The sequence below is a fragment of the Shewanella morhuae genome, assembly GCF_003028295.1.
GTDB lineage: Bacteria > Pseudomonadota > Gammaproteobacteria > Enterobacterales > Shewanellaceae > Shewanella > Shewanella morhuae.
In genome coordinates this window covers 2,710,560-3,171,932 of the sequence record NZ_PYSG01000002.1, presented here as the reverse complement: position 1 = coordinate 3,171,932, position 461,373 = coordinate 2,710,560, and the positions used below count along the sequence as shown (strand labels likewise).

Below are 461,373 nucleotides of genomic sequence, written 5' to 3'. Positions count from 1 at the left end.
TTTATTTGACACAATTTACGGCAATGGAAGCGACGATTAATCAATTTAGTGCTGCGAGCGGGTTATTTAACTAGGAAATTATTATCAATGTTAAACGAGTACGATCCATTTAATGCTTATAAACAAACGGCGTTAGATGCGCAAGTTGCAGCGGCAACGCCGCACGATATGGTGCGCATGTTACTTGAAGGCTTATTGGAAGAGCTAGAACGCGCCGCTGGCCATATGGAACATCAACGCTATGAAGCCAAAGGTATGAGTATTCATAAGTGCCTTAACATAGTGCATGGCTTGGATTCGATGCTCGACCTTGAAAATGGTGGTGAAGTGGCGCTGAGTTTACATCGCCTTTATGACTTTTGTAGCCGACAACTGGTGAGCGCCAGTGTTGAAAATAGTGCTGAAGCTTTGGTACCCGTAACTCAGGTGATGACTAATGTCAGAGAAGGATGGACAAATCTCAATTAAACAGTGGGCGCGTTTTGGTACTGCTTTGCGCCAATACGCAGATACTCAAGATTGGGATAATGTCCGAAAAGTGAATGTCGCGATAGTTAAAGCGCTGCAACAAGCAGGCAAAACTAACGATACTGAGCAGCAATCTGCCCGGGACGCATTAAAGTGTATTCATGCTCAAGTGCTACAAGAGTTGATATTAGCTCGTGATGAATTAGCGACAGAGATGAGCCGTTTTAAGGAACAACAAGCAGGCTTAGCAGCCTATCAATTAACGCAAGTGAGTGGAGCTTTGGATGATCGCTGATCTTCTTTCAACTCGTCCAGTGGGGGCAAATACCCACTCGACAGCTAAAGTAACAAGTGCAGTTGATCAGGATAAATCTGCGTCATTTACCTCTGTCGCACTCGCCGTTGATTCGGCTTCGACTCAAAAACCTTTAGAGGAATCACAGTGTAGCCCAACGGCTGAACACTGTATTTTTGATAGTGCTGGCGACAACGACACCCTTCTAAACCAATCGGTTACAGCTGATATGTTAGGTGGTATATCTTTTGCCACAGCATCGCAAAGCCTGCCGTTGTCGTTATTGAATAGCGCCGTTATGGGTGCTGATAGTATGAACCTTGATGTGGAAAATAGCTTAACTACGATCAGTGGCTTGGCTACCGCAAGCAGCTTAACTGCAACAAGTCACTCCACAGGAACGTTGCCTTTGACGGCTGCCGCTATTACTGCAACTGAAACGGTTAATTTAGTGCCTACGGCACAAAATTTTACGTCTTTTATGTTGCCTACAAGCACTGAGACCCAAAGAGAAGCCTTGGGTGTAGGATTTGCTTTAGGGCAAACATCAGCGATGACTTCATCGACAATGCTAGCGGGAGAAATTCCTCAGACTACTAGCATTAATACCGCGTCATCAAAAACCAGTAGTACATTTTCACCCGACTTTATGTTGGCTTCTTTTAATGACGATGCACCGCTGCTTAAATCAGATCCCTCGTTATTCCAACGTGTCTTCTCCGAATTTAGAGGACATGAAGTGAAGGATATTAATGCCATGGGATTATCCCAAACTGCGGCGCCGCAAGCAGCAAGCGCAACGCAATGGGGGCCGGTATCGTTAACGCCTGCAGCTCCCTTGGCACAGCAAACGCAGGAGATTTTAACGCCCTTAAAAGAACACCTTCGTTTTCAAGTCGATCAGCATATTAAACGGGCTGAATTAAGACTAGATCCGCCCGAGTTAGGGAAGATAGAGCTTAATATTCGCCTAGAGGGCGACCGTTTACAGGTACAAATGCATGCGGTAAACCCAGCCATTCGTGATGCTTTACTCAACGGATTAGAACGCCTTAGAGTTGATTTAGCGATGGATCATGGCGGCCAAATAGACGTTGATGTTGGCCAAGGGGATGCACAACAACAGCAGCAGGAAACTGCGCTATTTCCCTCATCAATTGCAGCAGAAACTACAGCTGAACAAGTAGTCGATACAGCACATAGAGAGAAATCTCAATTAGATTTGTTGGCTTAACGCCGGAGTCGTTTCATGGCAATTGCAAAATCTCAGTTAGTAAAAATTATCGTTGCTGTACTGGTACTGATTAGTTCTACCGCGGGCGCCTTTTGGGTTGGCAATAATAGTGCTGATTGGAAGTTAACAGAAATGTTCACTTCTGAGCCGGAAGTCGAGCCTGTACCTGTGGCCAAATATTATCCACTGGAAAAGTTTGTTATCTCGATCCCTGGGGATAAATATCCGCATTACATGCTGCTCGAAATGTCATTAAAAAGCCATAATCCCAATATGCAAACGGTTTTAGTTGAATCAGATGCATTGCTGCGTAACACCATGATGAAAATGTTTTCACGTAAAACATTTATAGAGTTAAATAGCCTCGACCAACTCGATAGTCTGCAAGCTGAGGCATTGATATTAATGATAAAAGTGCTATCAGATAATCAGTTACCATCGGATATCGACGAAGTACTCTTCACCCGTATGGTCATTCAGTAACTATCATGACGACAGCTGGCCAACTGGCATACCAACAAGCCTCTGACTATCCAGTCGATGAACGCCAATCTGAGCAACAGATTATTCGGCAATATTTACCATTGATTAAACGTGTCGTATCGCAAATGCGCAGTCATTGTGGCGTTATGTTAGCGCTTGAGGATATGGAGCAAATTGGCATGATGGCCTTGCTCGAATCGTCTCGCCGTTATCCTGGTGAGCTGGATAATGGCTTTATTTCTTTTGCAGGGCAGCGTATTCGCGGCGCGATATTGGATGAGCTCAGACGCCAAGATTGGCGTCCAAGGCCTGTAAGGCAACAAGCCCACGAGCTCAATGATGTTGTTAGACGTTTGAGTCGAGAAATGGGCCGTGAACCGAGTGACGCTGAGGTTGCTAGTGCGTTAGGGCTGGGCGCCGAAGAATATCGAGAACGGTTATATTCAACACAATCTGAGTCGATGAAAAGTTTAGACGAGCTGTTGTTAGGTGGCGAGCAGCCCGTAGATAGAAGTAATGATGTTGAACAATTACTCATCAAAAAAACCCTGATGAAAGTTATTTCGAAATTAAATGAAAGAGAACAGCTAATTCTGTCGCTTTACTATCATCATGAACTGAATTTAAAAGAGATTGCGATGGCATTGGGATTAACAGAAACGCGTATTTGCCAATTGCATAAATCAGCTATTTCACAGTTAAAAACAATATTGCAGCGCTAAAGTTTAAAAGTGAGAAGATCGTAATGAGTAAACTAGTTGGGCTGTTAATTATTTTAGCATCTGTATTTGGTGGATATATGTGGGCTGGCGGTGCTTTAGCGGCACTATGGCAGCCTGCTGAAATTTTAATTATTTCTGGTGCAGGGGTTGGAGCATTAATTATTGCTAACCCACAATCCGTTTTGAAAGAAATGTTTGAGCAACTGAAAGAGTTATTTCAGAAAGGCAAGGAAGATCCTGAATTCTATCCCCAACTATTTCCTTTAATGGGAATGTTAATGTCGCAGATCCAATCACAGGGCCTAAAAGTACTTGATGAACATTTAGAGAATCCGACACAGAGCTCTATTTTTCTCATGTATCCAGCAATGCTTGAACAACCACATGTCTTACAATTTTTAATTGATAATTTGCGAGTGCAATCTATAGGTAAAATATCCCCCCATGATTTAGAACACATATTAGAAGAAGAAATTCATCGAATTGAAGAAGACCGATTACGGCCATCTGAAGCGTTCAGTAAAGTGGGCGAAGCTATGCCAGGTTTTGGTATTTTAGCTGCAGTACTCGGTATTATTATCACTATGTCTAATATAGACGGTCCAATTACTATGATTGGCGTTAAAGTTGCCGCAGCATTAGTGGGAACATTTATTGGTATTTTTGCCTGTTATTGTTTTTTTGACCCAATGTCAAAGGCGTTAGAGCATCTGGTTGACCGTAAGTCGGCACAGCTACGCTGTATCGCAGCAATATTGGTGACCTTTTCAAAAGGAAAGCCCCCAATGATGGCGATTGATGCAGGGCGAAAACAAATACAAAGTGAAAATAGACCTTCATTTATCGAATTAGAACGTTGGATGGAAGGACCAAAAAGCTGATGCTCCAAAAAAATGAGCCAGTTATTATTAAGCGGCGTAAACGAGGTAAGCGTAATCATGGCCATGGTGGGGCGTGGAAAGTTGCTTTTGCTGACTTTACCCTCGCGATGATGGCATTGTTTATGGTGCTGTGGATTATGCAGATTGCTGACCAAAAAGAACGCACCATGATAGTGCAATATTTGCGTGGCGATATGAATCCTTCTGGACCCATAAATCCATTTGAGTTAAGTCAATCATCTTCGATGATTGACTTTGAGACTAATGCATCTCTTGCTCCTCCCATTATTCCCTCTCAACCGACATTTCGAGGTGGGGAGTCTGAGGGGCAAGAAGAAGGGACATTAATCCCAGGGCAGTTCGATACTCAAGCTCAATTAACAGCATTAGCCCGAGAGTTAGATAGGGTCGTGCAGAGCTCAAGTATGGCCGATAATATCGCTGTAACGATTGTCCCACAAGGGATCCGTATTTTGATTCATGATAATGTGAACCAGTTTATGTTTACGCGTGGCAGTGCAAAAATGCAGCCTTATTTCGAAGACTTACTGTTATCTTTGGGACCCATTTTAAAGCGTATTACTAATAGTATGGTTATTACTGGGCATACTGATTCAACGCCTTATGCGGGAGATTTATTTACCAATTGGGAGTTATCAAGTGAAAGGGCTTTATTAGCGCGTAGAATGCTTGAACGCGGCGGTGTAAAGCGTAACCAAGTTATTCAGGTAACGGGAATGGCAGATCAAATACCTTATATAACCAATGATACGGCAGCGGCGGCAAATAGGCGCATAGAAGCATTAATTTTAACATCTTCCGCTGAGCAGCTATTAAGAGGTATGATTGGTTCGTCAGAGCATGCTGTGCCAAAGGGCATTACAATCAATGAAGTTAAGCAGCAAGCCACAACTAACTCGTTAAATTAGTTAAACTCATTTGTTAGGGATGACTATGAATCTGCATGAAGAGTTTTTGCATTCAAATGGTGAGGATGAATTTGCTGCAGACTACCAACATATTGAATTTGATAATCGTCGAATTCACCAGCGATTTAGTCTGCGGAATAATAAAAGGTCGCCATTAGCGCTAGCTTGTGACGGCTTAACCGTTAATTTATCCACGACTCGTTGGTTCGTTTTTACTTCATTTGGTACGGCTAATATAAAAGATGTAAGTATTAGTGGTGTAGGTATTTTGAGCAACGAAGCACTCTCAATTGGAATGACATTTTATATCGAGCTTGATGATATTCGTGTGTTATGTGAAGTGACTCGAGAACAACCGGTTAAAGGGCTTTTAAAGTTTTTAGGTGCTCGCTGGATATCAGATAACAATATTGACATCCAACGGCTGGTTGATGCGATTAAATTACGGGCGAAAACATAGGGGCATGCAATGGCTTCATCTGTTAATCGTAACGGTTCAGATAAACTGCAGAAAGTCTTTCTTTATTTAATCCTGCTTAATTTGCTGTTACTTACCGTTGTTTCTATTAATATAAATACATTACGTTTTAGTCATGGCGTTATTGTTTTAATAATGATGTTTATCTACAATTATTTTCTTGTGCATTTATGCTATATACGTGCAGCAAGGTCGCAGGATGCTTATCTTATTTACCCCGTTGTTATTGGAGCGCTCAGTTCTTTTTTCTTAGTAGTGTATTTTTTCTTTTTACATTAAGCGCTTCAAACATCATTATTTATGTATTAGAGCTAATGTTTTAGAGTCATAAATTAGAGGGAGTTGTGTCGATAAGTCTTGTTGAGGTTATTAAATCTACAGGCTAAATCCGCATTATTTTTTAGTGATCATCTAAAGTTAAGAACAGGGATAAGCACAACTATGTGCTTATCCCTTTTTCGTTATCAATCTTATTGTGCTAAAACGAGTGCTTTAGGGAATAAAATATTACTTTCTAAATGGATATGTCTGTGTAAGTCAGCCTCAAATTCTGCAAGTGTCGCATAACAAACGCGCCAGGTGGTGCAAGCATGCGGTGGTGGCGTAAAGTCGTTGGTTAATTGGTGTAGCTGCTCCAAAATGGCCCCCGCTTCTTCATGCTCATGTTGCATAGCATTAATTGGGTTGCTGATATGCCCAAAACAACCATTCACTTGCTCACCTTGACTGAGTGAGCGAATGGCTGGAAATAATATTTTTTCTTCCTTCATTAAATGCGGCATTAAGTCTTCAACTAGCGCACGTACTAAACCTGCAAAAGGAATGATTTCGTCATGCTCTTTACCGTGAGCTCTTACCATTTTTTCTGAGTATTCAATCAATAAAGGCCCTTTGGCGCGTATATATTGATGATGGGTAGATTCGATAAAATCAATCAACTCTGCAAGCGGTAAATGATTCGATTCATCCTCTTTGCCGTTAGCCAGGGATGCTGAGTTTAATGCCGCCACAACCGCTCCAGTATCAGCGCCAGCGCGTTCACAGGCGACAGATAATAGTTTGCCACCGCCGCAACAAAAATCGATACCAAATTGACTAAATACATGGGCACGACGGAAATCTTCGACGACTAGCTCTCCGACTTTTCTATCCAACCAAGATTGAGATGATTCTTCATGGGCGAACAATTCAGATGATGCATTAGCAGATGACATGGAAACGCTCCAATACGGCAATTTATTTACATGCATGTTATTTGCATCTTAATGAGTAAGCAAGCAAAGCGTATTTTTATCTCTAAAAGTGTTAATTAGGTCGCAATTTGATATTTAGCCACCATCAGTTAGGTGTTGTAGCAATCGTAAGGTAATCGCTATTTGTAGATGAGTTGATGGGCCTCTTTTAAGCGGCACGGTAAAGTGGTATTTAACAGCGATATTTTGATGGCGTAGATAACAGCTTAATCTAGTGAGTGTTATTGGTGGTATAGCTGATGGCGTAATTGAGTATGGCATTGCTGATGTAGATGACGGTGTAAATAGTTGTGTAACTATGCGCGTATTCAATCGTAAAAAAGCCTGAATAACTTCAGGCTTTTTCTTTTTCAATACAACAGCTTAATCCTTACGGATTAATTCATGCCGTAGAAAGTGATTTGATGTTTTTCGTAGTTTTCCAATGTTCAGGTTACGTTTGCTAATGTCTTCTATTTCAATTATTTAGTTTATTTAATGTTTAGTTTTGTTTAAGGTTGTTCTAGGTTAGACTCTTAGTTGTGTGTAACTCGGTGTGTAACTCTAGTGACTATGGCAACTAAAAAGAATATGACCAATACAGCGCTTGTGAGCCTTGCTAATAAGCCGCTGGACAAACCAACGACCTTAAGTGATAGCGGAGGCTTAGCCGCTAGGGCTACCCCCGCTAAAGACGGTAAGGGTAATAACGTGCTGTGGATCTTTCGTTATCGCATGGGTGGGCGAGAGACGCCACAAAGAACGATAGTGTTTGGTAAGTATCCTGATTTGAAATTGGCAGGTGCTAGAGAAAAACGCGAACGCTGCAAGGTATGGATTGCCGATGGGAAAGATCCCAAAACGCAACTAGAGCTAGAGTTGAGTAAAGCTGTGAAGCCGTTAACGGTGGCAGAAGTATTGGACAATTGGATTAGTGAGTATGCGAATGGCAAAAGAGTTAATGCAAGTAAGCACAAACAGCAGTTTGAACGCTGGATAGTTCCCCACCTTGGCAGTTTGCCTTTAGCCGAGATTAAGAAACCTCATTGGATTGCCGCATTAAAAAAACGCTCGCAGAAATACCCTGTGGCGGCAGGCTATGTTCTCCGAAACTTACAGCAGGCGCTAAAGTGGTGCGCTAAGTCTGGGCATGAGTTTGACCGTTCAGTGTTCGATATTGATTTAGATGATATTGGTGCAAAACACCAAGCCAAGCGTTCACAACGACTCGTTGAAGATGATTCTTGGCAGCGCCTTATTGACCTACTCAAGTGGATTGAAGCGGGGAAAATGCTGCCTTACTACAAAAACCTACTGATACTATTGATTACTTTTGGCGCACGAACCCAAGAATTAAGATTGGCGACAACCAAAGAATTTAATTTTGAAACGGGCGTGTGGACAGTACCTGCAGAGCACAACAAAACCCAAGCTAAAGACCAAGCTAGGGGCGATAGTGGCGAGATAAAGAGGCCGATACCCGACAGCATTAAGCCGTTGCTGGTGGCCTTGAGTGAGGCGAATAAAGGCGGTTACTTACTCGGAGAACTCAAAGAGCCTACAGCAGTATCAGCTTGGGGTGGCAATATCTGGAAAAAGCTGGGGCATGAGCAAAAGTGGCGCTTGCATGATTTACGCAGAACTGTGGCTACAGGGCTAAATGATTTAGGTGTAGCCCCGCACGTGGTTGAGTCGTTGTTAGGTCATTCAATTCAAGGGGTGGCAGGCATTTACAACCGTAGTCATTACTTACCAGAGAAGCGGCATGCGTTGGATATGTGGTGCAATAAACTAGATGAATTGATGCTAGGCAAAAAGGGGAACGTATTGGTATTAAGGACTTTAGATGGATACTAAAACTAGAATGTTAAAACAAAGCTGTATGAAATGGATAGAACAGCGATTAAATGAAACGGGTGTAGAACTAAATCTCTGCAACCTCAGGAAAGGTATCATTAGTCTTGTCTCTACAGAATTGGCAAAAAAATACGATTTATCATCCTATGAGCTTGAGCGTGATTTAGAAGAACTAATTCCAGAGATTAAACAAACTACTAAGTTCACACGAACAGAAGTAGCGGTGGCTCAGGCTCTAAAAGATTGTCTGAATGAGAAAAAGCCATTTCAGTCAAAAACTGGTCGCCCTAATAACACAAAACTATCCTTTGCATATTTGTACGCATGGGCTTGCACAAATAATCTTTCAGCAACGGCTACACGTTTTGGTACTGATACAAAATCTGTTAGTAGAGCAGTGGCTAATTTGGCTAAATCATTGAATATTAAGCACGTGTGGAAAAAGGTAGAGATTCCTGTTCCACCACTATTTAACACCACAGCGAAAGTGGATACCATAGTCGAGATTGAAGATCAGCGAGATTACTGCTCAGCAATGTTGAACATAATGGAAAATGACTCTGGCCAAAATAAGTGGGCGAAAGAATGTTTTTACGAATACATGAGGGAAAATGACGTCACAGATCCAGAAGAATGGATAGCCTCGAATAAGAAAGGCAAAACTAATCTTTAGTTGTGCCCAAGAATAGGTAAACACAGCAATACAAAATGCAACTGACCGAAACAACAAATAAGGCAGTTACATGAATATTGAAAATTTACTATCCGTTAAACAGGTATGCTCTTCACTTGGACTTTCACGCAGTTGGCTGTATTTAGCTGAGCGAGAAGGCCGTTATCCTAAAGGCGTTCGCTTGACTCCCCGTTGTGTCCGCTTTCGAGCCGATTTACACGCGCAATTCGTTCGTGGTGAATGGGAGGGAAAAGCTAATGCATAATTTTAAGCTGCCACTCCCTTCTGAATTAGACCCTATTAAGGGAAAAGGACGAAATCTATTATTAGTGGTTTGGAACTCCCCAAACATTAAAACACATGAAATTGTTGAGTCGTTTTTACCCTCTAACAACCTTCACACTACTTCGGATAGATTAAAACCGAAGTTATTAGCGGCAGGTTGGCAATTTAAAAAATACCCTGTAAATGGCTGTCATAAGTCGCATGCTTGGCGGCTGGAGCAAATAGAAAAGCCCGACAAGGGCTAACCTAATCGGGCTTCAAAATTGTGCTGCAGCGTATCAGTTTGACGACCATGCGTTGCAGCCTTTCAAGCATACCCCAATAAGACTAAATCTCACATGTTTCCTTTGTGATAGTGGTCACTAACCCTGTATCGCCTGCTACTAATGGCGTGAACAATCTTAAACAACAGTTACGGGTTTATTACCCTATTAAATTGAAGAACTTAATAATTAAGTGTTGTGGCGTATGGCATACCGCGGGAGTGCTCACTTACTTAGTCAGGGGTAAATAATATTATCTATTACGATCTATTCATTATGTATCTAACTCACCAAAGGATATTCGAGTACAGCGGTCAACTTTGGCTTATTAATTCCCGTAAGTCAGGTTGTTACACGCCAATGCTAAAAACGATGATTGAACAAGTGTTGGTCATGCTCACTTATTACAAGCGGGTTACGCTAATTCGATTTGATTTACATCAGCCAACGAATACGGCCACCAGCAAGCGGATTACGCAATTTAACCGAAGGTTCAAGCAGAAATTAATTGCTAGATATGGGGTAAATAAAGTGGGCTTTTGTTGGTGCAGAGAGCAAGAGAAAGCAAAGGCGCAGCATTACCATTTTGTTGTTATGTTAGACGGAAGGACGGTGCAGGCATCATGGGGTATTGGTTTGCTGGTTAATGAGGTTTGGCAACAAATGGGTGGAACATATTGGCTGCCTAAGCGGCATTACAATTTAGTAAGAGGGGAACTGAATGAACTCAGCAAGGCCATTTATCGGGTTAGTTACTTAGCCAAAGGTCGAGGTAAGGGCTATCGGCCACCTCAATCTAAAGATTATGGCGCTAGCAGGCTAAAGCCAAACGTCACAAATTACCCTCATTTTAAATAGGTTTTCGTATGACTAAAGGTTGTTGGGTATCAAGAACACAAGTAAGGCGCTATGTCGAAAACTATCCTAAATTGGCGGCTAAGCTATTTAAGCCGTTGCTAGCCGAGTTGGGTAAACGATTCAGCATTAATGCCAAATTTAAGGCACCAAGCCAATTCACGCTAGAGTTACACCAAGACTACGCTGCGATAATATGGTTTGATTTGGACGGTTCAGAACGCTTCCCAGTGCCGTTGGTATGGGATACTCCCCGTTACCCACGACTGATTTTTATCTGTCCATGTTGCCTGCAAAAAAGGTTGTATTTGTATGGTGTTCCTAATGGTTGGGCATGTAGAGAATGCCTAGGGTTACATTATGCCTGTCAGTCAGAGGCGCCAATAGATAGATTAAGTCGAGCAATACGTAAACGCAGGCGCGTGATATGGGGTAATGATGCCGTACAGAGTTTATTTGAAGTGAGTTTACCCATAAAACCGAAAGGCAGTCATTACAGGACTTTTGAGCGAGATTTTACAAAGTTGGTTAAGGTTGAAGACGCCTACAATGTTTATTTTATGAAAAAGTTGCATTCTTTAGGTGCTGGGCTGGGCATTAATTATTTTGAATAAGTAATTTCAGTTATTTAGCTCAGTTTTATTGCAACCTATTCTGTGAGCCATGTATCAAGCAATACAGAATGCAATACTGTAGTATCTGTTTATCATTTAATGAGCATACTTTAGGGAAAACACAATGAAACAATTTGTAGCTGGATTATTTATCGTCTTGTTTGTCAGTGGCTGTGCTGCATCCTATGCAAGCAAATACAACACAGTCACAAAGACAGATCAGTTTGAAAATCGAACCACAACAACCATGACAGGTGGAGTCATTGACGCTGACTACTTAGGCATTGTGTCTAACTCAGCAGAATTAAACCCATTCGTAATAAAAGATTCAGGAAATAAAATAATCGCTTTGGGTGTGAAATTTTCGATGGAGCAGGTTACAACGACAGCTAGAGGATCATGGTTGAACATAGGTAAGGGAAGTTCTGCCACATTTCTGTTAAACAATGGGAATGATAAAGTAGAGTTGTATGCCGATGATGGTGTAATTGATTACTCGGTATCATCAGCTCAAAGACAAGTTTACGTCAGTGAATTTGATAACGGTGTGTTTGCCATATCACCAGAACAGCTAAAGAAACTTGCAGATGCGCAGTCAGTCGAGATTAGAGTAAAAGGCTTAAATTCAAGCATTGATTTTCCCCGTAGGCCGAACAACAGCATTGTTAAAGCATTCCTGCCAAACTTCAATAAATTTTACTATCAGGAAGTTCAACCATATTTGTAATGTGGTTTTCTCAATATCTAGTAATTTGCTGTATCCGCAATGGTTTGCAGCAAGTTAAAGTTTTGCCCGCTTCTATGTCCTCAATAATCTCATGTAACCTAGGCAGGTATGGCGAGTTTTTCTAATGCACTTTAAGGTGGTGGGTTTTATCAGTGTGTAACTCAGTGTGTAACTTTGGATGCAAAAAGGGCTTCTATTAACTAGAAGCCCTTTTCAATACAACAGCTTAATCCTTACGGATTAATTCATGCCGTATTTCTTTAATTTTTTACGCAGAGTACCACGGTTGATACCTAGCATGTTTGCTGCGCGGGTTTGGTTGCCACGAGTGTGTTGCATGATGATGTCGAGCAGAGGTGCTTCCACTTCGCTTAATACCATTTCATAAACTTCTTGTGCTTCCTGACCGTCCAACTGTGCGAAGAAGTTAGTTACGGCACGTTTGACCGCATCACGTAATAACTGGGGCTTGATAGTGCCGTTTGCGGTTTCAATTTTGCCAACGGTAAGCTGGTGAACTTCTGTGTTAGTTGTCTGATCAAACATTCTATTCTGCTCTTTATTAATTCTGTACTAATTCATCAAAATAACATTCCACGAGGGAATACTGTTCTGCAGTGGTTTCCAGCCGATTAAAGTCAGCCCTAAATTGGCGCTGAGCTTCTTGGTCTAGGTACCATCCCATATGTTTTCTGGCAAAGCGGATACCCTTATATTCACCATACAAATCATACAGTTTGGTGAGGTGTTCCAGCATCACTTGACGCTGTTCGGCAACCTCAATGGGCGCTAGCTTATTACCCGTTTCCAAGTAGTGCTGGATTTCTCTGAAAATCCAAGGTCGTCCTTGAGCACCCCGTCCTATCATCAAGGCATCGGCACCGGTGTATTCCAGCACAAAGCGGGCTTTCTCCGGACTGTCGATATCCCCATTGGCGACGACAGGAATCGAGACATTCTGTTTGATTGCTTTAATCGTGTCGTACTCGGCATTGCCTCTGTACATACATTGCCTCGTGCGGCCGTGAACGGCGAGCGAAGCTATGCCACAATTCTCTGCAATCTGGGCGATTTGAACACCATTCTTGTGTTCTGGCTCCCAACCGGTGCGAATCTTTAACGTGACAGGCACATTCACTGCGGCGACCACGGCTTGTAAAATTTCTTTTACCAGCGGCGGGTTTTGCATCAGCGCTGAGCCAGCCAGCTTTTTATTCACTTTTTTTGCGGGACAACCCATGTTGATATCAATGATGTGAGCGCCTTGTTCAACATTGAACAACGCGGCTTGCGCCATTAAATCAGGGTCGGCTCCGGCTATTTGCACTGAGCGAATACCTTCTTCACCAGAATGCGTCATGCGCTGGCGGCTTTTATCTGTATCCCAAACCTCAGGATTAGATGAAAGCATCTCGGAAACCGCTAAGGCAGCGCCATAACGAAGACAAAGATTACGGAAGGCTTGGTCGGTGACACCTGCCATTGGTGCCACGATCAGCTGATTTTTCAGTTGATAGGGTCCAATCTGCATTTTATGTTTCACCTTGCTCTTCAAAGGGGCGCTATAGTAGCCCTTTTTGTTGGCGATGCAAAGGTCAATAAATGACCTAGAGGCAATTTTATTTCTTGACATTTAATCGTCAAGAAGTCAGAGGCTATATTGTGAGAAGTCAACGGTGGCGCACGTTGCGCCACCCTTTAGCGTTATTTGCGTGTGCCTGTCAAGCGACTCCAATCTTCTTTGTGAGCCGCTTCGTCCATATCGAACCATTGACTATAAAAGTCAGAGACTTCTTGGGCCTGTTCTTTTAGTAGACCAGAAAGGGCCAATTTACCGCCACTTTTAACGCGTTCGGCGATTAAAGGCGCCAATTCGCGCAGTGGGCCTGCCAGTATGTTAGCCACCAGTACATCGGCCTTAAGATCAGCGGGTTGATCTTCTGGTAAGTAGAGTGCCAACTTGTCGGCGACATCATTACGCTCAGCATTAGCACGTGAGGCGTCAATAGCTTGATAATCGATATCAATACCGGTAACTTTTTTCGCGCCTAACTTCAGCGCAGCTACAGCTAAAATGCCAGAGCCGCAGCCAAAATCGATGACTTCTTCATCACGTAAATCTAAGCTATCTAACCACTCTAAACACAGCGCTGTGGTGGGATGTGTGCCCGTGCCAAAGGCAAGGCCGGGATCGAGGATCACATTTACTGCGGTTGGATCAGGGATTTCGCGCCAGCTTGGGCAGATCCATAAACGTGTGCCAAAGAGGATAGGATGAAAGTTATCCATCCATTCGCGCACCCAGTCTTTATCTTCGATTTGTTCTACCTTGTGGCTGAAGTTTTCACCGAGAAATGGCAAGGTTTTCAGCATCGCGATGGTTGGCGTTAGATCGGTTTCGGCATCAAATAACGCCACGACAACGGTATCACGCCATAGCGGGGTTTCACCCAGTTTAGGTTCAAAAATAGGTGTATCTTTACCATCCTCGAAGGTTATCGAGACTGAGCCGGCTTCCATAAGTAAATCACTAATGGTTTCAGCATCATCGCTATTGGTATTTACACGGAGTTGGATCCAAGGCATGGGGCATCCTGTGGCTAAGGGTTCAAAATATCGCGCTATTGTATACGTAAACTTGCTTAAAATGCAGAGCCCAGCAGTAATTTAACCTATGTTAGGCAAGGCTATAGAGCGCTCCAGCATCGGATACGTGAGCGAGAGTAAGACATTTTTACTTACGTTTAACTTGAGTTTAAGTGCTATTGCTTGGTGATATCTTTGCTCAGCCTTGTTACGTTAACTCTCTTATTTAGGAGGTGTTATGTTAAAAATAATAAATTCAATTTATACCCTCGTTATTGTTGCAACCGCGGTATCGTCTGCAGGAGTTATGGCCATGGATAGAATTACGGGTAAAGCCTTTGCAACCCGCTCAGAAGTGTATGCAACACATGGAATGGCGGCGACGAGCCAGCCATTAGCAACACAAGTCGCGATTGATATACTCAAGCAAGGTGGCAGTGCGGTAGATGCCGCGATTGCCGCTAATGCCATGTTAGGCTTGGTTGAGCCCACAGGCTCGGGTGTAGGTGGTGATTTATTTGCCATCGTTTGGAGCGCGAAAGATAAGCGTCTTTATGGTCTTAATGCTTCAGGCCGTAGTCCAAAGTCATTGAGCTTAGAAAAGCTTAAATCCCTTGGGCTAGACTATTTACCGCCACTTGGCCCTTTGCCTGTATCGGTTCCCGGCGCGGTTGATGGTTGGTATGAGTTGCATAATAAGTTTGGCAAATTACCGATGGCGGATAATCTTGCCCCCGCGATTGGTTACGCTCGCAATGGTTTTCCGGTCTCTGAGCTGATTGCTTATTATCTTGATAGCAGTGCTAAAAAACTGGCTAAATTCCCAGGATTTAAAGAAACCTATATGCCAACGGGTAAGGTACCTGCGGTAGGTGAAATCTTTAAAAATCCCGCCCTAGCAAACACCTATGAGAAAATTGCTAAGGGTGGGCGTGATGCATTTTATAAAGGTGATATCGCTAAAAGTATTGATAAATATATGGCGTCCCAAGGGGGCTATTTAAGCTATGAAGATTTAGCCAGTCATACCAGCGAATGGGTTGAGCCTGTTTCGGTCAATTATCGTGGTTATGATGTGTGGGAATTACCGCCCAATGGACAAGGCATTGCCGCACTGCAAATTTTAAAAACCATGGAACCCTTTGATGTCGCTGCTATGGGCTTTAACAGCCCTGAATATGTGCATTTATTTGTAGAGGCTAAAAAACTGGCTTTTGCCGACAGAGCTAAATTTTATGCCGATATGGCCTTTAATAACGTCCCTGTTACCGAGTTGATATCACAACACTACAACTATGAGCGCGCTAAATTAATTGACACGAATAAAGCCGCCAAAAGTGTTGATGCAGGTAATCCTGCCCTACAGCACGGTGATACGGTTTACCTCACAACGGCAGATAAAGACGGCAATATGGTGTCACTTATCCAGAGTAATTACCGTGGTATGGGCTCGGGAATGACGCCGGCCGATCTGGGTTTTGTGTTGCAAGATCGTGGGCAAATGTTTGATTTAACTGAGGGACGTTTCAATACCTATGCGCCAGGTAAGCGACCTTTTCAAACGATTATTCCCGCGTTTGTGACTAAAGCAGGTAAGCCTTGGCTTAGTTTTGGGGTCATGGGCGGTGCAACGCAGCCGCAAATGCATGCACAAATTTTAATGAATCTCATTGATTTTAAAATGAACCTACAAGAAGCGGGCGATGCGCCTCGGATTTTACATAGCGGTTCTACTGAGCCTACTGGCGAGGTGATGACCGATGGCGGTTATGTGAGCCTAGAGTCAGGCTTTCCTGTTGAAACGCGCCGTGAGCTCATTAAAAAAGGGCATATATTGCGTGATGCTTTAGGGGATTTTGGTGGTTATCAAGCGATTGGCTTTAATGCAGAAACTGGCGTTTACCGCGGTGCATCTGAGAGTCGTAAAGATGGTCATGCTGCAGGGTATTAGTTTAAATAAATATCATGGTGTTAGTGAGCTTTGCCTACTGTATTGGGGTAGACTCGCTAGCGAAATTTATGCGTTGCATCATTTTTCAATGAGCTTGAGCACAACAACGCTTCGTTATAGGCATTATCATTAATAAACTCGAGTAAAGTGTGCGTTAGTTAATGTCATTTTTAGGGAAAGTTGCGGATAATATTACCGAAAATGAATTTAGAACAGGGTCACAACCAAATGGATATTCAAAATATGCCGCGTGAACAGTTAGGTGTGTGTGCAGAGGGAAACTTACATAGTATCTACTTGATGTTTAATGCAAATGATAATGTGGAGTCGCAGTTACGTCCCTGCCTTGCCAACGTAGCGCAGTATATTTACGAACTGACAGATCAGTATTCTGACAGTGCATTCAATGGTTTTGTCGGTATCGGCGCTAATTACTGGGATAGCCTCTATACCGATGCCCGCCCTAAAATGTTAAGGCCTTTCCCTGCGATACAAGCTGGGAGTCTTGATGCACCTGCAATCGAATATGATTTGTATGTACATATTCGCTGTGACCGTTACGATATTCTGCATTTAGTCGCCAATGAAATTAGCCAAATGTTTGAAGATTTGGTGGAATTAGTGGACGAAGAGCGCGGCTTTAGATTTATGGATAGTCGCGATCTGACCGGTTTTGTCGATGGTACTGAAAACCCAAAGGGACGCCATCGTCAAGAAGTCACACTGGTTGGTGATGAGGATGCTGGATTTAAGGGCGGCAGTTATGTTCACGTACAAAAATATGCCCATAACTTAAGTAAGTGGAACCGCTTACCGATTAAAAAACAAGAAGATATATTCGCGCGCACTAAACAAGATAATATCGAATATGAATCCAAGGATAAGCCACTCACCAGCCATATAAAACGGGTGAATCTTAAAGATGCTGACGGAAACTCAATGGAAATCCTACGTCAGAGCATGCCCTACGGATCGCTTAAAGAGCAGGGGTTGATGTTTATTGCTTGCTGTCGTACGCCCGAACATTTTGAAAAAATGCTACACAGCATGATATTTGGTGATGGCGAAGGTAATCATGATCATTTAATGCATTTTACTAAGGCATTAACGGGTTCATCTTTCTTCGTACCCGCTTTAGATTTTATGCTGCAGTTCGATGAGTAAATTGTTGTGACTGACCAAGTTGAGTTGTAGTTGAGTTGTAAGAGTTACATTTTGATAAAGCACTTAATGCCAAGGCATTAAGTGCTTTTTTTATTCGGCATAATTGAATAAAGATTTGATGGTTTCTAAGGTGTCGGCGATATCTTGGATGCTTGATGGGCAAATAAAAATCGTATCATCACCTGCAATCGTTCCCAAAATCCCTTCTGGCTTACCGATAGAATCCAATAAGCGGGCAATCAGTTGTGCTGCGCCAGGGCTGGTTCGCACTACAATCATGGCTTGGTTATGGTCAACATCCAGCACTAAGTTTTTTAATGGGCTGCCTGCGGTTGGCACGCCTAATTCGGCGGGTAAGCAATACACCATCTCTTGTTTAGCGTTGCGAGTCCGAACGGCGCCGAACTTGCTGAGCATGCGTGATACTTTTGATTGGTTAATATTACCAAAGCCTTCAGCTTGCAAGGCGATGACGATTTCACTTTGAGAGCCAAAGCGCTCTTCTTTTAAAATCGACTTAAAAACTCTAACAAGGTCATCCTGATTCTTGGTCGTCTGCATAATATTATTATTCTTTATTCAAAAAAACAGGCCCATTTTGAATATTTTTAAACAAATTGTCAACATACAATCAAATTGGCTGAATAAACATTCACTAAGCAGCAGACTCAGCATCATTATCATCGGCTTAAAATGTGCAATCGAGTCATTGTTCTTTTGTGAGCTATCAGTTATTTCGAAATTCTTTTGTTCCACGACTAAGGGATAATTGAAATTGTTGCGACATTCCAGTAATGTGACGCACACGCAAATTAGATCCATGTCACACATATCCGAGAAATAACGGAGTTCATTATGAAAGTTGCTGTACTTGGTGCTGCTGGCGGTATCGGCCAGGCTCTTGCCTTACTGTTAAAAACTCAACTGCCTGCGGGCTCAAAGCTGTCTCTATATGATATCGCACCGGTTACTCCGGGTGTTGCGGTTGACTTGAGCCACATCCCGACCGCTGTTGAAATCAAAGGTTTTGCCGGTGAAGATCCAACGCCTGCGCTGGTAGATGCAGACGTAGTGCTGATTTCTGCTGGTGTTGCGCGTAAACCAGGCATGGATCGTTCTGATCTGTTTAACATCAACGCTGGTATCGTGCGTAACCTGATGGAAAAAGTGGCTGCGACTTGTCCTACTGCTTTAGTCGGTATTATCACCAACCCAGTTAACACCACTGTGGCTATTGCAGCCGAAGTGATGAAAAAAGCCGGTGTTTACGATAAAAACCGTCTATTTGGTATTACCACGCTGGACGTGATCCGCTCTGAAACCTTTATTGCTGAATTAAAAGGCTTAAACGTTGCTGATGTTAAAGTGAATGTGATCGGCGGCCATAGCGGCGTGACCATTTTGCCATTACTTTCTCAAGTTGAAGGCGTGACGTTCACTGATGAAGAAGTGGCAACCATGACAACTCGCATTCAAAACGCGGGTACAGAAGTGGTTGAAGCTAAAGCCGGTGGCGGCAGCGCGACATTGTCTATGGGTCAAGCGGCTTGCCGTTTCGGTCTGTCTTTGGTTCGTGGTCTGCAAGGCGAAGCTAACGTCGTTGAATGTGCTTACGTTGACGGTGGTAGTGAACACGCCCAGTTCTTCGCACAACCTGTATTGTTAGGCAAAAACGGTATTGAAAAAGTACTGCCTTACGGTGAAGTGAGTGCATTTGAAGCTAACGCCCGTGATTCTATGTTAGATACGCTGAAAGGCGATATCAAACTAGGCGTTGATTTCGTTAAATAATTATTCGAATAATCTTTTTAGATTATAACGAGTTAAAAGCGGAGCCCTTGAGCTCCGTTTTTTTATGTCTGCGTTTTACGCTTTCTAAACCTAAATCAGCGGCGCTTAGTGGGCAATTGGCAATTATCGTCGCAGCGGGCTTTACCTGTCAGTAAATAAGAAATGCGATAACGATTTTTAGCAAAGCGCAAGTAAAGCCAATCGGCAACGGGTTTAATAATAGGTAAGCGTAATAATTGTATCCAAGAACGGGTTCCCGTAAGTGCCCACGCTTTGCAGGTGACATCTAAGCCGAGTAATATTTCGCCGGTTGCGGTTTCGCCATGCAGAATAGTATTAGCGTAGTTTTTATCGATATAACTGAAACGCTGGCTAAAGTCTGGCGCATTTAAATTTTCTAGCGCAATTAAGTTATCGGGATCGCGCGCTTTCAGTTGACGCATTTCGGCGCTACATAATGGACAGTTTCCATCATAAAAAATTCGCAGTTCCATCGGGGATACCTCAGATAATTTAATCTTAATGCGTGAGCTTAGCTTTAGCTTTAGCTTATCCTATACGCAGCAGCAATGATTTTAGATCGCAGTTGATGCGAGATTGGATCTAATTTTAGACGTGATCAGCATTATTAATTAGCCTTCCAGTTAGATTAAATCTAAAAAAATACGCTAGGATTTGGGATGTTGATTGGTTTTGCTTGAGTCTTAGGTGTATTTACCATTCAATGAATCATAAACCGAGCCATAATCGCTTTAAAAATAACAGGATTAGTATGACATCTCCCATCATCATCACTGGCGTAGGTAAGCGTATTGGTTACGCCTTAGCCAAACATTTTCTCGCCCAAGGCCTGAGTGTGATTGGTACCTATCGTAGCCACTATGCGAGTATTGATGAGCTAAAAACTTTAGGCGCGACTTTGTATCCCTGTGATTTTTATGATGATATCCAAGTGCAATCCTTAATCGATGAGCTCGCTAAGCTGCCTCAAATTCGCGCTATTATTCACAATGCGTCCGATTGGCTGCCTGATCCTGTGCTTACCAAGAATGCGCCTTTAAAAAGCGCTACTTTTGCGCCGAGCGAAGTGTTGCAGCGGATGATGCAAGTGCATGTGAGCGTGCCCTATCAATTAAACTTGGCCTTAGAAGCGCCGCTACGCAGCGGAGCGGGTGGTAATATTGGTGCGAGTGATATTATCCATATTACCGATTATGTGGCCGAAAAGGGCAGTCAGAAGCATATTGCCTACGCTGCTAGTAAAGCTGCGCTGCACAATATGACATTATCCTTTGCTGCTAAATTTTCCCCCGAGGTGAAAGTCAATTCCATCGCCCCAGCGATGATTTTATTTAATCCTGAGGATGATGCTGCCTATCAACAAAAAACCTTAGCCAAAGCGTTATTACCAAAAGAGGCCGGCAATCAGGAAATTATCGATTTAGTGCAATATCTACTGAATAGTCGCTACGTTACGGGTCGTTGCCATAATGTCGATGGCGGTCGCCAGTTAAAGTAGTGCTTTGATGATTAAATCAAAATCGTTTAGAACGTCAGCACGCGGCTTGGGGTGATGATCATCGGTAAAGGCACATCCCAATACTCACAGGGTAAGCTCGGCACTTGTTGGCAGTCATGGGCGTAACCCATAGGTAAAGGTTTGCCCTGAAGCTGCCAGTTCGCCAGAGTCCTATCGTAATAGCCGCCGCCCATCCCCATGCGATTACCCACAGCATCAAAAGCGACCAAGGGAGTGATGACAATATCTAACTCAGTCACGGGGATGATGGCGCGCACAGCTAATTTAGGTTCTAAGATGCCAAATTGATTGGGCTGCATCGGCGTGTCAGCGGTGTAACGCAAAAAAAGTAGTTGTCCGGCATTGAAGGGGTGCAATCTGGGTAAGTAGGTATTAATGCCTAATTGCCACAGTGCATTGATAAGCGGCGCGGTCGCAAGTTCACCATCATGGGTTAAGTACAATGCTACATGCTGTGCTTTTTGAGCTTGTAGCCTATCAATCATTTTGTGACAGGCATTAAGGCTTGCCAAGGTTTGCTCAGCTGGTGTTAGCGATTTACGTGCACTGCGGATGGTTTTACGTAATTGCTGGCGACTTTCTTTTGCGTTGATATCGATGCGCGCCGCAGCTTGCGGTGCCTTACTTTTAGCAGGAAGATTGTCGCTGAGTGTAGAAGATGTAGACATAAATTAAGATGCTCCCCAGAATGCCGCTACCCGGTGTAGCCCTTGAACCGTAGGTTCAAGGCGGGAAAATGATTACCTCCTAAGGCTTCTCGGTACGAGCCGAGCATGCACAATGTCAGTAAAGCATTCACCCTAAGATCAAAATTATCGGCACAGGGACATTACCAGTTGGCATGCATCCCAGGGAGCAAAACGGTACTGAATCGCTAAAAGTTGTCTTAGTATTTAAGCCAGTTTAGCCATTCTCTGTGTATCAAAAGAGTTAACTTAGCGGCGTTATCGCGCTAAACCCTCGTGCTTCACAGTTAAACTTTAATGCTATTTAGTTGAACGCTCAACTAAGGCATTTTCGAGGGTCGACTGCAGCAAGCTGATTCGGTCGTCCATCTGTTGCATGTAATGCTTGTTCTTTTGCTTTTCTTGGAACAACTCGTGTCCAATATTGAGCGCTGCCATAATTGCGATTTCTTCACGACTAAGGCTATTGGTTCGGCTTTTTAACGCAATAAGTTGTTGTTCAACACCTAGTGCCACCGTACGTAGGGCATCCTCTTGGCCTTTCGGGCAAGCGATAGAGTAGGTGCGCCCAAGTAGGGTAATTTCAACTGCACTGTTACTCATATAACGGGGGATCCTTTCGTTAACCTCTGAAGCGGACTATATAGGGCTAAAATTAAAAGTGCAAGGTAAGCCGCCAATGGATTTGTCGGGATAGTTTTGTTTGCTGCTTGTGTGAGCAGTTGTTGAAATTATTAACTTAAGTCCTGTGGATTTGCGCATTATCGGGATTCAGTATTGGTTCAAGTCTTTATCTCTGCTAGCATTGCAGCTGAAAAAATCTTATTGGGATCTGATATGGCCACCCCTCCTTCGTTACGAATCGATAGCTTAAAAATTGCCTTAGATGCGGCCGAAATTGGTCAGCATCCGGTTGAAGTTCACGGCGCTTTAGTCGGTTTAATTTGCGGTGGTGTAGAGCAAACTGGCGACACTTGGATCAAGCCTTTATTTGATCTGATGAACGACGGCCAGCCGTTGCCAGCGCAGTTACATCAACTGGTGTGTGATTTGTTCCAAGATTCAGTAACGCGTTTAGCCGAGTTTGAATTTGGCTTTATGCCGCTGTTGCCAGAGGAAGAAGAACCGCTTAGCCAGCGTGTTGAGGCTTTATCTTTGTGGGCGCAAAGCTTTTTGACTGGTATGGCGATTATTCAGCCCAAACTTAATCAGGCTTCGACTGAGGTGCGTGAAGTCATTAAAGACTTAGCCGAAATTGCCCAAGTTGAATTTGATGTTGCCGACGATGAAGAGTCCGAGGCGGCATACACTGAACTGCTCGAGTTTGTGCGGATAGCTGCGATTATGTGTTACGCCGAATTTGGCCCCGAACTTCCCCATGGCGAAAGCGACGACATTGCAGCGGTGCACTAATCATCGCAATTATTAAGTTAATCAAATCGCTATTGTTTAAGTTTTTATAATGGTTATTTAATTTGATATAAAAGGCTGGCTCGTCTGGCCTTTTCGTCCATGACACCAGTATTGTTAATTGCATTGTCGCAACTGTTGATATAGCAGGTGCGCCATGCCATAGCTTGAATGAGATCCCCATGACGACCACGAAGCACATGGATACTTCAGTTCAAAACGTCGACATCGCTATTGTTGGCGGCGCCATGGCGGGCGCGACCTTAGCGTTAGCGCTAGCGCGTTTATCATCGGCACAGTCCTTATCTGCACAGTCCTTCGCACATCAATTAGCTAGACCACTTTCCATTGCGTTAATTGAGGCGCATGTCCCTGATAAACAACATCCCGGGTTTGATGCGCGCTCTATCGCTATCGCCCACGGCTCTATTTTCGAATTATCTCGCTTAGGTTTATGGCCTAAGCTCGCCCATTTGGGCACGGCGATTGAAAATATCCATGTGTCGGACCGTGGCCATTTTGGTATGACAGAGCTCAATGCGGCGCAGTTTCATTTAGATGCGTTAGGCCAAGTGGTCGAGCTTGAACGTGTCGGCCAAGTGCTATTTAGCGAGTTAACTAAAAGCGATGTAAAACTGTTTTGCCCCGCCAAACTTGTGCAAATCGACGCCACTATCGATAGCCACACATTGCTACTCGATACCGGTGAGCGCATTCAAGCTAAGCTGGTGGTCGCCGCCGATGGTTTGCAATCTAAAGTTCGCAGCAGTTTTAATTTGCCCATTACCCAAGTGGCTTTTGCACAAACGGCGATTATCGCCAATATTCAAACCGACAAACCCCACCAACATTGGGCCTATGAGCGCTTTACCCAAACAGGCCCTTTAGCGCTGTTACCTATGGGCGACATTCAAGGCCAGCCGCGATTATCAATGGTGTGGGCGCTCGATGCCGAAGGTGCCAAGCAAATGCAAGCCGCGCCTAAAGCTGAGTTTTTAGCGGCGCTGCAGCAAGCTTTTGGTTATCGCGCAGGCAAATTTGTTGATGTGAGTACGCGCCATGCGTATCCGCTTGATTTGTCGTATATGCCAAGGCCTATCCACCATAGATGTGTGTTTATCGGCAATGCGGCGCAGACGGTGCATCCTATTGCAGGACAAGGATTTAACTTAGGTCTTCGCGATGTGGTGAGTTTGCTTGAGGTGCTCAAAACGGCGCTAGAGCAGGGCGATGATATCGGCAGTGTTGCCGTAACCCATGCATATCTAAAAGCTCGTGAGCACGATAGAAACAGCACTATCCGTAATATTGAATTTTTAGTCCGTGGTTTTTCAAACCAGTATTGGCCCTTGGCGCTCGGTCGTAATTTAGGCTTGCGGTCATTATCTTGGTTTGTGCCACTTAAAACGCCTGTAGCCCAAAAAGCGATGGGCTGGAAATAACACTCGAATGCGTTGATATCGCTAACGTCTATCGCCCGTAAGGCAATGACGGCAAAGCAACGCTATTCACTGGTATCGCAACGCGAAAAGGATGTACCCATGTTAAGTTCGCAAACCTATGACATTGCTATTGTGGGCGGTGGCATGGTGGGACTCGCCACCGCGATTGGATTGGCACAGGCTAATCTTAATGTTGTTGTTATTGATGCAGGGCAGACAGAAGCCGTCAGCGGCTCAGCGCGTTTACGCGTGAGTGCTATCAATAAGGCAAGCCAGCGTTTGTTAGAACATTTAGGTGCTTGGGCTTATGTAGAGACAGCCCGTGCTACGCCTTACCAAAAAATGGCCGTGTGGGATAAAGACGGCTTTGGCAAAATTGCCTTTGACGCCAACAGCATCAGCGAAGCAAGCCTTGGCACTATTATCGAAAACGATGCCATCAGCTACGCCCTCGCCAAACGTGTCAGTGAGTTTGACAACATCACCCATATTGAAAACCAACGTATTGAACGCATTGCCTTTGGTGAGCGCGAAGCTTGGCTGACCCTCGCTAATGGCGCCGAGTCTGGAATAGAAAGTGTCAGTGCTGCGTTGGTAGTCGCCGCCGATGGTGCGAACTCTTGGGTGCGTGAGCAGTGTAAAATACCGCTGACCTTTTGGGATTACGGCCACCATGCGTTAGTCGCCACTATTCGTACTGAATTACCGCACCTTGCTACCGCTCGCCAAGTATTTTTACAGGACGGGCCGTTGGCATTTTTACCTCTGTATGAAGACAATCTGTGCTCTATTGTGTGGTCTGTGCCGCCAGAGCGCGCCAACGAATTATTAGCCATGGATAACGTTCAATTTGAGCGCCACTTAACCGCCGCCTTTGATGGCCGTTTAGGCTTATGTCAGCTTGAAAGCGAGCGCCAAGCTTTTCCACTGCGAATGCGTTATGCCCGCCATTTTGCCCGCCATCGCTTAGTGTTAGCCGGTGATGCGGCGCACACCATTCATCCACTGGCTGGCCAAGGGGTTAACCTCGGCTTTTTAGATGCCGCCAGCATTATCGAAGTGGTCAATGAATTACAGCAAGCGGGTAAAGATATCGGCGATTATGCCAATTTGCGCGCCCTTGAGCGTTGGCGCAAAGCCGATGCCATGGAGATGATTGCCGCAATGGAAGGCTTTAAACGACTCTTTGAAGGCAGCAACCCACTTAAAAAAGCGATCCGCGATTTGGGGTTAAATCTGGTTGATAATGTCGCTGGGCTGAAAACAGTGTTCATACAACAGGCCATGGGCAATAAGTCGGCGCTGCCTAAGTTATGTCGTTAGCCGCGGTTGCGCTAATGTGATCAGAATTGCTGCTAATATCAGCGATTTGTTTGCAAGCTGCGCAAATCTGCCGTTCGCATGTAAAAAAATTACAGGTTTAAGATAAGAAAATCTAATGGCAGTGACTTCGGATTAGAAAAATATCCTGTATACAAATTTGTGACGCAAGGTATAATTTCGCCGCATTTTAGACCCTAGTATCTACACCCTACACTAGGCAGAGACCTGAAAAAGGCCGCAAAAAGGGATAACAATGGCTAACAAAACTATTCTGTTTAACAAGCACATAGAATCAAACGCTAAGATGGTTGATTTCCACGGTTGGGACATGCCGCTCAACTATGGCTCACAAATCGAAGAACATCACGCCGTGCGTCAAGACGCGGGCATGTTCGACGTTTCCCACATGACAGTGGTTGATGTGATGGGCAATGATGCTGGTGCATTTTTGCGTAAGTTGCTCGCAAACGATGTGGCTAAGCTTAAAGTTCCAGGTAAAGCCTTATACGCCGGCATGTTAGATGAAAATGCGGGCATTATAGATGACCTCATCACCTATTATCTTACCGATACGCATTACCGCGTAGTCGTTAACTCAGGCACCCGTGAAAAAGATCTCGCTTGGATTGCTAAGCAAGCCCAAGGTTTTGATGTCACTGTGACTGAACGTCCTGAATTATCAATGATCGCGGTACAAGGCCCTAACGCTAAAGCGAAAGCCGCTGCCGTGTTTAGCACCGAGCAAAACGCCGCTATCGAAGGCATGAAACCTTTCTTCGGTAAGCAAGCGGGCTCGCTGTTTATTGCCACTACGGGTTATACCGGCGAAGCGGGTTACGAAATTATTGTCCCAGAAGATGAAGCAGAGGCCTTGTGGCAAGCACTGTTAGAGCAAGGGGTTAAACCTTGTGGTCTGGGTGCGCGTGACACTCTGCGTCTTGAAGCCGGTATGAATCTTTACGGCTTAGATATGGACGAAACCATCAACCCATTGGCCGCCAACATGGGCTGGACCATTGCATGGGAACCTATCGAGCGTGACTTTATTGGCCGTAGCGCCCTAGAAGCACTACGCGCGGCGGGCACCGACAAATTAGTCGGCCTAGTGATGGAAGAAAAAGGCGTGCTACGCCATGATATGCCTGTATTTTTCACTGATGCTGCCGGTATTGAGCACCAAGGCGTGATCACCAGCGGTACTTTCTCGCCAACCTTGGGCTATTCTATTGCGTTGGCGCGCGTCCCTAATGCAATTGGGGATACGGCAGAAGTTGAAATGCGTAAAAAGCGTGTGGCTGTTAAAGTAGTCGCGCCAAGCTTTGTGCGTAACGGTAAACCAGCATTTTAAAAAAACGGAACAAGGAACAATAACAATGAGCAATATTCCGACAGAACTGAAATACGCCTCTTCACACGAATGGATCCGTAAAGAAGCCGACGGTAGCTACACAGTAGGTATTTCTGATCATGCCCAAGAGCTGTTAGGCGACATGGTTTTCGTAGAGCTTCCAGAAGTTGGCGATACTGTTACCGCAGGTGAAGACTGCGCGGTAGCGGAATCAGTCAAAGCGGCATCTGACATTTATGCGCCTATTTCTGGCGAAGTGATTGCTGTAAACGTTGCCCTAGAGGATTCTCCTGAGCTGGTTAACAGCGATGCTTACGGCGAAGGCTGGTTTTTCCGCGTGATGCCTTCTGACGAATCAGACATCGATGCGCTGCTAGATGCCGAAGGCTACCAAGCGGTAATCGACGAAGAGTAATCGTCGGTGTTAACAAAGCCCTGAGGGGCTTTGTTTGTTTTAGCACAAGATTGACATAACAACAGTCCGTTAATCAGTACCCTACAGTTCTGAGTTTCGGCAAATCTGGAACAAGGTTTATCATGACCAAGCAAACCCTCACTCAGTTAGAACAGCACGATTTATTCCTACGTCGTCACATCGGCCCTGATAGCCACCAACAACAAGCGATGCTTAATTTTGTTGGCGCTGAGTCTCTTGAAGACCTCACCGCGCAAATCGTGCCTGAATCGATTCGCTTAAGCCAAGATTTAAGCATTGGTGATTCTTGCGGTGAAGCCGAAGGTATCGCCTATATCCGTGGTCTAGCAGATAAAAACCAAGTCTTTAAAAGCTATATCGGCATGGGTTACTACGGCACCCAAGTGCCAAACGTAATCCTACGTAACGTATTTGAAAACCCCGGTTGGTACACGGCTTATACGCCTTACCAGCCAGAAATCGCCCAAGGTCGTTTAGAAGCCATTCTTAACTTCCAACAAGTGTCGATGGACTTAACGGGCTTAGATTTAGCCTCTGCGTCTTTGTTAGATGAAGCGACCGCCGCTGCCGAAGCCATGGCGCTGGCAAAGCGTGTCTCTAAAGCGAAAAAATCGAATATCTTCTTTGTTGCCGATGATGTGTTCCCGCAAACCTTAGACGTAGTCAAAACCCGCGCTGAGTGTTTTGGTTTTGATGTCATCGTGGGCCCTGCACAAGATGCCGTGAACTACGAGCTGTTTGGTGCTTTGTTCCAATACACTAACCGCTTAGGCCAAATCACTGACTTCACTGAATTATTCGCAACTTTGCGTACCAAGAACGTGATTGTGACTGTGGCCGCCGACATTATGTCGTTGGTATTACTGAAATCACCGGGCTCTATGGGCGCCGATGTAGTATTTGGTAGCGCGCAGCGTTTTGGCGTGCCAATGGGTTTTGGTGGTCCACACGCGGCTTTCTTTGTTGCCCGTGATGAGCACAAACGTTCAATGCCGGGTCGTATCATTGGTGTGTCAAAAGACGCCCGTGGTAACCGCGCCCTGCGTATGGCGATGCAAACTCGCGAGCAACATATTCGCCGCGAAAAAGCCAACTCAAATATTTGTACTGCACAAATTTTGTTAGCCAATATGGCGTCTTTCTACGCTGTATTCCACGGCCCAGATGGCCTGAAAACCATCGCGTCACGCATCAACCGCTTTGCCGACATTTTAGCGGCAGGTTTACAAGCTAAGGGCGTGAGTTTAGTTAACAGCACTTGGTTTGATACCATCAGCATCAAAGGCTTAGATGTTACTGCCGTGAACGCACGCGCACTGGCTGCTGAAATGAACCTACGTTTCGATGCCGACGGCATTGTAGGCGTGAGTGTTGACGAAACCACACTGCGCTCAGATATCGAAGCACTGTTTGAAGTGATTTTAGGCGCTGGCCATGGCTTAGATGTAGCCGCGTTAGACGCGCAAATTGTTAGCCAAGGTAGCCAGTCGATTCCTGCTGCATTAGTGCGCCAAGATGCGATTTTAAGTCACCCAACGTTTAATCGCTATCAAAGCGAAACCGAGATGATGCGTTATATCAAACGTCTCGAAAGCAAAGACTTAGCACTTAACTACTCGATGATTTCACTGGGCTCATGCACCATGAAGTTAAACGCAGCGGTTGAAATGATACCAGTGAGCTGGCCAGAATTTGCCAACATGCACCCATTCTGCCCGCAGGATCAAGCTAAAGGTTACACTCAGCTGATTGAAGAATTGTCGACATGGTTAGTGAACATCACAGGTTACGACGCTGTGTGTATTCAACCTAACTCAGGCGCTCAAGGTGAATACGCGGGCTTGTTAGCCATCAAAAAATACCATGAGTCACGTGGTAATGCGCACCGAAACATTTGTTTGATCCCACAATCTGCCCACGGCACTAACCCTGCATCGGCGCAACTTGCGGGTATGCAAGTGATTGTGACTGCGTGTGATAAGCAAGGTAACGTCGATTTAGACGATTTGAGGACTAAAGCCGCCGAAGTGGCTGAAAACCTGTCTTGCATCATGATCACTTACCCATCGACCCACGGTGTGTATGAAGAATCTATCCGCGAAATCTGCGACATAGTGCATCAGCATGGCGGCCAAGTGTATTTAGACGGCGCCAACATGAACGCGCAGGTAGGCTTAACGACTCCAGGCTTTATCGGTGCTGACGTATCACACCTTAACCTGCATAAAACCTTCGCTATTCCACACGGCGGCGGTGGCCCAGGTATGGGCCCAATCGGCGTAAAAGCCCATTTAGCGCCATTCGTGGCGGGTCATGTGGTGGTTAAACCGGGTCAGATAAGCGATAACAACGGCGCGGTATCAGCCGCACCTTACGGTAGTGCTGGCATTCTGCCTATCAGCTGGATGTACATTAAGCTGTTAGGTACGCAGGGGCTTAAACAGTCAACGCAAACTGCACTGCTAAATGCTAACTACATGATGAAAAAGCTGTCTGAACATTACCCAGTATTGTTCCGTGGCCGTAACGATCGCGTGGCGCACGAATGTATTATCGACCTGCGTCCACTGAAAGAAGCCTCAGGCGTAACCGAAATGGATATCGCTAAGCGTTTGAACGACTACGGTTTCCATGCGCCAACCATGAGCTTCCCTGTCGCGGGAACCTTGATGATTGAGCCGACGGAATCTGAGTCTAAGGTGGAGCTTGACCGCTTTATCGACGCTATGGTGTCCATCCGCGCTGAAATCGCCAAAGTGGAATCAGGTGAATGGCCAGTGGACAACAACCCGCTGCACAACGCACCGCACACTATGGCCGATATCATGGACCCAGAGTTTGATACGCGCCCATACAGCCGCGAAGTGGCCGTGTTCCCAAGTGCAGCAGTACGCACTAACAAGTTCTGGCCAACCGTGAATCGTATTGATGATGTTTACGGTGATCGTAACTTGATGTGTAGTTGTGCGCCATTATCAGACTACGAATAATAATTGCTGCTTAGGCTAGCTACTGCGGCGTTGAATCTCAGCTTTCGTGCTCATTGACACCAGTCAACTCCGCGCGAAAGCTTTCAATCCGCCTTGCATTAGCTTCGCCAGCAACGCAATTATGGTGTAGTTGGCTTCAGCGAATTTGAAGCATTAAAAAGCGAACCCTTAGCGGTTCGCTTTTTTGTTCGTTGGTTATTCATTCTGTCGTGATTGAGTTGCTAATTAGCTTTATAAGTCGCTGATAGCACAGTGCTGCTAATTGCCTGCCGCAGGCTCTCGCACTGTTACACCAGTGACTCGCCGTAGATACATCCCTGTAGGCTCTACTAAAACATCCATGTTTTAGAAGGTCACTGGTGCAACAATGCCAGTTCTGGTGTGACCATTGAGTGATGAACTATGCTCATCCTGACATTCCGCTCGACTAAACTTTGGTTAGGCGAAAGTCATTTAATTTTTTCAAAACAAGATTTTTGAATTTTAATATTTCTTGTAAATTTTTTGCATCATATCCACTTCTTGCTTTATGCTTTTTTTGTGCATTGTTGAGTAAAATCTCTGCATCAAGTAAATATTTGTATGCTGTATCTGTATTTATGGATTTACGGGACATTGTAAATCTCGCTATTGCCATTTGTAGGAATGCGAAAGATTCAGGCCTACCTAAAGATACCGAGGTTGAAATATTTTTATCACCTAGTTCTAGTTCTCCAAGCCTATATTGTATTAGGGCTAGATTAACCACCGCATCACAGTTTTTATTATTTAATATAACTGATTTTTCTGACATTTCTAGGGCTTTATTTAGGTCTTTTACTTTGTGAGCAAGTAACCATGAATATCTATCATGTAGCGCAGAGTTTAATGGGTCATCTTCTATTGCTAGTTCAAAATTTTCAATTGCTCTGCATATGTCACCTTTATCTACTGCTACCTTGGCTGCCTTGGCAAAATCACTTCTAAATGCCTCGGCAACACGATCTTTTCTATAGGCAAGCTCTATTGATTCACGCTCCTTAGCATAGCTGTCAACTTCAATTGCATATTTTTCTATTGATCTTTTTTCTTCACTGTTTAGTTCTTTCAGCTTTTTATGAAAGAAGCGTTTAGCTAAATCAACTAGTTCTAAACTATAGTGAGTACCGTAGTCTGTTACTGAAGCAAAATGAGTTTCGGCTAAACTAGATTGTAATTCACTGTGTTGAATTTCTAAAAGTTGACAAGCTCTACTGATAGAATACTGATCTAATGGGCAAGTTAATGATACTAAGATGTAAAACACTTCTTTCTGTAATTGACTAATTCTATTCCAAGCATCTTCATATAAAAATTCCAACAATTCCTCATTAGACCTTTTATATAAGTTTTCCATCGCTTGATCTATACTGATATTTCGTTGTCGCCCAATATAAACAACAAGAGCTTCTAATAAAATTGGTTTTCGACTTAGTTTCTCTGATATTTTTCTTAATTTTGTTTCTCCTGCTTGACGAATTGGCTCCGCTTTATGTTTATGTGCTAATGCTTGCAGTAAATTTACGCAATCTTTAATTGTTAAACCTTCTATAAGTATAGGCTTAGCCTCAATCGCTTCTTGTCTTCGAGAAGTAATTATTATGCGACCCAATTTTTTCCCTAAAACTTGCAAAAGTCTTGCAAGTTCGATGGTTTCTTGTGTTGTTGTTGCTAATGTTTCAGTATTATCTAACACTAAAAGTATATCATCACGAGTGTATCCATTTTTTTTAAGTTCATTTACAGCTTTGTCAATTAATGCAGAACCACTAACTGTGTACCATTCTTTTGGTAATACACTGTAGAGACATTTCATAAGCTCTCTAACGCTTTCATCTAATACTGGTTCAATACTGGTATAATGTGTTAATCCGTCAGATGTCCATCTTGTCATTTTTGCGGTGTAATAACATATAACAGTTGGAAGTGGAGTGTTAATTTTAAAGCCATTTTCTAATAATGAATTTAGAGCCTCTAGTAATAAAGTTGTTTTACCATATCCTCCATCACCATAGATTAAACATTTTCGAGAATCTTCATCATTGATCCATTCTTTAAATATCTTGAGTTCTTTTTCTCGTCCTTCGAAAGTATCAGTCTGTCTTATTGGAATGTTGTGTTCAAGTATGTGATATTCACCATTTTCACTCTCTAATTCAATTATTTTATAATTTTCAATGAGATCACTTGATGGTGTGAATATGTTTTCTTCAGGAAGTTGAATTAAAATTTCATCTGAATCACTATGAGATAGTAATTGTGCTTTCATCTGCCAGCCAGATTTTTTTTGTGATATTTTTAGGATTACGATCGCACAATTATCAATAACCATTGGAGATTTTATGTATAGATTTAATTTGTTTGATTTTAAATGAAGTGTTTTTTCAGTTGTTATTTCTGGAATTATTTTTTCAAACACTAACAGACATTGTTTAATGATTGTACTGGTTTTTTGTGACCATTCTATTGTTTTTTTATTGTCTAATACTCCATGGCCTTGTCTACTGTTTCTAAATTGCACCCAATCTTGCAGCTCTTTTGAAAGCGGCATCGGGTACTCCTTGCGTTTCTCAAAAAAACCAATCAAAAACTTTGAGTCTATATAACATCTTAGAATAGGGATTAGTAAGTCTAAAATATGTATTGGCATACCATCAGAAGGAGTATGGAAACGTTCTATTAATTCAGGTAAGGTTGTATCCTCGCTATAACCGGATACAGAAAAAACTTCTAATGAAGTTGTTACTGCTAACTGTAAAATAGATCTAATAATTGCGGTTAAATAGTTAAGTTTTTCACTCTCACTTTTCATTTCATCAGCAATTCGTAATTGTTGGGTGAATATTTTTTTCATATAACCTCTAATTGTATGTATCAAAATACAAACGGAATATTTATAAAAATTATATTGTAATATTTATTTTTTAAATTGATTGCTGACTCCTATTCGTCGACAACAGTCTTTTGAATTGGAGTCACTTTTGGTGAAATTGAATCTTTAATGGGAACAGTACGCTTTAGGTTAACTTTATCTGCAAATTTTCCTGCTTCGATAGCAAGGGCTGGTATAGATCTAATTGCTTGCTTAAAAATTTCAGAATCAGTGAACTCATGCCATGGGCTACTATAGTCTTTTGTAGATAATAATCGTAATGGCATTTCATCAAATCGATCTAATGTTGAATTGAATAGTCTTTTTTCCGTTTCTTCATCAAATTTACTTGCAAACTTTTTAAAACCGGTAAAGGATTTTGCTACAGTTGCTTTATATGCATAATCTTCTGAAAGCTTAAATCTTTGGTTAATTTGTTGTGTTGACATCCATGCTAACCATAGTGGGCCACCAATTGAAATAATAGCCATTACGGTATGTAAAATTGCTTGTCCAGAAGTGATATCTTTATTTAATACTTCGGTCAAAGAATTAACCCTTTCAGAACCGATTAAATATGCTGAAATCAGAGCAACCAATAAGCCTGCAATCCAGACCCAAATTGAAGATTTTAATTGATTTGCTTTTTGATCAAAACCTGCCGCTAATCCTTGAGTTGTAGTTATTTGCAAAGCATCATCACATTGTGCAACTAACGCATCAGCAGATATTTTTAAGTTATTGATTTCATTTGTACTAACATTGCATTCATCATTAGTTGCTTTTATTTCTGACTTTAAAATAGCAGAATCTTCTTTTATTTGGATAATTTCTTTTTTAGTCTGTTCAAACTCTTTTTTCGCCATTTTTAGTAAAGCGTTCAATTCTTGTTTAGCGTCCCTTAAATCCTCAAGATCTGTTGGAAGTGATTCAGCTGCTTCATGAGCATCATTTATTGTTTTGATTTTTTCTTGTATATCTTGGCTTTCGATATAAAATCTATCAAGTCTTGATTTCGTTGCTCTCAAATTTCGAGCTAAATCTTTAGGTAATAATTTTTCTGATTCAATATTTTCAAAAGAAAAAAGTTCATTATTAACTTCAGATTCTACTGCATAAAGTGTAATAAATATGGAGGGGACGAAGTGAATAAGGTGGCTTGCGTTGTTAGTGAAATAGGTTTTAGCTGAATTGTTAAGTCTATTTATATTGTTGATGTGACTTTCAACGGTCGAAGAAAAACCATCTGTGATGTTTACAGATGAATAGCTATTTAGTTTTTTTATCAAATTTTTTATAAAATTCTCTACATCTTTTTGGTCAAGGTAAACTTGGTTCCAACCGTGTTGTTGATCAAATGGAATTGCATTAAATGTCGCCATTTCGATTGTGGATAGTAGAGATTCTAAAGTATCTATCAATAATTTTATATTATTGTTCATAATGTGATATTTCCTAAATTAAATATAATTACTAATCTTTTTAGTATTCAGTGAATGCTGGTTATATTTTATATTTTATCTTTAATTATTTCCCACCTCATTTTTACCCAAGTATCTTTGTGCTACTTGATAAATAATCTGTTCGGCTTGTTGTTGGCTGATTGCTTGGGTGCGCAGGGTTGGGATAGTGCAGACTAATTGTTTGTGGTTAACGATCGGGAACGGTGGTTTTGTCTGACAGGTGACATACCAGCCTGGGAATACGAGGACTGGGGTTGAGGTTACTGGTGTTCCTGTGGCTTTGGTTAACCATTGGCTGACCCACTTGGCTTGGCGTTCAGCCTGTTCTATGGGTTTGGTTTCTGTCCATGAGGGGAAATTTAAGCGCCCGTCTTTGTAAAATACTTGATAGCCCTTGCTGCCATTACCATTTCCATTGGTTTGGAGTAGGTCTTTGTTCCGTTTATGGCGGCCTTTGGTTTCAATGGCGAATACGCCATTTTTGCCGATGACAAGATGGTCGATGTTAAAGCCGTCGGCTTGGACATCGTGAAACACTTGATAACCCAATGCTTGTAAGCCTATGAGTTCATTGGCAGTGGCGATTTCTGCTGTATGACCTAGGGGTAATTTGGTGAGCTTTGAAAAGTTTTTCCATGTTTTAAAGCTGCAATAAGCTAATCCCATTAAACCCGTTATGACAGATATCCACGGGAATTGACCGACTGTGATGTGGGCTTTAAGGCTGCTGACGGCAAACGGCAGGGATACTATCATCGCGCCCATCAGCATGCTTCCAATTAAGTCCATTTGCAGATCTTGTATTTGTTGCTGTAAACCATAGGCGGGAATGCGGGCGAGTTGTTCGCGATCGACGGGTAGCTTTACGGTGGCATCACGATATTTCAGCAAGCCATACATGACACCCACAGTGGCAAACATGCTGGAGAGTATTATCGCTACGGATAACATACTGTTGTTGAAATCAGTCATTTACGTCCCTGAAGTAATGCGAGTCAATAGTTAACTCTATGACATAACTTATTAATTAAATTCACTTATTATTTTGGAAAGTTGCGGCAGAGTAGACTGCTAAGAGTTTGGGCGCATATTGCTGATTGGCTTCTTCTTCCTTAAATGGCGTGCTCGATGATGGAGTTCGAGTTTGCCCTGCATTTTCCTTGAGCGGTCACACTTTAACCTGCTCTATGCGGTTTAATCAATGATGTTTATCACAATACGTATTTTAAATAATGACTTGTAGCAAGATTATTCACGGGAGGAACGATCTGACAGGCATTATTTGTAGCGTCGTGTTTTAAGTTCTTTCTTTGTTCTTGCGAGCTCGCAGATATACACAGAAGTTAAACAAGATTAAGCACTGTCATGTAAGTGACCGTCCGTGGCAGGGCCGCTTTTTCACGTCTGACCCATAGGGATATGGGAAATGTCATCATGATGTCTGGAACATCATTGACCTGTGATCGCGGCATTTGCACTTCCATGTGCAGCAGATTCCACGTTCGAGCATACAGGGACGTACTTCAACAATATCCCTATTTAACTGCCAGTTCGCCTTCCATGGCTCTCGTTCATAAGCTCAGAAACCCGAGGTTTCTATTCACCGAGTCACTGGAATGACAGTGCTTAATTACTGATAGTGATAGCTAGGAAAGCAGTAATTTAGGCTCTTATCTTTGATCTTGCGAGCTCGCAGATATACACAGAAGTTAAACAAGATTAAGTGCTGTCATGTAAGTGACCGTCCGTGGCAGGGATGCCACGTTCGAGCATACAGGGACGTACTTGCTGCGAGTCACTGGAATGACAGTGCTTAATTCAGAACTCAGATAAAAATGGTGCAGTAATATTTTGCTTAATTGTCGTTTAAGCTTTATCTCTTCTCTTTACTCTTATTAGTCCTTAGTTGAGATACACAAAAGCTAAGCGGTCATGTTAGTGACCGTTCTTGCTGTTGTGATTTACCACTTGTAGAAGCGGGAAATCTCAGCGTAAACGCAGCGCGTCGGCGACTAAGGTAAAAGCGGGGGAGGGTTGGCGGCGACTGGGGTAATACAGGTAATAGCCGGCAAAAGATAGGCTCCAGTCTTCAAGCACTTTTACCAAACGCCCTGCTTTGATATGGGGTTCAAACTCTGCTTCTGGTAGGTATGCGATACCGTTGCCTTGCAATGCTGCATCGACGATATGGTGCGATGCATTAAAGATAAGTTGGCCGTCCACATGCACATTCAATTGCTTGCCGTCTTTTTCAAACTCCCATACATACAAACCTCCGTGGGTCGGGAAGCGAATGTTAATGCAGTTATGCTCGATAAGATCCTGCGGGTGTTGGGGGATGGGATGCTGTGCAAAATAAGTGGGGGTCGCCACGGCTGCCATTGTTTGATGCGGGCCGATAGGGATCGCGATCATGTCCTTATCTATGGTATCGCCTAGGCGGATGCCAGCATCGAAACGATCCGCCACTATGTCCCTAAAGCCATAATTTACATCGAATTCTACTTTGATATCGGGATAATTGTGCAGTAGCGGCGACAGTTTTGGCAGTAGTAAGGTTCGCAGCACGAAATCACCGCAGGTGATCCTGACTGTTCCGGCGGGTTTGTCACGCATGGCTGTTAATGCATCCAGCTCGGATTCAATTTCATCAAATCGATTACCTATCGCATTTAACAGGCGTTCGCCTGCCTCTGTCGCCGATACGCTGCGAGTGGTGCGCGTTAACAGCCTGATTTCAAGTCGGGTTTCTAAACCACTGATCGCTTGGCTCAGCGCCGATTGGGTGACACCGAGCAAGGCGGCGGCTCGGGTAAAACTGCCTTCACGAGCGACGGTGACGAAGCATAAAAGATCGTTCAGATTCCGTTTCATCATACTGTTTTCTACACCAGTTTAATTAGCTGAGCTAATAAGCTCTATAAGCATTCATTAGCTAGTAAGGTTCCAGTGCATTTGAAACAATAGCGACTACAAAGTCAATCAGATTTAACTTTAACCATTGATAGGTATGTAATGACCACTCAGCTATGCGAAACGTCAGAATCACGCTGTGCCATTCAAAAGGCAAATCAACAACAAACGGCAAATTGGAGTGGCGTACTGGCGATGTCGTTATGCGTGTTTGCCTTGGTCGCCTCAGAATTTATGCCTGTTAGTTTACTGACACCGATTGCCACTGATTTGAGTGTCAGCGAAGGATTGGTCGGACAGGGCATTGCAATATCGGGTTTTTTTGCCGTGTTAACCAGCCTTAGTATTGCGTCAATTGCTAAAGATACGGATCGCAGGTCACTTCTACTTGGGCTTACCTCGTTAATGCTGGTATCGGGCATTGTGATTGCTTATGCGCCTAACTACTCAATTTATATGCTGGGCCGCTGCTTAATTGGCGTTGTGATTGGTGGGTTTTGGTCTTTGTCTGGCGCATCGGCAATTCGTCTTGTGCCAACGGAAAAGATCCCTAAAGCCTTGGCAATATTCAATGGTGGTAATGCGCTGGCTATGGTGATTGCAGCCCCGCTGGGCAGTTACCTTGGCGCGCATATCGGTTGGCGAGGCGCCTTTTTCGGTTTAGTACCCGCCGCACTGATCGCCTTTGTGTGGATGTGGTTTAGTTTGCCTACGATGAAACCAGAAAAACGTGTTGTTGGCTCAGCGAATGTCTTTTCCCTGTTAAACAAACCTTTGGTTCGATTGGGTATGTTAGCAATTGTGTTGTTGTTTATGGGGCAGTTTGCGCTGTTTACCTATGTGCGTCCGTTTTTGGAAACCACTATCCATGTAGAGAGCAATAGCTTATCGTTAATTTTGCTGATGATGGGCGTTGCGGGTTTTATGGGGACGCTTGTAGTCAGTTTATTTTTGAAAAACAATCTCTACCGTACGTTAATTTTTATTCCGTTGGTGATGGCGGTAATTGCTTTAGCGTTAATCCTGTTTAGCGATAGCAGTATTACCGTAACAACGCTGCTTGTATTGTGGGGTGGCGTTGCCACTGCGGCGCCCGTTGCATGGTGGACTTGGCTTGCGCGAACTATGCCGGAAGACTCCGAAGTGGGTGGCGGCTTAATGGTGGCGGTTATCCAATTGGCTATCGGGCTGGGCTCAACCTTAGGCGGTGTACTATTTGATTTTAATGGTTACCACAGCACATTTTTGCTGAGTGCAACCTTGTTGGTAGCGGCAGCTTTATTGGCTTATTGGACCCAACGTTCAGAGCTAGCGCCACTGCTTCATACTCAATAATTAAGGACTTTTACTATGACCATTAATGCCTTTGGCGCTCATGCCAGCCATTTACCGCTTGAACCTATGACGATTACACGGCGCCCACCCGGTGAGGATGACGTGCAGATAAGTATCGACTACTGCGGCGTTTGTCACTCTGATCTCCATCAGGTACGTTCGGAATGGGCGGGGACCTTATATCCCTGCGTCCCCGGGCATGAGATTGTGGGGCGAGTAACCGCCGTGGGCGGGCATGTCTCAAAATTTAAAGTCGGTGACTTGGTTGGCGTGGGTTGCATCGTTGATAGCTGTAAGCACTGCCATGAATGTAGTGATGATCAAGAAAATTACTGCGATCACATGGTGGGTACTTATAACGGCCTAACCCATGACGCGCCTGGGCATACGCTCGGTGGCTACGCGGAGCAAATCGTGGTTGATGAACGTTATGTGCTGCGTATCAGTCATCCGCAAGCGCAATTAGCGGCAGTGGCTCCGCTTCTGTGTGCGGGTATCACCACCTATTCTCCGCTGCGCCATTGGCATGCGGGACCGGGTAAAAAAGTCGGTATTGTTGGCATTGGTGGCCTTGGTCACATGGGAATTAAGCTTGCCCATGCGATGGGGGCTCATGTTGTGGCGTTTACCACTTCAGAATCTAAACGTGATGCAGCCAAAGCCTTGGGTGCTGACGAAGTGGTGGTTTCTAAAAATGCCGATGAAATGGCCAAGCATCTGCAGAGTTTAGATTTGATTGTGAATACCGTTGCAGCTCCCCATGTTCTGGACGCTTTTTTAAGCCTATTAAAACGCGACGGCACTATGACCTTAGTTGGCGCGCCAGCAACAAATCATCCTTCGCCCAATGCGTTTAATCTGATCATGAAACGCCGCAGCCTTGCGGGTTCAATGATAGGTGGGATCCGTGAAACCCAAGAGATGCTCGATTTTTGTGCTGCGCACAACATAGTGTCGGATATTGAACTGATCCGCGCCGACGAGATTAACACCGCCTACGAGCGCATGCTGAAGGGCGATGTGAAGTATCGGTTTGTTATCGACAACGCCACGTTAGCGCGCTAGCTGAACCTTAACCTGAATGTGAATTATGGGTATGCGATGTTTAAGCGTTCTGGCTGTGCGGATGCCCATGGTTTTATGGCTGTTAATGGTTGGCATCGAGGTCGCATCTGCTGCGACCTTTGCGTCAGCAAGTCAACACAATGAGTCTATGGCTATGCCGATTGCAAAAAAGAGTGAAGTAAAGAGTGCTGTAAAGAGTGCTGTAAAAATCCGCATTTTTATCGCACGCCACGGGGCGAATATACGCCAGCAAGCTCGTCACCACAGTTAACCACTCACCCAACGCTGACCAGCAATATAAAGTTTATGAACTTCTACCCGTTTAACGACATTGAAACCATCTCACCACGGTTTTTTGTATAAGCACTGCCGGTGAGGATCTAAAGTAAATAATATTAGTGAGTTTATATTTCTGTTATCAAATGGGCTCAATAAAAACCATTGCAATCAAAGTGGCTGGTTGTTAGATGACATTATTATGACTAATGACGAGCAGCACTAATCATTGCCAAATGACTATTTGAAACAATTACCCGCCTGTATGTAACCATTACCGTGAAATAGGTTTACATTTTTGCGTTGCCAAAATTTTCACATATAAATCTGTGGTTTACGTTTTGGCATGGGACTTGATTAGTTTTTAGGTGTAAATGTTTAGTACAAGGTAACATTAGCATTTTTCTAACTAACCAAGGAATCAACATTATGAATAACGATATAGTGCAAGGTAAGTGGAAACAGGTTTCGGGTACGCTTAAAGCGAATTGGGGTAAATTAACTGACGACGATTTACTTGAAATTGATGGTAATCTCGAAAAGTTTCAAGGCAAGATGCAAGAAAAGTATGGCATGGCTAAAGATGAAGCGAAAAAAGAGTTTGAAAAGTCACACTTATAATTATGTCATTGTAAGTTTATAAAACGAGGGGCTTTTATTTGGCCCCTCATCAATCCCGCCTAATATCTCCAATCCCTCGTTACATGTGACATGTGACTGCCCAAAATGCTGGAGAAACCTGAGAACCGTGATCTAATGTTTTAGCCACTACATCAACAGTAATAACACTTGTATTAGCGATAAAACGCTTCAACTGTGCCTTTTACTGTCATGGTTAGCGGTTGGCCGCGACGATCTAATGATTTTGTTGGGATTTTTACCCAGCCTTCACTTATGCAATATTCTTCGACATCAAAACGTTCTTTGCCGTTGAGCTTAATCCCAATTTCGTACTCGAAAATTTCAGCCACATGATGTGGGCTACGTGGGTTAACAGAAAGGCGATCGGGTAAAGTCGGTTGTGCAGTTGTGTCGTTCATAGTCGTGGTCTGTCGTTATCTATCGTGAAAAAAATGCGTGCGCTATTGTAGGCAATAGCAGCGTGATGCTCAAGACGTTAACTGCACGAAATAAACCGTGTTAGTCATAGTGTGAGGGGGGATTATTTTCTTTAGTTTCAGAACCGCTAACGGCAGGCTACACTTTGGCGCATTGTTTTTAGCGAGCAGGCTTTGCCGATACTTCCATGACCGACAATATTACTATTTTGCTGCCTTCGCTTATTCATCGAATTGGGCGCGATACAGTTAAACAAGCCCAAGCGATAGCCAAACAATATGATTGCGAGCTTAAGCGCGTTCGTCGTTCAAGGAATTGGTGCATTGTAGGCGGCGCGATTAACATTCAATCCTGCACCGCCCATCTACAAGCTGAGCAATTAACAAACCAAACAGCAGAGCGGGCGTTTGGCTACCTTATCCAAAAGCTGACAACGGCGCTGCTGCAACATACCGATAAACTTGAGCCATTAGCGGCTAAGCTCATTCGACTGATCACTGAAAACCCTGCAATCACCTTGGGTGAATTAATGCAGTTGACTCAATGCACTATCACAGAAGCCAGATTGGCACGCTTTAACGCCGACTCTTGGTAGTCGGCTATTGATTCGGCAAGACTTAGTAGCACGCGGCTAATATTTTGCGTATTTATTGCACTCGCTCAGGCTTTAGGTCAAACCCTCACCTAAGCCACATCACCGCGTAACCCTCCGTCTAAACCTCTCCGCTAAACCCCGCCTAAACCAAAGTTAGGCGTATATTACCGACAACATCATTTTGACGCTCAGTAAGATAAGCAATACGGCAAACACCTTTTTCAAAATAGCGACCGGCAATTTATGTGCGAGTTTAGCGCCCAGTGGTGCAGTTAAAAAGCTGGCGATAGAAATCAAAATTACACCAGGCAGATAAACCATACCAACTGCAAAAGGTAACTCTAGTTGGGGTTGGCTATTGATTAAGTAACCTATTGCTCCAGCTGCTGAAATAGGCAAACCTACCGCCGCAGAGGTGCCAATGGCTCGTTTTAACTCGATATTTCGCGAGTTTAAATAGGGCACAGTTAGCGAGCCGCCACCAATTGACACTAATGCCGATATCGCACCAATACCGCCGCCAACGGCGAGCAGTTCTGTGTTACTAATATCTTTTTTCTGGACGATAACCGCTTTTTTGGGGCGCAGCATATTCAGCGCAACGTAACCCATAAAGAGGGCAAAAAAGATGGCGAGATATAATGAGCTGATACGCGCGGCTAAAAATGTCGCCGAAAAGGTGCCAAGCACTACGCCCGGCGCCATGGCTTTAACGATGGGCCATAACACACCGCCTCTAGCATGGTGCGCCCGCGTACTCGATATTGACGTCATCACAATCGATGTCATTGAGGTACCCAGTGCTAAATGCACCACATATTGCGGCGCTATGCCTTGCGCCAAAAATATGCTGGTAAGTATAGGAACCATAATCCCGCCGCCGCCAATGCCGAGTAGCCCCGCCATAAAGCCGGCAAAAAGCCCTAAGGATACAAACGCCAACACCCATTCAATTTCCATTTTTCTACCTTAATGTGTTTATTTTTTGTGATGCAGTCGCTATGACTATTTTCCGTCGAGATGTGACTCTATTATTCATTTGTCGTCATCAAAAGCCTATCAATTAGTTATAATTTTAATAATACGACTCAATAAAGTTGTTATTAATTTGATGTGATAAGCCTTGTTTATGTTATCAGCTTGCTTACTTAAAAGGATGTGATTGATGTTCCGAAGATTTCAAAATATGCGATATACCTCTTTGGGGGGCAACTCGGCAAGAGGTGCCAGTAAGGTATTCAATGCTGTAATGTGACAACCAAGCTGTTCAATTTCACTCACCCGCATTATGTGTGTTTATTTACCTAATGGTACAAGGGTTAATCGGACGCCTTTGGATTATCCGCTGTCAATATTGTGCAACGCAATAGCCGTTTAGCTTTAGCGTATCTTAATATAGCGCACTGTACATTTGTGATACCGTTATGGTGATAGCCAGTTTATGAGCAAACCAAAGGGATCTATTGGCTCATCTGTGAGTCGATTATTCTGCTAGTTAAGGTGCTAACCATGACGGATAAAAAGTTAATTTTCATCTTAAAAATCTGCATCACTATAGGCATTTGCCTGATATTACTTGGTATTTATTTACATAACTATAGTGAAACGATTGATGCAATGGGTGTTAAGGGCATAATGATTAGTGCGGCATGTGTCGCTTTGGGTATGGTGCTGTCATTGCCAACAAAAATGTATCTCACATATCTGCTCGTTATTCGTGAAACCGAGCACCATGATTAGCTTGTATAAACTATTCGATTTATGGTCAGTTTGGTGAGGCGTTAGGTTTTTTTACACCTAAATCTCTTTTGAGTTTTCATCCAGAAGTTAACTATGCTGATTATTTTTTGTAAATAATTTAGTTGATTATAAGTGGCTGATAATACCTGTTATTCCATTGATTTTATTACTGGCATCACCTCGTTTAAACTCACCATTCATTCCATAACGGTTGGGCTGTAGTGCAACATCAGGGAGCAAAAAGGTATAATAAGGTGCACGCGATTCTTTACGTAACGCTACGGTTTACTTAAAGAATATGCGAGATGCGCTATTTTTCTGATGAGTATTTTTTATAAAAAAATAGGCCGTAAATCTACTCATAAATAGTTATCTCTTTATGAGCGATGATGACAAGGGATCTTTTTAACAGGGTGTGCTCAGATTGTAAGCCTAAATTTTGATATTCAGCTTAATTCATTCACTTTTAATTAACAGGCGGCAAATTACATGCGTTCACTCTTTATTCGAATGAGGTTTATCCACTGGTTAGGCGCCATTGCACTTTTTATTAATGCGGCATTTTTTACTGATACCTTATTCTCACAGATTATCCAGTTTATTGTGGTGGCTTTTTTAATTATCCATGACATTGATGAAAAGTTTTGGGGGGTAGATTCACTGAAAAATGTCACTCTTTATATGAAACATTTTGAAAGAAAAGATCTGTCGGTTCCCTGTGAAGTTAATAGCCAATACAACAGTGAGATGGGCAAAGTATTGAGCGTGATTAACGCCTTTCGGGAGAATGTGAAAAAAGCGCTGATTGATATTCAGCAGCAAGCCAGCGCCTCCGACGAGATTTCTATTCAACTTAAAGCTAAGACTCAAAATATTTCGCGCAGAATTCAGCAGCAAGATAATCGGGTCAGCTTTTTAACCGATCAAGTTGAAAACCTCGATAGAACGTCGATTACGTTACAATCTAAAGCCGAAGAAACCCGTACACAGGTTGAAAAAACCCAAGCGGGTTTACTGCGTTCTAACCACACTATGGGCCGAATGGTGACCGATTTAGGCTCATATATTGAGAGTAATGATAGGCTGCAAAATAAGTTTAATGCCTTATCGGAACAGACAAAATCAATTGAAACCGTAGTGTCAGTTATCGACAATCTCGCTGATCAAACTAACTTACTGGCTTTAAACGCGGCGATTGAAGCAGCCAGAGCGGGTGAGCATGGACGCGGTTTTGCCGTGGTTGCCGACGAAGTGAGAAATCTGGCTAAATCGACCCAAGCCAGTCTTGATGAGATTAACCAAATTATTGCTGGCATCACTGAGGCTGTGCTGGATGCCGGTGAACAAATGCGATCGCAATCAATTGCTATCACTTCGCTGTCGGATTACACCACCGCAAGTCAGTCAGAATTAGCGTTAGCCTGTGAGAATATCAATGGGATATTAACGCTTATCGGGCAGGGCAATAAAAATGATAATGTTGATATTCAATATATTAATCAACTTGTTGGCCATGTCGCAAAAGAAATTGAGGTATTAAAAGAACTCTCAAGCTCTAATGCAAATGACTGCGCTGAGCTTGAGCAGCAGGGCCAACATTTGAGCCAAGTAACAGAAAAAATAGTCGTGCAACTCGGTATGTTTAAAACCCAGTAATTACAACCTATCAGATACTGAGCCGTGGTTTAAGGTAACTATAATAATCAGGTGGTATTAACTGCCTGATTTATTAGTTAACTCTACTGCCTTTATTTGATTTTCAATTTGCTCCGCTTCAGCTGTTAGCATTGAATAAGCTCTAATGTCGCCTTTTCTTTGTGCGTGCATAGCTTGCTCAAGTTTGACGGCATAACGCTGGTTGAGCTTTTTTAACGGGTTCGATTTAAATATTGAAAACATCGTAATTTCTACTCAGTTGATTAGTTATGTGTAATACCAATCACATTAACTATCTAATCAGTTCAGAGCCTCACAGGTATTTCAATCCGAGGCGCATTGATGCAGAAATGGTTATTCCCTTTTAAGTCAATGCAACACAGGAGTGAGATGCCTGTGAGGCTCCCGAAGGGCGGGTTTCAACGCGCTTTATACTGCGTTTAAGGCTTTCGACAGAGCACCACTATGTCTTCAATCCTTCGCCTTGTCTAAAGCGCGTTGAACTCCCGCTGAATGAACAGATAGTTAATACGATTGGTATGATACGTTGTTGCGCGTTTTTTGGTTTACTAAGGTGCTGACTAAAAACATAACTTGCGCTACAAATGCCAACATTGTCGTTGTTAACATAATTAACCCAAGACTAATGGGCTAAAAACACCGATAATTCCCCCCTAACGACTCATTACCAATGACGTGCCTTGGTAACTGGGCGGCTACAGACTCGCCTATTTAGTGGAAATCATATTCAATGGAAATCAAAGTTAATTTTCTCGACAATCTTAGACTTGAAGCCAAGTTTGATGATTTTACCGTTACCGCCGATCAACCGATCCGCTATAAAGGTGACGGTTCTGCCCCTAGTCCGTTCGATTATTTTTTAGCATCATCAGCACTTTGCGCGGCCTATTTTGTGAAGGTCTATTGCAAAGCTCGCGATATTCCAACGGATAATATCAGGCTGTCGCAAAATAATATTGTCGATCCAGAAGATCGCTACAACCAGATTTTTCAAATTCAGGTTGAGCTACCCGATGATATTTCGGCTAAAGATCGCGAAGGTATTTTGCGCTCAATTGACCGTTGTACCGTTAAAAAAGTGGTACAAACTGGGCCAGAATTTAAGATTGAAACCGTTGAAAACCTCGATGCAGATGCCAATGCGATGTTGATGGGGCAGCCGTTGGATGCCTCTAGCACCTTTATTTTGGGTAAAGATTTACCGCTAGAGCAAACGATTGCCAATATGACGAGTATGCTGGCTGACCTTGGGATGAAGATTGAAATCTCCTCATGGCGCAATATCGTACCCAATGTTTGGTCACTGCATATTCGTGACGCCGCTTCGCCAATGTGTTTTACCAACGGTAAAGGTGCGACTAAAGAAAGCGCGCTGTGCTCGGCGCTCGGTGAGTTTATTGAACGTTTAAATAACAACTTTTTCTATAATGATCAATTCTTTGGGACTGAAATCGCCAATAGCGAATTTGTGCATTATCCCAATGAAAAGTGGTTTGCGTTAGAAGAAGACGATGCCCTGCCAGCGGGTATGTTAGATGACTATTGTTTAGAGATTTATAACCCAGACGATGAGCTATGTGGCTCGCACTTGATTGATACCAACTCAGGTAACAAAGCTCGCGGTATTTGTGCCATTCCTTATACGCGCAAATCCGATGGTGAAACGGTTTACTTCCCCTCGAACCTGATTGAAAACTTATTTTTAAGTAACGGCATGAGTGCGGGTAATAACTTACAAGAAGCGCATGTGCAGTGTTTGTCAGAAATTTTTGAGCGCGCGGTGAAGCGTCAAATCATCGAGCAAGAAATTGTACTGCCAGATGTACCTATGCAGGTATTGGAAAAGTATCCAAGCATTCTTGCCGGTATCAAGGGCTTAGAAGAACAAGGTTTCCCTGTGGTGATCAAAGACGCTTCACTCGGCGGTCAATTCCCCGTGATGTGCGTAACCTTGATGAACCCGAAAACGGGTGGCGTGTTTGCCTCCTTTGGCGCGCACCCAAGCTTTGAAGTGGCATTAGAGCGTAGCTTAACTGAATTACTGCAAGGCCGTAGTTTCGAAGGTTTAAACGATGTGCCAAAGCCGACCTTTAATAGCATGGCCGTGAGTGAGCCTGAAAACTTTGTTGAGCATTTTATTGATTCAACAGGGGTGATTTCATGGCGTTTCTTTAGCAGTAAATTCGATTATGAATTCTGTGAATGGGATTTCTCTGGCACAACCGAGCAAGAAGCCAGCGGCCTATTTGGTATTTTAGAAACGCTAGGTAAAGAGGTGTATATTGCTGAATTTACCTCTTTAGGTGCATCGGCATGCCGAATTTTAGTACCTGATTACTCTGAGGTTTATCCGGTTGATGATTTGATTTGGGACAACACCAATAAGTCACTTATCTATCGTGAAGATATTTTAAATCTACACTCGTTGAGCACAAAGCAGTTAGTCAACTTGGTCAATCGCTTAGAAGAAAGCCAGCTCGATAATTACACGGATATCCGCACTCTGATTGGCATTGTATTTGATGAAAATACTGTGTGGGGTAAGCTAACGATCATTGAGCTTAAGATTTTGATTTATTTGGCATTAGGCGCACATGAGGATGCAATAGAGTTGGTCGGTGAGTTCCTGCAATTTAACGACAACACTGTGAAGCGTGTTTTGTTTTATCAAGCAGTTAATGCTGTGCTTGAAATCACCTTAGATGACGAGTTAGTGCTGGATGACTTTATGCACAACTTCAACCGCATGTTTGGCGTCGAAGTGATGGAGAATGTTGTTGGTTCAGTCACAGGTAAAGTGCGTTTTTACGGTCTAACGAAGACTAGCATGCAGCTTGAGGGGATTGAGCCGCATTTAAGATTAATTGAAAGCTATAAAAAATTGCATCAAGCCCGTAAAGCCGCTGCTGAAACGAAGTGATAATGTTAATTTAATAGCTTGATGTAATTGAACCACTTTAATCGCGAGCCTTATGGCTCGCTTTTTTATTCAGCATAATTCTATTTTTTATCGTAAATATTAACGTTTTATCGTGGGTATGAGCAGGCAGTATTTAAATATGTTTTGCTATCACTTGGTTTTTGCCGCTACGTTTGGCCTGATAGAGCGCGGCGTCGGCGCGTTTTAATGTTTCTTCATAGGATTTATCGCGCGGATGGATACTCGCCACACCTATGCTCATCGTTGCAAATACCCCATCAACGATATGTTTTTGCAATTCAATGTATAAACATTGGCAGAGATGTTCTGCAAAGGCTAAAGCTTGTTCCAGTTGTTGCCCAGGAAGGGTAATAACAAACTCATCGCCGCCAAAACGATAGGCATTATCTATTGCTGTTAGCTGTTTTCGGCAGGTGTCAGCCACTGCAATAATTACTTGATCACCGATATGGTGGCCTAAATTGTCGTTAATGGCTTTTAAATGATCGAGATCGAGGACCAAAATGGAGGCCGAAGTATGATTGTGCTGATAGGTCTCAAATTGTTCGGTTAAATCTTGCTCTAATCTGCGGCGGTTAAATAATCCGGTCAGTTGATCTGTATCGCTAAACTGGCGTAGTTGGATTTCAAGTTCGTGCCGTTGTGAGATATTACTGGCGACCCAAAGTACAACGGGCTCGTTATCAACAAGAAAATCCAGCGCTTGAATTCGACCTTCAAACCAAATGGGGTGTTCTGGCCCGTTATCGGGTAAGCCTTTGACATCTTTACTACTGAGTTCATATTCTTCAATCAACAATTTATGGCTGCTTAATGCCATCTCGATCGTCGTTAAAAAGTAATTGAGTTTGTCAGTTTTTAACACATCAGCAAGATACAAGCCGATTAAGCCGCTACCATCATGATAATAACGCCCATCTTTACCGCCAAATACGGCGATATATTTTCCACTTTTTGATAATACAAAAGTAGGATCTGGCAATGCATCAAGTACTAAAGCCATCTGTTCAATGTTGATCATTTATAGGTTCCCTGTGGAAACTCAGCTTATCCAGCAGTGTGTGTATCTTAGTTGTCATCAGCGTTAGCGACAAATAAATCTTATTAATGCAGATTAATTTAGTGATTTTTAGTCACGGCAGGCACTTTTATCTTACTGTTTATGTTAGCAAATGAAATCGTAGCCATGCTGATTAAGTCTGCATTAAGTCTGCATTAAGTCTGTATTAATCATATTGTCGTAGTGGCCTAAATCATAAAATGCTATCAGCACACTTAGAGAGTGACGGTTTTTCGAGTACACTCACAGGCTTGAATTTCGAAGCCAATTGACTGATACAGGTATTCTTACTATGCAAACCGCCGATGATTTTATTGAACATTTAGCACTAGAGCAGCATGTTGAAGGTGGTTATTATCGATCTTCTTACCGCTCTGAGACGTCATTTGACTCAACTCGGGCGTTATGGAGCAGCATTTATTTTTTGTTGCGCACAGATGAGGTTTCCCATTTTCACCGCTTGACTGCTGATGAGATGTGGTATTTCCAAGCTGGACAATCCCTAACGATTTATATGATTGATCCTGAAGGAGTATTAACCACTGCGCAGTTAGGGCTCGATTTAGCAGCCGGTGAGCGGCCACAATTTTTAGTACCTAAGGGCTGTATTTTTGGCTCAGCTTTGAATCATGCAGGCTTTTCATTAGTGGGCTGCATGGTATCGCCAGGTTTTACCTTCGACGATTTTGAGTTATTTAGCCAAGAATCACTGTTAGAGCAATATCCGCAGCATAGTGAAATTATCCAACGATTAAGCCGAAAACAAACCGAGGTTTAATTTTATTAACCTCTGCTGGATTAGCCGATAACGCAATGCGATATCGATGGCGGATTTGGTATTTAGTGGCGCCAATCGCACTGGAAATGCCTTAATTTTAAGCAATTGTACTCGATGTAAAGTGTTCTGCACGACAGACCTTGTTTAATCGGTATTAACCACGTAAAACATATTTTTTGGCGTAGCTCATGTACCCAGTGTTATGGAGTAATTGAATTTGGAACACTTAGTGTGGCAACTCGATCCTGTATTAGTCTCGTTTATGGGGCTCAAAATACATTGGTATGGCGTGTTATTTGCTGTCGCTATCACCGCAGGTTTTCAGGTGATGAAGCGAATTTATATTCAAGAAAATCTCGATGTTGAGTCACTCGATAATTTACTCATTTATTGTGTTGTCGGCATTATCGTCGGTGCCCGTTTGGCCCATTGTATTTTTTACGATCCGGATTATTACTTTGCCCACCCACTGAAAATTCTAGCGATTTGGGAAGGGGGTTGGCGAGTCACGGTGGTGGGCTAGGCGCGATTCTGGCGCTGTATTATTACCAACGTAACGTGAAGCTACCCTTCTTATTTTTGTTGGATAGACTGGCGATTGCCACCGCCATTTTTGGTTTTTTTGTGCGGATGGCAAACTTTGCCAACTCAGAGATTTTAGGCGACCCAACGACTCAACCTTGGGGCATTATCTTTGCCCGTGTTGATATGTTACCAAGGCATCCGGCGCAGCTCTATGAGGCGTTTGCGTATTTAGCTATCTTTATTGGTCTGTATGTTCTGTATCAATATACTCAAATTAAACAACGGCACGGGGCTATTTTTGGCCTGTTCCTAGTGTCGGTATTTAGTGCGCGTATTGCGATTGAGTCAATTAAAGTCAGCCAAGCGGCTTACTCTGAAACACTCTTAAGCGCGGGCCAATTACTCAGCCTACCTTTCCTCGCTGTAGGCATCGTCTTGTTGTTTTTGGCGTATCGAAATAAGCGCGCTTAAGTCCTAATATTGATGTGCTGAAAAGGCTTTCTATCTCAATAGAGAGCCTTTTTTTATTGATAAATGCACATCATTGAGAGTTGTCTAACGTTTTTACGACATTGGTCACTTTGCCAATTGAGTGGCGCATAATATTGTAATAAAATTACCAGTAAAATTGAGGGTAAGGGCGTTTTAGCTTATTTTTTCGCCTTTATTCAATGTTTTATTATGGTTTATGGCTTTTCATGAAAGTATCTTTCAGTATTTTGCTCAGTCGCCTTGCCAATATACTGTTTAGATAGATTCATTGACCTAGCGCTCACACTCGCTATTCGTTCTCTATTTGCAGGAATTCTTCGTGGCTAAAACACCCAAAACATTGCAGCAGCGCATGAGCATCGTTGCCCTAACTTGGCCGATTTTTGTCGAGACCTTGTTGCAATCGCTGCTTGGGATTAGCGACATTTTTATGCTCAGCCATTATTCCGATAACGCGGTAGCGGCGGTGGGGCTCACGACTCAGCTGATGTTCTTCATGATGGTCATGTCGATGATGGTCAGCACGGGTGCTAGTATTTTAATTAGCCAAAATAACGGTGCAGGTCAGTCGCAGCAGGCTGTCGATATTGGGGTGGCAAGTATTGCATTGAGTTTGTTACTTGCGCTGATTATGGGCTCGTCAATGTTCTTCGGCGCTAAGGGGATTATCGGCCTGTTTGCGCTGGAACACGATGTAGCAGGTTTTGGCTATGACTATTTAGTGATTTGCGGCAGCTTGAGTATTGGCCTAGTGATGAACATTGCTTTTGCTGCAATTTTAAGAAGTTACGGTTTTACTCGCTCAGCCATGTTAGTGACGTCAAGTACAGGTTTGATGAACGTCATCGGTAACTATATTGCCCTGTATTCTCCCTTTGATTTACCTGTTTATGGCGTGACTGGGGTAGCCATATCTACAGTGACCAGCCAGATTATCGGCGCTGTGATTATGTTACTGGTGATCCGTTATAAAAAAATCCCGCTGCCACTGCGTCGCCTTAAATTATTACCGCGCAGCACTTATTGGAGCGTGATGCGTATTGGCTTACTTAATGCTGGTGAGATGCTGTCTTACAATGTCGCGCAGATGACCATCATCTATTTTATCAGCCAGATGGGTACTTTATCGCTTACGGCTTACACCTATGGGTTGAACATTAGCCGATTTATCTATTGTTTTGCGGTGGCACTTGGGCAAGCGACGCAAATTCAGACTGGGTACTATGTTGGTAAACAATGGTTTGATGAAATCACCACGCGGGTGCAGCGTTACTGTTTGGTGGGTTTTATCACTTCGTTAGCCATAGTGTTAATTTTTTATTGGCAGCGATTCACTATTATTGGTTGGTTGAGTGACAATGAGGAAGTCATCCAATTAACGGCGTTATTACTGGCCGGCTCTATCGCGCTTGAAACTGGACGGGTATTTAATTTAGTGATTATCTCGGCATTAAAAGGTGCCGGTGATGTGGCGTTTCCGGTGCGGGTTGGGCTCTTGAGTATGTGGGGTATTGGGGTTTTATTGGCATGGTTATTTGGCCTTCACTTAGGCTATGGCGTACTTGCCGCTTGGCTTGCCGTGGCCGCCGATGAATGGGTGCGTGGTTTGATTATGGTATATCGCTGGCGCTCCGGTCGTTGGCAGCGTTTTAATCGCATTCCTAGTGTGAATTCGCTTTAGCGATTTTTGAGTGCACTCAATGATAGCGCAGCACACATCGGCTGCGCATTCTTGATAATAATGTTAGTTTTTTTGCTGTAATAAAGTGCGGCACAGTTTAATAAAGTCCGATGAGGTGACGATACCTAGTACCTTTTTATCGGCATCAACAACGGGTAAGCAGCCTAGTTTATTCTCGATAAAATATTCCACTACCACAGTTAAAGGCTCATCGGCGGTCAGATGCTGGCAGTCTTTATCCATCACGGTATCAATCGGTGTGTAACGCTCTTTACGGTCAAGCGCACCTTGGCCGTATTTGTTTAGCATCGACATTACACTGGCGATCATCTTTTTATGGGTTAGTACACCAACGAGGGTGCCATCGATTTCAGAAATTACCGGTAAGTGGCGTACACCACGGGTTTGCATCAGATGATGGGCATCTTTCAAACTGGCGCCATCGCTAATACAGATGACTTGGTGACTCATAATATCGCTGACTTTCATGGTATAAATTCCTTTTTTACGGTTTTCGGGGATGCGTTTAATGCCTTACGTTAACCTAAGCCGATGGTAGCAGCTTAGGTGTGGGCTGTGGTAGCGCGGTACAAGTTCGGTGAGTTTTTTTGTTATCTTGGGCTTAAAAATACAAAATAAATGCCTATTCTCGGGCTAGTTCTCATTATTACTGCAGCACATCATATTTTTTTGGTATAAAATTCGCTCCCAAATTCGGTGGCTGCCTACACTTGCTAAGGCAAAGCTGTTTTGGGATTAATTACCCGCCGAACAGACCTTACAGGGTTACAAGCTTTTGCTTTAACGACCTAAAAATAAAATCAATGTGATGGGGACTGTGTCATGTCAGAAAAGTATTTTGTAACCGCCCAACAACTGTTAGAAGATTCATTTTTATTAGCTTCGCAGGTCTATGAGAGTGGCTTTCGGCCGCAGTTTATCGTGGGTATTTGGCGTGGCGGCGCTCCAATCGGGATCGCGGTGCAGGAGTTTTTTGATTTTAAACAAGTCGAAACCGATCATATTGCCGTGCGTACTTCTTCCTATTATGGAATTGGCACCGACAAACAAAACAAAGAAATTAAAGTCCATGGCCTGCATTACATCGTTGAAAACGCTAACGCGAGCGACGGTTTATTGATTGTTGATGATGTATTTGACTCTGGCCGTAGCATCCACGCATTAAAAGAAAAATTAGGCCAACTTATGCGCCTAAATATGCCAACAGATATCCGTATCGCTTGCCCATATTACAAACCTAAAAATACCGCTGTACCTTTAAAGCCTGATTATTACATCCACGCTTCTGAGGACTGGTTGGTGTTTCCACATGAAGTGACGGGGCTAACGCCTGAAGAAATTGCCGAAGGTAAGGGTGATTTAAAAAATATCCAGCATCTATTTAAATAGGTCGTTTACAGCAAAGCTGATATTTAGGACGAGTTTTGACAAAAAGCGCCAAACTTATTGGCGCTTTTTTTATGATTGATAAAGCGGGCTAAATTAATGTCATGGCCATTTTGCGCCGTAGGTAAGCGATTTGCTGCATATGCGGTAAATCCTTAGGACAGTTATCTTGGCAACCGAGCAAAGTCATGCAACCAAATACCCCATCCTGATTACCAATCACGTGGTAAAAATCTTCTGCGGTGCGAGCGTCGCGACTATCCATTTCAAAACGGGCGATTTTCATCATACCTACGGCGCCAACAAAGGTGTCACGCATTTGTTTGGTCGCGCAAGCCGAAACACATACGCCACACTCAACACAGCGCTCTAGCTCGTACAGACGTGCAGCTTCAACTGGGTCCATTGGGTCCTCAAGGCGATGCACATCGCTATCATTAGCCTTAGGGTGTAACCACAACTTTAAACGCTCAGCTAATTCACGCATAAACTTACCGGTATTCACCGATAGGTCACCAATCAACTCAAAGCCTGGCAGTGGCATTAAGGTGATGTCGCCCTTAGGATATTTGGCGGTTAAGGTACGGCAAGCTAACGTCGGAAAACCGTTAATCACCATAGCGCAACTGCCACAAATACCTGCTCGGCAGACAAAATCAAACTGCAGCGAGGTATCTTGTTCTTCCCTAAGTTTATTGAGGGCGATAAATACTGTCATCCCCGGCGTTTCAGTAAGCTGATATCGGATCATTTTGGGCTTATCGTCTGGCTCCTGCGGATCATAACGAAAGATATTAAAGCTGAGCTGGCGACCTTGGCTCATTATGATTTTTCTCCTAACGCATTGGCGGACGGCCTGGTTAACGTATCACTCAGCCGCTCATTATTGGGTTGTAAACTTTCTGGTAACTCAAAGGGCATAATGGCGCGCTGGCGTTGATAACGGTCGGCATCATCGCCTAGCTCAGCTAAAATCTCAGTAATTTGCTGTTCACGCTTTGCGGTATCGGGATGGGCTATAGCGTTGTTAATGCCATAGCCACGATAACCCGGTGGTAGTTCCATCTTCATCACATCAAGCGCTTCGTAATTGAGCACAGGTTCGAGCGCATCGGGATCGGGCCAACTGGCTAAGGTGCGATTTAGCCAATCGCGGTCATTTCGCTGCGGAAAGTCTTCACGGGCGTGGGCACCACGACTCTCGGTTCGCGCGGCGGCGCCGCAAGCTACAGTTAATGCCACTTTTAGCATGCGCTTGACCCGCAGGGCTTCGACTAGTTCAGGATTAGCATGACGTTTCTTACACTTGAGCCCAAGTTTGCGCGAACGCTCGAGCAACACTTTAAGCTCAGCGACGGCTTTATCAAGCTCAGGGCCATTACGGAAAATACCGACATAATCCATCATGATGCGCTGCATTTCGTGTTTGAGCGTAAAGGCACTTTCAATACCATCGCCTTCGATCAACACATCGATTTCACTCTGTACTTGCTGCATAAATTGCTCGACAAATAGAGTGTCAATTTCTAGGCTATTGTTCTCACAAAAATCGGCGACATATTTACCGATAATCATACCGCCAACCACGGTTTCAGCCAGTGAGTTACCGCCTAATCGGTTAAAACCATGCATGTCCCAACACGCTGCTTCGCCGACGCTGAATAAGCCTTTAAGCTGTGGGCTTTCACCGGTGGCATTGGTTCTAATACCCCCCATAGAATAATGCTGGGTTGGGCGCACGGGGATCCAATCTTTAGCGGGATCGATGCCTAAAAAGTTTTCGCAGATTTCCTGCACTTCCCTCAGATTGGTTTCAATATGTTTGCGACCTAGCAGGGTAATATCCAGCCACAAATGCGCGCCGTAAGGACTATCAACCCCTTTACCTTTACGTATATGTTCAGTCATACGGCGCGATACCACATCCCGCGATGCCAATTCCTTTTTATCAGGCTCATAGTCGGGCATAAAGCGATAGCCGTCTTTATCGCGCAGTAATCCACCATCACCGCGGCAACCTTCAGTGGTTAAAATGCCCACAGGAACGATAGCTGTGGGGTGAAATTGCACTGCTTCCATATTGCCAAGTTTTGCTACGCCAGTTTCTAAGGCTAATGCTTGGCCAACGCCTTCGCAGATTATCGCGTTGGTCGAGACCTCATAAATACGACCATATCCGCCCGTAGCGATAGTGGTCGATTTAGCGACATAGGCTCTCAGTTCGCCAGTAATTAAGCAGCGGGCAATCACGCCATGGCAACGTTTGCCATCATGAATAAGTGCCAGCGCTTCGATGCGCTCATGCACGGGAATATCCATAGCAATCGCTTTGTTATCCATAGCGTATAACAGCGAATGGCCCGTACCATCAGCCGTGTAGCAAGTGCGCCATTTTTTTGTGCCGCCAAAGTCACGGGCATTAATCAGCCCATGGGCTTGTTGTGCCTCCTGCAAGGTCACTTTTTGTGCGTTAACAATTACTTGTCTTGGTCCTGCACTCACCCTCGACCAAGGTACGCCCCAATTAGCTAACTCGCGCACGGCTTTAGGCGCACAATGGGCAAACATGCGCGCGACATCTTGATCGCAGCCCCAGTCAGAGCCTTTTACCGTATCTTGAAAATGCACATCCTCATCATCACCCATACCTTTAACGGTATTACCTAAGCTTGCCTGCATACCACCTTGAGCGGCTGCAGAGTGAGAGCGTTTAGCAGGGATGAGCGATAGTACTAAGGTATCAAGTCCACGCTCTTTTGAAGCGATGGCCACCCTTAACCCCGCCAGTCCAGCTCCTACCACTAATGAATCGGTATAAATCAGTTTCACGCCTGCTCCTTAATGGGATCTGTTGTTATTGCCAGCTTAATTATTGTTTCGGTACAAAGGGTTGGATTGGTGTGCCAAGTTCACTGCCAATAAATACATAGGTAATCAGGCTGGCAGCACCCAGGCATAATAGGTAGATAATCAATATTTTAGCGACGTTACCTAGGGCCGCGCGTCGGCTAGATAAACCCCATTTCAGCGCGACGCGATACAAACCAATCATGGCGTGTATCACAACCGCAGGTAGCAGTAGGGCATACAGTAGCCAAGCATTATCGTGATACACCCGTTCGGCCGATAAATGCGGGCCAATTTCGGGATTTAATATCATCGTAAATAGGTGCGCAGGTATAAGGAAAAATAAGATAAAGCCTGTTACTAGCTGCCAAAACCATGCGTGAGTATCCCTATGATGGATATTGTGCATATGCGTGCGTAGGGCGCGCCATTGGCCTAATTGTGTAGGAAAACGCCGTAACGCTAGCGCAGCATGCAGCATCACCACCAGTAACATGAATACTGAAAACACTTGTGTAACGATAGGAAAGCCATGTCCAGAGCTGCTAAATATTCCGCCTTCAAGTAATTGCACTACTTGATAAAACGCTTCTTTGCCGAGCAAGATGCTAGATTCAAAATGCATGTGCAGCAGTAAAAACAAACCGAGCAGAATTCCCGTGGCACTTTGTAGCCAATCAGCCTTTGCTGACCATGGGTGACTCAGTGGCGAACTCACCTTTTTCTTAACTCGAGTCACATCAGTCATTTTGGTTCCACCTATGTCATTTATCGTTGGGCACTGCTTGGCAACTTACACGATAGCAGTAACGTAAATCAGTGGTCAGCAGCACAGATTTAAAGCGTGAGCTAACTCACCAGACAGAGTGCAACTCTTAGAAGATGATCACAAAAGCAACGTTAAAAACAAACAAAGGTAAGACAAGTTAACCAATGTATTTCAGTGTGTTATATCTATAAATGAAACAGTTAATTCGTTTTTTGATGCTAATCATATGGCAGCAATTGCCGTGCCGTATATTGTTTATGTTATATGCGGTGCTGCGAGTAGCACCTTGGTGGGGAGATCAAGTTTTGGCAATGATTGAGTGAGATTTAAGTGAGATATTAATCAAGCCATTGTGGGGGAGTTCAATAAATTTTTGGAGTGAAAATTTTGGAGTGAAAAGCGTAGCTAACAAAAAAGCCGCATTATGCGGCTTTTAGATTGATGCTTCGAACTAAGCTTTAGTGCGAGCCTAAGACTTAGAGCGTTTCATCGCAGTGAAGAATTCTTCGTTAGTCTTGGTCATCGCCAATTTGTCGATTAAGAATTCCATTGCGCTGACTTCATCCATAGGATGTAAAATCTTACGCAGGATCCACATTTTTTGCAGTTCATCTTGCGTCGTCAGTTTTTCTTCACGACGCGTACCGCTGCGATTGAAATCAATGGCTGGGAACACACGCTTTTCTGCCGCTTTACGTGACAAATGTAGCTCTTGGTTACCTGTACCTTTAAATTCTTCGTAGATCACTTCGTCCATCTTCGAACCCGTATCGACCAACGCAGTAGCGATAATGGTCAAGCTGCCGCCGTGTTCGATGTTACGTGCTGCACCAAAGAAGCGTTTTGGACGGTGTAGGGCGTTAGCATCGACACCACCAGTTAACACTTTACCCGATGATGGGATGACTGTGTTATAGGCACGGGCCAGACGAGTAATAGAGTCGAGTAAGATAACTACGTCTTTCTTGTGTTCAACCAAGCGTTTTGCTTTTTCAATCACCATTTCGGCAACTTGAACGTGGCGGCTGGCTGGCTCATCGAAGGTTGATGCGATAACTTCACCCTTAACAAGGCGCTGCATCTCAGTTACTTCTTCTGGGCGTTCATCAATCAGTAATACCATCAACACCACTTCTGGGTTGTTGTAGCTGATGCTTTGAGCAATACCTTGAAGTAATAGGGTTTTACCAGCTTTTGGTGGCGCAACAATCAAACCACGTTGACCTTTACCAATCGGTGAGCATAAATCCAGAATACGTGCCGTAATATCTTCTGTTGAGCCGTTACCGCGCTCCATACGCATACGTTCTTCTGCGTGGAGTGGCGTTAAGTTTTCAAAGAGGATTTTATTACGAGAGTTTTCAGGTTTATCGAAGTTAACTTCGTTGACTTTCAATAGGGCAAAATAACGCTCGCCTTCTTTTGGTGGGCGTATTTTACCAAAAATGGTATCACCCGTGCGCATGTTAAAGCGGCGAATTTGGCTTGGCGAGACATAAATGTCGTCTGGGCCAGCTAAATAAGAACCGTCTGAGCTGCGTAAGAAGCCGAAGCCGTCTTGGAGTATTTCTAATACTCCGCCGCCGAAAATGTCTTCTCCACTTTTTGCGTGGGCTTTAAGGATTGAGAAAATGATGTCCTGCTTACGAGCGCGGGCCATATTTTCGAGCTTCATATTTTCAGCTAGTAAGACTAGGTCAGAAATCGGCGTGTCTTTTAATTCAGTTAAGTTCATTTTGGGGGTCTTGTGTTACGCGACAAAGCTTACCGCTCAATCAGTAAGGATGTAATTCAGAATAGTGATTGACGAGCGAGAAAGAGGTTATTAGAAAGAATCTGGTTATTAAAGTAGCACTAACAAAGCGGGGCGTCCAGAAATTTAGGGAGATTCCGACACAATTAATTTATTGCCTGTGCCGGAGGTCACTCATTACGCGATTAAATTAGATTTGCGCGTCAATAAACTCTTTCAATTGTGTTTTTGATAGCGCGCCAACTTTAGTCGCCGCTAGTTCACCGTTCTTGAATAGCAGTAATGTTGGAATGCCACGGACGCCATATTTCGCAGGAGAAACATTGTTTTGGTCAACGTTCAATTTAGCGATAGTCAGGCGACCTGCATATTCTTCAGACACATCGTCTAAAATTGGAGCGATCATTTTACAAGGACCACACCACTCGGCCCAGAAGTCTACCAATACTGGCAAATCAGACTTTAATACGTCGCTTTCGAAGCTGTCGTCACTCAGGTATATAATTTTATCGCTCATGATGTTCTCCAGTTTGGCTGCCATTGCTGGTTTGTTAATGGCTTACCATGTATATTGGGGTTGAAAAATAGCTTTTCAAGTTACCTTTTTTTACAATGTGGCTATTTCAAACGATCGAGTATCTTATTGCAACCTCAACAGGTAAGCTTGCGCTATGAGCGAAACACATCTATCTACCCAAAGGTTTGCCGACCTACCTCTACATCCTGAGGTTAAACAGGCTCTTGCCGAGAACGGCTTCGAATTTTGTACGCCGATTCAGGCGTTATCATTACCTGTATTACTTCAATCGAAAGATATCGCTGGTCAAGCACAAACGGGCACAGGCAAGACAATGGCCTTTTTGGTCGCCACGTTTAACCACTTGCTATCTATACCCATTCCTGAAGGTCGACTGATAAATCAGCCTCGCGCCATCATAATGGCCCCGACTCGCGAATTAGCGATTCAAATTGCTAAAGACGCTATTTTACTCGCTAAACACACACACTTAAAGGTGGGTATTGTTTACGGCGGTGAAAGTTACGACGTGCAGCGTAAAGTGTTGGATCAAGGTGTTGATATCTTGATTGGCACCACTGGCCGTATTATTGATTACGTTCGCCAAGGCATTATTGGCTTAAATTCAATTCAGGCCGTGGTATTAGATGAAGCTGATCGTATGTTCGATCTGGGTTTTATCAAAGATATCCGTTTCTTGTTTAGACGTATGCCAGAGGCTAATCAACGTCTGAATATGCTATTTTCAGCAACCTTGTCGATGAAAGTGCAAGAGCTGGCTTATGATCATATGAACGAGCCGGTTAAAGTTGAAATCGAGCCTGAAGAAAAAACCTCTAAAAATATTAAAGAAGAAATCTTCTATCCTTCGCAAGAACACAAAATGCGTTTACTGTTGACCTTAATTGAAGAAGATTGGCCAGAAAAAGCCATTGTTTTCTCCAACACTAAGCACAGCTGTGAAACGCTTTGGTCATGGCTTGAAGGTGATGGTCATCGCGTGGGGTTATTGACCGGTGATGTACCACAAAAGAAACGTATCCGTATTCTTGAGCAATTTACCAGTGGTCAGTTAGACATATTAGTGGCGACCGATGTTGCTGCGCGTGGTTTACATATCTCTGACGTATCACATGTGTATAACTATGATTTACCTGATGATTGCGAAGATTATGTACACCGTATTGGTCGTACTGGTCGTGCGGGCAATAAAGGCATGTCGATAAGTTTTGCCTGTGAAGAATATGCGTTGAACTTGCCAGCTATCGAAAGCTATATTAATCATTCGATTCCAGTGAGCAATTACGACGCTGACGCTTTGCTGGCCGATATACCCACTCCTGCAAAAATCCACCGTAAGCATCCTAGCGGCACTCGTAATTTGCGTGATCGTTCAGGAACAGGTCGTCCTGGTGCGCCACGGAGCGGGACGCGTCCTCCTCGTCATGACAGGACTCGTAGACATTCGTAAATGCCAACACCCGCTTATGCAGCCATAACATTAGGCTCAAATAGTTTTAATATGCTGATCGCCAGAACCCGTGGTGATCAGCCACATATTATTGCGAAATATAAACGAAAAGTGAGGCTTGCCGAAGGCATTGGCGATGATGGCATATTAAGCCATGACGTGATGCAACGCGGTCTCGACTGTTTGAGCATGTTTGCCCAGATGTTAGTGCAACATAAGATAGAGGCAAATCATGTCGCTGTGATTGCAACCGCGACTCTACGTAATGTTAGTAATGCCGATGAGTTTAATCGACGTGCATTACCACTGCTTGGCCATCCGATCGAAATTATCTCTGGTATGCGTGAAGCTGAGCTTATCTATCAAGGTATGGTGGCCACAACTCGCGGTCATGGCCGACGTTTAGTGATTGATATTGGCGGCGCAAGCACTGAGTTTATTATTGGTGATGGGCAGCAAGTATTGTTCAAAACCAGTTTACCTTTTGGTAGCGTAACTTATAACCGCCAGTTTTTCAGTAGTATGCCGTTGCAACAGCTTGATTTTGATGATGCTAAACAGCAGGTGTTAACAACGCTAGCTGAGCATAGGCATACTTTACGTGACCTCGGTTGGCACTGTGTTGTGGGGGCTTCTGGTGCGGTGCAATCTGTGGTCGAAGTGCTACTTCACCGTGGTTTGTCTGAAACGATAACCCTTGATGTGTTACATCAGCTAAAGGCTGAAATTCTTATCCAAGATGATATTGGCCTAACAGGTATTTTAGGGCTTTGCAGTGAACGGGCACCAACTTTTACCGCAGGTGTCGCTATCTTATTGGCTTTGTTTGAGTTATTGGGTATTGAACAGTTAGCTTTATCGGGCGGGGCATTGCGTGAAGGGGTATTAGTAATGTTAGCCCAGCGGATTATTGACGAGGCTAACTAGCCTGATGGATAAAATATTAAAGGCCGCATAGCGGCCTTTGTTGTTTTTGCTGAGTTGATTACTTTACAATTTCGGTTAAATCTTTTTCTAAGGAAATGGTTGGGCGCTCTACAATACGGCCAATTTCTTTGCCTTGCTGCAGCACAATAAAGGTCGGGATACGAGTAAATTCGTATTTAGCCGCCAAACCTTGTGGATCTTTTTTGCTGCGATCGACACCAATATAAGTCACTTTAATATTGTGATTAGCGACTTCTTCCATGATACGGATAAAGCGCGGTGTTTCACGGTGACAATCTGGGCACCAAGTACCGATAATCACAATAATTTCAGTCGGTTCGGTAACGGTTTTTAGCGGGGCAATGGCTGCAGTATCGACTTGATAGCTTTTATAGCCGTCGGCAAACTCATTAAGATCTGTGACTAAATGTTGTGCTTCTACTACGCCAGTTAATATCACTTCTTGTTTCTCCTCACTGCAGGTGGCAATTAAACCCTGTTGTTGTTCTTCAAATCCACAGCCACCGTTGGCAAGTACCTGACAACTAAAAAACAAGGCGGTAGTGGCTATAAATGCCTTAATGTTATTGTGCATGATGCGCCCTTAAAATCGAAGAGAAAGAATGAGATTTGATTCAAACATTATTCTCTATGTGATAAAAGCGGATTATTAATTTGCTGCAAGCAAGATCACGCATTACTTATATAAACTCACCCACTGGCTTAGTCACGTAGCTCTATAGAGGGCACAGTGGCTATTTGGTCGCGCACTTGAGTTTACTTCTGCAGTGCTGATTACTCTACAGATTAGGTGCGAGAAGCTTTTCCAGAATCGGCTTATTAGCATCGGGGAAGTCGTATTTTATTAAATCGGCTTTAGTCACCCAAGCAATGAGTTGACCTTCTAGCCCTTGGGCTGTGCCGTTAAACTCGGTAACCAAATGGATATCAAGTAGCACTTGTTTATCGGGATAATCAAAGCTCAGCGCCATAAAGGGGCGGCTATCGGTGACGTCCAGAGCCACTTCTTCTTTTAATTCACGTGTTAGTGCCTGCGTAACGGTTTCTCCCGCTTCAACTTTTCCGCCCGGGAACTCCCATTTGCCACCTTGATGTAAATGCTCTGGTCGTTTTGCTAACAGTATTTCACCGGCCGAATTAGTAATAATACCTACGGCCACATGGATGCGCTTAGTCATAATGTTTGTCTATTGATTAGGGGTGGAAAAGTCATCACAGTGAGGATTTAAGCTGAGTGTCGCTGCATCATGCTACAAATTATTCTTTGAAAAAGTCGCCTTCATCGAGATCGAACTCATCAAATGCCTCGGGATCAAATTCTGCTTTAACCGGAATAACATGCTTTTCTGATGCCCAATCGCCGAGATCAATGAGCTTACAGCGTTCGCTACAAAAGGGTTTAAAGGCCGATTGTGGTGCCCATTCAACGGCAGTTTTACAAATCGGGCAGTTAACAGTTAATGGCATAATGGCTCTCTTGGTTTACGGCTTTTCAGGCCGTTAGTGTAAAGGCTTCATGCGCAGGTAGCCAGTAGGAAATCAATCGAACGGTCAGAGTGGCGTTGATGTTCAAACTGCACAAAATGGATGGCAAAACGGTTTTTATGGCCGCTAATCGTAGGGTAGCAACCGTGGGCAGCATCGACTTTAACCCGCACTAAGGCGAGCGCTTGGGCGCTGTCGCCTTGATAAAAGCCTGCATGGGCAATGGCATTGTCATAATGGGCGGTGCTACGAGTTAATTGCAGTAGTAGTGCTATGGGTGTGAGTAAAGGCTCAAAATGTGCTATCCAAGCGCGATAATCCTGCTGTTTTTCTTCCCATGGTTTGGAGAGCCAAAAATGTAATTGCGGTAGGTCGAAGTTACAGCAAGCGCCTGGCATGCCAAAACGTTGTCGTAGTGCGGAGATAAAGCGGTCTTGTTTTAATTGGCTGCCAAAGCGTTCAGGTTTTTGTAGATGTTCGCGAGCTTGGGTGAGGGCGTTGATATAAATATTAATTTGCTGGTGGTCGGCGCTGTCTAACTCTTGCCATTTATTGAGTTGCAGCAAGTGCCGCTCAATGTCTTTTAATATTTCATTGCGGTAATCACAGCGTTCAGATAATTCACACAAGGAAAACAGCGGATAAAAACAGCGATGTTGGTGGTCGTGGCTTAGGTTACTTTGCAGCTGCTTATCGAGATATTCAAGCCGTAAGTAGCTACGAATTTTCTCGTTTAAGGGCTGTTCGTAAACTAATTCAGTCATAGGCGTTATCATTACCCGATAATTGTAAATAATGCTGATGCAAGGCGAGCACCTGTCGTTTTAAGCTGGATATCTCTCCCTGATTATCAATAACATCATCGGCTTTAGCGAGCTTTTCACTACGACTACACTGACTATTGATGATGTTATTAACTTGCGACACATCAACATTGTCCCGTTTTACAGTACGCTTGACTTGTAACTCAGGTGAAATATCCACCACTAAAGTCCGATTGACTAACCTATCTAACCCATTCTCAAATAGCAAGGGTACCACCATAATTACGTAGGCTGAGGTGGCTTTTTCGACTTGAGCGAGCATTTCTGCGCGGATCATGGGGTGGAGTAATTGGTTTAACCATTCACGTTCGTCTGGATGATTAAATATTTGTTGTCGCAGTTTGGCGCGGTCGAGCTCGCCCTCGGGGGTTAAAATCTCAGCGCCAAAATGGGCCTCAATCGCTTTAAGTCCGACAGAACCTTGGGCGACAACGTCACGGGCAACGATATCGGCATCGACTAAGGTAATCCCTTGTGCGGCAAATAAATTGGCGACAGTCGTTTTACCGCTACCAATCCCACCCGTTAAACCAACAATAAATTTGGACATAACTTTCTCTTAAAAGCCAAGAAGGACGCATCTCTACTAGGAGCTAGAGCGCTTCGCTGCTAAGGCGAACTTGGTCCTGCGAGAATCTATAAGGGCGAAGTTCGTTCTGCATTTTCTAGCCGCTGCGTTTTTTGTAGCACCCTATAAGGACGAAGTCCGCTCTATAGGGTTCCTAAATACCAATCAACAATCTGTTGACCAAAGAGCAGTGCTATCCACCCCGCCGCCGCAATATAAGGGCCAAATGGGATAGGGTTTCCTTGCTTGAGGCGTTTACTGACAATCATAGTCACGCCAACAACAGCGCCGACAAGGGACGAGAGTAAAATCACCAGCGGCAGCATTTGCCAGCCTAACCAAGCTCCGAATACGGCCAACAACTTAAAGTCGCCGTAGCCCATACCTTCTTTACCTGTGATTATTTTAAATAACCAGAAAATAGACCATAAACTTAAATAACCTACCGCTGCGCCAATAATGGCATCGGTTGGGCTGGCAAAAGTATGATTTAAATTAATAATCAAACCTAGCCAAAGTAAGGGCAAGGTCATTTGGTCTGGCAGTAGCATTTCATCTAGGTCAATCCCCGTGAGCGCTACCAGTACAAAGGTGAGTATGCTAGCAAACACAAATTGCCAGCTTGGGCCAAAATGCCAAGCGAGTGTTGCTATCAATAACCCTGTGATTAACTCAATAATGGGGTAGCGGGCAGAGATTGGTGCTTTACAAGCTGCACATTTACCCTTGAGCATTAACCAGCCCAAAATGGGTAAGTTATGCCAAGGTTTAATAGCCGTTTTGCATTTAGGGCAGGCCGAGCCTGGCAGCAGCAGATTATATTTATCGGGGAAACTATCGATAGGTTTATTAAGTTTATCAATGCCGATTTGCGTAACGATATCGGCATGGTATTCCTGCAAATATTGATTACATTCCTGCTGCCATTCGCGCTTCATCATCACCGGAAAGCGATGAATGACTACGTTTAAAAAACTGCCAATGGTGGCGGCAAAAATAAAGCTTAAAGCAATAAACAGCCAAGGGTTCTGGTTTAGAGATTGGCTAAAAAGAGAGATAAATTCAGACATTCGATTTCTTATTTTTAATTAAATGGATTAACTGACGATTTTACCCATTTGGAATATCGGCAGATACATGGCCACAATCAAGCCACCGACCACAGTACCAATAACGACCATCATAATCGGTTCAATCAGGCTTGATAAGCCATCTACGGCATCATCAACCTGCATTTCATAGATGGTTGATACTTTATTGAGCATATTATCTAAGGAGCCCGACTCTTCACCGATCATCACCATCTGCACCATCATGTCGGGGAATAGCCCTGTGGTTTGCATCGCAACGTTCATTTGCATCCCCGCCATCACTTCTTGGCGAATATTTAATATCGCTTTGCGATAAACCGCATTACCCGATGCACCCGCAGCAGACTCTAAACCATCAATTAAGGGCACACCTGCGGCAAAGGTAGTGGCTAAGGTACGGGCAAAGCGCGCCATGGCACCTTTATGTAAAATTGGCCCTATGGCTGGGATTTTAAGAATGAATTCATCGACTCTATCGCGCACCATTTGTGAGTTTCTATGGGCACGCACAAATAAAAATACCCCGCTGACTATCGCGGCCAAAAAGATGTACCAAGAGGATTGTAAGCCACGGGAGATATGCAATACCAGTTGCGTAAATGCAGGCAGTTCAGCGCCAAAGCCTTTAAAAATATCTTCAAATTGTGGCACTACAAAAAGCAGTAATAATGCCGTGACTAAAATGGCCACTATGACTACTGCCGCGGGATAGAACATGGCTTTTTTAATTTTTGATTTGAGAGCTTCGGTTTTTTCCTTGTAGGTCGCCACCCGATCAAAAACCAAATCTAATGAGCCTGAATGTTCACCTGCGGCAACTAAGTCAACATAGAGTTCATCAAAGTAGCGCCTATGGGGGCGCAGGGCATCGGATAACGGAATGCCCGATTGGATTTCAGTAAGGATAGTACCTAATAACTCGCGCATTTTGGCTTTTTCGTGGCCACGGCCAAGCAGTTCAATAGTAGTCACCAAGGGTACACCCGCTGCGAGCATTGTCGCAACTTGGCGGCTCATCATGGCGATATCCATTGGGGATATCTTAGCTTCTCCTAACTTAAATAAGGGCGAAGATTGCTTACGCACACTTTTAGGAATAACACCTTGTGATTTAAGCTGACTGCGGATTTCAGCGGCAACAGCGCCTTTGAGCTCACCGGATATTTTTTTACCGTCGCGATTAATGCCTTTCCATTCGAAGATATAAATTTTAGGCTGGCGATTTTTATCTGACTTTTTAGCGCGAGACTTTCTGCCCGTGGTTGCCGTTGCCATAAATGATCCCTATAAAATAAAATGTGTTAATAACCATTAACGGCAAACCACATTGATAACAGTAATGATGCATGTGGGTTAAGGCCGACGACGTATCGATTGTGGTTAATATTAGCTGAAACATAGGCGGTACTAAAAATCTAGCGCTAACTTAACGCTACTATCGGTCAAGCATGGCTTAGCCAAAACTGGTGACGCGGTTGACCTCAGCAATACTGGTGACGCCGTGGATCACTTTTAATAATCCTGATTGGCGTAAATCCCGCATGCCTTGCGCTTTAGCTTGGGTGGCAATTTGTAAGGAGTTACCGCCCTCCATTATCGTGCGGGCTATTTCATCGGACATTTTCATCACTTCGTAAATACCGACTCGGCCTTTATAGCCGCCAGAGCAATGTTCACAGCCCACAGGTTTAAAGGTGGTAAAGCCTTGGGTAATCAGCGCTTGGCTAAAGCCTAAACGTTGTAATTCATGCTCTGGGACAACTTCAGCTTGTTTGCATTCGGGGCAGAGGCGGCGGGCAAGGCGCTGGGCAATAATCAAATTCACTGAACTGGCGATATTATAACCGGGTACGCCCATGTTGATTAAACGGGTTAAGGTTTCAGCCGCCGAGTTAGTGTGCAAAGTGGATAATACTAAGTGGCCAGTTTGCGCGGCCTTAATGGCAATTTCGGCGGTTTCTAGGTCGCGAATTTCACCGACCATCACTACATCAGGGTCTTGGCGTAAAAATGATCGCAGCGCCGAGGCAAAGGTTAGCCCTGCTTTTAAATTAATGTGAACTTGGTTAACGCCTTCAAGGTTAATTTCAACCGGATCTTCGGCGGTCGAAATATTGCGCTCTTCGGTATTGAGAATATTTAACCCAGTATAGAGCGATACCGTTTTACCAGAACCGGTTGGGCCTGTGACTAAAATCATCCCTTGGGGTTTGGCCAGCATTTCAAGGTAGAGTTTTTCTTGGTCGGGCTCGTAGCCAAGTTTTTCGATACCCAATTGCGCGGAGGATGAGTCTAAAATCCGCATTACAATTTTTTCGCCCCACAGGGTTGGCAAAGTGCTGACCCGAAAGTCGATAGACTTAGTGCGTGATAGTTTCATTTTAATGCGGCCATCTTGCGGCACGCGGCGCTCGGCAATATCAAGCTTTGACATCACCTTTAAACGGGCAGATAAACGTCCCGCTAAGCTAATGGGCGGCTCTGATACTTCATGCAATATGCCGTCAATACGAAAACGAATACGGTAACGCTTTTCATAGGGTTCAAAGTGTAAATCCGACGCGCCTTTGCGAATCGCATCGGTTAAAATTTTATTAATATAAATCACAATCGGCGCGTCATCACTGGCTTCACCAGCGGACTCATCGCTACGATTGTTAGTATCGGTAATTTCTATAGCAGCAAGCGCTGCTTCATCCATACCGCCTAAATCAAGGCCGCTGATATCTTCTTCGAGGATTTTCTCTAACGCTTTCGCCAGCTTATCTTCTTCTACTAGAATCGCTTCGGCGTGCAGGCCGGCACTAAATTGAAAGTCCTCAAGGGCTGCGATATTGGTGGGGTCAGAGGTACCAATATAAAGGCGATTACCGCGTTTAAATAACGGCAGGCAGCGGTGTTTTTCGATTAGTTTTTTATTGAGGAAATCTTCGGGGATGGAGCCTAAATCAAATTCATTCAAATCCAGTAGCGGCGTGCCATATTCTTCATAACACAGCTCAGCAATCGCACGGGCGGATATAAGCTTGCTTTGGACTAAGGTACTCACCAGCGCATGTTTGTTTTGGCGAGATTTAGTGATGGCATTAGCCATCTGATCTTCATTTAGCAGGCCCTTACGAATAAATAGGGTGGATAAACCTAAATGTAGGCCTGAATTAGGCATTTATCTTAAATTCCCTATGTGTGCATTAAAGTAATTGAGGCTGAATTGCAGCCTCAATTACTTATTAAAAAACTAACTATATGACTATAAACCTGCACCTTTTTGGCATTGGTCTGCAGTTGCTTTGCCAGTAGCATTAGCTGAAGATGCATAAGACAAGCCGCCATCAGCTGAAATACTTGCAGTTACAATACAAGTACCATCGTCATATTTTAATGATGTTAGTGCTGCCTCTGCAACAGCTGGAGTTGCGGTTATTTTTGTATTTGCCCCTATTTCAGTATTTAGACTTGCACAGCCTATTCCTGTCTGTATGCATGCTTGCGCTTTAGTCGTATATCCAGCAACCCCTTTCATTGCTGCGCCACCATGAGATGTTGCAACATATTCACGATAGGCTGGTAACGCGACAGCTGCCAAAATACCGATAATGGCGACAACGATCATTAATTCAATTAGGGTAAAACCCTGGGCTTTTTTACGTAAATTCATGGCTTTCATTTTTCTCTCCACTCACTAATGTGTAGTCACTATTGGTTGTGGTTCATATGCTGACCATATGATACGCACTTGCTAGTAACCCTTTGTTGAATACGGCATTAAACACAACTATTGTGTTACACCATAAAGACTTAACCTTGTCAAACTTTGTTACTGTTTATGTTAACAAATCCATTTGTATAACTTATTTTAATCCTTGCAACATTTAACAGTGCACCGCTGTTCTGGAATGGCCGCTGCGTCATAACGTATACGTATTGGCTATTGAAATGACATTCCTGTGCTGACATCAGATGGAGTTGACCTAATGGTCTGTCCACCTTTGTGAAAGTTAGTACAAAGTTACATTAAATGAAACAACTTTTAAGCATAAAGCGTAAATAAATTATGCTTTTGCATCGCTTTTACGTAAAAGCGCTCGATGTTTAACTATTAATTTATAACAAAATCTTAACTATGGTTGTTTTGCTTGAATAAATCCGTTTATCGGAAAATTTAGGCTTTTAATCTCATTGATAGAGTTTAGGCTTTTAACCTCATTGATAGGTCTAAGGCGCGGACATGCTTAGTGAGCGCGCCAACGGAGATGTAATCCACTCCGGTTTTGGCAAATTCGGCTAAGGTATCTAAGGTGACATTACCAGAGACTTCAAGCTTAGCGCCGTGGCCTTTGGCTTTGTATTGATTATTCATGTCAACTGCCTCGAGCATCATAGTCACGTCAAAGTTATCTAACATGATGATGTCAGTGCCTGCACTGAGTGCTAAGTCGAGTTCGTTGAGTGATTCGACCTCTACCTCAACTGGCTTATTGGGGTATAAGCTGCGGGCGGTGTCTACCGCTTGGCGAATACTGCCACAGGCCATGATGTGGTTTTCTTTAATTAAAAAAGCATCATATAAACCCATTCTGTGGTTTTTACCGCCGCCGCAGGTGACGGCATATTTTTGCGCGGTGCGCAGGCCCGGAATGGTTTTGCGCGTATCTAATAACCGTGTGTGAGTGCCAGCCAACTTATCAACATAATGTTTGGTTAAGGTGGCCACGCCAGATAAGGTTTGGATAAAGTTCATTGCGGTGCGCTCGCCGGTGAGAATAATGCGCGCAGGGCCTGAGAGTTCGCACAACAGCTGGTTAGGTAACACCAAATCGCCATCATCGACATGCCAATGTAATGCGACTTCGCCGCCTAGTTGGTTAAACACTTGCTCTGCCCAGGCTTTACCACAAAAAACGCCTTCTTCACGGGTGATTAGCATGGCTTGGGCATGTTTATCCGCAGGAATTAATAACGCGGTAATATCACCATAGGCAATGGCTTTAGTCTGGTCGTTGATTTCGGTGCCGCCTAAGTCTTCATTTAAGGCGGATTTGACTGCGTGACGAATATCATTTTCTAACATGGGTGGGATCCTTACATGACTGCCTATGTATATTTTGTCTTAAGATTACCACGCCCTAGGGCCTCGCGGAACACATTGCCGGTTTGTACTTAAATTGTGGCGGCGACGCTTATGCTGAGGGAGTGGTATTGATAAGTGTACTTTTTTTGCTGTGTTTTCATTGCTCTGTATATCGCGTGTTTGTTCTTTGCGCGGATGAATGCTGGTAGAGTAACCCTGTTTAATAGTGCGATGCAGAGGATAAGCAGATATGCAGTTTGATTCAGGTTGGTGTGATGGGGCAGCGCGCTTTGATTCGCCGCATTTTAATCAACGCCCCTTGGCTGAAGTGAGTTTACTGGTGATCCACAATATTAGTTTGCCCGCAGGTTGCTTTGGCTTACCTTATATTGATCAATTATTTCAAGGCTGTTTAGATATCAATGCCGATGTGAGTTTTGCACCGCTGCAGGGGTTACAGGTCTCGGCGCACTTTTTAATTCGTCGTAATGGCGAGCGTGTGCAATATGTGAGTTGTGATGACAGGGCTTGGCATGCGGGTTTATCGCGCTATGGTGAACGGGATAATTGTAATGATTTTTCGATAGGTATTGAGTTAGAGGGCACCGATACTGTGCCTTATACTGACAAACAATATCAGTCGCTTATCGAACTAACGCAGGCACTATTGCTTGAGTATCCATTATTAACCATCGATCGTATTGTGGGGCATTGTGATATTGCGCCAATACGTAAAACGGATCCGGGACAAAGTTTTGTGTGGGAGAGGTATTTAAGCAAGCTAAAAGAATATACTGAGACCATGCGCTCTTAGGTTATTTTTAACCGCTAAACCTTAGAATATTTCCCACAAACCTAAGTTATTTATGGACAAATTATAGAGGGACAGCCCATGGCATTATTTTCACTCTTGGTTGCTATTTTTGTGGAGCGACTTAAATTTTTGCCTGCATCGTGGCAATGCGATCGATTATTGCAATCTTACCAAGCGACTTTTTTTGGGGATAAGGCATCACTAACAAAGCCGATGATGGCGTTGGCGTTAGTGTTGCCCGCTTTACTTATCTATGTTTTAAGCTGGTTAGCGGCGGGGATGTTTTGGGGACTATTGAGTTTAGCCTTATGGATTTTAGTGGCGGCTATTTGTTTTAACCATCAAAAACAGCGTGACATCTTTAAAAAGTATATGCAGGCGGCTTGCCGCTCCGATGTTCAGGCTTGCTACCATTATGCGGCGGAGCTCGATTGCAGTGAGTGTTTAGATGCGGTGTCGGAGAGCCAACTTGGCCTTAAAGTTGGCCAGAGTGTGGCTTGGACTAACTATCGTTATTATGGCGCCGTCGCGCTGTTTTTTATTTTTTTTGGCCCAGTAGGTGCAATGCTTTATTGCACTGTGCGCTTTTATGCTGAGGAAAGTGCGCGTAAATCCCTTGAACTGCCTTTAGTTAATCAGGTGATTACTTTACTGGATTGGTTACCCAGCCGTATTTTTGCCTTTGGTTATGCGTTAAGTGGCCAATTTAGTGAAGGTTTAACCGCATGGCGCCGTTATAGTTTGAGCTTAAATAGCAGTGCCCGTACTGTGGTTACTGAAACAGCATTAGCCGCGCAACCGTTACCAGAAGTCGCAACTGCACCTATATGTGTACAGTCAACCTTGGCGTTATTAGTGCTGAGTAAACGTAACTTTACACTTATTGTGGCAATACTGGCGTTACTGACGATATTAGGTTTAGTGAACTAAAGCAGTATTGCGGTTTAACCTTGATGTTTTATGCTGTGATGCGTTTAAACCTGAGTGCCTTACATTCAGGTTTAAACCTTAGATTTGTTTTTAGTCATTGCCGCGTTAGCTTAAAGTGATCATCAGCGCCAATATTGCAGCGGTTCTGTCAAATGGTCTGACCCCATAAAACTTTTTTTCGGCTATGCTGTTTCAGCGTGAGCCTCAATGATCCAGATCGATTTGTAGCAACTAATTTCAATCTGGACATCAAAACAGCGATTTGATAAAGTGCGCTCACTCAAAAAAATTGGTAAGACCAATTTACAGCGGAGCAGAGCGCGTGATGGCATATAGTAAAATTAGTCAGCCAAAGATTTCTGATGTGATCATGGCGCAATTAGAACGAATGATCCTTGAGGGCAGTTTACAGCCTGGTCAGAAGTTACCGCCAGAACGCGAGCTGTCAATTCAGTTTGAAGTTTCTCGGCCCTCTTTGCGTGAAGCGATTCAAAAGCTTGAGGCCAAAGGGCTATTAATGCGCCGCCAAGGCGGTGGCACTTATGTTAAAGAGCAACTCTGGCAGAGCCTTGCCGATCCCATTGTTGAACTTATGAATTCTGACACAGAGAGTCAATATGACTTGCTGGAGTTCCGTCATGCTACCGAAGGCATGATGGCGTATTATGCAGCGTTGCGCGGTACTGACGCTGATATGCAAAATATCAAACGTATGATCCTCGAGGTGGAAGCGTCCACCGATATCGAAACACAAGCTGCCGCCATTGTGCATTTTTATCGTGCGGTTGCCGAAGGCTCGCATAACGTGGCTATGTTACATCTTGTTCTTAGTTTAACCCCTGTGCTGCATCAAAATGTGGCGCAAAACCTGGAGCTTTTAAGCCGCCGCGAAGAAGCTTCAACCAAGGCTAACGAACACAGACGGGCTTTGCTCGCTGCCATCGTTCGTCGTGATCCCGAAGCCGCCAGAGAAGCCTCGAACGAACATTTAAGTTATATCGAAGAGGTGATGTTATCTGTGCGGGAAGAAGATAGCCGGTTGCAGCGAAGCTTGCGCCGCTTAAAAAGTGGCGCTTAAGTTCCTGTGATTTAGCCCTTCGCTAAATCGGAATATGCCGCAAACACCATTCATTATCATGTATATAGAGAAGGACAGTGTCATGTCTGAAGATATGCTACAAGACGTAGATCCACTAGAGACTCAGGAATGGGTTGATGCCCTGCAAGCCGTATTGGAACAAGAAGGTCCTGAGCGCGCACATTTTTTACTTGAAAAGCTGATCGATAAAGCGCGCCGTAATGGTACACACTTACCTTACACAGCGACGACGGCTTATTTAAACACCATCCCAGCTGGTCAAGAGCCGCATATGCCCGGCAACCAAGAGATGGAACGTCGCATTCGCGCTATCATCCGTTGGAACGCGTTAGCTATGGTACTGCGTGGTTCTAAGAAAGATTTAGAACTCGGTGGACATATCGCGAGCTTCTCATCTAGCGCAACCATTTATGACGTCTGCTTTAACCACTTTTTCCGTGCACCAAATGAAAAAGACGGTGGCGATTTAGTGTATTTCCAAGGCCATATTGCCCCTGGTATTTATGCTCGTTCATTCTTAGAAGGTCGTTTAACGGAAGAGCAACTGGCTAACTTCCGTCAAGAAGTTGATGGTAAAGGGTTATCTTCATACCCGCATCCTAAACTGATGCCGAGCTATTGGCAGTTCCCAACGGTTTCTATGGGTTTAGGGCCAATCCAAGCGATTTATCAGGCGCGTTTCTTAAAGTACCTGACTGACCGCGGTATTAAAGATTGCTCAGCACAAACGGTTTACTGTTTCTTAGGTGATGGTGAGTGTGACGAACCAGAAGCCTTAGGCGCAATTAGTTTAGCTGCCCGCGAAGAATTAGACAACTTAGTCTTTATTGTTAACTGTAACTTACAGCGCCTTGATGGTCCTGTGCGTGGTAACGGTAAGATTATTCAAGAACTTGAAGGCGAATTCCGCGGCGCAGGCTGGGAAGTTGTTAAAGTTATTTGGGGCCGTTACTGGGATCCATTATTGGCCCGTGACACCAGCGGTAAATTATTACAGTTGATGGAAGAAACCGTTGACGGTGAATACCAAAACTGTAAAGCCAAAGGTGGCGCTTATACTCGCGAACACTTCTTTGGTAAGTACCCAGAAACCGCTGAAATGGTTGTTAATATGTCAGATGATGACATTTGGCGCTTAAACCGTGGTGGCCATGATCCTGTTAAAGTGTATGCCGCTTTAGAACATGCACAAAAAACGAAGGGTCGCCCAACGGTTATCCTAGCTAAAACTGTTAAAGGTTATGGCTTAGGTGATGCGGGTGAAGGTAAGAACATTGCTCACAACGTCAAGAAAATGGGCGCTGAATCAATTCGCTACTTCCGCGACCGTTTCAATATCCCTATTCCAGATGATCAGTTAGAAGACTTACCTTTCTATCACCCAGGTCCTGATTCTGAAGAAGTAAAATACATGATGAGCCGTCGTGAAGCGCTGCATGGTAGCGTGCCACAACGTCGTCAAAAGTTTACTGAAGAGTTAGAAATCCCATCATTGAAAATTTTCGATTCAATTTTACAGGGCTCAAATGGCCGTGAAATTTCATCGACGATGGCATTTGTCCGTGTGCTGACTGCGCTGCTGAAAGATAAGAAAATTGGCAAGAAGATTGTGCCAATTATTCCTGATGAAGCACGTACTTTTGGTATGGAAGGTTTGTTCCGTCAAGTGGGTATTTATGCTCACGAAGGCCAAAAATACGTACCGCAAGATTCTGACCAAGTGGCTTACTACCGCGAAGATAAAACCGGTCAAGTGTTGCAAGAAGGCATTAACGAGCTGGGTGCAATGTCATCATGGGTATCGGCAGCGACCAGTTATTCGGTTAACGATGTGCCGATGATCCCGTTCTATATCTACTACTCTATGTTTGGTTTCCAGCGTATTGGCGACATGGCATGGGCGGCAGGTGATATCCGTGCTCGTGGTTTCTTAGTGGGCGGAACGTCTGGCCGTACTACGCTAAACGGCGAAGGATTACAGCATCAAGATGGTCACAGCCATGTGTTGGCGAACACTATCCCTAACTGTATTACTTACGACCCAACTTACGGTTACGAAATCGCCGTGGTGGTGCAAGATGGTATTCGTCGTATGTACGGTGAAAACCAAGAAGATATCTTCTATTACTTGACCACAATGAACGAAAACTATGAGCAACCAGCCATGCCAGCAGGCGCGGAAGAGGGCATAGTTAAAGGTATCTACAAGTTAGAAACCGTTGCAGGTTCAGGTAAAGGCAAGGTGCAGTTATTGAGCTGTGGCACCATTTTGGAACAAACCCGTAAAGCGGCGCAAGCACTGGCGAAAGACTTTGGTATCACTGCCGACGTATTTAGCGTAACGAGCTTTAACGAACTGGCCCGTGATGGTCAAGCGGTTGAACGCTGGAACATGCTGCACCCAACGCAAACGCCAAAACAAGCCTATATCAGCCAAGTGATTTCAAGCGATTCGCCTGCCATTACTGCTACTGACTATATGAAGATTTACGGCGAACAATTACGTGCTTACATGCCAACCGATTACAAAGTGTTAGGTACTGACGGTTTTGGTCGCAGCGATAGCCGCGAAAACTTACGTCACCACTTTGAAGTTGATGCTAAGTTCATCGTTATCGCGGCACTGAAATCACTGGTTGATCGTAAAGAACTGCCTGTTGATGTGTTAGCAAAAGCCATTAAAGAATATGGTATTAATGCTGACAAGATCAATCCACAGTACGCGTAAGAGGTAATAAAAATGGCTGAATTAAAAGAAGTTTTTGTTCCTGATATCGGCGGTGATGAAGTACAGGTTATCGAAATCTGTGCTGCTGTGGGTGATACCCTTGAGGCGGAAGAATCGATTATTACCGTTGAAAGCGATAAAGCGACTATGGATATTCCAGCGCCTTTTGCTGGTGTATTAACCGAGTTGAAAGTGGCTGTAGGCGATAAAGTCTCTGAAGGTACTTTGATTGCTATGATGCAAGCAGCGGGCGCGGCGCAAGCGGCACCTGCTCAAGCAGCGCCAGCTGCGGCGCCGGTTCAAGCGGCTCCAATCGCAACGCCAACGCAAGCGACTGAAACTAAAGTTGTTGAAGTGACTGTGCCTGATATCGGTGGTGACACCGATGTATCAGTTATCGAAGTGCTGGTGGCCGTTGGCGACAAAATTGACGTTGATACTGGTTTGATCACCCTTGAAACCGATAAAGCGACCATGGACGTACCTTCACCTTTCGCGGGTGTGGTTAAAGACGTTAAAGTGGCCGTGGGCGATAAAGTATCGCAGGGTTCATTGGTGATCATGCTTGAAGTGGGCGGCGCAGCTCCAGCTGCCACACCCGCAAAAGCACAATCAACTACAGCCTCTCAGGCAGCACCTGCAGCGGCGGTTACGCCAGCGCCAGCAGCGGCGCCTGCTAGCGACGTCGTTGAAGTGAAAGAAATCCATGTGCCTGATATTGGCGATGCTAGCGATGTCGATATTATCGAAGTGCTGGTATCTGTCGGTGATGAAATCACCGTTGACCAAGGTCTTATCACGCTTGAAACTGACAAAGCCACCATGGAAGTGCCAGCGCCGTTTGCCGGTAAACTGCTGTCTTTAACTGTTAAAGTGGGCGATAAAGTATCGCAAGGTAGCTTAATTGCTACGATTGAAACTGTTACTAAAGGCGCGGCGCCAGTAGTACAAGCCGCTCCAGCACAGCAAGCTGCTGCGCCAGTTGCACAAGTTGCACCGACGCCGATGAGCCGTCCACCGGTGCCACATCACCCAAGTGCGGGTACGCCAATATCTACAGGTGCGGTACATGCATCACCTGCAGTGCGCCGTTTAGCCCGTGAGTTTGGTGTTGATTTAACCCAAGTGACGGGTTCTGGCCGTAAAGGTCGCATCATGAAAGAAGATGTGCAGGCGTATGTGAAATACGAACTGTCGCGTCCTAAAGCTAATGCGGCAACCTCTGTTGGCTCAGGTAACGGTGGCTTGCAAGTGATTGCGGCGCCTAAAGTTGATTTCAGTAAGTTTGGTGCAGTGGAAGAAGTTCCATTAAGCCGTATCCAGAAGATTTCTGGCCCTAACTTACACCGCAACTGGGTAACGATCCCACATGTGACGCAGTTCGATGAAGCTGATATCACTGAAATGGAAGAGTTCCGTAAGCAGCAAAATGATGTCGCAGCGAAGAAAAAGGCCGATTACAAGATCACGCCTTTAGTATTTATGCTCAAAGCGGTAGCGAAGACGTTGCAACAGTTCCCGGTATTCAACTCGAGCTTAAGTGCCGATGGCGAATCACTGGTGATGAAGAAATATTTCCACATCGGTGTGGCGGTTGATACGCCAAACGGTTTGGTTGTGCCTGTTGTGCGTGATGTGGATAAAAAAGGTGTTATCGAGTTATCTCGTGAACTGGCTGATATCTCTATCCGCGCCCGTGATGGCAAGCTGAAATCTGCTGATATGCAAGGTAGCTGTTTCACTATTTCGAGTTTAGGTGGCATTGGCGGTACGGCGTTTACGCCTATCGTAAATTACCCAGACGTGGCGATTTTAGGTGTGTCTAAGTCTGAAATTAAGCCTAAGTGGAATGGTAAAGATTTCGAGCCTAAATTGATGCTACCACTGTCGCTATCATACGATCACCGAGTGATCGATGGTGCAATGGCTGCACGCTTTAGCGTGACGCTGTCAGGAATTCTGTCCGATATTCGCACATTGGTGCTGTAAACATATAAGGCTACTCATCTTGAGTAGCCTTTTGTTTATTGTGATCAGTATCAAACACAGGTTAAAATGCGCCCACCTTACGCGCTGGCGCATATTCGGTTGGTAGGCTAACTCCTCCAACTGATTGAATGAGAATTAGAGGAAAACATGAGTAACGAAATCAAAACTCAAGTAGTGGTATTAGGTGCAGGTCCCGCTGGTTATTCTGCGGCTTTCCGTGCAGCAGACTTAGGTCTGGAAACTATTATTGTTGAACGTTTTAGCACTTTAGGCGGCGTGTGCCTTAACGTGGGTTGTATCCCATCTAAAGCGCTATTGCATGTTGCTAAAGTCATCGAAGAAGCCAAAGCCGTTGCTGCCCATGGTATCGTTTTTGGTGAGCCAACTATCGATTTAGATAAGTTACGTGGCTTTAAAGAAAAAGTAATCACTCAATTAACTAGCGGTTTGGGCGGAATGTCCAAAATGCGCAAAGTTAACGTCGTGAATGGTTTTGGTAAATTTACCGGCCCTAACACGTTAGAAGTCACCGCCGAAGACGGTACGACTCAAGTGGTTCATTTCCAGCAAGCGATTATTGCTGCGGGTTCTCGTCCAATTAAACTGCCATTCATTCCCCATGAAGATCCACGTATTTGGGATTCGACTGACGCATTAGAACTGAAAGAAGTTCCTGGCAAATTGTTAGTAATGGGCGGCGGTATTATCGGCCTAGAAATGGGTACTGTGTACGCTTCTTTAGGTAGCCAGATTGACGTGGTTGAAATGTTCGACCAAGTGATCCCTGCGGCTGATAAAGACGTGGTTCGCGTATTTACTAAGCAAATCAAAAAGAAATTCAACCTGATCCTTGAAACTAAAGTCACAGCGGTAGAAGCCCGTGAAGACGGTATTTATGTTTCGATGGAAGGTAAGAGCGCACCAGCAGAAGCGGTTCGTTACGATGCCGTATTAGTCGCGATTGGTCGTTCACCAAATGGTAAGTCATTAGATGCTGAAAAAGCAGGTGTTAACGTTGATGAGCGTGGCTTTATCAAGGTTGATAAGCAACTGCGTACTAACGTACCGCACATTTATGCTATCGGTGATATCGTGGGTCAACCTATGTTGGCACACAAAGGTGTGCACGAAGGCCATGTGGCTGCCGAAGTGATCTCTGGCTTGAAGCACTACTTCGATCCAAAAGTTATTCCATCGATTGCTTATACAGACCCAGAAGTCGCTTGGGTTGGTTTAACTGAGAAAGAAGCGAAAGAGCAAGGTATTGCTTATGAAACCGCAACTTTCCCATGGGCAGCAAGTGGCCGTGCTATCGCTTCTGATTGTAGCGAAGGTATGACTAAGCTGATTTTCGACAAAGACACTCACCGTGTTATCGGTGGTGCTATTGTGGGTGTTAACGGTGGCGAATTGTTAGGCGAAATCGGCCTAGCGATTGAAATGGGTTGTGATGCTGAAGATTTAGCATTAACCATTCACGCGCATCCAACACTGCATGAGTCAGTGGGCTTAGCGGCTGAAATGTATGAAGGTTCAATTACTGATTTGCCAAACCCAAAGGCAAAGAAAAAGTAATTTAGCTATAGATTAAAAAAGCGCTCATTGGAGCGCTTTTTTATTGCTTCGGTAAAAAATGTAGCTGTTATGTAAACAAGCTGGTGAATTGCAACTTTTGAACTGCTACAGTTAGGCTCTGGTATGAAGTAAGTAGTCACATGCAAACACAAAAAATAATTAAAATAATTCTGACATGTTTCATCTTATTGTTAACTAGCCTAGACACAGTTTGGGCGGGTAGTTTTGTGCAGCGTGTTTTTACCGACAAAGACGGTTTAGCGGCAAGTAGTATCCGTGGGTTAACCTTAGATGATTATGGCTTTGTGTGGGTGGCGACAGAACAAGGCTTATATCGTGTCAGTAATTCTAAGGTGCGGCGCATTGACAAGGTGGGCAACGAATCCCGTATCGCCGATGATTTTGTAACATCAGTTGTCAATGTTGACCACGATCTTTTGTTAGCAAGCACCGCGTCCGCGCTTTATTTGTATGATATTGCTAAAAATACCTTCACCGCTTTTGGTTCTGCCCATCTATTTGCCGACTATAACGGCGGTGCACTGATCTCTGCTACCCGCAAAGATGAGCATACTTGGTTACTGTTAACCAATAATGGCAGTATTTATGAATTTATCCCTACAAACCCCAAACTGACCTTACTCACACAATTAACCGTTAATCGCGATTTACCATGGCGAAAATTACAGTTGCTGCCAAGCGGTAAAATACTCTTAGCAGGGCAACTGCAACTCGAGCGACTTAACTCTGATGGCACATTAGATATCCGATACCCATGGGATGAAGCGAAGGGTAATATTCTCGATATAATGGTCGATTCGTCGCAGCGAGTTTGGGTTGCGACAGGGCGAGGTGTTTACCAACTTGAGCCCGATAGCCAGCAAATTACAGCGATACCTGAATTACCCGATTGGAGTAGTTTGATTACTGAAGATGCAAAAGGTTATCTCTGGTTTGTCAGTCGAGCAGGCTTAGTTAAGTGGTCACCCACAACGCGTAGAGTGGAGAATTATCAGCAGGAGTTAAAAGCGCAGGCCAATATGGAAATACTTAAGGCCATGTTATTTGATGATGCGGGTTTGATGTGGGTGGGAGGTTCTGGTGATGGCTTAGCCTTACTTGCCTCGCAGCCAGATTTTATTCTTGATAGTTATACCGCCGCCGCGCCATATAAACTCAGCGATACAATGACGTGGTCAGTTTATAAGGATGATGTCGGTGTTTGGTTGGGTTCTTCACATTTAGCTTTTATTGGTAAAGACGATGCAATAGCTATTGATATTCCTATTGAGGGCTTTGAATCCCATGAGTATATCTACCATATTACCCGTTTTAATCATGATCTTTTGTTGCTATCCACGACTTCAGGGCTGTTCGTTATTGATGAGTTAACCCTTAAAGGCATGCGTTTTTCGGATTGGGTTAAGGGTGATGATGTATTTAAAAATAAAATTGTCTTTAAAACTTATCTCGACCCATTACTCAAGGGGCGTGTTTGGATAACAACGGCAGCGGGGCTTTATTTTTGGGAGCCAGGCCTTACTGCACCGCAGTCTTTTAATATTGATAAAGCCACCCCGACGGCTGAACCACAGCGGCCGACTGTTCGCACTATTTTTCGCGCCTCTGACGGTAAATTATGGCTGGGTGGCAAAATGGTGTTTGGTTATATTGATGAGCAAAATGAGTTTCATAATCAGCGTAGCTTATTTAACTCTTTTGCATCATCACCAACGGTTACTCATATCGAAGAAATGTCCTCTGGGACTGTGTGGTTTGGCACCTACGAAAATGGACTATTTGAATATCAGCAAGGTAAGCCGTTACATAATTTGACCTCTGAGTGGCGAGTCAGTTGTAGCGCGGTATTTTTTATTCAAAAAACCGTTAATGCTGATCTGATTGGCTGCGCCGACTCACTGATCCAACACGAAACAAAAACAGGAAAAGTCAGTGTATTTAATCAACTCGATGGTTTTATCTCCGACGAGATAAATGAGGGCGCTTATTTTTACTCAGCTGACACGGGGTTTTATTTAGGTACCCCAGAAGGGGTTATGCGACTTAATGCTGATAAGTTAGCTAACCGAACAAACAACGATCGGGTGATGCTTGAATCGGTTTCGGTATACTACGATAATGCTACCGAGGTATCGCTGCTGCCTCAACCTATGATGGTTATTAAGCCCGACGCTAATATGGTGAGTTTACAAATCACCAATCTTGATTACCTTGATGCTGCGCCAATTCAACTTAAATATCGGCTACGTTATAAGGGTGAAGAAGAAAAATATGTCCTGCTACAAGGTGAATCCCAGATAAACCTCGCAGGGCTAGTTGCTGGCGATTATGTGCTGGATATATTGAGCCAAGTCAACGGAATTTGGTCAACTAAACCATTTTTATATTCATTTTACGTTGGTCAGCACTGGTGGTTAACGCAGGGCTTTAAAGGGGTGTTGTTATTATTTTTTTCGGCTGCACTATTAAGTGTTGCTTGGTATCGACAAAGGCAAACGCGCGTGTTTATGCAAATGAACCAAGCGCTGATAGACAGTGACGACCGTTTAAGGCAATCACTTCGAGGTAGCGATTCTGATCTATGGGAATGGCGTAAAGAGACCGGATTCTTTCACCTTGATAATCGTAGTGCAGTGTTTGGTGAAAACAGAGCTGAAATTATAGTTCCGCGGGATGAATTACCGGTTCATCCGCAGGATAAAGATAAAGTGTTTGCCGAGTGGGATAATATGCTTGCCGGCGAAATTGACCGTTTTGAGGCTGAATATCGTTATTATCGTCGAGATGGTACTTGGGGATGGCTGCGGGTAAGAGGGCGTCCTATTGCTCGTAATAAACATACCAATGAGATTGAGCGAGTGGCGGGGATTTATAGTGATATTACCGTGCAGCGTCAGCTCGAAGATGAAGTTAAGCTGCTTGCACAAGCTTTTGAAAACACGTCAGAAGGTGTATTGATTTTAGATGTAGATGAAAATATTAAAGTCGCCAACTATGCCGCTCAACAAATTATTGGGGCTACACCAGATGAATTAGTCGGGCAACCTCTGTCAAACTTTTTGAAAGAAAGAGCAGATTTATCGGCAGAAATAAACCTCTTGTTAGAGCAAGGCAGTTCTTGGACTGGTGAACGCGAGTTGGTCGGCCGTAATGGCTTATGTCCGATATGGCTCAACGTTTCTGTGATGCAAAGCGCTAATGATAAAGTCAGTTACTATGTGGTGGTTTTTTCTGATATTACGGAGCGTAAACGTACCGAAGCCGATTTACGCCGCCTAGCTAATTATGATGTGCTCACGGGATTGCCAAATCGGTCTTTATTTACCACTAAGCTAATACAGTCAATACAAACTGCGCAGCAAACCGATGAAAAACTGGCTTTGCTGTTTTTAGATTTAGACAGATTCAAGCATGTTAATGACTCCTACGGCCATAGCATGGGGGATGCTTTGTTAGTCGAAGCTGCTAATCGATTACAAGCCTGCATTAGTAGTGAACACTTGTTATGCCGTTTTGGTGGTGATGAGTTTGTGATTCTATTACGCAATGCCGACAGTATTGATGAGATTAATCATGTTGCAGAGCGGCTATTAGCACAAATTGTCACTCCGTTTAGCTTGTTTGGCCGCGAGTTTTATATTTCGACCAGCATTGGGATCAGCATTTGGCCCGATGACGCGGTTCAGCCAGAAGTCTTTATTAAAAATGCCGACCTAGCCATGTATCACGCCAAAGAGGAGGGGCGCGGTAATTTTAAATATTATTCGTCTGAACGTAATGCGCAGGCTTTATACCATTTACGCTTAGAGGCCGATTTACGTAAAGCCATAGAGCGTGAAGAGTTTGAACTTTATTATCAACCACAGGTGGATATTTTACGTAACGACAAATTTGTCGGTATGGAAGCATTAATTCGCTGGAACCACCCACAGCAAGGATTTATTCGACCAGATATTTTTATCAAGGTTGCTGAAGCCTGTGGACTGATTATTGAGATCGATCGCTGGGTGCTACGCCAAGCCTGTATACAAGGCGCAATTTGGGCTAAATCCTACTCTGAGCCGTTTAAGCTATCGGTAAATATTTCAGCGATACATTTTCGCCAAGTCGATTTTATTGAAGGCGTTCAACAGGTTTTATTAGAAACACATATGCCAGCTGCATTTTTGGGGTTAGAAATTACCGAAGGCGTATTGATGAAGGAACTGCAAGTCGCTAAAAATCACTTAACGAAGTTAACATCTTTAGGTATTGAGGTTGCCATTGATGACTTTGGAACCGGCTATTCCTCTCTCGCTTATTTACGCCATTTTGAAGTGAATACGCTCAAGATAGACCGTTCTTTCTTGATTGATATCGCTACTAATGCCGCTGATCAAGCGATTGTGAGCAGTATCATTGAACTGGCACGCAATCTGAAACTTAATGTGGTTGCCGAAGGGATTGAAACCGTTGAACAGCTGGAGCAGGTTTTTAGCCGTGGTTGTTATATTATTCAAGGATATTATTTTGCTAAGCCTATGTGCAAAAAAGATTTTGAAGATTATTTACAGATTAAGCACTAGGTTATCTCAGTAGAACCGACTAGGTTAGAGGGCTGAGTTCTATGGTGACGCAATACTGGCGTTTCATCACAAATCACCCGCCTTTGAATTGAAGATGCTCAATAAGGGGATTGAGTCAGGTTGTAAAGTCTTACCAGCGCCGGTTAGATCAAATATGATTGACGGTTAAATCGATAAGTTTGTTAATATCATTCAGATTTTTATCCTATAAAAAGTAGCCTCACTATGATGCGCCAATTATTCATTTGTTGTTTTTTATGTTTGTTGACCACGGCTTTAATCGCGGCCGAGCGGCCTAAAATCGGGGTGGTTCTTAGTGGCGGTGGCGCCAAAGGGGCTGCCCACGTGGGTGTGCTCAAAGTATTAGAAGAACACAACATTCCCGTTGATTATATTGCCGGAACCAGCATCGGCGCCTATGTCGCAGGCCTGTATTCTCTTGGATACAGCGCTAGTGAAGTAGAAGAAATCATGATGGGCCTCGATTGGGACAGTGGCTATTCGGATACTATCCCTCGCAATATTTTGACCTATCGGGATAAGCAGTTACGCGATCGTTATAACATTCCGCTAAATATTGGTTATAACGAAGGTGCGGTGAGAGCCCCAAGTGGGGTACTGCGTGGCCAGAGCATGTCGCAGCTGTTACGCCAGTCGACTGACTTGGTGCAGCAATTTGGCAATTTTGATGATTTGGCGATTCCCTATCGTGCCGTAGCAACCGACTTAGAAACCAGCTTACCTGTAGTGTTAAGTCACGGTAGTATGGTGAACGCCATGCAAGCCTCTGCAACTGTGCCGGGTGCGCTTCAGCCTACACTCATCGACGGACAGTTATTAGTCGATGGAGGTATTGCTAACAATATGCCCGTCGACGTCGTTAAGGCTATGGGGGCTGATATTATTATTGCGGTGGACATTGGCTCACCTTTAGTGAAACAAGATAAATTAGACAGTACCATCGCTGTGTTAGACCAACTCTCTAACTTTTTGACCAACGCGAGTACGGCAAGGCAAAAGCAGTTACTGACAGAAAAAGATGTATTGATTAGGCCCGCTATTGATGCTTTAAGTACCACAGATTTCACTATCATGCCGTTAGCATTAACCCTTGGGAAAGACGCCGCTAATAATCAGCTGAATAAGTTGAGTGCTATGAGCATAAGCGCTGAAGATTATGCCGCCTACGTCGAGGCGAAAAGAGCCAAAGGTCAAACCTTAATGGCTGATGTCAGCCATCCTATTGATGAAATTGTTTTTGATAACCAGTCCAAGGTGAGTTTAAACCTGTTAAAAGAAGCATTAAATCTGCAAGAAGGGCAATCAGTTACTAAAGAAGAGCTTAATGAGGCACTAAAACGTATTTACTCTATCAATAAATTTGAGCGTGTTGATGCTGAGTTTGCCCAAGGTGAGGAGGGTCGCATACTAACGGTAACGACTAAGGCTAAGTCGTGGGGACCAAATTATTTTCAGCTAGGCTTTAATTGGGAAGATGATTTTAACTCTGAGTCTGCGATCAGTTTCGATATGGCTTATACCATGACTGACTTGACCTTTAATGGCGGCGAGTGGCGCAACGAAGTTAAACTCGGTTTTGAAAAGTTATTCGCAACTGAATTCTATCAACCCTTAGACAGAGATCAGCAATTTTACACGCGTGCGCGTTACCAATATGAAAATAAAAACTGGGATCTCTACGATAATAATAGTCGTGTCTTAGTGTTAGATAAACAAACGCATAGTGTTGAGTCTGGAATAGGTTACAACTACACCCTGCAAGGGCGCATTGAGTTAGGCGTTGTCGCAGAAAAAGGCGCTATCGTTAATGATGCTTGGTTAACCGAGGACTTAGATTTTAGCTCCTACGGCGCTTATTTTAAATTTGGTTACGATAGTCTAGATAGTATTAGTTTTCCAACATCGGGAAACCGTGTGACTTTAAACGTTTATGTGCGTAATGAAGATCTTGATTATCTTCTCGACGATGGCAACAATGGCTACAGTGTGCAAATTGAAGCTGACTGGAAAGGCGCGTTAAGTGTGGGTAATCATGCCTTTGTGGGTAAAGCCTCATTCGCGACCATTAACGATGATTTCAGTACCTTGCATTTGTCTGAGCTCGGTGGTTTTTTAAATCTATCGGGTTACCATAAAGATTCTTTGATGGGTGCACATAAAGTATTTGGTGCTTTTGTATATCAATATGATTTGGGGCGTGATGCGCTTGGCATGACAGATTATCCTCTGTATTTAGGTTGGAGTTTAGAGTCGGGTAATGTGTGGGATGTCCGCAGTGATGTGTCTCTCACTGATTTAATTTATGCCTCAAGTATTTATTTTGGTACCGATACCTCCATGGGACCTGCGGCTTTAGGCTTTGGTGTTTCCGATCTAGGTGATAAATCATTTTATTTATTTGTGGGTAAAAACTTCTAAATTTTGTTCAAACATTTACCGCGTATTAAAATTAAAGGCATCAATATTGATGCCTTTAATTTTGGTTTATCCCTATCAACGTTTAAAGAGTCTGTTTAACTCAACTTAGTGAATGCAAGCTGACGTTGTTACAAAGAGTCATAACCATTTACAAAATGAAACTACAGGCAATGCATACAAAATGTTAAGGTTTTACTGGAAAAATAATAACACTCTCAATGGAAGCTGGGGAAAACAATGAAAAAGATAAGCACACTAGCACTAGGCATCGCCTTGGGTTTAGGTTTAGCGGCTTGTAGTACTGAGCCTAAAACTGAAGTCGCCGCCGTATCTGGTATTGAATTACAAAACTTTGATACCTCAGTTCGCCATCAAGACGATTTTTATTACAGCGTTAACGGTAAATGGCTCGCCAATACGCCTATTCCTGCAGATAAGTCGAACTACGGCGCATTTTCAGTTTTGTACGATCAAAGCCAAGACGCATTGAAAAAAATCATCGACGAAGCGGCGGCTAAAAAGAATCCCGCAGCAGGCTCTAATGAGCAGAAAATCGGTGATTTCAATGCCAGCTTTATGAATACCGATTTACTAGAAACCTTAGGCACAGCTCCTCTCGAACCATTGCTTGCCGATATTGCCTCGGTGAAAACACATCGCGATTTACCCGGAGTAATGGGAACATTGTTGACTCATGGCTCGGGTATTCCTTTTGGTTTTTACGTTAATAATGATGCCAAAAACTCAACCCAATATGCGGTATATTTAAGTCAATCGGGGCTGACGCTGCCAGATCGCGATTACTACCTTAAAGATGACCCTAAGTTTGCCGCTAACCGCCAAGCAATGGCGAAATATGTCACCGACTTATTGACCGAGGCGGGTTATAAAGATACCAAACGTGCGGCTAAAAGTGTCGCCGATATTGAAATGATGATTGCAAAAAGCCAGTGGAGCCGTGTGGAGTCTCGCGATGCCAATAAGGCTTATAACAAGTTAGATCGCGCTGAGCTGCAAAAGCTAACGGGTCAATTTGATATCAATGCCTTTGCCGCAAGTGCAGGCTTAGACGATAAAGTAACAGACATAATTGTGCGTCAGCCTTCTTACTTTGAAAAGCTTGGTGCTAATTTTGACAGTTTTCCTGTTGCAGCTTGGCAGGATTATCTCACCTTTCATTTGGTCGATAGCTACGCAGAGCTGCTCAGTAAAAACTTTGTCGATTTGAACTTCGCCTTTAAGAGCAAAACTCTAATGGGGATTGAAGAGCAGCAACCGCGCTGGAAAAAAGCCGTGGATGGTGCCGACCAAGTCATTGGTGAGCTGGTGGGTGAAGAATATGTTAAACAATATTTTAAACCTGAAGCCAAAGCACGCATGGAAACCATGATCAAAAACCTGATAAAAGGTTTTGAAGTCAGTATTAATGAACTTGAGTGGATGACGCCAGAAACGAAAATTGCTGCTCAGGAAAAACTGTCCAAATTTACCTATAAAATTGGTTATCCAGATAAGTGGAAGGATTACTCGGGTTTAGATATCAAGGCTGACGAGTTAGTCGGTAACTATATGCGTTACGCCCAGTTTGAATATCAAGACATGATTAACAAGCTCGGTCAGCCAATCGACCGTACTGAATGGGGCATGACGCCACAAACGGTCAATGCCTATTACAGTCCGGTGAAAAACGAGATTGTTTTCCCTGCCGCGATTTTGCAACCGCCATTCTTTAACATGGATGCCGATGATGCGGTCAACTATGGTGGCATTGGCGCGGTAATTGGACATGAAATTAGCCATGGCTTTGACGACCAAGGTGCCAAATACGATGGTGATGGCAACCTACGTGATTGGTGGTCGGATAAAGATCGCGAAGAGTTCCAAAAGCGTGGCAAGCAATTGTCAGCCCAATATTCGAGCTACGAAGCGCTACCTGGGCAATTTGTGAATGGAGATTTAACCCTTGGCGAAAACATTGGTGACTTGGGTGGATTAACTGTTGCGGCACGTTCTTATCTCATGAGCCTCAACGGTAAACCCGCGCCAGTGCTCGATGGCTTAACGGGTGAGCAACGCTTCTTTGTGGGTTGGTCGCAGGTATGGCGCCGTAACTACCGTGATGAGGAGTTGAGCCGCCGTTTGCTCACCGATCCGCATTCACCGAGTCATTATCGCGCTATGGGTACACCACGTAACGTGGAAGCCTTCTATAAAGCCTTCGAGATGAAAGAGGGTGACCAAATGTATTTAACACCAAATGATCGGGTGAAAATTTGGTAACGCAAGCGATTATCTAAGCTTCAATTTAAACGCCAAAGCCAGACATAGTCTGGCTTTTTTATGGCATGCCGTTACGCGTAATTTGCCAAAATAGCAGGTAAATCTAGCAAGCTATGCGCTTGATGGTGAGCGATGACCCATTTTGAATCACCCTGTTGCTCTGGCGCAGGAATCGCAACCGTTTGCATATTGGCTGCGCGGGCAGCGATTAAACCATTAAAAGAGTCTTCAATGGCTAAGCAGTAGCGAGGATCGACATTTAACGCTTTCGCACAGTTTAAATATACTTCAGGATGCGGCTTACCATAGGTAAGATTTTCGGCAGATTGCACCGACATAAATTTATCGCCCAGTGCCAGTTTTGATAGTACCGCTTCAATGAGCGGTGTGGATGAGGAGGTTGCTAAACCGATTTTTAGCCCCAGCGCTTGGCAGTGTGCCATCGTTTGGTGCACACCGAGCATGGCTTGGCCGCTGCGTGAAATTTCCCGCGCTACTTTATCTACAATCGTTTGGCTGACCTTGGCGTTATCATAATGAGGCCAAGGCGCTCTGCGATACCAATAATCTACACATTGGTCGATACGCAAGCCAGTCGTTTGGTGAATGGCTTCTATCGTAACCGGGACGCCTAAGGCTGATAACACTTCCAACTCTATCTGTTGCCACAGGGGCTCAGAATCGATTAAAACGCCATCCATATCAAAAATAACTGCTTGAAGACTTAGGGATGTCATGGGTACTCCGCTGCTGAGGTAATAGGAATGAATATCTTTTATTGAACCCGAGTGTAAGTTTTTGCTTAGGATCTTAAAAGCCAAGAGGCCGCAATATAAGAAAATTTACATATATTTGAGTGCGAATACAGAAAAACATCGGTTTGATTTTAAATTTAGCAAATCTCGTTAAGCAGTTGTGAGATATGATTTTTTAACTGTTTTCAAACTATTGTCTAATTTCCCTCGTTTTAATATTCGAGTAAGTTAACCATCGTCGGCGGATTTAGTCCTTATTTTGCCTTCTGCCGAGTGTGACCAGATTCATACTTTTGCAAAGCTGTAGTATACTGCAGGCCAGAAATACGGGTCGATCATGTCGGACTGTCTGCTTCTATTGAGAAGACATACAGTTTGTTGTTAGAGCGCCAAAAAAAGAGGAATGTTGCCGTGCTAGAAGCATATCGTAAACACGTCGCAGAGCGTGCTGCAGAGGGCGTAGTCCCTAAGCCATTAGATGCACATCAAGTGGCTGAACTGGTTAAGTTAATTCAAAATCCACCCGCAGGTGAAGAGGCTTTCGTTCTCGACCTGCTAGAAAACCGAATTCCACCAGGTGTTGATGAAGCCGCTTATGTTAAGGCTGCTTTTTTAGATGCGGTTGCCAAGGGCACTGCAACGTCACCGATTTTATCTGCTGAGCGTGCGACTGAGTTATTAGGCACCATGCAAGGCGGCTACAACATCGAACCACTGATCGTGCAGTTGGATAACCCAGCATTAGCGCCATTAGCGGTTAAAGCTTTATCGCATACTTTGCTGATGTTTGATTCTTTCCACGATGTGGTGGAGAAGATGGAAGCGGGTAATGAATTTGCGAAGCAAGTAGTTGAAGCATGGGCTAATGCGGATTGGTATTTAAGCCGTCCTAAACTGGCTGATAAAGTGACGCTAACAGTATTTAAAGTCTCTGGTGAAACCAACACCGATGACTTATCTCCTGCACCTGATGCATGGTCACGTCCAGATATTCCATTACACGCGTTGGCTATGCTGAAAAATGCCCGTGATGGCATTGAGCCTGATGTTGCAGGTGTTGTTGGTCCGATTAAAAAAATCGAAGAATTAAAAACTCAAGGTTTCCCATTGGTTTATGTGGGTGACGTTGTCGGTACGGGTTCATCACGTAAATCAGCCACTAACTCAGTGCTGTGGTTTATGGGCGATGATATTCCATTTGTGCCCAATAAGCGCGCGGGCGGTTTCTGCCTTGGCGGTAAAATTGCACCGATTTTCTTCAACACTATGGAAGATGCGGGCGCACTGCCAATCGAGCTTGATGTCGACAAGATGGAAATGGGCGATGTGATTGACATCTACCCATATGCAGGCCAAGTCAAGCGCCACGATAGCGACGAAGTGATTTCAGAGTTCAGCCTAAAAACTGAAGTGCTGTTAGACGAAGTGCGTGCTGGTGGCCGTATTCCACTGATCATTGGTCGTGGTTTAACTGACAAAGCCCGTGAAACGTTAGGTTTGGACATATCAGACGTATTTGTGCGTTCACAAGATATGGCAGATACCGGTAAAGGTTATACGCTGGCGCAGAAGATGGTTGGTAAAGCATGCGGCGTAGATGGCGTGCGTCCTGGCCAATACTGCGAACCTAAGATGACTTCAGTGGGTTCACAAGATACTACTGGTCCTATGACCCGTGATGAACTGAAAGATTTAGCCTGTTTAGGTTTCAGTGCTGATTTAACGATGCAGTCATTTTGTCACACGGCGGCTTATCCAAAGCCAATCGATGTGAACACGCATCACACACTGCCAGACTTTATCATGAACCGCGGTGGTGTCTCACTGCGTCCAGGTGATGGTGTTATCCATTCATGGTTAAACCGTATGCTACTACCTGATACCGTTGGTACTGGTGGTGACTCACATACACGTTTCCCTATTGGTATTTCATTCCCTGCCGGTTCTGGCTTAGTGGCATTTGCTGCGGCGACGGGTGTTATGCCGCTCGACATGCCAGAGTCAGTATTAGTGCGCTTTAAAGGTAAAATGCAACCTGGCATCACATTGCGTGATCTAGTGCATGCTATCCCACTTAAAGCCATTGAGTTGGGTATGTTGACTGTTGAGAAGAAAGGTAAAGTGAACATCTTCTCAGGTCGTGTACTAGAAATCGAAGGTCTTGAAACGTTAAAAGTTGAACAAGCTTTCGAACTGTCTGATGCATCGGCTGAGCGCTCTGCAGCGGGTTGTTCGATTAAGTTAGACAAAGAACCGATTATTGAATACCTGAACTCAAACATCATTATGCTTAAGTGGATGATTGCTGAAGGTTACGGCGATCGTCGTACAATCGAGCGTCGTATCAAAGCGATGCAAGATTGGTTAGCTAACCCTGAGCTGATGAGCGCCGATAAAGATGCTGAGTATGCTGCGGTTATCGAAATCGATTTAAACGACATCAAAGAGCCAATCCTGTGTGCGCCAAACGATCCAGATGATGCAGTATTGTTGTCATCGGTTGCGCAAACTAAGATTGACGAAGTGTTTGTCGGTTCTTGTATGACTAACATCGGTCACTTCCGTGCCACCGGTAAAATGTTAGACAAGTTTGCTAAAACACTGCCAACGCGTTTGTGGATTGCTCCACCGACTAAGATGGACAGAGACCAGCTGACAGAAGAAGGCTACTACGCGATTTTTGGTCGTGTAGGCGCGCGCATCGAGATCCCAGGTTGTTCACTGTGTATGGGTAACCAAGCACGTGTAGCTGAAGGCTCAACTGTGGTATCGACCTCTACCCGTAACTTCCCTAACCGTTTAGGTACAGGCGCTAATGTTTACTTAGCCTCTGCTGAACTGGCTGCGGTTGCTGCGTTGTTAGGTCGTTTGCCATCACCAGAAGAGTATCAAGAATACGCTAAAGAGTTAGATGCGACAGCCGCTGACACTTACCGTTATTTGAACTTCGATCAAATTGAGTCTTACACTAAAAAAGCTGCGGAAGTGATTTTCCAGACAGCTGTGTAATCGATTACCGTTAAGGTAACCTGATGTAAAAAAGCCAGCGAAAGCTGGCTTTTTGTTATCTATTTTACAATAAACATTTTGATTTTTAGAGTAAAAACCAATGCTGGCTAAGTCTATTGATAAAATAACTTAGGCTTGTTGGCTATGCTCAGAATGCTTACGGTACAGCATTTCAAGTAATTCATCTTCGAGTTCAAAACGAGTTTCCATATTATGAGCAAGCTCAGATAAGTCTTTATCGAGTTGGGAAAATACCTGATCGTCTTGAGTCTCGGCATATTTATCGTTGAAATCTAATGCAATATTAGTCGTTGGCGTGATCTTCGGTAGCATTTGCTGCGCCAGAGTTTTGCTCGACTCCCCGTATTCGCTACAGGCATTGACGACGGTGTCGTAGATCTCAAAGTGTCCTTCGGAGACATAGTCGACTAATAAATCACAGAAAATTTTAACTTTTTCAAATGAAGGAAGAGATTTTTCTGATTTTCCGTAGGGAGGGAGTCCGGCAATTTGGCAGTAATGCACTAACAATTTGCGACGACTTTTTAGCCATTGATCAATCAGCTTATTAGAACCGCCCCATTTTTGTTCTGCTTTCTCAAGTTTTCTCAGCATGATGCATTCCATTTGAAGTGCCTATACATCACTCTAATGTAGGGACTAGTTGCTATTCGATCAACTGTTATTATGTAGATTGAGAATAATGGTAAATGGACAAACCAGTTGTTTTGTCTAAAAAAATATAAATAAAAAGCCCAACGATAGAAACCTATCGTTGGGCGAGTAACGTTTATAGCAGGCTCGATTATAGGAGCTTCTTGATTGTTCTTGCTAGCGCAGACTTTTTATACCAAAGGCAGGGAACGGGCGCAACTTTTTTCTATCTGAGTGTGACTTTGTTACGAATCAACACTGCAGTATGTTATCTGCATAGCATTTTGCGCATTATGTGATTGAATCGCCATCAACGATGGCGATTGGGTCACATAAATTTGCACATAAAGGTTACATTATTCGCGTAAATGCTAAACTACCGACCCTGCGGATTTCAATAAGACTAGGAACTAAGCCCAATGGCAGAATTAAAGAACGATCGTTACTTACGCGCGCTACTAAAACAGCCTGTTGATGTGACCCCTGTGTGGATGATGCGTCAAGCTGGCCGTTATCTTCCTGAATATAAAGCGACTCGCGCGCAGGCGGGTGACTTCATGTCTTTGTGTAAAAATCATGATCTTGCCTGTGAAGTCACGCTACAGCCTTTACGTCGTTATGACCTTGATGCAGCAATTTTGTTTTCCGATATTCTGACCGTGCCAGATGCTATGGGCTTAGGTTTATATTTTGAAGAGGGTGAAGGCCCACGTTTTCAGCGTCCCACTAACACCATCGATGCAATTAAAAAGCTGCATATTCCCGATCCAGAAGATGAGTTAGGTTATGTGATGAAAGCGGTAAGCACTATTCGCCGCGAACTGAATGGCGCTGTACCGTTAATTGGTTTTTCAGGCTCACCTTGGACACTGGCCACTTACATGGTTGAAGGCGGTTCGAGCAAGACTTTCGAAAAAATTAAAAAGATGGCCTACGCAGAACCAATGGCACTACACATGCTGTTAGATAAGCTGGCTGATTCAGTTATTTTGTATTTGAATGCCCAAGTTGCCAACGGTGCACAATCTTTGATGATTTTTGACTCGTGGGGCGGTGCATTATCGCACAGTGCTTATCGTGAATTTTCGCTGCGTTATATGCAGAAGATTATCGACGGTCTGACTCGCTTTGCCGATGGTCGTAAAGTCCCAGTGACTTTGTTCACCAAAGGTGGGGGTTTATGGTTAGAAGCCATGGCAGAAACGGGTTGTGATGCATTAGGTTTAGATTGGACTGTGGATATTGCCGATGCCCGTCGTCGTGTAGGTCATAAAGTGGCACTACAAGGCAACATGGATCCATCTATGTTATATGCACCGATTCCTCGTATTGAAGAAGAAGTCGGTCATATTCTAGCCGGTTACGGTGAAGGTACTGGTCATGTATTTAACTTAGGCCACGGTATTCATCAGCATGTAGATCCAGAACATGCCGGTGCCTTTATCAAAGCTGTGCATGCGCAGTCTAAGCAGTATCATAAATAAGCTTCACTTTAATAAAACAGGCCCGCTTGCGGGCCTGTTTTATTTTGGCCTTCAATTTGATTATTATGCGGCAGGTACGATGTAACTCATCGGCGTATTTAACGTTATTACCATATCAAATATTACCTGCATCATCGAAATAGAATGACCCCTCATAAGCCGTTATTGAGATAATTAATGTTTTAAATCAAGGATGAAATGTTGATTTAATTGCATGCTATTGCTTACTTTTACAACGAGTAAAGCGAAGCGATGTTTAATATTAAGCGTAATTGAGATATGTTGCGTGGCGCTATCTAGTGGTATGCAAAATCGTGAATTAATTTAGTCATCATAAGCTGTGGAATGAAATGCACATTGGCAAGAAAATATTGGTGTTTATTGCGGGTTTTTGTCTCCCAGCGGTCGTGATTGTCTCCTATTGTCTGGGTTGTTGGTACGACCATCGCATCGATTTATTACGTCAAGACAGTGCTAAGCATGAGCTTGCTAATATTCAGCAACAGTTTCAAATTGATGTCAGCCGCTTAACCTTTCTCAATAATATCTACGCTTTACCTTTATCTCAATTCGATGAAGAACAGCTTAAAAAATTGGAGTCCTCGTGGCATGAGAGTGCTATATCGGCCAATCTTGGTTGGTATATTTTGCGCGATGGCGAACTGCAGAGTTTTTTCCCCAATCAACATCCTTTAAGTAAAGATAAATTGCAGGGAATTGCCAGCGCTATCAGTAGTGCTGGCCAACAAAGCATTGCAGGCGCTTATGTGATTGATGCTCAGGCTTATGTGGTCACCGCAGTGGCTTCTGCACCCAATGAATATGTACTGTTAGTTCGACAACTGACAGAGAGCGACTTACTTAAATATGCTCAAGCCTCTTTGGTGGCAAAGGTTGCGATAAGCCATGACAATATAGCTCCGACAAAGGTTGATGGTACTTATAATGATGCGATTGAAATCCCAAGTCTGTTAAAAGAAGCGCCGGTTTACCTTCAAGTACAATTCTCCGATAGTCCTTTTCAAGAGGTTAAATTTAAACTCGATTGGGTATCACTTGGATTTATTTTACTTGGAGTGCTTATTGTTGCCCTTGGTTATATTTGGTTGCGCGCAGGTTTACTTAAGCCTTTTAAGAACTTAATGCGGCAATTGGCACAAGTTGATCCTATGGCAAGTGTCTATCAACCCGTAGTGGGTGAAGGGGTTGAGGAGTTCATCCTGCTTGCTAGTAGAGTTAATCGCCTGTTAGCCAGAATTTACCAGCAAAAAGAACGAGCTAAAATTACTTTAGAATCAATAGCCGAAGCAGTAATTTTAACTGATGTTAATGCCAAGGTTATTTATATGAATCCGCGAGCTGAAGTGCTGTTGGGCGTGGACAGTTACCAGACGATAGATCAAAGTTTGGCGAGTTTATTAAAGGCGGGTGAGCAACTTAATCAGGCGGTATTTAGCTGTATTGACCGCGGCGACTCAACGCCACAGATAGCCAAAATTAAGCTATTAACGGCTTCCCCTCGGATTATGGAACGCAGTATCAGCAATTTACGTAGTCACGATAAAGAAATCGTCGGTACGGTAGTGGTACTGCGGGATATCACTCAAGAAGAATTACTCAAGCACCAGCTACACAAAAAAGCTAGTTTTGACAGTATTACTGGGCTGTTGAATCGTCAGGCTTTTGAAGAAAAGTTACTCCAATTTACCGCTTCAGCTCAAACCATCGCTGTTTGTTATCTTGATCTCGAGCAATTTAAGTTGATTAATGACAGCTGCGGTCATGCGGCTGGCGATCGTATGCTGACGATGGTTGCTAAAGCGATGCAGTCGTGTCTTGGGCCGCAGGAGTTATTGGCACGCCTTGGTGGTGATGAGTTTGGCTTAGTCATTTGTGACCGCAGTGCATTATCGGTTGCCAAGTTACTCAAACAATTGATTTTACAAGTTTCATTACAGGTATTGAGCAGTGGGAATACGCATTATAAGGTGGGTCTAAGCATAGGTGTTGCTTTTGGTCGTGCGCCCTATATTAATGCGCAAGAATCATTGAAAGACGCCGACATTGCCTGTATTGCCGCTAAAGCTAAGGGCGCTAATCAAATTCATTTTTATGATGATAAAGATAAAGAACTAACCTACCAGCGAAACGCGCCTAAGTGGGCGGTGCGTATTGCACAGGCTATTGAAGAAAATGAGCTAATCCTTTATTACCAGCCAATCCGTGGTTTAAGCGGTGGCTCGCTGCGACAACGTATGGAAATCTTGTTACGCATTCAAGAGCCCTGTGGTCGCATTCTGCCTCCTGCACAGTTTATTGCTGCCGCCGAGCGTTTTAGGTTAATGCCTGATATAGATAAAGAAGTGATCCGCAAGGCCTTTTTATGGTTGTCTTTACACCCCAAGCTTTGGCCTGATCACTGTATTTCAATTAATCTTTCGGGTAATAGTTTGGGTGCTGAAGGTATGGTGGAATATATCATCCAGCAACAGCAGGTTTTTGATATTCCAAGTCAATGTATTTGCTTTGAAATTACTGAAACTACCGCGATCCAAAATCGTAATCGTGGTATGGAAATGCTCAAACAACTACGTAAGCGAGGTTTTTCGTTTGCATTGGATGATTTTGGTAGTGGTTTCGCATCTTACGGTTATCTACGGGAATTACCTGTAGATTATGTCAAAATCGACGGCTGCTTTATTAAGAATCTTGCCGTGAATGCTAAAGATTACGCCATAGTGAAATCGATTCAGGATGTGTGCAAAGTTATGGGTATCGAGACGGTTGCTGAGTTTGTTGAAAATCAAGATATTATAGATAAGTTGCATACCATAGGTATCAATTATGCCCAAGGTTATGCCATTGGCCGTCCACAACCTTTGGCTAACTATTGTGAGCAATATGATTTAAGCTGAGCGGGTAAGCGGGCTAAATCATTATCCGTTTAGCTTTCTGCAATGACAAAATGCTATGACGGCTTCAGCATTGTGACTCCGTAAACAAATCGTTATTTGCTGCTAGTTTGCGCCTTAGGCGATTTAATGGGTTCAATGAGTATTGTATTATATTGTTTGATCTTCCAGCCATGGTCACTAAACTCTTGCACCCATTCGCGTTGGACTCCTAGGCTTGCTTGACTCACGCTGCGGGTGTCACCTACGTTGGGAGAATTAGCAGAGGGCGAGGGTAGGTTGTCGATATCCTGAGTGGGCGCGCATACTTTACTAGTGTAAATTATTTGACTCATAATGTTGGCATCAAAGTTTTTACTCTGCATTTCTGCGCCGAGAAGTTCACCGTTATCCCTATAAGTGCGCTCAATAGTTAAGCAAGAATAGTCTTGTTTTGCGTAACAGTAAGTACTACATCCTAACGTGAAAATAATAAAGTAATAGCTAGTTTTCATCATTACCTCTGATTTATTTATGCATATAAATTCACGTTAATACATTTATACTCAATTAGGTTGTGCCAGAACTGAGTTGGTGATCGTACTACGCAAATGATAAAATCCTATCAACGTAAAGACCTATTCCGCAACTGATTACTATGCATATTATCTATATCAGTCGAACGCATGAAGGAAGCACCATTAGTGGATTAATACCAATCCGTATTAACGTATTAAACTGTGATCTAATACACTTACCATTTTCAAATCATTGCATATTGTGAAAAATTACACGTCTGTTGAGCTCATTAAACTATCAAAGTCAGAAAAAGATGCCCGTATGTGCATTCGCATATTGGCTGTTTCTTGTTTTCAGGAATGTCACAATCGTGCTCAAGTCGCTCGCCAACTTAAGGTCAGTCGTCGCAGTGTCAATTAATGGGTTAAAAACTACTTAAATCTGGGGCTTGGTGGCTTGAAGGCCAATATGAGTTCGACCAATGCGAGTAAACTCGACGAATACCAAAAGCAGGCTCTCTATCAATATATAGACCAATCAAGCCGCTCAGAGCAGGCGATTAACCGGACTAGACATTCAGTCATATATAGAACAGCAGTTAGGCATTCGTTATCATCTAGAATATTGGTATAATCCATTGAAATAGTTGGCTTAATTTTATGCAAAGTCGTTTTAAACACCCAGAACTCTTTGGTGCTATGTGCCCAGCTACGGGGGCAACAAAAGCGTTGGTCACGCCTTTCGTTAATCAAGATGCAATGAGGCAACACTTAACGCAAATATCAGAGGCAACTGATTCGGATAGATATGCACTTGTTATTATTGATGGAGCGAGCTGGCATACGGATGATATAGCAAAAGAATTCAGTAATTTATCACCCTCAAATTACCACCCTATTCCCCAGAGTTGAATCCGATAGAACTGGTATGGTAATGGCTAAGACAGTACTGTTTGGCAAATAGGTGTTTTGGCGGTTATAACGATATCGTTGAGCAGGGTTGCAATGCTTGGAATACATTTATTCAGCGCAGGGACAGGGTAAAAAGTTTGTGCACACGAGGCTGGGCTAATATGGGCAAAAATTAATGCGGATTAGTATAAAAGTAGTAAAGTAATTTAATAAAAAATGCCATTCACTTCACAGTGAATGGCATTAGTCTTAATGACGGCTCGCTTACCACACAGATACTCTAAGCTTCTTTAAGCCACTGCGCAGCGCGTTTTGCAAAGTAAGTTAAGATACCATCGGCACCTGCGCGTTTAAAGCAAAGTAGTGATTCCATTACAATCGCTTTTTCTGCTAGCCAGCCATTTTGAATTGCGGCCATGTGCATGGCGTACTCGCCACTCACTTGATAGGCAAAAGTAGGTACTGCTAGTTCTGTTTTTACGCGATGGACGATATCTAAATACGGCATGCCCGGTTTCACCATCACCATGTCAGCACCTTCTTGGATGTCGAGCGCGACTTCGTGCAACGCTTCATCGCTGTTAGCGGGATCCATTTGATAACTATGTTTATTACCGCCTTTAAGGTTACCCGCAGAACCGACTGCATCACGGAACGGCCCATAATAGCTTGAAGAGTATTTGGCTGAATAAGCCATGATCTGGGTATTTACATAGCCTGCAGCTTCAAATGCTTGACGAATAGCGCCAATACGACCATCCATCATATCCGATGGCGCAACAATATCGGCGCCAGCTTCTGCGTGTGATAAGGCTTGCTTCACTAGAATGTCGGTAGTGATATCGTTAAGTATATAGCCGGTTTCATCAATAATCCCGTCTTGACCATGAGTGGTGAAGGGGTCGAGTGCCACGTCAGTCATGATCCCAAGCTGTGGAAAGGCTTTTTTAAGTTCACGTACTGCACGCTGCACTAACGCATTGGCGTTATAAGCCTCCTCTGCCAGGAGTGTTTTTTTCTCGGCTGGCGTTACTGGGAATAATGCGATTAATGGGATACCTAGCTCAACAAGTTCTTCGGCTTCTTTTAGCAGCAAGTCAATTGTGTAGCGTTCTATGCCGGGCATAGAAGCGATTTTTTCACTGCGATTTGTCCCTTCGATGATAAACATTGGGTAAATTAAGTCATTTACACTTAAGTGGTTTTCGGCCATGAGTCTACGACTAAAATCATGTTTACGCATGCGGCGCATTCTACGCTGGGGAAAGGCACTGGTAATAATGTTCACATTTGACTCCTAATTAGATGCTGGCGAGTACAATCTTACTTGGTTACGCCCGCCATTTTTCGCCTGATAAAGTGCTTTATCTGCTTGTTCTAACAATTCTGTGCCGTGTTGTTCATGGGTAATGATATCAACACTGACTCCGATGCTAATGGATAAGGGAATCAATTTCCCCTCCCACTCAAACCTGATTGCAGCAATGGCTTCTCTTATCGATTCAGCAACTTGAATAGCACCTTCTGCTGCTGTATTTGGCAGAATAATAGCAAATTCTTCACCACCAAAACGTGATATGAAATCCGTTGGTCGTTTTAAATTTTGTTGTAGGGTTTGAGCGATAGTGCGTAAAGCCTGATCGCCCGCAAGATGTCCATGTTGGTCATTGATGGACTTAAAACGATCAATGTCGAGCATTAATAATGCGATAGGTGTTTCTTGGCGGCGACTGATGCGGCTTTCTGCAATAAGACGTTTATCAAAGGCACTACGATTTTTAACGCCAGTGAGACTATCAATGGTGCTTTGCTCTGTCAGTTTTTGATTTACGTCGTGTAACTCTCTGAGGGTGATCTCTAGTTCTAAAGTCCGTTCCTGCACCATTTTCTCAAGTTTCTCATTACTTTCTGCTTCGGCTTTTAAGGCTTCTTCCCGAGCACTTCGAATTTTCTGAGCTTGCTTTAATGCTTCTTGCTGAATACGTATTTTAGATTTTCGTTCATCGTTATAACGGATGGCGAGCACCAGTGACATGAAGATGATTTCAAAGGTAAGACCCAGCATTACTGGGGTCTGTGGCTTAACATTTAACTCAATCACATTCAAATATAACAAGCTACTGATGCAGGTGCCTGTCAGCATGCTCATCCAGCCAATGGTATACATGCGCGCGAGTTTATGGCCATTGATGGCTTGAATAATGGCAAAGATCATAAGAACTAGGCTGAGCACAGCAACTGAAATAATCTCAATATACAACGCATTACCATAGTGCATAAAAGGCGAGGCTAATCCGACGCATAAGATATATACAGCGCTATAACGACAAATAACTAACATACGACGGTTTAAATATTTAAGTTGCAGTATTTTTTCTGTGAACATGAGTGCGAATGCCATCACAACAGGCAGTAAAAATGGCACCATAATTTGCTGCAATACAGGCCAGTCTGGCCAGAGATAGCGGAAGGCAAAACCATTAATCGTCGCGACCAGTAAGGTCATGCTGAGCACGTAACCTGAGTAGTAACTGTAACTAAATGAACCTGATGCAAAAGCAATAAAAAGACTGAAAACACCAATTGCAGCCAATATGCCGAGTTGAAAACCGTGCTCGACAGCTGTAGATTCGGCTATTTTTGCTAAGTCGTTTGATGACCATAGGTTTAACGGTACTGCCGCATTGCCTTCTGTTTGAATGTGTAGATAGAAGGTGTGCGTCTCATCCATAGTAATCTTAAAAGGATACAGAAAAATATTACTTAAGAATGGACGTTCACTATAGGGGAAAACATCACCCATAATAGTAGTGTTGATGAGACTGTTATCGACTAAATGGTAGATAGTGATCTTATCCAACAAGGGGTTATCTAACGCTAAAATATGTGAAATTATTTTGTCTGGGCTAGTTAAGCTAAAATTGAGCCAAAAATCGTGACCACTGAGTTTTTGAATATCTGCATTGGTAAAGCTATGCCAGTTGTTTTTGGGTAAGGCTTGTATGTCAGCCAAATTATTCGCCGATACTGGATGTGCCACCATTAACCAAGGCGTCAGATTCAAAGGGGTTGTTGTCGACTCATCAATGCTGAGTAAGATTGCGCTTGCAGGCGATGAACCTATCCATAGCCACAGCAAGAATATTAATGAGAAACAATTTCTAAGCATGGATCTGGTCCAACTTAAAAAACGCTAAGCTATTTTGGTAGCAACGCTCAGAAAATTCATCGGCATTTTCACCGCGTAAGTTAGCGATATAGTTAGCGATGTAAGGAAGATACTCGGGCTTATTTTTACTCGACTTAGGTTTCGGCCGCATGCTACGTGGCAGCAAATACGGGCTATCGGTCTCAATTAAAATACGATCCTGTGGAATGTAGGGCACCAGCTCTGCTAATGCTTGGCCGCGTCTTTCATCACAAACCCAACCGGTAATACCTAAGTGTAAATCGAGGTCTATATAGGCTTCCATTTGCTCATGAGTGCCAGTGAAGCAATGCAATAATGCGCCCGTTAGCTGCGGGCGATATTCGCGCAAGATAGCGATAAAGTCTTCATGGGCATCACGTTCGTGCATCAACACTGGCATTTGCAAATTAATCGCTAACTCGAGCTGGGCAATAAAAGCTTGGCGTTGAATCGACCGAGGTGAGAAATCACGATTGTAGTCTAAACCGCATTCGCCAACGGCAACGACTTGGGCTGCTTGGCAAAGCTCCGCTTGCTGTATGCTTGACTCAGCATTCCAACCACTGGCGTGATGAGGGTGTACACCGGCAGTGCAATAAAGTTGACGAGGGTACTGTTGGCAAACGGTAATCGCAGCGGCACTTTCGGCTAAATCGCTGCCAATAACAATTAACGGCGAAACACCTTGGTCCGCCGCCGCTTGTATAATTAACGCTATATCTGCTTCGAGTGCACTACCAAGTAAATTGACAGCGACATCTATGTATGAGGGCATTATTTTAGACGTTTCACTCGGGCCTTGGCATTGCGATCATCTGTACCTAGCAAGAAAGAGCCTAAAGCGGCTTTTTCAATATAGACGGTGTCGCCAGGCTTTAAGGTAAACTTACGGCTGTCGGTTTGTTTCCAAACTTGGCCATTGGTAAACGTCACTTCAATCGCACCATAGGCATCTTCTACACGGGATTGAACTTCTAAATAAATTTTATCTACTGTATTTTCATTAATACGCTTGGCTTCCATACCAAAGTTATCAGTAGCAGATACTTTTGGAATCGTGGTGACTACAGCAGTAGTTGCCGCGACTGTTGCGACTGCAGCTGGTGCTTCTTGAATACTCGGGCTCGTAAGGGCGCTCTCTTGCACACTCGCGGCTAATTTATCGAAGCAAATCAAGCGTTCTAGTTTATCTGCTGTATCGGCACATTGTGATAATTGCTGTTCAATACTGGCATTTGCTTGAGCTGATACCAGCATTATTGCCACTGTAATAAAAGTTAAGCGCATGAGGGTCTTCCTTATTATTATATTTTTCTAACGTACAGTTAAAACGCTAGCTGTTCGTTTTGTCAGCTTCGTCGTCAGACTGATCATCAGGTTTACTGTAGAAACGAGCTGCTAATAAACCGCCTTCGAACAATAACAGCATCGGCACAGCAAGCATAGTCTGAGAGATAACATCCGGTGGGGTTAATAACATACCCACAACGAAGGCGCCTACCACAATATAGGGGCGTTTTTGTTTGAGATCTTCAGGTGTCGTCACTCCAGCCCAGCAGAGTAAAACTACGGCGATGGGGATTTCAAAGGATAGGCCAAAAGCAAAGAAAAGCTTCAATATAAAATCAAGATAACTGCTGATGTCAGTGGCAACTTGCACTCCTTCGGGCGCTGTATTGGCGAAAAAGCCAAAAACGACTGGGAATACAATGTAATAAGCGAACGCAATCCCTAAGTAAAACAATAAGGTACTGCTAAAGAGCAGCGGCATGACTAATCGCTTTTCATGTTTATACAAACCTGGCGCAACAAAAGACCAGATTTGGAATAAGACGTAAGGCACAGCGACGAAAAAAGATAATACTAAGGTCAATTTAAACGGGGCGAAGAAAGGCGCGGCGACGTCTGTCGCAATCATGCTGCCACCAGTAGGTAAAGACTGCATTAACGGTATTGCCATGTAGTGATAGATGTCATTTGCCCAATAAACGCTACAAATAAATACTAATAAGACACTGGTAATCGATTTAAGCAGCTTGGACCTAAGTTCAAGCAAATGGCTGATGAGTGGCTGCTGTGGCGACATTTATTATCCGTTAGCTTTCGGGTTAGAACCGGTATCCGCGCCCTGAGAAGACTCACTTGAAGCTGCGGAAGATACTGATGTTGGACTCGCCTCTACAACTGGGTTTGAATGAGCTTGAGTCGTTTCAACTGGGCTATGAATTTGATTCTCTGGAGCTGGTGTGTCTTTCGACGGTTCCTGAACCTGATAAGGACGATTCACCGATTGCGCCGCTTGCTTTAGTTGCTCAATGGATTCTTTAAGCTCAGGTGAAAGATTTGATAACCCTTTGCTTTCGGCTTTTTTAAGATCCGCATGTAATTGCTCGATCTTCAGCTCTTGCTCAAGTTCTTCTTTTACTGAGTTAGCCATGCGTTTCATCGCACGGATCCAACTGGTTATTGAACGCACCGCAACCGGTAAACGTTCGGGGCCAAGCACCACTAGCCCCAAAACACCGATCAGCAGCAGCTCCATAAAGCCGATACCGTCAAACATAAAGAGTTACGCCTGTTCTTTGTTAGACTCAGGTTTCTTTTCAGTCGCCTGTTGAGTCGTTTCTGCTGTTTTAGCTGCTTCGGTGTCTTCTAATGCCTTTTTATCTTCTTCAGAAGACATGGCGTTTTTAAAGCCTTTTACCGCACCACCTAAATCACCGCCCAACGAGCGTAATTTTTTTGTTCCGAACAACAATACAACGATTAACGCAACGATAAGAAGTTGCCAAATACTAATACCACCCATAAAGGTATCCTCTTAATTGATATCGGTTCTATTATGAACCTCTGATTTATTAGTGCTAGCTAAAATTTGCGATTCTTTGGCCTAGATCGCCATCCGACAAACCATAATATAACGCCTGAGATGAGACATATATAAGGGGTCCATAGTGTAGCGTCTCTATTGATCAATAACGTGCCGCAGATCAATAAAATAGCAGAAGTGATAAGCAAGTAATTACTCTTATGTGCCTGCTGTTGATATTTCAAATATTTATCTAGCATTTGTTGCTGAGAGCTCAGCAATTTCCTACCTAACTTAAGATTATCGTAAATCAGTTCAGGAAATTCTGGCAGTTTATCAGCCCAATATGGCAGTTTGGTGGATACCTTTTTAAACATCGCCTTAGGACCGACCTGCTCAGCCATCCATTGCTCTAAAAACGGTTTAGCCGTTTGCCATAAATCCAGCTGTGGATATAACTGACGGCCTAAACCTTCAATATAAAGTAAAGTTTTTTCCAGCAGTACCAACTGTGGTTGCACCACAATATCGAAGTGACGCGCGGTGCGAAATAGTTCGAGTAGCACATGGCCAAAGGAGATTTCGTCCAGCGGTTTGTTAAACATAGGTTCACATACCACTTTAACCGCTTGTTCAAAGGCTTGCAGGTCAGTTTTTTCTGATACCCAACCAGATTCAATATAGAGTTGGGCGATTCGGTGATAATCGCGATTAAAGAAGGCGAGGAAATTCTCGGCTAGATAGCGTTTATCGACATCGCTGAGCGTGCCCATAATGCCGCAGTCTAACCCGATGTAATAGGGGTTTTCTGGATGGTCACGGGAAATAAAGATATTGCCTGGATGCATGTCAGCATGGAAAAAGTTATCGCGAAACACTTGGGTGAAAAATAGCTCAACACCGCGCTCAGCTAATAGCTTGAAATTAGTGCCTTGCGCGGTTAATGCCGCGATATCAGACACTGGAATACCGTAAATACGCTCCATAACCATTAGGCGCGGGTAACAGAATTCCTCATACACATAAGGTACATAGAGCGCATCTGAGCCGAGGAAGTTATTGCGCAGCTTTATGGCGTTTAAGGCTTCGAGTTTAAGGTTGAGTTCACCTAAAATTGTCACGCGGTAATCTTCAATCACTTCGGCTGGACGTAGGCGGTTACCTTCACCGAGGAGATATTCAATCAACTTGGCGGTTTGCGACATTAACTGCAGATCCGCTTTGATTTTATCTTCCACATTGGGGCGCAATACTTTTAGAACAATATCTTTGCCGTTTGATCTTAAGGTTGCGGTATGCACCTGAGAAATAGAGGCTGAGGCCAGTGGCGTTTCATTAAAGTCATCGAAGAGTGATTCAATTGGCGCTTTTAGTTCTGCCTCAATCGCTTGGCGTGCCAGAGCACCATCAAATGGCGGGACTTTGTCCTGTAGCATGGCCAATTCACTGGCCCATTCATCGCTTAGTAAATCGCGGCGAGTCGACAACATTTGCCCGAGTTTAATATACACAGGACCAAGTTCTTGCATCGCCAGCTTTAAGCGTTCGCCACCGGGTTTTTGTTTATGTTTATTGCGGATCCAAAACAGGCTATTGCGGGCGAGTTTAAAGTACCAAGGTGTCATCTTTGGCGGCAATACGTCATCTAATCCGTATTGAAGTAAGGTCTTGATGACGTGGTAGCCGCGGCGGACACTGGCAAAGGTCATGGCTTAATTTGATCTCTTAATTGGGCTATCCGTTGTTCAATCGCGCGGGTATCGGCAACTAAATCATCCATTTGATCGCGAAAATGAATTAACTCAATCCGATGTGGCGCGAGGCGATACTCTTCTACTGCGAGTTGCCCTAAATGCGAGCGTGTTTTACATAACACCTCAAGCGCGAAGTTTTTGGCTTGCCGCCCTGAACTGATGAGCTTATGCGTGGGTCCATCACCTAAATAGCGGGATATTGGTTCGGCAAAGTCAAACTCAATACCGCGTAGATAATGGCTAAAGCTTTGTAATAAATTGAGGTCGCCCTCAAGTTTGAGCTTATCTTGTTTAATCAATTCGGTGAGGTTTGCGCCTTCACTCACGCGATAAAGCGTAGTTACATCCGCGTGTAGACTGACATCAACGTCACCTTCATAGCGGCTCAATACTTGGATTTCTTTGGCAAAAATCAAATAGATTGGCCAGCTGAGCTGCGACAATTGGATGCGAAACACTTTGCCATGCAGTTGGCGCTGGCGCGAATAGTCGTCACCCGCTTGAGCCTGAATTTTTTTCAGGCCCGTTTCAATAGCGGCGCAAATGAGCAGTACCACTTCTTGCGGCATCATTAGAATTTATAACCACGGTGTAATGCAACAATACCGTCAGTCATGTTGGTGTAATCGCATTGCTCAAAGCCTGCATCTACCATCATTTGCTTCAGCGTGTCTTGGTCTGGGTGCATGCGAATAGATTCAGCTAGATATTCGTAGCTGTCGGCATCTTTAGTGATGAACTCACCCATCTTAGGTAAAACTTTGAAGCTATATAAATCATACACTTTACGCATGATTTCATGCTGAGGCTTAGAAAACTCTAGCACTAATAGTTTGCCGCCTGGCTTAAGGACGCGGTTCATTGAACGTAGCGCGGCATCTTTATCGGTCACGTTACGTAAACCAAAAGCGATGGTAATGATGTCGAAGTGATTATCGGGAAACGGCAGCGCTTCAGCGTTTGCTTGTACATAACTGACATTGTTCACTATGCCCTTGTCACGCAGCTTAGTGCGGCCGACTTTCAACATAGAATCGTTAATATCGGCTAAAACCACCTCACCTTTATCACCCACTAAGTGAGAGAATTTTGCGGTTAAGTCGCCTGTGCCGCCAGCTAAGTCGAGCACTTTCATGCCAGGGCGGGCGCCAGACACTTCAATGGTGTAGCGCTTCCAGTAACGGTGAATGCCGAATGACATCACATCATTCATTATGTCGTATTTCGCGGCAACAGAATGAAACACGCCGGCAACGAGTTCGGCTTTTTTATCAGCCTCTACGGTTTTGTAACCAAAGTGGGTACTTTTAGATTCGCCCTCAGACATCAATGTGTTCCTATTTGTTTTGCAATGTATTAGCTGCGAGTGTAAGCCATCGCCTGCATTTGCTGAATCTTTGATCTATCACTCTGTGATCGAGCTAATAAACTAACTTCAATACCTTAGCTTAAGGCTGACTCCATCAGGCTTTGGATGAAGTGCTCATAGACCACATAAATGGACTGGCATTAGACCACAATATCAGGATTTGGTGAATAGCTTAGCGTCTTGTTGGATGCTAAGTGGTAGATTACTGTGTTAAAAATGCTGTGCGCGCTTGTATATAGGCGTAGATAAGCTCGCTTAAACTCTGGCCTACGTCTCTTAATCCAGCTTCAATTCCTGCCTCGTGGCAACTTGGTGCAGCTTCAGCTAAATGCAAATAAGCGCAAGGGCAATGACGGGCAATATAACTGACATAATGCGCGGCATCGAGCAAGGGCACACCGGCTATGGTTGAGGCGCTACTGGGCATTTTAGCAATTGCATCGACGTCCAGCTCTAACCCAACGGGCAAACCTGTATCATTCAGTTTGGCGGCGATATCAACTAAAGCTTCGCTAAGGCTGAGTTCGCGGCGAATCCAAATTTGCTGCAAACTATGCCAAGTACCACCAAATTCTGTGAGTTGACTTAGATTCGTTTCACTGTTTTTTAATTCGTGTAAACCCAGCACATGGTAATAACCTAAGGCGCCGCGATCGGCTGCGTAACTAAAACCATTGCCGCTGTGACGACCTTCGAGCAGCCTAAAATCAGAGTGGGGATCGAGATTTACCGCTGCCACTTGGCGCTGATAATGGCTGTAAGTCGCCATTAATAAGCCATAGGCATTGTTGTGGCCACCGCCGATGAGTATGGGCTCTAAACCTGCTGTTAAAATAGCACTGACGATGCGAATAACGCGCTCGTCTAATTGCTCAACCGCATCGCGTAATTCACCTAAGGTGACGACAGTCTTATCTGCTGTGTTACTTGTGGTTTGTTGCTGTAAATCGGCAGTATTCACTTGGCCTAATACTAGGCATTCAGTACCAGATAAGAAGCGATTAGATTGTAGATTAAGCCATTGGCGCATGCTGGCAGTAAAAGCATCGGTCGCGCCGCTGCGGCCTAAATTGGCACGTGGGCCAATATCTTCGCTAACGCCAATAATGGCAAAGCGTGCACCGTGTGCTCTTGCCGTTACGAGAATCGTCTCTAAAGGATGTTCGTGATTAGCCAAATGGACGCATTGGCCTAACTTAGTTTCGCCATTTCTTACGCTGACGAGTGAGGCCATATCGGTGTGGGTAAAGGGAATTAATTCAGGCATAGATGAGTATTCTTATTCGGCCGGAGTCAAGCTATTGTGGCGCAGTGTGGGGCAGGGATTCAATGGGGAATGCTGAAAATAGTGAATAAAAAAGCCAGCTTAGCTGGCTTTCTTGGCTAGGCAGTGAGATTACTCAATGTCCAGAGGTTCAGGTGATAAAATTACACCTGTGTTATCTGCATAGATATGATCGCCAGGTAAGAAAGTCACGCCGCCAAAGTTGACCGGAATTTCGACTTCACCTACTGAATTACCATCGGCACCGACTGGAATTGAAGCAACGGCTTGAATGCCGATATCTAATTCTTCCAATGCATCGACATCGCGCACAGAACCGTAAACGATAATGCCTTCCCAGTTGTTTCTGACCGCAAGCTCTGCAATAGCACCATCGATCAGCGCACGGCGTAATGAACCACCACCGTCAATGAGTAAGACTTTACCTTGGCCGTCTTCTTGTAAGACATCGACGATAAGGCCGTTGTCTTCAAAGCACTTGATGGTGCTGATAGAGCCGCCAAAAGAGCTACAACCACCGTAGTTACTGAACATGGGCTCGACTACATCTACGACATCTAAGTACATGTCACATAGTTCTGAGGTGTTGTATTCCATATTTACACTCCTATTGATCCGCGTTGCGTACAGTTTAGCGAGTTTACGCCAGTATAAAAGGGATTATTAAAAAGAAAAGTGTTATCAATCACGGTATTGTTGCCACTTGATTATTAATACGTCGACGGTAAACCGTTGGCGGCTGGCTAAGACTTACTCTCTGTGATTCAGTAACGACTCATTATGGCTATCTTGAGAGGTATTTTGGCCGTATATTCAACAGTGTATTAACTTCATTTGCCTTAGGTAAGTGGATACATCATTATATTTATGGATGATAATAGCCTGCGGGAGGCATGAGTGGAAGATATCAACACGGTTGAAATTATTGGTTATTTTGCTTCCATCATGGTGGCTATATCTCTGATGATGAAAAATATTATTTGGTTGCGATGGCTCAATTTTGTTGGTTGTACTTTGTTTGTTATTTACGGTGTATTTATTTCGGCTTGGCCAGTTGCGGGAATGAATGCATTTGTTGCGGGTATTAATATCTATCATTTAATCAAAATTTATCGTGCTAAAGCAAACCCTACAGCCGCTTAAGTTATGTTTGGTTGTGGCTTTAACGTTTGTCATCAACGGTTAATTCGTTACTAGCTGGGAGAACACGCTTAGCGTATAATTTCGGCACTTTTGCTGTTAGTTCCTTTCAGCACGTCTATATTGGCCTAGTCTGGCCGTTAATTATGTTGTTATAAATGAGCCTGAAAAAATTTACTCAGTACAAACTACTGTTTTTAATGTTGTTATCGCTTTGTGTTTTACTTCCTTTTATCCCAGATCAGGCTTATCACATTCCTGGCCCTGATATCGCTAAGCAAAACTTTCATGTTATTGAGTTTAATGATCAAGGCCAAGCCCATGACGAAAGGCAATGGCAAGGTTTAGATGCGCGTATTTTACAGCCTAATAATGGCACGCCTCCTGAGTTACTGATTTTCGTGCATGGCTGGCACCATAGCGCGCAGCCACAGGATGAAAACTTTATCGCTTTTGAGCAATTTTATCAGCAGATGGCAGAGTCTGATGTCCAACGTAACTTACTGGGCTTATATATTGGTTGGCGTGGCGACAAATACGATCCTTTTTGGCTTGATGGCTCCGAAGATGCGACGAGCTGGATTGAACCCTTAGACTTTCCCACTATTTTACAGCGCAAGCGTGTTGCTAAACGCATAGGCCAAGAAGGGTTATCTCAGCTATTAGATAAACTCGACAGCTTAGTAACACAACATAAATTGCTGCGTTATACCGTAATAGGCCATAGTTTGGGCGGCTCCGTAGTATTACATGCCAGTAAAAATCGCATTAAAGCTGCGATTGATCATCAGCAGGATAATCCTAATTTATTTTTACTGTTAAACCCTGCCGTGCCCGCTAAAGATTATCAGCCATTAGATACCTTGGTCAGCCTCGACAGGCAAAAGCCCAGTATGGTGGTGTTGCAGTCCAAGGGTGATTTTGCGGTAAAAGAAGCCTTTAATTATATTAAAGATGGTGAACGGGCGGTCGGTAATTCTTGGGCCATTACCCATGATATCGATAGATGCTCTGGCGGCAACTGTAATACTCCGATGAAAATGCCTTCAGCTTTGATGGCGCACGATAAAATTCCTGGCTGTATGATGACGCTACCACATTCAGGCTGGAAAGTTCGTGCTCGCTTGCAAGCTCGTCGTACCGTACAAACCTGTCCTGACGCGAATATGCAAGCAGTGTGGGTACTGGCAGTATCGGATGAAATTGTCTCAGGGCACAATGGTATTCTGACCCCTGCGCATGCTAAAGCCTTATCAGAGGTGATGAGCATGATCGATTTGTATCGAAATCAGCTCCCCAAACATGCTGTTGAAACTCCCGCTAACCAAGATTTAGGTGCTTTAGCGCCAGAGTCTGACAATAACAGTAGTGAAGCTGAAAAGGCTGTGCCGGCCGAGCCCGTGGTGATTGTCGAGCCCTTGCCTGAGCAAACAGTAGAACCAACGCCAGAACAAAACTCATCAACAGAGCCGCCAACTAAACCCCGAGTAATTGAAGTCGCTCCAAAGGCATTAATCGCTCCAGAATTGGAACTTGAACCAGAATCTAAGCCAAATGAGGCTGTAGAAGGTCAATCTAACTCTAAGCTTGAAACGGAGTGAGGGGACATTGTTCTGCCTCATCTGCGGTTAACGCTATGATTTGCGCTTGAGTTTTTGAGGTTAATTTTTCAAATCGACCGTTATATAAAGGTGATATGGTTTCACGCTGTTGTTCGCTGTTGTTCGCTGTTGTTCGCTGTTGTTCGCTGTGTTATAGCTTGTGTACTGATGAGGTATGATCAGCATCCATTATTCGATTAAGGCTACGAGAAAATATGCGAGCGACATTAAGAGCAAAAATCATTGAGGTGTGTCATAAAAAAATTGCAGCCAAAGGCGATAATGTCGGTGTTTCATTTTACGCGTTTTTTGCCAATAAAAATGATAACCCAGCATTGTTGATGGAGGCTGCAACGTGGTGGATCCATACTCATCAATTAGATCATTTTGTAAAAGCTCATAAAATCATCGAGATGATCAACAATGAGGCGCAATAATCAGTAAGTTGTTATTTACTGTCGCTTTTGAGCTGCCATTTACGCCAAATAAAGACCAGTAATGCAGCGAGTAATAAGCTAATAATGGCCCATGCGGGGTATTTATGTTGATGATAAAACGCCAATATAGGTGCTATTTGATCGCGGATTAATACTGGGCCCAAGCCAAATAATGTTACCCAAATGCTGGTGGCAAGACTATTGCCAATAATAAATTGCTTAAGCGGCATTTTAGCGAGGCCGCAGCCGATAAACATGAATTGTTTTAAACCCTCAACAAATCGGCTCAACACTAACGCCGCAATACCATATTGACTAATAACGCTGTGAATTTTGTCTTCAAGTTGCGGTTTTATCCAGCCTTTTTTGAGTAACACATCGCCAAAGCGCCAACCGATAAAATAGCCCAAACTATTACCACTGAGTGCGCCGCACGCGGCAACGATCAGTACCAATGGCAATGACATTTGTCCTGTGGCCGCTAATAAACTGGCGACAATTAATAACGATTGTCCTGGGGCGGGAATACCAAACCCTTCTACCGCGATGGCGACAAACAGCAAAAAATAGCCATATTCCTGCAGCCAAGGTGTGAGTTCAGTGATGATGTGTTGCAGTGCTTCGGGCATAACCTCTGAATAGTCTCTAAAAGATTCGCAGAATAATGGCTCATCATACCTGTGAAACTTAACGTCTGGGTAGCCCCGTGAATAAAGTTTCATTCCTGCTTGAGCTGACTCGCTAAGCACTAAATAGCTCAGTGGATAGGATATGCAAGTAATAGCACAAATAAAAAAGCCGAACTGAGTTCGGCTTTTAGACTTGTGCTTATTTATTTGTGCTTAGATTAGCGCGATCAAGCAAATGCGGCTTGTAGTTGCGGTACAACTTGTTTTTTACGGCTTAATACGCCGTCTAACCACACTTTGCCATCGACGGTGGGTTTACCGTAGGCACGTTGGGTTAGGTCACTATCATCGGATACGATTAATAGCTCAGAGCCTTCTTTCATAATGTCTGTCAGTAGCAATAATACGCTGTGGCGATTGCCTTCAACTTTTAACGCTTTGATATCGGCTTCTAACTCGGCTTTGATATCATCAAATACTGATAGATCAATGACTTCTAATTGGCCGATGCCAACTAAGTGACCGTTCATGTTGAAGTCTTTAAAGTCACGCATTACTAAATCGCGTGCAGGCGTACCTTGAACAGCAGATTTCACTTTGAACATTTCCATGCCCAACTCTTTAAAATCTTCAATGCCCGCGATTTCAGCTAACGCTTCAACGCAGCGAATATCAGCTGTGGTGCAAGTGGGTGACTTGAAAATCACGGTATCGCTCAGAATGGCGCACATCATGATACCCGCAATATTTTTAGGAATTGCGACTTGGTAAAAATCGTACATCATTTTAATAATGGTGTTGCTACAGCCTACTGGACGGATCCAGCATTCTAGCGGTGTGTCAGTGGTCAGATCGCCTAGCTTGTGATGATCGACAATACCAATGATAGTGGCTTTGGCGATATCATCCGGTGCTTGAGTTAGCTCTGAATGGTCAACAATATACACTTGCTCGCCCGCATAGCTGGTTTTGTATTCTGGTGCTTCAAAACCGAAACGTTGCAGAATAAAGGCGGTTTCAGGTGACAATTCGCCTAAACGTGCGGCAATGGCTTCTTCACCGATTTGGTTTTTTAAATAGGCTAATGCGATAGCACCGCAGATTGAATCAGAATCGGGGATCTTGTGACCGACAACGTAAATGGGCATTTCAGGGACTCTCCTTTAAATTTGTGACAATTTTAGCAATATTTAGCGCGATTCGGAAATAGCCAAAGCGCATATCACTGCGCGTTTAAGTCGCTATTGTGCTAACAATATTTTGCTTAAATACGGCTCAAGACTTAGATTTTTACTTTTATCACGACTTTGCGAACTGCGGTGGCAACATCACCAGCACCGGGCATATGTATGTCACCGGGAAAAAATAGTGCAAACATACCCGCTTTAAGTTGCACAAAAGAGGCGTCGGCTTTGTTGCTCTGGTAATCAAACTCAGCGTAATCGTGTTTCTCAAAATAAGCTTTTGAAGGGGTTTGATCTGCTAAAGGTAAGTAACCAAACTCTTCTTCACCGCTAACAACATATTGAACATCGATATATTTTTGATGAACTTCAAAGGGTTTTGTCGATTTAGGTTCAGTTTGATAGTCATTAACGATGACAAAAATATTATCGCCATCGAGGGGGTAATTACCCACGGGTAACTGACTAAAGTCGGTTGTTGCTAAATGGGCTAACGCAGTAGCAAGGCGAGGACTTAAAGACTGATAAATATGACGGTTAGCTAAGGTATCAACAATCATGGATTACTCGATATGGCAAAAGTGAAAGGAGTGCATGGTAAGGATTATAATCAGATTACTGCTATTAAGACATAAAAAAGCAGGCCACATAATGGCCTGCTATTGCATCAAGTATCACTATCTTAGGTAAAACCGCTTAGTAAGTGTATTTAGCTTCTAAGAAGTAGTAACCCCCATTAAAGCCAAATGGCGTGTTAGTTAATGGGTATACGAAGATACCATTGTAGTTGTTGTCATCAGGGCGTTTTTCTGGATAAACATCAAATAAGTTTTGTACTCCTGCGGTGAAACTTAGCGCGTCAGTCGCAGCATATCTGACAGACAGATCCATCACCCACTGGTCGCTATAATTCACATCACCCGTTGAATAACCCACAGTGTAATCGCCAAAATAACTCAGACGAATATTGGTTTTAAAGTCACCTAACTCATGGGTCAAGCCTAAGTTGCCCGTGTTATTAGGTGTTGCCGAGGTCATACGAGTTTGTTCGATAGAATCAAACAGTTCTGGGCCTAAATCATCTAAAATTTGTGGGAAATGAATATCTTGGATTTCAGTTTTATTGTAGGCATAGGCTAAGTTTGCTCGTAAGTTACCCCAAGAACCGATATCAAAATCTTGGCTTACGACAAGATCAACTCCACGGGTACGGGTATCGACCGCATTGATAAAGAAGCGTGCCGACTCCGCATTGGTTCCTGCTAGCGCAGCAGCAACGGCGGGTGAGTCATCGGCGGTAACAGAGCTTGACAGAATAATGCGATCATCAATGGAGATCTGATACGCATCTAAAGTTGCTGCTAACCCTGTGTCATTGGTATACACCAAGCCTAAGCTAAAGGACTGAGATAACTCAGGATCTAACTTATTAATTCCCAGTGCCTTAGTGACGGGGGACAGGGTGTTGAAAGTGCCTGATTCAACTGGCTCTAGCTGACCCGTAACAGGATCTGGGTTAAACAGCGTCGAGATATTACTGAAGTACAACTGTTGCACGCTCGGGGCTCTAAAGCCGGTATTAACTGTTCCGCGCAGGGCTAAATTGTCGGTAAAATCGTAACGGCCTGCTAACTTCCAGCTGGTGTTACCGCCAAAGTCCGAATAGTTTTCGTAACGCAGTGCCGCTGCCCAGTAAAACTTATCCGTTAACTGGTTTTCTAGCTCCGCATAAACGCCAGTGTTATCACGGGTTTCATCGACTTCAGATTCTGGAGTAAAACCCGTGAAACCTTGGCTACCTCCTGCGCGATTATCGTAACCACCATTGGTATAAGAGTTTTCCTCACCTGCTTCAATTTCATAGCCATTTTGGCGCCATGAAACACCTGTCGCAAACAGAATCTCTGAATCATTAACGAAGGCAAAGTAGCGTGAAGCATCAATATTGAGATTGGTCTCGCTGGTGGATAGGGTGCCCGCATCAAACTCGGTTTGGCTATCTGGGCCTAAAGAGGCATTCAAGCTATTAACAATATTGTATTTAAACGAGTTAGCGCCATAACCTGCAGAGGTGTCGATATTCCACTCGCCGAGGTTTGTTTCATAACCCACAACTAAGGAAGAGTCGATAATTTTAGGATTGATTTCTGGTAAGAAACCATCAGGGTATATTTCGGTTAAATTACGGTCATCAAGTGAGCGGCGATAGAAGGCGCCAGACTTCGTTTCGCGCTGGCTAATACCACCAAATGCATAGAGTTTACTGTCACCGGCAAGAGGTTGTGCCGCATTGATAAACAAGCCTAGGTTGTCATATTCGGCATCACCCACTTGGTGGCTTTTACGATTAAATGTGGCTTCGCGGGGATCATCTGAACCGTCAGGTTGTTTAGCATACTGCTGGCGTGGGTCTAATCCGGCGCGATTGGTGCTGTTTTTGTGGTGTGCTTCTAGGGCTACATTGACAAAACCATCATCACTTAAACTGACGCCGTGGTTCACGCCGACACGCCATTGCTCACCATCTCCCATATAAGTCTGTCCCGCTTGGGCTGATACGCTACCGCCTTGATCGCTGTCTTTGAGCACCACGTTAATCACGCCCGCAATTGCATCCGAGCCGTATTGAGCTGAGGCACCGTCGCGTAAAATCTCGATGCGCTTAATTGCAGTCATCGGAATGGCGTTTAAGTCGACGTTAGATGAGCCTTTGCCTACCGTGCCACTTAAATGCACAAGTGCTGAACCGTGACGACGTTTGCCATTGACTAGCACTAAGGTATGGTCTGGTGACAGACCGCGTAAACTTGCTGGGCGCACCGCATCTGATCCATCGGTAACCGAGGAAAATGGAAAACTATAGCTTGGCGCCGCAAATTGTAATGCTTTGGCGGTTTCCGTCATCCCCGTGGATTCAAGTTGTTCAGCGGTGATGATATCTACTGGCGCAACACTGTCGGTTGCGGTGCGCAGGGCAATACGCGATCCAATCACTTCAATTTTCTCGAAGGCCGCTTGGGGTTCTTCGGCTTGGACTGCAGGAATAGACAGTGTGGCTGACACTGCTAATGCGATAATAGCTACGCGCATAAAAACCTCTCAATAACGTGTTTATCTCAGAGCGTTAACTCATGAGTACTTATTTAACACAAAGTAAAACTTTAAGGTCGATAAGGTTAACACTGTAACAATTGTTACATTTAGACGGATATGTGCTAACTAAGAGCCCAGCGTTATTAATCGCCTTTAAAATCAAGTCGGGAGGATAAGGATCATATTAAACCGCGTGATGCGGCGCGGCGTATGTAATGGTGCTGTTCACAGCATTGACGAGCCATCAGTTGCCTTGAGTGCATGCCTTGTCGAGGTTACTGTTAGGGGCAATATAATGGAGCGACTCGCGGATGGGTTAGTTGGACTGAGTTTGTATCGGCCTGTTCGTTTACGGGTTGTGCTTGGTGGCTTTAGGAAGGAAATTATTTCAGCTGCTACACTTCTAAGCTAATAGGGAGTGCGAATGTGTTGAGGTTCGTTTCCTTCTATTTAAGGCGCAGGAGGTTGCAATGCAAACACGAGAAATGGCGTTACTGATGCGCGATGGTTTGTTGTTGCCACAGGGGCGGGTGGAGGTGCGTATTGCCGACCCCGGTCATTTGCGTATGGTGGCCGATGTCTTTAAGGGAAAATATGCGTTGGCATTTGCGGCCATGCGCTCCCGTGGCAGTCCACCCTGTTACCCCACCGCCACGCAGTGCGACATTATTGATTTTGATCAGCTTGAAGATGGCTCACTGAGTCTTGTGCTTGAGGGCCGCCAACGTATTAGTATTCTCTCGGCTGTGCAGGCCAAAGATAAATTATGGATAGCACGAACATTACCCTGCCGTAACTGGCAACAAGAACCGATTAAGGGGGAGTTTGAGCTGATCAGTGCTGCATTAGAGCAGTTTTATCAGGTGAACCCCGATTTATTTGAGCTGTACTCCCAAGTGTATTTAAAAGATGCGGCTTGGGTCAGCCAGCGCTGGCTTGAAGTCTTACCTATGTATAACAAAGACAAACTCGTGCTGGTTAATCAACCTGATTGTCATAAAACCTTGGACTTTGTACTGCAGCTTATTAAGTCCCATGTGGACTGAAAAACCCTATAAAAGGTAGAATAGTGACTAACAGTCAGTAGCCGCTATTTTTAATGATATGACCGCATCAGCTCGCGCCGCCCAACCATCTCATATTGTGCTCCCTGTGGATGTCACTGATAAAACCACAGTGTTTGCCTTCCTCGTACAGCACTTTTCCCGCATAGGTGAAGAGGTATGGCGCCAACGCATTTTGGACGGGAAAGTGCACTGGCGCGATGGTAGCTTGATTGCATTGGACACCCAATATCGCCCCGTTGCGCGGGTGTATTACTATCGTGAAGTCCCTGTTGAGACAAAAATCCCCTTTGTGGAACAGATCCTGTTTCAAGATGACAATATTATTTTGGCTTTTAAACCGCACTTTTTACCCGTTACCCCAAGTGGTAACTATGTGAACGAATGTCTGGTGCATAGGTTGAGATTGCGAACCGGCATAGACACGATTGGACCCGCTCATCGACTCGACCGTGAAACCGCAGGTGTGATCTTAATGACAGTTTGTCCTGAAACTCGTGCCCGTTATCATCAACTTTTTATCGATGGTGCTATACGTAAAGATTATCAAGCGATTGCAAAGGTCACCCCTGATATTATTAAACAATATCAAGATGGTAGTTTAACTTTACCGCTGCATTGGACAATCAAAAACCGTATGCAGCCAAGTGAGCCTAGCTTTACCATGAAAATCGTGACAGGTGAGGCAAACACCCACTCTGAAATCAGTCTGGTAGCGATAAAGGGCGATCTTGGTTTATTTCATTTAAGCCCTATCACAGGTAAAACCCACCAACTGCGGGTGCATATGCAAAGTTTAGCTATGCCACTATTAAATGACCGCTTTTATCCAAACTTACTCGATAGGGGGCCTGATAACTTTGCAGCACCATTGAAGTTAATGGCGCAACGTTTACGGTTTATTGATCCTGTGAGCGGTATTTCGCACGATATTCAATGTGAGGGATTGGCGTTTTAATTTGTGCAAAGCATTATTTCCACTCATTACGTAAAGGAATCGTCGTACACAATTGTGTGATTGGCGCTGCGATGATATCAATAGTATCGGCCACATTTTAATCTCTGTAATAGGGAGTGTGTAACGATTGTTTGAGGGAAGCGTGCCATGACTAAATCTTCGATGATTTCTATCTTGCTGTGCGCCACTGTGTTGGTGGGCGCTACGTATTTTGGTGACTGGACTCGGCATTCTTACGTAAAGGAGCTGACTAGCGAGATCCATAAGGCAAGCGCTGTGGTTAAACCAAAAACACCGAGTTCATCTGCGATATCAGAGGCGTTAGCGATTGAAGAACATGATGCAGTGGACCCGTATCCTAAGATGGTTTGGGATCAAATGCTGAATAATACATCGTCACATTCGTCATCATCATTAGAAGCGCAGATTGTCATTCCGAAAGCTTCAATCGTACCGAACACCCCCATCACTCCAGTTAAACCAAAGCAAACGAAAACCAATGCCCCCTTATTAAAAAATGTGCCCACTATAGAGCCAAGTGCAAACACGACTTTATCTGAGCCAGCAAAACAGGATTCTTTTTAATCTCTGGCTTATTCGGGGATACACAAGGTTTCACACTATCGCGTTAATATCCGCTAGCGCTCGTCGGCCTAGCACTCATATTTAAATACCATACTCACTCCCAAGCGACTGTTAATAATCGGATTTTATGTCGATGTGACCAAAATGAATCACTCACACGCTCAATCGTTTACTCGTTTTTTGTGCTCTTTTTTATTGCGCTGCGACAGTTACTTACGATTAGTGGGGAAGTTAAATACTGCCAGTGATTTAAGTTACGAGGTATAAAGGTTTAAGTTGTGGTGTATAAAAGTAAAAAAGTGCGTTGAATATAAAAAGCTTTTAGAATTGTCGGCCATAAACATGCAGCGAAACTAAAAGGGTGATATGGCTAAAATCATGGTGACGGGCGCGACTGGGCTACTCGGCAGAGCGGTTGTAAAGCAACTTAAATTAGCGGGGCATGAAGTCGTTGCCACCGGTTTTAACCGTGCCAGTGAGCGAGTGTATAAGCTCGACCTTACAGCCCCTACTGATGTAGAGGCATTTATCGCCCGCGAGTTACCGCAAGTCATAGTGCACTGCGCCGCTGAGCGTCGCCCCGATGTGTCAGAGCAACATCCGCAGGCGGCATTGGCGCTTAACTTAACCGCTAGCCAAACGCTCGCGATGGCAGCTAAGGCTAATAATGCTTGGCTTATCTATATTTCCACCGACTATGTATTTGATGGCACCGTGCCTAAGTATGCTGAGGATGCGGCCACTCATCCGGTTAATTTTTATGGTGAATCTAAGTTAAAGGGCGAAGAGATAGTGTTAAACACAAGCTCTGACTTTGCCGTACTACGCTTGCCAATCCTTTACGGCCAAGTAGAGCTGTTAAGTGAGTCGGCGGTGTTAGTATTAGTTCACTCATTGATTGAGCGTCGCTCTCACGCTGTCGATCACTGGGCGATACGCAGCCCAACTTCGACCGCCGATATTGCCCATGCCATAGATAAGATGATAGCAAAGCATATTGACCGTTCTCTCGTGCAGGGGATTTATCATTTTAGCGCGGCAGAGGCTATGACTAAGTATCAAATGCTGCTGGTTTTAGGGGAAATGTTACAGCTCAGCACCGCGCACTTAGTACCTGAATCTACACCGATGGATAATACCCAGCGACCAAAAGATTGTAGCTTGAGTTGTACGCGATTAGCTGCGATTGGCATTCGTTCTGAGATCAATTTTGCTGCTGGCGTGCGCCAAGCATTAACGCAATCGAGCGGCGCACTTACCGCGCTGGGACTCACACTGTAGGAATCGCTATGGCTAAGATTTTAGGCACCAGCCTACCCGCTGCAGACCAAGTTGCATTGCTGCGAACTTTAGGTTTATTGCTACAAATTAGCTTAACCCTGTTCGCTGCCGATACCTTTGGTCTTAGTTTGCAAATGGAGCCTCTGGTTTATGTGTTTGTGCTGGAGGTACTATACCTGTCATTCACATTAGCACTACGCAAACCTTTGTTTATTAAAGAGGGAGGTCTTTTTATTGCGTTAAGCTTAGACACCCTATTGTGGATATCTTGGCTGTACTTTTCCGGTGGCGCTACCAATGCATTTATTTCTTTATTGCTATTACCGATAGCGCTTGCTGCGGTGACTTTACCTATCTGGGCGCCTTGGGTACTGACAGCTATTTCAACATTAGCTTACAGTGTGATGATTTTTACTGCACTTAAATCCCCCATGCAACACCATGGCATGGACATGAACTCTCATTATTTAGGCATGTGGTTGAACTTTGTCATTTCGGCTCTGGTGATCACAACCAGTGTGGCGTTAATCACTAAGCGTATGCATCGCCAAGACGCACTGCTAGCTTATATGCGTGAAGGACAATTGCGCCAAGAACAATTATTAGCGCTGGGTACAGTGTCGGCACAAATGGCGCACCAACTGGCGACACCGCTTTCGAGTTTGCGATTATTACTCGATGAAGTAAAAGACGACATGAATGGCACATCAATAACGATTACTGAAATGGAGACCGCTTTAAGTCGTTGCGAGCACACCCTCAACGAATTACGTTTAGCGACAGAATCCATTCGCGATCGTCGCCAACGTCCACAAAAAATAATAGAGATAATTGAAGGCTTAAAACAAAAGATTTTACTGTTAATGCCACAAACCGAACTGAACTGGCATATAAACTGTGCGCCTGAACAATTGTCTGAGCTGAGTATTTTGACCGACATGAGCCTGACGCCAGCGATCATGGCATTAATTGAAAATGCTGCCCGCGCCAGTGCTGAAACCATTAATATCCCGCAGGTGGATATTGGTTTGGATATAGCGCCAAATGCAGATCAGCTGTATTTACAGATCCGCGATTATGGCGCTGGTATTGCTCCTTCTTTAATGCCACAACTGGGGACTTTATTAGTTCAGAGTCCTAAAGGATTAGGTGCTGCGTTGTTACTTAGCCACGCGAGTTTAGAGCGTTTGGGGGCAGAGTTGATTCTGGCTAATCATCCCCAAGGCGGCACAGTCGCACAAATCCGCTTTACTATTTTAAAGACCAACTAAGAGCCAGCGTTATAGCAGAAGACTCAGGCACCTGACGAGATAACATCATGAAACGTTTGTTGATTGTAGAAGATGACCTTTCCCTTGCTAATATTTTAGGGCGACGGTTAACCCGCCACGGCTTTGAATGCCGTTTAACCCATGATGCGAGCGCGGCTTTGCTGGTGGCGCGGGAGTTTTGTCCGAGCCACATTCTGTTAGATATGAAACTTACCCAAGTCAATGGCTTAAGTTTAATTGTACCGCTGCGTAACTTACTGCCCAAAGTGACTATGGTATTACTCACAGGCTACGCCAGCATTGCCACTGCGGTGGAGGCTATTCGCCTCGGTGCCGATAATTATTTAGCTAAACCTGTGGATACTCAAACCCTACTCGCCGCACTAGAAATGGAAGGTTATTTCCATACACGGCAACAAGATGATATCGATGACTCGCCACTCAATCCTAAGCGCTTAGAGTGGGAACATATTCAGCAAGTGCTCAATGCTAACCAAGGTAATGTGTCTGCCACTGCCCGTCAGCTCGGGATGCACCGCCGAACATTACAACGTAAGTTGCTCAAAAAACCCGTGGGTGAAAGTGGATATTTGAAGTAACCATTATTTTTGCATTTGGGGCTGTTGCCCCTGCTCGAAGATTTGAATTCGGGTATAAGTTGTTTGAGCATAAAAAATGCCACTCAAAAAGGCTAAGTGGCATTAACAAGAAACAAGAGTTTCATCGATGAGTAGGCGCTAGGGTTTTAGGTTAGCGCCACGTTACAATTAAACTATGTAATTAAAAATTAACGGTTTCTTCATTTGAACAAGGACCGTTAGTTTCACATATTTTATAGGTGAAGCTCGAACCCGCAAGATCGCTGAAACGGTCAATAAACGCTGAACCGCTTGAGGTACCCACGGCAACACCGTTACGGAATATAGTGAATGCATTCGCATTACTGCCATCCCATGCCAGCGCAATACGTATGCTACCGTGACGAGACTTGTTGGCATTTTTCACTGCCATCTCTAACGCGACTTCTGGCACTTCAACCGTAAATTCTGTGGCAGTGCTTGCTGTTGCGCCATCGTTGTCGGTCACAGTTAGTGTGACTGTGTAATTGCCAGACTGAGCATACTGATGATTGACACTCGCGCCTGAAGCATTTGTGCTATCACCAAAATCCCAGCTCCACGACATCACATCGCCATCGCTGTCAGTGCTGGTACTGGTGAAACTGCCGTTACCATTAGCAAAACTGGCTGTAAAGCTTGCGGTAGGATCTTGATTTGGCGTTGCATCGCCAGCGTCATAAGCACCGACCAAGTTAATGCCGGCGTAGCTACTATAGCCACTGAGCATCACCCAATAAGTACCTGTTTGGGCGGGGTCAATCAAGCAGCTCTCGTTATTACCGGCTTTGTAAGGACGGCAATCATAGCTGCTAGAGGTTGGAGCTTGGCCGTATTTAACATATATGTCGGCATCACCAGTGCCGCCTGACATATTAAAGCTTAAGTTAGTTGCACCGCTTGCTACGTCGAGTTTGTAGTACTGTTTAGAGCCTGACGAGCCACTTAACCCAGTTACAGCAATACCGTTACTTAGCTCAGTTGCTTGTGGTGGTGGCGGTGGCGGTGGCATTTCACAAGGCGTGATCCCTACTGCAGCAAACGCGGTGACGACATCGGCAGCATTTAAGCCTAAATCAGTCGCTGCTGATTTAACACCACAAGCGCCTTGCCAAAATAAACTGTCAGCAGTCCAATATAATTGGTTAGCGACAACAAATGTTTGGAATGCAGTGCGGGTATTCCAACCGGGTAAGTTGGCTAGCGTGTAGAAAGCTTTGTTGAATACACCTGAGCTGTGGTGAACGTCAATACCATCATAGTAATCATCGATATGGCCGATTGACATACCGTCTAAGGTTGGGTCAGCCATATAGCGCAATGCACCAGCACCTTTAACGATATCAGCACCAATTAACCAGTCGTTCGTGCCGTGCATGTAAAATTCAGCCGCTTCTCCCGCCATATCAGAGAAAGCTTCGTTCATGCCGCCTGACTCTGATTCGTAAATTAATGCTGAGTTTTGCTCAGTAAAACCGTGGCTCACTTCGTGTGCCGATACATCTAAACTGACTAATGGGTGGAAGGTTGTTGCGCCATCACCGAAGGTCATAGCACTGCCGTCCCAAAAGGCATTTTCGTAGTTATTGCTGTAGTGAACTCGCATGGTTAACTGGAATGTTAACGGCGCGGTGTTGAACCACTCGCTATACATGTTGTAGATGACGTTACCAAAGTAATGCGCATCGTTTAATGGCGAGTAAGCACCGTTGATCTCTTTTACAGTATTGCGTGGGCAAGTATAAGAGAATGCCGTTGAGCCAGTTGTCGCCCCGTTTAAGTTAACGGTTTTCACATTGGCTGAGTTCATGGTGCATTTATCACCGCTCACTTCAACGTCTAGGTTAGAAAAATCAACGCCGTATTCATATTGGCCTGTCTTAATATTACCGCCAGGCCCTGTCCCTGTTGCTGCGTGGTTAATCCCTTCCCAACGCTTAATCACTTCACCAGAGTGCGCATCAATCATAGTGAATGGGCGGCTTGGCTCATCGCCATATACAACAAAAGATGTCACATAAATGAGGCGAGTTTTAGCTGCGTCATCAAGGTAAAGCCATAGTTTAGCTTGCTTGTTTTCAGCTTTTAGGCCGGCAATTGCTTTTTCAGACTTGCCACGAATGGCAATGTCTAACGCTTTGTTCGCCGTTAATGTGGGTTTGACAAAATCGGCCGACTTTTCAATGTTTTTTAATACGCGGCCAGACATATTGTTGTAAAAACCCATGCTTGATTGTGATGTTGCAACAGAGAAACCATAAACGGGTACGTCATGGAAATATTGTTGTAAACGCTGTTTTTGCTTGCCTTTACCTAGGTCGAGTTTTTTCTCAACTTTGAGTTGGCTACCTGCGTCTAAGTTGAACTGAGACACTAAGTTGTTGCTTGAAGACGCGCTTCTGAGTGTACCAACATCGACAACATCGGCGGCAAACGCTGATGTGCCTAATGTGGCTGATACTGCAATGAAGAGTAGCGACAGTTTTTTGTTTAGCATCATGCTTGAAATCCTTTTTCCGTTTTATAAATAACGTGAAATGCCATACGACTTAACTGGCTCTAGCGAGCGTGTGTAGCGTGATTTCTATTGAGGTAAGCGACAGTTTTGCCATAACCGCAGAGCATAAGTTGTTGCTCCTGTAGAAATTCATTGTGTTTAACACTGTACCGGTGGTGGATCACCACGCAGAATTTAGATGTTATTTAAATGTAACAACACTGACAATCGTACAAATGCACTATCTTTTGTAGTCATTTAGACTCATTTAAATTTGTACTAGGGTTGATGAATTACGAAAGAATACAGAGGTGAATTGTGATTTTTCATTGTTGAAAATAGATTTAATATTACGTTTTCAACGGTTTGAGCAAGGTTTTGATTGCCGTAATGCCGCATGCTAGCGTTAGTGCGTTAAGTTGCATCTGATGGGTAAGCTGCAACTGAACATTACGGCTATGGTTTACCAAGGTAGCAGTGCGCCATCGTAGGCTAAAAAACTTCCCGTTTGTGCCGGCGTGGCATTGGCGATAATGGGCAATAAGCAATTAGCGACATATTGCGGGGTAAACAGTTTGTCTTTAGGCACGCTTTGCTGAAAGGGTTTGGATAGTGGCGTGTCTGTCGTGCCCGGATGCAGCGCCAATACCACGCAGTGTTTCATTGTTCGCTGCCATTCAATTGATAGTGTTTTTAAAAACATATTCAACGCTGCTTTTGAGGCACGATAGCTGTACCAACCACCTAATCTATTATCGCTAATGCTGCCGACTTTCGCCGATATCACGATAAATCTTGCCGAGACACTTTGTTTTAATGCATGGCTAAAGTGTTTGGCTAACATCACACTGGGCAGCATATTAAGGCTAATATTGTGCTGTAAAAAATCGATATCGACTGACTGTAGATTCTTTTCTGGCCCTTTATCTTGAGTGTGCAGAATGCCGATACAGTTAATAATCCAATCTAATTCAGTTAGTTGTTCACTAAGCTGCTTAATCTCGACCTCGCTGGTTACATCCAGTGGATGCCAGTTAACTACACCTTGCATGTCTGTTGGACGGTTTTGCCTATAGGTCGCGTGCAAGGTAGCCGCTGGATATGCCACTTGGATTTGTTTAACCATAGCTTGACCAATGCCGCCATTGCCACCGACGATCAATATCTTCATTTAAAATGCTCCATTACCAACGCCTCATTAGCGAATATTTATCACCGAGCTTGTAAGTGCTGAACTTTATATGACTGAGCTTTAATCACTAAGCTTTGATAAAAGCTCATCACTACAACTTGTCCAAATGAGCGAGATTATATTCGGCGGTAGCTAATATGGCGTGCCGTACGGATTCGTCCATTTTGTCCCATGTGTTGTACAGCATGCCAATTCTTGGATTTTGTGACAGCCTCGCGCGGTGTTTGTCCATAAAACGCCAATAAAAACTATTGAACGGACAGGCCATGTTACCGCTGCGTTCTTTTATTTTGTAATGACAACCGCTGCAGTAGTCGCTCATCTTATTGATGTAAGAGCCGCTAGCCGCATAGGGCTTAGTGCCCACAATACCGCCGTCGGCGAACAATGCCATACCACGAGTATTAGGCATTTCAACCCATTCGATAGCATCCACGTACACACCTAAATACCACTCATCGACTTGATTTGGGTCGATTTCGGTCAATAAACAAAAATTACCAATCACCATTAAACGTTGAATATGGTGGGCGTAGGCAAAGTCTAATGATTGGGATAATGCTTGCCGCATGCAGTTCATTTTAGTGTCGCCATGCCAAAAATAATCGGGCAGCGTCATGGTTGCATTGAGGGCATTAATACTGGCGTACTGCGGCATATTGGCCCAGTAAATACCGCGAACATATTCTCGCCAACCTAATATCTGCCGTACAAAGCCTTCAACTTGGGCGATATCAATCTCAGCATTTGTTTGATAACTGTCGATGGCCGCATTAATGACTTCTAACGGGCTGATTAATTTACTGTTAAGGCTGAAAGATAGCCGACTATGGTACAGGCTCCACTTAGCGGGATGTTGCTGCGTCATCGCATCTTGAAAGCGACCAAAAGAAGGTAAGCAAACCTGACAAAAATATGTCAGTAGCTTAAGGCTTTGCTCGCGATTTATCGGCCACAACAAAGTGGCATCAATATGGCCCATGGTTGGAATGTGGTGACGCTCAAGCCTAGCGAGAATATCCGTTACATCGAAGCTAAATATCAATGGCTCAGGCAAGGTTTTAATATCCTGAGTTTTTAGTTTTTGACGGTTGCTAGCATCAAAGTTCCATTGTCCACCAAGTGGTTTTCCGTCTTGCATCAAGATGTTGAAACGTTTACGCATGCGGCGATAAAAGTGCTCCATCATAATGTGCTTGCCGACGGGAAACTGGTTATCGATTTCATCAAACGGCAATAGAAAATGCTCAGTATCGACACAGTTCACCACGGCAGCGTTAAGCTTAAGCTGACTCAATTGCTCAAGCAAACGGTATTCATCTGGCCTTTGGTATTCAAACTTAAGCGCACCAACCTGTGTCACTTTATGTTGAATAAGCCCCAGTAGATCGCTATAGCCTTGGGTGCCATCATGGGTGTCATCCAGATTTAAATAAAGCACTTGATGTCCTTGCGCGCGCAGCGCTTGGGCAAATTGCGCCATTGCCGCAAAAAAGGCACATATTTTTTGCACATGATGGGTCACATAAGTGTTTTCTTGGTGCAGTTCTGCAATCACATACAGCACGTGATCATCAACACGGTTAAACCAAGAATGCTGCGCATTGAGTTGATCGCCTAAAATTAACCGCACTGTTTGGAATTGCTGTAATTGCATCAAGTGGACTCTTGTCGAATGGCATTTGCAGTTTAGGTTTACGGTTAAGTGGTGGATTGGGATCAATCTGAAGATAGCTTTATGAGGAAGTTTTATAGCTGCTATTTGGGATTGGTTAACTGTTTTGAGTACCAAATTAGATGAAATTATTTAAAAGCAAAGTCAAAGTCGTGGGGCTTCACCCCCTGATTTTTTAATAAAGAGTCGACCAAAGAGGGGATCAACAGCAATTCCCTCTAGTCTCTTTGTTAACAACAGTCCTTACCGAACAACGTCCATGTTTAACTGCCTGCCAGTTCACCATCCATGGCTCTCGTTCGTATCGCTGCGTTGCAGCACTCACCCTAGCGAAGTTACATGCATTAGTTACTGGTCTCATACTCCAATAAAAATCGCCTAATGGCTCAAATGGGACATCCATGTACCCTCGAGCCTGCGCCATCATCCATGATGTCGCCACGGCCCCACTCAAACAACTAAGAGCTATCTACGCTTTTCGACAACTTCACAGGTGAAGGTGAACTTCTGTGGTCTCGGTGTCGGCTGTTAATCCAAAAAGAGTTATACATGTCCCATCTTTGCCCCATCTTTATTTTTTTATGTGCGTATCTCTATAACTTCGTAGGGGAAAAGTGTATCTCTGTGGCATTAGTGTTTTTTGATAATTATTTAAAAAAGAGTAATGGATGCCATTTCTTTCACAGTTCTATAAATAAGTGGCTTGATTTTGTTGCTAAATGTATTAGCTTTGATCTAACTTGGTAGTCTGTTAAAGACGATAGTTAAAATTGTATATAAAAATTAACGAATAAAATTTTAATATAGTCTTATAAAACGATATGAAAGGGATTTTTTATGAAATTAAATCAGATATTGTCAATATTAAATCAAATTGAAAAGTCTAAATTTATAACATTTTTAGATAAGTTATGCTTATCAGCTGCTTCTGACGATGAAGGCATATCGGAAGCATTAAATAAAGTAAATTGTCAGATTAAAGATGCGTCAGGTAGTGAGATAACTCAATTGTTCAAAGCCGTATCTTTACAGTATAAAAAATCTGTATATGAGAAGCTTTTATTATGTGATGCATCAATGGCATTGCTAATAAATATTCTAACTCGAGATGGTAATTGTATTGCACGCATATCATGGATTGAGCAGCTTTATGCTCGTGAATGGGAGACGTTAGATGTTTTAGCTAAAAAAATAAAACTGGATATAGATAATAACCTTACAGAAGATTATGGTCATGAACATCGTTTGAGTATATTCCACAATTGCTTAAATGTAGCTTACATGAATGATGAAAAAATTAATCGTCAAGCTAATATTACGGATGATGAGCGTAGTATTCTAAATGCGCTAGCACATCATTTGAAAATTTCAAAAGATGAGGTTGTGGCTATTGAACATATATCTGAACCAATCAAAACGGGAAAACAGACTGTCGAAAATTGCTTGCAAGAGTTACGAGATATGGGCGTAATATTTATTAATCGTAAAAGTTCAGAAGTACTTATTCCTGATGAAGTAGTATCCATTTTGAACCAGATACAAGGTAAGCAATTAGCAGATAAGCATTTACTGCGAATCCTGCGCGTTTTGTCTGATCCAGAGCTGTCTAATATTTTAAAGAGTTACGGTAAGCGAACTCGTAGTGTCAGTCGCAGTGAGAAAATTAATACAATTTTGCATTCAGGAATTGCAGTAAGAGATATGTTATCACGTGATTTATATGATGAAGCTGATAGCCAAAATAAACGTAAGGAACGATTAAAACAGCTAATAATAGAACTTGATATTGATACAGAAAGAATCGGATTTACTTTGGAAGAGCGTATTATCGTTATTCTGGAAAGTTTAAATACGGCTTCTGACCATGAATTTGATGCTATCAGTGCAGTAGGTTTTAAAGAGATGTTTGATTCTATTGAGAAAAATTTCATAGGAGTCGACATTACTGGTCAGCCTGAGACTCTTTCACAGCGTATTAGGCAGGAGTTTGAATTAGAAGAAAATGAGTTAATTCATGTTGAACGATTACGTGCACTTAACATTACGCCACATGATGTATTGTACTTGCTCAATAATGATGAAATTAAAGTGCTCCGTGATTGCCTAAAGTTGTCAAAAAAGGGTAATCCAAGATTTAATATTTTGGAAGCCTTTGCTAATGCAAACGATAAACTAATCGAAAACTATGAAGCACTGGCCAAACGTGATCTTTATACTCTTAAATCAGTTGGTATTGAAATTTCCGAAGCTGAACTCGGGATTAAGTTTGAAGAGGTTACTAAAACAATATTAGAGCAACTTGATTTAGTTGTTGATGAAGAGCTCCGAAAATCCATTAATACTACTAAAGATAAAACAGATATCATTATTTCGATCAGTGATGATGATATTATTATTGGTGAAGCGAAAACTTGTAAAAATGGAGATTTTGCAAAATATTCTACAACTTCCAGACAGATTAAAGCTTATGTCACACGTTGTGAAAATCAGGGAAAACGAGTTGCACAGGTACTTATTATCGCACCAAGTTTTTCGCAGGATTTCATTGACTCAGCAGAGATGGATACAGAGGTCAATATTTCATTGTTGACGGCTGAGGGATTGAAGCAAATTCTAGACGCTTTTAAAGCAAAACGAAGGCCAAATTTTTCTGCCAGACTGCTAACCAAAGGTGGATTACTTAAAGCGGAGTTAATTGCGAAAAGCATTTAGAAATCATGAGTTTGTTCAATATTTTTATGAGATTAGATAGATTAAGCACTGGCATGTAAGTGACCGTTGGCGGCATGGATGCCGCCGTCGAGCCTATAGGGATATATTTACGGCGAGTCACTGGAATGACAGTGCTTAATAACGACATTATTAGCAGACTTGAAAAATTTCTAGATCTTTAGAGCACACCAAAACGTGAAATACGGCATGACGTATAAAACAAAACCCCAGTAAAAACTGGGGTTTATTATTTGAGCCTATGCTGGCAAAGGTTTGCTAACCAAGGCCAAACACAGCTAACAAATTATCGCGTTATTTGATAAACGCGAACGCATCACCGTAGAGATGCGCTTCTTCTACACCAATCTCGCGGAATATTTCCCGTGCTGCACCCACCATGTCGAAACGGCCAGCGATGTAGATGTCGTAGCCATTTAAGCTGACAAAATCTTGTTTGATTTGCGCTAACAGATTGGCAGTTTTACCTTGCCAATTAGCGGGAGCTTCTTCGATGACAGGGATAAAGTGCAACCAAGGATGAGCGTCGTGCCACTCGCGAGCGATGGTTTCAAAGTACATGGCATCTTGGGTGCGACAACCCCAATACAGCATGGTTTCAACCTGTTGGTCTAGGGCAATTTGTTGCTCGACGATACTCTTAATGTAAGAAAACCCAGTGCCACCGGCGATTAACAGGCGAGGGCGTAGGCTTTCGTGGCGCAGGTGGGCATCGCCGCCGGGGGCTTCGATGTCGATAGTGCTGCCGTCAATGGCGCAGGCTTTTAAGTGCTCAACCACTTGCATGGGATAGCTTTCGCTCACCGCGGCGCCAATGTGCAGTTCGATGAACTCGGCGTTGGGGGCTGACGCGATAGAGAAGGGGCGTTTATCTTTTTCGCCCATGACAACACATAGGTATTGCCCCGCTTGAAAATCGAAGGCGGTTTCTGGCTTTAACAATACTTGATATACGGCATCGTTAAATGGGCTGACTTTCTCTATCTTACAACGTATGGTTTTCATCAAACTTCCTTTGCACCTTGCTTCAATGTTGTTGACTAGGTGGCGCTTAGCGGCCGATTATTGGCCTATTTTCTTGGCTTAAGGGTTACTTGAGCAACGGCTTAAGTTGAATTATAGGGTTGGGCTGTCGTCTATGCCTAACTCATCCCAGATTGAGTCGATCTTTTGTTTTACTTTGGGGTCCATCACAATGGGCGTACCCCATTCACGGTTGGTTTCGCCTTCCCACTTATTGGTGGCATCTAAGCCCATTTTTGAGCCTAAACCGGCAACGGGTGAAGCAAAATCAAGGTAATCAATCGGAGTGTTTTCGATCATCACAGTATCGCGTTTAGGATCCATGCGGGTGGTGATTGCCCAGATCACATCTTGCCAGTCGCGGCAGTTCACATCTTCATCGACGATAACAATAAACTTGGTGTACATAAATTGGCGTAGGAAAGACCATGCGCCCATCATCACCCGTTTGGCGTGTCCCGGATATTGTTTACGAATCGAGATCACTGCCATGCGGTATGAACAACCTTCTGGCGGTAGATAAAAATCAACAATTTCAGGATATTGCTTACGCAAAATTGGCACAAACACTTCGTTTAACGCCACCCCAAGCATAGCAGGCTCATCGGGTGGACGGCCTGTGTAGGTGCTGTGGTAGATAGCATCTTTACGGTGAGTAATGTGGGTCACGGTAAACACCGGAAACTTATCGGTTTCGTTGTAGTAACCCGTGTGATCGCCGTAGGGGCCTTCTTCGGCTAGTTCCTCAGGATCGATATAACCTTCGAGGATGATTTCGCTGGTGGCTGGCACTTCTAAGTCACAACTTAATGCTTTGCAAACTTCGGTACGTTCACCGCGCAATAAACCGGCAAAAGCGTATTCGCTCATAGAGTCGGGGACTGGGGTCACGGCGCCTAAAATGGTCACAGGATCGGCGCCGAGTGCAACGACAACCGGATAACGCTCACCGGGGAATTGTTGTTTAAAATCAGCAAAATCGAGCGCGCCGCCACGGTGGGATAGCCAGCGCATAATCAGCTTGTTTTTACCGAGTAACTGCTGGCGATAAATACCTAAATTTTGGCGACTCTTGCGTGGACCCTTAGTGATGGTTAAGCCCCAGGTCACTAATGGCGCAACGTCGCCAGGCCAGCAATGCTGAATGGGTAACTGGGTTAAATCGACCTCATCACCGGTTTTAACGATTTGTTGGCAAGGGGGATTGCGTACCGTTTTTGGCGGCATATTCAAGGCTTGCTTGAACATGGGGATCTTAGCGATCGCGTCTTTAAAACCCCGTGGTGGCTCGGGCTCTTTTAAAAATGCTAACAGCTCACCCACTTCGCGCAGCGCTAAGGGGTCATCTTTACCGAGCGCCATTGCCACCCGTTTGGGCGTACCGAACAGGTTAACCAACACCGGCATCGAGTGATTTTTGGGATTTTCAAACAACAGCGCAGGGCCTTTGGCGCGTAATACGCGATCGGCGATCTCTGTCATCTCTAAATGAGGATCAACTGGATAGCGAATACGTTTGAGTTCGCCGTTGGCTTCTAAGTGATCAATAAAGCTGCGTAAATCCTTAAAACTCATGTGGAAATAGCCTCTGCAGTGAAAATCCATGTGGCGCGCACTATAACATTTTTATGTTTTAGGGTTAACCAATTCAGTGATCTTCAGGCTTAGGAAGCGTAAAATGATTATCAGTAAGTCACGATTTATCTCGCTTACGCCCTTTATTTCGAGGTTTATATGAATATTTCTACAGGTTTTTCTCACGAAAAGTGTGTTCAAAGTCAATCAGCTAGCGTGCATAAACGGCCGCTAACATGCTTGGTTATGTCGCTGGCTGTAGGAGTATCGCTCTTGAGCGTGCTGAGTGTGTCGACTGCCGCAGTTGCCGCCAATAGAAGCTATTCGGATCAAGGCGGTCATCGCGATAGCCATAGTCGTGGCGCCAGTCATTACAACAATCGCTATGACAATCGTTACGCGCACGCCGTTAATCAGCGTTACTATCGTCCCTATTATCGTCCCTATTATCGACCTTATTACCCATGGGGTTTAGGTTTAGGATTTGCAACGGGCTGGGGTTCTGGCTGGAATGTCGGTTATGGCGTGAACACAAATTGGAATAATGATTGGGGCTGGAATTCGCGCGCTTATGCACGTAATTACTGGAACTCGCCTTATTCTGGCATAGGCTTATCGATCCCTATGCGCGACGACGAACCTGTGGCTATATCTGAACCAGTGCGTGTTACTACCAGCATGCAGTATTCCGCAAGTGAAGGCCGTATGGTATCGAGTATGCCAACAAGCGTGCCTGCAAACCCGACGGCACAAACGGTGCAGAGTTATAGTGACAATGCAGACGGCGTTACAGCAGGTAATAATGCCGCAACGCCCCGTCAGCGCGTGGCGCACAGTGTGTCGAGTTTGCCGAGTAATGCCAGAGTTGTGCAGCAGGATGGCCGAACACTTTACGAGTGGCAAGGCGCACTTTATGCCTACGATTGGAATAGTCAAACCTATCAGGAGCAGTTAGGTAGGTAGGCTTACATCACTGAGTGACTGAAACAGTGATTTAAAAATTGGAGCCCCATTGTGGGCTCCAATTTATTTTTAACCTTTTAATTTATTCCAAGTTCAGGTTAGTTGTCATTTTATAACATAGCGGAGAAGACGTTTGAGTACTGTTCGAAAACAAGTAGTTCAACATCAGCATAAGGGCGCCAGCATATTTTGGGTGATACTTGCCTTAGCGCTCGGGACATTTGCTTTAGGCACCACAGAGTTCGCTTCCATGACCTTAGTGCCTTACATCGCCAGTGATTTAGGGGTTGATGTTGCTCAAGTGAGCTATGCCATTAGCGCCTATGCACTGGGAGTTGTGATCGGTTCACCCATTATTATGGTGCTAGCCGTGAGAGTCAGGCGACGGACATTACTGATTGCTTTAGCGACTTTAATGGCGTTAGCCAATGGTTTAAGTGCGTTAGCGCCCTCATTGAATTGGTTAATCTTTTTCAGATTTTTGAGTGGCTTGCCCCATGGTGCTTATTTTGGTGTTGCTATGTTACTGGCCGCTTCTTTAGTGCCGCCAGAAATGAAGGCGCGGGCGGTATCGCGGGTATTTATTGGGTTGACGCTGGCAACGATTATCGGTGTACCATTTGCAACTTGGATGGGGCAAACAGTAGGTTGGCGTTCGGGTATTGGGATTGTGGCGATACTCGCGACGATTACCGCGCTATTGGTGTATTTTTTAGCGCCTAATCAAGCAGTAGCGGATAATGCGAGCCCTAAAAAGGAGTTACAAACCCTTAAAAATCGTGAAGTGTGGTTAACGCTAGGGATCGCCGCTATTGGCTTTGGCGGTATTTTTTGCGTGTATACCTATCTGGCTGAAACCTTAATCCAAGTGACACAAGTTGAGCCCTTCAAAATCCCTATCATGATGGCGGTATTTGGTATTGGCGCGACGCTCGGCACTTTAGTCTGTGGTTGGGCTGCGGATAAATCAGCCTTAGCGGCGGCATTTTGGTCGTTAGTATTAAGCACTGTAGTATTGGCCATTTATCCGAGTGTCACGGGCAATTATTGGGCGTTAATCCCTGTGGTATTTTTCATCGGTTGTGGCTTAGGGTTGGCGACGATAGTACAGGCTAGATTAATGGATGTGGCGCCCGATGGGCAGACTATGACAGGTGCTTTAGTGCAATGTGCCTTTAATCTTGCTAATGCGATTGGCCCTTGGGTCGGTAGTCTAGTGATTTTGTCGGGACAAGGTATTGCAGCCACAGGATATGCTGCGGCATTGTTATCTTTAGGTGGTCTGGTGATGTGGTGGTTGACCCACAGAGAAAGCCGCCGAGCGGTTAGCTTAAAGGTAAATTTGAACCCAAGCCCTGCGAAGTGTACTGACTAGGGAGCATGGGCTGAGGTCTAAGATTCGAGGTGCAGCATGTTATCTTGCATCTCGAATCTATCATTGCATTATCCTCTTGGTTTTCGCTAACCCCTTTGTATGGTGATATCGGCGATATAACCATGTTGGGTGGCGATTAATGCTTGTTTAAGCATGCCTGCCGCTTCATCGGCCGACATAAAATGTGTGGTATCTAATGTTTTACCGCTACTTGGCCAAAAGCCGGTGTCCATACCGCCGGGATACACGGCAATCAACTTCATTGGGCTTTGTTTAAGCTCTAATCGTACCGACTCAACAAATCCTCGCACCGCCCATTTTGCCGCGCAGTAAGTTGACTCACCCGCCTTGGCTGCGAGCGCTGCGGTGGACATCACTATTACCACAGTTATCGCTTCATCTTTATAGCGTTTGACTAACTCACGCACTAACAAAATCGTCGAGGTTACATTGTTATTGAGTAGGCTTTGGATATCGCGTACGCCTTGGGTTTCAATCGCGCCAAAATAGCCGCTGCCCGCACAATGGATAACGGTTTTTGGTGTCGCAGTAAGACCATCAAATAGCGCTTCGATGCTTGTTTCACTGGTGAGATCGGCAGCGATCGCAGTAATAGAGTGTGTGGAAAATGGCGTTAATGTATTAGCAACAGTATACAAACGCTCGGTATTGCGGCCTGTGAGTGTAAGTGGTTCATTCTCTTTGGCGTAGAGTGATGCTAGCGCCGCGCCTAAACCACTGCTGGCGCCGGTAATTAATATCATAGTGACCTCGGTTAATACTGCCTTTGCTTGAAAACTTCAGCTTAAACTCAGCTCAGCGGTGCGCTTCTATTCATGCTAAGGCGAGCGGTTAGATTAAGCTAAATAGCGGTTGATCAAATACGATTTCATCACCGTCTTTTGCCCAAATAGCGCGGATTACGCCATCGCGTTCAGCCTGAATCGGATTCATCATTCGCATCGCTTCGATAATGCAAATCACCTCACCTTGGCTAACCCTTTGGCCCACTTTTACCAGCGGTACATCATCGGGCTCGATTGCCGCATAAAAAGTACCGACCATGGGCGAGACTTGCACAAAACCTTCGGTATTTGGCGGGCTTGATACCTGTGAAACCACACTTGATGAAACATTATACTGGTTAGTCATCTTTGCCTGTGGGCTTATCGGCGCTGCGGATATCGATGGCTGCGTGGAAATAGTCGCTGGCATAGGGCTATAGCGGGTGATACGAATCGACTCTTCGCCTTCGGTTATCGCCAGCTCTGCGATATCCGATTCTTGGACTAATTCAATGAGCTTTTTAATTTTACGAAGATCCATTGCCATTGTTTTGCCCTTGCAAAGTACGCTATTGAATAGGATTTATTGTGGTTGATTTAATCGCTTAACGGCGGCTGCGAGTGCAAACTCATAACCCTGTGCGCCAAAACCGCAGATCACGCCTATTGCCTTATCGGAAAAATAAGAATGCTGGCGAAAGGCCTCACGGGCATGCACATTAGATAAATGCACTTCATAAAAAGGAATATCGACCCCAAGTAAGGCATCACGCAGCGCAACGCTGGTATGAGTAAAAGCGGCGGGGTTGATAATAATCAGTTGTGCATCGGTCGCATGAATCGCATTGATAAGCTCAAACTCGGCATTGGACTGAATATGTTCCAGCTCGACTCCAGCTTGTTTTGCCTGCTGGTGTAGCTCTGTCACTATGCCAGCTAAGGTTTGATGACCGTAAACGCTGGGCTCGCGGCGGCCTAGAAGGTTCAGATTAGGGCCATTGACGAGTAAAATTTTGTGACTCATTGCGCTTTCCTTTACCTAGTGCCTTGGATTAAAGCTGGGAGGCATTTTTTAGTTTTGTAGATAGGTCACTAACTTAACCTGTTCAAATCTATTTTGCATTATCTGTTCATCGATTATGTGTGAGCCGATTATGCCATTGAAATTCTGCGCCATTATTGGCCGATTTTAACTGCGGCCTAATGCTTATCTAAAGTAGTCGCGCTACTCATTCTGATTAAAGCTAATAATCAGTCTTTTGCTGACGCATGGCTTTAGTCGCGCCTTTTTGTTTTTTTGTGTCTAAGCGCCGAGTTTGGCTGCCCTTAGTGGCGCGGGTCGGGATACGCTTTTTTTGTACTTCACCGACACTCGCCACTAAGGCAATAAATTGTTCTAAAGCTGTCTGGCGGTTGGAGTCTTGGCTACGACTGGCTTGGCATTTTATAATAATTTTGCCGCTTTTAGTGATGCGGTGATCCGCCTTATTGAGCAAGCGTTCTTGATAGAATTCAGGTAATGATGAGTTTTTAATATCGAAAATCAGCTGTGCGGCGGTGGATACTTTATTTAAGTGCTGGCCACCCGCGCCACTTGAGCGGATAAATTGCCACTCGATTTCATTTTCCTGAAGTTCCACACGGTTTGAGATTGTTATCATGGCAAACTTAGGCTTCTTTCAGCGTAGATTGAGAAGTCATCAATAACTGCTTATCGCTTTCCAATAGATTTGTTATCATCGGCGCATTATTTTCAAGGCATGGACCAAGATCTGTGCTTGCGAAAAGTGTTCTCGATTCGGAGTGCCTCTATGTTATGCCAAATCCCCGATATTGCTAAGGGTGTTATCAGTCTTTTTGCCAGTGGTCGATTGTCTTCCTCCGATTATCGCACTCGTTTACAGCCGGTGATTAAAAGTTATCGTGAAGATTGGGGGCAGGTCTGTCTGTATATTGAGGCCGATGTACTGCTCGAAGGCTGGGAATTTGAGTCACTGACAGGTAGTGGTGAAGTCCAGTTACCGAGTTTTGAAGCCCTAGTATTTGTGGGTGGCCCAGATTGGGTCGGTAATTCGGTACGGTTGCTGGGGCCTTTTATGCAAGGCGAAGTTGCTTGGTTTCCGTTAGAGCAAAAAGCCAAAGCGATTGCTTGGATCACAAAACGCTCAAATAGCTAATGGCCCCAAATGGGCTTTATTTATAAGGAATTAAATATGTCTTTGTTGGATTTTGGTGCTGTTAAATCGCCTATCTCTAAACTTGTTGCGATAGCATTGGTGCTAGCGTTTACCGCAGGGCTGAGTGCCTGTGCACCTGAAGTGGGCACGGATGCTTGGTGTAAACAAATGAAAAATAAGCCATCTGGCGATTGGACAGCTAACGAAGCGGCTGATTATGCTAAACACTGTGTGTTTAAATAATTGAGATACTCATTAATCAGTGCGTAATGTAATAAGGTGATATTTGAACTCTTCCGCTAAGCCTTTCTTTACAAGAATGGTGACCCTACTGATAGCGATAATTGTGCTGCAATTTGCCGGTGCGAATTTTGGTGCCCATCAGCTACACATGGGCAACGGCGCGGAAGAATCTGATAACCATCCCCATTTACAATTTAGTGCGTCAGTGACGACTTTCACTCAGTGTCTCGATTGCGTATGCCCAAGCGAGCAAAGTTTCGGGTTTGCACTTGATGTTGATATAGCCGGCAAAACAGCGGCTAAAAATCTAGGCAGTGAATTACATTCACACTTAGTGAAAACTACCGAAATACAAGATTTTGATTTGTGCCTTGATTGCCAATGTCATGGCGGTCACGTGGCGCTGTTATCCTCAGTGCTTAACCAGCCTGAGCAGGCGCTAGAAAGCGTTTACCTTGCTAACGATTTAACCTATTTCTCACCAGACAATCTCCCTAAGTACCGCCCACCTATCGTTTAATTCTTCAATATTTTGCTTATGCCTCGACCGAGAATAATTGATTCATCTTATTGAATCTGATTCTTTGCCGTGAGGTAAGCCATTGACATTCATCCCTATAAAAATGCCTTAACTGGCGCGCTGCACGATTAGCCGATTACTAGCCAATTATTAACTAATTTTTGGTTTACGAGTCGCTAGCGGTGCAGCCAGTGGTGCATTTTGCCCATGTATAGCATGGCGGGGTGATTCGAGCGGCGCTGATTAACTCAGCCCTATTGATTTGAGCCTAACAGTGAGTATGCACTCACATTAAGGCGCACAAGTCAGCCGTTCCACATTCGATATTGTTAGGATTTACGATGAAAAAAACGATTCTCGCATATGCCTTGTCTTCGTTATTGAAGCTAGGCCAGTCTGGTTGTCGATATAGTTTATTGGGCAGCGGTTTATTGCTGACTCTTGTGTCCGCACCCTTTGCCCTAGCGGCAGAAAATCACCTCACTGAAACTTATTCCCTCGAAGCTAAGGCATTTAAGGCTCAGTCACTGGGTTTACCCACCTCAAAAATAGCAGTGCCATACATGGCCTTTGGCCAATGGCTGCCTGAGTTACTCATACAGTTCAATCAGTTACCTGAAGTGCAGGCGCAGCTTGTAAAGCAACAACAAACTGAGCTGGTGATTCAAGCCGCAGATCGCGCTGTGTATAACCCCGAGCTTGGGCTTAATTATCAACATGCCGATACAGACTCCTACAGCGTAGGGCTGAGCCAAACCCTTGATTGGGGCGATAAGCGCGCCGTAGCAATGCATAGTGCTGAACTTGAAGCACAAATCCTGTTAGCAGACATAGGCTTAGAGCGTAGCCAAATGTTAGCCGAACGTTTACTGGCGTTGGCAGAACAAGCGCAAAGCCGCAAGGCACTGACTTTTGCTGAGCAACAATTCAGGTTTACCAAGGCGCAGCTCAATATTGCCGAGCAGCGGTTAGCTGCTGGGGATTTGTCTAACGTCGAGTTGCAACTAATGCGCTTGGAGCTCGCGACCAATACCGCCGATTATGCGCTTGCCGAGCAGGCAAATTTAGTCGCTGACGGCAAAGTGATTGCACTACTGGGCGGTCATCATTTTGCCTTCGCTGAGTTTATCGAAGAAATTAAGCGCTCGGTGACACAGTTGAAAGGCGATGTGAATACAGCGTCAACTTTGCCGGCTCTTTCGAGTGCTTACCAACAAGTGTTGCTTGCCAGAGTCAACACGATGCAAGTGAAGGCAAACGCTTCAGCGGACCCGACTATCAGTATCAGCGCTGAAAAAGAGGGCACTGATAATAAGCTCGGTGTTGGTGTATCGATTCCTCTGCACGTGCGTAATAACTACAGTGAGTTACAAGCTGTGGCCGATAAGGGCATCGCGATCGCGCAGCAAGGCTATCTTGCCCGTGAGCGAGTACTTACCGCCAAGCAGCAACAAGTCCTCCATGCGTTACCTCGTTTATTAGAGCGTTACCAAGACTGGCGCGAGCTAGTGCAAACCTCGGCCGCAAAAGCGGCTAAATCCTTAGACCAACAATGGCAGGCGGGTGATGTGAGTACTAGCGAGTACTTACAGGGTCGCCGTCAGTTGGCCGCCAGCTATTTAGTGGGCTTAAACCTAGAAACGGCTATTTATCAAAGCTGGTTATCTTGGATGGGCGAAAGCGGCCAGCTTATGCCCTTATTGGACGGCTCCGCTGAACCGAAAAGCTTAACGCCAAGCGCCGTTGTACGCACAGTCAAATAATGAGGTAACACCAATGAATTTAAATAATCACTTTAACGCTATCGAGTCTTATACGGTTGTTATGTCAGAAATAATTGTCATGTCTAAATCGACTGCAGCTGAAATCACCCCGCCTGCAAAGCGTCAATTTAAACTGTCGACACTCGCCCTCGCATTATTTGTGCTTGGCTGTGGCGCGCTTTTTACCGCGCAATCTTCATGGGCTGGGGATGATCACGCTTCAGTCACGAAAACGGAGCCTGCGGATGAACATGGCGAACAAGCACTGAGGTTGACACCAGCGCAGCAAGCTTTAGCGGGCATTAGCTTGTTGCCGTTGTCGAGCGATAGCTTGAATATCGCCAACTTAAATCTGGATATTAGTGCAACAGCAACCTTAGTGGTGGATCGCGATAGAACCGCAACCCTCGCTCCGCAGCTTGATGTCCGTGTGCTGGCACGCCATGTGGTACCTGGGCAAGAGGTTAAAAAAGGTGAGCCTTTACTTACCTTGGGCGGCACTGCGGTTGCCAAGGCGCAGGCAGATTATATCAATGCCGCCGCTGAATGGAGCCGAGTTAAACGCATGAGCGAAGGCGCTGTGAGTGCTAGCCGCCGTATGCAGGCACAAGTGGATGCCGAACTTAAACGGGCGATTTTAGAGGCCGTGAAAATGACGAGCGCGCAAATTCGCACATTAGAATCAACGCCTGAAGCGATTGGTAGTTATCAACTGTTGGCACCGATTGACGGTCGGGTGCAACAGGATATCGCCATGCTAGGGCAAGTGTTTAGTGCCGGTACGCCGTTAATGCAGCTGACCGATGAATCCTATTTATGGGTCGAGGCGCAGTTAACGCCAACGCAAACTGCACATATAAATGTCGGCAGCGCTGCCTTGGTACAAGTGGGTGATAAAACGCTGGCGGGTAAAATTATTGGCCGATCCCATGAACTTGATAGCGTGACGCGCACCGAGCAAGTGCTAGTGAGTATGCCCAATCCTAATCATGTGTTGCATGCGGGGCAATTTGCCGAGCTGTATTTTGCCAATACTATCGCCAACTCTGCTGATAAGGCTGGTGGAATTGTGCTGCCCGATGCGGCGCTTACCCGTAGCGGCGATGGTGATTGGCAGATTTTTATTCAAGATGAAGATGGTTTTGAATCGATTGAGGTTGAAGTGGTGCAGCGTCAGCGTGGGTTGAGTGTGGTGCAAAGTGCTGAGCTTGAAAAAGCTAGACAAGCACAGCTTAAGGTCGTGGTTAGTGGGGCATTTTTCTTAGCATCTGAGTTGGCGAAAGCGGGCTTTGATATCCATAACCACTAATGTTGCCACTGAACGCTTGAGGGATTTTGTATGTTACAAAAGTTAATCGAAGCCGCGATTAAAAATCGGCTGTTAGTGGTGTTGGCGCTGCTCGCTATGATAGTAGCAAGCGTGTTTATGTTACCTAAATTAAATCTTGATGCTTTTCCCGATGTCACCAACGTGCAAGTGACCATTAATACTGCCGCTGAAGGATTAGCGGCTGAAGAGGTCGAAAAGCTCATTAGTTATCCAGTGGAATCGGCTATGTACGCCTTACCTGCGGTAACTGAGGTTCGTTCGTTATCGCGTACTGGCTTATCTATCGTGACCGTAGTCTTTGCCGAAGGGACGGATATTTACTTTGCCCGCCAGCAGGTGTTTGAACAGTTGCAAGCGGCGCGGGAGATGATCCCAAGCGGTGTAGGTGTACCTGAAATTGGCCCCAACACATCAGGGTTAGGGCAGATCTATCAATATATTCTGCGCGCCGAACCCAGCTCTGGCATCAGTTCTACCGAATTACGTAGCTTAAATGATTATCTAGTGAAACTGATACTGATGCCCGTTGGCGGCGTGACTGAAGTGTTGTCTTTTGGTGGCGATGTGCGCCAATACCAAGTGCAGGTCGACCCCAATAAGCTGCGTGCCTATGGCTTGTCGATGGCGCAAGTGACCGAGGCGCTTGAAAGCAATAACCGTAACGCTGGCGGTTGGTTTATGGACCAAGGCCAAGAGCAGCTGGTGGTGCGCGGTTACGGTATGTTGCCCGCAGGAAAAGAGGGTTTAGTGGCGATCGCACAAATCCCTCTTACGGAGGCTAAAGGTACACCCGTGCGCGTGGGGGATATCGCCAAAGTGGATTTTGGCAGTGAAATCCGTGTCGGCGCGGTTACGATGACGCGCCGCGATGCTAGCGGAGAAGCGCAACCTCTTGGTGAAGTGGTGGCGGGTGTGGTGCTTAAACGCATGGGCGCTAACACTAAGGCGACGATTGATGATATTAGCGCGCGGGTGAAGCTTATTGAGCAGGGATTGCCCGACGGTGTGTCTTTTGAGGTGTTTTACAATCAAGCTGATTTGGTCAAACAAGCCGTAACGACGGTGCGTGATGCGCTGTTAATGGCCTTCGTGTTTATCGTGGTAATTTTAGCGCTGTTCCTTGTCAATATTCGGGCTACCTTGCTGGTGCTGTTATCCATACCCGTTTCTATCGGGCTGGCGTTAATGGTGATGTCCTATTATGGGCTGTCGGCAAACTTAATGTCGCTGGGAGGTTTAGCCGTGGCGATCGGCATGTTAGTCGATGGTTCGGTGGTGATGGTGGAGAATATTTTTAAGCATCTCACTCAACCAGACCGCCGACATTTTCTGGACGCAAAAATACGCGCCGATGATGAGCGGGACCCCTATCACGGCGATGAGGATGGTGATCAGCAGGCCAATATGGCTGTGCGCATCATGCTTGCAGCAAAAGAGGTGTGCAGCCCTATTTTTTTTGCGACCGCGATTATTATTGTGGTGTTTGCACCGCTGTTTGCCCTCGAAGGGGTTGAAGGTAAGTTATTTCAGCCGATGGCGGTGAGTATTATTCTGGCGATGATATCGTCACTGTTGGTGGCACTTATTGCGGTGCCAGCCCTTGCCGTGTATCTGTTCAAACATGGCGTGGTGCTTAAACAAAGTATCATTTTAGCGCCGCTGGATACGGCTTATCGCAGGCTACTGACAGCAACACTCGCAAGGCCAAAAATGGTGATACTCAGTGCTCTATTGATGTTTGGTTTTAGCTTATTGTTATTACCGCAATTGGGTACAGAGTTTGTTCCTGAGCTAGAAGAGGGCACGATTAATATGCGAGTGACGCTGGCACCGACCGCCAGTTTAGCCACATCGCTTGAAGTGGCGCCTAAACTTGAGGCTATTTTGCTAGAGTTTCCCGAGGTGGAATATGCCTTAAGTCGCATTGGCGCGCCTGAGCTTGGCGGCGATCCTGAGCCTGTGAGTAATATCGAAATTTATATCGGGCTCAAACCAATAGATGAGTGGCAATCGGCGAGTTCACGTTTAGCATTACAACGCTTGATGGAAACTAAACTCAGTGTGTTCCCAGGGCTTTTACTCACCTTTTCACAACCGATTGCAACGCGGGTAGATGAGTTGCTTTCGGGCGTAAAAGCGCAATTGGCGATCAAAATATTCGGCCCAGATTTAGCGGTATTGTCACAGAAGGGCCAAACGCTCACTGATTTAGTCGAAAAGACCCCCGGCGCTGTGGATGTATCACTTGAGCAAGTCAGCGGTGAGGCGCAATTAGTGGTGCGGCCAAAGCGCGAGCTATTGGCGCGCTATGGCATAAGTGTCGACCAAGTGATGAGCCTTGTTAGCCAAGGCATTGGCGGTGCGAGTGCGGGACAGGTTATTGATGGTAATGCCAGATACGACATCAATCTGCGCCTCGCGGCGGAGTTTCGCCAAAGCCCTGATGCGATTAAAGACTTGCTACTCAGTGGTACTAATGGTGCCACGGTACGCTTAGAAGAAATTGCCACTGTAGAGGTAGAAATGGCGCCGCCGAATATTCGCCGTGACGATGTGCAGCGCCGCGTGGTGGTGCAGGCTAACGTGGCAGGGCGCGATATGGGCTCAGTGGTAAAAGATATCTATGCTTTAGTACCACAAATTGACTTACCGGCAGGCTATACGGTGATCATTGGCGGGCAGTATGAGAATCAGCAACGGGCTCAGCAAAAGCTAATGTTAGTGGTGCCAGTTTCTATCGTCTTGATTGCCTTGCTGTTGTACTTCTCTTTTGGTTCGTTTAAGCAAGTGTTACTCATCATGGCGAATGTACCCTTAGCTTTGATTGGCGGCATAGTGGCTTTGTATGTCAGTGGCACCTATTTATCTGTGCCTAGCTCAATTGGCTTTATCACTCTATTTGGTGTGGCCGTACTTAATGGTGTGGTGTTGGTGGATTCTATTAATCAGCGCAGGCAAAGTGGTGAAGCACTGTATGACTGCGTATATGAAGGAACCGTTGGGCGTTTGCGACCGGTATTAATGACAGCACTGACCTCGGCCTTAGGCTTGATCCCTATTTTATTATCTTCGGGCGTGGGCAGCGAAATCCAAAAGCCGCTGGCTGTGGTGATTATTGGTGGCTTGTTTAGCTCGACAGCACTGACGTTACTGGTATTACCAACCTTATATCGATGGTTGTATAGAAACGATAAGCGCTTCGATGAAGTTGATTAACCTCAAGTAAGCCGTCATCGTGGGCAATAACTTGTTATATTTCGGGTTATTGCCCACATTGTAGACAGAGTTATCACATTGACTAAAAGTCTAAAAATCAGCGAGCTATCGCGCCGTGGTTGGGCTAATCTTAAAGTCGACATTTAAGGACGTTAATTTCTGGAGAGCGTTATGATCGCTGTAATTTTTGAAGTCATCCCGACCAAAGAAGGAAAAGAAGAGTATATGCACGTGGCAGCTGAAATGCGCCAGTATTTAGAAGGTCGTACAGGCCTGATTTCGATCGAACGTTTTCAGAGTTTAACCGACGATGGCAAAGTGCTGAGCCTGTCGTTTTGGGAAGACCAAGCCTCTATTACCCAGTGGCGTAATCAAATGGCACACAGCATTGCTGAGCAAACGGGCATAGTGCCTTGCTTGTTTAATTCTTACCGTATTCGTGTCGCCGAAGTGGTACAAGATTACAGTGAAACGATACACATTGAAGCTGAGTAATTGCTTATCTAACGGACATAAAAAAACCATCGAAGTCGATGGTTTTTTTATGTCCGGCGCTAAGATTGTAGATTATTTTTCTTGCTGAGCTTTTAGTAAGTCACGGATTTCTGAAAGTAACTCTTGCTCTTTGGTTGGTGCTGGCGGTGCAGTAGGCGCCGCTTCTTCTTTGCGCTTTAAGCGGTTAATCGCTTTAACACCCATGAAAATGGCGAAGGCGATAATCGTAAAGTCGATAATAGTTTGAATAAATTTACCATACGCAATAACAACTGATGGTGCATCACCTTGAGCGGCCTGCAGCACTATGCTCAAATCGCTAAAATTAACCCCGCCTAGGATAATACCAATCGGTGGCATGATGATATCGGCTACAAAAGACGACACGATTTTTCCGAATGCGGCACCAATGATAATACCTACAGCCATGTCGATGACATTGCCGCGTGACGCAAAAGCCTTGAACTCTTTAAGTAAGCTCATCGGTGTTTCTCCAAAATTAAGATTAAATGTTAAATGTTATTATAAAAACTATATCTGCAAATCCGAATAAATTTTGCTGTTTGCTACCTTAGTAAGCTTATAGTGGCTTGTGGATTAAGGCAATTATGAGCTTGAGCTATTCCGTGTTTTAAAGCCCTAAAAGTTATAATTGTTACCAATAACGGTTAAGTTTTTACATGCTAGCATCGGTTTGGCCGATAAAATCGGGTACCTCTAATACTTGTGAGCCCCAACGCTTAAATAAAGCAGCATAGATAAATTCAATAAAGACGCGGTATTTTCGCGGTAAATACGCCCGTTGTGGATAGCTGAGCACGACCTTAGTTTGGCTCATCGGGTAGTCATCTAATAATGGGATTAAGTGGCCCTTTTCTAATGCTGTTTGGGCGATGATAGAGGGCACAGCAGTTATCCCCAGCCCTGCGATGGCGGCCTCGCGGGCTAGAGTGACATTGTTGACCGTCAGTTGCGTCATGGGCTCAGCAATAATCCAACTTTTACCATCGAATAACTTCCATGCTCCTTCAATGTGCGCCGACTGCAAACGGATAGCTTTATGCAGGGTTAAGTCCTGTGGCACTTTGGGGGTGCCGTGCTGGGCTAAATAAGCTGGGCTTGCCATGAGTGATTTATGGGCATTAACTAACGCATAGCTTTGCAGGCGCGTATCGCTTGAATCGGCAATTTGAAATAACAAATCGATGCCTTCTTCTATTGCATCGACTTTACGATTTGTCAGCTCGGCGTCTATAGTAATATCAGGATAAAGTGTTAAAAACTGGGCGAAAATTGGCCCTAAAAACAGTTGACCTAACTCGATCGGGCAGACAATTTTAAGATTACCTTTGATCAATTTTTGTTGGTCGCTGAGTTGATGTTCGGCGCTTTGCAAATCGGTAAGGATCTTATTAATACGATTGTAATAACTTGAACCCGCCTCGGTGAGTTTTAGAGCTCTAGTAGTACGAAATAGCAGTTGTGTACCAGTATCGGCCTCGAGTTCAGCAATTTTACGACTGACGGTAGCTTTAGTGATCCCAAGGGCCTTTGCGGCGCCAGTAAAGCTGCCTTGCTCGACCACTTGAGCGAAAATTTGCACACGATTGAGGTCTATCATTGTTACACCTGTGAAACAGTGAGTTGATTTCTTACTGACTAATAAACTTAGTGAGACAGTAGTACACTAGATATCACTAATCAAGGAGCCATTCATGTCCAAAAGTAAACTCATTATCGCCGCCCCACTATTACTTGTCGCAGTTGCGGCGTGCGGTTATTACTGGTGGACACAGGTTCGTTTTCTTGAAACCACAGATAACGCCTATGTCGATGCGGATATTTCCCATGTTAGTGTGAAAGTGCCTGGTTACGTGGTGTTAAGTGGCGTAACCGATAACCAACATGTGCGAAAGGGTGAGCTATTAGCGCAGCTCGAAGATAACCAATTTACTGCTAAAGTGAGCCAGACCGACGCATCACTTGCCAGTTCAAAGGCGGACTTGCAAACCTTAGCTGCTAAGGTGGAGCTGCAACGTGCGTTAATCACCCAAGCCAGTGCGGGTGTTGTGGCAGCTCAGTCCGATAAAATACGGGCACAGCAACAATTGAGCCGTTCGCAAAAGCTTAAAATCAGTAATTACAGCTCCCAAGATGATGTTGACCAGCTGCAAGCCGGATTTGATTCTGCTGCTGCCCGCCTCGATGAAGCTAAAGCCGTGCTGGTGGCAAAACAACGTGAGTTAGCGGTTTTTAATGCCCAGTTAAACCAAGCGGACTCTGTGGTTGAACAGGCTAATGCCACCTTAGAGCTGGCGAAAATCCAATTAAATGATACTCGCATTACCGCGCCATTTTCTGGGGTGATTGGTAAACGTGGCGCTATGGTGGGGCAATATGTGCAGCCAGGCCAAGCACTTTACAGTTTGGTTCCGGATGGGGCTGTGTGGATCACGGCGAATTTTAAAGAGACCCAAATCCAACATATGCAAGCAGGGCAGTCGGTACAGGTCAGCCTTGATGCGTTTCCTGATAAAACCTTCATCGGTGTTATCGACAGTCTGTCACCAGCGTCCGGCTCCAAATTTAGTTTATTGCCAGCAGAAAACGCCACCGGTAACTTTACTAAAATCGTGCAACGTATTCCTGTGCGTATTCGCTTAGACTTGTCTGCGGAAGAAACGCATGTGCTACCGGGGTTAAGTGCGGTCGTGAAAGTGGATACGGCGTCAGGCCCAGTTACATCGGCAATCGCTACAAATACAGGTCGTTAAAATGAGCGCTACTGGCTCTATCGCTGCGCCTGTCGATATACTTAAGCCTGTTGATTATGAGCGCGGTAGTCGCCGCTCATGGATTGCTGTATTTGGTGGTTTGATTGGCGCCTTTATGGCGATCCTCGATATCCAAATTACCAACGCATCGTTGAAGGAAATTCAAGGCAGCCTAGGCGCAACACTCGAAGAAGGCAGTTGGATTTCAACCGCGTATCTGGTGGCTGAAATGATTGCTATCCCGCTCTCGGGTTGGCTCAGTACTGGATTGTCGGTCAGACGTTATTTACTGTGGACTACCGCCGCTTTTATTTTTGCTTCAATTTTATGCTCTTTAGCGTGGAATTTAGAGGCGATGATCGCCTTTCGGGCGCTACAAGGTTTCTTTGGTGGCGCGCTTATTCCGCTGGCTTTTAGGCTGATTCTGGAGTTTTTACCCGATAACAAACGTGCCGTCGGCATGGCGTTATTTGGTGTTACCGCAACCTTTGCCCCTTCAATTGGCCCGACCTTAGGCGGGTGGTTAACCGAGCAATTTAGCTGGCATTATCTGTTTTATATCAACGTGCCACCAGGTTTGTTGGTGATGGCGATGTTGGCCTACGGCTTAGAAAAAAAATCGGTTGTTTGGGATAAACTGAAAAATGTCGATTTAGCGGGCATCGTCACTATGGCATTAGGCATGGGTTGCCTTGAAGTAGTGCTCGAAGAAGGTAACCGTAAAGACTGGTTTGGCTCGGAGCTTATTCGTAATTTAACGATTATTGCCGCTATTAATATAGTGTTGTTTGTGTGGATCCAGTTAAGGCGTAAAGAGCCATTAGTCAATTTGCGTCTACTCGGTAAGCGTGACTTTTTGCTCTCCACCGTGGCCTATTTTTTACTTGGTACGGCACTGTTTGGTGCTATCTATTTAATCCCGCTGTATCTATCGCAAGTGCATGATTACACCCCGTTAGAAATCGGTGGCGTAATTATGTGGATGGGATTTCCGCAGTTATTAGTCTTGCCCTTAGTGCCCAAATTAATGGAGCGTTTCGATAGCCGTTATCTTGCCGCGTTTGGTTTTTTAATGTTCGCCATTAGCTATTACATGAATAGTCAGATGACCGCAGATTATGCCGGCCCACAGATGATCGCCTCGCAAATAGTACGAGCTCTGGGCCAGCCGTTTATCCTAGTGCCGATTGGGATGCTCGCGACCATGCATTTAAAACCCCATGAAAATGCCTCGGCATCAACGGTATTAAACGTGATGCGTAACTTAGGTGGCGCTTTTGGTATTGCGTTAGTTGCGACCCTGTCTGATACCTTGTCGCGCGCACATTTGGCGCATATTAAAGAATCTTTACCCGCAGTGAGCACACAAGCGCAGGATTATTTAGCTCAAAGCGCTAGTATGTTGCAAGCGGGAGGTTCAGACCCTTACACTGCGGCTTTACAAGCAAAAGCCTTATTAGCTAAAACCATGAGCCAGCAAGCCTATATTCAGGCTTATAACGATGTGTTCTATATTATGGGCGCGCTGTTACTCATTGCCGTATTTGCGGTATTGCTGATTCGTAAACCCACAGAACCTGCATCCCACGATGCTATGGTCGAATAAAGACGAAGTTGTTAGTTGATCTTGTTGAATAGCATAAATCCCCCCCAATTTATTTAATCCATTCAACAAGTTTTGCGCCTTAGTCCTAGTGGATTAAGGCGCTTTTTTATGGTCTTTATGCTGTGGTAGACTCAAGGTCATTTTTCAATGATGTTCTGAGGGTAAACGCTTGCAGTGGCAAAATCTTACATTTAATCAATTAAATGCTAATACGCTATACGACATATTAAAACTAAGAGTTGATGTGTTTGTGGTGGAGCAGGCCTGCGCGTATCCTGAGCTTGATGATAAGGATAGGCACCCACAAACCCAACATTTAATTGGCTTGTCGCCAGCGGGTGAACTCCTTAGTTACGCGCGCATTTTACCGCCGGGGCTGAGTTATCCTGAGGCGAGTATTGGCCGCGTGGTGGTATCGCCATCAGCGCGAGGTAAAGGGCTGGCTATACCTTTAATGCAACACGCCATCGAATCGGCACTGGCGACTTGGCCCGATGCGGGCATTCAAATTGGTGCCCAAGATTACCTTAAAGCTTTCTATCAAAAGCTGGGGTTTAAAGCCTGCTCGCAAATGTATTTAGAAGATGGTATCCCCCATTTAGATATGCGCTATCAAGGTATTCAAGTCAGCTATCAATATGAGCTATCAACATAAGCTATGCGCTAAGCATTCAACGTTAAACCCAATAAGGAACCGAGATGTCGACTTCAACGGATTATAAAATCAATCAACAGCAAATTGTCTGCGTGGCGAGTTTTTTGGCTAAAGAGGGCAAAACCGAAGCGCTGATAGCGGCGCTCGCGAGCCTTATACCTGACACGCGCCGCGAAGCGGGTTGTATTCGTTACGAGCTCAATGTGAGCCGTGATGAACCACGCCGCGTGACGTTTGTAGAGAAGTTTGTCGATATTGCTGCTTTTGATGAGCACTGCGCTAAAGACGCAATTCAGCACTATTTTCACCAAATTATGCCCGAGTTGGTTGAATCCTTCCATGTGGAAACCTATCACCAAATCATTGTTTAACCATGCGATAAAAATATAAGGAACTTGCAGTGTTGATTAACTATATTGAGCCAGTATTTAGACCTCCATCCGAATGGAAGTCATTGATACTGCAAGTGACTAATGGTTGCAGTTGGAACCAATGCAGCTTTTGTGACATGTATACCCAACCGCAAAAAGCCTTTCGAGCGCAAAAGCTTGATAAGGTTGAACAGGATATTCTGGCCGTGGCACGTTCTGGCGCCCCCGTTTCGCGGATATTTTTGGCCGACGGCGATGCCATGAGCTTGCCCTTTGCTCGCCTCGAAGCTATTTGTGAGTTGATCAACACTCACTTGCCGCAGGTTACGCGTATTAGCAGTTATTGTTTGCTGCGTAATCTGAATAATAAAACCCCAGAACAACTTGCACGTCTACGCGAACTTGGGCTGTCTTTACTCTATATTGGCTGTGAAAGTGGCGATGATCTAGTGCTAGAGAAAATCCAAAAAGGTGAAACTTTTGAGTCATCACTCGCGGCCTTACTTAAGTTACGTGCGGCGGGGATGAAGTCATCGGTAATGATCCTCAATGGCTTAGGCGGCATTGAGTTATCCCATCAACATGCGATTAATTCAGCTAAGCTAATGAATGCTGCTCAGCCGGATTATCTTTCTACCTTAGTGGTCACTTTACCCCTAGGCACAGAGCGAATGGACGCAGTATTTGGCGGTAAATTTCAGTTGCCAGATCAACAGGGCTTGTTCCAAGAAATGCATACTCTGCTCAGTCATTTAGAATTAGAACAGACGATTTTTAGATCAGACCATGCCTCCAATTATTTAGTGCTCAAAGGCGTGCTCGGTAAGGACAAGGCGAAATTACTGGCTCAGGTCGAACTTGCCATTAATACACCACTCAGCATTCCCTTAAGACAAGAATGGCAGCGTGGGCTTTAAGGGGCGGCAGTTTAACCCTAGCACTGTCAGCTAAATCAAACGTTAATCTAGGTAAAGGGGCTGTGAATTATGGACGACCTTCACATAACTCATTAAAAAAGATATGAATTGTCTACAGGTGGTGCATATTGATCGCCGCTATCTTGCGAAATAACCATCGCAGGATAACTAACTCAGTAAATAAGTGTGTAGCGAAATAGGGCTATGAACGTTATTGTTTATATTAATGGTTATTTATATCTCGCATAAATACCCCTTCAAAGTTGACGTTTGATATCTATTACAGCGAATCAAAGCAGAGAGTCCGTTTTATCAAAAACTGAGGCTTGTCATTGTAGCTAGTGTTATTTTTCAATTAAAACAGTGAGTTCAACTGGTTTGCGGTGAGCACTTAGGACGGATTAACACCGCTCCAAAAAAACTTAGCCAAGATGTACCACCCCACAGGAGAAAATCATGACTGACAAGAAAAAATTAACCACTAATGCAGGCTGTCCTGTTGCGCATAACCAGAACGTTATGACGGCCGGGCCACGTGGTCCGCAGCTATTGCAGGATGTTTGGTTTCTGGAAAAACTGGCGCATTTTGACCGAGAGGTAATCCCTGAAAGACGTATGCACGCCAAAGGTTCTGGCGCTTATGGCACCTTTACCGTCACCAAGGATATTACCCAATACACACGCGCCAAGTTATTTAGCAAAGTCGGTAAAAAGACCGCACTATTTAGCCGTATGTCTACCGTTGCTGGCGAGCGCGGCGCCGCCGATGCTGAGCGTGATATTCGTGGTTTTGCCCTGAAATTTTATACAGAAGAAGGCAACTGGGATTTAGTGGGTAATAACACGCCAGTTTTCTTTTTACGTGATCCGCTAAAATTTCCCGATCTTAATCATGCTGTAAAACGCGATCCACGCACCAATATGCGTAGTGCAAAAAATAACTGGGATTTTTGGACATCGTTACCAGAGGCGCTGCATCAAGTAACAGTGGTGATGAGTGACCGCGGTATCCCTAGCAGCTATCGCCATATGCACGGTTTTGGCTCGCATACTTTTAGCTTTATCAATGACAATAATGAGCGCTTTTGGGTGAAATTCCACTGGCGTACTCAGCAAGGCATTAAGAATATGACCGATGCTGAAGCCACAAAAGCAGCGGGCGAATGTCGCGAAACTCATCAACGCGATTTGTATGAAGCGATTGAGCGCGGTGAGTTTCCGAAATGGACCTTGTATGTGCAAGTCATGCCAGAGAAAGATGCGGCTACCGTACCATACAACCCATTTGATTTAACTAAAGTGTGGCCGCACGGCGATTACCCTTTAATTGAGGTCGGTGAAATCGAGTTTAACCGTAACCCAGATAACTATTTTGCTGAAGTTGAACAAGCCGCATTTAACCCCGCTAACATTGTACCAGGCATCGGTTTTTCGCCCGATAAAATGCTGCAAGGGCGTTTGTTCTCTTATGGCGATGCCCAGCGTTATCGTTTGGGTGTAAACCATCATTTAGTACCTGTTAATGCGGCTCGTTGCCCTGTTAGTAGCTATCACCGTGATGGTGCTATGCGTGTCGATGGCAACCACGGCAGTACACTGGGTTATGAACCTAATAGTTATGGGGAATGGCAAGAGCAACCGGATTTTAGCGAGCCACCGCTAGACCTATCGGGTGCTGCTGCTCACTGGGATCACCGTGAGGATGCGGATTATTACTCGCAGCCTGGTGCGTTGTTCCGCTTAATGTCGCCAGAACAGCAGCAAGTATTGTTTGATAATACGGCTCGCGCTATTGGTGATGCACCAAGAGAAATTCAAATCCGTCATATTGGCAACTGTTTTAAAGCAGACCCCGCCTACGGTACGGGTATCGCTAAAGCGCTAGGTATTCCGCTAAGTGACATACCGAAGTAAATACGCTGAAACGGCTAACCGTGCTGCATATCGCAGACGGTTAGCTGTACTATAAATGAGCTGTTTATCCTGTGATAATGCGCTCATCATTTCTCACTCTGCTGGGAGGTTATTCTCTTAATTGTTACCAAAACCCCCCGCCAATAGCGCCACGTAGCTGTTATTTCTAATCAAATTCTTTATCTATGATTTAGCGTTTTTACAGTTTCAAAAGCTTAATCTATCTCTTCCATACAGCCTAAAATTATCCATTTATGCTGGTTGTCGTGATCATGACCTGTTCCTCTTATTTTGCGCTTTCGGTCGCAGTCGTTATGGTTTTATTGGGCTAAATTTATACAGTAGCCTTGGTCATTGTGGTGAGTACGATAGGGTGTTTAGTGACTTAGTCACCAGTAAGTCACGGGCGTACTTTGGCGAGGTCAATCTTAAGGGGGCAATTTTAAGCGGTCAATTCTAAGCAATAGTGAAGTAAGCTAATATTTTATTAAGGAACAATAATTTTATTAAGGATCAATATGTTCCAAATATTTACTGATTTTGCGACTTGGCTAGTGTACGGCGTGTTTGGCCTTGGGCGGAGCTGTGCATTTTTTTGTTGAAGATGTCAGTAAAATTTTTGTATTGCTGGTGGCGATGATTTATTTCATCGCCTTGCTGCGGGCTTCTTTAGATGTTGAGCGAGTTCGAGATTATTTAGCGGGTAAGAATAAGGGAGTAGGTTATTTGCTGGGGTCGATTTTTGGCGCCATTAAGCCTTTTTGTTCTTGCTCGAGTTTCCCTGTCTTTTTAGGTTTTACCTCGGCCGGGATCCCCCTTGGGATCACTATGGCCTTTTTGATCACTTCACCTTTGATCAATGAAGTCGCCGTCCTGCTGCTCATGAGTTTACTCGGCTGGAAATTTACCTTGCTATATGTGGCTGTGGGCATGACAGTGGGTATGCTCGGCGGACTATTGTTAGATGCGATTAAGGCCGAGCGTTGGTTGCAGTCCTTCGCCGCCGAAGCCCTCGTTCGTGGACGGCAGATGGCGGCATCGAACGATGCCTCTATTCCAGACCGTGTTTTATCCTTTTCCGAGCGTCATGCCTTTGCTAAAACCGAGGCAATTGAGATTTTTAGTCGCGTATGGAAGTGGGTCGTTATCGGCGTAGGTCTTGGCGCTGCCTTGCATGGTTTTGTACCCGAGGGATGGGTCGAAACCCATTTAGGCCAAGGTCAGTGGTGGTCTGTACCTGTGGCAGTGCTAATCGGTATTCCTTTGTATTCTAATGCAACGGGCATTATTCCTGTGATGGAGAGCTTGTTAACAAATGGCTTACCCATTGGTACCACGCTGGCATTTTGTATGAGTACCGTCGCTGCCAGTTTCCCCGAATTTATTTTACTTAAACAAGTGATGCAGTGGCGCTTTTTGGCGGTGCTGTTGGTTGTACTATTAATGGCATTTACGTTAGTAGGTTGGATTTTTAATTTTGCAGCACCGTATTTATAAGGAAGTAACATGAAAAAAATCAAAGTATTAGGTAGTGGCTGCGCTAAGTGTAGCCAAACTGCCGAGATGATTGCTGACATATCAGAAGAAATGGGCATAGACGCGATAGTAAAAAAAGACACCGATCCTCAAAGTTTATTGAAATTTAACGTAATGAAAACCCCTGCGGTAATCATTGATGATGAGCTTATCCACAGTGGCTCAGTACCAACCCGTGACGAAGTTGAAGGATGGTTAAGGGATTAAGTTGCAAACTGATTTGCTAAGACGCATTACTGGCCCGTTTGCTATACAGTGATAGTGTTAGTAATAATAGAGGCTAACTATATACGCCATTGTCGGCCTCCATTTTTGGCAATGGCGCTATTACCGCATAAGTCAAAATTAACTGCCATAAAATAAAAGAATATAATCTAACATCAATTTATTGGGGCTTAACTATGATGAATATTCGAGGGCAACTGTGCGGACGTCGTTAAATTTAGGCCTATATCTAAGCTTGTGCTTAAGCCTATATTGCTCAACATTCTCTGTGTTTGCTGCACAAACAACTCCAGTTTTGAGTCATGCTGCTAAGCCCGCGGCTTGGCAAAGCTCAATCTATATCAGCCAAGCATTCAATGAAGTGGCGCTTAAAAATGAGTATGACAAAGCTAGGCATCGGATACGTAAATGGCGCATACCTGTGCGAGTGTTTATCGAACATCAAGTGGGTGATAGGGCACTGCACACACAATTGGTGCAGATGCAGCTAACGCATTTAGCTGAGATTACGGGCCATGATATGCAACTGGTGGATACGCTCGCTGATGCGAACCTTCATTTAGTATTTACCCGCCAATCCCTGTGGGCAAGCGAGGTGATGCGTTTGATGGGCGTCAAGTCAGCACAAAATGTTCATGGTTCTGTTTGTATGGGCAAGTTCGCCCTTAACTCAAAGAGTGAAATTGAACGTGCATGGGTCATTATTCCTGTGGATCAGGCACAAATGCACGGTAAATTAGTGGCTTGCGTGGTTGAAGAAATAACCCAAGTGCTCGGATTGCCTAATGATTCCGAAAAAGTGTTTCCCTCTATCTTTAATGATAAAACCCCGCAAGATTTACTCACTGGGCTTGATTTTATTTTACTAAAACTACTCTATAACCCAAGTATTCACGCGGGAATGACTGCCGCTGAGGTTAAGTCCCCAGTGCAATTTTTACTTAAGCAATGGCAAAGCGATGGCACGATTGAACATGCCGATAAAATAGTGCGCCAAGGTCAGTTATACCCTTTGCTAGGTTATTGATGCTTAAGCATTACGGCTAAAGTTGACATTGTTTGTACGCGGCCAATTAATCCTTTTTGTTTTAGGAATAAGGGCATAGTCTATCTTTATACGAGGCAAACAAGTCGGAGTGACACTATGCGGATGACATTGCAGTTTTTAGGGGCGACAGAGGAAGTAACGGGCTCGTGCCATTTACTTTCGGTCGACCATGAGCACTTATTGCTTGATTGTGGTTTGATTCAAGGCGGTAAAGCGGACGAACTGCGTAACCATGACCCCTTCGCTTTCAATCCTGAGTCTATATCTGCCGTGGTGCTGAGCCACGCCCATATCGATCATTCTGGGCGTTTACCTCTTTTAGTTAAATCGGGTTTTGATGGTCCCATCTACACCCATAAAGCTACCGCTGAACTGTGCGCCATCATGCTCAAAGATGCGGCCATGCTACAGACCCGTGATACTGAAAGGGTCAATAAAAAGCGTGCTAAGCATGATCTTGACCCTTTAGCGCCTTTGTTCACCGTTGAAGATGCCGAACAAGCCATAAAACAATTTGTACCATTGGAATATGGCGAAGTGACTCGGGTTATCCCGCATGTGGATATTTGTCTCTCAGATGCGGGGCATATTTTAGGTTCTGCTTTAGTTGAGCTGTGGTTAGGCGAGGGTAAGTCACAGAAGAAAGTAGTTTTCAGTGGCGATCTTGGCCGCGCAGGTATGCCGATTTTACGTAATCCGACCTTAGTGGATACGGCGGATTTAGTCTTAATGGAAAGCACCTACGGCAACCGTTTTCATCGCAGTTGGACTGAGACCCTAGCTGAGCTAAAAGCGATTTTTGCTAAGACAGTTAACGAAAGCCAAGGCAATATTTTATTACCGGCGTTTTCCGTTGGACGAGCGCAGGAGCTATTATATCTTTTTCATTTATATGCAAAAGAATGGGATCTTGGGCGTTGGAAAATTTGCTTAGATAGCCCTATGGCCATTGAGGCAACTCGGGTTTATGTTAATAATTATCCACTAATGGATGAAGATTTTAAACGCTTTACTCGTCAGCATCCTGGACAGCACCCTTTGCTGTCGAATGTCGAGTTTATCCAGACGACCGAAGAGTCGATGGCATTAAATGACGTACATAAAGGATTAATTATTATCGCAGGTAGCGGTATGTGTAACGGTGGGCGTATTCGTAGCCACTTAGAGCACAATCTATGGCGACCAGAATGCGATGTAATTATCTGTGGTTATCAAGCCATTGGAACACCGGGGCGGACTTTAGTCGACGGTGCGAAGGAGCTAACCATCCACGGCAACAGTATTAAAGTAGCCGCTAAGTTGCATACAGTAGGTGGATTATCTGCCCATGCGGATCAAGCGGAATTATTACGCTGGTATCGACATTTTGAAGGCCAACCACCACTAATTTTAGTCCACGGAGAGCCTGAAGCACAGCGCGGATTAGTCGAGGTCATTAATCAAGAACCTAAGACAAAACCGCAAGCGACTGCGATTGCCACTCATGGCGATAAATTGGATTTAACTGCGCTACCAAAGTTAGTGTGGAAACCCGCCTAAGTTTATCCGCCTTATCGACTATGCCTTATCGGAGACGGTAGGGCATTTTTATTTATGTTGTAAATCAATGTATCACCACGTAATCACAACACCGCTTTAAAATTCTTAGGACATAAATCATCTCAATATTTATAATTTTAATTGTTAATAATTCGTTGTAATTTGAGCCTGGGCTGTTAGATTATATTTTAATAAATGGTATTAGACTGCGTATCTAATGCGGTATAGCCAGATAAATAATAACAATAACAAGTCATCACGAGGTTTGAATGGAAGCAATTACGGAATTTGTTAGCCTAGTTAATGGCTTTGTCTGGGGTACACCTATGTTGGTGATGATCTTAGGCGTGGGTTTATTCCTTTCCCTTGGGCTGAGATTAATGCCTATTCTGAAATTAGGCACAGGTTTTAAGTTACTCTGGTCTGGCCGCATTCCCGATAAAGATAAAACCGTAAAAGGGGATGTGAGCCCGTTTAATGCGTTGATGACATCGCTTTCTGCCACTATTGGCACGGGTAATATTGCCGGAGTAGCCACTGCAATATTTGTCGGCGGTCCTGGCGCTTTATTTTGGATGTGGTGCACTGCGTTGGTGGGCATGGCGACTAAGTATTCGGAGGCTGTACTGGCGGTTAAGTATCGTGAAGTCGACGCTCACGGTAACCATGTCGGTGGCCCTATGTATTACATTAAAAATGGTCTCGGGAAAAAATGGGCGTGGTTGGGTACCTTGTTTGCGATTTTTGGATCACTTGCCGGATTTGGTATTGGTAATACTGTACAGGCCAATTCAGTTGCAGCGGCATTAAGCAGTAATTTTGGCGTACCGGCTTGGGTATCTGGTGCGTTGATGATGCTACTAGTGGGCGCAGTGTTGATGGGGGGTATTAAGCGTATTGCCGAGGTCGCCGGTAAGTTAGTGCCATTTATGACGATTTTTTACATTACTGCCGGCTTAGGTGTGTTGATAGTGCATATTCAAGATGTGCCTGCTGCATTTTCCTTAATTATTCACAGTGCTTTTAATCCCGTTGCTGCCCAAGGTGGTTTTGCGGGTGCAGCAGTATGGGCGGCGATTCGTTTTGGTGTGGCTCGAGGGGTGTTTTCTAATGAAGCTGGTTTGGGTAGTGCGCCGATAGCCCATGCAGCCGCACAAACCAATAACCCGGTAGCGCAGGGGCTAGTGGCTATGCTCGGTACGTTTATCGATACCATTGTCGTTTGTTCTATTACTGGGCTTGCGATTGTGGTTTCAGGCTCTTGGACTTCAGGAGAAAACGGCGCGGCGTTAACCTCATACGCCTTCGCCCATGCTTTGCCTATGGGCAATTATATTGTTGCTATTGCTTTGTCTATTTTTGCCTTCACCACCATTATTGGTTGGAGTTTTTACAGCGAGAAATGCGTGCAATATCTCTTTGGTATCAAAGCGGTAAAGCCCTTTAGGTTACTGTGGACCATAGCTGTACCCTTAGGCGCCGTTAGTTCACTAGATTTTGTGTGGTTACTGGCTGATACCTTAAACGCTATGATGGCTATCCCTAACTTAATCGCCTTGGCACTGTTAAGCCCTGTGGTCTTTGGTTTAACACGTGAATACTTCATTAAAAAGCGTGCTGATGAAGCAGCAAAGGCCCAATCTTAATCTGATAAATAAAGTTGAGTCACGTTAGAATAAAAAAGCTCACATAATTGTGAGCTTTTTTATTTATATCAATAATATTTCTGTATTAATCCGAGTTGTTGTCGAACTCAGTGTCATCGTGTAATTCAAAGGCTGGAGCGACATTAGGCAGGTCTTTAAATAAGCGTGTGAAATGACGTTGCACGCCTTTCAAATCGATTCCGGATAATCCTGAGGCGAAACCAAACCAAGCATAAAGGCCGCTAAAGTTATCAAACATAGGCGGTAGATATTTAGGTGTCGTTAAAATCCCTTCTTGGCAGGCTTGGTATAGCACTGGAATATCTTCGATAGCTAATTTACCTAGGAATAACATAGGGATGAGCTCAGGAAGACCTGAGGTGATAGCGCTGCGGATAAAGTTAATGTTTTCCACATAGCCACGTACATAGGAAATATCTTTAGTGAAAAAGCTGCCACCTTCTACCATACCACCGCGAAAGACCCTTTGCGTAACACGGTAACTATCCGTTGCGCTTAAGTTTAATTCTCTGAAATAATTAAAAACTTCAATAAAGTCCGCGCCATTTTCTGCCATATCGACAGCCGCAACTCGATCACTAATTCGGCGAGCTCGACCAGGATTTGAGCTGAGCGTCAGCATCTCAAGCAAAACAGCGAGACCTTCTTGAGTCGCTGCAACGCGGGGAGAGCCCACGCTTAACCAAGTGGCATGGGGCTGGGCTCGGCCATTGAGCGTTGTACCAACATGTACCCAGCCTTCATGAACCTCATATACATTCAGATCCGACTCGCTGAACATGGCTCTGCTATTGAGCTTAACCGTATCGCCACCGACGGCGGCATCAGAAACAATACCGTCACTAAGGCGCACGCACATATCATCGCTATGGAAGTATTTCTCTAAGCGTTGGCTGAGCACGTTAACGGCTTCAGGTGCACTGATGATTTTAGGGTGGTGTTTATTCATGTGTCTCGCCGCTGGCAGCGAGAAAATATAACTGAGCTTATCACCTAGCTGGCGCAGTGTGTGGCGATCGCCGTGTAATCTGTGGCTCGCACTGCCATACAATTCTTGGCTAAGCTTGCCAAACATTGGCGTACCTCTATTACCTAACATATCCACTACAAGACGATATTGGTCGACGTTTGCGACTAATATTTTACCGAGCTTATCGCGTTTACCCATGCGTCTATGGATATCTTGTTTTAAAGATAGCAGTTCTGCTTGCGTTGTTACTGGGTCAAAAGGTAAGGCAATTTTTTGATAGAAGTCTTGCGTGATAGCCGGTAATACCGTGCCTTTATTAGAGAGAAAACGTTCCTCCATTTCCCTTGGCCATTTAATGGCATCTAAGATTTTTATGGGGGTTTGGATACGAATTAATTCATCAGAAAAACGGCGTAAATCTTGTTGATATTGGGCTAACGACTCAGACATTCCCGTATATCCTGCAGGTAGTTTCAGCTAAGAGATATTTTGGCCATCATAGCGTTAAAGCTTATTTATTCATATTGATTCACTGGCATGATTAGGAAATATCTCGGTTAGTTGGGTGAAATTTTATCGGTTTTGCGAATCATTTTGGTGCAGCGATTACTATGTTAGTGCTATCAAATGTTAATTATAAGAATTAACATTTTGTTTTATATGCTTTTGTTTATATGGCATTAAAACTGCTTTGTTTTTATTCTGGAATCGGTTTACTAGAGTTAATAATGGCAGCGATGAGTTATTTGAGCGTGATCGAGCGGTATCACGAATTTGAAGCCACTGTGCATGAACTGATGGAATCGATTCTAACGGGGATGGCCGATGCCGAGTTATTTCAACAACCTCAGGTGAATATTAAAACGATGAAAGGGGTAGCAAAGAGCTATCCCTTTGTTGAACTGATGTATTTACTTAATAGTAAAGGGTTGCAAATAAGCCAGAATATCGCCGTGGTAGATCGCCAAATTGAGTTAATTCCGTTAGGTGGTAATCGCGATCGTAGCCAAAGGCCTTATTTTATCAATCGTGATGAGTCCGATGGCGTAAACATCACGCGGCCTTATTTATCTAATGCCAGCGGTAACTTATGCCTTTCTGCCTCCTTGGCGGTTTATCAACAGGAACAAAAACTGGGCTTTTTAGTGATAGATGTGGACTTGACCCGTTTGATTGAATTTATGATGGGAGATAGTGCCAGAAGGCGTGTGACTCCGGCGTTTAAAGCGGTTTATGGTGTGATAGTAGCAGGGCTGTTTGTGCTGGTGGCTGTATTGATTTGGACCGCATTACGGGATATCTACGGCTTATTTACGGTTGATATTATTGGTCAAGATCCGCTGCAACCTTTTGGGATTATTATTTTTATGACGCTTGCTCTCGCGATTTTTGATCTCGGGAAAACGATTCTTGAAGAAGAAGTCCTAATGCATAAAGATATTTTTCGCCACAGCTCAACAAGGCGAACCATTACGCGGTTTGTTTCTACCATCCTCATTGCCATTTCGATTGAGGCTTTATTGACTATGTTTAAGGCGTCACTGGGTGAAAAACAATATATAGAGCCTGCAATCTGGATGATGTTAGCGGTAGTCGGTTTGTTAGTGGGGTTAGGGGCATATGTATATTTGGGCGCAAAGGCTGAATGGCTGTTGATTAAAACTCAAGCCTATAAAAGGAGTAAAAAAACACAGTAACATTAAAAGTGTAGTGTTTTATCGGACTAGATATACAGATTTAGTCGATTCAATCACCCATAATTTTGCATTTCAGAAACGATAAATTAAGTGAGTGGGCATGGTAGTGGATGTCCACTCAATCGAGGCACGAGTCAAAAATGCAAGGCTAGAAAAAATCGTCATCTCCTAATGCGCGTTTTAACTCTGCCCGTTCGAGGTAGTCCTCTAAACGTCTTTTGACCTCACGTCTATGTTGCATTGTTTCAACAGCTTTACTGTTTTTGGGGTTGGTCATTGCCTCAAGTTCAGTATCGTTGGGCACGACTTCAGTAATATGAGCCATAACGAATTCCTCTAGTTGTTCCTAACGACTTTCTAACTAAAAAGAGTGTGGCAGAAAAGCAAAAAATTTTACGATTATGGGTAAAACTTTTTGTCCGTGGGCTGAACGAGTCAATTCACTGCGTTTTAGGGCAAGTCCGAGAGAATTACCGGGTATTTTGTTAATTTAGTTATTGCTTACTTTGTGATTGAGGGCACATTAGTGACATAGCAGTATTTAGGCTCATCTGGCTTAAATCGTAGGATAAACTTGAATTTAGCAACAATCTCTACAACACTGAGCATAGTGTGACTGCCAATATATTGCTAAGGAATAGGCTTTAATGGACAAGGATGCGTTTTCTAAATCTCCTGATGAATCTAACAAAATTTACTTTAGCGTATTAAGTTCTAGCTGGCTGATGATAGTGGCAGCGATCTTTTTTATGGGAATTTCTTGGTACGTGCTTGAAGAATATCTTAGGGATAGAGGAGAAGAGCGATTTGAGAATAATGTTCAAGAGCTAACTGAAGCGGTAAGTCGCCGAATGTTAGCCTATGAGCAAGTATTACGCGGTGGGGTCGGCTTGTTGTTATCATCAAGTGATGTGACTCGTACAGAATGGCAAACCTATGTTGTTAATGCCAGGCTATCTGATTATTACCCAGGGTTTCAGGGGTTTGGTTATGCTTTATTGCTTAAGCCTGACACATTAAAAACCCAGGTTAAGCGCATTCAGACCGAAGACTATAAAAATTACCAGGTATATCCAGAAGGGCTGCGTGATCAATATTGTACGATTTTATACCTAGAGCCTTTTGATTGGCTTAATCAAATGGCGCTAGGCTATGACATGTGCTCTGAGGCGAATAGGCGTAAAGCGATAGATAACGCAATTGCGACAGGGCTACCAATGGTCTCGGGTAAAGTTACCTTGGTTCAAGATGGGTTAGATAATACCCAAGCGGGATTTTTAATGTATTTAGCCCTTTATCAAGGTTTAGCGACCACAGAGATTGAGCGTAAACAATCTGCTACCGGACTCGTTTATGCAGCATTTAGGATGGATGATTTTATGCAAGGGATTATGGGCGACCGTTTCTCTGGCCTTAAACTTGCCATTTATGAAAACGCACAGGCCAGTGCTGATAGTTTAATGTTTGCTAGCAGTAAGGTATTACCCCGACAGCAGGATGTGTTTTATCACTCACATAATGAAACCATGGGTGGGCAAGTTTGGCGTTTAGATATCTCATCACAATCGCGTTTTATCTCACAATCAGAAGAATCCCAAGGCCTTTGGTTACAGTTCATCGGTTGTACTTTTATTTTAGCGTTGTTTTACTCAGTGCTTGTTATGGCACGCAATCGGTATAAAGAGTCCCAATTGACCTCTGAGTTAATTGCTAACGAAAAACGCTTTAGATTAGTGATTGAAGCCTCCCCCAGCGCGCTGCTAATGATCGATAAAGCGGGGTGTATTACGTTAGTCAATACTCACGCCGAACGTTTATTTGGTTATGCTAGAGACGAGTTGCTCGGGCGCTCAATCAATATGTTGTTGCCCGAAGCGCTAAGAAATATCCATCAGCAGCACATGAGCCAGTACCTAGCGCAACCGATAGCCAAAAATATGTCGATGCGTGATGACTTATTTGGCTGCTGTAAGGATGGTAGCCGGCTTGCCATTGAAGTGGGGCTAACGCCAATCCATTTTAGTCAGGGCATTTCTATTCTTGCGACGATTAATAATGTGTCTGAACGTAAACGTATTGAAATTCAGCGAGCTGAACATACGCAAGAACTGGAGCGTATTAACCAAGAGCTAGATAGATTTGCTTATATAGCCTCCCACGATTTGAAATCACCACTGAGGGGGATAGAGCAACTCACCTCGTGGCTGTCTGAAGATTTAGCCGATAATACTAATGAGGATATCCATAAGTATCTGAGGCTTATTCAAAGCCGTATTCATCGAATGGTATTGTTACTCGACGGGCTGTTGATGTTTTCACGCATTGGGCGTGTCGACAATGAAACGGTTGAAGTCAATAGTCGGCAGCTAATTGAAGATATGTTTGCTTTGGTTGCACCGCCAAAAGGATTCGAATTAGCACTAAAAGGTGAGTTCCCACAGTTTCATACCGTGAGAGTATTATTAGAGTTGGTGTTACGAAATTTAATCAGTAATGCGATTAAGCATCATGACCAAGAAACCGGTGTAATAACGGTCTCATGCGAATTGATTGATGAATATTATTGGTTTAGTGTGAATGATGATGGCCCTGGTATATCAAGCTCATATCACGAAAAAATATTTCAAATGTTTCAAACGCTTAAACCAAGAGATGAGGTTGAAGGTAGTGGTCTTGGCCTATCTCTCGTTAAAAAAACGGTTGAAAGCATAGGCGGTAAAATCCAACTTCAATCAGCAGGTCGGGGTTGTTGTTTTCGCTTCAGTTGGCCAAAGCAGATTAGCCGTAAGGAGGCTTTATGAGTGCAGTCAATCAATATCAGCAGGTTACTATTTTACTGGTTGACGATGATGATGTGGACTATATGGCCGTGCAGCGAGCGATGCAGCAACTACGATTACTTAACCCTATCGTACGGGCTCGAGACGGAATTGAAGCATTATCTATCCTTACGAGTGTTGATGGGATTAAAGGTCCGTATCTTATTCTACTGGATTTAAATATGCCCAGAATGAATGGTTTTGAGTTTCTTGAACAAATACGTGCCGATCCAGCGCTCACTTCTGCAGTGGTTTTTATGCTGACGACGTCAAGTACCGATGAGGATAGGATGCAGGCTTATAGTCATCACGTGGCGGGCTATATGGTTAAAACTAAGATGAAAGACGGCTTTAACCACATTTTTAATATGCTCGAGGGTTATTGGCGCATCGTTGAGCTTCCATCTGCATAGGGTGAGTATATGGATTTACTACTAATCGATGATGACGAAGTTGATAGAACGGCGATCATCAGAGCACTTAGGCAATCAAAGTTGACGTTTAATGTAGTCGAAGCTAATTGTGCCTTTGATGGTTTGAACTTAGCGTTAGAGCGTCATTTTGACGGCATTTTATTAGATTATTTATTGCCCGACGCCAATGGATTAGAAGTATTGATTAAGCTCAATGCGATGACCCAAGATCAGACGGTCGTGGTTATGTTAAGTCGTTATGAAGATGAGAAATTAGCGCAACGCTGTATTGAGCTGGGCGCACAGGACTTTTTACTTAAAGATGAAGTTAACTCACGGATATTAACCCGCGCTATCCGCTACGCGAAACAACGATCTTCGATGGCGTTAGCATTACGTAACAGCCACCAAAAGTTGAAAGAGCTCGCAGAGCACGACTCCCTCACTAAGCTTGTAAATCGCTACGGTTTTGAACTATGCCTAAATCGTGCCATTGCTAGAGTGAAACGCAGCAATGATTTTTTAGCCGTCATTCTATTAGACCTCGATGACTTTAAAGCAATAAATGACACATTAGGTCATCAAGTTGGAGATACGCTATTAGTCCAAGTGGCATCACGATTAAACGATTTGCTACGTGATGGTGATGTCCTTGCCCGTTTAGGTGGCGATGAATTTGTCGTACTAGTGACTGATGATGAACATCAATATTTTCCTATGATAGTGGCAAATCGCTTATTAAAAGCCTTCGAAGAAATCTTTTGTCTTGGCGATAATGATGTATTTATAGGCGCTAGTATTGGTGTGGCTTTTTATAATGAGGCGGCTTCAAACAGTGAAGAACTGATGAAAAGTGCTGATATTGCTATGTATCGTGCAAAGAAAATGGGACGAAATCAAATCCAGTTTTACTCAGAGGCGTTAGATAAAGAAGTACGATATCGTAATCATATTGAGTCAAGTTTACGTATGGCCTTAAAGCGCAATGAGTTTAAGGTGTTCTATCAAGTACAAGTCAATGCAAAAACACACCAACTTGTGGGTATGGAAGCCCTTATCCGTTGGCAGCATCCTACAGATGGCATTATCGGCCCAGATCAATTTTTACCCATAGCCGTTGAGATAGGTTTAATGGCTGAAATTGGGGATTGGGTACTTGAACAAGCTTGCGCTCAGGCGCAGCGTTGGCTAACGCAATTACTGCCGACAGGACTCACATTTACCATCGCTGTTAATCTCTCGGCGTCTCAAATTGATAATGGACGTCTATTTGATAAAATTGTGCACGCGTTGCAGCTTACAGGATTACCTCCTAGCGCATTAGAGCTCGAAATTACTGAAAATTGCCTTATTGAAGATCCCCATGAACACGCAAAAGAGCTCGATAAAATTGCTCAATTAGGAGTGCGTTTTGCCTTAGATGATTTTGGTACTGGCTTTTCATCTTTAGAGCACATCAAACTATTTCCGATTAGCGTACTGAAAATCGATAAAAGTTTTATCGCAAGCTATGACAAAGATGAAAAAGATACCCGTTTGCTCACGGCATTATTTAATTTCGCCCATGGTTTTAATGTGATATCGGTTGCCGAAGGGGTAGAGACAATGCAACAAGCTGAGTTTTGCACTTCTCGCCATTGCACTGTATTACAGGGGTATTTATTTTCGCCACCGCTCGATGCAATGACATTTGAGGCGAAATATATTTTACCTTTGTTAACCCCTACACAAGTGCGAATGTAAGGTACCTCGCAGTATTGTAATAGCATACTGATTTCATCTGGTTAGCAGTATTTTCTTGCTTTACACTCAGATATAGACAAATATCTGCCCCTTTTCTGTTGTGGCGTATTTGATACTACAGAACGATTTATCCACACACACTTACGTTGGTCACTCAGCCATGAAAATAGGCATTTTATCTCAATTTCCGCAGTTATATTCAACACAACGATTAGTGGAAGCATGTCAAAAACGCGGACATGAGGCGGTCGTGATCAATACACTGAACTGCTATATGAATATCAACTCCATTAAACCGAGTATTCATTATGAAGGTACTGAACTCGTTGGGTTTGATGCCATTATTCCGCGTATTCATGCCAGCGTGACTTTTTATGGTTGTGCTGTGGTACGTCAGTTTGAAATGATGGGCGTGTATGCGGCTAACGATTCAATCTCTATTGCACGTTCTCGGGATAAGCTGCGGGCGTTGCAATTACTTTCCCGTAAAGGGATTGGTATGCCAGTGACAGGTTTTGCAAATAAGCCCAACGATATCCCTGATCTCATCAATATGGTGGGTGGCGCTCCATTAGTGATTAAGCTACTCGAAGGTACTCAAGGTATTGGCGTGGTATTAGCTGAGACCAAAACGGCTGCAGAGAGTGTGATAGAAGCATTTTTAGGGCTTAAAGCGAATATCTTAGTGCAGGAATACATTAAAGAATCCAATGGCAGTGATATTCGTTGTTTTGTTATTGGTGATAAAGTCATAGCCTCTATGAAGCGCCAAGGACCAGAGGGCGACTTTCGCTCCAATCTGCATTTAGGTGGCTGTGGCGAGGTGGTTAAAATCACCGCTACAGAGCGTAAGATGGCGATTGCGGCAGTGAAAGCCATGGGCTTGGTTGTTGCGGGGGTGGATATTTTACGCTCTAACCGCGGCCCCTTAGTCTTAGAGGTTAATTCGGCGCCCGGTATCGAAGGTATTGAGCAAACTACAGGGGTTTCGGTCACTGAGCCAATTGTTGAATATATTGAGAAAATGGTCGCAGCCCGTAAAACGAACAGGCCAATCATCGCCTAATCGATGATAGTTATAAAATAACGCCACCGCTTAAGGTGGCGTTTTTATTTATGTAGGGAGCTTATCCCGAGTTCAGGCTTAAGCCTAAAGATCAAAACTGTAGGAATAGCCGAGTACCAGTTTGGCATCATCATCGCTAAGATCGGTATCTGACACCATAAACGACACTGTGCCCATGCTGGTGTCTGCGCTGAGTGTGACGTTATAGTCGGCATAATTATCTTCGCCAAACCAAGATTGAACAACATCACCGCTTGAGTAACCATAGTGCACCGATAAGCTTAGCTTCTCGGTAAGAGGCACAGAGACAGTTGCGGCAAGATAGCTGAGATCTTTATTATCTAAAGGCTCTGCTGCGACATCGTCACCGGCATTGATGACATGGGAGTAACCGAGTTCAAGCCACTTCCACGTTACTGCAGCATGGAGTTCACCAAAATCAATGCTGCCAGGAGCGTCTGGATAGGCGTAGTAGAGGTAGCCAAAATCGTAGCTAATATCGTCAGTAATACTGCCGCCATAACCGGCGTAGAGATCCAGCTCGTAGCTAGTATCGTCGCCAAAGTCCACATTCGATACCCAAGTACCCGCATAAAATCCAGCATCATGGCTATAGTCAATACCCCCTTGGATTGCGACCGCGTCCTTGGTTTGGGTTGCACCGCGCCATAGGTAATTAGAGGTACCACCAATGTTGCCTGATACGGCTGCAAAGGCATTGCCAGCCAGTATCATTGTCGTCGATAAAGCCAAAACGCTATACAGTGATTTCTTCATGCTCATCCCCTCGATTGACTTATTTATCGATTCACCAGTGGCACACCTAAGTAAACAGTGGTCATTAGTGCATCTTGGTTATTTCTAATGAGGGATTTGCGAATCACATGCCATTATTACAATTACATATAAAACAATGTGTTAGATGATTATGAGTGGGGGGAATATATTTGCTTGTCAGTTTATGAGGCAGAGGTGCACTTTTGTTGTGCGAAAAACGCTCAAGACTTCATTGGGATAAGGCAAAAAAAACGCCTCACTATGGAGGCGTTGTTTTGATATGACTAACTTAGTTTAGGCTGTCGCGTAGGGTCTTACCCGCTTTAAACTTAGGTACAGTCGCTTCTGCAATTTGAATTTCTTTACCCGTTTGTGGGTTACGGCCAGTGCGAGCGGCACGAGTCGCTGTTTCAAAAGAACCGAAACCTACGATGGAGATTTTGTCACCATTTTTCATTGATTCGGTAATTGCTGCTTCAAAAGACTTCAATGCACGTGCGGCTTCAACTTTCGTTAGATCGGCATTTTCTGCAATTTTGGCAATAAGTTCAGTTTTGTTCATTTTTATTGTCTCTTCTTTCCGTAGATTTATTTGAAATTAGCGTGCCTAACATGCCATAAGGTTTAGCGCTTGGAAAGTCTTTTGCGCTCTGCTTACTGCAGGATATTCAGTAAAGTGCAGAATATTTACTCAGTTCGTGACTTAGATTTTATTCTTCTAACAATTGGTAAAGTAATTTTTTAACTAGCTTGGGTTCAAAGGGCTTATCACATAAGGCATTGACGCCCGCTTGAGATACATTACTCAGATGGGTATCGTTGGCTTCAGACGAGACCATTAAGATAGGAATATGCGCTTGTAAACTTTCATTGCGAATAAATTGAGTGAGAGCTAGGCCATCTACACTGGGCATATTGTAGTCGGTGATCACTAAGTCAAACATATTGTGTTTCATCAATTCAATGGCCTGCGCACCATCTTCGGCCTCGGTAATGAGTTTCATACCTAAGTTAGTAATAGTGCGTTTAATCACGTTCCTTGCCATACGGCTATCATCAACAACTAATACGCGTACATCCTGCACGTCAAAGTTACTGAGGTCGAGTTCATCGTGGCTGAGTAAATCAATCGTCGCATTCAAAGCTGTCCCCAAATGCTCTGCACTGAAAGGCTTAGGAAGAATTGCCACCACGCCCGATTGACGGAATATTTCAAGTTGTTCACGGCGACACTCGCTAGAGACCAACATAAACTGAATATCTTTACAGTCGGGTTTAGCTCTTAAATAGCTCAAAAGCTCTATGGCAGTGCCGTCATCAAAATGCATGGCGCTGGCAATAAGATCAGGTTTATGACGAGTAATAATTTCTTTCGCCGCTTCAATATTTTCTGCGGTTTGAATACTGAGAATGCCTTCCTGTTGTAAACGCTGAATAATAATTCGACGCTGTGTCTCTGAAGGCTCGACTAAAAGAATAGAAAGTTCGCTGGGCAATAAATGGCTCATAGTTTACTTCACGTTATCAAGTTAAGAATCGCGGCTATTTTCTTCGGGTGACTAAGCTATTAATAACAGCTTAGTCACAAATGTCCATCACTGCGTTTGGCGGGTCAAATATTGACTCGTCACCTTAGAAAATGCTGCCCAATATTGTATGAGTAAAATGAAAATCATGCTCGCCGTCAGTGGCAATATGGGAATGTTGTGGCCTGAAATAACCACTTTTACATCTTCAGGTGTAATGCGATAAGCAATAATGGCTGTAATCGCGAGGGCGGAAAAGCCTAGGGTTTGCATACCAATAAAAATTTTCAACATTAAACTTGACCAAGGTGTACGCATTAACATACCGATCAGCACAGGAAATACACTCAGGGTAAATATATCAAAGGATTGGGCCATCACTGCCCGTAAAAGTGCAGCAATACAGCAACAGTAATATAAAGCGATAAGTAGCATAAGGCGTTTAGGCATGGATTGATCTGTAGGCCGGTAACGAAGAAGGTAAGCAAGTGTAAGAAATGCGCGAATCCGAGTCCAGCATAACTGCAATATCGTGTAGAATATGCCCTTTTTCTAGGGTGCTAAATAGGTGGAATTTATGACAGAAACTGAGTTTTGGGGTTTAGTCACGCGAACGGAAGCGGCGCAATCGCAGGAGTCTTTGACTCAAGCACTAAAACAGAACCTCGCCGAGTTAAGTAATGAAGAGTTAAAAGCCTTTGATAAAATCTTTGGTCAGCAGATGCGCCGTAGCTATTTATGGCCGGTTTGGGGCGCAGCTTATATTATTACGGGTTGTGATTCTGAATACGCCTTTGCTGAATTTAGGTGTTTTTTAATTTCACTTGGCAAAGAAATTTACGATGGTGTGGTGAATCAACCAGACATTTTAGCGCGTTTAGCTGCTTGGCCAGAAAAAGATGCGTATGCGTACCCCTTTGTCGATGAGTATGATCTTATTGCTGGGCAATTGTACGAAGATAGAACCGGTGATGAGTTACCCTTTATGCCATCGGGTAAAGCGACACCCGTGGGGAAAAAATTTAGCACTAAGCCCAAGGATTTAAAGTTGCAATACCCTGAACTCAGTGCACGTTTTCCTTTTTAATCAGTAAAATAAATTATCAGCGTAAGCAGGCATTAGTGCTGACATCAAAGGTCATGCCGTATTTAGGGCAGATACTTTTCATCAGTTTGTGCTCATGTAGAGTTAGTTGCTGATTAAAATCTTGCTGCAGCTGCTCAGTCATTTGAGCTTCGGCGGTATTTTGCACCTGAGCCAATTTGCTAAAGTGGGTGTTAACCGCCTGTTGTTGAACTATGGTTAATGGTGCTGCAGAGCTTGAAAAGCTTAGGCTAGTTCCAAGTGTCAGCAGCGTCAGTAAAGCCTGTTTACATGACAATAAGCTGGATGGATGAGTGGTTGTTACGTTCGCTATTTTTACGTGCATAGGTGAGCTCCAAATTAACAATTACGTTTAATTCGTTAGTTCTAAATCGTGCATCCCTAGACGGTAAAGAAAACGAGTTGAGTTGTACTGTGATGGGCTTAGCTTATTGTATAAATATTGAACCAATACTGAACAGTTAGTTAATGTTCATTTTTCATTTCTATGCATTGAAATCCTTGCTTGCGAGTATCAAACTGGCACATAGAACCGCATTCCCAAGGCGCGTCGTCGTAGAAAGCAGATTGCTGGCGCGCAAAATCGCTACAGGCATCATAGCTATCAAAGTTATCAGTTTTTTTATACTTTCCAGAGTTATAGCCATGATTGTAGATAAAGGCCGACCAAGTTTTAGGGCCAGTATCTTTGTCTGCTGGAGAGATAAACCAAATCGCACTGACAACGCAGCTAAATAGGATCAGAATGAACACAGGGATCACGGGGAATTTCATGTTATTAAACAAGCTATGTGAACAATAGCGGAAGGATAACGCTTTTTTGATGCTTATGCGCTAAAAAATATTACAAATTAGTAACTTTATCACTACCAGTTACATGTAGATACAAAACGATACGTATAACATAGTGCTTAAGTAGGGTATTTGTTTATTTATACAATGGTTTACATTGAATTGGTTGTATTTATATCAGCTTTACATTAAGCCCAAGTTCAGGTTAGATTTTGTACTGTAGTTCACAGAAAGTTATTGAAGCCTTGGAGGCAAATATGAAAATTCAGTCCCTTATACTCGCAAGTGTGTTGAGTTGTAGTGCAGCTTGGGCGGCCGACGAGACGCCAGTGAACCCAGTTACTGAAGATGGAATGGTTAAAATTACTTGGCAAAATCCTAAAGATTTTCGTGATATAAAATCATCCGGAGAGATCCAATCCCGTTATGAAAAGCGGTTATTTGAAACCTTAACTAAAAATATCAGTAAAGAAGCATCAAAGATTTTAAAGCCTAATCAAAAGCTTGAAATGACAATGACTGATGTTGATCTTGCCGGCGATATGCGACCCACTTTTGGTGCAACCCCCGATGATTTACGTGTTATTAAAGATCTTTATCCCCCAAGAATGGCTTTTACTTATCAAATTTTAGAAAATGACAAAGTGATTATTGTCGGTGATGAAAAATTGTCAGATATGGGCTTTTTAGGTGGGATCCATTCATCAACGGATAAACCCTTTATTTACGAAACTAAGATGCTAACTGAATGGTTAAAGAAAACGATTGCACCACAGCTGTAATCACTTTATCGGTCATTAAGGTTTAAGTACTTAAAGCCTGCTGGCCATAATCGATAGAATCTCATAGGCTAAGCCCGTTACTTGTGGGGTTAGCCTATTTTTATCTGCTGCTCAAATCTTCAAAATAGTAGATCTAATATTCTAATATATTGAATATCATTTGAAATAACGACTTGATGGGCGCTTTAGATATTATGTTGTGTGTTAATGTGCAGCAATAAAGAGCTGAAATTCATCGATGAGTTTCAGCTCTTTATGTAACTAACCTGAGCTAGGGAGCCGCTGAATAGGTATCTTTTCGGGCCTCTCTGCGTTGCTCTGTCCTGTCTAACCATAGCTCGCTATGGTTAGACAGAGCGCCTTGATATGCGCAAAAATCTGCGCATTCAGTCAGAAAATAGATTTTTATTTTCAAATTAATCATTTATAGCATTGATTTAGTTTGTTAAATTTAGATTTTTCGACACTCGTTATCCCGAGTTCAGGTTAACTAGCTTTGTTTCTTAAAGGCTTGTAGCATTTGCAGCAATGCACCAAGCTGACGCACGTAGGTCTCAAGTTCTTTAAGATCCAGCGCTGGATTTTCTTCCATACAAGTTAAGTCATCGACCAACTCTTGTACATACGGCAGAAAACGATTACTCGAAGCAACAAAACCTTGTTCTGCCGTGAATATACTGGTGAAGTTTCCATGGCCAGCTTTCTTTAGCTCATCTAATTTAGCGTCAGCGTCTATGGCTTGGCGATAGGCGATTTGAAGGTTCTCTTTCAGTTGCTCTATAACCTTAGTGTGTGGCATAACAGCGTCTCATGGCAAAATTTGCAGGAATTATAAGGGGCAAAGGATATGGCAACAAGCCAATGGCGATTAATAGTATCAATCTGTTTACTGGCTTTTATGGGTTTCAGTATCCAAGTCGCGGGTGCTGAAACAGATAAACCGCCATTTTACCAAGTGCAATGGCACGGTAAGACTGCGTATTTACTGGGTTCGATTCATATTGGTCGTGCCGATTTTTATCCTTTACCCGCTCAAATTGAAGCTGCTCTGGGCAAAGCTCGTGGCCTAGTGGTCGAAGTCGATATTAATAAAGCCGATAGTATCGCCTTGTTGCAGCAATATGGCCGTGCCGATAAAACTAAGGGGCTAGATTGGCAGAGCCGAGATAAAAATACGCTGCAGATCATGGCGCCTTATTGTGCATCTGCTGCCAATGTTTGTCAGTTAATTCAATCCTTCGCGCCTTGGCTACAAGCCACCCAAGTTAACCTAATGCGTTATAACGCATTAGGTTACAGTACTGATTATGGTGTCGATATGCAGTTGATGACTCGTTATGCCGCTTTACCTGTGTATCAACTTGAAACGGCAGAGTCGCAATTTCAGTTATTAGCGTCTTTTGGTAGTCAAGAGCAATGGTCTATGGTGCGTGAAGCCATTAGCGCTTCGGATGACGAGCTTTTATCGTTAATTACGGCTTGGCGCTCGGGCAATGAAATTGGGCTCGATAGCATAATGCAGCAGCAAATGGGCGGAGAGGACGATACTCAAATGCTAGAAAAGATCCTCTGGCAGCGTAATCATGTGATGGCCGATGGCATTATAAAATTAATGGGTTCGGCTGACGTAGCTGCACCTTTATTTGTGGTAGTCGGCGCTGGCCATGTAGTCGGCGACAAAAGTGTGGTGCAATTGCTAAAACAGGCAGGCGCCAAAGTTAACGCCTGCTGGAAGGAAGTATGTGAGTAACCATTTAAGGTAATAGCCTTAAACTGCTGGGCTTTGCCCTAAAAAGTGCACATATCGACCGAGGGAAATATAGGGCTCGCGTTGTGAGTACTCGAGTTCCATTTGCAGTAGTTTTTGGTAATCGAAATCGGCAGGCTGGCTCTTTTTTAAATAGTCGTGGATCACGCGCACGCCCGACTGGCTGATAAGTGACATGTGCCAATCGCTAAACCAGCCTTTAACTTCTTGAATATAAAGTGGATGAGTTGGCGTAAGCTTGACTTTTTTCCTCACTTTTAGATCTGCGGCGACGTAATCGAAGTTACCCGACACTAAAGCATGAAAGCGCATAGCCTCTTTGTTATAAAACATTAACGAGAATAATCCGTTGGGTTTTAGCATGCTGATTAACCCTGCCATAGTGGTTTTAGCATCCACTAACCATTCGACAACGGCATGACACAAAATGATATCGAAATAGCCGTGGTTATCGACCGACAGTGCTTGGATAGGAGCGTGGATAAGCTGGATGGCTAATGGCGTTGGTGATGCCTCTATCTGCTCTTTTGCTTGGGCGAGCATTTCAGCTGAAATGTCGCACAATACAACTTCATGGCCGAGGCGGGCTAATTTTTGGCTAAAGTAGCCAAAGCCACCGCCGGCATCTAATATCCTCAGTTTCTTCTCACCAATATTCGCCAGCGCAGGGGCAAGATCGCGCCACAGTACCGCAGCACGAATTTCACCTTTTGGGGTACCATAAATGTTTTTCGCAAATTTTTGCGCGAGCTTATCAAAATTCTTATCTTGCACGTGATAACTAGGATAAAGAGGCTGGGGCGCTAGTGTGGCACAAGCGTAAATTTTTAGCACTCAGGAGATGTTATAACCCTGTACTGTTGAATTACGGCATAATGCTGATTTTTAAAACATTGATTTTATTGTAATTGTTTTTATCTGTGAAACTTAGTGATACACAGGGCTCTGTTCTGTGGGTTATAATCGACTAGTTTGAAACAAGCCTGGCTCAATCACTGCCCATTCGAAGAGTCAGCATCAGCCCTTACTAAGACGCAGCTTTACCTATTTCATACTCGTTATCTGTTTGATTAAACAGTTGTTATTCGACTGCGTGGAAATGATGTATGCGATACATTTTGTGTCAAGGGACAGTTAATTAAAAGGTACTCAGATTTGAATAATGCATATTGTGTTGAATTGAGCGCGATGCCATCGCTGTTTTCTCTTTATCGCAAGATCTTCTTTGGCCGTAAGCCGGGTTGGGATCAGCAACCGTTACCCTACATTAAAGTAACTACGCCACGCGTGATCTTATCTGAAGCTAAAGTCAGTCAATACGCACAGGTTTGTGATTTTCAATTTGATGGTAAAGTCCTGCCGCCAACTTATCTCTACGTGATGGCATTTCGTCTACATGCGGTGATTTTTACCCACGATGGCATCACTTTTCCACTGCTTGGCATGATCCACTTAAAGAACCGTATTCAGGTGTATCGTCCCGTGACGATTAACGAAACATTTTCCTTCGAATGTGCTCTGGCGACAAGTCGTGAAACAGATTCGGGTTTAGAGTTTGAATTTGTTTCTAAGGTATTTGTTGGAGATGAGCTCGTTTGGGAATCACTATCAACCTATTTATATCGTATTGATGTTGCAGGGCGACGTGTGCGTCCACCTAAAGCCATTGATATGGCATGGGAAACACCACAGAGTTGGAGTTTGAGTGACGATTTAGGTCGTCGTTACGCTAAGGCATCTGGTGACTATAATTTGATTCATTTGCATCCAGTGCTTTCAAAACGCTTTGGTTTTGATCGCGTGCTCGCCCATGGCATGTGGTCTAAGGCGCGTTGTTTGGCAGAGTTAATGCCAAGTATCGGCGAGCGTCCGTTCACTGTTGATGTAACTTTTAAGCTGCCGTTGTTGATGCCTGCCGATGTTGGCTTTAGCTATGAAAAAAGTGTCGATAAGATGATTTTTGAATTACGCGACAGCAAAGGTCGTCGACCGCATTTAAGCGGTGATGTGCAGTTTTAAATAGCACCTGTCTAGCTAATATTCACATAGTGACAGCGCCTTAGGGCGCTTTATTATTGAGCTTTTCGTCTTAGCCGCAATTAATGATATATCTATTTTTATAAGGATAATCCCATTTTAGGGCGTGTTCAGATACAAACCGATAAATTAGTGCATCGTTACTTAGGAAGTGTGTTTCATGTTGTGTTCCCATTGCCATCAATACATCAAAGTTAGTGATATCAGCCAGCAAAGGGGCGGTGGATTTGATGCTGAGGTACGTTGTCCCCATTGCATGGCTTGGCTGGGTCATAACCCTGTATTTGGTAAATTGAAGCTATTGGGATTTTATTTAAGCGCTTTTACAGCCGCCTATAGTTACTTCGATGCTTCGGTGCGTAATATTATGATCCCAGTGATGATTTTTTCGCTAATGTTATTATTTGTCAGTCACTTTATGGATCAACTCGTCACCAAAGAAGCACCAGAACAAGTTGATGATAGCGATCAACGGCAGAAGTACCGTTAGTTTGGAGGGGGTAGTTTTATAAACAATACCGCATATTGAGCACCTTTCACCAGTACCCAATATAACGTCAGTAACGCTGTGCGAATAGATATTTAACGCATGGCGTAATAGCTTACTGCACGACTTGTTCTTGACCTGCTAATGAATGCTCAACGTAATAAATCCCACCAAAAATCACTACGCTGAAGATCACGATCCCTAAGATAAGCCCTAAGTTATTACGAAAAAATGTTAGCATGAACATTGCCTTTTGCTGGATAGAAGTGGCGCCATATCGAGCTCAACTTCTTCGTTATGCTCGCCGACATAAAAACTAAATACACCTAATTAAAAACTAAATACACTATAGTTACACTCACTTAAGTTAAGCTTAAATGCGCATCTTCGCTAGGGTTTCAGGCCGAGCCTTATCTGACCTTACGGGTATGATTGAGCACAGCACACATCTTGTAACCCTTTGCAAGATGATTACCTTATTGCAACTTACTATCGCACTGACATAAACTTGTGCCACTTTTTAACTATGGGGACGACTGAGTGAGACTTAAACGTCACATAAGACGCACGATTTCAATATGGCTTTCTGCCGTATTGATAATGCTGTCTTTTGCCGCCTCAGCCCATAGTGTGACCCATCTTGATGATGGCGCTAAGACCCACTGTACGCTGTGCTTCCATCAGCATCAACTCAACAAGATTATCCCGACCCAAGCGCTAACGCTAAATTTAGTTATACAGCATTTCGATGTGGTCGAGTTTATTTTACCTCCTTCTACTTTTAAACACGTCAGTGTTTACCGCAGTCGTGCGCCTCCCTACGCTCTCTAAATCAACTTAAACATTTTAACTTATTGTATTTCTTGATGACTTTATATTAGTCGTCGAGTGCTAGTTGTATTTTGGAGATATCATGACTGTGTTAAATACCCGAGTTTCCTTGGTGGCTTTAGCGTGTGCGCTTATTTCGCCGAGCCTATGGGCTGAAGATTCGAGCCTTACTAACCCTGCTATCAGTGCCGTATTAAATGGTTACTATCAAACAGGTGAACGTCCATTAGCCGAAAGTCCAGATGGTTTTGGTTTAGGTGAGACTGAGTTAGCCTTAAGCGCCAATATTGACGATATGTTTTACGGTAAAGTCACTGCTGTGGTTGAAATGCACGACGGTGATACCGAGCTGAATCTTGAGGAAGCTTTTATTCAAACCATGGCTATGCCAGCGGGGTTCTCTATTCGTGGTGGTCGTTTTTTATCGGACATTGGTTACCTCAATAACCAACATTTACACACAGATTCCTTCACCGATCGCCCTATTGCTTATCGTGCATTTTTAGGCGGCCATTATTTTGATGATGGTGTGCGTTTGAACTATGTCGCACCAACGGATTTGTATTGGACCATGGGTGTTGAAGCCTTTAAGGGCGAGAGTTTACGCGCCGCTGATGAGCATGGTGAGCGTGAGTTTAAAAATGTCGGTGTGTACACCTTGTATTCAAAAGTGGGTGGTGACATAGGCGATAATAGCTCATGGCAAGCGGGCTTGAGTTACTTACGAAACGAGAATGGCCAAGTAACTCCCCATGAAGAGCATGAAACCGAGGACGAGCATGAAGCTGTTGAGGGTCATGATCATAGCCACGCCGCATCTTACACGGGGCAAAATACCTATGGCGCTGATTTTGTATATAAGTGGGCACCTAACGGCAACTACAAATATCAAAATCTAAGCGTGAGCGGTGAGTATTTCCGCGTAAGTGATTTTACCCCGACCGACTTACATCCTGAGGATGCGCCGAGCAAAGATTACCATCAAGGTTGGTATTTGAGCAGTGTGTACCAATTCACGCCTAGCTGGTCAGCGGGCGTGCGTTACGGTGAAGCTGATACGCAAGAGCTGCATGATGATCATTTTCATGAGCAAAAATTGAAGGAGTCAGAAGTGAGTTTGGCTTGGCATTCGAGCCATTTTTCAACGGTTCGTTTTCAGTATACCCATCAAAATGGTACTAATTTCGATGGCATAGAAGACGATAACATCTTTACTATTCAATATATTATGTCTCTGGGGGCTCACGGTGCACATCAATTCTAATTTAGCTAAAGTGGCCGCAGTGGCCTTATCTATCACTTATACCGGTTTGGCTCACGCTGAACTGAATGTGTTTGCCTGCGAACCTGAATATGCGGCGTTAACGAAGGAGCTGGCTCCTACGGCCAATATCTATTCGGCGACGACGGCATTTCAGGACCCACACCAAGTGCAGGCACGTCCGAGCTTGATCGCCAAAATGCGACAGGCGGATCTTGTCGTCTGCGCCGGTGCCGATCTTGAAGTGGGTTGGTTACCTATGCTGCAGATGAAGTCGGCAAACGCGAATGTGCGCTCGACTGATCAAGGCTTATTTTTTGCTGCCGATCAAATCGAGACTTTAGATAAGCTGGCCAGTGTCGATCGCAGCATGGGTGATGTGCATGCCCAAGGCAATCCACATATCCATTTTGACCCAACGCGCCTATTAAAAGTCGCAACGGCGCTAAGTGCTAAATTGACTCAGTTAGATCCTGCTGGCGCGGCCGCTTATCAAACGTCACTGGCTGATTTTACCACTCGCTGGCAAACCGCAATGCCACGTTGGGAAGCGCAAGCTAAGGGATTGCAGGGTAAAAAAGTGATTGCTTACCACTCAAGCTTCAGATATCTATTCAACTGGATTGGTGTTGAGCAAGTGGCTGATTTAGAGCCTAAACCGGGTTTGGCGCCTACTAGCGGCCACTTAGCGAGCCTGCTAGCGCGCGCAGAACAAGGGGATATTCTCGCAATAGTTGTCGCCTCTTATCAAGATGAGCGCGGTGCAAAATGGCTCGGTGAAAAAGCAAACTTGCCCGTAGTGGTACTGCCTATGTCTGTGGGTGGCAATGATAGTAGCCAAGATCTATTTGGCCTTTATGACAGCGTGATTTCCCTCTTAAATGGAGTGAAATAAACCTATGTTTGATCTTGAACTGATGTCGATTTTGTTGCCTGCATTGGCGGCGGGGATCTTAGTGTTGTCGACACATATTGTACTTGGAAGACAAGTACTTAAGCGTGGCATCATCTTTATCGATTTAGCGATAGCGCAAGTTGCCGCCTTAGGCGCAATTGTTGCTCACATGGACCACAGATTAGAAGACATGCCGTTTGCTAATGTGTGGATGCCAGCGCTGTTTGCCCTCGCGGGCGCAGGGTTTATCGCTTGGTTATCTAAGCGGATGGCGGGTGAGTTGGAGGCCATGATCGGCTGCTTTTATGTGTTGTCTGCAGTAGCGGCTATGTTGCTGCTGGCGAATGACCCGCATGGCGCCGAGCTGTTAAAGCAATTGATGTCAGGTCAGATTCTGTGGGTGAGTTGGTCACAACTGATTTTGCCGGCAGTGGTGTATTTACTAGTGTTATTGGCGATATTCCTGCGTCCCCATATTTTGGATGGTGCAGGATTCTATCTGCTGTTTGCGTTGGTTATTACCTTGTCGGTTGAATTAGTTGGCGTTTATCTGGTATTCAGTACCTTGATATTACCGGCTTTAGCACTGAACAAGTACCGCGGCAAAGGTCGGTTATTTTATGCTTACTTAGTCGGTTTATTGGGTTATGTTTTAGGATTAGTCCTGTCGGCCACATTAGATCTGCCCAGCGGTGCGGCGATAGTCGCGACGTTGGCCGTAAGCGCCTTAGTATTTCGTTTTCTGCTGGCTAAAGTTGCGCCTCAGGCTACGGAATCTGAAATCCTGCCAAAGCACCACGCTTAGATAAATATTGATATAAAAGCCCATAGATACACTGGATTTTCAGTATATCTATGGGCTTTTTTGTGTGCTTGTTAGCAAGTCAGCTTACAGATGTAAACAATATATTGAGTCCCAAAGCCATGGTGGCTATACTGTCGCCACTTTTATCATCGGAGTCAATCGTGCTTTTAATCGTAAGATCTGTGTTGTTGGCGGTATCCTTGTTACTGGCGTTTATTTTTGGTGGCTTAGTGTGTGCATTAAGACCTCGCCACCGTGACAATGTACATATGTTCGCCAAGATTTTCTCATCGGTTGCACCGATTCTTGGGATCAAAGTCATAGTACGTCGACATAAAGATGTGCAGGATGGTCCTTATATTTTCTTAGCCAATCATCAGAATAATTTCGATCTTTTCACTCACACGGCTGCAGTGCCTAAAGGTACGGTTAGTTTAGGTAAAAAAAGTTTGTTGTGGATGCCATTGTTCGGTCAAATCTATTGGTTGTCGGGCAATATTCTTATTGACCGCAAAAATCGTCACAGTGCTTTTGATACTATGTCTAAGACGGTTGAAAAAATTAAGCAGAATAATTTATCAGTGTGGATTTTTCCTGAAGGTACCCGTTCTCGGGGTCGCGGTCTGTTACCGTTTAAAGCGGGCGCTTTTCATACTGCGATTGCTGCTGGAGTACCAGTGGTGCCAGTGGTGGCCTCATGCCAGAGCCATATTAAGCTAAATCGTTGGAATAATGGTGTGGTGATTATCGATATGATGGCGCCAGTGCCTACTGCGGATGTGGATAAAACAGAGGTGAAAAACTTTTCTGCGCAGATCCATGCCAGTATGTCAGCCAAATTCGCAGAGATAAATCAAGAAGCAGCTGCACTTATGGGTAAAACTCTTACGAGCGATGACGTATAATAGCCTCATTAGTGACAACGTTACCTTAACGGAGACAAATCCATGTCTATTGAAAGTCAGTTAAAAGCTCAACTTGCCGAGAACCGTGACATAGTTCAATCCTTGTTTGATGATGGTTCTGATCCGGATGCAGAATACGTAATTGAGCATCATTTTTCTTCGACTAATTTTGATCGCCTTGAAAAAGCCGCAGTAGATGCATTCAAATTAGGCTTTGAGGTGAATGACGCCGAAGAAATGGATTTAGAAGACGGTTCTATTATCTTCTGTTTCGATGCCGTCGCGCATCATAAACTGGATATTGCATTACTCGATAAAGCCTCTGAGCAATTATTGCAATTAGCAAATAAGCAGAAAGTCGATTACGACGGTTGGGGGACTTATTACGTCGGCGATGATATGGATGACGAAGACTATGAAGATGACGAAGAAGAAGAGGATGATGGTTTTCCCCATTAATTTTCTATTGCGTATTAGTCACTGATTATAAATAAAAATGCCCATCATTGATGGGCATTTTTATTAGGTATATTTATGGGTTATTGGTTTGAAGTATATAAAACACTGCAGTTGCGGCCCTTTTCCTTTGCCTCGTAGAGAGCTTTGTCGGCGCACAAAATCCAATTAGAGCTACTGGTAATATCAGAGCCTATTTCACATGCGCCTAAACTAACCGTTACGGTGATCTTAAGGTTTTCATAGGTGATGACCGATGAGGCAATTTTCTCCCTGAGTCGCTCGGTAAACCTTATCGCATCAGCGCCACTGGTTTTGGGTAATATGACGGTAAATTCTTCGCCACCATAACGCCCAGCGCAATCGGTCTCGCGTAGGGATTGGCTGAGTAGGTGTGCAATATGCTGAATCACTTTGTCACCGACTAAATGCCCATAGCTGTCGTTGATATGCTTGAAGTTATCAATATCTAGCAAAACTAAACTGGCGATATCTGAATAACGAGCATGTAAATCGTACTCATGATTTAAGCATTCTTGCCAATAGCGACGGTTATATAACTGAGTGAGGCCATCAATTTGGCTAAGACGTTGGAGCTGCTCGTTAGCGGCTTTCAATTGTAACTTGTTGATAGCGATATCAGTCACGTCATAAATAATTACGCTGATATGGGTAATTTGGCCTGTGAGTGAGGCTAGTGGTAGCAAGGTGACATTTTGGTACATAAAATCAGCGCGACCGGTAATTGGGCGATAATTTTTAAATTTAAAAACGTATGGACGTTGTTCCCAGCTGATAAATGCACGATTTTTAAGCATAAAAACCGATTCCATTTTCTGCTTTAACCAAGTATCTGGCAGATCGGGAAAGCGGGTAAATAGATTTTGGCCTTTGATCGAATTAGGAGAAACACCACTGTGATTCTCCATAAAACCATTCCACAGTTGGATATTGTAATGGCGATCTAATACCACTAATCCTACCTCTATGGTTTGCACCATATCGATAAGCCAATGTAGTTCGTTCATTGCGCTTTGGTCATTTGACATAAAGTAGCATCCAACTGATTAATCGAGTAAATAGCCGAGTTTATAGCTCAGTGTAGGAATGGAGTCTTCGGTAAAGAGCAGTAGCAAATCACATTGAATATTATGATCTTCAATGCGGTAATTAATCTCCATTGCCAACGTGCGATGCCATTTTTCGGCATTATCGTGGATCAGCTCATTTACCGTACATTGGCGCCCCAGCACAATAGGGTGATTTTGGCTGAATTTCATATCGAGTTGTTCAGAAATACCACTGAGAAAGGCGCCAATCAGTACGTTTCCGGTGTCAATCAACACTTCTATTTCGGTATTTTTATCTTCAGGATTGGCCAGCCCCATCAGTTTTGCCATGTCTTTAAAGCTAGAATCATGGAATAACAGCAGTGCCTCACCCGCAATTCCCGCACCGATAAACCCTTGGCACAGTGCCGATACGGTTTCACTTTCTTCTGTAGATTTGAGCGCCATGGTGAGCTCACTCACTTCCAGCACGTTCACATTAGGGATGGGTAATAATACGAATACATCGAGTAATTTAGCTAATAGATCGGCGGCGCGCCCCATGGCAACGTTAGCGATTTCTTGACAAGCATCGCGTAAATCGACTTTCATCATTGGGGCTTCGTCGGCGATATCTTTTTGTGTCAGGGTTAAGATGCCGTAATCTTGTAAAATATTACTAACGGCATCAGCACTAACGGGTTTTTGGATAAAATCTAATGCTCCCAAAGCTTTAACTCGTTCGTGGGCTTTAATTTGAATATCACCTGAGACCACAATAATTAATGCGGGTAGATCCTGTTGCTGCACGGTTTGTAATACTTCATAACCGTCCATCACAGGCATATTGAGATCGAGGAACACCACTTCGCCTTTTCCGGCTCTAATGGCATCAAGCCCCTCGGCACCATTGGCCGCATAGGTAATTTCCACATCCCATTCTTTAGGGAGTGTTCGAGCCATTTGTTTACGTGCCATGGCGGAATCGTCACAGATAAGTACAGGTATTGACATGCTGACTAATGATCCTTGTTTGCCCATTTACTAAAGATAACACTTATCTTTCGGATTCGACTGACGAATTATATTCTTCGGGCAAGTCCAGCTTATATATTTTAACGAAGCATTTTAAACGTGTTAACATTTGTTCTGGACTGACCAGTAACGGAATATTTTATGAGTAGCCAAAGTGTGCAAGTTAACGTCGATGATGGTATCGCCTATGTGTTGTTAAATCGCCCCGAGAAAATGAATGCGATTAACTATGCCATGTTTAGCGAGCTCGATAGCGCAATTAAAAGTATCAAAGCTGATCCTACGGTGCGTGCGGTGATCCTTTCTGGTGCGGGAGGCCACTTTAGCTCAGGGTTGGATGTGAAAAGTGTGATGTCGGCACCGATGCAAGCGCTTAAGTTATTGTTTAAGCTTTTGCCCGGTAATGCGAACTTGGCGCAGCGGGTATCTTTAGGTTGGCAAACTCTACCAGTACCGGTTATCGCTGTACTTGAGGGGTGTTGTTATGGTGGTGGTATGCAAATCGCTTTAGGTGCCGATGTGCGTATCGCAAGTACAGAGAGTAAGTTATCTATTATGGAAGCGAAATGGGGGCTCGTGCCCGATATGGCAGGGCTGGTCGCCTTACGGCAAATTATGCCTAAGGATCAAGCTATGCTATTGAGCCTTACAGCCAAAGTGCTCGAAAGCCATGAAGCGCTAACATTAGGGCTGGTAACGCAAGTGAGCAAAACGCCGATGGTGAGCGCGCAGCAATTGGCTATTCAACTGATGCAGACCTCTCCTGACGCCGCCGCAGCCATTAAACTCAGTATTAACCGTAGTTGGACGGCTTCTATTCGCAGCCTACTTTGCCGAGAGTCAATTAGCCAAATTCGGTTGTTGTTAGGCAAAAATAGTAAAATAGCGGCCACGCGCCAGCTTAAAGATCCGCAAAAATCTTATCAGGATCGTCAGTCGGGTTGGTAAAACCGTTTTATTGATGTCGCCTTTACTGCGCGCCGCTCATGCGGGCGGCAAAGCCTTTAATCGTATTAAGGCAGTTTTGCCAAGCGCTTTCGTTGTCTAAATTAAGGGCTAACGTGGTTTGTCGATAATTAGGGCTTTCTAGCGTCACCGCCAACGTTTTACGATGCTTGGCCGTTTCTAATGAGGCAGGGTGTCCATCTGGTGATTGAATATCTAAAATCGGCATTGTAAGTTTGGCTAATAACTCGGGTAGTGCTTGATTACGTTGTTCATCTTCACGATAGGGATTGATGACGATCAACACATCAGGATTGGCAATTTTCTTTTGGCTTAATAGGCTAATCAGTAATCCAGCGCTTTGATCTGCGGTGATCAAAATGCGTTTTCCCGCATAATCTGCCCCAATGGCATCTAATTGCGACATACTTTTAACGAGGAAATCTTCCTGCTCCTGTTGATGTTTATTATTGTCTTCAGGCTTAACTTTAGGGCTAGGTTTGTTAGAAGGAGCGCTGAGTTGCGCCGCGCCAGCTGAGGTCACTTCGGTGGCATCAGTAGCAAAATTGGCAGTTGGCGGCTCAGTGGGCGGCGTTACCCCTAAGCTTGCCCAACCCGCGGGGTTAATATTACGGCGCACGAAAGCCATCAGTCCTGGAGAATCTGCCGTACCGTTGGTGGCGGGCAGGATAATGGCCGTACCGAGTTTCTTTTTCCCTTCCCACGGGCGAACTAATAAATCGTATTGTTTATTATCGATTGTGATTTGTTTAATTTCGCTGGCGGGTAAATAGTTGTAATTAGTTTTTTTTGGTGTTGGTGTTGGTGTTGGCGTGGGAGGATTCTCTTTTTCTACAGTATTAACCGCAGGCGTGGTGGTATCAGCACTAAAGGACGGCAGAGTAGTGATGCCAACAATACAGCTAAAGATAAAGCAGAGGATACGCACCATAGAATTGATAACCACCTGTGTAGTCTCATAAATTCACCCATATTTGAGTATAACCTGAACGCTTCCTCTAGGGTTAATTTTCCTTATAAAGTCTGATGGCTCCCATAAAAAAGCCCAGCGCTGGGGCTGGGCAGATTATTGCAACTTACAGCTAGGGTTTATACGTGGCTGACGAGCACCATACGGATAGCATCGAGTTGTAACTGGCTGGCATCGAGATAAGTATTAAGCTCTTGCATCTGGTTGCGCAGGTATTCTAATTCTTCTTCACGGATATTAGGATTGACGGCTTTGAGTGACTCTAAACGGTCGAGCTCAGCGCTCAGTTGTTGAGTCATTTTCTCTCTCGCTTGAACAACCATTTCATCAACAACCACTTGTGCATATTCTTCGCCCTTAGCAAACAGTGGGTGCAAAATAGGTTGAGATGCGGTAACTAATTTGCCACCAATATGACGATTGACCGCGCTCAGTTGTTTATCAAAACTGGTGTAATCCACTTTAGCTGACAGGTCGTTACCGTTTTTATCCATCAACACGCGGATTGGGGTCGGTGGTAAATAACGATATAGCTGGCTCGATTTAGGTGCAGACGCATCAGCCATATAGATAAGTTCTAAGAATAAGGTGCCTGCTGGCAGTGCTTTATTCTTTAAAATGGCTACGCTGGTGGTACCTGTTTCTGAACCTGTGATCAAGTCGAGCCCTGTTTGCACCAATGGATGCTCTTGGGTTATCAACGCGATATCATCGCGGGACAAAGCGGTGTCGCGATCAAATGTCACTGTCATACCATCTTCTGGTAGGCCCGGATACGTCGGGAACATCATGTGCTCACTCGGGCGCAAAATGATCGAGTTTTCACCATTATCTTCTTGATCAACACCGATAATATCCCACAGTCGGATAACGGAGCCGATTAAATGGGTGTCACCATCGTTCTGTGCAAGACGGTTGACGATAGCCTGCGCCTTGTCGCCGCCGTGTGAGTTGATTTCAAGCAGCTTGTCGCGGCCTTGCTCCATTGCGTGTTTAAGTTCTTTATAACGACTCTGAGTATGATTGAGCAGGTTTGTTAGCTCGTCACTGTCATTACCTATCAGAACATTTAATAGCTCTTCGGCAAACTCACGATAAAGCACATGGCCACTCGGACAGGTGCGTTCGAAGGCATTAAGCCCTTGGTGATACCACTGCATCAAACGTTCTTGGGCTGTATCTTCAAGGTAAGGCAAATGAATTTGGATATCATTTTTCTGACCAATACGATCTAAACGACCGATACGTTGTTCTAATAGATCAGGGTTTAGCGGCAGGTCGAACAGCACTAAGTGGCTGGCAAACTGGAAGTTGCGTCCTTCTGAGCCAATTTCAGAGCAAATCAGCGCCTGTGCGCCGCCTTCCTCTTGGGCAAAGTAAGCACCGGCTTTATCGCGCTCAATAATCGACATGCCTTCGTGGAATACCGTCGCTTGAATCCCTTCGCGGGTACGCAGGGCTTCTTCTAAGCTCAGCGCCGTTTCTGCTTGGCTGGCGATGATCAGTACTTTTTTGCTGCGGTGGGATTTTAAAAACTCGATTAACCAATCTACGCGAGGATCGAACTTCCACCAACTGGCGCTATTATCTTCAAATTCTTGGTATAGCTTTTCAGGGCTCAGGGCTTGCGCCGCTTTCGCTTCTAAAGATTTATGTCCGCCCATCATGCCACTGACGCGTGCGGCAGTTTGATATTGATCTGGCATAGCATGGGGATAAGCGTTAAATAAACGCTGCGGAAAACCTTTTACCGAGGCGCGGCTGTTGCGGTACAACACGCGGCCAGTGCCGTGACGGTCGAGTAATTGTTGTAGTAATTCGCTTCGAGCGGCTTGTTGAACGTCGCTATCGACACCCTCAGCTTGGATCAAACGAATACTTGGGCTGATATCTTTTTCGCCGAGTAATTCGGTCAAGCTATTGATAGCAGCATCGGATAATTTAGCGTTACCTGCTAGCGCTTCGGCGGCAATGGCCACGTCTTTATAGCTGTCCTCTTCGGTTAGGAAGGCATCGTAATCGTAGAAACGATCTGGATCGAGCAGGCGTAAACGAGCAAAGTGGCTCTCATGGCCAAGTTGATCCGGTGTTGCGGTTAGCAGTAAAACGCCTGGGATCACTTCACTTAGTGCTTCAACCACTTGATAGGCGCGGCTGGGCGCTTCTTCTGTCCATTCTAAGTGGTGCGCTTCGTCAACGACTAATAGATCCCAATCGGCATCGAGGGCTTGGTCGAGGCGTTTTTTCTTACGCAGTAATTCCAGTGAACAAATAATTAACTGTTCGGTGTAGAAAGGATTGTCATTATCAGCATAGGCTTCAACGCAGCGGTCTTCATCAAACACAGAAAAACGCAGGTTAAAGCGGCGCAACATTTCCACTAACCACTGATGGCGCAGGGTATCAGGCACGATAATCAGAATACGTTCAGCGCGGCCAGTCAGCAGTTGTTGATGAATAATCAGACCTGCTTCAATGGTTTTACCTAGACCCACTTCATCGGCGAGTAATACGCGTGGCGCATAACGACGACCGACTTCATGGGCAATCCACATTTGGTGCGGAATAAGTCCAACACGTGGGCCTTGCAAGCCGAGTAAGTCCGATGAAGCCAATTTGTGACGCAGCATTTGGCATTGATAACGCACCCCAAAACGGTCGAGGCGATCAATTTGCCCGGCAAATAAACGATCTTGAGGTTTGTTGAAACGAATATTGTGGTTCAGCAGAGTTTCACGCAGAGTCACTTCTTCGCCAGTTTCACTGTGAATACCGTGATAAAGCACTATCCCGTCTTTCTCAGTCAATTCACTGACGACAAGACTCCAGCCTTCATGGCTTTCAACCGAATCGCCGGGATTGTATATAACGCGTGTCAGAGGGGCTTCTGCGCGGGAGAACATGCGGTTCTCACCGGTGGCAGGGAATAATACTGTGACCATACGGCCTTCTACTTGAACCACAGTTCCTAAACCAAGCTCTGACTCGGTATCACTTATCCAACGTTGACCTAAGGCGAACGGCATCTTTAATTCTCATTTCTAGGCGGACTCTAACAAAGGGCGCGTATGTTATACCAATACTCACGATATTTAAATCGCCCAATCACTTGTTAGAGCCTAATTTCCACTGTGATAGATTACAAATTGTACAAGCGACAAAGTTGTGGTGCAAGTTGAGGATATTGTCATGCTAGCGTCACATTTGCGGCGATACACTGCCTTGAGCTGCAGGCAAATAAAGGTGGTTATATTGTTATTGAGTCACTTTGGTGCCAATATCAATATAAGGTTTTAGGCGCTGATAACCGCTATCAACTTGAACCTTATTGTTATTTTTACCTTATGTTTAGCCAGTCATTGCAGCCGTGTTACTTTTATTGAGATTCAAAAGTTTGTTTAAACTTTACTGAAGCACTCTGGAGGCGCCATGGAACAAAACGACAGAAAGTTGTTTGTACTGGATACCAATGTGTTACTACATGAACCTTTGGCGATCTATTCATTTAAAGAGCACGATGTCGTCATTCCGATGACAGTGCTAGAAGAATTAGATCAGATTAAAGACAGAAAAAGTGATGTAAGCCGCGATGCTCGAGTCGCTATCAGAGCATTGGAGGACACCCTTGGCGGTGAAACTACTCCAGAGCAGATTATCAATGGAGTTCCCTTACCAAATCGTGAAAGCCATGCCGATGCCATCGGTTCGCTGTCTATCTTCCCCGACCATCTTGTTAGCTTCACCCTTGGCGCCTTGCCAGGTGACGGTAACGACAACCGCATTATCAATACTGTTTTACACCTGCAAAACCTACATCATCCTCGTATTGTTGTTTTAGTTACTAAAGATATCAATATGCGCCTTAAAGCCAAAGGCGCCGGTGTTCAATTGGTTGAAGATTATCGAACCGATCAACTGATTGATGATATTCGTTTCCTCAGTAAAGGTTTTTACCAGTTTGAGGGCAATTTTTGGGAGCACTTGAATAAGGTTTCTACCGAGCGTCTGGGGCGGCATACGGTACATGAAGTACCAATTGCCGATCTTGAAAATGATCAGTTTTATATTAACCAATACCTTATCGATACCGAGTCTGATTTTTGCGGGCGAGTGATAGAACGCACTGCAACTCATCTGCATATTTTAGATTTAGGCCGCGAGCGGATAAACAACCTTGAAGCATGGGGGATTAAGCCTAAAAACGTCTACCAAGGTATGGCATTGCAAGCGCTGCTCGATCCCGATATAGATCTGGTGATCTTAACCGGCCCCGCCGGTTGCGGTAAAACCTTGCTCGCCATGGCAGCGGCGCTTGAGTTGGTGGTTGAGCGTAATCGCTACGATAAAGTGATCGTGACCCGTAATACCCCTGAAATTGCCGAATCTATCGGTTTTTTACCCGGCACCGAAGAGGAGAAAATGCTGCCGTGGCTGGCCGCTATTACTGATACGCTTGAAGTGCTACACAAGAATGATGTTAATCCCACCGGCAGCATGAATTACATTATGGAAAAAGCCAATATCCAGTTTAAGTCGATTAACTTTATGCGTGGGCGCTCAATCCAAAACTCCATCGTGTTACTGGATGAATGTCAAAACCTCACCGCTTCGCAGCTTAAAACCATGATTACCCGTATGGGCGAAGGTACAAAACTGATTTGTTGCGGTAACTTAGCGCAAATTGACTCTAACTATTTAACGGCTGTCACCTCCGGATTAACTTATATTGTTGAGCGTTTTAAAGACTTTGAAGGCAGTGCTAACGTGTATTTAAATGGCGTGGTGCGTTCACGCTTAGCTGAATATGCCGAAGAGCATCTCTAATGCGGGAGAGTTTTGTTTTGAGTAAATAATCAGGCCTCAGATATTGAGGCCTGATGTTTATTATGTAACAGATTTTTAATTGACTTATCAGTGGTATGAGTAGCCTTTATCGGGCAATTATTTTATGTGATTGACCGTTTCTTCCTGCTACTATAGGTGCTGATAGTTTTTGCCGTCGATGGCTTAAATTAAGCGCTGCAATCAAGGGTAGTGGATGAAATCGAGTGAGCCGGATCTCCAACTAAAATCGCCGATCCAGAAAAATTACAACCGTGCTGTTTTTTATACGTACATTGGCGTTATCGTCATGTCTTTGTTGACCGCATGGATGTTTTTTGACCGCCAGAAAGCCCAGCAAATGGAGCAGCGTGAAGAACAAGTACAGCGACATGTGCTGCAAATCGATTTGTTACTTGAATCGAGTATTCGAGCAGTAAAAAGCTTACGTGATGTTGCGGTGGATCATCTGCGTTTAGGTGAGCTCGTGCGTAAAGAGCGCTTACCCCAATACGGTAAGTTTAATGAGAGTGGCCAGTATTTTACCCTAGAACCTCGCTATGCTCAGAGCGGTAAACCTTTTACTAACATGGGACGGATCACGGGTGCCGGTTCCCTTGATGGACGCAGTGATGGGTTTTATCAAGAACTTGAGATGTTATTTGAGCTGTCGCTGTCGTTCCCTGTCGCTAAGGAAGCCGCCCCAAAAGCCTCGGCAATTTATTATCTGTCTAAACGTAGGATCATGTCTTATTTCCCCTGGTCTGATGAAGATATACGTTTCAGGGATGAATACCTCAACAAGAAGCAGTTCCAATACGCCACTCCAGCAATGAACCCACAACGCAGCGTTTTTTGGAGCGAAGCCTATGTTGATTCAACCGGCAAAGGTTTGCTAACCACGCTAGGTGTGCCCATTTATTTAGAAGATGACTTTATCGGTTCAATCAATTTAGACATGACGTTGGCCTCCTTAGCACGGCAAATTCGAGTTTACTTTAAGATGCCAGGTACAGTGATTTTACTCGACCAACAGAATAATATTTTATCCCACAGCGATTTTGATATTTCCGACATTAATCGGGTTTATCACATTAGCCAGCGCATCCCGTCTGAACTGCATTCGTTGCCAGAATCTGAACTGTTCGATGCCCACGACGGCATTATTCGTAATGGCTATTACATCCACTCGGTTGCCCTGCATAACGCACCTTGGCGTTTACTGTATTTACAGGATGAAGATGATTTATTCCAAGATTCTTGGGAGAAATTACAGCTGACGTTTATCTTGGTGGTAATAGCGCTATCAGTGTTAGTCACCATAGTGCATTGGCAGACTCGCCGCTCCTTTGTGAGCCCAGCATCACGCTTGTTATCGCACCTTGAAGGGTGTTCGCAAGAGCCACGTAAGCCTCCAGAGAAAATCACTCGCGGCTGGGAGCCTTGGTTCTTGTTAGTGAGTCGGATTTTTGAGGAAAACAAACAATATACCCATCATTTAGCCGAGCAAAATAAGCGGCTTGATAAGTTAGTGGCACGGCGAACTGAACGCTTAAAAGACACCACGGAACGGCGTGAACGCGAATATGCACTATTGCGATCCTTACTCGATGCGATTCCTGAGGCTATTGTTTTTAAAGATAAAGAGGGTAACTACTTAGGCTGTAACAAAGCCGCTGAGCGGATGTTAGGTTATACCGAGAGCGAGATGATTGGTTTGTCGTCAGACGATTTAACCTCGCCGGAAATGGGTATACGTATCCGCGCTGAAGATGAACAAGTATTAAAAGATCGTGTGCCGCTGCGCTACCAAGAAAAAATAGAGCTCGCAGGTAAACCGTTGTTACTGGACACACTAAAGCTACCTTTCTATAACCGCCGTGGTGAGCTTCAGGGGTTGATTGCGGTATGGCGTGATGTCACCCGTGAATATGAAGCAGCCGAGCAGTTACGATTATCGGAAGAGCGTTACCACTTAGCCATGGATGCGGTAGAAGATGGCCTGTGGGATTGGTATTTAGACTCGGAACAAATTATTTGTAATCCTGCTTACTATTCTATGTTGGGTTATCAAACCAATGAATTTCCAGCCTTATTATCGGCAATTGATCAGCTAACTCATCCTGACGATCGTGTTCGGGTGGAAGAGTATCGGCGCGAGTATTTACAAAATCCTATTGATGCCTATGAAATCGAGTTTCGGTTATTAGCCAAAAACGGTAGCTATCATTGGGTACTTTGTCGTGGCCGAGTGGTGGAGTTTACTAGTGATGGTCAGCCTAAGCGTATGCTCGGTACTCACAAGGATATTACCCGCCATAAGAGCAACGAAGTGGCGCTACTGGAAGCTAAGCAAGACGCTGAATTAGCTAACCTATATAAGAGTGAGTTCTTGGCGAATATGAGCCATGAAATCCGCACGCCCATGAACGCTATTATCGGTATGTTGCAGTTGGCACAGCGCACTGCGTTAACGGCGCAGCAAAAGGATTACCTTGAAAAGGCCGGTTTTTCGGCGCAATCATTACTGCGGATCATCAATGATATTCTTGATTTTTCTAAAATCGAAGCCGGTAAGTTAGAGCTTGAATTAGTGCCATTCCCGCTAGATAAAGTGCTTGATCATGCACTGGATCTTAATGCGCTCAAAGCGCAGGAACAAGGTGTGGAGTTACTACTCTATGCGCCAGTAACCTCGGGATTAATCCTCAAAGGTGACCCTCTGCGTTTAGGGCAAATCCTGATTAATCTTTTATCGAATGCGGTAAAGTTTACCCAATCGGGTGAGGTTGAGCTGGGGTGTGAAGATGTGGGTGAGCGTGACCATCGTATTACGCTCAAGTTCTGGGTTCGTGATACGGGAATTGGGATTGATAAAGATCAGCAAGAAAAGTTATTTGATGCTTTTGCCCAAGCCGATGGTTCGACGACGCGTAAATACGGTGGCACAGGTTTAGGTTTGTCTATCAGTAAGCATCTGGTTTCTATGATGGGCGGCAAAATGCAAGTGCAGAGTGAGCTTGGGGTAGGTAGTACCTTCAGCTTTACCATCAGTTTTGAAATTGCTGAGGAAGCGACAGTTGAGCCTTTCGTCGTACCCGAAAAACTGAATAATTTGCGTACCTTGGTTGTTGATGATAATCCGACCGCGTTGCAGATTTATTCAACCTTGATGCGGGATTTACATTTTGATGTCGATACCGCCACTAGCGGCGCTGAAGCCTTAGATAAACTATCACAGGCGCCAATCGATTTAATCTTACTCGATTGGATGATGCCCGAAATGGATGGCTGTGATGTGGTGAGCGCCATCGATACTATGTTGGCCGAAGGCCTTTTAGCAAAACGCCCCGTCATTATCATGATGACGGCCTATGCGGCAGAACCTTTGCAGGATCAAGTGGATAATGCCAAGGTGTTTACAGTACTGCAAAAACCTTTTAAAGCATCAAGCTTGTTCGATGAAATCATCGCAGCTTTTGCTGACGAGCCAAGATTGAATATGTTGCCGCCACCAGAAGATGTTGTCGTGACAGAAGGTGAGTACGCAGGATTAGTATTGCTGGTAGAGGATAACTTTATTAACCAGCAAGTTGCGACAGAGCTTCTCAAAAGTGCGGGTTATGAAGTGGTGTTGGCTGGCAATGGTCAAGTTGCACTGGATATTGTTGATTCACGTCCTTTTGATGCAGTATTGATGGATATCCAAATGCCAGTGATGGATGGGCTTACGGCGGCCAGAGCTCTGCGCGAGCGTTTTAATACCGATGAACTACCTATTATCGCTATGACGGCTCATGCTATGTCGGGCGACAGGGAAAAGAGTTTAGCGGCGGGGATGAACGCTCATATCACCAAGCCGATAGTGCTCAATGAATTATTTGAAACATTAAATCACTGGATTAAACATAAGAATCAGTACAAGAATCGTTAAATTTTTTGCTTGGGGCCAGTGATGGCCCCGCGTTATTCCAATTGATCTTCATGAATAACGCAGCTAGCCGTATTAGGAGAAAAGATGAAACCTCAAAGTGTAGCCTTAGTCATCGCATTGTTAGGATTTCCCACTGTTACTGTGGCCGCTACTGCGCCTAGCGCTAAGATCATTCAGCAGAGCCAAGCAGCTAAAGGGTTTGTTAATCTCTATTACGAGCCGTCTCAAGGAGAGTTATACCTTGAGGTTAATCGCTTAAATCAACCGTTTTTATTGGTCACTAGCCTGCCACAAGGCGTGGGTTCAAATGACATTGGCCTTGACCGTGGTCAACTTGGCCAAACTCGTATGGTGCAGTTTGAGCGCCAAGGTCCCTACGTTGTCCTAAAGCAACTGAATAGCCAATATCGCGCTAATACTCCTGATGCTGCCGAGCAAAGCGCCGTTGCCGAAGCTTTTGCTGATTCGGTGTTATGGCAAGGTAAAGTCATTGAAGGCAAGCCTGTATTGGTTGCGATTAACGATCTGGTACTCAACGATTTGCACGGCGTATCTTCCGTATTACAACAAACTGCGCAGGGGGATTATCAGCTTGATTTGAGCCGATCAGTTATCTTGCCGGCAGGGATTAAATCCTTTGCTAAAAATGCCGACGTAGATGTTCAACTTACCTTTAAAGGCGATGTTGCTGGTGAGCAAGTGGCGCAGGTGACACCCGATGGCACATTAATGTCGGTACGCATGCGCTATTCTTTTGTTGAGCTTCCCGATACGGGTTATCAGGCTCGGGCATATCATCCTATGAGCGGCTATCTATCTGATGAGTATCGCGACTACGCCACGTCTTTTGACCGACCTTTAGTACAACGTTTTATCCTACGCCACCGTTTACAAAAGGTGCATCTGGGGCCTGCGCCAAGCGAAGTCGTTAAACCTATTATTTATTATCTTGACCCTGGCGTGCCTGAACCTATCCGTTCGGCATTGCTCGATGGCGCGCGCTGGTGGGAGAGTGCTTTTACACGCGCAGGCTTTATCGATGGCTTTAAAGTTGAGTTATTACCTAAAGATGCCGACCCACAGGATATTCGCTACAACATGATCCAATGGGTGCATAGGGCGACACGGGGTTGGTCTTATGGTGCGGCGTTAACTGACCCGCGCAGCGGTGAAATCATCAAAGGCCAAGTGACGCTCGGCAGCTTGCGTGTACGTCAGGATTACTTAATTGCCAAAGGCTTAACCGCTGGCTGGCAGGATAGAATCGCAGCCGATAAAGCGGCAACAGCACTTTCGCTCGCACGCATTCGCCAACTGGCCGCCCATGAAGTTGGCCACACCTTAGGGCTTGACCATAATTTTGCAGCCTCGAGTAATCAAGATGCATCTGTGATGGATTACCCTCATCCGAAAATCCAACTCACGGGTAACGATATTGATATTTCAGCGCCTTATGCCACAGGTGTTGGCCCTTGGGACGATTTTGCTATTGCTTATGGCTATAGCGATGTGGGTGATGTGCACGCGCAACAAATGCAACAAGCGGACTTGTTAGCCGATGTGGCGAAACGGGGCTTACGTTATATCAGCGAGGCCGATTCCCGCCAAAAAGATGCAAGCCAGGCTTATGCCAGTTTGTGGGACAGTGGCGATGATCCGATAGACCAACTTGTTAAGCTCGATAATATTCGTACAAAGGCGATAGCGGGGTTCTCCAGTGCCGCATTATTACCTAATGAGCCACTGGGCGAGTTAGCTGATACCTTTGCACCGATTTATTTACTCACGCGCTATCAAATTGATGCGGTGGCTAAGTTTATTGGCGGGACTGACTATAACTACCTGTCTGTTGGTGAGGGGAGCCGCTGGAGTTATATTGCACCGCCGTTGCAGTTAGCGGGGTTAGAAGCCGTACTTAAAACCTTAGATGCAACGAGCTTAACGGTACCGCAAACTTTGCTTGATAGTTTAGTGCCCAAGGCCGGTAATTATCATGCTACGCGTGAATCCTTTGATTCAGGCTTAGGAGCCATTACCGATCCTCTAGGCATGGCAGAAGTGTTTAGTCGTCATACTATTAGCCTTTTATTGATGCCAAAACGTTTGAACCGTGTTGCTCAAGCTGCAATAGCAGATAACGAGCAGCTATCAGTAACGACATTACTCGATAACCTTTTTGCGGCGACCTTATACCAAGAGGGTAAGCTGGGACTGGTTGAAGGCGTGTGGATGCGAGTCAATGCTGTAGTGGTTGATGAAGTCCTTGCCGCGCTACACAATCCAGACACATCTCCTGAAGTTCGGGCTGTTATTTACGATCGTATTCAGTTTGTGATTAAGCAATTAAAGGCGAGAGCGAATCGGGCAAATGTTAGTCTTGCGGCGCATTACAATGGGCTACAACAGGGATTATCGACCGGATTAACCGATGCTCAGTTTAAGCTTATTCCTAAGCCACTTGTCTTACCGCCAGGCTCGCCGATTTAAGCGGTGAGTCCCCAGATTTTGCATTTTGAGTTTGGTTAAAAATTGGCGCACTAGGCGCCAATTTTTTTGGGATTTCGTGGGTAAAAATGTTCAGCTTTACGCTCTAGATGGGTAAAACGACGGGTGTTTTTGTAAGGTAATTTCATAAAACCCGACACTCCGTAGCCTTGAATTTTACCCACATGATGCAAGATGCGATCGAGACTTGCACGAAATGCCGCCTGTTTACGCGGATTAAGTAGTTTTAAGTAACTGTGGATTTTCAAATGATTGGGCAGTGCCTCAAAAATAATACAACCCGTATGATGAATTTGGTTAATACGGGCTAATTCTTCCATGATTTCATGCGGGAGCTCGAGGTTTTCATCGGGATCTTTACCGTCTTCGAAGTATGAGTGTAAGCGCGATTTATCCTCTAAGGTGGGCACATCGCCAATGTCAAAAGGTAATTGTAAATCAGCACTAGCGCTAAAGGGCTCACTGGTATCGGCGCGTTCGATGTGTAACGTGTCTTTGGCGTTAAAAAAACAGGCCTTAAACACGCCGATACGCTTAATTCCCCGCGCTAAATCCACCATGTTATTGACAGCAATGATTAACGCACCTTTTTGATTTGCATCGTAAATCGCAAGATTAGAGTCGATAAATACCCCAGTTGTTTGCCAATGGATTGCGAGCCCCCCCACGATGGGATACTGCGCCAACCTGCCCACCGCTGCGATAAAGCCTTTTTCGGTATCGCCCATACCCGCAAGGAAGTTGCGGTAATATTTTTCGAGTTGAATATCGTCCATCTTCGCAATAGGATCTTGACCGTTATGCTCCCTTAAAAAGGATTTACGTGAACTGTAGCTGACGGTTTCAACATCTTTATCGCGCGATTGTACCCAAACCGGAATATCGGCTAATAACTCCGCTTTGGGTAGCGTGGGTAAATGTAATCGGTGGCTGTGGCGCATGCTTTTTAAAAAGTAATCACCAGCGGTATTACGCTGCTCAGGATCTGTACTGAGCATGCCTTCTAAGGTGCGGGCTAATTCTATGGGTAAACCAATACTGGTAGGCGAAATTACCTGCGCGCCAAAACGGCTGGCTTGTCCTGAGGCAAGGGAATACAGCGTCGCGGCCACACCTTGTTCGTCAAAGCGTGGACTGGAGAGTGCACCGTTAAGTTGTTCTTCACCAATAAAGTATACGTCACCCATGCGTGCATTAGTATGCTGTTGATCGCTCGACATTAATGCCATTACATTGTCTTCAACGGGATGGTTATGCTCATCCCGCTGTGCAAAGACAGCAGAGCCCCAATCGATTAACGATAAATGCTGCTGCTCAATATCGTAAACTAAATTAGAGGGTTTTATATCGCCGTGAACTAAAGGTTTACCCGTTCGTAGGTAATACAAAATATCGGCAAGCTGGCGGGCAATATTCATGATCATTGCGGTAGGTAGTGCGCCCATTTTGCGGCATAGTTGATCAAGATCTTCCCCCTTAGCACGCTCCATCACCAAAATGCCTTGTTTGCCAACACGTTCAAATTTAATCGCGCCAGGCACATTAGGGTGTTTTAGCAATGACAGCATAAAGGCTTCTTCTTCGAGCCGGTCTTGAACATGTTGCGGTAGCGTTATCCGCGAAAACTTAAAAACATGGGCATCGCCTGTTTGATTGATGCCAGCAAACACAAAACCGTAGGCACCTTTGCCAACTAATTCAATATCGGCATATCCAAGCTTACTCAGTTGCTGTTTACACAGGCGGATCCACGCCTTGTGCTTACGGGCATCATTGGCCTTGAGCAAGTAAATAGATTGCTCTTCGGAAATATAAAAATGTTGCAGCTGAGGTGTTTGCAAATTGCGCTCCTTGTTTTGTTCATTTAACCAGTAAGCAGGGGCGATAATCAAATCGAGGCTGAGTTTTAGTTAAGAATTTTTAAGCGCTTTAAGACTTAGCTTCCATAGTGCCTTACCTATACGATCATTTCGTCACTGACTTTGACTTACATCAAGTTAAATCTGCACGACTATAGGTAGTCTTTGGACATCGAACAAGATAAGTATTTGTTAATTAACCGCCATAAAAAGTGCAGCTAAGGAGGGCCTATGCCCACCCAATATAAAGCTTTGTTGATTGAATTATTAGCATATCCGCGTAAGCGAATTTTACAGTCAATGGAAGTTACTCATTGTCCGCATGCGGTATTTTTTAATGATCGCGACGAACAATGTTTAACTTGCCACCAGGGTATGGAATGCATCTGGATGAACCAGAACGATGAGCTAGTGGCCGTGAATGAAAAATCAGTAACCGAGTTAAAACAGCAGTTATTAATTGCGGTGGATTTTATTGATTCATCTTTAAGCCCACATCATCTATCACGCCGTCAATGTCAGTGTGATAACTGTGTTTGGCTGCGTAAAGTGCAAGCTACTTTAGATCAGTAACTTAGTCTTTACATTGTTGCATCGGGTCAATTGCAAGGAGCTTTGCATCGATTTTAAAATGCCATTAAAGTAAGGGTCACTTTAGCGAATAGAGATACACCATGGAACCCGGTTTTTGGCATGAAAAGTGGCACCTGCAACATATAGGTTTTCATCAGCAAGACATCAATCCTTTCCTTGTTCAGTACTGGCAGAAGCTTTCTCTGCCGGCTGATGCTCAAGTGTTTGTGCCCTTATGTGGTAAGTCGTTAGATATGTGCTTTTTAGCCGAGCAAGGGCATCAAGTGATTGGTTGCGAGCTAAATGAACTGGCTGTACAGCAGTTTTTCACTGACAACCAGCTTGAGCTTACGCAAACGGCAGTTGGTGGGCACCAACATTATCAAACTGAGCAGATCAGTGTGTATCAGGGTGATATTTTCACTTTGCCTAAGACGATTACACAAGCGGTGACGGCCTTTTATGATCGCGCTGCCCTTATTGCTTGGCCAGAAAATATGCGTGCACACTATGCAAAGCAGCTGGCGAACTTATTACCTAGTGGCAGTATCGGTTTACTCGTAACCTTAGATTATCCACAAGCAGCCTTAAATGGCCCCCCGTTTGCGGTATCGCCGACTTGGGTGGAGCAGCACCTGAGTGATGACTTTGATATCGAGGTGCTAGCATCACAAGATGTGTTAGCGGAAAATCCTCGATTTATGAAAAAAGCTGTACCTTGGCTAAATGAGGCCGCTTATTTGTTGAAGCGTAAATAGTGGCTTTCTCCTATAGCTGCAGTGAAATATCCCCATTGAATTTATGCTAGATAATCTAAGTTGATGGGGATTATTATTTCGTATCAGCAGGTTAAGTATTATGGTCTTTTAGCGGCTATTAATGCCCTATTTTGTCTTTAGGATTGATACAAGATAGAACTATTGGGAAGCGAAAATACGGGGGCGAATAAGAATACCAGGGTGAGGAAGCAGATGATAACTTTACGATTAGCTTTAACGTAACTTATGTCGTCTGTGTAAGCGTTTTTTGTCGCTAATGGATGGTTTGGCTATAGGTTAGCGAGTGCGTTAACCATCAATTTTATTAGGCGACTTCGTAATAATTAGGTTCAAGTTCTAGTTGGTTTTGGATAATCTGCACCGCCATTCTGGCACATTTACCACATTGGTCGGCCACACCTAAGCGCTTTTTGACGTCAGCAAGAGAGCTATCGCCTTGGCTTACTGCGTTTTTAATTTGCGTATCTGTGATTGCATGGCAAAGACAAACGTACATTTTCTAGCCTCCCAAATGAATTGAGCTAATTCTAAATGAAAACGCTTATCAAATGCAATACGCTTGTGGCCATTATTTGAATAAACCTGTTTAATAATTATTCGATGACCGCGTTCCATCACAGTCATCCTTCTTTTTTTATTTGTACATCGCAGTGGTCATTACTATCCCAACAAGTATTTAAGTTAAGCTATTTTAGTATCCTTTATTAAAATCAATAACATTAGCTAGTGGCTTACCAGCTAAGTAGCGATGATAGTTTTGGCTAAATTGGGTGACTATTTGTTCTGGTTGGCTCAGCGCCGACATATGCGGGGTGATAATGGTATTTTCTCGTTCCCAAATAGGATGGCTATTGAGTAAAGGTTCCTGAGTAAATACATCGAGAATCGCTTGCTGACTAGGATTAGCGATAAGCTGATTATTGAGCGCGTCAAGGTCAAGGGCATCACCGCGGCCGACGTTAAACAAAATGGCATCTGGCTTTAACGTCGCCAACATATCAGCGTTGAGTATGTTGCGTGTTGCTGGTGTGCTTGGCAATAAATTAACCACCACATCGGCTTTAGTCAGGGCTTCTCCTAATGTTGGCATCGTTTCGATAGCATCAAAACTGTCAACCGTATTGCCACTGCTATTGATACCCGTGACATGCATGCCAAAATGTTGTGCGGTTTTTGCTAAATATTGAGCTATCGACCCAGTCCCGAGCAAGAGTAAGCGCATGTTTTGTAAACTTGAATATGGTGGTGATTCAACCTGCCAGTGTTTTTGTCGTTGCTGCAGCCGATAAAAATCGTGGCTACGGATGTGAGCGAGTAAATAACCGAACACATATTCGCTCATCAATGGGCCGAATATGCCTTTAATATTAGTTAGTAGGTAGTCTTTTCTGCCTCTTGGGCTCATCAGGGCATCTATGCCCGCAAAACTGGACTGCAACCATTTTAGATTTTTTGCATGAGGTAATAATGGCGCTGCGAGCTTAGGTTCAGCTAACCAAATATCAGCCTCAATTAAGTGTTTGGGATCATCGTTGAGTAGTACTAGATTAGGGAGTTCCAGCGCCTCAATTAAGTCGTGGTATTGTTGATTGACCTTTGTTAGCAAGAGTAACTTGTGCCCCATGGCGTCTCCCTTTATGCTTGGTTATTGTTATTTTTCAATGCACTGGTTTTTAATTCATTATTTTACGCACAGTCTCAGTTATTAAAATGGCTTGTGCGGTATTTTTTAGGTTAATTCATTATGTTTGATCAGTTAGTTGCCATCATCGCCCAATTGGGAAACATGCTTCGTCCTTGGGCATTTGATATTGCTACCGCCATGGTAGTATGCCTAATTTTGGTTTTTTCAGCGGACGTCAATCGTCTCCTAAGGCGCCATTTACTAGGGCATTCTTTTGTGCTGCGGACCTTTGTTTTTATTATTATTAATGCTTTTGGTTACGGTCTATTGATTGTTAAAGTTACCCCATGGGTGGCAAGGCATATTGCGGCTATGCCATCCCATTGGATGTTTCTGTTAATTATGACGATGTTTATTTTTATCGGCTATTGGGCCCAGCGAAATAACCAGTCTTAATCAGCCACACTTTATTCAAAGTAACCAAGGTAATCTGTGGTGATTACTTGAGTTAAAGCCTGCATGGCGCGATCGGGATAATTGCTGAACACGCCATCAACGCCCATTAGTTCAAGTGCATGAATATCATCGACATGATCGACCGTATAAACATAAACTTTGGCGCCGCGCTGGTGTGCATCATCAACTAACGCTTGATTGATGAAACTCACATCTAAATTCAAGGAATAAGCATCAAGCTGGCTGACAACGGCGGCACCCTCGAGTGGAATGCTGGCGAGTAGCGGTGCGACTAAAGCTTTTGGGAGTGTTTGTTTAAACTCACGTAGATAAGGATGATTAAAAGAGGAAATCAGTAACTGCTCTTGAGTAAAACCGAGTTGTTTTAAAGCCTTTGGGTATAAAGCAATTAACGGCGTAACGGTATTAATGCCTTTTAATTCAATATTAACTATGCAGCGCCCTGCAATCAATTCCAGCACCTGCCACAATGTGGGTATTGGTTCACCTTTTACATTAATACTCGCCAGATAATCCTTACTCACTAAATGGATAATTCCTGATCCTGAGCTTTTACTATCAAGACGACGATCGTGAAACACGACTAGCTCACCTTCAACATTATGCACATCGAGCTCAACGGCTGGCACACCTAGTTGCAATGCCTTCTCCATAGCAGCTAACGTATTTTCGGCCTGATAACCGCTGGCACCACGGTGAGCAAAAATGAGCATATTGTGCAATCCTATTAGCTTCTAATAATACTTTGTTGTTCGCGATTTTGGCTATTTTTAATATAGATTTCCATTTGTGGATAAGCGAGTTCAAGATTGTTTTCTTTGAGTTTTTTAGTGACTCGTTTATGTAAATCATGGCGAAGTGGCCAGCGTGATGACATATCTTTTGCGTAGGCACGGACTTCATAATCTTGAGTATGTTTACCAAAACCGGCAAACCATACTTCTGGTTCAGGGGTTGCTAGTGCATCTTCACACTCTTGCACCGCTTGATAGAGCGTTGCCTCAACTTTGGCCGGATCAGAATCACGCGCAACTGATACATAAACAATCACGCGCGTAATCGGATCTGACAACGACCAGTTAATTAATTGCTCAGTAATAAAGGCCTTGTTTGGAATGATAATTTCTTTTCTGTCCCAATCAATAATTGTTGTCGCCCTAATTTGAATTTTACTCACAGTCCCGGTTAAATCACGAATCGTCACGGTATCGCCAATGCGTACTGGTTTTTCAAATAAAATGATTAGGCCCGAGATAAAGTTAGCAAAAATCTCTTGTAAACCAAAACCTAAACCGAGCGAGAGTGCGGCTATTAACCATTGCAGTTTAGACCATTCCATTCCCAGATTAGAGAAGCCGATTAATAATCCTAAAAAGACCACTAAATAACGGCTTACAGTGGTAATCGCAAACCCAGTACCGGGTGATAGGTCTAATCTTTGTAGGATCATCAGCTCAAGTAAGCCCGGTAAATTAGTTGCGATCATCATTGAGAAGCCGACCACAATAAGCCCAAACATCAAGGATTTCATGGTAATGGGTAATTGTTGCTCTAAGCCATTCACGCTGGTATTGGTTGTCCACAGCGTAATACCGTCGAGAAAGGTAAATAATGCGGTATGGGTTTGTGTCCACAGGCCAATTAAGCTGGCTAAAAAAGCCAATAATAATAACGAGCGCACTAACCCAAGTGACTGGCTTGAAATCGTTTCGAGATCCACTACTGGCTCTTCATAGGTATCGAGGCCATCGGTAGAGAGATGGTGTGTTTCACCTTTTTCTCTTTGTGCTAAGCGTTCAGCCCGTTTAGCTTTGGCGCGATCGAAAGCAATACGGCGGCGCTCAATTAACATCCAGCGCTTAATGAGCTGATATAACAACAAGAAACCCAGACCTAGCACGATAGATAATTGTAGCTGGAGCAACATTTGAAAGGCGGTAAAGTAATATCCTCTAAACGCGAGTACTGCACTGAGTAATGGAAATGATATCAACAAAAACCAAAGCATTTTCTGGATAAGTTTTTTATTCTTACCGTCTTGCTGTGCATTGGCACTTTTACGGCTGAGCAGTAAAATATCTTTGTAAAATAAGAATAAAACAATACAAAATATAATAAATGCGCCGCGCCCAATACTATTGCGTACCAATGATGCATCGAGCACTTCGGTAAAACCCATCAAGCCTAATAATGGGCTGGCAACCAACACAAAGTGCCTGAATCTAAATTGACCCGCTTGGATAAGCTTTGATGGACGTTTGAAATGTCCGACCAGCACACCTTTGTCGAGCGTGAGAATAAAGATAAAACGATATAACAGATAAACTAAGCCAATAGCCAGTATGCCCATACCTACCGCCTGTACAAAATTGCGATCGGATTGGTAAAAGATTAACCCCGCCAAAATCACAGGTATCGGTTTTATTAATGCATAGCTTAAGCTGCAGGCGAGTGCTTTTATCGTGTAAATGAACTTATCTTGGGTCACATTACCCACATAAGTGGTGTAATGATTAAATAAACGATTGAATTTAGGCGTAATCAAGTCTTGTACGACTAAACATAATACCAGCAATATAATCCACCAAGACCAATAATCGTTTTGCTCATCCCACGCTTTACCCAGTTCATCCCATTGTGCCTGTTGCACCAACCATACTGCACTGCGCTCGAGATCCGTAAGCCATAATTTACTAATGCTAGCGGCATTAGGCACCCAGAATAAATGTTCATTAAGAGTATTTTTTAGAGTGAGGTGCTGTTGACTGAGTTGTTGATAGTTAACTCTCAACTTGCCTAATTCACTGAGGTATTGGTCATAGCTTTGCATCAACTGTGCAATTAAACTTTGCTGCGAATGCAGTAACTTAATTTGTTGATCATTGTATAAACCAGGATGCTCTAGTTCTTGCTCATTGAGTGCTTGCTGTTGTTCTAAATGATATCTGTCTAAACGGGCATCGGCGATGAGTGTCTGAAGCTTTTCATTATTTGGCGGCTTAGGCAGCGATTGTAATATCTGTAAAAAACGCTCACCAAAGGCGGAGTTCATTTTGACCCAAGTGATTTGTTCTTGAATATTCGCAAGTTGTTTAGCTTGGGATTGATATTGGGTTTCAGCTTGTTCTTGCTGTTCGACGACATTATTGATCTGTAAGGTCAGGGTTTGCAGTTTCTGACCATAAATGTGATTGGTATCGGCAATATTACGGGTGACAGGGTCGATAACTTTGTCAGTATCGACCAAGTTTTTGGCTAGGGTTGCATCGGTTTTTTGCTGGCGTTGTTTATTGATAGCTTTATTAATGGCTTCAATTAACGCTTCTTGTTGTATCAATTGCTGACGCACTAATTGTAATTGTAATTGCGTCAGTTCAATGCGTTTTTGACTGCTAGCTAATTCAGCTTCATTGGTGGTCAGGCTTTGTTCAAAAAACAGCCGTTGCATTTGTTGCAATTCACCCGATGGCGTATCTAATGGTGCAAGTTCAGCCTTTTTATTTTGCACCAAATTTTGTCTTGCACTGGCAATGACAGCTGGCAACTCATTCTGGCGTTGTAGTAAATCGTTAACTTGTCTAACTAAGGTAGACTCGCTTTCTTTAAGCTCAGATAGGCGCAGGTAAGCCATAGAAGCTTGCTGGCTGAGATCGGTACCTTTTTCTAGTGGCAGCGGTTTATAAGCTTCTTTGAGCGCTTTATCAGTGCTTTTTTTATGTTGTTCAAAATCGATTTGCGCCTGTTGGAAGCTGGTTGCGTTAGCTGCAAGCTTCTCTATGTTAATTTTTAGATCGTTAATTTGTTCATCAATGCTGGGATTTTGTTGTTGATCTTGTTTGTTCATGCCAAGACGTTTGTCCAGCTGCAGTGGAGAGTTGGCAACAACAGAAAATGAGAAAAAAACAATAATGAACAATAAAATACGTGGCATATAGGCTAAGAATATTTAGGTGCAAAAGACGTATCATATTAGCCAAGTTACGCTGAGATTGGTATGTTTCAAGCGTTCTTTTTTTATTGGTGTGATTGGTCGATTTTGAAGGTGGTGTTAGTGACTATGACGATAGTCGCGCCTAGGTATGATAATAGCCATGCATGACAGTGCCGCCAATATCAACCGTACTGCTAAAAAGCAGTACGGCTAGATGGTATCGATTAATCTTGAGGGTTTTGCGTAAATTTAAGCGGGCTTAAATTACTTTTTAACATCTTTAAGATTGGCGAAGGCTTGACCCATACGGGTTATCGCTTCGGCTTCAACGCCTTCTGCAAAAGTTTGGATAGTATCTTTGGCAAACAACATCACCACAGTGCTGCCCAATTTGAAACGGCCCATCTCATCGCCTTTATCTAAGGTGATGGCATCAGGGCCTTGAGTTGGGTATTGCCATGTAAAAACTTGCTTACCTGTTGGAGGGGTAATTGTCCCTGCCCATACTGTCTCGATACTGGCGACAATCGTTGCGCCAACTAATACCATCGCCAGTGGTCCTAATTCCGTTTCAAAAATCGCCACAACCCGCTCATTGCGAGCAAATAAGCCGGGGACGTGTTTAGCTGTGAGTGGATTCACTGAAAACAACTCACCGGGAACATAGGTCATTTTTGACAAGGTGCCTTTAATCGGCATATGAATGCGGTGATAGTCTTTAGGTGCGAGGTAAATAGTCGCAAAATCACCGCCTTCAAAGCGTTTAGCATCATCGGCTTGATCGCCAAGTAATGTTAACGCTGAATAATGATGACCCTTTGCTTGAAAGATGCGGCCATCTTTAATGGGGCCTAATTGACTAACGGCACCATCGACGGGGTGCACCATGATATCGGCGTCTAGATCCAACGGCCGAATACCGGGTTTTAGCGCGCGGGTGAAAAAAGCATTAAAGCTTTTATAGGCATCAGGTTCGCTTTGTGCCGCTTCGCTCATATCAATTTTATATTGTTTGATAAACCATTTGATGGCAGCTGTGGTTAACGCGCCCGCTTCGGCAGCGGCAAATTTACCCACTAGACGAGATAATAAGTGTTTTGGCAGCATGTACTGCAAGGCTATTTTAAGATTATCCAATGTTAATTCCTTTTCTTACTGCTCAATCTTTTCTGAGAGCACTGTTATTTATCAATCAGTTATTATTCATCCGCTGCCGCGCGGAAATGGCGCGCATGACGTTGTTCATCTAAGCTGGCGATAATTTTATGGTAATTATTAAAGCGATCTGCGCTGATTTTACCTTCGCTCAGGGCTGCTTGCAGTGCACAGCCAGGATCGTCACCGTGCTTACAATCGCGGAATTTACATGCGCCAAGATATTCACGAAATTCGATAAAACACCAACCTACACGTTGTGCAGGGAGATGCCAGAGGGCGAACTCACGCACGCCAGGGGAGTCAATCAAGTCGCCACCGCTGGGTAAATGTAAGAGTTTGGCTGTGGTTGTGGTGTGCTGACCTAAACCTGAATTGTCAGACACATCACCAATAACCAGTTCAGCATCGGGTAATAGGGCATTGATGATCGATGACTTACCGACACCTGATTGGCCAGCAAACACGCTAACTTTATCTTTGAGTATGTCTTTGATGGTATCAATACCATCACCTAGCTTACTGCTGACCTTATAAACTGGATAACCAATATCTTTATAACGTTGTAGCGCTTCATCTATGGCCTGCGCCTCATCGGGGTTGAGCAAGTCAATTTTATTTAAAATGATGATAGGCGGAATGTCGGTATCTTCGGCAGCCACTAGATATCGATCGATGATTTGGGTGGTAAAGCTGGGTAATACCGACGATACGATTAAAATCTGGTCGATATTAGAGGCGATGATTTTTACGCCATCGTATAAGTCGGGTCGCGTGAGTGATGATCGACGTGGGTGAACCGCTTCAACAATACCTGCAATACCGCTATTGGCTTGGCTTTCAATGGCTAAGCGTACAATCACTTTATCGCCAGTGACTAAGCTGGTGACAGCACGACGAATATTACAGCGCACCACTTGGCCGCTTTCGGTTTCGATGTCGGCGTGTTGACCAAAGCGTGAAATTACCGTACCGGGTTGTTCTTGCCCCAGTGAACTATCTTGTAATTCGGGCGTATTTTTTTCGCTACCATCACGATTGAGTCGCTTTTCGTGATTAGCGCGCATACGGCGTAATTGACCTTGGCTTAGGGGTTTCTTTTTCGTCACTGATTCGTCTTCGTCAATTAGGTGATTTTTTGTGTTGCAAAAAAGCAGTATGATACACACTCTTGAATAAAAAAGCCTGAATTTAGGCTAACTGACATGATAAGGCTGATTTATGACGGCAAATGTAAATAATCTCATTTGGATTGATTTAGAAATGACAGGGTTAGAGCCCGATGTCGACAGGATCATTGAAATTGCCACTTTAGTGACAGATCAAGAACTCAATATTATTGGTCAAGGTCCAGTTATTGCGATTCATCAATCAGATGAGGCGCTTGCTGCTATGGATGATTGGAACCAGAAACATCATGGTGAATCTGGGCTTATTGATCGCGTTCGTGCCAGCCAAGAAACAGAAGCGCAAGCCGTCGCAAAGACTATTGCCTTTTTAGAGCAGTATGTGCCCAAGGGCGCATCTCCTATGTGCGGTAATAGTATTGGCCAAGATAGACGCTTTTTAAATCGTTACATGCGCGAGCTAGAGGATTATTTTCACTATCGCAATGTAGATGTTAGTACCATTAAAGAGTTGGTGAAGCGTTGGAGCCCAGAAACGATGGCGGGTCTTAAGAAGCAAAACACTCACCAAGCACTGCAGGATATCCAAGAGTCGATTGCCGAATTGCAGTATTATCGCAGTAAAGTATTTAAAATTTGACCGATCAGTAGATAAATATGCAAAAGGGGTTGCAGCCGCATGAATTTTTCATATAATGCGGCCTCAACTTTTTGATGCGAACGAGATGTTCTGCTAATTTAGATTGAATGCGACATTAGCTCAGTTGGTAGAGCGATACCTTGCCAAGGTATAGGTCATCGGTTCGAACCCGATATGTCGCTCCAAATTAAAACTTAGTGATTTACCAAATCATTAATACAGATTCTGCGACATTAGCTCAGTTGGTAGAGCGATACCTTGCCAAGGTATAGGTCATCGGTTCGAACCCGATATGTCGCTCCAAATTAAAAATTAGTGATTTATCAAATCATTAATGCAGATTATGCGACATTAGCTCAGTTGGTAGAGCGATACCTTGCCAAGGTATAGGTCATCGGTTCGAACCCGATATGTCGCTCCAAATTAAAACTTAGTGATTTAATCAATCATTAATACAGATTTTGCGACATTAGCTCAGTTGGTAGAGCGATACCTTGCCAAGGTATAGGTCATCGGTTCGAACCCGATATGTCGCTCCAAATTCCTAACTCTTCCATTATCAAATTATTCAATGAGCATTAGTTCAGTTGTGATTTTGATATGGCGATACCTTTGTTTTTCAAGGTATAGGTCATCGGTTCGAACCGCTCTTGAATAAAATCATGTCGCTCCAAACTCCTAAATATTCCACTATCAAATTATTCAATGAGCATTAGTTCAGTTGTGATTTTGATATGTCGATACCTTTGTTTTTCAAGGAATAGGCCATCGGTTCGAACCCTCTTGAACAAAATCACGTCGCTCCAATTTTGCTCTGTTTCCTCAACGCTTTAAATCTTCATTAGTTTGACTGCTAATCTCGAGATATTTTCCTCATGCTTAAGTAGCGAGTCTGAAAATAGGTTCCAATCGTAGTTGATTAACACTGTTTTGCTATATTTTTGATTTCATTCCTTCAATTAGCTTATCTACACTTGTTTTGATTAACGATTATCTGCTGTAAATCCTATATTTAAGATTTGTTATGTACAACTAAAGACCTATACCAGTCCTTTATGGTTAAGTGCCTTGAGATCTCTTTTGGCTTTTCTCTCTTCTTAAAAACAGGCTGATATCATTTCACAGCGTGATCTATTGCGTGTTTATTTAACTTTCTCTAAATTAGATCGCCTTGCGAAAGCTAAATTATGACCTTGTTCAAATATTCGTAACGCTTTTACTTACATAATGAACTTAGACATAAAATTTATAGCGCCAAGTAGTTGGCCTGACAATGGAGTGCATTATATGCGTATTCAACAATTACGTGATTTACTCGAATATGTGGCAAAGTGCCGCTTAGATATGGCGCAACTCTATGGCCGACTTAATAATCAAGCTGATTCGGCTCGAGTTAAGATGATGTTGGACTATTTTGAGTCTCATCAAAAAACGATGGCTGAGAAACTGCGTGATTATATGGAGGAAGCACCACATCGTATTCTTGACACTTGGTATAAAGACTTCACTTTTGAAGATTTTACCAAGCGTTGCCAAGACACTATGTTACCTGCAAACATGAATGAAGACGATGTGCTCAACTTACACTTAGACCTAGAAAATCGTCTGATTGGTTTGTTAGAAAAAACAGTTAACTCAACCACTGCCGAAGATGCGCGTAATGCGTTAGCCAACTTAATTCGAGTAGAGAAAACTCAGCAACAACGTTTGGTCCACAGCACGATTCGGATGGACGATATCTAAAACTAACACCTTTTCCCAAAAGCCAGCCCAGTGCTGGCTTTTGTGTTTATGTCATCCGCCTATCTGCGACTTTTACGCTATTTTGGCTTAGTTTGGCTGGTTTTCTACGCCCGATCTGATTTACGTCATCATTTCCCATCCTAATTTTTGCTACTTTCTTGATCTATTAGCTGATTTTTATCGGCTTTGCTCAGTTTTGCCAAGACGCCTATGTTGAGGTAACTCATTATGGAATGAAGTCATTGGCGTCTAAGGAGATCCTTCATGGCACAAGATCTATCGCAATTCCCCAAGGCTTTATATACCCGAGCGCAAGTTCGCGAAGCTGAACTGAGTGCTGTGTCGCAGGGAGCATTAAGCCTCTATGAATTGGTCGAGTGTGCTGGCGCAGCGGCTTTTGCGTGTTTAACAAAACATAACTCCACAGCCTTACCTGTGTTAATCCTAGCTGGTAGCGGTAACAATGGTGCCGATGCTTTAGTGTGCGCGAGGTTGGCGAGGGAGAGTGGTATTGCGGTTTCTGTGATGATGGCTTCATCTGCACGTACTGCTGAGTGTCAGCAAGCGTTGGCCCATTACCTTGCCGGCGGTGGGGAATTACTGCCCTTCGATGTTATGCGAATTTTTACGGCAAAAATCATCGTCGACGGTTTACTCGGCACCGGTGTACGTGATGCAGTGGGCGATGATATGGCTCAGTATATTAACGCCATCAATGAGGGCGCAGCGTGGGTCTTGAGCCTTGATTTACCCTCTGGAGTGATTGCTGATACAGGTGCCATAGCAGGTGTGGCAGTAATGGCAGATGTCACTTTATGCTTTGGTGGTTTGAAGCAAGGTTTATTAACCGGCAAGGCACGGCATTACAGTGGTGAACTTGAATTTACTGATTTGGGCTTAACAGCTTTCTTCGCAAAAGGCAGTGCGCAGCGGGTAGGAATAGAGACGCTTAAGGATTATTTTGCCGCCAGAGCCCGTGATAGTCATAAAGGTCAATCGGGTAAGGTCACCGTTATTGGCGGTGATATAGGCATGGCTGGTGCAGTTAGGTTAGCGAGTGAGGCTTGTTTGCGAGCAGGAGCTGGGCTGGTTACGGTGATCAGCCGAGCCGAACATCAGCTAACTGTGAATGTCTCCCGTCCTGAACTCATGTTTTGGGGCTGCGATTTAGTCGATATGGAAGTGTATCTACGCCTTGGCTGGGCTCAGGTCATCGTGCTTGGGCCTGGTTTAGGTAAGCATGACTGGGGCTATAACTTATTTAAAGCCGCAGGATTAAGCGATAAACCCTGTGTTTTGGATGCCGATGCCTTAAATCTATTGAGTCATGAGCCTCGTCAGCAAACTAATTGGGTATTAACGCCCCATTCTGGCGAGGCAGCACGTTTACTCGGTTGTTCCATTATTGAAATTGAGCAAGACCGATTTGCAGCCGTGCGGGCTATGCAACAAAAGTACGGTGGCGTAGTACTACTAAAAGGTGCTGGAACGGTTATTTTTGATGGTAAACAAATGGTAGTGGCGCCAGTGGGTAATCCTGGACTTGCTAGTGGTGGGTGTGGCGATGTGTTATCTGGTATTATAGGCGCGCTAATGGCTCAAGGAATGGATAATATGCAGGCGACAGTAGTGGGTGTTGTTGTGCATGGCTGCGCCGCGGATCTGGCGGCAGCAAAAGGAGAACGTGGTATGTTAGCGAGTGATTTGATGCCTTTTATTCGCCAATTAGTGAATAGTGATTTACTCTAGGCGCTATGTGAGACTCAAGCAGGGCTAGACTTTGTCCTATTCCTTCATAAGATTGAGTCGCTTCTTCCTCAATAACAGCAGTGATATAAGTGGATATGACAGAGTTAACTTTTTTCTTAGACAACGAAGACGACACCATTGCCGTAGGGCAAAAACTAGCCCGCCATGTCCAAGCGCCTTTGACTCTGTATCTTACGGGTGATTTAGGGGCTGGTAAAACGACGCTAAGCCGAGGTTTAATTCAAGGGCTGGGTCATAAAGGCGCTGTTAAAAGCCCAACTTACACTTTAGTTGAACCATATGAGTTAGAGGGGGTCGAAGTTTATCATTTTGATTTGTACCGTTTAAATGATCCAGAAGAACTTGAGTTTATGGGTATCCGTGATTATTTCACCGACAACAGCCTGTGTATTGTTGAATGGCCTGATAAAGGTGAGGGTTTACTGCCAGATGCGGATATCCACATACATTTAAGCTATCAAAATAGTGGTCGTGAAATACACATTAAGGCCTTATCAGAGCCGGGTAAAAAGTTATTAGCAGCGATAAAATAAAAATAACAATGATAAAAAATAACGTTTATTTTCAGATTACTATACTTTTCTTATGTTCCTTTTTCTCTGTGGTTGCTTATGCCGCCAATAAGTTAGAAGGCGTACGTATTTGGGCTGCACCTGAGTCAACTCGAATCGTGTTTGATTTAAGCGAAGTACCAAATTACAGTTATTTTACCTTGGATGGGCCTAACCGTTTAGTGGTGGATTTAAAAAAATCAACGGCGAAAGTGGCACTTAATAAGTTAGAAAATAACAGTAAATTAGTTAAAGGAGTGCGGATTAGCCAGTCACCCACTAAGGGAGATTTACGGCTAGTTATCGATCTGGTTAAACCCCTCAATGCCAGCTTATTTTCTTTGCCAGTGACTGCGCCTTATGGCAATCGTTTAGTGGTTGATTTAGAAGATAAAACGTTAACAACAGCTACCGCAGTGGTGACATCTACACCGATTAAAACTGTCACCCAGTCAGCGCAATCCTCTCGAGATATCGTTATTGCGATTGATGCAGGGCATGGTGGGGACGATCCGGGTTCTATTGGCCCTTCTGGTGTGTATGAAAAAAAGGTTGCCTTGGAGATATCAAAGCGCGTAGCAAGCAAAATTAATGATACGCCAGGGATGCGTGCTGTGATGATCCGCACGGGCGATTATTTTGTGAATTTGAATAAACGCTCAGAGCTAGCCCGCAACAGTAAAGCCGATTTGCTTGTGTCAATTCATGCCGATGCGTTTACTTCGCCTAATCCTCGTGGTGCCTCGGTATGGGTATTATCTATGCGACGAGCAAACAGTGAAATTGGTCGTTGGTTAGAACAAAAAGAGAAACATTCAGAATTACTCGGTGGTGCGGGAGATATTATCCAAAATACGGATAATGAACAGTATTTAGCGATGACCTTGCTCGATATGTCGATGAATAGCTCTATGGCGATAGGTCATTCTGTTGCTGGTGATATTTTAAAAGACTTAGGCCGAGTCACAGAACTTCACAAGAGTCGACCGGAGTCAGCCAGTTTAGCTGTTTTAAAGTCACCAGATATCCCCTCTATTTTGGTCGAAACGGGCTTTATTTCGAATCCAAAAGAAGAACGTTTATTGTCGAGTAGTCGTCATCAAGAAAGTATTGCTAATGCGATTTATAAAGGTGTGAGTCGTTACTATCACAGTAACCCGCCAGCCGATACCTTACTTGCACAAAGAGGTGGCGCCAACTCCAATAATGCTAAACCTGCAAAAGCACCCGTCAAAACATCAACTGACATAGCATCAACAGGCAGAGCACCTAAAGCTTATGTGGATGATACAGTATCAACCAAAGTTAAGCATAAAGTCCGCCGCGGGGAATCCTTATCTGCAATAGCACAGCGTTATCGTGTGTCTATGTCGAGTATTAAACAAGTGAATGGCATGAAATCCGATGTGGTGCAATTAGGGCAAACGCTGGTTATCCCCCAGAGTTAAATAGGAAAGCATGATGGGCATTCAAATTCTACCACCGCAATTAGCGAACCAAATTGCGGCGGGGGAAGTGGTTGAAAGACCCGCTTCAGTAGTCAAAGAATTGGTCGAAAATAGCCTCGATGCAGGTGCGAGCCGAGTTGATATTGAAATCGACAAAGGCGGCAGCAAGCTGATTAAAATTCGTGATAATGGCTCTGGTATCACAAAAGATGAACTTGCGCTGGCCTTGTCGCGTCATGCAACATCAAAGTTGCACACCTTAGATGATCTTGAAGCAATTCTTAGTTTTGGCTTTCGCGGTGAAGCGCTAGCCAGCATAAGCTCAGTTTCACGTTTGACCTTAACCTCTCGCACTGCGGAACAAACTGAGGCGTGGCAAGCATACGCCGAAGGTATCGACATGGCCGTTAAGGTGATGCCAGCGGCGCATCCCGTTGGTTCAACAATTGAAGTCGTGGATTTATTCTTTAATACTCCGGCTCGTCGTCGTTTTTTAAAGAGTGATAAAACCGAATTTACCCATATTGACGAATGGTTAAAGCGCATCGCATTGGTCCGTGGTGATATCCATTTCACGTTAACGCATAACGGCAAAATGGTGCGCAACTATCGTCCTGCAGTGAATGAAGCCCAGTATTTACAGCGTTTGACACAAGTATGTGGTCGGCCATTTGCCGAGCAAGCGCTAAAAATTGAATGCCAACACGATGATTTACGTCTTAGCGGCTATTTGCAATCTCCTTGGTCGAATAACGTTAGCGATACCCATTATTTTTATGTCAATGGTCGGCTTATCCGCGATCGTTTGGTCAATCATGCAGTACGTCAGGCATTTGCGCAAAAAGCACAACTTGAGCAGCCGGGTTATGTGTTGATGTTGGACATCGACCCCTATCAAGTGGACGTTAACGTACATCCTGCTAAACATGAGGTGAGATTTCACCAAGCACGTTATGTACATGATTATATTCTGCAAGCATTACAATCGGCACTAGAAGAAGCGGGGGAACTCAACGTCAAACATCCAAGCTCTTTGGATGAGGTTGAAGATGTGTTTGTGGATACTCCTAAAAGTTGCTCTGAAGTATCTGTCCCGTTTGCACTTGGCGCTGATTCAGCTCAAGTTAATGTGCAAGCTGATACACTTCAGTCTGCTCAACCTCCTGTTGTTGCAGCGGCGCAAGCAAAATCTGTCGTTGCTGGACGTGAGGGCACTGGTTTTGGTACTCAAACGAATGCCTTTGGTAGCATGGTAACGCCAAGAGATAGCCAGCGTGGTAGTTATTCTGCTGGGGAGTCACGACAACGGACCGAGTTACCATCAAAGGCGGCAATTGCCAGTTATGGCGCGTTACTGCAAACACCAGCGTATAGTGTTAAAGATCAAGTTATTCAGCCATCAGTACCTATGCCAGCAATATTAGATGGACAATATTGGGTGATGGCAACGGCAGATAATCTCTGTCTATTATCTATTAAATCAGTAGCATTAGTGACGCGAAGCCAAGAGATTGAAGCTAAACTAGCGACCGGATTAATTGGCCAACCTTTACTGATGCCAGTATCTGTTGCCGCCGATGCAGATTGGCAGGCTGTACTTGATGAAAATGAGACCTTAATTCGGCAACTTGGATTAGAACTAACAATTCGTTATCAGCAGTTGATTATTAAAAAAGTGCCCCCATATCTCAGAGAGAGTCAGTTGGCAAAAGTCATCCCTGAATGGTTACAATCGTTACGTTTTGAAGCACCTGCGCCGAGTGCGTTGGCCATTTGGTTAGCAACACATAGTTTAACAGGGTTTGTTTCGGCAGTAGATACATGGGCCTTATTTTCGCAGTTAGCAGAAGAAAAAAGGCAGCTAATTATCGATAAAGCAATTTCATTACCTTGGCAATCGTGGCTAAAAGAGCAAGTCAGTGAATAAAGAATTACACCCTAAAGTATTATTTTTGATGGGGCCAACGGCCTCTGGCAAGACAGCTTTAGCATTAGAATTAGCCGAGAAGCATAACTGTGAAATTATTTCGGTTGATTCAGCACTAATTTACCGTGGTATGGATATTGGCAGTGCCAAACCCTCAGCTGAGGAATTAGCTCGAGGGCCACACAGATTAATTGATATTCGTGATCCCAGTGAAAGCTATTCGGCAGCCGATTTTAGAATCGATGCGATAGCCGAAATAGAAAAAATCATCAACATGGGAAAAACACCTGTATTAGTTGGTGGAACCATGATGTATTTTAAAGCATTACTTGAAGGTTTATCACCTTTACCCAGTGCGGATGAGGCCATTAGAATCGAGATTCAAGCTGAGGCCGATGCAAAAGGTTGGGAAGCGCTGCATGACCAATTAAGGGCTGTAGATCCCGTGTCGGCAGAAAGAATTCATCCTAATGATCCACAAAGACTTTCCAGAGCGCTGGAAGTCTATAGAATAAGCGGTAAGAGCATGACCGAGTTGACGCAAACTAAGTCTGCTCCTTTGCCTTATGACGTAGTGCAATTTGCGATTGCACCACGTGAGCGTAAAACGCTGCATGACTTAATTGCGCAACGTTTTACGATTATGCTCGCACAAGGTTTTATTGAGGAAGTTACTCAGCTTAAAGCCCGAGGAAACTTACATTTAGATTTGCCATCAATGCGTTGTGTGGGCTATCGACAATGCTGGCAATACCTAGAGGGTGAGTTTGACTATGATACTATGGTCGAAAAAGCGGTTGCTGCTACTAGGCAATTAGCCAAGCGTCAATTAACATGGTTGCGCAGTTGGCCAGAGTTGAATTGGCTTGAAAGTGGTGCTGAGGGGAATTTAGTTACACTTATGCGTCAATGCCGCTAGCTTATTAGCCCTTGCTGTATAATACTAAAACTAAACAAAAAACTATCACTTATATCGGTTTATTTTATATAAATTAAAAAGGAAATAATAAAATGGCTAAGGGGCAATCTTTACAAGACCCATTTTTGAACGCATTGCGTCGTGAACGCGTTCCTGTATCAATTTACTTGGTAAATGGCATTAAACTCCAAGGACAAGTAGAGTCGTTTGATCAATTTGTCATCCTGTTGAAAAATACAGTGAGCCAAATGGTTTACAAGCACGCGATTTCTACTGTTGTGCCAGCACGCCCATTTAACGTTACTCCGCATCAAAATGCTCCTGGTGGTTATGGTGCACAAGATGATGCGCCTAGTGGCGAATAAGTTTTATCTGAGGAGTTTGCTTCTTGTTTGATCGTTATGAGGCTGGAGAAACAGCGGTTCTTGTCCATATTGACTTTTCCGATGAGGAACGCCGAGAAGATTTAACTGAGCTGCAGTTATTAGTTGAATCTGCTGGAGCTAGATCGGTTGGGGTTATTACAGGAAGTCGACGTTCGCCGGATCGTAAATTTTTTGTGGGTTCAGGTAAAGCTGAAGAGTTAGCTGCATTGGTCGCCGCGACTGAAGCCAATGTCGTGATTTTTAATCATGCATTGAGTCCGGCTCAAGAGCGTAATCTAGAAAGAGTATGTCAGTGTCGCGTGCTCGACCGTACGACGCTTATTCTAGATATTTTTGCCCAACGAGCACGGACCCACGAAGGTAAGTTGCAGGTGGAGCTAGCGCAATTGCGCCACATGTCGACTCGCCTTATTCGTGGTTGGACGCATTTAGAGCGGCAAAAAGGTGGCATCGGTTTACGTGGCCCAGGGGAAACTCAGCTCGAAACTGATAGACGTTTGCTCAGAGGGCGGATTAAGAATATCAACAAGCGTTTAGAACGAGTTGATAAACAACGTGAACAGAGTCGACGTGCACGTAAACGCAGTGATTTATCGACGGTTTCATTAGTTGGTTATACCAACGCCGGTAAATCAACACTGTTTAATGCTCTAACGTCATCAGATGTTTATGCCGCTGATCAGCTATTTGCTACACTCGACCCCACATTAAGAAAGTTAGACTTACCCGATGGTGCCGTTATTCTTGCGGATACTGTAGGGTTTATCCGTCATTTGCCTCATGATCTTGTAGCCGCATTTAAGGCAACCTTACAAGAGACAAAACAGGCTGAGTTATTACTGCACATTATCGATTGTGCAGATGAAAATATGACGGATAATTTTGACCAAGTTCAATCAGTATTGAAAGAGATCGGTGCCGATGAAGTCATGCAGCTCGTGGTATGTAACAAAATCGATCTACTCGAGGATGTGGCGCCAAGAATTGAATATGACGATATGGGTAAACCGATTCGAGTTTGGGTTTCAGCCCAGAAGCATTTGGGATTTGATTTACTCTTAAAAGCCATCACCGAATTAATTGGTGAGGTAATTCAAGAGCTCACACTTAAAATTCCGGCTACTGCTGGACATTATCTTGGCCAGTTTTATCGACTGGATGCGATACAGCAGAAGGAGTACGACTCACTGGGGAACTGTATTTTGTCTGTTCGTTTATCGGATGCCAATTGGCGCCGATTAACTAAACAGAGTCAGGGTGAGTTAGAAACCTTTATCTTCGATGAATCGATAGATGAAGTTACACGTTAATAATCTAATTTATTTCATCCACTTATGGAGTGCTAAATGGCTTGGAATGAGCCCGGTAACAAGGGTAATGATCCTTGGGGAAATAAAGGTGGTAACGACAAAGGGCCACCGGACCTCGATGAGGTTTTTCGTAATCTTTCAAAACGCTTTGGCGGCAAAGGAAATGGCTCATCAGGTCAATCTTTTAGCTCGTTTAGCTTAATCATCATTCTTGCTGTTGCTGTGGTTGTTTGGGGACTTTCGGGTTTTTATACAATTAAAGAAGCTGAGCGTGGTGTGGCACTGCGATTTGGTCAACATAACGGCGAAATTGGTCCTGGTCTTCACTGGAAAGCTACGTTCATAGACGAGATTTTTCCTGTTGATATTCAATCGGTTCGCTCTATTCCTGCGTCTGGCAGCATGCTGACATCCGATGAAAACGTCGTGAAAGTTGAGCTTGATGTTCAGTATCGTATTTTAGATGCTTACTCGTATCTATTTAGTGCCGTCGATGCGAACGCCAGTTTGCGTGAAGCGACAGACAGTGCACTGCGTTATGTTATTGGACATAACAAAATGGATGATATTCTGACTACAGGCCGTGATGCGATTCGTCGCGATACCTGGAAAGAACTCGAGCGCATTCTTGAACCGTATAAACTGGGCCTTGCCATTGTTGACGTTAACTTCTTGCCGGCACGTCCGCCTGAAGAAGTAAAAGACGCCTTCGATGATGCTATTTCAGCCCAAGAAGATGAGCAGCGTTTTATTCGTGAAGCTGAAGCCTATGCCCGTGAAATTGAACCTAAAGCTCGTGGTGAAGTTGAACGTATGGCACAGCAAGCAAGTGCGTATAAAGAACGTGAAGTGTTAGAGGCTCGCGGTAAAGTGGCTCGTTTTGAGCTGTTATTGCCAGAGTATCAAGCCGCACCTGACGTCACTCGTAAGCGTTTGTATCTTGATACAATGCAGCAAGTGATGACGGATACGAATAAGGTGCTGATTGATGCCAAGAATAATGGCAACTTAATGTATCTGCCGTTAGACAAGCTAATTCAGCAGAAGCCTGCGACAACTGAGCTGGAAGCTACGCCACAGCAAAATGTCAATTCTTCGTCTGTATCAACGACTCGCGCGAATGAGCCTTTGAGTGGACGTCCATCCCGCGATGATCGTACTCGCCAAGGGAGGGAGTAATCCATGGGTAGATTAAGCATTATTCTTATCGCCGTACTCTTAGGTATTGGTTTGTCATCTTTAATGGTGGTGAATGAAGGCGAGCGGGCTATCGTGGCGCGTTTCGGTGAAATACTCAAAGACAATGTTGACGGTAAGCAAGTTACTCGTGTCTATAGTCCTGGTCTGCACCTTAAGGTTCCAGTGATCGACAAAGTGAAGCTACTTGATGCGCGTATTCAAACACTTGATGGCGCAGCCGATCGTTTTGTAACTTCAGAGAAGAAAGACCTTATGGTCGATTCCTATGTGAAGTGGCGCATTGCAGATTTCGAGAAATATTACCTATCTACAAATGGTGGTATTAAAGCGAATGCGGAATCGCTATTGCAACGTAAGATAAACAACGACTTGCGGACTGAGTTTGGTCGTCGCACTATCAAAGAGATTGTCTCTGGTAAGCGTGATGAATTACAAAACGATGCGCTAGAAAATGCCTCAGAAAGCGCTAAAGACTTAGGTATTAAAGTTGTCGACGTACGTGTAAAGCAAATCAATTTACCGGCTAACGTTAGTAATAGTATTTACCAGCGTATGCGTGCCGAGCGTCAAGCTGTGGCGAAAGAGCATAGAGCTCAAGGTAAAGAGCAATCAGAGATCATCCGCGCAACGATTGACGCGAATGTGACCGTTAAAATTGCTGAAGCTGAGCGTAAAGCTCTCACCATTCGTGGTGAAGGTGATGCACTTGCGGCGAAGATTTATTCTGACGCTTACAGTAAAGATGCTGAGTTCTTCGGTTTTGTGCGTAGCTTAGAAGCCTATCGTGCGAGTTTCTCAGGTAAGTCCGATATCATGGTATTAGAGCCAGATAGCGAGTTCTTCAAATACATGAAGAGCACTGCACCTAAGAAGTAAGGCAGAAGATTGATTAATTAAATAGGCCCTGCATTGCAGGGCCTATTTTTTCATCTAGTAATTGTTAATCGATATCGAAAATGTCAGTTCGCATTTATATTAGCAATGCATGCTTTATGCCTAATTGGCAGCTCAGATGTTTGAAATACACACTAAATGGATTAAAAAGGGTTAATAATTGGGTGTTTTTTAAACTTTTTGTAAAAAACACGCAATCTCCCTAACTTACTTGAGTGTTTTCACTATGATCTGCTTCTAATTTTTAGCTATAATGAGCCCCGCTTCAAACTTCGATTTTTGACCCTAGTGATGAACTAAGGGCCGAAGGTCTTTGAAATATAAAAATTCCAACACCCTCTGGGAGATAAGTGGATGAGCAATGCGCCAGTCGATACCGGACGTCGCAGATTCCTGACAGCTGCAACCGCCGTAGTAGGTGGTGCTGGTGCCGTCGCTGTAGCGGTTCCTTTCATCAAGTCATGGAATCCGAGTGCCAAAGCAAAAGCTGCAGGTGCACCGGTCGAAGTAAATATCAGTAAAGTAGAGCCAGGTCAGTTGATTCGTGTTGAGTGGCGTGGAAAACCTGTATGGGTTGTCCGTCGCACTGATGCGGTAATCAATGAACTGCCAACACATGATGGTAAGTTAAGAGATCCAGCTTCTGTTGAAATGCAGCAGCCTGATTATGCAACTAATCCTTTGCGCTCAATTAAGCCAGAGTATTTTATTGCCGTCGGTATTTGTACCCACCTCGGATGTTCACCTACTTATTTGCCTGATTCATTCGGTGAGCAAGTTGAAGGTGTCACTTCTGGTTTCTTCTGTCCATGTCATGGCTCTAAGTTTGATATGGCTGGTCGCGTTTTCCAAGGCGTACCAGCTCCATTGAACCTAGTTATCCCTCCACATCAATACGTTGATGATGGCACCGTGATTATCGGTGTAGATAAAGGAGTGGCGTAATGGTTAAGAATTTAATTAATTGGATTGATGCACGTATTCCAATGACGGCGACTTATAACCGTCATGTGGGTCAGTATGCTACGCCAACTAACTTTAACTTTTGGTACTTTTTCGGTTCACTGGCGATGTTGGTATTGGTTAACCAATTACTGACGGGTATCTGGTTGACGATGAACTATGTACCAACAGCAGAAGGCGCCTTCGCTTCTGTTGAATACATCATGCGTGACGTTGAATACGGTTGGTTGCTGCGTTATATGCACTCAACGGGTGCTTCAGCGTTCTTCGTGGTGATTTATCTGCACATGTTCCGTGGTTTGATCTACGGTTCATATCAGAAGCCTAGAGAGCTACTGTGGCTGTTCGGTATGTTAATTTTCCTCGTGTTGATGGCTGAAGCCTTTATGGGTTACTTGCTGCCATGGGGACAAATGTCATATTGGGGCGCACAGGTTATTATTTCGCTGTTCGGCGCGATCCCATTCATTGGTGATGATTTAACACTGTGGATCCGTGGCGACTACGTGATTTCTGGCGCGACACTGAACCGATTCTTCGCATTGCACGTTATTGCACTGCCGTTAGTATTAGTGGTTCTTGTGTTCTTACATTTAATTGCGCTACACGAAGTGGGTTCAAACAACCCAGACGGTATCGAAATTAAGAAGAACAAAGATGAGAATGGCTGGCCAGTTGATGGTATTCCATTCCACCCATACTACACAGTAAAAGATATCATGGGCGTCGCAGGCTTCCTGATAGTGTTCTGCTATGTGTTGTTCTTCATTCCAGAAGGCGGTGGTTATTTCCTCGAGAAGCCAAACTTTGAAGCGGCTAACTCAATGAAGACACCTGAGCATATTGCGCCCGTTTGGTACTTCACACCTTTCTACGCCATCTTGCGTGCGATCCCAGACAAATTGGCTGGTGTTGTGATGATGGGACTATCGATTGCAGTACTGTTTGTATTGCCGTGGTTAGATCGTTGTAAAGTGAAGTCAGTTCGTTACCGTAGCACATTACATAAACTGAATATTGCCCAGTTTGCTGTTTCGTTTATCGTCTTAGGTTATTTAGGTGTCGTTCCTGCTACGCCAACGCTGACGATAGTTGCACAAGTGTTTACGTTCACTTACTTTGGTTTCTTTGTGGCGCTGTGGGTATACAGCAAGAATGAAAAAACTAAACCTGTTCCAGCGAGGTTGACACACTAATGAAAAAATTACTGATTGCATTAGTTACCTTGTTGCCGACACTGGCTCTGGCCGCGAGCGGACATAAAATACATTTAGAAGATGCCAATGTTGATTTGCACGATAAAGCTTCTTTAGAGCGTGGTGTGGACTTATTCCAACATTATTGTTCTGGTTGCCATAGCACTCAGTATCAACGTTATGAACGCGTTGCTACTGATATCGGTATTTCTGCTGATGATATGCGTAATAAGTATATGTTCACCGATGCTAAAATTGGTGAGCTGATGCAAAACGCGATCCCACACAAAGATGCTGCTAAATGGTTTGGCGCTACACCACCAGACTTAACCTTAGTGGCACGCGTACGTGGTGAGGATTGGGTTTATTCATATCTGAAAGGCTTCTATAAAGACCCTAGTCGCCCATTTGGTGTGAATAACACAGTATTCCCATCAGTTGGAATGCCCCACGTGCTTGAAGAATTACAGGGTACGCCTGTTAAACAAGCCGATGGTTCTATTGTTGTGACTGGTGGTAAATTGAATGCGGAAGAATACGACCAAGCGGTACGTGATATCACTGGCTTCTTAGTCTATTCTGCTGAACCTGTCCAACTAGAGCGTAAAGCCATGGGTTGGTGGGTACTCGGATTCCTGTTTATATTCTTTATTGTGGCCTACCTCTTGAAGAAAGAGTATTGGAAAGATGTACACTAGGCACCAATAACGGGTAAAATGTAATATCCGCATAGTGTAAACGGGGGGCTTAGCCCCTCGTTTACTTTTGTTTTATTTCGATTCTGGAGGGTATCAATGGCTGTTGCTGCCAACAAACGCTCTATCATGACACTGTTTTCAGGTGCTGATGATCTGTATAGCCATCAAGTGCGTATCGTGTTAGCTGAGAAAGGGGTTACTGTTGATGTTTTACAGGTCGACCCTAACGAAATGCCTGAGGACTTACTTGAAGTCAACCCATATAACTCAGTGCCTACTTTGGTAGACCGTGAACTCGTATTATACGAATCTCGTATTATCATGGAATATTTGGATGAACGTTTTCCTCATCCGCCTTTGATGCCAGTTTATCCAGTATCTCGCGGTCAAAGCCGTTTGATGATGCACCGCATAGATACAGACTGGTATGCGCTAGTTGAGCGTATCCGTAAGGGTGATCGCGTTGAAGCAGCTCGTAAAGAGTTGACTGAAAGCCTGATTGCTATAGCACCTGTATTCGGTGAAGTGCCTTACTTTATGAGCGAAGAATTTGGTCTAGCGGATTGCTACCTTGGCCCATTGTTATGGCGCTTACCTGTATTAGGTATTGAGCTAGATAGCCGTGTCGCTAAAGATATCAAAGCGTATATGACCCGAATTTTTGAGCGTGAATCGTTTAAAGCTTCTTTAACTGAAGCTGAACGCGAAATGCGCATGGGTATGTAATGAAACCTTTGACTCCAAATCGTCCTTATTTACTAAGGGCTTACTATGATTGGTTGATGGACAACCAATTGACTCCTCACGTTGTGGTGGACGCCTTTGTTGAAGGCACCCAAGTACCACAGCAATACGTGAAGGATGGCCAGATAGTGTTAAACATCGCTGCTGGCGCAGTGGGCAATTTGCAAATTAGCAATGAGTTTGTGGAGTTCAATGCACGTTTCGGCGGTGTTCCTCAGCAGGTAATGTTACCAATGGCGGCTATTGTCGCTATTTATGCCCGTGAAAACGGCTCGGGTACTGTCTTCGATATCGAAGATGCTTATCTGATTGATGATGAAGTCGATTCATCTTTATCGGTTGTTAAAACAAACGCTAAAGCACCTGAACCGACTGATGAGCCTCCTAAGCGTCGTAGCCATTTGACCGTCGTTAAATAACGATCGCTAAATTGCTGTGGTGAAATGCTCAAGTTGTTTTAAAACTAAGCCAGTCGAATGACTGGCTTTTTTGTTGCTGTATTTTATGCCGTAATTGGCTAAACCTTGAGGATAAGGTGTGGTAGCATTTGCGCCCGCATTCATCCGTCGGATATGCGTTACACCTTACCCATTTAGGCCAATGGATCTTGTATGTTGCTGATGATCGATAATTACGACTCTTTTACCTTTAACTTAGTGCAGTATTTTCAGCAACTAGGGCAAGAGATCGTGGTGAAACGTAATGACGAAGTGAGCATTGCTGAAATCGAAGTACTTGCGCCTACTCATTTAGTGATTTCCCCTGGTCCTTGCACTCCCAATGAGGCCGGGATTTCGCTCAAAGCGATTGAGCATTTTGCCACTCGCATGCCGATCCTCGGTGTATGTCTAGGCCATCAAGCAATGGCACAAGTGTTTGGCGCCAATGTGGTACGCGCAAAACGGGTGATGCATGGTAAAGTCAGCAGAATTACCCATACCCGTCAGCGGTTATTTGAAGGGCTAAATCAACCTTTAACAGTGACTCGTTACCACTCATTATTAGTGGATGCTGTGCCTGAAGGTTTTGTACTCGATGCTTGGTTTGATGATGCAATTCATGGCCGAGAAATCATGGCTATGAGCCATCAAGACTTACCACTTTATGGGGTGCAATTTCATCCGGAATCGATTCTTACTGAGCAAGGTCTTGAGCTACTCGCCAATTTTTTAGCGCAACCTGCTGCGCCTATATAATATCCTCGCCCTAAAAATTCTCTTCACTATATTCGTACTATCAATTTCTGTTACAAGATTTATCCTTCTTTATAAGCAAGTTTAGCGATTAACTATGCTATAACTTCGGCAAAACTACGCAAATAGGCAAAACTAGCAGATAAACTAGACTAGGTTAGGTTATTTAGCCGTTGCGATAACAATAAAAGGAAGGACAAATGAGAAGCGTAATGCGAAATTTGGGTTTAAGTGCGTTAGCGGTTGCCGTGTTGGCAGGTTGCGCAGCGACATCGACTGAAATAGCGGCTCCTGTATCATCCCCACAAGCATTCCAAGTTCCCTTCGCCCAACCGCCACAAGTTTCACAGGCGCTTACGCTTAATCAAATTATGGCCAATCCTGATTGGATGGGTATTTTTGCTAAAGAGGCTTACTGGAGTGACGATAGCCAAAGTGTGCTATTTGCCCGCCAAGCGAGCGCCTCACCTTTACGTAGCTATTATCAGCAAGGCATCAATGACAGTCGTGCGGTCGAGTTAGCTCTGGATAAATTACACGCTGCAGATCAGCAATTTGGCGTGTTAGATCGCACTAAGTCCCATAAGGCTTATCTGTATCAGGGTAATATTTTTGTTAAGCAATTAAGTACAGGTAAAGTCAGCCAACTGACTCGCCAGCGTAGCGCCATAGATGGCGTGCGTTATCTTAATAATGGTGATATCGCCTATTGGCAGGGCGACAATGTTTTTCAAATTCATCAAGACTCAGGCTTAGTTGAGCAGCTTGCCGAAATTAAAATGGCGAAAGCGCCTGAAGGTATAAAAGAGCCAACGTCTTATATTGCTAAGCAACAGCATAGATTGATTCAGTATGTGGCGCTGCAGCAAGAGAATGCTAACGCCAAGGCACAATACAAAGAAGCATTACAAAAAAGCGACCCAACACTCGCCGCCAGCACTTGGTACTTAGGCGATAGCGAGGTGGTGTCAGAGCTTAGCATGTCACCGGATGGCCGCTACATTTTACTTGCCCTGACCGATAAGAATTACACCGGCAGCAGTGAGCACGACATCATGCCTAACTATTTAGGTAGCGATGGCTATATCGATCCAGTACCCGTGCGTGCACGTGTGGCTGAAGATACGCCGCCAGGACAACGCTTTGTGGTGCTTGATTTAAACCTGCATAAACAAGTCGATATCACTATTGAGGGGCTTACAGGTTTTGATGAAGATGTGCTTGCCAAAGTGAAAGCTGAGAATGCTAAAGCGAAAGGTGAAACTTACCAAAGCACTAAAGCACCACGTAAAATTCAATTAATACAGGATTGGGGATGGACCCAGAGCGCGATTCAGTGGCATGAATCGGAAGATAAATTAGCCCTGATGCTAGAAGCCACCGATAACAAAGATCGCTGGATCGCCAGTGTCGATTTAGCTAAGGGTAAATTTATTACTGAACATCGTTTGCATGACGACGCTTGGGTAAATTACGACTACAACCAATTTGGTTGGTTACCGGGTACAGATACCTTATATTACTTGTCGGAAGAATCTGGCTATTCGCAGCTTTATATTAAAGCACAAGGTAAAAATGCGCGCGCGTTAACTCAAGGCAAGTTTGTGGTGAGTGACATCACGCTGTCACCGGATGCGAATTATATCTACTACAAAGCTAACCAAACTCATCCTGGCATTTATAACGTTCACCGGGTGAACTTAGCCACAGGTAAAAATGAGCAATTAACGCAGTGGGATGGCAACTTAGATTACAGCCTAAGTCCTGATGGCACTCAGCTATTACTCAATGCCTCACGCCGCACACAACCCAATGAGCTTTATGTTCAGCCTATTGGCGGCGAGTTAAAACAGCTCACGTCTTACACCAGCGATGCCTTTAAAAACTATCCATGGCAAGCGCCAGAAGTCGTCACTGTGGCTTCAAATCATGGTGCCGGCAATGTGTATGCCCGCGTCTATTTGCCCCAAGGCTATGACAAATCTCGCGCTGAGAAATACCCTGCGGTTATTTTCAATCACGGTGCAGGTTATCTTCAAAATGCTGATTATGGCTTTAGCGGTTACTTCCGCGAGTTTATGTTCCACAACCTGCTGACTCAGCAAGGTTATGTAGTGATGGACATGGATTACCGTGGCTCTAAGGGTTATGGCCGCGATTGGCGCACGGCGATTTATCGTAATATGGGTCATCCAGAAGTGGAAGACTTAAAAGATGGCGTCAGCTGGATGGGGACTAATACGAATGTTGATATTCAACGTGTCGGGACTTATGGTGGTTCCTACGGCGGATTCTTAACCTTTATGTCACTGTTCACCGCGCCTGATTTGTTCCAAGCTGGAGCCGCACTGCGCCCTGTTGCCGACTGGGCGCATTATAATGCGCCTTATACCTCTAACATTTTAAACACGCCTGATATCGATGCTATCGCCTATGAGCGCAGCTCTCCTATTGAACATGCCCAAGGGTTAACTAAACCACTTTTGATTATGAGTGGTGTGATGGACGATAACGTTTTTTTCCAAGATAGCGTGCGTATGGTGCAGCATCTTATTGAGTTAGAAAAGCCAACCTTTGAAATGGCTATTTATCCAGTAGAGCCCCACGGTTTTCGTCAGCCTTCTAGTTGGCTAGATGAATATCGCCGTATCTATAAGTTATTTGAGCAAGAGCTTAAATAATTCAGTAATTCTCTCTTTGAAGGCCTCTATGTGAGGCTTTTTTATTGGGCAACTGAGTAAGAAATATTCGATGTAATAATATGTTTGTGTTCTGCGACTTTGCATTATTGCTAAGATTAAGTGTATGTGCTGAAATTGAAATAGTTTCGAGCAGTTGATTGTATTGGCGTCACTCATGTTTTAGTTATAAAGGAAAGATTGATAGTGGCGATTTCGGTAGCGGGTGGTGTTAGGCCCGGAAAGATTATAGAGATAGAGCACAGACTCTACCAGCAATTGATCCTCGGCTCGCAAAAAGCAAGTCCGACTCTTTTGGATGACCTCGATCTAGAGTTAGAGGCCGATGCCCATAAATTGGATGTCGAACGCGAAGCTATTTTGGCGCGGTTAATGAAACAAATTCAAGCCAAAGAAGTGTTTGACGCGGTATCAAGCCAACTGCACGAAACGGTAAATAACGCGATTGAACATCAACTCGCGTCACCTGAATTAGTACTAGCTAAAGCAGATATCAATGAATCACAAATTCTATTGTTAGAATTACTGCTGGCGCCAAATCTCGATGCAACGCGTTTAAGGCCGCTGATTAATAATTTAAGCTGGCTATGCCGCGACTTGACCAACATGGTCAACAGTCCCTCTTTTCGCGCACGTCGCCCCCAGAGTTCTGATGTACGTGTTACTGATATCAAATTAGTGATGAATTTTATCGGTATTGAAAACCTGCGGACAATTATCCCTTATTTTTGCCTGCGTAATTGGCTGCCTAGTGCTAATGCCAAGTTGTTGTGGACTACCCGTAAATTATGGCGCTACAGCATAGTTAGTGGGATAGCGGCCAATGCATTAGCGCATCTGCATAATACTGATTCTGCATTGGTTTACAGCAGTGCTTTGCTTAATCAGTTAGGGACATCTGTTGTGCTAAGTTTAAGTGCTCGATTATTTGATCACACATGGGGTACTTGGATTCGGGAGGCTGGCATTAGCCGTGATAAGGAAGTACATGATGCTGTCATCGCCACAGAGTTTCCAGCTAAGGCCGTGTATGAGCAAGTGCTAACTCACGGACATAAACTTAATTGGCAGCTATTAGAGCTACTTAAGTTTGAAACAAGTCCGTTAACATTGTTACTTAAAGAGCTAGATCAAACATTAACCTATCGAGAATTGTCTCCTCAGGCGGCAATTGTCGCGCGGGCGAATTGCTATGCAAAGGTAGTTTTACTCGAAGAAATGCGCCAAATTGACCCACAAGAAAGGCGTTTAATGTTTGATTATTATGAGTTAACAGAACAAGAAGTGCTGCGTTTGAAAGCGCAAAATTATCGACGCTTAGATCTGCTGTAATGGGCTTTTTATGATGGGTTAGCTCACCGCAGTTTGCCTATGATAGAGTCAATATCGAATAGCTGGTATGCATTATGATATGCCAGTAGTCGGTATTGTTTGTCTATAACGCGAGTGAAAAACTTGCGTTAACCTCTCCTAATAATAACCTGTCAGAAGCCCAAACTTACCTTTCTGCTTGATACCTTGCCAAATCCTCATAATGTATATTGACGGTAAATTACGCCGTTTATGCAACATTTATTGCGGGTAGTTTGTCATTATTTTAACCTCATTTTGCTGAGCAGCTGTGAGTTGACGAAGAGCAGATACGAGATGTCAAAATAGCACGTTTCTAAGCCGACGTTCATCCAAGTAAGTAGCTTAAAAAGCAGGCCGTTAGGGCGTTTACCCTCAAATGTGCGCTCTGCTTTTCCTCTGGATGGTGATTAGTCGAAGTCATTGAGATTAGAGTGAAAAATAGTCATTTTATGCTTTAATGGTCGATTCGTTAAAATGCTGTAATTATTCATATTCAGTGAATAACTAGCAAAACGAGGCGTAAATAACTTTTTTATGACTAATTATGCTTAGAGTCACGGTATTAAGTGCTTGTATAGTTCCTAAACCGCAATCTTTATGCATTTAGAACCCAAGTTAGGTGGAAGGTGTTTGTGAAAAACTGGTGTTTTGATCACATTTTCGCTAATAATAGTTATTAATAGACACAAGTTATCCCAGTATCACTAACTCTAGATAAAGATACTTATGGGACCCTGATGGCGCTAGTCGCTATTAAATAAAGACAAAGGATGAAGAAATGAGCGTTGATATAAAGTTAGACCGTGCCCAGTTTGATGTCGTTATGGTACCAAATTATGCGCCAGCAGCCGTGATCCCCGTTCGTGGTGAAGGTAGCCGAGTGTGGGACCAAGAAGGTAACGAGTTTATCGATTTTGCTGGCGGTATCGCGGTCAATTGCTTAGGTCACTGCCATCCCGCTCTTGTCAATGCGCTAAAGACTCAAGGCGAAAAGTTATGGCATCTATCCAACGTGATGACTAACGAGCCAGCGTTAGAATTAGCGACTAAATTAGTTAATAGTACTTTTGCTGAAAAAGTATATTTTGCTAATTCCGGCGCTGAAGCTAACGAAGCCGCATTAAAACTCGCTCGTCGTTACGCTTTAGAAAAACACGGTGCTGAGAAAGATGAAATTATCGCTTTTGATAAAGCCTTCCATGGTCGCACCTTCTTTACCGTTAGCGTGGGTGGTCAAGCCGCCTATTCAGATGGTTTTGGTCCTAAACCGCAGAGCATTACTCACTTACCTTTTAACGATATTGCTGCATTAGAAGCCGCAGTGACGGATAGAACCTGTGCCATCATGCTTGAGCCGCTGCAAGGTGAGGGCGGTATTATTGATGCTGATCCAGCATTCTTGAAAGCGGTACGCGAGCTTGCTAATAAGCACAACGCGCTAGTCATTTTTGATGAAGTACAAACTGGTGTGGGTCGTACAGGTGAACTGTACGCTTATATGGGTACTTGCATAGTGCCGGATATTTTAACTACAGCAAAAGCACTCGGTGGTGGTTTCCCTATCGCAGCGATGCTCACAACGGCTGAAATTGCTGAACATTTAAAAGTGGGTACTCATGGTTCTACTTACGGTGGTAACCCATTGGCTTGTGCTATCGGCAATGCAGTATTAGACGTGGTGAACACGGCAGAAGTGCTTAATGGCGTAAAACATCGTGAGCAGTTATTGCGTGATGGCCTCAATAAAATCAATGAAAAGTATCATGTTTTTTCAGAAGTTCGCGGTAAAGGTTTACTCCTAGGCGCAGTGCTTAGTGAGCAATACCAAGGCCGTTCACGCGATTTCTTAGTGGCTTCTGTCGCTGAAGGCTTAATGAGCCTAATGGCAGGTGCTAACGTAGTACGTTTCGCTCCTTCTCTGGTAATCCCCGAGGCAGATATTGCTGAAGGTCTAGCTCGTTTTGAACGTGCTGTGGCGAGTATAGCTGCCGCCTAAATGACCAAAGGAGTGCTGAATTTATTCGCACTCCTTTTTTGTCAGGGAATACTTGCGTGCACCACTACCTATCTTTTAAAGAGGGGAAGATTGCTGCACGGCAAGCTAAAGTGAGGAGACACTAAGATGTTAATCATACGTCCTATTCAGGCTGGCGATTTTGAGGCTTTATATCAAATTGCTGAAGAGTCTGGTCATGGTTTTACGTCATTACCCGTGAATGCTGATTTACTCAGACACAAAATCACCCGAGCCGAGGCTTCATTCGTTAAATCGGTAGAAACTCCCTTTGATGAAGGGTATTTGATGGTGCTAGAAGATACCGACACGGGTGAAGTTGTGGGCACCTGTGCCATTGAGGCCGCGGTAGGTATGGAGGATGCGTTTTACCATTATCGTCTCGGTACCGAAGTGTATTATTCTGAACAAATTGATGTGCGTAACGAGGTCGAAACCCTCACTCTTTGTCATGACTACACTGGCGCGGCTGAAATGTGCACGCTGTTTTTGCGTGAAGCGTACCGCAAGGGCAATAATGGTCGGATGTTATCCCGCAGCCGCTTTTTGTTTTTAGCTCAACATGCAAAACGTTTTGGCGAAACTGTGATTGCTGAAATGCGTGGCGTAAGTGATGAAGATGGTCATTCACCTTTTTACGGTTGGCTGCAAAAGCATTTTTTAGGCATTGATTTTATTCAGGCAGACTATCTTTCTGGATTAGGTAAAAAGGCGTTTATGGCCGAAATGATGCCACGAAATCCTGTTTATGTTTGTCTGTTACCTGAAGAAGCGCAAAAAGTGATTGGCGAAGTACATACCAATACACGTCCGGCATTAAGCCTGCTGCAGGCTGAAGGCTTTAGGTGCCGCGGCTATGTGGATATTTTTGATGGTGGCCCAACGGTAGAGTGTCGTTTATCGGATATTCGCGGTGTACGCGAAAGCCGTTTATTGACCGTCGATATTGGTGACATGCTTGAGGCCGACAGCCAATTTATTATCTCAAATACTCAATTAGCTCATTACCGAGCGACGTCTGCCGCATTGGCAGTAGACGATAAATCCGAACACATCACCATTAGCCCTGAACTGGCGGCGGGTTTATTACTCGCTAAAGGCGATCAAATCCGTATTTTGGCAATGTAGGAATAACCAATGACACATTATATTCAAGGCCAGTGGCATACTGGTAACGGTCATGACGTGACCTCAATTAACCCAGCCACAGCACAAACTATCTGGAAAGGTAAAACGGCCACCGCAGAGCAAGTTAATGCCGCTGTTGATGCAGCACGCAGCGCGCAGTTTGATTGGTTTATGTTAGGTTTCGATGCGCGTTTAACCATAGTCGAAGCGTATCGCAGCCAGCTCGAAGCGAATAAAGCAGAACTAGCAGAAACGATCGCTCAAGAAACCGGTAAGCCTCAATGGGAAACCGCGACCGAAGTTGGTGCGATGATAGGCAAGATTGCACTGTCGGCCGCAGCGTATAATAAACGAACTGGCACTGAAGCTAACGATACGCCAGCGGGACGCGCGGTAATCCGCCACAAACCCCACGGTGTGGTGGCAGTTTTCGGCCCTTATAACTTCCCTGGTCATTTACCGAACGGTCACATAGTTCCAGCCTTATTGGCGGGTAATACAGTGATTTTTAAACCGTCAGAATTAACGCCTAAAGTCGCCGAGTTGATGGTCAGCCTATGGGATAAAGCGGGTCTGCCTGCTGGCGTGCTCAACTTAGTCCAAGGCGAGGTTGATACGGGTAAAGCACTGGCTTCGCACCCGCAGATTGATGGCTTATTTTTTACGGGTAGTTCACGTACCGGTCATCTACTGCATCAGCAATATTCAGGTCACCCAGGCAAAATTTTAGCGCTTGAGATGGGTGGCAATAATCCTCTTATTATCAAAGATGTGCAGGATATTAAAGCTGCCGTGCACGATATTTTGCAGTCGGCTTATATCTCATCGGGTCAGCGTTGTACTTGTGCGCGCCGTTTATACGTAGAGCAAGGCGAACAGGGCGATGCCTTGATTGCCATGTTAGTTAATGCGGTAAAACAAATTAAAGTTGGACCTTGGAACGCGCAGCCACAGCCTTTTATGGGCTCAATGATTTCTGAGGCGGCCGCTAAAGGTATGGTTGCAGCGCAGACGAATCTACTTAATTTGGGCGGTGTGTCGTTAGTCGAGTTAACCCATTTAGAAGCGGGGACGGGTTTAGTCTCTCCTGGTCTTATCGATGTGACAGCTATTGATGTCTTGCCTGATGAAGAATACTTTGGGCCGCTACTGCAATTGGTACGTTATAACGATTTCGATCAGGCTATCAAACTGGCCAACCAAACACGTTATGGTTTGTCTGCGGGTTTACTGGCCGATAGCCGTGAAGATTATGACTATTTTCTGGCGCGTATTCGTGCCGGTATTGTTAACTGGAACAAACAAATCACCGGTGCATCAGGCGCGGCGCCTTTTGGTGGCATAGGTGCATCGGGTAACCATAGAGCGAGTGCTTTCTATGCTGCTGATTACTGTGCTTATCCGGTCGCATCCGTCGAGGCTGATGCAGTAAGCTTGCCTGCAACCTTAAGCCCTGGTTTGAGCTTATAAGCGTTGAGTGAGTAAATATTTTGTATGGCAATAGAGGAAGAACTCATGTTCTTCCTTTTTAATAATAAGCAGTAACGTAACTTGAACCTCTACAGTGGGTATGTGTGATTCTGCAACAGTGGCATTTAAGTCGTTACATAGAGTGTTTGCGGCAAAATAACAGCAATAACCGCAGCACAATAAAAGGAGTTTTTATGCATACCGATATTAACGCGTTATTTGCCGATTTATGGCAAGACTACATTAAAATGACTCCATCAGCGGCCAAAGTGCATGCGTTGTTAGGTCATGGTGAGCCTATCATCAACGATCATATTGCTCTGCGCACTTTTAATATCGACAAGGTGAATTTAGATGTGCTGGCTAAGCATTTCACTTCGTTAGGTTATGTCGCTTGCGGTAATTATAAGTTCGAGCAAAAAAAACTTATTGCTAAACATTTTGAGCACCCAGACTCGACTCAGCCTAAAGTTTTTATTTCTGAGCTGTTAGTTGAGGAATTTAGCCCTGCACTACAAGAAACCATTCAAGACTTAATCGCTCAAGTAAATGTAATCGCAACAACGGCTGATAATTTTATCTACTCAGGTCGTCACTGGTCTTTAGATGCTCAAACCTATGAGGATTTATTAGCCGAGAGTGAATATGCGGCTTGGGTGGCGGCATTTGGTTATCGTGCTAACCATTTCACAGTCTCTATCAATCATCTCGATGGTTTTGAAACCTTAGAGGCTGTGAATGATAAGTTAAAACAAGCGGGTTTTGTGCTCAATGGCTCAGGCGGCGAGATTAAAGGATCACCTGAAGTTTTATTAGAGCAGTCATCAACAATGGCCGATAAAATGGCGGTTGAATTTAACGATGCCACGGTTGAAATCCCCAGCTGTTTCTATGAGTTTGCCCTACGTTATCCTATGGCCAATGGCGAATTGTATACCGGGTTTGTGGCGGCTTCTGCCGATAAGATTTTTGAAAGTACCAATGTGAATAAAGCTTAGTTTAATTAAGAGGCCTATAGCTTTGGTAAACAATGCCATCAATTTGATGGCATTTTTATATTCTAAACAAGGCTGGGCAAGCCAAATAGATTAAATGAAGTTAGTTGAAGCTCAGTTCAATTCTCAGCCCACCTAAACGGTCGCTGTGACTAAACTTAAGTTCAATTTCGTACTGCTCGGCAATCTCCTTCACTATCGACAATCCTAAACCGTGCCCCATTACTGACTCATCTAACCTAGTGCCGCGTTGGGTGAGCTTATTAAGTTCATCATCGGCAACGCCTGTGCCATCATCATCGATACAAAGGCACAGTCGTTCCTGCTGGCGCGATAGCTGAATACTGACTCGGCTCTGGGCCCACTTAAAGGCGTTATCGAGTAGATTACCAAGTAGCTCCATACCATCTTCTCTGTGGATGGGTAAACGCAAAATAGTCGCATCGAGGTCAAAATTGCATTCTATGTTCTTGTGGTGATGAACCTTGTTTAAGGTATTAACCAGACTCTGTAAATCCCTTGGGATCACCAATTGCGCAGCGGGAAGCATATCACCGGTGATCCGTGCTGCTGCAAGTTTACGCTCGACCATCTTATGGATAACATCAAGTTGTTGCTGTAAAGCAATGGCAGTTTCGGGATCTTTAAGACCAAGCGCTTCAACCTGTTGCTGCATCACGGCCAGCGGGGTTTTAAGCCCATGGCTTAAGTTGCCTAAGTTATTGCGGCTACGTTCAATTTGTTTGGCAGTGTACTCGAGTAACTCGTTGTAGGTCTTAGCCAGTGGCTGCACTTCAGGGGGAATATTATTCAGTTCTAGCGCGGTAATTTCGCCTTCTCTTAGCCGAGAAAGTGCGTGCTGAATATGTTTAACTGGCTTAAAAGATTGACGCAAAATAATAAAAATCCCCGCAATCATGGCAAATAACATAGCGAGGTTTATTCCAAGTTTAGTGCCATAAACCTCACTAAATACTCGCCTGCCAATACTTAAATCTTGGGCAACGGTCAATGTGGCGCTGACATTAGCACTGCTCGACGTTAAGCCCAGTGACAACAGCTGCATATCGTTATTTTTAGGGCCTTTAGCCTGCCAAACACGCGTTTGATTAGGGGCTAGCGGTTCAATATCTAACTGCATATCCCATAGCGATCGCGAGCGAATGACTTCATTGGGCAAGTTAAGTTGAAAATAACGGCCTGAATAGGCGGGTTTATAAAAACTGGAAAGTTGACTCTGATCTATGCTGATATCCCCATCGTGGATATGGGTTGCCAGCATAATGTGTTCGAGATCTTCTTCTAAGCGATTGATAATAGAGTCATGGAAGGCTTGTCGTAGCATGGACTCAAATAATATGAGTCCTACGACCGTACCTAACACTAATAAGCCCGTTAACCATAAACTGAGCTTAGTACGGATTGAAATCATTCAACGATGCCGTGGAAGATATAACCTTGGCCGCGACGAGTTTCGATCGCGGTTTTGCCTAATTTTTTACGTAAATGAGTGACATACACCTCTACCACATTACTCTCTTTTTCATCGTCAAACTGATAGAGCTTATCGGTAAGCTGTGTCTTAGAGAGTAGTTTTTTAGGCGACATAAGGAAGATTTTTAACAGTCTGAATTCCATTGCGGTGAGTTCATACAACTGCTCAGCCACTTTTACTGTTTGCTCGGCTTCATCTAAGGTAACGCCGCCATAGCTTAACTGTTTACTGGAGGTATTTAAGCGGCCATGTGCACGGTGGATTAATGCTTGAATACGAGCCAATAATTCCTGTGTATGGAAGGGCTTGCCTAAGTAATCATCGGCGCCGGCATTAAAGCCTTCTACTTTTTCATGCCATTGACTGCGGGCGGTTAGCATAATTACAGGCGTGCTAATCCCTTGAGCGCGCCAGCCTTCGAGTAATTCAAGGCCGTTACCATCGGGTAAACCGATATCTAAAATCACGCAATCATATTGGGTTTCTTTGATCAGGTAATCGGCTTCAAGCGCCTTATCAGTAATATCAGTAACATAGCCTGCTATTTTGAGCTGTTTTGAGAGCTCACTGACCAACATAGGGTTATCTTCAACGAGTAACAGTTTCATGTGTTCGACATTCGCTCGGTAATGCTATTGAGTGATCAGCTTGACCATTGGTTGCATCAATACTGAGATTGACGATTTGGCCCCGCTGAACTTTGATTTGTAAATCATAGCGCCATTTGTGATCTTCTTGATAGAGATGAGCATCAATTAGTTCGCCTTGGCAAAATTGATTAACCACGGCGAGTGTACCGTTTAAGGACAGTATTTGCCCAGAGTTGACGAGTGCTTTAGCTTGATAGTGTTCTAACTCAATCGGTTCGGCATGCAATTTTTTTGAATGCGTAAGCATTAATAGACTGAAAAAAAACATTAAAAACAGCCGTTTCATTTGGGCTCTCCAATAAAAAGTGGCCTAGAATTAATCCTAGGCCACTGTAATAAGGTCGGCTTAAATCAAGCTGAAGACTAACTTAACGGGTACCGTATACGACGATTGTTTTACCGTGAGCTTGAATCAAATTCTGTTCTTCTAACATCTTCAAAATACGGCCGACAGTTTCCCGTGAACAGCCAACGATTTGACCAATCTCTTGACGAGTGATTTTGATCTGCATGCCATCAGGATGTGTCATCGCATCAGGTAGTTTTGCTAGATGTAATAGAGTTTGAGCAATACGGCCTGCTACGTCTAGGAATGCAAGATCGCCCACTTTTTGGCTAGTGCTTTGTAGGCGATAGGCCATTTGTGCAGATAGCTTCATGAGAATTTCAGGGTTAACTTGAATCAGCTGTCTGAATTTTTTGTAAGAAATTTCAGCGATTTCACAAGCTTGTTTAGCTCGAACCCAAGCAGTACGTTCCGCTTGTTCTTCAAACAAACCTAACTCGCCGATAAAATCACCTTGGTTCAGATAAGAGAGAATCATCTCTTTACCTTCTTCATCCTTAATCAATACAGCAACACCACCTTTTACGATGTAATAAAGCGTATCTGAGTCTTCACCAGCATGAATAAGAGTGCTCTTCGCTGGATATTTATGAATGTGACAGTGTGATAAAAACCATTCCAAAGTTGGATCAGGTTTTGGCTTACCAATCAGAGCCATGTTGATATTCCTCGATTGATTAAAACGAAAGTAAGATAATTCTAAATAAGCATATTACGTCAATTAGACACATAAAAACTTGATGGAAGTCTTAGTTTAGAAAAAGTGAATAAATGTAATTAAGCATATAAAATTATGACTTATTTTGCTGACTTAGTGATTTAAGTCAACTAAATCAGTTTGAAACTTGCAAGATTCACTTAACTCTGTCGAGTTAATCACATCTTCCCCGTGCTTTAAAGCCGTTTTATTATAGATAATGGATTAAAGATGCGCCTAAATTACATTTAATTTGTATTCGTTTTGTAAAAGCCAGCGCCCATAGGGCTCTTTTCAGCCTTTTCCTGAGTTCTGGCTAGATTTAGACTCGACTTATAAGGCTAATTCTGGCTAACTTTGAGGGCCGTCATTTTTAAGAGAGGTTAATTCAGTGAAATACAGATTATGGGTTTTAGGCGTAAGTTTAAGCCTAACATTAGGGCTAAGCTCTGCGGCGCAGGCGTTTTCTATCCCACAACCTGCCGCTGAACTCGCCGCCAGTAAGTTTGTACATATTCAGATTACAGCGGAACAAGGTGATGCCGATGCACAGTTTTTACTGGGGCTCATGTACCTATCGGGACGTTTTGTGGTGCAAGAAGTACCCTCTGGCTTGCATTGGATATCACTTGCCGCTGAGCAGCAGCATGAAAAAGCGCAACAAACGCTAGCTGATCTGTCATTTGAGGGGCAACTGGTGAAGCGCGATTTAGCCGTGGCTGAACATTGGTATAAAGCACTGGGCGAGCAAGGGAGCCGCTGGGCTCAGTTTCGTTTAGGCTTTATTTACGCCTCTGGTGGCGATGGTGTTGAGCGTAACTGTGGTAAAGCGGTCGAGCAATTTTCCCATGTGGGTGATGATATTGCCTTAGGGAATGTTGCGTGGATTTTAGCGACTTGTCCTGAAGCTCAATATCGCGACGGTAATAAAGCGGTCGAATTATCTTTAAAATTACTTAAAACTAACGAGAACGATCCTACTAATTTAGATAATCTTGCAGCGGGCTATGCTGAGTTGGGTAATTTTACTGCAGCGATTTCGACGCAACAAAAAGCCATTGAAGCATTAAAAGCGAGCGCGGTAATGGCTAAGACTGATGAGTTTATACAAAGGTTACAAACCTACGAACAAAAGCGTGCCTATCGCGAAACCCTACGTTTATTAGAATAAGCATTTTTAATTAGGGTTTTGTTGTAAAAACAAGCTATCTCAAGTCAATTTTATCCTTATAAAGATGATTTATTTAGGCTGGTTTATATAAATAAACAGCTTAAATAAAACTTGGGATGCTATAGGATTTAAACCATTTATGTGAGCGCCCAAGTGTATAGCGTTTGATATTTCACTCCGCTTGGGGTGTTTGTGGAATGGTATAACTGCAAACAGTCTGGCATTAAGGTTAATTCACTCTTATCTAAACCTTCAAATATCGTTAAATCTGGGCTGTTATTACCTTGCCTCCATTCTTTTGCCTTTCTGAATAAGCTGATATGCGGGCAAAAGTTGTGTCCACTTTTATATAATTTTAACTGCTCAGCGATTTGATTCGTTTGCCGAGCTAATCGTGCTAACGATGGCTCAATGTTATTGCCCTTCAAACAACATACTTGTGCATTGGGCCATAAATCGAACCTGTTGAGACGAATGCTAAAAGTGGGTTTAGTTAAATCATTGACCGCATCAATTAAGCTAATCTTTTGCGCCTCATCGACTAAACCAAGAAAAGCGAGGGTTAAGTGTAAGTTGTCAGCGTCAACGGTTTTTGCCTCAGGGAGTAGATGGGTACTCAGCGTTTGTTGCAATGCGATGAGATATTTCTTTTGTGTATTTGTCGGGGCGAAGCCCAGAAATAATTTCTGCTGCATATGTTGGTTAGTCCTAATGCTTTACGCGGATATATTAAGCAACCATTTTGGTGTTAAGTGTCATGTTAACTTTGGCCTAATGGTTGGGTTTATCGACAAGTTAACGCTTTTAAACGTGCCATTTTTGGTGATGCGTTTATACATTAGTTAGCAATATCTTCTCACTTAAATCTTCTCAATTCGATAGGTTCCTAGTGTTGATGCTGGCTAGCTCCGTCTGGGGAGAACTCTCTCAATGGACAAGACTGTTTTAAAGACGAGGGTGTTAAAGGGACAGTATTAACCAGCTATGTTAAACTGCCGAATAATTTATCCTTTGTATATTTGTGCATTGAACCATCTACCCATTCATTCTTTACTTGCACCGCTGCGCGCGGCATTTTCTCGTCACGCTCAAGTGATCCTCGAGGCGCCCACAGGTGCGGGAAAATCGACGGCGTTACCTTTGGCTATGCTGGATTGGCCAGAAATTAGCGGCCGTATTTTAATGCTCGAGCCTAGGCGCGTCGCGGCGCGCAGTGTAGCGCATTATATTGCCAGTTGCCGTCAGCAAAAGGTGGGGCAAGAGGTGGGGTATCGCGTTCGGGGTGAATCAAAAGTCAGCGCTAATACTCGTTTAGAAATTGTTACCGAAGGCATACTCACGCGCATGATCCAGCAAGATCCCGAGTTAACTGGGATTGGAATGATCATCTTCGATGAGATCCATGAACGGCATCTCACCACCGATTTAGGCCTCGCTTTAGCGCTCGAAGTACAAGCCTCATTGCGGGATGATTTAAAGATATTAGCCATGTCAGCGACCTTATCTGGCCTCGCCTTGGGCGAACTGATGCCAGAAGCCGTGACTTTACACAGTGAAGGTCGCAGTTTTCCCGTTGAGATTGAATATCGTCCTGTGCCAACGCAGCAGCATTGGCTTGATCACCTTGGCCGCAGCGTGCTCGATTTGGTCTCGGCTAGTAGCGCTAGTGTCGATAAAACGGCTACCAATAATGCTGTGCTGGTATTTTTACCCGGGAAAGGCGAAATTTCACGATTACAGCAATTTTTGCGTGAGCGTTTAAGTCATGATGCTTTTTTGATTTGCCCCCTCTATGGCGAGCTTTCAGGGGCGGAGCAAGACAGCGCAATAGCGGCAACGACAGACGGCAGGCGCAAAATCGTGTTAGCCACTAACGTCGCAGAATCAAGCTTAACCATTGAGGGCATAGGTTTTGTCATCGACAGTGGCTATAAGCGCCAAGCCAGTTTTAATCCCAAGACTGGCGTTACCCGTTTAGGCTTAAAGCGTATTAGCCAAGCTTCTGCAACTCAGCGCAGCGGCCGCGCCGGACGTTTATCGGCAGGTGTGTGTGTACGCCTGTGGAGCCAAGAAGAACATGGGCGGATGCTAAGGGCGGATGAACCCGAAATAAGCCAAGCAGATCTGGTGTCTATGGCCCACGATTGTGCCTATTGGGGGGCTAAATCCTTCAGTGATTTAATGCTGTTAACGCCGCCGCCGAGTGTGAATGAGGCGCTGGCGTGGCAATTATTACAGCGTTTAGGCATGGTCGATAGCCACAATAAACTCACTTCCCACGGCAAAGCAGCTTACGAACTAGGATGCCACCCAAGGCTTGCTCATATGCTATTGGGTGCCAAAAGCTTGGGCGCAAAAATCAGCGGGCAAGCAGCGCAATTAGGTAGCTTAGCTTGTTTGCTATCGGGAATTTTAGAGGCGCGAGGGCTACCTAAAAAAGGTGCCGATATCATGAATTACTTGTACTTTGCCAGCCAAGGACAAGCGGGACTGCAAGCCAAACAGTGGCAGAAAAAACTCGCATTAACCGCTGATTTATCTCAAGTCGCAACCCATACCCATCACAGTGATGTGGGGTTATTATTGGCGCTCGCTTATCCAGACCGCATCGCCAAAGCGCGCGGTGTTGAGGGCTATCAATTAGCTAATGGCACAGGCGTGGTGCTGGTTGGTGATGATGCATTGTCGCAAACCCCATGGATGGTGGTAGCCGATTTTCAAGAAACCGAAGGCAGAAACGCTGGTCGAATTTACTTGGCAAGTCAGTTTCAGCCAAGTTTATTTGATAGTGAGTTAAAAGACTTGCTGGAAACCCATGAGTTGTGTGGCTGGGATGAAAGCAAAGGCCGTGTCATTGCACAGCGCCAACACAAGGTCGGACAAATTTTAGTAAAAACTGAGATGATAGCTAAGCCTGAGCGTAAACAAATTGTCTCGGCCTTACTGGCTTACATACGCCAGCAAGGATTACAAATCCTCAATTGGAACGCTAACTTAGAACAGTTTCAATACAGGCTTAAACTCGCTACTAAGTTTGATATTGCTAGTGACTGGCCCCAAGTTGATGATGAGGCATTATTAACCAATCTTGAAACTTGGCTGGCGCCTTACCTTGAAAATGTGAATAATCTGCCGCAATTAGTTAAGCTCGATTGTTTTGCTTTTGTGGCAAACTGTTTGAGCTGGCAGCAGAAACAGCGACTCGACGAGTTATTGCCCACTTCGTGGCCATTAGTCACCGGAACCTCAGCGCCGATTATATACGATGAGTCTGGACGCGCGCTGCTGCGGGTGCGGTTACAGGAAACCTTTGGCATGGCACAAAGTCCAATGCTCGCGCAGGGCAAGTTAAAGGTGACGATGGAGTTACTTTCTCCGGCGCAGCGGCCATTAGCGCTGACGGCAGATCTCGCCAGCTTTTGGCAAGGGCCTTATGTAGAAGTGAAAAAGGAAATGCGCGGCCGATATCCTAAGCATCTGTGGCCCGACGATCCTGTGAATACATTACCGACAAAATTTACCAAGAAAAAAACCTTGGGTTTAGCTCAGCCATAGTTTAGTCAGCCTGTTATAACACTATTTTATTACAGGTTTTAATACACAGCATGCTCAGCGTTGTGTCTATGGCTGATGTCCTTAAATGCAATAATAATGAAGTAGATATGACAACTAAGACAACAAAAAAAACACCCGCATCTCGCAGGTCTAAAAATAGCCGTGGTGTGTTTCGACGAATTTGGTCAATTGCTTGGAAACTCGGTTTGGCGGGATTGGCCGTGGTCACTTTATATAGCATTTATCTTGACCAAATTATTGCGCAAAAATTTGAAGGGCAAAAATGGCACCTGCCGGCGCAGGTATTTAGTCGTTCTATGGCACTCTATCCTGGCGCTGCCGTTAGCCATCCGCAAATTATGGCCGAGCTTAAGTTGCTCGGTTATCGCAAGGTGGCTAATCCACGCCAAATAGGTGAGTTTTCGGCCTCAAGCACGCGTATCGAATTATGGCGTCGACCTTTTTTGCACCCTGAAGGCGACCAAGTCGAACAAAGAGTTATGATAAGTTTTGACAGTAATGGCGTCAGCTCGGTGAGCCGGATGTCAGACAAGCGTCAACTTGCCGTGTTCCATCTTGAACCAGTATTGCTCGATCGTATTATTACTGGCGATGGTGAAGACAGACTTTTTGTACCGACCGAAGAAATGCCTCCGTCGATTGTGCAGGCATTGCTGCTGGTGGAAGATCGCAGTTTTTACGAACATCATGGGGTGAATCCTTTCGCGATTGCGCGCGCGGCTTTTGTGAACATTAGCGCCGGTCGCACTGTGCAAGGTGGCTCGACGTTAACCCAGCAGTTAGCGAAAAACTTTTTCCTATCGAGTGAGCGTTCGTTGCTGCGTAAAGTGCGCGAAGCCTTGATGGCAGTGATTATCGATTTTCGTTACAGCAAGGACGAAATCCTTGAAGCCTATCTTAACGAAGTGTATATGGGGCAGGATAAATCCCGCGCCGTGCATGGGGTCGGTTTAGCATCACGCTTCTATTTTGGTCGCCCCATCACGGAGTTGACGATTTCTCAACAGGCTTTTTTAGTCGCTACGATTAAGGGGCCATCTTATTACAACCCTTGGAAATACCCCGAGCGCATTCAAGAGCGCCGCGATCTTGTATTGCGTTTACTCATGGATGCGGGTCATTTAAATACGGCCGAATACAAGGCGGCCGTGGAGTCGCCATTAGGTATTCGTAATTTCAATAAACCTGCACATCAAAAATTACCTTCATTCTTTGCCCTCGTAAAACAAGAAGTTAATGAGCGTTATGGCGATGCACTGTTGAAACAATCTGGGGTGAAAATCTATACCACGCTTGATCCTATGGCTCAAGAAGCCGCGGAAATTGCGGTCACTCGAACGCTTAAAAGCTTAGATAAAAGCAACAAGTCATTACAGATAGGCATGGTTGTCACTGATAAATATACCGGCGGCATTGCGGCAATGGTCGGTGATAAGACCCCAGGATTTGACGGTTTTAACCGCGCGGTAGAAATTCGTCGCCCTATCGGTTCGTTAATTAAGCCCTTTGTGTATGCCACAGCGCTAGCACCTAATAGCCAATTTACGTTAGCAACACCGCTAAAAGATCAACCTATTACCTTAAAAAGTGAGCAAGGTAAAACTTGGTCGCCACAAAACTTTGATAAAAAGTTTACAGGCCAAGTACCACTGTTAACCGCGCTGAAAAAGTCGATGAACGTACCTACAGTTAACCTCGGCATTGCAGTTGGCGTTGACGCAGTAGCAACCACTTTGGCTAAATCTGGCTGGCATGAACCACTAAATCAGTACCCTTCAATGTTGCTGGGGGCGGTCAATGGTTCGCCATTAATGGTGGCGCAGGTGTATCAAACCTTAGCCGATAGTGGTGTTTATCGTAAGTTAACCACAGTGACGGCGGTACTCGATTCTGAAAAGAATCCACTGCCTGTAACGCGACTACCTAAAGAGCAAGCCATATCGCCTGAAACGGACTTTTTAATTCAGTATGCTATGCAACAAGTGGTCAATACTGGAACTGCGACGCGCTTGGGTAATGCATTCCCCGGCGTTGGACTAGCGGGTAAAACCGGTACCAGTAACGATAGCCGCGACTCTTGGTTTGCCGGTTTTGATGAGCGTAACGTGGCGGCCATTTGGGTGGGGCGTGACGATAACGGTAAAACCAGCTTATATGGTAGTAGTGGCGCCATGGCCGTATATCTTGCCTTCTTAAAGGAACGACCTCCGATAAGCCTGCGTTCGATTCAGGTTAATGGGGTGGTTAGGGGCTTTTTTGACCGAGATACTGGTGTCGCTAAAGAATCTACCTGCAGCAATGTTGATGCACTGCCCGCATTAACCGCGACCTATCGTCCAATAAACAACTGTGGCGAGCCGTTGCAGTGGTGGCAAAAAATTCTTGGTCGATAGTTGATATTTGAGTTAATCATTGAGTTGAGCGTCGCTCAATAATGCCCTGTATTGGGCATATACTGTTTAAGTTAAAACCGTCGTTGCAGAGTATCAATGGCGTTGTTGTGTTTATGCGATAACGCCAATTTAACCTTGTATCGTTGGTGAATTCCAAGTGAGAAATGACATGTATAAAACCGCTGCCGCCGTGCATATTTTAGTGAAACACAAAGAGCAAGCTGAGGATATTATTAAGCAGCTGAATAACGGTGCTAACTTTGCGATGCTCGCTAAACGTTTTTCCTCTTGCCCATCGGCTAAAAAAGGCGGTGATTTAGGCGAGTTTAAAAAAGGCCAAATGGTGCCCCAGTTCGATAAGGTTGCTTTCAGCGGTGAGTTATTAGTGCCGCATATTGTGAAAACAAAGTTTGGTTTTCATGTGGTTAAAGTGCTTTATCGGACTTAATGCCGCCGAGTGAGGTTGGCATACATGGGGATATTTTTGACTTATTAAAGGAAGGCAACATTAAGGAGCGATGCGCATGATCTTTAGTTTTAATAGCGAAGATGCCAGCCAAGTCTGTGTTGGCGCCTTTGCACTTGCGGTGCCCGTCGCGTTTTCTGAGGAAGCGTGGCAGCTCGGTGAAACCTTACCCGTGTTTAATCTTGCTATGTTGTTTAGCTTATCCTTACTATTTTTGGGTGTTTTTACCTACCACAGTGTGTTTCAGCAAAATATTCGTACCCGAGTTCCAGTATTTATTTTTCGTATTGTAGTGGCGTATTTACTCACAGCTTGTGTGGTGTTCTTGGTGCTGCTTTGTCTTGATAAAGTGCCATTTTTTGAGGATCCGCTGACCTCAATTAAACGAATTATCGTGATCTCTATGCCCGCATCCATGGGGGCGATTGTGGTGGATAGCTTCGATAAGGAATGATGCGGGTTAGCTAAATTTGGCTTCTGGTGAATTGCGGTTATCTTGCGCATACTTATTGGCATAGTTTGATGTTGGCTTTATTTAAAGCCAACATCAAATCGAGATTTTAAGCTCGATATTTTAGCCAAATAAAAATGAAAGGAAATCATCATGAACACTAGCACCCTCGCTTTGCTTATCCCAATATTCGCCATTGTGGGTGGATATGTGGTCGCGATTATGAAAATACGCAATAAATCAGTTGGTTTGAACCGTGAACAAGAAGCTGAAAATCAAGCGCTGCGGGCTGAGTTAGCCAGTTTGCGTCAGCGTATTGAAGTGCTCGAGCAGTTAGTTACAGACGATGATTATCAGTTAAAGCGTGAATTTAAAAGAGTTTAATGTGTTATTTAATTTCTATTGACGCTCATTACTTATTCATTAATGTTATGACTCCGGCGTTTTGTTTGGCTTTACAAATGTGAATATGCTGTTACTTTGTACGTCTTCCTTGGGGCTAAGTCATCGGGTGAGTTAAATGCCTAATGTAAGGTAAACTCTTGATAATTTTGTTATCCATCCTTATTTGAGTCATTTAAAATAGAGTTTATATGTTTCTAGCGCCGTATTTTTTAAAGCAAAATCAAACTATTTCCGTTTCCGCACAACAAGCCAGTGACTTCGCCAAAAAAATTGCGCAGGACTTCAATCCTATACACGACGTGGGTGCTAAGCGTTTTTGTGTGCCAGGTGATTTGTTGTTTGCCTTAGTATTAACCCAGTATGGTTTAAGCCAGCAGATGAAATTTAGCTTTGCAGGCATGGTGGGTGATGGCACTGAATTACAGTTTCCGGCGCAGGTGAATGACAGTTTCTCGATTTGTGATAGCCGTGAAAAAGTCTACCTTAATGTCAGCCGTCAAGGTGATGTCAGCCGTTGTGACGCGCAAACAGAATCCTTTATTCGTCAGTATGTGGCGTTCTCTGGGCATAACTTTATTGATATTTTGATCCCTTTGATGAAGCAGCATCAAGTGATGATAAACCCAGAACGACCCTTAGTTATTTACGAAAGTATGTCGTTTGATTTGACCACTTTAGATTTTATTGAAGTGACACTCTCGCTTGTTGGACAAGATTTAAAAATCAACGGTAAACGCGGTGACGTCACGCTGCATTTTGAACTGCATAGTGGTGATATTGTCGTTGGAACTGGGATTAAAACGTTAGTGATGAGTGGATTACGTCCCTATGAAGAGGCATCGGTGCAGCAAATGCGCGCCACCTATGAAGGCCGTAAAACGGATTTCTAATTGTTGATATTGTTACTCAAATACAACACATAAAAAAACGAGCTGCCATTGGTAGCTCGTTTTTTATGCGCTAAATACGCTTTACAACATCACATGCGCCGAGATTAGGCTATTTTTTCAATCTTAGCCGGCAGGCCTTGTCTGGCCGATGCGCCGCTCGCCCAATCCACTAGCGGATAACGCCCATTACGGCTTGGATCAAACAAGTTTAAGTCGTTCATATTAATCCCCACACGGATCAACGGATTGGCAGAGATGCTAATATCGTCAATTACAGTGTCACGCGCGCCGAGTTCTTTATGACCATAGCCATGCTCGATAGCGATACAGTCAGCTTGCACGCCAGCAACACATTCCACTAGGGCAATCACGCTGCCATTAGGCGTGCTGATTTTAACGGTATCACCGGTGCTAATCCCAAAACGTGCTGCGGTTTTCTCATTAAGCCGCACTGGGTTATTGGGGTGAACTTGGCGCAAGCGGTCTGAACCAATACTCATCGAACTCATAGTGTGGGACTTATAGCTGCTGATAAGTAATGGCCATTGTGATTTATCAAACGCTTTGTCGAGTGGCGTACCATCGGCCAAGGCGGGTTGGTATAAGCGTGGGCAACCACTCATAAACTCCCCTGTTAAACTATTGCGACGACTGCCCACCTCTGGGTTCCACAGCATCATAGGTTTAGGCCACACTTTGCTAGGATTACCCACTTCATCTCGGGCATTACGCATATTTTCAAAGCGACCACCACGGGCAAATAAATAGCTGACTTTTTTGACCTCTTCAGGTTTTAACCTAGTGCTTAGCTCCGCTTGAATCCGGCTAACGCCGCTAAGATACATATCTTCGGCATTGATATCGGCGACCGCTGTGCCTAAATAAGCCACGTTCGCTGCGCCATAAAGTGAATAGTCGGCAGCGCGAGTTAACGGATGCAAACTGCCATCGGCGGCGGTTATGGCATCTTCTCCAAAGCCGGGTAGGGCTAATTTGATTGCCACTTGGCTGAGGAAAGATTCCATACACACCACATCACCTGTGGCCGTTTTAGCGACGCGAGGCTCGACAATTGGCCAGCGGCCAGTAACCACTTTGGTCATAGTGCCTTGCCATGCTGAGGTCCAGCCCCACGACTCATAGGTTAAGGTGTCGGGTACAATGTAATCTGACAGCGCCGAGGTTTCGTTAATGAAACTGTCGATACTGATAAACAGCGGCAACACTTTAGGATCTTTTAATTGCTCGCCTATGGCTTCACCTAAACCTGCTTGGCCATAAACAGGGTTACCCATGTGGTTAATCCATGCTTTGAGCGTATAAGGATAACCGTGTACTGCCGCAGTTAAATGCTCGCCCAATAATGGCGATGAAATAGGATACCAAGGTTCCTTAGAGGGATAGGGCGACTCGCCAGCTTCGACCTTACGGCGGTATTCTGAGGTTTTCTCATAGGGGAATTTAGAGCGTGATAAAAATACTCCCTTAGGTTCGAGCATGCCGTCAAACTCTTGCAGATTGTATCGTGGTCCTTTACCAAAGGCAGGGAAAGAACCGCCAGAGGCTAACGCGCCGCCTTTTAAGTTTATGTTACCTATCATGGCATTAAGCATCATGATCGCCCATGCACTGTAAAAACCATTGGCGCTCATGGTGCCGCCATGTGAAATCACCGCGGCTTTAGTGCCGTGGCTGGTAAATTTATCGGCAAGGTCGATAATTTTCGCTTCGCTGATATCACATTCCTTGGCATATTCCGCCATGCTAAAGCTAAGGGCGGCGTCGCTTAATAGCTGGAAGCTAGATTTAACGGCAATTATGCCTTTGGGCGTTTCAGCGCTGTGAATAACCGCGAGCTTGGCTTTTTGGCTCATGCTTGCCAGTGTGACTGCTCCGCTTGCCTCGTCGATAACTAAAGGCGAATCTTGTTCACCATAGGCTTTGCCCTCAAAGGGTAAGCCCAGATCGCTGGCATATAAATACTGACCAAATCTTGGTAGCGTTGGGTCGCTGACGATAAGATAACTCGCATTACTAAAACCGCGATATCCGGCCGCTTTAGCCGCTTCGACATTCGGCGCGGTGAGGAAATTGACCGCATAGCGTTGCTGCTCAATTATCCAACGTAACATGCCCATCGCTAATGCTGAGTCGGTTGCTGGCCTAATAGGTAGCCAAGTATTGTTGCCTGCACAGGGTTGATTAGATGTGTTGGGCAACATGGGTGACACCACTACATAACTGAAGTTGGTGTTATTGACCCGAGCATTGGCTAACTGTCTGGCTTGGCGCTTAAATGGGTTACCCGATTGCTGGGGTGAGGTGCCGATAAACAGTAAAAACTCGCTGTTATCCCAGTCTGGTTTTAAGTGAGCATATTTTTTTAAATCATCGAGTAATGCACCCGCACCCGCACGGTAAGTAAAGCCGCAATAGGCGCCGTGGTTCGCAAAGTTACGCGTACCAAAGCTATTAAAGGTAAAGCGCTTGATCAGTGCATCGCGACCTTCATCAGAGGCATTTGATACTAATAGCTGGTTGGCTTTAGGGCCGTATTCTGGGTTATTGGCATCCAATGGCGTACTAACATCGCGGATTGCGCGCAGCCCTTCAACATGGCCTTCACCAAATAAGTCACCGCCTTCAACGGTTTCATTTAACAATTGCTCAAAGCTAATACTTTGCCATTGACCACTGCCACGCTTACCCACTCGTTTAAGGCATTGGGTAACACGATGTGGGCTATCCAATTGCTCCAACATGGCATTACCACGGGCACAGGCTGTTGAACGGCCCTGTAAACCTTGCTCTTGAAACGCGCTTAGACCAACAAATGCGGCTTTTATTGGCGTGTCAAAATCGATATGTTCTCTAGCCGATAATGGGTGGTAAGGGTTACCGCTAATACGGATAATTTTATCGGTTTTTTGATCGATACGTGCCCGTACACCGCATTTCGTCCAGCAGCCTAAACACATAGTATTGACGACACGCTGCTCATCATTACTGATAAGTTGACCGGTTTTTAAATCGACTTTGTATTCAGGTGTTAACGAATTGCCATGCAGGGGATCATGGGTCGGTTTACCCGAAGTACCATTAACAACGCCTTTGCCCATTTGCGTTAAAGTATGGCTATAACCTGCGGCAAAGAGCCCTACGCCACCCGTTACAGCAGCCCCTTTGATAAAACGACGTTTACTTTTGTCCATAGTGGACTCCTCAATTCTGTCTACGTTAATTCTGTAGGTTCAATGGGCTGCTCAACGTGAAAGCGTTGCCTTGGGTGTGTGGCGAATTAATTCAGATACGAGCGCGATTAATGCTAACCACAGGCCGAAGGTTCCGGCTATGCCTAATAGTCCTTCAGGTCCCCAAGGCAATTGGTAAAGGTAAGTACCTGCGCCATATTTAGGGTCGGTTTGCGCTTGAATTAGCACTATCCAGCGAAAGCCCCATGCCAGATGAATACTGGTTAAGCTCACAATCAACATCACGCTATTAGGGAGATGGCGCAGTGCCAGCATCAACGCGAGTAGCGCTAGTGTAATCAGTACCCAAATTGCCGCTAGTTGCCAGCTTGGGCTGGTTTCTAGTAAAAGCGCGGCTTCTGGCGCTGAGCCGTTATCAAATAAAGCCCAACCGATAAGGCACAGTGCAAATAGGCCGAAGCTTGCGCGGATCCACAGTAATAGGCTGTCTTGAGTCGCCTGCTGATAACCGTGCAATAGACGATTTAATACCGCTAAGGTGCCACAGGCTGCCAATAAGGCGCTGGTGGCCATTAACGGTGGCAGCCAGTAGGTGTGCCACAATGGACGAGCTTTGATAGCCATGGTTTCCATGCCGGTGTAAAGCGCGATGCTACAAGCACTTAAGGTGGTTAATATGGCGATGATTTTAATCAGCTTTTCACTTTCCCAGTCGCCAAATCGGAGCAAGCTCGCGATACGTTGTACCCAGTCTTGATTAGGCTGATTTGAACGGTTGGGGAGGTATTGACGCAGTAATAACCAGGCAAATACAGCACTGGTGCCTGAAAATACCGGCAGTAAAAATGCGCCGAACCACATCCAAGAATCAGGACGCACTTGGGCATAAAAGTGCCACGCGCGCAGCGGTTGATGTAAGTCAGCGAGTAATGCAATCGGCGCCACAATACCCGCGGTTAGCATTAAGCTGGCGCAGAGTTTCAGTAATCTGTCATCACGTTTGCCTCTGCTGAATAAATGGATGGTGGCAACCCATACGCTGGCATAGGCTAAACCCATCATAAAAAAGTATTGCACTGCCCAAGGCAGCCAAGTAATGGCGATATCTGGGGTAAAGATTTCTTTAATGACCATGGTGGATCTCCTCGCCAGTGTCAGTGAGTAAAGTGCGCACGGGGGCTTGGCCGCTAATGCGATCTTCAAAGGCACTGCTCATTCCAATATAAAAAACCCGAGGTGCTGTGTTTGCATCAGGTTTTAACACTTTAATGTCGCTGCTATTGGCTGCGAGTAACTGGCTAATCTGGCTGTTAGGATCGTTAAGATCGCCAATCACTCGTGCTTCGCCAACACAGGTTTCAACACAGGCGGGCAGTAATCCCACATCTAATCTATGGGCACAGAAAGTACATTTATCGGCGGTGTTAGTATCGTGGTTGATAAAGCGCGCATCGTAGGGACAGGCATGCACACAGTAGCCACAACCCACGCACCATTCATTATTTACAACAACGATACCGTCTTTACGCTGGAAGGTGGCGCCCGTTGGACATACAGGAATACAGGGTGGATTTTCACAGTGGTTACACAATCTTGGTAGCATTAAGAATGCTGGGCTGGACGCCTCATCTTGCAGTGACACTTCGTACTGTTGTACTGTGGTGCGAAATTGTCCTAGCGGTGGTTGGTTTTCAATAGTACAAGCTACCGTACAGGCTTGGCAGCCCACGCAGCGACGTAAATCAATCACCATGCCGTAACGTTTGCCGACTTGGCCTTCGCTCGCATTATAGGTTTGACTACTGCTACCAGCGTTACCGCTTTGTGGATTATCTTGCGCATATACTTGCACTACGGGGATCAATGCGGCGCCTACGCTCACACTGGCCATTTTGCCGAGAAACTGACGTTTACTCTTATCCATACCGATTTCCTTCACTCTTGCAGATCGCTAAAAACTGGCTCATAGACCTCAGATTTATAGGTTTATGGCGAGGTATGTAGAACATTCTGTTAAAGGGAAGGGACTATAACTATAGTGGTATTCCACATATCAATTGTGGACTTGATCTAGCGCAATAAAAATCCGTTAGAATGGCCATTAAGTGTGAACTCAAACCGTATTTTAAAGGATGTGATGGAGTGTATTTTAGATTGTATTGCAGCCCATTATCGGCCATAAAAAACCATATAATGCATCGTCTCCCAAGGTGGGATCTACTTGCCCAATACGGGTTTTATGCGTTTTGCTCGATAGCGGTTTTAGCCTTGCAGAGTGTCTTATTTACTGGCGATGCGGTGGCAAAACCACAAGATCACACTGAACCGTCGGTATCTGCCACCCCAACGCCACTTGTCGCAAAGGGTTCTGTAGTCGCCGAGCCTAGCGAACAGCCTAATAATGAGCTTATCGTTCAGTCTAATAATGAATCTTATGCAGTGGTAGATGTGGGCGTGTTGGCGATACGGGGCTATAAGGCGACAATTACGCGTTGGCAACCCCTAATGCGTTGGCTTGAAACACAAATTCCTAACAGTTACTTTAGGTTACACCCGTTATCCTTAGATGAATTGGCTAAGGGCGTTGAAACCCAAGAGCTGGATTTTGTCATCACCAACCCTGGACAATCGGTATTATTGGCGCGGCAATATTCTCTGTCTTGGCTGGCAACGCTGCGCAGTCCGCTTAATCATGGCGCGGCGATGCAAGTGGGCTCAGCACTGGTTGTACGGGCCGATTCTGCCTATCACACGTTAAGTGACTTAAAGGGGCGCAGGTTGGGTATTGTGTCGACCAGTGCCTTTGGCGGTTACTTAACCTTAGTGTATGAAGCTCAATTAAAAGGCATTGATTTACCGCGTTTTGTGGGCGATATCGTGCCATTAGGCTTTCCGTTAGATAACTTACTCTATCAGCTCGGTGGCCGCCGCTTTACTGCCCATGCATCGCCTAATATTGCCCCCAATGTTGAACAAGCAACTACTGATATTAGCCCTGATACTAGCCCTGATATTAGCCCCAGTATTAGCGCTAATCCCGATTCGACTCTTGATTCTGATCTTGATCTGAATACTCATCATGAAGTGTCACAAGCTGCTGCGTTAGATACTTTAGATACTTTAGATACGTTAGATGCCGTTGTGGTGCCAGTGTGTCAGCTTGAGCAAATGCAGCGCGAAGGCCTAATAGACATAGCGGATTATCGGGTGCTGGATAATCAGGCCCCGCGGGGTTTCATTGCCAAGTCTCGACCCGTTTGTATCCAAACTGGTCTATGGCGAAAACCAATCGTGCCTCGCAATCTTTAGCCAAAAGTGTCACGCAGGCGTTATTGGCACTCCCTGAAGATCATTTAGCCGCTAAGGCCGCCGATTCAGCTGGTTGGACGACAGCGGTAAGCCAATTGGCGATCGATCAGTTGCTTAAAGATCTCGACATGCACCCTTTACAAACACCTTGGTGGCACAATGCATGGCTGTGGGTAAAGTCTCATCAACAATGGGCTTGGTTTGTACTGGGTATTTTGGTGCTGCTCAATGTGTATCATTTTTGGTTGGAATACCGTTTTAGTCGTCGGGGTCGAGAGCTACTTAATACCCAGCGTCAACTCAGTGAAAACCGCATGTTATTGGAGCACGCCCAACGAATTGCGATTGTTGGCGAGCTAGGTGCCAGCCTCTCCCATGAGCTCAATCAACCTTTGGCGGCAATTGGCCATTATTGTCACGGCGCCGAAGTACGGTTACAGCGGGGCAGCACGCCAGAGGAACTGCAATCGGTGTTGACGCTTATTCAGCAGGAAGTCACGCGAGCCGACAGTATTATCAGCCGCTTACGTAATTTAATGAAGAAGCGACCTATCTCTAAAGTGCCGTGCTTTTTACATGAACTTATCCAAGACATTACGCCACTATTGGCCTACGAGTTTGAACGACACCAGATCAACATTGGCATCCATATCACGGGTACGCCCTATTTACAGCCCCTTGATGAAGTTGGCATGCAGCAGTTATTACTTAATTTATTAAAAAATGCTGTCGATGCCTGCGTGCAACAACGGGAGTTAATGCACAGTGAAGCTCAAGGCACTGGCCAAGATAGTGCGACTCACCAGCAACGCTATACACCCACAATCGATATTGAGCTTGATTACCAACAGAGCCAAATATTGCTTAGCATTACTGACAATGGCGTAGGGTTAAGCTCAGAGGCCAGTCAGTTAATGCAGGCATTTTACTCGACTAAATTAGAGGGATTAGGTTTAGGACTGGTCATTTGCCGCGATATTGTTGACAGCCATAGTGGCCATTTTAAGTTAGATAGCGCCGTTAATGGCGGTTGCCAAGTACAAGTATCTTTACCCCGTAAAGCCGATGGAGTGTTGTGATGAGCCTTGAATTACCCGTGTATTTAATTGATGACGATGATTCTGTGCGCCGTTCATTGCGTTTTATGCTCGAAAGTTACGGCCTTAATATTATAGATTTTGATAGCGCCGAAGCTTTTTTTTCCGCAGTAGACTTAACGCAGCCAGGCTGCGCGTTAGTCGATGTGCGCATGCCGGGCTTGAGTGGTTCCCAGCTGCACGCTGAACTTATCGCTAAAAATAGTCCCTTAGCGGTCATTTATCTTACTGGCCATGGCGATGTGCCAATGGCGGTTGAAGCCCTTAAATTAGGCGCGGTAGATTTTTTCCAAAAACCGGCCGATGGCGCTAAATTAGCCGAAGCGGTAGTTAAAGCACTCGAGCATGCCAAAACGCATTATCAAGACAATCAATATCTCGAAACTTATCAAGCGCTCACGCCAAGGGAGCGGGAGATACTCAAGTTGATAGCCCAAGGGCTTAAAAACCAAGAAATTGCCGATAACCTCTGCATTGCCATGCGCACGGTTGAAATTCACCGTGCTAATTTGATGAAAGGCATGCAAGTGGCATCGTTGGCAGAAATGATGTTGATCTACGGTCGTATCGCTGAGCGGTTACCGCTGGAATAAATTCGTTAAAATTTACCTTTTACTGCGCTAATTGCCGCTTTGTTAGCCGCGTATTTTTGCTAAGTTATCGTATCATTGGCATCGTTATACCCAAGCTACCTTAAAATACTGTTCAGATAGCTTGGGTATATATGTGAGCCAAGGCATTAGCGGTGCGCCGCTGAATTGCCAATACACCGCGATTGCCTTATTTTAGGGGCACGATTTTTAAGGCCAAGCATAGTGGCCCTGTTGGATAGTCTTATTTTTACGTATAGATAAGACTTATCCCGTTTGGATAAGGAATAAAATGGCAAGCTTGATTCGTATTGTGCTAATTGATACGCACCTTCCGGGCGTTGTGGAACTCGCCCTCAATGGCCATACCAACATTTGTGGGACTAACGCCTCGGGTAAAACTACGCTGCAACGCTTAGTGCCGGTTTTTTATGGCGAATACCCAAGCCGCGTGGTGCCTTCGACCCGCGACAGTTTCGAGCGTTGGTACTTGCCACACGATTCAAGCTACATCATTTATGAATATCAAAAGGCCGATGGTTTACTGTACCAAGCCGTGCTGGCCTCGGCGGGTGATGGTAAGGGCGTTAACTACCGTTTTATCGCTAAAGGTTTTGAGCTAAGCGATTATATTAAATCGCAAAACGGCGACACTATTTTATGCCATACCATGGCGGAACTAGGCCGAGACTTAAAACGTGCCAACATCGCCACCACTAATTTGCTCAACACCCGTGAATATCGCGCCATTATCCAAAACGATCGCACGTTATTAAGTACGGGCAGCAACCGCAGCGAACTGCGCGGCTATGCGCGCCAATTTGCCCTGTGTGAAGGCGAACATTCCCTGCGCCACATCGAAAAACTCGCTAAAGCGGTGCACTCCAAAGAGGGCAAGATGGAGACGGTCAAATCGATGATCGCCGCTATTTTAGAAGAAGATGGCGTTAATCCGCCCAGCTCGCGCTTAAATCCGCAGCGTGTCGAAGCGTGGATCCGTGAAAGCCAACTTATCCAGGGCTTTGAAGTGATTCGCCCTGAGTTTGAAAAGCTCGAGCAAGAATTTAATCAACTGCTTAGCGCCGAGCTGCGTTTATCTAGTCTGTCGCGCGGTTATCGTAATGACGAAACCTTAGAAGCCGATCGCCAAGATATTCAACAAACCTTATCTAAAGAACTGAATTTAAAACTGCGCTTGTTAGACGATGAATGGAAAGAGCAGCGCGATGAGCTCAACCTCGATTTATCTGCCGCTAAGGGTGATGTGGCCAAGTGTGAATATGAACTCGATGCGATTGAAGATCAGCACAGTGCCTTTTTAGATGCCAATATAGAGCAAGCTAAGGCTGACTTAGAGATGCTGCCAAACTGGCGCACTGATGTTGAAAACCTAAGTGAGCGCCATAAGCTGCAAACCGAAAAGCACCAAGATATTGAGGCGGCCTACAATGCCCGTCGCGGTAAAATTGGCGAGCAGTTAAACCGCGAGCTAGAAGGTTTGCATAGCGACCAAGACAAGCAGCGTGAAGCCCGTGATAAACAGCGTGAAGTCGCGCGCACCGATATTGATGCTTTAGAGGCGCAATGGCGCAGCCAAATGGATGCGGGCAAGGCCAGCTTTAGCGAGCAAGAATTCCAATTCAAGCTCAATGCCGCCGAGCTTAAATTACGTGTCGATGGTGTGACCTATACCGAAGAAGAAAAGTTAAGCCTAGCAATTTTTGATGAGCGTATTCATCGCGCCGACGAAGAGCAAGAAAGCTGTAATGCTAAGGTCGAGCGTTTAAGCAGCGACGAGCGCAAGCTCAGAGCTAAGCGCGACCAAGCTAACGAAGCCCTGCGTATTGCCACCTTAAGGGTGAATGAGCGCCAAACAGCGCTCGATGAACTGCATCACATGCTGTTTCCGCAATCCCACACTTTACTCGAATTTTTGCGTAAAGAAGCCCAAGGTTGGGAGCAAAGTTTAGGTAAAGTGATTGCGCCTGAATTACTGCATCGTACTGATTTACATCCAAGTTTAGTGATTGAATCGAGCGAGGCTTTCTTTGGGGTACATTTAGATCTCAAAGCCATCGATGTGCCTGAGTATGCGGCGTCTGAGCAAGAACTGCGTATCCGGTTAAGCAAAGCTGAAGAAGCCCACACTAGCGCCCAAGAATTGCAAATCGAAGCTGAATCGCAATTAGTAGCGATCAATGGCGAGCTGGATAATTTAAGCCGTGAGCTTACCTTTGCCCGCACTGCCTACAAAAATAGCCGTGACGATCTGCGCCGCCTATTTGATGAAAAGCGCAGTGAACAAGAAAAAATCAATAAAGCATTAAGTGAGCGTAAAGCCCATGCAGGACAAAGGCTTATCCAACTCGATGGCGAGCTAAAACAGCTTAAGCATCAACACGAACTTTGGCTTGAAGAGCAAAAAGAGCAAGCGCTTGAAGCGCGCATGGAGAAAAATGCCTATTGGCAGGAAGTCATCGGCGCACTCGATAATCAACTCGGCCAAATTAAAGCGACCATAGAAGGGCGCCGTGAAAGTGCTAAAGCTGAACTAAAAGCCTGTGAAACTTGGTACAAAAACGAGCTTAAATCCCGTGGAGTGGATGAGGGCGATATCCTCAAGCTCAAGCAACAAATTCGCGAATTAGAGGCCAAAATTAGCAGCGCAGAGCAGCGTCGTAGCGACGTACTGCGCTTTGACGATTGGTATCAACACACTTGGCTGATGCGCAAACCTAAATTGCAAACTCAGCTGAGTGATGTGAAACGCGCAGTATCGGAAATCGATCAACAGCTTAAGGCGAAAACTCAAGAGGTTAAAACCCGCCGCCAACAGCTAGAAACCGAACGTAAAGCCTCGGATATGGCGCAGGTTGAAGCTTCTGAAAACTTAACCAAGTTACGTGCAGTGATGCGAAAACTCGCCGAGCTTAAGCTACCCAACAATAACGAAGAAGCCCAAGGCAGCCTAGGTGAGCGTTTGCGCCAAGGTGAGGATTTACTGCTAAAGCGCGATTATCTGATGGGGTCGGTTAAGCAATATGTGGAGCATTTTGACTCCGTTATCGCCAGTAAATCGGGTTCTGGTTTAGCTGAAACTTGGGAGCGTGCCCGCGAAGAATCGAGCTTTATTAACGACAAAGGTATTCGTTTGCTGGATTACCGTAAGTTAGTACCACAGCTTGAGCAATTGCTGAACGTGATCGTGCCGCAATCGATTACTGCGCTACGTGAGCAAGGCCGAATTTTCGGCGTCGACTTAACGGCGTTTTATGATGTATTAGCCGATATTGACCGCCGCATTGCATCACAAAGTGCGCGTATTACCCGTGAAGTCGGCGAAGAGTTATTCCTCGATGGCGTGTCTGAATCGGCGGTGCGTATTCGCTCACGCATTAGTGAGTTAGAGTTTTGGCCCGAGCTTGAACAGTTCGTCAAAGCCTTTAAACATTGGAAAGCCGATGGTTTTAATGGTTTGCCCGATGAGGATTACACCAACAGTATGCGCCGCGCCTTAGACATTATCGGCCGCGCTGCGCTAACGGGCGGTATCTCTAAGTTATTGGAAATTGAGCTGCGCCTTAAAGAAGGTAACAGCGACTTAATCATCCGCACCGACAGACAACTTAACGAATCCTCAAGCCACGGTATGGCGTATCTGATTTTGTGTAAGTTCTTATTGGCTTTCACTCGCTTATTACGTGGACGCGCCGATGTGACCATTCACTGGCCGATTGATGAGCTTGGCACCTTGCACCATACCAACGTGAAGAAGATTTTCGATGCCTGCGAAAACAACAATATTTGTGTGCTGGGCGCCTTCCCGAACCCTGAGTCTGAGGTGCTGAACTTGTTCGCCAACCGTTATATTATCAACAAACAAACTAAGAAGTTGCAGGTGGTGAAGCCCAAAGCCAATCCGATTGCGGATATGTTGAATAAGCGTCTGTCGAAGGAGGCCATCTAATGAGCGCACTCATGGATCAGTCAACCCAAACCGTATTAGTCGGCACCGGCGCGTTAATTGAATTGTTACTCAAGGGCGAATTTATCTGCCGCACTACTAATGAAGAAGGCTGGCGCGCCCTTAAAAATAACAGCACCCGTGAACGGGTCGAAGCCTATTTAAACCAGATCAATCGTACCGTGGCGTCTGCCGCCGAAGGTGATGTGTTTTTTTGTGGCTATCTGCAATTGGGCGATAGTGAACGCAAAGTTATTTCATCGCAGTTTAAAGATATTTGTCAGTCACTTATCCCGCTGGTGGAATGGTTAGTATTAGTGCAAGAGGCCAGTGGTCAAGATGCGCCGCTAAACGAAGGTGCACCCGTGCGCTTAACTGAGTTGCAAAGCCGTATCGAAGATACGCCGGCGTTTCGCGAACAGTTAGCCAAACTGAGCCAATATCGTCTATTTGGCTCGACAAGCTCCAATAGCGATGCGCAAATCAAATTAGTCTTTAAACGCTTGGTCGAACTGGGTTATTTAGTGCGACCGAACGTCGAGAAGCAAATCTATATCGCCACGGGTAAGCTTGATTATCTGTATGAAGTGATTCGCTTTATTGATGAAACCGAAGGTTTAAGCCTAGAAGCGCAGGCAGAAACGGCAACCCAGCGGGATCTAATATAATGTTGGCACTGTTAAACCTAGGTAAAAGCTGTGACCAAGGAGGCCATGATGAGCAGTAACTTACATCAAGCAGGTGTAAAGCTACTCAAGCAGTTAGGTCGCCATGCTGACATCATTATGGACACCTATTTGGCGGGTTCCTTAAATGAGGATGCGCACGACCCGAGCGTGGTTGAAAAACTCAAACAGGCGGGCATTTTGTGGCGCCCAGAGCCAGATCAAGAGCTGCGCCTTAAGCGTTCTGTGCGCGCCTTGCTCGAAGAAGGCTTGAGTGATGAGCGTAATCGCCAAATCGACTCTAATGTCGGCTCGGCCTTAGCCACCATTAAAACCTTGGCTGACCACTATAAAGAGGCGCGCCATAGCTCAGACTACAGCGCCGCCGAGGCCTATTTGTCTGATTTGAGTGAGCATGTTTACAGCTTTGCCGACAGCCTGCGTTATTCGATTCGGGTATTGTGGGGTCGCATTAATAACGAGTTCGGTTATGTTGGCACTATCAACGCAAAAATCCGTGAAAACGAACTCGCCCAAAGCCAAGTGTCTGAATTACTTAATGGCTTAGAGATGTTCCAGTTTAGTGAGTTGGGCGAAATCGCGGGTGATATCCGTGAGCTACGTAAGCTGATAGTGACCACCTTGCAGGAAACCATGAGCGACTGCGCCCAAGAACTCAGCGTAGTGCAAGGGCGATTACTGGAGCTTTTAGGCCGTTTCAGGCAAATTCGTGGCCGTACTCGTTTGCTAAAAGGCTGGTTACTCTATACCGATTTGCATCCAGATTATCGTCCTGCAGACCATGTGTCGCACAAGGAGATTCCGAGTCTTTTTAATCGTGCTGAAGCTTTGCTCGCTCCAGCTGCGGTAGACGTACACAACGCCAGCCAAGAGCTAGAGCTAATGGGTATAGTGGCGCACATTAAAGCCATTAGCCGTCATCCTGTGGTCGCTGCGGTGCGTGAGCGCGATGCGCCCGTGTCACTTACTCAAAGTGAAGATTTTGATGTGCCGGATAATCCGCTCAAACAAGCGGTAGATGAGTATTTTGTCGATGTGATTGAGTCTGGCCTGCGTCAATCTGCGCTGGAGTATTTGGCAGATAAAGCGCTGCCTTGGAATGCTGAAAGCTGGATTTACCAAGTGATTGGGGGGTATGAAGGCTTGCCCGATGAGCACAAAGCCTATTTTGAGCTTGAGCCATTGGGTGAACCGCATCCGATTTATAGCGGTAACTTTATCATTCGTGATGTTGAATTATGGCTCGCCTAGGCCAGCAACAGTTGCAGTTATTGGAGAGCGCTTTTATTAAGCGCGCTCCCAAGGTTAAACTTACGGCTAACTGGCGCGCGATTTACCGCGAGTTAGAAGTGGGCGAGTTAGACGAGTCTGAAAAGCATTTGTGCTTCGCGCCGCGTGATTTTGAACTGTTAAGGCAAGGCGTTTTAGCGCTAATGGGGCTTGATTTACGGGAATTAGATTTCAATGTTGACCGCATGGCGATGTCCGCCAAAAGTCACGATGAAAAACTCGCTAATATTCGCCCCGAAGCTGAATACCTGTTGCTCAAATTTCTGGGTTTTACATCACCGCCACTTGCTATATCCGCCTTAACCTCGCTGCGGGTGCCTATCGATGAAGCACAAGATTATTGTCGTACACTTAAGGTCTCGGCCATTTTAGTGGTTGAAAACTTAGATGTGTTTGATGTTATTCAGCAAGCACGTTTACCTGCAGATTTAACCAACCTCATGGTTGTTTACCGTGGTAGCGGTCATCATTCACCGATTGGGGTGCAACATTTCTTGCAGGTAATGGCAGGCAAAACCCCTATTATCGCTTTTACTGACTTTGATCCTGCAGGGCTGCAAATTGCGCACACGTTAACGGGCGTGACGCATTGTGTTGTGCCGCAACTTGCGCTAAGCGCACCAGCGCAGTTATTGGCGATAGCACAAATTAATTCGAGCAGTGATTTCGACAAGCAAGCTAAACAGGCTAAGTATTTACAGCATGCTGATTTACATAATTGGCAAAAATTTGCTTGTTGGATCAGTCAACATCGGCTCAGCATCAAACAGCAACACCTGCTGGCTCGCGAGCTTGAATTAGTGTTAGTGCCATATATTTAGCCCATATTTATTTCATCCCTCTACTTATTCATCGTTTTAATAGCGTTTAATGCTTTTATAGTCGATAAATCAGTCATTAAATCTTAGGTTGATTATCTTTTAGTTGTTTAGATGTTTAATTTGATCTGTTTTTGACAATGCTTTGTTGTTAAAAATATCTTAAATAAGTGTGCTAATGGCTGGCGTATTATTTTTGTATTTTAATTATCCTTAATTATCAGTGGTATGAAAAATTAACGTGATATTTGCAGTTTTATTGAACATTAAAAAATGAAATAAACTCATTGAATTAACCTGCAGCATGTTTCACTATCCCCCGCCTAGGCCAAAAATGGATTGGCCATTGCGCTCATTATGGACAATGAATCACTAGATATAACATCTTTGCGGAAACCACAAACATGATGAAATCACTTTCGACGCGGATCTTTATTGGTCTGTTTGCGGGCCTTATTTTCGGCACTATAGTGCAGTATTTTTTAAACGATATCGGCCTATTCTCGAATAATTTAGTCGAGCTTGCCGACGGCGTTGGCACTATGTTCGTTAATATGATCATGATGCTGGTGGTGCCATTAGTGTTTGTGAGTATTGTTTGTGGCGTGTGCGAGCTACAAGACCTTAAAAGTTTTGGCCGCTTAGGCGGTAAAACCTTTGGTTTTTATATTATTAATACTGTGGTCGCTATCGCGACTGCGTTATTGCTGGTGTTATTACTTGAACCCGGAAAGGATGTGGATATGGGCAGCACTGAGGGCGTGGCGATTACCGCAACTGAGCTACCAAACTTAATGGCATTGGTGATTGATATCGTCCCGCGTAATCCAGTGGCGGCCTTTATGTCGGGCAATATGCTGCAAGTGATCTTTATGGCGCTCATGCTTGGTGGCGTGATTAAGTCACTCGGTGAGCATGTTGCTGGCGCGATACAAGGCTTTCAAACCGCTAACAAAATTATGATGAAGCTGATTTCAGTAGTAATGTGCCTCGCCCCTTACGGTGTTTTTGCGCTGATGCTTAAACTTGGCGCGACCTTAGATGCGGGCATGTTGGTGAGCGTGATTGAATATATGGCGCTGATCCTCGCGCTGTTACTGCTGTGGATATTTATTGTTTACCCTATAGCGGTGGGCATATTTACCCCTATCTCTGCTAAAAACTTTCGCGATAAAACCCAAGAGCTGGTGCTTTTTTCACTTTCGACTGCAAGCTCAAACGCGACGATTCCGGTGACTATGCGCACATTAACTGACAAATTAGGCGTAAATCGTGCGGTAGCAGGTTTTGGTGTGCCGCTTGGGGCGACCATGAATATGGGTGGTGTGGCCATTTATATCACAATTGCGATTTTCTTTGTCGCCAACGCCTTTGATATGCCGATTACCACAGAGCAATTGCCTTCGTTGCTCTTCAGTATTTTCCTATTGTCGGTGGGGGCGGGCGGCGTACCCGGTGGCGGCATGGTGATGCTTGGCGTGTTAATTCATCAAATAGGTTTACCGATAGAAGCATTTGCGATTGTGGCGGCCTTAGATCGCATTATCGACATGGTGCTCACCTCTTGTAATGTGGTGGGGGACGCTGCGGTATTGACCATAGTGGATCAAACTGAGAAAGTGCATCAAACCGAAAAGGTGCATCAAGTTGAATTGGCTAAAAGCTAAAATAGCGGTTATATCAACAAAAAAAGCCACTGGAATCAGTGGCTTTCTTTGTTGGTGACTTTACATTTTGTAAAAGCATTAAGACTAAAACAACTCGACTCGTGTTATTTACTGCCGGTGTTATTTACTGCTGTGCTATTTACTGCTGTGTTAGTGGCTATTTGCTTACTGGTGCGAGTTATTTTGTCCAGATACCCCATGGCAAAGGCTGATAACACAAACGTAATATGGATCAGTAAGTACCACATAATTTTATCGTTAGAGATGTTTTCAGCATTCATGAACACCTTAAGCAAATGAATGGATGAAATAGCCACAATAGAAGCGGCGACCTTATTTTTTAGGGAGTCAGCATCTAGCTTGCCAAGCCAGCTCAGCTTTTCGCACCCCTCATCAACATCCAGCTGCGAAACGAAGTTCTCATAGCCTGAAAACATCACCATCACGATAAGCCCGCCCACCAAAGTGATATCAATTAGCGACAGTGTGATGAGCACTAAATCCACTTCATGCATGTCAAAAATGATGGGCAGAATATGCCAGATTTCCTGAAAAAACTTCAAACCTAAGACGAGTAGCATTAGGCTTAATCCCAGATAAATAGGCGCCATGATCCAGCGCGACTCGTACATCAGTTTTTCAAAAAACTTTTCCATATAACGTTTAACCCTCCTAATAACGCATAGCAAAAGCTAATCTATTTAAGATGTTAAAAGTATTGATATTACTAGGTTTAATGGTGTTGATATGAGCGTTAGGCTGATGCTTGAACCAGTGTTTAACCTTAGTTTTTACATTGATTCTTAATATCTATTAATGAGATATTTCTCGCCAAAATAGTACAACGCCTAGTAAGCACCACATATGTTTTACTGCGGATTTTTTCAACCGTGTGAGCCGAAATTTAATAAGGGTTTGTCACGTCTTCATTGGTGAAGTCACGCACAGTGCTGCGGCAGATTTGTATGGCCTTACGGGCGAGATAAGTCAAAGTCGCGGGGCTTCACTCCCTGACGTTTAATCAAGAGTCGACCAAGAAGGGCTGCTCGTCCTATCAAAAACGTCCATGTTAAACGGCCAGCTCGATATCCCTATCTCGCGCTCAAAACGGCCGCTGGCCTTCGCTCTTGGATGCACCCAGACGCCCCATTTAGAGTGTTATTATGCTATCACATCAGACGCTTAGCCCTGATTCGACTGACACTATCTCGGCATCTGATAGGCAGGATGCCTGAATGTCGTGAAGTGCATGGATGCACGAGAACGACCATGCCTCGCTCACGCAACGAACACAAATGCCCTGCGGCAACTTCGCAGGGGTGGGGAACTTCTGTGATCTCGGTATTGGCTGTTAATCCAAAAAGAGTTGTGCTTGGCCCATCTTTGTTGCTTGTCCTATTTTTGTGACATTTAAGCCACCAGCGGCAGTATCAGACCAATTGGTTGCTTGATTATTTAATGTCGCATTTCGGAGTCTAATTAGGGACAAAGTTGAAGATTATTATCTCAACTCACCAACTCACCAGATAGCTTAAACTCACAGTACGGCCACGGCCGTGGTAGTCAAACATGGCTTCTGGGCCGTAGGCAGGGCTATAGAAATATTGAGCCCGCTCGCCCCAAAGTGTGGTGTAGTCTTTATCAAGTAAGTTTTCGATGCCGTAACTTAATTCACCTACTGGAAGTGTGATAGAGCCTAGTAAGTCAACGGTTGTGTAAGCTGTTAATTCACTGTCTAACCCGTCATTGGCTTTAAAGCGGTAGTCGGATTTAGCATGAAAGCTATGCTGTGCTTGTAAGCGAACATGTTGTTTATCACCGCGCCAGCCCAAGAAAGCCGTAGCTTTAGAAGGGGATGCATAAGCAACGGTTTCATCTATCCAGTCGTGTTCAGCTTTGATTTCACTTTTGACCCAATGCAGATTCGTACCGATTTGCCAATCGCTGCTGATATCAAAGTTAAACTGGGCCTCAATTCCCATATTACGCTTATCATTGTTTTTGACGTCTATGGTTAAGTCGGCGGAGTTAACCTCAATCACTTTATCTGAAATGCTGTAATAGGCACTGGCTTGGGCTTGCCAGCGATTTGCCTGATAACGCCAGCCTATTTCATAGGAGTCAGTTTTTATGCCGTCTAAGCGTGTGTCATTGATGTTAATGCTATCGGTGAGATGCAGGTAGCTGGAGCTATCTGCTTGGTATTTTCCACGACCATAAAACTTAGATAAATCAGGTAATTCAAATCCTTGTGAATAATTTATCCATATCTGTTGGTCGCGACTAAGTTTGGCAACTAAGCCTACATTGAAAAGGCCAATATTGTAGTCTGTGCTGCCACCTTTAATCGCGTCGGCGCCTGTTGCTTGGCCTTGTGCGATAGCCACTTGCTGGTTGTAGCCGATAAAATCATCGACGCTATTGTCCATGTTTTGGTAGCGATAACCACCGTTGAGCACAAAAGTATCGCTCAATTTGATGTTGGCCTGTAAAAAGGCGGCGATAGATTCTACTTCAAAATCAACATATCTACCGGTGGTGAAGTCTTGACGCATCACTAAGCCACCACTCTGATTGGCGGCGTCTAAATCAAAACTCATTTGGTCCGAATCGAAACTCTCATGATCGTAATCGACGCCCCATGTGAGCTTAATGGTGTCAGTTGGTTGTGATTCCAATACAAGTTTTGCGCCATAAAGCTGGGTATTTTGTGCTGAGGCTGAAAAGTTGTACACACCCACATCGGGACTAACATAAGGGAAGGGATGAAAGTCGAGTGCTTCTTTACGATAAAACCCTTGTAAGTAAAGTGTTTGGCCTAAAACATTTTCTGATTGATAGTTAATATTTGCCAATATGCGGTCGGTTGCTGGGGCTCTGTCTGCTTCAAGCCCTGAACGCGTTTCTAATAGCGTTGCATCATTGGTAACACCGCTAAAGTTTTGTCCAAGGTACAAGCCATGTCGACCATCAGACTCGTTGTTATAGGCTTGCAGTAAACCGCTGATCTGGCTGTCTTGATCAACCTGCCAATCGAAGCTTCCCATAAGATCATAGCTTTGCGTGTACTGTAGCCCTGTTTGCGAAATATCGAACATTACTGGCTCGCCATTGCCATCAAACGACTGCCCAACATCTTGCCAAGCAGCGCTGAGCCGACCTTTTAATACCTCGTTGCCTCCGCTAACAGCAAGGGCTGTACGATAGTCCAAATCTTCACTGCTATTAAAGCCAGACTTTACACCTGCCTGCGCTTCTATGAATGTCGTATCAGCATGAGCTTTTTTCGTGATGATGTTGATCACACCACCTAATGCGCCACCGCCATAAAGTGCAGATGCTCCGGCTAATACCTCAATACGGGCGATATTAAACGGATCGATGCTGTCGAGTTGGCGACTAATACCCCGTGAGGTGTTCATTGAAATACCATCAATAAGAACTATCATGGCGCGACCACGCATGTTTTGACCAAAGTTGGTTCGACCTTGGCTAGATACATCCATGGAAGGCACCAGCTGTGCCAACATATCTTTGATTTCTTTACCACTATTGATTTGTTCGCTGATGCTTTCTTCATCAATCACCCATACAGTGCTAGAGAGATCGCTAATACTTGTCGGTGTACGGCTGGCCGTAACTTGCATACGCTCCATTGCTGGAGCCGTTGTATTTTGGGTTGAAGGGGTAGTTTCTGCGATAACTGCGGGGGCAATGCTCAATAATACGGCGCTAGCGACAAGGCTCAGCTGGCCTTTAAACGATGACATTTCATAACTCCTTTCTTATGACTTACATTATTCTTAAACGTTCTATTTTATATGATGAACTTTAGTTCAACGTTGACAATTCTTGGAACCATAGCAACATCTAAAGACAGAGAGGTGCACTTAAGCTGTAGCGATTAACGTGATATGGCAGCAACATAGATGCAAGAAGACTCTGAGGTAACAAACTAGCAAGGCTAAGGAGCCAAGATGAAGGGAATGACATCCACGAACTCAGTAATAAACTGATGCCAAGTAGTAAAGAGCAGTGAAACAGCAGCCATTGATTAAGTTTATAGCGCCAGCCTAGCATAAACAGCTGCTCGACATCGGCAGACAAAAGCGGTGTTTTACTGGCCAGTTTCATAGTCACTCCCTAATAAATCCGTATTATTTAAACGTACTTGATAACTATTATCAATTGAATTTACATTTGACTCAGTATTATCCGTTCCCTCGGAGTTGCCGCAGAGTGAATAGCGCTCGGGATTTAATAAAGAGTGCGTGAGTCTCGGCATGGCCGTTCACGTGCATCCGCACCTCACAACATTCAGGCATCCTGTCTATCAGATGCGGAGCTAGCTTTCGCAGGTGCAGGGGCGAATGAAAATCGGTGATCTTCGTGCTTATGAGCGAGAGGCAAGGGTTGCCGAACTGGAGTGCTTTACATGGATAGAAAGATGGGACTGGCACATATCTCTAGGAATTAAAAGTTAACACCGAAGCCACAGAAGTTCACACCGAAGCCACAGAAGTTCACCTTCCCCTGCGAAGTTGCCGCGGGGCGTTGGAATAAATTGCGTGAGTCCGGTCATGGATGACCGGCTAGCTTTCGCAGGTACAGGGACGTTGCCTTCGGAAGCGATAGCTATTTATCCATAAGGCCAAGGCTAGTAACTAATGCATGTAACTTCGCTAGGGTGAGTGCTACATAGCAGCGTTACGAACGAGAGCCACGGATGGCGAACTGGCAGTTAGACATGGACATTGTTCGGCATGAGAGATCCAAGAGGGAATTACTTGATCCCCCTCTTGGTCGGGTGTGGGTTGAAGACCCACGACTTTGATTCACCTCGGCCGTTAGGCCGTATAAATTCCAAATGTGAAACCCATCGCTAAAACTTTACAGATCCCTGATTACGCAATCACAACTCAAAATGTCGCATTACGCGATAACAAAAAAGCCACTGTGGTCAGTGGCTTATATCATAAAAAATCAGGAAGCTAAGCGATTCGGCTTAGTCCAGGTTTGGCTCTTCACTGTAGTCCAAACCATGATAGCTCAGGCAAGCGTCGACTTCGTTGCTGCTGCCTAGGATAACTGCTACACGTTGGTGAATTTGTGTTGGGATAATGTCTAAAATGGTTTCATAACCCGTTGAGGCTTTACCGCCTGCTTGTTCAACTAAGAAGGCCATGGGATTGGCTTCGTACATTAAGCGCAGTTTGTACGGTTTTTTAGCGTCTTTATTGTCGGTGGGATAAGTGAAAATACCACCGCGTGATAGTACGCGGTGCACGTCGCCGACCATGGCGGCAATCCAGCGCATGTTGAATGACTTTTCGCGTGGGCCAATTTTGCCGAGCAGTAAATCGGCAATATAGGTTTGCATTGGCGCTTCCCAAAAACGTTGATTTGACATGTTAATGGCAAACTCGGCGGTATCAGGGCTAATGCTCATGGCGGCGTCAGTCAGTAAAAACTCATTGGTTTCTGGGTGCAATGTAAACAGTTGCACGCCCTGACCTGTGGTTAATGCCAACATGGTCGATGGGCCATAAAGTACATAACCAGCTGCTAATTGCGCGCGGCCAGATTGTAAAAAACTGGTTTCAGTTAGTTCGCCAGCAGGGGCGGGCAGGACAGAGAATATCGTGCCGACTAACGAGTTAATATCGATATTAGATGAACCATCTAGCGGATCGAAACAGACTAAATATTGACCACCTTTGCTAACTTCAACCACATGATCTTCTTCTTCCGACGCTAAACCACGTACTGTACCGTCAGCTTTTAAGGCATCTTTGAGCATGTCGTTAGTGATGATATCCAGTTTTTTCTGGGTTTCACCTTGGACGTTTTCTTGCTCAGTTGCACCTAAAACGCCCGCAAGTGCACCATGACGAACGGCGTGGCTAATGGCTTTTGAGGTGTCGGCTAAGGTTAAAATTAACTGAGAGAGGGAGTCGTTCACTGCCTGTGAGGTCAGGTGCTGGGTCAGAGTCTGCATGTTATGTCCTTTAGAGGTTCAACAATGAGGTCAATTTCGTTATTTGCCGCGAATGATAACTCAGTTAGTCAACAATTTCAGTGCTGTTATATGCTATTTCTATTTTGAGGTGGCCTCTGGCACAATGTCGGCTTGTTTTTAATCGCTACCTTGTTAGGCGATTATGTATCCAAGGAATAATAATGACTAAAAATGGATTAACTTGGTCCTTCAAGCAAGCGTTTAAGTTAAGCGCTCCTCTACGAATAACTACTCAGGTCGCTATGGTTTCAACTGCAATCGCTTCAACCACTTTGATTTCAACTCTGACGCCCGCTTTTGCTATAGAAGGCGGTAAACAACCACTGACGATTGAGCGCATGAATGCATCGCCTGCATTAGCGGGCAGTAGCCCTCGGGGCTTAAAATTGTCACCCGACGGTCAGCGCGTCACCTATCTTGCTGGTCGTAAAGATAACCAAAATTTTTACGACTTATGGCAAATGGAGGTCAAAACCGGTGAATCGAGTTTGCTATTAAGTGCCGATAAACTTGCTATCAATGAATTATCCGATGAAGAAAAAGCGCGCCGTGAGCGCCAACGCATTTATGGCGAAGGCATTATGGAGTACTTTTGGGCCGATGATAGTAAAGCATTATTAATTCCCGCTTCTGGCAATCTGTATTACTTTTCCCTCGTTGACAACAGCGTGACTCAATTACCGATTGGTGAAGGTTTTGCTACTGACGCACGGCTGTCACCTAAGGGCAACTTTGTTTCTTTTGTGCGCGATCAAAATCTGTATGTGTTAGATCTGGCTACGAAAAAACTCCAAGCTATGACAACCGATGGCGGCGGGGCGATTAAAAATGCGATGGCTGAGTTTGTTGCTCAAGAAGAAATGGATCGCATGACGGGTTACTGGTGGGCGCCCGATGAATCGGCCATCGCTTTCACCCGTATCGATGAGTCCGGCGTCGAGCAAGTGACGCGTAACGAAATTTATGCCGACGGCATTAAGCTCACCGAGCAGCGTTATCCCTATGCTGGTAAAACCAACGTCGAGATTACCTTAGCTGTGGTCACGTTAAAGGATAAAGCCATTAATTGGGTGACCCTGCGCGAACAGAATAGCGAAGATAACAGCAAAGACATTTATCTGCCGCGCGTTAATTGGCTGCCCGATAGCAAGCATTTGTCGTTTCAGTGGCAGAGCCGCGACCAACATAAATTAGATTTACAGCTAGTAGCTTTAGATGCTTTGACTAAGCCGAAAACCTTAGTTAAAGAGCGCAGTGACGCTTGGGTTAATCTCAATAATGATCTGCACTTTTTAAAGCAGCAAGCAGCTTTTATTTGGGCGTCGGAACGCGGCGGCTTTAATCATTTGTATTTGTTTGATTTAAAAGGTCAGCTCAAAACGCAATTGACTAAAGGCGAGTGGGCAGTTGATGAGCTCGAATACATAGATGAAACCGCAGGCTGGGTGTATTTCACGGGGCGTAAAGATACGCCAATCGAGAAACAGCTTTATCGTGTACCTTTAGCGGGCGGAAAAGTTGAGCGCGTGAGCACGCAAGCGGGGATGCATGATCCGGTTTTTGCCGATAATCAAAGTGTCTATCTAGATTATTTCAATAGCTTATCCCAACCTCCGCAAATTAGCTTACACGGTGATAAAGGGCAACAACTAGCATGGGTTGAGCAAAATGCCGTTAAGCAAGGCCATCCTTTGTATGACTATGCAGGACTGTGGCAAATCCCTGAATTTGGTGAGCTCAAAGCCGAAGATGGCCAAATGCTACAAACCCGTTTATTTAAACCGATTCCCTTTGACGCGAGTAAGAAATACCCTGTTGTAGTACGGGTTTACGGTGGGCCACACGCACAATTAGTCACTAACAGTTGGAGCGAGCAGGACTACTTTACGCAATACTTAGTGCAGCAAGGTTATGTGGTGTTTCAATTAGATAACCGTGGCAGCGCCCATAGAGGTACTCGGTTTGAGCAAGTGATTTACCGTCATTTAGGCGAAGCTGAAGTGAACGATCAAAAAGTGGGTGTGGACTATTTACGTAGTCTAGCTTTTGTTGATGCCGACAATGTGGCGATTTACGGCCACAGTTATGGTGGTTATATGGCGTTGATGAGTTTATTTAAGGCGCCAGATTACTTTAAAGCGGCGATTTCGGGCGCACCAGTGACCGACTGGCGCTTGTATGACACCCATTATACTGAGCGTTATTTAGCTCATCCCAATAGTAATGAAAAGGGATATGAAGCCAGTAGCGTGTTCCCCTACGTGAAAAACTATCAAGCGGGTCTATTGATGTATCACGGTATGGCTGATGATAACGTGTTGTTTGAAAACAGCACTCGAGTTTATAAAGCGCTACAGGATGAAGGAAAATTATTCCAGATGATCGATTATCCGGGATCTAAACATTCGATGCGCGGCGAGAAAGTGCGTAATCATTTATATCGTTCACTGGCTGACTTTCTCGATAGACAGCTGAAAAGCACGAAATAGTTGTACTAAAAAACAGCTATAAAAAAAACCAGATCCTAGGACCTGGTTTTTTTATGAGTCGATTCTTATCGAATCGACAGTTGTTTCTTGTCGTTTAGAGGCGATTAAGCTTCTAAGTTACCGCAGAAACGATAGCCTTCACCGTGAATAGTCGCGATGATTTCTGGCGTATCTGGCAAGCTTTCAAAATGCTTACGGATACGACGAATCGTCACGTCAACGGTACGGTCGTGTGGCTTAAGCTCACGGCCAGTCATTTTCATCAGTAGATCAGCACGGGTCAGAATTTTGCCTGGGTTCTCAACAAAGTGCAGCATAGCGCGGAATTCGCTACGTGGCAGTTTGTAAGATTCACCCTGTGGGCTGACTAACGAACGGCTGTTGATCTCTAAGCTCCAATCATTGAAGCGATAGTATTCTACTGAGCTCTTCTCTTCTACTTCAGCGCCAGCGCTGTTGACGCGAGTCAGAAGATTGCGAGCACGAATCGTCAATTCACGTGGATTGAACGGCTTGGTAATATAATCGTCCGCGCCAATTTCAAGTCCAAGGATTTTGTCGACTTCGTTATCACGACCAGTCAGGAAAATTAGACCTATATTGTTGATTTCGCGTAGTTCACGCGCTAACAATAGGCCGTTTTTACCTGGTAAGTTAATGTCCATAACAACTAAGTTAATTTTGTTCTCTTGCATAGCCTTATGCATTTCTGCGCCATCATTGGCCTCTGTTACCACATACCCTTCTGCCTCGAAAATACTTCTCAGCGTATTACGGGTAACGGCTTCGTCTTCAACGATCAGAATGTGCGGATTTTGCATATTATTTACCTAAATTTTAACCAGTTTATACTAACCAATAAGAGCAGCTTACTTCGGGCTCTTATATTCATAAAAGCATTGATACTTAGAGACTTCCTTGAACCATTTTAGTGTTCTAAAGAAAATCATTACGACAACACGTTAGGATGCAGACTAAAACACGTATTAAGTGTAATACGAGAAAACGTAATCAGTACCAACTTCGATAAGCAATAGTTAGAATAAGTTCCTTAACTATTGTTTTTTTAAAATGTTGAAATGATAAATTAAATGTAGAACATATTTAGACAGATGCTCGACCAGTTTGTATTATCTGAAACAATATAAGTAACAAACTGTATTAAAGCTAAGCATCTCGCGTAATCTACTTCAACTCATCAGTACGTGTATTGTACTCGTTTTAGTCATTTGTTAACAAATGAAATGTTAACAAATTTTAGACGGGTACTGAATTCTAGCATGATATTTACTTTAGTTATTGATTAGTTTAACTAATGCAGTATGTGTTCCTGTGAGCTTGGTCACGCCCCTTTGGATTTTATATTCTGTCTGCTACACTAATTTGGGTTAAATTTTTGGTTAGACGACTAATGGACAACACAACTCAACATTTGTTATGGCAATGCTATCAAACACCGTTATTTTTGCTAACTCAAGCATTATCCTGTAATTTTTCGTTTGCTATTATTACCGCTCATAATCCCGCTGCAATGCTCCTTAGCCCCAGTCAAAATCGTTTACTCGATCGCCAGTTACTGCGTGAAATTGAATTACTCGGTAGTCCCTATCGTGCGCTAGTGGGCGCCGCACCGGATTTATCCCATATGGAAAAAAGCTGGGCGGTGTTTATTGATAGAACTATGGCACTGCAATTAGGTAAAAAATTTAATCAATATGCGATTTATGTTGTTGAACAAGGTGATGTGAGCTTAGTGCCTTGTCTGTTAAATGGGCATGATGAAGTGTGTTTGGGAAAATTTAGCGAGCGGGTCAGATTGGTGTCTGAACTACCCGATATGCGTAATTAACCCCGCTATTTTTAAAGATTTCATATGATTTTGGATTTGCGATGAAATTAGCATTGACTTCATTAGGGGTTTATTGCTACTTTTTTCGTCCCTTTCTTCGGAAAGGAACAGAAGAGGAGCGTTAACTAGGTAGTCGGTTAGAGGAGCACAAACTCCAGTGATGACCGATGAGGGAGATTAACGCCGAGGCATAGATATGGTTGTTGCATGTTTATGTCGGTCGCTCGGGCTGAATCCTGACGATTGTCACCTGTAATTGGTGGAGAGCTTCTGGTGACGATTGCTGTTTCCCTCATTTGGGGTGCGTTATCATTGAGCACCAGGCTCTTCGAACGAAGTTAGTTCGGAGTGTAATCATGTTAGTTAATCAATATCTTGTTCAATCTGCTGTTATTTCTCGCCCTACGTATTTTGCGGAGGTGAGCTAATGTCCCTTGTTGTCGCAAAATTTGGTGGCACTTCCGTCGCCGATTATAGTGCTATGAATCGTTGTGCTGACATAGTGTTAGCCAATCCTAATTGTCGTTTGGTCGTGGTGAGTGCCTCAAGCGGCGTCACAAATTTGTTAGTCGAATTGACCCAAGAGTCGATGAATGATGACGGACGCTTACAACGATTAAAACAAATTGCCCAAATCCAATATGCTATTTTAGATAAGTTAGGCCGTCCTAGTGATGTGGCTGCAACATTAGATAAATTACTGAGCCGTATGGCAATATTAAGCGAGGTGCTTGCCACGCAACGCAGCAAAGCAACCGTAGATGAACTGTTATCTCTTGGTGAGCAATGTTCTTCGGTACTCTTTTCTGCAGTGTTTCGTGAGAAAGGTGCTAACTCGAGTGCATTTGATGTACGCCAAGTGTTGCGTACTGACAGCAATTTTGGCCGTGCTGAACCACAAATAGAACACATAGCGACGCTATCTCGGGATTATTTACAGCCATTATTGGCGGAGCAAATAATTGTGACTCAAGGTTTTATCGGTGCCGATGAAGCCGGTCAAACGACGACGTTAGGCCGTGGTGGTAGTGATTATTCTGCTGCATTATTGGCTGAAGCTCTGCGTGCATCTGCGGTCGAAATTTGGACTGACGTTGCGGGGATTTACACCACAGATCCTCGCCTTGCGCCCAATGCATTTCCGATTGCCGAAATAAGCTTCAATGAAGCCGCCGAAATGGCCACCTTTGGTGCCAAGGTATTGCATCCTGCGACCATTCTTCCTGCTGTCCGTCAACAAATTCAAGTGTTTGTGGGTTCAAGTAAAGAGCCTGAAAAAGGCGGCACTTGGATCCGTCACCAAGTTGAAGATGCACCTATTTTTCGCGCAGTAGCATTGCGCCGCGATCAAACGTTATTAAACCTCCACAGCTTGCAAATGCTGCATGCACAGGGCTTTTTAGCCGAAACCTTTGCGACATTGGCGCGGCATAAGATCAGTGTGGATTTAATTACCACCTCAGAAGTTAACGTGGCGCTGACGCTGGATAAAACTGGTTCAGATTCAAGCGGCCAAGGTCTATTGAGTGAGGCATTGCTGCAGGAGTTATCCCAACATTGTCGCGTACGTGTTGAAGATGGCTTGGCTTTAGTGGCGATTATTGGTAACCGTATTGCAACTACGCCCGGTATTTGTCGACGTGTATTTGAAGTGTTAGAACCCCACAATGTACGAATGATTTGCCAAGGTGCCAGCCCGCATAATCTGTGTGTGTTAGTCGCAGAATCGGAAGCGGCGCAAGTGGTTAAATCGCTGCACCAAAATTTGTTCGAAGGCATTTAATATGTTGCCGACAACATCGTCTGTTCAAATCGGGGAGCTTGCTGCAGGGCAAGCGCTCACTATCCCTATTTACCATTTTAAGCCGAGCGCCGATAAGGCAACCGGCCCAAAAGTGTATATTCAGGCCAATGTGCATGGCGCAGAGGTGCAAGGTAATGCGGTGATTTATCAGCTGATGAAGCAGCTAGAACACTGTGATATTCGCGGCGAAATTATGTTAGTGCCACTGGCTAATCCTCTGGGGATTAATCAAAAAAGTGGTGAGTTTACCCTTGGCCGATTTGACCCAATTACAGGGACAAACTGGAATCGCGAGTATTTGAATCACGTTATCGACTTGCCGACTTGGTATCGCGAACACGCCAATTTAAGTGACAGTGAGCTGATTCAAGCCTATCGCAGTACGTTAATTGAAGCATGCCAGCAAAAATTACAGTATGAATGGGGTATTACCACCGGCCATAGGCTGGCGGTCAACTTGCAGATTATGGCTCATGGCGCCGATATCGTGCTTGATTTACACACAGGCCCTAAGTCTTGTAAGCATTTGTATTGTCCTGAATATGACCTAGCCGCCGCGCAATTTTTATCGATTCCTTACACGCTAATTATCCCCAATAGTTTTGGCGGTGCGATGGACGAAGCGGCATTTTGTCCTTGGTGGCAATTAAGTGATATTGCAAAGTCACAGGGGCGAAATTTAGCCGTTGCTGTGTCGGCACTAACCTTGGAATTAGCAAGCCAAGAGCGAGTGTGTCTTGAGGATGCGCGGGTGGATGCCCAAGGTATTTTGGCGTATTTGAGCCATCGAGGTGTGATTGCGCAAACGGTTGCACCGGCCAAAATGCCGCGTTTTGGTTGTTACCTTAAAGATTATAAAAAGTATCATGCACCAAGTGCCGGTTTAGTGGAATATCTTGCGCCTGTAGGTGAGCCATTAACGGCGGGACAACCGTTAGTTAATCTATTGCGAATGGATTTATACGGCACGGCAGATGAACTCAAAACCTTAAGTTTACCGCAAGATTGCGTGCCTATCTTACACTTTGCCTCGGCATCTGTGCACCAAGGGACTGAGCTTTACAAAGTCATGACCCAAGTGTTCGAGTTACCGACAACATAATAGCTAACATTAGTAATAACAGCGCCAATCCTAATCGATTGACGTTGTTTTTATTGATGTGGCTATAACCATTTAAATCGATAGAACAGCGCCATTTGTAGTGCAACGAGTGAGATTAATATGCCGCAGAAGGTGGCAAAGGCCCAAGTGTTGTCCGCGCCCGGTATGCCACCAATATTGACCCCAAGTAAACCTGTTAAAAAGCCCAGCGGTAAAAAGATTGCCGACACTAAAGATAAGAAATATAAGCGTTTATTAAGCTGTTCTGATTGTTGGCTGAGTAATTCTTCTTGAGTCACATTAGCCCTATCGCGCAGGGCATCAAGATCTTCTATCGTGCGAATAAGCTTATCGTTTGTTTCCCTGAGTTTGAGTCTTTCAGAGTCGGTAAACAGACTGAATTGTTCTGCAATCATTTTTGAGAATGCTTCGCGCTGCGGGGCTAAATAGCGGCGAATAGCCACAGTTTGACGACGTAACTCCGCGATGTCGGTACGCAAATCCTTTACATTACCCGAGACAACTAGCTCTTCTAAATCAGATAGTTGTTCTTCGAGTTTATCGATAAACTCGACTTTTCGATTGGTGAGCCGTTCACACACAGCAACAATAAAATCGCCAGTTGTAGTTGGGCCTGAGCCTTCAATGATTAATTCCGCTACATCTTTAACTGATTGTAACTCGCGATCGCAGGTCGAAATTATCCGCTGCTTATCGGCGAAGATACGCACCGCTATCATGTCTTCGGGAGCTGAATTGGGGTTAAGGTTAACCCCGCGTAACGCAAGTAATATACCTTCGCCAGCGATGACGGCGCGGGGGCGAGTATCTTGCGCCAGTAAAGCATCACTTTCGACTTTAGGTAGGCCGCTATTGAGTATCCAGTGGCGCGCTTTTTTATTGCGATAGCGAAGATGCAGCCAGAGTAAACCATCCTTGGGATCCCATTGTTCAATTTGTTCTAAGCTTAAAGTTGAACCCGCTTGAGCACCACTAAGCACTAAACTATAGATAAATCCATCGTGCATATCACATTCCATTTAACGTCCAGAATCATGTAAACAAGCTAACTGATTTTACAAAGAAAATGAAGTCGGTACTTAGCACTGTGATAGGAGATCTGCATTAATAAACATAACAGACTGAAGCTAAGCAACTTCGCTGCAGATAGGTTAAAATTAGTCTGAGTAGGCTTAGCACAAAGAGACCATAAAATGGAATTCGAATTTCGGCGTAATAGTTTAACGGGCACTTTTTTGGCCAATTTCAGCATGGATCATGAAGTGCTTGGGCAATGGTTTACGGAGGAATTAGGGCCAGATTTAGTCCAAATCCAGCAAGTATTGGATACGATTAACGCAATTCAAAACGATAAATTGGGAGCATGGCGCCTTGTTGGTAATGATTTTACCTTAGAATTAGAGCGTGAGCAGGCGCGAGTTTTTGCCAACACCTTAGGCTTTGAACAAGAATATGAATTAGAAGAAGCAATGTCGCTTTATGATGCCGAGTCTGAAGCCTATTGTGGCCTAGAGGATTTTGAGCAAGCGTTGTTGAGCTGGCGACAGTTTGTAGAGAAGGGCCTGTAACCATCTGTCGAAATGATATATTAAATTCTGATCCAAAAAACGAAAGGCAATCAGATGATTGCCTTTCGTTTATCTGCTATAACGAGTGATTACTCAGCATATTATTGATTCAGATAGCGCACTGCCATTTCGGTTCTCGACTTGGCATTAGCTTTACGCAGTAGGTTTTTCACGTGTACTTTGACCGTGCCTTCACTAATGTGTAAATGCTCCGAAATCATTCGGTTACTTAATCCCTCTGCCAGTTGCTCCAATATTTGCAGCTCCCTTGGGGTTAAGGTTGCTATCCATTCTTGCTCATCGGTGGCATCTTTTAGTTCGTAAAGATATTCCTCAACCTCTTCACTTATTACCCTGTGGCCAAGCATGGCGTTTTTGAGTTTTTCAAGGAGTAAGTCAGGCTCAGTATCTTTGAGTAAGTAGCCATCGGCACCAGCACGTAATAAACGAATAACATCCTGTTTAGCATCGGATACTGTCAGTATCACTATGCGCGAGGTCACACCTTCTTGGCGCATGGCGTTAAGGGTATCAAGGCCCGTCATACCTTTCATATTCAGGTCGAGCAAGATGATGTCTGGCTCATCGGTGGCAACGGAAGTTAATGCATCTAAACCGCTGCCCGCTTCACCAAACAAGTTGAAATCAGTATCTGAAGCGATGAGTTGGCAAATGCCTTTACGCAAAAGAGGATGGTCATCGACCACCAGAACAGAATAAGGTTTACCCATTTAAAGGCTCCTGTTGAGAGGGAAAAATAAGCGTCACTCTAGTGCCTATTGAGCCGTTGGCATACTGCGTTGGGCCTAATGGATTATTGGAGCTGACTGTATCTGCTTGTTTACTGCATCCTTGCTCAATTATTGTTGTATCGGTATCAAAGTGAGTAGGTGTGTTATCACTAAAAATAACCCTGCCTGAAAGTTTACTCGCTCGTTCGTGCATGATCCCTATGCCAAAGTGTTGATCGCGTTCTTTTAAATATTTAACACCTATGCCGTTATCACACACATTAATATTGACCATACCATATTCATCTTTATAACAATGTATGTTAATCAAACTCGCTTTGGCATGTTTGATGGCATTAAGTGTGGCTTCTCGAGTGATTTGCAGTATATGAATATGTTGTTTTGCTTCAAGCCATTGTGGTGCCAGTTTATAGTGTAGAGTGATCTTCACCTCCGTTTTTGCTCTAAGCTGTTCGAGCATAGCTTCTAAGGCGCTTTTTAGATCAGGCTCTTTGATGGTTAATCTAAAAGTGGAGAGTAACTCCCTGAGCTGCACATAGGCTGTACTCACCCCTTCGTTGATTTCAGTGAGTTGATTTTCAACCGATGGGCTACGGCAACTGTAGTCTAAGTTTTTACGCAGCAAACTAATTTGAATTTTTAAAAAAGACAGCACTTGTCCAAGTGAATCATGTAATTCCCGCGCAATCACGCCGCGCTCCTCCATCAGTGCTAGTTGCTGTCTCTGCTCAGTTGCATTGTGGATCACGATAGAGCGGTTGAGCATAATGGCGAAATTACTAAACAGTGCAATATTGGGCGTTTGGTCAGAGATTAACTCTAAATAACCTAGGTTAGCGTGCTCAAATTGTAGCGGAAAACGTGTGGTTTCTGATGGTGAATCTGGCCAGCCGCCATCGGCTTCAATGATCTCAATTTCTTGTTCTGGGTACTGGATGATAAGTCGTAAATGGTTGAGTGATTCATAATTTTTTAGCTGGTTTAGCGCTGACTTTAGTGCCTTGTAATCAAGTTTATTAGCATTTAATGTCATGAGGTTATCATACAAGAATGTCAGCTCATTGTTTGCCCTTGTCAGTGCTAAAGTTTTTTCAGTCACTTGAGACTCTAAATCACCATACAAGGTCGCGAGTTCTTTGGCTGTTTTTTGTAGCGCATTTTTCAATGCGGTAAGTTCGATATATTCAGTTTCGGGCATTTCGATTTCAAAATTACCCTTTGAAATCGTATTCGCCGATTCCATTAATTTTTGTAACGGGATCACCACTTTTTTGCGGGTAAAACGTACAACAACAAAGGCGATAATCAGCATTATGCCTAGGCCTAATATTTGGCTAGCGGCAAGTAACTTAAGCTTAAAGGCGGCGTGTTGCTCCATTTCGAGTACCAATAAATCGATGGTATCGACAAAATCCTTCAAAGACGTCACATAATCGCGAGAGTTTTCCTGCTCAATATAGTGCTTCATCACTAACCATTTATCGACCACGAGTTGGTATTGGTTAATAATTTTTGGCTGGCTTAACCAGCCTTTAGTCGGTTGCAGGGCTTCAGAGTGGAGGGTATTTTCAAATTCCATTATTTTCTTGTGGGCATTGTCGCTACCTGAATTAGCATAGAACATCAGTCGATAACTTTGCATGCGTAGCGAACCTGAAGCGTTAATGGCTTTAGCATCGCCTAAACTGTAAGACAAATTGATGATAGCAAAGGTCGACAAACTACTCGAAAGTAGAATAAGTATTAACATTACCCCTAATATTTTAGAGGTAAGACTGCCTCGTTTCATTATTCCGCTATCCATCTTGGTGGCCATTGTCGTTGCGTTTTGCAGTGTTTTTTACATTAGAAAATAATGTAATACATTAACAAAAATACAGAAGTGTGAACAACAACACGATTACATTTTGATCTAGCGCAAACTTCACACACTATACTCACTAAGAGGTATGTCTTTGGAGGGGGTAAGCTATTAAGTTCGACCATGGAGATGTCGTAATTAATAACAATAATGCAACACGGAGATGAGATGATGAAGAAGATGACAGGTAAGTCCCTTGCATTAAGTGCATTGGTTGCCGCCAGCTTCATGGCAACGAGTGCAATGGCGAGTGATAAGACCGAACCTCGTAATGAAGTTTATAAAGATAAGTTTGCTAACCAATATAATAGCTGGCACGACACGGATAAAAGTGAAGAGATGGTTGATGCGCTTGCCCAAGACCCTAATATGGTGATCTTATGGGCGGGCTATGGTTTTGCTAAAGATTATAATGCGCCTCGTGGTCACATGTATGCCATAACCGATATGCGTAATACTCTACGTACCGGTGCTCCTGTGGATGCAGAAGATGGTCCAATGCCTATGGCGTGCTGGAGCTGTAAGAGCCCAGATGTACCTCGTTTGATTGAAGAGCAAGGCGAGGACGGTTATTTCAAAGGTAAGTGGTCAAAGGGCGGCCCTGAAGTGACTAATGTCATTGGTTGTGGTGATTGCCATGAAAAAGGTTCTCCAAAGTTACGTATTTCACGCCCTTATGCAGATCGTGCTTTTGAAGTGATAGGTACACCCTTTAGTAAAGCTTCAAAACAAGATAAAGAGTCAATGGTTTGTGGTCAGTGCCACGTTGAATATTATTTTGAGAAAACCGAAGATAGAAAGAATTTTGTTAAATTCCCATGGGATATGGGCATGAATGTTGACAAAATGGAAGTCTATTATGACTCAATCCAATTTTCAGATTGGACACATGCTCTTTCTAAAACACCTATGCTAAAAGCTCAGCACCCTGAGTATGAAACGTGGAAAATGGGCATTCACGGTATGAATAACGTCAGTTGTGTTGATTGCCACATGCCAAAAGTGACCAATGCAGCAGGTAAGAAGTTTACTGATCATAAAGTGGGCAATCCATTTGACCGTTTTGAAGAAACATGTGCCACTTGCCACAACCAAACTAAAGAGTTTTTGGTCGGTGTGACGAATGAGCGTAAAGCTAAAGTCAAAGAGATGAAGTTGAAAGCGGAAGAACAATTAGTTAAAGCACACTTTGAAGCTGCCGCGGCTTGGAAAGCGGGTGCAACTGAAGCTGAAATGCAACCAATCTTAACTGATATCCGTCATTCACAATGGCGTTGGGACTTAGCTATTGCGTCTCACGGCGTAGCGGCTCATGCTCCAGAAGAAGCACTGCGTATGCTGGGAACATCAGTCAATAAAGCTGCTGATGCGCGGGTTAAGTTAGCGCAATTACTGGGTAAAAAAGGCATCACAGATCCAGTGGCCGTTCCAGATATTTCGACTAAAGCTAAAGCACAAGCTGTATTAGGTATGGACATGGAAAAAATGAATGCAGACAAAGAAGCATTCAAGAAAAACGTGTTACCTAAGTGGGATGAAGAAGCGAAAAAACGCGAAGCAACCTACAAATAATTAGCCATATTTTAAACTGAGTTAACCACGCTCTACTAAAAAGCCCTCGATATCGAGGGCTTTTTTATTGGGTATCAAACTCACTTTATGAGTTTGATTAATGCTCTAAAGCGATCACCTTGTGCTTGGTGCTGTAATTCAAATAATAACGATTCCACATTGGTTAACTGTGCCCCTTGTGCTGTCATCATTTGGATCCCAAGTTGTTTATTATCGGCACTACGTGAGGAGACGCCATCAGCAATAACATGTACTGCATATTGTTGTTCGATAAGATCACAACAGGTTTGGTATACACAAACGTGGGTTTCAATACCTGCGAGTAATACATGTTTGCGATTTGTCTTAGTGAGTGCTTGTGCAAACTCTTCACAGTGCCAGCCGCTAAAATGCTGTTTGGCTATAGGGGAGCTGGTTTTATTCAGTAAGGTTTGTAGCTCAGGGCTGGTGGTGCCAAGTTTATCTGGTAGTTGTTCTAACCAGAGTATGGGGATTTCAAATAATTGTGCACCTTGAATTAAGGTCTGTAGCTGTTGGTGCAATTTTTCACTGTTATTCATGATTTGTGCGAGTTTCCCCTGCACATCGACGATAACAAGAACACATTCTTCGGGTTTTAACATCGGGTCTTCCTTCCGTGCTTAATAGTTATCTTAGTCTGATCTTTGTTATTAGGACTGCGTGGTTTAGCTCTTACTTCATTTCCTACCTATCCAGTAAACCCCAATTTAACCCTGTTACCAATAGGCCTAAGGTCGAATGGTTACTGTAGTGGCATTGCTCGTTAAAAGAGCAACTCTAATCCGTTACTGCTCTTTTATGGTGCAATTAGCGTCTAAAAGAATAGCGTTAAATGGTTTTAATTATTAAAAATCAATGCTTTAAATATATGGCCTAATGATTGAATTATCTTTGATACAAGTTAATAACAATCGTGTTTTTGGAGGTCAAAATGAAACTCGTCAGTGCAATCATAAAGCCATTTAAGTTGGATGATGTTCGTGAGGCTATTGCTGCAATCGGCATTGAGGGTATGACAGTGACCGAAGTTAAGGGCTTTGGCCGTCAAAAAGGGCACACAGAGCTGTATCGCGGCGCCGAATATCAGGTGGATTTTTTGCCAAAAGTAAAACTCGAAATAGCGATTAAGGCCGAGGATCTGGACATGCTTATAGAGGCTATTACCACCGCGGCCCATACCGGAAAAATTGGCGACGGTAAGGTTTTTGTTGTTGATTTAGAACACGCTATCCGTATCCGTACGGGTGAACTCGATACAGAAGCGTTATAAGGGGCTAACAATGGAAGAGCTAACAAAATTAGGCAGTACAGTCACTGAATTACGCTTTGCGCTTGATACATTTTACTTTTTAGTTTCAGGTGCTTTGGTTATGTGGATGGCCGCTGGGTTTGCAATGTTAGAGGCGGGTTTAGTCCGCTCTAAAAATACCACTGAAATATTAACAAAGAACGTGATTTTATATTCAATTGCCTGCGTTATGTACTTGCTCGTTGGTTATAACATTATGTACGTAGATAATGCTGAAGGTGGATGGTTACCTAGTTTAGGTATGCTAATCGGCTCTCAATCTGCAGACGCAAGTCATGCGCTCGAAGCTGATTTCTTCTTCCAAGTCGTCTTTGTTGCCACGGCGATGTCGATTGTCTCTGGGGCTGTGGCTGAACGGATGAAGTTATGGGCTTTCCTGTTCTTTTCCGTGGTAATGACAGGGATTATTTATCCTGTTGAAGGTTATTGGACGTGGGGACAAGGGTTTATCACTAAACTGGGTTTTGTAGACTTTGCGGGTAGCGGTATCGTGCATATGACGGGAGCTACGGCTGCAATAGTGGGAGTATTATTATTGGGGCCGCGTAAGGGGAAATATGGCCCTAACGGACAAGTGAATCCGATACCAGGCTCTAACTTACCTATGGCAACATTAGGGATGTTTATTTTGTGGATGGGATGGTTTGGTTTCAATGGCGGCTCGCAATTAATGCTCTCGGATGCAGCGAATGCCAGCTCAGTGGCTAAAGTGTTCGTTAACACGAATACCGCCGCCGCTTGTGGTGCGATCTCGGCGCTTATTGTGTGCAAGATGATTTGGGGCAAAGCAGATCTCACTATGGTACTCAACGGTATTCTCGCCGGTTTAGTCGCCATTACTGCTGATCCGTTATCTCCATCGTTGTTAATGGCGGGAGTCATCGGTTTAGTGGCTGGTGCCGTCGTGATATTCTCGATAGTGGGTTTAGATCGCATTAAAATCGACGATCCTGTTGGCGCGATTTCAGTGCACGGAGTGGCCGGATTCCTAGGGTTAATGTGTGTGCCATTATCCAACAGTGACGCGACGATAAGTGCCCAGTTAATAGGGGCTGCAGTGATTTTTACTTGGGTATTTTGCTCATCATTTATAGTCTGGTATGTGATTAAAATGACCATGGGGATCCGCGTTACCGAGGAAGAGGAATATAACGGTATGGATTCTTCTGATTGCGGTATTGATGCGTATCCTGAGTTTGTCACAGTGAAAAGTGCGAGTTGATAATACACCTTGATGCATAGCGTAGTTCGAGGGATAGTAAAGCAGAGCTTCGGCTCTGCTTTTTTATGGATTTGGTTTTTTATTGAGGGTCAATTATTGAGGGTCAATGTAGAACAAACGAGTCGGCTTAGTATTAAGCTGCTGACTAAAAAAATTTATATTATAGCGATGGTTTAGGAGCTAACTATGCGGTGGAATTTAAACGCAGATCGTCGAGTTATAAGCCTTTTTTTGATTGTTATCTCAGGGCTAATATCAACTTCTGTGGTAGCCGGTGAAGTGATCGTTAATCGTTCGAGTGAACCTATAGATGCTTTTGCGGTGCGCGACCAAGTGCTTAAAGATTTTGAGTGGCAGGAATCGATTCGTCGGCAGCAACAAATTCAAATTCTACAGGCTTTACCCTTTGGTTGTATTACTGCTATGCGTCCTTATCGATATTTTATCTGTGGTGAACGTCATTACCGACCATATAACTACCAACAGCGCGAGTTATATATAGAGATTGACCCACCTGAGCAGTAGCTAGCAGCTTAACTCGGCAGTTACCGTGAAATGAACGATTGAGTGTGAATGTCATTAGATGCAACTTTTAGAGTTACTGAATTTAAAAATATATTAAAACAATTAGTTATATTTGATTTTTTCAAATAGAAACAAGTTGGTTGCATTGACGTTTCAGACTCGATAAATTTAACTCAGTATTGCAGTTGAGATCCCTTATCGCAGCGATAGAAATAGCCTAAAAAACCAGCGTTGGAGCAGTAGAATTATGTATTACCAAAATGATGATGTTCGCATTAAAGAAGTAAAAGAGTTACTTCCTCCTATTGCGATTCTTGAACGATTTCCTGCTTCCGAAAAAGCTTCTGCGACAGTATTCAATGCACGCAATAATATTCACAATATTCTCGCCAAAACAGATGATCGCCTTTTAGTGGTGATTGGACCTTGTTCAATCCATGATCCTAAGGCCGCATTAGAATATGGACAGCGTTTAGTTGCGCTGCGTGAACGCTATAAAGATCAACTCGAAATTGTAATGCGAGTGTATTTTGAAAAACCGCGAACCACAGTGGGTTGGAAGGGATTGATTAACGATCCTTACATGGATAACAGCTTTAAACTCAATGATGGCTTACGTACCGCGCGTAAATTATTAGTGGATTTAAATGATAGCGGTATGCCGGCAGCGGGTGAGTTTCTCGATATGATCACCCCGCAGTATATGGCAGATTTAATGTGTTGGGGTGCTATTGGTGCCCGCACGACAGAGTCACAGGTACATAGAGAATTGGCTTCGGGTCTTTCATGCCCAGTAGGCTTCAAAAATGGAACTGACGGCACGATTAAGGTTGCAATCGATGCGATAGGTGCCGCCAATGCACCGCATCATTTTTTATCAGTGACTAAGCTCGGCCATTCGGCAATTGTTTCGACTAAGGGAAATCCTGATTGCCATATTATTTTACGGGGTGGTCGTGAGCCAAATTACAGTGCACCGCATGTGGCTAAAATTAGCGAACAATTATTAAAAGCTCAACTGGCTGATAATATTATGATCGACTTTAGTCATGCTAATAGCAGTAAAGAGTATCAACGCCAGATGGTGGTTGCTGAGGATGTCGCAGCTCAGCTAGCAACGGGTAATATGGCTATTTTTGGGGTTATGGTTGAGAGCAATTTAATTGCAGGTCGTCAGGATTTAGTAGCAGGTCAAACATTATGTTATGGCCAGAGTGTGACCGATGCATGTATTGGTTGGGATGATACTGAGCGACTTTTAGCCATATTAAATCATAGCGTTATCGAACGCCGCCAGAATTAATATTAATACCAACGCGAAGTGTTGATGATGCTGAACAATGGCTAAACTTAAAGGCGCTATATTAGCGCCTTTATTCTGTTAATTTTCCTATGCTGGACTTGTTTCAGCTAGATATTCGTTTGCTTTGGCTAGGCTGCCAAAGGCGGCAATAAGGTTATCTCTTCCTTTATCTTGGATCTCTGGATTGCCTGATTCAATCATCATCCACACCCAAGTTTGGATCAGTGGTAGGGGTGGGTACTGAACTTTAGCTGAGTCGAACATAACGCTTCCTTTGATCTTAATTTAATGGATATGCTTTAATATTATCGCGATAGCTTTGGCGTGACAATCACCAAGGCTCGGGCTTGAGCTTAACAAACTCTATCGTTTTTTATAACTATTTACATGATATTCCCCACTGAAACTGAAGAAATAATCAATAACGACAGTCGTCTCGTTAAAATCGTTCTCAATGGCTGCTAATATTCTGTTTTAATCGGTTATTGCTGCAAGATTATAAGCACTGATGAGGATGCTGGCAGTTGTATGGGTTTGATCTGTGTGGATGACTACAGCTAGACGATATGCATCAGCTTTTAGCGATAAATTAGGTTAAGATAGTGTGCTTTACATTGTAAGTAGGTGGTGACGTAGGGAAATGAAATCTAGTTGATTTTATTCGTGCTTTCGCCGTCTCAGCTTACTTATTTAGTCTGACATTATTGCAACTAGCCTAACTCATTAAAGGTTATATTCCATGCGCCCAACGCATTATTTAGACGGTCCAGTTGATAAATTAAACTGGCATGTTATGAAGTTACTGTGGCCTTATCTGTTGGAATATAAAGGCCGCATAGCACTAGCCATGTCATGTCTGGTTGTGGCTAAATTCACCAGTATCGCGTTACCTTTTATTCTAAAACATTTAGTTGATACTTTAGATGCCGATAAAACGGCGCAAGCGCTGAGTGTGCCTGTCGGCTTAGTCTTAGCCTATGGCATTTTTCGTTTACTCACGGCTATTACTGGGGAGATCCGCGATACCTTATTTGGTCGCGTGACGGAGCGGGCAATTCGACGTCTAGGATTGGCGGTATTTGAGCATTTGCACCGTCTGGATCTTGATTTTCATCTAGAGCGTAAAACGGGTGGTCTATCCCGTGATATTGAGCGTGGCACTAGCGGTGTGAGTTTTCTCATGCGCTTTATGGTGTTTAATATTGTGCCCACTTTACTCGAAATTATCATGGTTATTGGCATCTTCTTCTTTAACTATGGTATCGCTTTTGCCGCCATTACCTTTGCTGCGGTGCTGGCCTATATTATTTTTTCTGTGGTGGCGACTGAGTGGCGTACCGAATACGTACGGGATGCTGCCAAGGCTGACTCTCTATCAAATAGCCGTGCAGTCGATAGTTTATTAAACTATGAAACCGTAAAGTATTTTAATAATGAGCAATACGAATCTACTCGCTACGATCAAGCGCTTGAGCAGTGGGAAGTAGCAAAACGTAAAAACCGTTTATCTTTGTTTGCACTTAATGGTGGTCAAGCGGTCATTATAGCCTTAGCAATGACGGCTATGATGGCATTAGCAGCTTACCGAGTAACCTATGGCGATATGACCTTAGGTGATTTCGTATTGATTAATGCCTTTATGATGCAACTATTTTTACCCCTCAACTTTTTAGGTTTTGTGTATCGTGAAATTCGCGGTGCATTAGCCAATATTGAGCGCATGTTCAGCTTACTTGATAAACACCCGATGATCGTTGATTGTCCCCAAGCATTAGATTTTCAGCCTTCAAAGGGAGAGCTTTCGTTTGAACAGGTGAGTTTTAGTTATGATGATCGCCCTATTCTTCGGGATGTGAGTTTTAAGGTTGCTGCGGGTAAAAAAGTCGCCGTTGTTGGTGATAGCGGTGCGGGTAAGTCGACACTGATTAAACTGTTATTTCGATTTTATGACGTAGACCAAGGTGCAATTAAAATCGATGGTCAAGATATTCGACATCTTACACAAGATGCATTGAGACGCGCGATTGCCATAGTGCCGCAAGATACGGTGCTGTTTAACGATTCGTTAGTTGAGAATATACGTTATGGTCGCCCGAACGCGAGCGATGAAGATGTGCGCAATGCGATTAAGTTAGCACACTTAGAACAATTTATTGGCTCACTGGCCCAGGGGTGGGACACCAAAGTGGGTGAGCGCGGCCTAAAACTCTCAGGTGGCGAAAAACAGCGGGTCGCAATAGCAAGGGCCATCTTAAAAGGCTCACCGGTATTGGTTTTTGATGAAGCGACATCTTCACTTGATAGCCGTTCTGAACAAGCTATTTTGTCGGCACTGCGTGAAGTGGCTAAGGGGCATACTAGCCTAGTAGTGGCACACCGATTATCGACGATTGTCGATGCAGACCAAATTGTAGTATTGAGCCAAGGAGAGATTGTTGAACAAGGTAATCATCAGACATTACTGTTAGCAAATGGCTTATATGCCAAATTATGGCGAATACAAAATGAGCAGCTGCATACTCACCCAAGCAGCTAATAGCCCAAGATAATTCAGTCGTTATTCAGCTTTAGCTCTCTATACTCAATGGCAATACATCATCCTGAAGAGATTTAAGCATGAAGAATATGACACTGAGAGCTAATATTGAAGGCAAAGAAGATAAAGTCACCACTGATTGGTATGCCATTATGGCAACGTTGAAAGATCGTGGTGTCGATTATGGTTCATTACAACGTATTTATGCTGAATTAAATGCAGGGTTATTAGTGACGACTCGCAGTCTTACCTTGGCTAAGGTCAATGTGGAAATGGTACTTGCGGGGGTTATCCGTGAGATGAATATGCCAGCAAGTTATAGTATGGGCCGACGTTAGGTGAGTAAAGGCGAGAGGGGTAATGTAAAAACACAAGGTAGGAAGTCGAGCGCGGTTGTTAGTCTCAATACCCCTGAAAACCTATATGCTAAAAATGCTCAGCGTAACAAAAAATCAAGCTTTATCGTTTAGCTTTGCCGCTTTCCAACCTTCACATAATAGGTTTAGTTTAGGTGTAGATTCATCAATGAGAGTGAGCCTAATAATCTGTCCTTCACGAAAACATACCATTTCACCTTCGATCTCAGTTAAACGGTTACAGCTTTTACAGCTCGAGCTGACAGTTTTACTGAGTGGTTGTTGGCTTAAGAAACTAGGTTTCAAGATACTTCCTTATGTTTTGTGTAGGTAAGATGATTAAAATGTTGTCTTACTTCACGAATCTTACCTCTTTTGTGGTACATATTCAAATATACCTTATGTAGATAGAGTGTAGACGAAAGTTTTACAGTCCAGTAGCTGCGCGTGGTTTAATGCAAATTACATTATCTATCTAATCAGTTCAGAGCCTTATAGGTATTTCAATCCGAGGCGCATTGACGCAGAAATGGTTATTCCCTTTTAAGTCAATGTAACACGGGAGTGGGATGCCAGTGAGGCTCCCAAAGGGCGGCTAATTTAACTGCATGGCAATGCGCTTTATACTGCGTTTAAGGCTTTCGACAGAGCACCACTATGCCTTCAAGCCTTCACCCTGTTTAAAGCGCGTTGAACACCCGCTGAATGAACAGATATTAAATACGATTGGTATGACGCTACTGAGCCATATGTGCATAGTATTTATCGAGTGAGACCGATAAACCACTTTCTAGCACGATCCGTACATGTGTAGGTTTGAGTTGCCGAGGTTCTGTTACACCACAAGAGTGTGCAATTAACCCTAAATCATGGTGCAAGTTATGATGATAGTTGGCAACACGAGTCGATTTATCCCGAGGGTTTAATCCTTGCTGTAATTTAGGATTGTGCGTTGTGATCCCCGTTGGGCACGTATCTTTATTGCACTGCAAGGCTTGAATACAGCCAAGAGCGAACATATTGCCACGTGCTGACGCGATAAAATCAGCGCCTAATGCTAATGCCCAAGCTACTTTTGAAGGGACGACAAGTTTCCCAGATGCGATCACTTTAATGCGTTTACGCAAGCCCCGCTGGATTAAAATTTTTACTAAAATTGGTAAGCTTTCTTTCAGTGGTAGGCCAACGTAATCCATTAACGATTGCGGCGCTGCACCAGTGCCACCGTCGGCACTGTCTAAGGTGAAAAAGTCGGGGGCAGAATCCTCTCCACGGCGCTCAATTTCATCGCATAAATCCTCAAGCCACTGCACATCGCCAAGTACTGCTTTAATGCCAGTGGGTTTACCGGTTACTTCACGTACTCTTGCAATCATATCCAGAATATCATTCACGGATTTAAATTCGATGTGACCATTGGGGCTAATAGAATCGTGCCCTGGCGGAATACCACGAATATGCGCAATCTCTGCCGTGACCTTTACACCGGGTAAAATACCCCCTTTGCCGGGTTTGGCGCCTTGGCTCATTTTAATTTCAAACATTTTAACTTCGGGATGAAGCGCAATCGCCTTGAGTTTTTCATCGTCTAAGTGTCCGTGTTCATTGCGAACACCATATTTAGCCGTACCAATTTGAAACACGAGATCGCAGCCACCTTTAAGATGATAAGGGCTCAAGCCACCTTCTCCCGTATTCAGCCAACAACCTGCCTGCGCAGCGCCATGGGAAAGTGCTGTCACTGCTGGGCGTGATAAGGCACCAAAACTCATCGCTGAGATGTGACAAATTGCATTGGTAGTATATGGCTGACGACAATGTGTCCCTATGGTAAGTGGATGGATTGGGGTGACATCTTCATCGGGAGTCGGGAAGGCAGTGTTCATAAACATAATCGTGCCAGCATTATCTAAGGGCCGCGTTGAACCGAATGCTATGGTTCTATCTACGTTTTTAGCCGCGCGGTATACCCAGCTGCGTTCTGCCCGGTTAAAAGGAAGTTCTTCCCTGTCTTGGGCAAAAAAGTATTGTCTAAAGAATTCGCCTTGTTTCTCAAATAAGTATCTAAAACGGCCTATCACGGGGTAATTATGTCTAATGGCTTGTTTAGTCTGCATTTTGTCAGCGATATACATATAGACTACCGCCAGAACCCCAAGGGCCACTAGAATCAAAAAGAGCCCGGAAAACAGGTCGAGTCCCCATATAAACCAATTAAGTTCACTCATGTTTTTATCCTTATTCTTGTCCGTAACGGGTAGCGATTAAGCTCGCGGGTTGGCCATCATTAAGCGAGAGTAAGAACAGCTGGCTGTAATCATCTTCATTAATCGCTTGAATCTCAGGTCCGCCAAGGGCTTTGATGATGAGGGGCACAGTGTCGGAATGCCCTGCAATCAGCGTATTTCCTTGCACGGCATACACTTGCTCAACAATGTGTTGGATATGTTGTGCGATAGCATTCGCTTCCACAATCGTCACCGGTAAATGGCGAACTTCAGCAATGGGCTCAAGTGATTGCTGAGTCCGCTGGTATTGAGTTGCAATCAGTTGCGATAGCGGCGTGCGATGTAAAACATTGATCAATAATGTGGCGCGCATGACTCCTTTAGGAGACAACTGCGGATCTTTAACTGGCGTGTCAGCTTTTTCGGCATGCCTGACAATAATGATCAGTCGGTTTTCTGCATTAGCTTGGCTAATCGGTGCGAAGTTAAGGCTAATAAATAGAATGAAGGTCAGTAAGTTAACTTTTTTTATATGCGTCAGTAAATGATATTTAAACCCACGACTAATGAGGCGGCTTACTGCCATTATGTAACATCCTTTTCTAGCATTTGTGGTTATTAGCTTAGCAATAGTGATGTAGTGGCGGTCATAAAAAATAACTAATTTATGTACAACATATCAACACCTTGTGGCTTTGATGGTACTTCAATTTTAAAAATTACTAAAGCCGGTTAAATTTTGGCCGATAGTTAAGTTAACCCTATAATCAAATTAACGTGAGTTAAATGGATAACTATTATGGAAATTAATAAGTCTCTCCCGGTGCAAAGTGCACCTTTGCCACAGAAAAAGAATGCTGAAAACGCGGCGCCTAAGAATACCGACGTGAGTGATTTAAAAGAAGTTAAAGTAACCTCTAAACAAACTGCTCAACAAACAAGTAAGCAACTGATGAATCAGGCTATTTTATCGGCTCAGCAGGACGTCAATATTAAATCTGGTGATAAGTCGATGGTATTACTTTATCGTGCTGCGATAGAGTCGATTAATAAAGAATTAGCGCCAACCATGGGCCAGAATGCAATTCAAACCGCTTATGATAATGGCGTAGATACTTCACCCGAAGCTACCGCTGACAGGATAGTGAGCTTTGCGACAAAGTTTTTTAGTGTTCATCAGCAGCAACATTCAGGTATGAGTCTAGACGATCAACTTGAGAGTTTTATGGGAATTATTGGTGGTGCAATTGATAGTGGTTTTAAGGATGCAAAGGATATTTTATCTGGCCTTAAAGTGTTGCAGGGCGATATCGCTAAGGGTGTTGATAAAACTTACTCCTTAGTGCAAGACGGACTACAGGCTTTTAGAGATAGTTTTAAGCCAAAATCGGAAGACACTCAAGCAGGCTGAATGTAATGTTTTATTTGAGCATTGTTAGATCAAGAACCCCTTCCAATAAGGGGTTTTTGTTGTGTAGATAACAGTTTATGCTAGGGTCTATCTAACGTTTCGCTTGAGGGCAAGTTATGTGGACCAGTGGACAAGTTATAGAGCGTATTGATTGGAGTGATAAGCTATTTTCACTGCGAATTGCCACCGAGCTAGCGCCATTTATCCCCGGTCAGTTTATTAAACTGAGCCAAATGCAAGGTGACAAACGGGTCGCCAGAGCCTACTCATTAGTTAATTCCCCCGATAAACCCTATGCTGAAATACTCGCCGTTGCGGTCGAAGATGGTCTACTTTCTCCCCAGTTACACAATCTTGCCATTGGTGACGAAATTGACATTACTCCCACCGCGGCAGGTTTTATGACTTTAGATGAAATACCTAAAGGCAAACTTCAAGGTAAACACTTGTGGTTTTTGGCAACAGGAACCGCAGTAGGGCCTTTTCTGTCTATGCTTGATACTGCTGAGCCGTGGCAACGTTTTGAAAAGGTGGTGTTAGTCTATGGTGTGCGTGAGGCACAAGATTTAGCTTATCTTGATAAACTACGTGGATTAGAACAACAATACCCTGAGCAGTTTAAACTCATTTTAAGTGTGACCCGTGAAACGATTACCGATGCTTTACAGTGTCGTATTCCTGATGGTTTGGTGTCGGGTGAAATTGAGGATACAGCGGGGCTAACGTTAAGTGCTGCGGATTCTCAAGTGATGATTTGTGGTAATCCGGGTATGATTAACGGCGCGCAAGCGGCCCTACTGAATAAAGGTTTGGTTAAGAATCTACGGCGAGCACCAGGACAAATTACTGTTGAGAAATACTGGTGATCTGCATTTGCAAATAGTGATGCTAAACTCGCTTGCGTTGATATTTAAAAATTATATTTAATAATTTAAACCTTAAAATATAAGGATATTTTAATGAGGTTGCTAAGCTCTCAAGCATCGCCCTATGCCCGTTGTGTTCGCGTGTTAATTCAACATTTGGGGATTAATAATATTGAAGAGTTACTGGTTAATCCCTTTGATAATACGGCAGAATTGCTTGATGCCAACCCATTAGGGCAAATTCCATGCCTTATCACTAATGATGGCCTAGCGCTATTTGATAGCGAAGTGATTATGCGCTACCTCGATACTGAATTGGGTGATCGACAGATGTTTGGTGCTGTGAGTGGTAATTGGGTGCTGGAGTGTCAGTATTCTTTAGTGAAAGGCCTAATCGATAGCGCGGTAAAATTGCGCCAAGAGCAGATGCGACAAGAAGAAGGGGTCAGATCCGCTTTTTGGACCTCTCGTTTTGAGCAAGCACTACTGCGTGGACTAATGCAGATTGAGCTTCAAACTGTGATCACTCAAATTACGATCCAAGCGCCGCAACTGGCTTTGATTTGCCTACTCGATTATGTGGATTTCAGGCATTCTGAGTTAGACTGGCGTAAAGTGGCGCCCGCCACTGCACTTTGGTTTAGTGAGATGCGTGACTTACCTGCCTTTATTCAAACACGTCCGCAGTAACGTCTATATTTCAGCTATCGGTTGCGCGTCTGCCGATAGGTCTATCACGGCGGTTTTGCTCACCAAAAACGCCGAATAAATCTCGAGTCACTCCAAAACCTACTCTGCGTTCATTGCCTAATTGACGCCGATCCTCATGATGTTGATAGCGACATTGGCAGTTTGTTACCGTGCAGTCTGCCATGGGGATTTCAGGTGCATCCTTTGATAAAAATCGTTTACCCGCGATAGCGGTTGTTTGTTCGCAGCAAAAGCCGTTATTCACTATGCTCACACTGTGAAACTTATGAGTTTTAAGCGGTTGTAATTTAGATTTGTTGGCGCGTGGGAGCCTTACATTAGCATCAAGTTTATGTTGATTTTGGGTGCCACTCTTGTGTTTAAAGAACCCAATGAGTACCAGTGCGGCGATACCGAGCAATAACAGAGTTAACATAACGGCCCTTATAAATATTTTGTGCAAATTAAGGTTCAGTTTAGTTAGCTTTGAGATAATCACCAGTTTTAAGCTTAATCCCATTAAAAACAGAATGTTAAATGATCTGTTGCTCTCCTAGTTAGTATCTATTACTCTAGCTCAACTGATAAGCATTATCATTAGTGCTATCGTGTTTTAATTCGTCGAATACGCTATAACTATGGAGAATCAGTCATGAAATGGGTAACTTGTGCAGCAGTTGTTGGACTCATGTCGATAGGGCATTCGGCGAATGCAGAAGATAAATTAACGGTTTATTCGTACCGCCAAGCTTTCTTGGTAGAGCCTATTATTCAACGCTTTACTGATGAAACCGGTATTGGTGTGGATGTGGTATTTGCTAAAGACGGTATTGCTGAGCGCATCGCCCGTGAAGGCCGCTTATCACCGGCTGATTTAGTATTAACCTCAGATTTTTCTCGTTTGGTAGAGTTGGTCGATAAAGAGCTGACTTCTCCGGTTAACAGCACGCTACTAGAAAATAATATACCAGCACAATATCGCGATCCCGACGGCCAATGGTATGCCCTAACGATGCGCGTTCGAAATCTCTATACCGCTAAAGAACGTTTAGGCCCACAGCAAATGACCTATGAGGAATTGGCCGATCCTAAGTACAAAGGTAAAATTTGTACCCGCAGTGGTAAACATCCATACAATATCGCACTGGTTGCTTCGATGATCGCCCATCATGGCGAGGCTGAAGCAAAAACATGGTTACAAGGCGTTAAAGCTAACTTAGCGCGCAAACCACAGGGTAACGATAGAGGGCAAATTGCCGCAGTTAAAGAAGGGGTGTGTGATATCGCCTTAGGTAATAGCTATTACTATGGCAACATGCTGAAAGACCCTGAGCAAAAAGTGATTGCAGAAGCGGTAACGATTAACTTCCCTAATCAGGCCGATCGCGGTGCCCATGTCAACGTGTCAGGTATGGCATTAGCCCGCTATAGTCCTAATAAAGCTAACGCTATTAAATTGATGGAATTTTTATCGGCAGATGTGGCTCAGAAAGCTTATGCCGACATTAATATGGAATATCCAGTAAAAGTCGATGTTGCGCCTTCACCATTAGTGGCTTCTTGGGGGCAATTTAAATCAGATCAATTACCTATTTTTAAATTAGCAGAGTATCACCAAGCGGCGATAAAATTGTTAGATGAAGTACAGTTTGATCTTTAGTCTCCGGTGGTAGAACCACAATATCGATGAGTTTATCAGCGCCATTTATTGGCGCTGTAATTTTTAAGGACTGACATGATTTTAGGACTAGCCAGAAGCTGGTCGCTTGCTGGTTATACCGTGGCAGCACTACTGGTGTTGCCGCTTTTTGCGCTTATATTGCAAGCCTTGCAGCCCGATGAGGCCATATTTAGTCACTTACTGGCAACGGTTCTACCGACTTATATTCGTAATAGTTTACTGCTGATTTTAGGGGTGAGTTTAGGCGCGCTACTATTAGCGATACCTTGTGCTTGGCTTACTGCGCGCTGTGAGTTTGTTGGCCGGCGTTACCTACAATGGGCGCTTTTATTACCCCTTGCTATGCCGGGATATATTGTCGCCTACGTTTATACTGATTTACTCGATTATGCGGGGCCAGTGCAGCGCAGTTTACGGTCGATATTTGGTTGGAGCTCACCGCAGGATTATTTTTTCTCCGATATTCGCACCTTAGGTGGCGCGATTTGTATGTTGTCGCTGGTGCTATTTCCCTATATTTATCTCTTAGCGCGCACCGCGTTTATGGAGCAGTCATTAAGTTTGGCGCATGCTTCGCGTATTATGGGTTGTTCGCCATGGCAAAGTTTTTGGCGCTTATCTTTGCCCATGGCTAGGCCTGCGCTCGCTGTTGGTGTAGCGTTAGTGGCGATGGAAACCGCCGCCGATTTTGCCACAGTTAGCTATTTTGCTGTGCCCACCTTAACGACGGCGGTTTATGACACTTGGCTGGGTTACGGTAATTTGGCCGCCGCAGCTAAACTCTCGGCAATTATTTTGCTGGTGGTATTTAGTCTCATTGGTTTTGAGCGCTTTGCTCGCCGTAAGCAGCAGCTATTTCAGAAGCAATCACGTATTCAAGCCACTGATTTATATCCACTCACGACGGTACAAACAGCAGTCGCGCTCAGCTTTTGTGGCACGCTGTTATTCGTCGCCTTTGTATTGCCCTTTAGTATTTTATTATCCTATGCCATTAGTTATTTTGAACAAAGTTGGGATGGACGCTTTTGGCAATTGAGTATTAATAGTTTAAGTCTTGCCCTCATAACGAGCTTAATTTGTTGTTTAATCGCCTTACTGTTGATGTTTGTGCGTCGTAGTAGCCCAAGGCCGAGTGATGCCTTGCCCTCACGTTTAGCCTCAACTGGTTATGCCTTGCCGGGTACAGTGCTGGCGATTGGGGTGTTAGTACCGCTCACTATGCTCGATTTTGCCATTAATGATTTAGCCGATGTGTTTGGTATAAAAGGGCCAGGGCTTATCTTAACGGGCAGTGTGGTGGCATTAATTTTTGCTTTTTGTGTGCGTTTTGTAGCGATAGCCATCGGCAGTGTCGAAAACAGCTATAAACGCATTTCGCCATCATTAGATATGGTCAGCTTGACGATGGGGCAAAGCCCAAGACAACTCTTGTGGCGGGTGCATTTTCCTTTGCTCGCCAAGGGGCTATTTGCTGGCGCGTTATTAGTTTTTATCGAAGGCATGAAGGAATTACCCGCCGCATTGCTATTGCGACCTATCGGTTTTGAAAATCTTGCCACCTACGTATTCCAGTTTGTATCCGATGAAAAGCTCGAACACGGTGCTTTAGCTGCGATCGTGATTGTGCTGGTGGGTTTAGTGCCGCTTATTTATTTAAACCGTTCATTGGAGCAACATAGCTGATGGCAAATACGCTTAAACTTCAGCAAGTTCATAGTGATTATCAGGGCCAACAAGTGCTTAAAGGTCTGAGCTTAACGCTAGGTCAAGGAGAGATTCTTGCGCTGTTAGGCCCAAGTGGCTGTGGTAAAACCACATTACTACGTGCGGTTGCCGGATTGCAGGCGATTAGCCAAGGTGAGGTCCATATTAATGGTCAAGTAGTGAGCGGCAATAGCGCGTTTGTGCCCAGCGAGCAACGCGGTATTGGTATGATTTTCCAAGATTATGCACTTTTCCCGCATTTAACGGTGGCGGAGAATATCCTTTTTGGCGTGACTAAATTGTCGGCCGCTGAACGTCTAGTGCGGTTAGATGACATGCTAACTTTAGTTAAACTTGAAGGGTTAGCTAAACGTTATCCCCATGAATTATCTGGTGGTCAGCAGCAAAGAGTCTCAATTGCGCGTGCGCTTGCCTATGAGCCGCAATTATTGTTACTGGATGAGCCTTTCTCTAACATCGATGCCCAAGTGCGCTATGAGATGATGGCAGAAATTCGCAGTATCTTAAAACAACGTAATGTAAGTGCGGTTTTTGTTACTCACAGTAAGGACGAAGCTTTTGTTTTTGCCGATACTTTAGCCATTTTGAACCAAGGCGTCATCGTGCAGCATGGCAGCGCAGAAATCTTATATACCGCGCCCAATAGCCGTTATGTGGCGGATTTTTTAGGCAGTGGTAACTACTTACCCGCCGCAGTGCTAGATAGCTATAGTGTGGCTACTCCTATCGGTGATTTAACCAGCCTAACACCATTAGTATTTTTGAATGAATTTAATGGCATGGTATTTTTACGACCACAGCAATTAACGATTAATGCGGATGATCAAGGCGTAGGTATGATTACCGAACGACGTTTTTTAGGCACTTTTTGTCATTATTGTGTTAGCGTTGAGGCGGCATCGATAACGTATTGTGTGGAGGTTCGCAGTCAGATGATGCAGCTAAGTATTGGCCAAAAAGTTGCGGTTACGACTGAACCACATTCGTTAGTATTGTTTGAATCTTAAGATACTTTTAAAATGTAAAGAAAGTTTAGGCCGAGCGTCATTCCTCGCTATGGTGACTTAACATAACAGTTTAGGTATTCACTTCATTAAGTGAGTTGCTGAAACTGGCATGAATATTTTCACTTGGTCGATCTTTCTAGGCCGAAATCAAGTACACTGCGCTCCTTTTGTTTTATGATGAGCGTTGGGTTAGCTTGATAAGACAAACGTGACAAGCATCATTTAGGAAATAGAGCAGAATGAGCAAGGGCAAAAAATACGATTTGCGCGTAACACAGGGCGATAACGGTTGGAAAACTGAAATTACTCGTCGCATGACATCAACCAAAACTGTGGTATCAAAAAGCCACGATGGTTTTGCGACTGAAGCCGAAGCGCAAGCTTGGGGCTTGGCTGAATTACAAGTGTTTTTAAGCACGTTAACTGAGCGTAATAAACGTCGTTCAGAGAAACAAGCTAAAGCAAAATTAGCGGCGGCATTGGCGGCTGAAGCGGCAACTGATGCCGAAGATCTTGATCAAGACGATTTCGACGAAGAGTAACCCTCACTCGTATTGTCTTATCAGCTTAGTTTGACTGTAATGAATCGCTTAGTGCGTTTCGTGCAGCCAGTCTGGCTATGAATAACAAAAGGCGGATCTTAGGATCCGCTTTTTGTGTTTTTAACCTTGGCTTGAACTGACAATATTATCCCAATGGAGCTTTATACCAGTCACATTAACTATCTAATCAGTTCAGAGCCTCACTGGTATTTCAACCCGAGGCGCATTGACGCAGAAATGGTTATTCCCTTTTAAGTCAATGCAACACTGCAGTGGGATGCCGGTGATGATCCCAAAGGGCGACGATTTAACCGCAGCATGGCAACGCGCTTGATACTGCGTTTAAGACTTTCGACAGAGCACCACTATGCCTTCAGCCTTCGCCTTATCTAAAGCGCGTTGAACTCCCGCTGAATGAACAGATAGTTAATACGATTGGTATTACCTCTGCTCAATATTGACTCACTCAGGCTGATTAAGTATTGATATTGGCATTCTTTTTTAGCTCACAATCACTATTCCGTACTCTATGCTATTAATAATTAACGATAAGTTCTTCATTCCAGGTTTACTTGAATTGGAGGCTGTGTTCATATATTGATAATTGAACGCACGTTTAATTTTACTAGGTAAGGAAACACCTATGAAACTACTGCAATCCAGTTTATTGCTGTGTTTATCTGCTTCGACAACCATGAGTTATGGTCAAGCCTTAGATGGGGAAGCATTGCGCTTGCTACAGGCGTCGCTAAAGGACTCAACTTTGGACGTGCAAGCACAATTAACCCACACTAAACGAGCGCTGGCACTCGATTTAAGCCAGCAATATACCCAGTTAGCCCCTATTTTACAGACTGAAATAAACCAATATCAGCTTGCAGTGAATGCCGATAACATTTTATCCCAACATAAACTCAATAATAGTGTGATTACCAAAGCTGATGCATCGATTCGTCGAGTGAAAGGCTTGAGTGCTAAAGCTGATTCTTTGGTACAAGTGCGGTTGGCAGATGAAACCATGTTGGCCGCTTGGCAACAAGGTGAATCTCCTTTATTTGCCTATGAGCCAGACGGTGATGAAAGTCAGTGGGATTATATTGAAGCTTTTGATATTAATGGAAAAGTGCATCAGTTAGATGTGTATAACTTGCCGCAACAGCCTGTTTTTGTTGTGGGTATTGATAGTAAAAAAGCTTTTATGGCTGGATTAGAAGTGATGCGAGCCACGTTTGCCGAGGCGCAGTCAGCCAAGAAAGATGGCGTATTGTTGAACCGTGCGCAAACACAGGCGGTGGCTGATAAACCAATCTCAACCACAGTAATCAAACAAATCTCCTTAAAGGATGACCATGAGCCGTGGATTTCGGGTAGTGCCGAAATTTACGGCATAGTGACTGGGGTTGATCCTAGCCGCGATAAGCCAGTGCTCGATATCGTCGAAATGCCTTATTTAGATTATGCACAGACAACTTATTACCCGAATCAAATTATCATCCATTGGGAACGTTATCGCTGGGCAGCGGCAGATATGGTGTTAATGGAACATGATGATGGCACTAACTATAAAGTGCTGGCGACCAAGTTGTTAGAAGCAGCTGAGCAGATCTTAAAGTCGATACCCGATCCTGAAGCTCAGGGTTATGCGCTGATCCCGCAAATCACTAATGGTATTTTAAGTGCGATGCCTGATGCTTGGTTTACTAATGATGATGACTTTGTTGATGTGTATTACACATTACAAGAAGGGGTTGAATACCCTAACTTAAACGGGGCAAACGGTAATGCGACGACGAGTTTTGCGCCACTGGTGATCCAGCCAAGACAATAAGCATTCCCTTAAACAACAAAAGCGGATCAAATGATCCGCTTTTGTCGTTTATTGCGAAAGCACAAGGCTAAGCATTAAGCCTTGATTTTGAAACTACCCTGCATAATTGCCCAGTGACCTGGGAAAGTGCAGAAAAATTGGTAAGCTTCGGCTGCGTTCATGCCAGCAGTGCTAAACGTAATAGACGTTGATTCGCCGCCGCCCACTAATGGTGTGTGAGCGATAACGCGAGCATCATCCACTTTGACGTAGTTTGCATCAGGACCTGCACTCATGCCGTCAGTTGCCACACCAGACATATCTGCAGCTTTAGCTAATACCCAGTTATGACCCATCGCAGCTTTTGGTAAAGCGCCTGAGTGAGTTAAGGTTAAGGTCACTTCTTTACAGCTTGCAGGAACAGACAGCTCTTTAGTGTCAAATTGCATTGCATCAGTGGCGGCAATTTTCAGTTCACATTCGTTGGCACTTGCTTGGCTGGCAAATAGTAATCCTAAGCCAATGATACTCGTGCTGGTTACGCTACGTAATGCTTTCATCTGGAATTTCCTTATTTGAACAAAGGTAACTGAGCCGTTTGACTCAGATATGCGTCCATAAGCATAAGCAATTTACATTAAATGGGAATGAAATCTGTTTGTAAATTGTGTATATACAACTTTCGTTTTAGGGTCGGAATTTTATTCAAAAACCAACCTATTAGTACAATATCTCATGGCGATAGGGGATTGCGCGTTGTGCGCCCTGACGTGTCACGGTAATAGCACTGGCGGCATTGGCAAACCCCACGGCAGCGGCAATTGACATTCCTTCGCTTAAGCCCACAACTAAAGCGCCATTAAAGGTATCACCTGCAGCAACTGTGTCGATGGCTTGCACGTTGATCGCGGGAACTAACCCCGTAAAATCGGTGCTACTAACATAGGCGCCACGACTGCCTAATGTGATGACGACAATACCTACGCCTTGTTGGTGTAGTAATTGTGCTGCCATTTGTGCATCTTCGGTACCATTGATTTCTATACCGCTTAAGGCCTCTGCTTCTGTTTCATTAGGAGTAATAATATCGACCCACTTGAGGCAGCTATTGCCAAGAGCCGTTGCTGGAGCCGGATTTAATACCGTAATGACACCCTGTTTTTTAGCCATTTGTAGTGCTTTTACAGCCGTCGCGGTTGGGGTTTCTAGTTGGATCAGTAAATACTGTGCTCTGGCAAAAAGTTCTATATGGTTATCTAAATCATGGGGTGACAGACTGGCATTTGCACCTGCAGCAACGCCAATGGTATTTTGACCATTGTCCCCGATAAATATCATCGCAGTACCAGTACTTAGCCCTGCTACCTGGCTTATCCCTTCTGTACTTATGCCATCTTTAATCCAGCTTTGACGCATATCATTGCCGACACTGTCTTGTCCAAGATGGCAGATAAAGTCAATAAATGAGCCTGATTTGGCTAAGCGAGCACAGGCAACAGCTTGGTTGGCGCCTTTCCCCCCTTGCTCTAGCCGATACTCGTGGCTCATCAAGGTTTGCCCTGCTGCAGGCAGGTATTCAAACTTCATTACATGATCGGCATTGGCGCTACCGATAATCAGTATATGGCTCATAAAACACTCACAGTTAATGCTCTTTACGATTGAGATAAGCGGTATCGTAGACACCTAAACTGTCGACCAGCAAATCGACAAAGCCTTGTCTATCAATGCCAAATAGCACTGTAGCATTGGCGGGCTTACCTGTGAGTTGGTAGCGATCAACCACAGTCATGCCTAAGGTCAGCTCGCTTTGTGTTTCAATGCCGACCCAGCAATCTTGCGCTTCAAATAATTCAGGTTTGAGTAACCAAGCAATAGTGCAAGGGTCGTGTAATGGCGCGCCAATAAAGCCCCATTTAGGATCTCTGTGGTAAACCATAAAGAAATCCAGTAACTCTGCGACGCACTTGGCTATTGGATTTTGGATAGCGCGAATGCGTTCTATATCTTCATCCATGATTTGCGCTTGATGGGTGACATCGAGTCCGCACATGGTAATCGGAATGCCAGCTTTAAAGACCATATCTGCTGCCTCTGGGTCGACAAAAATATTAAACTCTGCAGCAGGAGTCCAATTACCCACGCCCGCGGCGCCGCCCATCAATACGATGCGTTCGATTTTATGGTGTAATTCACTGTGACTTGCCAGTAACAGTGCGATGTTCGTCAGTGGCCCTGTTGGGATTAAGGTTACGGGTTGAGTGCTTTGGCGAATTTGCTGCGCCATCAACTCAACCGCCGTCATCGCTTGTGGGCTAAAGCTGGGTTCGGGCAATACGGGACCATCTAGGCCGGTTTCACCGTGGACATTGTCGGCAATAATCAACTCTCGTGCTAATGGCTTTATGGCGCCGCCCGCCACGGGAATATCGCTACGCTTTAACAGAGTTAAAATTCGTAGGGCATTATTGAGGGTTTTATCTGGCGTTTGGTTGCCTGCGCTGGTCGTCACGGCAAGAGGGTTAAGTTGTGGATGTGCTAAGGCTAAGATAAGTGCAATAGCGTCATCATGCCCGGGATCGCAATCAAGAATAATTTGACGAGTCATACTGTTACTTCCATTAAACAGCTGTTCTAGCTGCCTAGCATAACATGACCTATGCTGAGCGCTAGTCGGTGTATGTGACTCAAATGATAAAGTGTGACTCTTTTCATCTTTTGCTCAGTAAGTTGCTAAATATATTTGATTTATTTATGCGGGTGAGTGCTTAATTGCTTGTGGCAGCCGTGTTTTTGATACCGCACATCTGGCGCTATATTTAAGCAAAAAATCACGATAATGATAGAGGGCAATAGCGTCGAGGATTTATGTGGATTAATGGACTTTTATCCATATAGACGTCTATAATGCGCGCGATTACTGCTAAATAGCAGTATATTTAATAAAAAAAGGTTACCAGCAACGACATTCTGCTTTTAACCCCAGCTTAAATATTAAGTCAACCTTCTGAGGTGCTCGCCTGCTAAGGCTGCGAGATAATCGGGAAGCCTGTGAAATTCTGGCACTGCCCCCGCAACGGTAAAAAGTGAGAGACAGCCGTACGCGAGTTAAGAGTCTAAGATGGACTCAATAGTCGTAGTATGAAAGATGAGTCTCGCGTTAATCCGTAATGGATTAACCTAGCTTAAGTCCGGAGACCGGCCCTAAAGGTGTTTTTGAGATTTCGGTGGGCAGATCTCAAAATGCGATAGCCTATGTCAGTATTGATACTGAATGAAGCATATCGTGGCGCTAATGCCCCGTTTTCCTTGCAGGAGTTAAAGGTAAAATGGGAACAAATCCAACAAAAATCGCGCTGCTAATGAGTAGCCTTTGCAGTTTTTCACTTATCGTGCCTGCTATGGCAGCTAACGATACCAGTACCGCTAAAGTCGACGAGCATGTTGTCGTGATTGGTCGCTCTGATAATACTCCGCTAAACATTGCCGCTAATGTAAATGTGATTGATGCCGCGGCCATTGAAATGAGTGGCGCAACGAGCGTAACCGAAGTATTGCGTGGTCAAAGTGGTATTCAACTTTCTGATAATAATATCGGCACTAGCTTTGCTATGCGCGGCTTTAGCGCGAGCACGGCGGTCAACAATACCCTGATTTTGCTCGATGGTCGCCGTCTTAATAATATTGATATTGCAGCGCCAAGCCTCAATGCGATTCCGCTTAACCAAGTGGAACGTATCGAAATATTATCTGGCAGTGCTGGTGTGCTTTATGGCGATCAAGCCGTTGGTGGTGTTATCAATATTGTTACTAAATCCCCTGAAAATACTGGTGGTAGCATGCAGTTGTCTGGTGGCAGCTTTGATACCTATGAAGGCCGTGGTGATATTTCAGGTGCCATTAATAAAGATTGGCGCTACTTTTTAACGGGCAGCTACAATCAAGGCGATAATTATCGTGAGCACAATGCTAACGAAACCGGTTCTATTTTAGGGCGTATTCAGTATAAAACTGCCACCGATTCGTTTTTTGTTGAAACCAGTTATTACGATGATGATCGTGAAAACCCAGGCTCACTCACCAAGGCACAATTTAAAGCCGATCCGCGCCATTCTGATAATACCCAAGAGTATATTCACGAGATGACCACCGCGGCACGTACCGGTTATCAGCACCAACTGACTCAACACTGGGCGCTTGCGGCGGATGTCGATTATAGCGATACCTTAGTTTCTTCGTTGAACTGGGGCGCTAATAGCCAAAATACCCGCTCAATGCTGATGTTTAGCCCTAAAGCGATCGCTAATTATACTACGCAGCAAGGTGAGCTGAACTTAGTGACAGGTTTAGATATTAGTCGTGGTAAGGCTGATTTTGATAGCATGCAACGTAGTAATGTGCAGCAGACACAGAGTGCCTATGTGCATGCGACAGTGCCTTTAAGCCCTACGTTAAGTTATGTGGTGGGTGGGCGTTATGCTTGGATTCAAGATGAATTAAAAGATGGTCAAGTCTATCCTCTGGGTATTGACCTTGATGAAGATGCCCATGCCTTTGAACTAGGACTCAACTATCGTCCTAGTGCCGAGCATAGACTGTATTTACGTGTCGATGATAACTTTCGTTTTGCTAAGGTCGATGAGCAAGCTTACACCCCTAAAGATGTGTTTGGCTTAAAGCCACAAACGGGTCGCTCCTATGAAGCGGGCTGGGATTGGACTCTTACTAGCCAAACTTTACGAATTAGCTTATATCGCCTCGATTTAGAAGATGAAATCGTGTTTGATCCTAGTGCGCCAATGCCAGAAGGTGGCAGCTTCCAAGGTGCTAACGTCAATGCTGATGCTTCACGTCGTTATGGCGCGAGTGCCGATTGGGATTGGCAGATTACTCAAGCGTTGCAGCTAGGGTTAGAATATAACTATACCGATGCCGAATTTACTGACGGTTTAAACGATGGCAAGCAATTGTCTTGGGTGGCAGAGCATACTGGGCGCGGTTATCTCAGCATGGATATTGCCGAACATTTCCAAGTATTTGCCGAAGCTATTTATACCGGCGATCGTTTTATCGAAGGCGATAATGGCAATGAAGGTGATAAGTTAGCCAGTTATGTACTGAGTAATTTAGCCCTTAACTATACCCGTGATGCTTGGCTGGCGAGTTTGCGCATCGATAACCTATTTGATAAAGATTATGTCAGTTCAGGTTATTATGGCGGGGCTTGGGGCGATAGTTACTACTCAGGCCGTGGCCGTGATGTACGCTTTACCGTGGGTTATCGTTTCTAAGCTTGATAAATCCTTTTTAAAGCCAGACTAAGTCTGGCTTTTTTATTCTTACATTCCATTCAATGCATAAATCTTAAAGTACGATAATTTTGAATATTGTTTAAGTTGTTTGTATTAACTGTCGTTATCTATAGTTGTTAGTGAGTTTGAATAAAAATGGGCGTCACTAATGCCATTACTGCGCTCTCTATAGCTAAAATGATGAGTATTTTGGTATGGTATGCGCTGTAACCGAACCAATACCAGTGCAAATTAATAGGTGTAAAGTGTTTTATGACAGATCTTGAGCAGCAGGTTTTTTCTCAAGTTAGCGCTATCATCGCCAATGAAGAACAAGTGATCGGCCGCCGAGGAATTTTAATTCCACTCAAAAAGGCGATCCTTGCTGAAGGCGATATTCGTAACGTGATTGATATTGTCTCGAGCGATCCGGCATTGTCAGCTCATATGCTAATGCGGAGTAATTCGGCGCAGGCGGCGGTGGTTGAAAACCACAAAGCGCGTTCGTTGAAAGAGGCGCTGATCCGCCTAGGTCAGGTGAATATCTATCGCTACGCCTTTGCGTTTTATCTCAAAGAACGCCTCGATGAGTTGCCTCAGCCCTATAAAAAGTTAGTTCATGGTTATTGGAAGCTAACAGAAAATATCGCCACGGATGCAGTAGACAGTTTGGTCGATATGGAAGGTGTTGACATTGATGCCGACGAAGTACAAACACTAGCCTTATTTAGTGTGTTTGGCCTCATTATCGCATTAACCGCATTTGCTTATTTAAATGCTAATGCCGAACAACCGTTCCCGTTGAGTGCGATTAAATCAGTGATTGATAATCAGCAACAGACACTAACAATAGAGGCCTTTGAGGCACTCGATTTAGATCAAGATTTACGCCAAGAGTTTATGATTGCGCACAATCTGCGCCAAACAGGTAACCCTAATTCAGCAGGTTTAATCCTGCGCCGCGTATTATCTATTCGTGGCTTACTGATGAATCCGCTGTAATTATTTTGCTCGAAAACCCTATAATGCGTTGATTAAATAATGAGTTTAAAGCAAATAACCAGCCTGAATTTTGTAGGCTGGTTATTGTAGAACGAATTAATTACCGTTGTTTTGACGGGATAACCCTTCATTTGCCACTAACTGTAACCACTGCTGAATCAATACAGAATTATTACTATGGCGGCGATAGGCGCCAAACAAGGGACGTTTTAAACCTTCTGCGCCCAGTTTTACCGTTGTTAAACTCAAGCCATGTGCCTCATTAATCGACCAGTTCGGTAACGCGGCGATACCGTCTTTGCAGGCGATACGTTGTAGTAACATCATGGTTAAATCACAGGTTTTTTGCTCGCCAGCTTCAACGCCAGCAGGTTCTAAAAAGTGACGGTAAATGTCTAAACGGGCCAGTGGCACTGGATAGCTGATAATCGGTAAACGCGTCAATTGTTTCGGGGTGATATAAGCTTCTTTCGCTAAAGGATGATCGTTGGCCACCACTAATTTCACTTCAAAATCAAATAAATGCTGATAAGCCAATGAATGCCCAGGCACAGGATCTGAGGTGAGCACAATATCTAACTCTCCCATTTCTAGGGCGTTAAGCGAATCGAACAGATGACGACTAGACAAGTCTAACTCTGCTAGTGGGTGTTGTTGCCTAAACTTTTCCATTACAGGCATTAGCCAGCGAAAACAGCTGTGGCATTCAATGCCGACTCGTAACTGATTAATTTCGGTTTCAAGTCCATTCTTTAGATCACTTTCGGTCTCTAACACCTTAGGCAAAATTTCTTCGGCCAGATGTAATAATCGCGCACCTTCTTGGGTGAATGATAGCGGCTTACTTTTACGCACAAAAATGGGCGAATTAATTCGCAGCTCTAACTCTTTAATTTGATGTGAGAGGGCTGACTGAGTGACAAAACGTTTTTTGGCCGCGCCCGCCAAGCTGCCACTTTCCTTTAGTGCCATTAAGGTGCGCAGGTGTCTTAGTTCGATCATGTTCACTCCAAGTGAATTTCGCTCATGTTGTGCTTGAAATCAATTCGGTTGCTGGGATAGAGATTAACACAATAAACTTCTAGACGTCCAGACGCCTGTTGTTATTTATCTCGGCAGACAGATTTTAAAGTGCCAAGAGAACACAACCGAGTGGGTGCGCGTGCCGAATAGGGCTCATTTCAAATAAAGGAAAATAGAATATGCAACTAAATAGTCTTGGATTTCCCCGTATTGGTCGCCGTCGTGAACTGAAATTTGCCTTAGAGGCTTATTGGCGCGGAGAAAGCACGCAAGCTCAACTTTGTGAGGTAGCTGCAGAACTTCGTCGCACTCATTGGCAATGGCAGAGTGAGGCGGGTATTGAGCAAGTGCCTGTAGGGGATTTTGCTTTTTACGATCAAGTGCTGACTTTAAGCGCCACGTTAAATGCGATTCCTGAGCGTCACCGTGGTGAAGGCAATGTGGATTTAGACACCTTATTCCGTGTTGCCCGTGGCCGGGCACCAACAGGCACAGATGCTCCAGCATCTGAAATGACCAAGTTCTTTAATACTAACTATCACTATTTAGTGCCTGAGTTGTCGCAAAACCAAGTATTTAGTATTGCTTATGAACAGTTTTTTGATGAAGTTAACGAAGCGAAAGCTCAAGGACACCAAGCTAAACCGATATTATTGGGGCCAGTCAGTTACTTGTATCTGGCAAAAACGGTAGGTACAGAATTCGACAAACTAAGTTTATTGCCTAATTTATTAACTACATATGCTGATATTTTGGCGCGCTTTACTACCCAAGGCGTCGAGTGGGTGCAGCTAGATGAGCCTGTACTAGCATTAGAGCTCGATGCTCACTGGCAAGCGGCGATTACTGAGGCTTATCAAACACTCAGCACCGCCAAGGTTAACATCCTATTGGCGAGTTATTACGGTGGTATTGCGCACCAGCAAACCTTAGTTTCAGCCTTGCCTGTTGCGGGTTTACACTTAGATTTAGTCACGGCACCCGAACAACTCGAGGTGTTTGCCAATGCACTAGGTAACGAGCAAATTTTATCGTTGGGCGTGGTTAATGGCCGTAACGTATGGGCGGCAGAAATTGACTTGATTGCAGAACGTATCGGCTCCGTGGCCCGTGATTTAGGTGATCGACTGTGGATTGGTACTTCGTGTTCATTGCTGCACAGCCCCGTGGATTTAGATGTTGAGGTCAAGTTACTGCCTGTTCTACGTAAACAACTGGCATTTGCTAAACAAAAATTATTAGAGCTGGGTAAGATTCGCCAACTGTTATTAGCGCCTAACTCAGATGAAGCACAAAAAATCACCGCATTTTGCATTGCCCGTCGCCAAGCTAAAGCACAATTGGCAGATAAGCAGGTTATTGATCGCGTTGATGCATTAACCGCAGCGGATTATGAGCGTGTGAATGGTTTTAGCGTGCGCCAAAGTGTGCAGCAGCAGAAATATCGTTTGCCATTATTACCTACCACCACCATTGGCTCTTTTCCACAAACCCCTGCCATTCGTGGTTTGCGTAGCCGTTGGCGTAAAGGCGAGTTAAACGATGCGCAATACACTGAGCAATTACAACAAGTTACCCGCGACACTATTGATCGCCAATTAAAACTGGGCATTGATGTGCTAGTACATGGTGAAGCTGAGCGTAACGATATGGTGGAATACTTTGGAGAGCAATTAACAGGTGTCGGTTTTAGCAAAAATGGTTGGGTGCAAAGTTATGGCTCGCGTTGCGTTAAGCCGCCATTGATTTACGGTGATGTCAGTCGTCCCAAAGCGATGACAGTAGATTGGGCTGAGTTTGCCCAAAGTCTGACAGATAAGCCTGTCAAAGGGATGTTAACTGGGCCGGTAACGATTTTGCATTGGTCATTTGCCCGTGAAGATATTAGCCGTGATGCGATAGCCACCCAATTGGCGTTGGCGATCCGTGATGAAGTGGTGGATTTACAAAATGCGGGTATTGGCATTATTCAAATTGATGAGCCTGCCTTTCGTGAAGGTCTGCCATTGAAGCACAGCGAGTGGCAGGTTTATTTAGATTGGGCGGTTAATGCCTTTAAACTCAGCGCCGCAGGCGTGACTGACGAAACTCAAATTCATACCCATATGTGTTATAGCGAGTTTAACGACACAATTGCCGCTATTGCTGCGATGGATGCTGACGTCATAACCATTGAGACTTCGCGCTCACGAATGGAGCTATTAAACGCATTTGAAGATTTTGCTTACCCAAATGAAATCGGTCCCGGTGTTTATGATATCCACTCACCCAATACGCCCAGTGTGGATGAGATAGTGCAATTAATTGAAAAAGCAGCGCAAAAAGTACCAGTACGTCAATTATGGGTCAACCCAGATTGTGGCCTTAAAACGCGCACCTGGGATGAAGTTGAACCTGCACTAAAAAACATGGTTGTTGCAACGCGGGAGTTACGTCGTCGTTTAGGCTAATACGTTCGCTTAAAATGCGCTTGCTCACTATCAATAATGGATGCCTTGGCATCCATTATTGATTTATTAATCTGAGTTGAGAATGGTCAGTATTTAATGTCAGTATTTGGGCTGGTAACGATAATTATCTATTCGATAGCATGTGACTAAGCGCGAGATAAATACAAAATAATAAGGCTTAGGCGTCGCGGGGCAAACCTTTTTCAATAATACGTACCATACGCTCGGTTTTTCGGCGGGCTTTTTGCTGCACGATTAATTCGTTATCGGCAAGGCGTGCTTGCTGGGCGTTCAATGCCCAATCGATATGCTCACGTACTATTTCATCAACTTCTTCATTATCTTGGCGAGCGTGTAATGCCGCAATAATGGTTTCACTTGCGGGCGCATTACCGAGCGCGACCGCGATATTTCTCAGCCAACGTTTATGGCCAATTCGGCGAATCGCACTGCCTTCAGTTTGTTTAAGAAACTCGGCCTCGGACCAAGCAAATAGATTAAGTAGGTCGGGTTGTTTTAGCTTGGGACGAATATGAAAGTCAGTTTCGACAGTAAGCGGCGCTTGACGATTGATTGGGCAGACCAACTGACAGTCGTCACAGCCATAAATTCGGTTGCCCATGAGTGGCCTAAATTCTTCGGGGATCGCGCCTTGCAATTCAATGGTGAGATAAGAAATACAGCGTCTGCCATCAACCACATAAGGCGCTACAATTGCACCAGTTGGACAAGATGTAATACAGGCAACACAAGTATTACAACCTTCTTGAATTGGAATATCCACGGGTAGCGGTAAGTTAATGAGCAGTTCACCTAAAAAAAACCAGCTGCCGGCATCATGATTGAGGATCAGTGAATGTTTGCCTGTCCAGCCGATACCTGCTTTTTCGGCTAACGGGCGTTCAAGTACCGGCGCTGAGTCGACAAAGGGACGAAAATCAGCTGCATCAAACCCGAGGGCAACTAGCTCGGCACTGATTTGGTCGCCTAGCTTTTTAAGCCGAGCACGGATTAATTTATGATAGTCGCGGCCACCGGCATAACGGGAGATATAGCCTAAATTTGGGTCGGTGAGATTGGCTGCAAAGCCAGCTTCTGGGGGTAAATAATCCATCCGCACTGATATAACTCGCACTGTACCAGGATGCAATTCCTGTGGCCTAGCCCGCATCATGCCGTGATTTGCCATATAGGCCATTTCACCGTGATAGCCTTTATCTAGCCATGTTTGTAGCTTAACTTCTTCAGCGCTTAAGTCGGTATCGCAAATACCCACTTGTGCAAATCCGAGCGCTTTCCCCCAGGTTTTTATTTGTAGCGCGAGGCGCGACAAGGTGCTGGCATAAGATTGACTTGGGGATGGAGGATCTAAAGTCGACATGGATTGATTGCTGCGGGGCTTTTTGCTAGGTGACAATATGATAGCATTTTTCAGTTATTAGCGACGACTTTACTCTTTGGGTCTCAATTAGGTGTGCTTTTTACGTTGTTTTACCGCCATAAGCACCGTATTAGCCCCCTCGTTTATATTTTTATACCTAGATACAAGCAATTTTGCATTCAGCGAGTTATCAAGGTATAAACTGCGCGCTGGATATTATGCTAAAAAGGATCTCCATTGAAAAAATTACTTTATGTTGCACTGCTAATGGTGAGTGGCTCGAGCTGGGCAGGTTCTGATTTAGAAACATCAGGCGATGTGCTGCATTTATTACTTCCCGCCACAGCAATGGGTGCAACCTTATTTTATGAAGACGGTTATGACGGCAGTTGGCAGTTAATTCAGGCAGCAGTATCAAGCCGATTAATTGTTGAAGGTCTAAAATATGGTGTCAGTAAAGACCGCCCTGACGATAGTGGTGATGATTCGTTTCCATCAGGACACACCTCAGACAGTTTTATGGCCGCGACGTTTATTCAACAACGTTATGGCTGGCAATATGGTTTGCCTGCTTATGTTGCCGCATCTTATGTCGGTTATACCCGAGTGGCGAGCGACCAACATTATTTAGAAGATGTGTTAGCTGGCGCTGCAATTGGCGCACTTGCGGGTTGGTATTTCACTCAACCCTATGAAGGCATTACCTTAACGCCAATTGCAGGTAATGGCGTATATGGTTTGTATGTTAGTGGTCAGTTTTAGTATATTTTTAATTAAGGTTAATCGAGACTTTTATGAGTGAATTATCAGCTGCGTACCGAGAAACTGCCGAGCAGATTTCTTACAATGTCGCCAACAAAGTGCTGCCAATGGCTAAATTGCCTGAAGGTTTATTAGCAGCGTATCAAGGGTTGTGCGCCGAATTGTTAGAAGACCGAGAAGGCAAATTTACTCAAGCTTGGGCGTCTTTACCCGCCAGCGCCCGTAATTTGATGGAGCAAGCCGCATTCCACGGTTTTTATATCGCCAATGCTTGGTTGCAATTGAGCCGTGTCGCCCAAGAAATTTCTGAACAGGCTGATAGCGATGGTGAAATTAAAGAGCAAGAATATAACGGTATTTTTCTACGTTTAGCTGACGAATCGCTCAAAGAAAGTTTACGAAAATTGAAAAAAGCGCGTACCGATCGCTCCATGCTTAATAGTTTTAAGCAGGTTATGGCACCTTAATGGTAAATTAAAACTTGAAATAAAAAGCCCCGTGACTTTGCAGTCTCGGGGCTTTTTTTAACGCTTCTTGGCTAAGCCAGTTTGTTGCGACTTAAGCTGCAACAAATTGATGGTTAGAATTAGAATGAGGTGCGTTTGTAACGACGGTATTCAGGACTCCAGAAATTACCTTCAATTGATTGCTGTAATATCTCATCGCTCATTGGCAGTGTTAAACCTTGCTCTATCGCCACTTTACCAACAGCAAAGGCGATGTGTTTACTCACCGCATGGATATCTTCAAGTTTAGGCAGTAATGGACCTGTACCGTCAATTGCCAGTGGTGAGCACTCTGCTAATGCACGGCTTGAAGCCATTAACATGGCATCAGACACATGGCGTGCACCCGAGGCTAAAACCCCTAGGCCAATACCTGGAAAGATAAAACTATTGTTACACTGGGCAATTTCAAAGGTTTCACCATCGACAACTACGGGCTCGAACGGGCTTCCCGTCGCCACTAATGCTTGGCCAGAGGTCCAATGTAAGATGTCTTTGGGTGTGGCTTCGACACGGCTGGTGGGGTTTGACATAGGGAAAATAATCGGCCGAGCACAATGGCTGTGCATAGCTCGAATAATTTCTTCGGTAAATAGACCCGGCACACCAGACACGCCAATAAGGACAGTTGGCTTAATGTTGTTAACCACATCGAGCAACGAAATGTTATCGCTAAAATTGCTCCAGTTTTGAATATCTGTATATTTTTGTGCTAATTTTTGCTGGAAGGGCAATAGGTTAGGCATGTTGTCTAACAATAAGCCCCAACGGTCAACCATACACACTTGCGTGCGAGCTTGTTCATCGCTAATGCCTTCTGACACCATTTGCGCCACGATAGCTTCGGCAATCCCGCAACCGGCACTACCTGCACCGAGGAAAGCGATACGCTGCTGATTTAACTCTGTGCCCGCAGCTTTACAAGCGGCGAGCAAGCAACCTACTGCCACTGCAGCGGTACCTTGAATATCATCGTTAAAGCAGCAATAGCGATCTTTATAACGCTCTAACAGCGGCATCGCATTTTTTTGGGCAAAGTCTTCAAATTGGATCAGTGTATCTGGCCAACGAACATGTACAGCTTGCATAAAGGCTTCGATAAATTCGGCATACTCTTCGCCGCCGATACGCGGATGGCGCCAGCCCATATACATAGGATCTTCTAACAATTGCTGGTTATCTGTGCCGACATCTAAGGTAATTGGTAGCGTGTAAGCTGGGCTTATTCCACCACAGCTGGTATAGAGTGACAGCTTGCCGATCGGAATACCCATGCCGCCAATTCCTTGATCGCCAAGACCTAAAATGCGTTCACCGTCGGTCACAACGATAATTTTTACTTTTTGGCGAGTCGAGTTATTGAGAATATCATCGATTCTATCTTTGTTTGGATAGGAGATGAATAGACCTCGATTGCGGCGATAGTTTTTTGAGAAGCGCTCACAAGCCAAGCCTACCGTCGGGGTGTAGATAATTGGCATCATCTCACTGATATGATTTTGTACTAAACGATAAAATAGCGTTTCGTTGGTATCTTGAATATTACGTAGATAAATGTGTTTATCGAGATCGTTATTGAAACTTCTAAATTGATCGTAGCCGCGAGAAGCTTGCTCCTCAATCGTTTCAATGGCGTAGGGTACTAAGCCTTCGAGATTAAAGAAAATACGCTCTTCTTCAGAAAATGCACTGCCCTTGTTAATCAGCGGGGCTTCAAGAATGGCAGGTCCTGCAAACGGAAGATAGAGGGGGCGTTTATTATCGTCCATGGGTAACCTTTTAGTTATTGTTTAAGTGGTTCGATACGTGCTGTAAGTCACGTAAGGTTATCATGAAACGTGATCTTTGTTGTCCGATGAGCGAGGTATTTATGATTTTTTTGCTGCAATCAAAAAGTGGGCTGTTTTAAACGAAAAACGTTATGGGATGGAAGGTGGAAGATTCGCTATTTTTTGGGTAAAACTTAATATAAAAAACGCAGCCTTAGCTGCGTTTGATGCTCAAAACTCGCGATTAATTTCGCCCGCTTACAGCCTAGCGTTAAACGCCGCGGTACTTGAGTGATAAACCGCGGATAAAGTTACGCAGGATTTGATCGCCACACTCTTTAAAGTTTTTGTGTTCTGGATTGCGAAACAGAGCGCTGAGTTCAGATTTTGCCATTTGCACTTCGGCTAAGGTCAATACCGCAACAATATCCTCCTCACGCATTTCGAGGGCAACTCTAAGCTTTTTGAAGATTAAGTTGTTATTTAAACGTGCAACGGGCGCCGGAATTTCAGCCCCTTCACGTAAACCACGTTTTTCGATGATAAGACCATCTAAAAACTGACATAAGGTCGTGTCGTTACAAGCTTTATAACCTTCTTCCTCTTCTTTACGTAGAAGATCAATTATCTCTTCGACAGGCACTTCTCTTCCAGCTTTAGCAAAAATTTTAATCATTTTTGCATTGCTAAAATCAAACACGAAGCGCAAACGGCGCAAAATATCATTATTAATCATGGTCATCTCTTGGCGCGGCTGCGCTGTCTGGTTTAAGAGCGGCCATTATACTCCCAAATTAATGGGTTTATTTAATAAAAGCGTACCAATAAACAAAAAGTGCAGCAAAAATCAGTAAATAACTCAGGCCAAACCAAGACAATAGCTTCATCTTCGCGCCGTATCTGTCGGCTTGGGGGAGCTGGCTACTTGTCATTAAGCGGTAGTTTAACCAAGCAAAAATGACGGTGGTCATAAAGGCTAAGATCATAACAAACTCAAGTAGCGGTAGCAGTGCGCCTTTAAAGAAAAGGATGAGTAACAAACCTAAAGCGCTAATGGCGAGCATGATCCCGGTGAGACGTTTCTCAGAACTGTTGGTTGCACTGAGTAATTGCCAGCCCATAGCTAAGGTGCGGCTATAGCCATCAATAACCGTCACAGTTGTACTGAAAATACACAAAAATGCGACAATACCAATAAGGTAGCGGCTCTCACCACCCATCACTTGGCTATAAAGATTAATCAATTGGTTGGCAAATTGTGCGCCGGAATCTGAAAAGTGCTCACCACTGCCGTGCATCACTAAGGCACCTAAAGACAGGAACACGACAGCGAGGATCCCGGTAATAATGTAGCCTAAATTAAAGTCGAGTAACGCCTGCGCTTTCGTTACGGTTTGGTTTTTTTGTTTTTCCAGTAACCACAGGGAGTTCCAAGCGCTGACTTCAATTGGCGCTGGCATCCAACCCATCATGGCGACCAGAAATCCTACATGGGCCCATTGCCAAGGCGAGGGAGAAACAAAATTGCTCGCTAATGGTTGAGCGTGATCCCAAGCCAAGGCGACGGCCATTAATGTGGTAAGCGTTAGAACAAACATGATGATTTTAGTCAGTTTATCGAGTAATTGATAATGCCCTAAAATCAATAAAGCCAATGAACTCAACAAGACTAACAGCGCTAACCAATCAATCGGCAGCGGGATAAATTGGGTCAACATAGCAGCGGTTAGCATGCAAACCCCTGCCGTGCTGGCAACAGCGGCGATGATATTCAGTCCAGTAAATAGCTGTAAGTAACCTCGGCCTTGTTTGAGATAGCCGTGCAGTAAACTCTCCCCTGTAGCAGCGGTGTAGCGTGCACCAGCGGCAAAGAAGGGGTACTTAAGTAAATTAACCCCTAAAATAACCCAAGCTAATTGCCAACCAAATTCGGCGCCCGCCCGAGTCGATGCTACCAAATGGGATGCACCAATCGCGGCGGCAGCCATAAGAACACCAGGACCCATAGCTTTAATGCCAAGCGTCAGGTGTGTTATCCAAGAAGATGAAGGAGAAGTTACCGAGGGTTCTGTCATATTGTTATCAAAAATACCTGTTGAAAATCAATCTTAGAGTTGGAATAAGCGCCACGCACTCATGCTAAGTTATTGGCCAACACTAAAGGTAAAGTCATTGAATTGAAAGTCGTTGTATTTAAATTATCGATTTAATTGCTGACTGAGTAAAGCTTCAATACGTTTTAGGCTTGCAGCCATCTCGACCACGTTTTGTAATAAGGCATCATCAGGCTGTACAGATGAACTTGCTGCCTGTGGGCGCTGAGCAAGACGTTCTTTTTGTTCTAGTACGCGGGTTCTAAACTGCGGCGCATCAACAATGCCAACTAAGCTTATTAAGGCACCAGTACCCGATTGCCCTGCGGTTTCTACCGTGAGTTTATGCAGCCCAAATAGGCGCATAATTGGGCCTTGGATCAATGCCATATCGGTAATTTTATCCAAAGGGACAGTATTTTCGGTACGGGTTAATATTCCTCGGCGTACAATCAACTTATTACTGGTGAGCTGGGCACTCATATTGCCAATATAGCGACGAGTCCCCCATAGCCCTATCGGAAACCAAAGCAATAACAAAGGAATACCGACTATGCTGAGGGTGAAATAAGCGGCCCCAGACAGCAACCAATACCAGCCTAAATTAGCTTCAAACTCCGCTCGATGAATAATACTTTCTTGCATACGGCCTCTTTATTTTAGTGATTAAAATATGATGATTTACGAGCAGATATCAGTTAAAGGCTCTGGATTCTTTTTCAGTTTGTTAGTAGCGAACATGTCCTGTTTTAACATGCAACAAAAGTGTCACTTCTACTTTTATCTGATTGACTTTATCTTGTAACTCATTATCTTACTTGTTGTTAATTTAAAGTTATTTTTTAGTTAATTTTGTTCAATAAAATAATTAAAACAAGGGATATGTATGAAAAGACCTCAGATTTTACCTAGCGCTATTGCTGTTGCCATTACTATGTCATTAGCCCCTACAGTAGTTCAAGCCGCAGAGGGCGTTGAAAAAGTTGAACGTATTGAAGTCACTGGTTCTCGTATTAAACGTACTGATATCGAAGGTCCATCACCGATTCAATCTATCAGCAAAGACGATATTGCTAATATGGGGTTTGATAACCTACAGCAACTACTCGAACGTATGCCTGCTAACGGTGCTGGTGCTTTTTCTACCCGAGGAAACAGCCAAGATTCTACCGCTAACGGCGGTGCATCCATTAGTTTACGCGGCTTAGGCCCTGATGCGACTTTAGTGTTGATTAACGGCCGCCGTGTTGCGGCGAGTGCTTTTGCCGAAGGCATCACTAATTCATTTGTTGATATCAACAATATCCCTGTTTCAGCTATCGAACGTATCGACATTCTTAAGGATGGTGCATCGGCTATTTATGGCTCTGATGCTATTGCAGGTGTGGTTAACATTATCCTCAAAAAAGACATTGAAGGCATTGAGGTTAGTCTTGGTTTAGGCGATAGCTCTGGTACGGATTATGGCGAAAAAACCGCGAGTGTCGTGTGGGGAACTAAGTCTGAAAAAGGCAATGCATCGATTATTCTCGACTATTTCAAAAATGATACTTTGGCTGCAACTGACTTAGGCCGTTTTGGGGTTTCAAACCAATCACCTTATGGGGGTGAGGACTTTAGATCTTCCCGTGGTTTCCCTGGTTATTTCTATGTAGATGGGGTGAAAACCATCGATCCTGCTTGTCCTGCTGATAGTGCAACAGCGAGCGGTAGTTGTTTATTTGAATATGGCTCGTATAACTTGGTGATCCCATCTGCTGAACGCGTCGGTGCTATTGGTCAATTTGATTACCATTTCAATGATGATTTAACAGCCTTTCTTGAAGTCGCTGCTCAGCACAATACTTCAGAAGCGGGCGGTGCACCAACGCCTCTTGATGAAGATGCTGGATTAACGGTTCCCGGTAGTCACCCAAATAACCCTTGGGGCAAAGATATTGAAATCGGCCGTTTTCGTACCGTTGATGCGGGCGCGCGACGTTGGGATATCGAATCTGACAGCTTACGTTTAGTCGCGGGTTTACGCGGTGTAGTAAAGGAGTGGGATTGGGAAGCTTCTGTTCAAAAAGGTCGTAGTGAGTCAACTCAAACGGGTGATCGCAGCCAAGGTTGGGTAAGAACCGATTACTTACAACGTGAAATTGATGCCGGTCGTTATAATCCATTTGGTGGTGCAATTAACTCACCAGAAGTGATTGACGCCATTACGACTAGCTTAGTGCGCCAAGGCCTGTCGAATATGACGTCTTATGCGGCTAATATCTCTGGTCAAGCGTTTACCCTCGGTGGTCGCGACATTATGATGGCGGCCGGAGCTGAATATCGCGAAGAAGATGTGAGCGATGTGCCGGATGAGCAATTCCAACGTGGATTGATTTTTGGTACTGAGGCGGTTTCTGCAGCAGCATCCCGTGAACAATATGCGGCTTATATGGAGTTATCTATTCCGATAACTGATAACTTCGAACTGCAGCTTGCGGGTCGATATGACCATTACAGTGATTTTGGTTCAACGACTAACCCTAAAGTGGCTTTCCAATGGGGCGTGACCGATGAGTTAACGGCTCGCGCTTCTTGGTCTACGGGGTTTCGTGCGCCATCTTTAGCACAAATTGGCCTTGGGCCATCTCGTGAAAGTAGTTTCTTTATCGATACTTACCGCTGTGCTGCCGATAATGTGGATTGTGAGGCTTTAGATTACAACACTGAATTTGAAGGCAACTCAGATCTTGATGCTGAAGAGTCAGAGACGTGGAACGTTGGGATGATCTGGGCGCCAAGCCAGAAGTTTGATGTGGGTTTTGATATCTTTAGTATTACGCAAGATAACAAGATTGATAAACAACCATTAGGCGATATCTATACTGCAAATTGTAATGATCAAAGTAGCACTGTGTGTGAGCGTTTAACACCGCAGGCGGGGCAAACGCTAGGTCCGATTAGTATCATCCATTCAAGCTTTGTTAACTTAAGCTCTCAAGATGTACAAGGCATGGACGTATCTAGCCATTATGGTTTTGAGCTAGATAGCTATGGCGATTTAAAATTCGGTCTAGAGTACAGTTACTTACATAACTTCGAAAAAGACGGCCTAGATTACACTGGCGAATATAAGTTTCCTCAACATCGTTGGTTACTCACCACTAACTGGACTATGGACAACTTTAGCGCCAACATTAATCTAAGCTATATCGGTGAGTTTGAAGATACTCCCGATATCGATTTTGATGGTGTACTCGATTTTGAAAGCAATAAGTCGCGTACTATTGATGCGCAATTGTTGGTGGATATGTCAGGTACTTATCGCTTCAATGACATGTTCAAGCTCACTTTGGGTGTGAACAACGTCTTTGACGAAGAGCCACCATTTGCCATTGGTGATGGTGATACTGACCTTTACGGCTATGTGATTTCAGTACATAACCCAATGGGACGCTACATTTATACTAAGCTCACCATGAATTTCTAAATGTTTAATTGAAGGTCTTAATGTTAAACGGCGCCCAGTAAAGGCGCCGTTTTTTATCTATATGATTATTAAAAGTTATACATCACAGATATACCAATATTCCTAGGGTCGATAATTGCAGCATAACCATCTATATAGCTTTGGCTTGGAGGTTCGTTTACCGTCATTGCTTGTTCGTCAAATAGGTTATTGACGAAACCACTCACACGCCAGTTATCAGTCTGATAATCGACACTAAAGCGAGTGACAACGTAGTCACCGGCGACTCTGTCTTCTGTGTTATTTATGTCTGCGAAGTATTCACCGACGTAGTTGCCTGATAGGCCGAAGGTGAATTCATCATTAAGCCAATACTTAACACCTAAATTAGCTGTGACATGTGGTGCTGAATTCAGTTGATTGCCGATGATATCCCCATAGCTAGGATCTACCTTTTTTATTTCGCTATCTAGCAAACCCACACCAGTGATTAATTGCCAGTTATTACCAAGCATTGCGGTCAGCGCAGCCTCAATACCATAGGTGACAGCTTTATCCACATTGGTAATTTTACGCGCTTGATTGGATGCTTGGTAACCATCGAAGTCGTTATAGAAAAGGTTGGCACTAAGGTTGATATTGCCGTCTAAAAATTCACTGCGAGAACTGAGTTCGTAGGTATCAACAAATTCTTCATCGTAGTAATAGTATTCACTCTCTGCTAGTGACAATGCTCCACCACCAGCGTTATAGCCGCGACGGGCGCTGGCGGCTAAGGTTGTGTTGCCCGTGATGGCGTACTGCAGGACTAACTTCGGCAGGGTAACCGTGGTGGCCTCATCGAGGTTTTCATTTAATTGACTGCCTCTATATTGCATCAAAAAATTACGTTCCTGTTCATCGCGCATCACTCTGCCACCTAAAGTGACCCAAAGTGAGTCGGCCAAACCATAGGTGATCTCGCCATAAATAGATGTGGATTTACTACTGTCGTCGCCGTTATAAATTGTACTGCCTGTACTGTCGAAATCTTGGCTACGTTCAAAATAAGATAGGCCAACAAAACCATTAAAATCACGGTCATTTAAGCCAAAACTGTATTTGCCATCGATGGTGTAGCTTTGATCCTTCATATCGACATATTGCTGCGCAGTGACTATCGGCTCATAAGATTCAGATCCCCAGTCGTAATCCATGTAGGCGACAACTAAATCGAACGCCTTACCTTCACCCAGGTTGTAGTCAACTTTAACTGAATGTGTGGTTGATTTGGTTTCAATATAACGTTGGAAGATAGGGCTATAGGCCCAAGGATCATTACCTGAAAAATAGTTACGACCTGAGTCTCCTTTCTCATCATTGTACGAGAAGCTATACATCACTTTTAGATCTTCAATCTCGCTCGGTTGCCATAGAACTTTACCGCGCCAACGATTGGTAATGAGCTCATTTTGGTCGAAAGTGGCGGGGTTAGTGTCGTATACCAAACCTTTATTGTATGTCTCGCCAGTGACATTTTGTCCACTGATTCTAAAAGCTAATTCGTTGTCTAAAATTGGGCCCGATAACATCACGGCATTATCAATATAGTTATCTTGGTTACGGTAACCTAAACGTGCAGCACCATGCCAATCGAATGTAGGGTCTTCTGTTTTTATAAATACAGTACCACCAATGCTGTTACGCCCATTGATGGTTGATTGCGGCCCTCTAAAGACTTCAATTTGTTGAATATCCCATAAGCCAGTATCACCGGTGAGATCGGCCACAAAAGGTTCTGCTACACCATCAATCAGTGTGGAAACGCGTGCCCTGGCGCCGCCTGTAAATGAATTAAAGCCTGACGCTGAGCCATTGCCTGAAACACCACGGATATCTGGTACTGATCCTGTGATCACTACAACGTTGGGTACTTCAGACAAAGCATTTGAAACGGACTGATACTGACCGCTATTAAGTGCTTCCTTGTCAATCACTGAAACCGATGAGGTTGTATCTTTTAAACTGCGCTCAATTTTTTCACCATAAACAGTGATTTTTTCGATCGATCCTGTTGGCTCTGCTTCTACTGCCGCGTATGCCGTTGACATGCCTATGCTCGCTAACATTGTGGCAATAACATTTTTCGTAAACGCCCTGTGTTTCATGAGTATCCCCGTACTGACTCTTGATGATTAAAGAGGTGTTATCTAGATGTGGCGACAATTTAAATTAAAATAACCTTAAACGCAATTGCGAACGCATTTGATTTACATTATCATTTGTATATTTTATGACCTCAACCAAATAATCAAAGCAACAGGGTAAATATGTTTGGGATTTCTGCTTTTGTAGCAACAATTATCGGTAGCATGCTTATTTACGGCGCGAGTAAACATCAAAGATTAAGGCGAACGTCATTACCTAAATCATTTTTGATAATCGGATATTGTTTACTTTTATTGGCTTTTTTCTGTTGGTCGCAGCATTTAAGCCTGTTATCAGCACTATTTACATGGATTTTCAATGTCTTGTTATTGTTGATTTGCATACCCTTGCTTACGCTTATTAAACATAGAGGTACGCAGTCATGAAGCGCTTAACCGAAGCTGAAAAAATTCAACCCCATTGGTGGCGCAAAAGTCTTATTGCAGGCGTGTTAGGGTTAACTTTTGCTTACGGGGTGGTGGGAGTGTTTGCGTGGTTTGGCCCTGGAGGAATTGATGCACCAATGAAGGTTCAACTCAATATGTGGTTGATTAGTTTCATTTGGTTATCCGTTGTTTCACTGAGCTTTTTATTTAAAACCGCAACCACGGCCTTATATCGCTTAACTTTGGCTAATATTGTTATTTATCTTATTTTCATAGGGTTATGGACGTTGTTATGAAAATTCGCGCAGATATTCTTCGTACTTATCAATCTATCCATACATGGACAGGAATATTAACAGGGTTACTACTGTTTATTGCTTTTTATGCTGGTGCATTGACTATGTTCAAACCGCAAATTACACAATGGGCAATACCGTCCAATCAGCATTTAGCTCAGGTGTCCAGTGATCAATTAGATGAATTAGTCACGCAGGCTATGGGCCAATTTGATAAAGCTAGAGATGGTTTTATTATTAGTTTTGATGAAAACCAATCGCCGATGAAGTGGTACGAACATGGTGGTGGTCGTGGTTTTCGATTAGATGACCAATTGCGTCATGCAAGCTTGACTGAGAGTGGCGAGATAACTACTCAAATGAGTAGCACTAATGAGTTAGGTACGTTGATTGATCAACTGCATCGTACCGCTGGTATTATCGGTAAAGTAGGCCATGAAGATTTGGGTGTGATTATTTTGGGTGTGGCAGCCATTTTGTATTTTTTGGCGTTAGTATCCGGTGTCATTATCTTGCTACCCACTTTAGTCAAAAACCTGTTTGCACTTAGACAAAATAAGGGGAGCAGCCGCTTTTGGCTAGACAGCCATAATCTTGTTGGCATCATCAGCTTGCCATTTCATCTTATCATCGCGTGGTCTGTGATTGTTTTTGCATTTCACGACTTTTTTTATGCTGGATTGGGGGTTGTTTATGGTGATAAACCTTTGTTTGAACGACCTGCGAGTTCAAACGTTGAATATTCAGTTACTGAACTTCCTTCAATGGAAACGTATCGACAGCAACTGAGCACGATGACACATGGCTATCAAATTGTTTCTATGGCATTTTCGAACCTTTCGACTAAAAATCCAGCGCTCGCTGTCGAGGTAAAAACTGACGGACAGATAATGCGCGGTGGTTATAGCGATTTTATTTATCTAAACCCCTACACATTTGCGGTGCAATTTAACACACTAAACCAAGCCAGTGAGGGAGTTTATGGTCCTATTGTAAACAGTTTATTTGCTTTGCACTTTGGTAATTATGCGGGCAACTTTGGTCGCTGGCTGTATTTCGCCTTTGGTTTATTAGGGGCGTTCTTGTTCTATAGTGGCAATTTACTCTGGCTAGAAAAACGTCGTAAAAAGCAAGCTGCACAGCAAGCCTCGACATGTTTTATGGCGTCACTGACGATCGGTGTTTGTTTGGGCTCAATGTTAGGTGTAAGTTTAGCTATCTTATTGACTAAATGGCTTTATCTTATAACTCATCAGCCCAATAGTTATTATCTGGCTTGTTACTACGTGGTATTTTTTGGCGCTATTATTTATAGTTTTTTCCGCCAACCTGCATTGGCTGCAATTCATCTTCTTAAGTTATTAGCATTAAGTTGTGCCTTAATACCCATGAGTACCTTAATATTCCCATTACTGATGCAAATAAAATCAACTGCTAATGTGGGGAGTCATTTAGGAGTAGTCGATATTACGGCGTTATTTTTTGCCGTATGTTTTTATGTCAGCGCTAACAAGGTTCATCAGCGAGCTTATTCTGGAGAACCTAATAGTATTTGGGCTTTATCATAATCAGTTAACTAAAAAAGCAGCATGATAGCTGCTTTTTTAGTGTCATATAGGTCTAGATTAAAGCTGCGTTGCGGCCCATTTAGCACGGCTTTCGCGGCTTTCGCTCATTTTGGTTGGTTCACGGAAGGCTTTATAAGCTTCTACGTCCAGCGCTACTAAGCTCACATCGACTTCTAAGACCAATTTACACTCTTTCTTGATACGCCAAGCTGCGGTGTTGTACAGCTCAGTAAAAGGTAATGAACTTAAAAATTCGGGGTTGTATTGCGTATAAGTCGCTTGAGTGGAGTACACCACGAAAGCTAAGTGACGCTTAGGTTCTTTTTTAAATAACTCTTCAATGCCATCGCAGGTGTTGAGCACTTGCATCTCGATGATGTCATCAATATCGAGTAGTTTGTTTTGTGCTAGCTCTGGTGCCGCTTGTTCGCCACTTTCCCAGGCTAATACATCGGCTTCACTATGATTAGTGAGCGTGCCAACTTGAGCCGCACTTAAGCTCAGTGATTGGCGTAAGTAGCTCATTTCGATGGCGTTCAAGCCAATGTTTTTCGACATAATATTGTTCTCAATGCAATAAAAGTAAAATTAGTATTTGATCTTCAACCAGATTTCTTCAACCCATTCCCAGAACGACTCCCAATAGATATCAGTAAAGCCGCCATTTTTCCAGAAATGCACTTGGCCATCTTGGTCGATACAGTAAAAGGCATCGCCCTGCTGACAAATGGCAATCATCTCCCTTGGCATGCCGATGGACCAAGCATAGCAAGTCACTTCGGGCAGATAAGTGTGGGAGTAAGGATCGGATGCAGTCACTGGCTCTATTGCGCCGAAAATCACATCGCTGGCATACAACAGGTATTCCTTTAGCTCCCGCGGCAATGAAATCAGGATTTGCTCTTCGACCTCGACGAGTTGCTCAAATGTGGGTAATTCGAGTGGCACAGGCACAGTTTCGCTGCGTTCTTGGAGTTGCTCGATGATGTCGTGCATGGCGTTTCCTGCTGATAGGGCTATGGCGCGGGATTATATACTCAAACAGCTGTTCGATGCGAGAGAGTGCATTTGTGCATAATGTTTTTAAACTGACTTTTAGCGTTGTAAAACATAAAAAAGCGCCAGCACCTTTTCAGAATACTAGCGCAAGAGTGAAAGGGGCAGAGTTTAAGCGGCTGAGGTTTTTAATAAACTGGCTTCATCGACCCGTTTATAGTTAAGCCATGCTTTGTGGTACAACTTATGTGATTCTTGGCGTAATTGGGCAATCTGCGCCAATTCAAATTCACTCAGTGATCTTTTTTGTTTATAAGCATTGGCTTCAATCATCTGTACTTTTTCATATACTTTGTGCTCTGGGCCATTTTTGATATTGGCAATATCCTGTAGGTGTAATTGCACTTCAGCAATCATGCCTGATTGAGGTAAACGCACCAGTAAATTGAGATCACGATAGCCTGACGTCTTAGGCTCAGCAAAGCGGTTTTTTTGTTTCACCACTTGAGTTTGCTCGTTTAAGATTTGGTAAACCTGCATTAAATCTTGAATGCTGCCTGCCACAATACTGGCCCTTGCAAGGTCGGTAATTTGACTGGCGTCGCCGTTAAATTTTGTCGCCACTTTATCGGCGGCTCTTTGGTAGCTTTTTACCGGAGGAATAATCACTTGCGTTGGAGAGCGCTGGGCAATTTTGGTGAGCAATTGAGCCAGTTCAGCCTGTGCGTCGTAGGCTTGTTGATGTAACACGGATAAGTTACTTGAAGCTTGGCGAGGTTCATCAAAAGCTTGGCTGCTAAGAGCATATAGACCTTGTAGGTCATGGCTTTGTGCCTGTCTTGCACTGTAATTGCCACGTTCTGTTTTACCGTCGCTGATATCCAGAGTGTTGGCTACACCAGTACGGCTCGATAATAACAGTAGAAAAATAAAAAAAGTACGAAATAACTTAGTCATGCGGCCTACTTCCTTATGCGTGAGTGATACCGAACACGTATTCACCATAGGCCACTATTACTTAATTAAAGCTGAATCAACCGTTAAGAGTTGTTCATCTTATGCTGGGTTTTACATTCATTACGCTATGGTTTAGCCAAATAAAAATGGCGCCACCTGTGATAGGAAGCGCCATTGTTGTGGCTCGGCAGACTTATTGCCGAGTGGCCATGTAAATTTGGTTTACCAAATTTTTACACGTTTTTCTGGTGCAATATACATAGCATCACCAGGTTTGACTTCATATGTGCTGTAAAACTCAGGCATGTTAGATAAAGCGCCCAGAGCACGGAACTCTGCAGGTGAGTGTGGATCGGTTGCTACGCGGTTACGCATGGCTTCTTCTTTGGCTTTTGCACGCCAAATTTGAGTGAAACCAATGAAAAAGCGTTGATCGCCCGTTAAACCATCTATCACTGGCGCTTCTTTACCATCGAGTGACTTCTTATATGCGCGGTAGGCGATAGTCACACCGGATAAGTCACCAATGTTTTCGCCTAAGGTTAATCCACCGTTGACGTGTAAATCATCAAACACATAGTAACCATCGTACTGGGCTATTAGCGCTTGGCCGCGGGCAGAGAACTCTTTTAGGTCTTGCTCAGTCCACCAGTCACGCATATTACCTTCGCCATCAAACTTGGCACCTTGGTCGTCAAAACCGTGGCCCATTTCGTGGCCAATAACCGCACCAATACCGCCATAGTTGACGGCATCATCAGCCGCTAAGTTGAAGAATGGTGGTTGCAAAATAGCGGCAGGGAATACGATTTCGTTCATGGTTGGGTTGTAGTAAGCGTTAACCGTTTGTGGGGTCATGTGCCATTCGTCTTTGTCGATTGGCGCGCCCAGTTTGGCTAATGATTTAGCATGTTCAACTTCGCTGGCACGCATAGCGTTACCGGCTAAATCGTCAGCTTTGATGGTTAGTTTGCTGTAATCTTCCCATTTGTTCGGATAACCGATTTTTGGATTGAATTTGGCTAACTTATCGGCGGCAGCCACTTTAGTGCTGTCACTCATCCAAGCTAAATCTTTGATGCTATCGCCATAAGCGCCGCGAAGGTTTTCAACCAGTGCTTGCATGCGTTCTTTCGCTTCTGGCGTAAAGTGACGTTTGACGTACACCTTACCGACGACTTCGCCAAGGATACCGTTAACGGTTGCTACACCACGCTTCCAGCGCGGCTCTTGTTCTTCTTGACCGTTTAAGGTTTTAGAGAAGAAGGCGAAGTTTTCGTTGTCCAGCGCTTCACTTAGGTTATTCGCCGCATGCGTTAATACTTGCCACTGCATGTAGGTTTTCCACGTGGCTAAGTCGGTTGCTTTTAGCACTTCGTTTAAGCCTTGGATATAACTAGGTTGGTTAATAATAATATCGGTTTGTTTATCAGCGCCAAGCGTAGTTAAGTAAACTGTCCAGTCGATATCCGGTGCCAATGTTGGTAAATCTTTTACTTGGTACAGGTTATAGGTTTTAGTGCTGTCGCGGTTTTCCACCACATCCCAATGCTTAGCGGCAATGGCGGTTTCTAACGCTAAAATAGCCTCAGCGCTGGCTTTGGGTTCGGCCAGCCCTGCTAGAGTAAACATGTTTTCGATGTGGGCAACGAACGCTTTACGGATATTAACGAAGCGCTCTGAGTCATTAAAGTAGTAATCTTTTTCTGGCAAGCTTAAGCCATATTGGTATAAATGCGTCGCATAACGGCTAGAGTTTTTGGCATCGATATCGATATAAAACGCTATTGGCGTACCAGCACCAGCAATTTGGCTATGGGCGAAGTATGCCACTAATTCATTTTTATCTTTTAAGGCATTAATGGCATCGAATTCACTTTGAATGGGCGTAACACCCAGCTTGTTGAGTGTCTCGGTATCCATGAATGAGCGATACAAATCAGCTACTTTTTGCTCATCAGTGCCTGCGGCCAGATTTGGCGTTGCTGCGACTTCCTCGATGATAGCTTTTACATCGTCACGGGATTTTTCACGTAAATCGTAGAAGGCGCCAATGCTGGTGCGGTCGGCTGGGATTTCGGTTTTCTTCAACCAAGCGCCGTTAACATATTGATAAAAGTCATCCTGCGGACGAATGGATTTGTCAAAATTAGCAAATTCAATACCAGAACCTAATGCTTGCGTCACTGCAGCAGCGGTGGCTGTTTTAGTCGTTTCGGGAGCTTTGACTTCGGCAGGCTTATCATTACAGGCAGTTAGACCTGCGATGAGTGAGGCACACAGTCCCCCAATAAGTACTTTTCTCATGTTGTTTCCTTCGAGTTTATTATTGTGCCCATTATGGGGGCTGTTATTTTGGCAAAGATGGGATTGCTTCAGGCGCAATGGAATGTATGTTAATGCTTTAGTGTAAATTGAAACAAGATCATTACTCTTTATATCATGCGATTCACCTGAGTCATATGTAACTAAAGGTTACCAATGACAAGGTTGAAATCATTCTCGGCAACACTAACATATGCAAGTTATTTAGGATTGGCGAATGTTTAGCACAATATTTTAAACTCGCTTAGCTCAGCTGCTTAATTGGCTTGGCAGGATTACCTACCTCGACACTCTTCGCGGCGACATTTTTTGTCACTACAGCGCCAGCACCGATAATCGCATCATCACCAATACTGACTCCTGGCATTATGATTGCTCCGCCACCAATCCATACACGCTTGCCCACGTTAATGGCTTTTGCGGTTTCTAAACCTGAGCAACGCAGCTTAGCATCGAGTGGATGACACGAAGTATAAAACTGGGCGTTGGGGCCAACCATGGTCTGTTCACCAATCACAATGGGCGCATTATCTTGCAAGGTGACATTTACATTGATAAACACTTTATCGGCAAGGGTGAGGTTAAGGCCGTAGCTGATAAAAATAGGTGTAGATATCGTCGCTGCTGACGATTTATGAGGAATGAGTTGTTGGCAGAGTTGAGTGAAATCTTGATTATCTTGCTCGATAGTTTGATTTAATTGCCGATTGAGCTGTTGCTGCTGCGCTCTTACACTCAATAGTTCGCTGGCAAAGCAATCATATTCTTGGCCCGCGATCATTTTTTGGTATTCCGTCATGTCATCTTTCTCTGTGCGATAGCGATCAATTTTTAAGGGACATGTAGCAATAGCATCACTGCCTAGTCGCAATTCTTTGCCCTTTGAAGTGGTCGGCCTCATAATATGGCAGTTTTCTTTATTGAAGTTGAGTATTAACGTGCGTTTAGACAAATTTATCTGTGAGAGTACCTCACTAACTCGCTCATTAGCGAAAAAAGCCCTGCATCGCGGTGACATTACTTGCGATGGTGTGGTTGTTAAAGATTCGGGCTTTAAAGTGAGTGAAGCTATGCATGTTTGCCTTGAGGGGGAACGGATAGCATTAGTGGGCGTGCGTTATTTGATGCTTAACAAACCAGTCGATACGATTTGCTCAACGATTGATGAGACTTATCCTTCGGTATTGAGTTTACTTGATGTACCAAAGCCTGAAACCTTGCACATTGCCGGCCGTTTAGATGCTGATACCACTGGACTGGTGTTGATTACGACTGACGGTCAGTGGTCACACAAAGTCACCTCGCCGAAAAAAGAGTGCGCCAAACGTTATTTAGTGCAACTGGCTGATCCGATTGATACTAGCTTAATTGCACTATTTGCTGCCGGTGTTGAGTTACGCGGTGAAGATGGCTTAACAAAGCCTGCGCTATTGGAGATTATTGAACCGCAATTAGTGCGCTTAACTATCACCGAAGGTAAGTACCATCAAGTGAAGCGTATGTTTGCTGCTGTGGGGAATCATGTGGCAGGTTTGCACCGTGAAAGTATTGGGAACATAGAGTTAGATCGCGCACTTGCATTAGGCGAATGGCGATATTTGACCGCTGAAGAAATCGCGTCAGTTTAACCACCTAAATTTAGGTAAATAACCTGTAGAAACGCAGAGTTTATTTCGAGTTTGGATTGACCCACTTGATATAACAATGCCGCCCGAGTGCGACTCGCGGCGGCATTTTTGTGTATGCTAAAAGGGTGAGTGATTACTGCTTTTTTAATGTTAGCTCACCACTGATGGTATTTATTTTTACCTTGGCAGCACCTGAGCCAGTTTGGAATACAAGCTTTGCACGTGGTGCATATTTTTGTTTTTTAGGTTCATCTTGAGTTAACGCATTGCTGATTTTTCCGCTAGGACCGCCATTTAAATCAAAGCTAGCATCGGGTATATCAGCAAACGTCAGCATGATATCACCACTGATGCTGTCTAAATTGACGGTGCTGACGTTTTTGGTCAGTGAGACTTGCACGTCGCCACTGACCGTTTTTAGGATGATTTCTTTGGCGGTATTCAAGTTTGCGGTAACTTCGCCTGAAACCTGTTCAATCGTGACTTTTTCGGCTCGAGATTGACTATTTAAATCGCCGCTCACGAGATAATAATTAATTTCACCTTGACTATCGGTATCTTGAATAGTCCCCGATACGGTTTTCAACTTGTTATTACCGTTGATGGCTGTAGTGGTGATATCACCTGAGATAGTGTGTAGCTCAGTATTACCACTCAGTTGGTTAGCATTGATATTACCACTCACAGTGCTTAATTTGAGTTCACCTTTTATATCAGTTAATTGCAGGTTGGCGGAGACGGTGTCAGCACTGAGTTTTACTGTCTTTGGCACTTTAATGGTGAGCTGCGAACCAGTGTTAGTACTGCTATTATAGTGGCGGGGCATTTTGTCTTCGAAATTAAGCGTATTTCCCTGTTGCTCAAATACAAACCCTTCGCTCAGTTCATCCAGTGTACCGCTAACGCTCACCTCGCTTTTATCCCAAGTTTGAATGGCTACATCCCCACGTTGGACGTTGATTTTAAATTGAATATCGTTGCTAATACTGAGTTTTTTATCGATGTTTTGCACTGCGAACACATTCGCTATCAGGCTTAAATAAAGCATCGAAATAAATAGGCTAGTTGTAGTTAAATTGCGGTTACTCATAGTTGCTTCCTTGTGTTGAGTTTCGAATTGGTCAGATTAAGTTAATTACAATAGATCAAGTTCACGCTGCAGTCCCGTACCCGTTTGATTGTGCAGTTAATGGCATCGAGCCAAAAACAAGGCGAAGAGAGCGCAGAGCAAGCTGCGAGTGCGGGGACATTATTGAAACGTATCAATACAGACATGCGTAATATTATGGATATGAGCACTCAAATTGCCGCGGCGATTGAAGAGCAAAGTATGGTCGCTGCCGAGGTGAATAAGAACGTGGTAGTGATTAGGGATATTGCTGAGGAGTCATCACATGTCGCTGCTGCGAATGCCTCGGATGATCTCAAAGCGCTGGCGGAGTTTTTATTCCGTGCAGTGAGTAACTTTAAAATCTCATGTTCCAAACGACGGGTATCAAAAGCGGCTCACACAAAAATTGGTTTCCCTAAAAAAATGATGCGCATAAATAACAGTAACAAAAACGCACTCATCAGAGTGCATTTTTATGTGTCATAGATTATAGCAATATAGCCCACTAATTCGCTGTATTGAAATACCCCAGATCAGTCTATAACTGATTAGTGACGGAACATCGCAGAGATTGACTCTTCGTTACTCACGCGACGAATTGCCTCTGCCAGTACTGCTGACATAGTCAACTGTGTCACTTTAGCCACTTTCAGCATTTCAGGGCTTAAAGGGACAGTGTCAGTAACAATCACTTCATCAATCACAGAGTTAGCGATATTTTCAGCCGCATTACCTGAGAATACAGGGTGAGTTGCGTAGGCAAATACGCGGTTCGCACCATGTTCTTTCAAGGCTTCAGCCGCTTTACACAGAGTGCCACCTGTGTCGATCATATCGTCAACGATAATGCAGTCACGGCCTTGAACATCACCAATGATATGCATAACTTGAGCAACGTTTGCCTGTGGGCGACGTTTATCAATAATGGCTAGATCAGAATCATCCAATAGTTTTGCTACTGCGCGAGCGCGAACAACACCACCGATATCAGGAGAAACAACCACAGGGTTATCTAAGTTCTTCGCCAACATATCTTCTAGCAGCACTGGGCTACCAAATACGTTATCAACGGGAACATCAAAGAAGCCTTGGATTTGCTCAGCGTGCAGGTCACAGGTCAAAACGCGGTCAACACCCACGCTAGACAAGAAATCGGCAACAACTTTAGCGGTAATAGGTACACGTGCACTACGAACACGACGGTCTTGACGAGCATAACCAAAGTAAGGAATCACTGCGGTAATACGGCCTGCAGATGCACGGCGCAGCGCGTCAACCATAACGATGAGTTCCATCAGGTTGTCGTTTGTCGGCGCGCAAGTAGATTGGATGATGAACACATCGGCACCACGTACATTTTCGTTAATTTGGACACTGATTTCACCATCGCTGAAACGACCAACCACTGCGTCTCCGAGTTTGCAAAATAGACGATCGGCTATCTTTCTAGCGAGACTGGGGGTGGCGTTCCCAGCAAAGAGCTTGATGTCGGGCACTGTATAAACCTCAGGCGTTTGCTTTATATTTTAGTGGCTAGCGTAACGACGATGTGGGACGGGAGAAACCCGAGGCATTATCGTATAAAAGGTTACGCTAGAAGAAAGTAGTTTACGGGTGACTCAATCGCACCATGAGCGGCGAACGATTCATCCCTTTTGCAACAAACCCTTGCATATCAGACGGTAATTTCGCCAAAGCTGCGAGAGCTTGTTGCTGTTGTGTGAATTCCCCGAACACGCATGCGCCTGTTCCTGTCATTCGCGACGGCGCGTATTCTAGCAGCCAGCCTAATGCCTTGGCAACTTGAGGGTATTTAGAAACGACCAGTTTTTGACAATCATTTACCCAAGGTTGGCTCATTAAGGTATCAATGGCTAATTTAGGTGTATCGCGCGGTAAAAGTGGATCTTTAAACACGTCGGCAGTAGAAACGTGGGCATCGGGGGTAATAATGACATACCAAAGTTCATTTGGATTTACTGCATGTAAACGCTCGCCCACACCTTCAGCAAAAGCGGCGAAACCATGAATAAAAACAGGAATATCGGCTCCTAGCTTAAGGCCGATTTCAGCCAGTTTTTCAGTTGATAATTGGGTGTTCCAGAGTTTGTTTAATGCCACCAAAGTCGTCGCCGCATCTGATGAGCCGCCACCTAAGCCGCCACCCATAGGCAGGCGTTTATCTAACCAGATTTCAGCGCCACCTTTAAAGCCGGTGGCTTGCTGTAATGATTTTGCGGCTCGCAGAATTAAGTTATCGTTATCAGCGACAACAGCCGACATATTCGAATGCAACACCAATTCGTCAGTGTCAGTGACGCAAAAATCGAGCATGTCGCAGCAATCGATAAACTGAAACAGCGTTTGTAGTTCGTGATAGCCGTCGTTGCGGCGGCCATTAACGTGTAAAAATAAGTTAAGTTTGGCTGGTGCAGGCCAGTTGCGGGAAATAATAGCGGACATGTTAAGGCTGTTCTCCAGCAATTATCTCGGGCTTGCCAAGCGCTTGCCATTGATTAAGTTGTAGTTTGAGTTGTAAGTCGCCGCGATCCAGCTTTAATTGGTAGGGAACATTGGCGCCACTTTGGGATTGCCAGCTTAAAAATGTGACTAGCCAAGGTGGTGGGGTTTGAGTATTGGTCAGTAGTTTAGGTTTGCCTTGATTGTCGCTTTCGATGACCTGATCATTTGGGCCAACTTGGCCGGTGATCCATAGTGGTAAATCGGCTAACGGAATTGACCAGCCACTAACGCGCTTGAGTAAACGCTGGGCGTTATCGTCGCTAAAATCTTTACCATCGATATGCAAATGGGCTGAGTTCGGGGTTGAGTTAAGCGTCAACACAGTTGTACCCAGCATAGTGGTAAGCGTGAGTGCGTCACTCTCTTCGCTATGGCGCCAGTAGATATTGGCGCTGAGCTTATCATCAGGGGTTTTTATGGCCAATTTACCCTGTAATTCCCAAGCTTTGGCTTGGCGCGCATCTATTACGCTAATCGGCTGTAAATCATCTGTAGGCGGCAAGATTTGGCAAGCGCCTAAAAACAGTAAGCTGCTCAAGACGAGGCAAGAGAAAATGGATTTTGTGAGACGCTTCAAATTATTCATCTATGACTGATATACCAAAGTCCTTATGATACGAGTGCTTGGCAATAATACCAATGCCAAACGTAAAATTTCCATCGGCGGTCACTTCGATTTACTCCTTCGGGACAAATCCTGTCTTACCTATCATTAATAGGAAATTTAGGTAAGAAGTTAGACCTTTATTCGGTTTTGTTAAGCGTATTCTGTTTTTAGTTGGGCCAATTAAGTAGAATAGCCTTATTAAGAGCGTCGCCAAGAATCTAGAAAGAGTCAGATGAGCCTTGTAGCAATTGGTATAAACCACAAAACAGCCACGGTAGACCTGCGTGAGAAAGTTGCCTTCTCTCCGGACAAAATTCATGATGCCATGAAGAGTCTGGCGAGTCGTACGCGCTCGGGTGAAGCCGTAATTGTCTCTACCTGTAATCGCACTGAGTTGTATTGCAACAACGGTGATGAGGCTGACATCATTGCTTGGCTTGAAGAATATCATGGCTTAGACCATGAGGATGTGGCGCCTTGCCTGTATAATTACCACGGTCAAGATGCGGTAAGGCATTTGATGCGCGTGGCATCGGGGCTCGATTCGCTAATTTTAGGTGAGCCGCAAATTCTTGGCCAAGTAAAGCAAGCGTTCGTTAAGGCGAAAGAAGCCGGTACGGTTGCTTTAACCATAGATAGACTTTTCCAAAATACTTTTTCGGTTGCCAAAAAAGTCCGCACTGATACTGAAATTGGCGCAGCTGCTGTTTCTGTCGCTTTTGCCGCCGTGAGTATGGCGAAACATATTTTCTCGTCGATATCGACCACCAAAGTGTTATTAATTGGTGCCGGTGAGACCATCGAACTGGTTGCTAAGCATCTTAAAGACAACGGCGTAGCCTCCATGGTGGTGGCAAACCGTACACTTGAACGTGCCCAAGCCATGTGTGAGGAGTTTGGCGCCACAGCAATTACACTGGCGCAGATACCAGATTATCTCCCCAAAGCCGATATCGTGATATCCTCTACCGCCAGCCCACTGCCTATCTTAGGTAAGGGCATGGTCGAAAAAGCGCTAAAGCAGCGTCGTCATCAACCTATGTTATTGGTTGATATAGCAGTTCCCCGTGATATTGAGGCGGAAGTTGCTGATTTGGACGATGCATATCTGTATACAGTGGACGACCTGCATAGCATTATTGAACAGAATATGGCTTCTCGAAAAGAAGCCGCCGAGCAAGCTGAAGTAATTACTGAAGAACAATCTTTTTTGTTTATGGATTGGATCCGTTCTTTAGAGTCGGTCGATAGTATTCGCGAGTATCGCAGCCACAGCATGGCGGTAAAAGATGAGTTAGTGGAGCGGGCCCTGAATAAACTAGCCCAGGGTTCTGATGCTGAACAGGTATTGATTGAACTAGCCAATCGCCTGACTAATAAACTTATCCACGCACCGACACAGGCCCTTACGGCTGCCAGTCGTCAGGGCGATTTGAATACTCTCGGTCAGTTAAGATCAGCGCTTGGAATAGATAAACACTAAGGTTCGCGAGTTAAATGAATGAATCCGTTATCCGCAAGCTGGAAGGCTTGCTCGAGCGTAATGAAGAAGTCATGGCTTTGCTGGGTGACGCTAGCGTCATTGTTGATCAAGACAGGTTTCGTGCATTATCAAAAGAATATGCTCAATTAGAAGATGTGGTTGCAGGCTTTAAAGCCTATCAGCAAGCACAAGCCGACCTTGATTCAGCGAAAGAAATGCTGGAAGAAGACGATGCTGAAATGCGCGAAATGGCGCAGGAAGAGATGAAAGCCGCTAAGGCTAAACTCGAGCATCTAGAAGGTGAGCTGCAAATTCTATTACTGCCAAAAGACCCCGACGACGATAAAAATGCGTTCGTTGAAATTCGTGCTGGTGCTGGTGGCGACGAAGCGGCGATTTTCGCCGGTGACTTATTCCGCATGTATAGCCGTTATGCCGAAGCCAATCGCTGGCAAGTTGAGATAATGAGCAGCAACGAAGGCGAACATGGTGGCTTTAAAGAAGTCATTATGAAAGTCAGTGGTGATGGCGTTTACGGTAAACTCAAATTCGAGTCAGGCGGCCACCGCGTACAACGAGTACCTGAAACCGAATCCCAAGGCCGTGTACATACCTCAGCGGTAACCGTTGTAGTATTACATGAAGTGCCTGAAGCTGAAGCGATTTCAATCAACCCTGCCGATCTAAAAGTGGATACGTTCCGCTCATCGGGCGCGGGTGGTCAGCACGTTAACAAAACGGATTCAGCCATTCGTATTACCCATATTCCGACAGGGCTTGTGGTGGAATGCCAAGATCAGCGTTCGCAACACAAAAACCGTGCTCAAGCCATGAGTGTATTGGCCGCTCGTATTCAAGCAATTGAAGACGAAAAGCGTCGTAGCGCCGAAGAATCGACCCGTCGTAGTCTGGTTGCCAGTGGCGATCGCTCCGAACGTGTGCGTACTTACAACTTTCCGCAAGGTCGCGTGAGTGAACATCGCATCAACTTAACCCTATATCGCTTAAACGAAGTGATGGAAGGCGACCTCGATGCTATCATATTGCCGCTGATGCAAGAACATCAAGCCGACCAGCTAGCCGCTCTGGCTGGCGAACAGAGGTAACTTTGTCAGATCAATCTAGTATTGCCGAAGCCCTGCAATGGGCTTATGTACAGTTAGTCGCAACCTCTGAATCCGCTCATCTGGATGCAGAGGTTTTGTTGCTGTATTGCCTCAATAAAAGCCGCAGTTATTTATACACTTGGCCTGAAAAGTCCCTAACCGTTGAGCAGTGGAAACGCTTTCAACAGATGGTGCTAAAACGCCAGAAAGGTGTACCAGTGGCGCATATTGTTGGCGAGCGTGAATTTTGGTCTTTGCCATTTATCGTTAATGACACCACGTTGATCCCGCGGCCTGACACCGAAATTTTAGTAGAAACCGCATTGAATATGCCGCTTTCTACCTATGCTAAAGTGCTCGACTTAGGTACTGGCACCGGAGCCATTGCGCTGGCGTTGGCATCTGAGCGTGAATCATGGGAAATCACCGCCGTTGATAAAGTTGACGATGCCGTCGCTTTGGCTATCGCAAACCGCGAAAACTTAAAGTTACCGCAGGTTGAAATTCTGCAAAGTGATTGGTTTAGCGCGGTGAAATCGCGGGATTTTGATTTAATCGTTTCAAACCCGCCCTATATTGACGAAGCCGATGAACACTTACACCAAGGTGACGTGCGTTTTGAACCCCAAAGCGCGTTAACCGCCGCCGAGGAAGGCTTTGCCGATCTTTACTATATTGCCAACACCGCCCGAGATTATTTAAAACCTAACGGTTATATCTTACTCGAACATGGTTTTGAGCAGGCGGTACGTCTCAGAGCAAAACTTATCGAACTGGGCTACGAGAATGTTGCCACAGTGCGAGACTTTGGCAGTAACGACAGATGCACTATGGGCAAATGGGCTGAATAAGCCACTATTGCGTACGTTAAATTGTTTGCCAAGTTATATCGATTTATTGAACGCCATTGGTTATCGCCAATGGCGTTTTTGTTTTCTAAAGAGTCTCCTTAAGCTGATGTTAAGGTGACGATCGCAAGCCTTAAACATCACAACGCTTTCACCATAAAAAATTTGCTGCCGGTTTCTGGGTAGGCTTGTTGTATCCATTGCACTTTATAGCCGTGACGCTCGTAAAAGGGCTTGGCTTGAAAATCTAGAGTATCGAGTAATACAAATTGGCAGCCACGTTCCTTTGCTTGGCTTTCTGCCGCTAACAATAAACGAGTGCCGATTTTTTGCTGCCTTAGGCTGTCATCAACCCACAGGTAATCGATTAAAAACCAGTTGCCGAAAGTTTTGCCGCTAATACCGGCTAGTAGTTCGCCCTCTACATTTTGTAATTTGAGCCCGAGGTTTTTACGGCAAAGTCCTTGCCATTGAGCTTGGTTGAATTCAACGATTTTTTGTTTTACTGCATCGGCGAACTCGGTTGATTCATCATTAATTAAGGTTAAATTCATCGTTATTTCCCATTTGGTTTTTTATGCTGTTTACGCTGTTATTCTGGGTTGATAGGCATTGGTATGCCGTAACGGATTAGGGTAAACTAGCGCCTTTGTCACTGGCCATAAGTATCGCAATGGAAACTTTTTACAGTCTATATCCTGCTATTAAGCATCTGCATTTAACCTTGATTGCCGTAAGCGTCCTCTTTTTTACTGTCCGTTTTGTGCTGCATTTACGTCAGTCTGAGGTAATGAATAAAAAAGTGATTAAAATCGCCCCTCATGTGATTGACACTTTTCTACTGCTGTCGGGCTTAACCTTGTGTTTTATGATCCAACAATTTCCTTTTGTTGACCCTTGGTTAACCGAAAAAATCGGTGCCGTTGTCGCCTATATTGCCTTAGGTGTGATCGCAATAAAATCAAATAGAAACAAACTGTTCAAAGTCTTCGCCTTTTTGGGTGCTATTGGTTGGTTGGTTTATGCGGCTAAATTGGCTCATTTTAAACAAGCGGTATTATTGGGTTAATGAGTAACTACACTCTGCAAGATGGCATTTCATTGCCCGAGTCGGCATTGGATATAGGTGCGCACCTTGGATTTTCTAAACTGGAAGCGGCTAGATTTGCTTGGTTTGAAATGGCGGGAGCGGTATTAAGTCATTATTTAGTTGATCAACAACAGCGCTTTAATGCGCTGTTGCATTGGTTTTATAACGACTTAGGCTTTTGCGTTCGTGATAACTACTTTAGCACTGAGGCAGCAGATTTAGGCACTTGTTTGATTAGTCGCCAAGGTAATAGCACCACGTTGGCAACCGTGTTGATGTTATTGGCTAAACAGCTAGACCTTGAGTTTGAACCCATATTGCTACCTGGTAATACGGTGCTACGTTGCAAGGTTGCCGGAGAAGTGAGTTATCTTGACCCTTTAACGGGTAAAGAGCTGACTCGTCACCAGTTACATGTGTTAGTACGCGGCGAGTTGGGTAATGCCGCTTTGCTTAAGCAAAGCTATTTAAAGCCCGCTACGGTGAAAAAGTTACTGACGCGTATGCTGCATGAACTTAAAGCCGGTTGCATTGTATCGCACCAATTTGAGGCGGCGATGGAATGTTGTAGTCTACTACTGCAATGGCATAGCGACGATGTGCATTTAAATCGCGAACGCGCATTTATCGCCCAGCAGTTGGGCTGCATTAGTGTGGCGGCGGCCGATTTACAACATTTTGTCGATAATAGCCCGCATGATCCAGTGATTGAAATCGTTAAAATGCAGCTTAAAGAACTTAACGAGCACGCCGAAATTTATCATTAAAGCAGAGCCTTTCGGGGCTCTTTTATCTACACACCGCAATACTCAATCAACAAAAAACACTGAGCCAACAAAGAATTTGGCTCAAAGACTTAAGGTTAAGTCTCTAATATAAATAAAATAATAACTGTATCAACAGGGAGAAATTAGCATGACAAGTACGGTTTTAGTGACGAATGATGCCACGGCGTTAGGGATACTCGCGGCTATTTTAGGTTTTGTATTTTATACCAGTAGTAGCAGTCATCCATTTTGGAAAAAGTTCTATCGTTTTATTCCTGCCCTTTTATTATGTTATTTCTTACCTTCGTTATTGAATACTTTTGGCATCATTGACGGTAATACCTCGCAGTTGTATTTTGTAGCATCGCGTTATTTACTGCCTGCTTGTTTAGTCTTATTGATACTCAGTGTTGATTTTAAAGCTATTTTAAGCCTCGGTCCTAAAGCCTTGATTATGTTTTTAACCGGCACTGTCGGTATCGTTATTGGTGGCCCAATTGCCTTGTTATTGGTATCAATTATTGAACCCTCTTTGATTGGTGTTGATGGCCCCGATGCAGTATGGCGCGGTATGACAACTCTAGCGGGTAGCTGGATCGGCGGCGGCGCTAACCAAGCAGCAATGAAAGAAATTTATGGAGTCGGTGGCAATATTTTCTCTGTGATGGTGACTGTCGATGTAATTGTTGCCAACATTTGGATGGCCGTGTTGCTATTTATGGCTTCAAAAGCGAAAGAAATTGATGCTAAAACAGGCGCGGATACCACAGCGATTGAAGCGTTAAAAGATAAAGTTGAAAAGTATCACGCTGAAAACGCGCGTATTCCTACTCTACGTGATTTGATGCTAATTGTGGCCGTGGGTTTTGGTATTACTGGTATTGCCCATATGGCGGCAGACTTTCTCGGGCCATTTTTTGAAGTTAATTACCCCTGGACCGAAGATTACAGTTTAACCTCTAAGTTTTTCTGGTTAGTGGTGATTGTTACTACCATTGGTTTAGCAATGTCATTCAGTCCAGTGCGCCATCTAGAGGCTGCAGGGGCATCGAAAGTCGCCTCAGCATTTTTGTATATTTTAGTGGCAACCATTGGTCTGCATATGGATGTGAGTAAAGTGCTCGACACGCCCTTGTACTTTTTAATTGGTATTGTGTGGATGCTCGTGCACGCAGGCTTTATGTTATTGGTGGCTAAGTTAATTAAAGCGCCGCTATTTTATATGGCCGTTGGCAGTCAAGCTAACGTAGGCGGCGCTGCTTCGGCGCCTGTAGTAGCTGCAGCATTCCACCCAGCTCTAGCGCCCGTGGGCGTGTTATTAGCCGTATTGGGTTATGCATTAGGAACTTACATGGCATGGCTCTGTGGCCAGCTGTTACAGGTAGTTGCGGCATAGCCGTCTTAGCCTTATATTCAGTTCACCGCTGGGAACGATTCCAGCATTTTAGAGAGAAGTTGCGATGAGTAATAAAATCATAAACCTAGGTTCAATCGAGATTGCTAACGATAAACCTTTCGTGTTGTTTGGTGGCATGAACGTGCTTGAGTCTCGCGATCTTGCTATGTCGATTGCTGAAACCTACGCTGAAGTGACCCAAAAACTGGGGATCCCTTATGTGTTTAAGGCCTCCTTTGATAAAGCAAATCGCTCTTCAATCAACTCTTACCGTGGCCCAGGCATGGAAGAAGGTTTGAAAATTTTTGAAGAAATCAAAAAGACCTTTAACTTACCGTTGATCACCGACGTGCATGAAGTGCATCAGTGTGCGCTAGTGGCTGAAGTAGTTGATATTATTCAGTTGCCTGCATTTTTAGCCCGTCAAACTGATTTGGTTGTTGCTATGGCAAAAACCGGTGCCATTATCAATGTGAAAAAACCGCAGTTTTTAGCGCCGCACGAAATGCGCCACATCATCACTAAGTTTAATGAAGCGGGTAACGACGAAATTATTCTGTGTGAACGCGGCTCAAGCTTTGGTTATAACAACCTAGTAGTTGATATGCTCGGTATGGACGAGATGAAGCAATCTGGCTATCCAGTTATTTTCGATGCGACCCATGCGCTGCAACGTCCTGGTGGCCGTGCTGATTCTGCTGGCGGACGTCGTGCGCAAGCTACCGAATTAGCGCGCAGTGGCATGGCGTTAGGTTTAGCGGGCTTGTTTATTGAAGCACATCCCGATCCTGATAATGCTAAGTGCGACGGCCCATGTGCTTTACCTTTGCATCAGTTAGAAAATTATCTCAAGCAAATGAAAGCAATCGATGATTTGGTTAAATCTTTTGAGCCTATCGATACTAGCAAATAATTTTTAACACTATTGTTTAATATCAAAGCCTCGATTTGTCGGGGCTTTGTTTTTACAGTGAAATAGTGCATTTGTTATTGCTGCGTAGCTATCGTAAACATGAATGTTTTATGATGGGCTTTAACATTCCCTCGCTTTTACAGTCGACGACCTCTTACGGATTACCTTGATGTGGATTTTATTAACGCTGCTGGCGGCGTTTATGCAAGCTTGGCGCAATGCGTTTCAAAGCCAGTTGAGTAAAGAGGTGAACGTTGCTGGCGTGACCTTAGCGCGTTTTATTTGGGCTGGGCCGATTGCCGCAGCTTATCTGGCGGGGTTATACCTGTGGCAGGATATGGGTATCCCCGATTTTAGCGATCGTTTTATCGGTTTTATCCTTGGTGCATCGGCAATGCAAATCATTGCGACGGGCTTAATGGTAAAGCTGTTTAAGCTACAGAACTTTGCCGTTGGCGCTGGGCTGGCCAAGAGTGAGGCGGTGGTTGCGGCGATTTTAGGTACTTTATTCTTTGGTACCCATTTATCGCTATTAGGCTGGTTAGGTGTATTACTTGGCGGAATGGCTATTTTTCTGATGAGCGCCAAACAAGGCTTACGTAGCTTATCGCTTAATACAGTGCTGATTGGTTTAGCATGTGGCACTTCATTTGCGTTGACATCACTTTGGGTGCGAGAAGCGAGCCTGTGTTTGAATGTGGGGTTTCCCCATAGTGCAGCTTGGGTATTGCTGTTTGTGATAAGCCTACAGACGCTGGTTTTAGTGATTTATTTATTAATGCGAGATCAGTCTACGCTGACGGCTTTATGGCAGCGGCCTAAGCTGACCTTGCTCACGAGTATTGCCAGTTGCTTTGGGTCTATCGGCTGGTTTAGTGCAATGTCGCTGCAGGCGGTGCCCTACGTAAAAACCTTAGGCCAAGTTGAAATTTTCTTTATGCTGTTGATTGCGACCTTTTGGTTAAAGGATAACGTGAAGATCAAAGATATGTTCGGGTTAGCATTAATCGCTATTGCCGCGATTTTAGTCATGTGGCAGTAGCCAAATGTTCTTAATATATCTATGCACTTAATATCGCTATTGAGCGAGCAACGTAAATCATCACCAATAAGCAAAATGATAAGACTATTTTCAACTGGTTGAATTATATCGTCTCTATCAATAGGCTGAGATTATATCGCATCAGCGCCTTCTTCTGAGGTACGAATACGGACGACTTGTTCGAGTGCTGTGACAAAAATTTTGCCATCGCCGACTTTACCTGTATGGGCCGCTGCAATTATCGCATCGACAACTGCTTCTTCTTGGTCGGCATGAATAGCGACTTCAAGTTTTATTTTAGGTAAAAAATCTACCGTATACTCAGCGCCCCGGTAAAGTTCAGTATGGCCTTTTTGGCGGCCAAAACCGCGCACTTCAGTCACTGTCATGCCATGAACGTTAAACTGAGTTAAGGCTTCACGTACATCGTCTAATTTAAAAGGTTTAATTATCGCGGTGATCAGTTTCAATCTTTTCTCCAACCAATATCAGGCTCAATGTATGGAATAAAGCAGGAATCAGGCCAGATGAACAAGGCATTCATTATCATTATGTTGGCGTTATCGCGCACTGAAACAACATTAAATTTGACTCAAAACGGTGCAAGCTAAAATCATATCGCACATTTTTGGTGCATCTTGGTGCTATTTAATGACTTTGCCATAGCCCGCTATTGCGATTTTAGTGAGTTAAGCCGTAACGGCTAACAGCTTAATTTGTTCACAGAGCTTAGCATTGATGGGCGCCGTTAAACCGTGCGCTTGTGCGCGTTCACAGATATAACCATTAATTTGGTCTATCTCGGTTTGCCTTTGATGCGCGACATCTTGGTGCATTGACGAGAAGTTTGCGGCGGTGAGCTGGATAACTTGGTAAATTCTATCGTGCAGTAAAGGTTTATCGAGCGGCACGCCATCTTGTGCTGCAACCATCACTAACTCATCGAGAATACCCTTAATTATTTCGTTAAAATCTGCTTTGGCTAGTGCACCATTTGGGCATTGATGCAAAGCAGTGAGAGGGTTAATCGCCGCATTGACGGCTAGTTTTTGCCATAAACAAGGCACTATGGCATTAACCCATTCACTATTGGGTATGGCTGTAAGTATGGCATTGCGATAATGCTCAGCCAGTTCTGTGCCTGTAAAATGTCCCAACTGAGTAAGTCCCTTACCCGTGTGTTTAATCTGCCAACGGGCTTGGCGTAACACGCCTTGCGATGTTGTACCTAGGCTTAGTCCTCTGTTATCTACTTTTTCAATCAGTGGCGCTATGGCTAAGTGAGGCCCCATACCATTGTGGAGTAGTAAAATATGGCATTGACGCGGGAGTTGATTGAGTAACGGCAAAAGGGCATCGATGACTTGATAGGCTTTAACACAAACAACCACAAGACGAAGATGATCAAGTGCATTGGTCGCTACGATGGGGACGCAATAGTCGATTGGTTGGGGGGAGTTGTTAGCCTCGCTTGCCACTAATGGTGTAAAACTGAGCGGTTGTGATTGCGAATATTGCTGCGCCTGAGAATTTTGTTGCGATACCGAGCCATGGGGGTGACGGGCGATAAAACCAACATGCTCACCCGCAGCAATCAGTTGGCGACAAATAAGTTGCCCAACGGCGCCAGCACCTAAAATTGCAATATCCACCGCGCGCATATCTGTCAGCCTTAAATTTTTAATATCAGTGGATTAGGTTAATCTTTTCGTAATTGAGCTGCACGAAAGTATTTACCATAACCCCAATGACAAAAGTAGAACAGGGCGATACCGGCAAAGTCAGCAATAACATCACCCACTGACGCACTACGATAGGGCAAGCGAGATTGCACCAACTCAATTAAAATGGCATAGATGGCAAGTGTGAGGGATAACCAATACCACTTGGGCTTGAACGCCAGATAGGTGAGATAGGATAGGCAAAAAAAGCTGCCAAGATGGCCTACCTTGTCAATATTCGGAATGCTTTGCGAATAGGTTGGTCTGGAAAATACCAGATAACTGATCACGACAACGGCTACGGCTAACACCAGTTTAAATAGGGTATTTTTAGTTATCACAGCGCAGGTTTTATAATACTAAGATAGCGTCATGATAGAAAAATCTGCCACTAATGTCATCCATGTTGCGGCTTTATTCACGGCTTTATCTTCAACTTAGGCTAGTGTATGGGTAAACTAGCGGCATATTAATTTGAAACAGGACATAAAAACTATGCCTTCAATGGATATTGTGTCAGAAGTCAACGAAGTTGAGCTACGTAATGCGGTCGATAACACTAAGCGTGAGCTCGCGACTCGTTTTGATTTTCGCGGTAAAACCGCAGACGTTGAATATAAAGACCACGTGGTGACGTTAACTGCTGAGGATGACTTTCAGTGCCAACAGTTAGTGGATATTTTACGTATGCAACTTAGCAAGCGTAATGTCGATCCATCTTCAATGGATGTTGATGATAAAGCTATTCACAGTGGTAAAACGTTTTCTTTGAAAGTGAAATTTAAAGAAGGCATAGAAACCTTAATCGCTAAAAAACTGGTTAAGCACATCAAGGACAGCAAACTTAAAGTACAAGCGTCTATTCAAGGCGAAAAAGTGCGAGTAACAGGTAAAAAACGCGATGATTTACAAGCGGTAATGGCCTTGGCGCGTGAGTCTGATTTAGGCCAGCCTTTTCAGTTTGATAACTTTAAAGACTAATTTAAGCTGAACTTGGGATAACCCCTGCGTCTCTAACGGTTAATTTAAGTATTCAATACCATAGCGTTTATGGCGCAGTTAAATAAAAAGCCCTTAACTTATCGGTTTGAGGGCTTTTTTATGTGGTTTATTTATATCGCTTATTTATGAGCTATGGCGCGTGGTTTAGCCTTTAATCTGGCTTTAACTCGCTACTTTTTGTGTCGTCATCGATTAACGAGGCGCTAGAATGCGGTGCATACTTGTTGACTAAGTAGATCAAAAATAATACTGGAAAACCAATAATACTGGCAGCCACAAAGAAGTTAACATAGCCGAATGAATCGACGTGCCACCTAAACGTCGACTCGAATTACTCGGAACCGTTAAAGGTGTCAGCGTTTATGACGATTTTGCCCATCATCCAACCGCTATCGCAACCACATTAAAAGGAATGCGCGCTAAGGTCGGTCAGAGTAAAATTACCGTAATATTAGAACCACGCTCAAATACCATGAAGAGCGGCGTGCATAAAGATACGCTGGCTTTTTCTATGATGCAGGCCGACGAAGCTTTTTTATATCAAGCAGATAGTATCGATTGGAATATAAAAGAAGCGATGGAAGCCGCAGTGATCCCTGTGACCGTGCTACATCAAATTGATGAATTAGTGGCTAAAGTTGCCGCTAACGCTAAAGCGGGTGACACCATAGTGGTGATGAGTAATGGTGGTTTTGGTGGTGTGCATAAAAAGTTATTGGCGGCATTAGAATTAAACTTATCAGCGGTAGAGCAGGTTAGTTAATATGGCTTATGCAAGATCAACTAAAGCGATTAGCTTAGCGTGGACTGGTGCTTCTGGTGCCCCTTACGGCTTGAAATTACTTGAGTGTTTGTTAGTGTCGGGTTATCAAGTTTTTTTAATGATTTCTAGTGCTGCTCGGGTGGTACTGGCTACTGAGCATGGCTTACAACTTAGCGCCAATAGCGATAAAGCCCATGCACAACTATTAGCTTTATTGCATGAAAAAGGCGTAAGTATCACTGGCGAGTTAGTGGTATTAGGCAAAGATGAATGGTTTTCACCACCGGCGTCAGGTAGCGCCGCACCTAAGCAAATGGTGATTTGTCCTTGCTCGACGGGCACGTTAGCCGCTGTGGCCACCGGAATGAGTAATAATTTACTTGAACGCGCCGCCGATGTGGTACTTAAAGAGCGCGGCCAATTAATCCTAGTGCCAAGGGAAACACCGTTTAGTGCCATACACTTAGAGCATATGTTAAGTCTTTCTCGCCTCGGCGTGACGATTATGCCTGCCGCTCCTGGCTTTTATCACAATCCCCAATCGGTTGAAGATCTGGTAGACTTCATGGTCGCTCGAATTCTCGATCATTTGGGCGTTGACCATGCATTAACGAGTCGCTGGGGTTATGACAAACAGTCTAACCGCGACCTCGACAATTGAGACTTATATGAAACACACCACCGAAGTGATGATCTCTGCAGAAGAGATAAGCCAGAAATTAGATGAACTAGCCGAGCTGATTAATGCTCATTATGCCAACAGTGAGCGTTTGCTGATGGTTGGCCTACTAAAAGGCTCAGTGGTCTTTATGGCTGATTTATGTCGCCGCATTAAAGGCCATGTTGAAATCGATTTTATGTCAGTTTCTAGCTATGGCAATACCATGACCAGCTCACGGGATGTGAAAGTGCTGAAAGATATACAATCCGATATCGCGGGTCGCGATGTGCTGATTGTGGAAGATTTGATTGATTCAGGTAACACCTTAAGTAAAGTGCGCGAAATGCTGTTACTGCGTGAGCCAAAGAGTTTGGCACTGTGTACTTTACTGGATAAACCTGAACGCCGTGAAGTCGATGTGAAGGTTGATTTTATTGGCTTTACGATCCCTGATGAGTTTATTGTCGGCTATGGTATTGATTATGCGGAGCAGTATCGCAATCTACCTTATATCGCCAAAGTCGTGCCACTCGATTAAGTGTCCGATATTGTTTAAAACTCCCGCAGCAGGCGGGAGTTTTACTTTTTGCGCTTATACAAAAGTTAGAATAAATAAGTGAACCATTAAAGGCTAGTTTTTCAATCAATTAGCGAATTTATTCACCTTAGTTCTACAACCCATCATTGCAATTGTGTTTTTTAGCACCATCTTATGACTTTCTTAATATGTAAGGAACGGTACAAATATGGTAGATATTACCCATGCTCTGGTACTCGAAGGGCTTAAAAAAACCTATAAAGGCGGCGTCGAAGCGGTTAAGGGTATTAGTCTAACTGTGAACAAAGGGGATTTTTTTGCTTTACTTGGCCCCAATGGCGCGGGTAAATCAACTACGATTGGGATTATTAGTTCCCTAGTGCAGAAGAGTGCCGGTACGGTCAAAATCTTTGATTATGATATTGATAAACAATTAGAACATGCAAAGCTGTGCATTGGTTTGGTGCCTCAGGAATTTAACTTCAATCAGTTTGAAACCGTGTTGCAGATTGTTGTGAATCAAGCGGGTTACTATGGCGTGCCTAAATCTGTTGCCCTTGAGCGTGCCAAAAAATACTTAAGCCAACTTGATTTGTGGGAAAAGCGTCACAGTCCATCGCGAGAATTATCCGGCGGCATGAAGCGACGGTTAATGATCGCCCGTGCGTTAATGCACGAACCTAAGCTATTGATTTTAGATGAGCCTACCGCAGGTGTAGATATTGAACTACGCCGTTCTATGTGGGAGTTTCTTAAACAAATTAATCAACAGGGCGTGACGATCATCCTGACCACCCATTACCTCGAAGAAGCGGAAATGCTGTGTCGTAATATTGGCATTATCGATAACGGTATTTTAGTGGAATGCACGAGTATGAAGGCGCTGCTGAGTAAGCTGAATATGGAGACCTTTATCCTTGATCTTCGCCGCGATATTCAAACAGCCCCCATCCTTGATGGCATGGCTTGTCGGTTAACCGACCCACACACCTTAGAGGTGGATGTGGCGAAAGAGCATAATCTTAATGATGTGTTTAGCCAATTAAGCGCGGCCAATGTGGAAGTGTTATCGATGCGTAATAAAGCTAACCGATTAGAAGAACTCTTCGTTGAGTTGGTGAAGAAAACTCAGGAGGCCTCTGTATGAACCAGCTCTACTTTATTGCTTTTAAAAGTATTCTTGCTAAAGAGATTAATCGATTTACCCGTATTTGGCTGCAAACATTAGTGCCGCCAGCAATTACCATGACCTTGTACTTTTTGATTTTTGGTAATTTAGTCGGTAGCCGCATTGGTGAGATGGGCGGTGTAACGTATATGGAGTTTATCGCACCAGGTTTGATCATGATGTCGGTGATCACTAACTCTTACTCTAACGTCGCCAGTTCTTTCTATAGTGCTAAGTTTCAGCGTAATTTAGAAGAATTACTGGTTGCGCCAGTGCCACATTATGTACTGATTGCAGGTTATGTGGGCGGCGGCGTAGCCCGCGGATTATGTGTCGGTTTAATCGTGACATTAGTGGCAATGTTCTTTGTCGACATTAGCTTACATCACGTAGGGCTTGTGGTTATGACTGTGTTCCTAACCTCAGTATTGTTTTCATTAGGTGGCTTAATTAATGCGATTTATGCCAAAAGTTTTGACGATATCAGTATCATCCCAACTTTTATACTTACGCCATTAACCTATCTTGGCGGTGTATTTTATTCGCTATCTCTCTTGCCATCATTCTGGCAAGGCGTATCGGCACTTAACCCTGTAGTTTATATGATCAACGTGTTTCGCTATGGTTTTTTAGGCTTTGCAGATATTAGCGTGCCGCTCTCAATCGGCATCATGGTTGGTTTTTGTATTGCACTGTGGACGTTAGCTTATTATCTGGTTTCACGTGGGATAGGGCTTAAGGTTTAGTGTTGGTGTCTTAAACCTATAAAAAAACGCCCAACTCCGTGTGGAGTTGGGCGTTTTTTATTAAGAGTATTCACTCAAGTACAAAGAGGACTGCAAACTAAGCTAATTTGCTCTGTAAATTAGTCCTGCGAGTTTCTCGGGCGACTTGCGCCATTATTTGGACGACGAGTATTTTTCTTCGGGCCATTAGCGTAAGGATTGTCACCTGCTTGGCTACGATTCTCACCTGAGCTAGAACGGCCTTCACTCGGGCGACTAGCGCCTGAATTATTTGCACGACCATCGTTTGCACGCTGTGGGCGTGCTTGAGCATCGGCGCGTGGCGCACTCGTAGCATCATTGCTGTGTCGTGGGTTTTTATCGTTTGGTTTATGACCGCGCGCTACGTCACCACTGCGTTGACCATCTTTATGCTCAACACTTCTTTGGGCGCCCTCGCGTGAGGTTGATGGCGTTGAGCTGCGGCTATTTCGACGAGTCGCTACTGCTTTATTGTTACTTTTTCCACCACTACCTAAACGTGATTCAGGTAATACATGGTGGAAGCCTTCAACCATTTCACGATCTAACACGCGATTGATCAAACGCTCAATATCGTTCAGTAGTTTAATTTCTTCGTTACTGACCAGTGATACCGCTTGACCCGATGCACCTGCGCGGCCAGTACGGCCGATGCGATGCACATAATCTTCTGGCACGTTTGGTAAGTCAAAGTTAACTACTTGTGGTAATTGATCAATGTCCAAACCACGGGCAGCGATATCGGTCGCAACCAATACGCGGGCTTGGCCATTTTTAAAGTCAGCCAAGGCTTTAGTACGCGCGGTTTGGCTCTTGTTTCCATGAATTGCAGCGGCTTTAATGCCAGCATCTTCAAGGCTTTTCGCCAAACGGTTGGCACCATGTTTAGTGCGCGAAAATACTAACACTTGTTGCCAATCGTGTTGTTTGATCAGTTGGATCAACAACGCTGATTTTTGGCTCTTATCAACAGGGCAAATCCACTGTTTGACTGTGGTCGCCGCCGCGTTACGTGGTGTGACCGAGATTTCGACCGGATTGTTGACTAAGCCTTTTGCCAGCTCGCGAATTTCATCGGAGAAGGTGGCTGAGAACATCAGGTTTTGGCGTTGCTTAGGTAAAATGGCCAGAATCTTACGGATGTCGCGGATAAAGCCCATGTCGAGCATGCGATCGGCTTCATCTAACACTAAGATTTCAAGCTGGCTAAATTTCACCGCTTTTTGATTGTACAGATCCATTAATCGACCTGGGGTTGCGACTAAAATATCAACACCGTGGCGCAATTTAGCGATTTGTGGATTGATAGGCACGCCACCAAATATCACCGCCGAACGCAGTGGTAAGTTCTTACCATAGGTTTCGACACTTTCAGCAACCTGAGCCGCCAGTTCGCGAGTCGGAGTTAACACTAATGCGCGCACTTGGCCTGCTTGAGCACGCATACCTTTACTCAGGAGTTCGAGCATAGGCAGAGTGAAACCTGCTGTTTTACCTGTTCCTGTTTGGGCGGCCGCCATCACATCTTTGCCTTCAAGCACAGCGGGAATAGCTTGAGCTTGGATTGGCGAAGGTGTGTCGTAGCCTTGTTCGGCAACGGCTTTAAGTATCGGGGCCGATAAGCCCAGGGAGGTAAAACTCATAGATTGGTCTCTTGTGGCAACGCTTTGCTGCATTTATGGTCTGTTGCCAGGTCTGCTGGCGGGCGTGCAGCTTACAGGATTAGGCCCTTAAGTGCCATCAAATATGGACTTTTACAGCAGTTTTCATTCAGATTGGCACACAAATAGCTTGTCAGACTATTGAAGAGAGATTGGTTAACCTTTTCAGCATAAGTAGGATGGCGCAACTTAGTGGCTAAATATATGTCATAGATTAATCAGACGGACTATTACCAGTAATTTGTGCGGTATTACATCCGCCTTTTTTATCTATTTAGGGGCGATAATGGACTATTTTTTAACATGTTATATAAGTGAACGTTAGATCACTTCGTCCTGATTAGATTGGTATAAAATGAATGCTATTAATCTATCGCACTTAACACCGTTTTATAGCTGATATCACTTAAGATTCCGTCAGTGTATGCTTGCGATAGCGAGGATGTTTATTTTAAGGTAAACCATCTTCCTAAACGGTTAACTACCTCTTTAATAGGTGAATTATGACAGCCATACAGCATATTGAACGCCTTGCTCGTGGACGCAGCGAACAGGCCGTTGCTGTGATTAAAAATGTGCAACAGATGTCAAATATCCCTATGCATGAGATGCAACTCGCGCTCAAGCAGTTACTCCATTGCGGCCGAATCGCGCTGCATTTCCATCCGGATAAAATTGATAGCCGTGGCATGACAGTCGCTGAAGGTTTACTGCGTGATGGCCAATACCGCAGTCAGTTTGAAACGCATATTTCTAATGGTCAGTTGTCACCTGAGTTAGGTGGCCCGCGAGATCATTGGGAAAATCAGCTTTTTGGTCATGCTTATAAAGGCACTAAATCACGGCCTAAGTATGGTGCACTTGATTTGGGCATGTGGCAGGATGGCCCAGCGCCCCGTTTTGGCAGTTGCTATTTACTGACAAAAACAGATGTGCTGGCACGCGCAACTTTTAGTTATCTTGATTCGTACCGTAACCCCAAAGAAAAGGGCACGTTATCCTGTTTTGATGACATTTTAGCGGCGCTGTTAACCGAGAGTTTTGAGCGTCATTACGCTTTAGGTAAATCAGATTTTAAGCCATTGAATGTAGTCCAGTATATGGCGCATCAACTCAATGCTTCTTTGTTATCACGTTTTGAGCGACCTTTATCAAATAATCTTGATCATTATATTGAAGCGCAGATCCACGGCGATGTATTGCTTAGTGAGGATATTGCCATGTTGGTCGCTGATCCCAGCTTTAAGGGAACGGATATTGGTTCAACCTTAAGTAATGTGTGCGATAAATACGATATCGAGCTGCAATACCACAACGGTTTTAGTTTGCACACTGCGCAAATTCCGAGCGATTTTCGTGGTCCGACTATGCCATCGCTGGCGAGTCGTATCGCAATAGACGATAAGGTTGATGCCCATGCTATTGGCGTGGCTACGCGGGATTTATACCATTCACCGCAGCATTGGCGCGAACGCGGTAATCGCGCTCAAGTCGCCCACGAACTTAAGTTGCTCTGGCATGTGCTAGTGAAATACGGCGCGGTGCAGTAAGGGCTAAGCCATTTAAAAATCCTTTCATGGTAAGATTTAGCTCTAACAAAAACAGCGAGCCAACTTAAAGTTAACTCGCTGTTTTTTTATTTTTACGGGTTTTAAGGTCATCTTAGCAACCGGTATCAACTTTGTTATAGGTGGGAACACCAGTCGTTTCCCATTTGTAACTGATGTAGCAATTGGTTGCTTCGACTTGAGCTTGATTTGGCGTGGCAAGGTCTAGTTTTTGCTTTGGCGCGGCAATAACTTCATAGGTGCCGCTAGTAGTGTGAATGCGGTAGGACCATTCATTAACATTGAGCCCTGCAGCCTTAAAAATTTCTGGCGCAGTAGTGTAAGCATCGCTTGGGGTTATACCGCTGGTGCTAGCTGCCCAAGGTTGGTAGTTTTCACCACGAATATCGTCGTAAACGACTCGATTGGTGGTGCCGCTGTTAGCAATTTCAGATTTCGCTTTGAATAAAGTGACGGCGGATTTCATCGATGCAAATGCTCCAGATAACTGACTTTTATAGGCATCTGATTGTAAATTGATGAATTTAGGAGCTGCAACTATGGCTAATATTCCTAGAATAATAATGACCACAATGAGTTCAATTAGGGTGAAACCGGCATTTTTATTTGGCATAGGTAGCAGGCACTTAATATAAAGAGCTTAATGCTATCGAAATTTTGGCTATCAGGCTAGTGCTAGGGAAAGTTCCGTTAACTCAGGTATTTTTTTATCTTTAGCGCGTTTCTGTGAGTCTGCTAGCAAAAGTCTGTGGGAGGGTTTCATCTGCTGTAGATGCCTGCGATACTGCGTCCCTATCGAAACGTTTTCGCGGTTACAAGTACTTTAACTCAGTCGTTATCGGTATACATTTCTGCTATTCATCGCTTAATTTTTTTCTTGTTGGAGCACCATGGATAAGTCGTTAGAAAAATCCCTTCTTGTTTGGCTAAAAATACAAAAAAGAGCCTGTGGCTTGTTCCTTAAGTTGTCATTATGGCTGGGCATGCTAAGCGCTATCGCTATGGTGGCGCAGGCGTACCTGATTGCGACGATTCTTGATGGCGTCATTCTTGGCGGAAAGTTCATAAATAGCGAAGCTATAGCCGATAGCGGTACTCAGTCTTTAACGGTTAATATCGCCGCTTTTATGCCACATTTTATTGGTTTAATTGCGTTAATGTTGTTGCGCGCATTACTTGCCTATGGGCGTGAACGCGCTAGTTTTGAGGCGGGTAAACGCCTACGAGGTCATATCCGCTCAGCAGTAATGGACAAGCTGATTAAGCTTGGGCCTGCGTTTATTAAAGGTAAGCCCGCCGGTAGTTGGGCCAGCATAGTGTTAGAGCAAGTTGAAGATTTACAAGACTTTTATGCCAGATATCTTCCGCAAGTGAGTCTGGCTGGTTTTATCCCAATGTTGATTTTGGCCGCTGTATTTCCCCTCAACTGGGCAGCAGGATTAATTTTATTGCTCACCGCGCCATTGATTCCTCTGTTTATGATTTTAGTCGGCATGGGCGCTGCTGATGCTAACCGTAACAACTTCAATGCACTGGCCAGGTTGAGTGGTCATTTTATGGATAGATTAAAGGGCTTAAGCACCCTAAAACTATTCCACCGTGGCGATGCTGAACTTAACGTCATAGCCACGGCTTCGGAAGAGTTTCGCAGCCGTACTATGTCGGTACTGCGGCTCGCATTTTTAAGCTCGGCGGTATTAGAGTTTTTTGCGGCGGTGTCGATTGCGGTGTTAGCGGTGTATTTTGGTTTTAGTTATTTAGGTAACTTAGATTTTGGCTACTATGGCGCTCATGCCAATATCAGCGCGAGTGCCGATCCTGAACTGGGTGGAATTCCTTTTAGTTTGTTTACTGGGTTGTTTATTCTCATCTTAGCCCCTGAGTTTTATCAACCACTGCGGGATATGGGCACTCATTATCACGCTAAAGCACAGGCCATTGGCGCAGCAGAGGCCTTGATTACCTTGCTTGAATATCCTGAGCCCGAGTTTGCGGGAACAATCCGTATTGATAGCATCCAGACGCTCCGCGCTGATAATCTTGAAGTATTCAGTGTAGATGGCACGCGTTTATTAGGCCCATTGAGTTTTGATGTCCAAAATGGTGAACATTTAGCTTTGGTTGGCCCAAGTGGCGCGGGTAAAACCAACTTGCTTAATACGTTACTGGGGTTTTTACCCTACAAAGGTCATTTATTGATTAATGGCCATGAGTTATCTGCAATCGACTTACCCCACTGGCGGCAACACTTAGCTTGGCTTGGACAAGAGCCGCAGTTATTTCACGGCACAGTGCGCGATAATGTTGCCTTAGCCAATCAAGCGATGCCAGAAGATAAGATTTGGCAGTTGTTAACTGCGGCCAATATAGCCGAGTTTATTACAGCGCAGCCATTGGGTTTGGACTCGCCGATTGGGGAGCAATCTTCAGGGTTGTCCGTTGGCCAAGCCCAGCGTATTGCGCTAGCAAGGGCGCTTGGACAGCAGGCAAGTTTATTTGTACTTGATGAGCCTACTGCGAGTTTAGATAGCCAGAGTGAGCAAGCGGTAAGCGCAGCCTTAAACACTGCGATGGCTGGCAAGATGTGCATTATGGTGACTCACAGATTAGATAAGCTCGATGAAATGGACAGCATTCTCGTGCTTGATAAAGGCTCGATAGTGCAGCGCGGCAACTTTACCACTTTGTCTAACACGCCAGGGTTATTTCAAACGCTATTGCGGGAGAATGTTGAATCTGTGGCGGATATTGAACTTGCACCGTTATCAAACACTAGCTTAGTTGATTCCACGCTCGATATTGCCGCAGATATCACTCAAGGAGACCGCCAATGAAAGTGCTGATCCCCTTTATTCGATTGTTTTCGCGCCAATGGCTCATGATGTCCGTAGGCTTATTGTTGACCATTATTACCCTCATCACAGGTATAGGTTTGCTGTCACTTTCGGGCTGGTTTCTTTCTGCTACTGCGGTAGCGGGTTTAGCGATAGTCACAGCACAAACATTTAACTTTTTTACGCCCGCGGGCGGGGTACGATTTTTCTCAATAGCGCGCACCGCCAGTCGTTACGGTGAGCGTTTAGCCACCCACGAAGCAACCTTTAAACTACTGACCGAGCTGCGCGTTTGGGCGTGGCGTAAGTTGTTACCGCTCAGTGCTAAAAACCTACAAGGGTTACGCCGTGGCGACATGCTCAATCGCTTAGTTGCCGATATTGATACCCTTGATCATCTCTATCTTCGTCTGCTCACGCCAATGGCGGCATCATTATTGATGACGGGGCTGTTGTATCTGTTCCTCGCTTGGTTTGATGCCAAGCTTGCCCTGAGTCTTTGCCTGTTCTTAGTGGCGGTTTGGTTAGTGATGCCATTACTATTTTATCGACTAGGACACACGCCAAGCCGCACGATGCTCGAAACAAAACGCCAGTATCGGGTGCAATTATTAGATGTGTTGCAAGGCCAAGCCGAGCTGAGCTTATTTGGTGCTAACGACAGATTTAGGCAAAGACTGAATGAGGCAGAGGCTAGTTTGTTCAAAAGCCAAAGTACGATGGCCAATATTACCGCGCTTAGCCAAGCAATGTTGATTATCTCAACGGGTTCAGCCTTGATTATGATGCTGTATTTAGCCGCTCAAGGAGTAGGCGATGCAGTGCCGCCAGGGCCTATGTTTGCGCTTATGGTGTTTGCCACAATGGCCTGCGTTGAAATGATGATGCCGATTGCGGGCGCGTTTCAGCATTTGTCTGGCTGCGTGCTCGCGGCGACGCGGATTAATGAAATTATTGAACAAGAGGCCGATATTCAATTTATGACCGATACAGGCTTAAGAGCCAAATCGGGGGCGCTGTTGATTGAAGATATCCATTTTGGCTATCGTGAAGGGCAAAGTGTGCTGCAAGGGTTGTCCCTTGAAATCAAAGCCGGAGAAAAAGTTGCGCTACTTGGGCCAACTGGTTGCGGTAAGTCGAGCTTGTTGTGTTTGTTAGTGTCGGGTTATCAAGTTTTTTTAATGATTTCTAGTGCTGCTCGGGTGGTACTGGCTACTGAGCATGGCTTACAACTTAGCGCCAATAGCGATAAAGCCCATGCACAACTATTAGCTTTATTGCATGAAAAAGGCGTAAGTATCACTGGCGAGTTAGTGGTATTAGGCAAAGATGAATGGTTTTCACCACCGGCGTCAGGTAGCGCCGCACCTAAGCAAATGGTGATTTGTCCTTGCTCGACGGGCACGTTAGCCGCTGTGGCCACCGGAATGAGTAATAATTTACTTGAACGCGCCGCCGATGTGGTACTTAAAGAGCGCGGCCAATTAATCCTAGTGCCAAGGGAAACACCGTTTAGTGCCATACACTTAGAGCATATGTTAAGTCTTTCTCGCCTCGGCGTGACGATTATGCCTGCCGCTCCTGGCTTTTATCACAATCCCCAATCGGTTGAAGATCTGGTAGACTTCATGGTCGCTCGAATTCTCGATCATTTGGGCGTTGACCATGCATTAACGAGTCGCTGGGGTTATGACAAACAGTCTAACCGCGACCTCGACAATTGAGACTTATATGAAACACACCACCGAAGTGATGATCTCTGCAGAAGAGATAAGCCAGAAATTAGATGAACTAGCCGAGCTGATTAATGCTCATTATGCCAACAGTGAGCGTTTGCTGATGGTTGGCCTACTAAAAGGCTCAGTGGTCTTTATGGCTGATTTATGTCGCCGCATTAAAGGCCATGTTGAAATCGATTTTATGTCAGTTTCTAGCTATGGCAATACCATGACCAGCTCACGGGATGTGAAAGTGCTGAAAGATATACAATCCGATATCGCGGGTCGCGATGTGCTGATTGTGGAAGATTTGATTGATTCAGGTAACACCTTAAGTAAAGTGCGCGAAATGCTGTTACTGCGTGAGCCAAAGAGTTTGGCACTGTGTACTTTACTGGATAAACCTGAACGCCGTGAAGTCGATGTGAAGGTTGATTTTATTGGCTTTACGATCCCTGATGAGTTTATTGTCGGCTATGGTATTGATTATGCGGAGCAGTATCGCAATCTACCTTATATCGCCAAAGTCGTGCCACTCGATTAAGTGTCCGATATTGTTTAAAACTCCCGCAGCAGGCGGGAGTTTTACTTTTTGCGCTTATACAAAAGTTAGAATAAATAAGTGAACCATTAAAGGCTAGTTTTTCAATCAATTAGCGAATTTATTCACCTTAGTTCTACAACCCATCATTGCAATTGTGTTTTTTAGCACCATCTTATGACTTTCTTAATATGTAAGGAACGGTACAAATATGGTAGATATTACCCATGCTCTGGTACTCGAAGGGCTTAAAAAAACCTATAAAGGCGGCGTCGAAGCGGTTAAGGGTATTAGTCTAACTGTGAACAAAGGGGATTTTTTTGCTTTACTTGGCCCCAATGGCGCGGGTAAATCAACTACGATTGGGATTATTAGTTCCCTAGTGCAGAAGAGTGCCGGTACGGTCAAAATCTTTGATTATGATATTGATAAACAATTAGAACATGCAAAGCTGTGCATTGGTTTGGTGCCTCAGGAATTTAACTTCAATCAGTTTGAAACCGTGTTGCAGATTGTTGTGAATCAAGCGGGTTACTATGGCGTGCCTAAATCTGTTGCCCTTGAGCGTGCCAAAAAATACTTAAGCCAACTTGATTTGTGGGAAAAGCGTCACAGTCCATCGCGAGAATTATCCGGCGGCATGAAGCGACGGTTAATGATCGCCCGTGCGTTAATGCACGAACCTAAGCTATTGATTTTAGATGAGCCTACCGCAGGTGTAGATATTGAACTACGCCGTTCTATGTGGGAGTTTCTTAAACAAATTAATCAACAGGGCGTGACGATCATCCTGACCACCCATTACCTCGAAGAAGCGGAAATGCTGTGTCGTAATATTGGCATTATCGATAACGGTATTTTAGTGGAATGCACGAGTATGAAGGCGCTGCTGAGTAAGCTGAATATGGAGACCTTTATCCTTGATCTTCGCCGCGATATTCAAACAGCCCCCATCCTTGATGGCATGGCTTGTCGGTTAACCGACCCACACACCTTAGAGGTGGATGTGGCGAAAGAGCATAATCTTAATGATGTGTTTAGCCAATTAAGCGCGGCCAATGTGGAAGTGTTATCGATGCGTAATAAAGCTAACCGATTAGAAGAACTCTTCGTTGAGTTGGTGAAGAAAACTCAGGAGGCCTCTGTATGAACCAGCTCTACTTTATTGCTTTTAAAAGTATTCTTGCTAAAGAGATTAATCGATTTACCCGTATTTGGCTGCAAACATTAGTGCCGCCAGCAATTACCATGACCTTGTACTTTTTGATTTTTGGTAATTTAGTCGGTAGCCGCATTGGTGAGATGGGCGGTGTAACGTATATGGAGTTTATCGCACCAGGTTTGATCATGATGTCGGTGATCACTAACTCTTACTCTAACGTCGCCAGTTCTTTCTATAGTGCTAAGTTTCAGCGTAATTTAGAAGAATTACTGGTTGCGCCAGTGCCACATTATGTACTGATTGCAGGTTATGTGGGCGGCGGCGTAGCCCGCGGATTATGTGTCGGTTTAATCGTGACATTAGTGGCAATGTTCTTTGTCGACATTAGCTTACATCACGTAGGGCTTGTGGTTATGACTGTGTTCCTAACCTCAGTATTGTTTTCATTAGGTGGCTTAATTAATGCGATTTATGCCAAAAGTTTTGACGATATCAGTATCATCCCAACTTTTATACTTACGCCATTAACCTATCTTGGCGGTGTATTTTATTCGCTATCTCTCTTGCCATCATTCTGGCAAGGCGTATCGGCACTTAACCCTGTAGTTTATATGATCAACGTGTTTCGCTATGGTTTTTTAGGCTTTGCAGATATTAGCGTGCCGCTCTCAATCGGCATCATGGTTGGTTTTTGTATTGCACTGTGGACGTTAGCTTATTATCTGGTTTCACGTGGGATAGGGCTTAAGGTTTAGTGTTGGTGTCTTAAACCTATAAAAAAACGCCCAACTCCGTGTGGAGTTGGGCGTTTTTTATTAAGAGTATTCACTCAAGTACAAAGAGGACTGCAAACTAAGCTAATTTGCTCTGTAAATTAGTCCTGCGAGTTTCTCGGGCGACTTGCGCCATTATTTGGACGACGAGTATTTTTCTTCGGGCCATTAGCGTAAGGATTGTCACCTGCTTGGCTACGATTCTCACCTGAGCTAGAACGGCCTTCACTCGGGCGACTAGCGCCTGAATTATTTGCACGACCATCGTTTGCACGCTGTGGGCGTGCTTGAGCATCGGCGCGTGGCGCACTCGTAGCATCATTGCTGTGTCGTGGGTTTTTATCGTTTGGTTTATGACCGCGCGCTACGTCACCACTGCGTTGACCATCTTTATGCTCAACACTTCTTTGGGCGCCCTCGCGTGAGGTTGATGGCGTTGAGCTGCGGCTATTTCGACGAGTCGCTACTGCTTTATTGTTACTTTTTCCACCACTACCTAAACGTGATTCAGGTAATACATGGTGGAAGCCTTCAACCATTTCACGATCTAACACGCGATTGATCAAACGCTCAATATCGTTCAGTAGTTTAATTTCTTCGTTACTGACCAGTGATACCGCTTGACCCGATGCACCTGCGCGGCCAGTACGGCCGATGCGATGCACATAATCTTCTGGCACGTTTGGTAAGTCAAAGTTAACTACTTGTGGTAATTGATCAATGTCCAAACCACGGGCAGCGATATCGGTCGCAACCAATACGCGGGCTTGGCCATTTTTAAAGTCAGCCAAGGCTTTAGTACGCGCGGTTTGGCTCTTGTTTCCATGAATTGCAGCGGCTTTAATGCCAGCATCTTCAAGGCTTTTCGCCAAACGGTTGGCACCATGTTTAGTGCGCGAAAATACTAACACTTGTTGCCAATCGTGTTGTTTGATCAGTTGGATCAACAACGCTGATTTTTGGCTCTTATCAACAGGGCAAATCCACTGTTTGACTGTGGTCGCCGCCGCGTTACGTGGTGTGACCGAGATTTCGACCGGATTGTTGACTAAGCCTTTTGCCAGCTCGCGAATTTCATCGGAGAAGGTGGCTGAGAACATCAGGTTTTGGCGTTGCTTAGGTAAAATGGCCAGAATCTTACGGATGTCGCGGATAAAGCCCATGTCGAGCATGCGATCGGCTTCATCTAACACTAAGATTTCAAGCTGGCTAAATTTCACCGCTTTTTGATTGTACAGATCCATTAATCGACCTGGGGTTGCGACTAAAATATCAACACCGTGGCGCAATTTAGCGATTTGTGGATTGATAGGCACGCCACCAAATATCACCGCCGAACGCAGTGGTAAGTTCTTACCATAGGTTTCGACACTTTCAGCAACCTGAGCCGCCAGTTCGCGAGTCGGAGTTAACACTAATGCGCGCACTTGGCCTGCTTGAGCACGCATACCTTTACTCAGGAGTTCGAGCATAGGCAGAGTGAAACCTGCTGTTTTACCTGTTCCTGTTTGGGCGGCCGCCATCACATCTTTGCCTTCAAGCACAGCGGGAATAGCTTGAGCTTGGATTGGCGAAGGTGTGTCGTAGCCTTGTTCGGCAACGGCTTTAAGTATCGGGGCCGATAAGCCCAGGGAGGTAAAACTCATAGATTGGTCTCTTGTGGCAACGCTTTGCTGCATTTATGGTCTGTTGCCAGGTCTGCTGGCGGGCGTGCAGCTTACAGGATTAGGCCCTTAAGTGCCATCAAATATGGACTTTTACAGCAGTTTTCATTCAGATTGGCACACAAATAGCTTGTCAGACTATTGAAGAGAGATTGGTTAACCTTTTCAGCATAAGTAGGATGGCGCAACTTAGTGGCTAAATATATGTCATAGATTAATCAGACGGACTATTACCAGTAATTTGTGCGGTATTACATCCGCCTTTTTTATCTATTTAGGGGCGATAATGGACTATTTTTTAACATGTTATATAAGTGAACGTTAGATCACTTCGTCCTGATTAGATTGGTATAAAATGAATGCTATTAATCTATCGCACTTAACACCGTTTTATAGCTGATATCACTTAAGATTCCGTCAGTGTATGCTTGCGATAGCGAGGATGTTTATTTTAAGGTAAACCATCTTCCTAAACGGTTAACTACCTCTTTAATAGGTGAATTATGACAGCCATACAGCATATTGAACGCCTTGCTCGTGGACGCAGCGAACAGGCCGTTGCTGTGATTAAAAATGTGCAACAGATGTCAAATATCCCTATGCATGAGATGCAACTCGCGCTCAAGCAGTTACTCCATTGCGGCCGAATCGCGCTGCATTTCCATCCGGATAAAATTGATAGCCGTGGCATGACAGTCGCTGAAGGTTTACTGCGTGATGGCCAATACCGCAGTCAGTTTGAAACGCATATTTCTAATGGTCAGTTGTCACCTGAGTTAGGTGGCCCGCGAGATCATTGGGAAAATCAGCTTTTTGGTCATGCTTATAAAGGCACTAAATCACGGCCTAAGTATGGTGCACTTGATTTGGGCATGTGGCAGGATGGCCCAGCGCCCCGTTTTGGCAGTTGCTATTTACTGACAAAAACAGATGTGCTGGCACGCGCAACTTTTAGTTATCTTGATTCGTACCGTAACCCCAAAGAAAAGGGCACGTTATCCTGTTTTGATGACATTTTAGCGGCGCTGTTAACCGAGAGTTTTGAGCGTCATTACGCTTTAGGTAAATCAGATTTTAAGCCATTGAATGTAGTCCAGTATATGGCGCATCAACTCAATGCTTCTTTGTTATCACGTTTTGAGCGACCTTTATCAAATAATCTTGATCATTATATTGAAGCGCAGATCCACGGCGATGTATTGCTTAGTGAGGATATTGCCATGTTGGTCGCTGATCCCAGCTTTAAGGGAACGGATATTGGTTCAACCTTAAGTAATGTGTGCGATAAATACGATATCGAGCTGCAATACCACAACGGTTTTAGTTTGCACACTGCGCAAATTCCGAGCGATTTTCGTGGTCCGACTATGCCATCGCTGGCGAGTCGTATCGCAATAGACGATAAGGTTGATGCCCATGCTATTGGCGTGGCTACGCGGGATTTATACCATTCACCGCAGCATTGGCGCGAACGCGGTAATCGCGCTCAAGTCGCCCACGAACTTAAGTTGCTCTGGCATGTGCTAGTGAAATACGGCGCGGTGCAGTAAGGGCTAAGCCATTTAAAAATCCTTTCATGGTAAGATTTAGCTCTAACAAAAACAGCGAGCCAACTTAAAGTTAACTCGCTGTTTTTTTATTTTTACGGGTTTTAAGGTCATCTTAGCAACCGGTATCAACTTTGTTATAGGTGGGAACACCAGTCGTTTCCCATTTGTAACTGATGTAGCAATTGGTTGCTTCGACTTGAGCTTGATTTGGCGTGGCAAGGTCTAGTTTTTGCTTTGGCGCGGCAATAACTTCATAGGTGCCGCTAGTAGTGTGAATGCGGTAGGACCATTCATTAACATTGAGCCCTGCAGCCTTAAAAATTTCTGGCGCAGTAGTGTAAGCATCGCTTGGGGTTATACCGCTGGTGCTAGCTGCCCAAGGTTGGTAGTTTTCACCACGAATATCGTCGTAAACGACTCGATTGGTGGTGCCGCTGTTAGCAATTTCAGATTTCGCTTTGAATAAAGTGACGGCGGATTTCATCGATGCAAATGCTCCAGATAACTGACTTTTATAGGCATCTGATTGTAAATTGATGAATTTAGGAGCTGCAACTATGGCTAATATTCCTAGAATAATAATGACCACAATGAGTTCAATTAGGGTGAAACCGGCATTTTTATTTGGCATAGGTAGCAGGCACTTAATATAAAGAGCTTAATGCTATCGAAATTTTGGCTATCAGGCTAGTGCTAGGGAAAGTTCCGTTAACTCAGGTATTTTTTTATCTTTAGCGCGTTTCTGTGAGTCTGCTAGCAAAAGTCTGTGGGAGGGTTTCATCTGCTGTAGATGCCTGCGATACTGCGTCCCTATCGAAACGTTTTCGCGGTTACAAGTACTTTAACTCAGTCGTTATCGGTATACATTTCTGCTATTCATCGCTTAATTTTTTTCTTGTTGGAGCACCATGGATAAGTCGTTAGAAAAATCCCTTCTTGTTTGGCTAAAAATACAAAAAAGAGCCTGTGGCTTGTTCCTTAAGTTGTCATTATGGCTGGGCATGCTAAGCGCTATCGCTATGGTGGCGCAGGCGTACCTGATTGCGACGATTCTTGATGGCGTCATTCTTGGCGGAAAGTTCATAAATAGCGAAGCTATAGCCGATAGCGGTACTCAGTCTTTAACGGTTAATATCGCCGCTTTTATGCCACATTTTATTGGTTTAATTGCGTTAATGTTGTTGCGCGCATTACTTGCCTATGGGCGTGAACGCGCTAGTTTTGAGGCGGGTAAACGCCTACGAGGTCATATCCGCTCAGCAGTAATGGACAAGCTGATTAAGCTTGGGCCTGCGTTTATTAAAGGTAAGCCCGCCGGTAGTTGGGCCAGCATAGTGTTAGAGCAAGTTGAAGATTTACAAGACTTTTATGCCAGATATCTTCCGCAAGTGAGTCTGGCTGGTTTTATCCCAATGTTGATTTTGGCCGCTGTATTTCCCCTCAACTGGGCAGCAGGATTAATTTTATTGCTCACCGCGCCATTGATTCCTCTGTTTATGATTTTAGTCGGCATGGGCGCTGCTGATGCTAACCGTAACAACTTCAATGCACTGGCCAGGTTGAGTGGTCATTTTATGGATAGATTAAAGGGCTTAAGCACCCTAAAACTATTCCACCGTGGCGATGCTGAACTTAACGTCATAGCCACGGCTTCGGAAGAGTTTCGCAGCCGTACTATGTCGGTACTGCGGCTCGCATTTTTAAGCTCGGCGGTATTAGAGTTTTTTGCGGCGGTGTCGATTGCGGTGTTAGCGGTGTATTTTGGTTTTAGTTATTTAGGTAACTTAGATTTTGGCTACTATGGCGCTCATGCCAATATCAGCGCGAGTGCCGATCCTGAACTGGGTGGAATTCCTTTTAGTTTGTTTACTGGGTTGTTTATTCTCATCTTAGCCCCTGAGTTTTATCAACCACTGCGGGATATGGGCACTCATTATCACGCTAAAGCACAGGCCATTGGCGCAGCAGAGGCCTTGATTACCTTGCTTGAATATCCTGAGCCCGAGTTTGCGGGAACAATCCGTATTGATAGCATCCAGACGCTCCGCGCTGATAATCTTGAAGTATTCAGTGTAGATGGCACGCGTTTATTAGGCCCATTGAGTTTTGATGTCCAAAATGGTGAACATTTAGCTTTGGTTGGCCCAAGTGGCGCGGGTAAAACCAACTTGCTTAATACGTTACTGGGGTTTTTACCCTACAAAGGTCATTTATTGATTAATGGCCATGAGTTATCTGCAATCGACTTACCCCACTGGCGGCAACACTTAGCTTGGCTTGGACAAGAGCCGCAGTTATTTCACGGCACAGTGCGCGATAATGTTGCCTTAGCCAATCAAGCGATGCCAGAAGATAAGATTTGGCAGTTGTTAACTGCGGCCAATATAGCCGAGTTTATTACAGCGCAGCCATTGGGTTTGGACTCGCCGATTGGGGAGCAATCTTCAGGGTTGTCCGTTGGCCAAGCCCAGCGTATTGCGCTAGCAAGGGCGCTTGGACAGCAGGCAAGTTTATTTGTACTTGATGAGCCTACTGCGAGTTTAGATAGCCAGAGTGAGCAAGCGGTAAGCGCAGCCTTAAACACTGCGATGGCTGGCAAGATGTGCATTATGGTGACTCACAGATTAGATAAGCTCGATGAAATGGACAGCATTCTCGTGCTTGATAAAGGCTCGATAGTGCAGCGCGGCAACTTTACCACTTTGTCTAACACGCCAGGGTTATTTCAAACGCTATTGCGGGAGAATGTTGAATCTGTGGCGGATATTGAACTTGCACCGTTATCAAACACTAGCTTAGTTGATTCCACGCTCGATATTGCCGCAGATATCACTCAAGGAGACCGCCAATGAAAGTGCTGATCCCCTTTATTCGATTGTTTTCGCGCCAATGGCTCATGATGTCCGTAGGCTTATTGTTGACCATTATTACCCTCATCACAGGTATAGGTTTGCTGTCACTTTCGGGCTGGTTTCTTTCTGCTACTGCGGTAGCGGGTTTAGCGATAGTCACAGCACAAACATTTAACTTTTTTACGCCCGCGGGCGGGGTACGATTTTTCTCAATAGCGCGCACCGCCAGTCGTTACGGTGAGCGTTTAGCCACCCACGAAGCAACCTTTAAACTACTGACCGAGCTGCGCGTTTGGGCGTGGCGTAAGTTGTTACCGCTCAGTGCTAAAAACCTACAAGGGTTACGCCGTGGCGACATGCTCAATCGCTTAGTTGCCGATATTGATACCCTTGATCATCTCTATCTTCGTCTGCTCACGCCAATGGCGGCATCATTATTGATGACGGGGCTGTTGTATCTGTTCCTCGCTTGGTTTGATGCCAAGCTTGCCCTGAGTCTTTGCCTGTTCTTAGTGGCGGTTTGGTTAGTGATGCCATTACTATTTTATCGACTAGGACACACGCCAAGCCGCACGATGCTCGAAACAAAACGCCAGTATCGGGTGCAATTATTAGATGTGTTGCAAGGCCAAGCCGAGCTGAGCTTATTTGGTGCTAACGACAGATTTAGGCAAAGACTGAATGAGGCAGAGGCTAGTTTGTTCAAAAGCCAAAGTACGATGGCCAATATTACCGCGCTTAGCCAAGCAATGTTGATTATCTCAACGGGTTCAGCCTTGATTATGATGCTGTATTTAGCCGCTCAAGGAGTAGGCGATGCAGTGCCGCCAGGGCCTATGTTTGCGCTTATGGTGTTTGCCACAATGGCCTGCGTTGAAATGATGATGCCGATTGCGGGCGCGTTTCAGCATTTGTCTGGCTGCGTGCTCGCGGCGACGCGGATTAATGAAATTATTGAACAAGAGGCCGATATTCAATTTATGACCGATACAGGCTTAAGAGCCAAATCGGGGGCGCTGTTGATTGAAGATATCCATTTTGGCTATCGTGAAGGGCAAAGTGTGCTGCAAGGGTTGTCCCTTGAAATCAAAGCCGGAGAAAAAGTTGCGCTACTTGGGCCAACTGGTTGCGGTAAGTCGAGCTTGTTGGCGCTCATTACCCGTGAATGGCAGGCGCAGCAAGGACTTATCAAGCTCGATGGTTATGCACTTTCAGACTATAGCGAGCGCGGTCTGCGTGAGGCGATTACTGTGGTGAGCCAACGGATTTATCTGTTTGCAGGCACCTTGCGTGAAAACTTAGTATTGGCCTTACCGGTTATTGAAGGTGAAAAACGCACCGCCCATGATGCGCGTTTGATTGAAGTGCTGCAAAGAGTCGGGCTTAGCGCCTTACTTACCGGTGATAAACCGCTGGAGCTATGGATTGGTGAAGGCGGGCGGCAGCTTTCAGGCGGCGAGCAGCGCCGTATTGGTGTCGCGCGAGCCTTGTTGCGTGATGCGCCATTGCTCTTGCTCGATGAGCCCACCGAAGGCTTAGATAAGCGCACTGAGCGAGAAATTTTAAGTTTACTATTTGAGTTTGCTAAAGATAAAACCTTATTGATGATCAGCCACCGTTTGACGGCAATGGCGAAGATGGATCAAATTCACTTGCTGCAAGAGGGCAAAATTAATGCCTCTGGCAATCATCAAAGTTTGATGGCAAACAGTAAAGAGTACCAAGCCTTATATCAAAGGCTTGCATAAGTTTTTATACAAAATATCTCACGCTATATTAACACTGGAATTATGTCGATGAACCCTGCAATGCCAGTCGCCTTTGCCCCTCAAATTAATGCCCACTTTAGTGGCAAATTTGAGGTTGAGCTTAAATATCGTTTACTAGACCGCGATGCCTTTTTTGCAGTTTTGCAAACAAGGAACCCCGAGGTGATGCTCGAAGATAATCTAGAGCATGACTGTTACTTTGATTTAGCGTCACACTCACTGATAAGCGAGCATAAGAGTTTGTGTATCCGTGAGATGCAGCCATCGGGCATTATGTTGTGGATAGTCAAAGGCCCTGAGAAAGACCGCTGTGAAGCAGTCAATATCACCGATGCGACTAAAGCTAAGAGCATGCTGCATACCTTAGGTTACGAGTGTGTACTTGAAATCAAAAAGCGCCGTAGTATTTATTTTCTCGGTAAATTTCATCTAACACTGGACCATCTCGATGGGCTAGGGGATTTTGCTGAGCTGGCGATTATGACCGATGATGAAGCCCTGATGCCTGAATTTGAAGCGCAATTAGTGCAACTTGCTACCGAATTAGGTTTATGTGAAGCGCAGCGGGAGTTGTTATCCTATCGACAACTCTCTCAAGCTTTGAAGACCAACGGGCTTTAAAAATGATGTTGCCCCAAGATGATTGGGGCTTGTTAACTAGGCACTAATATTGTAGATAAGCTCGTAATACTTATGTATTCGCACAACATATTAGCAGGCTATACGGCCAGATATTAACGATTAACCTAAGCGTTGCGAAAATGAAAGGTAACGCTTTACTTCAGCTTCATTGAATTTTAATTCGTTACCTTCTTGCACGCTCGATAGTAAGTTTTCTCGTGCAAAGCGTTTTATTGTTGCTGGCGTTTTATCGAGCATTTTGCACACTTCATCTAAGGTCAGTAAGTTCTCATTCATGTGACTTTCCTATCATTCCATTGCGTTATGATACCAACAGTATAGGACAATAATTCACAGCTGAGACACGCGTTAATCAGCGTGTGTGTTTCCTTTTATTTGACTTTCTATCAGTAAGTGACCTTTTGCCGCAGTAATTGCCGTGACCGCGCGGGATTTGAATTCGCGGCGATATAAGGTTGCAACTACGAATAAACTCGCGGAGATAAACAGTATCGGGTGTACAAACCAGCACAATACCGCCATCGAAAAATAATAGGCTCGCAGTCCATAGTTGTAAGAGTGCGCTGCTTGATCTTGCACTGTTGCCATTTGTCTTGCGTAAGCTTTGAGATTATCGTTTGAGCCATCGCTGTCTAATGGCCCTGCACCTATCATCACATTCACAAATCCATATTGACGCATTGACCAGGTAAACTGAAAGAAGGCCATCACAAAGATGCCAACTAATAGGGCAAGCTTTACTTGCACCAGTGAATGATTTGGAGGCGCAGCAAACGGAATGGTCGATATTACGCTCTCTAAGCGTTCAACTTGAGCAAATAAGGTCAGTACACCTGCGAGCACAAATAAAGTGGTTGAGGCAAAAAAAGCAATGTTTCGTTCAAGGTTAGCCAGTAATGCTGCATCACCTACCCGTACTCCGCGGGTCATCACCTCAAGCATCCAATAAATTCTATGCTTATGTAGGCCACGGGCAATACAGTCGGTATCTTTCGCCTTAAGACGGGCAAAGGCGGTATAGCCAGCCCAAGAAACGATAAACCACACCAATGCAGAAATATCTAATAGCGAAAATGTCATAGCAACCTTAATAAAATTAACATTAGGATAAAACAAGAATAGCGTCGGGTGTTAATTATGGGGTGTTTGAAAGAGTCGGTGCAACAGAGAAACGATGACCTTGGAAAGTTTTTTTCGATAGTGGATATGAGTTCACAATAAACCGTTTCGAAAACACATAGGCGTTAGTCGTTGAAGCCATTTTAGGTAGGAAATCACTTAAAAATTTAAGCTTTAATTAATGTTTTGGTTACATAAATGTCAACTTTAGATTGACTTTCCAAGGCTGATTTACTCTAATCCTTAACTTATTTTATCTATAGAATTCCGTTTGAATTTTAAAAAAAGTTAGGGATGACGATGAAGTCTAATTTCAAATCCATATCACTAGCCGTTGCTGGTGTATTATCGCTCAGTAGTTGTGCCATCACTCAGTCCGTCGAAGATAATAAAGAAACCGTTATTGGTTGTGCTATTGGTACCGGTTTAGGTGTGCTCATTGGTAATTATTTGGGCGGCAAAAAAGGTATGGTTTATGGCGGTGCGGCTGGCGCAGCGATAGGTTGTACCGTCGGTTATGATTTTCAGAAGAAACGCGAAGCGTTAGAACAATTGGCCAAAACTGAAAATCTCGATATTCAATTCACTTCAATCAGTGCTTCAAAGGCCAGTGATGAGCAACAAAGTAGTTTGTTGATCAGTTCTCCTGAACAAACTATGTCTAAGGACGATCAACAAAAATATGCAGATTATCAAGTTGTGGGCATGGCTGCAACTGTGTCTAGCAATGAGGTGATGTTTGCTTCAGGATCTGCAGAAGCCACGGCAGAAGCTAAGAAAAAGTTTCAAAAACTCGCTGCGATTTATAAAGATTCTAAACAAAATATTTTGATTACTGGGCACACAGATGCCAGTGGTGGAGAAGCGTTAAATCAAGAGCTTAGCGAAGCAAGAGCACGCTATGTAGCGACAATTTTTAATCAAGCGGGTATTCCTACAGAACGATTATTCTTCCAAGGTGCGGGCGAATCACAACCCGTTGCCGCCAATAGTGATGACGTGGGCAAGGCTAAAAACCGCCGCGTTGAGATTATTGAAATTGATGGTAAACCTGATCAATTACTGGCTTATTCCTATAAACAAAAAACGAATTTAAGCTATTTATCCCGCCGTTCGCAGGATAAAGTTGCCACGGTTCAACCGACAAAAGCGGTGGCTCAAACCACCCCAAGCCCATCAACTGCTGAGTCTGCATCAATTGACATGACGCAGTCAGAAATCGTGAAATTACTTGATCCCGTCAAGCAACAAAAAGCCCTCGTCGATTTTGGTGGCAAAAAAATGGCAGACGCCTCGACTAACTTTGCCCAATTGGTCGGAGTTAAGAAAGAGAGTGGTTTTGCACTATTTAGTAAGGCTTATGCATCAGAGATATCAAGTTTAAACTGCGCCGTAGAAGGGCCTCGGGTAACGGGTGATGTCAAAAGTTTATCTACGGGTGAGAGTTACAATCGTAATGATTACAACACCGCAGATTACTTACCGGGCATGAACGGGACGGTTTGGGTGAGTAAGGTTAACGGCCATTATATTGGCTTAACGCCAGTGGCTGTTATTAAAGACAGCGGCACCGCGATATCTGCACCTAAAGTGAATATTTGGAAAAATTATAAAGGCTCAAGCAAAGATGCGCCTAATTATCAACTGACTAGCCATGTAGAAACGTATTATGGCGATAAAGGTTTGTTATATCGTGTGTTTACAAGTGAGAAAGACTCGCCAGTGCGTTGCATGGATTTAGTGATGCCTATTGATCGTTCAGCTGCTGCGATTGCTGGCAAGCTGTATTACGAAAAAAACAAAGCGGTTTATGAAGCCGATTTTGAACCAAAATTGTTATAAGAAATGCGCTTAGGAGTTAGAAATGGATTTGGTGTCAACGCTGTTTAACGAGTATCGCGCATTAGTGTCGCTGTTACTGTCTTTGATGGTCTTAGTGGTCGTGATGACCATTTGGTGGGATAAAGTGAGCTTTTGGTGGCTCAATATGTGGTACGCCTTCCCATTGATCGGTAAGGAAAGTCGCTTAGCGAAAGATTATGAAACTCAAGTTAAGATTTACGATAAAGATTGGCTGAACACTGAAGTCGCGCTGTGTACCGACTTTGCTGCTCATTACGAAAAAGTAAATAAAGACGAAGAATTGTTCAGTAAAAGCCAAGATTACTTAGGTAAAGTGACTGAAAATGGTCGTAATAACTTACACATTTTAGGTTGGATTCTGATCGCCGCTTTAGTATTTGTTGAGGCGATGGGATTTAGTTATGTGCTGTCTGGTTTTACTATCCCTGGCGCATCAGAAAAGCTGCAACAGCAAGGCGCAGTGGGTATTGCTTTTATTATTTCAGTTTTACTGGTTGGCTTAACTCACTTTACTGGGCATGAATTACATGCAAACTCGCTGATTAAAAAAGCGAAAGTATGGTGGAAAAATGCTAAAAATCGTGACAAAGCCACCCCAGAACTCGCGCCTAATACCCGCATTAATTTAGATAAAACCTTTGACGATGATGATGAGCCGCAATACAAACAAGTCATTAATCGGATTTCTACAAATGCTGAAGTTAAGCCCCGTTATTTCATCACTACAATAACTGCGATTGCGATTATTGTTATTGCAGTGTTGGCTACATATGTTCGTGGCCAAGTGCTTGAAAAAATGCACATTGACGAAGTCATGATCAAAACCTCCGGTGAAATGTATCAAACACAGGATCCCTACGCAGAAGCGCCGCCCGCATTTTTAGTGGCAGAAGCGAAAAGTGCCGACGATAAAGCCGGTGGTGATATTTGGGAGCGCGAACAGAAAGGCGGTTGGGGAACCTTCATCTTCCTCGCATTCCTGTTTGTACTGTTACAAATTTTCGGTATTTTGATTGGTTTTAAAACCGGATTTGCAGGTAAGCACTCTAAAGATGCCCGTAAAGAAATCGGTAACTTTAAGAGTGAGCGTGAGTTTAAGACGCATTATTCACGCTTAAAGCAGCAAGTTGCACGTGTGGCGCAAAAACGCTTAACCAACTTACAACAAAGAATGAATCAAAAGGCTGAGATTAACTGCCAAGATCCTAAAGTGTTGCAAGTATTAGAAGCGTGCGGCGATCGTTCATTTTTGATGTATATGGAAGATTTAGGTAATGCTGAAAATCGTTATGATCAATCGGTACGGTTACGCGAGCATCAAACGTTAGCCAGTCATCAGGCGATGAAAAATACCCCAGCCGCGGCAGAGAAAGCCGCTGTGGCCAAAGTAGTAGACGATGTTGTTACTGAGTCGCCAGAGCAAATGGAAGCCAGACTTAAAGCTGAGTTGATTGCCGATGCAGCCGCAAAGCAAGCAGCTGAAGCAGCTGCTCAAATAGAAACACCAGAACAGGCTGAGCAGCGTATTCGCCAAGAATTGCTTGCTGAAATGGCGCCGCCGCCAAAAGTGGCTGAAACGGAAGAACAGATGCGCGATCGTTTACGCAAAGAGTTGCTAGGAGAATTAAGTTAATGGCATGCGTGACAAAGCTCGCTAAGTTCGTTATCGGTGGCCTATTGGGCTCTTTCGCTATTTCTGCGAGTTTACCGCTCATCGCTGCTGAGCGAAATGACATTAAAAGTTGCTACGAGTTTGCCAAAATTGATCCCAGTACCGCGACATCAGTACCAGGACGGCACTTATTTGTGGCAATCGATGGTACCTTTTCCCCTGATCTTAATATCAAACAGTCAGTACATGAAAAGGTGCACCTTTTTCTTCAGCCGGGCGACAAAATCACCATCATCAGCTTTAGTGCTTATGTGAAAGATTATTATACCGATGTCTTGTTTAGTGGCCGATTGGACACCAACATTGCTGATAGAGATGATGTTTCAAAGAAAAACCTGATGACCTTTGATAGCTGCATGAATAAACAGGCTCAGTTTGTTAAGACTAAAATTGATGCCCATATCAAGCATGCTTTTAAACCTGATGATGTGGATTTACCTAAAACGGAAATTCTTAGCAACCTTTCGCAAGTGATAGCGCCGCAAGTGGCAGCTGATAACCAAGGGCGACGAGTGTTGTTACTGGTCTCTGATATGGTTGAGAACTCGGATGTCACCAGCTTTTACAGTAAAAATGCCTTAAAAGTTATTGCTCCAGAGCAAGAAATGCAAAAAATTACTAAGGCTAATATGCTCAGTGATTTTAAGCAGGCAGATATTTATGTGTTAGGCGCAGGCTGGGTTCCGGCAACGTCAAAAGGATTTCGTGGTGGCCAAGTCATGTTGCCGCTAAAGCAGTTTTGGCAGCAATATTTTGAGTCCTCCCATGCTGAACTTAAAGGTTTTGGTCAACCGGTGTTAATGACAGATATGTGATGCAGTTTTGGTTCAATAGCACTTACACTTAGTTAAGCACAGCAAAATAGCAGATCTGTAGTGGTTATCGAAGTCTTAAACGTAGTGTTGGGTTATGCGATTGATTTAAAGTAAAAAAGCCAGACGATAGTCTGGCTTTTTTAATGGCTTAGCGATTAGTTTTGATAGTCACGATATTTCAGAACGATACCAAGAAATATCGCGACTATTTAACACAAAGATGCTGTGAGTTTATTCGTCGCCATCACCCAGTGACAGTAACGTCGCGTTACCACCGATGGCGGTGATGTTGTTGGTGCGAGTCTTTTCAGTCACAAAACGGGTTAAGTAATGCGGACCACCGGCCTTAGGACCTGTACCAGACAAACCTTGGCCGCCAAAAGGCTGTACGCCAACCACAGCGCCGATTTGGTTGCGGTTAATGTACACGTTACCTACGTTCACTTTATCGGCAACTTCAAGGGCATGGCCTTCGTTACGGCTGTGGATACCTAAGGTTAAACCAAAGCCTGTGCTGTTGATTTCATTGATCACTTGGCTTAGCTCTGCAGCCTTGTAGCGGATAATGTGTAGGATTGGGCCAAAGTGTTCTTTCTCAAGCACTTTAATCGAATCGATTTCAACCGCTGTAGGCGAAACGAAGTGACCATTTTCAGTCCCCGCAGGCAGCGGCATTTGCTTGATAAGCTTACCGACTTGCTTGATATGGTCGATATGCGCATCTAAGTTAGCTTTTGCAGTGGCGTCAATCACAGGACCCACGTCAGTTTTCACTGAACTTGGGTTACCAATGACTAATTCATCCATCGCGCCTTGCAATACTTCAATCACGCGATCGGCTATGTCTGTTTGCAAGAAGAGTACGCGCAGCGCCGAGCAGCGTTGACCGGCGCTAGTGAATGACGATGACACCACATCGTTAACCACTTGCTCAGGTTGCGAGGTTGAGTCCACCACCATGGCATTTTGACCGCCAGTTTCAGCAATTAAAGGAATAATTGCGCCTTCACGGTTGGCTAATGTGCGGTTAATCAGTTTTGCTGTGCCAGTTGAACCGGTAAAGCACACACCGCCAATACGCTCGTCCGCTGTAATTGCGCTCCCCACAGTGGCGCCAGTGCCGGGTAAGAATTGCAGCACCTCAACAGGAATACCCGCTTGGTGAGCCAGCTGCACTGCACGGTAACCAATAATTGAGGTTTGCTCTGCAGGTTTGGCGATAACAGTGTTACCCGCCGCTAATGCCGCAGAAACTTGGCCAAGGAAGATTGCTAGTGGGAAGTTCCATGGGCTGATACACACGAATACACCGCGGCCTTGCAGAAACAGTTCGTTCAGCTCACCCGTTGGGCCTGGAAGCAGTTCAGGCTTAGCCATCATCTTCTTGGCTTGTATGGCGTAGTAACGACAAAAATCAACGGCTTCACGCACTTCATCAATACCGTCTTGAATGCTTTTGCCTGCTTCACGGGTACAAAGAACAATTAACTCTTCACGGTTTTCTTCTAATAAATCCGCTAATTTTTGCAGCGCACAAGCACGTATTTCTACAGGCGTACGCGTCCATGAGGCAAATGCTGCGTCAGCAGACGCTAGCGCTAGCTCTATGGCAGCATCGTCGGCAAAGGCTATTTGTCCCACGGTTTGAGTGGTGTCGTATGGGCTAACAACGGTCTTGTGCTCGCCGATTAAGGTTTTGCCGTTAACCAGTGGACCCGCTTGCCATTGGGTATCTTTAAACTGTTCTAATGCGGCGAAAAATGGCTCAGATTCGGAAATGATGTTCATATTGAGTCCCTTGGAGTTTTTGCGATCACTACCGAAAATATCGGTAGGTAAAACGATTTTTTTGTTAGCTAGGGTTTTGTAACCCATAAGCGTTGTTAGCGGATGTACCACTAATGACTCGATTGGGGTTTTTGGATCGACCAATTTGTGGACGAACGAGGTGTTAGCACCGTTTTCTAGCAGACGACGCACTAAGTAGGGTAGTAAATCTTTATGGGCACCAATGGGGGCATAAATACGCACTGCTTTAGCGCCTGCTTCTGCCAAAATAGTGTCATATAATTCTTGTCCCATACCATGCAAGCGTTGGAACTCATGGTTACGGTCGCCCGCCATATCTGCAATTGCTGCCACGGTTTGCGCGTTATGGCTGGCAAATTGCGGGTAAATAGCGCCACGAGTTGCCTCTGATAATAGATAACGAGCGCAAGCAAGGTAAGAAACGTCAGTACCGGCTTTACGTGTATAAAGTGGGTAAGCGGCTTCACCCGCTTGCTGAGCCCATTTAAGCTCGCTATCCCAATAGGCGCCTTTTACCAGACGTAAGGGGATTTCGTCCCCTTGCTCTTTTGCAAGGCGGGTTAACCAAACTAGCACAGGTAGGGCACGCTTAGAGTACGCTTGCACTACGATACCTAATAATCCCCAGCCTTTTGCTGCTTCTGAATTAAATAGCTTTTGGAACAGCTTTAGTGATAACTCGAGGCGATCGACTTCTTCTGCATCGATAGAAATACCGATATTTAGGCCGCGCGCTAATTTAATCAGGCGGATTACAGTATCGTACAGTTCAGTTAAGACGCGATCTTCATTAGCGACCTCATAGCGTGGGTGTAATGCCGAGAGTTTGATTGAGATGGTTGGTCGCGGTGATTCGTTTTCGTTATAGTTTTGCGCCCCCAGCTCAGTGATGGCATTGGCGTAATCGGTAAAATATTTATCGGCATCTTTACGGGTTAATGCCGCTTCACCGAGCATATCGTAGGAATGGGTATAGCCGAGTTTACGTTTGTCTTCACTGTTTTTAAGGGCTTCCTTCATATTGCGCCCCAGCACGAACTGTTTACCCATGATCTTCATTGCGGCCATCATGGCTTGGCGGATCACGGGTTCGCCAAGGCGATTGACTAAACGGCTCAGCAGGTTGCTCGGGGAACCATCAAGATTTTTATCAAGCTTAACGATTTTACCTGTGAGCATTAGCCCCCAAGTCGATGCGTTGACCAGCACTGAGTCACTTTTGCTCATGTGCTCGTCCCACTTAGCCCCTGAAAGTTTATCTTCAATCAGTGCATCTGCAGTGGCCGCATCGGGAATACGCAGTAGCGCTTCGGCTAAACACATCAGGATAATTCCTTCTTGTGTCTCTAAGCTGTACTGTTGCAGGAAGGCGTCTATACCGACCATTAAGCCTTTTTTATCGAATTGACGAACCTTACTGACCAATTCATGGGCACGACGAGTGACGCGCTCTATGGCTTCATCACTGGAGGGAACAAGTTTGATTAGCTCTGACAAGTATTGTTCTTCGTCGACAATATAGTTATCGCTGACAGCTTTGAACAGTTCGTCGAGATTGGCAGAATCGTAGCGGCCTGCCAGCACTTCACTCGCTTTGAACATAGTAATCGCTTCCATCTTGGCCGTATTTAGGGCGTTATTGTTGAAACAAATGGGGAGGCGCTAAACGCATTTAGTATTTTGTATACAATATGAAGGTTTGCGCGCGCCGATTATACAACCAAAATGTGACGGGCAACACCATAGTGTGAGTAATTGTGAGGTTGTTTGATGGGTTTGTTAATAGCGAGATGTAATGCTGAGTTGACAAAAAAGCCAGTGTTTAAAAACACTGGCTTTTAGTGGGTAGAAAAAGGCTGATAAGATTACATCCAGCGTTTCTTACTGCGACGCTGTGGCCTAGGTAAGTAAACTAAAATAATCCCTACGAGTAACCCCATACCAGCAATTAATCCGCCTTGGCGCCATAATTCAAACCGCTCATCTTGCGCGGAGCTATCCAAGGCATTTTTGAGTTTGTCACGTTCTTGAGTCGTGGTGGCTAAGTTGCTTTCTAACTCGCTTAACTTAGTCTTTAGCTCCGCAACTTCATCAGCATGGTTATTCGTTGAACCGAGCACTTCAGTTAACTTAGCTTTAGTTTGGGCTAACTCAGCAGTTAAGGCTGGCACTTGTTCGCGAAAACTTTGAGTCGAACTAATTAAGTTCGTTTGCACCCAACCTTCACGATTTTTATGATCGATTATTTTGGAATAATCGCCTTGAGTTTCATTGAGCAGTGTCACAGGTTGGCCTGCTTCGATTGAGCCTACAATTCGAAACTCAGTACCCGGGCCGCCTAGAAGATAAAGAAACACATTATCCGATATATAGCGGGATTGGCCTTCGGCCAGCAGGTTGGAAGACAATAACATCATTCCTACCAGAGTCAGGAGTCTAAACACTTTTGTATTCTCATCAACGAAATAGTCTGCACATGCTATGGATTTGAAGCCTGTAATGCAAGAGGGAAGTCATAGACTTCCCTCAATTTTACGGCATCCATGCTATGTCAATTCCAATTTAAAGCACTCTTTTTGACAATCTTCTTACGGAACGACCTGATGGTAATCAGCGCTCCAACAAGGCGGATTAATTAAAGACGCCTTTAATCATAAAGAAGAAGATGATCGATAAACCCGCACCAGCCGGTAGGGTTACTACCCAAGAGACAACAATATTACGGACAACACCCATGTTAATGGCTGCAATACCACGAGCCATACCTACACCTAATACCGCACCGACTAAGGTTTGTGTGGTGGAGATAGGTAATCCGGTACCAGAGGCAATAACAACGGTAGAAGCTGCTGCTAATTCAGCTGCAAAACCACGGCTCGGGGTTAAGTGAGTGATATTTTTACCAATTGTTTGCATTACGCGCTGACCAAAAATCGCCAGACCCAATACAATACCAACCGCACCTAAAGGCAAAATCCACCATGCGAGTGCTGATTTAGCTGCTATCTCACCACCGCTATTGACCACAGCTACAACTGCCGCTAATGGGCCAATGGCGTTGGCTACATCGTTTGAACCATGGGCGAATGCCATACAGCAAGCGGTTAATACCATCAAAATCGCAAACACTTTTTCGACGTTTTTGAACTGGGTTTGGCGATCGTTTTTCTCACTCATCTGCAAGCGAGAAATAGCAATCTTACCGAAAATACCAACAACTAGGCCAATGGCCGCTGCAAGTAAATAGGCTTGAGCCCCTGTAATATGGATACCCACATGGGATAAACCTTTTAAAATGGTCACCAGCGACATGATAAAGCCAGCAAATGCCATATAAAACGGGACATAGCGCTTAGCATTACTCAGAGGATCATCAGTGTTGAAGATAAGCTTCTGTACGCTTTGAAATATGATAAAGGCCATAAAGCCTGAGATTGCTGGGGTAATGACCCAAGAACCAACGATACCACCGACTTTAGTCCATTCAACCGACTCACTGCCTACACCCACGGCCGCAAAACCAATGATAGCGCCGACAATAGAGTGAGTGGTTGATACTGGCCAACCGAGAGCTGAAGCGACGACTAACCAAATACCAGCGGCTAATAGCGAACCTATCATGCCGTAAACCAGTAATTCAGGTGTATCAGTAAAATAATTTGAATCAATAATTCCATTACGAATTGTACTGGTGACTTCGCCACCGGCTAAAAAAGCGCCCGAAAACTCAAAAATCATTGCGATAATAATCGCTTGCTTGATCGTAATTGCGTTTGAACCTACAGAGGTTCCCATTGCATTGGCTACGTCATTAGCACCAATACCCCATGCCATCAGAAAACCAAATGCAGCCGCAACGGCAATAAGCCACGGGCCATTAGTGACCAAGACGTTAGCCACCTCAATACCTGCATCAACCATATTGATACCTTAGATAACCTTAATTTATTAAGCGCGAGCTAGCATAAGCTCAAGACGCGAACCGACGCGCTCGGCAAGATCTGCAAGACCACCGACCCACTCAATCGTTTTGTAGAGGAACATCACATCGATAGGATTCAATTGTGATTCCATAGCGAACAACTGACGGCGTAACTGAATTTGTAAATCGTCAGTATCTTCTTCGATGATATCGAGTTCGTTAATCATTTTGGCCACTAAGTCGAGCTCACGACCACGGAAACCGGTTTCGAGTAGATCTTCGAGTTCGTTAATGACTTGCTTTGCAAGGGCAACCGCATCTATACAACGTTGTAGATAAGCGATAAAAGGAACTTGCATGACCTGGGGTATTAACAACTGACGGCCGATAACACGGCCAGAAATATCTTTTGCCTTATTGGCGATCTTGTCTTGTTGCGTTAATAGTTCCAATAGATCGGTACGTTCTACAGGCATAAACAAACCGCTCGGCAGAGTAAGACGAATTTCACGCTTCAGTGAATCGGCTTGCTTCTCGGCTAAACTAATTTGCTTACGTAATTGAACTGCACTGTCCCAGTCATCTGCGAGAGTCGCTTCGAAAAAGGGGACCAGTAACGATGCACAATCGTGTACTTTGTCCATGTGCTCTTGAAGTGGCTTAATTGGCGATTTTGCAAACACGCCCAAAATAGAGTTTACTGGCATTGCCGTTTACCTATTTAGATTGTTCCATTATTGGAAAAAGCGGGCGCATGTTAACCTAAGCGTCCGCATATTGAAACTGTGTTTTTTTAAGAAAAAATCACAGCTTTATTCTAACGGGTTATCTACCAACTACAAAAGCAAATCCTACGGGATTTTTATGACACATTTGTGACATTATGAACTAAACATGACGTATCAATGAATATTTGATGACAAAATGAGCGGCTATGCAATGAATGCTGAGATTGAACTAAAACTGTTTTTTCTACCGATATATCAACAATCCCTGATAAATAAGTTAGATAGCCTCGATAATAGTGTGCCTCAAGGGCTGCGTCGTTTGGCAAACGGTTACTTTGATACGCCTGATCTGCAATTGCGCCAATGGGACATGGGACTGAGGGTCCGTGGCTATGATGCACACCGAGAACAAACTATAAAAACCGCGGGGCAGGTCATCGGTGGCATTCATTCTCGACCTGAATATAATGTGACTATCCAAGCGGATAGCCCAGATTTAAGTCTATTTCCTCGTGAAATTTGGCCAAGCAATGCAGATTTAATTTCCACCCAAGCTCAATTGGTCTGTATTTTTCACACTGATTTTTATCGCCGCGCTTGGCATGTTCAAATTGATAACAGCGTGGTTGAAGTGGCGTTAGACATAGGTGAAATCAGCGCTAATGGTCGGCAAGAAGCTTTGTGTGAACTGGAATTTGAGCTGCTCAGTGGTGATACCGAAGCCTTACTCAAGCTCGCAACTCAAGTGGCGAGCGTTGTGCCAGTTCGTTTAGGTAAGGCCAGTAAAGCCCAACGAGGTTATCGCTTAGCGGGCCAATCTCAGCCACTCGATTTAACCGTATTAGAATTTTTGCCGCTGGCGGAACACCGCGAGACTGCAGCCGCAGACTTAACTGCAAGTTGTCAAAGTTTGCTCGAAATCGCCCTTGAGCGTTGGCAATTATTAGAAAGTATGATTGCAGAGGCGCATACACCTGAAGCTTGTGTTGCGCTCTGGTGGCGAATGCGTGCGTGTATTCGTTTATTACGAATGACCTTAAGTCAGTTTGCGTTACTGGATGCGACGCTTTTGAGTCAATTTATGCAGATTGAAAAACAGCTCGATTTTATTGAGCCTGCGCAAGCGCTAACAGCGTTACTGGGTAGCCAATATCGTTTGTTTCATCGGCAGCCGCAGAGTCGTCAATTAAAACCACAGCTGCAGCTCGATTTAGACGATATTAAGCTTGATGAACAATTAAACTTGCTTTGGCAGCAGCCTGAATATGGTCAATTGCAGTTAGCAGTCGTAGAGCGATTACTTAAGGTGAGTGCGGGTGATCTTGGCATTAATAAGCTGACAAGTTTGCGTCAGCATGCTGATAGTGTCCTACAAGCCTCTTGGCGGGCCATATTCGAGGTGATGTCAGTTAACAATGCCATGGCAAGCAAAAATTACCAGCAAGCAGCTACAGTGCTTGATGAGAGTATTCTCGTCGGTCAGGCTTATGGTAGTTTATATGACGTTAAGTCGCGGGATACATTTCGTGCTCCTTGGCTCGATTTAACCTTAGGAATTAAAACCTTGGCATGTTACAGCGCTTTAAATAATGCGGGCCATAAGCTGGGTATTGATTTACACGAGTGGCTTGATGATAAACAGCAAAGCCTGCTGTTTGCGATGGAGTCAACACGACATAATGCGATACAACAATCTGGCTATTGGTAGTCTGTAACGGTTTATGATCCGAATGTGTAAATAAAAAGGCCCAATCCAATAATGGATTAGGCCTTTTTATTGTAATTAATCGTTAGATTTTCTGTCAAAACTCTGTTTTAACTCAGCAATTTTAGCGAGCATTTGTGCTTGATTCTGCTCCATCTTTAGTTGATTTTCTTCCATTCTTGCTAACGCTAATTCAAGCTCTGATTTGAGTTCAGCTTTACTGGCGTCTTGGCGTTCTTGACGTTCAGCTTCATCGGGTGCGACAAACACAGAAGCCATATAGCCTGAAATGACACCGAAAAAACTCACACCACTGATAATCACTATGCCGCCGATAATATGGCCAGCCGTACTCACAGGATAATAATCACCGTAGCCTACGGTCGAGATAGTCACCAATGCCCACCAAATCGCTTGCTCAGCGGTTTGAATATTCGCGCCCTCTGTGCCACTTTCGACGATGAGCATAATGACAGAAGCTAACGCTAAAATTGTCACCATAGCGACCAGTAAACTGGCTAAGGTGGTTTGTTTGCGTTGTTTTATCAGCGGTAAGAGTAATGATCGGCTCATACGGATCAAGCGTATAACGCGTAAAATCTGGAACAAGCGCGCCATGCGCAATGCTTCTATTGCCGGGATACTGGCAACAAAATCGACCCAGTGATGCTTAATAAAAAATAATTTATCACGAGCGCGGATCAATCCAATAAAGAAGTTAAGCATGAAAATCATGCAAATACCGCTATCGATGAAGAAGAGTAAGCGATAGGTTTCGCTATCGAGGCGGCCAAAGGTCATGACGAGCACGATAATCACTGACAGCAAGGATAAAATCATCATCGCCATTTCGATTGGAGAAGGCGTATCGAGGGTGCGAAGTGACCACGGGGTTTTATCTGTCATGCCAAACATTATTCCTGTTTTAGTGCGGTGGATCACTAAAGTAAAAGACTTTTGATTGCGAGTAAATTTTTTTAGTGAATTTAAAGAGCACTTTTTTTGGGGGGGGGGCTTCTTTATTACAGCGCATTTGACTCAAGGATTGCAGACCGATTTGATGTATGAGTATTAGGCTTTATCCACAAAATGGACGAGGTCATCAAGTACACGACGTTTAATTTCGAGTTGTGAATCGGCATTTAAACCATACTTTTCTGCTAGCTGAACGTAATCATCGGCGTTGAGTGATACGGTTAGGCGTGGGCGAGAAGGGCGTTTTGAGACCGTTAAGCCCAAAATAGTGCGAATTTGATCGGAGGGGCTAACGCCAGCATCTAATGCGGCTTTACGAATCGAATATTGAAATTTTTCATCGAGATCGAAAGCCACTTGTGTTGCTTTCGCGGCCTGTTGGTTTTTTAACCATTGCTCAGGGAGAGCGTGCTTGGTTTTACTCATAACGTATTACCTATTGCTATCAATCGTTTCTATCGCGCTTATCTGTGAGATTGTATTGGGATTATTGATAAAGTGCGAGCTCACACTTTATCTTATTTATACATTATTTTGCTGGCCAGTAATCGCGAATATCCGTTAGTGGGCGATATAGAGTCAATACGACATCGGTATCGCCGCCCTCATAAACTTCAACTTCGACGGCACGGTTCTCATCGTCATTGAGGAGTAAATAATACTCGAAGGGTTCACCCGTGGCACCATTAGCATCTTGTGGTGGCTTTTGGCCGCGGTAATCCTGCCGATGGAAATAGCCAAAACCTGCAAAAGTGACTTGATGGTACTGTTTACCAAGCCATTGTTCAAATTGCGTAGCAAGCTCCGGAGGCAGTGCTTGAGTTGTGAGTTCGGCGTGGCCGGGTTCATCAAATATGGCACTGAACTGCTCAAGATCGAATAATTGCTCCACTTGGGCGCGAGAAATCTTAATCGAAAAAGCAAGATAGCTTTCATCGTCTTCTTCAATACTTAAAAACAGCGTGTCGCTACCATGACCTTTAAGCAACCACTCCGGCTGTTGATCCCGCTCTGATTCGTAGGTATTGACAGCTTCAACCCGTAATTGCTGGCCACGCAGTTGTGGTGGTAGGGCAAAGCTATCATCGAGGGTAATCATATCGCCCACATTAAGTTGTGATGGGTGATTGAGCTCGCGTGGCGGCGGCGCTTTTTTACCAAACATGCTATTGAAAAATCCCATCGTAACTCCTGCTGTGATTTACATGTGATAATAATGCTTACTCGGGCGCGGCTTTAAATTGACTAGCTGCGTATATTCACGGGCAAGATGATCATTATTTGATGAATAAAACAAAAAATGCCGAGTTCAGTAGGGGATTATCCCTCTAGAACTCGGCATTCGGTCAATCATAACTTAGCTTTTACGTGCTTTAATTCGATCTAACACGGCATTTGCATTTGATTTCTGTTCACCAATACCTGCTTCAGCTAGCTTAGATTGCAGTGATTTGTCACTGTTTTCATCGGCTAAGGTTTCAGCAGCTTTCAAACGGTCATCAAACTGTTGCTGACGAGCCTTGATGCGCTCTAATGAATCCTTGGCGTTCATCAACTTAGAGTTGCTAGACGCGAACGAGTCTGTAATGGTTGCCGTCGCTTTTTGTACGCTTTCAGTGGTTTTAACCATGCTTAACTGGCGTTGATAATCAGACAGTTGGCGCTCGGTCTTTTTCACTAAGTCTTTCAAGCGCGTTGCATGGGCGCTAAAGCTGTCGTTAGCACTTTGTTGCTCGGCTAACTCTTGATCTAACATGGCAATTTTTTCAGCCACTTCAATCGCTAATGCTTCATTACCTTTATCAAGAGCTTGTGTTACATAACTTTCGTGTTCGGCGATTGAACGCTTTAGGCGGTCGATTTCACGACTGGCTTGCATTTCTTTCGCCATCACGTCAGTGAGTTCACGTTTAGCATTGGTTAAGTGCTTTTCAGCGTCACGAACTTCCTGTTCGAAAATACGGGTTGAGTTGGCATCAACAATACTTTGGCCAACTTCGGTGGCACCGCCGCGAAACGCTGTTAAAATTTTATTTAAAATGCCCATTTTGTGGCTCCTTATTTAAGATAGTCGACCATTTCATCAATAACTTCTAAACAGTTATCGGATAAAACTGCTAATTCTTGTTCAATTTCAAGCATGCTAGATTGAAGTGATAGCGCACCGTAAACCACGTATTTGTCATCAATTTTTGCAAAGGCTGACAAGGGCATTGGAATGTTGAGCTCTAGCATAGTTTCAAACATTTCACTGCGACGCTCTTGGTTTACTTCGTTCTCGCCCCACAAATAGCTGATGCACAAAATCTGATTGTCCGTTACCGATACAAATACCGGGATTTCTTCACGGCCAACGACATTCACTTGCAACACTTCGACTTCACCAGTAATTGGATAGCAATCAAACTGGAAGCCTGTTTGGCTGTTGTTGCCCAGACTGTTGAGATGGTTGGCAATGGTATGGATATTCATATTTGTCCTTGTTGACATATTATGTCTGTGTTCAAAGATAGCACTGAGACATAATATGTCAAGCACTATCGCATCCTATTAAAAAAGATTCAGCCCTTGATTCTCTGACCAATCTTGCAAATGGTAGTGATACAGTTGCAACGAACCCAATTCATTGGGTTTAATCTTAGTGGCATCTTGGTAAAAGTTTGCCGGAAATTCAAAAGCACCCTCTACTAAGCCTAAGGTTAGCCAATCATCTTTGATGGGTAACTCAGTCAGCTTGGCTAACCGGTGCTGTGCATCAAGGCCATCTAAGGTTGCAATACTCCAGCCCCATTCACCAAAACTGGGGACATTATGATGATACTGTTTGACGTTAAATCCCGCTAAGGCCAAGGTTTTTGCAATCGAAATAAATGCCTTGGGGGCATGGTACGGCGACGTTGACTGTACTGTCAGAGCACCATCACTACTGATAAGTTCCTTTAATTTACGGTAGAAATAATCTGAATACAGCTTGTTAAGATCAGGATGGCTCGGATCCGGTAAGTCCACAATAATCGCGTCATATTTCACACCAGTGGCAATCAGTTTGTCGACTCCATTAAAGGCGTCATCGTTGATCACTGTGACGCGGGGATCGTTCAGCGCATTACCGTTGAGCGCGAGCATAGCGCGGCTGAGATTTTCAGGCATATCGGTATCAGGCGATGTAAATAATTGCACTAAACCTACATCAAGATCGAGAAGTGTAACTTGCTCAGGCTGCCAACGGAGCACTTGTTTGAGGCCAAGCCCGTCACCACCGCCAATGATCAGCACTTTGTTGTGACGTGCACTGGCGGCAAGTGTGGGATGCACCAGAAACGCATGGTAGATGTGTTCGTCTATGCTAGAAAACTGCAAGCGACCATTGATATATAAGTTATATACGGGGGCGAGACCATTGCCACGTAACCGCTCAGTAAAGGTCAGTTGCTGGAAACGTGTAGCTTTGGAATATACCACCTTATCTTTATAGATCAGGTTGTTGAAGTGCTGCTCCCAGTGCGGGCCTTGGAATGCTAGGACTAGCAAGACACCCGTGACGATAACATGTCCAGTCAACAGCAGTTTTGCACGACGGATTTTAGACCAGAAACGCCAGATAAATACAAAACCCGCCAACAGATTAAAACTAGCAGTCAAAGCGGCAGCGAGCTGGATATCAATGGCGAGCATAAAACCAACCCAAATGGCGGCACCTATGCCAGCACCAATATAATCAGCGCCATAAATCGTCCCCGCATTATGCAGTAAATGTTCATCTGAAAGCGATTGACGCACCCGTGCAATTAATGGGATTTCCATGCCGATCATCAAACCCAGTAACACGCCCCAAACATAGGGTAAATATTCGCTGAGTTTTTGCAGTGTTCCTATCATGCCGCCTTCAGGCAAGTGATCTGGCGGCAAGCCTAAGGTGTTAGCAATCATCAACGGTAGTTGTTGGCCAAAACCAATGACCGCCGCAGTGATTAAAATGGCGAGCGAGCCACATAGCGCAACAGTGAGCTCTAAAATCACAAAACCGGTAAAGGCATCACGGATCTTACGGGCGGCGAAGGCGCCTATGCCCATGGAAACGATCATCAGACCAATCATGGTATAGATGGCGGCTTCTAATGCGCCTAAAATGCGCCCCGCATAATGGGATAAAAGATATTCGTAAATCAGGCCGCAGCCTGCTAATACCGCCATAATGCCCAATAATAAGACATCATCGAACCAACCTAGGCGGCTAGGTTTAGCCGCCGAGGGAGTTAAACTATTTTGTTGCATTTGATTAGGCCATCAGTGCCGTAAGAATAAGTGCGATAGCGATGCAGATCGCCATTTCTACCGCAGCAATACCGATATTGTGCTGTTTTTCTACTTCATCAGCTAAATCGATACGGGCTAATACCAGTTTTTTCACGATAAATAGCAGTAAGGACAGCACGAGCAGCATGATGATTGAAAACACTAACCAGCCGATTACGTTGGTTACATAAGCGGTTGGATTAAAAATAATAAAGTGACTAGCAGCATTAAAGCTCAGCGCCATGGCAATCATATAACCGGCATGACGTAGCGCTAATGCGGTATGACCTTTTACTAGGGCTTGCTGCATGGACGAGTCTTGATTGCGACTTGCAAAACGGTTTTCGCGCCAGCGCGTCAGCAGCACTAACATTAACTGTGAAATTGCAAAGGCGCTGAAAATAGCAATAAAAGTATCTAAGGTTAAGTCTTCTGCCCATAACAACACGGCGCGGATAATAATTGCAGTGGCGATGGCGGCACTGGCATCAACAATCGCGACTGACACATTGCCTTTGATGATTTGCTCATTCTTATCAAATTCATTTAGCGCTAATTTATCGTGCAGGAAACGGCCAAATTTAATCAGCACTAAGCCGAATAAACCATAGGAGCTCATGCCAATCGCTTCAGTAAGATAAGAGTGTGCAGCAGCCCCTGTGATCGCGCCCGTTAGCACTATGCCCAGTGCGGCAACAGCGCCAGCGGTACTGATACCAAAGGCGAAGTTATCCCGCTCCGCCAGCTCTTTGCTGCTGTTGACTTTGACACTCCAACCCTGCAAGTAACGCATCAACGTTAGCAGAATCACCGCAATAGTGAGATCAATCGCCAGAATGGTAGCTAGCTCTGACGTGATACCGAAATCTTGAAATAATATCATTGATAATCCTTAGTTACTTACCGCGGCGCACACTGCGGGTCGTACGATTACTGGAATTGCGAAAACTGCTGTCTTTAGCATAGTTAGAGCGAAACTTACTTTTTGAGTTGTTCGCTGAACTCTTGCTTGCGCTAGTGGTGTTGGCTTTGGGAGCGCTGGTGCTTTCACGGGATAACGCCGTGCCACCGGTGCGTGCTTTCGCATAGGGGCTGTCAAAGCGCTTACCTTGGGAATCAAAGCGCTTTTTCGTCTGCTCAAATGTCTTAGTCTGTGCGCTGGCTTGTTTGGGTGAGGTATAGCGGTAACGACCTACGTCATTATAATAACTATAGCCTCGGTTCCCTGACCAGCGGTCGTAGGACACTGGCCGATTGAAGATATTGGAAAACATCGAATACATGCCATACCAAGCCCAAAATGAGGTACCGCTTGAGTTTGTTTGCCAATTACCATAAGCCGGATTACCCACCAGTTGGCTACCTGGGCCAAAGTCTTCGCCGCCATTAGCGAGGGTTGCGGCTTCGCGGCTAATCGAATTGACTCGAGCCAGTTTGCCGTCAGACATATCGGCGACGACGTTGACAGGATCTGACAGCATGTCGTTATACAAGCTGGGATCTGCAGCTTGATAGAGGTTTTCAGCCTCTGCTAGCTGTTGATCGAGATCGGCAAAGTTACTCGCTACTTTCGACTCATCTAAACGACGTTTTAGTGAGGTATACATGGGGCCTTGAGTGCCTGCATCCTTAGCTAATTCATCGAGTAAGGGGGCTAACTCAGGCTTCTGTTGCGTCAATAATGTGGTGTATTGTTTTAATAGGTTAGCGTTACGCAACTGCCCATCGTCGAGCATAGTCGTGAGTGTGGCAAGGCGTTGCTGCGTGAGTTGTTGATACTTAGCAATTTTATCCGGTCTGTCATCGCCACAACCCGTTAGCGCTAGCGCAACGGTTATAAAGAGTATCGATGTGAGAACACGGGTTAGCATTCCTGCCATGTTTTCTCCAAAAGGTAATGAAATAAAACGCAAATAGTTGCAGACAATCATAATCCGCTTGCTCAATATGCCTACTGCAAGGTTATAGTACCCTTAAATGTCGCAGATAAAGCCTATAGCTTTACGTGTGTGCTACATCTGGCAGCTGTAAGTCATGGCAAACATAACATGATGCTGCATTAATTTATATCATTACGACATAATATGTCGATAGCTAAATTTGTTAGGAACCATTATGGCCATGCAAAAAGACAGTAATAAGTCATTGTCTATTCTCATTAATCAAACTGCGGAGCGTAATTTACAGCGGTTGGAGGAAGTGTGGTCCGAAGGGCTGGCTCAATTAACGCTTACACAACAGCAAGAGCTAAAAACGGTTTTAGGGCTCAGTGATTATGTGGCCGCCCAGTTATGCCGACATCCCGAGTGGATTAACATGTTGTTTGCCGGCGAGTTAAGCTTGATTGAGCGTAAAAATTTTGATCTTGAATTGCACGAAGTATTGAGTAGCACCACAACCGAAGAGATGGCCAAAGCCAGCTTGCGACAGTTTCGTAATTATCAAATGGTGCGCTTAGCCTGGCGTGATTTTTTAGACTACGCCAGTTTAGAAGAATCACTACTGGATCTGTCGGCGCTAGCTGAAGCCTTAGTGATTTGCGCCCGCGACTGGCTCTATAAAGAGATGTGCGCCCAATATGGCACGCCGATGGACAAAGAAGGTAATGCACAGCCGTTACTGATTTTGGGTATGGGAAAATTAGGCGGCCGCGAGCTGAATTTTTCTTCTGATATTGATTTGATTTTTACCTTTCCAGAACACGGTGAAACCGTCGGTAGCCGCCGTAGTATAGATAATCAACAGTTTTTTATCCGTATGGGGCAAAGGTTAGTTAACTTGCTTGACCAAGTTACGGTAGATGGATTTGTGTTTCGCGTAGATATGCGATTGCGCCCTTATGGTGAAAGTGGCCCGCTGGTGGTGAGCTTTAGTGGTCTTGAGGATTATTACCAAGAACAGGGCCGAGACTGGGAACGCTACGCCATGGTCAAGGCGCGTGCGCTAGGACCTTGGAACCATTTCTGCGATGAACTACACAGTTTGCTCAGGCCCTTTGTGTATCGCCGTTATATCGATTTCTCGGCGATTGAATCTCTGCGAAAAATGAAGCAACTTATCGCCCAAGAAGTGCGTCGCCGGCATTTGACCGACAATATTAAACTCGGCGCGGGTGGTATTCGTGAGGTCGAGTTCGTGGTGCAGAGTTTCCAATTAATTCGCGGTGGCCGCGAACCAGCACTGCGCCAGCAGAGTTTATTCGGCGCTATCGATACGCTCTACAGCTTAGGACAATTTGAATATTTGGCAGTCGATGAGCTTAAACATAGCTATTTGCTACTGCGCCGAGTCGAGAATTTACTGCAAGCCATAGACGATAAACAAACCCAAACCTTACCAAATAATCCGCTAGATTGGGCGCGACTCTGCCATGTACTTGATATGGCCAGCGAGGTCGATTTACGTACCCATATTGAAGCAGCAATGAGCAAAATCCATCGTCACTTTAAAGCCACTGTGGGCGGAGAAGAAGGCGAGGATAAAGCTGAACACTGGACGGCGCAGCTGTGGAATGTACAAGATGTTGATGATGCCGTCGCGTTATTAGCCGAGCAGCAAATCGACGATGACAAATTATGCCCTATGCTCAGCAGTTGGCGCGAAACGGTCACTAAGCGTTCTATTGGTCCACGTGGGCGGGAAACCTTAGATAAATTAATGCCAAGATTATTGGAAGAGTTAATTAATCAACAGAGTCCATCGGCTGCTTTTGAGCCTGTGTCTAAGGTGATGGAACAAATTTTAACTCGCACTACTTACCTGGAACTTTTGTGTGAAAATCCAGGCGCGCGGCAACAGCTAGTGAGCCTATGCTGCGCCAGCCCTTGGATTGCGGCGCAGTTGGCTAAGTTTCCTATGCTGCTCGATGAACTGATTGACCCTTCACAGCTCTATGACACCACCTCCATCGATGATTATCCTAGTGAGCTGCGCCAGTACATGTTGCGTGTGCCCGAGGATGATATGGAGCAGCAGATGGAAGCGCTGCGCCAATTTAAGCTGTCACAACAACTTAAAATAGCTGCAGCCGATGTCACAGGGGTTTTACCTGTGATGCAAGTGAGCGATCACTTAACCTTTTTAGCTGAAGCGATTATCGAGCAAGTGGTAATGCAGGCGTGGCAACAGGTTTCAGTGCGCCACGGCGTGCCCGCTCACCTTGAGGGCAATGACACAGGTTTTGCCGTTGTTGGTTATGGCAAGCTCGGTGGTATCGAGTTGGGTTATGGCTCAGATCTCGATTTAGTTTTTTTGTGTGAAAACAAAGCAGATAACAGCCAGACCAATGGTGAACGGCCAATCGAAGTCGGCCATTTCTACCTCAAACTCGCCCAGCGTATTCTGCATTTATTCTCGACTCGTACCACTTCGGGTGAGTTGTATGAAGTGGATATGCGGCTGCGTCCCTCGGGCGCCTCAGGATTAATGGTCAGTGAAATTGAACGCTTTGGCGAATATCAAGCTAACGAGGCGTGGACGTGGGAACATCAAGCCTTAGTGCGCTCGCGTTTTGTTTTCGGCGACAATAGTCTAGCGGTCAAATTTAGCCATATTCGCGCCTCGATATTGGAAAAACCAAGGGATAAAGTTGAGCTAAAAAAAGCGGTACGTGAGATGCGCCAGAAAATGCGCGACCATTTACTTAAGGCAAATGAAGGCATATTTGATCTAAAACAGAGCCCCGGTGGTATTGCAGATATTGAGTTTATTGCTCAGTATTTAGTACTGGCTAACGCCCATGAGTATCCAGAACTGACGATTTGGTCTGACAATGTGCGGATTTTTGGTGTATTAGCCGAGCTTGAACTACTACCTATGATGAGTGCCCAGCATTTAACTCAAACCTATTGCTTACTCAGGGATGAAAATCATCGATTGACGCTGCAGCAAAGACTCGGCCTATTACCCGTGCCAGCGGTGTCTGAATATACGGAGCGAGTGTTGGAGATTTATCGAACGATACTTGAATAAGTGTGCTGTGAAATAATACGTTACTCTGTAGGTAAAGCGTTTAAGGAAGCCCGCAAGAACACCTAATTTAGGCTAGAGTTTAATAAGAGTCGTTAGCAGAGAACGCTATGATATTACCTATAATTCCTGACAATGAACTGCAACGTTTGGCTAAGTTACGTGCACTAAATGTGCTTGATACTGATACCGAAGAGCGTTTCGACCGAGTCACCAGGCTCACTCGCAGAATTTTTTCTGTGCCTATTTGCCTTGTGACGTTAGTCGACGCTGAGCGCCAATGGTTTAAATCTCATCAAGGAATCGAGGCGACTGAAACATCGCGAGATATTTCCTTTTGTGGCCATGCGATTAATTATGACGGTATTTTTATCGTTAACGATGCACTTAACGATCCGCGATTTTGTGATAATCCATTAGTAGTACAAGAGCCCTTTATTCGCTTTTATGCTGGCTATCCATTAACGATTAGTGATGGTTTTCGTGCTGGGACTCTATGTGTTATTGGTACAGAACCTCGGCAACTAACTAGTGAAGAGATTGAGATTCTCACCGATTTAGGGAAAATGGTAGAAGCTGAATTATTGTCAATTGTGCAGAATACCCTAGACCCTTTGACGACTATTTCTAATCGTCGTGGTTTTGAGGTATTAGCACATCAGGCATTAGCGAGTTGTCGACGTACAAAGATGGCTGCTACGTTGGTCTTTTTTGATCTCGATTTTTTCAAAGAAATTAATGATTGCTTTGGCCATCGTAAGGGCGATCAGTTGTTATGTGATTTTGCCCATATTTTGTTAACGGCTTTTAGAGAGTCAGACGTCATTGCTAGAATGGGAGGGGATGAGTTTGTCGTGTTGTTAAGCTTTGTACACAAAGATACGGTTAACCATGCTATTGAACGCTTTAAGTTATTGCTTGAACAATATAATCAACACCATCAGCATAAATTATCTACCAGTATTGGTATTGCGCACTGGACACCCGATTCGGAACTTGGTTTGGATGATCTTTTAGATTGTGCTGATAAGGCCATGTATCAAGATAAAGCGATTCGTCGTAAATCGTGATTTTAAGCGTTAGCACAATGAACTCAATAAAAAACAGGTATGAATCTCCCTTCTTTATTACTACTTCTATGCAGTAGTAAGCATGGCCCAATCTTGATATAAAGCTAAGCCAATTAATACGTTAATTGGAAGATAACTCCAAGTGATGCCGACATGGCTAGACTAATATTGACTTCAGGTATCGCTGCCTGCGCGGCAATATAAGATGCAACTGCACTCTTAACCCCGCCAGCACCTAAATACTCCCCGAGGTGACATCCAGCCATAAATCGGCACTAATTCCACAATATGCAAATACAAACGGAATAATCGCGGTAAACACCAGTAACCGCCCAATTTTGATTGTTGGTAATCACTTCGAATATGGCACAGTGATGCCGTAGTGGGAGGAGACCATCACATCAGGTTAAGTATACTTTAGCGCTGACTAAACCCATTTCACGTAAAAATAATGCAAGTAACGTTTTATTGTGCACGAAGCAGATTTTGCTACTTGCTTGATGTTTGGATTGTTAGTGGTGCTCAAGGCGTCACGCTCGGTGACACAATATAAATTGAGAGTAATGAGATGATACTGCTTAGCATCGCTTCAGGCTTAAGTTAGTTATTTCATCGAGCACATTACAAGAAGGTTGTGAGAAACCAGTAATCCCACTACATTTTTTTTGCTTAAAACTATCTTTAATGAATTAAAAAAGTAATAAAGAAGCTTAAAGTCCAAATTTGTCCATTAAACACCACTTCAGCTTTGCGTCTTTGTAGTAACGAGGACAGCACATCACTCAGCAGTGCTTGTTTTAAAAGTTTCTACACAGATATTTGCATATCTTTACCTGTTAACGACACTTCCTTCGTCTACTAAGTTTGGCTAACTCTATATACTGCAGAAATAATTTTGGTTTCTTAACAAGCTTGAGCCAGATAATGGCTTGCTGTCTTTAGCATTGATGGACATGACAATACCGATGAAAAAATCCTCAAAGCGTAACTTACTGCTCGCATTTAGCGGCTTAATTATTCTGGGCGGCGGTGCTTATTTTCTGTGGCATAAGCCTGATACTGCGCCTACTTACGTGACTGAAGCAGTGCGCCGTGGCGATATTGAAAACTCAGTACTCGCCAATGGCATGTTGCAAGCCTCTAAACTGGTAAGTGTGGGCGCGCAGGTGTCAGGTCAGATTTTAAGTTTGCCTTTGGCACTCGGGGATGAAGTGAAGAAAGGCGATTTAATTGCCCAGATTGACAGCCTTGCACAACAGAATAATTTGAAAGATGCGCTCGCATCACTTAAGAGCATCAATGCCCAGTTCCGTGCCAAACAGGCGCAAATTCGTCAAGCAAAATTGGAGTTTACTCGCCAGCAAGCCATGCTCGCCGATAGCGCCAGCTCCCGTGCCAGCTATGAAACTGCAGAAGCTACTCTGACAGTTTACCAAGCTGAACTTGAACAATTAGAGGCGCAAAAACAACAGGCTGAGATTAATGTTGATAGTGCCAGAATTGATTTGGGTTATACCAAAATTACCGCACCTATGGACGGCACTGTGGTGTATTCGGCGGTGGAAGTCGGCCAAACCGTTAACGCGAATCAAACCACACCAACCATAGTCGAAATGGCGCAACTCGAAACTATGACGGTTAAGGCGCAAATCTCCGAGGCTGACGTGGTCAATGTCCACCCGGGGCAAGCCGTGTATTTTACTATTTTGGGTAAGCCCAATCATCCTTACCTTGGCACATTAAGGGCGATAGAGCCTGGGCCGATTTCGATGAATGGTGACGACAGCAAGATGAGCTCAAGTGACTCAGATGCGATTTACTACCATGGCTTGTTTGATGTAGAAAATCCTGATCGTACCTTACGTATAGGTATGACTGCGCAGGTTTCAATCGTGTTAGCTAAGGCTGACGCTGCGTTGTTAGTGCCCGCGCAAATACTACGTATCAAGCCGAGGGACAAATCAGCGGCATCAGATAAGCCTAGTGAGCGCAAAACTCGCCGCGGTCCGCAGTATCAAGTGCCGGTATTAGTTGATAACCAAGTGCAATATATGGATGTGACAGTGGGCATTAATAACAAAATCAATGCTGAAATTACTGCAGGGTTGAAAGAGGGCGATCAGGTTGTGTTGGGTATGCCATCTTCAGACAGCGGCAGTAAGCTGCGTCGTCCACCTAGTATGAGGTTTTAATAGTGACAACGGCATTACTTGAAATTTCAGGTTGTTACCGCACCTTTCAAGCAGGCGATCAGCAACTTACTGTACTGAAAGATGTTAATTTGTCGATTGGTCGTGGCGAATTGGTGGCGATTGTTGGCGCTTCTGGCTCGGGTAAATCGACCTTGATGAATATCTTAGGTTGTTTAGATAAGCCATCAAAGGGTGCGTATTTTATTAATGGCCAAGATACGTCGACTATGGATGTTGATGAGTTAGCGCAATTACGCCGTGAGCATTTTGGCTTTATTTTTCAGCGTTATCACTTGCTTGGCGATCTCACCGCCATAGGTAATGTCGAAGTGCCCGCTGTATATGCTGGTAAAGAACGTAGCGCGCGTAAGCTAAGAGCCGAGCATTTATTAACGCGCTTAGGTTTAGGCGATAGATTAGATCATAAACCGAACCAGCTCAGTGGTGGTCAACAACAACGGGTGAGTGTTGCGCGGGCGCTAATGAATGGCGGTGATGTCATCCTCGCTGATGAGCCCACTGGCGCACTCGATAGCCATAGCGGCGAAGAGATGATGCGCTTATTGCAAGAGCTACACCACGACGGCCATACCATCATTATCGTGACCCACGATATGCAAGTTGCCCAGCATGCTGACCGTATTATTGAAATTAAAGATGGCGTCATTATCAGCGACGAACCTAATCGTAGCATGCGTGATAATGCAGAGCCGCAAGGGGCTTACACTACGAGTGCAACTGGTGTTACTCAAACGGTAAAACCGACACGTATGGCTTCGTGGGACAGATATGTTGAAGCATTAAAAATGGCTTTGCTTGCCATGTCGACCCACAGATTACGTACATTTCTTACTATGTTAGGGATTATTATTGGTATTGCTTCGGTAGTATCTGTTGTGGCACTGGGTGAAGGTTCACAGCGTGAAATTCTTAATAGTATCAGTTCGATGGGCACTAATACGATTGATATCCGCCCAGGCTCTGGCTTTGGTGATAGGCGTTCTGCACGGGTACGTACCTTAACGGGTAATGATGCCAGTGCCCTTAAAAACTTGCCCTATGTTGATAGTGTCACGCCGAGCATTACCTCTAGTGCAACGGTGCGCTTTGGTAATAAAGCCGTATCGGCATCGATTAATGGGGTCGGACCTGAGTTTTTTAGGGTACGCGGTTATGAATTAGCACAGGGGCAATTCTGGGATGATGCCAGTGTAACTGCCTTAGCTCAAGATGCCGTGATTGATGATAATACCCGTAAACAAATCTTCCCCGATGCCTCGGCAATTGGCCAAGTGATTTTTTTAGGTGACTTACCCGTGCGCATTATCGGCGTGACCCAGCCAAAGGAAAGTGCTTTTGGCAATAGTGATGCGCTGAACGTATGGGTACCTTACACCACAGTTTCAGGGCGTATGGTGGGGAAAAAATACTTAGATGGGATAACCGTGAGGCTCGATGAATCCGTACCCAGTAATGCCGCTGAGCAGGGTATTATCAGCTTGCTAAAAATGCGTCATGGGACTCAAGATTTTTTCACTATTAATACCGATACCATAAGGCAGAATATCGAAAAAACTACTGCCACTATGACCTTGTTAGTTTCGGCGATTGCGGTGATTTCTCTTATTGTTGGTGGCATTGGGGTGATGAATATTATGTTGGTGTCTGTTACCGAACGTACCCGCGAAATTGGTGTGCGTATGGCGGTAGGTGCGCGTCAAAGTGATATATTGCGCCAGTTTCTTATCGAGGCTGTGCTGGTATGTTTGTGCGGAGGTGCCTTAGGCATTGCCTTAGCTTATTTGATTGGCGTTGTATTTGCGTCGGCGGGTGGCAGTTTCCAAATGATTTACTCAACAACATCCATCGTTGCCGCCTTTGCCTGTTCAACATTAATTGGTGTGCTATTTGGTTTCTTACCTGCCCGCAATGCGGCGCGATTAGATCCCGTTGATGCATTAGCAAGAGAGTAATAACACCATGGAACATAAAATCTTTAATCGAAAACTAACTCTTTGCGCTGCAGCGATTGCGGTTGGGATAGTGCTTGGCGGCTGCGGTAGTTTTATGCGCTCAGATTTTGAGCCGCCCGCACTGGAGATGCCTGTCCATTGGCAAAATATTGCTGTGAACGAGCAAGTGAAGCTTGACCCTTGGTGGCAGCAGTTCCATCAGCCAGAGCTTGATAAGCTAATCACTCAAGTATTAAGCACCAATAATGACTTAACGCTTGCCACGTTAACACTGCAAAAAGCCCGCTTACAGGCGGGGTTAACGCGGGATGATTTATATCCGCAGCTATCTTCAAATCTGAGCGCTTCACGCAACCAACCCCTTGATGGTGGCGATGCGACAAAAAGTTATCAAGCCAATTTATCGGTGAGTTATGAAGTCGATTTATGGGGTAAGGTTTCGGCTAATATCGACCAAGCTCAATGGGCGGCTTTGGCTAGTGCCGAAGATAGAGAAAGTACCGCCCAAAGCCTAGTTGCAACCACCGCATCTCTTTACTGGCAGTTAGGCTATTTGCATCAACGAGTGGATTTGAACAAAAAAAGCATAGAGTACAGTCAACAAACTCTCGCATTAACTCAGCGGCAGTATGATTCTGGCGCCGTCACTCAATTGGATGTGCTTGAATCAAAGCGCAGCCTTGCAGGGCAAGAGGCGGCTCACAGTCAGCTAGTGCAGCAATTAACTGAAACACAAAATGCCCTTGCTATTTTATTGGGTAAGGCGCCAGGGCTTAATGAAGTATCGGGGGAGAATGGGGTTGAGATAACGCAACTCCCCGAAACAGCGGTGCCTGAGATTAGCGTTGGCGTTCCTGCTGATTTATTAGTGCGCCGCCCCGATGTTAAGGCGAGTTTGTATCAATTGCGTTCAGCCTTAGCGAGTAAAGATGCCACCTATGCGAGTTACTTTCCAAGCCTCAGTTTAACCGGCAGTGTTGGTGAATCGACCTCTGAGTTAAAGGAATTACTACGTAACCCCATTGGCAGTTTAGGCGCAGGCTTAGTGTTACCTTTTTTGCAGTGGAATCAAATGCAGATCAATAACGATATTGCAGATATCGATTATCAAACTGCGGTAGTGAATTATCGCAAGACACTCTATTCCGCTTTTAAAGATGTCGATAATGCGATTTCAGCAAAGCAGCAATTTGCTTATCAAGGCGATAAACTCATGCAGCAGTTTACGGCTGCCGCTGAGGTTGAAGCCATTTATGCTAGCCAGTATCGTTACGGCGCGATTGGTATTCAAAATTGGATTGACGCGCAAGAGAAACGCCGCAGCGCTGAGGCGGCTTTACTTGAAAACCGCTACAACCAATTCACGGCACAAGCCACGCTTTATCAAGCGCTTGGCGGTAGTGATATCGCCCCTCCTTTAATGCAGGAATAACCGTTTATACCGAAAAACAAAAAAACGCTATTAATAGCGGTTTTTATTTTTTGAATCGTTCAATTAGACGTTGTTAACCCTATTAGCTACGTAATATTTGTAGTGGTAGGCTGAGCATATCATCGCCTGAACTCGCTAAGTGCCAGATAATGCCAATCAAGGCGCCGACAGTAAGTAAGTACCAAATAATTGAGAATATTTGTCCATATCTGTCTAACGGTAACAGATGGCTTTGGTGGCGAGTGCGCCACTCAAAGATAATTTCTAAGCTACCGATTAATAGCAAAAATCCTAATAATGCTAAGCCCAAGGTATAGCTGATATATACGCCAAAAGCTGCGCCCGCAGCACAGGCGACTAAGCCCATAATACTGTTCATTGAAAAGCTAATACTCTTCAAAATATGGCCGCCGTCTAAGGGTAAAATCGGCAATAAATTAAATAGGTTAAGCAGGGCGTTGAAGGCGGCAAGGCCAGCAAAAAATACATTGTCTGTCGCGTGGTAAGCGATGAGCGAGGCTATCGACATCAATAGACCAAAGGTCGGCCCCATGATGGATATCACTACATCTTGCCAGCGGGTGTTAATTTTTTCATCTGAGAGCGCAAGTCCGCCCATAAAGGGGATAAGGTAAATGCCTTTAGTTTTCATGCCGAAATATTTCATTGCACGGATATGACCGTATTCGTGAAATACTAAACAGGCGATAAGTGCCAGAGCAAACTGGAATGAAAATAGCCAAGAGTAGGCTGCAATACTGGCGCCGGCTAATACGACCTTGATGACCTTAGCACTTTTTAGCAGTTTAAAACCGAGAGACGCTAACCCCACCATGCTAAGTTTTTGCTGTTTAACGATAGGTGTTTCAGGGGTTTGGCGTTCGATATCTTTTTCGGTACGTTGGCCTTGTGCGATGACTTTATCGTCTTGAAGTAAGCAATAATCGAGGCGAAAAGGTTGCCAAACGAGATCGATTTCAAGGCGCATTTGTATTGTCGTTGCTGCGATAGCATTAGCCTGTTCGCCGCCTTCGAGGACTGGAATACTGCTATGGTGTGTCAGTTCAAAGACATGCACTTTGAGGCCGCCATTATCGACAGCTGCGGCTTTTTGTGAGACTAAGTTGTTATCCCAGAAGAGTTGTTGCCAACCTGCGAGCGAGCCTTCTAAGCGCAGTTGTTTACCTAAACAGTCAATCTTAAGTAGTTCCAATTTCGGTTCCATTTGTTCGTATATCTGAGTGCTAACTCATCAGTTATTGTTAGAGTTAACACCTGAAATTGCCATATTTTAGCGTATTGGCAGCGTTTAATCACCGCCTGAATAGTTGATATTGTTACGTTGCAGTAAATTATGCTGCTGATTTGCCAATTGTGTGTGCTTTATTCTTCAAGGGTACGGACGATTTCAAACCCTTGAGTAACGGTGGTAAAAGCGAGTTTAGCCACACAACATTGGCCTAGTGCTTGGGCATGGTTTTGCACCCATTTTATAAACTCTGTAAGCGGGAGTATTTGTGGTTGACGCAGTAATTGAGGTAGTTCGCTCACGGGATCTTCATGGATGGTCTGTGGTGTGGCACAGATAAAATAAAGCTGACTTTTTGAGTCTAATAATTGATCCGTTTCAATAAAATGGTGCTGATAAAGACAGGCTAATTCGAGCCAATCCCTTTGGTGTTCAAGGTAGAGCAATTCATCATGTTGAGTGAGCTTTACAATTGCAGGCCACTCAATACTCGACATATTAACGCTTGTCATTTTAGATCCTTAAGATATTAATCCTATTGGCAGCAGTAACAAGCATGAAGGTTGAAGAAGAGGCTTTGACATACTGCTGCCAATGTTGCTATTGAGCAGTATGCCATGCTTGGAGAAGATAGATAGAGGCTAGAGTGGCTTGGCTATTTAGCAAGCGCTTAACGGTGGTTTCTCCGTCAGGGTAAGGCTTACGCGATGCCATAATGCTATTTTATGTCATGGGTAGCGCAACGGCTTTAGCATTATAATCAAAGTTGATTTCTTGATTTACATTGGCAATACAACAAGTGCCATGTTCGCGCGCAGTGCGATGATTGAGTGGACCGATATGTACTTCAACGTTAAGAAATACATGTTTGAGTGCATCGATACGGTATTTCTCGTAATAACTTTCAACTTCTAGCTTTAAATTATCAAATTCAAGCTCTTCACGGGCGCGCTCATCCATTATTCGATTTTTTTCATCGAGCATCATTTTGATTTGTTCAATCATAGCGGCATCACCTTGCCACTCTGACTTAGGTGGTAACTTATTCAGACGAGCGGTGATATCTAAGCTCGCAACAACCATTGCTTGAACGCTCTCATCGAGCAGCTTAAGATCTTGTTTCAGCGCAGCTTGTTCCATTGCGCAGTAAAGGTCGGTTTTAGTTCCTGCTGTTGCACCTATAACAACCGCAGTGATACCTTTTTCAGCATGGGCGATGCCACCAACCAGATCGCCACGACGACCGCTAGGATCGCTCACCGTTAAACTACCCGCCGTTTTGGTATTACTGTGTAGCAATTGTTTAGTGACTAAGATATTGCCTTTGGCAACTAAATGGGAATATTGCACAAATTGAGCGCAGATCTGCCCTTGAGCATAAAGATTGGTAGAGAATTCATTCACTTTTACTTGTCTGCCGATGACTCCTTTACTGACGATAATGTCCCCTTCGGCTTCTAAGGTTGCCGAATCAACAAATCCCATTACGGTAATATCACCTGAGCTTTTTACAACCATGCCTTCGTGCACATCGCCGGTAATTAGAATACTGCCCTTAAACGTAATGTGGCCAGTGCCAATATCGACATCTTTAAGTTCTAACACATCATCCACATTCATTCCTGTGCGGGTTTCAACGGGTTGGCCCGCCACCGTCGCAATCAGTATATTGTGATCTTTGGGATGAAAAGCCGTGCCTGTTCCTGCTTGGAGTACGATGTCTTTACCGGACTTTTGCTTGAGCACTTCGCCTTTAATATTGTAGCCAGGAGTGCCTTCGGTGACAGGGTGTTTGATCATCAGCACATCGTTTGCCTTGACCATAATCATTGAGCCGAGATTGCGCATATCGACACTGCCGTCTTCACGTTCTTGCGGCTGTAACAAACGCTCGCGAGCAAGAAATACTTTTCGCTCAAATCGAGCATTTTTACCATTGACGGCAGCTTTACCTTGGGCGATTTCACTTTGGCAAGTTTCACCGGCTTTAAGTGTGCCGAGTTGCTGTAGTAGCGCTTGAATTTTGAGCTTACTTAAGCCCATGCAAACATTATTTTTTTTCAGGTAAGTGAGGATTGCTGGTAGATCGATTTCTTTTCCGCCCCACGCTGCAGTTAGCGTAAGGCTAGCTTGCATTTTATCTGGCGAAATTTCGATAGCGATACCGCCATCACGTCGCTCGGCTAACACAGCGAATAGTTCAAACTTACCCTCGTCCTTATTACAAACGGAGTTAATTTTAGTGACGGTTTTAGTTATGGTGGGTTCGAGTGGGAATAAAGAGGCCAATTCGGGTAAAGATAACAAGCGCATTATGGCGTCGTGAGTTACAGGGCCATGGAGATTCGGAATTAAACGCAACTCGGCTTTGGTCTTATCGCTATTTAACTCAAGGAGTTCAGGATCCAACATAGAGAGCTTCCTACCCATTTGTTTTATTATTGTTTGAATTACTGCTTGAGTATACCAGTAGACTCTTTACGTAAAGAAGCCCTTTGGCTGGCAAAGTGAGTAAATGTTGCTATTTGGTTTGTTGTGGTCTAAGTGAAACATGTTGGATGAGGTTTTATAGGGAGTTGAAGCTGTTTTTTATATTGCATATTACTGTTTTTTATATGAAAAATATTTTATTTTAAGTTTTAAAAATCCACTTTCATCTTGTTGTTTTAATGTTGACATTTGTGCTGAAGAAGAGTGTTTTGCGGTGATCACTGGTTTTTATCAAAACATATTGGCATGTTGTAGATCACAATATTGAATTTTTTAATGTTATCAAAGTGTATCTTTGGCGGAGGGTTAATCTGAGTTGTAAATAAGTAGGCGAAGAGTAGCCACGCGCTTAGTGCTAAAGCCTAAGCGCGTTTGGGGCGTTCAAGTTACTTCTGTTGGAAAAAATACAGTTTGTACTTGTTGTTATCGGCAACCACTTTTAATTGGCCAAATTCAGCGGCGATGATATCTGAATAGGGTAAATGACGGTTGGCGACGATTTGCCAAATACCGTTATGCTGTAATTGTTTAGCGCTGTCACTGACAAAACTCTGCGCTATGCTGGTGGTACTGGCGAGGCCATCGTGAAACGGTGGATTAGAAATAATCCCGTTAAATTTACCCGTGGTTTGTGCTAGTCCATCGGAGGGATACACTTTGGCTGTCATGCCATTGGCGGCTAACGTGAGCTCGCAAGAGGCCAGTGCCATCGCATTAATATCGATACATTCTAGGGCTAAGCTTGGCTGCGCCTTGAGCAGTGCTGCAGTAATCACGCCTGCACCACAACCAAAATCGAGCACTCGGCCCGATAACGTCGGTAGGTGCGATAGTAATAATTCTGTACCTAAATCTAAGCGTTTCTCGCTAAACACCCCGACTAAATTACAAATGTTAACCTCACCTTGGGGTGTGGTGAGCTGATACTGGCTGACCCAATCACTGAGTTTCATTGCCGGTGCACTGCCTTCTAAATTACTGCCAAATAGCAGGCAGTGACGGGCGTTATCGAGTTTCATCCCAGTCGCAAAATATTCTGGTAATAGCTTAACCAAAGACTTAATACCACCCTTATTTTCACCTACAACGAGCAATTGCCCATTAGGTAGCAGATGATTGGCGGCGAGGTTAAACAGATAAGGCGCAAGGGGTTTCGCCTTGGGAAAATAAACAATAACAGTGTCGTATTTTTCGGGTATCAGCGGGTCTTGGTGCGGCAGTTCATGGCCGAAATAGCAGCGTAGTTTGGAGTTAGCGTGCGGCGCTAAGTGTAAGTGATGGTGATAATCCAAGGCGAGCGCATCGACCGATGCCGCGATATCAAGCAAGGCTTTTGGCAGTAGATCGGCTTCATGATTGAGCACTAATACCTTATGTTGGTTTAGGCTGTCTTGATTACGAATAATGACTTGCGATGGATTGGTTAACACTGTTGTAGGCACCGATAGACTTAAGTACGGGCATTATACCCGTTATTTACCCCCGAGCCAGTTGCTAAGCAGCGGGCAATAAAAAAAGGCAACAGCGACATGCGGTTGCCTTTGATTAACAATATCGATTTAAACTTAACTCTTAGGTTTTTTAGGCTTAGGTAGCAAGCTAAAAACTTTATTGGCGATATCGGTATTGTCTTGATGACCGTTAAATAGCTCTGATGCCGGGCCTGCGGCAAATACTTGTACGTCGGTGCCAGTATGGCCGTCAGTTGTCCAACCGGTATTGGTACGTTTATCAATCAGGTGACGAATCGCGATTGCTAACGTTTCTTGCCCTTGCATTCTGGCTGCATCTAACCCGGTTAGTTCTTCTGCGCTAAGCTCTACCCCTAAACCACGGGCAAGATCAGCTTGCCATTGCTCACCATTAATGGCGGCCAAGGCTAAAGTATCGGAGCTGGCGGACATATTGCGCAGAATTTCAGGGTTCCAGCTGTATTGGCCATGTGCGCCGATAGAAAGTCCACCGGTATTATGATCGGCTGTGATGACCATGAGGGTATCGGGGTTTTCGCGCACAAATTGTTCAACGACTTCAATGGTATTGGAAAACTCATCCATTTCACCCATTACCGCCGCGATATCGTTATTGTGACCCGCCCAGTCAATCAAGCTACCTTCTACTAACAGTACAAAACCTTGATCATTTTGCGACAGTAAACTGAGCGCTTTTTGGGTTAAGGTGCTGAGCTTTTTCGCTTCTTTCTCATCAATCACCCAGGGTAATTGCACCTGCGCAAATAACCCTAACACTTTAGGTTGGGTGATGCTGGCAAGATCCTCAAAGCGAGTAATGTGTTGGTAACCTTTTGCTTTGAACTGCTCTAATAGCTCAGGAGAAAAATACTTTTGGCCACCGCCTAAAAACACATCGGCATTGGTGTCTAAATAGCTCAGCGCTAAAGCGTCGTAGTTTTTACGACTTTCGTTGTGAGCTAAAAAAGCCGCCGGCGTGGCGTGGTTTATTTGTGATGTAACGGCCACTCCGGTACTCAGACCAAGACTTTTGGCTTTTTCGAGTATGGTCGGCAGCGGTTGCTTTTGGGTATCGACCGAAATCGCCCCATTGTAGGATTTTACCCCAGTAGCGAGCGCGGTTGCCGCGGCAGCCGAATCGGTAACATAACCACTGACGCTGGCGGGATAAGTGCTTGCCATACCTACTAATAAGCGGTCGAATACAGTTTGTTCGACTTCTTCAGTGTCAGGGTTATCTTTGTAGTAGCGATAGGCGCTAGTGTAAGACGGCCCCATACCATCACCAATCATGATGACAATATTTTTGGGGCGCGAAGGCGCTTTGGCTGGGCCTATTTCGTCGGCGCCGGCTTCTTTGGCAAAAGAGGGCGTCGAAAATAGTAAACTTACGCCGAGTAGCAAGAATGGTGCTTTGGTAAAACTCATATCACATCCCTATAGAGTCACTGGGCGCAGGCTAAGTAAAGCGCCTTACATAACAAACGATAACAACCTGTTTAGTTTAATTTTATTGCTGTGCTTATGCTTTAAGACGCGCTTCGATAGCATCCATCAACATGCCAGTAATATCAACATCAAATGCCGCTTGGATCTCACGGATACACGTTGGGCTTGTCACGTTAATTTCGGTGAGTTTGTCACCAATTACGTCCAGACCGACAAAAATCAATCCACGTTTTTTAAGCTCTGGGCCAATGGCGCGGGCAATCGCCCAATCGCTGTCGGATAAAGGCTGCGCCACACCGCTACCGCCGGCGGCTAAGTTGCCACGGGTTTCGCCTTTCATTGGGATACGGGCTAATGCGTATGGCACTGGCTCGCCATCGACCACCAAAATGCGTTTATCGCCTTGGGTGATTTCAGGAATAAAGGCTTGTGCCATTGCATATTGTTGGCCGTAGCTAGTCAAGGTTTCGATGATCACCCCAAGGTTAGGATCGTCCTGCTTGACGCGGAAAATTGAAGTGCCGCCCATACCATCTAACGGTTTTAGAATGATATCGCCCTTAGCTTGATGGAACGCGCGGATACGCTTGGCATCACGGGTCACGATCGTTTCTGGGGTGAATTCGCTAAACCATGCGGTGAATAACTTTTCGTTAGCATCACGTAGGCTTTGCGGTTTGTTGACGATTAACACGCCTTGTTCTTCGGCGCGCTCAAGCATGTAAGTGGCGTAGATAAACTCAGTATCAAATGGCGGGTCTTTACGCATTAAGATTACGTCAAGTTCGCTCATTGGCGTATCCACTGCTTCGCCTAGCTCATACCACTTACTGGCATCATTGATAACCGTTAACGGACGCATATTAGCCATCGCTACGCCGTTGACCATGGCAAGATCGGCCATTTCCATATAAAACAGCTGATAACCTCTGTCCTGCGCGGCCATTAACATGGCAAAACTGGAGTCTTTCTTAATGTTGATCTCACTGATGGGGTCCATCACTATGCCGAGTTTTATCATTAATCTGTTCCTTATTTGTCGCCGTTTGCAGGCAAAAAAGCATTTGTTGGATAATGGAGTCTGTCATGCCAACGCAGTTTGCAGCTGCGGTTTAGCCTAAATCACCAAATCTGAGTTGCAGTGCCGTAATGGCGGTGAGCGAGGCGGTTTCGGTGCGAAGCACTCTGGGGCCAAGCAACACATCGGTAAAGTGATGAGTCTCTGTCATGGCGATTTCCTCTGCCGACAAACCACCTTCAGGGCCAATTAATAGGCGTACACGCGTGTGAGTTAAGTCTAACCCATTGATACCGTGAGCGGCGCGTGGATGTAGATTAAGTTTTAGCGCCGAGGTTGGCTCACTGCACCAAGCGTGTAAATCCATCGCCGGGCGTACTTCTGGTACATGGCTACGGCCCGATTGCTCACAGGCACTGATAACAATTTTTTGCCATTGCTGAATTTTTTTCTCAAGGCGTTCGCCGTTAAGTTTTACGCCGCAGCGGTCTGAAAACAGCGGCGTAATCGTATTAACGCCAAGCTCTACTGATTTTTGAATGGTAAATTCCATTCGATCACCACGGGAAATCACTTGGCCTAAATGCAGGTTAAGCGGCGACTCGGTGAGATTTGCCTCAACAGAGATAATGTTAACCGTTACTGATTTTTTACCCGCATCGATAATTTCAGCAAGATAATCATTACCATCGCCATTAAACAGACTGATATGCTCGCCGTTACCCATACGTAATACTTTACCGATATGGGCCGCGCCATCTTCGTCTAAGTTCAACGATAGGTTGATGGCTAATGGCTGAGATTGATAAATTCTTGGGACTCTCATTGTTGACCTTACTCGGCTAATTGTTGACGCTGTGGCGGCGCATTACAGGCATTTTGCACAAAGGGATTATGGTTACCTTGAGTGAGTGCAATCGCGTTATCGCGTTTGCACTCAATAGTATCAACTGGATAGGTTTTATCCCATGCCTTAAATAATTTTAATTGACTGGACGCAATTTTAAGCCCGTAAGTATGCTGCATATATAAGTAGGTTCTGGCTATTTTGCCGCGAGCCTTGGCAGGTGGCTGCGCTTGACGATTCTTAAAGTCGACCACCATAGCGCATTGGCCATATTGATTAGCTTTACCATTCCATTGGCTAAAACGGAAATTACTGCGATCACCGTTCACTTCACCAATCGCGGGCACTAGATTGTGCATGTCAGCTTCCATCGTATTGAATTCTTTGCTGTTGCCAGCACAGTTTTTTCGACCACCTTTTTGCCAACATTGGAGTTGATGACCAAATTCCCATGCGGGCACAACATGCTCCCATTCAATACGATTAGCGCGTGTTTGTTGTTTGCGTACTTGATAACCGCAGCTGGCTAAATCGGGCTTCCAGGATTTGCCTTTGATTTGGATATCGCAGCCACAGTAAAAACTGACGGCAGGCAGTGCACCTTGGCGAGTGCCAACATAAAGCGCTTGTGACTTAGTTTTCGCTTGACCGAAACTACTTGGGTGCGATGGCGAAGCCTTGACTGGCGCAGATAAGAGTACGGCCCAAGCCAATAGGCACAGCAAAATGTGCCGTGAATGAGCACTTAAAAAAGTTTTGTTCAAAATTTATCCCAAAATAACCAACACTACGCGAGCCTTTGGCTCGTCTTTTATGGCGTGATGGTAAGGGAAATGCCATTGCTTATGCAAATTGAGTCGTACTTAGGTGTGAAGATTTTATGCCGTAGTCTGCTATGCCGCGATTAAATGGGCTTTGCAGCGTTTGCAAATATAGCGACTCTCACCACGTAGCACCTTGTTATGGCGACGAATGCTCAAGCGAATTGGCCCACAATCACAGCGGTATTCAACGTCTTTACTTGCAACCGAAGTGGTATTAAAACTGTGGGTGGTGCTCGGCTTGACCTTAAATACAGTGAGCATTAAAGATTGCCATTCTTTGCCGTGGGGCTTAGTTTTGCCAAAAAGTTGAAAACACAGTAAATGACAAATCTCATGCGGCACGACCTCAGTTAAAAATGCTTCACTATTTTCACGAAGTAATACGGCATTAAATCGTAAACGATTTTGTTGTAAATGTGCCGTGCCGGCACTTTTCCCTCTGAGACTAAATTGTGTGATGGGGCGTGGAAAAGCGTGTTTAAGCGCTATTTCAGCTTCTTGATAACAGATTTCGACCCGTTCAAGTATTTGGATTTGCAGTGATGAAAGTGGCCGTGATGAACCCGAAAAGCTATGCGAATGTACAGCGGTGTTATTAGTTTTGCTAGCTAGCAGAGGTTGATTAAGAGCAAAAGCTGCCAATGTTGATGGTGCCAGTGGTGCAAGAACTTTACTGCCGCCACGACGTAAGGCATTGAATAAATCAGCAGGTTTCAACATGAAATTAACCTTGGGTCTTATCGGTTAAAGGTAACAGTGTAACGCTACACTTTTACCTATTTATCTCGATTTTGAGTTATTTAAAACCCATTCAAATAAAGGGAGCGAACTTTAGCGTTTAAGTGCTTGTATAATAGCGAACGACTTAAAAGCATACCAGCACAGCCTTATTATAAACTCGCAGCGGCTTGCATCACCATAGTGCGTACTTGCTCGACAATGGCTTGTTCGGTATCGGCATCATAGCCTTTGACTCTTGGGGTATGAATGTGGCCGACTTTCGCATGGCTATTGAACTTTTGCTGCAACACAATGGCGCGATAAGAAATTTCATTAGAAAGATAACCGCCGCCAGAGCCTTCGACAGAGGTTTCGTTTTGCAGCTCATTCAATGATGTTGAACTAAACTCGCCGCGGGCAAGGGTGGTGACAGTGTGGTTATCGTTGACTTTCCATTGGCCATCTTCGACTTGCATCGCTGCAACGGGCAGAGAAAACTCAACAAACTCGGGGCCAACAAAATCTTGTCCATTGAGCTTAGGCGCAACTGGGGCGGTCTTAGTGCCGCCGGTGAGTACGTTTTGGTTATCAAAAGCGGCAGCGCTTCGATTACGGCCAGGGAAGCGTTCGATATCAAAATCGCTGCGGCCCATACTGACGGTAAACACCAATTTAGTGTTAGGGTCGCGGTAAATTGGACTCAGTAACGACTCTATAAGGCCTTGATCAAAATCCTCAAAACGTACTGGGATCATCGCGGTTTCGATTTGCGCTATTTTGCCATTCACCTCAAAGCGCCAACCATCTAAGGCAAGAGCGACTAAACCGGATGGATTACTCTGGGTGATATCTGTATCGAGGAAAAAAGGATCGAAACCAGTAAGGAATATTTTGATTTGAACATCATTCCCATATTGAATATCACTAAAGCCCCGTGAGGCTTTTTCTACTGCGCTCAGTAATATACTCTGTTGCCAATCGGCCATTTTGAAGTTGGCGTGGGAGGTATTAAGGTTATTTAGCATGGCAAGGCGAGCCCAATATAAGGGGCGGTCGTCAGCATGGCCAGACTGCACATCGCGCACCGCCTGTTGCCATAATCTGTGACCTTGACGTGCGGCCAATTGAGTGGCATCAACTTCATTTTTTTTTGAGCCTAATTTATGAGCCAAACCATCATCTAAAGCTTGATAGCGGCTAATGACGTCGCTAATATTTTTTTCAGCTGTCGGTAGGCGAGAAGTTTCGACATTACCTAAGAGTTGTACGGCATTGGCGGTATTGATTAAGCAGCTAACAAGAATGATCGTGAATACGGGTTTTAACATAATTGATTTTCCTGTTGTTATTTTGTGTCATACACGCGAAAAATGAGACGTCTTTTTTGTGGCTGCTGGACGTTTATATCAAAAAGTATGCACTACATGCACATGGGAAGAAAGTTAACCCCAGTGTTCTTTGTTGTTCAAAGCCATTTTTTTGCCACAATTGGTCAGCAGTTTGCTAGGGAAAACAGAAATATAAGGTGGTAGCCTTCAGTGTTTTTTGTTATCTGCGGTTTATCTACAAGGAAATATTATGCGTTGGTTAGTTATATCGGCTGTACTTCTCATATCACCAATCTTTGGTGCAACGGCTTTTGCATCAACAACGGCCAAAGCATGGCAAGAAACCCGCAGTTGGGATGCCATTTTCACCCAGTACGCAATTGAGTCGCAACAAGCTCGGTTGCCAGCCGCTAAGCTACAAGCAAATCAACCGCAAAAATCGCAGGGTGTGGTGCTGTTGTGGAATGAAAATAAGCAGCAAGGATTCACTAATAATCTTAAACGCGCCAATCAAGGTTTTTTACCAGCATCGACGTTTAAAATTCCTAATAGCTTGATTGCGCTTGATTTGGGTATCGTTAAAGATGAGCATCAGATTTTTAAATGGGATGGTAAGACCCGCGATATCGATTATTGGAATCGGGATCAAACGTTAATTACTGCGATGAAATATTCAGTGGTACCAGTATATCAAGAGTTTGCTCGCCAAATCGGTGAGGCGCGTATGTCGAAAATGATTGCCTCTTATGATTATGGTAATGAGGATATCTCAGGAAATTTAGATAGCTTCTGGCTTGATGGCGCTATAAGAATTTCGGCCACTGAGCAAATCGATTTTCTGCGCAGGCTTTATCACCATAAAATACACGCCTCAGAACGCAGTCAACGAATTGTTAAGCAGGCTATGCTCACTGAGGCAAATGGTGATTATATTATCCGTGCAAAAACGGGTTATGCAGTTGGGGCTAAGCCGAGTATCGGTTGGTGGGTGGGTTGGGTAGAACTTGATGATAATGTATGGTTTTTCGCGATGAATATGGATATTCAAGCGGCAGATAGCTTGTCACTACGCCAGATTATCACTAAGGAAATCTTCAAACTGGAGCATGTCATTCCTTAAGCAGTGTTTGATATATCACCCAAGGATAACGGAGTTAATTTAAGTTGCGTGCTTGGCCTAAAACTAATTTTGACGCTAAAAGCCTAGATAACCGTCTAGGCTTTTTATTGGGCTTTTAAATAAGACTTTTAGCAGCATAACGAGAAAAATTAGCCCATTAGAGATTGCAGGCTTTCTTGGCTGCTGAAACGTTTGACGAAAAAATCTAAGAATACACTAATGTTAGTGGCCAGTTGGCGCCTACTTGAATAAACCCCGTAAACCTTAAAAGGTTCAATTGGCCATTCCTGTAAAATCGGTACGAGTAAGCCATTGGCAAGTTCTGTTTTACAAGCTGAATTAGATAACATCGCAATACCAAAGTGATCTACCGCTAACTGCTTCACCATGATAGGGCTATTGACCCGCACCTTACGTTGAAAGCTAGCCATTGTTTTGCGTGGTCCTTTACCCAGCGGCCAAATGGGTGCCGAACGAGACGTACCCAATAAAATACCATTGTGTAGACTGAGTTCTTTTGGTGTAGCGGGCGTGCCTTTGAGTTTTAAATAACCTGGGCTTGCGACTAAAATCGGTTGGCGTTCAAATAGTAACCTAGCGACGAGATCAGAAGATTGCAGTGGGCCATACTTGATCGCAATGTCATATCCTTCTCCGACTAACCCAATATCATTGTCGGTAAACTGGACATCTAATTCCACATTAGGATATAAACGCATAAACCCGCTACAGAGGTTCGCAATCAGTTCTTGGCTAAATGACACCGGGATCGCAATCCGTAATGATCCAGACACATCATCGTGAGTGTTCTCGATAACAGCCTTGGCCGCTTCTACCTCATTGCGAATAGAATCACAGTGTTGATAAAACAGTGCCCCGACTTGGGTTAAACTCAAATTACGGGTGTCGCGTTGTAATAATCGCACCCCAAGTTGTTCTTCAAGTTGGGCGATTTTGCGACTAATGGTAGATTTTGGATGGCCGGTTTCGCGGGCAGCTTGGGAAAATCCTTTGGCTCTTACCACGGCTGCAAATAGCATCATACCGTTTAAATCTGGCATGTTTTACCCACTGTCTCATATTTGGAACAAAGCGTCTTATGCAGTTTAATGGCATTTGACAGGATAACAAAGTTATATTTATTGGCTAAAAAATTTCAGAGGCTAAGCAGAGGATCTTTTGATGACCAGCAATAATCAGCCCAAACACATGACTCAAGCCCAAACGCCCGATCCGCTTTTTTTACAGGCCGAGCACTTGGCAAAGGATTTTTCTCTGTTTCCTAAGCACAGCAAACAGAGTTTATCGGAAGAAATTAACGGTCTTTTAAATGAGGATGCCATTCAGGCAAACTTGAAAGACTTGGCATTATTAGATGTCGATGGCTACGTGGCTAAAGTGATCCAGCCGACCCAAGATAAAGGTCGCCCTGGTGCAAAACGTATCATTGCCGATCTTAAAGGTCGTTTGATAACGGAAACGCACTTAGGCGCTTTTTACAGTGCTGAGGTCGAGCTTAACTTTGGTGTGCAAACTCGTCGTATTGGTTTTATCGCCCAAGAGCGCACTACTGCTAACGGTGCTTGGATGCCTGAGCATCACTACGCCGCCTGTAAAGCAATTCGCCACTTTGCCGAATTGTCTATGCCAATTATCTATTTAATTGACACTCCTGGCGCGGATGCTGGCGAAATCGCTAACAGCCAAAACCAAGCACATTCAATATCTAAAGCCATTGCAGAAAGTGCCAACGTTGACGTACCGACAGTCGGTATTGTTATCGGTGCCGGTTATTCTGGTGGCGCAATTCCATTAGCGGCAGCAAACATTTTATTATCGCTGCGTGATGGTATTTTCAACACGATCCAGCCGCAAGGTCTGCAAAGTATTGCCCGTAAGTACAACTTATCTTGGCAAGAATGTGCAAAATCTGTGGGTGTATCACCAGAAGAGCTTTATACCTCAGGTTGTATTGACGGTATTATTGACTTTTCACCGGGCGATCGTGACGAACGTCAGCATAATTTACGTCGCGCGATTATTAGCAGCGTAGAAGCTGTTGAGCGTGCCGCAATAAATTTTGTGCGTGATTCTAAAGATTTACGTGAACATTATGACCGCAGCTTAATGCGTTTCCTCGCACCCTCTAAAAACTTGATGGCGCTTGAGCAAAATGCAGAATTAGCCGTGGCCAGCAGCCCGACTAGTCACCATAACCTGTTTGGTAGCGCCTACCGTTATTTGCGTTATTTGACACTTCGTAGCCGTATTCATTCGATTTCGCAAGAGCAATATGGTCGTCTGTCGCGTGCTAGCGTGCCTGAAGGTGACTTGTTGGCGCGTATTCAGCAAGAACAAGATCGGGTATTCCAAGCTTGGTTATCTAACCCAGATAAACTGGTTTATGACGAAGAGTTAAATAAACTGTGGACTACCTTTGTCGCTAAGCGTGATGAAGTGTCAACTGAGCGTAACATGCTGACACGTTTGATTTTGGGTGAACCAAAAGAGAACTATAAAAAAGCACGTAAGGCGCTGTTATTTAACATCAGCTGGTCTTTGTATCACCGCTGGAAGAGCAATGCGGCTAACAACTTCAAGGGACTGATTCAGCACTTAGAAAGTTTGCCAAAGTCGGTGACTCAAGCTAAATGGCCTGAGCTAAATCAACTGACCGTACTCGATGTGGTTGTTAATGAAGAGCTGCGTGAAGACTTTATTTGGCAATGCCACAACATTCTGATCTTCAATGCCTTGTACGACAACGTTGTCGGCAGCTTAGCGTCAATTGCGAAAGAAGCCATGATGTCGAAGAGTTTGTCACGTAATTCAGTGAACAACCTACTGCACAAGTCAATTGACCATGCAATGTCGACACAAGATACCTCGAACGACAAAGCTAAGTTCTATAAGTGGCTTAAATACTTCATGGGTCAATCGAACCGTGCCGATTTGTTGGTGCGTGTAGAGCAGTGGAAGAGTGTGGGTTTCCCGCAGCTTAACGACAGTTTGTTCGTGGTGCTGACTTACTTCTTTGAGCGTTTACTGCCTGAGTACTTTGATAGCGAAAGCGATAACAGTAAATACACTGGCGCAATTAACCCGGTGCGTATTGGTCGTCGTAAAGACTTCTGGAACCGCTTAACCATGGGTTATCAAGATTTGTTAATCCAAAAAGTGCTGCGCGACGAAAAACGTAAAGGCAACATGACGTGGGAAAATGTGGTTAAGCAGTTCTTTACCCATTTTGAAGAGATCAATGGCGACAAAATGTCGGCCAACTTGCTCAACTTCCCAGGTTTCCGTTTATCGATTGAAGACGCGTTAGATAAAGGCATTCGTCCGTGTGGTTTGATTACCGGTATTGCTGACTTTAAAGAGAAAGGCCAAAAGGTCCGCGTGGGCGTGGCTGTGTCTAACACGGCATTCCAAGCGGGCGCATTTGATATGGCCAGTGCCGAGAAATTCTCAGCGCTGCTTATTGAGTGTGCGAAACGTAAATTACCTGTGGTGTGCTTTATCAGCTCTGGTGGCATGCAGACTAAAGAAGGCGCTGCGGCACTGTTCTCAATGGCTGTAGTGAACGACCGTATTACGCGCTTTATTCGTGATAACGAATTGCCTGTATTGATGTTTGGTTTTGGTGACTGTACCGGTGGTGCACAGGCAAGCTTTGTGACTCACCCATTAGTACAAACCTATTACCTGTCAGGTACTAATATGCCGTTCGCCGGTCAAATGGTGGTACCCGCTTACCTGCCATCGACTGCCACGCTGTCTAACTATCTGTCAAAAGTACCTGGCGCAATGGCGAGCTTAGTGCATAACCCATTTAGCGACACTTTAGATAGCCAGTTAGCAAGTATCGACCCTCTGATGCCAATGCCAACGGCTAAAATTAACGACGTGATTATCAATGCGCTATCGACCTTAGTGGTTGAAGCGGCCGTTGAAGAAGATGTGATCGTACAAAACGATCCGCGTAAGTTAATGAAACCCATTAACAAAGTGTTGATTCACGCTCGTGGTTGTACTGCGGTAAAACTTATTCGTAAGGCTCACGACAATAATATCAATGTGGTATTGGTGGCGTCAGATCCTGATATGACGTCAGTACCTGCAGATATGCTAAAAGACACTGATAAGTTAGTTTGTCTAGGGGGGAACACCTCGGATGAAAGTTACTTAAACGCGTATTCAGTGTTAAGAGTGGCAGATTACGAACAAGTTGATGCCTTGCATCCGGGTATTGGTTTCTTATCTGAAAGCCCTCAGTTTGCAGCATTGTGTGTCAATAATGGCGTTAACTTTGTCGGCCCAAGCGTGCATTCAATGACGACTATGGGTAACAAGTCGAATGCGATTAAGACATCACAAGCGCAAAATGTGCCTGTGGTACCAGGTTCGCACGGCATTTTGACCAATGCTGAGCAAGCGGTGAATGTGGCAACTGAAATCGGCTATCCAGTATTGCTTAAAGCGGTACAAGGTGGTGGTGGTAAAGGTATTCAGGTTGTTAAACGCCCTGAAGATATGATTGGTTTATTCCAAAAAACCGCGACAGAAGCTGCCGCTGCTTTCGGTAATGGTGACTTGTATTTAGAAAAATACGTAACATCATTGCGTCATATCGAAGTGCAATTACTGCGTGATAAATTTGGTAATACCAAGGTACTGGGTATTCGTGACTGTTCAGTACAGCGCAATAACCAAAAAGTGGTTGAAGAGTCTGGCTCAACCATGTTGCCTGATGAGCTTAAAAAGCGAGTGTTGGATTATACCCGCGCTTTAGGTGATGCGACCGATTACATGGGTGCAGGTACTGTTGAGTTCATCTATAACTTAGATGCCAATGAAGTTTACTTCATGGAAATGAACACGCGTTTACAGGTTGAGCATCCGGTTACTGAAGCGACTTCGGGTATTGATATCGTTAGCGCCCAGTTTGATATTGCTGCAGGTCGTTCGATTGAAGCGTTACAGCCCCAAGAGATTGGTTATGCGATGGAAGTCCGTGTGACGGCTGAGAAAGCCGCGCTCGATAGCCATGGCATACTGCAGCTTATTCCAAACCCAGGTAAGATCACTGAGTGTGTGTTCCCAGAACACCCAGATGTCGAAATAATTTCGATTGCCGCGCCAGGTAAAGAAGTATCGCCATACTACGATAGCTTGATTGCGCAAATTATCATGCGCGGTGAAAACCGTGAGGATGTGATTGCCAAACTTTACGAATACTTAGACAGTGTAGTGCTGAAAGGCATCGCGACTAACATTCCGTTACTCAAGCTTATCCTAAAAGACGGTACCTTTAACGAAGGTGTTTACGACACTAACTATCTGCCACGCTTAATGGCCGAGCTGGACATTCCGGCATTGATTGCTGAAATGGAAGCTGCGGCTGAAACAGTTGCAGTTGATACTGAGTCACTACGCGTAGGTGAAAGTAATGAGCTGAAAGTATTAGCTCAAGGTGCAGGTATCTTCTATACCTCATCGGCACCGGGTGAAGCTGACTTCGTAAAAGAAGGTGACATAGTTACGGTTGATCAAACGCTTGCACTGACAGAAGCAATGAAGATGTTCTCGCAAGTGACGTTAGCTGGCTTTAACCGTCAGAGTGCAATTTTGTACCCTGAAGATAAGAAGTATCGCATCGAGCGCATTTTGAACAGCAATGGTCAACAAGTGTCGCAAGGTGACTTACTATTCGTAGTATCACCCGTCGAAGAGTAAACCTTAGCGGTTAACGATACCGATGAGTTTGATAATACCCGCCATTGGCGGGTATTTTTTTAGCATAAATCTGATAAACGTGACCGCTTAAGTTTAATACCATGCATAAGGCTATAAACACAGAATTTGAATGCAAGTTTAAAGGTATGCAGGCCGATCATTAACAAACAAGCATTAGTTTGGCGCGAATTATGGGAAGCGATTTTGAGGTGTTAAACGCGGTTATCTAAGCCACTTGCTTGTCGTTTTATTGTTAGTCGATAGTGCTTATGATGATATTTTTTAACGTATTGCCGTTGGAAGTCGTTAAAAAATGTCCTTATTAACGCATGTCAGGCTTTTTTAATGGCTTTTATTTTAAGGTTAAAAAATAAGCTGAAGTGTTTTACTTATTTGTTTTAACTTATGTTTACGGTCATTTAGTTAAATTAATACGTGACTTTGTCGTGAAAAAGTACGCTAGCCATTTGCGCCGAGCAGGGTTCCAATTTACAATATGCGCCTAAATAATCTGATGTGCGGTGTGTCGGTGTTTGTCGCATACTCCGTCTACTCCTTAAACTACTCATTTAAAGTTGAATCATGACCGAATTATCCAAATACAGAAACATTGGTATCTTCGCTCACGTTGACGCGGGTAAAACCACGACCACCGAGCGTATCCTTAAGCTAACAGGCCGAATTCATAAAGCCGGTGAGACTCACGATGGTGAATCTACAACTGACTTCATGGTACAGGAAGCTGAGCGCGGTATTACCATTCAGTCTGCTGCTGTAAGCTGCTTCTGGAAAGACCACCGTTTCAACGTTATCGACACACCAGGACACGTTGACTTCACCGTTGAAGTTTACCGTTCTCTGAAAGTGCTTGATGGCGGTATCGGTGTATTCTGCGGTAGCGGCGGCGTTGAGCCTCAGTCAGAAACTAACTGGCGCTATGCGAACGACTCAGAAGTTGCTCGTATCATTTTCGTAAACAAGTTAGACCGTATCGGTGCTGACTTCTTACGTGTTGTTAAGCAAACTAAAGACGTATTAGCTGCAAATCCATTGGTTATGGTTCTGCCAATCGGTGCTGAAGATCAATTTGTAGGTGTTGTTGATCTATTAACTCGTCAAGCTTACGTATGGGATGACTCAGGTCTTCCAGAAAACTTCAGCATTCAAGATGTCCCTGCTGACATGGTTGATATGGTTGAAGAATACCGTGAAATGTTAATCGAAACTGCTGTTGAGCAAGACGATGCAATCATGGAAGCTTACATGGAAGGCGAAGAGCCATCTATTGAAGACATTAAGCGTTGTATCCGTATTGGTACACGTACTATGGCTTTGTTCCCAACATACTGTGGTTCTGCCTTTAAAAACAAAGGTATGCAACTTATTCTTGATGCAGTTGTTGATTACTTGCCATCACCAGAAGAAGTTGATCCACAGCCGCTGACTGACGAAGAAGGTAATGAAACTGGCGAGTTTGCTATTGTTTCTGCTGACTTACCGTTGAAAGCGTTAGCGTTCAAAATCATGGATGACCGTTTCGGCGCCCTGACTTTCGTACGTATTTACTCAGGCCGCTTGAAGAAGGGTGACACCATCCTGAACAGCGCAACGGGTAAAACTGAACGTATCGGCCGTATGTGCGAAATGCACGCTGATGACCGTATCGAAATTGAATCTGCTCAAGCTGGCGACATTATCGCTATCGTGGGTATGAAGAACGTTCAAACAGGTCACACTTTATGTGACGTGAAACACCCATGTACTCTTGAGGCTATGGTGTTCCCTGAGCCAGTAATCTCTATCGCTGTTGCGCCAAAAGATAAAGGCGGCAGTGAGAAAATGGGTGTGGCTATCGGTAAGATGATCGCTGAAGATCCATCATTCCGCGTAGAAACTGACGAAGATTCAGGTGAAACCATCCTTAAAGGTATGGGCGAACTTCACTTAGATATCAAAGTAGACATTTTACGTCGTACTTATGGTGTTGAGTTGATCGTAGGTGAGCCACAAGTTGCTTACCGTGAAACCATTACTCAAATGGTTGAAGATCAATACACTCACAAGAAACAATCTGGTGGTTCTGGTCAGTTCGGTAAAATCGAATATATCATCCGTCCAGGCGAGCAAAACACTGGTTTCGTGTTCAAATCTACAGTTGTTGGTGGTAGCGTTCCGAAGGAATTCTGGCCAGCAGTTGAGAAAGGTTTTGCGAGCATGATGAACACAGGTACTATCGCTGGCTTCCCAGTGTTAGACGTTGAGTTCGAATTAACTGACGGTGCTTTCCACGCAGTTGACTCATCAGCTATCGCGTTCGAAATCGCTGCTAAAGGCGCTTTCCGTCAGTCAATTCCTAAAGCTAAACCACAACTTCTTGAGCCAATCATGAAAGTTGACGTGTTCAGCCCAGATGACAACGTAGGTGACGTAATCGGTGACTTAAACCGTCGTCGTGGCATGATCAAAGACCAAGTTGCTGGTGTAACGGGTGTTCGTGTTAAAGCTGACGTACCGTTATCAGAAATGTTCGGTTATATCGGTACACTACGTACAATGACTTCTGGTCGTGGTCAGTTCTCTATGGAGTTCTCACACTACAGCCAATGTCCAGCTAGCGTAGCTGAGAAAGTTGTAACTCAGGTTAAAGAACGTAAGGCTGCTGAAGCTAAGAAGTAATTCTTACCTTCTATTCGCTAATTTAGTTAGTGAATAAAAACCGCTGTTGGCCCTAAGGCTAACAGCGGTTTTTTTATGGACGACATTTAGATAAACCACGTGCGACTAATGACCAAGTTCAACCTTGACCCTGTTTATCTAACGTTTGTTGTGGTGAGACTTCTCAGTACTCAATTTTTTGTTTACTCAATTCGAGTAAAGCGCTAGCCGCAGGGGTTAAGGGTAAATTTTGCCGCCAAATAAGCGCGAGATCCCATGTCATAGCGGGTTGCATTGGTTTAAATATTAATTTACTAGCGTTTAATCGATTACAAATTGGCTCAGGTAAAATCGCTACGCCCATGTCTGCTTCAACCATAGCAGCAAGAAAATCCCATTGGCCACTGCGAAAGGCGATATTAAGCTGTACACCTGCTTTACGGCTGAGGCGATTAATCAGTTTCGCGAGTGAGAAATCTTCGTTATAGAGAATGAAAGGATAGGGTTCAAAGTCCTGCCAATTTAAGTGGTCTTTCTCGGCTAAGGGATGTCCCTCTGGCAGACAAGCAAGTAAAGGATACTTAGTCAGTGGTTGATTGACGAGCTGCACCTCATGGGTTGTTGGCAGCGCAGTAAAGGCGATATCAAGGCTGTTATTGAGTAGGGCTTGTTCGCAGCCAAATCCACCGTACTCATACATTTGCAGCTCAACCCCAGGATAACGCTTACGATAGCTGGTGAGTAAACCAATGATAAGGCTACTCATCATAGGGCATACACCTAAGCGTAATCGCCCAGACTTTAGGCCGCTCAGATTACTCATGTCCTCTTGTAGTCGATGCCATTGGCCTAGAATTTCCCGCGCACTGTGTTCAAATAGCTGCCCCGCTTGAGTTAATACTACCTTCTGGTTATTACGGATCAGCAAGGTTTCGCCTAGGCTTTCCTCCAGCCTTTGGATCATTTTGCTCAGTGTGGGCTGGGTAATAAAACATTTTTGCGCGGCGCGGGTAAAGTTTTCTGTTTCCACTAAGGTTAAAAAAAACTGTAAGGTCTTGATTGGAATATTCATGCTTAAATGGAATCCATATTATGGAATTTATTCATTTTACTAATCATGGCTCGAGTATTACTTTGACCTTGTTAACAAAACAGGGGAATACCGATGAAATCCACTTCAAGTTTATGGGTAAGTGCTTTGTGGCAGGCTGCTATGCCTGTGGCAAAAGAGGTAGAAGCAGCAAAAGTGTCGCAGGTTATTAAAGCGGCGCCGGTGGGTGTTTTGCATAAAACAAAACCGCAAGTCAACCCAGCCTAGGCTGGGTTTTTATTTTCTGTTTTCTATTTAAAGTATTTTTGTTCCTTATTGTTTTTACCTCGTCTGCTAAAACTCGACTTAACCTCCTTTATCAGAAAGTATCGCTTAGCAATAAAATGGCTGATTTTTTCGTCTGCAATAAAATATAACTATATTTATCTTTGATTTACTCGAACACGTGACTCACGTACTGATAAAACCGTGGGGCACTGTCAATTATCGTTGCGTGTTTCTTCATCTATCATTAAACAAATCACCCGTTATGGGCATTACTCTTAGCGGCTAAGGGAGTATAGGTTTACACTAGCGTACTTTTGTAAATTTGATCACAGTTTACGGGTGTTTTGTGAGCTCGATCGTCAGCATTTATTCGTGCAAACATAATCAAGTGATATTTATAAACGGAATGTGAGGTTTTTGCCTCGTCTTTTTTTTCCATTAAAAACCAAAAAACAATGAGGCAATGTAATATGCGTAAACGCAGTTTATATAGCGTGTTTATTGCTGCTATCGTCGCTGTGGGCGCTTTTAGCATTTATGCTTGGCATCCATCGATGGCACCGATAACGCCACCCGTCAAAGACCAGTTTGCTGCAGATGTGATTGCGCAAGGTAAAGTGCTGGCCGCCGCAGGTTACTGTAGCACTTGCCATACCACGCCAGGTGGATCTCCGTATGCAGGTAATTACGAGATGCACACCGATTTTGGCACTATCTACTCCAGTAATATTACCCCTGACGTTCAGACCGGTATCGGCAATTGGTCAGAAGAAGCATTTATTCGTGCGATGCGAACCGGCGTGAGCCGTGATGGGCACCACTTGCTGCCAGCATTTCCATACGAGCATTTTAATAAGATGACGGATGAAGATATTAAGGCAGTTTATGCTTATATCATGTCGTCAGTCCCAGCTGTTAGTCAGCAAAAAACCGATAACGGTATCCCGTTTCCACTAAATATTCGTTTCTTGCAGTCGGGTTGGAAACTGTTGTTTGCCGACACCACCCTGTTTAAACCGCAAGTCGATGAATCAGCAGAATGGAACCGTGGTGCTTATCTCGCACAAGGCGTTGCTCACTGCGGGGCATGTCATACACCACGTAATGCGCTTGGTGGTGAAAAACGTGACCAAATGTACAGCGGAGCCGCTATTGATGGTTGGATTGCGCCATCGTTGACCGCTAGCAGTAAGGCACCATTGAAGTGGCGCGCTGCTGATTTTGATGAGTACCTACGTACTGGTAATTCTTCTTTCCACGGCAGTGCGGCGGGCCCGATGGCGCCTGTTGTGCATGCGGGTTTATCGGCACTGTCTGATAGTGATCTCAAGGCGATTAGTGTTTATTTTGGCGCACTTGCGGGCAATCATAGTGATAATCCAGCCAGTAGCCCAGCGCTTAAGGCGGCTCTAGAGTCACAACAGCTGCCTGATCCGCGTATTGATAATGGTGCTCGCTTATATGCGATTTCTTGTCAGTCGTGCCATTACAGTAGTAACGAGCTTAACAAGGGGCGCCCACTACTGGCATTAGGCAGTGCACTGCATTTGGATGATCCTACGAATCTTATTAATGTCACGCTTGACGGTTTCCGTGCTAATCAAGGTATCACTGGGGTGGTTATGCCTGCGTTCCGTGACGCATTATCGGATGAAGATATAACTGCGATTGCAACCTATCTACGTCAATCTGCCGGTGAACAACCTTGGCCTAACCTAAAACAAAAAGTGGCTGAGATCCGTCTTCAACCACGCTTTGAACATTAATCACGGGAGAAGTGAGCAATGGCTAAATTTATTTTGAATGGCAAGCCTGTAGCTGCCGATGTAGACGGAGAAACCCCGCTGTTGTGGGTTATCCGTGATGAACTGGATATGACTGGCACCAAATTTGGTTGCGGTATTGGCACTTGTGGAGCCTGTACAGTGCATGTTGGTGGCCGGGCGACACGCTCTTGCGTGACGCCTATCTCTGCCGTTGAAGGTGCTAGCATTACCACGATTGAAGGCTTATCTGAAACAGGGGCTCACCCACTGCAGATTTCTTGGCAGAAACATCAGGTACCACAATGCGGTTACTGTCAGTCTGGGCAAATTATGCAGGCAGCGGCGCTGTTGAAAGACATTCCACAGCCAACGGATGCAGAGATTGATGCAGTGATGAGCGGTAATCTATGCCGCTGCATGACTTATGTGCGTATTCGCGAAGCGATTCACGAAGCTGCTGATTCAATGAAGGAGGCCAGCCATGTCAAGATTGCCTAATAAAAATAAAGATTCTGGCATGACACGCCGAGGTTTTTTAATTGCGATGACCGCAGTGGGTGTGAGTTTTGGTTTTCCGCGTACGTCTTGGAGTGCGATGGACCCTGCTACTGAAGGTGGGGCACTATTACCCGATAACGGCTCGCTGTATGAACCATCATTATGGTATTCGATTGATGCTAAAGGCAAAATCAAGGTCAATATCATTCGCGCCGAAATGGGACAGCATGTGGGTACCTCCATCGCTCGCATTTTAGCCGATGAGCTGGAAGCCAATTGGGACGATGTAGAAATTGTCCACGTTGATAGTAATAAAAAATGGGGCTTAATGGTCACAGGTGGCAGCTGGTCTGTGTCACAAAGTTGGTCAGTATACCGTCAGGCAGGTGCTGCGGGTCGCACAGCATTACTTGAAGCGGCTGCCAAAAAATGGGCTGTACCTGTGGATAAATGTCACGCCAGTAACGGCAAAGTTATCTTTGGTAACAAAGAGATTAGCTATGGTGAGCTTATTGCCGCAGGGGTAAATCGCCAGTTCACTGAAGCAGAGCTTAAAGCGTTGCCGCTTAAGCCTAATGACGATTTGAAATTAGTTGGCAAGCAGGTAACGTCGCTCGATATCAGCAATAAAACTACCGGTAAGACTGTATTTGGTATTGATGCCAAAATCGACGGTATGGTTTACGCTGCCCCTATTTTGCCGCCGACTCGTTATGGCTCAACTGTGACGGCAATGGATGACTCAGCTGCCAAAGCGGTTAAAGGTTATCAGCAAACATTAGTGCTTGAAGATCCAAGTCAGACGGTACCTGGCTGGCTTGTTGTTATTGCCGACAGCTATTACGCCGCGCATAAAGCTGCTGCGTTAGTCAAAGTCAGTTGGCAAGCAGGCGCTGCGGCTAATGTGTCAGAGGTCGATATTATCAACCACGGCCGTGAGCTGCTAAAAGACAGCAGTAAAGGCGCCATTCTTGATACGGGCGATGTCAATACTGAGCCAGTGTTTAGCCAAGCCGCATCGACTATAGAGTATGAATATCTGACCAGCACTGTGTTACACGCGCAGATGGAACCGCTCAATGCGCTGGTGTTTCAGAACGAAGACGGTATATGGGAAATCCATTCAGGTTGTCAGTGGCAGTCGTTAACGACCTCGGTATTGGCTGCAGCGCTAGGTGTCGCGGAAGATAACATTCTTATTCGCGCTTATATACTCGGTGGTGGTTTTGGTCGTCGTCTTAACGGTGACTACACAGTGCCTGCTGCGCTGGTGTCTAAAGCTCTGGGGGGCAAGCCGGTTAAGTTGGTGTTTACGCGCGCACAAGATTTGCAGTTTGATAGTCCGCGCTCTGCTTCTGTGCAACAACTGAAAATGGCCTTTAACGCCGATAAAACAGTTATTGCAATGGAACATCATGCAACTGCGGGTTGGCCGACCGAGGTGATGATCCCTGTCTTTATGCCTAAAGGGGTAAATGGTCAATCGTTTGATCCATTCTCTATTGCTGGCGCCGATCATTGGTACAGTGTTGGCGCACAAAAGGTGCGAGCAGTCTCTAACGATCTTGCTAATGCCTCATTCCGCCCCGGTTGGTTGCGTTCAGTTGGCCCAGGGTGGACCAATTGGGCGCTCGAAAGCTTTATGGATGAAGCAGCGCACCATGCGGGTAAAGATCCCTTAGCATTTCGTTTAGCACTATTGACCGCACAAGGCCGTAATGCTGGCAGCGGCCCAATTGCCTCTGGTGGCGCCGCGCGCCAAGCTGCGGTATTGCAAAAAGCTGCCGAGATGATTGGTTGGGGGACTGCTTTACCTGAAGGCAGTGGTATGGGGATAGCATCGACCTTTGGACAAGAGCGTGATATGCCCACTTGGGTTGCCGTTGCTGCGCAAGTTCGGGTTGATAAAAGCACCGGACTTGTGCATGTAGAAAAACTGCAAGTGGTCGTGGATGCGGGCATTATCGTTGATCCTAATGGCGCGCAAGCCCAGTGTCAGGGTGCTGCTTTGTGGGGCTTATCGATGGCACTTTATGAGGGTACTGAGCTGGTTAATGGCAAGTTCAAAGATTCGAACTTTGACAGCTATACACCATTGCGTATTGGCCAAACACCTGAGATCAGTGTTGAATTTATCGTCAGCCCTTATGCACCATCAGGCTTAGGTGAGCCGGCGGTCACACCCGTTGCGCCCGCCATTGCTAATGCGATTTATCAAGCCATTGGTGTACGGCTGCGTAAAATTCCAATGACTGCGAATGATGTTAAAGCCGCATTGACTAAAGCGTAATCCAAAGGCCCGTAGTTAATGCGGGCCTTATTTATATTCTTATGAAGTAAACGGTAGCGTTAACGCCGTTTACTTTTATACAGGAACTGTTCATGTCGTATCTCTCCCAACCATTAGATGCCAAAGTACTACAACAAGCCGCAATTTGGGTGCAATCCAGCCCAGTATGGCTTTGTACCGTGCTGCATACTTGGGGTTCATCACCGCGTTCACCAGGCTCCTTATTGGTGGCTATGCAAGATGGGCGACAAGTGGGCTCCTTGTCTGGCGGTTGTGTGGAAGATCATTTTATTCGCGAGATAGCGAAAGGTCGCTGGCAACAACCCAGCCAAGTGATCCGTTATGGCGATGGTGAATTGGCACCCGATGTATCACTACCCTGTGGAGGGGTTTTAGAGATATTGGTGGAGTACCTTCCGGCAAGCGAGCAGAGCGTTTTTTATCTACAGCAGCAGCTAAAAGCCGTGCAAGGTTATCAAGCTATGCGTAAACAACTGCGATTGCCTGAAGCCTGTAGCGCAATAGTGCCCGAAGAGTTAACCGGGACTACGGCTATTAGTTACCAACATCCTGACATTGAAATTCGTATCGCCGCCGCGCCGCGCCTGTTAGTGGCCGGTTACTCACCTGTAGCGCATTACTGTTTAGAGTTTGCCCATGCTTTGGGGTTTGAAACTGTGCTGTTGGAGCCACGTGAAAATGTATTGGCAACGCTGGCTGAACAATGTCCACCCAATACGAATGTGATCAACAGCTTTCCTGCAAAATATCTGGAACAACATGGCTGCCACTCTAATACCGCCATAGTCGCCCTGACTCACGATCCGCGCATGGATGACTTAACGATGATGGAAGCGGTTAACACCCCCGCATTTTATATCGGGGCTATGGGTTCAACACGTAACAGTGCTAAACGCCGTGAACGTTTAGAACGCATTGGCGAACTGACAAAAGACCAGTTATCACGTATTCATGCACCGATAGGATTAGCTATTGGCAGTAAAACTCCGGCAGAAATTGCCCTAGCGATATTAGCCGATATTGTGCGAGTCAAAAATCTGGGCACTGCTTCAACCCGCTCCTTGCTACAGGGTGCGTTAGATCAACAGCTAAACATCGATGCTGACGTCGGCTCTAGCTGCATGATCTAATTGTTTTAAATGCCCAAAAGTTTGTCATTCACTCAATATCCCGTCAGTTCCATATACCCAGTGCCAGTATGGCTGCCAGAGAGCTGTACTGGGCCTTCCCAATAGGGCGTCGATAATGGCATGGCGCTATTAGGATTAAGTGGGGTGATAGTGAGATTGATATTCTCGCTGGGAATTCTAACCTGCCAACTGACGGGGTAATCGCCATTGACGGTATGTTGCCATTTGAGCGGCGTCATCTGAATGTCATTGGGGTTATCGGTAGAATTGATATTACGCCCCGTGCCATCAGCAAACATTCTTCTGGCGCTATAAAATGCCGAGATAGGGGTATTGGTGGCGGCCTCTGTTGGTGATTGATCCCGTAACTGAAACAACATCAGCGTCGTTCCATCGTTTAACCGGAGCGCGAACCAATCCCAACCTTGCTGTGTTTTAGTGAGGAACTGCGAACTCCATTCCCTGTCGAGCCAGCCTTGGCCTGTGACTCGCTCAACTTTGCCATTACGGCTAATTTCACCGCTGATTTCAATAAAGGGTTGGCTGTAATAGTAAGATGCGACTTGTCCATCGCGGCTTTTGAGGCTATAGCCGTTATCGCCTTGGTATTGCAGTGGCGCTTGGCTATTGAGCTTTAGTTGATAGCTAAAGTCAGGGTTTGCCACCGTTAATGTGGCGGGAAATAAGGCATTAGTCTCGCTCTGCCAGCGCCAGTTATCGAGGCGGATTTGATAGGGACTTAATGTCACATCGGCAAACTCGCTGTGACGGCGTGACCACTTTTCGTGGGCAAGATGAGTCGTGCTTGAAGTGAGTGCGCTGTGGGCCAAATACAGTTGGTCTGTAGCCCAAGTAGATTGGTCTTTAGGCTGCGTATCTTTTATTGATTGCTTGGACGATTTAAGGGCAACTCTAAATTGTGTCCATTGGGCACCGAGTTGCTCTCCTTTTTCGGTAGTTAAATTAGCCGTCAGATACCACCATTCTTGTCGAAAACCATTATGTGTTAAGTGATCGCGCGGGAATTCAAATTTATAGCCAGGAACGACCGGGGTGTATGCCTGGTCATCTTGAGTACCCGAGGTCTTCCCTACCACATTGGCCATCGATTTTGGCTGAGTGTTCTGCATTGATGGCGCTTTATCGCAGCCGCCGATAAGCATTAAGCCAATGGCGGCCCATAACATACACTTCAAATTAAGAGCCTTCATCACAGGGTCTCCTGTTGCAGACTGGCGACGAGAGGTTTGCGGGTTTGCCAATACAGTGGTAAGAGTACGGCTAATGTACAGGTGGCTAAAGCAATCAATATAGCATGGCCATAGGCTTGCCAATCCCAAATCATTTTTATCGTCCAACCAAAGGCTTGCAAGGTGATCTTGTTAATCAGCAAGTAGCCTAGCAGCGCGCCCGTTGGCATAGCGAGTAGGCAAGTAATCAGTACCACAATCAACATTTGCATAAACACCATGCCGCGCAGCGCATTACGACTCACGCCTAAGGAATACAAACGCGCCAGTGGCGCTTGCCTTGCCTGCGTCAACATTAAGCAGGCACTAAAAAGGCCAATAGCCGCAACAATTAGCGTCAAACTGTTCAGCACTAAGGTAATAGAAAAAGTACGTTTAAACATGGCGATAGCTTGAGTTTTAATCTTAGTTTGGCTGTAAATTTGTGCTTGGGATAAGCCTAGCTCGGCCGCCAATTCAACTTGGAGTTGGTCAAGCGCAGTCTCAGTGATTTTACTGCCTTGCTTATCACCGTGAAAACTCGCCGCTAAACTGATGGGCAGTAGCGGCAATTGCGCTTGTTGCCAAAGTGGCTGGCTGATAATGACCTCGTTGCGGGTATTACCATGGTCATAATAAATACCGCCGATAATCGCTTGGCTGTTACCGGTTTTTGCGAGCGCATTTAATGACACATTGTCACCCAGTTTGAGCTGGTATTTGAGGGCAAGGGGTTCACTCACCAAAATAACGTGGGCGTTAAAGTAGGATTGCCACAGTGTTGGTAGGCTTTCCTTTAGGGCGCTGGTGTGGCGAACCGAATAATCATCGCGGCTGAGTAGACTGACGGGAATCGTCTGTTCGCTCGCATTCTCTGCAGATGCAGGCAGTAAAAGTTCGGCTTCAATTTGCCATTGTTGATAAAGGCCGCTGACTCTAGTGTCATGCATCAGCTGGGTTTGTATAGTATCGATACGCTGACTCGGTGGGCGAATATAAAGATCGGCATGTAAGCGGGTCTCTAACCAAGTGCGCAGGGTTTGTTCAAAACTGCCAACGAGCGTGTTCATCGACACATTGGCGCTTAGCGCCAGCAAGATTGCCATCATAGCTAAGGAGAGCGGCGCGATAAGCTCGCGGGTTTCGGCAAGTAGATATTGCCATAATCCAGGGCGTGCCAAGGGCATTAAGGCGCTGACGCCCCAATGTAATAGTTGTGGCAACAGTAGCGGGATAGCGATAGTGACGATACCGAGTAACACTAAGCTGATGTTATAGCTTTGGCTGAAGGGAAACAACAACGCCGCTATGCCCAACAGACCACAAGCTGAGGCAAATTGAATACTGTGTGTTTTGCGGTGCGCCTGCATCTGCTGATAACGGTTCGCCCCTTGTGCCAGCGCTTGGCGCGTGAGATCTCGATATAAGGGTAAACAAGCGGCGAGGGCGGCGGCTAAGGTGAGGGCAATCGCCTCAAAAAGCCAAGTCCATTGCCAAATCCCGGGCAGCAAGTGGGCACCATACATTTGCTCTAAGGTCATGGCGACCATAGGTTGCAGCCAGTGGCTAAGCTGTAAGCCACTGATAAAACCCAAACTTGAGCCTATGACCACTAGCAAGACTAATTCAAGCATCAGCGCTGTCATTAAAGCGCGGCGCTCAATTCCCTGCTGTAATAACTGCACTAACAGTTTTTGCCGTTTCATTAGGCTGTAGCGCACACCGTTGTAAGCGATAAACAGGCCGACAACGAAGGCTAACATACTCATGGCATTGAGATTAAGATGAAAGCTGCGGGTTAGGGCTACCAGTGCTTGGCCTTGATCTTGTTGGCTAAAACTGGCCTTTTGCGGCGTAATTCCTAAGGCATCGAGCTGGGATTTTAGTTGAGGTAGGTCAGCTCGTTCACTGAACATAGCGATATAACTGAGCTGGCCTTGCATATTCAATAATTGCTGGGCGAGGGAGATATCCGCCAAAATGGCACTGCCTAGACCAAAGCTGTCGTCAATACTAATGACGTCTAAGCTGCTATTTTCTAAAATAAGTTTACCATCTGGCGCTACTTTAGCGGCGAGACTTTGGCTCATGATTACTGTGGGCGCGCCGCTCAGTAGATCGGCAAGCGGTAAGTCATTCATCTGCGGCGAGGAGGTGGGCGACATTTCAGCCGAGGCACTATTTCTGGATTGTTGTAGTGTTAATGCCGCAATCAGATCGCTGCCTTCCAGTTGCCAAAACTGACCATTCTTGCCGGATATTTTGCCATTAACCACGGCGAGACTTTGACTTAATCCGGCAGTTCTTAAGGCAAAATAAACTGACTCATTTAAGCTGTTTTTCCCAAGTGGTGGTGTAAGTAACACATCGGCGCGCTGGCTCAAAAGCTCAGTTGCGTCGCTATAACTGCGCACCGCATTATCGTTGGTCGCTTTTACTCCAATCAGTAGCGTCACGGCTAAGGCTATACCGAGCAAAATGGCGCCGGCTTGTAATGGCGCATGGCGGTAATGAGCAATAAAGACCTTTAAGCTGAGCCAGGTTAGGGTAAGCGAACGTGACTCAAGTTTTGTTGGAGCCGCTTTAGTGAGCTGTTTATTTTTCATAGATAGCCACTGCGCCTTGGGATAAATGCCAGCGTTTTTGCATAAAAGCGGCGCACTCTTCACTGTGGGTAACCATTAAGATGCTGGTTTGGCTTTCCTGAGCCAGTTCACACAGTAGTGCCATCACCTGTTTACCCGACACATCATCTAGATTACCTGTGGGTTCGTCGGCTAACAGCAGCGTCGGTTTATGAGCTAAGGCACGGGCAATGGCGACCCGCTGTTGTTGACCGCCAGATAGCGCCTCAACCTGTCGATGCAGTAGCGGCAGCAGCCCCAGTTTTTCAACCAGATAATCGCACCAAGCTGACCATGGCTGCGCCGTTAAACTTAAGGGAAAGGCAATATTATCTTTGACGTTGAGTGGCGTGAGTAAATTAAATTGTTGAAACACCACCCCTAAAGAATGGCGTCTGAAATGGCTCCAATCTTTATCCTGCCAATGTGATGTGGACGCTTGGTTGAGTAAAATCTCACCTGAGTCTGGCATTTCAAAACCGGCAATCAAGTTGAGTAAGGTGCTCTTACCGCTGCCGCTGGGGCCTGTGAGGGCGACGGTGTCGCCTCGATTAATTTGCAGGTCGACCGCTTGCAGTACCTGATGATATTGCTCGCCATCGCGAAAGCCCTTAGTAACTTGGTTAAGTTTAGCGACGTCGGCCATTGAGCCACTCCTTCATATCCATTGGCAGTGTGTGAGGTAAGCCGTAAGTATGGCAATAAGTTAGCATTGCAACCTCATGTTTAACATAAAGCATTTTCTATTCAAATAGATACTGGTTTTTCCTGTAATGGGATCATAAACATAACAATTAACTGTAAATCATCATTTGCCGTAAAAATAATCAATTGAATTAAATCTACTCCCAACAGTGGGTAAACGGCTTGAGCTGACGCCGTGTTTGTTGCATTCTGTGCGCCTGCTAGCGTGAGATTGATATTTTAGGCTAGCAATCCGTTCGGATGAAGGTAGCAGGAGAGTGGGGAATTGACCCCACACCGACGAGGCAACTTTGGTTTTATCGAAGCAAATCTTCTGATAAAAACAAAGCACTCTTTCAGGTGCCACAAGGCGAGGACTGTTACTGGACGAGCCTCTGGAGAGACTACCAATTGCACTTAACTTAAAGTGCAGTCAGGTGGCGCCGAAGGCGAAAGTGTCGTGATGTTAAACACTACGACGCGAAACGCTCAGGCAAAAGGACAGAGGAGAGGATGACTGCACAGTCCCTGTCGTTTGTCGTCGTGGGCTATTTTTACCTTTTGCTTGCAATAGCGCATTTTGCCGCCATTAAAAGCACTTGTTTAGGCTACTTGCTTGCAACGCTTTTGGCGTTCAGCGTGGGTGAGTCTAAACCGAGAACAGGCTTAAAATAGTTTGCTATAGCGTCCGACTGCGGCGCGTCACAGCCATTTCTTTTCCTCCTCCGTTTATTAATTTTGTTGTTTAATATTCGAGGAATATCATGAATTTTCAAGCTTTTCTTGCCAGCATTAATGGCATTGTCTGGGGCCCTATCACCTTGTGTTTGCTGGTGGGCACTGGCGTTTATCTCACCGTTCGTCTCAAACTTATTCAAGTGTTTCGCTTACCTATGGCGCTGGGGTTGTTATTTAAACCGGCAAAGGGTCACGGGGATTTATCTTCCTTCGCGGCGCTATGCACTGCATTGTCTGCCACCATTGGTACGGGCAATATTGTCGGCGTGGCGACAGCCATCAAAATGGGCGGTCCGGGCGCGTTATTTTGGATGTGGTTGGCGGCGTTTTTCGGCATGGCGACTAAATATGCTGAGTGCATGTTGGCGGTAAAATACCGCACCACCGATGCCCGCGGGCAGATTGCTGGTGGGCCCATGTATTATATTGAGCGTGGCCTAGGGTTACCTTGGATGGCAAAATTGTTCGCTATTTTCGGGGTTGGTGTGGCCTTTTTCGGTATTGGTACTTTTGCGCAGGTTAATGCGATTAGTGATGCGCTGACCATCGCCTTTGAGGTACCAACTTGGTTGACCGCGACTGTGTTAACTGTGCTCGTTGCCGCCGTTACTTTAGGTGGGGTTAAGCGAATTTCTAACGTGGCGCAAAAATTAGTGCCTACTATGTCAGTAGGTTATGTACTGGCGTGTGTGTGGATTCTGGTTGGTTTTTCCGATCAAATCTTACCCGCTTTAGGTTTAGTGATTGAATCGGCCTTTACACCACTCTCGGCAGCGGGAGGCTTTTTAGGGGCAACGGTGGCACAGGCGATTCAAATCGGTATTGCCCGCGGTGTATTTTCCAATGAATCTGGCCTTGGCAGCGCGCCGATTGCTGCGGCTGCGGCTAAGACGAATGAGCCGGTTGAGCAAGGGTTAGTGAGTATGACGGGCACCTTCTTCGATACCATCATCATTTGCACTATGACAGGCTTAGTGTTGATCATCACCGGCGTATGGAGCGGTGAAACGGCAGGTGCTGCTATGACCAGCGCGGCGTTTGCCCTTGGAGGCTCTGCGATAGTGGGTCAATATGTGGTAACAATAGCGCTTGTGTGTTTTGCTTTTACCACCATCTTAGGCTGGCATTATTACGGTGAACGCTGTTGGTATTACTTAGTTGGTGAGCGTGGACTGCGCGGGTATCAAGTGATGTTTTTAGTGCTGATTGCCGGCGGGGCTTTTATCAAGTTAGATGTGATTTGGCTACTAGCCGATACCGTTAATGGTTTGATGGCAATACCAAACCTGATCGCAATTGTGGGCTTAAGGCATATCATTATTGCTGAAACGCAGAGTTATTTTGGCCGTATTTTACCTAATCGCACCTTAGATACTGTTTATTAATGTTGTTAAAACAATAAATTACTTTATATATTTTTAGTTTTAACATTGTCGTCACTCGGTTCTTCGTTTACTTTATAAGCACTATTTAAAAATAGTGCTTATAAAATCGGAGACTTTAAGGCGGCGTTATGAATAAAAATAAACTTCGTACGTTTCGCAGCAAAATTTTATCTCACATTGCCTTGCCTTTGATTTTAATTATGGCGAGCGTTTATGCAGTAAATGCTTGGTTTAGCTATCAATCATCGGAGGAGCGGCTGTACCACAGCCTGACACAAGAGGTGAACTATTCCGCTTCTCGTCTACAGCATTTACTCGAATACGCACAAGCTAACACTCAAGGTCTTGCAGACTTCATCGGTTTTCTGTCTAGTAAAGAAGACATTAACGATGCAGATAAAGTCAAACGTGTCTTAATTAATCGACTGCAACGTAATCCTGACTTTTTTGGTTCTGCAGTTGCATTCAAACCCAACACCTTCACTACTCGAAAGCTGTTCTCGCCTTATGTTTATCGTGATGGACTCGATAATAGCGAACTGCATTATCTCGATATCGGCGCTGAAGGTTACGATTATACCGATGGTACTTGGGATTGGTGGAGTAACGCCATCAATCTAACTGGTGGTTACTGGACCGAAGCCTATTTTGATAAGGGCGCTGGCAATGCACTGATGGTGACCTATTCTGCTCCTTTTGGCGCAGTGGAGCATTATTTTGGCGTGGCCACAGTTGATCTAGCCTTAGAGCGATTGCCTGAGCAATTAGGGGTTACTCCCAATCGTTTAGTGGTTTTAGACGATCAAGGTCGGCTGGTATATCACCTCGATAGGGATAAAATATTAGCGAGCAGTTCAGCTGCATGGGTAGATAAAAACAAACCTATAAATGCCGACTTTTGGGCGCTACAGGATAAAGGGCTTGATGGTCAGGTTCGGTTTATCGATGATAAAAATGTAGTGTATCTTGCGAGTATTGCTACCGTTTCAAAGTTGAAGTGGCGAGTGATTGTGTTAGCGCCAGAGCAAGATTTATTTAATTTATTATTTGATGAGGTGCTGGCAAGTATTCTCGATTTAAGTTTATTAATACTGTTGTTATTACTGACCTGTTATTTGGCGGCTAAACGGTTGACTCGGCCGTTAGAATTATTAGAAGCGGATATTATGTCCTTTGGGCAAGGCAAGTTACAGCAGCTGGCGGTACCTAAAGGTGCGGTGAGTGAGATAGTGACCTTAAGCCATGCTTTTAATCACATGGCGACATTACTGGGTGAACGTGAACAAGCGATTCTCGATTCTCGCGGTAATCGGTTTGCCCGTTTAATTGATGGTATGAGTGATAAATCTTTTTATTGTTCTCTCGCTCCAGACGGTAATTTAGCGCAAGTCAGTGAGGGTGTGACTAAAGTACTAGGTATTTCTCCTGATTTACTGAAACGTAAATATCAACGACTCTTTTCGGTTAACCCTCTTAATGAAAAAAACTGGCAATACACTAATTTGGCTTTAAATGGCGAAAACGTCCCTGCACATCAAGTCGAGATGCTTGACGTTAATGGTCATGTGAAAAGGCTTGATGTATTCATGCAGCCCTTAGTTTCGGATGCGGGTGAATTAATGTCGGTGGAGATGCTATTCACGGATGTGACCGAACAATTCTCGGCGGCGGCTTGGTCAAATGCTGTGCTTGAGGCCGCGCCAGAAGCCATGCTGATTGTTGATAAGCAGGGCAATATTGTTTTTAGTAATAGTCGCTGTCAGCAACTGTTTGGTTACGATGCGCAAGCGATGCTGAGTTTGCAGATTGAAACATTAATACCACATGCACATGGCGATAAAAGCCTACTTGAAAAGCGACAATTTATGCGCTCTGGCTTTGATAGTACGATGGCAAGTAATCGCTATGTACGAGCGATAAAAGCTGATGGCAGTGATTTTACTGCAGAAATTATGTTGAGTATTCTTCCCGCTGATATCGATGGCAACAGGCAAGTGGCGGCGTCTATTCGCGACATGACACAAAAGCTCGCTGTAGAACAAAAAATCCGTGATAGCGAGCAACGTTTTCGTGGACTGGTAACCAATATTCCTGGCGCGGTATATCGCACTCGTCTTGGCGAAGTATGGGTAATGGAATATGTAAGTGACAATATTGCTGAAATTACTGGTTATGCGGCGAGCCAGTTTATTGATAATAGCCAGCGCACTTATTCTTCGTTAATTTTAGAAGAAGATAGAGCCCTGTGTTATCAACATATCGATGCTGCTTTAGCGCAAAAAGAAACCTTTGAAGTGGAATATCGCATCCGTCATCGTGACGGTAGCATTCGTTGGGTACATGATAAAGGTAAGGCAAGTTACACCGAAAATGGCAGTGCTCTGTGGTTTGACGGTAGCATCGATGATATTACTGCGAGTAAGTTTGCCTTAGAGCAATTAGAGGCATCGCGGCTGCAATTGGCCAATATTACCGAGACGATTCCTTGCACTGTGTACCAATTATTATGGCATTCGGCATCAGAACGTCGATTTGCTTTTTTGTCTAGTGCAGCGATAAAAATGTTTGGGCAGTCCCGTGATGAGTTAATTAACGACTTTAACATGATCTCGGAGCGAATTTTCGACGAGGATCGCTCGGACGTTGTGCAGGCGCTTTCGGGCCAGAGCAGCGATAAGTTGCAATGGATCCGTGAGTTCCGCTATCGCCATCCTAATGGCTGCATATGTTGGATGGAAGCGGGAGCCAGTGGGAATATAGGCACTGATGGGATGATTACTTGGAATGGTTATGTGATGGACATAACCCAACGTAAAACCATGGAGCAAGAGTTAGCGCTCAGCGAGGCACACTTTAAGGCGCTGTTCGATGGGGCGACAATTGGCATAGTTAATGTGGATATCAAAGGCGTTATTTTAGATTGTAATGACCAATTCTGCGCCGATATGACACGCACCCGTGATGACTTATGCCAGAGCACGATTTTTGAGTTATTCAGTGCAGAAGATAAAGTCATCGCTAAGATGCAATTTACGCAATTAACCGCTGGTAAAATTAGCCATTATCGTGCTGAGAGAAGCTTTATTCGCCCCACGGGTGAAACGCTATGGATGACAGTTAATGTGTCCGCGCTGGTAGATGTTGACGGTCATTTTGATTCGGCCGTGATCAGTATGGTTGATATGACAGAGCTTAAATTGCTCTCCGAACAATTGTTACAAGCTAAAGAACAAGCCGATGCTGCCAATAAGGCTAAGAGTGACTTTTTAGCGAATATGTCCCATGAAATACGCACGCCGATGAATGCCATTATTGGCATGTCTCAATTATGCCTGCAGACTGAGCTCGATAAAAAACAAAAAAACTATGTAGAGAAAATCGAGCGAGCCTCAAAATCTTTACTTTCAATCATTAATGACATTCTCGATTTTTCTAAAATAGAAGCGGGTAAGTTAGAAATCGATGCAGTGTCATTTCAGCTTGATACCCTACTTGAAGATCTCAGTGATATGTTTGCCGAAAAAGCGGCGCATAAACAGCTTGAGTTGTTATTTGCTGTTGCTCCTAATGTGCCTCGGTACTTATACGGGGATTCGCTGCGTTTAAGCCAAGTGTTGATAAATTTGGTGAATAACGCGATTAAATTTACCGAGCGAGGCGAAGTATTACTGTCGCTGAATTTAGTCGAGCAACAAGATGATGATGTGACGTTACGTTTTAGCGTGCGCGACACAGGTATTGGTTTAACCGCTGAGCAGCAGGATAAATTGTTTACCTCCTTTAGCCAGGCAGATACCTCAACCACCCGTAAATATGGCGGTACAGGTTTAGGCCTTGCCATCTCTAAACAGTTAGTCGAGCTAATGAGCGGCACCATAGGCGTTGAGAGTCAACTTGGTCATGGCAGTAATTTCTATTTTACGGTGAAGTTACAAATCGCTGATGGTCAAAAACTGGTACTTGAGCAAGAGTTAGAAGGCATGTCGGTGCTGGTGGTGGATGATAATGCTACCGCTCGGGACATTATGCGTACCACACTCGAAAGTATGGGGTTTAGCGTTGATACCGTACGTAACGGCGAAGAAGCCGTGGTTCGTTGCGCTCAGCAAACTTACGCCGTGGCGTTAATTGATTGGAAAATGCCAGAGATGGACGGGATAGAAACCGCTCATAAAATCCAATTGCAAGCTCAATCGCGGGCTCTGCCTGAGCCTAAAATTTTGATGGTATCAGCCCACGCTAACCATGACTTCCTCACTCAAATTGAGCAATTAGCATTGGCGGGATACATCAGTAAACCCATCAGCGCCTCACGTTTACTCGATGGCATTATGAATGCGGTTGGTCGCAGCGGTTTACTGCCCGTTAGGCGCAGCAGTGAGGAGTTAGACCTTCAATTATTATTACCACTACAAGGAAAACGTATTTTATTAGTCGAAGATAACGAGATGAATCTTGAAGTGGCGAGCGAGTTTTTAGAGCAAGTCGGTATTATTCTCTCGATTGCGACGAATGGTCAAATCGCCTTAGATAAACTGGCTCAACAGTATTTTGATCTGGTCTTAATGGATTGCCAAATGCCGGTGATGGATGGTTATCAAGCCACTCAAGCCATAAGAAAAATCCCCCAATTTGCTGATTTACCCATAGTCGCCATGACGGCTAATGCGATGGCTGGCGACAAGGAAATGTGCATCAGGGCAGGCATGAACGACCATATTGCGAAACCCATCGATGTGAATGTGCTATATCAAACATTACTAAAATATCTTGCGCCCTCGAATAACGGTTCTACCACCGAAGGTGCCGTCACCCCAGAACAAACAATAATATCGAAGCGGTTGTATGAATCTGTAAAAAACATAGAAAAAGCACGGTTATTTAAGTGGCCAGAACACCCAGAGCTAGATATTGATCGAGGTTTACAGCTAGTACAGCATTCGTCGCGGCTTTATCAACGTATTTTCGAGCGTTTTGTGATGAGCCAGCGCGATGTGGTGGCGAGAATTCAACAAGCTATTGCTGCGGAACAGTACGACGATGCCGTACGTATTGCTCATACTTTAAAAGGCTTAGCGGGTAATTTAAGTTCACCTAAGTTAGTCGAGTTAGCACGTTTATTGGAGTTACATTTAACTGAAAAGACGCCCTTTGACGATGAGCTTGCACAAATTCAACTATTAGTGAGTTCTATCTGCGATGCAATCGAAAGCGCTATGCCTGCAACGGCTAATCAGCTTGAACCACAAACGGCTGATTTATTATCTAATGAAAATTTGAAGGCCGAATTACATGCCCTGCGCCAAAGTCTCGATGAGGCTGATGCTAATGCAGTCGCTAAAATTGAGGCGTTAAAGCCCCAAGTCAGCTGTGCAATGTGGCAAGCGTTAAATCCAATATTGTCTATGATTAATCAATATCGGTTTGATGAAGCTATCGACTTAATTGACGATGCTCTTAGTCAGTTAGACTAAAAGAGCCACACCGTGAATGACCAATAAATAAGATAGATTGGAGTTGTTAATGGATAAGGCAACAGTATTAATCGTCGATGACACACCGGAAAATATCGATATTTTAGTCGGCATATTAAGTGATGATTACAAAATCAAAGTGGCGATTGACGGACCCAGAGCGTTAGCGCTGGTGGCAAAATCTCGGCCTGATTTGATTTTGCTCGATGTCATGATGCCGGGGATGAATGGTTATGAGGTCTGCAAGCTACTTAAGCAAGATCCGCTGACTAGCCATATTCCGGTGATATTTGTGACCGCCTTATCTGAGGTAGCTGATGAAACTCAAGGTTTTGCACTAGGTGCCGTGGATTACATCACCAAACCGGTGAGTGCAGCTGTCGTTAAAGCGCGCGTTAAGACACACCTTGCTTTGTATGATCAAAAACGCCTCCTTGAACAACAGGTTAAAATTCGTACCCAAGAGTTAGAAGCCACTCGTTTTGAGATTATTCGCCGGCTTGGGCGTGCAGCTGAATATAAAGACAACGAAACAGGATTGCATGTGGTGCGTATGAGCCACTATGCCCGCCTATTGGCCATCAAATTAGGCTTGCCGGATACTTTCTGTGACTTGATCTTTAACGCCGCCCCGATGCACGATATTGGTAAAATAGGCACACCTGACGCCGTATTGAAAAAACCGGGCAAACTCAATGCTGAAGAATGGGCGATCATGCAGCAACACGCTGTGATTGGTGCTGAAATCATTGGTGAGCATGATGATCCTTTATTAAAAATGGCTCGCCGCATTGCTTTAACTCACCATGAAAAATGGGATGGTTCAGGGTATCCCTGTGGCTTGGCCGGTGAGAATATTCCTCTTGAAGGGCGTATTGTCGCAGTTGCGGATGTGTTTGATGCGCTGACATCACAACGGCCTTACAAACCGGCTTGGACTATTGAAGCAACCATGGAATTATTTGAAAACGAAGCGGGAAAACACTTCGATCCTAAGTTAGTAGCAGAGTTCAAACAAATCTTGCCACAAGTCATCGAAATTCGAGACACGCATTTAGAGTATTGAGTGGCAATTGAAGAAACTAAAGGCGCCAATGGCACCTTTAGTTTCTCATTAAATCAAAGCCTTATGCTTCTTCTAATGAGTAGGGTAGGGCTTGAATCGTTAGGCTTGACTGTTCATCGCCAGCAAAACGCAGTTTAGTGTCATTTTCGGTATCATTGGCCAGCACCGCGGTTAATAACACTTGGTTACCGCGTTGTACAAACTCAATAATCTGACCGCCTCGACGAAAGCCGTCTTCTAGGGCAATTTCTAAACCTGATTCTAAGCTAATTTGCAGATCTGTGTGACCACGCAAAATATATAGGGCGCGCTTATTACCTCCACGATATTTCATCCGTGCGATAGTCTCTTGCCCCATATAGCAGCCCTTGTTGAAGCTAATACCGTTGATCGCTTGCAGATTACACATTTGTGGCACGTACTGACCAGCATGGCTGGCGGCAAGGTTTGGATAACCAGCTGCAATTTCTAACGTTTGCCATGCATGGGCATCAAATACACTGAGTTTTGATTGAGTCACTAAGGTTGATGCAGCATCAGGGCTGAGCATTAATATAAAACGCTCAGCGTCTTTTAAAATTGCGCCATGCTCAATGATTGTGAGCTCTTGATTTATTTCACCAAAATGCTCAGTGATAAATTGGCTTGCTTGTTCTCCAGCAACACCCAGTAGTGTCCACTCACCACTGGCATCACTTAGGGTTGCCTTGCTAAATACGGCATATTTTTGCAGTTGTGGTAAATCTACCGCGATGGTGTCTCTTGGCATTAACATAAACAGTGCATCTTTAATGGCAAAAGTTCTGAAGCTGGCCAGCATCTTACCTTTGGGATCGCAATGTGCGCCCCAGCGCCATTGGTCGGCAGTTAATGAGGTGATGTCGGTGGTCACCTGACCATGTATGAAACTGCGGCCTTGCTCGCCAACCACTTTGATAAGGCCAAGGTGAGATAAGTTAGCTAGCATAAGTGGAGGCAAAGAAGCATCCAGATCCCAATGGGGCGTAGAAACTGAAATAGTCATAGCGAGATCCTGAAAATGAAGACGATGAGAGGCTAGATTGTAACGGAATTCCTGCAGGCTCAACAGCATAAGGCGCACATATCTGTGAATGATATGCGCGCCTTAATATAGATGTCGTCGTTGTAAAGCGTCGTTCCGTTTAATCGCCGACCTTAAAGCTTAAAACAATACGCGGGTGCGCAATGTGCCTTCAATCGCTTTTAGTTCAACCAGTGCTTCTTCTGCTTGATTAGTATCGACCTCCATCACCACATAACCAATCTCTGCGGTTGTTTGCAGATATTGCGCGGCAATGTTGATGCCTTTTTCTGAAAATGCTTGGTTGATTTTAATCAGCACACCCGGGCGGTTTTGGTGAATATGCAGTAAACGTGAAGTGCCTTTATGCATTGGCAGTGAGACTTCTGGAAAGTTAACGGCAGAGACAGTTGAGCCGTTATCTGAGTATTTAGCTAACTTACCAGCCACTTCAATACCAATGTTTTCCTGTGCTTCGGCGGTACTTCCACCGATATGAGGCGTCAGTAACACGTTATCTAAACCACGCAGTGGGGTGATAAATTCATCATCATTTGATTGTGGTTCAATCGGGAACACATCAATTGCCGCACCTGCAAGGTGACGTTCTTTTAAGGCGATAGCTAATGCATCAATATCCACCACAGTACCGCGTGAAGCATTAATGAAAATACTGCCTTTACGCATAGCGGCAAATTCAGCAGCGCCTATCATATTTTTAGTTTGTGGGGTTTCTGGAACGTGTAAACTCACCACGTCAGCTTGTGCTAATAGCTGCTCCATCGAATGGATTTGCAGTGCGTTACCTAATGGTAATTTATCTTCGATATCGAAGAATACGACGCGCATGCCTAAAGTCTCAGCCAAAATACCCAGTTGAGTACCAATATGGCCGTAACCGATGACGCCCAAGGTTTTACCGCGGACTTCGTAACTGCCTGCAGCCGTTTTCATCCAGCCGCCACGATGGGCAATGGCATTGCGTTCTGGAATGCCGCGCATCAGCATAATGATTTCACCAATAACGAGCTCAGCAACACTGCGTGTATTGGAGAATGGTGCGTTAAATACGGGGATACCCAAGGATTCGGCAGTAGCAAGGTCAACTTGGTTGGTACCAATACAGAAACAGCCTATCGCAATCAGTTTCTCGGCGCGTTTTAGTACTTCGGCCGTTAATTGGGTACGCGAACGAAGTCCAACAAAATGCGCATCTTTAATCGACTCCAGTAATGCTTCGTCGCTCAATGAGGCTTTGTGGTATTCGATATTGGTATAGCCTGCACGTTCCAGTACATCAACCGCCGATTGGTGGACGCCTTCCAACAGCAGGATTTTGATCTTATCCTTGTCCAGCGAATGTTTCGCCATGATATGGGTACCCTCTGATTAATAGAAATGTTTCTTATGATATGCTGACAACCTTCACCGACCAAAGTAGCACTTTTTTTGCTCATTGTGGAGGGCTAGATGGCTAAAGTTAATATTCTAAATTTAGAACAATATCGCATAAGAGGGAACTATGTTGAATAACAAAATCGTGTGGTGTGGTATTTATCTCAGTGTATTAGTCTGGTCAGTGATCAACCCCGCAGATATGTTTACTTGGTGGCTTGAAGCCGCTCCTGCATTAGTGGCAATACCGCTGCTATTTTTCACCCATAAACGCTTTCCATTAACCTCCTTAGTGTACTTTTTAGTATTAGTACATTGCTGTGTATTATTTGTTGGCGCGCATTACACCTATGCAGAAGTGCCATTATTCGACACCATTGCCAATTGGATGGGCTCAGAGCGTAATAATTACGATAAATTAGGTCACTTTGCCCAAGGCTTTATTCCTGCCATGTTAGCGCGAGAAATTATGCTGCGTAATAAAGCGGTCAAACCCGGTGCTTGGTGTGCGTTTATTGTGACCTGCTTTGTCTTAGCTTTTTCAGCATTTTATGAGTTGATTGAATGGTGGGTTGCTGTTGCTACAGGTGAAGGTGCAGAGGCCTTTTTAGGGACTCAAGGTTATGTGTGGGACACACAATCTGATATGTTGATGGCGTTGATTGGCGCTATCGTTGCTCTACTTTTATTGTCTCGTGTTCAAGATAAACAAATCGCTGAACTCAAGTTAACATCTTAATCGGGCGCAGCGGTTACTGCATTACATTTGGATGGCACGTTATTTCTCCTCACAATTATCAAACAATCGAGTGATGACATTTAGTTGTCACACTCGAACGTTAGTTTAATGTTTATTTTGTGTTGCTAGTAACGGGCGTTGTCTGCATAGTCAAAATGTACTAGGAACAACGGGCGAGCTCAATGTAGTAGTTTTTTGCACTATTATTCCTTTTTATAGGGTGAGATAGTCCTTTTTATTAAGGCGAAGTAGGGAATAGTACATTTGGGTGATGTTTTTACCTCCTTAACTCGTCAGAATCGACAAGGTTAATAGGATGTTTAAAATTAAAACAACATAGGTTGGTCAAAGCATCCTCGTTTGCGCATTAAGACACCATACTTTTCAGGGAGGAGAGTCAGTGAGCACAATTAATGAATTGGTTTTTTTACATCAAATGGCTGCGCCATGTCATTTAGCTTTACTCGCCGAATCCATCGGGCTAAAAACCCGCATAGTGAAGAATACCGCAGAGTTAGATTTAGATAAAAGTAGTCGTAGTTTTTATCTGATTACCCAAAAAGGTGCTGCATTAGATAATAAAGGAATCCCTTTACTGGCTTCGCGTTTAGTCTCGCACGCCCCTGTAGCCTTGTATCAAGTTGAACGTGATTCTCTGGATCAAGAGTCGGCTATGTTACTGGGTATTCGAGGTATTTTATTCGCTGATCAACGTATGGATTTAATGTTGACTGGGTTACGTAAAATGGTAGCTGAAGAGCTTTGGTACGATAGAACGTTGTTGAGTAAGATGTTTCGGCGTGTCGTGCAAAAATTAGATGGTAACAATGAAATACCAGCTGATACTGTGGCTATGTTACAGATGCTGACCTCTCGAGAGCGCACCATTATTCAATTTGTTTCTAGTGGTGCGAGGAATAAAGAAATCGCTCACAGATTATGCATTAGCGAACATACTGTGAAAGCACATATTTCTTCTATTTTCCGTAAAACGCAATCCCGAAATCGTGTTGAGTTATTGCGTTGGGCGCAAACTTATCAAACTCACTTCGAGTTGTGCAGTTAATATTTATCTGTTCTTTAGCACTTATTTTATTGCTGATTTTATGGTTAGTTTATAGGCTTTGGTTGAGATATTTATTGCGGTTACGGTTTGAATCGTAAAATGGATACAGTAAAAAGCGGAAATGTTGATATCAACATTTCCGCTTTTTGATCTGCACTTTGGTTAACCGCCACATGATATGGCCGTTAACCATTATCGCAGCTGATTAGTATTGCACCACACTGGCAATGTTCATGTTGCCTGATTGGTTAACGCTAATGCTATTGTTATTACCCGCTTGAGAACCTACTACCAAGTTGTCATTGCCAGCTTGAGTAATCAACAGGCTGTTATTATCACCGGCGACAGTAAATGAACTCGTGTCATCACCGCCTACCCAGTTACCATTACCTGATTGAGTAATTAGTGCCGTGTTTTTATCACCTTCGATAATTAAATCGATAAGGTTTAAATCGCCATTTTGCAGTGCAGTGACATCAGTATTATTGTTTCCAGCAATTGAAATGACCGCTTCGTTTTGAAGGCCATCTTGCTCGACATCTACTTCGTTACCGCTACCCACTACATCGACATAAGCAAAGTTAGCATCACCCTCTTGGTTAACTTCGATGCTGTTGTCTTCACCTTCAGCGAAGGCAACGATTTCGTTGTTATCACCTTTAGAAGATAAATCGAAATCGTTATCAGTACCGTATGCACCAAAGGTTGCGAAGTTAGCATCGCCTTTTTGTTTCAAGTCAACGTCGTTGCTATTGCCCCATACTTGGAACTCAGCACCGTTGACGTTGCCTTTTTGTGTGATAGTAATATCGTTATCATCACCTTGGATATCGGCCACTAGCGTATCACCAATAGTGTTGTCACGACCATTTTGGGTAATATCGACACTGTTATCATCACCTGTTGTCATCGCAAGGTAAGCTGTGTTGCCTTTACCTTTTTGGTCCATTGAAATATCGTTATCGCTGCCAGCTAGTGCGTAAACGAAACCAACATGGTTATCACCTTTTTGAACTATGTCTACAGTGTTATTGTCGCCTGCAATACCCTTAGCTGCGCCAAAGTTATTGTTACCTACTTGTTCAACAGAAACGTCGTTGTTATTACCTACGTTAGCTGTTAGGCCGAGTGAGATTAAGCCCGCTTGGTTGTTATCACCGTATTGCGTGATTTTACCGTCGTTATCGTTGCCTTGAACGCGAAATACTGCCAAGTTAGCATCGCCGTCTTGCTCAACTGATACGCTGTTTTCAGCGCCAGTGATTTCAACTTGGCTGTCGTTGACTTCGCCTAATTGGCTAACGATTACCGTGTTATCGTTACCAGCAACATCGTTGCTGCTCTGATTAAAGAAACCATTTTGCGACACATTTACATTGTTGTTGTCGCCTACAACATTTGCACTTGCCACATGCCAGTCAACTTGTTGCGTTATTTTGACTGTGTTATCTATGCCTGTAGAATTAATAGTCGCTTCGTGCCACACACCGTTTTGTTGCACAGTTGCGACTTGATCTGTACCTGTCTGCACTACTAAAGCAGAGTTAATAGCACCCGTTTGTGAGACTGAGGCTTCCTGACGTTCGCCAGATTGCACTACGCTAATTTCGCTCACTGAGCTGGCTGCAAACGCATTGCCGCTTAAACCTGTTGCAATGGCCAAAGCAATAAGAGATTTTTTAGCTTGTGATTTCATGTGACGCTCCCTGTTTAATATTGAGTTATTGAGATTGCAGCACCATCTGCAATCTGTTGAATCGAAAAGTTACCGCTGCCTAATTGGTTCAGTTGCACTAAATTGTCATTGCCAATTTGTGTTACTGAGGCCGTATTTTGACTGCCGACTTGCAGTAGTTGAACTTCGTTATTTGAACCAATCTGTGTAATTAGCGCATCGTTCTCATTGCCCACCTGCATTACATCAGCCTTGTTATCGCTACCTGATTGGAACAGTAATCCTTGGTTTGCATTGCCTTGTTGAACCAGTTCGATAAGGTTATCGCGCCCAGAGCGTTCTAGTAATGCTTGAAGGGTTACGGGTAACTCGCTGACGTTCAACTCTTGTGCTGAGGTCATGCAACTACATAGCAAGATGAGCGATACCAAAAAACGTAGAGATAGATTTGGCACGAGTGACTCCTTGCATGCATCAAATACTTTGAATTATCTAAAATCTGAATAATCCAAATTCAGGTTCATAAAGTACTGGGCATGTGAATATCAATCAATTGGTCAAAAGGATATGAATAATGAAATACTACCTGAGCGTCAAATGCAGCTTTTTTTGTTAGTTTATTGATTAAATTGAGCTTTTATCTGTGTTATCTACTTTTGCTTATCGTCACTAACCTAGTCGGCCTAGTAGTTAAGTCGTATTCTGCTGGAGCATTTTTTGTCTTTAGATTGTATAAGGTAAGTATTGTATGCCATGACCGAGCGGTAACACTGTGATTGAATTTAGTTTGTAAATACAAGGTTGATTTTATCTGGGCGATTGTTAAGTCTATGATTTTAAATGATATTTTTGATTCTGCATGAGTGAGTGATTAACGATAAGGTATTGTTGATGGAGTATGTGCTGAAACAGAAGTATTCAACTACGGTAGATGTAATGGTGGGGAGTCGTTAATGTCTCAAATGGTATTAATGCAGTTCTGGCTCTTTAGATGTGTCAGTGCTAGTTTCGCGAGTGATTTGAGTTTTTCGATCGCTTAGCTGTTGTATTTTAGCATTATTATTTATTAATGACGCATTAAAGTGAGTGTTGATATCGCTCATTTCATTTATATATTCAGGATCGTTTTTTTCTTGGTTTTGCCAATAACGTTTGCGTTCTAATTTTTGTAATTCGCTGGCGCGCAAAATCTCAAAGTAACTATTTTCTTGTTTAAGACGATAAATCTCGCCATCAAGTAGTTGCAATAACTTTTCTTTTGAAATAGTTTTTTGGTTTAGTAATGCTTGAAATGGATCGATTAATATTTCTTTTTTATCTGAATCAACTTCTGTGGTCACTCCCAGTTGATACTCAATTTTATGCTGGCTAAATTCTTGTGGGCAAGCGGTTTGGCTAAAGATTACTTTATCCTCTTTACGGCACTTATAAATAGTATTTGCCTGAGCGAGACAGGGCAAAAGAACCCAAATTAGGGTGAGTATCAGTCTTGCCATTAGGCCACAAATCCTTTGTAAACGAATATAGCAATCATGATTAAGTCTTTTTAGCCTATGAGGTAAATCGTCATTAGCTCGTTTTATGATGACGGCTATTCAGTCTCTACTTTGAGGTGTTATCCAGCTGCTAATACTGAGTATTTTGACTGCTAACGGCAAGCTAAACCTCTCCAGCATAATTGCGCTAGTATACTTAAAATTAACATCTGCATCATACTATGACGTAATTTATTTAATAAAACCAGTTTTTGATAAGACAAAAGATTTGTATTTTAAGTTCTTGATAAAATAGGGAATAATAGAGTCGTGTAGCGTTTATGACATAAAAAAGGAGCACGTAGCTCCTTTTTTATTATTGATGCGCAAGATTAGCGATCGAATCTTAAATTATCAATAAGCCGCGCTTTACCAATATAAGCCGCCGCTAGAATGACTAAGGCTTGATCTTGTCTCTGCGCCGCTTCAAGTGTATGAGCATGGCGAATTTCAAGATAATCGGGTGTAAATCCCGCTGCGACTAAACTGGCTTTCGCTTGCTCAGTAACTGCATCAATACTCTCGCCTTGCTTGATCCCTTTTGCCATGGCATCGATAGCTATTTTTAGGGCTGGCGCTGCGGCTTTTTCAGTGGCAGTAAGGTAGCCATTACGTGAACTCATGGCTAAACCTGAGTCTTCACGTATGGTATCTACACCAATAATTTCAATCGGTAAGGACAAATCTTCAACCATAGTTTGGATCACTAATAGTTGTTGATAATCTTTATTACCAAAAAAAGCCACATCGGGTTGGACTATGTTGAATAGCTTACAAACTATGGTCGCTACTCCACGAAAATGTCCTGGACGACTGGCACCGCACAATACGTCAGAAATCATCGGCACTTCGACAAAGGTTTGTTGGCTTAACCCTTTGGGATACATCACCGCAGGCGTGGGCGTGAACAACAGTTCGGCTCCAGCTGCAGTAATGGCCGCGCTATCGGCCGCAAGTGTACGTGGGTAGGCATCGAGATCTTCATTTTGGCCAAATTGCATTGGATTAACAAAAATCGATACCACCACATGGTCGCACTTTTGCGCCGCTTCGCGCACTAAAGTAATGTGTCCCTGATGGAGGTTGCCCATGGTTGGCACAAAGGCGATGGTTTCGCCCTTGGCACGCCATGCACGCACTTGAGTGCGAATATCATCAATATGGGCGCTAGTGATCATTGAGCCTTACCTTGCATAAATCTATGACTAATTAAAAGTGTGTTCGTCGCTAGGGAATATCCCTTGGGCCACTTCGTCGATGTAAGCTCGCACAGCAGAACGGATTTCACCGGTTTGCTTTAGGTAGTTTTTCGAAAAACGTGGAATATAACCACTTGAAATACCTAGTACATCATGCATAACTAAAATCTGACCATCAGTTGATGCGCCAGCACCAATGCCAATCACTGGGATTGTTAAGGCTTCAGTGATTGCTGCGGCTAATGGCGCAGGAATACATTCAACCACCAATAGTAGAGCACCAGCAGCTTCCATCGCTTTGGCTTCGTCAATAATCCGTTGAGCATTTTCTGCATCACGACCTTGTACTTTAAAGCCACCAAATACATGCACTGACTGCGGCGTTAAGCCTAAGTGTGCACATACTGGAATGCCGCGCTCAGTCAGTTTAGTCACGGTTTCTAGCAACCAATGGCCGCCTTCGACTTTGACCATGTTGGCACCAGCCTGCATTAGCTCAGTCGCATTAACCATGGCTTGCTCTGGTGTGGCGTAACTCATAAAGGGCATATCGGCGATCAGCAGGGCACGTTCAATACCACGACGGACACAGCGCGTGTGGTATGCGATATCCGCTGTAGAGACGGGTAGTGTGTCGTCATGGCCTTGCAGCACCATTCCTAAAGAGTCACCGACGAGCAGTACCTCGACACCTTCGCTATCAAACGCGTTGGCAAAACTGGCATCATAGGCTGTAAGTGCCGTGAATTTTCTACCTTCCCGCTTATATTTCAACAGGGTTGAGCTAGTAATTTTAGACATATGGATGATCTTCAAACCAAATAGAAGTGGTGTTATAAGCTAACTGGAGACGGACTTCAATGATCAATGCCCAGTTGTTGTAACTCGGCCAGCATTTTAGCATCGATGAGACATGTAATTGCAGTGCCACAGGGCAAAATAAGACTCGGTGCAATAGCGGCTAAAGGTACAAGCACAAAACTGCGTTCTTTCATGCCGTAGTGGGGCACTTTGAGCCTAGGAATATCAATATTCTCATTGCCATACAAGAGTAAATCGAGATCTAAGGTTCTGGGCCCCCAGCGCTCAAGACGTATTCGGCCTTGGGTGTTTTCAATCTGCTGCAGTGCATCGAGTAAAGCTAATGGCGTAAGCTCAGTATCAAAACTGACTACGGCATTAACATAATCGGGTTGCACCACATCGCCCATGGGCACCGAGCGGTAATAGGGTGAAACCTGTAGGCGGTTTTCTAAGGCTAATATGGACAATGCCGCAACAGCATTGTCCAATTGAGCCTTTGGGTCTTCAAGATTTGCGCCTAACGCAACGTAGACACGAGGCATTATTCTGCGGCTTTTGTTTTTGGCGCAGAACCATCAGTATTTGGCGCACGAGGGCGACGGCGACGCTGAGTGGCATTACGGTTACGGTTTGGCGATTTACTGCCGCCACGGGCAATGGCTAGGCGCTCTGTTTCATCGGCTTCGACAAATTGTTGCCACCAAGCTGCACTCTTAGCTAGATTACCAGCTTCGACTTCACCTCTGAGCAATAGCAAATCATATGCGGCTCTAAACTTAGGATGTTCCATCAGTTTAAAGGCGCGGGTGCCTTGACTGCGGTCAAAGCGTAGCTGTAACTGCCAAATATCTTTTGCTGGTGTACTAAAACGGCGTGGAATGCTAATGGTTTGGCATTGCTGCTCCATTACATCGCCCATCGCGGCAAAAAAAGCATCATATAAAGTTAAGCCACTTTCAAGCGCAATATCTTCAGCCCGTTGGCGTAGTGGATACCAAAGAATGGCGGCATAAAAGAAAGAGGGCGTGACCGGCTTATCTTCGTTAACGCGTTGGTCGGTACTCTTCATGATAGCTTGTAGCATCTTCATGGGAGCGCCTTTAGGATCATCCTTTAGCAGTGCAGCCACTTGCGGAAACAGTGGTTCGAACAGTTTGTATTCTTGCATTAGCTCAAAGTTGGCTAAGGCTTTGCCTGCAAAGAAGAGTTTCAGCACTTCTTCATACATGCGTGCGGCAGGAATATCTTTTAACAACGGCGCTAATTGTTTAATTGGTGCCGCTGTTACGGTTTCGATAGTCATGTTGAGTTTAGTGGCGAAACGTACTGCCCTTAACATGCGCACGGGATCTTCACGGTAACGGGTTTCAGGATCGCCAATTAATCGTAAAGTCCCCGCTTTAAGATCGTTCATACCGCCGCCGTAGCTGCGAATAGAGTAGTCGCTGATATCGTAATAGAGTGCATTAACGGTAAAGTCGCGGCGCTCGGCATCTTCGTCAATTTCACCATAGACGTTATCGCGCAGCAAACGCCCTTCGGCATTAGCTTTAGAGACTTTCTCATTGCTTTCGCCATGGTGACCGCGAAAGGTGGCCACTTCGATAACATCGCGGCCAAAAACGATATGCGCTAGGCGGAAACGACGGCCAACAACACGGCAATTACGGAATAGCTTTTTGATTTCTTCTGGGGTTGCGTTGGTGACGACGTCGAAATCTTTCGGTTCAATCCCTAAAAGTAAATCGCGTACGCCGCCGCCGACTAAATAGGCTTTAAAACCCGATTTATTCAGTCTGTATAATACCTTAAGGGCATTTTCGCTAATTTGTTTGCGTGAGACGGTATGGGCATCTCTTGGCACTAACTCTAAGCTTAACGCACCAGAACTTTGTTCGGGTGTGGAGGGTTCAGTCTGAGCTTGAGTTGGAGCGGTCGTTTTAGGCGCGTCTTCAAATAGCTGTTTGCAGAATTGGCTGATACGGCGAAAAATGGGACACCTCGAAATATGATCTGTTATTTGATTAAAAATCTGGCGGCTATCATATACCAAATGCGGCCTAATGAGTATATCAGGGCTCGATCAGTATCTCAGATTGTTGCGGGATTGCAGATAATTGAAACTGAACCACAGCTTGCGCGAGCATTTGTGCCACATCAGTCTGGTTTTCAACTGGGGCTTGGCCTAAAAAAACCAGTGCCGCATTGAGACTCGTCTGTGGATTACGTGTATCAATCGCCTGCGCATGGTTTTGTTTGGAGAGCTTAAAGCCTTTACTGATACAAGCCAGCGGTAGGTGCAACCATTGCGGTGCAGTCAAACCAAAGTTTTGATACAAGCTCAGTTGACGGCAACTGGCTTCGATTAAATCACAGCCTCGAACCACTTCAGTAATCCCTTGATAGGCATCGTCGAGCACCACGGCCAATTGGTAGGCATACAGGCCATCACTGCGTTTGATAATGAAATCCTCTGCGGCAAAATGGCTGTCGACGTTAATATGGCCCATTAAATTATCATCAAATTCTTGCACTCTGGCCGTATTGACGATTCGCACTGCGCCCATCTTTAAAGCCTGAACGGCGGGTAATCGGTGGCAGCGACCATCGTAGACACCGCCCATGGCTTGAATTTGTTTGCGGCTACACTGGCAGAAATAAGCTTTATCTTGGGCGAGTAGCGCATCAATGTGAGCTTGATAGGCCTCAGTACGAAGGCTTTGATATAAAGGTGCATCATCCCATTCAAACCCATAGGCTTCTAGGGTGCGTAAAATATCATCGGCAGCACCTTTGACTTCACGCGGAGGATCAATATCTTCAATGCGGATTAGCCACTTGCCCTGTTGTGAACGCGCGCGTAAATAGCTACCAAGGGCAGCGATAAGCGAACCAAAATGTAAGGCGCCTGAAGGCGAAGGTGCAAAACGGCCGACATAAGGTTGGCGGGATAAATCACAGTGCAATCGATTCAGCATAATATTTAACGAGTATTTAAAAGCTGGGGTATTTTAGAGGCAGATAAGAATAAAAGCGAATGCTGGTGTATGGAGGCGAGTATGACGCTAGCTCTGATTTTGAAACTCTGATTTTGATATTGGGATATTGAAGTATTGAATTTTTTCACTACAAAAAAATAGGCGGGGAAGACCCGCCTATTATATTTGATTAACCAGCCATTTGTTTCTCTTTGATCTCTGCAAGCGTTTTACAGTCGATACATTGATCGGCTGTTGGACGCGCTTCGAGACGGCGAATGCCTATTTCAACACCGCAAGAATCACAGAAGCCGAAGTCGTCTTCTTCAATTTTTTGCAGTGTTTTTTCGATTTTCTTGATCAGCTTACGTTCTCTATCGCGAGCACGAAGTTCGAGACTGAACTCTTCCTCTTGTGCTGCACGGTCAACAGGATCGGGGAAGTTTGCGGCTTCATCCTGCATGTAGTTAAGAGTACGGTCGACCTCTTCACGCAACTGATTGCGCCAAGCTTCAAGAATTGTCTTGAAGTGACCCAGTTGCTTAGCGTTCATGTATTCCTCACCCGGCTTTTCCTGGTAGGGAGTTACACCTGCGATAGCGAGTACGCCAAGTTTTTTGGTGCCTTCAGGCATAACGCATCTCCTGTAATCATTTGCGTTTGTAGGGCGTCCTTAAGAACGGCCGCTATCTATACCAGAATCTTTACATCGAGGCAAACTTTTCATACTGAATTGTTTGAATTATTTGACTGCGTTCGCGAATGTAAACGAAATAACATTTAACTCAGTTTTAACATCATACTCGGACAACACAGGGGTAAGCTAGGTTAATCTCTGTGGGGGATATTTCACAGCGATAGGCTAATACTTCAACTCCACTTAACACAGCTATTTTCAGTAACTTAGCATATTCAGGGTCGATATGTGCCGCAGGAGCGACGCAGGTTATCTCTGAATGTTGTACTACAAATAACAGCACCGCCCTATGGCCAAGGCTCACCATATGCATTAATTCACGTAAGTGTTTTTGGCCTCGCAGACTCACGGCATCGGGGAAATAGCCTTGACCATCCTCAAGCAAAGTACAACTTTTGACTTCTATATAACAGGCGGGTTTTTGAGCAGCTTGCAACAAGATATCGATACGGCTATTTTCATCACCGTATTTTACTTCTCGGCTTAGGCTGTCATAACCTGTTAGTTCGCTGATGATACCTTTATTGATCGCATCCTCCGCTAAGGCGTTGGCTTGGCTTGAGTGAATGCCAATTAAGCTGCCGTTGGGCGTAGTCATTAATTCCCACGTATGGGCATATTTGCGTTTAGGGTTATCAGAGGTCGAAAACCACACGGTTTCACCGGGATACAGGCAGTTTCGCATCGATCCCGTATTAGGACAATGTAGGGTTATTTCACTGCCATCGCTTAGCTGCACATCGGCCAGAAAACGTTTATAGCGGCGTAATAAAATACCCTGTTGTAGTGGCGGAGCAAATTCCATCAGTAGACCTATCTCGGCTATTCTAGGCCACAAAGCCTAACAAATTTTGCAAATGTTTACAGATTTTACCCGAGTAACTTTGCTCAATTGCTTTGCGTCACCGACGGCTAGCAGTAAACTGCCGTCATACCGTTTGTTCAAATTGATTGTTCTAAAACGAATCTAAAAATAAGGATCCACAATGAGTGAACT

At 44.5% G+C, this 461,373-nt stretch carries 389 protein-coding genes, 4 tRNA genes, 1 other RNA gene, 10 pseudogenes and 3 riboswitches (2 of these 407 running past the window's edge); of the genes and pseudogenes, 227 read left to right on the top strand and 177 right to left on the bottom strand.

The features are described from left to right. The 9 genes in view from fliD to C9I43_RS14350 are tightly spaced (at most 25 nt apart) and all read left to right on the top strand, a layout consistent with a single transcriptional unit that may run on beyond the window. Positions 1-74, top strand: the final stretch of a protein-coding gene (gene fliD / locus C9I43_RS14390) for a flagellar filament capping protein FliD (RefSeq protein ID WP_107883924.1). The gene continues 1,273 nt to the left of window position 1, outside the view; 74 of the gene's 1,347 nt are visible here — the last part of the coding sequence; its start codon lies off the left edge, out of view; its stop codon occupies positions 72-74. Positions 75-87: 13 nt separating this feature from the next. After that, entirely contained in the window at positions 88-468 is a 381-nt protein-coding gene (gene fliS / locus C9I43_RS14385; protein ID WP_076498930.1) for a flagellar export chaperone FliS, read from the top strand. Then, the gene (locus tag C9I43_RS14380) at positions 437-763 is read left to right on the top strand and encodes a hypothetical protein (RefSeq protein WP_076498928.1); all 327 of its coding nucleotides are present in this window, start codon (positions 437-439) and stop codon (positions 761-763) included. The genes fliS and C9I43_RS14380 overlap by 32 nt, the downstream gene beginning before the upstream one ends. Beyond that, positions 753-1,997 (top strand): flagellar hook-length control protein FliK, encoded by a 1,245-nt coding sequence (locus C9I43_RS14375; RefSeq protein WP_107883923.1) that lies wholly within the window; start codon positions 753-755, stop codon positions 1,995-1,997. The genes C9I43_RS14380 and C9I43_RS14375 overlap by 11 nt, the downstream gene beginning before the upstream one ends. Positions 1,998-2,012: 15 nt before the next feature. Continuing rightward, positions 2,013-2,480: a flagellar basal body-associated FliL family protein gene (locus tag C9I43_RS14370; protein ID WP_107883921.1), complete on the top strand. Its 468-nt coding sequence runs from the start codon at positions 2,013-2,015 to the stop codon at positions 2,478-2,480. A 5-nt stretch (positions 2,481-2,485) separates the two neighbouring features. Then, positions 2,486-3,202: an RNA polymerase sigma factor FliA gene (locus C9I43_RS14365; RefSeq protein ID WP_076498919.1), complete on the top strand. Its 717-nt coding sequence runs from the start codon at positions 2,486-2,488 to the stop codon at positions 3,200-3,202. A 23-nt stretch (positions 3,203-3,225) separates the two neighbouring features. Further along, on the top strand, positions 3,226-4,083 hold the full coding sequence (gene motA / locus C9I43_RS14360; protein WP_076498917.1) for a flagellar motor stator protein MotA: 858 nt from the start codon (positions 3,226-3,228) through the stop codon (positions 4,081-4,083). Then, positions 4,083-5,012 carry a flagellar motor protein MotB gene (locus C9I43_RS14355; RefSeq protein ID WP_076498914.1) on the top strand — a complete coding sequence of 310 codons (930 nt, stop codon included), beginning with the start codon at positions 4,083-4,085 and terminating at the stop codon, positions 5,010-5,012. The genes motA and C9I43_RS14355 overlap by 1 nt, the downstream gene beginning before the upstream one ends. A gap of 25 nt (positions 5,013-5,037) precedes the next feature. Further along, on the top strand, positions 5,038-5,472 hold the full coding sequence (locus tag C9I43_RS14350; RefSeq protein WP_107883919.1) for a pilus assembly protein PilZ: 435 nt from the start codon (positions 5,038-5,040) through the stop codon (positions 5,470-5,472). A 488-nt stretch (positions 5,473-5,960) separates the two neighbouring features. Here C9I43_RS14350 and ric read toward each other — a convergent pair whose 3' ends face one another. Then, on the bottom strand, positions 5,961-6,704 hold the full coding sequence (ric, locus tag C9I43_RS14340) for an iron-sulfur cluster repair di-iron protein (protein ID WP_107883917.1): 744 nt from the start codon (positions 6,702-6,704) through the stop codon (positions 5,961-5,963). A gap of 609 nt (positions 6,705-7,313) precedes the next feature. Between ric and C9I43_RS14335 the strand changes: the two genes are divergently transcribed. The 7 genes from C9I43_RS14335 to C9I43_RS14305 all read left to right on the top strand — a co-directional run bounded on the left by C9I43_RS14335 (position 7,314) and on the right by C9I43_RS14305 (position 11,996). Further along, on the top strand, positions 7,314-8,579 hold the full coding sequence (locus C9I43_RS14335) for a tyrosine-type recombinase/integrase (protein ID WP_181317898.1): 1,266 nt from the start codon (positions 7,314-7,316) through the stop codon (positions 8,577-8,579). Then, the gene (locus C9I43_RS14330) at positions 8,569-9,252 is read left to right on the top strand and encodes a PqqD family protein (RefSeq protein ID WP_107883913.1); all 684 of its coding nucleotides are present in this window, start codon (positions 8,569-8,571) and stop codon (positions 9,250-9,252) included. The genes C9I43_RS14335 and C9I43_RS14330 overlap by 11 nt, the downstream gene beginning before the upstream one ends. Before the next feature lie 70 nt (positions 9,253-9,322). Further along, positions 9,323-9,517: a helix-turn-helix transcriptional regulator gene (locus C9I43_RS14325; RefSeq protein ID WP_181317897.1), complete on the top strand. Its 195-nt coding sequence runs from the start codon at positions 9,323-9,325 to the stop codon at positions 9,515-9,517. After that, positions 9,510-9,782 (top strand): hypothetical protein, encoded by a 273-nt coding sequence (locus C9I43_RS14320; protein ID WP_107883911.1) that lies wholly within the window; start codon positions 9,510-9,512, stop codon positions 9,780-9,782. Before C9I43_RS14325 ends, C9I43_RS14320 begins: the two co-directional genes overlap by 8 nt. Positions 9,783-10,076: 294 nt before the next feature. Next, the gene (locus C9I43_RS14315) at positions 10,077-10,658 is read left to right on the top strand and encodes a YagK/YfjJ domain-containing protein (protein ID WP_107883909.1); all 582 of its coding nucleotides are present in this window, start codon (positions 10,077-10,079) and stop codon (positions 10,656-10,658) included. 8 nt (positions 10,659-10,666) lie between these two features. Next, entirely contained in the window at positions 10,667-11,269 is a 603-nt protein-coding gene (locus C9I43_RS14310) for a hypothetical protein (protein WP_011070752.1), read from the top strand. A gap of 124 nt (positions 11,270-11,393) precedes the next feature. Then, positions 11,394-11,996, top strand: coding sequence for a hypothetical protein (locus C9I43_RS14305; RefSeq protein WP_107883907.1), 603 nt, complete (start codon positions 11,394-11,396; stop codon positions 11,994-11,996). 240 nt (positions 11,997-12,236) lie between these two features. Here C9I43_RS14305 and fis read toward each other — a convergent pair whose 3' ends face one another. The 3 genes from fis to prmA form a co-directional block, all read right to left on the bottom strand. Further along, a complete protein-coding gene (fis, locus tag C9I43_RS14300; protein WP_006083371.1) occupies positions 12,237-12,542 on the bottom strand; it encodes a DNA-binding transcriptional regulator Fis in 306 nt (101 codons plus the stop codon). 16 nt (positions 12,543-12,558) lie between these two features. Then, complete coding sequence (gene dusB / locus C9I43_RS14295; protein ID WP_076498907.1) at positions 12,559-13,527, bottom strand: tRNA dihydrouridine synthase DusB; 969 nt, start codon at positions 13,525-13,527, stop codon at positions 12,559-12,561. A 173-nt stretch (positions 13,528-13,700) separates the two neighbouring features. Beyond that, a complete protein-coding gene (gene prmA / locus C9I43_RS14290) occupies positions 13,701-14,582 on the bottom strand; it encodes a 50S ribosomal protein L11 methyltransferase (protein ID WP_076498904.1) in 882 nt (293 codons plus the stop codon). A gap of 238 nt (positions 14,583-14,820) precedes the next feature. Here prmA and ggt point away from each other — a divergent pair, with 238 nt between their 5' ends. After that, positions 14,821-16,533 (top strand): gamma-glutamyltransferase, encoded by a 1,713-nt coding sequence (gene ggt / locus C9I43_RS14285; protein ID WP_107883905.1) that lies wholly within the window; start codon positions 14,821-14,823, stop codon positions 16,531-16,533. Between the two features lie 228 nt (positions 16,534-16,761). Then, positions 16,762-17,697, top strand: a complete 936-nt coding sequence (locus tag C9I43_RS14280) for a Dyp-type peroxidase (protein ID WP_107884190.1) — start codon at positions 16,762-16,764, stop codon at positions 17,695-17,697. Positions 17,698-17,787: 90 nt separating this feature from the next. Here the strand turns inward: C9I43_RS14280 and argR are convergent, their stop codons facing one another. Continuing rightward, positions 17,788-18,258 carry a transcriptional regulator ArgR gene (argR, locus tag C9I43_RS14275; protein ID WP_076498902.1) on the bottom strand — a complete coding sequence of 157 codons (471 nt, stop codon included), beginning with the start codon at positions 18,256-18,258 and terminating at the stop codon, positions 17,788-17,790. Positions 18,259-18,552: 294 nt separating this feature from the next. Here argR and mdh point away from each other — a divergent pair, with 294 nt between their 5' ends. Beyond that, on the top strand, positions 18,553-19,488 hold the full coding sequence (gene mdh / locus C9I43_RS14270) for a malate dehydrogenase (protein ID WP_076498899.1): 936 nt from the start codon (positions 18,553-18,555) through the stop codon (positions 19,486-19,488). 95 nt (positions 19,489-19,583) lie between these two features. Here the strand turns inward: mdh and C9I43_RS14265 are convergent, their stop codons facing one another. Further along, positions 19,584-19,982, bottom strand: a complete 399-nt coding sequence (locus C9I43_RS14265; RefSeq protein WP_076498897.1) for a thiol-disulfide oxidoreductase DCC family protein — start codon at positions 19,980-19,982, stop codon at positions 19,584-19,586. Between the two features lie 278 nt (positions 19,983-20,260). Between C9I43_RS14265 and folM the strand changes: the two genes are divergently transcribed. Then, the gene (folM, locus tag C9I43_RS14260) at positions 20,261-21,007 is read left to right on the top strand and encodes a dihydromonapterin reductase (RefSeq protein ID WP_107884188.1); all 747 of its coding nucleotides are present in this window, start codon (positions 20,261-20,263) and stop codon (positions 21,005-21,007) included. Positions 21,008-21,033: 26 nt separating this feature from the next. On the opposite strand, the gene C9I43_RS14255 is transcribed toward folM, so the two are convergent. From C9I43_RS14255 to C9I43_RS14245, 3 genes are all read right to left on the bottom strand, one after another. Beyond that, positions 21,034-21,696 (bottom strand): 5-formyltetrahydrofolate cyclo-ligase, encoded by a 663-nt coding sequence (locus C9I43_RS14255; protein ID WP_107883903.1) that lies wholly within the window; start codon positions 21,694-21,696, stop codon positions 21,034-21,036. 8 nt (positions 21,697-21,704) lie between these two features. Then, positions 21,705-21,886, bottom strand: a non-coding RNA gene (gene ssrS / locus C9I43_RS14250) — 6S RNA. 128 nt (positions 21,887-22,014) lie between these two features. After that, positions 22,015-22,317: a cell division protein ZapA gene (locus C9I43_RS14245; RefSeq protein WP_076498889.1), complete on the bottom strand. Its 303-nt coding sequence runs from the start codon at positions 22,315-22,317 to the stop codon at positions 22,015-22,017. Positions 22,318-22,551: 234 nt separating this feature from the next. Between C9I43_RS14245 and C9I43_RS14240 the strand changes: the two genes are divergently transcribed. From C9I43_RS14240 to gcvP, 6 genes are all read left to right on the top strand, one after another. Then, on the top strand, positions 22,552-23,127 hold the full coding sequence (locus tag C9I43_RS14240) for a UPF0149 family protein (protein WP_076499054.1): 576 nt from the start codon (positions 22,552-22,554) through the stop codon (positions 23,125-23,127). A 179-nt stretch (positions 23,128-23,306) separates the two neighbouring features. Then, positions 23,307-24,566, top strand: a complete 1,260-nt coding sequence (gene ubiH, locus C9I43_RS14235; RefSeq protein ID WP_107883901.1) for a 2-octaprenyl-6-methoxyphenyl hydroxylase — start codon at positions 23,307-23,309, stop codon at positions 24,564-24,566. A gap of 99 nt (positions 24,567-24,665) precedes the next feature. Then, positions 24,666-25,889, top strand: coding sequence for an FAD-dependent oxidoreductase (locus C9I43_RS14230; RefSeq protein WP_107883899.1), 1,224 nt, complete (start codon positions 24,666-24,668; stop codon positions 25,887-25,889). Between the two features lie 253 nt (positions 25,890-26,142). Beyond that, a complete protein-coding gene (gene gcvT / locus C9I43_RS14225) occupies positions 26,143-27,237 on the top strand; it encodes a glycine cleavage system aminomethyltransferase GcvT (RefSeq protein WP_076498880.1) in 1,095 nt (364 codons plus the stop codon). Positions 27,238-27,262: 25 nt separating this feature from the next. Next, positions 27,263-27,652, top strand: a complete 390-nt coding sequence (gene gcvH, locus C9I43_RS14220) for a glycine cleavage system protein GcvH (RefSeq protein WP_076498877.1) — start codon at positions 27,263-27,265, stop codon at positions 27,650-27,652. Positions 27,653-27,774: 122 nt separating this feature from the next. Beyond that, complete coding sequence (gene gcvP, locus C9I43_RS14215) at positions 27,775-30,663, top strand: aminomethyl-transferring glycine dehydrogenase (protein WP_107883897.1); 2,889 nt, start codon at positions 27,775-27,777, stop codon at positions 30,661-30,663. Between the two features lie 427 nt (positions 30,664-31,090). On the opposite strand, the gene C9I43_RS14210 is transcribed toward gcvP, so the two are convergent. The 4 genes from C9I43_RS14210 to C9I43_RS14190 all read right to left on the bottom strand — a co-directional run bounded on the left by C9I43_RS14210 (position 31,091) and on the right by C9I43_RS14190 (position 37,893). Beyond that, positions 31,091-33,535 (bottom strand): ATP-binding protein, encoded by a 2,445-nt coding sequence (locus tag C9I43_RS14210; protein ID WP_107883895.1) that lies wholly within the window; start codon positions 33,533-33,535, stop codon positions 31,091-31,093. 89 nt (positions 33,536-33,624) lie between these two features. Continuing rightward, a complete protein-coding gene (locus C9I43_RS14205; RefSeq protein WP_107883893.1) occupies positions 33,625-34,995 on the bottom strand; it encodes a coiled-coil domain-containing protein in 1,371 nt (456 codons plus the stop codon). Positions 34,996-35,076: 81 nt separating this feature from the next. After that, a complete protein-coding gene (locus C9I43_RS18925) occupies positions 35,077-35,988 on the bottom strand; it encodes a nuclease-related domain-containing protein (RefSeq protein WP_181317895.1) in 912 nt (303 codons plus the stop codon). 1,014 nt (positions 35,989-37,002) lie between these two features. After that, positions 37,003-37,893 carry a LysR family transcriptional regulator gene (locus C9I43_RS14190; protein ID WP_107883889.1) on the bottom strand — a complete coding sequence of 297 codons (891 nt, stop codon included), beginning with the start codon at positions 37,891-37,893 and terminating at the stop codon, positions 37,003-37,005. A gap of 138 nt (positions 37,894-38,031) precedes the next feature. On the opposite strand from C9I43_RS14190, the gene C9I43_RS14185 reads away from it, so the two are divergent. The 4 genes from C9I43_RS14185 (at position 38,032) to C9I43_RS14170 (ending at position 41,226) form a co-directional block, all read left to right on the top strand. After that, entirely contained in the window at positions 38,032-39,264 is a 1,233-nt protein-coding gene (locus C9I43_RS14185) for an MFS transporter (protein ID WP_107883887.1), read from the top strand. A 15-nt stretch (positions 39,265-39,279) separates the two neighbouring features. Next, a complete protein-coding gene (locus C9I43_RS14180) occupies positions 39,280-40,329 on the top strand; it encodes an NAD(P)-dependent alcohol dehydrogenase (RefSeq protein WP_107883885.1) in 1,050 nt (349 codons plus the stop codon). A gap of 67 nt (positions 40,330-40,396) precedes the next feature. After that, complete coding sequence (locus C9I43_RS14175) at positions 40,397-40,600, top strand: hypothetical protein (RefSeq protein ID WP_146157138.1); 204 nt, start codon at positions 40,397-40,399, stop codon at positions 40,598-40,600. Between the two features lie 434 nt (positions 40,601-41,034). Further along, the gene (locus C9I43_RS14170; protein WP_107883881.1) at positions 41,035-41,226 is read left to right on the top strand and encodes a CsbD family protein; all 192 of its coding nucleotides are present in this window, start codon (positions 41,035-41,037) and stop codon (positions 41,224-41,226) included. Positions 41,227-41,399: 173 nt separating this feature from the next. On the opposite strand, the gene C9I43_RS14165 is transcribed toward C9I43_RS14170, so the two are convergent. Continuing rightward, positions 41,400-41,645: a DUF3297 family protein gene (locus C9I43_RS14165; protein ID WP_076498848.1), complete on the bottom strand. Its 246-nt coding sequence runs from the start codon at positions 41,643-41,645 to the stop codon at positions 41,400-41,402. 206 nt (positions 41,646-41,851) lie between these two features. Between C9I43_RS14165 and C9I43_RS14160 the strand changes: the two genes are divergently transcribed. After that, complete coding sequence (locus C9I43_RS14160) at positions 41,852-42,259, top strand: ribosome recycling factor family protein (RefSeq protein ID WP_076498845.1); 408 nt, start codon at positions 41,852-41,854, stop codon at positions 42,257-42,259. A 153-nt stretch (positions 42,260-42,412) separates the two neighbouring features. Here the strand turns inward: C9I43_RS14160 and C9I43_RS14155 are convergent, their stop codons facing one another. Then, positions 42,413-43,219 (bottom strand): sulfite exporter TauE/SafE family protein, encoded by an 807-nt coding sequence (locus C9I43_RS14155; protein WP_107883879.1) that lies wholly within the window; start codon positions 43,217-43,219, stop codon positions 42,413-42,415. Positions 43,220-43,768: 549 nt separating this feature from the next. Between C9I43_RS14155 and C9I43_RS14150 the strand changes: the two genes are divergently transcribed. Beyond that, a complete protein-coding gene (locus C9I43_RS14150) occupies positions 43,769-43,999 on the top strand; it encodes a hypothetical protein (RefSeq protein WP_076498840.1) in 231 nt (76 codons plus the stop codon). A 489-nt stretch (positions 44,000-44,488) separates the two neighbouring features. Further along, positions 44,489-45,655, top strand: a complete 1,167-nt coding sequence (locus C9I43_RS14145) for a methyl-accepting chemotaxis protein (RefSeq protein ID WP_076498838.1) — start codon at positions 44,489-44,491, stop codon at positions 45,653-45,655. 57 nt (positions 45,656-45,712) lie between these two features. Here the strand turns inward: C9I43_RS14145 and C9I43_RS14140 are convergent, their stop codons facing one another. Further along, positions 45,713-45,898, bottom strand: a complete 186-nt coding sequence (locus tag C9I43_RS14140) for a DUF6435 family protein (RefSeq protein ID WP_107883877.1) — start codon at positions 45,896-45,898, stop codon at positions 45,713-45,715. Positions 45,899-46,406: 508 nt separating this feature from the next. Between C9I43_RS14140 and C9I43_RS14135 the strand changes: the two genes are divergently transcribed. Beyond that, on the top strand, positions 46,407-48,596 hold the full coding sequence (locus C9I43_RS14135; RefSeq protein ID WP_107883875.1) for an OsmC domain/YcaO domain-containing protein: 2,190 nt from the start codon (positions 46,407-46,409) through the stop codon (positions 48,594-48,596). 133 nt (positions 48,597-48,729) lie between these two features. Here C9I43_RS14135 and C9I43_RS14130 read toward each other — a convergent pair whose 3' ends face one another. Beyond that, positions 48,730-49,638 (bottom strand): GGDEF domain-containing protein, encoded by a 909-nt coding sequence (locus C9I43_RS14130; protein WP_107883873.1) that lies wholly within the window; start codon positions 49,636-49,638, stop codon positions 48,730-48,732. 331 nt (positions 49,639-49,969) lie between these two features. Between C9I43_RS14130 and C9I43_RS14125 the strand changes: the two genes are divergently transcribed. From C9I43_RS14125 to C9I43_RS14115, 3 genes and pseudogenes are all read left to right on the top strand, one after another. Beyond that, positions 49,970-50,455, top strand: coding sequence for a cupin domain-containing protein (locus tag C9I43_RS14125; protein WP_076498827.1), 486 nt, complete (start codon positions 49,970-49,972; stop codon positions 50,453-50,455). A gap of 217 nt (positions 50,456-50,672) precedes the next feature. Beyond that, positions 50,673-51,451, top strand: a pseudogene (lgt, locus tag C9I43_RS14120) (prolipoprotein diacylglyceryl transferase). 340 nt (positions 51,452-51,791) lie between these two features. Then, positions 51,792-53,153 carry an MATE family efflux transporter gene (locus C9I43_RS14115; protein ID WP_107883871.1) on the top strand — a complete coding sequence of 454 codons (1,362 nt, stop codon included), beginning with the start codon at positions 51,792-51,794 and terminating at the stop codon, positions 53,151-53,153. A 63-nt stretch (positions 53,154-53,216) separates the two neighbouring features. Here the strand turns inward: C9I43_RS14115 and C9I43_RS14110 are convergent, their stop codons facing one another. Next, positions 53,217-53,642 carry a CBS domain-containing protein gene (locus tag C9I43_RS14110; protein WP_076498820.1) on the bottom strand — a complete coding sequence of 142 codons (426 nt, stop codon included), beginning with the start codon at positions 53,640-53,642 and terminating at the stop codon, positions 53,217-53,219. A 354-nt stretch (positions 53,643-53,996) separates the two neighbouring features. On the opposite strand from C9I43_RS14110, the gene C9I43_RS14105 reads away from it, so the two are divergent. Continuing rightward, positions 53,997-54,563: a phosphoribosyltransferase gene (locus tag C9I43_RS14105; protein ID WP_076498817.1), complete on the top strand. Its 567-nt coding sequence runs from the start codon at positions 53,997-53,999 to the stop codon at positions 54,561-54,563. 88 nt (positions 54,564-54,651) lie between these two features. Here the strand turns inward: C9I43_RS14105 and C9I43_RS14100 are convergent, their stop codons facing one another. The 5 genes from C9I43_RS14100 to trxA all read right to left on the bottom strand — a co-directional run bounded on the left by C9I43_RS14100 (position 54,652) and on the right by trxA (position 60,446). Beyond that, positions 54,652-55,383, bottom strand: a complete 732-nt coding sequence (locus C9I43_RS14100) for a fumarate reductase iron-sulfur subunit (RefSeq protein WP_076498815.1) — start codon at positions 55,381-55,383, stop codon at positions 54,652-54,654. Further along, complete coding sequence (locus C9I43_RS14095; RefSeq protein ID WP_107883869.1) at positions 55,383-57,389, bottom strand: fumarate reductase flavoprotein subunit; 2,007 nt, start codon at positions 57,387-57,389, stop codon at positions 55,383-55,385. Before C9I43_RS14095 ends, C9I43_RS14100 begins: the two co-directional genes overlap by 1 nt. Positions 57,390-57,429: 40 nt before the next feature. Beyond that, positions 57,430-58,155, bottom strand: a complete 726-nt coding sequence (locus tag C9I43_RS14090; RefSeq protein ID WP_107883867.1) for a fumarate reductase cytochrome b subunit — start codon at positions 58,153-58,155, stop codon at positions 57,430-57,432. A 490-nt stretch (positions 58,156-58,645) separates the two neighbouring features. Then, positions 58,646-59,911, bottom strand: coding sequence for a transcription termination factor Rho (gene rho / locus C9I43_RS14085; protein WP_076498808.1), 1,266 nt, complete (start codon positions 59,909-59,911; stop codon positions 58,646-58,648). Between the two features lie 208 nt (positions 59,912-60,119). Continuing rightward, a complete protein-coding gene (gene trxA / locus C9I43_RS14080) occupies positions 60,120-60,446 on the bottom strand; it encodes a thioredoxin TrxA (RefSeq protein WP_076498805.1) in 327 nt (108 codons plus the stop codon). 154 nt (positions 60,447-60,600) lie between these two features. On the opposite strand from trxA, the gene rhlB reads away from it, so the two are divergent. Then, positions 60,601-61,917: an ATP-dependent RNA helicase RhlB gene (gene rhlB, locus C9I43_RS14075; RefSeq protein ID WP_107883865.1), complete on the top strand. Its 1,317-nt coding sequence runs from the start codon at positions 60,601-60,603 to the stop codon at positions 61,915-61,917. Continuing rightward, the gene (locus tag C9I43_RS14070; protein WP_107883863.1) at positions 61,918-62,844 is read left to right on the top strand and encodes a Ppx/GppA phosphatase family protein; all 927 of its coding nucleotides are present in this window, start codon (positions 61,918-61,920) and stop codon (positions 62,842-62,844) included. It begins immediately after the preceding gene. Between the two features lie 58 nt (positions 62,845-62,902). Here the strand turns inward: C9I43_RS14070 and C9I43_RS14065 are convergent, their stop codons facing one another. The 10 genes from C9I43_RS14065 to nadC form a co-directional block, all read right to left on the bottom strand. Then, positions 62,903-63,439, bottom strand: a complete 537-nt coding sequence (locus tag C9I43_RS14065) for a thioredoxin family protein (protein WP_107883860.1) — start codon at positions 63,437-63,439, stop codon at positions 62,903-62,905. Positions 63,440-63,644: 205 nt separating this feature from the next. Next, positions 63,645-64,043, bottom strand: a complete 399-nt coding sequence (gene mutT, locus C9I43_RS14060; protein ID WP_107883858.1) for an 8-oxo-dGTP diphosphatase MutT — start codon at positions 64,041-64,043, stop codon at positions 63,645-63,647. Between the two features lie 79 nt (positions 64,044-64,122). Next, positions 64,123-64,332 carry a DNA gyrase inhibitor YacG gene (yacG, locus tag C9I43_RS14055; protein WP_107883856.1) on the bottom strand — a complete coding sequence of 70 codons (210 nt, stop codon included), beginning with the start codon at positions 64,330-64,332 and terminating at the stop codon, positions 64,123-64,125. A 47-nt stretch (positions 64,333-64,379) separates the two neighbouring features. Next, the gene (gene zapD / locus C9I43_RS14050) at positions 64,380-65,114 is read right to left on the bottom strand and encodes a cell division protein ZapD (protein WP_107883854.1); all 735 of its coding nucleotides are present in this window, start codon (positions 65,112-65,114) and stop codon (positions 64,380-64,382) included. Next, positions 65,107-65,724, bottom strand: coding sequence for a dephospho-CoA kinase (coaE, locus tag C9I43_RS14045; RefSeq protein ID WP_107883852.1), 618 nt, complete (start codon positions 65,722-65,724; stop codon positions 65,107-65,109). Before coaE ends, zapD begins: the two co-directional genes overlap by 8 nt. Positions 65,725-65,885: 161 nt before the next feature. Continuing rightward, complete coding sequence (locus tag C9I43_RS14040) at positions 65,886-66,812, bottom strand: prepilin peptidase (RefSeq protein ID WP_107883850.1); 927 nt, start codon at positions 66,810-66,812, stop codon at positions 65,886-65,888. A 27-nt stretch (positions 66,813-66,839) separates the two neighbouring features. Beyond that, positions 66,840-68,108 (bottom strand): type II secretion system F family protein, encoded by a 1,269-nt coding sequence (locus tag C9I43_RS14035; protein ID WP_107883848.1) that lies wholly within the window; start codon positions 68,106-68,108, stop codon positions 66,840-66,842. Between the two features lie 178 nt (positions 68,109-68,286). Next, a complete protein-coding gene (gene pilB, locus C9I43_RS14030) occupies positions 68,287-69,999 on the bottom strand; it encodes a type IV-A pilus assembly ATPase PilB (RefSeq protein ID WP_107883846.1) in 1,713 nt (570 codons plus the stop codon). Between the two features lie 84 nt (positions 70,000-70,083). Then, entirely contained in the window at positions 70,084-70,500 is a 417-nt protein-coding gene (locus tag C9I43_RS14025; protein ID WP_107883844.1) for a pilin, read from the bottom strand. 522 nt (positions 70,501-71,022) lie between these two features. Then, positions 71,023-71,904 carry a carboxylating nicotinate-nucleotide diphosphorylase gene (nadC, locus tag C9I43_RS14020; protein WP_107883842.1) on the bottom strand — a complete coding sequence of 294 codons (882 nt, stop codon included), beginning with the start codon at positions 71,902-71,904 and terminating at the stop codon, positions 71,023-71,025. A 250-nt stretch (positions 71,905-72,154) separates the two neighbouring features. On the opposite strand from nadC, the gene ampD reads away from it, so the two are divergent. The 9 genes from ampD (at position 72,155) to C9I43_RS13975 (ending at position 90,344) form a co-directional block, all read left to right on the top strand. Then, positions 72,155-72,718, top strand: a complete 564-nt coding sequence (gene ampD / locus C9I43_RS14015) for a 1,6-anhydro-N-acetylmuramyl-L-alanine amidase AmpD (protein WP_107883840.1) — start codon at positions 72,155-72,157, stop codon at positions 72,716-72,718. 78 nt (positions 72,719-72,796) lie between these two features. After that, on the top strand, positions 72,797-73,648 hold the full coding sequence (ampE, locus tag C9I43_RS14010; RefSeq protein ID WP_107883838.1) for a beta-lactamase regulator AmpE: 852 nt from the start codon (positions 72,797-72,799) through the stop codon (positions 73,646-73,648). 325 nt (positions 73,649-73,973) lie between these two features. Further along, positions 73,974-74,726, top strand: coding sequence for a pyruvate dehydrogenase complex transcriptional repressor PdhR (gene pdhR / locus C9I43_RS14005; protein WP_076498761.1), 753 nt, complete (start codon positions 73,974-73,976; stop codon positions 74,724-74,726). Between the two features lie 82 nt (positions 74,727-74,808). Beyond that, complete coding sequence (gene aceE, locus C9I43_RS14000; protein ID WP_076498758.1) at positions 74,809-77,475, top strand: pyruvate dehydrogenase (acetyl-transferring), homodimeric type; 2,667 nt, start codon at positions 74,809-74,811, stop codon at positions 77,473-77,475. 12 nt (positions 77,476-77,487) lie between these two features. After that, positions 77,488-79,464, top strand: coding sequence for a dihydrolipoyllysine-residue acetyltransferase (aceF, locus tag C9I43_RS13995; protein WP_107883836.1), 1,977 nt, complete (start codon positions 77,488-77,490; stop codon positions 79,462-79,464). A gap of 147 nt (positions 79,465-79,611) precedes the next feature. Further along, positions 79,612-81,039, top strand: a complete 1,428-nt coding sequence (gene lpdA, locus C9I43_RS13990) for a dihydrolipoyl dehydrogenase (protein ID WP_076498752.1) — start codon at positions 79,612-79,614, stop codon at positions 81,037-81,039. A 140-nt stretch (positions 81,040-81,179) separates the two neighbouring features. Then, complete coding sequence (locus tag C9I43_RS13985; RefSeq protein WP_107883833.1) at positions 81,180-85,625, top strand: EAL domain-containing protein; 4,446 nt, start codon at positions 81,180-81,182, stop codon at positions 85,623-85,625. Positions 85,626-85,850: 225 nt separating this feature from the next. Further along, positions 85,851-88,064, top strand: coding sequence for a patatin-like phospholipase family protein (locus C9I43_RS13980; protein WP_181317894.1), 2,214 nt, complete (start codon positions 85,851-85,853; stop codon positions 88,062-88,064). A 237-nt stretch (positions 88,065-88,301) separates the two neighbouring features. Beyond that, positions 88,302-90,344 carry a M13 family metallopeptidase gene (locus C9I43_RS13975; RefSeq protein ID WP_107883831.1) on the top strand — a complete coding sequence of 681 codons (2,043 nt, stop codon included), beginning with the start codon at positions 88,302-88,304 and terminating at the stop codon, positions 90,342-90,344. A 71-nt stretch (positions 90,345-90,415) separates the two neighbouring features. Here C9I43_RS13975 and hxpB read toward each other — a convergent pair whose 3' ends face one another. Further along, entirely contained in the window at positions 90,416-91,081 is a 666-nt protein-coding gene (gene hxpB, locus C9I43_RS13970; RefSeq protein ID WP_107883829.1) for a hexitol phosphatase HxpB, read from the bottom strand. Between the two features lie 429 nt (positions 91,082-91,510). Between hxpB and acnB the strand changes: the two genes are divergently transcribed. Then, complete coding sequence (gene acnB, locus C9I43_RS13965; RefSeq protein WP_076498739.1) at positions 91,511-94,108, top strand: bifunctional aconitate hydratase 2/2-methylisocitrate dehydratase; 2,598 nt, start codon at positions 91,511-91,513, stop codon at positions 94,106-94,108. A gap of 129 nt (positions 94,109-94,237) precedes the next feature. On the opposite strand, the gene rsd is transcribed toward acnB, so the two are convergent. Then, positions 94,238-94,723, bottom strand: a complete 486-nt coding sequence (rsd, locus tag C9I43_RS13960) for a sigma D regulator (protein ID WP_107883827.1) — start codon at positions 94,721-94,723, stop codon at positions 94,238-94,240. A 458-nt stretch (positions 94,724-95,181) separates the two neighbouring features. Between rsd and hemE the strand changes: the two genes are divergently transcribed. Further along, complete coding sequence (hemE, locus tag C9I43_RS13950; protein WP_076498735.1) at positions 95,182-96,246, top strand: uroporphyrinogen decarboxylase; 1,065 nt, start codon at positions 95,182-95,184, stop codon at positions 96,244-96,246. Between the two features lie 350 nt (positions 96,247-96,596). After that, on the top strand, positions 96,597-99,161 hold the full coding sequence (locus tag C9I43_RS13945; protein WP_107883825.1) for a putative bifunctional diguanylate cyclase/phosphodiesterase: 2,565 nt from the start codon (positions 96,597-96,599) through the stop codon (positions 99,159-99,161). Positions 99,162-99,253: 92 nt separating this feature from the next. Here the strand turns inward: C9I43_RS13945 and C9I43_RS13940 are convergent, their stop codons facing one another. After that, positions 99,254-99,655, bottom strand: coding sequence for a hypothetical protein (locus tag C9I43_RS13940; protein ID WP_146157137.1), 402 nt, complete (start codon positions 99,653-99,655; stop codon positions 99,254-99,256). A gap of 322 nt (positions 99,656-99,977) precedes the next feature. Between C9I43_RS13940 and C9I43_RS19245 the strand changes: the two are divergent. Next, a pseudogene (locus C9I43_RS19245) lies at positions 99,978-100,743 on the top strand (transposase). A 104-nt stretch (positions 100,744-100,847) separates the two neighbouring features. Here the strand turns inward: C9I43_RS19245 and hemB are convergent. From hemB to rraA, 12 genes are all read right to left on the bottom strand, one after another. Continuing rightward, positions 100,848-101,855, bottom strand: coding sequence for a porphobilinogen synthase (gene hemB / locus C9I43_RS13930; RefSeq protein WP_076498728.1), 1,008 nt, complete (start codon positions 101,853-101,855; stop codon positions 100,848-100,850). Between the two features lie 9 nt (positions 101,856-101,864). Beyond that, positions 101,865-103,736 (bottom strand): diguanylate cyclase, encoded by a 1,872-nt coding sequence (locus C9I43_RS13925; RefSeq protein WP_107883819.1) that lies wholly within the window; start codon positions 103,734-103,736, stop codon positions 101,865-101,867. Continuing rightward, complete coding sequence (locus tag C9I43_RS13920; RefSeq protein WP_076498724.1) at positions 103,729-104,532, bottom strand: TatD family hydrolase; 804 nt, start codon at positions 104,530-104,532, stop codon at positions 103,729-103,731. The genes C9I43_RS13925 and C9I43_RS13920 overlap by 8 nt, the downstream gene beginning before the upstream one ends. Continuing rightward, positions 104,532-105,044, bottom strand: a complete 513-nt coding sequence (locus C9I43_RS13915) for a hypothetical protein (protein ID WP_076498722.1) — start codon at positions 105,042-105,044, stop codon at positions 104,532-104,534. Before C9I43_RS13915 ends, C9I43_RS13920 begins: the two co-directional genes overlap by 1 nt. 46 nt (positions 105,045-105,090) lie before the next feature. Then, a complete protein-coding gene (tatC, locus tag C9I43_RS13910) occupies positions 105,091-105,843 on the bottom strand; it encodes a twin-arginine translocase subunit TatC (protein ID WP_076498720.1) in 753 nt (250 codons plus the stop codon). Positions 105,844-105,846: 3 nt separating this feature from the next. Continuing rightward, on the bottom strand, positions 105,847-106,320 hold the full coding sequence (tatB, locus tag C9I43_RS13905; RefSeq protein WP_076498718.1) for a Sec-independent protein translocase protein TatB: 474 nt from the start codon (positions 106,318-106,320) through the stop codon (positions 105,847-105,849). Positions 106,321-106,326: 6 nt separating this feature from the next. After that, positions 106,327-106,566, bottom strand: a complete 240-nt coding sequence (gene tatA, locus C9I43_RS13900; RefSeq protein ID WP_076498716.1) for a Sec-independent protein translocase subunit TatA — start codon at positions 106,564-106,566, stop codon at positions 106,327-106,329. A gap of 59 nt (positions 106,567-106,625) precedes the next feature. Next, complete coding sequence (gene ubiB / locus C9I43_RS13895) at positions 106,626-108,275, bottom strand: ubiquinone biosynthesis regulatory protein kinase UbiB (RefSeq protein WP_107883817.1); 1,650 nt, start codon at positions 108,273-108,275, stop codon at positions 106,626-106,628. Next, positions 108,272-108,892, bottom strand: a complete 621-nt coding sequence (locus C9I43_RS13890) for a ubiquinone biosynthesis accessory factor UbiJ (protein WP_076498712.1) — start codon at positions 108,890-108,892, stop codon at positions 108,272-108,274. The genes ubiB and C9I43_RS13890 overlap by 4 nt, the downstream gene beginning before the upstream one ends. After that, entirely contained in the window at positions 108,892-109,647 is a 756-nt protein-coding gene (gene ubiE, locus C9I43_RS13885) for a bifunctional demethylmenaquinone methyltransferase/2-methoxy-6-polyprenyl-1,4-benzoquinol methylase UbiE (RefSeq protein WP_076498710.1), read from the bottom strand. Before ubiE ends, C9I43_RS13890 begins: the two co-directional genes overlap by 1 nt. Positions 109,648-109,891: 244 nt before the next feature. Next, complete coding sequence (locus C9I43_RS13880) at positions 109,892-110,956, bottom strand: formimidoylglutamase (RefSeq protein WP_107883815.1); 1,065 nt, start codon at positions 110,954-110,956, stop codon at positions 109,892-109,894. A gap of 129 nt (positions 110,957-111,085) precedes the next feature. Continuing rightward, positions 111,086-111,571, bottom strand: coding sequence for a ribonuclease E activity regulator RraA (gene rraA / locus C9I43_RS13875; protein WP_076498704.1), 486 nt, complete (start codon positions 111,569-111,571; stop codon positions 111,086-111,088). A gap of 300 nt (positions 111,572-111,871) precedes the next feature. On the opposite strand from rraA, the gene C9I43_RS13870 reads away from it, so the two are divergent. From C9I43_RS13870 to C9I43_RS13860, 3 genes are all read left to right on the top strand, one after another. Continuing rightward, a complete protein-coding gene (locus tag C9I43_RS13870) occupies positions 111,872-112,117 on the top strand; it encodes a YgjV family protein (protein WP_107883814.1) in 246 nt (81 codons plus the stop codon). A gap of 155 nt (positions 112,118-112,272) precedes the next feature. Continuing rightward, positions 112,273-113,715 carry a thioesterase gene (locus C9I43_RS13865; RefSeq protein ID WP_107883813.1) on the top strand — a complete coding sequence of 481 codons (1,443 nt, stop codon included), beginning with the start codon at positions 112,273-112,275 and terminating at the stop codon, positions 113,713-113,715. Between the two features lie 215 nt (positions 113,716-113,930). After that, entirely contained in the window at positions 113,931-114,152 is a 222-nt protein-coding gene (locus tag C9I43_RS13860; protein ID WP_076498699.1) for a DUF6500 family protein, read from the top strand. Between the two features lie 11 nt (positions 114,153-114,163). Here the strand turns inward: C9I43_RS13860 and C9I43_RS13855 are convergent, their stop codons facing one another. The 4 genes from C9I43_RS13855 to C9I43_RS13840 all read right to left on the bottom strand — a co-directional run bounded on the left by C9I43_RS13855 (position 114,164) and on the right by C9I43_RS13840 (position 119,055). Beyond that, a complete protein-coding gene (locus tag C9I43_RS13855) occupies positions 114,164-114,781 on the bottom strand; it encodes a DedA family protein (protein ID WP_076498697.1) in 618 nt (205 codons plus the stop codon). Between the two features lie 227 nt (positions 114,782-115,008). Further along, positions 115,009-115,929, bottom strand: a complete 921-nt coding sequence (locus tag C9I43_RS13850) for a manganese-dependent inorganic pyrophosphatase (RefSeq protein ID WP_107883812.1) — start codon at positions 115,927-115,929, stop codon at positions 115,009-115,011. A gap of 134 nt (positions 115,930-116,063) precedes the next feature. Beyond that, on the bottom strand, positions 116,064-116,525 hold the full coding sequence (locus C9I43_RS13845; RefSeq protein WP_076498694.1) for a NanQ anomerase/TabA/YiaL family protein: 462 nt from the start codon (positions 116,523-116,525) through the stop codon (positions 116,064-116,066). 136 nt (positions 116,526-116,661) lie between these two features. Beyond that, positions 116,662-119,055, bottom strand: coding sequence for a TonB-dependent receptor plug domain-containing protein (locus C9I43_RS13840; protein WP_107883811.1), 2,394 nt, complete (start codon positions 119,053-119,055; stop codon positions 116,662-116,664). 473 nt (positions 119,056-119,528) lie between these two features. Between C9I43_RS13840 and C9I43_RS13835 the strand changes: the two genes are divergently transcribed. The 6 genes from C9I43_RS13835 (at position 119,529) to C9I43_RS13810 (ending at position 124,816) form a co-directional block, all read left to right on the top strand. Continuing rightward, on the top strand, positions 119,529-120,104 hold the full coding sequence (locus C9I43_RS13835) for an LON peptidase substrate-binding domain-containing protein (RefSeq protein ID WP_076498690.1): 576 nt from the start codon (positions 119,529-119,531) through the stop codon (positions 120,102-120,104). Positions 120,105-120,162: 58 nt separating this feature from the next. Further along, positions 120,163-121,080: a pseudouridine synthase gene (locus tag C9I43_RS13830; RefSeq protein ID WP_107883810.1), complete on the top strand. Its 918-nt coding sequence runs from the start codon at positions 120,163-120,165 to the stop codon at positions 121,078-121,080. 147 nt (positions 121,081-121,227) lie between these two features. After that, positions 121,228-121,665: a hypothetical protein gene (locus C9I43_RS13825; protein ID WP_107883809.1), complete on the top strand. Its 438-nt coding sequence runs from the start codon at positions 121,228-121,230 to the stop codon at positions 121,663-121,665. Positions 121,666-122,031: 366 nt separating this feature from the next. Continuing rightward, on the top strand, positions 122,032-122,946 hold the full coding sequence (locus tag C9I43_RS13820; protein WP_107883808.1) for a dTDP-4-dehydrorhamnose reductase family protein: 915 nt from the start codon (positions 122,032-122,034) through the stop codon (positions 122,944-122,946). Between the two features lie 8 nt (positions 122,947-122,954). Then, the gene (locus tag C9I43_RS13815) at positions 122,955-124,217 is read left to right on the top strand and encodes a sensor histidine kinase (protein ID WP_107883807.1); all 1,263 of its coding nucleotides are present in this window, start codon (positions 122,955-122,957) and stop codon (positions 124,215-124,217) included. Between the two features lie 47 nt (positions 124,218-124,264). Then, positions 124,265-124,816: a response regulator transcription factor gene (locus C9I43_RS13810; RefSeq protein ID WP_107883806.1), complete on the top strand. Its 552-nt coding sequence runs from the start codon at positions 124,265-124,267 to the stop codon at positions 124,814-124,816. Between the two features lie 181 nt (positions 124,817-124,997). Here C9I43_RS13810 and C9I43_RS13805 read toward each other — a convergent pair whose 3' ends face one another. From C9I43_RS13805 to C9I43_RS13795, 3 genes are all read right to left on the bottom strand, one after another. Then, on the bottom strand, positions 124,998-127,334 hold the full coding sequence (locus C9I43_RS13805; protein ID WP_107883805.1) for a M4 family metallopeptidase: 2,337 nt from the start codon (positions 127,332-127,334) through the stop codon (positions 124,998-125,000). 460 nt (positions 127,335-127,794) lie between these two features. Next, positions 127,795-128,502, bottom strand: coding sequence for an SDR family oxidoreductase (locus C9I43_RS13800; protein WP_107883804.1), 708 nt, complete (start codon positions 128,500-128,502; stop codon positions 127,795-127,797). A 112-nt stretch (positions 128,503-128,614) separates the two neighbouring features. Further along, positions 128,615-130,180 (bottom strand): cryptochrome/photolyase family protein, encoded by a 1,566-nt coding sequence (locus C9I43_RS13795; protein WP_107883803.1) that lies wholly within the window; start codon positions 130,178-130,180, stop codon positions 128,615-128,617. An 855-nt stretch (positions 130,181-131,035) separates the two neighbouring features. On the opposite strand from C9I43_RS13795, the gene C9I43_RS13790 reads away from it, so the two are divergent. Continuing rightward, positions 131,036-132,910: a hypothetical protein gene (locus tag C9I43_RS13790; RefSeq protein ID WP_107883802.1), complete on the top strand. Its 1,875-nt coding sequence runs from the start codon at positions 131,036-131,038 to the stop codon at positions 132,908-132,910. A gap of 312 nt (positions 132,911-133,222) precedes the next feature. Here the strand turns inward: C9I43_RS13790 and fre are convergent, their stop codons facing one another. Together fre and ubiD are read right to left on the bottom strand one after the other, a co-directional pair. Continuing rightward, positions 133,223-133,933 carry an NAD(P)H-flavin reductase gene (gene fre, locus C9I43_RS13785; RefSeq protein WP_107883801.1) on the bottom strand — a complete coding sequence of 237 codons (711 nt, stop codon included), beginning with the start codon at positions 133,931-133,933 and terminating at the stop codon, positions 133,223-133,225. Positions 133,934-134,044: 111 nt separating this feature from the next. Continuing rightward, a complete protein-coding gene (gene ubiD / locus C9I43_RS13780) occupies positions 134,045-135,526 on the bottom strand; it encodes a 4-hydroxy-3-polyprenylbenzoate decarboxylase (protein ID WP_076498666.1) in 1,482 nt (493 codons plus the stop codon). Between the two features lie 159 nt (positions 135,527-135,685). Between ubiD and C9I43_RS13775 the strand changes: the two genes are divergently transcribed. Together C9I43_RS13775 and C9I43_RS13770 are read left to right on the top strand one after the other, a co-directional pair. Further along, positions 135,686-136,489 (top strand): hypothetical protein, encoded by an 804-nt coding sequence (locus tag C9I43_RS13775; protein ID WP_107883800.1) that lies wholly within the window; start codon positions 135,686-135,688, stop codon positions 136,487-136,489. 133 nt (positions 136,490-136,622) lie between these two features. Beyond that, positions 136,623-137,864, top strand: a complete 1,242-nt coding sequence (locus C9I43_RS13770) for an MFS transporter (RefSeq protein WP_107883799.1) — start codon at positions 136,623-136,625, stop codon at positions 137,862-137,864. Positions 137,865-137,950: 86 nt separating this feature from the next. Here the strand turns inward: C9I43_RS13770 and C9I43_RS13765 are convergent, their stop codons facing one another. From C9I43_RS13765 to arfB, 4 genes are all read right to left on the bottom strand, one after another. Further along, positions 137,951-138,628 (bottom strand): SDR family NAD(P)-dependent oxidoreductase, encoded by a 678-nt coding sequence (locus C9I43_RS13765; protein WP_107883798.1) that lies wholly within the window; start codon positions 138,626-138,628, stop codon positions 137,951-137,953. Between the two features lie 88 nt (positions 138,629-138,716). Beyond that, positions 138,717-139,196, bottom strand: coding sequence for an acetyl-CoA carboxylase biotin carboxyl carrier protein (gene accB, locus C9I43_RS13760; protein WP_107883797.1), 480 nt, complete (start codon positions 139,194-139,196; stop codon positions 138,717-138,719). Positions 139,197-139,232: 36 nt separating this feature from the next. Continuing rightward, on the bottom strand, positions 139,233-139,673 hold the full coding sequence (gene aroQ, locus C9I43_RS13755) for a type II 3-dehydroquinate dehydratase (RefSeq protein ID WP_107883796.1): 441 nt from the start codon (positions 139,671-139,673) through the stop codon (positions 139,233-139,235). Between the two features lie 220 nt (positions 139,674-139,893). Then, the gene (gene arfB / locus C9I43_RS13750) at positions 139,894-140,310 is read right to left on the bottom strand and encodes an alternative ribosome rescue aminoacyl-tRNA hydrolase ArfB (protein WP_076498654.1); all 417 of its coding nucleotides are present in this window, start codon (positions 140,308-140,310) and stop codon (positions 139,894-139,896) included. A 150-nt stretch (positions 140,311-140,460) separates the two neighbouring features. On the opposite strand from arfB, the gene C9I43_RS13745 reads away from it, so the two are divergent. The 7 genes from C9I43_RS13745 to C9I43_RS13715 all read left to right on the top strand — a co-directional run bounded on the left by C9I43_RS13745 (position 140,461) and on the right by C9I43_RS13715 (position 148,393). Next, on the top strand, positions 140,461-140,826 hold the full coding sequence (locus tag C9I43_RS13745) for a SpoIIAA family protein (RefSeq protein ID WP_107883795.1): 366 nt from the start codon (positions 140,461-140,463) through the stop codon (positions 140,824-140,826). Between the two features lie 36 nt (positions 140,827-140,862). Further along, the gene (locus C9I43_RS13740; RefSeq protein WP_107883794.1) at positions 140,863-141,069 is read left to right on the top strand and encodes a DUF3012 domain-containing protein; all 207 of its coding nucleotides are present in this window, start codon (positions 140,863-140,865) and stop codon (positions 141,067-141,069) included. A gap of 76 nt (positions 141,070-141,145) precedes the next feature. After that, the gene (locus C9I43_RS13735) at positions 141,146-141,589 is read left to right on the top strand and encodes a hypothetical protein (protein WP_107883793.1); all 444 of its coding nucleotides are present in this window, start codon (positions 141,146-141,148) and stop codon (positions 141,587-141,589) included. A 341-nt stretch (positions 141,590-141,930) separates the two neighbouring features. Continuing rightward, positions 141,931-143,352: a TolC family protein gene (locus C9I43_RS13730; protein ID WP_107883792.1), complete on the top strand. Its 1,422-nt coding sequence runs from the start codon at positions 141,931-141,933 to the stop codon at positions 143,350-143,352. 13 nt (positions 143,353-143,365) lie between these two features. Beyond that, on the top strand, positions 143,366-144,661 hold the full coding sequence (locus C9I43_RS13725; RefSeq protein ID WP_107883791.1) for an efflux RND transporter periplasmic adaptor subunit: 1,296 nt from the start codon (positions 143,366-143,368) through the stop codon (positions 144,659-144,661). Positions 144,662-144,691: 30 nt separating this feature from the next. After that, positions 144,692-147,898, top strand: a complete 3,207-nt coding sequence (locus C9I43_RS13720; protein ID WP_107883790.1) for an efflux RND transporter permease subunit — start codon at positions 144,692-144,694, stop codon at positions 147,896-147,898. Between the two features lie 171 nt (positions 147,899-148,069). Next, positions 148,070-148,393, top strand: a complete 324-nt coding sequence (locus tag C9I43_RS13715; protein WP_107883789.1) for an antibiotic biosynthesis monooxygenase family protein — start codon at positions 148,070-148,072, stop codon at positions 148,391-148,393. A gap of 72 nt (positions 148,394-148,465) precedes the next feature. Here C9I43_RS13715 and mscL read toward each other — a convergent pair whose 3' ends face one another. Next, entirely contained in the window at positions 148,466-148,876 is a 411-nt protein-coding gene (gene mscL / locus C9I43_RS13710; RefSeq protein WP_076498634.1) for a large-conductance mechanosensitive channel protein MscL, read from the bottom strand. 193 nt (positions 148,877-149,069) lie between these two features. Continuing rightward, the gene (locus C9I43_RS13705; protein WP_181317893.1) at positions 149,070-150,014 is read right to left on the bottom strand and encodes a LysR family transcriptional regulator; all 945 of its coding nucleotides are present in this window, start codon (positions 150,012-150,014) and stop codon (positions 149,070-149,072) included. 94 nt (positions 150,015-150,108) lie between these two features. Here C9I43_RS13705 and C9I43_RS13700 point away from each other — a divergent pair, with 94 nt between their 5' ends. The 11 genes and pseudogenes from C9I43_RS13700 (at position 150,109) to C9I43_RS13650 (ending at position 162,624) form a co-directional block, all read left to right on the top strand. Next, positions 150,109-151,167: an HlyD family secretion protein gene (locus C9I43_RS13700; RefSeq protein WP_107883788.1), complete on the top strand. Its 1,059-nt coding sequence runs from the start codon at positions 150,109-150,111 to the stop codon at positions 151,165-151,167. Between the two features lies 1 nt (position 151,168). Beyond that, positions 151,169-152,773, top strand: a complete 1,605-nt coding sequence (locus C9I43_RS13695) for a DHA2 family efflux MFS transporter permease subunit (RefSeq protein ID WP_107883787.1) — start codon at positions 151,169-151,171, stop codon at positions 152,771-152,773. 169 nt (positions 152,774-152,942) lie between these two features. Continuing rightward, positions 152,943-153,428 carry a GNAT family N-acetyltransferase gene (locus C9I43_RS13690; RefSeq protein WP_107883786.1) on the top strand — a complete coding sequence of 162 codons (486 nt, stop codon included), beginning with the start codon at positions 152,943-152,945 and terminating at the stop codon, positions 153,426-153,428. A gap of 44 nt (positions 153,429-153,472) precedes the next feature. Continuing rightward, a complete protein-coding gene (locus tag C9I43_RS13685; protein ID WP_107883785.1) occupies positions 153,473-153,799 on the top strand; it encodes a putative quinol monooxygenase in 327 nt (108 codons plus the stop codon). 29 nt (positions 153,800-153,828) lie between these two features. After that, positions 153,829-154,716 (top strand): radical SAM protein, encoded by an 888-nt coding sequence (locus C9I43_RS13680; RefSeq protein ID WP_107883784.1) that lies wholly within the window; start codon positions 153,829-153,831, stop codon positions 154,714-154,716. A 456-nt stretch (positions 154,717-155,172) separates the two neighbouring features. Continuing rightward, complete coding sequence (locus C9I43_RS13675) at positions 155,173-156,630, top strand: catalase (RefSeq protein ID WP_107883783.1); 1,458 nt, start codon at positions 155,173-155,175, stop codon at positions 156,628-156,630. 518 nt (positions 156,631-157,148) lie between these two features. Next, positions 157,149-158,127, top strand: a pseudogene (locus C9I43_RS13670) (permease). Between the two features lie 9 nt (positions 158,128-158,136). Next, a complete protein-coding gene (locus C9I43_RS13665; protein ID WP_076498612.1) occupies positions 158,137-158,373 on the top strand; it encodes a thioredoxin family protein in 237 nt (78 codons plus the stop codon). Between the two features lie 286 nt (positions 158,374-158,659). Beyond that, entirely contained in the window at positions 158,660-159,418 is a 759-nt protein-coding gene (locus tag C9I43_RS13660) for a DUF2927 domain-containing protein (protein WP_373455354.1), read from the top strand. 117 nt (positions 159,419-159,535) lie between these two features. Continuing rightward, positions 159,536-160,978, top strand: a complete 1,443-nt coding sequence (locus tag C9I43_RS13655; RefSeq protein ID WP_107883781.1) for an MBL fold metallo-hydrolase RNA specificity domain-containing protein — start codon at positions 159,536-159,538, stop codon at positions 160,976-160,978. A 269-nt stretch (positions 160,979-161,247) separates the two neighbouring features. After that, positions 161,248-162,624: an alanine/glycine:cation symporter family protein gene (locus tag C9I43_RS13650; RefSeq protein ID WP_107883780.1), complete on the top strand. Its 1,377-nt coding sequence runs from the start codon at positions 161,248-161,250 to the stop codon at positions 162,622-162,624. 85 nt (positions 162,625-162,709) lie between these two features. On the opposite strand, the gene C9I43_RS13645 is transcribed toward C9I43_RS13650, so the two are convergent. Further along, the gene (locus C9I43_RS13645) at positions 162,710-164,065 is read right to left on the bottom strand and encodes a flavohemoglobin expression-modulating QEGLA motif protein (protein ID WP_107883779.1); all 1,356 of its coding nucleotides are present in this window, start codon (positions 164,063-164,065) and stop codon (positions 162,710-162,712) included. Between the two features lie 278 nt (positions 164,066-164,343). On the opposite strand from C9I43_RS13645, the gene C9I43_RS13640 reads away from it, so the two are divergent. Further along, positions 164,344-165,312: a PDC sensor domain-containing protein gene (locus C9I43_RS13640; protein ID WP_107884178.1), complete on the top strand. Its 969-nt coding sequence runs from the start codon at positions 164,344-164,346 to the stop codon at positions 165,310-165,312. A gap of 148 nt (positions 165,313-165,460) precedes the next feature. Here C9I43_RS13640 and C9I43_RS13635 read toward each other — a convergent pair whose 3' ends face one another. Beyond that, positions 165,461-165,637 (bottom strand): PA3496 family putative envelope integrity protein, encoded by a 177-nt coding sequence (locus tag C9I43_RS13635; protein WP_107883778.1) that lies wholly within the window; start codon positions 165,635-165,637, stop codon positions 165,461-165,463. 322 nt (positions 165,638-165,959) lie between these two features. Here C9I43_RS13635 and C9I43_RS13630 point away from each other — a divergent pair, with 322 nt between their 5' ends. The 4 genes from C9I43_RS13630 to rimK all read left to right on the top strand — a co-directional run bounded on the left by C9I43_RS13630 (position 165,960) and on the right by rimK (position 171,353). Beyond that, a complete protein-coding gene (locus C9I43_RS13630; RefSeq protein WP_107883777.1) occupies positions 165,960-168,113 on the top strand; it encodes a CHASE domain-containing sensor histidine kinase in 2,154 nt (717 codons plus the stop codon). Further along, positions 168,110-168,544 (top strand): response regulator, encoded by a 435-nt coding sequence (locus tag C9I43_RS13625; protein ID WP_076498593.1) that lies wholly within the window; start codon positions 168,110-168,112, stop codon positions 168,542-168,544. The genes C9I43_RS13630 and C9I43_RS13625 overlap by 4 nt, the downstream gene beginning before the upstream one ends. A 9-nt stretch (positions 168,545-168,553) precedes the next feature. After that, a complete protein-coding gene (locus C9I43_RS13620; RefSeq protein WP_076498591.1) occupies positions 168,554-170,287 on the top strand; it encodes a putative bifunctional diguanylate cyclase/phosphodiesterase in 1,734 nt (577 codons plus the stop codon). A 160-nt stretch (positions 170,288-170,447) separates the two neighbouring features. Then, a complete protein-coding gene (gene rimK, locus C9I43_RS13615; RefSeq protein ID WP_107883776.1) occupies positions 170,448-171,353 on the top strand; it encodes a 30S ribosomal protein S6--L-glutamate ligase in 906 nt (301 codons plus the stop codon). A gap of 84 nt (positions 171,354-171,437) precedes the next feature. On the opposite strand, the gene C9I43_RS13610 is transcribed toward rimK, so the two are convergent. The 4 genes from C9I43_RS13610 to C9I43_RS13595 form a co-directional block, all read right to left on the bottom strand. Next, on the bottom strand, positions 171,438-172,130 hold the full coding sequence (locus tag C9I43_RS13610) for a TorF family putative porin (RefSeq protein WP_076498585.1): 693 nt from the start codon (positions 172,128-172,130) through the stop codon (positions 171,438-171,440). Between the two features lie 289 nt (positions 172,131-172,419). After that, complete coding sequence (locus tag C9I43_RS13605) at positions 172,420-172,692, bottom strand: HU family DNA-binding protein (protein WP_076498582.1); 273 nt, start codon at positions 172,690-172,692, stop codon at positions 172,420-172,422. Positions 172,693-172,840: 148 nt separating this feature from the next. Next, positions 172,841-173,638, bottom strand: coding sequence for a response regulator (locus tag C9I43_RS13600; RefSeq protein WP_107883775.1), 798 nt, complete (start codon positions 173,636-173,638; stop codon positions 172,841-172,843). A gap of 87 nt (positions 173,639-173,725) precedes the next feature. Then, positions 173,726-174,106: a hypothetical protein gene (locus C9I43_RS13595; RefSeq protein ID WP_107883774.1), complete on the bottom strand. Its 381-nt coding sequence runs from the start codon at positions 174,104-174,106 to the stop codon at positions 173,726-173,728. Between the two features lie 127 nt (positions 174,107-174,233). On the opposite strand from C9I43_RS13595, the gene C9I43_RS13590 reads away from it, so the two are divergent. Then, a complete protein-coding gene (locus C9I43_RS13590; protein WP_107883773.1) occupies positions 174,234-174,743 on the top strand; it encodes a DUF4240 domain-containing protein in 510 nt (169 codons plus the stop codon). A 16-nt stretch (positions 174,744-174,759) separates the two neighbouring features. On the opposite strand, the gene C9I43_RS13585 is transcribed toward C9I43_RS13590, so the two are convergent. Together C9I43_RS13585 and C9I43_RS13580 are read right to left on the bottom strand one after the other, a co-directional pair. After that, positions 174,760-175,086: a hypothetical protein gene (locus C9I43_RS13585; protein WP_107883772.1), complete on the bottom strand. Its 327-nt coding sequence runs from the start codon at positions 175,084-175,086 to the stop codon at positions 174,760-174,762. Positions 175,087-175,226: 140 nt separating this feature from the next. Next, positions 175,227-175,535 (bottom strand): hypothetical protein, encoded by a 309-nt coding sequence (locus C9I43_RS13580; RefSeq protein WP_076498573.1) that lies wholly within the window; start codon positions 175,533-175,535, stop codon positions 175,227-175,229. A gap of 275 nt (positions 175,536-175,810) precedes the next feature. On the opposite strand from C9I43_RS13580, the gene C9I43_RS13575 reads away from it, so the two are divergent. Continuing rightward, complete coding sequence (locus C9I43_RS13575; RefSeq protein WP_107883771.1) at positions 175,811-176,335, top strand: DUF3016 domain-containing protein; 525 nt, start codon at positions 175,811-175,813, stop codon at positions 176,333-176,335. Positions 176,336-176,825: 490 nt separating this feature from the next. On the opposite strand, the gene C9I43_RS13570 is transcribed toward C9I43_RS13575, so the two are convergent. Further along, positions 176,826-177,134, bottom strand: coding sequence for a prephenate dehydrogenase (locus C9I43_RS13570; protein WP_076498569.1), 309 nt, complete (start codon positions 177,132-177,134; stop codon positions 176,826-176,828). Between the two features lie 48 nt (positions 177,135-177,182). Between C9I43_RS13570 and C9I43_RS13565 the strand changes: the two genes are divergently transcribed. Further along, positions 177,183-178,085, top strand: a complete 903-nt coding sequence (locus C9I43_RS13565; RefSeq protein WP_107883770.1) for a TraB/GumN family protein — start codon at positions 177,183-177,185, stop codon at positions 178,083-178,085. 18 nt (positions 178,086-178,103) lie between these two features. Here the strand turns inward: C9I43_RS13565 and C9I43_RS13560 are convergent, their stop codons facing one another. Then, positions 178,104-178,877, bottom strand: coding sequence for a methyltransferase domain-containing protein (locus tag C9I43_RS13560; RefSeq protein ID WP_107884176.1), 774 nt, complete (start codon positions 178,875-178,877; stop codon positions 178,104-178,106). A gap of 414 nt (positions 178,878-179,291) precedes the next feature. Between C9I43_RS13560 and C9I43_RS13555 the strand changes: the two genes are divergently transcribed. Both C9I43_RS13555 and C9I43_RS13550 read left to right on the top strand, forming a co-directional pair. Then, positions 179,292-180,122, top strand: coding sequence for a MaoC/PaaZ C-terminal domain-containing protein (locus tag C9I43_RS13555; protein ID WP_107884174.1), 831 nt, complete (start codon positions 179,292-179,294; stop codon positions 180,120-180,122). Positions 180,123-180,300: 178 nt separating this feature from the next. After that, complete coding sequence (locus C9I43_RS13550; RefSeq protein WP_107883769.1) at positions 180,301-180,630, top strand: hypothetical protein; 330 nt, start codon at positions 180,301-180,303, stop codon at positions 180,628-180,630. Positions 180,631-180,742: 112 nt separating this feature from the next. On the opposite strand, the gene C9I43_RS19080 is transcribed toward C9I43_RS13550, so the two are convergent. Further along, the gene (locus C9I43_RS19080) at positions 180,743-180,868 is read right to left on the bottom strand and encodes a hypothetical protein (RefSeq protein ID WP_107883768.1); all 126 of its coding nucleotides are present in this window, start codon (positions 180,866-180,868) and stop codon (positions 180,743-180,745) included. 299 nt (positions 180,869-181,167) lie between these two features. Between C9I43_RS19080 and C9I43_RS13540 the strand changes: the two genes are divergently transcribed. From C9I43_RS13540 to rraB, 6 genes are all read left to right on the top strand, one after another. Then, positions 181,168-181,458, top strand: a complete 291-nt coding sequence (locus tag C9I43_RS13540) for an ABC-type zinc uptake system zinc chaperone (protein WP_076498561.1) — start codon at positions 181,168-181,170, stop codon at positions 181,456-181,458. An 82-nt stretch (positions 181,459-181,540) separates the two neighbouring features. Beyond that, positions 181,541-182,722: a porin family protein gene (locus tag C9I43_RS13535; protein WP_107883767.1), complete on the top strand. Its 1,182-nt coding sequence runs from the start codon at positions 181,541-181,543 to the stop codon at positions 182,720-182,722. Next, positions 182,706-183,614 carry a metal ABC transporter solute-binding protein, Zn/Mn family gene (locus C9I43_RS13530; protein WP_076498555.1) on the top strand — a complete coding sequence of 303 codons (909 nt, stop codon included), beginning with the start codon at positions 182,706-182,708 and terminating at the stop codon, positions 183,612-183,614. Before C9I43_RS13535 ends, C9I43_RS13530 begins: the two co-directional genes overlap by 17 nt. 4 nt (positions 183,615-183,618) lie before the next feature. Then, complete coding sequence (locus C9I43_RS13525) at positions 183,619-184,419, top strand: metal ABC transporter permease (RefSeq protein ID WP_107883766.1); 801 nt, start codon at positions 183,619-183,621, stop codon at positions 184,417-184,419. Between the two features lie 161 nt (positions 184,420-184,580). Then, positions 184,581-185,324, top strand: a complete 744-nt coding sequence (locus tag C9I43_RS13520) for a 1-acylglycerol-3-phosphate O-acyltransferase (protein WP_076499047.1) — start codon at positions 184,581-184,583, stop codon at positions 185,322-185,324. A gap of 42 nt (positions 185,325-185,366) precedes the next feature. Beyond that, positions 185,367-185,783 (top strand): ribonuclease E inhibitor RraB, encoded by a 417-nt coding sequence (gene rraB / locus C9I43_RS13515; protein WP_076498549.1) that lies wholly within the window; start codon positions 185,367-185,369, stop codon positions 185,781-185,783. Between the two features lie 80 nt (positions 185,784-185,863). Here the strand turns inward: rraB and C9I43_RS13510 are convergent, their stop codons facing one another. Next, positions 185,864-186,829, bottom strand: coding sequence for a sensor domain-containing diguanylate cyclase (locus C9I43_RS13510; RefSeq protein ID WP_107883765.1), 966 nt, complete (start codon positions 186,827-186,829; stop codon positions 185,864-185,866). 18 nt (positions 186,830-186,847) lie between these two features. After that, on the bottom strand, positions 186,848-187,843 hold the full coding sequence (locus tag C9I43_RS13505) for a response regulator (protein WP_107883764.1): 996 nt from the start codon (positions 187,841-187,843) through the stop codon (positions 186,848-186,850). Between the two features lie 162 nt (positions 187,844-188,005). On the opposite strand from C9I43_RS13505, the gene C9I43_RS13500 reads away from it, so the two are divergent. Next, positions 188,006-188,812 carry a crotonase/enoyl-CoA hydratase family protein gene (locus C9I43_RS13500; protein WP_107883763.1) on the top strand — a complete coding sequence of 269 codons (807 nt, stop codon included), beginning with the start codon at positions 188,006-188,008 and terminating at the stop codon, positions 188,810-188,812. A 22-nt stretch (positions 188,813-188,834) separates the two neighbouring features. Here C9I43_RS13500 and C9I43_RS13495 read toward each other — a convergent pair whose 3' ends face one another. Together C9I43_RS13495 and rapA are read right to left on the bottom strand one after the other, a co-directional pair. Next, positions 188,835-189,761 (bottom strand): DUF3530 family protein, encoded by a 927-nt coding sequence (locus C9I43_RS13495; protein ID WP_107883762.1) that lies wholly within the window; start codon positions 189,759-189,761, stop codon positions 188,835-188,837. A gap of 158 nt (positions 189,762-189,919) precedes the next feature. Then, the gene (gene rapA / locus C9I43_RS13490; protein ID WP_107883761.1) at positions 189,920-192,826 is read right to left on the bottom strand and encodes an RNA polymerase-associated protein RapA; all 2,907 of its coding nucleotides are present in this window, start codon (positions 192,824-192,826) and stop codon (positions 189,920-189,922) included. 403 nt (positions 192,827-193,229) lie between these two features. Here rapA and C9I43_RS13485 point away from each other — a divergent pair, with 403 nt between their 5' ends. The 3 genes from C9I43_RS13485 (at position 193,230) to C9I43_RS13475 (ending at position 201,042) form a co-directional block, all read left to right on the top strand. Next, the gene (locus C9I43_RS13485; protein ID WP_107883760.1) at positions 193,230-194,624 is read left to right on the top strand and encodes a PhoH family protein; all 1,395 of its coding nucleotides are present in this window, start codon (positions 193,230-193,232) and stop codon (positions 194,622-194,624) included. Positions 194,625-194,838: 214 nt separating this feature from the next. Further along, positions 194,839-198,555, top strand: coding sequence for a response regulator (locus tag C9I43_RS13480; protein ID WP_107883759.1), 3,717 nt, complete (start codon positions 194,839-194,841; stop codon positions 198,553-198,555). A gap of 84 nt (positions 198,556-198,639) precedes the next feature. After that, the gene (locus C9I43_RS13475) at positions 198,640-201,042 is read left to right on the top strand and encodes a zinc-dependent metalloprotease (RefSeq protein WP_107883758.1); all 2,403 of its coding nucleotides are present in this window, start codon (positions 198,640-198,642) and stop codon (positions 201,040-201,042) included. A gap of 50 nt (positions 201,043-201,092) precedes the next feature. Here C9I43_RS13475 and C9I43_RS13470 read toward each other — a convergent pair whose 3' ends face one another. Beyond that, entirely contained in the window at positions 201,093-202,901 is a 1,809-nt protein-coding gene (locus C9I43_RS13470; RefSeq protein WP_107883757.1) for a protein kinase domain-containing protein, read from the bottom strand. A 249-nt stretch (positions 202,902-203,150) separates the two neighbouring features. Here C9I43_RS13470 and C9I43_RS13465 point away from each other — a divergent pair, with 249 nt between their 5' ends. Together C9I43_RS13465 and C9I43_RS13460 are read left to right on the top strand one after the other, a co-directional pair. Beyond that, complete coding sequence (locus tag C9I43_RS13465; protein ID WP_076498525.1) at positions 203,151-203,492, top strand: hypothetical protein; 342 nt, start codon at positions 203,151-203,153, stop codon at positions 203,490-203,492. 101 nt (positions 203,493-203,593) lie between these two features. Continuing rightward, complete coding sequence (locus C9I43_RS13460) at positions 203,594-204,250, top strand: thiopurine S-methyltransferase (RefSeq protein WP_107883756.1); 657 nt, start codon at positions 203,594-203,596, stop codon at positions 204,248-204,250. A gap of 325 nt (positions 204,251-204,575) precedes the next feature. On the opposite strand, the gene C9I43_RS13455 is transcribed toward C9I43_RS13460, so the two are convergent. Next, positions 204,576-204,767: a bacterioferritin-associated ferredoxin gene (locus C9I43_RS13455; RefSeq protein WP_076498521.1), complete on the bottom strand. Its 192-nt coding sequence runs from the start codon at positions 204,765-204,767 to the stop codon at positions 204,576-204,578. A gap of 195 nt (positions 204,768-204,962) precedes the next feature. Next, positions 204,963-205,895, bottom strand: a complete 933-nt coding sequence (locus C9I43_RS13450) for a D-2-hydroxyacid dehydrogenase (protein WP_107883755.1) — start codon at positions 205,893-205,895, stop codon at positions 204,963-204,965. Between the two features lie 120 nt (positions 205,896-206,015). On the opposite strand from C9I43_RS13450, the gene C9I43_RS13445 reads away from it, so the two are divergent. Further along, positions 206,016-206,351, top strand: coding sequence for a DUF3392 domain-containing protein (locus C9I43_RS13445; RefSeq protein WP_076498516.1), 336 nt, complete (start codon positions 206,016-206,018; stop codon positions 206,349-206,351). 11 nt (positions 206,352-206,362) lie between these two features. Here C9I43_RS13445 and C9I43_RS13440 read toward each other — a convergent pair whose 3' ends face one another. The 4 genes from C9I43_RS13440 to rsgA form a co-directional block, all read right to left on the bottom strand. After that, on the bottom strand, positions 206,363-207,085 hold the full coding sequence (locus C9I43_RS13440) for a glycerophosphodiester phosphodiesterase (RefSeq protein WP_107883754.1): 723 nt from the start codon (positions 207,083-207,085) through the stop codon (positions 206,363-206,365). Between the two features lie 14 nt (positions 207,086-207,099). Next, entirely contained in the window at positions 207,100-210,303 is a 3,204-nt protein-coding gene (locus C9I43_RS13435; protein WP_107883753.1) for a mechanosensitive ion channel domain-containing protein, read from the bottom strand. Between the two features lie 264 nt (positions 210,304-210,567). After that, positions 210,568-211,440 (bottom strand): archaetidylserine decarboxylase, encoded by an 873-nt coding sequence (asd, locus tag C9I43_RS13430; protein ID WP_107883752.1) that lies wholly within the window; start codon positions 211,438-211,440, stop codon positions 210,568-210,570. A 62-nt stretch (positions 211,441-211,502) separates the two neighbouring features. Next, positions 211,503-212,567 (bottom strand): small ribosomal subunit biogenesis GTPase RsgA, encoded by a 1,065-nt coding sequence (gene rsgA, locus C9I43_RS13425; RefSeq protein WP_076498506.1) that lies wholly within the window; start codon positions 212,565-212,567, stop codon positions 211,503-211,505. Positions 212,568-212,679: 112 nt separating this feature from the next. Here rsgA and orn point away from each other — a divergent pair, with 112 nt between their 5' ends. The 27 genes from orn (at position 212,680) to C9I43_RS13290 (ending at position 239,829) form a co-directional block, all read left to right on the top strand. Then, positions 212,680-213,225, top strand: coding sequence for an oligoribonuclease (gene orn / locus C9I43_RS13420; protein ID WP_076498504.1), 546 nt, complete (start codon positions 212,680-212,682; stop codon positions 213,223-213,225). A 109-nt stretch (positions 213,226-213,334) separates the two neighbouring features. Next, positions 213,335-213,410, top strand: a tRNA-Gly gene (locus C9I43_RS13415). A 42-nt stretch (positions 213,411-213,452) separates the two neighbouring features. After that, a tRNA-Gly gene (locus C9I43_RS13410) sits at positions 213,453-213,528 on the top strand. A 42-nt stretch (positions 213,529-213,570) separates the two neighbouring features. Continuing rightward, positions 213,571-213,646 (top strand) — tRNA-Gly (locus tag C9I43_RS13405). Between the two features lie 42 nt (positions 213,647-213,688). Next, positions 213,689-213,764: transfer RNA gene (locus tag C9I43_RS13400), tRNA-Gly, on the top strand. 748 nt (positions 213,765-214,512) lie between these two features. Continuing rightward, entirely contained in the window at positions 214,513-214,968 is a 456-nt protein-coding gene (locus C9I43_RS13395; RefSeq protein WP_076498033.1) for a hypothetical protein, read from the top strand. Positions 214,969-215,232: 264 nt separating this feature from the next. Then, positions 215,233-216,717: an NAD(P)H-hydrate dehydratase gene (locus C9I43_RS13390; protein ID WP_107883751.1), complete on the top strand. Its 1,485-nt coding sequence runs from the start codon at positions 215,233-215,235 to the stop codon at positions 216,715-216,717. Positions 216,718-216,812: 95 nt separating this feature from the next. Continuing rightward, complete coding sequence (gene tsaE / locus C9I43_RS13385; protein WP_076498056.1) at positions 216,813-217,271, top strand: tRNA (adenosine(37)-N6)-threonylcarbamoyltransferase complex ATPase subunit type 1 TsaE; 459 nt, start codon at positions 216,813-216,815, stop codon at positions 217,269-217,271. Between the two features lie 8 nt (positions 217,272-217,279). Then, on the top strand, positions 217,280-218,737 hold the full coding sequence (locus tag C9I43_RS13380) for an N-acetylmuramoyl-L-alanine amidase (RefSeq protein WP_107883750.1): 1,458 nt from the start codon (positions 217,280-217,282) through the stop codon (positions 218,735-218,737). Positions 218,738-218,750: 13 nt separating this feature from the next. Further along, a complete protein-coding gene (mutL, locus tag C9I43_RS13375) occupies positions 218,751-220,664 on the top strand; it encodes a DNA mismatch repair endonuclease MutL (RefSeq protein ID WP_107883749.1) in 1,914 nt (637 codons plus the stop codon). Next, a complete protein-coding gene (miaA, locus tag C9I43_RS13370) occupies positions 220,657-221,583 on the top strand; it encodes a tRNA (adenosine(37)-N6)-dimethylallyltransferase MiaA (protein ID WP_107883748.1) in 927 nt (308 codons plus the stop codon). Before mutL ends, miaA begins: the two co-directional genes overlap by 8 nt. A 92-nt stretch (positions 221,584-221,675) precedes the next feature. Beyond that, positions 221,676-221,948, top strand: coding sequence for an RNA chaperone Hfq (hfq, locus tag C9I43_RS13365; protein WP_076498025.1), 273 nt, complete (start codon positions 221,676-221,678; stop codon positions 221,946-221,948). A gap of 23 nt (positions 221,949-221,971) precedes the next feature. Beyond that, complete coding sequence (gene hflX, locus C9I43_RS13360) at positions 221,972-223,279, top strand: ribosome rescue GTPase HflX (protein WP_076498023.1); 1,308 nt, start codon at positions 221,972-221,974, stop codon at positions 223,277-223,279. A gap of 36 nt (positions 223,280-223,315) precedes the next feature. Then, complete coding sequence (gene hflK / locus C9I43_RS13355) at positions 223,316-224,458, top strand: FtsH protease activity modulator HflK (RefSeq protein ID WP_076498021.1); 1,143 nt, start codon at positions 223,316-223,318, stop codon at positions 224,456-224,458. 3 nt (positions 224,459-224,461) lie between these two features. Further along, the gene (gene hflC / locus C9I43_RS13350; RefSeq protein ID WP_076498019.1) at positions 224,462-225,355 is read left to right on the top strand and encodes a protease modulator HflC; all 894 of its coding nucleotides are present in this window, start codon (positions 224,462-224,464) and stop codon (positions 225,353-225,355) included. Positions 225,356-225,727: 372 nt separating this feature from the next. Continuing rightward, entirely contained in the window at positions 225,728-226,318 is a 591-nt protein-coding gene (gene petA, locus C9I43_RS13345) for a ubiquinol-cytochrome c reductase iron-sulfur subunit (RefSeq protein ID WP_076498017.1), read from the top strand. Then, the gene (locus C9I43_RS13340; protein WP_076498015.1) at positions 226,318-227,532 is read left to right on the top strand and encodes a cytochrome b; all 1,215 of its coding nucleotides are present in this window, start codon (positions 226,318-226,320) and stop codon (positions 227,530-227,532) included. Before petA ends, C9I43_RS13340 begins: the two co-directional genes overlap by 1 nt. Then, positions 227,532-228,230, top strand: coding sequence for a cytochrome c1 (locus C9I43_RS13335; RefSeq protein WP_076498013.1), 699 nt, complete (start codon positions 227,532-227,534; stop codon positions 228,228-228,230). Before C9I43_RS13340 ends, C9I43_RS13335 begins: the two co-directional genes overlap by 1 nt. A gap of 96 nt (positions 228,231-228,326) precedes the next feature. Further along, complete coding sequence (sspA, locus tag C9I43_RS13330) at positions 228,327-228,956, top strand: stringent starvation protein SspA (RefSeq protein ID WP_076498011.1); 630 nt, start codon at positions 228,327-228,329, stop codon at positions 228,954-228,956. After that, positions 228,956-229,393, top strand: coding sequence for a ClpXP protease specificity-enhancing factor (locus C9I43_RS13325; protein ID WP_076498009.1), 438 nt, complete (start codon positions 228,956-228,958; stop codon positions 229,391-229,393). The genes sspA and C9I43_RS13325 overlap by 1 nt, the downstream gene beginning before the upstream one ends. Positions 229,394-229,585: 192 nt before the next feature. After that, positions 229,586-230,170 (top strand): anthranilate synthase component II, encoded by a 585-nt coding sequence (locus C9I43_RS13320; protein ID WP_107883747.1) that lies wholly within the window; start codon positions 229,586-229,588, stop codon positions 230,168-230,170. Positions 230,171-230,367: 197 nt separating this feature from the next. Further along, entirely contained in the window at positions 230,368-232,848 is a 2,481-nt protein-coding gene (locus C9I43_RS13315; RefSeq protein WP_076498005.1) for a S9 family peptidase, read from the top strand. A 204-nt stretch (positions 232,849-233,052) separates the two neighbouring features. Next, a complete protein-coding gene (locus C9I43_RS13310; RefSeq protein WP_076498003.1) occupies positions 233,053-234,198 on the top strand; it encodes an HDOD domain-containing protein in 1,146 nt (381 codons plus the stop codon). 799 nt (positions 234,199-234,997) lie between these two features. After that, the gene (locus tag C9I43_RS13305; protein WP_107883746.1) at positions 234,998-236,215 is read left to right on the top strand and encodes an aspartate aminotransferase family protein; all 1,218 of its coding nucleotides are present in this window, start codon (positions 234,998-235,000) and stop codon (positions 236,213-236,215) included. Positions 236,216-236,341: 126 nt separating this feature from the next. After that, the gene (astA, locus tag C9I43_RS13300; RefSeq protein WP_076497999.1) at positions 236,342-237,361 is read left to right on the top strand and encodes an arginine N-succinyltransferase; all 1,020 of its coding nucleotides are present in this window, start codon (positions 236,342-236,344) and stop codon (positions 237,359-237,361) included. 9 nt (positions 237,362-237,370) lie between these two features. Continuing rightward, the gene (gene astD / locus C9I43_RS13295) at positions 237,371-238,831 is read left to right on the top strand and encodes a succinylglutamate-semialdehyde dehydrogenase (protein WP_107883745.1); all 1,461 of its coding nucleotides are present in this window, start codon (positions 237,371-237,373) and stop codon (positions 238,829-238,831) included. 194 nt (positions 238,832-239,025) lie between these two features. Then, entirely contained in the window at positions 239,026-239,829 is an 804-nt protein-coding gene (locus C9I43_RS13290) for a DUF1338 domain-containing protein (RefSeq protein WP_107883744.1), read from the top strand. 100 nt (positions 239,830-239,929) lie between these two features. Here C9I43_RS13290 and C9I43_RS13285 read toward each other — a convergent pair whose 3' ends face one another. The 4 genes from C9I43_RS13285 to crp form a co-directional block, all read right to left on the bottom strand. Next, positions 239,930-241,258, bottom strand: coding sequence for an ATP-binding protein (locus C9I43_RS13285; protein ID WP_107883743.1), 1,329 nt, complete (start codon positions 241,256-241,258; stop codon positions 239,930-239,932). Further along, positions 241,255-241,929 (bottom strand): response regulator transcription factor, encoded by a 675-nt coding sequence (locus C9I43_RS13280; protein WP_076497991.1) that lies wholly within the window; start codon positions 241,927-241,929, stop codon positions 241,255-241,257. Before C9I43_RS13280 ends, C9I43_RS13285 begins: the two co-directional genes overlap by 4 nt. Beyond that, positions 241,910-242,257: a PepSY domain-containing protein gene (locus C9I43_RS13275; protein ID WP_107883742.1), complete on the bottom strand. Its 348-nt coding sequence runs from the start codon at positions 242,255-242,257 to the stop codon at positions 241,910-241,912. The genes C9I43_RS13280 and C9I43_RS13275 overlap by 20 nt, the downstream gene beginning before the upstream one ends. 82 nt (positions 242,258-242,339) lie before the next feature. Further along, positions 242,340-242,975, bottom strand: a complete 636-nt coding sequence (crp, locus tag C9I43_RS13270; protein ID WP_107883741.1) for a cAMP-activated global transcriptional regulator CRP — start codon at positions 242,973-242,975, stop codon at positions 242,340-242,342. A 430-nt stretch (positions 242,976-243,405) separates the two neighbouring features. On the opposite strand from crp, the gene C9I43_RS13265 reads away from it, so the two are divergent. Next, entirely contained in the window at positions 243,406-244,185 is a 780-nt protein-coding gene (locus tag C9I43_RS13265) for a tetratricopeptide repeat protein (RefSeq protein ID WP_107883740.1), read from the top strand. Positions 244,186-244,322: 137 nt separating this feature from the next. Here C9I43_RS13265 and thpR read toward each other — a convergent pair whose 3' ends face one another. Next, positions 244,323-244,880, bottom strand: a complete 558-nt coding sequence (gene thpR, locus C9I43_RS13260; protein WP_107883739.1) for an RNA 2',3'-cyclic phosphodiesterase — start codon at positions 244,878-244,880, stop codon at positions 244,323-244,325. A gap of 289 nt (positions 244,881-245,169) precedes the next feature. Here thpR and hrpB point away from each other — a divergent pair, with 289 nt between their 5' ends. The 6 genes from hrpB to C9I43_RS13230 all read left to right on the top strand — a co-directional run bounded on the left by hrpB (position 245,170) and on the right by C9I43_RS13230 (position 252,366). Beyond that, entirely contained in the window at positions 245,170-247,740 is a 2,571-nt protein-coding gene (gene hrpB / locus C9I43_RS13255; RefSeq protein WP_181317891.1) for an ATP-dependent helicase HrpB, read from the top strand. 107 nt (positions 247,741-247,847) lie between these two features. Continuing rightward, positions 247,848-250,154 (top strand): penicillin-binding protein 1B, encoded by a 2,307-nt coding sequence (gene mrcB, locus C9I43_RS13250; RefSeq protein WP_107884168.1) that lies wholly within the window; start codon positions 247,848-247,850, stop codon positions 250,152-250,154. A gap of 169 nt (positions 250,155-250,323) precedes the next feature. Further along, positions 250,324-250,602, top strand: a complete 279-nt coding sequence (locus tag C9I43_RS13245) for a peptidylprolyl isomerase (protein ID WP_076497981.1) — start codon at positions 250,324-250,326, stop codon at positions 250,600-250,602. A gap of 76 nt (positions 250,603-250,678) precedes the next feature. Beyond that, entirely contained in the window at positions 250,679-251,074 is a 396-nt protein-coding gene (locus tag C9I43_RS13240) for a DUF2391 family protein (protein WP_076497980.1), read from the top strand. A gap of 150 nt (positions 251,075-251,224) precedes the next feature. After that, positions 251,225-251,455 carry a hypothetical protein gene (locus tag C9I43_RS13235; protein WP_107883738.1) on the top strand — a complete coding sequence of 77 codons (231 nt, stop codon included), beginning with the start codon at positions 251,225-251,227 and terminating at the stop codon, positions 251,453-251,455. A 209-nt stretch (positions 251,456-251,664) separates the two neighbouring features. Then, positions 251,665-252,366 carry a DUF3581 domain-containing protein gene (locus C9I43_RS13230; RefSeq protein ID WP_076497976.1) on the top strand — a complete coding sequence of 234 codons (702 nt, stop codon included), beginning with the start codon at positions 251,665-251,667 and terminating at the stop codon, positions 252,364-252,366. 104 nt (positions 252,367-252,470) lie between these two features. Here the strand turns inward: C9I43_RS13230 and C9I43_RS13225 are convergent, their stop codons facing one another. Genes C9I43_RS13225 through dsrO form a run of 3 tightly spaced genes read right to left on the bottom strand, consistent with a single transcriptional unit; the run spans position 252,471 to position 257,502 of the window. Continuing rightward, a complete protein-coding gene (locus C9I43_RS13225) occupies positions 252,471-255,578 on the bottom strand; it encodes a tetrathionate reductase subunit A (RefSeq protein WP_107883737.1) in 3,108 nt (1,035 codons plus the stop codon). A gap of 51 nt (positions 255,579-255,629) precedes the next feature. Beyond that, a complete protein-coding gene (gene nrfD, locus C9I43_RS13220) occupies positions 255,630-256,712 on the bottom strand; it encodes an NrfD/PsrC family molybdoenzyme membrane anchor subunit (protein ID WP_107883736.1) in 1,083 nt (360 codons plus the stop codon). Beyond that, positions 256,702-257,502: a sulfate reduction electron transfer complex DsrMKJOP subunit DsrO gene (dsrO, locus tag C9I43_RS13215; protein WP_107883735.1), complete on the bottom strand. Its 801-nt coding sequence runs from the start codon at positions 257,500-257,502 to the stop codon at positions 256,702-256,704. Before dsrO ends, nrfD begins: the two co-directional genes overlap by 11 nt. A 485-nt stretch (positions 257,503-257,987) precedes the next feature. Here dsrO and C9I43_RS19240 point away from each other — a divergent pair. The 7 genes and pseudogenes from C9I43_RS19240 (at position 257,988) to C9I43_RS13175 (ending at position 268,999) form a co-directional block, all read left to right on the top strand. Continuing rightward, positions 257,988-259,966, top strand: a pseudogene (locus C9I43_RS19240) (sensor histidine kinase). Then, positions 259,966-260,577, top strand: coding sequence for a response regulator transcription factor (locus C9I43_RS13200; protein ID WP_076497969.1), 612 nt, complete (start codon positions 259,966-259,968; stop codon positions 260,575-260,577). Before C9I43_RS19240 ends, C9I43_RS13200 begins: the two are co-directional and overlap by 1 nt. A 289-nt stretch (positions 260,578-260,866) precedes the next feature. After that, entirely contained in the window at positions 260,867-264,541 is a 3,675-nt protein-coding gene (locus C9I43_RS13195; protein WP_107883734.1) for an ATP-binding protein, read from the top strand. Between the two features lie 11 nt (positions 264,542-264,552). After that, entirely contained in the window at positions 264,553-265,206 is a 654-nt protein-coding gene (locus C9I43_RS13190) for a hypothetical protein (protein ID WP_076498052.1), read from the top strand. 48 nt (positions 265,207-265,254) lie between these two features. Continuing rightward, positions 265,255-266,475, top strand: a complete 1,221-nt coding sequence (locus C9I43_RS13185) for a phosphoenolpyruvate carboxylase (RefSeq protein ID WP_107883732.1) — start codon at positions 265,255-265,257, stop codon at positions 266,473-266,475. Next, the gene (locus C9I43_RS13180) at positions 266,463-267,335 is read left to right on the top strand and encodes a DUF7281 domain-containing protein (protein WP_107883731.1); all 873 of its coding nucleotides are present in this window, start codon (positions 266,463-266,465) and stop codon (positions 267,333-267,335) included. Before C9I43_RS13185 ends, C9I43_RS13180 begins: the two co-directional genes overlap by 13 nt. Before the next feature lie 401 nt (positions 267,336-267,736). Further along, positions 267,737-268,999 carry a dicarboxylate/amino acid:cation symporter gene (locus tag C9I43_RS13175; RefSeq protein ID WP_107883730.1) on the top strand — a complete coding sequence of 421 codons (1,263 nt, stop codon included), beginning with the start codon at positions 267,737-267,739 and terminating at the stop codon, positions 268,997-268,999. A gap of 104 nt (positions 269,000-269,103) precedes the next feature. On the opposite strand, the gene C9I43_RS13170 is transcribed toward C9I43_RS13175, so the two are convergent. The 4 genes from C9I43_RS13170 to C9I43_RS13150 all read right to left on the bottom strand — a co-directional run bounded on the left by C9I43_RS13170 (position 269,104) and on the right by C9I43_RS13150 (position 274,997). Beyond that, positions 269,104-269,655, bottom strand: a complete 552-nt coding sequence (locus C9I43_RS13170) for a TIGR00645 family protein (protein WP_107883729.1) — start codon at positions 269,653-269,655, stop codon at positions 269,104-269,106. A gap of 855 nt (positions 269,656-270,510) precedes the next feature. Beyond that, complete coding sequence (locus C9I43_RS13160; protein WP_107883728.1) at positions 270,511-272,769, bottom strand: TonB-dependent receptor; 2,259 nt, start codon at positions 272,767-272,769, stop codon at positions 270,511-270,513. 100 nt (positions 272,770-272,869) lie between these two features. After that, on the bottom strand, positions 272,870-273,133 hold the full coding sequence (locus C9I43_RS13155; protein ID WP_107883727.1) for a hypothetical protein: 264 nt from the start codon (positions 273,131-273,133) through the stop codon (positions 272,870-272,872). Positions 273,134-274,004: 871 nt separating this feature from the next. Continuing rightward, entirely contained in the window at positions 274,005-274,997 is a 993-nt protein-coding gene (locus C9I43_RS13150; RefSeq protein WP_076497953.1) for a class 1 fructose-bisphosphatase, read from the bottom strand. A gap of 182 nt (positions 274,998-275,179) precedes the next feature. Between C9I43_RS13150 and C9I43_RS13145 the strand changes: the two genes are divergently transcribed. After that, complete coding sequence (locus tag C9I43_RS13145; protein WP_107883726.1) at positions 275,180-277,507, top strand: S9 family peptidase; 2,328 nt, start codon at positions 275,180-275,182, stop codon at positions 277,505-277,507. A 104-nt stretch (positions 277,508-277,611) separates the two neighbouring features. Here the strand turns inward: C9I43_RS13145 and arcA are convergent, their stop codons facing one another. Beyond that, the gene (gene arcA, locus C9I43_RS13140) at positions 277,612-278,328 is read right to left on the bottom strand and encodes a two-component system response regulator ArcA (protein WP_076497949.1); all 717 of its coding nucleotides are present in this window, start codon (positions 278,326-278,328) and stop codon (positions 277,612-277,614) included. A gap of 590 nt (positions 278,329-278,918) precedes the next feature. Between arcA and C9I43_RS13135 the strand changes: the two genes are divergently transcribed. The 3 genes from C9I43_RS13135 (at position 278,919) to C9I43_RS13125 (ending at position 282,262) form a co-directional block, all read left to right on the top strand. Further along, positions 278,919-279,356: a DUF3293 domain-containing protein gene (locus tag C9I43_RS13135; RefSeq protein WP_076497947.1), complete on the top strand. Its 438-nt coding sequence runs from the start codon at positions 278,919-278,921 to the stop codon at positions 279,354-279,356. 103 nt (positions 279,357-279,459) lie between these two features. Continuing rightward, positions 279,460-279,634, top strand: a riboswitch (Lysine riboswitch). 149 nt (positions 279,635-279,783) lie between these two features. Beyond that, complete coding sequence (lysC, locus tag C9I43_RS13130) at positions 279,784-281,139, top strand: lysine-sensitive aspartokinase 3 (protein ID WP_107883725.1); 1,356 nt, start codon at positions 279,784-279,786, stop codon at positions 281,137-281,139. 1 nt (position 281,140) lies between these two features. Then, positions 281,141-282,262, top strand: a complete 1,122-nt coding sequence (locus C9I43_RS13125) for a succinylglutamate desuccinylase/aspartoacylase family protein (protein ID WP_107883724.1) — start codon at positions 281,141-281,143, stop codon at positions 282,260-282,262. 62 nt (positions 282,263-282,324) lie between these two features. Here the strand turns inward: C9I43_RS13125 and C9I43_RS13120 are convergent, their stop codons facing one another. Beyond that, positions 282,325-283,290, bottom strand: coding sequence for a zinc transporter ZntB (locus C9I43_RS13120; protein WP_107883723.1), 966 nt, complete (start codon positions 283,288-283,290; stop codon positions 282,325-282,327). A gap of 186 nt (positions 283,291-283,476) precedes the next feature. Here C9I43_RS13120 and C9I43_RS13115 point away from each other — a divergent pair, with 186 nt between their 5' ends. Next, complete coding sequence (locus tag C9I43_RS13115) at positions 283,477-283,851, top strand: YacL family protein (protein WP_076497939.1); 375 nt, start codon at positions 283,477-283,479, stop codon at positions 283,849-283,851. 101 nt (positions 283,852-283,952) lie between these two features. Here C9I43_RS13115 and C9I43_RS13110 read toward each other — a convergent pair whose 3' ends face one another. Beyond that, entirely contained in the window at positions 283,953-284,582 is a 630-nt protein-coding gene (locus tag C9I43_RS13110) for a response regulator (protein ID WP_107883722.1), read from the bottom strand. Next, positions 284,575-286,392: a nitrate/nitrite two-component system sensor histidine kinase NarQ gene (gene narQ, locus C9I43_RS13105; protein ID WP_107883721.1), complete on the bottom strand. Its 1,818-nt coding sequence runs from the start codon at positions 286,390-286,392 to the stop codon at positions 284,575-284,577. Before narQ ends, C9I43_RS13110 begins: the two co-directional genes overlap by 8 nt. 240 nt (positions 286,393-286,632) lie before the next feature. On the opposite strand from narQ, the gene nrfA reads away from it, so the two are divergent. Then, positions 286,633-288,036, top strand: coding sequence for an ammonia-forming nitrite reductase cytochrome c552 subunit (nrfA, locus tag C9I43_RS13100; RefSeq protein ID WP_076497933.1), 1,404 nt, complete (start codon positions 286,633-286,635; stop codon positions 288,034-288,036). Between the two features lie 80 nt (positions 288,037-288,116). Here nrfA and C9I43_RS13095 read toward each other — a convergent pair whose 3' ends face one another. After that, the gene (locus C9I43_RS13095) at positions 288,117-288,659 is read right to left on the bottom strand and encodes a hydrolase (RefSeq protein ID WP_107883720.1); all 543 of its coding nucleotides are present in this window, start codon (positions 288,657-288,659) and stop codon (positions 288,117-288,119) included. A gap of 329 nt (positions 288,660-288,988) precedes the next feature. On the opposite strand from C9I43_RS13095, the gene C9I43_RS13090 reads away from it, so the two are divergent. From C9I43_RS13090 to aroG, 4 genes are all read left to right on the top strand, one after another. Next, positions 288,989-289,327, top strand: coding sequence for a P-II family nitrogen regulator (locus C9I43_RS13090; protein ID WP_076497930.1), 339 nt, complete (start codon positions 288,989-288,991; stop codon positions 289,325-289,327). Positions 289,328-289,337: 10 nt separating this feature from the next. Continuing rightward, complete coding sequence (gene amtB, locus C9I43_RS13085) at positions 289,338-290,588, top strand: ammonium transporter AmtB (protein WP_107883719.1); 1,251 nt, start codon at positions 289,338-289,340, stop codon at positions 290,586-290,588. Between the two features lie 186 nt (positions 290,589-290,774). Then, positions 290,775-291,113 carry a hypothetical protein gene (locus C9I43_RS13080; RefSeq protein ID WP_076497927.1) on the top strand — a complete coding sequence of 113 codons (339 nt, stop codon included), beginning with the start codon at positions 290,775-290,777 and terminating at the stop codon, positions 291,111-291,113. Positions 291,114-291,360: 247 nt separating this feature from the next. Next, a complete protein-coding gene (gene aroG, locus C9I43_RS13075) occupies positions 291,361-292,416 on the top strand; it encodes a 3-deoxy-7-phosphoheptulonate synthase AroG (RefSeq protein WP_107883718.1) in 1,056 nt (351 codons plus the stop codon). Positions 292,417-292,503: 87 nt separating this feature from the next. On the opposite strand, the gene C9I43_RS13070 is transcribed toward aroG, so the two are convergent. Further along, on the bottom strand, positions 292,504-292,680 hold the full coding sequence (locus C9I43_RS13070; protein ID WP_107883717.1) for a hypothetical protein: 177 nt from the start codon (positions 292,678-292,680) through the stop codon (positions 292,504-292,506). A 475-nt stretch (positions 292,681-293,155) separates the two neighbouring features. Here C9I43_RS13070 and C9I43_RS13065 point away from each other — a divergent pair, with 475 nt between their 5' ends. Both C9I43_RS13065 and C9I43_RS13060 read left to right on the top strand, forming a co-directional pair. Next, positions 293,156-294,952 carry an ABCB family ABC transporter ATP-binding protein/permease gene (locus C9I43_RS13065; protein WP_107883716.1) on the top strand — a complete coding sequence of 599 codons (1,797 nt, stop codon included), beginning with the start codon at positions 293,156-293,158 and terminating at the stop codon, positions 294,950-294,952. Positions 294,953-295,032: 80 nt separating this feature from the next. Then, positions 295,033-295,290 carry a hypothetical protein gene (locus tag C9I43_RS13060; protein ID WP_076497922.1) on the top strand — a complete coding sequence of 86 codons (258 nt, stop codon included), beginning with the start codon at positions 295,033-295,035 and terminating at the stop codon, positions 295,288-295,290. A 114-nt stretch (positions 295,291-295,404) separates the two neighbouring features. Here the strand turns inward: C9I43_RS13060 and C9I43_RS13055 are convergent, their stop codons facing one another. The 3 genes from C9I43_RS13055 to C9I43_RS13045 form a co-directional block, all read right to left on the bottom strand. Continuing rightward, positions 295,405-295,614 carry a hypothetical protein gene (locus C9I43_RS13055; RefSeq protein ID WP_076497920.1) on the bottom strand — a complete coding sequence of 70 codons (210 nt, stop codon included), beginning with the start codon at positions 295,612-295,614 and terminating at the stop codon, positions 295,405-295,407. Between the two features lie 431 nt (positions 295,615-296,045). Beyond that, entirely contained in the window at positions 296,046-297,536 is a 1,491-nt protein-coding gene (locus C9I43_RS13050; protein WP_107883715.1) for an FMN-binding glutamate synthase family protein, read from the bottom strand. Between the two features lie 10 nt (positions 297,537-297,546). Next, entirely contained in the window at positions 297,547-298,122 is a 576-nt protein-coding gene (locus tag C9I43_RS13045) for a histidine phosphatase family protein (protein WP_107883714.1), read from the bottom strand. 213 nt (positions 298,123-298,335) lie between these two features. On the opposite strand from C9I43_RS13045, the gene C9I43_RS13040 reads away from it, so the two are divergent. The 3 genes from C9I43_RS13040 (at position 298,336) to C9I43_RS13030 (ending at position 300,503) form a co-directional block, all read left to right on the top strand. Continuing rightward, complete coding sequence (locus C9I43_RS13040) at positions 298,336-298,947, top strand: DUF5610 domain-containing protein (protein WP_076497915.1); 612 nt, start codon at positions 298,336-298,338, stop codon at positions 298,945-298,947. A 116-nt stretch (positions 298,948-299,063) separates the two neighbouring features. Further along, complete coding sequence (locus C9I43_RS13035) at positions 299,064-299,813, top strand: ferredoxin--NADP reductase (protein WP_076497914.1); 750 nt, start codon at positions 299,064-299,066, stop codon at positions 299,811-299,813. A 93-nt stretch (positions 299,814-299,906) separates the two neighbouring features. After that, complete coding sequence (locus C9I43_RS13030; RefSeq protein WP_107883713.1) at positions 299,907-300,503, top strand: glutathione S-transferase N-terminal domain-containing protein; 597 nt, start codon at positions 299,907-299,909, stop codon at positions 300,501-300,503. Between the two features lie 10 nt (positions 300,504-300,513). Here the strand turns inward: C9I43_RS13030 and C9I43_RS13025 are convergent, their stop codons facing one another. Beyond that, positions 300,514-300,939 (bottom strand): hypothetical protein, encoded by a 426-nt coding sequence (locus tag C9I43_RS13025; protein ID WP_107884166.1) that lies wholly within the window; start codon positions 300,937-300,939, stop codon positions 300,514-300,516. A gap of 216 nt (positions 300,940-301,155) precedes the next feature. Here C9I43_RS13025 and C9I43_RS13020 point away from each other — a divergent pair, with 216 nt between their 5' ends. From C9I43_RS13020 to C9I43_RS13000, 5 genes are all read left to right on the top strand, one after another. Next, positions 301,156-302,163 (top strand): Fe(3+) ABC transporter substrate-binding protein, encoded by a 1,008-nt coding sequence (locus C9I43_RS13020; RefSeq protein WP_107883712.1) that lies wholly within the window; start codon positions 301,156-301,158, stop codon positions 302,161-302,163. Between the two features lie 75 nt (positions 302,164-302,238). Beyond that, positions 302,239-303,870, top strand: coding sequence for an ABC transporter permease (locus C9I43_RS13015; protein ID WP_107883711.1), 1,632 nt, complete (start codon positions 302,239-302,241; stop codon positions 303,868-303,870). Continuing rightward, the gene (locus C9I43_RS13010) at positions 303,870-304,919 is read left to right on the top strand and encodes an ABC transporter ATP-binding protein (RefSeq protein ID WP_107883710.1); all 1,050 of its coding nucleotides are present in this window, start codon (positions 303,870-303,872) and stop codon (positions 304,917-304,919) included. The genes C9I43_RS13015 and C9I43_RS13010 overlap by 1 nt, the downstream gene beginning before the upstream one ends. A 239-nt stretch (positions 304,920-305,158) precedes the next feature. Continuing rightward, entirely contained in the window at positions 305,159-305,461 is a 303-nt protein-coding gene (locus tag C9I43_RS13005) for a DUF3622 domain-containing protein (RefSeq protein WP_076497906.1), read from the top strand. Positions 305,462-306,104: 643 nt separating this feature from the next. After that, positions 306,105-307,289 (top strand): DUF3103 domain-containing protein, encoded by a 1,185-nt coding sequence (locus C9I43_RS13000; RefSeq protein ID WP_107883709.1) that lies wholly within the window; start codon positions 306,105-306,107, stop codon positions 307,287-307,289. A gap of 74 nt (positions 307,290-307,363) precedes the next feature. On the opposite strand, the gene azu is transcribed toward C9I43_RS13000, so the two are convergent. The 3 genes from azu to rihA all read right to left on the bottom strand — a co-directional run bounded on the left by azu (position 307,364) and on the right by rihA (position 309,876). Further along, positions 307,364-307,828: an azurin gene (azu, locus tag C9I43_RS12995; RefSeq protein WP_076497903.1), complete on the bottom strand. Its 465-nt coding sequence runs from the start codon at positions 307,826-307,828 to the stop codon at positions 307,364-307,366. A gap of 160 nt (positions 307,829-307,988) precedes the next feature. Next, the gene (rbsK, locus tag C9I43_RS12990) at positions 307,989-308,900 is read right to left on the bottom strand and encodes a ribokinase (protein WP_107883708.1); all 912 of its coding nucleotides are present in this window, start codon (positions 308,898-308,900) and stop codon (positions 307,989-307,991) included. A gap of 13 nt (positions 308,901-308,913) precedes the next feature. After that, positions 308,914-309,876 carry a pyrimidine-specific ribonucleoside hydrolase RihA gene (gene rihA, locus C9I43_RS12985; RefSeq protein WP_076497899.1) on the bottom strand — a complete coding sequence of 321 codons (963 nt, stop codon included), beginning with the start codon at positions 309,874-309,876 and terminating at the stop codon, positions 308,914-308,916. A gap of 385 nt (positions 309,877-310,261) precedes the next feature. Beyond that, a riboswitch (cobalamin riboswitch) is annotated at positions 310,262-310,489 on the top strand. A 108-nt stretch (positions 310,490-310,597) separates the two neighbouring features. Between rihA and C9I43_RS12980 the strand changes: the two genes are divergently transcribed. Next, positions 310,598-312,559 carry a TonB-dependent receptor gene (locus C9I43_RS12980; protein WP_107883707.1) on the top strand — a complete coding sequence of 654 codons (1,962 nt, stop codon included), beginning with the start codon at positions 310,598-310,600 and terminating at the stop codon, positions 312,557-312,559. 273 nt (positions 312,560-312,832) lie between these two features. Further along, a complete protein-coding gene (locus C9I43_RS12975) occupies positions 312,833-313,561 on the top strand; it encodes an HDOD domain-containing protein (protein ID WP_076497895.1) in 729 nt (242 codons plus the stop codon). Positions 313,562-313,657: 96 nt separating this feature from the next. On the opposite strand, the gene C9I43_RS12970 is transcribed toward C9I43_RS12975, so the two are convergent. After that, the gene (locus tag C9I43_RS12970; RefSeq protein WP_076497893.1) at positions 313,658-314,563 is read right to left on the bottom strand and encodes a LysR family transcriptional regulator; all 906 of its coding nucleotides are present in this window, start codon (positions 314,561-314,563) and stop codon (positions 313,658-313,660) included. A 200-nt stretch (positions 314,564-314,763) separates the two neighbouring features. Here C9I43_RS12970 and metE point away from each other — a divergent pair, with 200 nt between their 5' ends. Beyond that, positions 314,764-317,034, top strand: coding sequence for a 5-methyltetrahydropteroyltriglutamate--homocysteine S-methyltransferase (gene metE / locus C9I43_RS12965; protein ID WP_107883706.1), 2,271 nt, complete (start codon positions 314,764-314,766; stop codon positions 317,032-317,034). Positions 317,035-317,212: 178 nt separating this feature from the next. On the opposite strand, the gene queG is transcribed toward metE, so the two are convergent. Then, entirely contained in the window at positions 317,213-318,415 is a 1,203-nt protein-coding gene (gene queG / locus C9I43_RS12960; protein ID WP_107884164.1) for a tRNA epoxyqueuosine(34) reductase QueG, read from the bottom strand. Positions 318,416-318,652: 237 nt separating this feature from the next. Here queG and C9I43_RS12955 point away from each other — a divergent pair, with 237 nt between their 5' ends. Together C9I43_RS12955 and C9I43_RS12950 are read left to right on the top strand one after the other, a co-directional pair. Beyond that, positions 318,653-319,177 (top strand): phosphatase PAP2 family protein, encoded by a 525-nt coding sequence (locus C9I43_RS12955; RefSeq protein WP_076497887.1) that lies wholly within the window; start codon positions 318,653-318,655, stop codon positions 319,175-319,177. 32 nt (positions 319,178-319,209) lie between these two features. Continuing rightward, a complete protein-coding gene (locus C9I43_RS12950; RefSeq protein WP_076497885.1) occupies positions 319,210-319,644 on the top strand; it encodes a DUF3069 domain-containing protein in 435 nt (144 codons plus the stop codon). A 119-nt stretch (positions 319,645-319,763) separates the two neighbouring features. Here C9I43_RS12950 and C9I43_RS12945 read toward each other — a convergent pair whose 3' ends face one another. The 4 genes from C9I43_RS12945 to C9I43_RS12925 form a co-directional block, all read right to left on the bottom strand. Then, a complete protein-coding gene (locus C9I43_RS12945; RefSeq protein ID WP_076497883.1) occupies positions 319,764-321,452 on the bottom strand; it encodes an NAD-dependent malic enzyme in 1,689 nt (562 codons plus the stop codon). A 271-nt stretch (positions 321,453-321,723) separates the two neighbouring features. Next, complete coding sequence (locus C9I43_RS12935; protein WP_107883704.1) at positions 321,724-322,194, bottom strand: YehS family protein; 471 nt, start codon at positions 322,192-322,194, stop codon at positions 321,724-321,726. Positions 322,195-322,255: 61 nt separating this feature from the next. Then, positions 322,256-323,527, bottom strand: a complete 1,272-nt coding sequence (locus C9I43_RS12930) for an Nramp family divalent metal transporter (RefSeq protein WP_107883703.1) — start codon at positions 323,525-323,527, stop codon at positions 322,256-322,258. A gap of 123 nt (positions 323,528-323,650) precedes the next feature. Then, the gene (locus tag C9I43_RS12925; RefSeq protein ID WP_076497877.1) at positions 323,651-324,190 is read right to left on the bottom strand and encodes a PH domain-containing protein; all 540 of its coding nucleotides are present in this window, start codon (positions 324,188-324,190) and stop codon (positions 323,651-323,653) included. 241 nt (positions 324,191-324,431) lie between these two features. Between C9I43_RS12925 and C9I43_RS12920 the strand changes: the two genes are divergently transcribed. Further along, positions 324,432-327,014, top strand: a complete 2,583-nt coding sequence (locus C9I43_RS12920; protein ID WP_107883702.1) for a TonB-dependent receptor — start codon at positions 324,432-324,434, stop codon at positions 327,012-327,014. Positions 327,015-327,082: 68 nt separating this feature from the next. Here C9I43_RS12920 and C9I43_RS12915 read toward each other — a convergent pair whose 3' ends face one another. Then, positions 327,083-329,140 (bottom strand): TonB-dependent receptor, encoded by a 2,058-nt coding sequence (locus tag C9I43_RS12915; RefSeq protein ID WP_107883701.1) that lies wholly within the window; start codon positions 329,138-329,140, stop codon positions 327,083-327,085. Between the two features lie 422 nt (positions 329,141-329,562). Here C9I43_RS12915 and C9I43_RS12910 point away from each other — a divergent pair, with 422 nt between their 5' ends. Both C9I43_RS12910 and C9I43_RS12905 read left to right on the top strand, forming a co-directional pair. Continuing rightward, a complete protein-coding gene (locus C9I43_RS12910; RefSeq protein WP_076497872.1) occupies positions 329,563-329,862 on the top strand; it encodes a hypothetical protein in 300 nt (99 codons plus the stop codon). Continuing rightward, positions 329,859-331,430 (top strand): PepSY-associated TM helix domain-containing protein, encoded by a 1,572-nt coding sequence (locus C9I43_RS12905; protein ID WP_107883700.1) that lies wholly within the window; start codon positions 329,859-329,861, stop codon positions 331,428-331,430. The genes C9I43_RS12910 and C9I43_RS12905 overlap by 4 nt, the downstream gene beginning before the upstream one ends. A 57-nt stretch (positions 331,431-331,487) precedes the next feature. Here C9I43_RS12905 and C9I43_RS12900 read toward each other — a convergent pair whose 3' ends face one another. The 5 genes from C9I43_RS12900 to C9I43_RS12880 form a co-directional block, all read right to left on the bottom strand. Then, positions 331,488-331,988 (bottom strand): DUF4447 family protein, encoded by a 501-nt coding sequence (locus C9I43_RS12900; protein ID WP_107883699.1) that lies wholly within the window; start codon positions 331,986-331,988, stop codon positions 331,488-331,490. Positions 331,989-332,018: 30 nt separating this feature from the next. Next, positions 332,019-332,426, bottom strand: a complete 408-nt coding sequence (locus C9I43_RS12895; protein ID WP_076497866.1) for an SMI1/KNR4 family protein — start codon at positions 332,424-332,426, stop codon at positions 332,019-332,021. Between the two features lie 171 nt (positions 332,427-332,597). Then, positions 332,598-333,383: a RelA/SpoT domain-containing protein gene (locus tag C9I43_RS12890; RefSeq protein WP_107883698.1), complete on the bottom strand. Its 786-nt coding sequence runs from the start codon at positions 333,381-333,383 to the stop codon at positions 332,598-332,600. Between the two features lie 222 nt (positions 333,384-333,605). Further along, positions 333,606-335,690, bottom strand: a complete 2,085-nt coding sequence (locus tag C9I43_RS12885; protein ID WP_107883697.1) for a M13 family metallopeptidase — start codon at positions 335,688-335,690, stop codon at positions 333,606-333,608. A gap of 262 nt (positions 335,691-335,952) precedes the next feature. Beyond that, positions 335,953-336,507, bottom strand: a complete 555-nt coding sequence (locus C9I43_RS12880) for a sugar O-acetyltransferase (protein WP_107884162.1) — start codon at positions 336,505-336,507, stop codon at positions 335,953-335,955. Positions 336,508-336,583: 76 nt separating this feature from the next. On the opposite strand from C9I43_RS12880, the gene rsuA reads away from it, so the two are divergent. After that, entirely contained in the window at positions 336,584-337,336 is a 753-nt protein-coding gene (gene rsuA / locus C9I43_RS12875; RefSeq protein WP_076497859.1) for a 16S rRNA pseudouridine(516) synthase RsuA, read from the top strand. A gap of 133 nt (positions 337,337-337,469) precedes the next feature. Here the strand turns inward: rsuA and C9I43_RS12870 are convergent, their stop codons facing one another. Continuing rightward, entirely contained in the window at positions 337,470-338,426 is a 957-nt protein-coding gene (locus C9I43_RS12870) for a DUF4097 family beta strand repeat-containing protein (RefSeq protein WP_107883696.1), read from the bottom strand. Between the two features lie 63 nt (positions 338,427-338,489). Here C9I43_RS12870 and C9I43_RS12865 point away from each other — a divergent pair. Further along, positions 338,490-338,810, top strand: a pseudogene (locus C9I43_RS12865) (methyl-accepting chemotaxis protein); the annotation flags it as partial. A gap of 185 nt (positions 338,811-338,995) precedes the next feature. On the opposite strand, the gene C9I43_RS12860 reads toward C9I43_RS12865, so the two are convergent. The 3 genes from C9I43_RS12860 to lolB all read right to left on the bottom strand — a co-directional run bounded on the left by C9I43_RS12860 (position 338,996) and on the right by lolB (position 341,556). Continuing rightward, a complete protein-coding gene (locus tag C9I43_RS12860) occupies positions 338,996-339,943 on the bottom strand; it encodes a ribose-phosphate pyrophosphokinase (RefSeq protein ID WP_076497855.1) in 948 nt (315 codons plus the stop codon). A 112-nt stretch (positions 339,944-340,055) separates the two neighbouring features. After that, a complete protein-coding gene (gene ispE, locus C9I43_RS12855) occupies positions 340,056-340,910 on the bottom strand; it encodes a 4-(cytidine 5'-diphospho)-2-C-methyl-D-erythritol kinase (protein WP_076497853.1) in 855 nt (284 codons plus the stop codon). Between the two features lies 1 nt (position 340,911). After that, a complete protein-coding gene (lolB, locus tag C9I43_RS12850) occupies positions 340,912-341,556 on the bottom strand; it encodes a lipoprotein insertase outer membrane protein LolB (RefSeq protein WP_107883695.1) in 645 nt (214 codons plus the stop codon). 253 nt (positions 341,557-341,809) lie between these two features. On the opposite strand from lolB, the gene hemA reads away from it, so the two are divergent. From hemA to prmC, 3 genes are read left to right on the top strand one after another with little or no spacing between them, the layout of a single operon-like run. Beyond that, on the top strand, positions 341,810-343,060 hold the full coding sequence (gene hemA, locus C9I43_RS12845) for a glutamyl-tRNA reductase (protein WP_076497849.1): 1,251 nt from the start codon (positions 341,810-341,812) through the stop codon (positions 343,058-343,060). A gap of 14 nt (positions 343,061-343,074) precedes the next feature. Next, positions 343,075-344,166, top strand: coding sequence for a peptide chain release factor 1 (gene prfA, locus C9I43_RS12840; protein WP_076497847.1), 1,092 nt, complete (start codon positions 343,075-343,077; stop codon positions 344,164-344,166). Positions 344,167-344,168: 2 nt separating this feature from the next. Then, positions 344,169-345,017 (top strand): peptide chain release factor N(5)-glutamine methyltransferase, encoded by an 849-nt coding sequence (prmC, locus tag C9I43_RS12835; protein ID WP_076497846.1) that lies wholly within the window; start codon positions 344,169-344,171, stop codon positions 345,015-345,017. 137 nt (positions 345,018-345,154) lie between these two features. On the opposite strand, the gene C9I43_RS12830 is transcribed toward prmC, so the two are convergent. Next, on the bottom strand, positions 345,155-345,568 hold the full coding sequence (locus tag C9I43_RS12830) for a GNAT family N-acetyltransferase (RefSeq protein ID WP_107883694.1): 414 nt from the start codon (positions 345,566-345,568) through the stop codon (positions 345,155-345,157). Between the two features lie 119 nt (positions 345,569-345,687). Here C9I43_RS12830 and C9I43_RS12825 point away from each other — a divergent pair, with 119 nt between their 5' ends. The 5 genes from C9I43_RS12825 to C9I43_RS12805 all read left to right on the top strand — a co-directional run bounded on the left by C9I43_RS12825 (position 345,688) and on the right by C9I43_RS12805 (position 350,222). After that, positions 345,688-346,083: a SirB2 family protein gene (locus C9I43_RS12825; protein WP_076497843.1), complete on the top strand. Its 396-nt coding sequence runs from the start codon at positions 345,688-345,690 to the stop codon at positions 346,081-346,083. Continuing rightward, positions 346,083-346,871: a SirB1 family protein gene (locus C9I43_RS12820; protein ID WP_076497841.1), complete on the top strand. Its 789-nt coding sequence runs from the start codon at positions 346,083-346,085 to the stop codon at positions 346,869-346,871. The genes C9I43_RS12825 and C9I43_RS12820 overlap by 1 nt, the downstream gene beginning before the upstream one ends. A gap of 148 nt (positions 346,872-347,019) precedes the next feature. After that, entirely contained in the window at positions 347,020-348,267 is a 1,248-nt protein-coding gene (locus tag C9I43_RS12815; RefSeq protein ID WP_107883693.1) for a DUF819 family protein, read from the top strand. Positions 348,268-348,331: 64 nt separating this feature from the next. Then, positions 348,332-349,180 carry a 3-deoxy-8-phosphooctulonate synthase gene (kdsA, locus tag C9I43_RS12810; protein WP_107883692.1) on the top strand — a complete coding sequence of 283 codons (849 nt, stop codon included), beginning with the start codon at positions 348,332-348,334 and terminating at the stop codon, positions 349,178-349,180. Between the two features lie 169 nt (positions 349,181-349,349). Then, on the top strand, positions 349,350-350,222 hold the full coding sequence (locus C9I43_RS12805; protein WP_107883691.1) for an EamA family transporter: 873 nt from the start codon (positions 349,350-349,352) through the stop codon (positions 350,220-350,222). A gap of 131 nt (positions 350,223-350,353) precedes the next feature. Here C9I43_RS12805 and C9I43_RS12800 read toward each other — a convergent pair whose 3' ends face one another. The 3 genes from C9I43_RS12800 to C9I43_RS12790 all read right to left on the bottom strand — a co-directional run bounded on the left by C9I43_RS12800 (position 350,354) and on the right by C9I43_RS12790 (position 352,284). Then, positions 350,354-350,692: a P-II family nitrogen regulator gene (locus C9I43_RS12800; RefSeq protein WP_107883690.1), complete on the bottom strand. Its 339-nt coding sequence runs from the start codon at positions 350,690-350,692 to the stop codon at positions 350,354-350,356. 219 nt (positions 350,693-350,911) lie between these two features. Then, positions 350,912-351,883, bottom strand: coding sequence for a ketopantoate reductase family protein (locus C9I43_RS12795; protein WP_107883689.1), 972 nt, complete (start codon positions 351,881-351,883; stop codon positions 350,912-350,914). A 38-nt stretch (positions 351,884-351,921) separates the two neighbouring features. After that, a complete protein-coding gene (locus tag C9I43_RS12790; RefSeq protein ID WP_076497832.1) occupies positions 351,922-352,284 on the bottom strand; it encodes a VanZ family protein in 363 nt (120 codons plus the stop codon). A 154-nt stretch (positions 352,285-352,438) separates the two neighbouring features. On the opposite strand from C9I43_RS12790, the gene C9I43_RS12785 reads away from it, so the two are divergent. Next, a complete protein-coding gene (locus C9I43_RS12785) occupies positions 352,439-352,924 on the top strand; it encodes a YajQ family cyclic di-GMP-binding protein (protein ID WP_076497830.1) in 486 nt (161 codons plus the stop codon). A 172-nt stretch (positions 352,925-353,096) separates the two neighbouring features. Here C9I43_RS12785 and C9I43_RS19075 read toward each other — a convergent pair. Then, positions 353,097-353,255: pseudogene (locus tag C9I43_RS19075) on the bottom strand (AmpG family muropeptide MFS transporter); the annotation flags it as partial. Between C9I43_RS19075 and C9I43_RS12775 the strand changes: the two are divergent. From C9I43_RS12775 to C9I43_RS12755, 5 genes and pseudogenes are all read left to right on the top strand, one after another. Further along, positions 353,253-353,708, top strand: a pseudogene (locus C9I43_RS12775) (glutamate ligase domain-containing protein); the annotation flags it as partial. The pseudogenes C9I43_RS19075 and C9I43_RS12775 sit on opposite strands and share 3 nt — an antisense overlap. 1 nt (position 353,709) lies before the next feature. Next, positions 353,710-354,369, top strand: coding sequence for a flavin prenyltransferase UbiX (locus tag C9I43_RS12770; RefSeq protein WP_076497812.1), 660 nt, complete (start codon positions 353,710-353,712; stop codon positions 354,367-354,369). A gap of 7 nt (positions 354,370-354,376) precedes the next feature. Then, entirely contained in the window at positions 354,377-354,907 is a 531-nt protein-coding gene (gene hpt / locus C9I43_RS12765; RefSeq protein ID WP_076497809.1) for a hypoxanthine phosphoribosyltransferase, read from the top strand. A gap of 208 nt (positions 354,908-355,115) precedes the next feature. Beyond that, on the top strand, positions 355,116-356,054 hold the full coding sequence (locus C9I43_RS12760; RefSeq protein ID WP_107883687.1) for an ABC transporter ATP-binding protein: 939 nt from the start codon (positions 355,116-355,118) through the stop codon (positions 356,052-356,054). After that, entirely contained in the window at positions 356,051-356,821 is a 771-nt protein-coding gene (locus tag C9I43_RS12755; protein WP_107883686.1) for an ABC transporter permease, read from the top strand. The genes C9I43_RS12760 and C9I43_RS12755 overlap by 4 nt, the downstream gene beginning before the upstream one ends. A gap of 119 nt (positions 356,822-356,940) precedes the next feature. Here C9I43_RS12755 and C9I43_RS12750 read toward each other — a convergent pair whose 3' ends face one another. Then, a complete protein-coding gene (locus C9I43_RS12750; RefSeq protein WP_107883685.1) occupies positions 356,941-358,485 on the bottom strand; it encodes a DEAD/DEAH box helicase in 1,545 nt (514 codons plus the stop codon). Between the two features lie 521 nt (positions 358,486-359,006). Here C9I43_RS12750 and C9I43_RS12745 point away from each other — a divergent pair. After that, positions 359,007-360,053, top strand: coding sequence for a DUF3626 domain-containing protein (locus C9I43_RS12745; RefSeq protein WP_076497801.1), 1,047 nt, complete (start codon positions 359,007-359,009; stop codon positions 360,051-360,053). Positions 360,054-360,165: 112 nt separating this feature from the next. Here C9I43_RS12745 and C9I43_RS12740 read toward each other — a convergent pair whose 3' ends face one another. Next, positions 360,166-360,684, bottom strand: coding sequence for a prepilin-type N-terminal cleavage/methylation domain-containing protein (locus C9I43_RS12740; protein ID WP_107883684.1), 519 nt, complete (start codon positions 360,682-360,684; stop codon positions 360,166-360,168). 277 nt (positions 360,685-360,961) lie between these two features. Here C9I43_RS12740 and cydD (C9I43_RS12735) point away from each other — a divergent pair, with 277 nt between their 5' ends. The 6 genes and pseudogenes from cydD (C9I43_RS12735) to C9I43_RS12715 all read left to right on the top strand — a co-directional run bounded on the left by cydD (C9I43_RS12735) (position 360,962) and on the right by C9I43_RS12715 (position 367,081). Beyond that, positions 360,962-362,905 carry a heme ABC transporter permease/ATP-binding protein CydD gene (gene cydD, locus C9I43_RS12735; protein WP_107883683.1) on the top strand — a complete coding sequence of 648 codons (1,944 nt, stop codon included), beginning with the start codon at positions 360,962-360,964 and terminating at the stop codon, positions 362,903-362,905. Continuing rightward, positions 362,902-363,708, top strand: a pseudogene (locus C9I43_RS12730) (ABC transporter transmembrane domain-containing protein); the annotation flags it as partial. The gene cydD (C9I43_RS12735) and the pseudogene C9I43_RS12730, both read left to right, overlap by 4 nt. Before the next feature lie 282 nt (positions 363,709-363,990). Further along, positions 363,991-364,629 carry a flavin prenyltransferase UbiX gene (locus C9I43_RS18920; RefSeq protein ID WP_373455353.1) on the top strand — a complete coding sequence of 213 codons (639 nt, stop codon included), beginning with the start codon at positions 363,991-363,993 and terminating at the stop codon, positions 364,627-364,629. Positions 364,630-364,636: 7 nt separating this feature from the next. Then, positions 364,637-365,167, top strand: a complete 531-nt coding sequence (gene hpt / locus C9I43_RS12725; RefSeq protein WP_076497809.1) for a hypoxanthine phosphoribosyltransferase — start codon at positions 364,637-364,639, stop codon at positions 365,165-365,167. A 208-nt stretch (positions 365,168-365,375) separates the two neighbouring features. Beyond that, a complete protein-coding gene (locus C9I43_RS12720; protein WP_107883687.1) occupies positions 365,376-366,314 on the top strand; it encodes an ABC transporter ATP-binding protein in 939 nt (312 codons plus the stop codon). Continuing rightward, the gene (locus tag C9I43_RS12715; RefSeq protein WP_107883686.1) at positions 366,311-367,081 is read left to right on the top strand and encodes an ABC transporter permease; all 771 of its coding nucleotides are present in this window, start codon (positions 366,311-366,313) and stop codon (positions 367,079-367,081) included. The genes C9I43_RS12720 and C9I43_RS12715 overlap by 4 nt, the downstream gene beginning before the upstream one ends. A 119-nt stretch (positions 367,082-367,200) precedes the next feature. Here C9I43_RS12715 and C9I43_RS12710 read toward each other — a convergent pair whose 3' ends face one another. Continuing rightward, on the bottom strand, positions 367,201-368,745 hold the full coding sequence (locus tag C9I43_RS12710; protein WP_107883685.1) for a DEAD/DEAH box helicase: 1,545 nt from the start codon (positions 368,743-368,745) through the stop codon (positions 367,201-367,203). A gap of 521 nt (positions 368,746-369,266) precedes the next feature. On the opposite strand from C9I43_RS12710, the gene C9I43_RS12705 reads away from it, so the two are divergent. Continuing rightward, positions 369,267-370,313 carry a DUF3626 domain-containing protein gene (locus C9I43_RS12705; protein WP_076497801.1) on the top strand — a complete coding sequence of 349 codons (1,047 nt, stop codon included), beginning with the start codon at positions 369,267-369,269 and terminating at the stop codon, positions 370,311-370,313. A 112-nt stretch (positions 370,314-370,425) separates the two neighbouring features. Here the strand turns inward: C9I43_RS12705 and C9I43_RS12700 are convergent, their stop codons facing one another. Beyond that, on the bottom strand, positions 370,426-370,944 hold the full coding sequence (locus C9I43_RS12700; protein WP_107883684.1) for a prepilin-type N-terminal cleavage/methylation domain-containing protein: 519 nt from the start codon (positions 370,942-370,944) through the stop codon (positions 370,426-370,428). Between the two features lie 277 nt (positions 370,945-371,221). Here C9I43_RS12700 and cydD (C9I43_RS12695) point away from each other — a divergent pair, with 277 nt between their 5' ends. Genes cydD (C9I43_RS12695) through C9I43_RS12685 form a run of 3 tightly spaced genes read left to right on the top strand, consistent with a single transcriptional unit; the run spans position 371,222 to position 375,555 of the window. Beyond that, entirely contained in the window at positions 371,222-373,165 is a 1,944-nt protein-coding gene (cydD, locus tag C9I43_RS12695) for a heme ABC transporter permease/ATP-binding protein CydD (RefSeq protein WP_107883683.1), read from the top strand. Next, positions 373,162-374,913, top strand: coding sequence for a heme ABC transporter ATP-binding protein/permease CydC (gene cydC / locus C9I43_RS12690; RefSeq protein ID WP_107883682.1), 1,752 nt, complete (start codon positions 373,162-373,164; stop codon positions 374,911-374,913). Before cydD (C9I43_RS12695) ends, cydC begins: the two co-directional genes overlap by 4 nt. Positions 374,914-374,961: 48 nt before the next feature. Next, a complete protein-coding gene (locus tag C9I43_RS12685; protein WP_107883681.1) occupies positions 374,962-375,555 on the top strand; it encodes a class IV adenylate cyclase in 594 nt (197 codons plus the stop codon). 120 nt (positions 375,556-375,675) lie between these two features. Here the strand turns inward: C9I43_RS12685 and C9I43_RS12680 are convergent, their stop codons facing one another. Further along, positions 375,676-375,852, bottom strand: a complete 177-nt coding sequence (locus C9I43_RS12680) for a helix-turn-helix domain-containing protein (protein ID WP_076497791.1) — start codon at positions 375,850-375,852, stop codon at positions 375,676-375,678. A gap of 72 nt (positions 375,853-375,924) precedes the next feature. Beyond that, complete coding sequence (locus C9I43_RS12675) at positions 375,925-376,656, bottom strand: DUF599 domain-containing protein (protein WP_076497789.1); 732 nt, start codon at positions 376,654-376,656, stop codon at positions 375,925-375,927. A 339-nt stretch (positions 376,657-376,995) separates the two neighbouring features. Here C9I43_RS12675 and C9I43_RS12670 point away from each other — a divergent pair, with 339 nt between their 5' ends. The 3 genes from C9I43_RS12670 to C9I43_RS12660 are packed head-to-tail and all read left to right on the top strand — an operon-like array spanning position 376,996 to position 381,045. Further along, complete coding sequence (locus C9I43_RS12670) at positions 376,996-378,537, top strand: OmpA family protein (protein WP_181317888.1); 1,542 nt, start codon at positions 376,996-376,998, stop codon at positions 378,535-378,537. 22 nt (positions 378,538-378,559) lie between these two features. Then, positions 378,560-380,191 (top strand): hypothetical protein, encoded by a 1,632-nt coding sequence (locus C9I43_RS12665; RefSeq protein WP_107883679.1) that lies wholly within the window; start codon positions 378,560-378,562, stop codon positions 380,189-380,191. Beyond that, complete coding sequence (locus C9I43_RS12660; protein WP_107883678.1) at positions 380,191-381,045, top strand: hypothetical protein; 855 nt, start codon at positions 380,191-380,193, stop codon at positions 381,043-381,045. The genes C9I43_RS12665 and C9I43_RS12660 overlap by 1 nt, the downstream gene beginning before the upstream one ends. Positions 381,046-381,276: 231 nt before the next feature. On the opposite strand, the gene putA is transcribed toward C9I43_RS12660, so the two are convergent. The 4 genes from putA to C9I43_RS12640 form a co-directional block, all read right to left on the bottom strand. Beyond that, positions 381,277-384,471 (bottom strand): bifunctional proline dehydrogenase/L-glutamate gamma-semialdehyde dehydrogenase PutA, encoded by a 3,195-nt coding sequence (gene putA, locus C9I43_RS12655; RefSeq protein WP_181317887.1) that lies wholly within the window; start codon positions 384,469-384,471, stop codon positions 381,277-381,279. 248 nt (positions 384,472-384,719) lie between these two features. Then, positions 384,720-385,268, bottom strand: a complete 549-nt coding sequence (locus tag C9I43_RS12650; RefSeq protein WP_107883676.1) for a TIGR04211 family SH3 domain-containing protein — start codon at positions 385,266-385,268, stop codon at positions 384,720-384,722. A gap of 217 nt (positions 385,269-385,485) precedes the next feature. Beyond that, entirely contained in the window at positions 385,486-386,775 is a 1,290-nt protein-coding gene (locus C9I43_RS12645; protein WP_076497777.1) for an inorganic phosphate transporter, read from the bottom strand. A 27-nt stretch (positions 386,776-386,802) separates the two neighbouring features. After that, complete coding sequence (locus C9I43_RS12640; RefSeq protein WP_076497776.1) at positions 386,803-387,483, bottom strand: TIGR00153 family protein; 681 nt, start codon at positions 387,481-387,483, stop codon at positions 386,803-386,805. Between the two features lie 232 nt (positions 387,484-387,715). On the opposite strand from C9I43_RS12640, the gene C9I43_RS12635 reads away from it, so the two are divergent. Next, positions 387,716-389,212, top strand: a complete 1,497-nt coding sequence (locus C9I43_RS12635) for a CYTH domain-containing protein (RefSeq protein ID WP_107884158.1) — start codon at positions 387,716-387,718, stop codon at positions 389,210-389,212. Between the two features lie 75 nt (positions 389,213-389,287). On the opposite strand, the gene C9I43_RS12630 is transcribed toward C9I43_RS12635, so the two are convergent. The 8 genes from C9I43_RS12630 to C9I43_RS12595 all read right to left on the bottom strand — a co-directional run bounded on the left by C9I43_RS12630 (position 389,288) and on the right by C9I43_RS12595 (position 396,360). Next, positions 389,288-390,115, bottom strand: coding sequence for an ion transporter (locus C9I43_RS12630; protein WP_107884156.1), 828 nt, complete (start codon positions 390,113-390,115; stop codon positions 389,288-389,290). A gap of 165 nt (positions 390,116-390,280) precedes the next feature. Beyond that, complete coding sequence (locus tag C9I43_RS12625; protein ID WP_107883675.1) at positions 390,281-390,610, bottom strand: hypothetical protein; 330 nt, start codon at positions 390,608-390,610, stop codon at positions 390,281-390,283. A 103-nt stretch (positions 390,611-390,713) separates the two neighbouring features. Continuing rightward, complete coding sequence (locus tag C9I43_RS12620) at positions 390,714-391,367, bottom strand: DUF4178 domain-containing protein (protein ID WP_076497772.1); 654 nt, start codon at positions 391,365-391,367, stop codon at positions 390,714-390,716. A gap of 174 nt (positions 391,368-391,541) precedes the next feature. Beyond that, complete coding sequence (locus C9I43_RS12615) at positions 391,542-392,231, bottom strand: PspA/IM30 family protein (RefSeq protein ID WP_107883674.1); 690 nt, start codon at positions 392,229-392,231, stop codon at positions 391,542-391,544. A gap of 11 nt (positions 392,232-392,242) precedes the next feature. Then, a complete protein-coding gene (locus C9I43_RS12610) occupies positions 392,243-392,656 on the bottom strand; it encodes a YjfI family protein (protein WP_076497768.1) in 414 nt (137 codons plus the stop codon). Positions 392,657-392,734: 78 nt separating this feature from the next. Beyond that, on the bottom strand, positions 392,735-394,459 hold the full coding sequence (locus tag C9I43_RS12605) for a polyamine aminopropyltransferase (protein ID WP_107883673.1): 1,725 nt from the start codon (positions 394,457-394,459) through the stop codon (positions 392,735-392,737). Between the two features lie 4 nt (positions 394,460-394,463). Further along, entirely contained in the window at positions 394,464-395,363 is a 900-nt protein-coding gene (locus tag C9I43_RS12600) for a DUF350 domain-containing protein (RefSeq protein ID WP_076497764.1), read from the bottom strand. A gap of 13 nt (positions 395,364-395,376) precedes the next feature. Then, positions 395,377-396,360 carry a hypothetical protein gene (locus tag C9I43_RS12595; protein WP_076497762.1) on the bottom strand — a complete coding sequence of 328 codons (984 nt, stop codon included), beginning with the start codon at positions 396,358-396,360 and terminating at the stop codon, positions 395,377-395,379. Positions 396,361-396,595: 235 nt separating this feature from the next. Between C9I43_RS12595 and glnE the strand changes: the two genes are divergently transcribed. Together glnE and C9I43_RS12585 are read left to right on the top strand one after the other, a co-directional pair. Continuing rightward, on the top strand, positions 396,596-399,451 hold the full coding sequence (gene glnE, locus C9I43_RS12590; protein WP_107883672.1) for a bifunctional [glutamate--ammonia ligase]-adenylyl-L-tyrosine phosphorylase/[glutamate--ammonia-ligase] adenylyltransferase: 2,856 nt from the start codon (positions 396,596-396,598) through the stop codon (positions 399,449-399,451). Positions 399,452-399,558: 107 nt separating this feature from the next. Further along, complete coding sequence (locus C9I43_RS12585) at positions 399,559-400,518, top strand: sensor domain-containing diguanylate cyclase (RefSeq protein ID WP_107883671.1); 960 nt, start codon at positions 399,559-399,561, stop codon at positions 400,516-400,518. A 113-nt stretch (positions 400,519-400,631) separates the two neighbouring features. Here C9I43_RS12585 and C9I43_RS19235 read toward each other — a convergent pair whose 3' ends face one another. Next, on the bottom strand, positions 400,632-400,784 hold the full coding sequence (locus C9I43_RS19235; RefSeq protein WP_220732115.1) for a hypothetical protein: 153 nt from the start codon (positions 400,782-400,784) through the stop codon (positions 400,632-400,634). Positions 400,785-401,483: 699 nt separating this feature from the next. Here C9I43_RS19235 and C9I43_RS12575 point away from each other — a divergent pair. The 4 genes and pseudogenes from C9I43_RS12575 to C9I43_RS12565 all read left to right on the top strand — a co-directional run bounded on the left by C9I43_RS12575 (position 401,484) and on the right by C9I43_RS12565 (position 406,115). After that, positions 401,484-402,710: an efflux RND transporter periplasmic adaptor subunit gene (locus tag C9I43_RS12575; RefSeq protein WP_076497756.1), complete on the top strand. Its 1,227-nt coding sequence runs from the start codon at positions 401,484-401,486 to the stop codon at positions 402,708-402,710. Positions 402,711-402,712: 2 nt separating this feature from the next. Continuing rightward, positions 402,713-403,394: pseudogene (locus C9I43_RS19230) on the top strand (ATP-binding cassette domain-containing protein); the annotation flags it as partial. Between the two features lie 83 nt (positions 403,395-403,477). Continuing rightward, positions 403,478-404,683 (top strand): annotated as a pseudogene (locus C9I43_RS19225) (ABC transporter permease); the annotation flags it as partial. Between the two features lie 7 nt (positions 404,684-404,690). Next, positions 404,691-406,115 carry an efflux transporter outer membrane subunit gene (locus C9I43_RS12565; RefSeq protein ID WP_107883669.1) on the top strand — a complete coding sequence of 475 codons (1,425 nt, stop codon included), beginning with the start codon at positions 404,691-404,693 and terminating at the stop codon, positions 406,113-406,115. A gap of 82 nt (positions 406,116-406,197) precedes the next feature. Here the strand turns inward: C9I43_RS12565 and C9I43_RS12560 are convergent, their stop codons facing one another. The 10 genes from C9I43_RS12560 to C9I43_RS12515 all read right to left on the bottom strand — a co-directional run bounded on the left by C9I43_RS12560 (position 406,198) and on the right by C9I43_RS12515 (position 417,512). Then, positions 406,198-407,340, bottom strand: a complete 1,143-nt coding sequence (locus C9I43_RS12560) for a site-2 protease family protein (RefSeq protein WP_181317886.1) — start codon at positions 407,338-407,340, stop codon at positions 406,198-406,200. Between the two features lie 158 nt (positions 407,341-407,498). Next, complete coding sequence (locus tag C9I43_RS12555) at positions 407,499-407,876, bottom strand: DUF4144 family protein (protein WP_076497748.1); 378 nt, start codon at positions 407,874-407,876, stop codon at positions 407,499-407,501. A 211-nt stretch (positions 407,877-408,087) separates the two neighbouring features. Continuing rightward, a complete protein-coding gene (locus C9I43_RS12550; RefSeq protein ID WP_107883667.1) occupies positions 408,088-409,776 on the bottom strand; it encodes a flagellar assembly protein A in 1,689 nt (562 codons plus the stop codon). A 464-nt stretch (positions 409,777-410,240) separates the two neighbouring features. After that, entirely contained in the window at positions 410,241-411,284 is a 1,044-nt protein-coding gene (locus C9I43_RS12545) for a methyltransferase (protein ID WP_107883666.1), read from the bottom strand. A gap of 135 nt (positions 411,285-411,419) precedes the next feature. Continuing rightward, positions 411,420-412,754, bottom strand: coding sequence for an alkaline phosphatase (locus tag C9I43_RS12540; RefSeq protein WP_107883665.1), 1,335 nt, complete (start codon positions 412,752-412,754; stop codon positions 411,420-411,422). Between the two features lie 94 nt (positions 412,755-412,848). Further along, the gene (gene gshB, locus C9I43_RS12535; protein WP_107883664.1) at positions 412,849-413,796 is read right to left on the bottom strand and encodes a glutathione synthase; all 948 of its coding nucleotides are present in this window, start codon (positions 413,794-413,796) and stop codon (positions 412,849-412,851) included. A gap of 91 nt (positions 413,797-413,887) precedes the next feature. Then, positions 413,888-414,619, bottom strand: a complete 732-nt coding sequence (rsmE, locus tag C9I43_RS12530) for a 16S rRNA (uracil(1498)-N(3))-methyltransferase (RefSeq protein ID WP_107883663.1) — start codon at positions 414,617-414,619, stop codon at positions 413,888-413,890. An 8-nt stretch (positions 414,620-414,627) separates the two neighbouring features. After that, positions 414,628-415,404 (bottom strand): endonuclease EndA, encoded by a 777-nt coding sequence (gene endA, locus C9I43_RS12525; protein ID WP_181317885.1) that lies wholly within the window; start codon positions 415,402-415,404, stop codon positions 414,628-414,630. Between the two features lie 129 nt (positions 415,405-415,533). Beyond that, complete coding sequence (locus C9I43_RS12520) at positions 415,534-416,184, bottom strand: SprT family zinc-dependent metalloprotease (protein ID WP_107883661.1); 651 nt, start codon at positions 416,182-416,184, stop codon at positions 415,534-415,536. Between the two features lie 170 nt (positions 416,185-416,354). After that, complete coding sequence (locus C9I43_RS12515) at positions 416,355-417,512, bottom strand: PA0049 C-terminal domain-containing protein (RefSeq protein ID WP_107883660.1); 1,158 nt, start codon at positions 417,510-417,512, stop codon at positions 416,355-416,357. Between the two features lie 250 nt (positions 417,513-417,762). Here C9I43_RS12515 and blaOXA point away from each other — a divergent pair, with 250 nt between their 5' ends. After that, on the top strand, positions 417,763-418,632 hold the full coding sequence (gene blaOXA / locus C9I43_RS12510; RefSeq protein ID WP_107883659.1) for a class D beta-lactamase: 870 nt from the start codon (positions 417,763-417,765) through the stop codon (positions 418,630-418,632). A gap of 149 nt (positions 418,633-418,781) precedes the next feature. Here blaOXA and C9I43_RS12505 read toward each other — a convergent pair whose 3' ends face one another. Beyond that, positions 418,782-419,693: a LysR family transcriptional regulator gene (locus C9I43_RS12505; RefSeq protein ID WP_076497729.1), complete on the bottom strand. Its 912-nt coding sequence runs from the start codon at positions 419,691-419,693 to the stop codon at positions 418,782-418,784. A 121-nt stretch (positions 419,694-419,814) separates the two neighbouring features. On the opposite strand from C9I43_RS12505, the gene C9I43_RS12500 reads away from it, so the two are divergent. Both C9I43_RS12500 and fusA read left to right on the top strand, forming a co-directional pair. Beyond that, positions 419,815-424,368, top strand: coding sequence for an ATP-binding protein (locus C9I43_RS12500; protein WP_076497727.1), 4,554 nt, complete (start codon positions 419,815-419,817; stop codon positions 424,366-424,368). A 582-nt stretch (positions 424,369-424,950) separates the two neighbouring features. Then, a complete protein-coding gene (fusA, locus tag C9I43_RS12495) occupies positions 424,951-427,044 on the top strand; it encodes an elongation factor G (protein WP_076497725.1) in 2,094 nt (697 codons plus the stop codon). 163 nt (positions 427,045-427,207) lie between these two features. On the opposite strand, the gene C9I43_RS12490 is transcribed toward fusA, so the two are convergent. After that, positions 427,208-428,095: a LysR family transcriptional regulator gene (locus C9I43_RS12490; protein WP_107883658.1), complete on the bottom strand. Its 888-nt coding sequence runs from the start codon at positions 428,093-428,095 to the stop codon at positions 427,208-427,210. A 93-nt stretch (positions 428,096-428,188) separates the two neighbouring features. Here C9I43_RS12490 and C9I43_RS18915 point away from each other — a divergent pair, with 93 nt between their 5' ends. The 5 genes from C9I43_RS18915 (at position 428,189) to C9I43_RS12470 (ending at position 434,046) form a co-directional block, all read left to right on the top strand. Further along, positions 428,189-428,341 carry a hypothetical protein gene (locus C9I43_RS18915; RefSeq protein WP_181317884.1) on the top strand — a complete coding sequence of 51 codons (153 nt, stop codon included), beginning with the start codon at positions 428,189-428,191 and terminating at the stop codon, positions 428,339-428,341. 470 nt (positions 428,342-428,811) lie between these two features. Beyond that, positions 428,812-430,107: a cytochrome c gene (locus C9I43_RS12485; RefSeq protein ID WP_107883657.1), complete on the top strand. Its 1,296-nt coding sequence runs from the start codon at positions 428,812-428,814 to the stop codon at positions 430,105-430,107. Between the two features lie 18 nt (positions 430,108-430,125). Further along, positions 430,126-430,605 carry a (2Fe-2S)-binding protein gene (locus C9I43_RS12480; RefSeq protein ID WP_076497719.1) on the top strand — a complete coding sequence of 160 codons (480 nt, stop codon included), beginning with the start codon at positions 430,126-430,128 and terminating at the stop codon, positions 430,603-430,605. Beyond that, positions 430,589-432,895: a xanthine dehydrogenase family protein molybdopterin-binding subunit gene (locus C9I43_RS12475; RefSeq protein ID WP_107883656.1), complete on the top strand. Its 2,307-nt coding sequence runs from the start codon at positions 430,589-430,591 to the stop codon at positions 432,893-432,895. The genes C9I43_RS12480 and C9I43_RS12475 overlap by 17 nt, the downstream gene beginning before the upstream one ends. Before the next feature lie 92 nt (positions 432,896-432,987). Then, a complete protein-coding gene (locus C9I43_RS12470; RefSeq protein ID WP_107883655.1) occupies positions 432,988-434,046 on the top strand; it encodes an XdhC family protein in 1,059 nt (352 codons plus the stop codon). Positions 434,047-434,078: 32 nt separating this feature from the next. Here C9I43_RS12470 and C9I43_RS12465 read toward each other — a convergent pair whose 3' ends face one another. Genes C9I43_RS12465 through C9I43_RS12455 form a run of 3 tightly spaced genes read right to left on the bottom strand, consistent with a single transcriptional unit; the run spans position 434,079 to position 438,545 of the window. Next, a complete protein-coding gene (locus C9I43_RS12465) occupies positions 434,079-435,257 on the bottom strand; it encodes a lipocalin-like domain-containing protein (RefSeq protein ID WP_107883654.1) in 1,179 nt (392 codons plus the stop codon). Continuing rightward, positions 435,257-437,881 (bottom strand): ABC transporter permease, encoded by a 2,625-nt coding sequence (locus C9I43_RS12460; protein WP_107883653.1) that lies wholly within the window; start codon positions 437,879-437,881, stop codon positions 435,257-435,259. The genes C9I43_RS12465 and C9I43_RS12460 overlap by 1 nt, the downstream gene beginning before the upstream one ends. Beyond that, positions 437,871-438,545 carry an ABC transporter ATP-binding protein gene (locus C9I43_RS12455; RefSeq protein ID WP_107883652.1) on the bottom strand — a complete coding sequence of 225 codons (675 nt, stop codon included), beginning with the start codon at positions 438,543-438,545 and terminating at the stop codon, positions 437,871-437,873. The genes C9I43_RS12460 and C9I43_RS12455 overlap by 11 nt, the downstream gene beginning before the upstream one ends. Positions 438,546-438,968: 423 nt before the next feature. After that, positions 438,969-439,098, top strand: a riboswitch (glycine riboswitch). Between C9I43_RS12455 and C9I43_RS18910 the strand changes: the two genes are divergently transcribed. The 4 genes from C9I43_RS18910 to C9I43_RS12440 all read left to right on the top strand — a co-directional run bounded on the left by C9I43_RS18910 (position 439,097) and on the right by C9I43_RS12440 (position 447,246). Continuing rightward, on the top strand, positions 439,097-439,258 hold the full coding sequence (locus C9I43_RS18910; RefSeq protein WP_159436980.1) for a hypothetical protein: 162 nt from the start codon (positions 439,097-439,099) through the stop codon (positions 439,256-439,258). It overlaps the preceding riboswitch by 2 nt. A gap of 89 nt (positions 439,259-439,347) precedes the next feature. After that, on the top strand, positions 439,348-440,706 hold the full coding sequence (locus tag C9I43_RS12450) for an alanine/glycine:cation symporter family protein (RefSeq protein WP_107883651.1): 1,359 nt from the start codon (positions 439,348-439,350) through the stop codon (positions 440,704-440,706). Positions 440,707-440,834: 128 nt separating this feature from the next. Further along, positions 440,835-446,180: a PAS domain S-box protein gene (locus C9I43_RS12445; protein ID WP_107883650.1), complete on the top strand. Its 5,346-nt coding sequence runs from the start codon at positions 440,835-440,837 to the stop codon at positions 446,178-446,180. A 49-nt stretch (positions 446,181-446,229) separates the two neighbouring features. Continuing rightward, on the top strand, positions 446,230-447,246 hold the full coding sequence (locus tag C9I43_RS12440) for a response regulator (protein WP_107883649.1): 1,017 nt from the start codon (positions 446,230-446,232) through the stop codon (positions 447,244-447,246). 61 nt (positions 447,247-447,307) lie between these two features. On the opposite strand, the gene ygfZ is transcribed toward C9I43_RS12440, so the two are convergent. Beyond that, a complete protein-coding gene (gene ygfZ, locus C9I43_RS12435; protein ID WP_107883648.1) occupies positions 447,308-448,270 on the bottom strand; it encodes a tRNA-modifying protein YgfZ in 963 nt (320 codons plus the stop codon). A gap of 159 nt (positions 448,271-448,429) precedes the next feature. Beyond that, a complete protein-coding gene (gene serA, locus C9I43_RS12430) occupies positions 448,430-449,659 on the bottom strand; it encodes a phosphoglycerate dehydrogenase (protein ID WP_076497700.1) in 1,230 nt (409 codons plus the stop codon). Between the two features lie 154 nt (positions 449,660-449,813). Between serA and C9I43_RS12425 the strand changes: the two genes are divergently transcribed. Together C9I43_RS12425 and C9I43_RS12420 are read left to right on the top strand one after the other, a co-directional pair. Then, the gene (locus C9I43_RS12425) at positions 449,814-450,422 is read left to right on the top strand and encodes a DUF2238 domain-containing protein (protein WP_107884154.1); all 609 of its coding nucleotides are present in this window, start codon (positions 449,814-449,816) and stop codon (positions 450,420-450,422) included. A gap of 400 nt (positions 450,423-450,822) precedes the next feature. Further along, positions 450,823-451,488 (top strand): helix-turn-helix transcriptional regulator, encoded by a 666-nt coding sequence (locus tag C9I43_RS12420; RefSeq protein ID WP_076497698.1) that lies wholly within the window; start codon positions 450,823-450,825, stop codon positions 451,486-451,488. A 205-nt stretch (positions 451,489-451,693) separates the two neighbouring features. On the opposite strand, the gene C9I43_RS12415 is transcribed toward C9I43_RS12420, so the two are convergent. The 10 genes from C9I43_RS12415 to sfsA all read right to left on the bottom strand — a co-directional run bounded on the left by C9I43_RS12415 (position 451,694) and on the right by sfsA (position 461,181). Beyond that, on the bottom strand, positions 451,694-453,184 hold the full coding sequence (locus C9I43_RS12415; RefSeq protein ID WP_107883647.1) for a curlin: 1,491 nt from the start codon (positions 453,182-453,184) through the stop codon (positions 451,694-451,696). A 14-nt stretch (positions 453,185-453,198) separates the two neighbouring features. After that, on the bottom strand, positions 453,199-453,618 hold the full coding sequence (locus C9I43_RS12410) for a curlin (RefSeq protein WP_076497694.1): 420 nt from the start codon (positions 453,616-453,618) through the stop codon (positions 453,199-453,201). Between the two features lie 513 nt (positions 453,619-454,131). Then, positions 454,132-454,659 (bottom strand): DUF4124 domain-containing protein, encoded by a 528-nt coding sequence (locus tag C9I43_RS12405; protein WP_107883646.1) that lies wholly within the window; start codon positions 454,657-454,659, stop codon positions 454,132-454,134. Positions 454,660-455,030: 371 nt separating this feature from the next. Further along, positions 455,031-455,876, bottom strand: a complete 846-nt coding sequence (panC, locus tag C9I43_RS12400) for a pantoate--beta-alanine ligase (protein ID WP_107883645.1) — start codon at positions 455,874-455,876, stop codon at positions 455,031-455,033. Between the two features lie 27 nt (positions 455,877-455,903). Further along, the gene (gene panB / locus C9I43_RS12395) at positions 455,904-456,698 is read right to left on the bottom strand and encodes a 3-methyl-2-oxobutanoate hydroxymethyltransferase (protein ID WP_107883644.1); all 795 of its coding nucleotides are present in this window, start codon (positions 456,696-456,698) and stop codon (positions 455,904-455,906) included. 56 nt (positions 456,699-456,754) lie between these two features. Further along, positions 456,755-457,243 (bottom strand): 2-amino-4-hydroxy-6-hydroxymethyldihydropteridine diphosphokinase, encoded by a 489-nt coding sequence (gene folK, locus C9I43_RS12390; protein WP_076497687.1) that lies wholly within the window; start codon positions 457,241-457,243, stop codon positions 456,755-456,757. Next, positions 457,243-458,754, bottom strand: coding sequence for a polynucleotide adenylyltransferase PcnB (locus tag C9I43_RS12385; RefSeq protein WP_181317883.1), 1,512 nt, complete (start codon positions 458,752-458,754; stop codon positions 457,243-457,245). The genes folK and C9I43_RS12385 overlap by 1 nt, the downstream gene beginning before the upstream one ends. 19 nt (positions 458,755-458,773) lie before the next feature. Then, a complete protein-coding gene (gluQRS, locus tag C9I43_RS12380; RefSeq protein ID WP_107883643.1) occupies positions 458,774-459,679 on the bottom strand; it encodes a tRNA glutamyl-Q(34) synthetase GluQRS in 906 nt (301 codons plus the stop codon). A 190-nt stretch (positions 459,680-459,869) separates the two neighbouring features. Next, positions 459,870-460,313 carry an RNA polymerase-binding protein DksA gene (gene dksA / locus C9I43_RS12375; RefSeq protein ID WP_076497683.1) on the bottom strand — a complete coding sequence of 148 codons (444 nt, stop codon included), beginning with the start codon at positions 460,311-460,313 and terminating at the stop codon, positions 459,870-459,872. Positions 460,314-460,476: 163 nt separating this feature from the next. Then, entirely contained in the window at positions 460,477-461,181 is a 705-nt protein-coding gene (gene sfsA, locus C9I43_RS12370) for a DNA/RNA nuclease SfsA (RefSeq protein WP_107883642.1), read from the bottom strand. Positions 461,182-461,362: 181 nt separating this feature from the next. Here sfsA and pepB point away from each other — a divergent pair, with 181 nt between their 5' ends. Continuing rightward, positions 461,363-461,373, top strand: the start of a protein-coding gene (pepB, locus tag C9I43_RS12365; RefSeq protein WP_107883641.1) for an aminopeptidase PepB. It continues 1,282 nt past the right edge of the window; 11 of the gene's 1,293 nt are visible here — the first part of the coding sequence; the start codon lies at positions 461,363-461,365; the stop codon falls past the right edge of the window.

Bases quoted from the DNA above. Each gene is read 5' to 3' on its own strand.
- C9I43_RS14245 (WP_076498889.1), bottom strand. From the start codon at position 22,317: ATGAGTAACAGTGCAGTTGAAATTACCCTACTTGGGCGCACCTACTCT.
- C9I43_RS12665 (WP_107883679.1), top strand. From the start codon at position 378,560: ATGGATTTGGTGTCAACGCTGTTTAACGAGTATCGCGCATTAGTGTCG.
- C9I43_RS12645 (WP_076497777.1), bottom strand. From the start codon at position 386,775: ATGGTTGATGCAGGTATTGAGGTGGCTAACGTCTTGGTCACTAATGGC.
- lpdA (WP_076498752.1), top strand. From the start codon at position 79,612: ATGAGTAACGAAATCAAAACTCAAGTAGTGGTATTAGGTGCAGGTCCC.
- C9I43_RS14175 (WP_146157138.1), top strand. From the start codon at position 40,397: ATGGTTTTATGGCTGTTAATGGTTGGCATCGAGGTCGCATCTGCTGCG.
- C9I43_RS12785 (WP_076497830.1), top strand. From the start codon at position 352,439: ATGCCTTCAATGGATATTGTGTCAGAAGTCAACGAAGTTGAGCTACGT.
- aceE (WP_076498758.1), top strand. From the start codon at position 74,809: ATGTCTGAAGATATGCTACAAGACGTAGATCCACTAGAGACTCAGGAA.
- C9I43_RS12440 (WP_107883649.1), top strand. From the start codon at position 446,230: ATGGATAAGGCAACAGTATTAATCGTCGATGACACACCGGAAAATATC.
- C9I43_RS13720 (WP_107883790.1), top strand. From the start codon at position 144,692: ATGTTACAAAAGTTAATCGAAGCCGCGATTAAAAATCGGCTGTTAGTG.
- C9I43_RS13695 (WP_107883787.1), top strand. From the start codon at position 151,169: ATGAGCGCTACTGGCTCTATCGCTGCGCCTGTCGATATACTTAAGCCT.
- C9I43_RS12450 (WP_107883651.1), top strand. From the start codon at position 439,348: ATGAATTTTCAAGCTTTTCTTGCCAGCATTAATGGCATTGTCTGGGGC.
- C9I43_RS12405 (WP_107883646.1), bottom strand. From the start codon at position 454,659: ATGGCAAGACTGATACTCACCCTAATTTGGGTTCTTTTGCCCTGTCTC.
- thpR (WP_107883739.1), bottom strand. From the start codon at position 244,880: ATGCAGCAGAAATTATTTCTGGGCTTCGCCCCGACAAATACACAAAAG.
- C9I43_RS13920 (WP_076498724.1), bottom strand. From the start codon at position 104,532: ATGCCCTCATACATAGATGTCGCTGTCAATTTACTTGGTAGTGCACTC.
- C9I43_RS13580 (WP_076498573.1), bottom strand. From the start codon at position 175,535: ATGAAATTCCCCGTGATCCCTGTGTTCATTCTGATCCTATTTAGCTGC.
- glnE (WP_107883672.1), top strand. From the start codon at position 396,596: ATGGCCATGCAAAAAGACAGTAATAAGTCATTGTCTATTCTCATTAAT.
- argR (WP_076498902.1), bottom strand. From the start codon at position 18,258: ATGCAGACGACCAAGAATCAGGATGACCTTGTTAGAGTTTTTAAGTCG.
- C9I43_RS13610 (WP_076498585.1), bottom strand. From the start codon at position 172,130: ATGAAGAAATCACTGTATAGCGTTTTGGCTTTATCGACGACAATGATA.
- C9I43_RS12490 (WP_107883658.1), bottom strand. From the start codon at position 428,095: ATGAATATTCCAATCAAGACCTTACAGTTTTTTTTAACCTTAGTGGAA.
- nrfA (WP_076497933.1), top strand. From the start codon at position 286,633: ATGATGAAGAAGATGACAGGTAAGTCCCTTGCATTAAGTGCATTGGTT.
- rapA (WP_107883761.1), bottom strand. From the start codon at position 192,826: ATGCCGTTCGCCTTAGGTCAACGTTGGATAAGTGATACCGAGTCAGAG.
- C9I43_RS13790 (WP_107883802.1), top strand. From the start codon at position 131,036: ATGAAATTAAATCAGATATTGTCAATATTAAATCAAATTGAAAAGTCT.
- rraB (WP_076498549.1), top strand. From the start codon at position 185,367: ATGTCTATTGAAAGTCAGTTAAAAGCTCAACTTGCCGAGAACCGTGAC.
- C9I43_RS13745 (WP_107883795.1), top strand. From the start codon at position 140,461: ATGTTATGCCAAATCCCCGATATTGCTAAGGGTGTTATCAGTCTTTTT.
- C9I43_RS14380 (WP_076498928.1), top strand. From the start codon at position 437: ATGTCAGAGAAGGATGGACAAATCTCAATTAAACAGTGGGCGCGTTTT.
- prfA (WP_076497847.1), top strand. From the start codon at position 343,075: ATGAATGAATCCGTTATCCGCAAGCTGGAAGGCTTGCTCGAGCGTAAT.
- lolB (WP_107883695.1), bottom strand. From the start codon at position 341,556: ATGAATAATTTGAAGCGTCTCACAAAATCCATTTTCTCTTGCCTCGTC.
- C9I43_RS13005 (WP_076497906.1), top strand. From the start codon at position 305,159: ATGAGCAAGGGCAAAAAATACGATTTGCGCGTAACACAGGGCGATAAC.
- hflK (WP_076498021.1), top strand. From the start codon at position 223,316: ATGGCTTGGAATGAGCCCGGTAACAAGGGTAATGATCCTTGGGGAAAT.
- hemE (WP_076498735.1), top strand. From the start codon at position 95,182: ATGGCAGAATTAAAGAACGATCGTTACTTACGCGCGCTACTAAAACAG.
- aroQ (WP_107883796.1), bottom strand. From the start codon at position 139,673: ATGAGTCACAAAATTTTACTCGTCAATGGCCCTAATCTGAACCTTCTA.
- C9I43_RS13460 (WP_107883756.1), top strand. From the start codon at position 203,594: ATGGAACCCGGTTTTTGGCATGAAAAGTGGCACCTGCAACATATAGGT.
- C9I43_RS13590 (WP_107883773.1), top strand. From the start codon at position 174,234: ATGACAGAAACTGAGTTTTGGGGTTTAGTCACGCGAACGGAAGCGGCG.
- dsrO (WP_107883735.1), bottom strand. From the start codon at position 257,502: ATGGATAAGAGTAAACGTCAGTTTCTCGGCAAAATGGCCAGTGTGAGC.
- cydD (WP_107883683.1), top strand. From the start codon at position 360,962: ATGGATAAGTCGTTAGAAAAATCCCTTCTTGTTTGGCTAAAAATACAA.
- C9I43_RS14350 (WP_107883919.1), top strand. From the start codon at position 5,038: ATGAATCTGCATGAAGAGTTTTTGCATTCAAATGGTGAGGATGAATTT.
- C9I43_RS12415 (WP_107883647.1), bottom strand. From the start codon at position 453,184: ATGAAATCACAAGCTAAAAAATCTCTTATTGCTTTGGCCATTGCAACA.
- C9I43_RS12950 (WP_076497885.1), top strand. From the start codon at position 319,210: ATGAGTGAATTATCAGCTGCGTACCGAGAAACTGCCGAGCAGATTTCT.
- C9I43_RS13225 (WP_107883737.1), bottom strand. From the start codon at position 255,578: ATGGACAAAAGTAAACGTCGTTTTATCAAAGGGGCTGCTGTAACGGGT.
- C9I43_RS13985 (WP_107883833.1), top strand. From the start codon at position 81,180: ATGCAAACACAAAAAATAATTAAAATAATTCTGACATGTTTCATCTTA.
- C9I43_RS14160 (WP_076498845.1), top strand. From the start codon at position 41,852: ATGACCGACAATATTACTATTTTGCTGCCTTCGCTTATTCATCGAATT.
- hflC (WP_076498019.1), top strand. From the start codon at position 224,462: ATGGGTAGATTAAGCATTATTCTTATCGCCGTACTCTTAGGTATTGGT.
- C9I43_RS12705 (WP_076497801.1), top strand. From the start codon at position 369,267: ATGACAGCCATACAGCATATTGAACGCCTTGCTCGTGGACGCAGCGAA.
- C9I43_RS13730 (WP_107883792.1), top strand. From the start codon at position 141,931: ATGAAAAAAACGATTCTCGCATATGCCTTGTCTTCGTTATTGAAGCTA.
- pilB (WP_107883846.1), bottom strand. From the start codon at position 69,999: ATGCCTAATTCAGGCCTACATTTAGGTTTATCCACCCTATTTATTCGT.
- hpt (WP_076497809.1), top strand. From the start codon at position 364,637: ATGAAACACACCACCGAAGTGATGATCTCTGCAGAAGAGATAAGCCAG.
- C9I43_RS12620 (WP_076497772.1), bottom strand. From the start codon at position 391,367: ATGGGATTTTTCAATAGCATGTTTGGTAAAAAAGCGCCGCCGCCACGC.
- C9I43_RS13080 (WP_076497927.1), top strand. From the start codon at position 290,775: ATGCGGTGGAATTTAAACGCAGATCGTCGAGTTATAAGCCTTTTTTTG.
- C9I43_RS13150 (WP_076497953.1), bottom strand. From the start codon at position 274,997: ATGCAGACTCTGACCCAGCACCTGACCTCACAGGCAGTGAACGACTCC.
- arcA (WP_076497949.1), bottom strand. From the start codon at position 278,328: ATGCAAAATCCGCACATTCTGATCGTTGAAGACGAAGCCGTTACCCGT.
- C9I43_RS13320 (WP_107883747.1), top strand. From the start codon at position 229,586: ATGTTGCTGATGATCGATAATTACGACTCTTTTACCTTTAACTTAGTG.
- C9I43_RS13440 (WP_107883754.1), bottom strand. From the start codon at position 207,085: ATGCTCATTTTTGCTCACCGTGGTGCCAGCGGTTATCAGGCCGAAAAT.
- C9I43_RS13845 (WP_076498694.1), bottom strand. From the start codon at position 116,525: ATGATTGTTGATACCTTAGCTAACCGTCATATTTATCAGTCTTTAAGT.
- C9I43_RS14065 (WP_107883860.1), bottom strand. From the start codon at position 63,439: ATGCACAATAACATTAAGGCATTTATAGCCACTACCGCCTTGTTTTTT.
- C9I43_RS12760 (WP_107883687.1), top strand. From the start codon at position 355,116: ATGGTAGATATTACCCATGCTCTGGTACTCGAAGGGCTTAAAAAAACC.
- crp (WP_107883741.1), bottom strand. From the start codon at position 242,975: ATGGCTCTGATTGGTAAGCCAAAACCTGATCCAACTTTGGAATGGTTT.
- C9I43_RS12560 (WP_181317886.1), bottom strand. From the start codon at position 407,340: ATGGAACCGAAATTGGAACTACTTAAGATTGACTGTTTAGGTAAACAA.
- ispE (WP_076497853.1), bottom strand. From the start codon at position 340,910: ATGTCCGCTATTATTTCCCGCAACTGGCCTGCACCAGCCAAACTTAAC.
- C9I43_RS13735 (WP_107883793.1), top strand. From the start codon at position 141,146: ATGGTGACCCTACTGATAGCGATAATTGTGCTGCAATTTGCCGGTGCG.
- C9I43_RS12710 (WP_107883685.1), bottom strand. From the start codon at position 368,745: ATGAGTTTTACCTCCCTGGGCTTATCGGCCCCGATACTTAAAGCCGTT.
- nrfD (WP_107883736.1), bottom strand. From the start codon at position 256,712: ATGGTCATTAAAGAAATCTTTACCCCAGATATCGCCATTACTTGGCTG.
- C9I43_RS14205 (WP_107883893.1), bottom strand. From the start codon at position 34,995: ATGAACAATAATATAAAATTATTGATAGATACTTTAGAATCTCTACTA.
- C9I43_RS12675 (WP_076497789.1), bottom strand. From the start codon at position 376,656: ATGACATTTTCGCTATTAGATATTTCTGCATTGGTGTGGTTTATCGTT.
- putA (WP_181317887.1), bottom strand. From the start codon at position 384,471: ATGGAAGCGATTACTATGTTCAAAGCGAGTGAAGTGCTGGCAGGCCGC.
- C9I43_RS12520 (WP_107883661.1), bottom strand. From the start codon at position 416,184: ATGTTGAAACCTGCTGATTTATTCAATGCCTTACGTCGTGGCGGCAGT.
- C9I43_RS14230 (WP_107883899.1), top strand. From the start codon at position 24,666: ATGTTAAGTTCGCAAACCTATGACATTGCTATTGTGGGCGGTGGCATG.
- C9I43_RS18910 (WP_159436980.1), top strand. From the start codon at position 439,097: ATGACTGCACAGTCCCTGTCGTTTGTCGTCGTGGGCTATTTTTACCTT.
- C9I43_RS13395 (WP_076498033.1), top strand. From the start codon at position 214,513: ATGCGTATTCAACAATTACGTGATTTACTCGAATATGTGGCAAAGTGC.
- C9I43_RS12890 (WP_107883698.1), bottom strand. From the start codon at position 333,383: ATGACTAAGTTATTTCGTACTTTTTTTATTTTTCTACTGTTATTATCG.
- C9I43_RS13030 (WP_107883713.1), top strand. From the start codon at position 299,907: ATGAGGTTGCTAAGCTCTCAAGCATCGCCCTATGCCCGTTGTGTTCGC.
- tatC (WP_076498720.1), bottom strand. From the start codon at position 105,843: ATGTCGCCACAGCAGCCACTCATCAGCCATTTGCTTGAACTTAGGTCC.
- tsaE (WP_076498056.1), top strand. From the start codon at position 216,813: ATGACAGAGTTAACTTTTTTCTTAGACAACGAAGACGACACCATTGCC.
- C9I43_RS13010 (WP_107883710.1), top strand. From the start codon at position 303,870: ATGGCAAATACGCTTAAACTTCAGCAAGTTCATAGTGATTATCAGGGC.
- azu (WP_076497903.1), bottom strand. From the start codon at position 307,828: ATGAAAGCATTACGTAGCGTAACCAGCACGAGTATCATTGGCTTAGGA.
- C9I43_RS13565 (WP_107883770.1), top strand. From the start codon at position 177,183: ATGGCAACAAGCCAATGGCGATTAATAGTATCAATCTGTTTACTGGCT.
- gshB (WP_107883664.1), bottom strand. From the start codon at position 413,796: ATGATAAAACTCGGCATAGTGATGGACCCCATCAGTGAGATCAACATT.
- C9I43_RS13795 (WP_107883803.1), bottom strand. From the start codon at position 130,180: ATGCAATTACAGCAATTCCAAACAGTGCGGTTAATTTTAGGCGATCAA.
- mdh (WP_076498899.1), top strand. From the start codon at position 18,553: ATGAAAGTTGCTGTACTTGGTGCTGCTGGCGGTATCGGCCAGGCTCTT.
- kdsA (WP_107883692.1), top strand. From the start codon at position 348,332: ATGAGTAATAAAATCATAAACCTAGGTTCAATCGAGATTGCTAACGAT.
- gcvH (WP_076498877.1), top strand. From the start codon at position 27,263: ATGAGCAATATTCCGACAGAACTGAAATACGCCTCTTCACACGAATGG.
- C9I43_RS14310 (WP_011070752.1), top strand. From the start codon at position 10,667: ATGACTAAAGGTTGTTGGGTATCAAGAACACAAGTAAGGCGCTATGTC.
- C9I43_RS13025 (WP_107884166.1), bottom strand. From the start codon at position 300,939: ATGTTAACTCTGTTATTGCTCGGTATCGCCGCACTGGTACTCATTGGG.
- C9I43_RS13180 (WP_107883731.1), top strand. From the start codon at position 266,463: ATGGCTCGCCTAGGCCAGCAACAGTTGCAGTTATTGGAGAGCGCTTTT.
- C9I43_RS12910 (WP_076497872.1), top strand. From the start codon at position 329,563: ATGAAGCGCTTAACCGAAGCTGAAAAAATTCAACCCCATTGGTGGCGC.
- C9I43_RS13475 (WP_107883758.1), top strand. From the start codon at position 198,640: ATGAAACCTCAAAGTGTAGCCTTAGTCATCGCATTGTTAGGATTTCCC.
- C9I43_RS12515 (WP_107883660.1), bottom strand. From the start codon at position 417,512: ATGTTAAAACCCGTATTCACGATCATTCTTGTTAGCTGCTTAATCAAT.
- C9I43_RS13915 (WP_076498722.1), bottom strand. From the start codon at position 105,044: ATGCGCTTAACTTTTATTACAGTGGCAATAATGCTGGTATCAGCTCAA.
- C9I43_RS13550 (WP_107883769.1), top strand. From the start codon at position 180,301: ATGTTGTGTTCCCATTGCCATCAATACATCAAAGTTAGTGATATCAGC.
- C9I43_RS12480 (WP_076497719.1), top strand. From the start codon at position 430,126: ATGGCTAAATTTATTTTGAATGGCAAGCCTGTAGCTGCCGATGTAGAC.
- C9I43_RS13060 (WP_076497922.1), top strand. From the start codon at position 295,033: ATGAAGAATATGACACTGAGAGCTAATATTGAAGGCAAAGAAGATAAA.
- C9I43_RS12795 (WP_107883689.1), bottom strand. From the start codon at position 351,883: ATGCGCGCGGTGGATATTGCAATTTTAGGTGCTGGCGCCGTTGGGCAA.
- C9I43_RS12820 (WP_076497841.1), top strand. From the start codon at position 346,083: ATGAGTAACTACACTCTGCAAGATGGCATTTCATTGCCCGAGTCGGCA.
- C9I43_RS13685 (WP_107883785.1), top strand. From the start codon at position 153,473: ATGTCGACTTCAACGGATTATAAAATCAATCAACAGCAAATTGTCTGC.
- C9I43_RS12905 (WP_107883700.1), top strand. From the start codon at position 329,859: ATGAAAATTCGCGCAGATATTCTTCGTACTTATCAATCTATCCATACA.
- C9I43_RS13155 (WP_107883727.1), bottom strand. From the start codon at position 273,133: ATGAAACTGGCCAGTAAAACACCGCTTTTGTCTGCCGATGTCGAGCAG.
- C9I43_RS14140 (WP_107883877.1), bottom strand. From the start codon at position 45,898: ATGTTTTCAATATTTAAATCGAACCCGTTAAAAAAGCTCAACCAGCGT.
- C9I43_RS12635 (WP_107884158.1), top strand. From the start codon at position 387,716: ATGAATGCTGAGATTGAACTAAAACTGTTTTTTCTACCGATATATCAA.
- C9I43_RS13820 (WP_107883808.1), top strand. From the start codon at position 122,032: ATGGCTAAAATCATGGTGACGGGCGCGACTGGGCTACTCGGCAGAGCG.
- C9I43_RS14185 (WP_107883887.1), top strand. From the start codon at position 38,032: ATGACCACTCAGCTATGCGAAACGTCAGAATCACGCTGTGCCATTCAA.
- C9I43_RS13715 (WP_107883789.1), top strand. From the start codon at position 148,070: ATGATCGCTGTAATTTTTGAAGTCATCCCGACCAAAGAAGGAAAAGAA.
- C9I43_RS12505 (WP_076497729.1), bottom strand. From the start codon at position 419,693: ATGCCAGATTTAAACGGTATGATGCTATTTGCAGCCGTGGTAAGAGCC.
- metE (WP_107883706.1), top strand. From the start codon at position 314,764: ATGCAACTAAATAGTCTTGGATTTCCCCGTATTGGTCGCCGTCGTGAA.
- rraA (WP_076498704.1), bottom strand. From the start codon at position 111,571: ATGGAATACAACACCTCAGAACTATGTGACATGTACTTAGATGTCGTA.
- C9I43_RS12745 (WP_076497801.1), top strand. From the start codon at position 359,007: ATGACAGCCATACAGCATATTGAACGCCTTGCTCGTGGACGCAGCGAA.
- C9I43_RS12975 (WP_076497895.1), top strand. From the start codon at position 312,833: ATGACAGATCTTGAGCAGCAGGTTTTTTCTCAAGTTAGCGCTATCATC.
- C9I43_RS13505 (WP_107883764.1), bottom strand. From the start codon at position 187,843: ATGTCAATACCTGTACTTATCTGTGACGATTCCGCCATGGCACGTAAA.
- C9I43_RS12895 (WP_076497866.1), bottom strand. From the start codon at position 332,426: ATGCACGACATCATCGAGCAACTCCAAGAACGCAGCGAAACTGTGCCT.
- C9I43_RS12750 (WP_107883685.1), bottom strand. From the start codon at position 358,485: ATGAGTTTTACCTCCCTGGGCTTATCGGCCCCGATACTTAAAGCCGTT.
- C9I43_RS12640 (WP_076497776.1), bottom strand. From the start codon at position 387,483: ATGCCAGTAAACTCTATTTTGGGCGTGTTTGCAAAATCGCCAATTAAG.
- C9I43_RS12805 (WP_107883691.1), top strand. From the start codon at position 349,350: ATGTGGATTTTATTAACGCTGCTGGCGGCGTTTATGCAAGCTTGGCGC.
- ubiB (WP_107883817.1), bottom strand. From the start codon at position 108,275: ATGACCTTTGCCAGTGTCCGCCGCGGCTACCACGTCATCAAGACCTTA.
- C9I43_RS13865 (WP_107883813.1), top strand. From the start codon at position 112,273: ATGAGCCTGAAAAAATTTACTCAGTACAAACTACTGTTTTTAATGTTG.
- C9I43_RS12715 (WP_107883686.1), top strand. From the start codon at position 366,311: ATGAACCAGCTCTACTTTATTGCTTTTAAAAGTATTCTTGCTAAAGAG.
- C9I43_RS13775 (WP_107883800.1), top strand. From the start codon at position 135,686: ATGAATATTTCTACAGGTTTTTCTCACGAAAAGTGTGTTCAAAGTCAA.
- C9I43_RS13445 (WP_076498516.1), top strand. From the start codon at position 206,016: ATGTTTGATCAGTTAGTTGCCATCATCGCCCAATTGGGAAACATGCTT.
- C9I43_RS14070 (WP_107883863.1), top strand. From the start codon at position 61,918: ATGCCAACACCCGCTTATGCAGCCATAACATTAGGCTCAAATAGTTTT.
- C9I43_RS14025 (WP_107883844.1), bottom strand. From the start codon at position 70,500: ATGAAAGCCATGAATTTACGTAAAAAAGCCCAGGGTTTTACCCTAATT.
- C9I43_RS12565 (WP_107883669.1), top strand. From the start codon at position 404,691: ATGGAACATAAAATCTTTAATCGAAAACTAACTCTTTGCGCTGCAGCG.
- C9I43_RS13765 (WP_107883798.1), bottom strand. From the start codon at position 138,628: ATGATATTAATTACCGGCGCCAGCAGTGGTTTAGGCGCGGCGCTAGCA.
- C9I43_RS14325 (WP_181317897.1), top strand. From the start codon at position 9,323: ATGAATATTGAAAATTTACTATCCGTTAAACAGGTATGCTCTTCACTT.
- C9I43_RS12685 (WP_107883681.1), top strand. From the start codon at position 374,962: ATGAACCCTGCAATGCCAGTCGCCTTTGCCCCTCAAATTAATGCCCAC.
- C9I43_RS14320 (WP_107883911.1), top strand. From the start codon at position 9,510: ATGCATAATTTTAAGCTGCCACTCCCTTCTGAATTAGACCCTATTAAG.
- C9I43_RS13435 (WP_107883753.1), bottom strand. From the start codon at position 210,303: ATGCCACGTATTTTATTGTTCATTATTGTTTTTTTCTCATTTTCTGTT.
- C9I43_RS13000 (WP_107883709.1), top strand. From the start codon at position 306,105: ATGAAACTACTGCAATCCAGTTTATTGCTGTGTTTATCTGCTTCGACA.
- astD (WP_107883745.1), top strand. From the start codon at position 237,371: ATGACACATTATATTCAAGGCCAGTGGCATACTGGTAACGGTCATGAC.
- C9I43_RS13945 (WP_107883825.1), top strand. From the start codon at position 96,597: ATGCACATTGGCAAGAAAATATTGGTGTTTATTGCGGGTTTTTGTCTC.
- C9I43_RS14110 (WP_076498820.1), bottom strand. From the start codon at position 53,642: ATGAAAGTCAGCGATATTATGAGTCACCAAGTCATCTGTATTAGCGAT.
- folM (WP_107884188.1), top strand. From the start codon at position 20,261: ATGACATCTCCCATCATCATCACTGGCGTAGGTAAGCGTATTGGTTAC.
- C9I43_RS19235 (WP_220732115.1), bottom strand. From the start codon at position 400,784: ATGGCTGGATGTCACCTCGGGGAGTATTTAGGTGCTGGCGGGGTTAAG.
- mscL (WP_076498634.1), bottom strand. From the start codon at position 148,876: ATGAGCTTACTTAAAGAGTTCAAGGCTTTTGCGTCACGCGGCAATGTC.
- C9I43_RS14100 (WP_076498815.1), bottom strand. From the start codon at position 55,383: ATGAGCCAAGGTCGCCAGCTCAGCTTTAATATCTTTCGTTATGATCCG.
- C9I43_RS13120 (WP_107883723.1), bottom strand. From the start codon at position 283,290: ATGCACGATGGATTTATCTATAGTTTAGTGCTTAGTGGTGCTCAAGCG.
- C9I43_RS13595 (WP_107883774.1), bottom strand. From the start codon at position 174,106: ATGCCTAAACGCCTTATGCTACTTATCGCTTTATATTACTGTTGCTGT.
- coaE (WP_107883852.1), bottom strand. From the start codon at position 65,724: ATGTCCAAATTTATTGTTGGTTTAACGGGTGGGATTGGTAGCGGTAAA.
- C9I43_RS13450 (WP_107883755.1), bottom strand. From the start codon at position 205,895: ATGGGGCACAAGTTACTCTTGCTAACAAAGGTCAATCAACAATACCAC.
- C9I43_RS14335 (WP_181317898.1), top strand. From the start codon at position 7,314: ATGACCAATACAGCGCTTGTGAGCCTTGCTAATAAGCCGCTGGACAAA.
- C9I43_RS13115 (WP_076497939.1), top strand. From the start codon at position 283,477: ATGGAATTCGAATTTCGGCGTAATAGTTTAACGGGCACTTTTTTGGCC.
- C9I43_RS13975 (WP_107883831.1), top strand. From the start codon at position 88,302: ATGAAAAAGATAAGCACACTAGCACTAGGCATCGCCTTGGGTTTAGGT.
- C9I43_RS12870 (WP_107883696.1), bottom strand. From the start codon at position 338,426: ATGAGTAACCGCAATTTAACTACAACTAGCCTATTTATTTCGATGCTT.
- C9I43_RS13340 (WP_076498015.1), top strand. From the start codon at position 226,318: ATGGTTAAGAATTTAATTAATTGGATTGATGCACGTATTCCAATGACG.
- orn (WP_076498504.1), top strand. From the start codon at position 212,680: ATGACGGCAAATGTAAATAATCTCATTTGGATTGATTTAGAAATGACA.
- C9I43_RS14090 (WP_107883867.1), bottom strand. From the start codon at position 58,155: ATGACTGATGTGACTCGAGTTAAGAAAAAGGTGAGTTCGCCACTGAGT.
- C9I43_RS13230 (WP_076497976.1), top strand. From the start codon at position 251,665: ATGTTTCTAGCGCCGTATTTTTTAAAGCAAAATCAAACTATTTCCGTT.
- C9I43_RS12500 (WP_076497727.1), top strand. From the start codon at position 419,815: ATGACCAGCAATAATCAGCCCAAACACATGACTCAAGCCCAAACGCCC.
- ubiD (WP_076498666.1), bottom strand. From the start codon at position 135,526: ATGAGTTTTAAGGATTTACGCAGCTTTATTGATCACTTAGAAGCCAAC.
- C9I43_RS12970 (WP_076497893.1), bottom strand. From the start codon at position 314,563: ATGATCGAACTAAGACACCTGCGCACCTTAATGGCACTAAAGGAAAGT.
- C9I43_RS18925 (WP_181317895.1), bottom strand. From the start codon at position 35,988: ATGACTGATTTCAACAACAGTATGTTATCCGTAGCGATAATACTCTCC.
- hemA (WP_076497849.1), top strand. From the start codon at position 341,810: ATGAGCCTTGTAGCAATTGGTATAAACCACAAAACAGCCACGGTAGAC.
- C9I43_RS13675 (WP_107883783.1), top strand. From the start codon at position 155,173: ATGACTGACAAGAAAAAATTAACCACTAATGCAGGCTGTCCTGTTGCG.
- C9I43_RS13840 (WP_107883811.1), bottom strand. From the start codon at position 119,055: ATGCGCGTAGCTATTATCGCATTAGCAGTGTCAGCCACACTGTCTATT.
- C9I43_RS13535 (WP_107883767.1), top strand. From the start codon at position 181,541: ATGACTGTGTTAAATACCCGAGTTTCCTTGGTGGCTTTAGCGTGTGCG.
- C9I43_RS13655 (WP_107883781.1), top strand. From the start codon at position 159,536: ATGCGGATGACATTGCAGTTTTTAGGGGCGACAGAGGAAGTAACGGGC.
- C9I43_RS13170 (WP_107883729.1), bottom strand. From the start codon at position 269,655: ATGGAAAAGTTTTTTGAAAAACTGATGTACGAGTCGCGCTGGATCATG.
- C9I43_RS12540 (WP_107883665.1), bottom strand. From the start codon at position 412,754: ATGAGTTTTACCAAAGCACCATTCTTGCTACTCGGCGTAAGTTTACTA.
- gcvP (WP_107883897.1), top strand. From the start codon at position 27,775: ATGACCAAGCAAACCCTCACTCAGTTAGAACAGCACGATTTATTCCTA.
- C9I43_RS12575 (WP_076497756.1), top strand. From the start codon at position 401,484: ATGAAAAAATCCTCAAAGCGTAACTTACTGCTCGCATTTAGCGGCTTA.
- C9I43_RS12945 (WP_076497883.1), bottom strand. From the start codon at position 321,452: ATGGACGATAATAAACGCCCCCTCTATCTTCCGTTTGCAGGACCTGCC.
- hpt (WP_076497809.1), top strand. From the start codon at position 354,377: ATGAAACACACCACCGAAGTGATGATCTCTGCAGAAGAGATAAGCCAG.
- C9I43_RS13525 (WP_107883766.1), top strand. From the start codon at position 183,619: ATGTTTGATCTTGAACTGATGTCGATTTTGTTGCCTGCATTGGCGGCG.
- C9I43_RS13465 (WP_076498525.1), top strand. From the start codon at position 203,151: ATGCCCACCCAATATAAAGCTTTGTTGATTGAATTATTAGCATATCCG.
- C9I43_RS13315 (WP_076498005.1), top strand. From the start codon at position 230,368: ATGAGAAGCGTAATGCGAAATTTGGGTTTAAGTGCGTTAGCGGTTGCC.
- C9I43_RS13890 (WP_076498712.1), bottom strand. From the start codon at position 108,892: ATGATGCCGCAAGAAGTGGTACTGCTCATTTGCGCCGCTATTGAAACG.
- C9I43_RS14365 (WP_076498919.1), top strand. From the start codon at position 2,486: ATGACGACAGCTGGCCAACTGGCATACCAACAAGCCTCTGACTATCCA.
- C9I43_RS13800 (WP_107883804.1), bottom strand. From the start codon at position 128,502: ATGAAGATATTGATCGTCGGTGGCAATGGCGGCATTGGTCAAGCTATG.
- C9I43_RS13305 (WP_107883746.1), top strand. From the start codon at position 234,998: ATGAGCGTTGATATAAAGTTAGACCGTGCCCAGTTTGATGTCGTTATG.
- C9I43_RS12455 (WP_107883652.1), bottom strand. From the start codon at position 438,545: ATGGCCGACGTCGCTAAACTTAACCAAGTTACTAAGGGCTTTCGCGAT.
- C9I43_RS13650 (WP_107883780.1), top strand. From the start codon at position 161,248: ATGGAAGCAATTACGGAATTTGTTAGCCTAGTTAATGGCTTTGTCTGG.
- C9I43_RS14330 (WP_107883913.1), top strand. From the start codon at position 8,569: ATGGATACTAAAACTAGAATGTTAAAACAAAGCTGTATGAAATGGATA.
- C9I43_RS13195 (WP_107883734.1), top strand. From the start codon at position 260,867: ATGGCAAGCTTGATTCGTATTGTGCTAATTGATACGCACCTTCCGGGC.
- C9I43_RS13925 (WP_107883819.1), bottom strand. From the start codon at position 103,736: ATGCTTAGAAATTGTTTCTCATTAATATTCTTGCTGTGGCTATGGATA.
- dusB (WP_076498907.1), bottom strand. From the start codon at position 13,527: ATGCAGATTGGACCCTATCAACTGAAAAATCAGCTGATCGTGGCACCA.
- C9I43_RS13815 (WP_107883807.1), top strand. From the start codon at position 122,955: ATGGCTAAGATTTTAGGCACCAGCCTACCCGCTGCAGACCAAGTTGCA.
- C9I43_RS13705 (WP_181317893.1), bottom strand. From the start codon at position 150,014: ATGATAGACCTCAATCGTGTGCAAATTTTCGCTCAAGTGGTCGAGCAA.
- C9I43_RS12605 (WP_107883673.1), bottom strand. From the start codon at position 394,459: ATGCAACAAAATAGTTTAACTCCCTCGGCGGCTAAACCTAGCCGCCTA.
- C9I43_RS12595 (WP_076497762.1), bottom strand. From the start codon at position 396,360: ATGGCAGGAATGCTAACCCGTGTTCTCACATCGATACTCTTTATAACC.
- C9I43_RS14255 (WP_107883903.1), bottom strand. From the start codon at position 21,696: ATGTCTACATCTTCTACACTCAGCGACAATCTTCCTGCTAAAAGTAAG.
- C9I43_RS13200 (WP_076497969.1), top strand. From the start codon at position 259,966: ATGAGCCTTGAATTACCCGTGTATTTAATTGATGACGATGATTCTGTG.
- nadC (WP_107883842.1), bottom strand. From the start codon at position 71,904: ATGTTAGAAAATGATATTCGTCACGCAGTCAAATCCGCCTTAAATGAA.
- ampD (WP_107883840.1), top strand. From the start codon at position 72,155: ATGCAGTTTGATTCAGGTTGGTGTGATGGGGCAGCGCGCTTTGATTCG.
- C9I43_RS12600 (WP_076497764.1), bottom strand. From the start codon at position 395,363: ATGATATTATTTCAAGATTTCGGTATCACGTCAGAGCTAGCTACCATT.
- tatB (WP_076498718.1), bottom strand. From the start codon at position 106,320: ATGTTTGACGGTATCGGCTTTATGGAGCTGCTGCTGATCGGTGTTTTG.
- gcvT (WP_076498880.1), top strand. From the start codon at position 26,143: ATGGCTAACAAAACTATTCTGTTTAACAAGCACATAGAATCAAACGCT.
- C9I43_RS13500 (WP_107883763.1), top strand. From the start codon at position 188,006: ATGAGTAGCCAAAGTGTGCAAGTTAACGTCGATGATGGTATCGCCTAT.
- C9I43_RS13700 (WP_107883788.1), top strand. From the start codon at position 150,109: ATGTCCAAAAGTAAACTCATTATCGCCGCCCCACTATTACTTGTCGCA.
- pdhR (WP_076498761.1), top strand. From the start codon at position 73,974: ATGGCATATAGTAAAATTAGTCAGCCAAAGATTTCTGATGTGATCATG.
- C9I43_RS14040 (WP_107883850.1), bottom strand. From the start codon at position 66,812: ATGTCTGAATTTATCTCTCTTTTTAGCCAATCTCTAAACCAGAACCCT.
- serA (WP_076497700.1), bottom strand. From the start codon at position 449,659: ATGGCGAAACATTCGCTGGACAAGGATAAGATCAAAATCCTGCTGTTG.
- C9I43_RS14240 (WP_076499054.1), top strand. From the start codon at position 22,552: ATGGCCACCCCTCCTTCGTTACGAATCGATAGCTTAAAAATTGCCTTA.
- C9I43_RS14170 (WP_107883881.1), top strand. From the start codon at position 41,035: ATGAATAACGATATAGTGCAAGGTAAGTGGAAACAGGTTTCGGGTACG.
- C9I43_RS13740 (WP_107883794.1), top strand. From the start codon at position 140,863: ATGTCTTTGTTGGATTTTGGTGCTGTTAAATCGCCTATCTCTAAACTT.
- C9I43_RS13380 (WP_107883750.1), top strand. From the start codon at position 217,280: ATGATAAAAAATAACGTTTATTTTCAGATTACTATACTTTTCTTATGT.
- C9I43_RS12925 (WP_076497877.1), bottom strand. From the start codon at position 324,190: ATGCAAGAAAGTATTATTCATCGAGCGGAGTTTGAAGCTAATTTAGGC.
- C9I43_RS18915 (WP_181317884.1), top strand. From the start codon at position 428,189: ATGAAATCCACTTCAAGTTTATGGGTAAGTGCTTTGTGGCAGGCTGCT.
- C9I43_RS12755 (WP_107883686.1), top strand. From the start codon at position 356,051: ATGAACCAGCTCTACTTTATTGCTTTTAAAAGTATTCTTGCTAAAGAG.
- C9I43_RS12610 (WP_076497768.1), bottom strand. From the start codon at position 392,656: ATGAATATCCATACCATTGCCAACCATCTCAACAGTCTGGGCAACAAC.
- tatA (WP_076498716.1), bottom strand. From the start codon at position 106,566: ATGGGTGGTATTAGTATTTGGCAACTTCTTATCGTTGCGTTAATCGTT.
- C9I43_RS13850 (WP_107883812.1), bottom strand. From the start codon at position 115,929: ATGCCCATTTACGTTGTCGGTCACAAGATCCCCGATTCTGATTCAATC.
- C9I43_RS12935 (WP_107883704.1), bottom strand. From the start codon at position 322,194: ATGACCATGATTAATAATGATATTTTGCGCCGTTTGCGCTTCGTGTTT.
- C9I43_RS12825 (WP_076497843.1), top strand. From the start codon at position 345,688: ATGGAAACTTTTTACAGTCTATATCCTGCTATTAAGCATCTGCATTTA.
- C9I43_RS13575 (WP_107883771.1), top strand. From the start codon at position 175,811: ATGAAAATTCAGTCCCTTATACTCGCAAGTGTGTTGAGTTGTAGTGCA.
- C9I43_RS13480 (WP_107883759.1), top strand. From the start codon at position 194,839: ATGAAATCGAGTGAGCCGGATCTCCAACTAAAATCGCCGATCCAGAAA.
- C9I43_RS13860 (WP_076498699.1), top strand. From the start codon at position 113,931: ATGCGAGCGACATTAAGAGCAAAAATCATTGAGGTGTGTCATAAAAAA.
- panB (WP_107883644.1), bottom strand. From the start codon at position 456,698: ATGTCTAAAATTACTAGCTCAACCCTGTTGAAATATAAGCGGGAAGGT.
- hfq (WP_076498025.1), top strand. From the start codon at position 221,676: ATGGCTAAGGGGCAATCTTTACAAGACCCATTTTTGAACGCATTGCGT.
- arfB (WP_076498654.1), bottom strand. From the start codon at position 140,310: ATGATAACAATCTCAAACCGTGTGGAACTTCAGGAAAATGAAATCGAG.
- C9I43_RS12720 (WP_107883687.1), top strand. From the start codon at position 365,376: ATGGTAGATATTACCCATGCTCTGGTACTCGAAGGGCTTAAAAAAACC.
- ric (WP_107883917.1), bottom strand. From the start codon at position 6,704: ATGTCATCTGCTAATGCATCATCTGAATTGTTCGCCCATGAAGAATCA.
- C9I43_RS13510 (WP_107883765.1), bottom strand. From the start codon at position 186,829: ATGTCAAATGACCAAAGCGCAATGAACGAACTACATTGGCTTATCGAT.
- C9I43_RS12470 (WP_107883655.1), top strand. From the start codon at position 432,988: ATGTCGTATCTCTCCCAACCATTAGATGCCAAAGTACTACAACAAGCC.
- C9I43_RS13665 (WP_076498612.1), top strand. From the start codon at position 158,137: ATGAAAAAAATCAAAGTATTAGGTAGTGGCTGCGCTAAGTGTAGCCAA.
- C9I43_RS13810 (WP_107883806.1), top strand. From the start codon at position 124,265: ATGAAACGTTTGTTGATTGTAGAAGATGACCTTTCCCTTGCTAATATT.
- C9I43_RS13290 (WP_107883744.1), top strand. From the start codon at position 239,026: ATGCATACCGATATTAACGCGTTATTTGCCGATTTATGGCAAGACTAC.
- C9I43_RS13455 (WP_076498521.1), bottom strand. From the start codon at position 204,767: ATGTACGTTTGTCTTTGCCATGCAATCACAGATACGCAAATTAAAAAC.
- C9I43_RS13485 (WP_107883760.1), top strand. From the start codon at position 193,230: ATGGAACAAAACGACAGAAAGTTGTTTGTACTGGATACCAATGTGTTA.
- C9I43_RS12475 (WP_107883656.1), top strand. From the start codon at position 430,589: ATGTCAAGATTGCCTAATAAAAATAAAGATTCTGGCATGACACGCCGA.
- C9I43_RS12670 (WP_181317888.1), top strand. From the start codon at position 376,996: ATGAAGTCTAATTTCAAATCCATATCACTAGCCGTTGCTGGTGTATTA.
- C9I43_RS12555 (WP_076497748.1), bottom strand. From the start codon at position 407,876: ATGACAAGCGTTAATATGTCGAGTATTGAGTGGCCTGCAATTGTAAAG.
- C9I43_RS12770 (WP_076497812.1), top strand. From the start codon at position 353,710: ATGGCTTATGCAAGATCAACTAAAGCGATTAGCTTAGCGTGGACTGGT.
- C9I43_RS13830 (WP_107883810.1), top strand. From the start codon at position 120,163: ATGACCGCATCAGCTCGCGCCGCCCAACCATCTCATATTGTGCTCCCT.
- gluQRS (WP_107883643.1), bottom strand. From the start codon at position 459,679: ATGCTGAATCGATTGCACTGTGATTTATCCCGCCAACCTTATGTCGGC.
- C9I43_RS13620 (WP_076498591.1), top strand. From the start codon at position 168,554: ATGGATTTACTACTAATCGATGATGACGAAGTTGATAGAACGGCGATC.
- C9I43_RS13285 (WP_107883743.1), bottom strand. From the start codon at position 241,258: ATGATTTCAATCCGTACTAAGCTCAGTTTATGGTTAACGGGCTTATTA.
- C9I43_RS13110 (WP_107883722.1), bottom strand. From the start codon at position 284,582: ATGGGTAAACCTTATTCTGTTCTGGTGGTCGATGACCATCCTCTTTTG.
- C9I43_RS13040 (WP_076497915.1), top strand. From the start codon at position 298,336: ATGGAAATTAATAAGTCTCTCCCGGTGCAAAGTGCACCTTTGCCACAG.
- C9I43_RS13805 (WP_107883805.1), bottom strand. From the start codon at position 127,334: ATGATGCTAAACAAAAAACTGTCGCTACTCTTCATTGCAGTATCAGCC.
- C9I43_RS12625 (WP_107883675.1), bottom strand. From the start codon at position 390,610: ATGAGTAAAACCAAGCACGCTCTCCCTGAGCAATGGTTAAAAAACCAA.
- astA (WP_076497999.1), top strand. From the start codon at position 236,342: ATGTTAATCATACGTCCTATTCAGGCTGGCGATTTTGAGGCTTTATAT.
- C9I43_RS13725 (WP_107883791.1), top strand. From the start codon at position 143,366: ATGAATTTAAATAATCACTTTAACGCTATCGAGTCTTATACGGTTGTT.
- rihA (WP_076497899.1), bottom strand. From the start codon at position 309,876: ATGACTCGTCAAATTATTCTTGATTGCGATCCCGGGCATGATGACGCT.
- C9I43_RS14130 (WP_107883873.1), bottom strand. From the start codon at position 49,638: ATGATCAACATTGAACAGATGGCTTTAGTACTTGATGCATTGCCAGAT.
- C9I43_RS14315 (WP_107883909.1), top strand. From the start codon at position 10,077: ATGTATCTAACTCACCAAAGGATATTCGAGTACAGCGGTCAACTTTGG.
- queG (WP_107884164.1), bottom strand. From the start codon at position 318,415: ATGTCGACTTTAGATCCTCCATCCCCAAGTCAATCTTATGCCAGCACC.
- cydD (WP_107883683.1), top strand. From the start codon at position 371,222: ATGGATAAGTCGTTAGAAAAATCCCTTCTTGTTTGGCTAAAAATACAA.
- C9I43_RS13585 (WP_107883772.1), bottom strand. From the start codon at position 175,086: ATGCACGTAAAAATAGCGAACGTAACAACCACTCATCCATCCAGCTTA.
- C9I43_RS13625 (WP_076498593.1), top strand. From the start codon at position 168,110: ATGAGTGCAGTCAATCAATATCAGCAGGTTACTATTTTACTGGTTGAC.
- rbsK (WP_107883708.1), bottom strand. From the start codon at position 308,900: ATGAGCCATATACTGATTATCGGTAGCGCCAATGCCGATCATGTAATG.
- sfsA (WP_107883642.1), bottom strand. From the start codon at position 461,181: ATGGAATTTGCTCCGCCACTACAACAGGGTATTTTATTACGCCGCTAT.
- C9I43_RS13245 (WP_076497981.1), top strand. From the start codon at position 250,324: ATGTATAAAACCGCTGCCGCCGTGCATATTTTAGTGAAACACAAAGAG.
- mutL (WP_107883749.1), top strand. From the start codon at position 218,751: ATGGGCATTCAAATTCTACCACCGCAATTAGCGAACCAAATTGCGGCG.
- ygfZ (WP_107883648.1), bottom strand. From the start codon at position 448,270: ATGACTATTTCAGTTTCTACGCCCCATTGGGATCTGGATGCTTCTTTG.
- C9I43_RS12660 (WP_107883678.1), top strand. From the start codon at position 380,191: ATGGCATGCGTGACAAAGCTCGCTAAGTTCGTTATCGGTGGCCTATTG.
- C9I43_RS13605 (WP_076498582.1), bottom strand. From the start codon at position 172,692: ATGAACAAAACTGAACTTATTGCCAAAATTGCAGAAAATGCCGATCTA.
- C9I43_RS13190 (WP_076498052.1), top strand. From the start codon at position 264,553: ATGGATCAGTCAACCCAAACCGTATTAGTCGGCACCGGCGCGTTAATT.
- ubiE (WP_076498710.1), bottom strand. From the start codon at position 109,647: ATGTCTGAGGGCGAATCTAAAAGTACCCACTTTGGTTACAAAACCGTA.
- C9I43_RS12485 (WP_107883657.1), top strand. From the start codon at position 428,812: ATGCGTAAACGCAGTTTATATAGCGTGTTTATTGCTGCTATCGTCGCT.
- C9I43_RS14035 (WP_107883848.1), bottom strand. From the start codon at position 68,108: ATGGCAACGGCAACCACGGGCAGAAAGTCTCGCGCTAAAAAGTCAGAT.
- C9I43_RS13325 (WP_076498009.1), top strand. From the start codon at position 228,956: ATGAAACCTTTGACTCCAAATCGTCCTTATTTACTAAGGGCTTACTAT.
- C9I43_RS12815 (WP_107883693.1), top strand. From the start codon at position 347,020: ATGACAAGTACGGTTTTAGTGACGAATGATGCCACGGCGTTAGGGATA.
- C9I43_RS14375 (WP_107883923.1), top strand. From the start codon at position 753: ATGATCGCTGATCTTCTTTCAACTCGTCCAGTGGGGGCAAATACCCAC.
- C9I43_RS14190 (WP_107883889.1), bottom strand. From the start codon at position 37,893: ATGATGAAACGGAATCTGAACGATCTTTTATGCTTCGTCACCGTCGCT.
- rsd (WP_107883827.1), bottom strand. From the start codon at position 94,723: ATGCTGAGAAAACTTGAGAAAGCAGAACAAAAATGGGGCGGTTCTAAT.
- C9I43_RS13135 (WP_076497947.1), top strand. From the start codon at position 278,919: ATGGACAACACAACTCAACATTTGTTATGGCAATGCTATCAAACACCG.
- C9I43_RS14210 (WP_107883895.1), bottom strand. From the start codon at position 33,535: ATGAAAAAAATATTCACCCAACAATTACGAATTGCTGATGAAATGAAA.
- C9I43_RS13280 (WP_076497991.1), bottom strand. From the start codon at position 241,929: ATGAAACTGTTACTCGTTGAAGATAACCCTATGTTGGTCAGTGAGCTC.
- C9I43_RS14105 (WP_076498817.1), top strand. From the start codon at position 53,997: ATGTCAGAAAAGTATTTTGTAACCGCCCAACAACTGTTAGAAGATTCA.
- C9I43_RS14150 (WP_076498840.1), top strand. From the start codon at position 43,769: ATGACGGATAAAAAGTTAATTTTCATCTTAAAAATCTGCATCACTATA.
- C9I43_RS12900 (WP_107883699.1), bottom strand. From the start codon at position 331,988: ATGTCGAAAAACATTGGCTTGAACGCCATCGAAATGAGCTACTTACGC.
- amtB (WP_107883719.1), top strand. From the start codon at position 289,338: ATGGAAGAGCTAACAAAATTAGGCAGTACAGTCACTGAATTACGCTTT.
- zapD (WP_107883854.1), bottom strand. From the start codon at position 65,114: ATGACTGAATTAGTTTACGAACAGCCCTTAAACGAGAAAATTCGTAGC.
- mutT (WP_107883858.1), bottom strand. From the start codon at position 64,043: ATGACTAAGCGCATCCATGTGGCCGTAGGTATTATTACTAATTCGGCC.
- C9I43_RS13980 (WP_181317894.1), top strand. From the start codon at position 85,851: ATGATGCGCCAATTATTCATTTGTTGTTTTTTATGTTTGTTGACCACG.
- C9I43_RS13495 (WP_107883762.1), bottom strand. From the start codon at position 189,761: ATGGTGCGTATCCTCTGCTTTATCTTTAGCTGTATTGTTGGCATCACT.
- C9I43_RS13640 (WP_107884178.1), top strand. From the start codon at position 164,344: ATGGCAGCGATGAGTTATTTGAGCGTGATCGAGCGGTATCACGAATTT.
- aroG (WP_107883718.1), top strand. From the start codon at position 291,361: ATGTATTACCAAAATGATGATGTTCGCATTAAAGAAGTAAAAGAGTTA.
- C9I43_RS12885 (WP_107883697.1), bottom strand. From the start codon at position 335,690: ATGAGAAAAGTACTTATTGGGGGACTGTGTGCCTCACTCATCGCAGGT.
- C9I43_RS12700 (WP_107883684.1), bottom strand. From the start codon at position 370,944: ATGCCAAATAAAAATGCCGGTTTCACCCTAATTGAACTCATTGTGGTC.
- C9I43_RS12915 (WP_107883701.1), bottom strand. From the start codon at position 329,140: ATGAAACACAGGGCGTTTACGAAAAATGTTATTGCCACAATGTTAGCG.
- C9I43_RS14125 (WP_076498827.1), top strand. From the start codon at position 49,970: ATGCAAACCGCCGATGATTTTATTGAACATTTAGCACTAGAGCAGCAT.
- C9I43_RS14155 (WP_107883879.1), bottom strand. From the start codon at position 43,219: ATGGAAATTGAATGGGTGTTGGCGTTTGTATCCTTAGGGCTTTTTGCC.
- folK (WP_076497687.1), bottom strand. From the start codon at position 457,243: ATGCCTCGTGTCTACGTTGCGTTAGGCGCAAATCTTGAAGACCCAAAG.
- C9I43_RS13095 (WP_107883720.1), bottom strand. From the start codon at position 288,659: ATGTTAAAACCCGAAGAATGTGTTCTTGTTATCGTCGATGTGCAGGGG.
- C9I43_RS12880 (WP_107884162.1), bottom strand. From the start codon at position 336,507: ATGACGGAATACCAAAAAATGATCGCGGGCCAAGAATATGATTGCTTT.
- C9I43_RS13630 (WP_107883777.1), top strand. From the start codon at position 165,960: ATGGACAAGGATGCGTTTTCTAAATCTCCTGATGAATCTAACAAAATT.
- panC (WP_107883645.1), bottom strand. From the start codon at position 455,876: ATGATCACTAGCGCCCATATTGATGATATTCGCACTCAAGTGCGTGCA.
- C9I43_RS13020 (WP_107883712.1), top strand. From the start codon at position 301,156: ATGAAATGGGTAACTTGTGCAGCAGTTGTTGGACTCATGTCGATAGGG.
- ggt (WP_107883905.1), top strand. From the start codon at position 14,821: ATGTTAAAAATAATAAATTCAATTTATACCCTCGTTATTGTTGCAACC.
- C9I43_RS13185 (WP_107883732.1), top strand. From the start codon at position 265,255: ATGAGCAGTAACTTACATCAAGCAGGTGTAAAGCTACTCAAGCAGTTA.
- trxA (WP_076498805.1), bottom strand. From the start codon at position 60,446: ATGAGCGATAAAATTATATACCTGAGTGACGACAGCTTCGAAAGCGAC.
- C9I43_RS12445 (WP_107883650.1), top strand. From the start codon at position 440,835: ATGAATAAAAATAAACTTCGTACGTTTCGCAGCAAAATTTTATCTCAC.
- C9I43_RS13940 (WP_146157137.1), bottom strand. From the start codon at position 99,655: ATGATGAAAACTAGCTATTACTTTATTATTTTCACGTTAGGATGTAGT.
- ampE (WP_107883838.1), top strand. From the start codon at position 72,797: ATGGCATTATTTTCACTCTTGGTTGCTATTTTTGTGGAGCGACTTAAA.
- C9I43_RS14355 (WP_076498914.1), top strand. From the start codon at position 4,083: ATGCTCCAAAAAAATGAGCCAGTTATTATTAAGCGGCGTAAACGAGGT.
- C9I43_RS13275 (WP_107883742.1), bottom strand. From the start codon at position 242,257: ATGAAACGGCTGTTTTTAATGTTTTTTTTCAGTCTATTAATGCTTACG.
- accB (WP_107883797.1), bottom strand. From the start codon at position 139,196: ATGGCAATGGATCTTCGTAAAATTAAAAAGCTCATTGAATTAGTCCAA.
- C9I43_RS13160 (WP_107883728.1), bottom strand. From the start codon at position 272,769: ATGTCATCGTTTAAAGGCCAGCTGAGCCTTGTCGCTAGCGCCGTATTA.
- C9I43_RS12630 (WP_107884156.1), bottom strand. From the start codon at position 390,115: ATGACAGATAAAACCCCGTGGTCACTTCGCACCCTCGATACGCCTTCT.
- C9I43_RS13570 (WP_076498569.1), bottom strand. From the start codon at position 177,134: ATGCCACACACTAAGGTTATAGAGCAACTGAAAGAGAACCTTCAAATC.
- C9I43_RS12465 (WP_107883654.1), bottom strand. From the start codon at position 435,257: ATGAAGGCTCTTAATTTGAAGTGTATGTTATGGGCCGCCATTGGCTTA.
- C9I43_RS13240 (WP_076497980.1), top strand. From the start codon at position 250,679: ATGATCTTTAGTTTTAATAGCGAAGATGCCAGCCAAGTCTGTGTTGGC.
- rimK (WP_107883776.1), top strand. From the start codon at position 170,448: ATGAAAATAGGCATTTTATCTCAATTTCCGCAGTTATATTCAACACAA.
- C9I43_RS13035 (WP_076497914.1), top strand. From the start codon at position 299,064: ATGTGGACCAGTGGACAAGTTATAGAGCGTATTGATTGGAGTGATAAG.
- fliS (WP_076498930.1), top strand. From the start codon at position 88: ATGTTAAACGAGTACGATCCATTTAATGCTTATAAACAAACGGCGTTA.
- petA (WP_076498017.1), top strand. From the start codon at position 225,728: ATGAGCAATGCGCCAGTCGATACCGGACGTCGCAGATTCCTGACAGCT.
- fis (WP_006083371.1), bottom strand. From the start codon at position 12,542: ATGTTTGATCAGACAACTAACACAGAAGTTCACCAGCTTACCGTTGGC.
- C9I43_RS12930 (WP_107883703.1), bottom strand. From the start codon at position 323,527: ATGACAGAACCCTCGGTAACTTCTCCTTCATCTTCTTGGATAACACAC.
- mrcB (WP_107884168.1), top strand. From the start codon at position 247,848: ATGACAACTAAGACAACAAAAAAAACACCCGCATCTCGCAGGTCTAAA.
- C9I43_RS19080 (WP_107883768.1), bottom strand. From the start codon at position 180,868: ATGCTAACATTTTTTCGTAATAACTTAGGGCTTATCTTAGGGATCGTG.
- C9I43_RS13335 (WP_076498013.1), top strand. From the start codon at position 227,532: ATGAAAAAATTACTGATTGCATTAGTTACCTTGTTGCCGACACTGGCT.
- C9I43_RS13635 (WP_107883778.1), bottom strand. From the start codon at position 165,637: ATGGCTCATATTACTGAAGTCGTGCCCAACGATACTGAACTTGAGGCA.
- fusA (WP_076497725.1), top strand. From the start codon at position 424,951: ATGACCGAATTATCCAAATACAGAAACATTGGTATCTTCGCTCACGTT.
- C9I43_RS14180 (WP_107883885.1), top strand. From the start codon at position 39,280: ATGACCATTAATGCCTTTGGCGCTCATGCCAGCCATTTACCGCTTGAA.
- C9I43_RS14370 (WP_107883921.1), top strand. From the start codon at position 2,013: ATGGCAATTGCAAAATCTCAGTTAGTAAAAATTATCGTTGCTGTACTG.
- dksA (WP_076497683.1), bottom strand. From the start codon at position 460,313: ATGCCTGAAGGCACCAAAAAACTTGGCGTACTCGCTATCGCAGGTGTA.
- C9I43_RS14265 (WP_076498897.1), bottom strand. From the start codon at position 19,982: ATGGAACTGCGAATTTTTTATGATGGAAACTGTCCATTATGTAGCGCC.
- C9I43_RS13090 (WP_076497930.1), top strand. From the start codon at position 288,989: ATGAAACTCGTCAGTGCAATCATAAAGCCATTTAAGTTGGATGATGTT.
- C9I43_RS13880 (WP_107883815.1), bottom strand. From the start codon at position 110,956: ATGCCTGAATTAATTCCCTTTACCCACACCGATATGGCCTCACTCGTC.
- cydC (WP_107883682.1), top strand. From the start codon at position 373,162: ATGAAAGTGCTGATCCCCTTTATTCGATTGTTTTCGCGCCAATGGCTC.
- C9I43_RS12550 (WP_107883667.1), bottom strand. From the start codon at position 409,776: ATGTTGGATCCTGAACTCCTTGAGTTAAATAGCGATAAGACCAAAGCC.
- C9I43_RS12830 (WP_107883694.1), bottom strand. From the start codon at position 345,568: ATGAATTTAACCTTAATTAATGATGAATCAACCGAGTTCGCCGATGCA.
- blaOXA (WP_107883659.1), top strand. From the start codon at position 417,763: ATGCGTTGGTTAGTTATATCGGCTGTACTTCTCATATCACCAATCTTT.
- hxpB (WP_107883829.1), bottom strand. From the start codon at position 91,081: ATGACATCCCTAAGTCTTCAAGCAGTTATTTTTGATATGGATGGCGTT.
- fre (WP_107883801.1), bottom strand. From the start codon at position 133,933: ATGAAAACCATACGTTGTAAGATAGAGAAAGTCAGCCCATTTAACGAT.
- C9I43_RS13600 (WP_107883775.1), bottom strand. From the start codon at position 173,638: ATGAGCCATTTATTGCCCAGCGAACTTTCTATTCTTTTAGTCGAGCCT.
- C9I43_RS13070 (WP_107883717.1), bottom strand. From the start codon at position 292,680: ATGTTCGACTCAGCTAAAGTTCAGTACCCACCCCTACCACTGATCCAA.
- C9I43_RS13050 (WP_107883715.1), bottom strand. From the start codon at position 297,536: ATGAGTGAACTTAATTGGTTTATATGGGGACTCGACCTGTTTTCCGGG.
- C9I43_RS13045 (WP_107883714.1), bottom strand. From the start codon at position 298,122: ATGGCAGTAAGCCGCCTCATTAGTCGTGGGTTTAAATATCATTTACTG.
- hrpB (WP_181317891.1), top strand. From the start codon at position 245,170: ATGTTAAACTGCCGAATAATTTATCCTTTGTATATTTGTGCATTGAAC.
- C9I43_RS13645 (WP_107883779.1), bottom strand. From the start codon at position 164,065: ATGTCTGAGTCGTTAGCCCAATATCAACAAGATTTACGCCGTTTTTCT.
- C9I43_RS12980 (WP_107883707.1), top strand. From the start codon at position 310,598: ATGGGAACAAATCCAACAAAAATCGCGCTGCTAATGAGTAGCCTTTGC.
- C9I43_RS13835 (WP_076498690.1), top strand. From the start codon at position 119,529: ATGCAAACACGAGAAATGGCGTTACTGATGCGCGATGGTTTGTTGTTG.
- lysC (WP_107883725.1), top strand. From the start codon at position 279,784: ATGTCCCTTGTTGTCGCAAAATTTGGTGGCACTTCCGTCGCCGATTAT.
- yacG (WP_107883856.1), bottom strand. From the start codon at position 64,332: ATGCCATTAACTGTTAACTGCCCGATTTGTAAAACTGCCGTTGAATGG.
- C9I43_RS12740 (WP_107883684.1), bottom strand. From the start codon at position 360,684: ATGCCAAATAAAAATGCCGGTTTCACCCTAATTGAACTCATTGTGGTC.
- C9I43_RS13015 (WP_107883711.1), top strand. From the start codon at position 302,239: ATGATTTTAGGACTAGCCAGAAGCTGGTCGCTTGCTGGTTATACCGTG.
- C9I43_RS13145 (WP_107883726.1), top strand. From the start codon at position 275,180: ATGACTAAAAATGGATTAACTTGGTCCTTCAAGCAAGCGTTTAAGTTA.
- C9I43_RS13555 (WP_107884174.1), top strand. From the start codon at position 179,292: ATGCCATCGCTGTTTTCTCTTTATCGCAAGATCTTCTTTGGCCGTAAG.
- C9I43_RS13175 (WP_107883730.1), top strand. From the start codon at position 267,737: ATGATGAAATCACTTTCGACGCGGATCTTTATTGGTCTGTTTGCGGGC.
- sspA (WP_076498011.1), top strand. From the start codon at position 228,327: ATGGCTGTTGCTGCCAACAAACGCTCTATCATGACACTGTTTTCAGGT.
- prmA (WP_076498904.1), bottom strand. From the start codon at position 14,582: ATGCCTTGGATCCAACTCCGTGTAAATACCAATAGCGATGATGCTGAA.
- C9I43_RS13825 (WP_107883809.1), top strand. From the start codon at position 121,228: ATGACTAAATCTTCGATGATTTCTATCTTGCTGTGCGCCACTGTGTTG.
- ubiH (WP_107883901.1), top strand. From the start codon at position 23,307: ATGACGACCACGAAGCACATGGATACTTCAGTTCAAAACGTCGACATC.
- narQ (WP_107883721.1), bottom strand. From the start codon at position 286,392: ATGAAACGAGGCAGTCTTACCTCTAAAATATTAGGGGTAATGTTAATA.
- C9I43_RS12615 (WP_107883674.1), bottom strand. From the start codon at position 392,231: ATGGGCATTTTAAATAAAATTTTAACAGCGTTTCGCGGCGGTGCCACC.
- C9I43_RS12460 (WP_107883653.1), bottom strand. From the start codon at position 437,881: ATGAAAAATAAACAGCTCACTAAAGCGGCTCCAACAAAACTTGAGTCA.
- C9I43_RS12680 (WP_076497791.1), bottom strand. From the start codon at position 375,852: ATGAATGAGAACTTACTGACCTTAGATGAAGTGTGCAAAATGCTCGAT.
- C9I43_RS14135 (WP_107883875.1), top strand. From the start codon at position 46,407: ATGGAAATCAAAGTTAATTTTCTCGACAATCTTAGACTTGAAGCCAAG.
- C9I43_RS14280 (WP_107884190.1), top strand. From the start codon at position 16,762: ATGGATATTCAAAATATGCCGCGTGAACAGTTAGGTGTGTGTGCAGAG.
- C9I43_RS14165 (WP_076498848.1), bottom strand. From the start codon at position 41,645: ATGAACGACACAACTGCACAACCGACTTTACCCGATCGCCTTTCTGTT.
- C9I43_RS12585 (WP_107883671.1), top strand. From the start codon at position 399,559: ATGATATTACCTATAATTCCTGACAATGAACTGCAACGTTTGGCTAAG.
- C9I43_RS14305 (WP_107883907.1), top strand. From the start codon at position 11,394: ATGAAACAATTTGTAGCTGGATTATTTATCGTCTTGTTTGTCAGTGGC.
- rhlB (WP_107883865.1), top strand. From the start codon at position 60,601: ATGAGCGAAACACATCTATCTACCCAAAGGTTTGCCGACCTACCTCTA.
- C9I43_RS12920 (WP_107883702.1), top strand. From the start codon at position 324,432: ATGAAAAGACCTCAGATTTTACCTAGCGCTATTGCTGTTGCCATTACT.
- C9I43_RS13065 (WP_107883716.1), top strand. From the start codon at position 293,156: ATGCGCCCAACGCATTATTTAGACGGTCCAGTTGATAAATTAAACTGG.
- C9I43_RS14145 (WP_076498838.1), top strand. From the start codon at position 44,489: ATGCGTTCACTCTTTATTCGAATGAGGTTTATCCACTGGTTAGGCGCC.
- C9I43_RS13855 (WP_076498697.1), bottom strand. From the start codon at position 114,781: ATGCCCGAAGCACTGCAACACATCATCACTGAACTCACACCTTGGCTG.
- C9I43_RS12650 (WP_107883676.1), bottom strand. From the start codon at position 385,268: ATGTTATTGTCTTCCAACCTGCTGGCCGAAGGCCAATCCCGCTATATA.
- C9I43_RS13390 (WP_107883751.1), top strand. From the start codon at position 215,233: ATGGCACAAGATCTATCGCAATTCCCCAAGGCTTTATATACCCGAGCG.
- motA (WP_076498917.1), top strand. From the start codon at position 3,226: ATGAGTAAACTAGTTGGGCTGTTAATTATTTTAGCATCTGTATTTGGT.
- rho (WP_076498808.1), bottom strand. From the start codon at position 59,911: ATGAACTTAACTGAATTAAAAGACACGCCGATTTCTGACCTAGTCTTA.
- rsmE (WP_107883663.1), bottom strand. From the start codon at position 414,619: ATGAGAGTCCCAAGAATTTATCAATCTCAGCCATTAGCCATCAACCTA.
- C9I43_RS13235 (WP_107883738.1), top strand. From the start codon at position 251,225: ATGAACACTAGCACCCTCGCTTTGCTTATCCCAATATTCGCCATTGTG.
- aceF (WP_107883836.1), top strand. From the start codon at position 77,488: ATGGCTGAATTAAAAGAAGTTTTTGTTCCTGATATCGGCGGTGATGAA.
- C9I43_RS13125 (WP_107883724.1), top strand. From the start codon at position 281,141: ATGTTGCCGACAACATCGTCTGTTCAAATCGGGGAGCTTGCTGCAGGG.